At 35.7% G+C, this 461,373-nt stretch carries 448 protein-coding genes, 3 tRNA genes, 3 rRNA genes, 8 pseudogenes, 3 CRISPR repeat arrays, 1 riboswitch and 2 other annotated features (2 of these 468 only partly in view); of the genes and pseudogenes, 87 read left to right on the top strand and 375 right to left on the bottom strand.

The features are described from left to right. The 3 genes in view from atpA to atpF are tightly spaced (at most 28 nt apart) and all read right to left on the bottom strand, a layout consistent with a single transcriptional unit that may run on beyond the window. Positions 1–590, bottom strand: partial view of a F0F1 ATP synthase subunit alpha gene (gene atpA / locus IGJ34_RS05340; protein WP_111247974.1) — the beginning only. 967 nt of this gene lie to the left of the window's left edge; the window shows 590 of its 1,557 coding nt (coding positions 1–590); it begins with the start codon at positions 588–590; its stop codon lies off the left edge, out of view. Between the two features lie 28 nt (positions 591–618). Beyond that, on the bottom strand, positions 619–1,161 hold the full coding sequence (gene atpH, locus IGJ34_RS05335; RefSeq protein WP_430598299.1) for an ATP synthase F1 subunit delta: 543 nt from the start codon (positions 1,159–1,161) through the stop codon (positions 619–621). Beyond that, on the bottom strand, positions 1,148–1,675 hold the full coding sequence (gene atpF / locus IGJ34_RS05330) for a F0F1 ATP synthase subunit B (RefSeq protein ID WP_069654655.1): 528 nt from the start codon (positions 1,673–1,675) through the stop codon (positions 1,148–1,150). Before atpF ends, atpH begins: the two co-directional genes overlap by 14 nt. A 167-nt stretch (positions 1,676–1,842) precedes the next feature. On the opposite strand from atpF, the gene IGJ34_RS05325 reads away from it, so the two are divergent. Next, positions 1,843–2,034, top strand: a complete 192-nt coding sequence (locus IGJ34_RS05325) for a hypothetical protein (RefSeq protein ID WP_430598298.1) — start codon at positions 1,843–1,845, stop codon at positions 2,032–2,034. A gap of 5 nt (positions 2,035–2,039) precedes the next feature. On the opposite strand, the gene atpE is transcribed toward IGJ34_RS05325, so the two are convergent. The 13 genes from atpE to IGJ34_RS05260 form a co-directional block, all read right to left on the bottom strand. After that, entirely contained in the window at positions 2,040–2,261 is a 222-nt protein-coding gene (atpE, locus tag IGJ34_RS05320; protein ID WP_069654656.1) for a F0F1 ATP synthase subunit C, read from the bottom strand. Between the two features lie 43 nt (positions 2,262–2,304). Continuing rightward, on the bottom strand, positions 2,305–3,021 hold the full coding sequence (gene atpB, locus IGJ34_RS05315; protein WP_111247976.1) for a F0F1 ATP synthase subunit A: 717 nt from the start codon (positions 3,019–3,021) through the stop codon (positions 2,305–2,307). A gap of 338 nt (positions 3,022–3,359) precedes the next feature. Continuing rightward, entirely contained in the window at positions 3,360–3,824 is a 465-nt protein-coding gene (smpB, locus tag IGJ34_RS05310) for an SsrA-binding protein SmpB (RefSeq protein ID WP_010765521.1), read from the bottom strand. Positions 3,825–3,841: 17 nt separating this feature from the next. Next, positions 3,842–6,190, bottom strand: coding sequence for a ribonuclease R (rnr, locus tag IGJ34_RS05305; protein ID WP_069654658.1), 2,349 nt, complete (start codon positions 6,188–6,190; stop codon positions 3,842–3,844). Next, positions 6,187–6,954 (bottom strand): alpha/beta hydrolase, encoded by a 768-nt coding sequence (locus IGJ34_RS05300; protein ID WP_422851511.1) that lies wholly within the window; start codon positions 6,952–6,954, stop codon positions 6,187–6,189. The genes rnr and IGJ34_RS05300 overlap by 4 nt, the downstream gene beginning before the upstream one ends. 292 nt (positions 6,955–7,246) lie before the next feature. After that, a complete protein-coding gene (gene secG, locus IGJ34_RS05295; protein ID WP_010765524.1) occupies positions 7,247–7,483 on the bottom strand; it encodes a preprotein translocase subunit SecG in 237 nt (78 codons plus the stop codon). Between the two features lie 153 nt (positions 7,484–7,636). Then, positions 7,637–7,912, bottom strand: coding sequence for a GNAT family N-acetyltransferase (locus tag IGJ34_RS05290; RefSeq protein WP_111247979.1), 276 nt, complete (start codon positions 7,910–7,912; stop codon positions 7,637–7,639). 2 nt (positions 7,913–7,914) lie between these two features. After that, the gene (locus IGJ34_RS05285) at positions 7,915–8,187 is read right to left on the bottom strand and encodes a (4Fe-4S)-binding protein (protein WP_069654660.1); all 273 of its coding nucleotides are present in this window, start codon (positions 8,185–8,187) and stop codon (positions 7,915–7,917) included. Between the two features lie 58 nt (positions 8,188–8,245). Further along, positions 8,246–10,714: an HAD-IC family P-type ATPase gene (locus IGJ34_RS05280; RefSeq protein ID WP_430598297.1), complete on the bottom strand. Its 2,469-nt coding sequence runs from the start codon at positions 10,712–10,714 to the stop codon at positions 8,246–8,248. A gap of 227 nt (positions 10,715–10,941) precedes the next feature. Continuing rightward, positions 10,942–11,320: direct repeats of the CRISPR family, unit length 34 nt; unit sequence ATTTCAATCCACTCACTCCATATTAGAGTGAGAC. 196 nt (positions 11,321–11,516) lie between these two features. After that, on the bottom strand, positions 11,517–12,344 hold the full coding sequence (gene nadE, locus IGJ34_RS05275; RefSeq protein ID WP_430598296.1) for an ammonia-dependent NAD(+) synthetase: 828 nt from the start codon (positions 12,342–12,344) through the stop codon (positions 11,517–11,519). 138 nt (positions 12,345–12,482) lie between these two features. Beyond that, positions 12,483–13,955 carry a nicotinate phosphoribosyltransferase gene (locus IGJ34_RS05270; RefSeq protein ID WP_069654662.1) on the bottom strand — a complete coding sequence of 491 codons (1,473 nt, stop codon included), beginning with the start codon at positions 13,953–13,955 and terminating at the stop codon, positions 12,483–12,485. Between the two features lie 81 nt (positions 13,956–14,036). Continuing rightward, positions 14,037–14,447: a GtrA family protein gene (locus IGJ34_RS05265; RefSeq protein WP_430598295.1), complete on the bottom strand. Its 411-nt coding sequence runs from the start codon at positions 14,445–14,447 to the stop codon at positions 14,037–14,039. A 230-nt stretch (positions 14,448–14,677) separates the two neighbouring features. Next, the gene (locus IGJ34_RS05260) at positions 14,678–15,034 is read right to left on the bottom strand and encodes a DUF1827 family protein (protein ID WP_069654664.1); all 357 of its coding nucleotides are present in this window, start codon (positions 15,032–15,034) and stop codon (positions 14,678–14,680) included. A gap of 191 nt (positions 15,035–15,225) precedes the next feature. Between IGJ34_RS05260 and IGJ34_RS05255 the strand changes: the two are divergent. Continuing rightward, positions 15,226–15,984 (top strand): annotated as a pseudogene (locus IGJ34_RS05255) (MerR family transcriptional regulator). Between the two features lie 198 nt (positions 15,985–16,182). On the opposite strand, the gene IGJ34_RS05250 reads toward IGJ34_RS05255, so the two are convergent. The 5 genes from IGJ34_RS05250 to IGJ34_RS05230 all read right to left on the bottom strand — a co-directional run bounded on the left by IGJ34_RS05250 (position 16,183) and on the right by IGJ34_RS05230 (position 19,241). Further along, on the bottom strand, positions 16,183–16,818 hold the full coding sequence (locus tag IGJ34_RS05250) for a hypothetical protein (RefSeq protein ID WP_430598294.1): 636 nt from the start codon (positions 16,816–16,818) through the stop codon (positions 16,183–16,185). 141 nt (positions 16,819–16,959) lie between these two features. Beyond that, entirely contained in the window at positions 16,960–17,811 is an 852-nt protein-coding gene (locus tag IGJ34_RS05245) for an HAD family hydrolase (protein ID WP_111247983.1), read from the bottom strand. A gap of 250 nt (positions 17,812–18,061) precedes the next feature. After that, entirely contained in the window at positions 18,062–18,502 is a 441-nt protein-coding gene (locus IGJ34_RS05240; protein WP_430598293.1) for a hypothetical protein, read from the bottom strand. Between the two features lie 107 nt (positions 18,503–18,609). Further along, complete coding sequence (locus tag IGJ34_RS05235) at positions 18,610–18,798, bottom strand: hypothetical protein (RefSeq protein WP_430598292.1); 189 nt, start codon at positions 18,796–18,798, stop codon at positions 18,610–18,612. An 86-nt stretch (positions 18,799–18,884) separates the two neighbouring features. After that, positions 18,885–19,241 carry a hypothetical protein gene (locus IGJ34_RS05230; RefSeq protein ID WP_430598291.1) on the bottom strand — a complete coding sequence of 119 codons (357 nt, stop codon included), beginning with the start codon at positions 19,239–19,241 and terminating at the stop codon, positions 18,885–18,887. A 642-nt stretch (positions 19,242–19,883) separates the two neighbouring features. Here IGJ34_RS05230 and IGJ34_RS05225 point away from each other — a divergent pair. Further along, positions 19,884–20,627: a TraX family protein gene (locus IGJ34_RS05225; protein WP_069654669.1), complete on the top strand. Its 744-nt coding sequence runs from the start codon at positions 19,884–19,886 to the stop codon at positions 20,625–20,627. Between the two features lie 68 nt (positions 20,628–20,695). Here the strand turns inward: IGJ34_RS05225 and groL are convergent, their stop codons facing one another. Beyond that, on the bottom strand, positions 20,696–22,327 hold the full coding sequence (gene groL / locus IGJ34_RS05220; RefSeq protein WP_430598290.1) for a chaperonin GroEL: 1,632 nt from the start codon (positions 22,325–22,327) through the stop codon (positions 20,696–20,698). Positions 22,328–22,389: 62 nt separating this feature from the next. Beyond that, positions 22,390–22,674 (bottom strand): co-chaperone GroES, encoded by a 285-nt coding sequence (gene groES, locus IGJ34_RS05215; protein ID WP_069654671.1) that lies wholly within the window; start codon positions 22,672–22,674, stop codon positions 22,390–22,392. Positions 22,675–22,898: 224 nt separating this feature from the next. Between groES and IGJ34_RS05210 the strand changes: the two genes are divergently transcribed. Both IGJ34_RS05210 and IGJ34_RS05205 read left to right on the top strand, forming a co-directional pair. After that, complete coding sequence (locus IGJ34_RS05210; protein WP_069654672.1) at positions 22,899–23,081, top strand: hypothetical protein; 183 nt, start codon at positions 22,899–22,901, stop codon at positions 23,079–23,081. Between the two features lie 87 nt (positions 23,082–23,168). Then, positions 23,169–23,837: a CPBP family intramembrane glutamic endopeptidase gene (locus tag IGJ34_RS05205; RefSeq protein ID WP_069654701.1), complete on the top strand. Its 669-nt coding sequence runs from the start codon at positions 23,169–23,171 to the stop codon at positions 23,835–23,837. Between the two features lie 54 nt (positions 23,838–23,891). Here the strand turns inward: IGJ34_RS05205 and IGJ34_RS05200 are convergent, their stop codons facing one another. Then, complete coding sequence (locus tag IGJ34_RS05200; RefSeq protein ID WP_430598289.1) at positions 23,892–24,557, bottom strand: redox-sensing transcriptional repressor Rex; 666 nt, start codon at positions 24,555–24,557, stop codon at positions 23,892–23,894. A 216-nt stretch (positions 24,558–24,773) separates the two neighbouring features. On the opposite strand from IGJ34_RS05200, the gene IGJ34_RS05195 reads away from it, so the two are divergent. From IGJ34_RS05195 to IGJ34_RS05180, 4 genes are all read left to right on the top strand, one after another. After that, a complete protein-coding gene (locus tag IGJ34_RS05195; RefSeq protein WP_430598288.1) occupies positions 24,774–26,717 on the top strand; it encodes an ABC-F family ATP-binding cassette domain-containing protein in 1,944 nt (647 codons plus the stop codon). Positions 26,718–26,734: 17 nt separating this feature from the next. After that, positions 26,735–27,370, top strand: coding sequence for a TrkA C-terminal domain-containing protein (locus tag IGJ34_RS05190; RefSeq protein WP_111248015.1), 636 nt, complete (start codon positions 26,735–26,737; stop codon positions 27,368–27,370). A gap of 328 nt (positions 27,371–27,698) precedes the next feature. Next, positions 27,699–28,889 carry a quaternary amine ABC transporter ATP-binding protein gene (locus tag IGJ34_RS05185; protein WP_069654675.1) on the top strand — a complete coding sequence of 397 codons (1,191 nt, stop codon included), beginning with the start codon at positions 27,699–27,701 and terminating at the stop codon, positions 28,887–28,889. Next, positions 28,882–30,597, top strand: a complete 1,716-nt coding sequence (locus tag IGJ34_RS05180) for an ABC transporter permease/substrate binding protein (RefSeq protein WP_206838351.1) — start codon at positions 28,882–28,884, stop codon at positions 30,595–30,597. Before IGJ34_RS05185 ends, IGJ34_RS05180 begins: the two co-directional genes overlap by 8 nt. A 473-nt stretch (positions 30,598–31,070) precedes the next feature. On the opposite strand, the gene IGJ34_RS05175 is transcribed toward IGJ34_RS05180, so the two are convergent. The 11 genes from IGJ34_RS05175 to IGJ34_RS05125 form a co-directional block, all read right to left on the bottom strand. Further along, positions 31,071–31,190: a hypothetical protein gene (locus tag IGJ34_RS05175; RefSeq protein ID WP_430598287.1), complete on the bottom strand. Its 120-nt coding sequence runs from the start codon at positions 31,188–31,190 to the stop codon at positions 31,071–31,073. A 14-nt stretch (positions 31,191–31,204) separates the two neighbouring features. Beyond that, positions 31,205–31,429, bottom strand: a complete 225-nt coding sequence (locus IGJ34_RS05170; protein ID WP_430598286.1) for a hypothetical protein — start codon at positions 31,427–31,429, stop codon at positions 31,205–31,207. A gap of 421 nt (positions 31,430–31,850) precedes the next feature. After that, positions 31,851–31,967 (bottom strand): hypothetical protein, encoded by a 117-nt coding sequence (locus IGJ34_RS05165; protein WP_430598285.1) that lies wholly within the window; start codon positions 31,965–31,967, stop codon positions 31,851–31,853. A 35-nt stretch (positions 31,968–32,002) separates the two neighbouring features. Continuing rightward, complete coding sequence (locus IGJ34_RS05160) at positions 32,003–32,335, bottom strand: recombinase family protein (RefSeq protein ID WP_206838356.1); 333 nt, start codon at positions 32,333–32,335, stop codon at positions 32,003–32,005. Between the two features lie 913 nt (positions 32,336–33,248). Beyond that, a complete protein-coding gene (locus tag IGJ34_RS05155) occupies positions 33,249–33,593 on the bottom strand; it encodes a DUF3969 family protein (protein ID WP_111247996.1) in 345 nt (114 codons plus the stop codon). A gap of 11 nt (positions 33,594–33,604) precedes the next feature. Continuing rightward, positions 33,605–35,035, bottom strand: coding sequence for a T7SS effector LXG polymorphic toxin (locus IGJ34_RS05150; RefSeq protein ID WP_111247997.1), 1,431 nt, complete (start codon positions 35,033–35,035; stop codon positions 33,605–33,607). Beyond that, positions 35,035–35,382 (bottom strand): DUF3958 family protein, encoded by a 348-nt coding sequence (locus IGJ34_RS05145; RefSeq protein ID WP_430598284.1) that lies wholly within the window; start codon positions 35,380–35,382, stop codon positions 35,035–35,037. Before IGJ34_RS05145 ends, IGJ34_RS05150 begins: the two co-directional genes overlap by 1 nt. Next, a complete protein-coding gene (locus IGJ34_RS05140; RefSeq protein WP_430598283.1) occupies positions 35,379–35,669 on the bottom strand; it encodes a TIGR04197 family type VII secretion effector in 291 nt (96 codons plus the stop codon). The genes IGJ34_RS05145 and IGJ34_RS05140 overlap by 4 nt, the downstream gene beginning before the upstream one ends. 334 nt (positions 35,670–36,003) lie before the next feature. After that, entirely contained in the window at positions 36,004–36,738 is a 735-nt protein-coding gene (locus IGJ34_RS05135; protein WP_430598282.1) for a hypothetical protein, read from the bottom strand. Between the two features lie 325 nt (positions 36,739–37,063). Further along, positions 37,064–38,374 carry a glucosaminidase domain-containing protein gene (locus IGJ34_RS05130; protein WP_430598281.1) on the bottom strand — a complete coding sequence of 437 codons (1,311 nt, stop codon included), beginning with the start codon at positions 38,372–38,374 and terminating at the stop codon, positions 37,064–37,066. Positions 38,375–39,239: 865 nt separating this feature from the next. Then, on the bottom strand, positions 39,240–39,479 hold the full coding sequence (locus tag IGJ34_RS05125) for a hypothetical protein (protein ID WP_430598280.1): 240 nt from the start codon (positions 39,477–39,479) through the stop codon (positions 39,240–39,242). Positions 39,480–39,957: 478 nt separating this feature from the next. Between IGJ34_RS05125 and IGJ34_RS05120 the strand changes: the two are divergent. Continuing rightward, positions 39,958–40,449 (top strand): annotated as a pseudogene (locus IGJ34_RS05120) (IS110 family transposase); the annotation flags it as partial. Between the two features lie 78 nt (positions 40,450–40,527). Here the strand turns inward: IGJ34_RS05120 and IGJ34_RS05115 are convergent. The 9 genes and pseudogenes from IGJ34_RS05115 to IGJ34_RS05075 all read right to left on the bottom strand — a co-directional run bounded on the left by IGJ34_RS05115 (position 40,528) and on the right by IGJ34_RS05075 (position 49,897). After that, positions 40,528–41,712: pseudogene (locus tag IGJ34_RS05115) on the bottom strand (IS110 family transposase). 293 nt (positions 41,713–42,005) lie between these two features. Beyond that, positions 42,006–43,190 (bottom strand): helix-turn-helix domain-containing protein, encoded by a 1,185-nt coding sequence (locus IGJ34_RS05110; RefSeq protein ID WP_430598279.1) that lies wholly within the window; start codon positions 43,188–43,190, stop codon positions 42,006–42,008. A 32-nt stretch (positions 43,191–43,222) separates the two neighbouring features. Continuing rightward, a complete protein-coding gene (locus tag IGJ34_RS05105) occupies positions 43,223–43,987 on the bottom strand; it encodes a hypothetical protein (protein ID WP_430598278.1) in 765 nt (254 codons plus the stop codon). Between the two features lie 625 nt (positions 43,988–44,612). Then, a complete protein-coding gene (locus tag IGJ34_RS05100; protein WP_430598277.1) occupies positions 44,613–45,686 on the bottom strand; it encodes an ABC transporter substrate-binding protein in 1,074 nt (357 codons plus the stop codon). Continuing rightward, positions 45,683–46,519 (bottom strand): ABC transporter permease, encoded by an 837-nt coding sequence (locus IGJ34_RS05095; protein WP_206837013.1) that lies wholly within the window; start codon positions 46,517–46,519, stop codon positions 45,683–45,685. The genes IGJ34_RS05100 and IGJ34_RS05095 overlap by 4 nt, the downstream gene beginning before the upstream one ends. Further along, positions 46,516–47,325: an ABC transporter permease gene (locus IGJ34_RS05090; RefSeq protein WP_430598276.1), complete on the bottom strand. Its 810-nt coding sequence runs from the start codon at positions 47,323–47,325 to the stop codon at positions 46,516–46,518. The genes IGJ34_RS05095 and IGJ34_RS05090 overlap by 4 nt, the downstream gene beginning before the upstream one ends. A gap of 11 nt (positions 47,326–47,336) precedes the next feature. Beyond that, positions 47,337–48,422 (bottom strand): ABC transporter ATP-binding protein, encoded by a 1,086-nt coding sequence (locus IGJ34_RS05085; RefSeq protein WP_069654306.1) that lies wholly within the window; start codon positions 48,420–48,422, stop codon positions 47,337–47,339. Between the two features lie 116 nt (positions 48,423–48,538). Beyond that, the gene (locus tag IGJ34_RS05080) at positions 48,539–49,081 is read right to left on the bottom strand and encodes a helix-turn-helix domain-containing protein (RefSeq protein ID WP_069654305.1); all 543 of its coding nucleotides are present in this window, start codon (positions 49,079–49,081) and stop codon (positions 48,539–48,541) included. Positions 49,082–49,354: 273 nt separating this feature from the next. After that, entirely contained in the window at positions 49,355–49,897 is a 543-nt protein-coding gene (locus IGJ34_RS05075; protein ID WP_340689671.1) for an FUSC family protein, read from the bottom strand. A 243-nt stretch (positions 49,898–50,140) separates the two neighbouring features. Here IGJ34_RS05075 and IGJ34_RS05070 point away from each other — a divergent pair, with 243 nt between their 5' ends. Genes IGJ34_RS05070 through IGJ34_RS05055 form a run of 4 tightly spaced genes read left to right on the top strand, consistent with a single transcriptional unit; the run spans position 50,141 to position 53,122 of the window. Further along, entirely contained in the window at positions 50,141–51,133 is a 993-nt protein-coding gene (locus IGJ34_RS05070; protein ID WP_430598275.1) for an oxidoreductase, read from the top strand. A 15-nt stretch (positions 51,134–51,148) separates the two neighbouring features. Beyond that, positions 51,149–51,919, top strand: coding sequence for a phosphopantothenate--cysteine ligase (gene coaB / locus IGJ34_RS05065; protein WP_430598274.1), 771 nt, complete (start codon positions 51,149–51,151; stop codon positions 51,917–51,919). Further along, positions 51,919–52,461: a phosphopantothenoylcysteine decarboxylase gene (coaC, locus tag IGJ34_RS05060; RefSeq protein ID WP_430598520.1), complete on the top strand. Its 543-nt coding sequence runs from the start codon at positions 51,919–51,921 to the stop codon at positions 52,459–52,461. The genes coaB and coaC overlap by 1 nt, the downstream gene beginning before the upstream one ends. 16 nt (positions 52,462–52,477) lie before the next feature. Further along, a complete protein-coding gene (locus IGJ34_RS05055) occupies positions 52,478–53,122 on the top strand; it encodes an ECF transporter S component (protein ID WP_069654300.1) in 645 nt (214 codons plus the stop codon). A 36-nt stretch (positions 53,123–53,158) separates the two neighbouring features. Here the strand turns inward: IGJ34_RS05055 and IGJ34_RS05050 are convergent, their stop codons facing one another. From IGJ34_RS05050 to IGJ34_RS04770, 57 genes are all read right to left on the bottom strand, one after another. After that, the gene (locus IGJ34_RS05050; RefSeq protein WP_430598273.1) at positions 53,159–54,364 is read right to left on the bottom strand and encodes an aminoacyltransferase; all 1,206 of its coding nucleotides are present in this window, start codon (positions 54,362–54,364) and stop codon (positions 53,159–53,161) included. A 173-nt stretch (positions 54,365–54,537) separates the two neighbouring features. After that, a complete protein-coding gene (locus IGJ34_RS05045; RefSeq protein WP_430598272.1) occupies positions 54,538–55,044 on the bottom strand; it encodes a QueT transporter family protein in 507 nt (168 codons plus the stop codon). A gap of 344 nt (positions 55,045–55,388) precedes the next feature. Next, positions 55,389–56,252 carry a hypothetical protein gene (locus IGJ34_RS05040; RefSeq protein WP_111248009.1) on the bottom strand — a complete coding sequence of 288 codons (864 nt, stop codon included), beginning with the start codon at positions 56,250–56,252 and terminating at the stop codon, positions 55,389–55,391. Positions 56,253–56,268: 16 nt separating this feature from the next. After that, positions 56,269–57,147, bottom strand: coding sequence for a peptidoglycan amidohydrolase family protein (locus IGJ34_RS05035; RefSeq protein WP_430598271.1), 879 nt, complete (start codon positions 57,145–57,147; stop codon positions 56,269–56,271). After that, complete coding sequence (locus IGJ34_RS05030) at positions 57,131–57,334, bottom strand: hypothetical protein (RefSeq protein WP_430598270.1); 204 nt, start codon at positions 57,332–57,334, stop codon at positions 57,131–57,133. The genes IGJ34_RS05035 and IGJ34_RS05030 overlap by 17 nt, the downstream gene beginning before the upstream one ends. Then, positions 57,327–57,623, bottom strand: coding sequence for a phage holin family protein (locus IGJ34_RS05025; RefSeq protein WP_430598269.1), 297 nt, complete (start codon positions 57,621–57,623; stop codon positions 57,327–57,329). The genes IGJ34_RS05030 and IGJ34_RS05025 overlap by 8 nt, the downstream gene beginning before the upstream one ends. Before the next feature lies 1 nt (position 57,624). Next, a complete protein-coding gene (locus IGJ34_RS05020; protein ID WP_430598268.1) occupies positions 57,625–57,813 on the bottom strand; it encodes a hypothetical protein in 189 nt (62 codons plus the stop codon). Between the two features lie 5 nt (positions 57,814–57,818). Then, positions 57,819–58,307 carry a hypothetical protein gene (locus tag IGJ34_RS05015; protein WP_430598267.1) on the bottom strand — a complete coding sequence of 163 codons (489 nt, stop codon included), beginning with the start codon at positions 58,305–58,307 and terminating at the stop codon, positions 57,819–57,821. A gap of 48 nt (positions 58,308–58,355) precedes the next feature. Beyond that, complete coding sequence (locus tag IGJ34_RS05010) at positions 58,356–59,870, bottom strand: glycerophosphodiester phosphodiesterase family protein (RefSeq protein ID WP_430598266.1); 1,515 nt, start codon at positions 59,868–59,870, stop codon at positions 58,356–58,358. After that, on the bottom strand, positions 59,867–60,370 hold the full coding sequence (locus IGJ34_RS05005; RefSeq protein WP_430598265.1) for a hypothetical protein: 504 nt from the start codon (positions 60,368–60,370) through the stop codon (positions 59,867–59,869). The genes IGJ34_RS05010 and IGJ34_RS05005 overlap by 4 nt, the downstream gene beginning before the upstream one ends. Positions 60,371–60,431: 61 nt before the next feature. Continuing rightward, entirely contained in the window at positions 60,432–60,596 is a 165-nt protein-coding gene (locus IGJ34_RS05000; RefSeq protein WP_430598264.1) for a hypothetical protein, read from the bottom strand. Continuing rightward, positions 60,593–61,228: a hypothetical protein gene (locus IGJ34_RS04995; RefSeq protein WP_111248883.1), complete on the bottom strand. Its 636-nt coding sequence runs from the start codon at positions 61,226–61,228 to the stop codon at positions 60,593–60,595. Before IGJ34_RS04995 ends, IGJ34_RS05000 begins: the two co-directional genes overlap by 4 nt. Beyond that, on the bottom strand, positions 61,215–63,887 hold the full coding sequence (locus tag IGJ34_RS04990; RefSeq protein ID WP_430598263.1) for a phage tail tip lysozyme: 2,673 nt from the start codon (positions 63,885–63,887) through the stop codon (positions 61,215–61,217). The genes IGJ34_RS04995 and IGJ34_RS04990 overlap by 14 nt, the downstream gene beginning before the upstream one ends. Beyond that, positions 63,884–64,954 (bottom strand): hypothetical protein, encoded by a 1,071-nt coding sequence (locus IGJ34_RS04985; RefSeq protein WP_430598262.1) that lies wholly within the window; start codon positions 64,952–64,954, stop codon positions 63,884–63,886. The genes IGJ34_RS04990 and IGJ34_RS04985 overlap by 4 nt, the downstream gene beginning before the upstream one ends. After that, positions 64,954–70,080, bottom strand: a complete 5,127-nt coding sequence (locus IGJ34_RS04980; protein ID WP_430598261.1) for a tape measure protein — start codon at positions 70,078–70,080, stop codon at positions 64,954–64,956. Before IGJ34_RS04980 ends, IGJ34_RS04985 begins: the two co-directional genes overlap by 1 nt. Positions 70,081–70,115: 35 nt before the next feature. Next, complete coding sequence (locus IGJ34_RS04975; RefSeq protein ID WP_430598260.1) at positions 70,116–70,583, bottom strand: hypothetical protein; 468 nt, start codon at positions 70,581–70,583, stop codon at positions 70,116–70,118. 12 nt (positions 70,584–70,595) lie between these two features. Beyond that, on the bottom strand, positions 70,596–70,994 hold the full coding sequence (locus IGJ34_RS04970) for a hypothetical protein (RefSeq protein ID WP_430598259.1): 399 nt from the start codon (positions 70,992–70,994) through the stop codon (positions 70,596–70,598). Beyond that, positions 70,987–71,715, bottom strand: coding sequence for a hypothetical protein (locus IGJ34_RS04965; protein WP_430598258.1), 729 nt, complete (start codon positions 71,713–71,715; stop codon positions 70,987–70,989). Before IGJ34_RS04965 ends, IGJ34_RS04970 begins: the two co-directional genes overlap by 8 nt. Positions 71,716–71,761: 46 nt before the next feature. Beyond that, a complete protein-coding gene (locus IGJ34_RS04960; protein WP_430598257.1) occupies positions 71,762–73,066 on the bottom strand; it encodes a hypothetical protein in 1,305 nt (434 codons plus the stop codon). Further along, complete coding sequence (locus tag IGJ34_RS04955) at positions 73,063–73,239, bottom strand: hypothetical protein (RefSeq protein WP_181429572.1); 177 nt, start codon at positions 73,237–73,239, stop codon at positions 73,063–73,065. Before IGJ34_RS04955 ends, IGJ34_RS04960 begins: the two co-directional genes overlap by 4 nt. Positions 73,240–73,439: 200 nt before the next feature. Next, positions 73,440–74,090, bottom strand: a complete 651-nt coding sequence (locus IGJ34_RS04950; RefSeq protein ID WP_430598256.1) for a hypothetical protein — start codon at positions 74,088–74,090, stop codon at positions 73,440–73,442. Between the two features lie 8 nt (positions 74,091–74,098). Next, the gene (locus IGJ34_RS04945; protein ID WP_430598255.1) at positions 74,099–75,376 is read right to left on the bottom strand and encodes a hypothetical protein; all 1,278 of its coding nucleotides are present in this window, start codon (positions 75,374–75,376) and stop codon (positions 74,099–74,101) included. Positions 75,377–75,390: 14 nt separating this feature from the next. Continuing rightward, entirely contained in the window at positions 75,391–76,311 is a 921-nt protein-coding gene (locus IGJ34_RS04940; RefSeq protein WP_430598254.1) for a head maturation protease, ClpP-related, read from the bottom strand. Beyond that, positions 76,304–76,825 carry a hypothetical protein gene (locus IGJ34_RS04935; RefSeq protein ID WP_430598253.1) on the bottom strand — a complete coding sequence of 174 codons (522 nt, stop codon included), beginning with the start codon at positions 76,823–76,825 and terminating at the stop codon, positions 76,304–76,306. The genes IGJ34_RS04940 and IGJ34_RS04935 overlap by 8 nt, the downstream gene beginning before the upstream one ends. Before the next feature lie 2 nt (positions 76,826–76,827). After that, positions 76,828–77,118 (bottom strand): hypothetical protein, encoded by a 291-nt coding sequence (locus tag IGJ34_RS04930; RefSeq protein ID WP_430598252.1) that lies wholly within the window; start codon positions 77,116–77,118, stop codon positions 76,828–76,830. Continuing rightward, a complete protein-coding gene (locus IGJ34_RS04925) occupies positions 77,111–77,554 on the bottom strand; it encodes a hypothetical protein (protein ID WP_430598251.1) in 444 nt (147 codons plus the stop codon). The genes IGJ34_RS04930 and IGJ34_RS04925 overlap by 8 nt, the downstream gene beginning before the upstream one ends. After that, positions 77,554–77,817 carry a Gp49 family protein gene (locus IGJ34_RS04920; RefSeq protein WP_430598250.1) on the bottom strand — a complete coding sequence of 88 codons (264 nt, stop codon included), beginning with the start codon at positions 77,815–77,817 and terminating at the stop codon, positions 77,554–77,556. The genes IGJ34_RS04925 and IGJ34_RS04920 overlap by 1 nt, the downstream gene beginning before the upstream one ends. Before the next feature lie 22 nt (positions 77,818–77,839). Continuing rightward, positions 77,840–78,964, bottom strand: a complete 1,125-nt coding sequence (locus IGJ34_RS04915) for a hypothetical protein (RefSeq protein WP_430598249.1) — start codon at positions 78,962–78,964, stop codon at positions 77,840–77,842. Between the two features lie 120 nt (positions 78,965–79,084). Next, entirely contained in the window at positions 79,085–80,434 is a 1,350-nt protein-coding gene (locus tag IGJ34_RS04910) for a phage terminase large subunit (RefSeq protein ID WP_430598247.1), read from the bottom strand. Next, positions 80,431–80,970 (bottom strand): hypothetical protein, encoded by a 540-nt coding sequence (locus IGJ34_RS04905; protein ID WP_430598246.1) that lies wholly within the window; start codon positions 80,968–80,970, stop codon positions 80,431–80,433. The genes IGJ34_RS04910 and IGJ34_RS04905 overlap by 4 nt, the downstream gene beginning before the upstream one ends. Positions 80,971–80,994: 24 nt before the next feature. After that, positions 80,995–81,408: a hypothetical protein gene (locus IGJ34_RS04900; protein ID WP_430598245.1), complete on the bottom strand. Its 414-nt coding sequence runs from the start codon at positions 81,406–81,408 to the stop codon at positions 80,995–80,997. Positions 81,409–81,434: 26 nt separating this feature from the next. Further along, complete coding sequence (locus tag IGJ34_RS04895; protein ID WP_430598244.1) at positions 81,435–81,836, bottom strand: hypothetical protein; 402 nt, start codon at positions 81,834–81,836, stop codon at positions 81,435–81,437. Positions 81,837–81,854: 18 nt separating this feature from the next. Further along, positions 81,855–82,154, bottom strand: a complete 300-nt coding sequence (locus IGJ34_RS04890; protein ID WP_146237839.1) for a hypothetical protein — start codon at positions 82,152–82,154, stop codon at positions 81,855–81,857. A 176-nt stretch (positions 82,155–82,330) separates the two neighbouring features. Further along, entirely contained in the window at positions 82,331–82,546 is a 216-nt protein-coding gene (locus IGJ34_RS04885; protein ID WP_430598243.1) for a hypothetical protein, read from the bottom strand. Beyond that, positions 82,543–82,977: a class I SAM-dependent methyltransferase gene (locus IGJ34_RS04880; protein ID WP_430598519.1), complete on the bottom strand. Its 435-nt coding sequence runs from the start codon at positions 82,975–82,977 to the stop codon at positions 82,543–82,545. The genes IGJ34_RS04885 and IGJ34_RS04880 overlap by 4 nt, the downstream gene beginning before the upstream one ends. A 31-nt stretch (positions 82,978–83,008) precedes the next feature. Beyond that, positions 83,009–83,188 carry a hypothetical protein gene (locus IGJ34_RS04875; RefSeq protein ID WP_430597323.1) on the bottom strand — a complete coding sequence of 60 codons (180 nt, stop codon included), beginning with the start codon at positions 83,186–83,188 and terminating at the stop codon, positions 83,009–83,011. 65 nt (positions 83,189–83,253) lie between these two features. Then, positions 83,254–83,571 (bottom strand): DUF5406 family protein, encoded by a 318-nt coding sequence (locus IGJ34_RS04870; RefSeq protein ID WP_430597324.1) that lies wholly within the window; start codon positions 83,569–83,571, stop codon positions 83,254–83,256. A gap of 18 nt (positions 83,572–83,589) precedes the next feature. Continuing rightward, positions 83,590–83,826, bottom strand: a complete 237-nt coding sequence (locus tag IGJ34_RS04865) for a hypothetical protein (protein WP_430597325.1) — start codon at positions 83,824–83,826, stop codon at positions 83,590–83,592. Then, positions 83,819–84,406: a hypothetical protein gene (locus IGJ34_RS04860; protein WP_430597326.1), complete on the bottom strand. Its 588-nt coding sequence runs from the start codon at positions 84,404–84,406 to the stop codon at positions 83,819–83,821. The genes IGJ34_RS04865 and IGJ34_RS04860 overlap by 8 nt, the downstream gene beginning before the upstream one ends. A gap of 195 nt (positions 84,407–84,601) precedes the next feature. Continuing rightward, on the bottom strand, positions 84,602–84,847 hold the full coding sequence (locus IGJ34_RS04855) for a hypothetical protein (RefSeq protein ID WP_430597327.1): 246 nt from the start codon (positions 84,845–84,847) through the stop codon (positions 84,602–84,604). Further along, positions 84,844–85,371, bottom strand: a complete 528-nt coding sequence (locus IGJ34_RS04850) for a DUF1642 domain-containing protein (protein WP_430597328.1) — start codon at positions 85,369–85,371, stop codon at positions 84,844–84,846. Before IGJ34_RS04850 ends, IGJ34_RS04855 begins: the two co-directional genes overlap by 4 nt. Before the next feature lie 14 nt (positions 85,372–85,385). Then, the gene (locus tag IGJ34_RS04845) at positions 85,386–85,565 is read right to left on the bottom strand and encodes a hypothetical protein (protein ID WP_430597329.1); all 180 of its coding nucleotides are present in this window, start codon (positions 85,563–85,565) and stop codon (positions 85,386–85,388) included. Further along, entirely contained in the window at positions 85,566–85,961 is a 396-nt protein-coding gene (locus IGJ34_RS04840) for a YopX family protein (RefSeq protein ID WP_430597330.1), read from the bottom strand. Next, positions 85,954–86,115, bottom strand: coding sequence for a hypothetical protein (locus IGJ34_RS04835; RefSeq protein WP_430597331.1), 162 nt, complete (start codon positions 86,113–86,115; stop codon positions 85,954–85,956). The genes IGJ34_RS04840 and IGJ34_RS04835 overlap by 8 nt, the downstream gene beginning before the upstream one ends. A 12-nt stretch (positions 86,116–86,127) precedes the next feature. Further along, complete coding sequence (locus IGJ34_RS04830; protein ID WP_430597332.1) at positions 86,128–86,661, bottom strand: single-stranded DNA-binding protein; 534 nt, start codon at positions 86,659–86,661, stop codon at positions 86,128–86,130. Beyond that, a complete protein-coding gene (locus tag IGJ34_RS04825) occupies positions 86,661–87,164 on the bottom strand; it encodes an HNH endonuclease signature motif containing protein (protein ID WP_111248853.1) in 504 nt (167 codons plus the stop codon). Before IGJ34_RS04825 ends, IGJ34_RS04830 begins: the two co-directional genes overlap by 1 nt. Further along, positions 87,161–87,571 carry a RusA family crossover junction endodeoxyribonuclease gene (locus IGJ34_RS04820; RefSeq protein WP_430597333.1) on the bottom strand — a complete coding sequence of 137 codons (411 nt, stop codon included), beginning with the start codon at positions 87,569–87,571 and terminating at the stop codon, positions 87,161–87,163. Before IGJ34_RS04820 ends, IGJ34_RS04825 begins: the two co-directional genes overlap by 4 nt. Continuing rightward, positions 87,571–88,533, bottom strand: coding sequence for a Lin1244/Lin1753 domain-containing protein (locus tag IGJ34_RS04815; RefSeq protein WP_430597334.1), 963 nt, complete (start codon positions 88,531–88,533; stop codon positions 87,571–87,573). Before IGJ34_RS04815 ends, IGJ34_RS04820 begins: the two co-directional genes overlap by 1 nt. Before the next feature lie 4 nt (positions 88,534–88,537). Further along, entirely contained in the window at positions 88,538–89,248 is a 711-nt protein-coding gene (locus IGJ34_RS04810) for a putative HNHc nuclease (protein WP_430597335.1), read from the bottom strand. A 5-nt stretch (positions 89,249–89,253) separates the two neighbouring features. Then, entirely contained in the window at positions 89,254–89,877 is a 624-nt protein-coding gene (locus tag IGJ34_RS04805; RefSeq protein ID WP_430597336.1) for an ERF family protein, read from the bottom strand. Continuing rightward, positions 89,874–90,173: a hypothetical protein gene (locus IGJ34_RS04800; RefSeq protein WP_430597337.1), complete on the bottom strand. Its 300-nt coding sequence runs from the start codon at positions 90,171–90,173 to the stop codon at positions 89,874–89,876. The genes IGJ34_RS04805 and IGJ34_RS04800 overlap by 4 nt, the downstream gene beginning before the upstream one ends. A gap of 71 nt (positions 90,174–90,244) precedes the next feature. Beyond that, positions 90,245–90,568 carry a hypothetical protein gene (locus tag IGJ34_RS04795; protein ID WP_430597339.1) on the bottom strand — a complete coding sequence of 108 codons (324 nt, stop codon included), beginning with the start codon at positions 90,566–90,568 and terminating at the stop codon, positions 90,245–90,247. A 26-nt stretch (positions 90,569–90,594) separates the two neighbouring features. After that, positions 90,595–91,281: a Rha family transcriptional regulator gene (locus IGJ34_RS04790; RefSeq protein ID WP_430597340.1), complete on the bottom strand. Its 687-nt coding sequence runs from the start codon at positions 91,279–91,281 to the stop codon at positions 90,595–90,597. Continuing rightward, positions 91,282–91,530, bottom strand: a complete 249-nt coding sequence (locus IGJ34_RS04785; protein ID WP_430597341.1) for a hypothetical protein — start codon at positions 91,528–91,530, stop codon at positions 91,282–91,284. It abuts the gene before it with no gap. 1 nt (position 91,531) lies between these two features. Further along, the gene (locus tag IGJ34_RS04780; RefSeq protein WP_430597342.1) at positions 91,532–91,756 is read right to left on the bottom strand and encodes a helix-turn-helix transcriptional regulator; all 225 of its coding nucleotides are present in this window, start codon (positions 91,754–91,756) and stop codon (positions 91,532–91,534) included. A 12-nt stretch (positions 91,757–91,768) separates the two neighbouring features. Then, positions 91,769–91,972, bottom strand: a complete 204-nt coding sequence (locus tag IGJ34_RS04775; RefSeq protein ID WP_430597343.1) for a hypothetical protein — start codon at positions 91,970–91,972, stop codon at positions 91,769–91,771. Continuing rightward, on the bottom strand, positions 91,973–92,158 hold the full coding sequence (locus IGJ34_RS04770; RefSeq protein ID WP_430597344.1) for a hypothetical protein: 186 nt from the start codon (positions 92,156–92,158) through the stop codon (positions 91,973–91,975). A 74-nt stretch (positions 92,159–92,232) separates the two neighbouring features. Between IGJ34_RS04770 and IGJ34_RS04765 the strand changes: the two genes are divergently transcribed. Further along, complete coding sequence (locus tag IGJ34_RS04765) at positions 92,233–92,856, top strand: hypothetical protein (protein WP_430597345.1); 624 nt, start codon at positions 92,233–92,235, stop codon at positions 92,854–92,856. Between the two features lie 175 nt (positions 92,857–93,031). Here IGJ34_RS04765 and IGJ34_RS04760 read toward each other — a convergent pair whose 3' ends face one another. Genes IGJ34_RS04760 through IGJ34_RS04745 form a run of 4 tightly spaced genes read right to left on the bottom strand, consistent with a single transcriptional unit; the run spans position 93,032 to position 94,128 of the window. Next, positions 93,032–93,178, bottom strand: coding sequence for a hypothetical protein (locus IGJ34_RS04760; RefSeq protein WP_430598242.1), 147 nt, complete (start codon positions 93,176–93,178; stop codon positions 93,032–93,034). Then, positions 93,175–93,504, bottom strand: a complete 330-nt coding sequence (locus tag IGJ34_RS04755) for a DUF771 domain-containing protein (protein WP_430598241.1) — start codon at positions 93,502–93,504, stop codon at positions 93,175–93,177. Before IGJ34_RS04755 ends, IGJ34_RS04760 begins: the two co-directional genes overlap by 4 nt. Before the next feature lie 15 nt (positions 93,505–93,519). Further along, positions 93,520–93,864, bottom strand: coding sequence for a hypothetical protein (locus IGJ34_RS04750; RefSeq protein ID WP_430598240.1), 345 nt, complete (start codon positions 93,862–93,864; stop codon positions 93,520–93,522). A gap of 39 nt (positions 93,865–93,903) precedes the next feature. Then, positions 93,904–94,128, bottom strand: coding sequence for a DUF739 family protein (locus IGJ34_RS04745; RefSeq protein ID WP_430598239.1), 225 nt, complete (start codon positions 94,126–94,128; stop codon positions 93,904–93,906). A 159-nt stretch (positions 94,129–94,287) separates the two neighbouring features. Between IGJ34_RS04745 and IGJ34_RS04740 the strand changes: the two genes are divergently transcribed. The 4 genes from IGJ34_RS04740 to IGJ34_RS04725 all read left to right on the top strand — a co-directional run bounded on the left by IGJ34_RS04740 (position 94,288) and on the right by IGJ34_RS04725 (position 97,804). Continuing rightward, a complete protein-coding gene (locus IGJ34_RS04740) occupies positions 94,288–95,034 on the top strand; it encodes a S24 family peptidase (RefSeq protein ID WP_430598238.1) in 747 nt (248 codons plus the stop codon). Between the two features lie 16 nt (positions 95,035–95,050). After that, entirely contained in the window at positions 95,051–95,362 is a 312-nt protein-coding gene (locus IGJ34_RS04735) for a hypothetical protein (protein WP_430598237.1), read from the top strand. 60 nt (positions 95,363–95,422) lie between these two features. Further along, the gene (locus tag IGJ34_RS04730) at positions 95,423–96,550 is read left to right on the top strand and encodes a tyrosine-type recombinase/integrase (protein WP_430598236.1); all 1,128 of its coding nucleotides are present in this window, start codon (positions 95,423–95,425) and stop codon (positions 96,548–96,550) included. Between the two features lie 294 nt (positions 96,551–96,844). Beyond that, positions 96,845–97,804 (top strand): diacylglycerol/lipid kinase family protein, encoded by a 960-nt coding sequence (locus IGJ34_RS04725; RefSeq protein ID WP_430598235.1) that lies wholly within the window; start codon positions 96,845–96,847, stop codon positions 97,802–97,804. A 55-nt stretch (positions 97,805–97,859) separates the two neighbouring features. Here the strand turns inward: IGJ34_RS04725 and IGJ34_RS04720 are convergent, their stop codons facing one another. From IGJ34_RS04720 to IGJ34_RS04710, 3 genes are all read right to left on the bottom strand, one after another. Then, the gene (locus tag IGJ34_RS04720; protein WP_430598234.1) at positions 97,860–98,975 is read right to left on the bottom strand and encodes a PLP-dependent transferase; all 1,116 of its coding nucleotides are present in this window, start codon (positions 98,973–98,975) and stop codon (positions 97,860–97,862) included. Between the two features lie 146 nt (positions 98,976–99,121). Next, a complete protein-coding gene (gene recD2 / locus IGJ34_RS04715; RefSeq protein ID WP_430598233.1) occupies positions 99,122–101,701 on the bottom strand; it encodes an SF1B family DNA helicase RecD2 in 2,580 nt (859 codons plus the stop codon). Positions 101,702–101,733: 32 nt separating this feature from the next. Next, entirely contained in the window at positions 101,734–102,357 is a 624-nt protein-coding gene (locus tag IGJ34_RS04710; RefSeq protein WP_430598232.1) for a histidine phosphatase family protein, read from the bottom strand. Between the two features lie 207 nt (positions 102,358–102,564). Between IGJ34_RS04710 and gloA2 the strand changes: the two genes are divergently transcribed. Further along, a complete protein-coding gene (gene gloA2 / locus IGJ34_RS04705) occupies positions 102,565–102,945 on the top strand; it encodes an SMU1112c/YaeR family gloxylase I-like metalloprotein (RefSeq protein ID WP_111248753.1) in 381 nt (126 codons plus the stop codon). A 76-nt stretch (positions 102,946–103,021) separates the two neighbouring features. On the opposite strand, the gene trmL is transcribed toward gloA2, so the two are convergent. Together trmL and IGJ34_RS04695 are read right to left on the bottom strand one after the other, a co-directional pair. After that, a complete protein-coding gene (gene trmL, locus IGJ34_RS04700; protein ID WP_430598231.1) occupies positions 103,022–103,528 on the bottom strand; it encodes a tRNA (uridine(34)/cytosine(34)/5-carboxymethylaminomethyluridine(34)-2'-O)-methyltransferase TrmL in 507 nt (168 codons plus the stop codon). A 243-nt stretch (positions 103,529–103,771) separates the two neighbouring features. Beyond that, on the bottom strand, positions 103,772–104,617 hold the full coding sequence (locus IGJ34_RS04695; RefSeq protein WP_430598230.1) for a methyltransferase domain-containing protein: 846 nt from the start codon (positions 104,615–104,617) through the stop codon (positions 103,772–103,774). A gap of 138 nt (positions 104,618–104,755) precedes the next feature. Between IGJ34_RS04695 and IGJ34_RS04690 the strand changes: the two genes are divergently transcribed. Further along, on the top strand, positions 104,756–105,391 hold the full coding sequence (locus tag IGJ34_RS04690) for a copper homeostasis protein CutC (RefSeq protein ID WP_069654290.1): 636 nt from the start codon (positions 104,756–104,758) through the stop codon (positions 105,389–105,391). 65 nt (positions 105,392–105,456) lie between these two features. Here the strand turns inward: IGJ34_RS04690 and mgtE are convergent, their stop codons facing one another. Genes mgtE through IGJ34_RS04670 form a run of 4 tightly spaced genes read right to left on the bottom strand, consistent with a single transcriptional unit; the run spans position 105,457 to position 109,227 of the window. Further along, positions 105,457–106,818, bottom strand: a complete 1,362-nt coding sequence (gene mgtE / locus IGJ34_RS04685; protein ID WP_069654289.1) for a magnesium transporter — start codon at positions 106,816–106,818, stop codon at positions 105,457–105,459. Positions 106,819–106,837: 19 nt separating this feature from the next. Then, positions 106,838–107,731, bottom strand: coding sequence for an RluA family pseudouridine synthase (locus IGJ34_RS04680; protein ID WP_111248756.1), 894 nt, complete (start codon positions 107,729–107,731; stop codon positions 106,838–106,840). Positions 107,732–107,738: 7 nt separating this feature from the next. After that, a complete protein-coding gene (locus tag IGJ34_RS04675; RefSeq protein ID WP_069654287.1) occupies positions 107,739–108,536 on the bottom strand; it encodes an NAD kinase in 798 nt (265 codons plus the stop codon). A gap of 10 nt (positions 108,537–108,546) precedes the next feature. Continuing rightward, positions 108,547–109,227 (bottom strand): GTP pyrophosphokinase, encoded by a 681-nt coding sequence (locus tag IGJ34_RS04670; RefSeq protein ID WP_430598229.1) that lies wholly within the window; start codon positions 109,225–109,227, stop codon positions 108,547–108,549. Positions 109,228–109,422: 195 nt separating this feature from the next. Between IGJ34_RS04670 and IGJ34_RS04665 the strand changes: the two genes are divergently transcribed. Continuing rightward, positions 109,423–110,007, top strand: coding sequence for a CYTH domain-containing protein (locus tag IGJ34_RS04665; RefSeq protein WP_430598228.1), 585 nt, complete (start codon positions 109,423–109,425; stop codon positions 110,005–110,007). A 117-nt stretch (positions 110,008–110,124) separates the two neighbouring features. Continuing rightward, complete coding sequence (locus IGJ34_RS04660; protein WP_111248758.1) at positions 110,125–110,775, top strand: ClpXP adapter SpxH family protein; 651 nt, start codon at positions 110,125–110,127, stop codon at positions 110,773–110,775. Between the two features lie 44 nt (positions 110,776–110,819). Here the strand turns inward: IGJ34_RS04660 and pepF are convergent, their stop codons facing one another. The 4 genes from pepF to spxA all read right to left on the bottom strand — a co-directional run bounded on the left by pepF (position 110,820) and on the right by spxA (position 115,263). Then, positions 110,820–112,637 carry an oligoendopeptidase F gene (gene pepF / locus IGJ34_RS04655; RefSeq protein WP_430598227.1) on the bottom strand — a complete coding sequence of 606 codons (1,818 nt, stop codon included), beginning with the start codon at positions 112,635–112,637 and terminating at the stop codon, positions 110,820–110,822. Between the two features lie 36 nt (positions 112,638–112,673). Beyond that, the gene (locus IGJ34_RS04650) at positions 112,674–113,864 is read right to left on the bottom strand and encodes a competence protein CoiA (RefSeq protein WP_430598226.1); all 1,191 of its coding nucleotides are present in this window, start codon (positions 113,862–113,864) and stop codon (positions 112,674–112,676) included. 97 nt (positions 113,865–113,961) lie between these two features. Beyond that, on the bottom strand, positions 113,962–114,612 hold the full coding sequence (locus tag IGJ34_RS04645; RefSeq protein ID WP_430598225.1) for an adaptor protein MecA: 651 nt from the start codon (positions 114,610–114,612) through the stop codon (positions 113,962–113,964). A gap of 252 nt (positions 114,613–114,864) precedes the next feature. Further along, positions 114,865–115,263, bottom strand: a complete 399-nt coding sequence (gene spxA, locus IGJ34_RS04640; RefSeq protein WP_069654280.1) for a transcriptional regulator SpxA — start codon at positions 115,261–115,263, stop codon at positions 114,865–114,867. 365 nt (positions 115,264–115,628) lie between these two features. Between spxA and trpS the strand changes: the two genes are divergently transcribed. Then, positions 115,629–116,645, top strand: a complete 1,017-nt coding sequence (gene trpS / locus IGJ34_RS04635) for a tryptophan--tRNA ligase (RefSeq protein ID WP_069654279.1) — start codon at positions 115,629–115,631, stop codon at positions 116,643–116,645. A 121-nt stretch (positions 116,646–116,766) separates the two neighbouring features. On the opposite strand, the gene IGJ34_RS04630 is transcribed toward trpS, so the two are convergent. Next, positions 116,767–118,482, bottom strand: coding sequence for an ABC transporter ATP-binding protein (locus tag IGJ34_RS04630; protein ID WP_430598224.1), 1,716 nt, complete (start codon positions 118,480–118,482; stop codon positions 116,767–116,769). An 804-nt stretch (positions 118,483–119,286) separates the two neighbouring features. Between IGJ34_RS04630 and IGJ34_RS04625 the strand changes: the two genes are divergently transcribed. Further along, positions 119,287–119,997: an HAD family hydrolase gene (locus tag IGJ34_RS04625; protein WP_430598223.1), complete on the top strand. Its 711-nt coding sequence runs from the start codon at positions 119,287–119,289 to the stop codon at positions 119,995–119,997. Positions 119,998–120,047: 50 nt separating this feature from the next. On the opposite strand, the gene IGJ34_RS04620 is transcribed toward IGJ34_RS04625, so the two are convergent. From IGJ34_RS04620 to IGJ34_RS04605, 4 genes are all read right to left on the bottom strand, one after another. Then, positions 120,048–123,245 (bottom strand): DEAD/DEAH box helicase, encoded by a 3,198-nt coding sequence (locus tag IGJ34_RS04620; RefSeq protein WP_069654276.1) that lies wholly within the window; start codon positions 123,243–123,245, stop codon positions 120,048–120,050. A gap of 20 nt (positions 123,246–123,265) precedes the next feature. Continuing rightward, complete coding sequence (locus IGJ34_RS04615; RefSeq protein WP_206848354.1) at positions 123,266–126,409, bottom strand: AAA family ATPase; 3,144 nt, start codon at positions 126,407–126,409, stop codon at positions 123,266–123,268. A gap of 1 nt (position 126,410) precedes the next feature. After that, complete coding sequence (locus IGJ34_RS04610; protein WP_430598222.1) at positions 126,411–127,550, bottom strand: exonuclease SbcCD subunit D; 1,140 nt, start codon at positions 127,548–127,550, stop codon at positions 126,411–126,413. Between the two features lie 158 nt (positions 127,551–127,708). Next, positions 127,709–128,329, bottom strand: coding sequence for a lysophospholipid acyltransferase family protein (locus tag IGJ34_RS04605; protein ID WP_069654273.1), 621 nt, complete (start codon positions 128,327–128,329; stop codon positions 127,709–127,711). Between the two features lie 215 nt (positions 128,330–128,544). Between IGJ34_RS04605 and IGJ34_RS04600 the strand changes: the two genes are divergently transcribed. Further along, complete coding sequence (locus IGJ34_RS04600; protein ID WP_206837071.1) at positions 128,545–129,279, top strand: tRNA1(Val) (adenine(37)-N6)-methyltransferase; 735 nt, start codon at positions 128,545–128,547, stop codon at positions 129,277–129,279. Next, positions 129,269–129,565, top strand: a complete 297-nt coding sequence (locus tag IGJ34_RS04595) for a GIY-YIG nuclease family protein (RefSeq protein ID WP_069654271.1) — start codon at positions 129,269–129,271, stop codon at positions 129,563–129,565. Before IGJ34_RS04600 ends, IGJ34_RS04595 begins: the two co-directional genes overlap by 11 nt. Before the next feature lie 179 nt (positions 129,566–129,744). Here the strand turns inward: IGJ34_RS04595 and IGJ34_RS04590 are convergent, their stop codons facing one another. The 5 genes from IGJ34_RS04590 to IGJ34_RS04570 all read right to left on the bottom strand — a co-directional run bounded on the left by IGJ34_RS04590 (position 129,745) and on the right by IGJ34_RS04570 (position 132,901). Beyond that, positions 129,745–130,293, bottom strand: a complete 549-nt coding sequence (locus IGJ34_RS04590; protein ID WP_430598221.1) for a cysteine hydrolase family protein — start codon at positions 130,291–130,293, stop codon at positions 129,745–129,747. 30 nt (positions 130,294–130,323) lie between these two features. After that, on the bottom strand, positions 130,324–131,016 hold the full coding sequence (locus tag IGJ34_RS04585) for a 5'-methylthioadenosine/adenosylhomocysteine nucleosidase (protein WP_206837074.1): 693 nt from the start codon (positions 131,014–131,016) through the stop codon (positions 130,324–130,326). Positions 131,017–131,032: 16 nt separating this feature from the next. Beyond that, a complete protein-coding gene (gene macP / locus IGJ34_RS04580) occupies positions 131,033–131,329 on the bottom strand; it encodes a cell wall synthase accessory phosphoprotein MacP (protein WP_069654268.1) in 297 nt (98 codons plus the stop codon). Beyond that, complete coding sequence (locus tag IGJ34_RS04575) at positions 131,326–131,910, bottom strand: NUDIX domain-containing protein (RefSeq protein ID WP_430598219.1); 585 nt, start codon at positions 131,908–131,910, stop codon at positions 131,326–131,328. Before IGJ34_RS04575 ends, macP begins: the two co-directional genes overlap by 4 nt. A gap of 307 nt (positions 131,911–132,217) precedes the next feature. Further along, on the bottom strand, positions 132,218–132,901 hold the full coding sequence (locus IGJ34_RS04570; RefSeq protein WP_069654266.1) for a hypothetical protein: 684 nt from the start codon (positions 132,899–132,901) through the stop codon (positions 132,218–132,220). 275 nt (positions 132,902–133,176) lie between these two features. Between IGJ34_RS04570 and IGJ34_RS04565 the strand changes: the two genes are divergently transcribed. Next, positions 133,177–133,842 (top strand): 5-bromo-4-chloroindolyl phosphate hydrolysis family protein, encoded by a 666-nt coding sequence (locus IGJ34_RS04565; protein WP_206837079.1) that lies wholly within the window; start codon positions 133,177–133,179, stop codon positions 133,840–133,842. Between the two features lie 144 nt (positions 133,843–133,986). Beyond that, on the top strand, positions 133,987–135,177 hold the full coding sequence (locus tag IGJ34_RS04560) for a toxic anion resistance protein (RefSeq protein ID WP_181429559.1): 1,191 nt from the start codon (positions 133,987–133,989) through the stop codon (positions 135,175–135,177). Positions 135,178–135,302: 125 nt separating this feature from the next. On the opposite strand, the gene IGJ34_RS04555 is transcribed toward IGJ34_RS04560, so the two are convergent. The 6 genes from IGJ34_RS04555 to IGJ34_RS04530 form a co-directional block, all read right to left on the bottom strand. Beyond that, positions 135,303–136,454, bottom strand: coding sequence for a mannitol-1-phosphate 5-dehydrogenase (locus IGJ34_RS04555; RefSeq protein WP_430598218.1), 1,152 nt, complete (start codon positions 136,452–136,454; stop codon positions 135,303–135,305). Continuing rightward, entirely contained in the window at positions 136,451–136,885 is a 435-nt protein-coding gene (locus tag IGJ34_RS04550; protein WP_430598217.1) for a PTS sugar transporter subunit IIA, read from the bottom strand. The genes IGJ34_RS04555 and IGJ34_RS04550 overlap by 4 nt, the downstream gene beginning before the upstream one ends. 1 nt (position 136,886) lies before the next feature. After that, on the bottom strand, positions 136,887–138,968 hold the full coding sequence (locus IGJ34_RS04545) for a BglG family transcription antiterminator (protein ID WP_069655433.1): 2,082 nt from the start codon (positions 138,966–138,968) through the stop codon (positions 136,887–136,889). 27 nt (positions 138,969–138,995) lie between these two features. Further along, a complete protein-coding gene (locus IGJ34_RS04540) occupies positions 138,996–140,441 on the bottom strand; it encodes a PTS mannitol transporter subunit IICB (protein WP_206835267.1) in 1,446 nt (481 codons plus the stop codon). Positions 140,442–140,833: 392 nt separating this feature from the next. Then, positions 140,834–141,148 carry a CHY zinc finger protein gene (locus IGJ34_RS04535; protein WP_206848345.1) on the bottom strand — a complete coding sequence of 105 codons (315 nt, stop codon included), beginning with the start codon at positions 141,146–141,148 and terminating at the stop codon, positions 140,834–140,836. 1 nt (position 141,149) lies between these two features. Further along, complete coding sequence (locus tag IGJ34_RS04530) at positions 141,150–141,695, bottom strand: biotin transporter BioY (protein ID WP_206848344.1); 546 nt, start codon at positions 141,693–141,695, stop codon at positions 141,150–141,152. Between the two features lie 173 nt (positions 141,696–141,868). On the opposite strand from IGJ34_RS04530, the gene IGJ34_RS04525 reads away from it, so the two are divergent. Both IGJ34_RS04525 and IGJ34_RS04520 read left to right on the top strand, forming a co-directional pair. Beyond that, positions 141,869–142,687 (top strand): NUDIX domain-containing protein, encoded by an 819-nt coding sequence (locus tag IGJ34_RS04525; RefSeq protein ID WP_206835277.1) that lies wholly within the window; start codon positions 141,869–141,871, stop codon positions 142,685–142,687. A 17-nt stretch (positions 142,688–142,704) separates the two neighbouring features. Beyond that, complete coding sequence (locus tag IGJ34_RS04520; protein ID WP_430598216.1) at positions 142,705–143,163, top strand: GNAT family N-acetyltransferase; 459 nt, start codon at positions 142,705–142,707, stop codon at positions 143,161–143,163. 217 nt (positions 143,164–143,380) lie between these two features. On the opposite strand, the gene IGJ34_RS04515 is transcribed toward IGJ34_RS04520, so the two are convergent. The 7 genes from IGJ34_RS04515 to IGJ34_RS04485 all read right to left on the bottom strand — a co-directional run bounded on the left by IGJ34_RS04515 (position 143,381) and on the right by IGJ34_RS04485 (position 153,064). Next, a complete protein-coding gene (locus IGJ34_RS04515; protein WP_206848342.1) occupies positions 143,381–145,249 on the bottom strand; it encodes an acyltransferase family protein in 1,869 nt (622 codons plus the stop codon). Positions 145,250–145,719: 470 nt separating this feature from the next. Beyond that, a complete protein-coding gene (gene ilvA / locus IGJ34_RS04510) occupies positions 145,720–146,976 on the bottom strand; it encodes a threonine ammonia-lyase IlvA (protein ID WP_242596232.1) in 1,257 nt (418 codons plus the stop codon). A 66-nt stretch (positions 146,977–147,042) separates the two neighbouring features. After that, on the bottom strand, positions 147,043–148,038 hold the full coding sequence (gene ilvC, locus IGJ34_RS04505; protein WP_069655441.1) for a ketol-acid reductoisomerase: 996 nt from the start codon (positions 148,036–148,038) through the stop codon (positions 147,043–147,045). A 54-nt stretch (positions 148,039–148,092) separates the two neighbouring features. Next, positions 148,093–148,575 carry an acetolactate synthase small subunit gene (gene ilvN / locus IGJ34_RS04500; RefSeq protein WP_430598215.1) on the bottom strand — a complete coding sequence of 161 codons (483 nt, stop codon included), beginning with the start codon at positions 148,573–148,575 and terminating at the stop codon, positions 148,093–148,095. 1 nt (position 148,576) lies between these two features. Further along, positions 148,577–150,271 carry a biosynthetic-type acetolactate synthase large subunit gene (gene ilvB / locus IGJ34_RS04495; RefSeq protein ID WP_111248781.1) on the bottom strand — a complete coding sequence of 565 codons (1,695 nt, stop codon included), beginning with the start codon at positions 150,269–150,271 and terminating at the stop codon, positions 148,577–148,579. 13 nt (positions 150,272–150,284) lie between these two features. Continuing rightward, positions 150,285–151,976, bottom strand: a complete 1,692-nt coding sequence (gene ilvD, locus IGJ34_RS04490) for a dihydroxy-acid dehydratase (RefSeq protein ID WP_430598214.1) — start codon at positions 151,974–151,976, stop codon at positions 150,285–150,287. A gap of 572 nt (positions 151,977–152,548) precedes the next feature. Continuing rightward, positions 152,549–153,064, bottom strand: a complete 516-nt coding sequence (locus IGJ34_RS04485) for a hypothetical protein (protein WP_069655445.1) — start codon at positions 153,062–153,064, stop codon at positions 152,549–152,551. A gap of 234 nt (positions 153,065–153,298) precedes the next feature. Between IGJ34_RS04485 and IGJ34_RS04480 the strand changes: the two genes are divergently transcribed. The 3 genes from IGJ34_RS04480 to IGJ34_RS04470 all read left to right on the top strand — a co-directional run bounded on the left by IGJ34_RS04480 (position 153,299) and on the right by IGJ34_RS04470 (position 155,409). Further along, the gene (locus IGJ34_RS04480) at positions 153,299–153,766 is read left to right on the top strand and encodes a TM2 domain-containing protein (protein WP_206836849.1); all 468 of its coding nucleotides are present in this window, start codon (positions 153,299–153,301) and stop codon (positions 153,764–153,766) included. Positions 153,767–154,186: 420 nt separating this feature from the next. Continuing rightward, entirely contained in the window at positions 154,187–154,783 is a 597-nt protein-coding gene (clpP, locus tag IGJ34_RS04475; RefSeq protein WP_069655447.1) for an ATP-dependent Clp endopeptidase proteolytic subunit ClpP, read from the top strand. 104 nt (positions 154,784–154,887) lie between these two features. Then, positions 154,888–155,409 carry a DsbA family protein gene (locus IGJ34_RS04470; protein ID WP_069655448.1) on the top strand — a complete coding sequence of 174 codons (522 nt, stop codon included), beginning with the start codon at positions 154,888–154,890 and terminating at the stop codon, positions 155,407–155,409. Positions 155,410–155,424: 15 nt separating this feature from the next. Here IGJ34_RS04470 and IGJ34_RS04465 read toward each other — a convergent pair whose 3' ends face one another. From IGJ34_RS04465 to uvrB, 7 genes are all read right to left on the bottom strand, one after another. Continuing rightward, complete coding sequence (locus IGJ34_RS04465) at positions 155,425–155,625, bottom strand: hypothetical protein (protein WP_206835698.1); 201 nt, start codon at positions 155,623–155,625, stop codon at positions 155,425–155,427. Between the two features lie 48 nt (positions 155,626–155,673). Next, the gene (gene whiA / locus IGJ34_RS04460) at positions 155,674–156,609 is read right to left on the bottom strand and encodes a DNA-binding protein WhiA (protein ID WP_069655449.1); all 936 of its coding nucleotides are present in this window, start codon (positions 156,607–156,609) and stop codon (positions 155,674–155,676) included. Positions 156,610–156,639: 30 nt separating this feature from the next. Then, positions 156,640–157,638 (bottom strand): gluconeogenesis factor YvcK family protein, encoded by a 999-nt coding sequence (locus tag IGJ34_RS04455; protein ID WP_069655450.1) that lies wholly within the window; start codon positions 157,636–157,638, stop codon positions 156,640–156,642. Then, complete coding sequence (rapZ, locus tag IGJ34_RS04450; RefSeq protein WP_069655451.1) at positions 157,635–158,519, bottom strand: RNase adapter RapZ; 885 nt, start codon at positions 158,517–158,519, stop codon at positions 157,635–157,637. Before rapZ ends, IGJ34_RS04455 begins: the two co-directional genes overlap by 4 nt. A 391-nt stretch (positions 158,520–158,910) precedes the next feature. Then, positions 158,911–159,117: a hypothetical protein gene (locus IGJ34_RS04445; protein WP_430598213.1), complete on the bottom strand. Its 207-nt coding sequence runs from the start codon at positions 159,115–159,117 to the stop codon at positions 158,911–158,913. 445 nt (positions 159,118–159,562) lie between these two features. Continuing rightward, positions 159,563–162,379, bottom strand: a complete 2,817-nt coding sequence (uvrA, locus tag IGJ34_RS04440) for an excinuclease ABC subunit UvrA (RefSeq protein WP_430598212.1) — start codon at positions 162,377–162,379, stop codon at positions 159,563–159,565. A gap of 36 nt (positions 162,380–162,415) precedes the next feature. Beyond that, the gene (gene uvrB / locus IGJ34_RS04435) at positions 162,416–164,410 is read right to left on the bottom strand and encodes an excinuclease ABC subunit UvrB (protein ID WP_069655454.1); all 1,995 of its coding nucleotides are present in this window, start codon (positions 164,408–164,410) and stop codon (positions 162,416–162,418) included. 465 nt (positions 164,411–164,875) lie between these two features. Between uvrB and IGJ34_RS04430 the strand changes: the two genes are divergently transcribed. From IGJ34_RS04430 to IGJ34_RS04420, 3 genes are all read left to right on the top strand, one after another. Beyond that, a complete protein-coding gene (locus tag IGJ34_RS04430) occupies positions 164,876–167,032 on the top strand; it encodes an amino acid ABC transporter substrate-binding protein/permease (protein WP_206835473.1) in 2,157 nt (718 codons plus the stop codon). Between the two features lies 1 nt (position 167,033). After that, complete coding sequence (locus IGJ34_RS04425; protein WP_430598211.1) at positions 167,034–167,771, top strand: amino acid ABC transporter ATP-binding protein; 738 nt, start codon at positions 167,034–167,036, stop codon at positions 167,769–167,771. A gap of 124 nt (positions 167,772–167,895) precedes the next feature. Continuing rightward, positions 167,896–168,999, top strand: coding sequence for an SLC13 family permease (locus tag IGJ34_RS04420; RefSeq protein WP_430598210.1), 1,104 nt, complete (start codon positions 167,896–167,898; stop codon positions 168,997–168,999). A gap of 54 nt (positions 169,000–169,053) precedes the next feature. Here the strand turns inward: IGJ34_RS04420 and IGJ34_RS04415 are convergent, their stop codons facing one another. From IGJ34_RS04415 to IGJ34_RS04365, 11 genes are all read right to left on the bottom strand, one after another. Then, complete coding sequence (locus tag IGJ34_RS04415) at positions 169,054–169,995, bottom strand: rhodanese-related sulfurtransferase (RefSeq protein WP_430598209.1); 942 nt, start codon at positions 169,993–169,995, stop codon at positions 169,054–169,056. A 215-nt stretch (positions 169,996–170,210) separates the two neighbouring features. After that, positions 170,211–170,585, bottom strand: coding sequence for a VOC family protein (locus IGJ34_RS04410; RefSeq protein ID WP_069655459.1), 375 nt, complete (start codon positions 170,583–170,585; stop codon positions 170,211–170,213). 291 nt (positions 170,586–170,876) lie between these two features. Further along, on the bottom strand, positions 170,877–172,268 hold the full coding sequence (locus IGJ34_RS04405; RefSeq protein ID WP_069655460.1) for an L-cystine transporter: 1,392 nt from the start codon (positions 172,266–172,268) through the stop codon (positions 170,877–170,879). Positions 172,269–172,693: 425 nt separating this feature from the next. Beyond that, on the bottom strand, positions 172,694–173,083 hold the full coding sequence (locus tag IGJ34_RS04400) for a DUF1149 family protein (RefSeq protein ID WP_069655461.1): 390 nt from the start codon (positions 173,081–173,083) through the stop codon (positions 172,694–172,696). A gap of 133 nt (positions 173,084–173,216) precedes the next feature. Continuing rightward, a complete protein-coding gene (locus tag IGJ34_RS04395) occupies positions 173,217–174,560 on the bottom strand; it encodes a PFL family protein (protein WP_069655462.1) in 1,344 nt (447 codons plus the stop codon). A 142-nt stretch (positions 174,561–174,702) separates the two neighbouring features. After that, positions 174,703–174,972, bottom strand: a complete 270-nt coding sequence (locus IGJ34_RS04390; protein ID WP_069655463.1) for an ACT domain-containing protein — start codon at positions 174,970–174,972, stop codon at positions 174,703–174,705. Between the two features lie 266 nt (positions 174,973–175,238). Next, on the bottom strand, positions 175,239–175,670 hold the full coding sequence (locus IGJ34_RS04385; RefSeq protein WP_430598208.1) for a hypothetical protein: 432 nt from the start codon (positions 175,668–175,670) through the stop codon (positions 175,239–175,241). A 184-nt stretch (positions 175,671–175,854) separates the two neighbouring features. Continuing rightward, the gene (locus IGJ34_RS04380) at positions 175,855–176,256 is read right to left on the bottom strand and encodes a DUF3224 domain-containing protein (protein WP_430598207.1); all 402 of its coding nucleotides are present in this window, start codon (positions 176,254–176,256) and stop codon (positions 175,855–175,857) included. Between the two features lie 98 nt (positions 176,257–176,354). Continuing rightward, positions 176,355–176,885, bottom strand: coding sequence for a hypothetical protein (locus IGJ34_RS04375; RefSeq protein WP_430598206.1), 531 nt, complete (start codon positions 176,883–176,885; stop codon positions 176,355–176,357). Between the two features lie 60 nt (positions 176,886–176,945). After that, entirely contained in the window at positions 176,946–177,599 is a 654-nt protein-coding gene (locus IGJ34_RS04370; RefSeq protein ID WP_430598205.1) for a hypothetical protein, read from the bottom strand. Beyond that, on the bottom strand, positions 177,583–177,753 hold the full coding sequence (locus IGJ34_RS04365; protein ID WP_430598203.1) for a hypothetical protein: 171 nt from the start codon (positions 177,751–177,753) through the stop codon (positions 177,583–177,585). Before IGJ34_RS04365 ends, IGJ34_RS04370 begins: the two co-directional genes overlap by 17 nt. A gap of 350 nt (positions 177,754–178,103) precedes the next feature. Between IGJ34_RS04365 and IGJ34_RS04360 the strand changes: the two genes are divergently transcribed. Next, entirely contained in the window at positions 178,104–178,709 is a 606-nt protein-coding gene (locus IGJ34_RS04360) for a Crp/Fnr family transcriptional regulator (protein ID WP_205634374.1), read from the top strand. A gap of 43 nt (positions 178,710–178,752) precedes the next feature. Here the strand turns inward: IGJ34_RS04360 and IGJ34_RS04355 are convergent, their stop codons facing one another. The 3 genes and pseudogenes from IGJ34_RS04355 to IGJ34_RS04345 all read right to left on the bottom strand — a co-directional run. Continuing rightward, a complete protein-coding gene (locus IGJ34_RS04355) occupies positions 178,753–179,007 on the bottom strand; it encodes a metal-sensitive transcriptional regulator (RefSeq protein WP_069655470.1) in 255 nt (84 codons plus the stop codon). After that, positions 178,997–179,302 carry a rhodanese-like domain-containing protein gene (locus IGJ34_RS04350; protein WP_069655471.1) on the bottom strand — a complete coding sequence of 102 codons (306 nt, stop codon included), beginning with the start codon at positions 179,300–179,302 and terminating at the stop codon, positions 178,997–178,999. The genes IGJ34_RS04355 and IGJ34_RS04350 overlap by 11 nt, the downstream gene beginning before the upstream one ends. 105 nt (positions 179,303–179,407) lie before the next feature. Then, positions 179,408–179,617, bottom strand: a pseudogene (locus tag IGJ34_RS04345) (rhodanese-like domain-containing protein); the annotation flags it as partial. Between the two features lie 350 nt (positions 179,618–179,967). On the opposite strand from IGJ34_RS04345, the gene IGJ34_RS04340 reads away from it, so the two are divergent. From IGJ34_RS04340 to IGJ34_RS04325, 4 genes are all read left to right on the top strand, one after another. Then, positions 179,968–180,537, top strand: a complete 570-nt coding sequence (locus IGJ34_RS04340) for a glycoside hydrolase family 73 protein (protein WP_069655473.1) — start codon at positions 179,968–179,970, stop codon at positions 180,535–180,537. Between the two features lie 119 nt (positions 180,538–180,656). Further along, complete coding sequence (locus IGJ34_RS04335) at positions 180,657–181,301, top strand: response regulator transcription factor (RefSeq protein ID WP_430598202.1); 645 nt, start codon at positions 180,657–180,659, stop codon at positions 181,299–181,301. Beyond that, positions 181,285–182,691, top strand: coding sequence for a sensor histidine kinase (locus IGJ34_RS04330; RefSeq protein ID WP_206835495.1), 1,407 nt, complete (start codon positions 181,285–181,287; stop codon positions 182,689–182,691). The genes IGJ34_RS04335 and IGJ34_RS04330 overlap by 17 nt, the downstream gene beginning before the upstream one ends. 246 nt (positions 182,692–182,937) lie before the next feature. Further along, entirely contained in the window at positions 182,938–185,274 is a 2,337-nt protein-coding gene (locus IGJ34_RS04325; protein WP_430598201.1) for a glycoside hydrolase, read from the top strand. 903 nt (positions 185,275–186,177) lie between these two features. On the opposite strand, the gene IGJ34_RS04320 is transcribed toward IGJ34_RS04325, so the two are convergent. Next, positions 186,178–187,260, bottom strand: a complete 1,083-nt coding sequence (locus IGJ34_RS04320; protein WP_430598200.1) for an endonuclease/exonuclease/phosphatase family protein — start codon at positions 187,258–187,260, stop codon at positions 186,178–186,180. Positions 187,261–187,376: 116 nt separating this feature from the next. After that, positions 187,377–187,514 carry a DUF1697 domain-containing protein gene (locus tag IGJ34_RS04315; protein ID WP_430598199.1) on the bottom strand — a complete coding sequence of 46 codons (138 nt, stop codon included), beginning with the start codon at positions 187,512–187,514 and terminating at the stop codon, positions 187,377–187,379. 81 nt (positions 187,515–187,595) lie between these two features. Here IGJ34_RS04315 and IGJ34_RS04310 point away from each other — a divergent pair, with 81 nt between their 5' ends. Continuing rightward, positions 187,596–187,967, top strand: coding sequence for an iron chaperone (locus tag IGJ34_RS04310; protein ID WP_069655478.1), 372 nt, complete (start codon positions 187,596–187,598; stop codon positions 187,965–187,967). Positions 187,968–189,793: 1,826 nt separating this feature from the next. Here the strand turns inward: IGJ34_RS04310 and IGJ34_RS04305 are convergent. The 10 genes from IGJ34_RS04305 to pcrA form a co-directional block, all read right to left on the bottom strand. Continuing rightward, positions 189,794–189,922: a hypothetical protein gene (locus IGJ34_RS04305; protein ID WP_010765698.1), complete on the bottom strand. Its 129-nt coding sequence runs from the start codon at positions 189,920–189,922 to the stop codon at positions 189,794–189,796. Next, a complete protein-coding gene (rlmD, locus tag IGJ34_RS04300; protein ID WP_069655479.1) occupies positions 189,922–191,295 on the bottom strand; it encodes a 23S rRNA (uracil(1939)-C(5))-methyltransferase RlmD in 1,374 nt (457 codons plus the stop codon). Before rlmD (IGJ34_RS04300) ends, IGJ34_RS04305 begins: the two co-directional genes overlap by 1 nt. Positions 191,296–191,403: 108 nt before the next feature. Then, the gene (locus IGJ34_RS04295; protein ID WP_069655480.1) at positions 191,404–192,045 is read right to left on the bottom strand and encodes a deoxynucleoside kinase; all 642 of its coding nucleotides are present in this window, start codon (positions 192,043–192,045) and stop codon (positions 191,404–191,406) included. 12 nt (positions 192,046–192,057) lie between these two features. Beyond that, the gene (pnuC, locus tag IGJ34_RS04290) at positions 192,058–192,768 is read right to left on the bottom strand and encodes a nicotinamide riboside transporter PnuC (RefSeq protein WP_422851641.1); all 711 of its coding nucleotides are present in this window, start codon (positions 192,766–192,768) and stop codon (positions 192,058–192,060) included. A 302-nt stretch (positions 192,769–193,070) separates the two neighbouring features. Next, positions 193,071–194,117, bottom strand: a complete 1,047-nt coding sequence (locus IGJ34_RS04285) for a diacylglycerol kinase (protein WP_430598198.1) — start codon at positions 194,115–194,117, stop codon at positions 193,071–193,073. Positions 194,118–194,133: 16 nt separating this feature from the next. Then, positions 194,134–195,564, bottom strand: coding sequence for an Asp-tRNA(Asn)/Glu-tRNA(Gln) amidotransferase subunit GatB (gatB, locus tag IGJ34_RS04280; RefSeq protein WP_111248802.1), 1,431 nt, complete (start codon positions 195,562–195,564; stop codon positions 194,134–194,136). Then, positions 195,564–197,033 carry an Asp-tRNA(Asn)/Glu-tRNA(Gln) amidotransferase subunit GatA gene (gatA, locus tag IGJ34_RS04275; RefSeq protein WP_069655483.1) on the bottom strand — a complete coding sequence of 490 codons (1,470 nt, stop codon included), beginning with the start codon at positions 197,031–197,033 and terminating at the stop codon, positions 195,564–195,566. Before gatA ends, gatB begins: the two co-directional genes overlap by 1 nt. Continuing rightward, positions 197,033–197,338, bottom strand: coding sequence for an Asp-tRNA(Asn)/Glu-tRNA(Gln) amidotransferase subunit GatC (gene gatC, locus IGJ34_RS04270; protein WP_069655484.1), 306 nt, complete (start codon positions 197,336–197,338; stop codon positions 197,033–197,035). The genes gatA and gatC overlap by 1 nt, the downstream gene beginning before the upstream one ends. A gap of 199 nt (positions 197,339–197,537) precedes the next feature. Beyond that, positions 197,538–199,583: an NAD-dependent DNA ligase LigA gene (gene ligA / locus IGJ34_RS04265; RefSeq protein WP_430598197.1), complete on the bottom strand. Its 2,046-nt coding sequence runs from the start codon at positions 199,581–199,583 to the stop codon at positions 197,538–197,540. Positions 199,584–199,742: 159 nt separating this feature from the next. Continuing rightward, positions 199,743–201,983, bottom strand: a complete 2,241-nt coding sequence (gene pcrA, locus IGJ34_RS04260; RefSeq protein ID WP_430598518.1) for a DNA helicase PcrA — start codon at positions 201,981–201,983, stop codon at positions 199,743–199,745. A gap of 240 nt (positions 201,984–202,223) precedes the next feature. Further along, a CRISPR array of direct repeats spans positions 202,224–202,659; the repeat unit is 33 nt; unit sequence ATTTCAATCCACTCACTCAATAAAGAGTGAGAC. A 661-nt stretch (positions 202,660–203,320) separates the two neighbouring features. Here pcrA and IGJ34_RS04255 point away from each other — a divergent pair. The 4 genes from IGJ34_RS04255 to IGJ34_RS04240 all read left to right on the top strand — a co-directional run bounded on the left by IGJ34_RS04255 (position 203,321) and on the right by IGJ34_RS04240 (position 208,036). Further along, the gene (locus tag IGJ34_RS04255) at positions 203,321–204,073 is read left to right on the top strand and encodes a DeoR/GlpR family DNA-binding transcription regulator (RefSeq protein WP_242596185.1); all 753 of its coding nucleotides are present in this window, start codon (positions 203,321–203,323) and stop codon (positions 204,071–204,073) included. Continuing rightward, positions 204,070–204,984: a 1-phosphofructokinase gene (gene pfkB, locus IGJ34_RS04250; protein WP_206835513.1), complete on the top strand. Its 915-nt coding sequence runs from the start codon at positions 204,070–204,072 to the stop codon at positions 204,982–204,984. Before IGJ34_RS04255 ends, pfkB begins: the two co-directional genes overlap by 4 nt. 134 nt (positions 204,985–205,118) lie before the next feature. Further along, on the top strand, positions 205,119–207,041 hold the full coding sequence (locus IGJ34_RS04245) for a PTS fructose transporter subunit IIABC (RefSeq protein WP_069655488.1): 1,923 nt from the start codon (positions 205,119–205,121) through the stop codon (positions 207,039–207,041). A 248-nt stretch (positions 207,042–207,289) separates the two neighbouring features. Then, positions 207,290–208,036 carry an SDR family NAD(P)-dependent oxidoreductase gene (locus tag IGJ34_RS04240; protein WP_430598195.1) on the top strand — a complete coding sequence of 249 codons (747 nt, stop codon included), beginning with the start codon at positions 207,290–207,292 and terminating at the stop codon, positions 208,034–208,036. 130 nt (positions 208,037–208,166) lie between these two features. Here the strand turns inward: IGJ34_RS04240 and IGJ34_RS04235 are convergent, their stop codons facing one another. The 6 genes from IGJ34_RS04235 to IGJ34_RS04210 all read right to left on the bottom strand — a co-directional run bounded on the left by IGJ34_RS04235 (position 208,167) and on the right by IGJ34_RS04210 (position 216,881). Next, on the bottom strand, positions 208,167–209,498 hold the full coding sequence (locus tag IGJ34_RS04235; RefSeq protein WP_206835533.1) for a hypothetical protein: 1,332 nt from the start codon (positions 209,496–209,498) through the stop codon (positions 208,167–208,169). Positions 209,499–209,657: 159 nt separating this feature from the next. Next, on the bottom strand, positions 209,658–210,896 hold the full coding sequence (locus tag IGJ34_RS04230; protein WP_206835535.1) for an MFS transporter: 1,239 nt from the start codon (positions 210,894–210,896) through the stop codon (positions 209,658–209,660). 118 nt (positions 210,897–211,014) lie between these two features. After that, the gene (allB, locus tag IGJ34_RS04225) at positions 211,015–212,382 is read right to left on the bottom strand and encodes an allantoinase AllB (protein WP_206835537.1); all 1,368 of its coding nucleotides are present in this window, start codon (positions 212,380–212,382) and stop codon (positions 211,015–211,017) included. A gap of 174 nt (positions 212,383–212,556) precedes the next feature. Further along, a complete protein-coding gene (gene allW, locus IGJ34_RS04220; protein ID WP_069655493.1) occupies positions 212,557–214,017 on the bottom strand; it encodes an allantoin permease in 1,461 nt (486 codons plus the stop codon). Between the two features lie 160 nt (positions 214,018–214,177). Next, positions 214,178–215,461: an MFS transporter gene (locus IGJ34_RS04215; protein ID WP_069655494.1), complete on the bottom strand. Its 1,284-nt coding sequence runs from the start codon at positions 215,459–215,461 to the stop codon at positions 214,178–214,180. A gap of 211 nt (positions 215,462–215,672) precedes the next feature. Further along, entirely contained in the window at positions 215,673–216,881 is a 1,209-nt protein-coding gene (locus IGJ34_RS04210; protein WP_069655495.1) for a pyridoxal-phosphate-dependent aminotransferase family protein, read from the bottom strand. Between the two features lie 392 nt (positions 216,882–217,273). Here IGJ34_RS04210 and IGJ34_RS04205 point away from each other — a divergent pair, with 392 nt between their 5' ends. Then, positions 217,274–218,914 (top strand): PucR family transcriptional regulator, encoded by a 1,641-nt coding sequence (locus IGJ34_RS04205; RefSeq protein WP_111248814.1) that lies wholly within the window; start codon positions 217,274–217,276, stop codon positions 218,912–218,914. A 58-nt stretch (positions 218,915–218,972) separates the two neighbouring features. On the opposite strand, the gene arcC is transcribed toward IGJ34_RS04205, so the two are convergent. From arcC to allC, 8 genes are all read right to left on the bottom strand, one after another. Beyond that, positions 218,973–219,911: a carbamate kinase gene (gene arcC, locus IGJ34_RS04200; protein WP_069655497.1), complete on the bottom strand. Its 939-nt coding sequence runs from the start codon at positions 219,909–219,911 to the stop codon at positions 218,973–218,975. Positions 219,912–219,923: 12 nt separating this feature from the next. Then, positions 219,924–220,781: a DUF2877 domain-containing protein gene (locus tag IGJ34_RS04195; RefSeq protein WP_258379393.1), complete on the bottom strand. Its 858-nt coding sequence runs from the start codon at positions 220,779–220,781 to the stop codon at positions 219,924–219,926. A 3-nt stretch (positions 220,782–220,784) separates the two neighbouring features. Continuing rightward, complete coding sequence (locus IGJ34_RS04190) at positions 220,785–222,053, bottom strand: DUF1116 domain-containing protein (RefSeq protein WP_069655499.1); 1,269 nt, start codon at positions 222,051–222,053, stop codon at positions 220,785–220,787. Between the two features lie 136 nt (positions 222,054–222,189). Next, on the bottom strand, positions 222,190–223,947 hold the full coding sequence (gene fdrA / locus IGJ34_RS04185) for an acyl-CoA synthetase FdrA (protein WP_206835540.1): 1,758 nt from the start codon (positions 223,945–223,947) through the stop codon (positions 222,190–222,192). 192 nt (positions 223,948–224,139) lie between these two features. After that, complete coding sequence (gene allD, locus IGJ34_RS04180; protein WP_430598194.1) at positions 224,140–225,189, bottom strand: ureidoglycolate dehydrogenase; 1,050 nt, start codon at positions 225,187–225,189, stop codon at positions 224,140–224,142. 218 nt (positions 225,190–225,407) lie between these two features. Next, positions 225,408–226,475, bottom strand: coding sequence for an ureidoglycolate dehydrogenase (gene allD / locus IGJ34_RS04175; protein ID WP_430598193.1), 1,068 nt, complete (start codon positions 226,473–226,475; stop codon positions 225,408–225,410). A 20-nt stretch (positions 226,476–226,495) separates the two neighbouring features. Next, positions 226,496–227,281, bottom strand: coding sequence for a (S)-ureidoglycine aminohydrolase (gene allE, locus IGJ34_RS04170; protein WP_430598192.1), 786 nt, complete (start codon positions 227,279–227,281; stop codon positions 226,496–226,498). 21 nt (positions 227,282–227,302) lie between these two features. Continuing rightward, positions 227,303–228,529, bottom strand: coding sequence for an allantoate deiminase (allC, locus tag IGJ34_RS04165; protein ID WP_111248817.1), 1,227 nt, complete (start codon positions 228,527–228,529; stop codon positions 227,303–227,305). A gap of 393 nt (positions 228,530–228,922) precedes the next feature. Here allC and IGJ34_RS04160 point away from each other — a divergent pair, with 393 nt between their 5' ends. After that, positions 228,923–229,786, top strand: a complete 864-nt coding sequence (locus tag IGJ34_RS04160) for an alpha/beta hydrolase (RefSeq protein WP_206848303.1) — start codon at positions 228,923–228,925, stop codon at positions 229,784–229,786. A gap of 77 nt (positions 229,787–229,863) precedes the next feature. Here IGJ34_RS04160 and tig read toward each other — a convergent pair whose 3' ends face one another. The 12 genes from tig to IGJ34_RS04100 all read right to left on the bottom strand — a co-directional run bounded on the left by tig (position 229,864) and on the right by IGJ34_RS04100 (position 243,227). Then, a complete protein-coding gene (gene tig / locus IGJ34_RS04155; protein WP_111247036.1) occupies positions 229,864–231,147 on the bottom strand; it encodes a trigger factor in 1,284 nt (427 codons plus the stop codon). 170 nt (positions 231,148–231,317) lie between these two features. Continuing rightward, positions 231,318–232,538, bottom strand: coding sequence for a zinc ribbon domain-containing protein (locus IGJ34_RS04150; RefSeq protein ID WP_430598191.1), 1,221 nt, complete (start codon positions 232,536–232,538; stop codon positions 231,318–231,320). A gap of 132 nt (positions 232,539–232,670) precedes the next feature. Next, entirely contained in the window at positions 232,671–233,675 is a 1,005-nt protein-coding gene (locus IGJ34_RS04145; RefSeq protein ID WP_111247039.1) for an SIS domain-containing protein, read from the bottom strand. A gap of 12 nt (positions 233,676–233,687) precedes the next feature. Then, a complete protein-coding gene (locus tag IGJ34_RS04140; protein ID WP_430598190.1) occupies positions 233,688–234,737 on the bottom strand; it encodes an SIS domain-containing protein in 1,050 nt (349 codons plus the stop codon). Positions 234,738–234,763: 26 nt separating this feature from the next. After that, complete coding sequence (locus IGJ34_RS04135; RefSeq protein ID WP_430598189.1) at positions 234,764–235,594, bottom strand: PTS system mannose/fructose/sorbose family transporter subunit IID; 831 nt, start codon at positions 235,592–235,594, stop codon at positions 234,764–234,766. Then, a complete protein-coding gene (locus tag IGJ34_RS04130; protein WP_069655511.1) occupies positions 235,578–236,366 on the bottom strand; it encodes a PTS mannose/fructose/sorbose/N-acetylgalactosamine transporter subunit IIC in 789 nt (262 codons plus the stop codon). Before IGJ34_RS04130 ends, IGJ34_RS04135 begins: the two co-directional genes overlap by 17 nt. A 14-nt stretch (positions 236,367–236,380) precedes the next feature. Next, positions 236,381–236,851 (bottom strand): PTS sugar transporter subunit IIB, encoded by a 471-nt coding sequence (locus tag IGJ34_RS04125; protein WP_206835557.1) that lies wholly within the window; start codon positions 236,849–236,851, stop codon positions 236,381–236,383. 19 nt (positions 236,852–236,870) lie between these two features. Further along, positions 236,871–237,287, bottom strand: coding sequence for a PTS sugar transporter subunit IIA (locus IGJ34_RS04120; protein WP_206835560.1), 417 nt, complete (start codon positions 237,285–237,287; stop codon positions 236,871–236,873). A 72-nt stretch (positions 237,288–237,359) separates the two neighbouring features. Further along, positions 237,360–240,131, bottom strand: a complete 2,772-nt coding sequence (locus IGJ34_RS04115) for a sigma 54-interacting transcriptional regulator (RefSeq protein ID WP_430598188.1) — start codon at positions 240,129–240,131, stop codon at positions 237,360–237,362. Positions 240,132–240,468: 337 nt separating this feature from the next. Next, positions 240,469–241,173: a 5'-methylthioadenosine/S-adenosylhomocysteine nucleosidase gene (gene mtnN, locus IGJ34_RS04110; protein ID WP_430598187.1), complete on the bottom strand. Its 705-nt coding sequence runs from the start codon at positions 241,171–241,173 to the stop codon at positions 240,469–240,471. Continuing rightward, positions 241,170–242,036: a MetQ/NlpA family ABC transporter substrate-binding protein gene (locus IGJ34_RS04105; protein ID WP_430598186.1), complete on the bottom strand. Its 867-nt coding sequence runs from the start codon at positions 242,034–242,036 to the stop codon at positions 241,170–241,172. Before IGJ34_RS04105 ends, mtnN begins: the two co-directional genes overlap by 4 nt. A gap of 78 nt (positions 242,037–242,114) precedes the next feature. Further along, entirely contained in the window at positions 242,115–243,227 is a 1,113-nt protein-coding gene (locus IGJ34_RS04100; RefSeq protein WP_206835598.1) for a 5-methyltetrahydropteroyltriglutamate--homocysteine S-methyltransferase, read from the bottom strand. Positions 243,228–243,291: 64 nt separating this feature from the next. Then, positions 243,292–243,548 (bottom strand) — a binding site (T-box leader). 278 nt (positions 243,549–243,826) lie between these two features. Here IGJ34_RS04100 and IGJ34_RS04095 point away from each other — a divergent pair. Beyond that, the gene (locus IGJ34_RS04095) at positions 243,827–244,207 is read left to right on the top strand and encodes a hypothetical protein (protein ID WP_430598185.1); all 381 of its coding nucleotides are present in this window, start codon (positions 243,827–243,829) and stop codon (positions 244,205–244,207) included. Positions 244,208–245,154: 947 nt separating this feature from the next. Beyond that, positions 245,155–245,427: a hypothetical protein gene (locus IGJ34_RS04090; protein ID WP_206848298.1), complete on the top strand. Its 273-nt coding sequence runs from the start codon at positions 245,155–245,157 to the stop codon at positions 245,425–245,427. A gap of 35 nt (positions 245,428–245,462) precedes the next feature. Here the strand turns inward: IGJ34_RS04090 and IGJ34_RS04085 are convergent, their stop codons facing one another. The 5 genes from IGJ34_RS04085 to IGJ34_RS04065 form a co-directional block, all read right to left on the bottom strand. Beyond that, positions 245,463–248,324 (bottom strand): DEAD/DEAH box helicase family protein, encoded by a 2,862-nt coding sequence (locus IGJ34_RS04085; RefSeq protein ID WP_430598184.1) that lies wholly within the window; start codon positions 248,322–248,324, stop codon positions 245,463–245,465. A 9-nt stretch (positions 248,325–248,333) separates the two neighbouring features. Next, positions 248,334–250,208 carry a site-specific DNA-methyltransferase gene (locus IGJ34_RS04080; RefSeq protein WP_430598183.1) on the bottom strand — a complete coding sequence of 625 codons (1,875 nt, stop codon included), beginning with the start codon at positions 250,206–250,208 and terminating at the stop codon, positions 248,334–248,336. Between the two features lie 111 nt (positions 250,209–250,319). Next, positions 250,320–250,709 (bottom strand): type II toxin-antitoxin system death-on-curing family toxin, encoded by a 390-nt coding sequence (locus IGJ34_RS04075; protein WP_430598182.1) that lies wholly within the window; start codon positions 250,707–250,709, stop codon positions 250,320–250,322. Beyond that, positions 250,709–250,966 carry an AbrB/MazE/SpoVT family DNA-binding domain-containing protein gene (locus IGJ34_RS04070; protein ID WP_206835656.1) on the bottom strand — a complete coding sequence of 86 codons (258 nt, stop codon included), beginning with the start codon at positions 250,964–250,966 and terminating at the stop codon, positions 250,709–250,711. Before IGJ34_RS04070 ends, IGJ34_RS04075 begins: the two co-directional genes overlap by 1 nt. Positions 250,967–251,049: 83 nt before the next feature. Continuing rightward, positions 251,050–251,448, bottom strand: coding sequence for a hypothetical protein (locus tag IGJ34_RS04065; RefSeq protein WP_430598181.1), 399 nt, complete (start codon positions 251,446–251,448; stop codon positions 251,050–251,052). Positions 251,449–251,636: 188 nt separating this feature from the next. Here IGJ34_RS04065 and IGJ34_RS04060 point away from each other — a divergent pair, with 188 nt between their 5' ends. The 4 genes from IGJ34_RS04060 (at position 251,637) to IGJ34_RS04045 (ending at position 254,986) form a co-directional block, all read left to right on the top strand. Continuing rightward, entirely contained in the window at positions 251,637–252,032 is a 396-nt protein-coding gene (locus IGJ34_RS04060) for a hypothetical protein (protein ID WP_258379261.1), read from the top strand. Between the two features lie 85 nt (positions 252,033–252,117). Continuing rightward, positions 252,118–253,062, top strand: coding sequence for a hypothetical protein (locus IGJ34_RS04055; RefSeq protein ID WP_430598180.1), 945 nt, complete (start codon positions 252,118–252,120; stop codon positions 253,060–253,062). After that, entirely contained in the window at positions 253,046–254,323 is a 1,278-nt protein-coding gene (locus IGJ34_RS04050; RefSeq protein ID WP_430598179.1) for a hypothetical protein, read from the top strand. The genes IGJ34_RS04055 and IGJ34_RS04050 overlap by 17 nt, the downstream gene beginning before the upstream one ends. Before the next feature lie 15 nt (positions 254,324–254,338). After that, positions 254,339–254,986: an ABC transporter ATP-binding protein gene (locus IGJ34_RS04045; protein ID WP_069655523.1), complete on the top strand. Its 648-nt coding sequence runs from the start codon at positions 254,339–254,341 to the stop codon at positions 254,984–254,986. A gap of 330 nt (positions 254,987–255,316) precedes the next feature. On the opposite strand, the gene IGJ34_RS04040 is transcribed toward IGJ34_RS04045, so the two are convergent. The 7 genes from IGJ34_RS04040 to IGJ34_RS04010 form a co-directional block, all read right to left on the bottom strand. Beyond that, complete coding sequence (locus IGJ34_RS04040; protein WP_069655524.1) at positions 255,317–256,285, bottom strand: DUF1002 domain-containing protein; 969 nt, start codon at positions 256,283–256,285, stop codon at positions 255,317–255,319. A 241-nt stretch (positions 256,286–256,526) separates the two neighbouring features. Then, positions 256,527–257,765 (bottom strand): dicarboxylate/amino acid:cation symporter, encoded by a 1,239-nt coding sequence (locus IGJ34_RS04035; RefSeq protein WP_069655525.1) that lies wholly within the window; start codon positions 257,763–257,765, stop codon positions 256,527–256,529. 17 nt (positions 257,766–257,782) lie between these two features. Continuing rightward, positions 257,783–258,505: an aspartate/glutamate racemase family protein gene (locus tag IGJ34_RS04030; RefSeq protein WP_069655526.1), complete on the bottom strand. Its 723-nt coding sequence runs from the start codon at positions 258,503–258,505 to the stop codon at positions 257,783–257,785. 22 nt (positions 258,506–258,527) lie between these two features. Then, a complete protein-coding gene (locus IGJ34_RS04025; RefSeq protein ID WP_206835688.1) occupies positions 258,528–259,439 on the bottom strand; it encodes an ABC transporter substrate-binding protein in 912 nt (303 codons plus the stop codon). A gap of 574 nt (positions 259,440–260,013) precedes the next feature. Then, positions 260,014–261,741 (bottom strand): phosphoenolpyruvate--protein phosphotransferase, encoded by a 1,728-nt coding sequence (gene ptsP / locus IGJ34_RS04020; protein WP_206848293.1) that lies wholly within the window; start codon positions 261,739–261,741, stop codon positions 260,014–260,016. Beyond that, positions 261,741–262,007, bottom strand: a complete 267-nt coding sequence (locus tag IGJ34_RS04015) for a phosphocarrier protein HPr (protein ID WP_010760596.1) — start codon at positions 262,005–262,007, stop codon at positions 261,741–261,743. Before IGJ34_RS04015 ends, ptsP begins: the two co-directional genes overlap by 1 nt. Positions 262,008–262,180: 173 nt before the next feature. Then, positions 262,181–262,372: a hypothetical protein gene (locus IGJ34_RS04010; RefSeq protein WP_069655529.1), complete on the bottom strand. Its 192-nt coding sequence runs from the start codon at positions 262,370–262,372 to the stop codon at positions 262,181–262,183. Between the two features lie 330 nt (positions 262,373–262,702). On the opposite strand from IGJ34_RS04010, the gene IGJ34_RS04005 reads away from it, so the two are divergent. Together IGJ34_RS04005 and IGJ34_RS04000 are read left to right on the top strand one after the other, a co-directional pair. After that, positions 262,703–264,958 (top strand): AAA family ATPase, encoded by a 2,256-nt coding sequence (locus tag IGJ34_RS04005; protein WP_430598178.1) that lies wholly within the window; start codon positions 262,703–262,705, stop codon positions 264,956–264,958. A gap of 195 nt (positions 264,959–265,153) precedes the next feature. Further along, positions 265,154–265,468 carry a DUF1827 family protein gene (locus IGJ34_RS04000; protein WP_206835695.1) on the top strand — a complete coding sequence of 105 codons (315 nt, stop codon included), beginning with the start codon at positions 265,154–265,156 and terminating at the stop codon, positions 265,466–265,468. 264 nt (positions 265,469–265,732) lie between these two features. Here IGJ34_RS04000 and IGJ34_RS03995 read toward each other — a convergent pair whose 3' ends face one another. Next, a complete protein-coding gene (locus tag IGJ34_RS03995) occupies positions 265,733–266,056 on the bottom strand; it encodes a helix-turn-helix domain-containing protein (protein WP_111247002.1) in 324 nt (107 codons plus the stop codon). Between the two features lie 142 nt (positions 266,057–266,198). Between IGJ34_RS03995 and IGJ34_RS03990 the strand changes: the two genes are divergently transcribed. Next, entirely contained in the window at positions 266,199–267,368 is a 1,170-nt protein-coding gene (locus tag IGJ34_RS03990) for a SulP family inorganic anion transporter (RefSeq protein ID WP_430598177.1), read from the top strand. A gap of 133 nt (positions 267,369–267,501) precedes the next feature. Here the strand turns inward: IGJ34_RS03990 and IGJ34_RS03985 are convergent, their stop codons facing one another. From IGJ34_RS03985 to IGJ34_RS03975, 3 genes are all read right to left on the bottom strand, one after another. Further along, positions 267,502–269,079, bottom strand: a complete 1,578-nt coding sequence (locus IGJ34_RS03985) for a peptide chain release factor 3 (RefSeq protein ID WP_069654339.1) — start codon at positions 269,077–269,079, stop codon at positions 267,502–267,504. A 377-nt stretch (positions 269,080–269,456) separates the two neighbouring features. After that, positions 269,457–270,833, bottom strand: a complete 1,377-nt coding sequence (locus IGJ34_RS03980; RefSeq protein ID WP_069641009.1) for a hemolysin family protein — start codon at positions 270,831–270,833, stop codon at positions 269,457–269,459. 166 nt (positions 270,834–270,999) lie between these two features. After that, positions 271,000–272,136, bottom strand: coding sequence for an AI-2E family transporter (locus IGJ34_RS03975; protein WP_430598176.1), 1,137 nt, complete (start codon positions 272,134–272,136; stop codon positions 271,000–271,002). 395 nt (positions 272,137–272,531) lie between these two features. Here IGJ34_RS03975 and IGJ34_RS03970 point away from each other — a divergent pair, with 395 nt between their 5' ends. Next, complete coding sequence (locus tag IGJ34_RS03970; RefSeq protein ID WP_430598175.1) at positions 272,532–272,966, top strand: GNAT family N-acetyltransferase; 435 nt, start codon at positions 272,532–272,534, stop codon at positions 272,964–272,966. A 230-nt stretch (positions 272,967–273,196) separates the two neighbouring features. On the opposite strand, the gene IGJ34_RS03965 is transcribed toward IGJ34_RS03970, so the two are convergent. The 4 genes from IGJ34_RS03965 to recX all read right to left on the bottom strand — a co-directional run bounded on the left by IGJ34_RS03965 (position 273,197) and on the right by recX (position 281,687). Then, complete coding sequence (locus IGJ34_RS03965; RefSeq protein WP_430598174.1) at positions 273,197–276,808, bottom strand: Cna B-type domain-containing protein; 3,612 nt, start codon at positions 276,806–276,808, stop codon at positions 273,197–273,199. Positions 276,809–277,696: 888 nt separating this feature from the next. Continuing rightward, complete coding sequence (bph, locus tag IGJ34_RS03960) at positions 277,697–278,230, bottom strand: biofilm phosphatase Bph (RefSeq protein ID WP_069654335.1); 534 nt, start codon at positions 278,228–278,230, stop codon at positions 277,697–277,699. Positions 278,231–278,503: 273 nt separating this feature from the next. Then, positions 278,504–279,557: a CRISPR direct-repeat array (repeat unit 33 nt; unit sequence ATTTCAATCCACTAGCTCTAAACAGAGCTAGAC). A gap of 164 nt (positions 279,558–279,721) precedes the next feature. Next, positions 279,722–280,897 (bottom strand): A/G-specific adenine glycosylase, encoded by a 1,176-nt coding sequence (gene mutY, locus IGJ34_RS03955; protein WP_430598172.1) that lies wholly within the window; start codon positions 280,895–280,897, stop codon positions 279,722–279,724. Further along, positions 280,887–281,687, bottom strand: coding sequence for a recombination regulator RecX (gene recX / locus IGJ34_RS03950; RefSeq protein ID WP_430598171.1), 801 nt, complete (start codon positions 281,685–281,687; stop codon positions 280,887–280,889). Before recX ends, mutY begins: the two co-directional genes overlap by 11 nt. A gap of 137 nt (positions 281,688–281,824) precedes the next feature. Here recX and rlmD (IGJ34_RS03945) point away from each other — a divergent pair, with 137 nt between their 5' ends. Further along, positions 281,825–283,195, top strand: a complete 1,371-nt coding sequence (gene rlmD / locus IGJ34_RS03945; RefSeq protein ID WP_430598170.1) for a 23S rRNA (uracil(1939)-C(5))-methyltransferase RlmD — start codon at positions 281,825–281,827, stop codon at positions 283,193–283,195. A gap of 4 nt (positions 283,196–283,199) precedes the next feature. After that, positions 283,200–283,397, top strand: a pseudogene (locus tag IGJ34_RS03940) (hypothetical protein). Between the two features lie 764 nt (positions 283,398–284,161). On the opposite strand, the gene IGJ34_RS03935 reads toward IGJ34_RS03940, so the two are convergent. From IGJ34_RS03935 to rplK, 5 genes are all read right to left on the bottom strand, one after another. Next, positions 284,162–284,404 carry a GlsB/YeaQ/YmgE family stress response membrane protein gene (locus IGJ34_RS03935; protein WP_430598169.1) on the bottom strand — a complete coding sequence of 81 codons (243 nt, stop codon included), beginning with the start codon at positions 284,402–284,404 and terminating at the stop codon, positions 284,162–284,164. Between the two features lie 233 nt (positions 284,405–284,637). Further along, positions 284,638–285,003 carry a 50S ribosomal protein L7/L12 gene (gene rplL / locus IGJ34_RS03930; RefSeq protein WP_010760579.1) on the bottom strand — a complete coding sequence of 122 codons (366 nt, stop codon included), beginning with the start codon at positions 285,001–285,003 and terminating at the stop codon, positions 284,638–284,640. A 60-nt stretch (positions 285,004–285,063) separates the two neighbouring features. Beyond that, positions 285,064–285,564 carry a 50S ribosomal protein L10 gene (gene rplJ / locus IGJ34_RS03925; protein ID WP_069654331.1) on the bottom strand — a complete coding sequence of 167 codons (501 nt, stop codon included), beginning with the start codon at positions 285,562–285,564 and terminating at the stop codon, positions 285,064–285,066. 126 nt (positions 285,565–285,690) lie between these two features. Next, positions 285,691–285,818: a sequence feature (ribosomal protein L10 leader region), on the bottom strand. 89 nt (positions 285,819–285,907) lie between these two features. Continuing rightward, positions 285,908–286,597 (bottom strand): 50S ribosomal protein L1, encoded by a 690-nt coding sequence (gene rplA / locus IGJ34_RS03920; RefSeq protein ID WP_069654330.1) that lies wholly within the window; start codon positions 286,595–286,597, stop codon positions 285,908–285,910. Between the two features lie 111 nt (positions 286,598–286,708). Further along, positions 286,709–287,131, bottom strand: a complete 423-nt coding sequence (gene rplK, locus IGJ34_RS03915) for a 50S ribosomal protein L11 (RefSeq protein WP_010765779.1) — start codon at positions 287,129–287,131, stop codon at positions 286,709–286,711. A 307-nt stretch (positions 287,132–287,438) separates the two neighbouring features. Here rplK and sdaAB point away from each other — a divergent pair, with 307 nt between their 5' ends. Beyond that, on the top strand, positions 287,439–288,107 hold the full coding sequence (sdaAB, locus tag IGJ34_RS03910) for an L-serine ammonia-lyase, iron-sulfur-dependent subunit beta (RefSeq protein ID WP_069654329.1): 669 nt from the start codon (positions 287,439–287,441) through the stop codon (positions 288,105–288,107). 25 nt (positions 288,108–288,132) lie between these two features. Further along, the gene (gene sdaAA, locus IGJ34_RS03905) at positions 288,133–289,020 is read left to right on the top strand and encodes an L-serine ammonia-lyase, iron-sulfur-dependent, subunit alpha (RefSeq protein WP_069654328.1); all 888 of its coding nucleotides are present in this window, start codon (positions 288,133–288,135) and stop codon (positions 289,018–289,020) included. Positions 289,021–289,078: 58 nt separating this feature from the next. Here the strand turns inward: sdaAA and rbsK are convergent, their stop codons facing one another. From rbsK to rpmG (IGJ34_RS03860), 9 genes are all read right to left on the bottom strand, one after another. Continuing rightward, entirely contained in the window at positions 289,079–289,978 is a 900-nt protein-coding gene (gene rbsK, locus IGJ34_RS03900) for a ribokinase (protein ID WP_430598168.1), read from the bottom strand. Between the two features lie 16 nt (positions 289,979–289,994). Next, a complete protein-coding gene (locus IGJ34_RS03895; protein WP_069654327.1) occupies positions 289,995–290,462 on the bottom strand; it encodes a GNAT family N-acetyltransferase in 468 nt (155 codons plus the stop codon). Positions 290,463–290,497: 35 nt separating this feature from the next. Continuing rightward, the gene (gene dcuC, locus IGJ34_RS03890) at positions 290,498–291,871 is read right to left on the bottom strand and encodes a C4-dicarboxylate transporter DcuC (RefSeq protein ID WP_069654326.1); all 1,374 of its coding nucleotides are present in this window, start codon (positions 291,869–291,871) and stop codon (positions 290,498–290,500) included. Between the two features lie 15 nt (positions 291,872–291,886). Next, positions 291,887–292,807, bottom strand: coding sequence for a ribonucleoside hydrolase RihC (gene rihC, locus IGJ34_RS03885; protein ID WP_430598167.1), 921 nt, complete (start codon positions 292,805–292,807; stop codon positions 291,887–291,889). 142 nt (positions 292,808–292,949) lie between these two features. Continuing rightward, the gene (locus tag IGJ34_RS03880; RefSeq protein ID WP_430598166.1) at positions 292,950–293,966 is read right to left on the bottom strand and encodes a LacI family DNA-binding transcriptional regulator; all 1,017 of its coding nucleotides are present in this window, start codon (positions 293,964–293,966) and stop codon (positions 292,950–292,952) included. Between the two features lie 36 nt (positions 293,967–294,002). Next, positions 294,003–294,869 carry an alpha/beta fold hydrolase gene (locus IGJ34_RS03875; RefSeq protein ID WP_430598165.1) on the bottom strand — a complete coding sequence of 289 codons (867 nt, stop codon included), beginning with the start codon at positions 294,867–294,869 and terminating at the stop codon, positions 294,003–294,005. Between the two features lie 112 nt (positions 294,870–294,981). Then, complete coding sequence (nusG, locus tag IGJ34_RS03870; RefSeq protein ID WP_010773265.1) at positions 294,982–295,524, bottom strand: transcription termination/antitermination protein NusG; 543 nt, start codon at positions 295,522–295,524, stop codon at positions 294,982–294,984. Between the two features lie 174 nt (positions 295,525–295,698). Continuing rightward, positions 295,699–295,869: a preprotein translocase subunit SecE gene (secE, locus tag IGJ34_RS03865; RefSeq protein ID WP_025872850.1), complete on the bottom strand. Its 171-nt coding sequence runs from the start codon at positions 295,867–295,869 to the stop codon at positions 295,699–295,701. A gap of 17 nt (positions 295,870–295,886) precedes the next feature. Then, complete coding sequence (rpmG, locus tag IGJ34_RS03860; RefSeq protein ID WP_010760564.1) at positions 295,887–296,039, bottom strand: 50S ribosomal protein L33; 153 nt, start codon at positions 296,037–296,039, stop codon at positions 295,887–295,889. Between the two features lie 148 nt (positions 296,040–296,187). On the opposite strand from rpmG (IGJ34_RS03860), the gene cbpA reads away from it, so the two are divergent. Beyond that, the gene (gene cbpA / locus IGJ34_RS03855; RefSeq protein WP_069654322.1) at positions 296,188–296,832 is read left to right on the top strand and encodes a cyclic di-AMP binding protein CbpA; all 645 of its coding nucleotides are present in this window, start codon (positions 296,188–296,190) and stop codon (positions 296,830–296,832) included. Positions 296,833–297,104: 272 nt separating this feature from the next. Then, on the top strand, positions 297,105–297,962 hold the full coding sequence (locus tag IGJ34_RS03850; protein WP_430598164.1) for a PhzF family phenazine biosynthesis protein: 858 nt from the start codon (positions 297,105–297,107) through the stop codon (positions 297,960–297,962). Between the two features lie 101 nt (positions 297,963–298,063). Here the strand turns inward: IGJ34_RS03850 and murB are convergent, their stop codons facing one another. From murB to IGJ34_RS03810, 8 genes are all read right to left on the bottom strand, one after another. Beyond that, entirely contained in the window at positions 298,064–298,966 is a 903-nt protein-coding gene (gene murB, locus IGJ34_RS03845) for a UDP-N-acetylmuramate dehydrogenase (RefSeq protein WP_206850492.1), read from the bottom strand. A gap of 71 nt (positions 298,967–299,037) precedes the next feature. Further along, entirely contained in the window at positions 299,038–299,952 is a 915-nt protein-coding gene (locus IGJ34_RS03840; protein WP_430598163.1) for a Gfo/Idh/MocA family protein, read from the bottom strand. A gap of 314 nt (positions 299,953–300,266) precedes the next feature. After that, positions 300,267–300,743 (bottom strand): hypothetical protein, encoded by a 477-nt coding sequence (locus IGJ34_RS03835; protein ID WP_430598162.1) that lies wholly within the window; start codon positions 300,741–300,743, stop codon positions 300,267–300,269. Between the two features lie 302 nt (positions 300,744–301,045). Further along, a complete protein-coding gene (locus tag IGJ34_RS03830) occupies positions 301,046–301,381 on the bottom strand; it encodes a hypothetical protein (RefSeq protein ID WP_430598161.1) in 336 nt (111 codons plus the stop codon). Between the two features lie 348 nt (positions 301,382–301,729). Then, positions 301,730–302,158 carry a hypothetical protein gene (locus IGJ34_RS03825; RefSeq protein ID WP_111248281.1) on the bottom strand — a complete coding sequence of 143 codons (429 nt, stop codon included), beginning with the start codon at positions 302,156–302,158 and terminating at the stop codon, positions 301,730–301,732. Positions 302,159–302,172: 14 nt separating this feature from the next. Then, a complete protein-coding gene (locus IGJ34_RS03820) occupies positions 302,173–303,588 on the bottom strand; it encodes a T7SS effector LXG polymorphic toxin (protein WP_430598160.1) in 1,416 nt (471 codons plus the stop codon). Continuing rightward, positions 303,589–303,936 carry a hypothetical protein gene (locus tag IGJ34_RS03815; RefSeq protein ID WP_430598159.1) on the bottom strand — a complete coding sequence of 116 codons (348 nt, stop codon included), beginning with the start codon at positions 303,934–303,936 and terminating at the stop codon, positions 303,589–303,591. Continuing rightward, entirely contained in the window at positions 303,936–304,235 is a 300-nt protein-coding gene (locus IGJ34_RS03810) for a TIGR04197 family type VII secretion effector (protein WP_430598158.1), read from the bottom strand. Before IGJ34_RS03810 ends, IGJ34_RS03815 begins: the two co-directional genes overlap by 1 nt. Positions 304,236–305,526: 1,291 nt before the next feature. Here IGJ34_RS03810 and IGJ34_RS03805 point away from each other — a divergent pair. Continuing rightward, positions 305,527–305,820, top strand: a complete 294-nt coding sequence (locus tag IGJ34_RS03805; RefSeq protein ID WP_430598157.1) for a hypothetical protein — start codon at positions 305,527–305,529, stop codon at positions 305,818–305,820. Positions 305,821–305,990: 170 nt separating this feature from the next. Further along, positions 305,991–307,076 carry a hypothetical protein gene (locus tag IGJ34_RS03800; RefSeq protein ID WP_430598156.1) on the top strand — a complete coding sequence of 362 codons (1,086 nt, stop codon included), beginning with the start codon at positions 305,991–305,993 and terminating at the stop codon, positions 307,074–307,076. 220 nt (positions 307,077–307,296) lie between these two features. Here IGJ34_RS03800 and IGJ34_RS03795 read toward each other — a convergent pair whose 3' ends face one another. After that, positions 307,297–308,535: a chloride channel protein gene (locus IGJ34_RS03795; protein ID WP_430598155.1), complete on the bottom strand. Its 1,239-nt coding sequence runs from the start codon at positions 308,533–308,535 to the stop codon at positions 307,297–307,299. Between the two features lie 217 nt (positions 308,536–308,752). Here IGJ34_RS03795 and IGJ34_RS03790 point away from each other — a divergent pair, with 217 nt between their 5' ends. Next, a complete protein-coding gene (locus IGJ34_RS03790) occupies positions 308,753–309,511 on the top strand; it encodes an exodeoxyribonuclease III (RefSeq protein WP_430598154.1) in 759 nt (252 codons plus the stop codon). 48 nt (positions 309,512–309,559) lie between these two features. Here the strand turns inward: IGJ34_RS03790 and IGJ34_RS03785 are convergent. After that, positions 309,560–309,676: pseudogene (locus tag IGJ34_RS03785) on the bottom strand (DUF3788 family protein); the annotation flags it as partial. 110 nt (positions 309,677–309,786) lie between these two features. On the opposite strand from IGJ34_RS03785, the gene IGJ34_RS03780 reads away from it, so the two are divergent. Beyond that, positions 309,787–310,320, top strand: a complete 534-nt coding sequence (locus IGJ34_RS03780; protein ID WP_111248188.1) for a 3'-5' exonuclease — start codon at positions 309,787–309,789, stop codon at positions 310,318–310,320. 47 nt (positions 310,321–310,367) lie between these two features. On the opposite strand, the gene IGJ34_RS03775 is transcribed toward IGJ34_RS03780, so the two are convergent. From IGJ34_RS03775 to IGJ34_RS03690, 18 genes are all read right to left on the bottom strand, one after another. Next, positions 310,368–312,056: an FAD-dependent oxidoreductase gene (locus tag IGJ34_RS03775; RefSeq protein WP_430598153.1), complete on the bottom strand. Its 1,689-nt coding sequence runs from the start codon at positions 312,054–312,056 to the stop codon at positions 310,368–310,370. A gap of 95 nt (positions 312,057–312,151) precedes the next feature. Continuing rightward, on the bottom strand, positions 312,152–312,715 hold the full coding sequence (gene ahpC / locus IGJ34_RS03770; protein ID WP_111248190.1) for an alkyl hydroperoxide reductase subunit C: 564 nt from the start codon (positions 312,713–312,715) through the stop codon (positions 312,152–312,154). Between the two features lie 273 nt (positions 312,716–312,988). Next, positions 312,989–313,834, bottom strand: coding sequence for an alpha/beta hydrolase (locus IGJ34_RS03765; RefSeq protein ID WP_430598152.1), 846 nt, complete (start codon positions 313,832–313,834; stop codon positions 312,989–312,991). A gap of 83 nt (positions 313,835–313,917) precedes the next feature. Further along, on the bottom strand, positions 313,918–314,544 hold the full coding sequence (locus tag IGJ34_RS03760) for an endonuclease III domain-containing protein (protein ID WP_207120648.1): 627 nt from the start codon (positions 314,542–314,544) through the stop codon (positions 313,918–313,920). Positions 314,545–314,620: 76 nt separating this feature from the next. Continuing rightward, entirely contained in the window at positions 314,621–315,301 is a 681-nt protein-coding gene (locus IGJ34_RS03755; RefSeq protein ID WP_206838233.1) for an O-methyltransferase, read from the bottom strand. A gap of 210 nt (positions 315,302–315,511) precedes the next feature. Continuing rightward, positions 315,512–316,390, bottom strand: a complete 879-nt coding sequence (locus IGJ34_RS03750; RefSeq protein WP_206838230.1) for a phytoene/squalene synthase family protein — start codon at positions 316,388–316,390, stop codon at positions 315,512–315,514. Then, a complete protein-coding gene (locus IGJ34_RS03745) occupies positions 316,371–317,867 on the bottom strand; it encodes a phytoene desaturase family protein (protein WP_069653390.1) in 1,497 nt (498 codons plus the stop codon). Before IGJ34_RS03745 ends, IGJ34_RS03750 begins: the two co-directional genes overlap by 20 nt. Positions 317,868–318,082: 215 nt before the next feature. Further along, positions 318,083–319,087 (bottom strand): lipoate--protein ligase, encoded by a 1,005-nt coding sequence (locus tag IGJ34_RS03740; RefSeq protein WP_206838228.1) that lies wholly within the window; start codon positions 319,085–319,087, stop codon positions 318,083–318,085. A 13-nt stretch (positions 319,088–319,100) separates the two neighbouring features. Next, complete coding sequence (locus IGJ34_RS03735; RefSeq protein WP_430598151.1) at positions 319,101–319,841, bottom strand: MBL fold metallo-hydrolase; 741 nt, start codon at positions 319,839–319,841, stop codon at positions 319,101–319,103. Between the two features lie 271 nt (positions 319,842–320,112). After that, positions 320,113–320,910, bottom strand: a complete 798-nt coding sequence (locus IGJ34_RS03730) for a DUF975 family protein (protein ID WP_111248194.1) — start codon at positions 320,908–320,910, stop codon at positions 320,113–320,115. Between the two features lie 16 nt (positions 320,911–320,926). Continuing rightward, positions 320,927–322,009, bottom strand: coding sequence for a M42 family metallopeptidase (locus tag IGJ34_RS03725; protein ID WP_430598150.1), 1,083 nt, complete (start codon positions 322,007–322,009; stop codon positions 320,927–320,929). Between the two features lie 171 nt (positions 322,010–322,180). Next, positions 322,181–323,452, bottom strand: coding sequence for a D-alanyl-lipoteichoic acid biosynthesis protein DltD (dltD, locus tag IGJ34_RS03720; protein ID WP_430598149.1), 1,272 nt, complete (start codon positions 323,450–323,452; stop codon positions 322,181–322,183). Beyond that, entirely contained in the window at positions 323,452–323,688 is a 237-nt protein-coding gene (dltC, locus tag IGJ34_RS03715; RefSeq protein WP_069640965.1) for a D-alanine--poly(phosphoribitol) ligase subunit DltC, read from the bottom strand. Before dltC ends, dltD begins: the two co-directional genes overlap by 1 nt. 48 nt (positions 323,689–323,736) lie before the next feature. Then, positions 323,737–324,942 carry a D-alanyl-lipoteichoic acid biosynthesis protein DltB gene (gene dltB / locus IGJ34_RS03710; protein ID WP_069653386.1) on the bottom strand — a complete coding sequence of 402 codons (1,206 nt, stop codon included), beginning with the start codon at positions 324,940–324,942 and terminating at the stop codon, positions 323,737–323,739. Next, positions 324,939–326,456: a D-alanine--poly(phosphoribitol) ligase subunit DltA gene (gene dltA / locus IGJ34_RS03705; protein WP_430598148.1), complete on the bottom strand. Its 1,518-nt coding sequence runs from the start codon at positions 326,454–326,456 to the stop codon at positions 324,939–324,941. The genes dltB and dltA overlap by 4 nt, the downstream gene beginning before the upstream one ends. A 13-nt stretch (positions 326,457–326,469) precedes the next feature. Further along, on the bottom strand, positions 326,470–326,619 hold the full coding sequence (locus IGJ34_RS03700) for a teichoic acid D-Ala incorporation-associated protein DltX (protein WP_069645430.1): 150 nt from the start codon (positions 326,617–326,619) through the stop codon (positions 326,470–326,472). 248 nt (positions 326,620–326,867) lie between these two features. Further along, complete coding sequence (locus IGJ34_RS03695) at positions 326,868–328,952, bottom strand: FtsX-like permease family protein (RefSeq protein ID WP_430598147.1); 2,085 nt, start codon at positions 328,950–328,952, stop codon at positions 326,868–326,870. Continuing rightward, complete coding sequence (locus tag IGJ34_RS03690) at positions 328,942–329,709, bottom strand: ABC transporter ATP-binding protein (protein ID WP_111248196.1); 768 nt, start codon at positions 329,707–329,709, stop codon at positions 328,942–328,944. The genes IGJ34_RS03695 and IGJ34_RS03690 overlap by 11 nt, the downstream gene beginning before the upstream one ends. A gap of 306 nt (positions 329,710–330,015) precedes the next feature. Between IGJ34_RS03690 and nrdD the strand changes: the two genes are divergently transcribed. The 3 genes from nrdD to IGJ34_RS03675 all read left to right on the top strand — a co-directional run bounded on the left by nrdD (position 330,016) and on the right by IGJ34_RS03675 (position 334,036). Further along, entirely contained in the window at positions 330,016–332,208 is a 2,193-nt protein-coding gene (gene nrdD / locus IGJ34_RS03685; protein ID WP_206838208.1) for an anaerobic ribonucleoside-triphosphate reductase, read from the top strand. Between the two features lie 202 nt (positions 332,209–332,410). Continuing rightward, entirely contained in the window at positions 332,411–333,013 is a 603-nt protein-coding gene (gene nrdG, locus IGJ34_RS03680) for an anaerobic ribonucleoside-triphosphate reductase activating protein (RefSeq protein ID WP_430598146.1), read from the top strand. Between the two features lie 234 nt (positions 333,014–333,247). After that, entirely contained in the window at positions 333,248–334,036 is a 789-nt protein-coding gene (locus IGJ34_RS03675; protein ID WP_111247361.1) for an SDR family oxidoreductase, read from the top strand. A 125-nt stretch (positions 334,037–334,161) separates the two neighbouring features. Here the strand turns inward: IGJ34_RS03675 and IGJ34_RS03670 are convergent, their stop codons facing one another. The 11 genes from IGJ34_RS03670 to recR all read right to left on the bottom strand — a co-directional run bounded on the left by IGJ34_RS03670 (position 334,162) and on the right by recR (position 344,696). Then, on the bottom strand, positions 334,162–335,580 hold the full coding sequence (locus tag IGJ34_RS03670; RefSeq protein ID WP_430598145.1) for a cryptochrome/photolyase family protein: 1,419 nt from the start codon (positions 335,578–335,580) through the stop codon (positions 334,162–334,164). Positions 335,581–335,699: 119 nt separating this feature from the next. After that, positions 335,700–336,839: a DNA polymerase IV gene (dinB, locus tag IGJ34_RS03665; RefSeq protein WP_430598144.1), complete on the bottom strand. Its 1,140-nt coding sequence runs from the start codon at positions 336,837–336,839 to the stop codon at positions 335,700–335,702. Between the two features lie 854 nt (positions 336,840–337,693). Further along, positions 337,694–338,035 (bottom strand): P-II family nitrogen regulator, encoded by a 342-nt coding sequence (locus tag IGJ34_RS03660; RefSeq protein WP_069653377.1) that lies wholly within the window; start codon positions 338,033–338,035, stop codon positions 337,694–337,696. An 11-nt stretch (positions 338,036–338,046) separates the two neighbouring features. Further along, positions 338,047–339,264 (bottom strand): ammonium transporter, encoded by a 1,218-nt coding sequence (locus IGJ34_RS03655; RefSeq protein WP_430598143.1) that lies wholly within the window; start codon positions 339,262–339,264, stop codon positions 338,047–338,049. Between the two features lie 247 nt (positions 339,265–339,511). Continuing rightward, positions 339,512–340,378: a 16S rRNA (cytidine(1402)-2'-O)-methyltransferase gene (gene rsmI / locus IGJ34_RS03650; protein ID WP_206849344.1), complete on the bottom strand. Its 867-nt coding sequence runs from the start codon at positions 340,376–340,378 to the stop codon at positions 339,512–339,514. A 221-nt stretch (positions 340,379–340,599) separates the two neighbouring features. Further along, positions 340,600–340,947 carry a DNA replication initiation control protein YabA gene (locus tag IGJ34_RS03645; RefSeq protein ID WP_010773302.1) on the bottom strand — a complete coding sequence of 116 codons (348 nt, stop codon included), beginning with the start codon at positions 340,945–340,947 and terminating at the stop codon, positions 340,600–340,602. Further along, a complete protein-coding gene (locus tag IGJ34_RS03640; protein ID WP_206838194.1) occupies positions 340,940–341,779 on the bottom strand; it encodes a PSP1 domain-containing protein in 840 nt (279 codons plus the stop codon). Before IGJ34_RS03640 ends, IGJ34_RS03645 begins: the two co-directional genes overlap by 8 nt. Before the next feature lie 14 nt (positions 341,780–341,793). Next, entirely contained in the window at positions 341,794–342,744 is a 951-nt protein-coding gene (holB, locus tag IGJ34_RS03635; protein ID WP_430598142.1) for a DNA polymerase III subunit delta', read from the bottom strand. Position 342,745: 1 nt separating this feature from the next. Further along, complete coding sequence (locus IGJ34_RS03630) at positions 342,746–343,075, bottom strand: cyclic-di-AMP receptor (RefSeq protein WP_069653372.1); 330 nt, start codon at positions 343,073–343,075, stop codon at positions 342,746–342,748. Positions 343,076–343,089: 14 nt separating this feature from the next. Further along, positions 343,090–343,734 carry a dTMP kinase gene (tmk, locus tag IGJ34_RS03625; RefSeq protein ID WP_069653371.1) on the bottom strand — a complete coding sequence of 215 codons (645 nt, stop codon included), beginning with the start codon at positions 343,732–343,734 and terminating at the stop codon, positions 343,090–343,092. 365 nt (positions 343,735–344,099) lie between these two features. Next, entirely contained in the window at positions 344,100–344,696 is a 597-nt protein-coding gene (gene recR / locus IGJ34_RS03620) for a recombination mediator RecR (protein WP_069653370.1), read from the bottom strand. A gap of 351 nt (positions 344,697–345,047) precedes the next feature. Here recR and IGJ34_RS03615 point away from each other — a divergent pair, with 351 nt between their 5' ends. After that, positions 345,048–346,166, top strand: coding sequence for an LPXTG cell wall anchor domain-containing protein (locus IGJ34_RS03615; protein WP_430598141.1), 1,119 nt, complete (start codon positions 345,048–345,050; stop codon positions 346,164–346,166). Positions 346,167–346,375: 209 nt separating this feature from the next. Here the strand turns inward: IGJ34_RS03615 and IGJ34_RS03610 are convergent, their stop codons facing one another. The 4 genes from IGJ34_RS03610 to IGJ34_RS03595 all read right to left on the bottom strand — a co-directional run bounded on the left by IGJ34_RS03610 (position 346,376) and on the right by IGJ34_RS03595 (position 350,511). Beyond that, positions 346,376–346,690, bottom strand: a complete 315-nt coding sequence (locus tag IGJ34_RS03610) for a YbaB/EbfC family nucleoid-associated protein (protein ID WP_069653367.1) — start codon at positions 346,688–346,690, stop codon at positions 346,376–346,378. 15 nt (positions 346,691–346,705) lie between these two features. Continuing rightward, a complete protein-coding gene (dnaX, locus tag IGJ34_RS03605; RefSeq protein WP_430598140.1) occupies positions 346,706–348,466 on the bottom strand; it encodes a DNA polymerase III subunit gamma/tau in 1,761 nt (586 codons plus the stop codon). 151 nt (positions 348,467–348,617) lie between these two features. After that, on the bottom strand, positions 348,618–348,896 hold the full coding sequence (locus IGJ34_RS03600) for a YiaA/YiaB family inner membrane protein (RefSeq protein ID WP_069653365.1): 279 nt from the start codon (positions 348,894–348,896) through the stop codon (positions 348,618–348,620). Positions 348,897–349,017: 121 nt separating this feature from the next. Beyond that, on the bottom strand, positions 349,018–350,511 hold the full coding sequence (locus IGJ34_RS03595) for a helix-turn-helix domain-containing protein (RefSeq protein ID WP_430598139.1): 1,494 nt from the start codon (positions 350,509–350,511) through the stop codon (positions 349,018–349,020). A 241-nt stretch (positions 350,512–350,752) separates the two neighbouring features. On the opposite strand from IGJ34_RS03595, the gene IGJ34_RS03590 reads away from it, so the two are divergent. Then, positions 350,753–351,766, top strand: coding sequence for an immunoglobulin-like domain-containing protein (locus tag IGJ34_RS03590; RefSeq protein ID WP_430598138.1), 1,014 nt, complete (start codon positions 350,753–350,755; stop codon positions 351,764–351,766). 268 nt (positions 351,767–352,034) lie between these two features. On the opposite strand, the gene IGJ34_RS03585 is transcribed toward IGJ34_RS03590, so the two are convergent. Then, positions 352,035–353,504: a UDP-glucose--hexose-1-phosphate uridylyltransferase gene (locus IGJ34_RS03585; RefSeq protein ID WP_430598137.1), complete on the bottom strand. Its 1,470-nt coding sequence runs from the start codon at positions 353,502–353,504 to the stop codon at positions 352,035–352,037. A gap of 47 nt (positions 353,505–353,551) precedes the next feature. Beyond that, entirely contained in the window at positions 353,552–354,538 is a 987-nt protein-coding gene (gene galE, locus IGJ34_RS03580; protein WP_069653361.1) for a UDP-glucose 4-epimerase GalE, read from the bottom strand. 431 nt (positions 354,539–354,969) lie between these two features. Here galE and IGJ34_RS03575 point away from each other — a divergent pair, with 431 nt between their 5' ends. Further along, positions 354,970–355,137: a DUF3042 family protein gene (locus IGJ34_RS03575; RefSeq protein WP_010760505.1), complete on the top strand. Its 168-nt coding sequence runs from the start codon at positions 354,970–354,972 to the stop codon at positions 355,135–355,137. A gap of 177 nt (positions 355,138–355,314) precedes the next feature. Here IGJ34_RS03575 and IGJ34_RS03570 read toward each other — a convergent pair whose 3' ends face one another. The 15 genes from IGJ34_RS03570 to IGJ34_RS03500 all read right to left on the bottom strand — a co-directional run bounded on the left by IGJ34_RS03570 (position 355,315) and on the right by IGJ34_RS03500 (position 372,048). Then, positions 355,315–357,186: an FAD/NAD(P)-binding protein gene (locus IGJ34_RS03570; RefSeq protein ID WP_430598136.1), complete on the bottom strand. Its 1,872-nt coding sequence runs from the start codon at positions 357,184–357,186 to the stop codon at positions 355,315–355,317. A gap of 18 nt (positions 357,187–357,204) precedes the next feature. Beyond that, on the bottom strand, positions 357,205–357,579 hold the full coding sequence (locus tag IGJ34_RS03565) for a DUF488 domain-containing protein (protein WP_111247376.1): 375 nt from the start codon (positions 357,577–357,579) through the stop codon (positions 357,205–357,207). 133 nt (positions 357,580–357,712) lie between these two features. Further along, positions 357,713–358,111, bottom strand: a complete 399-nt coding sequence (locus tag IGJ34_RS03560) for a rhodanese-like domain-containing protein (RefSeq protein ID WP_111247377.1) — start codon at positions 358,109–358,111, stop codon at positions 357,713–357,715. A gap of 15 nt (positions 358,112–358,126) precedes the next feature. Further along, positions 358,127–359,098 carry an ROK family glucokinase gene (locus IGJ34_RS03555; protein WP_430598135.1) on the bottom strand — a complete coding sequence of 324 codons (972 nt, stop codon included), beginning with the start codon at positions 359,096–359,098 and terminating at the stop codon, positions 358,127–358,129. Beyond that, entirely contained in the window at positions 359,099–359,317 is a 219-nt protein-coding gene (locus IGJ34_RS03550; protein WP_010760500.1) for a YqgQ family protein, read from the bottom strand. It abuts the gene before it with no gap. A 16-nt stretch (positions 359,318–359,333) separates the two neighbouring features. After that, entirely contained in the window at positions 359,334–360,044 is a 711-nt protein-coding gene (locus tag IGJ34_RS03545) for a rhomboid family intramembrane serine protease (protein WP_069653356.1), read from the bottom strand. Positions 360,045–360,053: 9 nt separating this feature from the next. Next, positions 360,054–360,599 carry a 5-formyltetrahydrofolate cyclo-ligase gene (locus tag IGJ34_RS03540; RefSeq protein ID WP_430598134.1) on the bottom strand — a complete coding sequence of 182 codons (546 nt, stop codon included), beginning with the start codon at positions 360,597–360,599 and terminating at the stop codon, positions 360,054–360,056. A gap of 97 nt (positions 360,600–360,696) precedes the next feature. Beyond that, positions 360,697–361,629, bottom strand: coding sequence for an alpha/beta fold hydrolase (locus IGJ34_RS03535; protein ID WP_430598133.1), 933 nt, complete (start codon positions 361,627–361,629; stop codon positions 360,697–360,699). Positions 361,630–361,818: 189 nt separating this feature from the next. Then, positions 361,819–363,546, bottom strand: coding sequence for a Na/Pi cotransporter family protein (locus IGJ34_RS03530; protein ID WP_069653353.1), 1,728 nt, complete (start codon positions 363,544–363,546; stop codon positions 361,819–361,821). Positions 363,547–363,860: 314 nt separating this feature from the next. Continuing rightward, positions 363,861–364,580 carry an MIP/aquaporin family protein gene (locus IGJ34_RS03525; protein ID WP_069653352.1) on the bottom strand — a complete coding sequence of 240 codons (720 nt, stop codon included), beginning with the start codon at positions 364,578–364,580 and terminating at the stop codon, positions 363,861–363,863. Position 364,581: 1 nt separating this feature from the next. Beyond that, a complete protein-coding gene (glpO, locus tag IGJ34_RS03520) occupies positions 364,582–366,417 on the bottom strand; it encodes a type 1 glycerol-3-phosphate oxidase (RefSeq protein ID WP_430598132.1) in 1,836 nt (611 codons plus the stop codon). 17 nt (positions 366,418–366,434) lie between these two features. Next, positions 366,435–367,943, bottom strand: coding sequence for a glycerol kinase GlpK (gene glpK / locus IGJ34_RS03515; protein WP_111247384.1), 1,509 nt, complete (start codon positions 367,941–367,943; stop codon positions 366,435–366,437). Between the two features lie 242 nt (positions 367,944–368,185). After that, positions 368,186–369,658, bottom strand: a complete 1,473-nt coding sequence (locus tag IGJ34_RS03510) for a helix-turn-helix domain-containing protein (RefSeq protein WP_069653349.1) — start codon at positions 369,656–369,658, stop codon at positions 368,186–368,188. Next, entirely contained in the window at positions 369,648–370,982 is a 1,335-nt protein-coding gene (locus tag IGJ34_RS03505) for an FAD-dependent oxidoreductase (RefSeq protein ID WP_430598131.1), read from the bottom strand. The genes IGJ34_RS03510 and IGJ34_RS03505 overlap by 11 nt, the downstream gene beginning before the upstream one ends. Positions 370,983–371,130: 148 nt before the next feature. After that, complete coding sequence (locus IGJ34_RS03500; RefSeq protein ID WP_069653347.1) at positions 371,131–372,048, bottom strand: LCP family protein; 918 nt, start codon at positions 372,046–372,048, stop codon at positions 371,131–371,133. 131 nt (positions 372,049–372,179) lie between these two features. Beyond that, a riboswitch (M-box (ykoK) riboswitch) is annotated at positions 372,180–372,348 on the bottom strand. Positions 372,349–372,613: 265 nt separating this feature from the next. Here IGJ34_RS03500 and IGJ34_RS03495 point away from each other — a divergent pair. Both IGJ34_RS03495 and IGJ34_RS03490 read left to right on the top strand, forming a co-directional pair. Beyond that, positions 372,614–373,111, top strand: a complete 498-nt coding sequence (locus tag IGJ34_RS03495; protein ID WP_206838153.1) for a DUF4303 domain-containing protein — start codon at positions 372,614–372,616, stop codon at positions 373,109–373,111. Positions 373,112–373,342: 231 nt separating this feature from the next. After that, positions 373,343–374,830: a hypothetical protein gene (locus IGJ34_RS03490; RefSeq protein ID WP_430598130.1), complete on the top strand. Its 1,488-nt coding sequence runs from the start codon at positions 373,343–373,345 to the stop codon at positions 374,828–374,830. A gap of 127 nt (positions 374,831–374,957) precedes the next feature. On the opposite strand, the gene IGJ34_RS03485 is transcribed toward IGJ34_RS03490, so the two are convergent. The 13 genes and pseudogenes from IGJ34_RS03485 to IGJ34_RS03425 all read right to left on the bottom strand — a co-directional run bounded on the left by IGJ34_RS03485 (position 374,958) and on the right by IGJ34_RS03425 (position 390,842). Then, the gene (locus IGJ34_RS03485) at positions 374,958–375,359 is read right to left on the bottom strand and encodes a DUF4809 family protein (protein WP_430598129.1); all 402 of its coding nucleotides are present in this window, start codon (positions 375,357–375,359) and stop codon (positions 374,958–374,960) included. A gap of 195 nt (positions 375,360–375,554) precedes the next feature. Next, positions 375,555–376,595 (bottom strand): DUF916 and DUF3324 domain-containing protein, encoded by a 1,041-nt coding sequence (locus IGJ34_RS03480; protein ID WP_430598128.1) that lies wholly within the window; start codon positions 376,593–376,595, stop codon positions 375,555–375,557. A gap of 85 nt (positions 376,596–376,680) precedes the next feature. Continuing rightward, positions 376,681–377,262: a WxL domain-containing protein gene (locus tag IGJ34_RS03475; RefSeq protein ID WP_430598127.1), complete on the bottom strand. Its 582-nt coding sequence runs from the start codon at positions 377,260–377,262 to the stop codon at positions 376,681–376,683. Positions 377,263–377,296: 34 nt separating this feature from the next. Next, positions 377,297–379,495: an adhesive domain-containing protein gene (locus IGJ34_RS03470; protein ID WP_430598126.1), complete on the bottom strand. Its 2,199-nt coding sequence runs from the start codon at positions 379,493–379,495 to the stop codon at positions 377,297–377,299. Positions 379,496–380,332: 837 nt separating this feature from the next. Further along, positions 380,333–381,091 carry an alpha/beta fold hydrolase gene (locus IGJ34_RS03465; protein ID WP_069653341.1) on the bottom strand — a complete coding sequence of 253 codons (759 nt, stop codon included), beginning with the start codon at positions 381,089–381,091 and terminating at the stop codon, positions 380,333–380,335. 108 nt (positions 381,092–381,199) lie between these two features. Continuing rightward, positions 381,200–382,135, bottom strand: coding sequence for a hypothetical protein (locus IGJ34_RS03460; protein ID WP_069653340.1), 936 nt, complete (start codon positions 382,133–382,135; stop codon positions 381,200–381,202). A gap of 235 nt (positions 382,136–382,370) precedes the next feature. Next, complete coding sequence (rpmG, locus tag IGJ34_RS03455) at positions 382,371–382,520, bottom strand: 50S ribosomal protein L33 (RefSeq protein WP_002296119.1); 150 nt, start codon at positions 382,518–382,520, stop codon at positions 382,371–382,373. Positions 382,521–382,647: 127 nt separating this feature from the next. Continuing rightward, positions 382,648–384,765, bottom strand: a complete 2,118-nt coding sequence (locus tag IGJ34_RS03450) for a penicillin-binding transpeptidase domain-containing protein (protein WP_069653339.1) — start codon at positions 384,763–384,765, stop codon at positions 382,648–382,650. Between the two features lie 148 nt (positions 384,766–384,913). Next, positions 384,914–385,100 (bottom strand): annotated as a pseudogene (locus IGJ34_RS03445) (hypothetical protein). Between the two features lie 13 nt (positions 385,101–385,113). After that, positions 385,114–387,054, bottom strand: a complete 1,941-nt coding sequence (gene thrS / locus IGJ34_RS03440) for a threonine--tRNA ligase (RefSeq protein ID WP_069653338.1) — start codon at positions 387,052–387,054, stop codon at positions 385,114–385,116. Between the two features lie 373 nt (positions 387,055–387,427). Next, entirely contained in the window at positions 387,428–387,607 is a 180-nt protein-coding gene (locus tag IGJ34_RS03435; RefSeq protein ID WP_069653337.1) for a 2-hydroxymuconate tautomerase, read from the bottom strand. Between the two features lie 501 nt (positions 387,608–388,108). Further along, the gene (locus IGJ34_RS03430) at positions 388,109–389,581 is read right to left on the bottom strand and encodes a L,D-transpeptidase family protein (RefSeq protein WP_069653335.1); all 1,473 of its coding nucleotides are present in this window, start codon (positions 389,579–389,581) and stop codon (positions 388,109–388,111) included. Between the two features lie 409 nt (positions 389,582–389,990). Further along, positions 389,991–390,842 (bottom strand): aminoglycoside 6-adenylyltransferase, encoded by an 852-nt coding sequence (locus IGJ34_RS03425; protein ID WP_430598125.1) that lies wholly within the window; start codon positions 390,840–390,842, stop codon positions 389,991–389,993. Positions 390,843–390,999: 157 nt separating this feature from the next. Here IGJ34_RS03425 and IGJ34_RS03420 point away from each other — a divergent pair, with 157 nt between their 5' ends. Continuing rightward, positions 391,000–391,581, top strand: coding sequence for a YdcF family protein (locus tag IGJ34_RS03420; RefSeq protein WP_206838344.1), 582 nt, complete (start codon positions 391,000–391,002; stop codon positions 391,579–391,581). Positions 391,582–392,461: 880 nt separating this feature from the next. On the opposite strand, the gene IGJ34_RS03415 is transcribed toward IGJ34_RS03420, so the two are convergent. From IGJ34_RS03415 to IGJ34_RS03230, 38 genes are all read right to left on the bottom strand, one after another. After that, positions 392,462–393,937 (bottom strand): glycoside hydrolase family 32 protein, encoded by a 1,476-nt coding sequence (locus tag IGJ34_RS03415; protein WP_430598124.1) that lies wholly within the window; start codon positions 393,935–393,937, stop codon positions 392,462–392,464. A 10-nt stretch (positions 393,938–393,947) separates the two neighbouring features. After that, positions 393,948–394,796 carry a carbohydrate ABC transporter permease gene (locus IGJ34_RS03410; protein WP_206838339.1) on the bottom strand — a complete coding sequence of 283 codons (849 nt, stop codon included), beginning with the start codon at positions 394,794–394,796 and terminating at the stop codon, positions 393,948–393,950. Beyond that, positions 394,793–395,677, bottom strand: coding sequence for a carbohydrate ABC transporter permease (locus tag IGJ34_RS03405; RefSeq protein ID WP_069653330.1), 885 nt, complete (start codon positions 395,675–395,677; stop codon positions 394,793–394,795). The genes IGJ34_RS03410 and IGJ34_RS03405 overlap by 4 nt, the downstream gene beginning before the upstream one ends. A gap of 13 nt (positions 395,678–395,690) precedes the next feature. Continuing rightward, a complete protein-coding gene (locus tag IGJ34_RS03400; RefSeq protein ID WP_430598123.1) occupies positions 395,691–397,013 on the bottom strand; it encodes an ABC transporter substrate-binding protein in 1,323 nt (440 codons plus the stop codon). A 214-nt stretch (positions 397,014–397,227) separates the two neighbouring features. Beyond that, complete coding sequence (locus IGJ34_RS03395; RefSeq protein WP_430598122.1) at positions 397,228–398,205, bottom strand: LacI family DNA-binding transcriptional regulator; 978 nt, start codon at positions 398,203–398,205, stop codon at positions 397,228–397,230. A gap of 178 nt (positions 398,206–398,383) precedes the next feature. Then, positions 398,384–399,100, bottom strand: coding sequence for a YebC/PmpR family DNA-binding transcriptional regulator (locus IGJ34_RS03390; protein ID WP_069653327.1), 717 nt, complete (start codon positions 399,098–399,100; stop codon positions 398,384–398,386). Between the two features lie 95 nt (positions 399,101–399,195). After that, entirely contained in the window at positions 399,196–400,365 is a 1,170-nt protein-coding gene (locus IGJ34_RS03385; protein ID WP_111247659.1) for a nucleotidyltransferase, read from the bottom strand. 125 nt (positions 400,366–400,490) lie between these two features. Beyond that, positions 400,491–401,228, bottom strand: a complete 738-nt coding sequence (locus tag IGJ34_RS03380) for a class I SAM-dependent DNA methyltransferase (RefSeq protein ID WP_069653325.1) — start codon at positions 401,226–401,228, stop codon at positions 400,491–400,493. 1 nt (position 401,229) lies between these two features. Further along, positions 401,230–401,568: a ribosome silencing factor gene (gene rsfS / locus IGJ34_RS03375; RefSeq protein ID WP_034682970.1), complete on the bottom strand. Its 339-nt coding sequence runs from the start codon at positions 401,566–401,568 to the stop codon at positions 401,230–401,232. Positions 401,569–401,676: 108 nt separating this feature from the next. Next, positions 401,677–402,279 carry a bis(5'-nucleosyl)-tetraphosphatase (symmetrical) YqeK gene (yqeK, locus tag IGJ34_RS03370; RefSeq protein ID WP_430598121.1) on the bottom strand — a complete coding sequence of 201 codons (603 nt, stop codon included), beginning with the start codon at positions 402,277–402,279 and terminating at the stop codon, positions 401,677–401,679. Then, complete coding sequence (locus tag IGJ34_RS03365; protein WP_430598120.1) at positions 402,269–402,913, bottom strand: nicotinate-nucleotide adenylyltransferase; 645 nt, start codon at positions 402,911–402,913, stop codon at positions 402,269–402,271. Before IGJ34_RS03365 ends, yqeK begins: the two co-directional genes overlap by 11 nt. Positions 402,914–402,932: 19 nt before the next feature. Continuing rightward, positions 402,933–403,244, bottom strand: a complete 312-nt coding sequence (yhbY, locus tag IGJ34_RS03360; RefSeq protein ID WP_010773359.1) for a ribosome assembly RNA-binding protein YhbY — start codon at positions 403,242–403,244, stop codon at positions 402,933–402,935. 31 nt (positions 403,245–403,275) lie between these two features. Continuing rightward, a complete protein-coding gene (gene yqeH, locus IGJ34_RS03355; protein WP_111247656.1) occupies positions 403,276–404,391 on the bottom strand; it encodes a ribosome biogenesis GTPase YqeH in 1,116 nt (371 codons plus the stop codon). After that, complete coding sequence (locus tag IGJ34_RS03350; protein ID WP_069653321.1) at positions 404,388–404,915, bottom strand: YqeG family HAD IIIA-type phosphatase; 528 nt, start codon at positions 404,913–404,915, stop codon at positions 404,388–404,390. The genes yqeH and IGJ34_RS03350 overlap by 4 nt, the downstream gene beginning before the upstream one ends. Positions 404,916–405,663: 748 nt before the next feature. Further along, positions 405,664–406,449, bottom strand: a complete 786-nt coding sequence (locus tag IGJ34_RS03345) for an acetyl-CoA carboxylase carboxyl transferase subunit alpha (protein ID WP_069653320.1) — start codon at positions 406,447–406,449, stop codon at positions 405,664–405,666. Between the two features lie 2 nt (positions 406,450–406,451). Beyond that, positions 406,452–407,318 (bottom strand): acetyl-CoA carboxylase, carboxyltransferase subunit beta, encoded by an 867-nt coding sequence (accD, locus tag IGJ34_RS03340; RefSeq protein WP_430598119.1) that lies wholly within the window; start codon positions 407,316–407,318, stop codon positions 406,452–406,454. Between the two features lie 14 nt (positions 407,319–407,332). Further along, positions 407,333–408,703, bottom strand: coding sequence for an acetyl-CoA carboxylase biotin carboxylase subunit (locus IGJ34_RS03335; RefSeq protein ID WP_111247654.1), 1,371 nt, complete (start codon positions 408,701–408,703; stop codon positions 407,333–407,335). Between the two features lie 7 nt (positions 408,704–408,710). Then, the gene (fabZ, locus tag IGJ34_RS03330; RefSeq protein ID WP_069653317.1) at positions 408,711–409,130 is read right to left on the bottom strand and encodes a 3-hydroxyacyl-ACP dehydratase FabZ; all 420 of its coding nucleotides are present in this window, start codon (positions 409,128–409,130) and stop codon (positions 408,711–408,713) included. Positions 409,131–409,179: 49 nt separating this feature from the next. Continuing rightward, on the bottom strand, positions 409,180–409,674 hold the full coding sequence (accB, locus tag IGJ34_RS03325; protein ID WP_430598118.1) for an acetyl-CoA carboxylase biotin carboxyl carrier protein: 495 nt from the start codon (positions 409,672–409,674) through the stop codon (positions 409,180–409,182). Position 409,675: 1 nt separating this feature from the next. Continuing rightward, positions 409,676–410,911 (bottom strand): beta-ketoacyl-ACP synthase II, encoded by a 1,236-nt coding sequence (fabF, locus tag IGJ34_RS03320; RefSeq protein WP_069653315.1) that lies wholly within the window; start codon positions 410,909–410,911, stop codon positions 409,676–409,678. 26 nt (positions 410,912–410,937) lie between these two features. Beyond that, a complete protein-coding gene (gene fabG, locus IGJ34_RS03315) occupies positions 410,938–411,675 on the bottom strand; it encodes a 3-oxoacyl-[acyl-carrier-protein] reductase (RefSeq protein ID WP_111247651.1) in 738 nt (245 codons plus the stop codon). Between the two features lie 3 nt (positions 411,676–411,678). Beyond that, the gene (gene fabD, locus IGJ34_RS03310) at positions 411,679–412,608 is read right to left on the bottom strand and encodes an ACP S-malonyltransferase (RefSeq protein ID WP_206838320.1); all 930 of its coding nucleotides are present in this window, start codon (positions 412,606–412,608) and stop codon (positions 411,679–411,681) included. Between the two features lie 824 nt (positions 412,609–413,432). After that, the gene (gene fabK / locus IGJ34_RS03305) at positions 413,433–414,389 is read right to left on the bottom strand and encodes an enoyl-[acyl-carrier-protein] reductase FabK (RefSeq protein ID WP_069653312.1); all 957 of its coding nucleotides are present in this window, start codon (positions 414,387–414,389) and stop codon (positions 413,433–413,435) included. Between the two features lie 187 nt (positions 414,390–414,576). After that, positions 414,577–414,801, bottom strand: a complete 225-nt coding sequence (locus tag IGJ34_RS03300; RefSeq protein ID WP_010760445.1) for an acyl carrier protein — start codon at positions 414,799–414,801, stop codon at positions 414,577–414,579. A 49-nt stretch (positions 414,802–414,850) separates the two neighbouring features. After that, a complete protein-coding gene (locus tag IGJ34_RS03295) occupies positions 414,851–415,810 on the bottom strand; it encodes a beta-ketoacyl-ACP synthase III (RefSeq protein WP_069653311.1) in 960 nt (319 codons plus the stop codon). 14 nt (positions 415,811–415,824) lie between these two features. Beyond that, a complete protein-coding gene (gene fabT / locus IGJ34_RS03290) occupies positions 415,825–416,265 on the bottom strand; it encodes a fatty acid biosynthesis transcriptional regulator FabT (RefSeq protein WP_069653310.1) in 441 nt (146 codons plus the stop codon). A 385-nt stretch (positions 416,266–416,650) separates the two neighbouring features. Beyond that, positions 416,651–416,881 (bottom strand): YkuJ family protein, encoded by a 231-nt coding sequence (locus IGJ34_RS03285; protein ID WP_010760442.1) that lies wholly within the window; start codon positions 416,879–416,881, stop codon positions 416,651–416,653. 99 nt (positions 416,882–416,980) lie between these two features. After that, the gene (locus IGJ34_RS03280) at positions 416,981–417,871 is read right to left on the bottom strand and encodes an NAD(P)-dependent oxidoreductase (RefSeq protein WP_069653309.1); all 891 of its coding nucleotides are present in this window, start codon (positions 417,869–417,871) and stop codon (positions 416,981–416,983) included. Positions 417,872–417,989: 118 nt separating this feature from the next. Next, positions 417,990–419,213: a glycosyltransferase family 4 protein gene (locus IGJ34_RS03275; RefSeq protein ID WP_069653308.1), complete on the bottom strand. Its 1,224-nt coding sequence runs from the start codon at positions 419,211–419,213 to the stop codon at positions 417,990–417,992. A 14-nt stretch (positions 419,214–419,227) separates the two neighbouring features. After that, positions 419,228–420,280 carry a glycosyltransferase family 4 protein gene (locus tag IGJ34_RS03270; protein WP_430598117.1) on the bottom strand — a complete coding sequence of 351 codons (1,053 nt, stop codon included), beginning with the start codon at positions 420,278–420,280 and terminating at the stop codon, positions 419,228–419,230. A gap of 286 nt (positions 420,281–420,566) precedes the next feature. Beyond that, positions 420,567–420,640, bottom strand: a tRNA-Asn gene (locus IGJ34_RS03265). Positions 420,641–420,647: 7 nt separating this feature from the next. Continuing rightward, positions 420,648–420,763, bottom strand: a 5S ribosomal RNA gene (rrf, locus tag IGJ34_RS03260). A 95-nt stretch (positions 420,764–420,858) separates the two neighbouring features. Further along, positions 420,859–423,770: ribosomal RNA gene (locus IGJ34_RS03255) — 23S ribosomal RNA — on the bottom strand. Between the two features lie 185 nt (positions 423,771–423,955). Further along, positions 423,956–424,028: transfer RNA gene (locus tag IGJ34_RS03250), tRNA-Ala, on the bottom strand. Between the two features lie 82 nt (positions 424,029–424,110). After that, positions 424,111–425,671: ribosomal RNA gene (locus tag IGJ34_RS03245) — 16S ribosomal RNA — on the bottom strand. Together the 16S, 23S and 5S rRNA genes with 2 tRNA genes alongside form the textbook arrangement of a ribosomal RNA operon. A gap of 556 nt (positions 425,672–426,227) precedes the next feature. Further along, positions 426,228–426,734, bottom strand: a complete 507-nt coding sequence (locus IGJ34_RS03240) for a GNAT family N-acetyltransferase (RefSeq protein ID WP_430598116.1) — start codon at positions 426,732–426,734, stop codon at positions 426,228–426,230. A gap of 136 nt (positions 426,735–426,870) precedes the next feature. Further along, positions 426,871–427,242 carry a hypothetical protein gene (locus IGJ34_RS03235; protein ID WP_181429481.1) on the bottom strand — a complete coding sequence of 124 codons (372 nt, stop codon included), beginning with the start codon at positions 427,240–427,242 and terminating at the stop codon, positions 426,871–426,873. Positions 427,243–427,306: 64 nt separating this feature from the next. After that, the gene (locus IGJ34_RS03230) at positions 427,307–427,675 is read right to left on the bottom strand and encodes a CvfD/Ygs/GSP13 family RNA-binding post-transcriptional regulator (protein WP_069653724.1); all 369 of its coding nucleotides are present in this window, start codon (positions 427,673–427,675) and stop codon (positions 427,307–427,309) included. Positions 427,676–427,868: 193 nt separating this feature from the next. On the opposite strand from IGJ34_RS03230, the gene IGJ34_RS03225 reads away from it, so the two are divergent. Then, the gene (locus IGJ34_RS03225) at positions 427,869–429,035 is read left to right on the top strand and encodes a MalY/PatB family protein (protein WP_430598115.1); all 1,167 of its coding nucleotides are present in this window, start codon (positions 427,869–427,871) and stop codon (positions 429,033–429,035) included. A gap of 61 nt (positions 429,036–429,096) precedes the next feature. On the opposite strand, the gene IGJ34_RS03220 is transcribed toward IGJ34_RS03225, so the two are convergent. Next, the gene (locus tag IGJ34_RS03220; RefSeq protein WP_069653722.1) at positions 429,097–429,684 is read right to left on the bottom strand and encodes a peptidylprolyl isomerase; all 588 of its coding nucleotides are present in this window, start codon (positions 429,682–429,684) and stop codon (positions 429,097–429,099) included. A 224-nt stretch (positions 429,685–429,908) separates the two neighbouring features. Between IGJ34_RS03220 and IGJ34_RS03215 the strand changes: the two genes are divergently transcribed. Continuing rightward, on the top strand, positions 429,909–430,922 hold the full coding sequence (locus IGJ34_RS03215) for an NAD(P)/FAD-dependent oxidoreductase (RefSeq protein ID WP_430598114.1): 1,014 nt from the start codon (positions 429,909–429,911) through the stop codon (positions 430,920–430,922). Positions 430,923–430,962: 40 nt separating this feature from the next. Here IGJ34_RS03215 and IGJ34_RS03210 read toward each other — a convergent pair whose 3' ends face one another. Beyond that, positions 430,963–431,205, bottom strand: coding sequence for a DUF1450 domain-containing protein (locus IGJ34_RS03210; protein ID WP_430598113.1), 243 nt, complete (start codon positions 431,203–431,205; stop codon positions 430,963–430,965). Positions 431,206–431,290: 85 nt separating this feature from the next. Between IGJ34_RS03210 and IGJ34_RS03205 the strand changes: the two genes are divergently transcribed. Beyond that, on the top strand, positions 431,291–431,797 hold the full coding sequence (locus IGJ34_RS03205; RefSeq protein ID WP_430598112.1) for a phosphatidylglycerophosphatase A family protein: 507 nt from the start codon (positions 431,291–431,293) through the stop codon (positions 431,795–431,797). 812 nt (positions 431,798–432,609) lie between these two features. Here the strand turns inward: IGJ34_RS03205 and IGJ34_RS03200 are convergent. The 12 genes from IGJ34_RS03200 to IGJ34_RS03145 form a co-directional block, all read right to left on the bottom strand. After that, entirely contained in the window at positions 432,610–433,479 is an 870-nt protein-coding gene (locus IGJ34_RS03200) for a hypothetical protein (RefSeq protein WP_430598111.1), read from the bottom strand. Between the two features lie 282 nt (positions 433,480–433,761). Further along, a complete protein-coding gene (locus IGJ34_RS03195) occupies positions 433,762–434,394 on the bottom strand; it encodes a hypothetical protein (RefSeq protein WP_069653717.1) in 633 nt (210 codons plus the stop codon). After that, positions 434,391–435,017 (bottom strand): ABC transporter ATP-binding protein, encoded by a 627-nt coding sequence (locus IGJ34_RS03190; RefSeq protein WP_069653716.1) that lies wholly within the window; start codon positions 435,015–435,017, stop codon positions 434,391–434,393. The genes IGJ34_RS03195 and IGJ34_RS03190 overlap by 4 nt, the downstream gene beginning before the upstream one ends. Positions 435,018–435,026: 9 nt before the next feature. After that, positions 435,027–435,683, bottom strand: a complete 657-nt coding sequence (locus IGJ34_RS03185; RefSeq protein ID WP_206850736.1) for a hypothetical protein — start codon at positions 435,681–435,683, stop codon at positions 435,027–435,029. A gap of 648 nt (positions 435,684–436,331) precedes the next feature. Further along, complete coding sequence (locus IGJ34_RS03180; protein WP_430598110.1) at positions 436,332–437,108, bottom strand: hypothetical protein; 777 nt, start codon at positions 437,106–437,108, stop codon at positions 436,332–436,334. A gap of 64 nt (positions 437,109–437,172) precedes the next feature. Further along, positions 437,173–437,580: a DUF2712 domain-containing protein gene (locus IGJ34_RS03175; RefSeq protein WP_430598109.1), complete on the bottom strand. Its 408-nt coding sequence runs from the start codon at positions 437,578–437,580 to the stop codon at positions 437,173–437,175. 548 nt (positions 437,581–438,128) lie between these two features. Further along, complete coding sequence (locus tag IGJ34_RS03170; protein WP_258379399.1) at positions 438,129–438,311, bottom strand: hypothetical protein; 183 nt, start codon at positions 438,309–438,311, stop codon at positions 438,129–438,131. A 483-nt stretch (positions 438,312–438,794) separates the two neighbouring features. Next, entirely contained in the window at positions 438,795–439,226 is a 432-nt protein-coding gene (locus tag IGJ34_RS03165) for a pre-toxin TG domain-containing protein (protein ID WP_430598108.1), read from the bottom strand. A 422-nt stretch (positions 439,227–439,648) separates the two neighbouring features. Next, positions 439,649–439,960, bottom strand: coding sequence for a hypothetical protein (locus IGJ34_RS03160; protein WP_111247395.1), 312 nt, complete (start codon positions 439,958–439,960; stop codon positions 439,649–439,651). Between the two features lie 26 nt (positions 439,961–439,986). Continuing rightward, positions 439,987–441,525, bottom strand: coding sequence for an EndoU domain-containing protein (locus tag IGJ34_RS03155; RefSeq protein ID WP_430598107.1), 1,539 nt, complete (start codon positions 441,523–441,525; stop codon positions 439,987–439,989). Continuing rightward, the gene (locus IGJ34_RS03150) at positions 441,516–441,869 is read right to left on the bottom strand and encodes a hypothetical protein (protein ID WP_430598106.1); all 354 of its coding nucleotides are present in this window, start codon (positions 441,867–441,869) and stop codon (positions 441,516–441,518) included. Before IGJ34_RS03150 ends, IGJ34_RS03155 begins: the two co-directional genes overlap by 10 nt. Positions 441,870–441,880: 11 nt before the next feature. Next, on the bottom strand, positions 441,881–442,132 hold the full coding sequence (locus tag IGJ34_RS03145) for a hypothetical protein (RefSeq protein WP_111247007.1): 252 nt from the start codon (positions 442,130–442,132) through the stop codon (positions 441,881–441,883). 336 nt (positions 442,133–442,468) lie between these two features. Between IGJ34_RS03145 and IGJ34_RS03140 the strand changes: the two are divergent. Further along, positions 442,469–442,633: pseudogene (locus IGJ34_RS03140) on the top strand (tyrosine-type recombinase/integrase); the annotation flags it as partial. Positions 442,634–442,732: 99 nt separating this feature from the next. On the opposite strand, the gene IGJ34_RS03135 reads toward IGJ34_RS03140, so the two are convergent. The 4 genes from IGJ34_RS03135 to IGJ34_RS03120 form a co-directional block, all read right to left on the bottom strand. Further along, positions 442,733–442,805: transfer RNA gene (locus IGJ34_RS03135), tRNA-Lys, on the bottom strand. 110 nt (positions 442,806–442,915) lie between these two features. Beyond that, positions 442,916–443,047: a FeoB-associated Cys-rich membrane protein gene (locus IGJ34_RS03130; protein WP_083241740.1), complete on the bottom strand. Its 132-nt coding sequence runs from the start codon at positions 443,045–443,047 to the stop codon at positions 442,916–442,918. 4 nt (positions 443,048–443,051) lie between these two features. Further along, a complete protein-coding gene (feoB, locus tag IGJ34_RS03125; protein ID WP_430598105.1) occupies positions 443,052–445,205 on the bottom strand; it encodes a ferrous iron transport protein B in 2,154 nt (717 codons plus the stop codon). Between the two features lie 3 nt (positions 445,206–445,208). Next, the gene (locus IGJ34_RS03120; RefSeq protein WP_069653711.1) at positions 445,209–445,676 is read right to left on the bottom strand and encodes a FeoA family protein; all 468 of its coding nucleotides are present in this window, start codon (positions 445,674–445,676) and stop codon (positions 445,209–445,211) included. Positions 445,677–446,159: 483 nt separating this feature from the next. Between IGJ34_RS03120 and nrdH the strand changes: the two genes are divergently transcribed. The 5 genes from nrdH (at position 446,160) to IGJ34_RS03095 (ending at position 450,978) form a co-directional block, all read left to right on the top strand. Further along, the gene (nrdH, locus tag IGJ34_RS03115; protein WP_069653710.1) at positions 446,160–446,384 is read left to right on the top strand and encodes a glutaredoxin-like protein NrdH; all 225 of its coding nucleotides are present in this window, start codon (positions 446,160–446,162) and stop codon (positions 446,382–446,384) included. 1 nt (position 446,385) lies between these two features. Further along, positions 446,386–446,763 carry a class Ib ribonucleoside-diphosphate reductase assembly flavoprotein NrdI gene (nrdI, locus tag IGJ34_RS03110; protein WP_069653709.1) on the top strand — a complete coding sequence of 126 codons (378 nt, stop codon included), beginning with the start codon at positions 446,386–446,388 and terminating at the stop codon, positions 446,761–446,763. Next, positions 446,744–448,903: a class 1b ribonucleoside-diphosphate reductase subunit alpha gene (gene nrdE / locus IGJ34_RS03105; protein WP_069653729.1), complete on the top strand. Its 2,160-nt coding sequence runs from the start codon at positions 446,744–446,746 to the stop codon at positions 448,901–448,903. The genes nrdI and nrdE overlap by 20 nt, the downstream gene beginning before the upstream one ends. Before the next feature lie 102 nt (positions 448,904–449,005). Then, on the top strand, positions 449,006–449,968 hold the full coding sequence (nrdF, locus tag IGJ34_RS03100; RefSeq protein ID WP_069653708.1) for a class 1b ribonucleoside-diphosphate reductase subunit beta: 963 nt from the start codon (positions 449,006–449,008) through the stop codon (positions 449,966–449,968). A gap of 161 nt (positions 449,969–450,129) precedes the next feature. Next, positions 450,130–450,978, top strand: a complete 849-nt coding sequence (locus tag IGJ34_RS03095) for a DUF92 domain-containing protein (RefSeq protein WP_430598104.1) — start codon at positions 450,130–450,132, stop codon at positions 450,976–450,978. A 231-nt stretch (positions 450,979–451,209) separates the two neighbouring features. Here IGJ34_RS03095 and IGJ34_RS03090 read toward each other — a convergent pair whose 3' ends face one another. From IGJ34_RS03090 to IGJ34_RS03035, 12 genes are all read right to left on the bottom strand, one after another. After that, on the bottom strand, positions 451,210–451,920 hold the full coding sequence (locus IGJ34_RS03090) for an MgtC/SapB family protein (protein WP_069653707.1): 711 nt from the start codon (positions 451,918–451,920) through the stop codon (positions 451,210–451,212). 129 nt (positions 451,921–452,049) lie between these two features. After that, entirely contained in the window at positions 452,050–452,751 is a 702-nt protein-coding gene (gene nagB, locus IGJ34_RS03085) for a glucosamine-6-phosphate deaminase (RefSeq protein ID WP_010760417.1), read from the bottom strand. Positions 452,752–452,893: 142 nt separating this feature from the next. Next, positions 452,894–454,006 carry an LCP family protein gene (locus IGJ34_RS03080; protein WP_430598103.1) on the bottom strand — a complete coding sequence of 371 codons (1,113 nt, stop codon included), beginning with the start codon at positions 454,004–454,006 and terminating at the stop codon, positions 452,894–452,896. 179 nt (positions 454,007–454,185) lie between these two features. Then, the gene (locus IGJ34_RS03075) at positions 454,186–455,511 is read right to left on the bottom strand and encodes an O-antigen polymerase (RefSeq protein ID WP_069653705.1); all 1,326 of its coding nucleotides are present in this window, start codon (positions 455,509–455,511) and stop codon (positions 454,186–454,188) included. A 26-nt stretch (positions 455,512–455,537) separates the two neighbouring features. Then, a complete protein-coding gene (locus tag IGJ34_RS03070) occupies positions 455,538–456,578 on the bottom strand; it encodes a glycosyltransferase family 2 protein (protein WP_069653704.1) in 1,041 nt (346 codons plus the stop codon). Next, positions 456,572–457,006, bottom strand: coding sequence for an adenylyltransferase/cytidyltransferase family protein (locus tag IGJ34_RS03065; protein ID WP_069653703.1), 435 nt, complete (start codon positions 457,004–457,006; stop codon positions 456,572–456,574). The genes IGJ34_RS03070 and IGJ34_RS03065 overlap by 7 nt, the downstream gene beginning before the upstream one ends. 11 nt (positions 457,007–457,017) lie before the next feature. After that, complete coding sequence (locus IGJ34_RS03060; protein ID WP_430598102.1) at positions 457,018–457,836, bottom strand: LicD family protein; 819 nt, start codon at positions 457,834–457,836, stop codon at positions 457,018–457,020. Positions 457,837–457,852: 16 nt separating this feature from the next. Further along, complete coding sequence (gene cps2T / locus IGJ34_RS03055; protein ID WP_430598101.1) at positions 457,853–459,040, bottom strand: beta 1-4 rhamnosyltransferase Cps2T; 1,188 nt, start codon at positions 459,038–459,040, stop codon at positions 457,853–457,855. Further along, positions 459,040–459,696 carry a sugar transferase gene (locus IGJ34_RS03050; RefSeq protein ID WP_240485849.1) on the bottom strand — a complete coding sequence of 219 codons (657 nt, stop codon included), beginning with the start codon at positions 459,694–459,696 and terminating at the stop codon, positions 459,040–459,042. Before IGJ34_RS03050 ends, cps2T begins: the two co-directional genes overlap by 1 nt. Positions 459,697–459,813: 117 nt before the next feature. Next, complete coding sequence (locus tag IGJ34_RS03045) at positions 459,814–460,578, bottom strand: tyrosine-protein phosphatase (RefSeq protein ID WP_111246906.1); 765 nt, start codon at positions 460,576–460,578, stop codon at positions 459,814–459,816. A gap of 26 nt (positions 460,579–460,604) precedes the next feature. After that, positions 460,605–461,306, bottom strand: a complete 702-nt coding sequence (locus IGJ34_RS03040; RefSeq protein ID WP_069653698.1) for a CpsD/CapB family tyrosine-protein kinase — start codon at positions 461,304–461,306, stop codon at positions 460,605–460,607. An 11-nt stretch (positions 461,307–461,317) separates the two neighbouring features. Continuing rightward, positions 461,318–461,373 carry the final stretch of a YveK family protein gene (locus tag IGJ34_RS03035; RefSeq protein ID WP_111246904.1) on the bottom strand. The gene runs 766 nt beyond the window's last position, so only the last 56 of its 822 coding nucleotides appear in the window; the start codon falls outside the window, past its right edge — the gene reads right to left on this strand; the stop codon is at positions 461,318–461,320.

Raw genomic sequence — 461,373 nt, 5'->3', positions numbered from 1 at the left:
GCAACATAGATACAAATGACATCTTGCCCTTTTTGGTTGATGATTGTATCAATGGCAATAGATGTTTTACCTGTTTTACGGTCACCGATGACTAATTCACGTTGTCCACGGCCAATTGGTACTAATGCATCAATTGCTTTAAGACCTGTCTGCATTGGTTGATCGACCGATTTTCTTTGCATAACGCCTGGTGCTGCTGCTTCTACTGGACGAGTTTTCGTTGTCTTGATTTCGCCTAATCCATCGATTGGCTGACCTAACGGATTAACAACACGTCCAATCATTGCTTCACCAACTGGAACCTCCATGATTTTACCCGTACGTTTTACTTTATCGCCTTCTCGAATAGTCTCAAAATCACCTAAAATGATAATACCGACATCATTGGTTTCAAGATTTTGCGCCATTCCATATGAACCGTTAGAAAATTCAAGTAATTCTCCACTCATCGCATTTTCTAAGCCATGGGCACGAGCGATTCCATCCCCAACATATGTGACAGTCCCAATTTCTTCGACTGCTAATTCTTGTTGATAATTTTTGATTTGTTCCTTAATCAAGGCACTGATTTCTTCTGCTTTGATAGCCATTCAATTCACCTCTTTATTGTGCTGAACGTTATTTTAATAACAATTCTTGGATTCGTTGTAATTGTTTGTGGATACTACCGTCGATGACTTTATAATTGGCTTCTATGATGACTCCGCCAAGGATTTCAGGATCGATCAGATTGATTAAATTAGCTTGTTCGTACCCTAAAAGTTTTGCTGCTTCTTCTTCCATCAGTTGATGTTGTTCTTTGGTTAATGGAACTGCCGTCAAAGCTGTGCCTAAAAGCAAGCTCTTATGTTCATCATAACGTCTTTCATACTCATCGATCATCAATAATAAATCATTCATACGACTATAGTTATAAACAACGTATAAGAAGTTTTCTATTGTTCCTTCAAACCCGCTAACTAATTGTTTCATGATTTCATCTTTTTCGTATGGTTCAAGACGTACATCGCTTAAAATATCGCCTAATTCTGGAACTTCGTGAAAAATTTCTCTAAGTTTTAATAAGTCTTGATAAATGCTGTCGGCTTCTTGTTTTTCAATTGCCAATTCAAACAAAGCTTTACCGTAGCGTTTACCCACTGTGTACTTATCTAGCTTCATTTGACTTACCTAAACCTTCAATATAAGAATTGATCAATGAATCATGTGCATCTGGTGTCAATTCTTTGTTTAAAATTTTCTCTGCAATTTGTAGAGACAAACTCGCTACTTCATCTTTAACAGATGCCAATGCTTCTTCATGCTCTTGAGAAATGTCGAGACGCGCTTTTTCTCGTAAACGTGAAACTTCATCATTGGTTTCTGCTAAGATTTTTTGACGGTTTTGGTCTCCATTCTCTTTCGCATGTTTGATAATTTCTGCTGCTTCTGATTTAGAAGAAAGTAATTTTTGTTGACGTTCTTCTTGTAGTTTAGCAGCTGCGATTCGAGATTGTTCTGCAGAATCTAAATCGTTGGCAATTTTATCTTCACGTTTCTTTAACATATCAGTGATTGCTTCCCAAGCGAATTTCTTGATTAAAAGCATCAAAATTAGAAAAGCGCCACTTACGACAATCATTGTGCCAATTGTTGTACTTGGTCCTGCTTCACCGATTACTAAATGATCTAGCATGAAGTTTCAACTTCCTTTCTCTGCAATTCTCTGTGGTGGTTGGCTACTATTTTTTGTATAGCATAGTTTAGTCCACCTTATTTTTAGTGAAAATTGGTATTTCTTTTAAAATAGGTTACTGTTCATCATCAGCTCTGCCTTTTGGTTAGAACTTTGAAGTAAGCCTGATGTTTTTGGCAATCTTCTTTGTTTTTGGAAAAGCTTGGTGTTTCTTTTTTATAGGTTACTTCTCTCACTTCGTTCGCCAAGTACTGCTCATCATCAGCTCTGCCGAAGGCAGTCACAGTGATTCTCAACAATTCGCAGCAAAGAAAGCAGTAACGCGTGGCGTTTTAAAAACTCAGCGTCCTGCCTTCTAAAGGGATTATTTAAGCACTAATAGCAATGCAATAACTACACCTAGAATAGGAACCGCTTCGATTAGGGCTACCCCGATAAACATTGTTGTTCTAAGTTGTCCAGCCATTTCTGGTTGGCGTGTCATTGATTCGATTGTTTTTGAGATAACTTTTCCGTTACCATACGCTGCTCCGACTGCTGCTCCGAAAACTGCGATTGCTGCTGCAATATAATTTAATCCGTCCATTTTTGTTTTCCTCCTAAGAAATAGTTGTTTTTTTATTTAGTGTTTATTCTTCGACTTCAACTTTGTGAGCCATGTAAACCATCGATAGTGTTACGAATATAAATGCTTGAATCGCGCCGATAAAAAGTGAAAAGGCTAACCAGATCATTTCTAATGGTATTGCGAGCGGAATCGTCCAGAGTCCTACACTAGATACAAGTCCTGCAATCAATCCAAGTAATACTTCACCGGCAAAAATATTTCCGTATAAACGTAGCGCCAAAGTAAGCAAGTTCGTAAATTCTTCCATTAGCTTAATTGGCATTAGAAAAGATACTGGGCTTAAAAAGCTATTTCTGAAATATCCTTTTAGTCCAAAACGGCTAACACTGAAGAAATGTGTTAACGCAATCATGATCAATGCTAATGTCAACGTAACCATCGGATCGGCTGTTGGACTCTTCCAATACGTATAATCACCGATAGCGACTTTTGTCACTAAACCAATGATATTCGCAACCAAAACGAACATGAACATCGTGAATGCTAGTAGGTGAAAATTTGTTACTTCTTTACTTGGCATATTGTCGGTAATGATTCCTCGAACAAAATCAATAGCATACTCAATTACATTTTGTTTGCCTTTTGGTTTCATTTGAATATTCCTTGTGCAGAAATATACTATCCCAAAGACAATGACACATGTTAACAGAACCATTAAACAAATCGTTCCGTCAAACCAAATTGGCCCAATCTTGAAGAGTAGTGTCTTCTCTTCCAAATTATTTCACCTCTTTTCCAACAAACTTGCGAGAAGCTTACAAGGCTTCTATTTCTTAACCACACGTATCATACCACCAACGACGAATAATTTCAAAAAAATTTCATGAAAATTGGACACTTCTTTTAATATGACAAAATAGTAAAAGAATAAGGTCCAGTTAGTACTTGGCGGTACAATAGTCAGTTACTGAAAAAACGATGAAAACTCATCATTTCCATTACACTCTACCAAATTTTACACCTAAGATAAAGCAAAGAAAATAAATATGCGAAAAAGAATAAAATCAAGTTTAAAATGGTGTCATTTTATTCAAAAAATAAATCAATATGGATACATTAACGTAAATTATTTTTTAGTGTTCTGCTTATTTCACGATTGATTTCTTTTCGTTTCAAATCTTCTCGTTTATCGTATTGTTTTTTCCCTTTAGCTAGACCGATCAACACTTTAGCATACCCATTGCGGATATAAACTTTTAATGGAACGATTGTGATTCCGGTATTTTTTGTTTCAGCAATTAGTTTAGCTATTTGCTTTTTGTGCAGTAATAATTTTCTGGTCCGTAAAGGATCATGGTTGAAAATGTTTCCCTGCTCATAAGGACTGATGTGAACATTGAGCAGATATGCTTCGCCATTTCTAATTCTGGCAAAACCATCTTTTAAATTGATTCGCCCGTTTCGAATTGATTTTATTTCTGTTCCTTGTAGCACAATTCCAGCTTCCATTGTATCAACAACAGTATAGTCATGCCTTGCTTTACGATTTTGGGCAATCAGCTTGCCTTCCCCTTTTGGCATACCCATTCCTCCGTTTTCTATTTTTTCTTCTGTTTTTTCGTCTTTTTCTTTTTCGCTACTTCTTTATAAAATGGTTTTTTGCCTTTTTTCTTGTTTTTCTTTTGCGCAAAAGGTTTCTTATCTGTCTCTTTGCGATCAAACGTGCGTTTTCGGCGACCATCTTGGCGTTTCTTTTGTTTTGGTGCTTCAATTTTTTCGACTTCTTCGGCTTCTAAAAATTCAAAATCGATTTCTCTGGTTTCAGGATCGGCTTTGTCTACTTTGACTTTGACTTTTTGACCGATTTTTAAAGTCATTCCTGTTCGTTCCCCGACAAGAGCCATGTGGTTTTCAATAAAATGGAAATAGTCCTGCTTTAAATTATTGACGTGGATTAAGCCTTCGATTGTATTCGGTAATTCTACAAACAAACCAAAACGCGTCACTGAACTAATAATACCGTCATATTCTTCACCAATTTTATCAGCCATAAATTCAGCTTTTTTCATTGAGTCAACTTCACGTTCTGTTTCAACTGCTCGGCGTTCCATTCTTGAACTGTGGTCGGCAATATCTGGTAAGTCTTGCGCCCATTTTTCTTTTCGTTTTTCAGAGACTTTCCCCTCATAACTACGGATCAAGCGATGAACGATCAAATCCGGGTAACGACGGATTGGTGACGTAAAGTGCGTATAGTATTCTGCTGCTAAACCATAGTGACCATAGTTATCTTCTGAGTATCGTGCTTGTTGCATGCTCCGAAGTAACATTGTATTAATAACTGCTTCTTCTGGTTTGTCAGCGACTTGTTCTAAGACTCTTTGTAAGTCTTTTGGTGTAATATCCGTCTTGGTTCCTTTAACTAAAATACCTAATACCGCTGCAAAATCGAAGAATCGCTGCATTTTTTCTTCTTTTGGTTGTTCGTGGATCCGATAAATAAATGGTAATTTCAATTCATTGAAGTGCTTAGCAACTGTTTCATTCGCTGCTAACATAAAAGATTCAATCAAACGTTCTCCAACGCCACGTGTACGCAGTAAAATGTCATGGGGATGACCTTGTGGGTCCACTAAGACTTTAGCTTCACGATCCTCAAATGAAATTGCTCCACGTTTTTCTCGCATTTGCTCAAGAATTTGATGTAGTTCGCCCATTTCGTTAAACATCGTTACTAACTTTTTATAACGTTTCATTGTTTCTGGCTTTTGTTCTTCTAACATTTCATTGACAGCCGTATAGGTCATTCGTTCAGTCGTTTGGATCACACTTTGGAAGATATCATGATTGACAACATGTCCTTCAGGCGTTATCTCCATCTCACAGCTCATTGTAAGTCTTGGCACATTAGGATTCAGTGAGCAAATACCATTAGACAGACGTTGTGGAATCATCGGTACTACTCGATCAGTTAAATAAACACTCGTTCCTCGTTCATATGCTTCTTGATCCAATTCGCTGCCTTCAGTGACATAATAAGAAACATCTGCAATATGCACGCCTAAGAAATAATTGCCGTTGTCTAATTTACGGACTGTCACTGCATCATCTAAATCTTTAGCGTCTTCCCCATCAATCGTGACGATCATTTGATCACGTAAATCTCTGCGACCTTCCATATCCGCTTCTGAAATAGTGTCTGGTACTTGGTCTGCTTCAGCGATTACTTCATCAGGAAAACTTGTTGGAATACCATGAGCTACGACAATCGACAAAATATCCATGCCTGGATCATTTTTGTGACCGACTACTTTTTTAACGATCCCTTCTAAACTCTTCGGGTATTCTTTTTCAGGATAGTGGGTCACTTCTACAATCACGATACTACCATCAACAGGTTTGATTCCTTGTGCTGCAATATTAAACGTTAAACCTGTCATTTTTTTATCTTTGGGCACAGCATATCCATATAGATCTGATTCGCTTACTTCTTTTTCATCATAAGCGACAAATTCGCCAACGACTTGTGTGATTGCACGTGTTTTGATTTCTACTATTTTTCCTTCAGCCCCTCGATCTGAAAAAGCATCTGCTGGCTGGACGATGTCGATGACAACAATATCGCCATCCATTGCAAAGTTAACAGCTTCTTTTGGAATATAGACATCTGCTTCTTCAGGGTCGATGGTCACAAACCCAAACCCTCGTTCATTCGCACGAAACGTCCCTTCGATATCTCCATTTTTTTGCGGTAAACGAATTTTTCCTTTTTTATTGAATTCTACTAATTTTTCGCGTTCCATTGTTGCAACAGTTTGAACCAACAGCTTAAAATCTGAGCTCTTTTGCAGTTGCAAGCCTTCTGCAATTTCTTCCATGGAAAAGCTTTTTTTTGTATGGTTTTCCATAAAAGATAGGATTCTTTCCTTGATTGTTTGTTTTGTCATTCTTTCTCCTCATTCCAAGACAATGTATTTAAAAATGCCATCACGTCTTGTTCTAATTGTTTATGATCTGGTCCAATTGTCAGCACATGTCCGCTATTTGGATACCAGTTTAATGTAAATCGTGTTTGGGTCAACGCTTGAGCTGTCTGATAGACCCCATGTGGGTCAATCATTTCATCACTTCCAGCTTGGGCCATAAAAACAGGAACTTTAACTTGTCCCAGATTATTTGCTGTTCGTTCTGAAAAAGATTGAATGTCTTTTAATTGAGCGAATGATGCATCTTTGATTTTAACCATTCGCTCTGCTCGTTCTTCCGCTGAGACACCAGCTGTTTTTAGCACCTTATCAGCGTAAAGGACAAAATTTTCTGGCACCTTATTTTTGACTGGGAAAATGGGTGAGCAGAAAAAGCCTCCACCGATAATGCCTTCTACTTGGCTTGTCAATGCACTCATCGTAAAAATACCACCCATTGAAAGACCAAAGACAGCAATTTGCTGGTACCCTTTATCTTTTAAAAACTGCACGGCATCTCGTGTATCTTGCCACCAATCATTCGTATTTTTTTCCAAAATATCCTCTGGTGCCATGGTTGCGTGCCCAGAAAAATTAGGAGAATATACGGTATAATTTTCTTTCTCTAAAAAACGGCTCAACATCCGAACATCGTTACTACTTCCTGAATAAGCGTGCAACAGTAACACTGCACGGGAACCATTTTGCGTAAATAATGGTTTAGGTAGACTTATTGTTTTCACTATCTGATTCACCTCATTCTCATTTTAGCACATTATTCATTGAAAACCTTGTGAAAAGAAAGTTCTTGCAAGAACTTTTCAGAGCTCGCATCCATTTTTTTAATCAAAGAAAAAAGAGCCTAGGACATAACTAAAAAGGTTATGTTTCAGGCTCTTAGTAACCGAATAAACGGTGGGCGCAGAAGCAACTCCTTCGGAAATAAGCCGAAATTCACAAAAATTTGAAGAGCAATTTTCGTAAATTCCTTCTTATTTCTCGGAGTTAAATACTTCTGTCCCAACCTCTTCAAAGGTCTTACTTTGATGATAATAATACTAAAATAAATAATAGTAACATCCAAACAGCACCAATAATTGCTGTTGCGCGTTGCATAACAGCTTCAAATCCACGTGCTTTTTGTTTACCGAAAAGTTTATCTGCGCCACCTGTAAAAGCACTTGCTGCACTGTTTTGTTTACTTGGTTGCATCATAACGGCAATAACCATCACTACTGATAGAATGATTACAAGTGTTAAAATAAAATTATACATAGTTTAATTCTCCCTTATTCACAAAATACATCTACTATACTTTAGCATATTTTTAATTCAAATACCAGTTCAATTTGAATTCCTTTGATTTTTTTCATCTAAATTGTATGAAAAAACGATCTGTACTTCTTCTTTCAGTACAGATCACATTTTCTATGTTCTTAGAACATCATGGTACTCAGTTTTCTCATCAAACTCTTTTTTGGCAAATGGACATAGCGGAATGATTTTCTTTCCTTCACGACGCGCTTTCTCTACTCCGTTGAAGACTAACTTCTCGGCTAACTTTTGACCTCTATAAGCTGGGTCTACAAACGTGTGATCAATGATCATCATTTTATCTCCGGCATTTGACCATGTCATTTCACCGATTTCTTTGTTGTCGTCATTTAACAATACAAAACGATCTTGTTCTTCTCTGATTTCCATCTTTATTTTCCATCCTTTCGAATGTACTTTAAGGCGCCACTTGGACAGGTATTGATTACACGAATATTTTCTTCAATACCAGCATTGTCAGCAATGATCCACGGTCTGCGCCCTACTTCAAAAACATCTGGATTACCCAAAACACAGTTCCCAATATGAGCGCAAATATCTTTACTATAATAAATATCCAGCTCTTCTCCTAAATATTTACGATAGCCTTGGGCTAAAAGCATTTCTTCTGTTACTGGTTTATCCTTTATTTTGCTACCATCCATGATAGTTCCTCCTTTTTTTCTGAAAGAAACCAATTCGTTCTTTCGTAAAAATGTTGTCTTAAATGACCCTTTTTTTCTTCTTGATTCTTCTATTTTCTTTCCTTTTCTCAACTTCATATATCGCTCTTGTCATAAATAAGGAGATATAGTTAAAGATAGAACGGCTACCTAGAATCAGTGGTAGATAGAAAAGAACATTTCTTGTAAAGAGTGATGTCAACATAAAGAAATCACCAAAGAATAAGAAACACGCAAGAAATGCGACCAATAAAAGCCCAATCATGATTTGTTTTTTCAAATCCAATGGCCGAGCAGCTCTAAGTAACACTTGAAAACCGATACATCCTGTCAACAGCACACACATTGTAGATACATCTTGATGCGATAAATTAAACCACATTCCAGCAAGTTGCAATATTAAAATATTAAAAACTACTGTCAGTGCTCCTGGAACCGAAATTCGCAGTATATTGGTTAAAAAATGGCCTTTGATTCGCTGATAATTCGGCTCTAATGCTAAAATAAACGATGGAATTCCAACGGTTAAGGTGTTGATTGGTGTTAATTGTAACGGCGCAAATGGATATGGCAAGAATAAAAAGATAAATGTTACTGCAAGAATCGCAGAATAGATTGTTTTTACCATATACATTGAAGCAACTCGTTCAATGTTATTGATCACTCTACGACCTTCATTCAACACTTGAATCATTGAACTAAAATCAGAATTCAATAATACCACATCAGAAACTGCACGAGCAGCATCACTTCCACTAGCCATTGCTACACTGACATCTGCTTCTCTTAATGAAAGAATATCATTAACACCATCACCGGTCATACATGTTGTATGTCCATTTTGTTTCAAAGCTTGAATCAATTCTCTTTTTTGATAAGGTGTCACTCGCCCAAAAACGGTCGTATTTTCGACTAATTCATTAAAGTTTGCCGAATCAGGAATCGTGCTCATATCAACAAACTTTTCTGCTCCAGTGATTCCTGCTTGTTTCGCTATTTGTGATACAGTAACCGGATTATCACCTGAAATGACTTTTAGCGTTACATCTTGTTTTACAAAATAAGAGAATGTATCCACAGCATTTTCACGAATCGTATCCGCAATGATAAAAATGGCCACCGTCTCTTTTTCTTCCGGTAATGTTGGACTTGTGAGTTCTTCTGAAAAATGAACCAAAATTAGGACACGATCTCCTTGCTCATTATAGGGCGCTAGTTTTTCTCGTAACGCTTCAGGGACGTCCGAGTAAATAAATTCTGGTGCTCCCATAACAAATGATCCTTTTTCTTCAAATGTCACACCGCTCCATTTTCGATCTGAAGAAAATGGAATGACTTCTTTGACGTTCCACACAGATTTTCCAAGTGGAAACCTTGTTCTGAGTACTTTAGCTGTAGCATTTTGATCTGATAACCCTGCCATCATTTCGCTCATAGCACGCTCGATTTCACTTGCTGGAAATCCAGCTTGAGGAATCAGTTCTTTAAATGTTAAGGTGCCATCTGTAATAGTTCCTGTTTTATCCAAACAAATCGTGTCCACGCGCGCCAGTGTTTCAATACAAGACAAGCGTTGTATCAATGTTTGTTTTCTAGCTAAATTGGCTGCGCCGACAGCAAATGCCACACTTGTCAACAGCATCAACCCTTCTGGGATCATACTGATCAACGCCCCAGAAACACCTAAAACGGATTTTGGAAAAGATTGAGTGGATTGATATTGTGACCAGAATAATAGCAACCCAATCGGAATAATAGCAAAGGTTAATCCTTTGATCAAAAGATTGAGTGAATTCATCAATTCAGATGTCGAACGTTTCTCTGTTTTTGCTTCTTTGGATAACTTAGAAACAAAATTATCTTCGCCGACAGCGTTGATCTTTACAAAACCTAACCCTGAGGTAATAAAACTTCCACTCATGATTTTATCACCGTTTTGTTTCGTGATTTTATCTGATTCCCCAGTCAATAAAGATTCATCGACCTCCATACCATTTGCATGAAGTACGATACCGTCAGAAGGAACTTGATTTCCTAAAGTTAAGACTAGCACATCCCCCAAAACAATTTCGTCTTGAAAAATTTTAACCAGCTTGTTTTCTCTTAAAGCCATTACTTCCGTTTTATTTACGATAGACAATTTATCGATTGTTTTCTTTGCATGGATTTCTTGAATAACACCAATTGCTGTGTTGATAATAATGATCCAAAAAAATAGCGCATTTTTAGGATAACCTACTGCAAAAACTGCCACTGCTAAGAACAAGTTAATAAAATTGAATAATGTCAACGAGTTATCTAAAATAATTTGTTTTGTAGTTCTAGATAGATCTTCCACTTCTTTATTGGTCTTACCTTCAGTATAAAGTTGTTGTACTTCTTGATTGGACAGCCCTTTAATATCGGCTGGTATCCGAATATCACTATCATCGATTTTTGGTGCGTTTTCTTCAGACGAAGAAAACGCTACTTTATCTATCTCTCTTTTTTTCCTAAACAATTTTTTCATCTTTTCAATCACCTTCTTATTCCTTTAGTTAGTACAATTGTAGAATAGTTTATCCACTATTTCAGATAACTAGTTTAATTTTACACTTTTTTTAACCATTTGAACAAAATGAAGGCATGTTAATTTGATTTTAGATGTAAAAAAAGGAAAGACTCCATTTTAGTCTTTCCTTTCACTCCATATTAGAGTGAGACACATAAAACATGGTGAACAATTTATGTATCTTAATTTCAATCCACTCACTCCATATTAGAGTGAGACTCGACACCAAGTAATTGCTGATAGTCAGATATAAAGAAATTTCAATCCACTCACTCCATATTAGAGTGAGACAAAACAATATTGATGGTTTGTTTTATTGGATAAAATTTCAATCCACTCACTCCATATTAGAGTGAGACCGTTTTTTTGGTTTAACGTTTGCAGTTTGCGTTATTTCAATCCACTCACTCCATATTAGAGTGAGACCTAATATTACTTACGCTATCTAGTATTTTTTCTCCATTTCAATCCACTCACTCCATATTAGAGTGAGACGTTTTCGGCGTACGCAACCATTTGATCCAACGAGAATTTCAATCCACTCACTCCATATTAGAGTGAGACTGTGAAAAAATAGGATTATCTTCCATAATTTTTCCATATTCTTGATTTTCTCAAATAAATCTACATAACTATTAAAAAAAGATGAGAAAAATACAGAAATAGCCTTTTTCACCCATAAAGTTTGGTGCGGGTCCCTTAGTGATTTTATGTGCACTTGAGGTTCGCACCAAAATATTAGTCATTCTTTTCCTAATGTTTACTTCCAAAAATCGTCAAAAATTGAAATTGGCATATGACGTTTATGTTGTGTTTTTTTATACCAACTTTCAATCTTTTCTTTTGCTTTTTCTGATACTACTTTTCCTTCGAGGTAGTTGTCGATATCGTCATAAGTGACACCAAGCGCTACTTCATCAGCTACTAAAGGTTTATCATCTTCTAAATCAGCAGTTGGGATTTTCGTATAGAGTTCAGCTGGTGCGCTTAATTCTTTCAGCAATGCCTTGCCTTGACGTTTGTTCAAACGGAATAACGGTAAAATATCTGCTCCACCATCCCCATATTTAGTATAAAAACCAGTAACATTTTCTGCCGCGTGATCTGTTCCAATGACGGCACCTGCTTTTTCTCCTGCAATTGCATATTGAACGATCATTCGTTGACGTGCTTTCATATTTCCTTTATTAAAATCATTTATTGAAACTCCAGATTCTTTAAGGGAAAGCACACTTGCGTCGATTGCCGGTTTGATATTTACCCGAAACGACACATCCGGCTCAATAAAGTCTAATGCTTTTTTAGCATCCGCTTCATCAGCCTGCTCTCCATAAGGCAAACGAACAGCGATAAATTGATATGATTCATCCTTAGTTTCATTACGCATCTCTCTCATTGTTAACTGAGCAAGTCTGCCAGCTAGCGTAGAATCTTGACCACCGCTGATTCCTAAAACAAAGGTTTTTAAAAACGGATACTTATATAAATAACTTTTCATAAAATCAATACTTTTTCGGATTTCTTCTTGCGGATCTATTTGCGGCTTTACGCCTAATTCTTCAATAATTACATTCTGTAACGGCTCCATAGAAAATCCCTCCTAATTTAAACACGAAACAAACGAGTTAATCCTACAACAAAAACGGAAATTGCCACTAAAACGTTCTTTGATTCATTGCCAATTTCTCTAATATCATAAAAATTGAGTTGTATAGTTAAATACTGTTTATTTCCCTTCAGTCAATGCTTTTACATCCACACGAACTTTTTCAAGTAAACGCATTTTATGATTCCAACACTCTGTTGATAGATCTACTGGGTATTTTTGTGGGTTAAGATCACGCTTATACTCTTCCCAAAGTGAATCAAGATTTTCTTTCGCATACCGTTTGATTTCTTTTAAAGTTGGCATGTCATAGACACGTTTTCCTTCAACAAAAATATCTTGCAATACCGCTCTTGCTTCAAAATCTCTGACGGTTTTATTGATAAAAGTGTGTACTGGGTGGAACATGTAAATTTCCTCTTGCTCACGAGGATCTTCATCCCATAATGTCACATAATCACCTTCAGATTTCTTGTCTGATTTACGTGTAATGCGCCATACTTGTTTTTTCCCAGGTGTTGTAACTTTTTCAGCATTACTGGAAAGTTTGATGGTGTCTTTCATTTGACCATCTTTATCTTCGATTGACACTAATTTAAAGACAGCACCTAGGGCTGGTTGATCATACGCCGTGATCAATTTTGTCCCAACACCCCAAACGTCAATTTTTGCTTTTTGCATTTTTAAACTCAAAATCGTATTTTCGTCTAAGTCATTTGAAGCATAGATTTTAGCCTCTGTGTATCCCGCTTCATCTAATTGTTCACGCACTCGTTTTGAAATATACGCCATGTCCCCACTATCGAGACGGACACCTAGGAAATTGATTTTATCCCCCATCTCCCTCGCTACACGGATTGCACTTGGAACTCCTGATTTTAAAGTATCATAAGTATCGACTAAAAAGACACAATCTTGATGAGTTTGTGCATAAGCTTTAAATGCATCATAATCATTGCCATAAGATTGTACTAAGGAATGAGCATGCGTACCGCTAACTGGAATACCGAAAATTTTACCAGCGCGAACATTACTTGTCGCATCCGCTCCGCCAATGTATGCGGCACGAGTTCCCCAAACTGCCGCATCTAATTCTTGGGCGCGACGAGTCCCAAATTCCATCAAAGGATCATCACCGATCACAGATTTGATGCGTGCTGCTTTAGTAGCAATCAAGGTTTGGAAATTGACCATATTTAAAAGAGCTGTTTCAATCAATTGACATTGGGCTAATGGACCTTCTACTTGAATCAGTGGTTCATTATTAAAAACCAAATCACCTTCTAATGCAGAACGAACAGTACATTTAAATTCAAACTCTTTTAAGTATGTCAAAAAGTCCTCTGGATACTCTTCTACGTCTCTTAGATATGCGATATCTGTATCTGTAAAAGTTAAGTTTTCTAGATAATCCACCAAGCGTTCCAAGCCAGCGAAAATAGCATACCCATGATTAAAAGGCATCTCCCGAAAATAACATTCAAAAACTGAATGTAGATCTGCTCTGCCTAATTTCCAATACGTTTGCATCATGTTGATTTGATATAAATCTGTATGTAACGTTAAACTATCATCCTTATAAACTTTCTTCATCTCATTATGCCACCCTTTATTTTTTCTAAATTTTAATTCTTATTATATCAAAAAGCTACCTTTTTAACTAAAACCTGATTTTTAAGATAGTTTTTTCTTGAAGATAAAAAACTTACTGAAAAAGTAATTCAATACCACAACTACCACTTGTGTCACCATCTTTGCCCAAAAATCTGAAATATGCAGCCATTCGATCATTAAAACCATTAATGCCATGTCTACGACAAATGACAAAATACGATACCAATAAAACAATAGCATTTCTCGAATAAAAGAACCAATATCCTCATGATTACTCGCAAAAACAAAATATTTATTGGTGAAAAATGCGAACAACACAGATAAAAACCAGCCGATTGCATTGCTTATTTTATAGTCGATCCCTAAGATATCTTTACAGATGAAAAAAATCACTATATTCACTATCGTTGTTGCTACACCAAAAACCAAATATGATATTACTTCTTTATATTTATGAAATAATTCTTTCAACGTCCACGCTTCCTTTCGTTTTTCTCCTTATTTTATCAAAGATAAGATAGAAATCCTACTGATTTTCTAGTTTATCATCGTTCATTATTCAATCACTTTCACATAATCAGAGAAAAAAGTTCATTCACCAAACTGATTGACGCTATTCTTTCGTTCATTTAACACATTCTGACTAAACAAAAAACCTTGAAAAAGCCGTCGTCCAACTTTTAGCAAGGTCTCAAATTTTCTTATGACGGATCAACATTTTTTTGAATGACAATGATATCTTTTCTTGGTGCACTGAAAGAATATCCTTTTTGTTGCATGTCATTTTTAACGCCAATATGAACGGTTACTTCTTCTCTTGTTGTATTTAACAACTTTTTAATCACATAATCAATTTCTTTTTTGGTAATCTTCTTTTTAGTGTTAATCATGATGATGTCGATTTTATCAAAGGCATCAGCGTAGACAATTTGAGTCCGGTCTAATGCATATAATTTAAAAAATTTAATCGCTTTTGTACCAAAAACGAACTTAGTGATATTTGGATAAAAATACTCTAAGTCTAGATTTCTATTGATTGGTGTTTCAATTAATTTCATTTGCTCCGCTCCTTCCTAAGTTTAATAGTTTGTCTTGATAACTTTACATAAAAATTTTACTCTTTCCTTGACCCTTTGTAAATCAAAAAGTGAGTTTTCATAAAAAAATAAAAACTATGTTATGCTATAAAAAAGACTTGACCTTAACGTTAAGTAAAGGTTTATACTCATTTCAAACGGGAGTGAAACAGATGGACTATACGATCAAAAAAATTGCTGAACTATCCGGAATCAGTACCCGAACATTGCGTTATTATGACGAAATCGACCTGTTAAAACCTGCGTATCTCAATTCTTCTGGTTATCGTATTTACGGTACGAAATAAATCGACAAGCTGCAGCAAATCCTTTTTTATCGTTCATTAGATTTAAAACTAGAAGTAATCCAAAAACTACTGAACAATCCAAATTACGATCCCGAGCATGCACTACAGGAACATTATCACCAGTCATTGGAAAAGCGTCAACAGCTCGATTATCAGATTCTAACTGTAGAAAAAACAATCAGTTATAAAAAAGGAGAAACGACTATGACAGATAAAGAAAAATTTGTAGGATTCAAACAAGAAAAACGACTAGAAAATGAACAAAGATATGGCAAAGAAATACGTGAAAAATACAGCGAATATACTGTTGAAGCCTCTAATAAAAAATGGTTAAACTTAACAGAAGAAGATTTTGCAGGTATGAAACTTGCTGAGAAGGAGATGTTTGTAGCCTTGAAGATCGTGCTAGACACCAAAGACTATCGATCACAAGAAGCAGAAACAGCCTTCTTGAAACATAGAGAATGGCTTCAATATACTTCACCAGTTTATTCAATAGAAATGCATAGAGGCCTAGGAGAACTATACATTAGTGATGAACGTTTTGCTGCTTACTACGATGACCGAGCAGGAAATTCTACTGCTCAAACACTAAACCAACTAATTCAACATTTTACACAATAGAGAAATGACTAAACCTATGAATCGTTTTAAGGAGCCTGGGACATAACTAAAAACGTTATGTTTCAGGCTCTTAGTAATCGAATAAATGGTGGGTGCAGAAGCAACTCCTTCGGAAATAAACACTTCTGTTCCAACCTCCTTAAATCTAATGAACGTATTATAAAACATTAGTTTCTTTCTAGATCATTCCCACTAATCCTAAAACATTCCTACAAAAGCCAAACCGAATAAAATTAATAAAAAAATCGTGATTGCTGCCGATTTAAGTCTTCGCTTTCTCTGTTTAGCAATAAAATTAGCATTTTTTAAACGCGCTTGCTTATAACTGTCAGAGTGTTTGATTTGCGTAATATCATAATAGAAAAAATACAGTGGTTGTTCCAGAATATTTTCATCTAATTCATCGGTAAAACCAACTAACAACGTATACTGTCTGATTTTTGATGGGAAATTTCTGCTGTTCTTCTTTTTTAGCTTTACATATAATTCTTGATCGCCTAGAAAATAGTAAGATTGATCATCTTCTTGAATTTCGATCGACTCCATTTGTTTAAATTCTTCGGGTAATTGCTTTTCAATCCGTTGAAAATACGCATCAAACACTTCTGCACGTAAGTAACGAAGTAAATAGACGACTGCGCCTATCTCCAGCAAAAATAAAAATACTAAAAGCCATCTAATAAAAAATTCAGATGCCCCGATCCCAATAGCTGTTACCAACATAATGGCTAGTAAAAATAATAAATATTTTTGGTAATGCTTCATATACAACTGTCTGATTCCAGATTGATAATACTGTAAATCATGCGCCACATTCTCTTTTATTTCTTTCATTGTTACTCCCCCAAGTTTTAAATCGATTTCCTACCTAAAGCATCATACTATTTTATAAACCGTTCCTTGCTTTAAGATTCTCACAGAAAGTACTTCCTGACAATCTGCATTTTTATCTGTTGATGATCTCAACGAATCTTGCTACTTGATGATTTCTTCAAAAATGAATGTACCCACGCCACCCTCTAAACAATCACCGATGACCCGCTGACATTGCTCTTTGACAATTTCCTTCGCATTCCCAACTGCAACAGGAATATCGACAACAGCCAACATCGCTAAATCGTTTTCGCCATCACCAATACCATAGCTACGCGCATCTGGGAAATTCTTCATAAATTCTTTGATTGCATTTCCTTTGCTGCTCTTTGGATCGACGATTTCTAAGCATTGTGTAAAGGAAGAAAAAACTTCCGCTGACTCACTACTCAATACCTCACGTAGTCGTTCATGTTCCTCATCGCTTGCTTCCATCAATTCTATTTTCATCACTTTTAAGTCTGGATGTTCAGTCAAATAGGTAAAGGGATCTTCTACATGTTGACATTGTTCTTTGAAGAAGGCTTCTTTAAAATCCATGATTTGTTTGCCTGCTTCCCCCATCACTTCAAGTTTTTTCCTCAAGGCTAAAATATTCGCTTCATAATTTTCAACTGGTTTTAAAATGATTCCTTCATTTGTGTGAATATGATAAAAAATATTCCGTGCTTCTAAAATGGCGATGACTCTCTCGCATTCAGTCATGGATACACAATGATTATATTGAACGGGTTCACCAACTAATTTATGTCCCCCACCATTACTAAAAATAACATCGCACTCACTGTCTAATTCATCCATCAATTCTGTCAATTGTGCATAACCACGGCCACTGATAAACACAAAATGATCCCCTTGTTTTTGTAATGCGTAAATCGCATCATAATTGACTTTCGGCACTTCGCCAGCCAAATCCTGAAATGTTCCATCTATATCACAAAACACAATGTTCATTCATTAAGCTCCTTTTCTTTATTGGCTCATCACCCCTTTGGGAACAAGATAAAATAAGAGTAAGCCTTTTTATTTCAACTATCTGAGTATAGCATAATTTCTTTGAAAATTTTTAACTTTCTTCATTTTTACAGTTGTCCGTTTAAACGAAGAAAGTTAAAAAATCTGTATAAATAGCCGCTAACTACATCGGTTATTTATACAGATTCGCTTAATTGCTGTTTTGACTTTTTGTTCTATTCATACAAACTTAGTCCGTGTAATCAACGATCGTCGCATAAAGCTCTTTTAACTCCTGCTTACTGTCAACCCCTCCCAATAATGATTGTGACACCTTCTTTTTTTCTACAGCCTCTTTATCATTGCTGTATACTACAGCCTTTGCTGACGTCGGTCGTTTCGCGACTTCTTTGTAATCTTCTTTAAAATGTTGAATTGATCTATTGGACAATTCATTAGGCAAGTCAATGATTTCTGTACTTTTTGCTAATAATTCATCATAATTGTCTTTAGGATAGGCTATTTTCTCACCGTAAGTTGTCATTGAAAGACTTTGCGAAGTCAACCAGACTTCTTTTTTCTCTTTATTAAATGAATATTTTAAATCTACTAGCGCAAAAACGCTTAGCTCGTTTCCTTCATTCAAGGGATAATAGGCCCACACTTTTAGTTCGACACTTGAAGCGTACATTGTATATTCAGAAACTCCTGTTTACATGCCTTCAGTCATAACATCATTTTGCAGCATCCCTTTGACTTGTGAGATAAACTTTGGAATTTTTACTTTAAACTTGTTTTCTAATAAATCAAGGCTTCGTTTTCCTTAATTTTAGGATAATCAAACGTTCCAAATGGTTTATCTCGTTTTTCATGCCAGGTAAGCTGCTGATGTTCGACTGGGCCTGTCTGTTTTTTAGAAGAACAGCCACTAATCATTAGCGCACCTACGATTATCACCACACATAAAAGATAGGCGTTTCGTTTCATTATTTGTCCTCTACTTTCTCTGCTTCATTGAACACGACGATTGGAACAGCTTTTGCCTCTTTGAAGACATCCTTTGCTGGAATCAATTAAACATCACGATCATCTTTTAATTCATATAAACTAACACCTTCAAGTCCGTTTCCAACATAAATTTCTTTACTTTTTTGTTTGATTAATTTTGGAATATCCAAAATTGAATTGTTTTCCATACTTGCTTTGTTCATTGCGCTTTTTAAGACAGTCACAATCGAATGAATCGTTGCAGGGGATAAATTCAAACCTGTTAAATAGTTTACAAACTCTTCAACATCTCGACTTTTCACAAGAGTCAATTGCTTTTTCACTAGAAAAGGAATAATGTATTTATCCATCCGTAAACGGTAACTTGAATATGTTGATCGCTTGATTTTTTTTCGCATCAATACATTTATATATATTTTCACCTTTTCTGCTCAACTTATAACAGCCTTTCCGAAAAATTTTGATGGCTAAAAAATATAAATCTTTTTTCTAAATCTATATCGGTCAATAATTATTGGATAACATACAATCAAAATAGAAGAATTTATCGTTAGATCCAGCCAATTTTTATTTATTACTAAAAATAAACCTCCAGTATTCTCATTTTTTATCAAAATTATTAAAAACGTGATAAAAAACGAACTTGTTCTTTATAGACTGTGTTCTCATTTTGATATAGAATAAATTAGTAGTTCTAATTAGAAAGCGATTACATCTTTGTTAGATTCATTATTTTCTTATAACTGCTACATCCAAGAAAAAAATTTTTGATTTATAGTCAACATCATTATAACAATAAATATTTTATTTTACACTATTTTATATCAAAATCATATTTTTTATTAGATATATATTACTATTAATAACATATTCACTCTTTCCCTTCATGGATAAAGCCCATTCTTAAAGGATCACCCCCTTAAATGTAATATTCCCTTTCCTATTAATCTTTGAAAAAGAGATTTAATCAATTGCAACCATCTTTTAGTATTTTTCGAACCTGCAAGAAAAATTTTATGGTAAAATGATATATCTACATAACCTATTGATAAGGAGCACGATTATTGGAAACAAAACCCTTTTTCTCAGGTAGTCAATTAAAATGGATCGCTATCATTGCTATGTTGCTGGATCATACAGCAAAAATTATTTCTTTTCACCCTTTTTTTACACATTCTGTTCCTTATGGGAATGAAACGAGTTCTCTGATTCAACTAAGCCAAGAAATCTTTCCAATTTTTATTCTGATTGGAAGGCTTGCTTTTCCTTTATTCTGTTTTTTATTAGTAGAGGGATTTATCCATACTTCAAATACTAAAAAGTATCTGATCCGTTTGTGTCTATTTGCTTTAGTTTCTGAGATACCGTATGATTTGGCTTTTTCTCATCAAGTCATTGATCTAGAAAGTCAAAATGTCTTTTTCACATTGTTGATTGGTTTATTGGTAATCATTGGGTTGGAGAAATTACAAGATTACTCCATAAAAAATGTGCTATTCTCTATTGCTATTGTTGGGACTGGAATTTATTTAGCCGAATGGTTGCGAAGTGATTATGGTGGTTGGATTGGTATTTTGTTGATTGTCGTTTTATATCTATTAAGAGATTTTCTGCTATTAAAATGTCTTTTAGGGGCATTGGTCCTTTTACAAAATAGTTGGTTTGGGCTATTTGCCTTTATCCTGATTTATTTTTACAATGGACAACGCGGAAAACAGTGGAAATATTTTTTTTATTGGTTTTATCCAGTTCATTTGTTGGTATTAATAGGGATTCAACAGTTTTTGATTATTCCTCATTTCACCTAAGTATAAAATCAAAAAGCAGTTTAACATTGTTACATGTTAAACTGCTTTTTGATTTAGCTATTGCTTGATTACATCATACCGCCCATTCCCATAGAAGGGTCCATTGGTGGCATACCACTTGCTCCTGCCGGTTCTGGTTTATCTGCGACAACTGCTTCTGTTGTTAATAACAAGGCAGCTACTGATGCAGCGTTTTGTAATGCTGAACGCGTTACTTTCGTTGGATCAACGATTCCAGCTTCGACCATGTTTACCCATTCGCCATTAGCAGCATTAAACCCAGTACCTAACTCGATATTTTTTAATTTATCAACGATTACTGAGCCTTCATATCCAGCATTTTCAGCAATTTGACGGATTGGTTCTTCTAAAGCACGAACAACGATTTTCACACCAGTTGCTACATCGCCTTCTGCCTCTAAAGCAGCTACTTTTCCGATAACATTTACAAGCGCTGTACCACCACCAGAAACCATACCTTCTTCAACGGCAGCACGAGTAGCATTCAATGCATCTTCAATACGTAATTTTAATTCTTTTAATTCTGTTTCAGTTGCAGCACCAACTTTAACTACCGCAACACCACCAGCTAATTTAGCCAAGCGTTCTTGTAATTTTTCACGGTCAAAATCAGATGTTGTTTCTGCAATTTGATTTTTGATCAATTGAACTCGAGCATCGATACCAGCTTTTTCACCAGCGCCTTCAACAATCGTTGTATTGTCTTTGTCTACAACAACTTTGCTTGCATTTCCAAGGTTTTCGATTGTTGTATCTTTTAATTCAAGACCTAGATCGTCAGTGATTACTGTGGCTCCTGTTAACATAGCAATATCTTCAAGCATTGCTTTACGACGATCACCAAATCCTGGTGCTTTTACAGCAACAACATTGAATGTTCCACGAATTTTATTTAAAACAAGTGTTGGTAAAGCTTCTCCATCAACATCATCAGCAATAATTAATAATGGACGGCTTTGTTGTAAAATTTGTTCTAACAAAGGCAAGATATCTTGAATATTAGAGATTTTTTTATCTGTAATCAAGATATATGGATTTTCTAAGACAGCTTCCATTTTATCATTGTCTGTTACCATGTATTGAGATAAGTAACCACGGTCAAATTGCATTCCTTCAACTACGTCTAGTTCAGTTTCGATTCCTTTTGATTCTTCGATTGTGATGACACCATCGTTACCGACTTTTTCCATTGCATCCGCAATTAATTGTCCTACACCGTCAGAACCAGAAGAAACAGCAGCAACTTGTGCAATTGCTTCTTTTGAATCAACAACTGTTGAAATGTTGTGTAACTCTTCGACTGCCGTTTTTGTAGCCAATTCGATACCACGACGAATTCCTAGAGGATTCGCACCAGCAGTTACATTTTTCAATCCTTCACGAACGATAGCTTGGGTCAATACTGTTGCAGTAGTTGTTCCATCTCCAGCGATATCATTTGTTTTAGAAGCAACTTCAGAAACTAATTTCGCCCCCATATTTTCAAAATGATCTTCTAGTTCGATTTCTTTTGCAATCGTAACACCATCATTTGTAATAAGTGGTGATCCAAATGATTTTTCTAAAACAACGTTACGGCCTTTAGGACCTAATGTTACTTTTACTGTGTCTGCTAAAATATCTACTCCACGAAGCATTGCTGCACGTGCATCTTCTGCAAATTTGATTTCTTTTGCCATAATTCCTTCACCTCAAAAATTTTATTTTTTCTATTTAAAATGGTTTTTTTATTAAAAATGGATTACTCAACAATCGCAATGATGTCTTTACCAGAAACGATCAAATAATCATTTCCTTCATATTTAACTTCTGTTCCTGAATATTTTTCAAACATTACTGTGTCGCCTTCTTTAACATCGGCAGGAACTTTTGTACCGTTTTCTAATACACGGCCTTCACCTACTGCGATAACTTTTCCTGTCTGAGGCTTTTCTTTAGCAGCTGATGCTAAGACGATTCCCCCTACTGTTTTTTCTTCTTCTTTCGCGACTTCAATAACGACGCGATCGCTTAATGGTTTTAACACAATAAATCCCTCCATAAAAAAATATTTATCTTTTTAGCACTCTTAGTTATCGAGTGCTAACTCACACTATTTATAATACTCATTTCCTTTTCATTTTGCAAGTCTTTTGACTAATTTTATTCAATAATCGGTCAAAAAACGAAAGTTTCTGTTCTTAAATTGATATATTTCTTTTCTACCGTTCATTTCATGGTAAAATAAGAACAGAAAGAGAGGCGATTGAAATGAAACAAAGAATTACAGGAGCTTTAACAATAACAGCACTTTACCTCATCATTGCGAATGTTGGTAATTTCTTTTTTGGAGTAAGCAGGCGTTTCGACTGGACAACGACATTATGGGAAGCAGCCTTTTTCTTCGTATTTATCTTTCTGCTATTAGGCTATCGCAATAATCATAAAAAATAATAGTCATACGAAACAAATGTCAACTATGGTATACTTTTTACATTCTGCAATTAATGAAAGGAGTTTTCTGTTTATATGCCTAAAAATATGTCTATAAAAAAAGTAAGTTTATCCATGGTCCTTCTATACGGACTTGTATTTTTTTCTCCCTATATTTTTAGCCCTTTTTCATCTGATATCGTAATCAGTGGTACAACCTTCACTTATATCTTAGGTGCTGGCTTGATGATTTGGCTCTACATTATAAATAAAAATACTGCCGTTACAACAGTAGAAAAGGAAGCCAAATTGACTTCACCCGTTTTCATCTACTTACTAGGTGTCAGTGGTATTTTCTTAGCAATGATTATTCAAGCCGTCGTTTTTGGTATCGAAACAGCGATTACAGGTGCAGAACCTAGTTCACAAAATACACAAAATATTATTGCCGTTATTCTAGCGAATCCTTTGTTTATCCTAGCAACTACGATTGGTGGTCCTATCATGGAAGAATTTGTTTTTCGTCGTTCTTTGATTGGTTTGACTGAAACGTACACTGGTTTTTGGATTGCGGCAATCATTAGTTCTTCTTTATTCTCTGTTATTCATCAAGATGGTCATTTCTTTGTCTATTTTTTCATGGGCTTCTTCTTTGCTCTATTATATAAAATGACTGGGAAAATTTGGACCTCGATCATCGCTCATTGTGGCATGAATACGCTAGTTGTGATTGCTCAACTCGTTATGCATTACGCAAATATTGAATTACCTAAATAAAAAAATTCCCCTATGATTGCCTTTTTTAAAGAGTGCAACCATAGGGGTTTTATATTATTCTTTTTCGTCTTCGATTTCAGTACCAGCTAATTCATTATCATGATGCAAGAAGTAAATCAACGTTTGTAATTCGTTGGTCAAATCAACATTTTGAATCAACACATCTGTTGGTGCTACTAAACGAGCTGCTGTAAAGTTCAGAATCCCTTTAACCCCAGCATCTGCTAATTGACTAACCACTTCTTGTGCTTTTCTTGCTGGAAGGGTCAAAATTGCGACCTCAATTTGCTGTATGCGAATCTGTTCCATCATATCCGTCATTGGATAAACCGGAATACCATCTACGATTCTGCCAACGATGTCGTCGTTAACATCAAATGCGCAGCTGACACGAATACTGTTACTTTGATGAAATTTATACTTCAATAAGGCACTTCCTAAGTTACCTACACCAATCAAAGCTACATTGGTTAGCTCATCATCATTCAATGTTTTTGCAAAGAAATTCATCAAGTTTTCCACATCGTAACCATAACCACGCTTGCCTAATTCGCCAAAATAAGAAAAATCTCGTCGAATCGTTGCGCTGTCTACTTGTACTGCTTCACTTAGTTCAGTAGATGAAACTTTATTTTTGCCTGCATCATGCAGAATTCTCAAATAACGATAATATAGGGGAAGGCGTCTTGCCGTTGCTTTTGGAATAATTTGGTCTTTCACAATCGTACCTCCAATACTCTAAATATACACAAATATCCATCTCTCATAATAGCAGTTGTTCCAGATAAAAAGCAATCTTACAGCTCAAAAAAAGCAATATTTTTCAAACTTTCTTAAAATTGTTCTGATTATTTTTCTCTCTAGTCGTTGGATGGATGCTTTTTCCGGTCAATTTATGCTACACTTAAGGCATTGAAATAGAAATGAGGTTACCACATGATTTTACTCCAAGCAAATCAAATCGCCCGTTATTTCGGCGCAGACACTTTGTTTGATAACATACAAATGGAAATCAGTACAAATAGCCGAATAGCTTTAGTTGGCCGTAACGGTGCTGGTAAATCTACTCTGCTAAAAATAATCGCAGGAATCGACACACCCGATGCTGGTACGATTGCTAAAAATAAAACAGCCAGTCTGGGTTATTTAGCCCAAGATACTGGACTTGATTCAGATAAGACCGTTTGGGATGAAATGCTAGAAGCATTTGTAGAAGTCATCACAATGGAAAAACGAATGCGTGAACTTGAATTGATTATCAGTGAACTGCTGCCTGATGATTCAAAATATGAATCGATTATGAAAGAATATGATCGCTTGCAACATGACTTTTCAGAAAAAAATGGTTATGGCTATGAAAATGAGATTCGGTCAGTTTTGCATGGTTTTGGATTTAAAGAAGAATTTTATTCAAAAAATATCAGTACATTATCGGGGGGGCAAAAAACACGTTTAGCTTTAGCGCGGATGTTACTGCAAAAACCAGATATTCTGATTCTGGATGAACCGACTAACCACTTAGACATTGATACCCTTTCATGGTTAGAGAATTATTTGCCTAGCTACTCTGGAGCCCTCTTGATAGTTTCACATGACCGATATTTTCTAGATAAAGTAGTGTCTGAAGTTTATGAAATCAGTCGCCACAAAATGCGTTATTACAAAGGCAATTACTCAAAATATTTAGCATTAAAAGCAGAGCAACTGACTAGTGAATGGAAAGCCTACGAGAAACAACAAACCGAAATCAACAAATTGGAAGATTTCGTAGCCCGAAATTTAGTCAGAGCATCCACAACTAAAAGAGCACAAAGTCGTAGAAAAACCCTAGAGAAAATGGAGCGTTTAGACCGACCTCAAGGCGATGAAAAATCAGCTAATTTTCTTTTTGCCATCGAGAAAGTTTCTGGAAATGTTGTCCTCCAAGTAGAAGACGCTGCGATAGGTTATGACAGCCATATCCTATCAGAACCTGTTTCACTCGATATACGTCGTCAAGAAGCCATTGCTTTAGTTGGACCTAACGGAATCGGCAAATCGACTTTATTAAAATCGATCATTGGAACGATTCCTTTCATTAAGGGAAATGCAACATTAGGAACGAATGTTCAAATTGGTTATTATGACCAAGAGCAAGCGAACTTGCATGGGACAAAAACAGTTTTAGCTGAACTTTGGGATGAGCATCCTACTACACCCGAAAAAGATATTCGTAATATTCTAGGCAGTTTTTTATTCAGTGGAAATGATGTCGAAAAAACCATCCCTCTTCTAAGTGGTGGAGAAAAAGCGCGCGTTGCCCTAGCAAAATTATCAATGGATAAAGAAAACTTCTTGATTCTTGATGAACCGACAAACCATTTAGATATCGATAATAAAGAAGTTTTGGAAAATGCTTTGATTGATTACGAAGGAACCCTTCTTTTTGTTTCACATGACCGTTATTTCATAAATCGTATTGCAACGAAAGTCATTGAACTATCTGAGTCTGGTAGCAAACTTTATTTGGGCGATTATGATTACTATTTAGAGAAGAAAAAAGAAGAAGAAGAATTGGCTACACTATTAGCTGAGCAATCCTCTGTAAAACAAACTGAAATCGCAAAACCTAAAAATGATTTTTATCAAAATAAAGAACAACAAAAAATCTTGCGTCATTTAAATCGTAAAATAACAAAAATCGAAGAAAACTTAGCAGCATTGGACACAACGATAGCACAATTAGAACAATCGATGAGTGATCCCGCACTTGTGGATGATCATATGCAGCTAATGTCATTAAATGAAGAATTAGAATCACAACGGTCACAACAAGAACAATTGCTGACAGACTGGGAAAATCTTAGCTTAGAACTTGAAGAAGCAGAAGAAAATAATTGACGAAAGGCAGGTTTCATATGACTTTAAAACGTATGAATGTAACGAAACCTAAGTATCAGCAAATTGCTGTAGATGTCGCAGCTAAGATTGCTGATCAAACATTTACAGTTGGAGACAAAATTCATGCACGCTCTACTCTGGCAAATAAATACAGTGTTTCTCCTGAGACAGCCCGAAAGGCAATCAGTGTCTTAGTTGATTTGGAAATTGTCCAAGCGAAACACGGTAGTGGGTTTTATGTTCACTCAATGGAAAAAGCCAAGCTCTTCGTCGACCAATACCAAGATGTCCAATCGATTCATGATTTAAAAGATGATCTGATTGCGAGTGTCAAAAAACAAAAAGAAGAGTTAAGTCAATTCTCGGAAATACTGGATAAACTTGTTGACCAGACGAAGCGTTTTGATTCACTCAATCCATTAAATCCAGTAACATTTACACTGACCGACGAAGCATCTCATCTTGAAATGACAATCAGTGAATTAAACCTGTGGCAAAGTACTTCTGCTACTTTGATCGCAATCAAACATGGGGATGAATTACTTGTTTCTCCTGGTCCGTATGCAAAACTTACCTCTGGCGATACAATTTATTTCGTTGGTCATGAATCAACATTACAGCGTGTTCAGAATTTTTTCTATCCTAATTCATAATACAAAAAGAACAGTTGAACTCTTTAAAGTTTGACTGTTCTTTTTAGTTTCTCATCTAAATGCCCCTAATTTGACAAAGTGACTACACGATGTTAATCTAGAATGGTCACTTTTTTTACAGAAAAGAAAATGATTTTCTTTACATGTAAATAAAGTTTTAACGTTAGCTAGTTTCATCAGTTAGTCTTTCAGGATGGATAAAAAATGTCGAAATCTTTTTTCCAAATCTTCTTGAAGAGACTGAACGATATTACTACGCTTTTAGAGTTATCTAGCTTCGGAGCTGGACGAACCTACTCAGCTTTTAAAAATAAGGAGGAATTTTGTTTTGCCCAAAGTAAAAGTATCGCATTTAACAAAAATATTCGGTAAAAAATCAAAACAAGCACTGGAAATGATCAAAGAAAACAAAGATAAGACCGAAATCTTGAAAAAGACCGGTGCTACAGTCGGAGTTTACGATGTCAATTTTGAAGTAGAAGAAGGAGAGATTTTCGTTATCATGGGTCTTTCTGGTAGTGGTAAATCTACCTTGATCCGTTTATTGAATCGTTTGATCGAACCAACTTCAGGAGATATTTTTATCGATAACCAAGAAATTGCAAAATTGGATAAAGAAGGACTTAGAGAGGTTCGTCGAAATAAGATGAGCATGGTTTTCCAAAATTTTGGTCTCTTCCCTCACCGTACAATTTTGGAAAATACGGAATACGGTTTAGAAGTACGTGGCGTTCCAAAAGAAGAGCGAACGGCTAAAGCAGAAAAAGCGTTGGAAAATTCAAGTTTATTAGCTTTTAAAGACCAGTTTCCCAATCAATTATCTGGTGGGATGCAACAGCGTGTCGGATTAGCTAGAGCCTTAGCTAACGATCCAGAAATTTTGCTAATGGATGAAGCCTTTTCCGCTCTTGATCCATTGATTCGTCGAGAAATGCAAGATGAGTTAGTCGATTTACAGGACAACGTGAAAAAGACGATCATCTTTATCACACATGATTTGAATGAAGCGTTACGTATCGGTGACCGAATTGCTTTAATGAAAGATGGTCAAATCATGCAAATTGGTACTGGTGAAGAAATTTTAACAAATCCAGCTAATGACTATGTTCGTACGTTCGTCGAAGATGTAGACCGTTCGAAAGTTTTAACCGCTCAAAATATTATGGTGCCAGCATTAACAACAAATATTGAAATCGATGGTCCAACCGTTGCTTTGACTCGTATGCGTCAAGAAGAAGTCAGTATGCTTTTAGCCGTTGATAAAAAACGTCAATTAAAAGGTGTAGTTAGGGCTGAGCGTGCACTAGAAGCTCGTAAAGCAGGTAAACCTTTAACTGATTATGTGGATGCAGATATCACTACAATCGATAAAGATATGCTCGTGAATGATATCTTCCCAATCATCTATGATTCACCTACACCAGTTGCTGTAACGGACAACAATAAATTGCTTGGCGTCGTCATTCGAGGCAGTGTTCTTGAAGCATTAGCAGAAACAGAGGTGAATATCAATGAATAACTATCAATTACCAGTCGCAAATTGGGTCGAAACGATCACAGAATGGATGACAAATACTTTTTCTGGTGTGTTCAGTTTCTTCCAATCAACAGGTCAAAGTTTAATGGATGGCATTACATCACTACTCGTTATGATTCCACCATTACTATTTATTCTTATCATAACAGCAATTGCATACTTTATATCTAATAGAAAAATTGGGTTGAGTTTGTTTACATTAATTGGGTTACTTTTCATTTATAACCAAAATTTATGGACAGATTTGATGAGTACCGTAACGTTAGTTTTACTATCTAGTGTCGTTTCTATTGTAATCGGAGTGCCACTTGGTATTTTAATGGCAAAAAGCAATAAAGCACAAAGTATTATTACACCTATTTTAGATTTCATGCAAACAATGCCAGGATTTGTTTATTTAATTCCTGCAGTTGCATTTTTCGGAATCGGTATGGTACCTGGGGTGTTTGCCTCAGTAATCTTTGCTTTACCGCCTACCGTTCGTTTTACCAATCTTGGTATTCGCCAAGTACCGAAAGAATTAGTTGAAGCTTCTGATTCATTTGGTAGCACAGGATGGCAAAAACTATTCAAACTTGAATTACCATTGGCTAAAAGTACAATCATGGCTGGAGTCAACCAAACAACAATGTTGGCACTTTCAATGGTGGTTATCGCCTCAATGATCGGAGCTCCTGGTCTAGGTCGTGGTGTTCTATCTGCCCTACAACGTGCTCAAGTCGGAAATGGATTTGTTAACGGTGTTGCTTTAGTAATTCTAGCAATTATCATCGATCGCTTTACGCAAAATTTAAATAAGAAAAAATCAACGACAGTAAAATCAAAACTATCTAAAAATCAAAAAATTGGCGGAATCGTGATTGCGGTTGTTGCTATCATTGCTTTGATTGGTGGTTCAACTCTTTTCACATCTGCTAAAAACGATGAAAAAACTATTTCTCTTTCTTATGTAGAATGGGATACAGAAGTTGCCTCTACTCACGTTGTCGGTGAAGTCCTAAAAGATATCGGCTACAATGTGTCGTTAACACCTTTGGACAATGCTATTATGTGGGAATCAATCTCAAAAGGTGAAACAGATGCAATGGTTGCTGCATGGCTTCCTGGAACTCACGGAGAGCAATACAAACAATACAAAGACAAAGTAGAGGACTTAGGTGAAAACCTAAAAGGTGCTAAACTTGGTATCGTCGTTCCACAATACATGGATGTCGACTCGATCGAAGAGTTAAGCGATCAAGCTGGTAAAAAAATCACCGGTATCGAACCTGGTGCAGGTGTCGTTGCAGCCGCTGAAAAAACGCAAAAAGCGTATAACAACTTATCTGATTGGTCTGTTGAAACCTCTTCTTCTGGTGCAATGACCGTTGCGCTTGGACAAGCTATCAAAAATAAAGAAGATATTGTTATTACTGGTTGGTCTCCTCACTGGATGTTTGCTAAATACGATCTTAAATATTTAGAAGATCCAAAAGGAACCATGGGAACAGAAGAAGCAATCCATACAATGGCTAGAAAAGGGTTAGAAAAAGAAAATCCTGAAGCCTATAATGTATTGAAAAACTTCCATTGGACAAAAGAAGATATGGAATCAGTTATGTTAGAAATCAATAACGGAACTGATCCAACTCAAGCTGCTAGAAATTGGATCGACAGTCATTCAAAAGAAGTTGCTGAGTGGAAAAAATAAAAAAAGAACTGATCACAATAAAAGTGGTCAGTTCTTTTTTTATGTATAAGGTACGATTCGAAGATTTCCTTAAACTATTCTGCTACACAAATCTTAGAAATATCCGTATAGTTTGTTTCGCTAATTCATCTGTCAGCTACTCTCTATTTTTATTGATATCTTCCAATGCATCTTCTATCTCTAAGCCATCCGTAAATAATGAGGCACCTTTACGGACAATCGTCAAATCACCATTTTGCTCTACTTATACGCGTTTGACCTCTGCAATTGTGTTGATAGTATGTAATCTAGCATAGTGCCAAAATCGTATGCTGATAGGTTTGCCAGTTTAACATTTTCCGGAATCTTCTGCCATTTATCCATTAAAATAATCGGTTGTCCATCCACAATTTGTTTATTCTCAGGATTTCTTCATTTTGCGATCCTTAACACAGTGACCTATGTCCCTCAAAAAAAAGTAATACGATTAAAAATCACAAAACAATGATTTGACAATTATAGATAACTCCGACAATGATTCCCCCCAAGACATAGTTCTGAATTTGATCCGAAGCACTCTTCGGCGCTAGATTCCCCTTACTCGAAATATTCATTTGTATCTTCTGTATCAGCTCTTTAATAAAAACTTTAAAATAGATTTTTGGACAAAAAATAATTGAAAATATGTTTTTGCCTTACTAATTTTGACATTACTAATATTTTTTATTGGGATATTTTCCAAATCTTCGCCACTACTAAACAATCCTCCTTCGGGTATTTTTATTTTTACAAATTTTTCATTTACATCGACTTCTCCCATTTTTTTGGGAAATTGATTTACCCTAAATTCCATTTTTTACCCTCTAAAATAATTTTAATAACCTTATTTACCATCTAACTGTAAAAAATTAATGTGAAACATCCTTTAACTCTATATTTCAACTGTTTTGTGTAAGTACAAAAAATCGCAAAAAAAAGAATAAGTGAAAATTGGAAATCCAATGGCCACAGACTCTTTATGTTTTGTTATTATTTTTATATATTAGCTCTATTTAACAGTTGAAATATAGATGAGTGGTTCACATTTGTTACTTAACAATATTAATTTACCATGATATCAAATTTACTCAAGTCTTTTCTATCGTCTTCGTTGTATATTCGCTTTTTTTAGGTATTTATACGCTGTTGATGTTTTCATGTTACACATTTTTGCAATATCACGAACTGATAAATTATTTATTTGGTATAGTCTTATTAGTTTATTTTTTTGAGATTTAGTAATAAAAGGTCTTCCTAATATTTTCCCTTGCCTTATCTAAACCGATTTTTACCCTTTCTATTGTATTTGAAACTTCGTATTCATTAAAACTACTCAAAATTTGAAAAAACATTTCCCCCCCAATTGAACTTGTATCTATATGGTCGATTAAACTAATATAATTATTCCTAATTCCATTAAATCTTCAATAGTGTTTACTAAAGTCCTAAGTTTTCTTGATAACCTATCATTTTTAAAAACAATAAGGTAGACTATATTGTTTTCATCACCTGCTAATTCCTTTATGTGTTTTAACATTTTTTGAAATTCCACCCGTTTGTCATTTCTACCACTACCATGTTCAGAGTAGATGTGATTACATTTCTGTTGCCTCATCATTTCTATTTTATTTTCTAGTGACATTTCTTGTCTATCATCAGTACTAACCCTGCAATATCCTAGCCTAACTATTTTCTTTTCTGTATTCTTTTTCTTTATCATGTATTGAAACCTCCTAATGATTGATATACTTATTATTATCTGTTTCAACCATTAGTTAGTTTCAATAAAGCTTTATCATATATTATTTTTTATCAACTTTCCCTTTAAGAACATCAAAATGGTAAACAATATCTGAAAGATTATCAGCTCTATTTAAAATGCGGTATCTTCTTTTTACATAAGGTATTTCATCTATTCTCCATCGTGACTCATCATTGTATCGATTAGTATCCAATTCCTTTTTGGTTAACTTTGCATTTACTAATAAATATTCCTCTTTTTTTCCATATGTTTTTTTTTTAGGATAATCGTTTCAAACTTTTCTAAAGACCTATTATTCTCAAAAAAAGAATTAATAATTAAACCACCATTTATCTGAAAAGTATCTTCTGAAAAAACGTTTCTACAAAATTATTTTGATTAAGAAGTACATTTATTGTAAAGTAGTATACAAAAATTGGCAAAGCTAACGTAAATACTATTGATACTAATCTTCTTATAGCACTATATTGATTCCAACTAACCTCAGTATTATCCATATATTCAACTTCATCAGGAAGAAGTTTATCCAGAATTGATGTGTATTCAGATAATAACGTAATAACTACTACAGCTCCAAATAAAGCAATAAACACTAGAATAATATTTGAATAAAGTACATTAAAAAGTCCTAGGATAATCTCTCGAATATTATTAGGAATCCATCTAGAAACATTAACTAACGAGATATATTTAGGTTTCCATAACAAAAAACATGAACTCAAAAATATAAGATACGTTAAAGGAATATTTACGGTATCCTCAGTAAGTTTTTTTTACTTCTTTCACTTGCTCAACTACACTTTTAATCATTTACCCTTCTCTATTAGCTATTTTATTTTTGTAAAAAAATGGTTTTATATTATTAATTAGATTATCTATCTACCCATTTCTTTACTTCATATGGATTTTCAGAGGGATTAGTATTTTTCAGGTATTCTTTTGCTCGTTCTTTCAAATCCCTTATTTCTTCTTTTAATTTATCTGGTATTAATGATTGGACATCCTCTAATTCGCAACCTAGTTCTATAATTTCAATTATTTGTGGATTCATATTCTTTTCTTCTAAAATACTTACGGAATAAGGACTAAACAAGTAATTTTCGCAATCTTCAATTGTTAGCAAGTCATTCTCTAATGCTTCTAGTAGTCCAATTACACTTACCAATACTAATCTTTCAGCTTCATTATTTTTATCAACACTTAATCTTAATTCCATATCTATTCCTCCTAAGGATTACTCCATCCTGGTTTTACTTTCACATTAAATACTCTGCCAGACTTACTTTGAAAATAATGTATAGAGACTTTTTTCCCATTCTTATCAAAGCCATCTTTATAAACTTTTTTCCAATCCCCAGACTCAATTTTTCTTAAATCAGATAAAGTACCTTTATTTTTAATTTTGTTTGTTGTAGTTCCATTTTGCCTTGTTTCAAACCCTTCTGGATATTGAGGAGCATCTTTTATTCCATTATAAGTATTTTGAATTTCTGAGTTACTATAATTATCACCACTCATAATATTTTGTATACTCATACCACCTACAGCTGTTGCATGAGCCCAAATACCTAATGCTTCTGCTCCCACTACTGGAATAGCACTTAGACTAGCTCCACCTGTTGCAGGTGCAGTTACTAAACTTCCTCCTGTACCACCCAAAAACCATAAGGCACCCCCGATATATTCTGCTCCAGATTGAAACACACCTAATAAATTCCCTACAAATACACCTTCATTATATCCTTTGTGTTGTTGTAATGAGTCTTTTACATCTCTTTCTCCAAAAATAGCATCCATTAATGCTTTTACACCATTATTTTCTAATACTTGATAACCTGCTCCTGCAAGAAATGATTTTAATGATTTAATATCATCCTTAGCTATCTCAACTGCCAAATCACTAGTTGCATCCTTATCTAATTTACCATTTTTATACACTTCATAAAATATTTCTCCGTTTTGAAGAGTTACTTTTTTCACTTCTATATTGTCTGCATGTCTTGCTTCATAATCAGCCCATTTAGTAGAAATATTGTTCTTCCATGTCAAATCTTTTGGAATAGTAAATGTTCCTGTCGTAACATTCCACGCTGTTTTTGTTTGTGCTAGTCCTTGATTTACTGCATTCTGCAAACTGGAAATTTCAGAAAACAAATTTGGTGAACTTGCATTAAATGCTAATAATTTACGTAATTGCTCTTCCAACTTTTGTTTGGAGGCACTATACATCCCAATTAGCATTGAATTTGCCATTAACTGGAATGATTTTGTGATATCAGGGGTTTTTGATGAATTAATATCTTTACGGATATCTTCTGCTTGATTCAGCAATCTATCTGCTCTTCTAATCTTTTCTTCTAATTCGGATTGTTTTAAATCCCCACTATTTACTTGAGAAATATATTCTTCTGGTAATTTCTTAACTGCACTATCTACTGCTTCAGAAAGTAGAATTCCTCCTTGAGCTAAAGGATACAACACCGATTGAAAATAGGTTTTTGCTGAATCATAAGCTTTACCCGTTAAAAATGGACTTGCTACTACAAAATCTGTAATTGCTTTTTGTAATTCATTATATCCTTCCACTTGTGATTTACACATAGTGGATACACTTGATGCTTGACTTTGAGAAGTAGAAACATACATATCAACACTCATTATCTGTTATCCTCCTCTGCGAACGCTTTTCTTTTTTCATAACCGATATCATCTAATTGGTTTAATATTTTCTTTTTTTGTACACGAAGTTCTTCTTCATCATTTTCTAAATAATCCATTACTTGTCTTGATTTTTGTGAGAATTCATCAAATATTGATTTAAAAAAATTTCCTTGTTCATTTTTATCAAACTGATAACAGACATCATCAAAAAAATGCATTGCTTCGTAAAAATGTTGGTCATAGCTTTCTTTGACTCTCTTTACTTGATTTACTTCACTCGATAGTGTTTCTTCTTTTAAATATAATTGCTTTTCTTCTTTTTGAATCTCTTCTAATTTTCTCATTTTCCTAAACTACCTAAAGGTTTAAAAAGAGTGTTTCCAACAGTTTGGTCTAAAGCTTCAAAATCTTTAGCTACGCTTTGTAGATTATTAGATGCTGCAAATACTGCCTGTGCTACCTTAGTAGCTGTTTCTTGAGCTGTAGTAATGGCTTCTTGTGCATTATCGTTACCTACCACTGTTGTTTGAGTATCGTTATTTATGTTAGATTGCTGGATTAACCTATCAGTTGCACTTTTTAGCGCAGTAGCCTTTTGGCTTGCTCCAGCTAAATCACTTTTTATTGCCATCAGTTACTCCTCCTTAAAAAACTAATTGTAATAAAATCTTATCACATATATCATTTTTATAATAGTTAAAATTTACTTAATAGTAATTATTTGTTTCATAAAATACTATTTATAATTTTATAGACTTTATAATATTCTAATTTTTCTTACTTATAATGAATATTTCAGGAAAAAAAGTGGTTGCGAATGATCATTCGCAACCACTAACGTTTATCAAATTTAGGAAAATATCTATTTACAAATATATCCATTTTCTTTTTGATATTTTGTAGTCTTGTTTTACTTTGCTAAAATTCCCACCATACTCTGCAGAATTGATATATTTATAGGCTTTTTAATACTTATTCAATGGCTTATGTTTAAAGTACTCTTTCTTTAATTTAAAAAAATAAGTTTTAGTAATTTCTTCTTCAACCAAATAGTCTTTAATGCTATATTTCCTATTTTGCGCCAACCTATCGTAATACCTATCAATTAGATAAAATTCTTCCGAATAATCTTTTTTCCTACTAATTTTTCTTGTACTATAAAGCCTTCTTCTAGTTTTTTCACTGGTTGCTTTGCTCTGTTTGGGTAAAAATATTTTTAATTTACAAATTCCCGCATTATCCTTTGTTTCAATAGCATATATGTTCAACCTTTTTTCAATCGATTCGATATCTTGATATTTCTTAGTTGATTTTTTATTATTCGGAATTTCTTCCCACTTTGCATATTCTCGATAAGCATTCATAAATGCATAATACAATATTGTGCCCCAACCAACATTGGGATAATAATATGCTTCTTTCCCTTGTAATTCACTATCAAACTTTATTTCAGAGAGTTCCTTTATTGGTTCATTATCCTCATAAGCATCCTTAATATTATCAAAACTCTCATCTTTTAATAACTCTTCTATCGTTATTCTTGCTAACAAAAAATAATACAAAAGTAGATAATAATGTCTATCATAATAACTTTCGCAAAATTTTTTTGCTAAATCTATAGTCCCATTTTTTTCTACATAATTTTTAGTTAGATAGAATAAATCATGCAAATAGAAATGCAAATTTCGAACAAAATTCATACAAAAATTGCTTTAATAAAATAAGAATGCTATCATTATTAAATTTCAAAAAAGTTATATTATCAACAGTTTTTATAAAAATAACCACCGCTGGGTAGGCGGTGGCAAGGAGTTCTTTTTACTTGAGGAGTAAAAATGAAAAGTGTTTTGTTTGGGTTTGTTATTGGGTATGAGTTAATAATAACCGCAAGGTTTGAAGAAATTATGCCTAAAACATTTAGGTTTTATTTAGAATGCTTAAGAAATAGTAAATTAGTTCCTAATTAAAAAAGCCAATAATAGCATCAAACGATTTACATTCGATAGTATTATTGGCTTATCTTTTTTACTTAGGCGTTACGTAAGCTAACGTATTCGCTGTGTCTTTATCGATTACTCTAAATGAAACGATTCCTAAACCAGCGACATTCATTTCGGAGATTAAAATAGAACCATCTTCATAAACATGTTCGACAAATGCTACATGTCCATACGTTCCATCAGCACCCGCTACTGTCGGTTGGAAACTAACGGCTGTTCCTGCTTTAGGTTTACTAGAAACCTCATAGCCATTCGCTTTACCTGTTGTACCCCAGTCCATTCCGTTGCCCATCGTTGTTTCGACAGAACCATCTAATTGAACGATGCGATTGTAAACATATTGTGTACAGTTTCCTAGTGCATATGCTTCTGAACCAGAATACGTTTCACCAGCATAATCTTTGAAGTCACTATCTGGATGACTATCTGAGACAATGATGCCACTTGTTGATGTAGATGGCTTTTCTTTGTCATATTCAGTCAAGTCATATTCTTCAATAAACGCATTCAATTTTTGGTCATAACTTGTATCTGTTGCGTAAACACCTGTTAAAGATTTTGTTGCTTCGCGGTAGCTCACAGCATTTGACTTCCAAGTACCTGAATAAATTGTTTTATTTGATTCTATACCTTTTTTCATTAATTTAGCATAATCTTCAAATGATTCTTTGTATCCAGGATATTTTTTGAAGGCAGCCTCAATCGTATACCAATTGCCTGATCCATCATCTTCTTGTGTAGAGAAGACAACTTTTTCACCTTTGTATTCCCCTTTGATCCCAAACAGATTATGATATGGCTGTTGACTTAGATCACTATTGCCAGAACCAGTTTCTAAAATAGCTTGAGCAATCATCACTGAAGCATATAAATCATTTTTTTGACCTACAGCACGGGCTTTTTCACCGATCCGACGAATAAATGTTTCAGTCGGTTCATTTTTTACAACCTTGATATTTTCATCTAATTGGGCTTCCGTAGGTGCATGATCAACGATTTGCTGTACAGGTTGCTCTTCCGGTGCTGTTTCGACAGGTGCAGTTGGTTGCGGAGCTACAGGTACTTCCTCCTCACTGCTTGCAGGAGGCTGAGCTTCTTCTGAGGACTCTGTACTAGTAGTACTTGATTCAATTGTGCCAGTCTCTGTTTCAGAAGTAGATGATTCTGTCGTTGTTGTCTCTTCAGTTGAAGAACTACTTTCGGTCGTCTCCATTGTTCCTTCTTCGATGGTACTCGACTCTGACTGGGTTAATTCATCAGCATGACCGATCACTGGTATTAAATTAACACTGAGCAGTACACATACCATCTGTAGTGATAATAATTTTCTTTTCATTCAAATTAGTTCCTCTCACATGTATTAAAGATTCTTTTTTTGATTATTGGAATCTATCACTCATTTTTTTGGCTGATCCCTATTTTTGTTAGGTAGTTAGGTGACTCTGTGGTAATTCTTAAAGCGCTAATTATTGCTTTTAGCAATGTCAGTTTTAAAGCTTCATGTGTGAGAATAACTAGAATCCCTTACTGCTATTAGGGTTATTAGGATGTTCTTCCATCTCTCCACCTACCTTTGTAACGCTAAAAATCTAGATTAACCTTCTATAAGTTGACTTTATTTTACCATAAGTATGAGGGGAAATCTCCTACTTAACTCAAAAGATTAGAAAGTTTCGAAAAAAATTCATGATTCAAGTAAAGTAAGTTCAATATTCAGTAATTATTAATTTTTTTTATTTTCGGTACATATAAATCACCATATTCTGTTTTTTTAATCTTATTGCTACTTTCCTTTTTAAGATAGTTGCCCTCTATCCTTATTGATTTTTTTACTTTGATATTGCCAGTTATTTTCTCTTTGACATTCAGATTGAATTCACCCGCATTTGAAAGTTTAAAGCTAGCAAATTTCTGTTCATTGGGTTTAGCATAAACAAAGCTTTGCCTCGTTGAATTAGAATCAGAAATACTATATTTAATGGTCCCAGATTCCTTCGAATCTTTAGTAGCTGTCAATGTTAATTTATTGCCGTTTTTCTCAATTTTGAGGTTTGCGGAATTACTAAGCTGTGAACATACTTGGACAAGACATTGTTTTTGTCTTCTAGAATAATAGATTCGCAAACTTTTAGATTGATGGTTTGATTATTAAATGTTGGTTTAATATTATGATTTCTAACTTGATTTACTATCTTATTTCTTCAATTCACAAAATTCGGAATAGTTGTGGTTAATAATTCACCGCCAAATTCAAGCCAAATTAAGTTTTGAGTAATCCGATAATTATCAATAGTAGGGTTTATTTTGTAACCAAAGTATGAAATTAATGAAAGGCGTTCTTTTTCTGCGATAGTTGGTTCTGACGGGGTAAACCCAGAACTACCAGTAAGAAGTGTTCGATGTTCAATGTAAAATAGAGCTTGATTGCCCGCTTTAATCATATGGCTGCCTTCATCGGTCCAGTGCAAACAGCCTAACGATTTGACACTCCATGAGGAAATATAATTTGCAACTTTTTCATAATTTACTGTAACAGCGAATGAAGTAATTGGGGAAATTAAAAAAGCGATTAGGACTGTTAGTATACTAAACAGCGTAATCAGCTTATTGTTTTTCATATTCATTTACTTTGACGTTAACTTCTAATTTTAATCGAAATAAAAAACATACTAAGATTAGAGGGTAAACTTATCGACGGATGAGTTTACCCTCTATTTGCCTATTTTTAGGTTTATAGTAAGGAGTGAAAGGAAGATCGACCATAGTCTCTTGGACTTCGAGTCCCTACAAAAAAACGGTCTCCTTCACTGTCATTTTAAAATCTGGTTTAAGTATGTTGGGCTTCGAGCTCGTGTAAAGGAAATTAGGAACGAAATGAAACAGTGAAGAACCTTTCAAAAAAAGAAAGAAGATGAAAACATGGCTTATGTAATTGCATTGGATGTTTCTATGGGCAAAAGTTATAAAGTGCTTTATAAAGAGGAGCTTTGTCTCTCCCAAGGAGAGATTACTCATACCAGATCTGGTTTTGACTACTTGCTTCAAGAAATTCAACAGTTACCCGAAACACCCAGTATCGTCTTTGAATCAACAGGCGTTTACTCAAGAGTAATTGAAACTTTTTGTCAAAATAATCACTTACCCTATTGTCTATTGAATCCCTTAGAGGCAAAAAAACAGCTTGATAGTGGGTTGCGTGTTCTTAAAACAGATAAGCAAGACGCTCATCGTCTTGCACAAACTCACGGTCAATATGAACGGAAGATCAAACAACACCAACCTGTTATTTATGAAGAATCCCATGATTTAGCTCGCTTTTATCAAGAGGTAGAAACAGAAATCAAGAGACTAAGAATGTACTTACACACAGCTCTTGAACTTAGTTTTCCAGAACTAGAAATCCTTTATACGAAAACTAATACTGAAAAAAAACAAAAAAAAGCTACCTCCTACTGAAACCGTAGTTAGCTAAAATTGGTCTAGAACGATTCAACAGTTATTTGTTAGAGTGTTCTTTCTATTTTGTAAATAACTTCCTCCAAGTTCATTATAGCTGGACTGATCGGAAAACATCCGATAAATGATACGTATTAATAAATGAACGGTCGCAACAACCGATTTTTTGTGTCCAGCATTTCTTCTTACCCGAAAGAAAAATGCTTGGATTCGATTGGGTTTCCCTTGGGAAACCGCTAGTGCTCCTTGCGCTAAGACCTTCTTTAGATAAGAATTTCCTTTTCCTACCCGTTTACTTCGATTCTTTCCAGCACTTTGATTGTTTCCTGGACTCGCTCCTGCCCATGAAGCCAAATGTCCAGATGTCGGGAAAACAGACATATCTACCCCCACTTCTGCGAGTACAACTGCCGCTGTTCTTCGATTGATTCCTGGGATTTCCTCCAAACGTTCTACGTATTCTTCATAAGGAACGAGATAGTCGTTGATTGTTTCTTCGACTTCTACTAGTTGTTTTTCTAAGCACTCAATTTGAGTGAGATGAAGAGCTAACATTTTACGATAATGAGGTGTCATAAATCCTTCTAGGGATTCAAGCAATTGAGGCACTTTTCTGCGTAAGGTAGTGTACACACACTCGAGAATGAGTGACTCTGTGATTGGTTTATTTTCAATTAAGGCATAGAGTAAGGCTCTGCCAGATTTTCCGTAGATATCTTTAATCACTGAGGTTAATTTGATTCCAGCATTCTGCAGGACCATGTGCCCCCGATTTTTTTCTCAATTCAGATCTTCTACTAAGTGCTTGCGATAACGTGTTAAGTCTCTCAATTCCTGAATAGGTTCTGGTGGAACAAAACTTGTAGGAACGACTCCTAATCGAGTGAGACGAGCAATCCATTCCGCATCTTTCATATCCGTTTTTTTTCCTGGAATATTTTTGATGTGGCGAGGATTCGCCAACTGTAAATCAAAATGATTTTGTAAAATTCGCCAGACACATTTCCAATAAACACCCGTGCTTTCCATGCTTATGTGTGTGACTTCGTAAGAAGTCAACCAATCAGATAAGTCAAAAAGACCACGAGTTGTCGTATCAAAACTACCAAAGAATTTTTCTGGGCGTTTTTTTCCTTCAGCAGAACGAATAATACACGCAACAATTACTTTTTGATGGATGTCTAATCCAGCACAACAAGAACGAAGTACATCTTCCATTTTCAACATTCCTCCTTGAAAAAAAGTACAGAAGAGGCTATTCTACTTATAGAAACAATTTATTTTTATACGCAGGTTCTACGACCTAATGATTGGTGCAAATAAGTAGAATGATCTAGTTTGTCCCTCAAGGTTACTTGGAGAAGAACCTCAATAAGCGATCGACCTACAAGCCACTTCTGTCATCTCTAGTATGACAGGAAATAGCCTGTAGGTCGATCACTTTATTTTCATTCTGTTTGGTGAGGGCGGTAGCCCTCATGAGTGTTTGTCCCAGCCTCCTTCAATGTTAATTAGTTTTCCTTAGTGAACAAAGAAACAACATTTGGGTTATTAAAATATTCTCTATTAGACTCTTCAGAGTACTTGCTTAGAAATTTATTTTCAATCCCGAATAGAGATTCTAAAAATGAACGGTCAATATAATAGTCATTTAGAATATCATTTAATGAAAATAAGTGATTTTTAAAAATTAAGTCTAGCAAAGAACGAACTTTTCCGGGTCTAATAATCGCGATATCTTCATCCAAAGGTTCATTTTTTTTGTAGTCTTTTCGATTTAGAGTCGCGTAAAAGTAACGATTTTCTTCAAATGTTAGTAGTCCCATTTTATAAGCACGATACTCTAAAGCGCCAATTGAAACCATATATTTCATTTTCAAATCCAGATATGATTCTGGATTTGATTTCTTTGAAATAGTTGCAAAGTCCGTTAAAAATTGCTCTTTCGGAAGAAGGAAAAAAGAGGCAAAGTCATTGGCTTCTTTTTCAATTATTTTATGTTCATCTTTTGTTAAGCTATCCATATCAATCTTGTAATGCAACAACAAGTGCCCTAATTCATGGGCTAAATCAAAATTTCTTCGAACTGCTGATTTTTTTTTGTTACCAAGAATAATAAACGGTTTTTCTTGACTAGTCCAAGTACTATACGCATCAATACTTGTTCCCATATTTTTTTCTAAAATATATATTCCTGAAAGTTCAAGCTTGTAAAGAAGCTCTGAATTTGATTGTAAATCCAATTTTTTTCTAGCATTTTCAGCAATATTCTCTAGTTGTAAAAGCCTGTCATTTGTTTCCATTGACCTATTATAAAGTGGAATTGATTCGTCTCTTAATAGTGGAAGGGGACTAGTTGGCAAATTGAGTTTACTTTCAAACTTATCTAAAAAATAACTAGCAAAATCAATAAAAGTTGTTTCCATTTTTGTTTTTTTACGAGCCTCTCGATCCTCAGCACGGTAGGCAATACTTTCAACATTGGAAATATTAGTTACAAATGGTTCTGTATAGAAAAATTGAGCTTTTACATTAAAAACTTTTTTTAATTCATTAGCCACTTCAAATTTTGGTACAGTATATTGATTTTCATACTGCCAGATTGCTTGTTCACTTAAACTTAATTTGTCAGCAAGTTCCTTTCTGGAGAGACCATTTAATTCTCTGACACTTTGTAATTTCTCTCCGAAAAACATTGTAATCACATCCTTGCTTATTTGTTGGAAAATTAGTTTCCAGATGCTTCTTTTTCTTCTTCAGGGATGGAATAACCAAATGCGTTTGAATCACCTGAGAAAATAGTCTGATCAGACACTTTTTCATTCATAATTGGTTCTACATCTTCAGTAGTAATTTCATACTCACTATCTTGAATAAGATAACTTAAATCTTCAATTAGCTCTAAGTTCATCGTTTGACGATTAGGCATGGTTAATTGAATGGATTCAACGAATTTAGTTTCATCATCAATTTCGTAAGTCACAATATAAAAACGTGAGTATTTTTGAGTAACGTTCAGTTGCTTGCCTTCTATAACAGCCCTTACTTCTTCTGGGTCATTTAATTCAAGTTGAATTTGTTCTGGTTGAGCAACAAAGTTTTGGTCGCTATTTTTTAAAACATTTGTATTTATGTCAGCTAAATTTACCAAATAATTATCTTCATTGGCTTTCTTTTTTTGATCATTAAAAGATTTTTTCACTCGTCTAGCGTTTTTTACGATAACCATATAATTTTCAGCATTTTCGCTAATTGTAAACTGTAAATATTCCCAAGTATAGCCAGCTTTTTCAATTTTAAACTGTACATTGTGGTTTTGTCCAATTTTAGAAACTTGATCATCGATGTGATTTCCTTTTGTCCAAGCGTATGCACCACTAACACTCATTGACTCTTTTTTGCTTTTTCGTTCTTCAAGATACTGTAAGTACCCTTTCAAAGTACCATCAACTATTGCTTTACTAATTGTTTTATCTAATTTAAATTCATCCATACATAAACCTCCAATCTATTTGACTCTATTAGTATACAACATTTTTAAAGTAAAAACATTAATTTCCGTTTTTTTTTAAAGTAGAAATATTGGATTAAAAATTTGGATGAATAAAACGCTTATTTTCAAAGTGATGAAACAATGATACAGAGATAAAGTACAATTTTCTCTGTTCGCTATAAAAACTTACTACTCAACTAGTTACTCTACCTCATAACATTATCTCACTAATACACTTCTCAAAATATTCTTACTCCCTTAGTTAAAATAATATAAAGCGAAATCAAAACTACCTAATTTGATAGAATTCAGAGGATACAATATTATTAACTAGAAAAACTTAATTATTTATTTCTAACATTTTCTATTAATAGAATATGAACATTTTCAGCGTTTACAGTAGATGTTTTTAACCCCCTTTTTAAATGATGGTTTTTCTCTTAAAGAGTATCTACGTTTTACTCTACTTACATCAAGCTTTCTAGCTAAAAAATCTCTGATAGAAAACACCAAAAAAGCGACAATTTCGTCGCTTTTGGTAGAATTTTGGAAAACTGGCAGTAAAAACGGTAGCTTACTCTCCTAGATTTTTGTTGGTTTAACGCGTTTTTACTGAGTTATCCAATCATCGGCGGTACATCTTAAACTCAAGGAACAAGTCATTATAAATACCCAAATATTTCCCACCTAAGTCTTCATAAACTTCCAAATGCTTAATCACTTCATCACTGGGATAAAACTGTTCATCGCTTGAAATTTCTTTAGGTAACAACGTTTTCGCTGCTTTATTAGGTGTAGAATAACCAATATACTCTGCATTTTGAGCAGCATTCTCAGGTCGTAGCATAAAATTGATAAATTCGTAGGAGCCTTTAATATTTTTTGCTGTTTTAGGAATCACGATATTATCAAACCACAAGTTAGAGCCTTCTGATGGAATCACATAATGTAAATGTTCATTTCCATCAAGCATTTCAGCGGCTTCACCCGAAAAGGTTACAGCAGCTGCACTTTCCTCGTTGATCATATACATTTTGATTTCATCTGCAACAATTGCTTTCACATTCGTTGTTAGTTTGTTTAATTTATCCGTTGCTTTACGCAACTCTTGATTATTTTTGCTGTTCAAAGAATACCCTAAACTATTTAAGGATAATCCTAATACTTCACGAGCACCATCAATCAACATCACATTATCTTTCAATTCTGGTTTCCACAAGTCGTCCCAATGCTTAATTTGATCTTCACCGATAAATTTGTCATTGTAGATAATGCCTAATGTTCCCCAAAAATAAGGAATCGAGTATTTATTTTGTGGATCGAAATCTAAATTTAAAAAACGTTCATCAATATTTTCTAAGCCTTTCAGCTTCTTATGATCAATCGGTAATAGCATTTTTTCTTTCATCATTTTTTGAATCATATATTCAGAGGGAATCGTGATATCATAGGCCGTACCACCTTGCTGGATTTTCGTAAACATGGCTTCATTCGAGTCAAACGTTTCATAATTGACCTTATATCCTGATTCTTGTTCAAATTTACGTAATAAATCTGGATCGATATAATCGCCCCAATTATAAATCGTCAACGTATCAGCTCCAGCCATACCACTGGCCTTTTCTAATTGACGAACTCCAAAAAATAAAATCAGAATGATGGCTAAAATACCGATAAACAAAGATTGTAGTTTTCTCATTTAAGGTTCGCCACCTCACTTTGTTCTCGCCGTATTTTTTTGACACGTTTAGACGTATTATCTTGACTGATAAAATAATAACCAATCACTAAGATCATAGAGAAAATGAAAACTAGTGCACTTAAGGCATTTATTTCTAAACTGATCCCTTGTCTTGCTCTAGAGTAGATTTCAACGGACAGTGTTGAAAACCCGTTTCCTGTAACAAAAAAGGTCACGGCAAAATCATCTAGCGAGTAGGTAAATGCCATAAAATAACCAGCGATAATGCCTGGTGATAAAAACGGCAAAATAATATTTTTGATTACTTGTAGGTTATTGGCACCAAGATCACGAGCAGCATCTACCATCGAATCATTCATCTCTTGTAATTTCGGTAATACCATCAATACAACAATCGGAATACTAAATGCAATATGAGACAATAGCACACTTGTAAAGCCTAAACTAATAAATCCAACAGCTGTGAAAAAGATCAAGAAACTGGCACCAATAATAACATCTGGTGACACCAATAAAATATTATTGAAACTCATTAGTGTTGTTCTTGTTTTTCTTCGTCTTGTATAATAGATTCCCATCGCACCAAATGTTCCAATGATCGTTGCTAACAACGCAGATAAAAAGGCTAACAAGAACGTATTCAACACAATAATCAACAAACGAGTGTCTTCAAAGACCGCTGTATAATTTGCAAGTGTGAAACCTGTAAAGGTATTCATTGTGTCTGTATCATTAAATGAATAGAAAATCAGGTAGAAGATTGGCGCATACAGTAAAGCAAAAACGATGATCAAATACAAGTATGACCATTTAAATTTTTTCTTTGTCATTTCACCCGCCCCTTTTTCTTCTTCTCACCGGTCAGTAACATCACAATAAACATTGCCACGATCAAAATCACACCAATCGTTGAACCCATCCCCCAATTTTGTGTCACCATAAAATGCTCTTCTATGGCAGTTCCAAGTGTGATCACACGATTTCCACCAATCAAACGGGTCAACATGAATAAAGAAAGTGAGGGTATAAAAACCGCTTGAACCCCACTTTTCACTCCATTTAATGAAAGAGGAAAGATTACTCGTTGGAATGTCTCAATACTATTGGCACCCAGATCACGACTAGCACTGATCAACGAAGGATTTAACTCTTCTAACGCATTAAAAATCGGTAAAATCATAAATGGTATCTCAATATAGGTTGCAACAAATAGAAAACTAAAATCTGTAAATAAAATTTGGTGAGAACCGATACCAAGAAAACTTAAAAACTGATTCACATTACCGTGAATACTAAAAATTCCAATAAATGCGTAAGCTTTCAGTAAAAGATTGACCCACGTCGGTAAAATCACCAACATCAACCACAATTGTTTATGCTTTAATTTCGTCAAAAAGTACGCTGTTGGATAACTGATCAAAAATGTAAACAATGTTATCAAAAAGGCATACCAAACTGAATTAAGTGTCATAGTCAAATAAGTTCCTGAAGTAAAATACGTTTGATAATTTTCTAACGTAAACTGCCCATTCATATCAAAAAATGACTGATAAATAATCATCAAAACGGGCGCAATCACAAACAATAACAGCCACATCATATAAGGAATCGAATAAATCCGACGAATTGTTTTCATTATTATTCCTCCTATTCTTCGTAGCTTTCTAAACGAGCATCAAAATCTTCCTCCGACTCATTAAAGCGCATCACGTGAATGTCCTCTGGTTCAAAAAAGAGACCCACTTTCGCGCCTTCAGTGGCTTTTCTAGTTGAATGAACCATCCATTCATTATGGTCTTCATCGTAACAGATGATTTCATAGTGAACCCCACGGAACAATTGTGTATCCACAGTAACGACTAATTTCCCTTTATCTGCAGTGGTGATCGTTAAATCTTCTGGACGTAGCATTATTTCAACAGGCTCAGCTTGACGCATACCACCATCCACACATTCAAAACGTTTGCCGACAAACTCAACTAAATTATCTTCGATCATTGTACCGTTAACAATGTTACTTTCTCCTACAAAATCAGCCACAAAATGATTGATTGGTTCATCATAAATATCCACAGGGGTGCCACTTTGTACGATATGGCCTTTGTTCATAACAAAAATTTCATCACTCATTGCCAAGGCTTCTTCTTGATCATGCGTAACAAAAATGAAAGTAATCCCTAAACGTTGCTGTAGTTCACGCAATTCATATTGCATATCGGTCCGTAATTTTAAATCCAACGCAGAAAGTGGTTCGTCTAATAACAACACTTTTGGTTCATTGACGATTGCACGAGCAATTGCCACCCGCTGACGTTGACCACCAGACATTTCACTGATTTCACGTACTTCATAACCAGGCAATTGCACCATGCGTAGTGCATCTTTGACTTTCTTTTCAATTTCTTTTTTCGGTATTTTTTTGATTTTTAACCCGAACGCGACATTATCAAACACATTCATGTGAGGAAATAAGGCATAATCTTGAAATACGGTATTAACCTGACGTTTATTCGCTGGAATATCATTGATTCTTTGCCCATCAAAATAAATATCCCCTTCGGTGGCATCGGCAAAACCTGCTAAAATACGCAAAATCGTTGTTTTCCCACAGCCTGAAGGACCTAATAGCGTATAAAATTTCCCTTGTTCAATTTCAAAACTGACATTTTTTAACACTTTTTCATCATCATACTGTTTAACGACATTTTCAAATGTAATAATATTTTTTTTCACCCGCTGATGCCTCCTCTATTAAAATTGAACTATTTTTTTAACACAGTCACAACGTTCCGCTTCGCTATAACTTGTACTTTTTAACATCTGCTCATTTCACTTCGCCTTACCTATACTTATAAATAAGATTCTGTCGCTACAATCAATACTCGACTTTTTCCTTTTGAATGATTGATCAATTGATGAGGTTCTGCTGCTTGATAATACATTGCTTCCCCTTTTTTGGCTGAGTAGGTTGTTTCACCTAGTATCAATGATACAGAACCATCGATTACATAAATGAACGTTTCAGATAAAGAAGGCTCAAATGTTTTATACTGACCACCCTTGTCAAAAGTTAAAACAATGGGTTCCATTTCTTTTTCATTGGATTCAGGAATCAGCCATTTTAATTCATAACCATTTTCTTCATCATAGTAAAGCGTACTATCTTGATCTTTATAAACAATTTTCTGCTCTAAAGTTCGTTCACTAAAAAATTGTTCGGGGCTAATACCCAGAACTTCTAAAATATTAAAAAAAGTTTCCATGGATGGCGAGCTTAAATCACGCTCCAGTTGAGAAATATATCCTTTCGTCAGATCTGTTCGTTCGCCTAACTCTTCTTGCGTTAAATTTTTCTGTACACGTAAATTCCGCAACTTCTCACCAATTTCCATCAGACCACCTCATTTCTTTTAAAAAAAATTATAAAAGTTTGCTAATACTAAACTAGAAGTTTAATTTTACTTTTTCTAGTATACGAATTTTTCAAAAAATAGCAACAAATTTCTACAATAATTTTGTATTTTTTTAATTCAATCTCATACTAGTATACTAGCATCGATCGAGTTATTTTGACAAAATAAAAAAAGGGGTGGGACATGACTCTATTCGTCACACCCCAGCCCTAAGCAATCTGGATAAATGGAGGAAGCAGGAGCAACTTCCTCTTATTTCTCAGAGTTAACTACTTTTACCCCAACCTCTTCCTTGTCTTCTATCGTTTGGCTACCCCTTTTTCTATCAAGTTTTAACGGAATCAAGTAATTTACCAACAAGGCAATCCCCATTCCAATAAAACTATCTACTACTCTAGCAAATGCATAACCATAAGAGCGATCAGCAGGAATCATAAAAACGATCGTCAACAAAGTTGCACATGCCCCAACGGTTCCTTCTTGGTAACCTAAAGTAGCTAACAAAGCGATCATCAGAGTGATGATTACAGGAATAAAAATCAACTGCACAAGCTCTGTTCTACCTAACAAATTAAATACACCAATCACAACAACCGACATCAGTGCGCCCATTACATTGCCAATAATACGATGCTTACCATATTTCAGCGTATTCTCCATATCTTCTCTTAACGTAAAAACAGTGGTAATTGCCGCAACGACATATGTTTCTCGTTTTAACAAGATACTCACTAAAATACAAAAAAAGACACTCAACCCTGTTTTAAATGTTCGCATACCAATTTTTAATTTCACCAAACTATATTCCTTTCAAACGTTATAAAACTATACTATAAGATATTTTCAGCTTATGACAACTAAGCTTGACTCCTTTATTTTAACTTATTTTGCGGTTATTAAGAAGGGGTCTTCAAGAAGAATTTGCTAAAGATAAAAAGAGAATATGTTATGATAGTAACAATCATACTAAATTGTTTAAAAGACATGCTATCTCTAAACTAAAGTTAGCCTAATTTTTTAAATACAAGGAGGATATTTATGGACCAATTTTCTGGATTTCGTGTTAATGAAATAGATGGTCAAGTTACGACAACGATAGAAAAATTAGCACTCAATGACTTATCTAAAGGGGATGTGCTCATCAAAACAGCCTACTCCTCAGTCAACTATAAAGATTCATTAGCGATCAAAGAAAATGGCGGTGTTATTCGTGATTACCCGATGATTCCTGGAATCGATTTGAGCGGAACTGTTTTATCTTCCAAAGATGATTGCTTTGAAGCAGGTCAACCTGTTTTAGTCACTGGTTACGGTCTAGGTGTAACCCATACAGGAGGATTTGCCGAAGTCGCTCGTGTTCCCGGTGATTGGATTGTTCCTTTGCCTAATGAATTAAGCTTAAAAGAAGCTATGATTTTTGGTACGGCTGGCTTTACCGCTGCTTTGTCTGTACAAGCACTTGAAAATCATGGATTAGCGCAAAATAAAGAGGCAGAGATTTTAATTACAGGAGCCTCAGGTGGTGTAGCAAGTTTAGCAATCGCGATGCTAAAAAAAAGAGGCTATTACAATATCACTGCGTTAAGTCGGAAAAAATCAGCAATCGATACGTTAAAAAAAATCGGTGCAACTAGGGTGCTTTTAATGAATGAATTTATGCCTGACAAAATAAAACCGTTAGCAAAACAAACGATCGACTTTGCAATCGATACAGTTGGTGGTGAAATTTTGGCAGCAATATTACCTCAACTTCGATATGGTGGCTGCATCGCAATGTGCGGCAATGCAGCTGGGATCAAATTAACTACAACTGTTTTACCGTTTATCTTAAGAGGGGCGAATCTACTTGGAATTGATTCAGTTAATGTGCCCATGAAACAACGTCTAGCTATTTGGCAACGTTTAGCTACCGATTTAAATGTTTGTCATCATGAACTGGTCAATGAGATCGCTCTACAAGCCCTACCTCAAACCTTAGAACAATTACAAGCTGGCACTCACGTTGGCCGTACGATTGTTAAAATAAGCTAAAGGAGCAACCCATAAATGAATATTTTAATCACAGCAGGTGGAACTTCTGAAAAAATTGATACTGTCCGTTCCATCACGAATCACTCAACAGGACGTTTAGGAAAAGAAATCGGTGAACTGTTCTTAGCACAAGGTCATCGTGTTACTTACATTACTACACCTCAAGCTGTCCAACCTACGAAAGAATCAAACTTAACTATTATTGAAATCGACTCTACAAAAGAACTAGAAACGACTTTACTTGAACAGTTTGACCACCAGAAATTTGATGGGATCATTCACAGTATGGCGGTTAGTGACTTTACGACTGAAACAACCCTTTCGGAAGATCTTTTCATTGAAAAACTTGCAGCTAAATTAACGGCAGATGGGCACTTACCTGATGCAACAGATTTAAGAGAAACACTGTATCGCAGTTTAGATGAAATCGGTAAAACGATTCAACAAGAAAAAAAAATTCCTTCTGGAACTGATCGCCTCTTGCTTTTTTTGAAGAAAAACCCTAAAATAATTGCAATGCTGCGAAAGCAACAACCACAGGCGGTTCTTGTTGGTTTCAAATTATTAGTCGGTGTTTCTACCGAAGAATTGATTCGCGTGGGACAATCGATCTTAATTAAAAACAACTGCGATTTGGTTTTAGCCAATGACCTTGAAGAGATTCAGGGCAGCCAACATAAAGGAATTTTGATCGACGCCTTGGGGCAAACAGAAACTGCTCAGACAAAAAAAGAAATTGCCCAATTAATCGTGAAAAAGGTTGAAGAAAAATGGAGGAACCAATGATGAAAACAATCTTATTAGGTATTTCCGGTAGCATTTCTGCCTATAAAGCAGCTGACATCACTAGCCAATTAACTAAATTAGGTTACAATGTCGATGTAATCATGACCACCAATAGCACAAAATTTATCACGCCATTGACATTGCAGTCTTTGTCAAAAAATCCAGTTCATACAGACGTTATGGAAGAAATCGCACCTGAAAAAATCAATCATATCGAATTGGCAAAAAAAGCTGATCTTTTTTTAGTTGCTCCAGCGTCAGCTAATAGTTTAGCTAAACTAGCTAACGGTATTGCAGATGATATGCTTTCTACTGTCGCGTTAGCTTTAAAAGAGGACGTACCTAAATTTATTGCACCAGCAATGAATACTTATATGTATCAAAATCCGATCACACAGCGAAACATAGCAACTCTAAAAAAAGTTGGGTATCAGGAAATCAATCCCCGAGAAGCATTATTAGCTTGTGGTGATTTTGGTCGCGGCGCTCTTGCAACAGTTGAAGAGATCGTTGCTACAATCAATGACGTATTAACGAAATAATTTTGAGGAGTCATTTATGAAAAACACAAAAACATTCACATTAACCGCTATGTTTTTAGCGATCTTGATTTTATTGTCTGCGGTTCCTTTTTTAGGCTTTATTCCAATTGGACCGATCAATGCAACCACGATGCACATTCCAGTAATCATCGCTTCAATTGTTTTAGGCCCAAGAATCGGTGCTTTTTTAGGAGGCGTTTTTGGTATCATCAGTATGATCCGAAGTACCATCATTTTGTCGCCTCTGTCATTTGTTTTTTCACCGTTTATCCCTGTTATTGGAACGGACCAAGGTAGTTTTAAAGCGATCATCGTTGCCATGGTGCCAAGAATTTTGATTGGAATTGTTCCTTATTTTGTCTTTATGGGATTAAAGAAGCTCACGAAAAACAAACCAACTTCTCAAACGTTTAGTTTGTTTATAGCAGGTTTTCTAGGCTCCGCAACAAACACGATTCTCGTAATGAATTTGATTTATTTTCTCTTTAAAGATTCTTATGCACAAAGTATCGGTGCTAGCGGTACAGCAATTTATACAGCTATATTAACAGTTATTTTTACTAGCGGTGTTGTGGAAGCAATCGTTGCGGCTGTTGCAACAGTTGGAGTGACCTCTGTGTTATTACGATTAGTAAAAAATAATGCGACACAAAAATTATAAAAAAGATTGGAGCCGTTTTAACTGCTCCAATCTTTTTTATTTCTTCTGTTTTTTTAATTTATACGCATACTCACTTGCTTTGAACAGCAAGCCATTAACAGGTAAATCAAATTCGCCGATAAATTCATTGACTGTTGGATTGAAATTAGACTTAAATTTAATCAAACCATCACTCAAACTGCCTTCTAACCCACCCATATTACAAGATGTACAGCCTCTTTCAAAACATTCATTGATTGCATCAAACCAAGTAAGATATGCAGGCATATAGCGTTTATAACGATCGTCCATTCCAGCATAAAGAATTTCACTCGTTGAGCCAAACGTGATTGCTAACGCTCCAGCAACAATAGCTACATCACCTGAATGTGCGATATTTTCTTCGAGTTCAGTCATTTCACGTGTTAAAGAAAAATCAAGTTCTTCTAAGTTATGACGTTTTTTTACTTGATTTTCTTTCAAATTCGCCAGATCTTCTTTGTTTTTTTCAAAACGGATTTTGGTTTCTTCATAACGTTCTTTCAAGTTTACTTGCGCTAACATTATAAAAGAATTTTCAGGATAAATTTTCAATAGCTTTTTAAAATAATCACTATTTCTAAGCGAGATATTTTGACGCTCTGTCGTTAATTCAATAACTTTAGCAAAATCATCCACTAACTCAGTGTGCCCCATTTTAACAGTGACCCCTTTTTTCTGAGCTTGTTTCATCATTTTCTTTGTGCTTTTTGACAATTGTTCTTCACTGAAATCTTCTTTATAGATATTGGCTTGAAAACGTGGTTGGATCGTCGCATCCATTGCCATCGTCAATCCTTGATGTTTCGCACCACTTGCGATCATATTCTCGATGATCGATTGGGCCATTGGATCGATGGTTTGCTCTTCGCCTAAATGAAAATCTTTATAGTGAACAGTTGGGTCCATTTTTACAAACAAAGCACGTTTTTTCTTACCGAATTTCTTTAGTTCTTTAAAAAAGAATGCAACAAGTTCTGCATTTGTGTAATCCATGATTGGACCACGAGGTGTATAGAGCATTGAAAATTTCATTGGTAATGGTCGAATCAAAACCAAACTAGAGGCCACTAAAGTCCCATTTTCGTACACCCCAACGATTTCAGATCCCCAGTTATCTTTCACTTTAGCCCATGCAGACGATTGTAATAAATTGCATAAGGGATGATGTTCCACAAATTTATCGTGTTCTTTGGCATCAATGCCAATTTTAAATTCAAACATTATAGAAAACTCCTCTACATTTTTGCTTCTGTATTACCATATCATAATTTATTCTACAGGAACAGTAAAGTTTTTCATGAAATTGGTTAAAAAACTTTAAGAGACAGAATCAAAACGATAGTTGTCTTGAATCAGTCTCTTAAAAATAAATACTTATAACACTTCTTTATTGATTAAAGTCGTTTTTCAAAGTGAACGGATTTATTGATCCAGTACATAATCGGTGCAGCTACCGCCATAGTCGCAAATTCACTTAGTGCTAGTGTTGCGTAGTTCCCCCAAAAGGCTGCTCCGCCAGCTGGTGCCAGCATAAATGCAATAATGCACATGGTTGCAGTGAAAAACAAGGTATTCAGTGCTAAACGTGCGATAACATTAGGAACTCTTTTTTGTAATAAGGCAGTTAGCCCTAGCGAAATAAAGGATTGTAGGCCGCCATACAGGGCATCCATAGCACCAAAGCCAAAGAAAAAATTATAGACAACGACTCCACCTAAAACGCCCCACATCAATTTCCGATTGAAAACAACTAAGTGATTCAAACTTTCAGAAATTCTAAATTGGATTGGTCCTGACGAAACGGGTGCTACTAAAATCGTTAAGCCAAGATATAACGCCATTACAATACCATTCATGGTAATTGCTTTTACCTTACTGTTTGTTGAAACAGTATGTTGCATAGTCTCCCCTTCTTTCTCCGAGTTTTTTTACAAGGGATGGTTGATGAACCTTGAACCTCATTGTAGCATATGTTCCACGATTGACAAAGCCCTATATGTTAGAGTTTTTGTCTGTTCATAATATTTACGTTTAACTTTTTTTGTTGTTTATTTACTTTTTTTTGTGGCAAAATTGTGGCAAACTTATGAATCGCTTTTTTTATTTTTACAACTTTAATACAATAAACATACATTTTTAACAACCGCATATGTCGTTGCAACCAAGCACATACCATGTTAACAGTTTGCCTTTTTATTGAAAATATGTAAATAACAAAGCCTGCACTATTAAGCGCAGGCTCTTTTTATATTTTAGGTGGGCATAGATTAATTGTTTTATAACCCTTAATGCTAACTAATCTTGCTGTAGTTGGCTTACTTACTCTTGTACCATCAGATAACCAATATACAACTTTAATACTAGCTGCATATATTGTGTCTTTGGTTAGGGCTTGAGCTCCAACAAGTAAAAACTGCATTGATGGATCGTCTAGCTTATCACTTGCTGATTGTGTCTCGTTTGCTTCGATAAACCAACCAGTGTCTTGCGGGTTCGGGAAGTTATCTACTCTTCGTACTTCCGAACGCATATAATCTTCTCCAGCATCTGGTTTTTGCAAAACCCATTCTAATGCAACTGAATTATACTTTCCGATATCGATCCCAGAGAATGTATGCTTTGTTCCAGTTGAGAAAGTTTCCGATCCTGACCATAATGTTGTTTCAGTTTGAATACTTGCTTCGCAACCGCCAAAATTGTTAATCCAATCAATGATTTTGTGGATAGCATCCCAAAGTCCACAGATTGCGCAAACCAGCCCTTTGGTCATGTTCCATGAATTGCTTACTAATTCATACAGCCAACATCTTAGAGCATTGATATCGCAAAAATCTAAAGTTTTTAAACTATTCCATGAATTGCCGTGTAAATATGTGTTTAAAGCGTGTAAATCTTCGCAGTCGTTATGATTCTTACCTTTATATGGATGAATTCCTTTGTCTCCTTTTAGGTTGCTACAGATTTCATCTGTTACCTCGTTGAAGCAAAAATTTTCATCTCCATTTTTAATAGTATCTAATGCTGATTCTGTATCTATATCCGGAACCTTGCTACACGAATTGCAACTACCATTAAATCCTGATTTATTGCCACAGCTATTACAAGCCATATTTAATCATCCTTTCTTACGCATTCTTGGCAAATGTAGCATCTACCCAAACCTTAAATCCAGATACTAAAATAGCAATCCCATTGCTTTCTACATCATAATCAACAATGGCCATCACATCAGTAGCAAATTTAAAGCTATTACCGCTAATAGAATTATTGGATGTACCATCTGCCCAATTTATTCCAGCCATAGGAACACCATTGTTATGCCACTCAACATCAGATGTTGTAGGTGTCGGTGTAAGTCCACTAAGTCCATTGCTAATAACTTGCCATATACCAGCATAATTAGAACGGTCATCTACATTAATAACTATGCCATTCCATTGTACAAACCCATATTTTCGCATGTATTCCACATCATTTTGCGTTTCTGGTTGCGGTCTTGTAATAATAGGATTTTCGGTCTCTTCAACATTGCCATCACTTTCGATTCTCCAAACTTCAAAATAAGTCGGGATATTTCTGTTGAAATAATTATTGAAGTCATGGCGAGAAACTGCTGTACCAAATTGTCCGCCGGTCCAATAGTCAGTGCTAATAAAGTTATTTTCATCTTCCATCACGCCCACATGACCACCTGCTCCAGCAGAAGCACCCATGCCGTATTTAGGATCGCCCCAACTCATTAAAACAATGTCCCCCATTTTTGCATCCCATTCTCGATTTGCAGAAATACGTTTATAACCATTCTTAGCTAAGTACCCACTTAAAGTTACTGTACTATATAAGTATTCATAAGCTACTCCTCCTGCATCTTTTACAGCTTGTGTAATCGAACCAGAACAATCAGCAGTGCCATCTGTTCCATTTCTAGAGCCTGTCATTGAATACGTTAATTTTCCTTGTCTGTCATAAAACCATTTAACGACTTGTTTATTGCTTACGGTCATTTAGCACTTCCTCCTCTACTAATTTATCGATTTCAGTATCCGATAGATGGTATTCTGGATTTGCCACTATAAAAGCGTTAACCGCTGCAATAGCACTTCTTTTTTTTGTCTCATTGGGAACATCTTTCTCTTTTTCTAATTTAACAGCATCTTTTGCAATAGCTCGAATTTTGCTTATATTATCCACCGTTATTACCACCTTCTTCAGTGTTGCCTGTGATAACAGCGATAAATGCCTGATGCAAGCCGGTTGATGCTAAACCACTAATAGCACCATAAATTACATTGCTGGGTGTAATTTGCCAATTGTCTATCCAAAGAGACAAGAAAATACCCACTACCGCAAGAATTAGCGGGATATACTGATTATATTTATCTTTTAAAAAATTACTTTGCTTTAAAACAAAACCAACTGATAGACAACCTAACACCACTAAGGGTATTAGGTCGAACGTTGGTAAATTAAAACTCGTCATATTATTTACCTCCTCTGATAGATTGAATAACATTACGTTGAATATTTTCTTTTCTGATCTCATCAGTTACACTTTTGGCGATATCAGAAGCTAAACTGGTTGTCGTTTCGTCAATAGCTCTCTTTATAATTTCTTCTTGGCGAGCTTTTCCTCGGCACCAAGGATTCCACCATGGGCAAAATCTTAACATATTTCTCATTCCTCCTTACTATTTTTCTTTTTTGTCAAATACATAGTAGCTATACTTGTTAATAAAGAGCCCATAGCTACCTCAAGTCCATTTTTGTTCATAAATTCTGTTGCTTTTTCTCCGATAATAATACTGTAAGTGAACAATATAGTCAGAATTACTATAGTGATAATAAAAAATTTAAAGAAAGAAGGTATAGCATCCCATATTCGGCGGTATTGCTTTTTTTTAAGACTTTTTATTTCTTCGTCTAAGCCCTTCATTTCAGTTTTTTGAACTATCTGTAAATGTTTAGTTTCTTCAGATGATTCAGATATACCCATTAAAAGTTTGGTATTTTTAGCTAGTTCGATTTCCATAGCATTCATCTTTCCAAGGATAATGTTGCAATCTTCTTTCGTCATAAATTTATCATCTACTATATCTGTGACCTTTTTTTTCAAATCGTCTTTCTTTACATACCGTTCATCCAATTCTTGTAGTAAGTTTTCCACATATAAACACCACCTATCGACAAATACTGATAATCAGTAAATGACTATTTAAATTTTATAAGTTGCATCTCCAGCAGCCCAAGTTGTCTTTTTCGCCCAATTCAACCCGACTGCAATACTTCCAGCGGTTGCTGATCCTGGGACTAATCTACCGTTTACGTCAAAAGTCCCAATATCTGCCCCATCAGATGTCCGAACCGAACAAACGCTATATTGTCTATACATAGGTATGGCCCAGTCAGGCAATAATGCAATTGCTTTGTTTTGAGTAGTATCGCCACCACTTACATTAAATGATACGTGGACTAAACCACCATCTAGCTCTTCAACAAAAGATTCTTTAATTCTGCCGTTGTCATTGTTATTAGTAAAACCGTTTTGTAAATTCAGAGCTTGGTATTTTAAGTTCCCTGATAAACTGTTAGTCGTAATATAATCTACCGATCTATCGCTAACAGTGTCAAAAGCAATATCCGGCACAGTCCAAGTTCCGATTTTTATTCCACTTTTTCTAAATTCATCTATAACTTCTGATGTAAAGTTAATATCATTGTATTTAACGCTTGCAGCAACTAAGCTGTAATTCCATTTTTTCAAATCTTTACATTGTTGAATATATTTTTCATTTACAGAACTAGTAAAAAGGTGTAGTTCATTATTTGAATAAAATTCTCTAATTTTAGTCAATACGTCATAACTGAATGATGCAATTACAAAATCGCCTTCGTTATAACCAAATTGTCTAATAGTGTTGTACAATTTTGTATAATTTTCATTAGAGTAGTTCCCGCTTTTTATCTCGATTACTGGCACTTTAGATTGAGCTTTACATATTCTTAGGTATTCTTCGAATGTAGGAGGTATTTTTTCTGCATCAGTAAGGCTTCCAATATTAGCTCCAGTATCAATTCTTAGCGATCTGAATTGATCAAAAGTCATTGATTTAACAGCACCTGTTCCGTTTGTGGTTCTGTCGACAGTATCATCATGCATGATTACCCAATATCCATCAGATGTTACTTGTATATCTGTTTCAATTCCCCAATGCCTTTTACAGTGTTTAAAGGCTGGCAGTGAATTTTCCGGGTATTCTGTGTTGTTACCTCTGTGCGCAATCCACTGTTGCCCACCAGTTTGATATACTCCTTCTGATTCAACGCTAGATTCAGCCGAAATGACACCTTCGCTTGTAATTGTAATATTATCTCCAGCAGTTAATTTATCTTGCTTTTTATCTAAATCGTTTTTCAGATTATCTAATCCAATTTGTTTTTTTATGTTTTCGATATCAACATCGATGATTACTTCGAACGTCCCGTTATTTTCTATTGTTAAGTTACCATCGATATTTTTTATTTCAGTCGGTTTGTTTGGACCATTAGTTGATTCGTTTAACTGGATAAAGTTTTCTCCATTTGCCGATAATGTCCAAATAGTATCATCTGGTAAAATATAAGCATGATTATAATCTGGATATCCTATTTTATCCAAACTTGCTACTGGAATTAACCAATTACAGTTACATGTATCAAGATTACATTGTTTGGGTACTTTAAATTTCATTTTTCATTCACCTTTTCAATTTTATTTTTTTCGAATAAGCAAGCCATACAACTTTCCACTTCTAAACCGAGGAAGTTTGATATTGCAATCGATGCGTTGTTTACAGTTCTAGTATAGATGTTCTGTACATGTTCTCTTATACTATCGTCTGTGATTGCATCTTTTGCATCTCGCATCTCTGCCATGCTTAATAGTTGGTGCTTGAATAGACAAGAATATTTATCATTTTGCTTTTTTTTAGCTATTTTATTTGCGATCGATAAAGCAATATATGTTTTTTCGTATCTAACTGCTCTAATGCTCGTTTTGTATTCCAAAGATTCTTCAATTTCTGAATTTATCTCATCTGCTTCTTGTTCATCTTCCGTTTGTTTGATGTCTCTTTGTAACGATTCAATATAGCGATCCAAATGAGCTTCTGATTCTGCATCATTCATTATGGACCAAATTAAATCTTCTAAAGCTCCTGTTTGCGCCAGATAATTAATAGGTTTTTTCATTTTGTTCAATCCTTTCATAATCTCAATAATATTTTATCATGCAGACTACTGGCACATACGGTTACCTGTTACCAATCGAGTTCATCATTTCTCGCTTTTTTTTTGCTTCTAAATCAAAAGAATATTGGTAATTCGCACTCCTAATTTTCAATAATGAAATTATGCTTTGGGCATCTGTCGGATGTGATTTTAAATGTTTTTCTAATTTTGATGTGTTCTTAATCATGCTAACCCCCCTCTATCTATATGATTGAATTTCACATGGTAACTAATGTCGCACTCGCATAAAGATGCAGAATCTTGGGTTAGTTCAATTTCTTTTCTACCGTGTGACAGAATCGCTGATTGTTGCCACGTGGGAAAATACTCAATTATTCTTAGAATGTCATATACTTCTCCGTCTGCTTTTGGAAAATAGCCATAACCATCTATAAAACTTCCGTATTCTAAAATCAATGCATCTGTTATATCAATGCCGTTGATTTTAATTCGTATATTTTTTGTTTCGAATTCTTGCTCTGATACTTCTATTCCTATTTTGACTTCGTGATTATGAGGGTTGGGGTTTATAGTATTGTTTTTGATAGATAATGATTTAGGTTCTGTCAGTATAGTTTGAGCAAACGTTGTGACAAGTGGTCTAACATGTAAACTGAATGTGTATCTCATAATAAATTGCACATCACGAGAGATAGTAAATCCTGTGTACAATCTATTAATCCCACGTAACATACTTTGGAAATCGGCTTTCGAATCTGACACAGTATTTCTTCTTTGAAATTGCCTTTGCTTTTCTATTTGATTCTGGTTATCTTGCCTCTTTATAATCTTGGCGAAAGCTTCATCAATTTGTGTCATCTTTAAACAACTCCTTACAAATAGTTAGTACATTAGTTTCATTCATGTTAGTGTCAAAAGTAGTTTCTATTTTCGTAATATAAAAATCTGCTGATTGTTCGTATATTTTTTTGCAATATCTGCTACATCCATCAAACATCATTAATTCGTTAGAATAATCAAAATAAACTTTGTCTAATACATTTATATCTGATGGCAAATAGCCTACTTTTAGCGTTATGACTTCTCTACGTCTACCTTGATGCTTCAACAATTTAACCGCTGCATTATATGCGATTCTAGATTGTCTGGACCGTTCTTCATTACTTATTGCCTCGCCGTTTTGTTCAAATGGCGCAACATCATTAAAACTTTTTGTTTCCTCAATTATTTTTCCTTGCTCTAAGTTGATTGAAAATTCATCCAGAATTGAATATTCAAGAGAATTGTTAGATGCAATTCTAGTAATATTTGTATAATAATTTTTTTGTTCGTTGTTTACGGTAGGATTTAAAATAACAATTGGAAAACCTTTGATTGGCGCTTTTCCTGTTTGTTGTTGCTCAAGATAAACATCACGTAATGTTAAACTTGCCTGGGAACTGTCCGATTTTTCTCCGTAGACAGTAACGGAATTGAAGACATGATCAAACTGTTTTTCGATTGAAATATCACTCATTATTCTTATGTGTCTTTCCGTTTCACCACTCTCGGATAGTAAATAATCTTTTTTGTTTCCAAATGCGCCAATTTCTAAATATCGATTATATCTAAATCCGACTCGCCACCAAATATTATCGGTAAGCTCACACGCTTTTGTTAAGGCTTCTAGATGACCTTGACGACTGAATGCGTAATTGATATTAGCTTTCATCGCTGCTTCATCAGAATTTATATACCATTGTGTTGAATATAGGAATGGGGACTGACTAAAAACATCAGGTAAGTTTCTGTTTTTAACTGTGTAATTTTCTGGTATTTGCCTTTCGTCCCATTCCACAATTTTATGGTCCAATTGTATTTCAGCAGTTTCTGCATCTTTATCTAGCGTGATAGTTTTGACGAGTCCATCAAACATTTTATCAAAGACAATAATTTTAACATCGATGTTTCCATCAAATTTTTCCGCTTCATAGATTGGAAGTTTTATTGTACAACTAGGTATTTCCATAGGCTCATTTGACCAAGACATCCCTTCTATCATATCGTCTACATACTGCTCTTTGCCTTTTTTATCCGTGATAATTATTTTAAATACACATTCCTTACTATAGTCATGCCCGATATCTTTTCTTGATGCAGAATGTGGGAAAAATATCACTTGCAAGTCTAGTGTTTTTGTTGATCCATCAGAAAGCACCCTGATAAATTTAACGTAAAAAGGGTTTGTATTTTCGAATTTCATGCAAAAATCAATCCCGCTCCATTCAACATTCTCTACATCCGGATTGGCTTTCTTTATATCAGCTCTCTTCTTTATATCTAGCTGTACGGACGACAAAAATTTGTTGTTTGTTGCATCAAATATTTGCATCTTTTCTACTTGTCCCTGATTAACTGTAGATGCTCTACTAACATTCATCCTACTTTTACTGGTCGAAAAATCTAAGCCGCCCACATTGACTGATTGGATAAAAGCATCCCATCTATTACCTATAATTGCTGGTCTTTCCCAACTGGCAGCCCAAGAGTTTGTTAAATATTCTGGGGACTGCGATCCGTTCCAAAACTCTTCCCATGTTCCCCAACCAGCATTAATCCACTGTCCTTTAACTGACTTAGCAAAATTTATTTGGTATTTTGCATCTGCGTATGTTCTCTGCATATGATTTGGCACATCTCCCCAGTTAGAAGGGTAAGACCACTGAAAATAGCCATGTCCCTGTGATCCTGTTGAGGCATCGTATGTTTGTTTGGCCATCGGATCAAGAGTTGCCTCCGCATAGGCGTTGGCACATAATGCTAAAGCAGTGTTTTTAGCAATACCTAAATCTAAACAGACATAAATAAAAAATTGAGCCCTCGAATTTATATCGCCCCAATTAACTGGATATGTTTCCCCTTTGTTCCCTCCGCTGGTGCCACTACTAGTATTGTTCTGTTGTGGATTTGGTTTGTTACTTGCGAAGTGCCAACCCTTTATGCACAACTTATTGCCAATATAGCTATACTCTTCAATCTCTCCAGAATTATCCATATTTTCTGCAGTATTTTTTTTGGTTGTCGCATCTCCAGTCGCTTGCTGTTTATCCCCATTTGCATTGGGTGATCTGAAAACAGTATGCGGAGGATTCCCAGCAGTTGATAAAACTGAATTAAAGTTATCAATAGAAACTCCATTAGCTCCATAATTACAATGTATAATTGTATTAGCATCTAAAAATATCCCGGTATGTCCGGCTGCACCACTCGACTGACCTTGTATCCCAAAAATAAAAATATCACCATACGTATATGGTCCATTTATTTTGGAAAATCCGATGCTAGGTAAATCATTAAACATGCTATCCGTATTCCCAACATTCAAACTAGCACCTGATTTATTTAATGACGCGTATATAGCACCACTACAATCGGCTGTTCCGTCAGCTCCTGTTCTGCTACCGTTCATCGAGTACGTGGTCCCGTTATTTTTTAAAGCACGCATATTCGCTATTGCAGTATCCATATTAATACTCATAATGCGATCCCCCTCACGAATACTCTTATTTCTTGCGTTTCATTTTTATTGAAATTAAAAAATCTGATTACATTTTTACCTGGATTCACCTTCCAATGGACTATTCCATTACTTCCGTTATTCTTTTTCAAAGAAAATGGTTTAGTTCCGCATTCATCATTAGGAGTGCATTCATGGTTACAAACAGAATGAAATTTTGAAATTTCCAAATAATCACAGTTGTTTTTAACAACACCTTTTGAAATTGTTGTTTCACCACTGTATGATCCTTCTATAATAGATTTTTCACCATTGAATTCTATTGTTAAATTAGTAAAGCTTCCGCATATCTCAATAACCACATCATCCGTTTCATAAAATGTCATCGCTTGAAATTCTGCCAAGGCTGTCTTTGCTCCATATTCTGAATAAGTTAAAATGTTTGGCTCTTGACAATCACAGGAATAATTAATTTTTTTATTGTTGCCACAGTTTCCTATTTGGTTTACTAAATCGTTTCTCGGTATCTCACACAATCGTTCACCTGCACATTTGAAACACATTTTTATAGGGGCTAAAGCCACATTACACCAACAACATTCACATAATGGACGTTGGAGCACTTCAAAGCACTCCAAAACGTCACACTGGTGGTATTCTTCTAAATAAGTTGCTGTAGGGTCTGCAATATACCAAACACCTTGGGGCAAGTAAAATGTTACTGTATAACTTAAACGTCCTCTTTTCTCTTCTAAGCCTTCTGAAACTGATTCAGCTTTAGCGATAGCCCAAAGCAACGAATCGCCTTGTATCGCCCATAACCGACCAATTTTATACAAATTACTTTGCACGAATTGCTCAACTAGCTCTCTGTCTTCACAGTTAAATTTACTTTTATCAATTATGATGTTCATACTAAAAGTTTTTGAATTTATTTTACGCCCGCTCGTCCTTTCAGGACTATAGTCTCCATGATTGTTAATAAAAGAACTCTTAGAAATTCTAAAGTCAGTTACTATTTCAGGCTGCGTTTGAATATCAACTGTGTGATTGAATACTAATTCATTAAATTGTACAATTTTTTTCATTATCTTAGTCTCCTGTTGATGATTTTAATTGCATCTGGAGCTGCAGTTGTATACATATTCATTTGTTGATTTGTCGTTGTGTTGTTATAAATATTGTTGACAACGCTCGATGTTGTATTTGATATGCTTCTGCCTAGATTTGCAAAAGTAGGCGAAACTTGCCCTCTTCTTAATTGTTCGAAGAATGGCATACCTATCTTATCCATAATTTTCTTAGGTACAACACCTTCTCCGTTCTGCAAGATTGGTTGTTCTGGTGAATCTACAATCCTAGAATAACCAGAAGGGCTATATACTTTTCCACCGCTAGCTAAAACTACTGGTCGAGGTCGTGATGAATTTGTATTACTTGAATTATTTGTTGGTTGCGAACTGTTTGTTAATTGTGACAATTTTGACACTCTGCTACTAATTGAATTATCAAGAAGTATCAGCGCATTATTAAATCCATCATTCAAGTAACGACCATATTCATTACCTAGTCTTGAAAAAATCTCGGTCTTGCTCTGCAAAGAATTGATCTGGTTGTCAATTCCGTTTCCAATTCCTTGAACGGACGAATTAAAACTATTTTTTAAAGCATTTCCCCAACTAGTACCAATATTTTTAAATATATTTACTTTCTTATTTAATTTAGAAACTAAACTATCAACGATCGTTAAGATTTGCTTAGGTACATTAGATTCCTTGAAACCTTGCACAACCCTTTCGCCCCAGCTTTTACCAATCGGTTGGAAAGTAGTTGACGACATTTCTACCATCTTGTTGGCCATATCTATAAAAACTTGGATTAAACTAGCAGCATTTTGCATGCCATTTTCATAAGAAAATTCATTCATCGTATCAATTATTCGTTTCATAGATGATAATCTAGATATTACAGCACCTTCAGAAAATTCTATATTGCCTAATGTTGGTAACTTTGTTCCAAAAATTACTAATGAATCTATTGTAGATGTTGCTTTATCAAGTGTTTCACTGGATATTAAATTTTCTGTTTGGGGGAAATTATCAAGCGTAATTCTTCTCATTAGGCCCATAAAAGCAGTTATATTTTTTTGAATGCCAGCAATATTAATTTCATCATTTTTAATTTCAGCCATTTTACTTATTGCATTTTTTAACGGATCAATTAATTCGGCATATTTTTGCAAATCCTCTTTATTAACCATAGAATCAACGAATTCATCCCACTTTTCAGCTTTTAAAGAACGCAACAAGCCTTTAACTTTTGCTATATTATTGTTAACTTCATGTGCTTTTAGTGGTTGTAATTCAGAGAGTTTATCTGTAATTGTTTGTAACACCATTAAAGCTGCTAAAGCTTGTTCAAGTGTTTTAGTTTCAATGAATCCACTTTGAAAATCAATCCACGAATCAGCTCGCATCATTCTTAAACAACCTTTAATAGCAGCGATTTCATCATTAATTTTCTTTGAAATTCCTTCTATATTTAACGAACTGATAGCTTGTAGCTTCTCTCCTACTACTTTTAATACATCCAACGCTAAAGTGACAGGTTCAATTAAATTCTTATCAACAAAACCACTATCGTACTCAGTCCACTTCTCATTTACGAGCATTCTAAGAACTCCTCTTAAAGCTGCTAAAGTATCATTTGCTTTTCCTGGGTCAAGTTCCATTCCTGCTAAAACTTTAAGTTTTTGTCCTATTTCTTCTATTACATCCAACGATAGGGTTAACGGTTCTAAGAAATTACGATCAACAAAGCCACTTTGGTATTCAATCCAGCTTTCTGCTTTTAGCATCCTCATTGCGCCTTTTAGATTTACTATAACATTCTGCGCTTTACCTATTTCAAGTCCTATGTTAGATAAATCATAAAGCTTTTCAGATAAATCTAATATTACTTTTAATGATTCTATTGACGGCTCGATCAAATTCTTGTCTACAAATCCCTCTGAAAACTCACCCCAATTACTGAGTTTTAACATTCTAAGCGCACCTTTGATATTCACTATAATTTCTTGAATAACTCCAGTTTCAACGCTATTGTTTGATATATCGAATAGTGATTTATTAATTAACCCCAATGTTTTTAATGTTTCTACAACATCCATTAATAAGTTACTAGTTACATACCCATCTTTAAATTCATCCCATTTTTCTGATTTTAACATTCTCAATGAACCTCTTATGTTAATCAGCGCGTCTTGAGCCTTTCCGTTTTCGGGGATACTTTCTATAAATACATTCATTTGTTTATTTACATTTGAAAGCAAATATATTGCTTCTTCTAAGTTTTTCAATAGATTTTTATTTACTAATCCATCATTTAATTCTTCCCACTTATCAGCTTTGAGCATTCTAGCAAAGCCTTTTACATTTACTATATTATTTTGTGCTTTAGTTATATCGATCGACATGGTTTCAAGGTCTTTTATACGACCGAATAGCTTAATGATGTAGTAAATGGTTGTATCTATTGAATCAACGAACTTTGGTTTGACTGGATTAAATGTATTATCCGAAAAATTTTTAACATCTATCAATGGTAAAATTTTCTGAATCGCATTGATATTTTTTTGTACTTTTTCACTATTCAATAATATATCTTCTAGTGTTTTTACTCTTCCAGATAGAAGTATTATCTTGTCTAAAGAATCAATTGCATTATTATATACCGCTGAATCTGCCTTTCTTTTAAATGCTTGACCAACAGATGACCAAAATCCGCCTTCCAAACTTAAGTTGTCTAAAGTAGATTTTATGGAAGAGATAATTTTATTTGTCTTTTGACTATTTATCGCTGAACCTTCGGTGTTTAATTCTTTCAACTTATCAGAGATAACAATTATATTGTCTAGAGTTTTTATAATTGATCCTGTGGTAAAACCCGTCACAATAGAATCGAATAGTGTAGTCAATGATGACAATTGAGATTTTACTATCATTGATAGCGTAGAGATAACATTTGATATTTTCCTATCAACATTGCCAAAATCACTCGGAACTTTCTCATCTATTTGTTTCATTGTTTCGGCAAGTAACATTAATTCTCCTGCTAGTGCGACAACTGTTACTATACCTACGGTAATAGCCGCTGCTCCAATACCCGTACCCATAACAGCACCAATAACTCCGCTTAGGAGTGCCATTTCTCCAATCACTAGGGCTATCGTACCTATTTTCTTTTGGATATCAACAAACTCAATATCAACGTTTGATAGTTTTTCTAAAGATAAGGTCATTAGGTAAATTTCACCTGCGATAGCAGCTATAGCTAACAAACCAGTCAGCATGGATGTACCAGCTAACTTGCTTACTTTATCTACTGCAATTGTTATTAAACCCATCCCAGTAACTGCAACTGCAATTGATGCTAGTTTTCCGTAAATACCATCCATGTTTTCAATTTTAGTCACTTCTTGTATCGCTTTAGCCGCCAGATAAACATTTGCTGATAGTCCCGCTATAATACCAAGCTTTAAGCCTATTGATTTAAGTTGCTCAACACTAATATTCTGAAACGGTGTTGTAAACTTACCTTTCCCCTCGCCAAAATTAAAACTAGGTATTTTAAATCCTTTAAATTTACTTAGAATGCTAAAAACTCCACCTATACCTTTTGATCCGACTCCGAAAACTTTCAGCCCTAGACCAGCAACTTTAAGAGCGCCCCCGAACAAAAGCATTCTGGGAATTAGCTTACCAAGACCTTCTGCTACATCTCCGTTTCCTAATAAAGAGAACAGCGGTTTAGTGAAATTGAAAACACTTTTAGCAATATCACCCATTTCTTTCATTCCAGATACAAGACCCTTAAAAAAAGAATCATAATCAAAAGACGAAAGGAACTTCACTGTACTATCAATGAAACCAAAAATGGCATCTTGATTTTTAACAATTGTGTCAGCTATACTTCCTAACCCTTTTTCAAAGAAAGAGCCTATTTTACCTAACATATCTGAGATGCCGCCTAAACCTCTACTTTTGCCAATTTCATCTACTGTAGTGATAATCTTAGCAACGCCACGGGTAACGGCAGTATTCATACGAGATACCCCGGTTTGAACTCCGTCTACAGCATTCTTAGCTTGCTCTGTAAAACTCTTAAATCCATCAGCACCCGTTGTATTCATTTCTATGATACGTTGCATAAATTCATCCATTGATCTGTCGCCGTTTCGCAATGATTCGCCTAGTTCGTCAGAAGAAACACCAAATGATTGTGCAACTTGTGCAACTTGTGCAGGCATGGCAGTTAGCAACGATCGCCATTCAACCATATCAGGTTTTCCTTTAGAATAAGCTTGGGAAATTTGTTCTAAAGCACTTGCTTGAATATTTTGGTCAGCTCCCCCAGCCAATAAAGCATTATTTAAGGCTAGAAACATCTCTGTTGATTTTTGTATGTCGCTATTTCCAGAGGTAAAACGTTGAACTGCAGCTACACCTTTGTCTAATGTTGTTGGTAGCCCTTCTAAGCCACTAACAAGCCTTTGTCTTGATTTATCAGCTTCTTCTTGCGAGATGTTTAAGTTACTCATTACTTTTGTGTAGTTATTTAGTGTATCAACACGAGAAATAGCGCCATCGACAGAACTGCTAATCATGTTTAGCCCTTTTCCAACTAAATTATTAACTAATCCAAAGCCGAGCATTTGATTTAACTTAGATGTTAGTGGATTAAATGCTTTTAAAATTCCGTCACCCATTTTATTAACAGAATTTCCAACATTTTTTATAGATTCACTGACATCTATTTTGACTTTTTTCGCATTTATTCTATCGATTTCATTTTCTACTTTGTACAACTCTGCATTTGCAGTTCTTATTGGCTGTATATCTGCTTCTACAGCTAGTTTTTGCCTATTCAGACTTGCTAGTCGCTTATCCAAATTTTTAATTTCTGCATCAGCATTTTCTACTTCTTTGATCCCTAACTTTATCTCTGTTTTTTGCTGTCTCAGCTCACGCATTTCCCCTGCTATACGTTGGGCTTTGTCCCGCAATTCATTTAGTTGTTTGCTATCTATTTCCAGTTGATATTTTTTTGTCACTAACTGGTCCATTGTTTTTTTTGATCGTGATAGCTCGCCATAGAAGTCTTTAAGATTCGACTTGACATTGATAGAAAATTGTCCAACTCCGCTTGCTGCCATACAACTACCTCCTTTCTCTTTTTATTTTCGCTTTGTTAATCTTTTTCGTTGTATTTTTCTGCTAGTTTATCCATTTGCTCCGTTAGCGTTTTAGCTTGTACTTTAATAAAATCTTGGTTCTCATTTAAGAAAATTTCAAATAAGTCCAAATTAGGTAAGCTAGGTGTTTTATAATCTTTTAAATCATAAATCATTGTAAAGATTTCCTCGAAAACTAAATCCAATAACGTGATGATTTCAACCCATTCATAAACTTTTGCTTTTGTTCCTTTATTGATTATTTTCTTTATTTTTTTTGATGATTCTTCTATCATTGCAACTAATCCTGTAATTTTAGCTTTTTCTGCTAAATCGAAATCATAATTAGGAGTTACATCAATTTCAAACATTTCAAACTTATCATTGATTACAGTAAGTCTGTGTGTGTCATCAATGATATTTTTTTGTTCTTTTTCCTCTAATAAGCGTAATTCTCTCTGTAATTCTTCTTTAGTTTTTGTCATGATAATTCTCTCCTATCTCATTCTGTCTAATGTATCTTGTATAAAATTATGTGGTTTGTTGCCTGGATGCCTCACCAGTTTTGCGTAATAATCTTTACCATTGACTACCCAATGTAATGCCTTCCCATTTTTGGCTCGAATAATATGAGGCTTTGAACCATAGTAATAATAAGGTACATAATTAACTCCTCCAGCGTTTCTTGGATCTGACATTAACTTATTTTCATTAATGCCAACTAGGAAGCTTCCATCAGTTTTCTTATCCATTTCAACAGCATCGCTTAAAGCTCCTGTTTTCTTATTAATGACATCTTTCATTATTCGTTTGCAGTCTTTAGCACGTTCTTCGGTGTTTTTTTCTACTTCTTCCCACATTGCTCCGAAGACGTTACCCCCAAACGGATTACTCATCTTCATCACCTGCAATTTCTTTAAAATAAAATATTTGCTTCTTAGGTGCTCTTTGTTTAGGTGCTTTCGGCTGGCTATACTTGTAATTAATAAACGAACTTAGTGAATTATCGTTAGATATCTTCGCAAATGTGACGATCAACTCTGAAGTTGACCAATTAGAAATAATGTCATACGGTCTCATCTTGTAATTCTTTGCTATTTCGTGGGCAATATTGATATAAGGATCAATAAATTGGCTTCCTTCAAGTGAATCATCTATTTCTTGAGGAGAAATAACAATATTACTTTCTTTGTCATTAGTAACGTTGTACAGAGCTTCGTTGATAAGTTGCTTATTAGCCATTACGAATGCATATGCCAATTCATCTGAATAATCTAATTTAGTCTTATCTCTAAAAAAACAATTTAGAACATCAAGAATATTGCCTTCTAGAAAAGACATTATTTCTTCATCTTCAAAATCCATCATATCTTCGTCATATAACTTACCGATAATTTTAATTAAGACCATAGTTGCGCTCAATGTAATAGTATGATTAAGCGCTGTTAGCTTCCCTTGTCCAATTTCACCATATTCTTGCATTTCTCCTGTTGCCAAATCAGATTGACCTGTAAGGATGTATTGACCATCGGTATCAACTCTAATATACGGTGGTGCAAGGCTATAGTTGGTTGTAAATGCATTAACGACATCTTGCTTAGTAATATTTTTATCCATAGTCTTATCAAAAAAAGGAGTAAGATGTTCTTACTCCTTCCCTTTCTTACTTACTATTGTCAAGTTTAACCAACGTTCCGAATTTACCGTCATCATCTTTGACCATAGAATAAGGAATAGTGATTGTACCCGCTGCGTTGGTCCATGTTAATGGAAGTCCAGTGGCGAATACATTGTCAGCTTGCAATAAATACTCATCTTTACCGATAGGAGTTGTAATTTCCATGTAGTATCTAGCTTCGTTGAGTTCTTTTGTTGTAATCTCCCATGCTGTTCCATTTTCCATTTTAGGATAAGAAATAACAAATTCTTCATCAACATAAGTTGCTTTAACGTAAACAGTTTCCCCATCCAAAAAGTACATATCTTCCGGAATCGTTACTTTGCTAGCGGCTCCATCCACTTGCATATGTTGTAAAATCTCATATTCACAGTTTTGTGGTTGGACAACTAAATGAGGGCATTGAATTGCTGCTAAATCAGGAATCTCAATTGCTGCATAGGATACACCATTTAATGTTTTAGCAGCCGCTTTAAATTTACCATTACGTTTCACTGGAAATTGAGATTTGTCGATGCGTTTATACAGACCACCGAAGTCTCCTAGCTCTCCAATCATCTTGCTAGCTGTAATCGAACGTTCAATTGTTGTCGCTGTGTCATCATACGAAGGGATTGAACAAGTATCTTCCGTAATAGTTAAAGCAGGGTCCCCAGAGAAATCAGTAACACATGTAAACCCAACCGTTTGGTCTTTCACCATGTCATATGCATTTTCGAATAATTCCAAAGTCGAAAGCATAAATTTGGTATCTTGTTTAGGTTCTACGGTAACTAAAAATCCAACTGGTTCTCCAATCCAACCCGTACCAACTACTTCATCAGGATTAAATAATTCAAGAACAATAGCGTTCCAACCTTCATCGCTTAGAGTAACATTAAATTTATTACCATTTTCGTTGCCTTTATTTTTAACGGTGATATCATACTTTTCACCTTTTTTACCATTAACAAGTACACGTAAATATCCATATTGGAAAGGTTCACTGTTTTTATCTACTTCTGTAGTTAATAAGGTTGAAACTTCTTTTTCTTCTGCTGGAGTTTCAGGAGTTACAAAAAGCGTTCCTGTCATATCGCATTTTTGCAAACCACAAATTACTTCATCTGGTCGATCGCTGAACAACTTAGAAAATAGAATAGAACCATCAGTAACTTCTGAATTTCGGAATCCAAAAATATTACATTGTTTAGGATTACGCAATTTGGTAAACCAAGCAACAGAATCTGTCGATACTTTACCAAATGCACGAGATTTAAAGTTTGGACGACATTTATCTAAATAACTCATTGATTTGACCCCTCCTGTTTTTTAGTAGTGCGACTTTTCGGCTTATCATCTTGCTTATCTTGTTCTTCTTTTTGTTGGCGAACATTTAAAGCAAATTCTTTTTGATGTGTCATGTCGCCACGTTGCGCACGAGCTTCTAATCGGTCTTTATAGCTTTCTTTTTCTTTAGCCATGTGTTTTCTCCTTTACACTTTTTTAAACAGTCCAGTACGCATAAATTTGCTGAATTCAATTAGTGAAACCTCTTGAGGTTTTCCGACTCTCCAAGTTCTACCGTAAATTTTCTTTACTGTTATTGTTGGGATATTCCTGGAACCTCTACATGATCCGCAAACTGTACCGTCCTCTTTTTCTCCTAGATATTCAATTTGAATCATTTAACAACAGTCCAATCTTTTATTGATTTCAATTCACAGAGTGAATATTTTTCAATAACCTTACTAAAGTAACTAATTGCTATGCGTTTATATGTTGCCGACAAGTCTTTCGTACCGTCTACCTCAACGATAGCCACGTCATCCTGTGATCCGCAAGATGCACACTCTACGTCATTCAGTTGCATGTAAACTTTTGCAATAGAGCAGAACCATTTACACAATCCTGGAGGAATTTCATCTGTGCCTACTACGTACTCAAGTAATAATTCATACTTAGAGCAGTTGTTACAGCAATCTATTTGTTTAGTGAGGTCAATCAACAAATCATGCGTGAAGTCATCATATGTGAACTCTAGTTCTTTTGTTTCCTGTTTAATACCTGTCCACATACGAAGTTTCACTTTGATTGTTTCTGGTTGAACCCAAGTTTCTGTAAGGTTAACAATATATGTTCTTGGGCAACATCCGCCGCATTCTTTTGATAAAGGGATTCTAAGTTTTAACAAATGATCGTCAATCCAGTTACCGCATGTTGAGTCTCCCCAGGTCTCAAGTGCGGTTAAAACTGCATTTCGTTTTTGCTCTTCATCTCCGCATTCGAAACAAGAACAGCAATCGCTCACTTGTTGTAAATATACGTCGATCATAAACTTGCCTATTTAATAAAAGGAGCATAAGAGTTAACGTTGATTAGCCCTTCAATCCCTTTTAATACTTTAGGTGTATAGCTAGATTTAATATTTGTGATTGCCAACAGTAAGTTAGATTCTGTTGATACAACAGCACCCATATTAGTTAAGCTAGTACAAGCGCTCCAGCAATCTGGATAAGCAGTCTTCCCTTTTTCGAAATGAACAAAGGCTGAATCATTTTTTGAAAATTCGTTATAAATGAATCGAGCATTCACATCTAAAGGAACAGCAGAGAAAACACCAACAGTTTGCGGAACTAGTAAGATGTTACCTGTAAGTTCAGTCTCATCTACATAAACCAATCCACTTTCTACTACTCGAATGTTTTCGTAATAGTAAACATCATCTGTATATGTTGTTCCATCTTGGCTAGTTCGTTGTTCTGAACGCACTGACCATCCAGAAGGATAATTTCCATCAGCTTTCTTTTGAACCTCTGTAACAATTGCAGAATAAGCAATTTTATCTGCTAAAAAGAATGCATCGCGGAAGTAACGTTTACCAATTGCATGCATACGACTTGAAACTTCTTTAAATACTTCTAGAATACCGATAGAACCATCTACCGTGTAAACATCTGGATTTGTATATACTTGAGCCAATCCGCTGAAACGTCTTACAATGTGACCGTTTTGCTCTGTTGTAAGCAATCCGTTTAAGAATGTCAGCATATTTAATACTACAAACTGTGCAATTAAACCTAACTGCTCAAATGCTTCAATTGTTGGTAAAGCTTCTTTAGGAATTCCTGATCCTAGCGACATTTGTCTGTAAGCAGCATATACCGCACTATTAGGCCCCGCTACTCCAATTTGTTTAGCCATAATTGAAATGCCTTTATCGCATTTTTCTAAACATAATTCCTTCAGAATCGTTGCATCTTTACATACTTGTAAATCTCCTGCGATAACACAACAAGAATCTGCTTCAGCTGTCATCGGACTGAATGACATTCTTGGAATATTTTCTAATACTAAGTTTTGGTCTTTGTCATAACCGAAGATCGGAACATTATCACCAGCATTAGATGCATCTCGCATCGCTTTCAACTGACGTGACATTTGAGTATTTAATAAATAAGTGAATCCTTCATCATGCTCAATTAACGCTGTGAACATTGATTGCGCTAAGTTATTGCCTAGTAGTCCACCACCGATAAGACTATCGACAGCAAGAATTGGATTATCGGAACGTAATGTTGGCGTTCCTTCTTTGATTTCTACATCTTTTACTAATTTCAAGGTATTCACTCCTTCTAATATTTACTTGATGCTTGCATAAAAGCAGGCAATTCATTTTTCATAGTAGTTTCCGCTACTGTATTTTTTGTATCGATCACTTCAGGCTGTTTCGGTTCTTTAGGTTCTTCAACAACTGTATCCGCAGGTTTTGTAGATCCTTCTGCATTTTCAATTGTGTTAGGTTTTGTTGCTGCTTTAGGTTCTATAGTATCTTCACCTTTCGCAACAGTTTGCGGTTCCGTTGTTTGCATTGCAGCATTTGCCGCTTTTAATTCAGCAAGTTCAGCTTCCAATTTCGCTTCTTCTGCTTTTTCTTCTAATTCAGCATTGATTTTCTTTTGTTCTTCTAGTTCTGCTTTTAAATCATCAATACGAGCCATTTCTGTTTTTTCCTCCGTTTCTATATTTGCATTAAAAGTAGGGTCAATCTCTTCGTCTTCTGCAGAAATATTTAATATAATTTTACGTTCAGAATTAGTAATTCCTTTTTCTTTCATCTCTGATACTGTATACCAGTTAGTGTCATCAACAGCTTTAGTAATATTATTTATATTAGTTTTTTCGTGATAGATATTTTCAACGTTCTCCTGCAACTTATCAAGCATTTCGGCATCTTTTCTTAAAGCATGAGACTCACCATAAGAAAGGCCTTTTGGCTTATGAATCATATATGAAGTTCCTGCCATAGCTATTCTTTCATCGCCAGCCAAAAATATCACAGAAGCTGCACTAGCTGCCATACCAGAGATAACAGTTGTAACTTTCTTTCCACAAGCGCATAGCAAGTTATAAATTTCAATACCTTCAAACGCATCGCCACCGACAGAATTAATAACAACAGTGATATTTTCAGATTTTTCAGATGCAAGAAAATTTCTCACTTTTTTGGCTGTTATCTCATCGCCAACAACTCCGCTTAAAAATAAATCAGGCATCTACCTTTACCAATAACGGAACAGATTCATATTCAGCATTACCGCAACACTTGTCTTTGGTAGCTTCTGTTTTAACTCTTACCTGTGCATCTTTCAGAGAGTTATAATCTTTTTCAGATAATGAGTAGGTTTTATTTTTGAATAACGATACCCAGTTGTTATCAGCATCTTTCACTAATCTTTTTTCAGTAGCTAATCGACCATTCAACACAACGTCAATTCCGCCATCCACATTTGTATACTCAGGTGAGTTTTGTCTCAACAACTCTCTTTGACCTCTCGTAAGAGTTCCGTAGGGACGTGATTTCAATACTTCGATTGTATCGTCTTGTTGGGTTTCGTCTTTTTCTTCTTCTTTAACAACTGCTTTATTGACTACATCTAACAAGTTTGTCTGTGTTTCGTTTTTTGATTGTTGTTCGTCTAATAAAGCTTTTAAAACGTCCTTGGTAGAATTAGGGTCGTATTCGACTTCCAATTCATCTAATTTCGCTTTGATTTCATCTTTATTCAAAACTATACGCCTCCTGTTCCTGGGTTTTCTTGTTCAGGGGAGTTAGTCACACAATCATTGTAGTTATTACATTGTGGTTTCTCGCCTAATCCTTGTTTAGCAGGATCAATAGTCAATGTAGCAAAGGATCCGCCGTCCGGAGCAAATAAGTATTGTGTTTTGCCATCACCAGTCACCATTTCTCCAACATGCGGAAATGTCATATAAACACGTTCTGCATCTTCAGGAGTTGTAAGTTTGATGGTTTCACCATTCGAATGAACTTCTGCCGCAGTATAAATATATCTAGCCAAAATAATTCACCTTTCCTTTCTTTATACTTTCTACCAACACATTACTAACTTCTTCAACGGGTAAGGATTCTTTGAACTGTGAGATTATGTCTGCCGAAGAAACTGTAATAACATTAAAATCTGCATAGGCAGATGTTGATAGCGGGTTTAGTTTTTCTTTTCTCTTAAAGTGTAGTGCTTTGTAAGCTCTCTTAGGCAAGAAACCTGTCGGAATCTCATCTACCACTGATGCGCTAATAACAACGTCTACAGAGCCATCAGGATTCCTACGAGCAACATTTTTAAATCTGATATCCGGGTTAAATGAGGAAAGTTTGTTAAATTCAGTCATCCCCATCCCTTCGTATTTAATAGATTTCAAATTTTCTTGTTGTAATTTGTCATACTCTTGTATTGGCAATGCTATATTGCCGTTTTTATGTGTATAAGCTAGCATTATGCTTTCCCTCTCAATCTTGTTTGTAATAAATACCCCTCTAATTCCCACAAGCGTTTTTCTATTGATTTCACCGCTATGTCATAGGCTATTTTTTCATCGTAATTCGAAGAATCAACACAAGCCGATTCACCAACGACAGTAAATCCATTTTCAAGCTTGATAATTACGACACATTGTTTACCGAACACTCTATGAAAAACTTCTTTTTCGGATTTTTTTATTAAATTATCAATCTGTTCTTTAGTGACCGTTTTTAACATTTTGATTATCCCTCTTTTCTTTTTATACTTTTGTATCTTCAAAATCAGCAAATCTGATGTAGTAACCTTCTTCGTTAAAAAGCTTATCGCATAACATGCTTAAAACATTTGCTGTGTCGTTTTTAAGTGGATACAAGAAATTAGCTCTTGCATCTTTTATCAAAGCTTCTTTGCTAATATTTCCTGAAGCTTCACCAAGATTTAAAAGAATAGTTGGGAAATTGACAACAGATGAAATAATGTCATCTTGCTTTTTCCAATAAAACTCATAATCCTTAATTACCGTCAAAGGTTTTACTTGCTCAATTTTTTCATACTGTTCATCTAGCATGATTACATTTGAATCTTTGGTGTTGTTTTTCTTTATTAGACTAGCTACTTTGTTTCTCATCTTCTGGACAGCTTTGTTCACTTCGTCTTTTATTCGGTGTCCAGTGGCAGATAATGCACCTGAAATTTTACCTTTCGGAAATACAAAAACATTCCCGTAATCACGATAAGTTGTACTTTCATTCACTTTCCTGTTTATCTGTAGCAAGTTTTGCAATCGCATAAGATCAGAGTTTAAAACATAGGAATCACAATCAAATATAAGCATGTTTTCTTTGCTGATGATATATCCGTTATCATCTCTGATATAACCCTTTGGATGTTTAGACCAATCGATTTTATCCGGAACATCAGGCTCACCTACTGTGTAGTAACTAACTTCATTGATAATCGCATCTTGCTTAACCGGTCTAAAAACATTGACATCATCATATCCGAGATAATACAAACATGGTTTACTTCCCTCTTCCCCTGGATCAAAAAAAAGATATGCTTTGCCAAAAATCTCTTTTTCTCGTAACACTTTTTTTAATTCAGAGAAATTCGTTTTCCCATTTCCGTTTTTGCTAAAAAGAAATTGCTTAAATTTGAATGTGTGTTCTTCGCTTGTATTCGAATCTTTCGCTACCTCTATTTCAGTCCCAAAGATGGATGCAATTTTAGAATTTAAAACGTAATTAAACATGGGTATCTCTTTAAATATTTGTTCTAGCTTCTCCCTATCAATGCCACGTTTCATCATTTGAATTAAATAGTTTTCGCATTCCCCGTAGCAGCTGTTGCTTTCGCAATATGGGCATTGCCATGATTCACTCACAATAACACCTCGATTCCTTCATAAACATGCAATTTAGCACGTGTGTTCGCTTATTTTTTTATGGTATCACGGAATAAAAAATACGTCCCTTTACCTGTTACCAAGTAAGGAGGACGTATTTTATAGCATGAAATCATATATTGCTTGGATGCATAAAACGAAACTATCAGCATAGTCGGGTGACTTTCCGATTCGTGACTTGATGACATCTTTCGGTATTACCTTGATTTTCCTAGCATCAGTTATAAATTCAGTTGCATCTAGCTCCTTTGATAATTCATTTGATTCACAATAACTGACTACTTTTCTGTTCCTTAGTTGTTCGCTCGTGTTCAGATACATTTCAGCACGCTTATTTAATGCTAAAGCTGTTTTACCTTTCGCTTTATCCGATACACTGCTTCCAAAATCGATACTCCCCACCGTTATTCCATCACTATGAGTTGCTACATAATCGATAATGTGCTGTCCGTGTGCTGGATCAATATAGACGGAGTTGACATTAGCTTGCATCAGGACGGCTGTAACATCTGCCCCAACCTTGTAAGATGTATACCCATCTATCCATTCATCATCAAAAGTTTGGAATCCAATTAATTTAAATGTGTATGTCTCGGTGTTGTAGGCCATCAAGCACAGCATTGTACTATCTTTCCCTTTAGTTGCACTATCTATACCAGCGAATATATAGTCATGTTCAGTTAATTCTAATTTTTCTGTTGCGACTACGGGACTAGGGAAGTCTACTTCCGCATTTTCTGGCACGATCCCCAAATAATTCCAAACGTACCAAGCGTAATCGGTTATTTTCATTGATTCTATCTCTTGTAACTGCTGCTCATTAAGTATACCTAGTTTAGTATCATCATCTAAGTAAGTTGTATGGATTTTCAATGCTTTTTTATTTTTAACAAATTCGAATATCCAATGATGTTTATTCTTAGGCGGATTGTAACTAAGAGCTGTTTTAATCCTCTCACCCTTGATTCCGTTTCTAAGCAATGTATCATCAGTTGATTTTATCGTCTCTGGGCTGTCGAATTGGTCACACTCTTCATACCATTTCCAAATTAAGTTAGAAACCGCATTTCCTTTTTTCCCTTGTTGCATATTCAATCCATAAAATTTTATCTCAGCACCGTTTTTATATCTTACTAACATCGGCTTTTCCCTGGTAATAAAATCTTTTTCCATTCCAAGATTTCTTATAACATTTTTGAACAACTTAAATGCGCCATCTCTCAAATCCTCTTGCTTATTCATGAAAACTGCAGAATTTGTCACAATCCCTCTTGATGCATGTACAATTGTGTCGATTAGTATAGCTAGTGTAATATCATAAGATTTAAACGAAGAACGCCCACCAGATAAGATGAACGTGTCCTCGTCTATTTTTCCTGCTATCCGATCGAATAACGGTTTGTGCTTACTTATTACATCTTTGTTAGAATCAAATTGTACCAACGTCATAGATTTATCTCATAGATGGTCTTGTCATCTTCATCTCCGACTTTCTCTTTGAGAATACGATTTTTAATCTCTGCCGTTTCCGCATCTGCTTTAGCTTTCCGTAATGCTAATTCATTCTCATCGTCTTCAATACGTTTAGACATTGCATTAAGAGCATCTACCGCTCGAATGATAGCATCATTTGTAGCATGCTTTGCTGATTCTCCATTTTCTTCCGCACGAATCAGGTCTTGTTTATTCTTCTTTAAAACTGTTCTTAGTTCTGACTCCGCTTCTGAAATAGTCCATTTAAATTTTCTTCTCTCTTCTTTCAGCCTTTGTTCTCTAAAATAGTCAATCCTATTTGAAACCTTAGCAATCTTAGCCGTAGAGCTAGCGTTAGTCCAAATACTTTGCTCTTTCATCTTGTCGCTACTATATGCTTTTCTATATGCGCTACTGTAGGTATATTTTTCATAGCCTACTAAATAAGCAAAATTTTCTTGCCTTGGCGTTAGTCTATCAGCATTGATTTTCTTTTTTCGCTTATTTTTCATTATTTCTCCTCTTTTCCTTTACTTTTAAATTCTTCTATTAATTAAACGTTTTAAATGATTAGTTGGATCACATGTGCCGTATAGTATCGCTACGGCTATTTCTGCTGCCCTATCCGCATGATGAGTATCACGCCACTCTATAAAATTTTCGTTTAGAAACATCCATTCTCCATGACCTTCAACTTCGAATTTATTCTTTTGTGCTTGCTCATCGTAAGCTAAAACGAAGTTCAAACAATTATAAAAGTTTATTCCCTCTCTACTTATGGATATTCCGTTTTTAGTAAAGTACCTTATTCTTTTGACGACATAGTCTGGCATACTGGGTTCAGGAGGTTCGATTTTGCTATAACCATCAACATTAATAATTTTAAACCCGTGAACATTTTTAAAGCTAGCCAAAGCCGTTTCTTGAAAATCAGAGATATTGTTATCCATTCGTAATCCTCCTTGAAATATAAATTTTAATTTTTATCTCCCCGATTAATCTCTTTTGCTTCAGATAATTCAAAGTAAATGCCTCCATCTTCTAATGACTTAGGATAAAGCCCCATACTTTTTTTCTCCAAGTCCCATTTACCCATTTTCTCCAGTAAATTTATGAACCGCTTGTTTCCCCAAGATGCGTTTTTACATTTCTTGTTAGCTGGACGATAAAATTTCGTAGCACCAGCCGTTTGTTTCGTACAAGGTACTAAAGCAATCATACCATCTTTGTCATTAAGATATAATTTAACGTATTCCGCATAACCTAACATCTCGGAACATGGTTTATTAAATCTTATTGCGTGGCGAGAAACTAAAACTCTTGGCTCTCTTTCCACATTGTTTAATTCGATTAGTTTAAATTTTGATGTTAATTTCATTTTTGTTTTTCCCTCCACTTATCTAATTACGTAATCGTAGCATCTGCCCATTCGGTCAGGACTTCCAGTTTCTATGCAGTTTTGTAACGTCTTATGAGCAATCTTACACGCTTCTATTGTTTTAATTTTACTACGGTAAATTTCTGATTCTCCATCTGGATAAATAACAATAATTGGATCACATTTATCTAAAAAATCTGTAGTGCTGAATACTCCCCATATATCTGCTATTTTCGCCTTTGCTTCTTGATCACCCAAGTCAGCCAGAATAACATTCTTTTTTAATTCATCTGTTAGTTGTCTGTCTTTGTTTGTCACTACACACACCTCACTTTGTGACAGCTACTCAATTTGTTAAACCCCCTCTACTTTAACTACTTTCTGAACCGTTTTACACTCCATAGCCCACTTGATAGCCGCCTTTCTAGTTGGCTGTTCTAGTGTCAGTGTCCCAAAGTCACCCTTGTGTGATTTGCAAATTAGTTTGTAAGTTTTCATACCTCTACCACCTCCACCTCACTATGTCCACACAGCAAAGAGTCTTGTTTCCAAATCCCGCCGCCGTTTTCAATCTCCAATTGATGCCTGTCAGCTTTGGGGAAATACAGGATCACACAATTCTTACCGACAGACTTTACTTCTAGTAGTTGACCAGTATATTTACGTACCCCTGTTCCGATATATTTTACTTTTTCGCCTTTTTTAATCATTGGTTATCACCTGCTTTCATAAATACAATCCAATGAGTTTTCGCTCTTTTGTTGCCGTAAAGAGGTTCGTAATCAATCACCTTTAAAATCTCAGCTAGTTTTATCTGGTCCTCGTTCCACTTAAAAACAAGTGTACCGTTAGTCTTAAGTACTCTCATACACTCGTCAAAACCTTGTTTGATATCGCTTTTCCAATTCGATTCGTCAAGCTTTCCATATTTCTTGGCCAACCAACTATTTTCGCCCACCTTGATTAAATGCGGTGGATCAAATACCACATGATAAAAGCTATTATCATCAAACGGCATGAACCTAAAGTCTGCTACCACATCAGGCTCAACCTTTAATGACCGACCATCGCAGAGAGTATCATCTAGTTGTCGGTTATCCATGTACAGGACATCTTTATTTTGTTTGTCATACCAAAACATACGACTGCCACAACAGGCATCTAATATTTTTTTAGTCACAGCTATCACCATCCAATCTAACAGCAACCGTCCTCTTGCCTTTGTCACGCTTTACATTGCTAGGCGTTGCCCAAAACTCAATCGTTGATTGTTTAACGTTTAGTGCCTCAGCGCATTCTTGTTTTGTGCCTGTGGTGATTAAGTTATCACCTTTGTATATTGAGTAGTCCATCTTTAATCACAAAGGAGTAAAAAGCTTTTTAATGTCGGCCGACAAACCTCCACTCCTTTCTTGGGTTATTCTTCTACAAAATCAATTAATTCGATTCCAATTACATTTTCACCAATTGAGTCCCATTCATCCTCGATTAAACAGGTATCTCCGTCTTCATTGGTTAATTCCATTGAATACCAATCATCACCTAAGTCTTTTAGTTTAATTGGGTTCTCTTTGAATGTTTTATCATAAAAGTCGTCAGGATCAACTTGTAATAGTGCTACACCTTTACAATCACCTCCAACTTCATAGGTCACAAAACCTTTAAATTCAAATGACTGGAAATTCACTTTTATAGTGTGTACTCCACGGCTAATATTTTGATCATAGTTTTCCATCCCTATTCATTCCTTTCGTTAATACTTTTCTCGGCAAAGTTGCCTCATATTTTCACATTCTTTTTTAAACTCTTCGTCGTGATAAGTTATTTCAAAGTCTTCCTCAGCCTCTTCATAAAAGTCTCTGCATAATTCTTCTAGTTCAAAAAACTCTATATCGTAACTATCAAAATTAACTACATAAATATTTCCGTTTTTTTCTAAAATCTCCATATACTCACTATCCATGGTAAAACTTGCTAAGTGTTTAATCATTGTTCTCTACCTCCTGCAGTTCTTCGGCTGTTTGGATGAGTTCAAATTCATCGGCGTTCATATCCTCCCAGCCATAACCGTCAAATCCACTCACACTAATTAAGTTCGATTCGCTAGTTGTCTTTGCGAAAAATAGCTCTCCCTCATACTTCACTATGTCTCGATCACGAAACTCATCCAACTTACGCCCGTGTTTTGCAAACTGCTCGGCACGATGAAACGTTACTATCTGTTCTGCGGTGGCTGGTTTGTCTTCGCACGGAAAATCAATCTCGTAAGTGTCTTCATATAGATCACCGCTGTATAAAGCTAATACAGCCAACCCAACTTCTTTCGTATCAGGATATTCCTCTATTTCAAGAACTTTATAAATTACTTTTCCATCACTGTAATACTCCCCGACCGCAAAGGATGGGGTGCTTTTTTCTTTTTCCATTAATGTCAACATGTTATGGGTCATTCTCAGTAAGTCACCTTCCAAGCTATTCGGAAAATTGTATGATCCATCAAGTTGCATATAAAAATGTTGAAATCTATCTCCGAGTTCTTTTTGATACCATTCTATTGTTTTCTCTGTCATTGTGTTCCCTCCAATATATCTCCAAATTGATACCGCATCGCAAACTGTTGATCTTTGTACGCTTTAAGAGCTGACGTGTCTGTAGCTTTTGATTTTTCCATATTTTGGATAGTAGTTTATGTTGCCCAATAGGTTACTTTTATCTTTTCGACTAGTTCTTTGTATTTTTCTTCGTAATTCATTTTTTTACACTCCTCAAATCACATTTTGTAAATTAACTGATGTAACACTAAGGTCATGAACATCGACATGATACTTTTTACCAGTAGTAACTTGCCCGATCCTAGCTAGAGCCAAGTCAGTCTCTCTTGTGCCAAAAACAAAGCCGCCTTTTTCAAAGTTGTTTAGTAAATAAGAGCGTTCAAATTTATCAGTTTCTCCGTCAAATTCCGTAATCAATATGACGTTTCGAGCAGGAATATATTTTTTTCTTTTGCTCATTCTGCTTCCTCCTCTACTGGTACAGCAAACGCCCTATATTGTTCGCCAACCTTAGTGATTTCTTCATCAGTCAATTCAGCTCTGGCGCCGTCATTTTGCTTCAATAACCACCAGACTTTCCCTTCCGCTCTGTCATAACCTAAATATTGATCTGCGATCGGATCATAAATCCAATACAACTGCTCTTTTTCCACGGTGTAGCCGTCTAGCCATGCACGGGCGAATATCTCTACGTTGTTGTTCATCCAATTAAATAATTTAGGGGACTCCTTGGCATCGAACACATGCATAATAGCAACTCCTAAACCACCAATTTGAAATTGATCTTTTCTCATTTCCAAATATTCCGCCACAAACTCTGGCACCACAACCTTGTCTTGTTGGGTTGGTAGTGATGATTTGTACTCTTTGGCTAACTCTAAAGCATGCCTTATTCCTCCGTTATACCCATCCTCAAAATCCTTATTTATCGATTTACTGCTTACGTTTTCTAGTTCCTCTATCAATTCCTCAATCTTTCCCATGTGTTGTGTCCTCCTTATTCAAACCATTCTGAATGTTGTTCTTTACACCATTTCACGTAAGATTCGTTTTCTCTTTCTTGATGTTCATCAAGTTCTTTTTGCGTCCACTCTTTATCGCAATCCACGCAATAGTAAAGACGTTCTAATTCTTCATCGCAATTCGGGCATACTGGTATACAGCAATCTTCATGCATCTACTCCACCTCGTTTAGTAATTCTGGGTTGGCGTGGATTGATCCTAGAATATTTCTATTATCAACTTCAAACAAACAGATTGCATGAAAATCTCCTATCCTCTGGAGGCAATGACATCCATCTATGAATTGGATGACCCCTTTTACATAAGTTCCACCGTAAAAACCTTCTACAAAATCTTTACCAAATATCTCCACACCATTCTTATCTTTTAGTCCTGTGTATTGCATGAGGATGACGTTATCTAAGCTTTCCTCATCAATCCTAAAAGTATTTCCTCCAGGATTCGGATATTTGATTTTTATTTTATTGTTCAACCAATCAATTGCGACTACTTCGTCAAACATTTCTTGGATACGTATTTTCTTCCACGCTCTAAACTTCGGTTTATTCATTTGGTTCAGTCCTCCCTATTATCAACGCTTCTGGATAAATGCCAGTCTTATTTTTGTCGTAGCGGAAACTTTTATCTAAATTCCTCAACAAGTCACATTTTGTATCTGCGTATCCGTATACCGCCCCTGTATCTTTACCAATTGCTTTATACATGTCATCCACTCCTTAAAATGGTAAGCCGTCTGTATCGTCACTGACAATTCCCGAGCCACTAAATGGATTGTCTTGTATCGGCTTATTCGGATTGAAAAATTGGTCTTGTGATCCTTGGCTATTATCTTGCGATTTAAACGTGTTGCTTTGATTCGATGAAGAATTACCCTCGAACTGGTTTGAAACGTCTGTATTTTGATTCTGTGGCGAATTATCGCTACTTGAACGACTTTCTCTAAACCCGAACGTATCAACTACGATTTGTTTGTTGTAATGCTTAACGCCATCTTTCTCATAATTGTTATCTTGCAATTCACCTACAATGCCAATCATTGACCCTTTTATAAAATGATCCGCTATGATCTCAGCCGTTTTGAGGAATGCTATACAATTATGAAAGTCAGCTTTTCTGCTTCCGTCTTGCTCTTTCCGACTTCTACTCACTGCAACAGTAAACTTTGCTACAGCATTTCCATTTTGCGAATATCTTAGGTCTACTTCTTTTGTTAATCGACCATTTAAAACCACTAGGTTATCTGCGTTCATCAAACTACCTCTTTCCATGTCTTGAAATTCCAAATTTGTTTTATAGTATTTTCACTTACTTGATATATAAGAGCTACTTCTTTTCGCTTTTTATATCCTTTTAATGATCGGATGGTTTTAACAGCTTCTTTGTCTAATTTCGTTTTTAAAACACCGTTTTTCATAGCATCAGACATATTCTCTTTTTGTGTCCCTTGTTTTAAGTTGCATACTCGATTATCTGATTTAATATCATTCAAATGCCTTATAAATTTACCTTCCTCAATATCTCCAACAAACGTCTGGTATATAACCCGATGCACTAACTCTTTATCTTCTCTGCCGAACGAAACAACAAAGTGACCTGATTTACTTTTAGAAAAATTGAGCTTTCTGAATCTATTCCCCATTACCAAGCCATGTCGTCCTTTATTTATCCATAAAGAATAAATATTTCCATCTACGTCAGCGAAATAGCCTAATTTACCTTTAATCGGTTTAACTTCGACAACATTATTAATCATTTAATTCCCTCCACTTCAATTTCTGTCCTCGGGTTTAAGCTGTATAACTTTTGCGTAGTCACTGCAGCGATCTGCCCGTCATTCTTGTATAAGACACCTTCTAAGGCATCTGTCACCGCTTTAAAATAATTGTCGATATCAGGCTTCTTGTCCACGTACAGTGTTTCATTCGCCAGCTCTTGGTCCATTTTCTTTTTGGTTAACAAATACTTAGGCTGATAGACAAAAAACGTAATGGACACGCCAATCGGTCCTGTCTCAATTAATTTAGGCTTACTAGCCATCACATGGTATTTAACCGCTCGTTTGTATGCTGTCATAGCACTATCTTCGTATGCTCGTTTGTTAAAACTGTTAAATCTCGGTCTAGCTTGTGGCTTAGGTGCTACTGGTATTGTGATCAACATCAGTTACCGCCTCCGTTCAAGAACGCTTGTATTTCTGCATCCAACTTGGCTTGTTCCTCTGGTGATAACTTAGCTTCTGGTGTTGGATTGGTTACCGATTCTGGCATAGTCTCTTCTCTAATTGGTTGGCGGTAATAAGATTGTTTAGGCGATGCCTGTTTTTCTTCTTGCCATTTGCGTTCAGAATCGAGGTAATCATCATGAGTTTTTACCCCTGCCGCTCTCCATCGTTTGAGGATGCCAGAAAAATAGTTGTAGGTTCTCTTATTTTCCCTGGCACATATATTTACTGCATCTTTCATCAGTTCTAAGTCTCCATTAAAATCGTTTAAATCATATTCAAGGTCAGTAATATTGACTGGTGTTGCTGGACTAACATTTTTAGAGTAATAATCAATTAATTCTCCTAGCTTGTCGCTTCCAAAAGGTTGCTCGATAAACTGATAACTAGAGGACAACTCATCGACAAAATCTTTTTCTTGTTTTTTATTGTTTACTTTACTTTTATTTACTTTAGTTTCCTTTACTTTACTTTGTGCATTAATGTCTACATTAACTTCCTTTGGAATGTAATTATTGTTTTCACTAATTACGTACTTAGTAGGTTTTGGTGATTTTCTTCTTTTTGTTGCTTCAAAATAGATAGCTTGGATATTTTTGCTTGTCAGAACCTTAGCCGAGTTAAACAGGTCTTCATGAAAGAATTCCCATGTAACTAAGCGGATGACAATTTGATCTAATAATTCCTTACTCATTCCAGGAAGGCGTTTCAAAAGAGTTGCTTTGGTTAAATCATTCCACACAATGAAGTATCCTTTTTTGTATACCGCACATAGCAGCTTGACTACCGCAAGCTCTCCTTTGATGCCAAACTCTCCTGCAATAGCTTCTATTTTTTCGTCTTCAAACATATCTACATCAAAAGGAAAATAATCAAGACCATCTTTAGTGGGTCTTGCCACTTGATCACCCTCCTATCGCTTTCTTGTATAGTTCTTCATCTTTGTACTTTTCATCAAACTTCATAATCTGAGCATTTGAGGTTATACCAATTTTTATTAATGTTTCTTTATCCAGATAAACTGGTGTAACTTCATATCGTGCCAGAAATTCTTTTTCTCCTAGCGCATGTGCTATGTTATGATGCTCTAAGCAGACACAAGCGAATGGGAAAAGCCTGTGATCAACGTTCTTTCTCTTTCTGTTACCAACTGCAGTGACATGGTGTATTTGACCATTTTCTTTCGCACATACACAGCATTTCCTGTGCTTACAAGCGAAGTAAAAAAACTTGTCGTAGTCTAGTAAATAGGTATACCTTTTTGGCAAATCAACGCCGTTCATCAATATGAATTCAATTAAAAACTCAATCCATTTAGCTGCATCATCCATAGTTGCATCTGAATGAGAAAATCCATTGATTTCTCTATAGCTGTATTGATATTTCAGACTGATCTCCATCTCTTGAGCATCTACAAAATAATGATTCGCTATATCCCTAATCAATGTATGAGACACTGCATTTTGAGCAGAGGACATTTTTTCATTGTCTAGTAGTTTAGCTAGTACATAGTTTGATTTTCCTCTGCTCAAAAGTTTTAGGTACTCAGGATTGATATCTTCGTCAAACTCAATTGTCAGTTTGTTTTTGTCGTGAGATATGATTTTTCCAATCATTTAAATCACTTCTCTTTAGCTTCTTTTTTTAGATTTTTGCTAATTTGAATTAGGCAATTTGATATAATGCCGTATTCTTCATTTGTGAGTTGTTCAACACTTTTGTGGATATTCGTTTTTTTCTGTGCTGCTTTATAAGTCTTTTCCTCGCTAGTTTCGTGTTCTAAAGAGAATGTTTCGATTTGTTTGTTTAACTTTTGTATTTCTAAGTCTGATATCATCTTAGGCGCATTTTTAACTGCTTCATTTCCGTCATCATCCAGCTCACTAGTAACGCCGAATACTGCACCTAGTGTATATCTTCGTGCGTATGTTTCGGCAGACCCAAAAGCTTGGACATCAATTTTAGATGTATTAACAGTTAGTGGATCGTATAAAATATACTCTCCGCTTTCGTGAGTTACTAATGTGGCAACTGAAACTTGGTTGTTGGAAGCACTTGTTACTTCTTGTGTGTAACTCATTCCTGTACCTTCTATCGCTAAGTCAATAGCTTCTGTCACGTTCTCTAAAGGAACGTATTTACTTTTAAAGAAAGGATTGTCAGCATCTTTTTTTGGTTGTTTTAGGTTTTTTCTAAATAGAGCTAATGCTTTGAATATTTCTTGTCTCGTTTCACTAAATTTCATTGTTTGTTCAACCACTCTTTCCCACTGATAATTTCTAATTTTTCAGCAATTAGATTTGATGGATCATATTCGTCTAATGCGGTCATGAATCCTTCTTGGCTACCTACTAGTTTCTTTTCGATATCCATATGCTTAAAATACATAACGAATACCCAATCACTCTCGTATACGACATTTCCGAAATCATCTATGTTCCAATTCGCTGTATCATCTATTTCGTCTCCATACTCCTGGTAAAAATCTTCTGGCGGAGTAGTCAAGTAATGGTCCAATGCTTCTGCTTCTTTTGGTGTCATTGTCAAAATCCACCTTTCCGTGGTATAATTTTGTTAATATATTTTCGTTATCGACTGACAGGACTGCCATCCTATCGGTCTTTTTCAATTTCAATTGGAACCCAATTCATTTTTGCTAATTCGTGTTGCGCTACTACTAATGCCTCTCCGACCCAATCCGAATCAATCTTTATTGTTTTAATCGGTTTATAGCTACTTCCGACATTTACAAAAAGTCCTTTCCAAGCATCACGCTCAATGCACACTGCGTTATCTCTAAATCCTTCTCTAACAAATTCCAACTGTAAACTAAATGTGAGATAGATATAATTATTGAATTCAAAATTAACCACATAACTTTTGCTATTTTTAATGCTTGCTAAAAAATTAACTAGATATAACATCTCTTCATTCATTACCATTTGCTCCTATCGGTCTTTTTTTATTCAAATAATTCACGTTGTCTATTCGCTTCTTTGATCAACAAGCGTAAATCTGTATCTGGTAACCATTCGTCAATGTATGCTAAAGCATCATCAAACTTGATTCTTGGTAGTTCTCCATATCTTGGTAGGTGGAAATACTGTTTAAAATCTTTCCAGTAGTTTGAGAATACTTTTTTAGCATGTCGTTTATAAGCTGGACTATCTTTCCCACCAAGACACTCTACTACTTTCTTATTGGACTGCTGCTTAATTTCGAATTCTTGTTGCCCAGTGATCCGCATCGTGTCTTTTAAAACAGTTACGTCTTTCTTTACTTCTTTCATGTCTTCTAATTGATAAATCATCATATCTTCAATTGTTTGAGGAACTGTATTTTTTCTAATTGTGTCTTCCATATCGTTAAACGCTTGTATATATTTTTGCTTAAATCCAATTGCTTTTTTTCCAGTAAATCCCATCGCTAAAAGGAAGAAGCCATCACGACTGATAAAATAGATTCGTCTTGGTCTCCCATATAAATCAGGTTCAGTCCCTTCTATAAACATCTGTCCAAAATTGGACACATCTTCTTGCAATGTATCAATGTCTCTTAATACATGTTGATGTTTCTTGTTGAAGCTATCAGCTACTTGCAAACTAGTAGTTACAGCTTCTTTATTTTTCATTATTACTAGTTCTTGCATTTATATTTCCCCTTCCAATTTACTCAACCGATCAAAACTAATATTTGTACGGTTATGATATGCATCTTCCACTACCGCAGAGCAGTTACCCTTATTTACAATCCTTACGACTACATCGCAATCAATCAATGCTTGATCGCCTATTTCTAAATCTGTTGCAATTTTCTTTCTAGCCTTGTACATCTTGTGATTCTTAGGAAGTGTAATCACGTTTGCTGATGCTACTCTCAATCTCGCTGGCGCTGACATTCTATTTCCCTCCTACTCTCGGAAACACTTCTTCGACACGGCAATCCAAAGCGCCTGAAATCTCATAAGCTAATTCCAGTGATAATTTGTGTTTCCCTAACTCAATACTGTCAATTGTTTGTTTGGACACACCGACTTTTTCGGCTAATGTTTCAACTGACAATCCTTTAGCACGTCTGATCTCGTTAAGGTGACTTACATATACTGGTTCTTTCTTTTTAAACATGATCGGTTCCTCCTAGTCTTTTTTATATGTTCTAAGCGCATCCTCTGCAATCCAAACGTTAAATGATAAATACTCAGCTACTAAGCTATAGGTCATCAATAACAAAGAATAGCCTAGGCAAACTTTACTATTAACATCTAACGTTAAGAGTAGAATCATGCCGATTACATAAACAATATAGGTAATTTTGTTTAGATTTTTTGATATTAGTTTCATTTAGTTTCTACCTACCTTTCTATCAATTTGAAATTCTTCTATTGTCCAATTTGTAATTTCTTTGCCTACACTAATATCAAAAGCGATACGGTGTAATAATGTATCTTGAAACCCTAATTCATATAGAATTTTCAAAAATTTTTCTGTTTGCAATAACTCTTCATATCGTTCCTTGTCAATTTTCATTTCGGTTGCTCCTTTCTGTATTGTTAGAAATCATTCACCTTGGTATACTTTATATAGAAAGGTGGTGAAAATATATGTCCATAAATATGTCGCTAACACAATTCTTAACATTTTCTACTAAAGTCAGTACAAGTGCTAAAATAAATTACATCAAAGAAGTCAAAAACGATTCAGACTATCATCCTGCTAAAGATTACTGGAAACCGTTGCGAGACGAGATTAAACGTATCCACGAGAATGGATTACCCATCGAAACTTTAGACGATTTAATTGAACGAACTACTGACGAGAAAAAACTAAAGAATTATATCGCAGCTGTAAAAACTTACAAGCGATTTATCAATTCAAACGAAGTTGAATATTTCCAGACAGGTCAGTCATTTTGGAAACTTAGAGACGATCTATATGTTAATGCTTCCCCCGAATTTGGATTGTCCATTAACGGTGAACCAATGCTAGTAAAGAACAACTATAAGAAAAGATCTACATCGAACAAAATTGATAAACGAAATATCAACGCAACATTAACTTTGATGCAACTCGCCGAAAAAAATTTCTCTGTCCCTGATAATCAAAAATACTGTGTATTCAATTTTCAGAATGGAAAAGTAATTGAATCTAGTCCGTTACGATCAGAGAGTATTCTTGAATTAGAAATGGATGCAGAATTCATTTTGAACATATGGAATCAAGTCTAGGTATTACTTTTGCAACTTAGCTCACTCATAATCAGAGCGCAATTTTCACAAATATATTCTTTATCATTGATATTTAAAACGCCTATTCCTTCGCACTTGATACAAGGTGGGCGTTTTATTTTTTTAATGTACAAATCAATTACAAATACTGGTAAAATTTTATAGACAATCCTTTTCATTCTTCTCCTCCTGTTTTCTGTATTCTATCTACTACACAACATGTATACATCACCGCTAATAACGCATAGCCTTGCATAGTCTCGCCTGTGGCGAAACAGATGATCGATACTGTTAGTAAGATTAGGTTCGCTGTAACAATCATTCCAATACATCCTGGTAATCTGGTAAGTCATTGAACAGTTTTTCTAAAAATGGTCTTATTCCATCAGCATCAAATAGCCAGTTAGAGTTTTTGCTAGTACCATCTTTTTTTGCTAGTTTGTTCTTTTTTACGTATGGATCATCAACAATGTTTTCCATAATCCAATTACGTTGATGTCTTGTAATTTGAATCATGTCTTTCATAGTTAACCACTGTGGCTTTAGCAATCTAGTGTAAAGTTTTTCAATATATTCCCTTGCGTATTTCTCCATATATTGGTTGTCTACCTGTACATTTACCTGTACAGGTAGTTGTTGATTATTCATCTAAACACCCCTATCTTATTTTGATTCGCCGAACAAAGAAATATTAGGATTTCTAGGAACATGTTTTTTAACAGCTATTAAAGATTCTAAAAACCCTGATATTGCTTCGAGATTTTCTGATTCTCTTGATACTGTGTCGTAAATAATTAATTCTTCAGACATTTTCGAAACAATTTGACACCCCTTTTCGCAAACTTCGTAAATCATTTCTGAAATGTTTTTATGTGATGTTTCAGCCTTAAGACGTTCATTGTCTGCTAATAATTTATTTAATGTCTCAGCTTTTTCTATTACCTGTTCTAAACCTTCTGTGTTTACTTTGATACTTATATTACCTACATTTTGATTTTGTTGTTCCATTTACATTTCCTCCTATGCTGTTTAATTCGACTTGAAAGTTCACGCAACATGAACTTTTTCGCTAAAAAAATAAATGGGAATGTTTTTAGTACTAAGTCCTAGCAATTCACACGCTTTTGCAATGTCACGATCTTTCCACGAAACTTTACCGTTTAACTTTAGAGATAAAGTTCTTTCCGAAACTCCCATTGCGATTGAAAAATTATACTGAGTTCCAAATTTTTCAACAATTCTTCCTGACAATTTTGAATAATCATAGCTCATTATGATACACTCCTTTCTTTGTTCACGTTACATGAACTTTATATCTATAGTTTACCTTCACATTAAATCATTGTCAACACAAAAGTTCATGTATTATGAATTTTTTCGTTGAACTTATACCTAAGCTGTTATATACTGTTCTGTAAGGAGGTGATAGAAATGGAAAAAGTCTCCCCGGCAAATCGTTTACACCAAATAATGTCCAGTCGTAATTTAAGGCAAGTTGATATCTTAAAAATGTCAGAACCGTACCAAAAAGAATTAGGTGTAAAAATGGGGAAAAGCACTTTATCGCAATACGTAACAGGAAAACAAGCTCCAGATCAAGATAGAATATATCTTCTGTCAAAAACGTTAGATGTAAACGAGCCTTGGTTAATGGGATATAATGTTCCCATTGAAAGAATACCTGATTACAAAAGACAAGAAATGAACTATATCAACGCCTTAGAAGCAATTTACAATGAGTTAGAACCACAAAGGCAAACTAAAGTTTACAAATATGCCAAACAGCAACTTGACGAACAAGAATCATTGAATAGTAAAATAATTCCATTAGTGGGTAAAACTGCTGCGAACCCAACCGTTATAGAATATGGAGATGTAGATATAGAACAACATTCGTTCTCCCATGTACCTGAAGGAGCTGATTGTGCTATTTACATACAAGGGGATTCGATGGAACCATTAATAAAAGATGGTAGTATTGTTTTTTACAAAAGACAAGAAGATGTCGAAAGTGGTGAAATAGCTGTAGTTGAGATAAACGGTGACGGCGCTACTTGTAAAAGAGTAATTAAAGATTACGACAATAGACAGATTATATTGAGGTCAGTAAATGATCGATACGAGGACAGAATAATGCATGATGAAAAAGTTCGGATTATTGGTAAAGTCATTCTATAAAAAGTGAGGTAATAAAATGGGAAAAAGATATGTTGTTACGGAAGAATCTGGTTGCGGTTGCGGAACGTTATTTGTTGGAGCGCTATTAATTTCTTTATTTACTGCTGCTTTACCTTATCTAATTCCAGTCGTTATTATAGCAATCATTTGTTGGTTTGTATTTGGATATCCTAAAATGAAGGAGAACAAGAGAAAAGCAAAGGAAGAAGCTGAAATTTTAGAACTAGAAAGACTAAATGAGTTAGAACGAAGAAGAATTGAAGCTGAACGTGTTCAAGAAGAATTGAGATCAAAAAAGGAAAAGAAAAATGATTGGTCCGATTTTTAGAGCCTTCGGGCTTTTCTTTTTAACTAATTAAGAACATACATTCGGAAAGGAGCTGTTATCATGGCCAGTATCAAACAACAAGACAACGGGAAATGGCGATACAGAATTAGATACAAAGAGAATGGAAAATTTAGGGAAATATCAAAGAGTGGGTTCAGAACGAAAAGAGATGCTCAATCTGCTGCTAACGACATCGAAAGTAAAATGAATGCTGGAATTAGTGTTAAAAATGAAAATATGATTGTTAGTGAGTATCTGGAAATGTGGGTTGCATTAAAAGAAAAACATGTGAAAAAATCTACCTTAGCAAAAATAAAACGATCCATTACTCTTCATATATTGCCAAAGTTTTCCTATTATAGACTAAATGAAGTTAAACGAATGGACTGTATTGCATGGGTGAACGATATGTGTAGTCACTTAGCTGTAGATTCTGCTAAATCATATTGCGCAACGTTTACCAACGCTCTAGAGGATGCCGTGAATGACTACAAGCTAATAAGTGTTAATCCGATGAAAGGTATAAAATATCCTCGATCAGAAAAACGAAAAAATGACATACAGTTTTTTGAAAAAACTGACTTACAAAAGCTTATTGAAGTTTCAGAAAAATACACAGGCACAAAACCATTTGTTAACTATCAATATTACGTTTTGACAATGCTCTTGGCAAGAACAGGTTTGAGGCTTGGCGAAGCTTTATGTTTAAGATGGTCCGACTTAGACAATAATAAATTAACTATAGATAAAACCCTATATCGTGAAAATAACAAAGATTATATCACTGAACCTAAAACGCAGTCTAGTTATAGAAAAATTTTAATAGACAAAAAAACCTTTTCCTTATTAAAGTCTTTCAGGATAAAGAAAAATGAACATTCTTTGAAGTCTCAATCTTATGTTATTAACAAGGAGTTTATCTTCAATGATTTAAATGGTGATTTTTTAAAACAGTGCAACTATCGGACGTATTTCACTAAGATATGCAAAGTTGCTGAACTAAATCACTTATCCCCTCATGCCCTTAGACATTCACATGCGGTTCATTTATTAGAAAGTGGATCAAATATCAAGTTTGTTTCCGAACGTTTAGGTCATAGCACGATCAACATGACAGCCAACGTTTATCTTCATATCTCCCAAAAAATGGAAACCGATTCTATCGACAGATATGAGAACTTTTTATAATTTTGTGGCAAATTTGTGGCAAACACCTTCTTAAAACCCTTCACAATCCTTTTATAACAGCATTTCTTCTTAATGCCTGCGGTTCGGTTGATGAACCTTGTCGAGGAAGATTTTCCCTCAAAAAATGATACGTAGGCATTATATCTCATAATTGATCGTTTCACAATGATAAGTCCGCTTTTTTTTAATCTTTCAACAAGCTATTTCTTATTTTGATTTTGTTTTTTCAAGCATCCATCATTCTTAATTTTTCACATGTCTGTTATAATAAGACTTTGTACAAGGAGGAAAGAAATGAAGAAACATTATTATCTCGTCATCAATGAAAATGCTGGTGGCGGTACTGGAGGCAAAGTTGCCGAAAAGATTATCAAACAAATGCATACTGCCCACATTGAATATACAACTTTCTATACAGATCACGCTGGACACGAAAGAGAAATCGTTCAAACTTTAGCACAGAATACACTGATTCCTTGGAGCAATGATTTGGAAATTAGTACTTTTCCACTTCTAGTAGTTCTAGGTGGAGATGGTACTTTGCATAGCGTCACCAATGCTTTATTGTCCTTTGATTCCAAAATTCCTATCGGCTATATTCCATGTGGTTCAGGAAATGATTTTGCCCGTGGTGCGGGGATTGCTAAACAAGCTGAAAAAGCTTTTTTCCAATTACTAAAGGCTGAGACACCGCAAGAAATCCAAATTATTACCTATGCTGAATCGATACAAGATGAAGATGGACTTGCTGTTAATAATATCGGTATTGGCTTGGACGCAGCAATTGTCAATGCAGCCAATACATCTGCGTCAAAAAGTGCTTTAAACAAATTCAATATGGGGTCTTTATCTTATATTTTTTCTATTTTAAAGGTATTATTCACTCAAAAAGGCTTCCCGATTCTTGTTGAGGTCAACGGTAAAAATGTTGAATTTGATCGCGCTTTTCTATGTACAGTAACAAAACACCCTTATTTTGGCGGTGGCGTGCCAATTGCGCCAATGGCTGATCCACGCAAACCTGTTCTGGATTTTGTCTTGGTCGAACGTATCAACATGTTTAAAATTTTCTGGCTGATTTTATTATTACTTCGAAAAAAACAGATGCATTCAAAATACTTTCATCACTTTCAATCCAGCAAATTTCGAATCGTTTCAACGTTTCCTGAATATGTTCATGCCGATGGTGAAATTTTAGGGGAGAGAAGTACTGATATTTCTTTTGGAACTGAAACGAGATTATTTTGGTTCTAGGTACATTAAACTGAGGCTGGGACATCCCAGCCTCTATTACGTATTATTCTCATTTTTAATTTAACGATTCAAATGCTTGTTTCAAATCTTCAATCAAATCCTCACTGGCTTCAATTCCTGTCGAGATCCTCAATAAATCAGGTGTTAATCCGTATGACTCTCTTAGCTCTTTTGGAATATCAGCATGCGTTTGCGTTGTTGGATACGTAATTAAGCTTTCAACTCCACCCAAACTTTCTGCAAAAGTAAAAATCGACAAGTTTCGTAAAAAGTCTTTGATCTTTTCGTGATCCTTTAGTTTAAAACTCAGCATTCCACCACGACCTGGATACATCACTTCCTTGACATATGAGCTGGTTTTTAAATACGCCACCACAGACTGCGCATTTTTTTCATGTCTTTCCATCCGTAACGCTAGAGTTTTCATTCCTCTGATCAATAACCAACAATCAAATGGAGACAAAACTGCACCAGTAGTGTTTAGACTAAATGCCAATCGCTCTCCGACTTCTTGTGACCGAGCTATTACAGCACCTGCCAGTAAATCGTTATGACCACCTAAGTACTTTGTAGCACTATGCAAAACGATATCTGCACCTAAATCTAATGGGCGCTGGATCAATGGCGTATAAAATGTATTATCAACAATTAGTTGCGCTTGATGTCGCTTTGTGAAAACAGCCACTTCTTCAATAGACACTTCACTCATCAAAGGATTGGTCGGGGTTTCAATAAAAACTGCTGCCGTTTGGTCCGAAATTTCTCGTTCAAAACCAGCTTCGTCATCAACATAAATAAATTGATAGATTCCTTGCGTTTCTAACTCTTTAAAATAACGGTAACTACCGCCATATAAATCTCTAGATGCGATAATTTGACTCCCAACAGGAAATTGGCTAAGGACTAATTGGACGGCACTCATTCCTGAGCTAGTTGCTAAACCAATCGCACCATTTTCTAACACCGCCAATGCAGATTCTACAACTTCTCTTGTTGGATTTTTAGTTCTCGTGTAATCATAGCCCGTCGACTCACCTAGTGTCGGATGTTCATACGTTGTTGAAAAATAAATAGGCGTATTGATCGATCCGGTCACTGAGTTTTGATGATTCCCAATTTGTGCCAAAAATGTATCAGTTTGGACTTTTCCCGATTGTGATTCTTTTTCCATTAATTCCCCTCATTTCTACCAAAATAATCTACCTTCATTTCTAGTAAACCATGTTGCTGTGTTGTTTTTCATTATATACATCGTCATCCTCTTAAAGCAAGAAAAAACTGAGATAGCCGTTTTGGCTCATCCCAGTTTGTCCACTATCACATAAAATCATAGGGTGTAGTTTGATTCATTCCAATCATCGGATCGATCGTTTGAGCGCTGACTAAACTTGGTGTCAACAGTCTATCTAACTCTGCTTCAACTTGTTCCGCACTTTCTTCAACAGGTTCGCTAAACAACGAAATTTCTTCTGATTCGGGTTTCACTGAAATAGGCTCTGCTACTACTTCAGTCACAGCTATTTTATTTTCCTTCGCTGCTTCATACACAATGGGTTCTTTTTCTACAGTATCCGAGAAGGGAGCTTCTTTATTCAATCCTTCTTCATACTCTTCCAACTGCATCCTTGTCGTCAAAGACATCTCGTCCGCACTAGTGATTCGTTCTTTCAACATCGTTAAACGGCTAGCAGTTTCATGTGCAACGCACGTATTGAACGCTTGAACTTCGCCTAACAAAATCAAAATTTCTTTGCTTCTAGTGACAGCTGTGTAGAGTAAATTACGCTGCAGCATACGATGGTATTGATGAACCATAGGCAAAATGACCATCTTGAACTCGCTACCTTGCGCTTTATGGATCGAGCAACAATACGAAAGCGTAATTTTGTTCCATTCATTTCGTTTGTAACTCACTTCATTATTATCAAATTGGATCACTAATTCATCGACTTTGTCTTCTGAATCTTTAGCTAAAATAATACCCACGATTTCGCCCATGTCACCATTAAAAACATTCAGTTCTGGTGTATTGACTAAATGAAGCACTTTATCCCCAATACGATAGACTGATTCATTCCACTTCACTTCTTTTTTCGTTCCATCATTAGGATTGAAAATTTCTTGCATCATTCTATTCAATGCATCGATACCAGCTGCGCCTCGATACATGGGAGCTAGCAACTGGATGTCTTGTGGCGAGAACCCTTTTGCTTTGGCTTTAGTCACAATTTGACGGACATAAGACTCGATACGAGAAACATCACTAGGAAAAAATGAACGATCTTTTTGATTCACAGTAAAATCTTGCGGCAGTCTACCTTGTTTGATTTCATGTGCTAAAGGAATAATACTTGAGCCATCGCCTTGGCGGTATATTTCAGTTAATTCCATTTGTGGTATTTCATTGATTTGCAATAAATCATGCAATACTTGACCTGGTCCAACGGAAGGAAGTTGATCTTTATCTCCAACAAAAATAACTTGCATATTAGTTGGAATCGCCTTAAATAAGGTATTCGCCAACCATGTATCAACCATCGACATTTCATCAACGATCAATAAGCCACCTTCTAGTTCTTTTGCTGTCATACTAGGATTTTTTTCCCTACCAGTTAATCCTAATAAACGATGTATCGTACTTGCTGGGAGCCCAGTTGTCTCATTCATTCGTTTAGCTGCACGACCTGTTGGTGCTGCTAATAAGATTGGAAACATTTCCTGCGTGTAGTCCTTACTATCCAAAGAAAGTCCATTCAACTCTGCAAACAGCGAAACAATTCCATTGATAACGGTTGTTTTCCCTGTTCCTGGACCACCAGTCAAGATGAAAAGTGGGGCTTTGATTGCTTCCTCAATAGCCGCTTGTTGAGAGTCGCCATAAAGAATTCCTAATCGTTTTTCGATCCCACGAATATTTTTTTCAATCTCTTTCTTATCGTACTTGATTTCTTTTTTTCGTGAAAGTAGACGTTGAATCGATGTTCCGATTCCCCACTCAGAAAAATATAAACTATTTTCAAAAAGTTTAGTGCCTTCTTGCTGGATTTTTCCTTCTTCGACTAAATGAATAATTTGTTCCGCCACTTGATCAATGGAAATCTCAACTGGACGGCTTGCCTCCAAAGTATTGATCGTTTCTCTAAGCAGCATTTCTGCTTCTACGTACGTATTTCCGGAACGAACAGAATGTTGAAAAATTTCATGAGTGATTGCAGCTCGCACACGTTTATCTGAATCTGCTCCGATCCCTAATTGTTCCGCTATAGTATCTGCTCGCTTAAAGCCAATCCCTTCAATATCCTCTACTAACTGGTAAGGATTTTCATGAATAATATCCAAAGTCTCTTCTTTATAGGTTTGATAAATCGTAAATGAAAGCTGACTACCAAATCCATAACGATTTAAGCCCACAATTACTTGCTCCATACCATGATTTAAGCGAATGGTTTCAATGATTGTCTGGCATTTTTTTTCATTTAATTGAGGCACTTCTTCGAGAACATCTGGGGTTTCGATAATGCGATCAATAGCATCATCGCCTAAAATTTCGACGATTTTTTCAGCAGTTCGTTTTCCAATTCCAGGAAATTTTTCGCTTGATAGATAGTTTACAACACCACTAGCAGAAGTTGGTCGCTCTTGCTGATAACTATCGACTTGGAACTGCTTGCCATAACGAGGGTGATCAACAAAATGTCCAAAAAAGCGATAGATTTCTTCTTCCTGAATTTGGCCGAAACTACCTGTCGTAACGATTTCCTTTTCTAAATAGTCTGTATTTGTGTCAGTGATTTTCACTAATAAAACTTTATAAAAATTACTGGGATTTTGAAAAAAGATCGCTTGAACCTGCCCAACTACGTATTCTTTTTCCCCTTCTCCAAACAACGTATCCATGGATTTCACCTCGCTTTATCCCAAAAAATATATTACTGTAAAAAAGAATCATCATTCCATAATGTTAAAGTATATACTTCTTCATCTTCTGCTACTTCTAAGATTGATAAACTATTATTTTTAAGGCCGCCCATACTACGCAGTTCGCCTAACTCTTTCCCTGAAAGTGATTGGATTGCCGCAGTTAAAGAAGCACCATGGCCTACAAAAAGATACGGTCCATCCCCATTATCAACTGCTGCTTTTACAACAGAAGAAATGCGTGTTATTGCGTGTTCAATTGGCTCACCTTGAAATACTTCAGGATTATATCGGTCCAGCTGATAGCGCATATGATCTAGTTCTTGTCCATATGTTTTTCTCATTTCGTTGATAGACTGACCTTCTAACTTACCAAGGCCTAATTCTTTTAACTCATCTGTATAAATTATTTCTACTGGTCGCTCTAGCTCTTGATTGATCCCTTCCGCTGTTTTTCTTGCACGCGGTGAAGTACTTGAAAAGATTTTTTTAAAGGGCACTTCTTTAAGTGTTTGACCTAACCGTTTTATTTCCTCATAGCTCGTTGGAAGCAACGGTGAATCTCCCGTCATTCCTTGAAACCTAAGTTCCTGATTCCATTCCGTTTTTCCATGGCGAGTAAAATATAATTTCATGCGTCCGCTCCCTTGATTCGAATTTATTGATTTTTACTTTTTAATGTCCATTTATTTATCTTATCTAGTGTATCATTTTCACTGGCAAAATTCCATTTAACTACGAGGTTTATAAAAAACAGTTTCCTCCGTGTGTGTTTCTAAAAAAACTACGTTATAATAAAAGAGCTTCAAGCTTGTATCGTGATATTGAAGGAGGAAACTGATTTGTTTTTTGAGCACATTCATCATATTGCCATCAATTGTTCTAATTACCAAAAAACGAAAGAATTCTATGTAGAAAAAATAGGTTTTGAAATCATTAGGGAAAATCATCGAGAAGAGAAAAATGATGTTAAACTAGATTTAAAATTAGGAAATCATGAATTAGAAATTTTCATTTCACCTAATGCACCAAAAAGACCCTCTTATCCTGAAGCTTTGGGTTTACGCCATTTAGCGTTTAAAGTAGAAAATATAGAGGAAGTCATTGCCTTCTTGAACACTAAAGAAATTGAATGCGAACCAATTCGGACAGATACATTTACAGGAGAAAAAATGACCTTTTTCTTTGATCCAGACGGTTTACCTTTAGAGTTACATGAATAATGTACTGATTTCTCTTTATTGTTGAAAAAAAACTGTTCTCTTCAATCGTAAGGAGAACAGTTTTTTAGTATTATGTTTAATCTAATTTATCCTTTTCATAATGATGCTGTAATTCCAATGCTGGAAAATTTTGTTGACGCAACGCTTCATAAACCACTAATGCTACCGTATTTGACAAATTCAACGAACGAACATGTTCATCATTCATCGGAATTCGTAAACATTTTTCTTCATTTTCTCGCATAAACTCTTCTGGTAATCCAGTCGTTTCTTTCCCAAACATAAAATAATGATCTTTGCCATCAGCATAATCCATTTCACTATACGTTTGATTTGCAAATTTTGTGATTAAATGTAGCGGTTGCTCACCTAAATAGGTTAAAAATGCCGTCAAATCTGCATGATACATGATATTAACGTCATTCCAATAATCCAATCCTGCTCTTTTTAAGTGTTTATCATCGGTCGAGAAACCTAACGGCTCAATGAGATGTAAGGGTGAATTTGTTGCTGCACAAGTCCGGGCGATATTACCGGTATTTGCTGGGATTTGAGGTTCAAATAATACAATATGATTGGTCATGATTTCACTTTCCTTTCATTTGAATGATTCATCATTTATTTTTTTGTTCACAAAAATCGGCATAAAAAAAACGTATCGCCTCGGTGTCAATCACTGCGAGTCGCTACGTTAGTGAAGCTCTTTTCACTAACTTTTATCAGAACAGGAACCTGATAAAAACCAATGAAAAAACAACTTGTATGTAATATAACACCATTACCAGAGCTTTGCAATACCTTTTAGCAAATTTACCGATTGTAAGCGCTATTTCAATTTTCCTTTTAACATGCGAACGTCAATTGTGATGTCAGATAATGGATTTTTTTGAATCGCTTCTTTTACTTCTTCAGCTACGCCCCATTCCAGTGGAGACATCTCTAATAAATCTAGGCGATTTTCTTCCGGTATGGAGAAGCTATAGGTTACGCGTTCGTCGGACAAAATATCCATTTCCTTATAAAATTTTGCCAAAACTTTTTCATTGGAATAGGTTTGCTTCGTTTCATCACCTGGATAAAAGGCTGTCCTCAACTCTTTTAGATAATCTGTTTCAGGCACAACTTTGATAAGTGTTCCCTCTTGTTTTAAAACACGCTGAAATTCACTATAATGAGATGGCGAAAAAATATTTAAAACAGTATCCATCGATTGGTCTGCAAATGGCAAGTTTGTCAAATCAGCGACGCACCAAAAAGCTTCGATTGGTTGGTTGCTGGCTAAATAAATCCCATCCTTAGAAATATCAAACCCAAATTTTGGCCCCACTAAGCCTAAACTAGAAAGCTCAGACAAAAAGCTTCCCTCACCGCATCCAACATCTAACGTATTTCCAGTCAAATCCATATCACCAATAATTTTTTCCAATAAAGGCTGATACATACCACTTTGAATCATCTTGCTTCTATGGATCAACATTTTTTTATTGTAGTCTGTTTGAATACTATGAGAAAGAAAATAAATCGTTCCCTTTTTAGATAAATCAAATTGATGGTTTTCTGCACAAATCAAACTATATCCTTCTAGCTGAATTGACTTTTTACATACTGGGCAAAGAAATTGTTCTTGATGTGTTTCTAAAAAATTACGAGCAAAATCAATTTTTTTCAACATAAGGTTACTTCCTATTCACTATAAATTCTGACACTAATTGATTAATCGTCGCTATTTATCTTACAACGGGAAGAAGACTTTGGCAACCGCCATAATTGTGGTACAATGCCTGTGAAGAAAAAACAAGGAGTGAATCGAATGATCAAAGAATTTTGTGCTGAAAATTTCACAAATATCCCGACTGCCATCCGCAACGGGGCAGGACGAATCGAATTATGTGATAATCTAGCTGTAGGTGGTACAACACCTAGTACAGGTGTTATTGAAGAAGTTGTTGCTTATGCTGGAGAAAAATCGATTCCCGTTATGACAATCATCAGACCACGAGGTGGAGATTTTGTATACAATGATATTGAACTTAAAATTATGCATACTGATCTAATCGAAGCAAAAAAAATTGGAACTGATGGTGTCGTTATAGGTTGTTTAACAAATGACGGCTGGTTAGACGAAGAAGCATTAGAATTATTGATCGAAACTGCAGAAGGGCTGCAAATCACCTTCCACATGGCTTTTGATGTATTAAATAAAGAAAACCAACTTAAAGCAATCGATTGGTTAGCAGAACATGATGTACATCGTATTTTAACACATGGCGGGCCTTCTGGAACAGCAATCGAGGCTAATTTTGATCATCTAAAAGAACTGATCAACTATGCTAATGATCGAATTACTATATTACCTGGCGGTGGTATTACTGATAAAAATGTTAAATCTGTAGTAATGGCCTTGCAAGTTGATGAAGTCCACGGGACAAAAATCGTAGGAGAATAAAACGAATAAAGGAAAGCATTAAACTTCGTTACATAAAGTTTAATGCTTTCCTTATTATGATCATTTCAAATAAAATACTGCATAAAAAGACTGGCAATATTAAAATAAATCAAGACACTGGTCAAATCACTTAGTGTTGTAATAAAAGGTCCACTGGCAACGGCCGGATCAAATCCTAATTTGTCCATGAGCATCGGAATCAAACTACCAGCTAAATTTGCAACGGTAATAGCACATAACATCGCCATTCCGATTACAAACCCTAATGGAAAATTATGTTGCCAAATCCCAACAACGATAAAAATCGCCACACCCGTAACAGCCCCTGTTACTAAACCAGTCAACACTTCACTAACAATTAACCGGCCAAAATTATTATCTTTTTCGTCTGACACCGCTAATCTTCTGACTGCTACCGCTAATGATTGTGTCCCTGCGTTTCCAGCAGTTCCGGTAATCAATGAAATGAACACAGCTAAAATACTTGCTTCACTAACTAACTCTTCATAATGGCTGATTAAAGTAGCTGTAGACATTCCTAAAAATAATAATGTAATCAACCAAGGCAGCCGTTTTGATGCTGCTTTGATGGGATTTTCACTAACCTCTTCCACATTGACCCCAGCTAAACCAGAATAATCACTTGCCGCTTCATCATCAATAACGTCAATAATATCATCAACTGTTACGATCCCTAAAAGATGGTCCTCATAGTCTGTAACTGGCAACGCTAAGAAGTCATAATCTCGAATCGTTTGCGCAACATCCTCTTGATCATCTCCAACATGAACAGAAATTACCCGTTCACTTAACACGTCTGAAATCATTGTATCATCATCATTTACAATCAAATCACGCAAAGATATAACGCCGACTAAATGGTTTTCCTGATCTACCACATAGACATAATAAATCGTTTCTGCCATATCAGCTTGATTTTTCAACACATACATTGCAGAACGAACCGTTTGATTCGCAACAATAGAAACAAATTCTGTCGTCATGATCGATCCGGCTGTATCATCTTCATAATGAAGTAATTCTTTGATCTCACCAGCATCTTCGGTACTCATTAAACTTAGATATTTCGCCTTCTGGCTTTTCTCTAACATATTCAGTAAATCAACTGCGTTATCCGTATACATCTCTGATAACATTTCAGCCGCATAACTCGGACGCATTTCCGCCAGATAATCCTTCATGTTTTCGTTATCTTCTTCAATAACATCAAACATGTCAGCTAATTCTTTTGGTGACAAATAATTATACATTTGCTTTCTATCTGCTTCATCAATCGATTGGTAAAATTGTCCTTGTTCGTAAATATGGAGCGCCAAAAACAACTCACGAAACTCCGCCATCTGCTGGTCTTTTAATTTCTCTAACAGCAATGAAAAATGGTCTTCCATTTCTTGTCCTTCGTTCACCTAAACCGCTCCTTTCAATCTAAAGTTGATCTACAATTTTCTTCATATCTTCTTCTAGAGGAGAAGTTAATTCTAATCGTTGCTTTGTAAAGGGATGGATAAAACTCAACTGACAGCAGTGTAACGCCTGTCGCTCGATTCCGCTATCCATTTTACCTCCATACATCGAATCACCTAATAATGGACAACCAATAGCTTCAAAATGGACTCTGATTTGATGGGTTCTACCTGTATGAAGTTGAATATTTACTAATGCTTGATCCTTTTTACGTTTCATCAACCAATATTCAGTCTCAGCTTGTTGTCCCGTTTCAACAATAGTTCTTTTCAAAATAGAAGATAAATCACGGCCAATTGGTAACTTTATTGTTTCATGTTTCTTTAGTCGCGATACATCACCACTAACTAAGGCTTGATAAATCTTGATCACTTCTTTTTTTCGTAGCTCCTGATCTAACATCGCGTGAGCAAAACCGTGTTTAGCAAACAACATCAAGCCCGTAGTGTCTCTATCTAATCGAGTCACTACATGAATCACCTGATCTTGATACTTCTGTGCTTTAAAATAGGCCTTAACCCGATTCGCCATCGTACCATTAGGATGATATTGAGCAGGAATCGATGCAATCCCTGCTGGTTTATTGACCACTAAATAATGGGCATCTTCAAAAACAATATCGATCGGTACATCGTCAACCAGTAACGTCTCATGCTCTTTCTCGTCCGGGATCGTAATTTTCACCTGATCTCCCAAGGATAACTTAAATAATACATTTTCAACAGACTGATTGACTTCAATTTTTCCACCTTGAAACTTGATCTTGGCTAAAAGTCCTTTAGAAATTCCTTGCTCCTTTAAGAACATTTTTACTTGCTGCGGTTCTTTGTTTTCTACTGTCCAATTAAATTCCATTGATTTACTAATCCTCACTAATAAAGGCATCTTTAACACGATGCCAAAAATGCATATGTCGATACGATGCAAAATGAATACGCTCATCCGCAATACGATAGTAAATCGACTTGATATCATCTTGATAGATATCTAATTGATCAACTGTAATCAGATAATCATTACTTTCTTGCAACTTGATTTCTACCCATTCGGTGTGCGCAATCACGATTGGTGAACCCAATGTTCTAAAAACACGATTGTTTAATGATGCAATCTCTGCAAGTTGAAATGCATTGATACTCGGATGAAGTACTGCTCCCCCAATACTTTTATTGTAGGCAGTCGATCCTGTCGGAGTAGAGACGGATAAACCATCTCCACGGAAACGTTCAAATAATTCATCTTTGATGAAGACATCCGCAACCATAGTACGATTAGCACGTTTGATTGTTGATTCATTCAATGCTAGAAAATGTTTATCTGGTTTATTGCCATGAAAACTGATTTTCACATCCAACAAAGGATAACTGATGCTCTGTTCTTGATGAACCAATAGACTTTGAACTAATTCTTCCAGTTCATAATCCCGCCAATCCGTATAAAAACCAAGATGTCCTGTGTGGACACCTAAAAAGCTAACGTCATCCAGTCGATGGCTGAAACGGTGGAACGCTGATAACAATGTACCATCTCCACCTACAGAAATCACAAGATCTGGTTGATGGTCATCCATTTCGATTTTATTTTTTTTTAAAAGCAGGAGTAAACGGCGTGTAACTTCATTAGATTTGTGCTCATGGTTATGAACGATTGCAACTTTCATCCTACTCCTCCTAGTCTTTATCTTTCTTCTCATTATTATCATTAAATTTTTGATAATAATTATCTTTCGACTTGCCCCGTCCGTGTGAAAATAGATGTTGCGCTTCTTGAATTTCTTCACGAATTGTTGACATTTCTTCGTCTAATTGGTAAGCTGCTTCGGCTGCACGTTGCAACCGCTCTTTCATTTCTTCTGGAAAAGCGCCTTGATACTTATAATTCAATGAATGTTCTATCGTAGCCCAAAAATTCATGGCTAACGTACGAATTTGAATTTCAGCCAAAATCTTTTTTTCACCCGTTATCAATTGGACCGGATATTCAATTACTAAATGATACGAACGATAGCCGCTCTCTTTTTTATTTGTAATATAATCACGTTCTTGAATAATTTTCAAGTCCTTACGATTGCGAATGATATCCACTACTTGCCGAATATCCTCAACAAATTGGCACATAATCCTAAGTCCTGCAATATCTTGCATTTCTTCTTCTAGACGATTAGCAGCAATATTACGCAAGGCAGCCTTTGTTAAAATACTATCAACAGGTTTCACTCGACCTGTTACAAACTCAATAGGTGTATGTTTATTTTGTTCTCGAAACTGCTTACGAATACCGCGCAGCTTAACTTTCATTTCTCCAACAGCCTGTTCATACGGTGCCAGAAAAAGCTCCCACTCTTTCTCCATCCTAATCCCTCTATTTCTTTGAATTTGATTCACAGCTTATTTTACCATAGAGCTATCAAAAATAGGGTAATTTGAGAAATTGTCTATAATTTTTCGACAATAGCGAATTTTTTAACTTCTAGTTCACTTTTCTTGACGTAAATGGGTAAAGTATGCAAAAATTGAATTAAATTAAAGAAAGTGGGTCAAATAAACGTGAGTGAGAATTTAGAAATAGAATTTAAAACATTAGTATCTATCGATGATTTCCCGCGAGTAGTAGACTACTTTCAACTAAAAGAAGAGAATTTCTTTACACAAATCAATTATTATTTTGATTCAGCCGATTTTCAATTAAAAAAGAAACATATCGGTTTAAGAGTTCGTATACTATCCAATGATGCAGAAATTACTTTGAAAATACCTCAAAAAGTTGGCCTCCTCGAAATCAACGATACGCTTTCTCTTGAAGAAGCTCAGCAGATCGTTGAATCGGCCTTACTTCCAGATGATGGGTATGTCTACAACAAGTTGACTGCTTTAGGAATCGACAAAGATAATTTACGTTTAATCGGAAGCCTAACAACTAAACGAGCAGAAATAAAACTTCCCCAAGGTTTACTCGCGCTAGATGAAAGTTGGTACAATAAGCAACATGATTTTGAATTGGAGTTAGAAGTAGATGACGCTACTAACGGAAAGAAAGATTTTCTTACCCTATTGGATACTTTGAATATCAAAGAATCCCCATCACCAAACAAAATTCAGCGTATGATGCGAAGCTCAAAAGTAAAAGATTAAGAAGTTATTATAGCTAAAACAAATCATTTCATTTTTCCCATATTTTCTGATAAATTAGGGACACTTAGTTGAGAAATGATGTCTAGTCGCAAAAGAGTCAAATTGGAGGAATTATGAATGATTGAAATCTATCTGTTCGTTAATCCTTTGGGGGGCATTTGTCTCAACGTAGAAAAGGATATTTTAAAACTGGTTGAAACTGAAAATAAAAAAATCCAATTTCGTTTCATTCCACTCGTTAATATGAGAACCATTAACCATCTTATACAGTTGTTCGATATTCCAACACATGACATTGAACAACGTAATCAATTGTTTGAAGATATTTATTCAGCAGCATTGGATTATAAAGCAGCACAATTACAAGGAAAGAAAAAAGGACGTCATTTACTACTAGGCTTACAACAAGCCGTAGCAGTAGACAAGCTCCCCTACTCTACAGAGTTAGCTGAAAAACTATTAGTAGAGGCTGGTGGCGATCTGGATATGTTTAAAATGGATCGTCAATCTGATTTTGTAAAAGAATCTTTTCAAACAGATCAACAAATTGCTCGTGAAATGGGCATTACAAAACACCCTTCAGCAGTAGTTTACAATTATACTTGTGATCGGGACTTCGGTGTACTTGTAGAAGAGTGTGAGTCTATGGATGAAATTAAAAGACTTTGTGAAACATCTGAAGATAACTTACAGTATTTTCATGAAAAATTTGAATTAAATCATTACAATGAACCTCGAGTTCCACATGGACATTTACATTTGCTTTAATAAAATAAACTGCTCCCCTCAACATATGAGAGAAGCAGTTTATTTTATTTTTCTAAAGAAGCTACAAGTTCTTCTAGTTCACCTAATCTTGTTTCGAAAACATGCATAGCATCTTTAATGTATTGTGGTTTTGTCATATCTACGCCAGCTTTTTTCATCACTTCTATTGGATAATCACTGCTACCTGATTTCAAATAAGTCAAATAATTCTCTAATGCAAGCGGCTCTTTCTCCAAAATTTTATTTGCTAAAGCTGATGCAGCTGAAAATCCTGTCGCATACTGATAAACATAGTAGTTGTAATAGAAATGAGGAATACGAGACCACTCTAAAGCAATTTCAGGATCTGTCTTCACTTCCGGACCATAATATTTATGATTTAATTCTCCATAATACTCTCCCAAATACTCACTTGTTAATGGTATTCCTTTTGCATCCTCTGTATGAATAAAGTGTTCAAATTCAGCAAATTGAGTTTGACGGAAAATTGTTCCTTTAAAGCCATCCAAATAATGATTCAACACATAGGCACGAATTCGAGGATCTGTTTCCGTCTCCAATAAATACTCTGTTAGAAGATTTTCATTCGTTGTCGAAGCTATTTCCGCTAAGAAAATAGAATAGTCTCCATAAACATACGGCTGATTGTTACGCGTAAAATAACTATGGACACTGTGTCCCATTTCATGAACCAATGTGTACAATTGATCTAAACTATCATGCCAGTTCATCAAAATATATGGTGCTGTATCATAGGCGCCAGATGAATAAGCACCGCTACGTTTCCCTTGATTTTCGATAACATCGATCCAACGGTCACTAAATGCTGTTTTTACTACATTTAAATATTCTTCTCCCATCGGATTTAGAGCAGTGATTGCTTTTTCTTTTGCTTCTTCATAAGAATACTTGATTGATGCTTCACCTAATATAGGGGTATACATATCGTACATATGAAGTTCGTCTATGTTCAATAAACGTTTTCGTAAAGATACATAACGATGCAATAACGGTAGATTTTGATTGACTACATCTATCAATGTATCATAAACGCTTTCTGGGATATGATTGTTACTCAATGCAGCTTCTCTGGCAGAAGAAAAATTACGAACTTTCGCTTTATAATTATGCGCCTTAACATGTGAGCTTAATGTTTGAGCGAATGTATTTTTGAACTGATCATAAACGCTATAAAGTCCTTTAAATGCTTCTTCCCGAACACTTCTATGGACGTTTTCCATTAACTGACCATATACACCATGAGTCAATTGGATTTTTTCACCGTTTTCATTTTCGATTACTGGAAACTTTAAATCTGCATTATTCAAAATAGAGAACGTATTACTGGATGCTTCAAAAATTTCACCAGCACCCGCTAATAAAGCTTCTTGGTCAGCAGATAAAATATGTGGTCGATCACTCAAAATATTCTCAATAAAGTGACGATACATCTCTAATTTAGAATTTTCAGCAAAATATCCCCAAATCTTGTCATCACTCAACGATAACACTTCTGGTTCAAACCAGGCTACAGCTTCACTTGCTTGCGCTAATAAAGAACTTGCTCTAGCGTATAATGCTTGATAGGTTGTATTGGTAGTGTCTTGATCATTTTTTAAATGAGCATACACATAAATGACTTCGATTTTACGATAAATACTTAATAACATCTCAATACTGGCTAAAAATACCTCGCTACCATTCTCTAACGTTCCCTTAAATTGTTCAACTTCGTTTAATTCCTCTGACAACGCTTGAAAAGCTTCATCGAAAGCTTGATCATCCTTAAAAATCTTCGTCAAATCCCAAGTCTTTTCTATTGGTAAACTCTCACGTTCTGGTAACTGTTTTGCTTCACTCATTACATCGGCTCCTTTTCAAATTATTCCTACCTAGATTTATCTTATCACATTTTTTAAGGGAGTAGCAGTGATTAAACAGTTATTTTCAATTTTTTTTAGCCAGTCTCCCACATCAGATATCGTTTGATCTGACGACACTATCTGAACCTTCCAACCCTTTTCGACGTTGACTAAATGATTACAGGCAATTAAATAAGTCAGTATTTGATTTAAACAGTACGTTTGAACTGTCTTAAAAGAAATATTTGGCAACTCATAAAACAACTCAGCTGACTGCACCAACTCCACCTTTAATAAACAGATTAACGCTGAGTGATCAAAAACATTCTGATCAAAAAACTGTACGAAATTCCAGATTCGAACTTTCAATAACATATCTGAATCTCTACAACAGAAAATACGAAGACCTGGATAATAAAACCAATTTGGCAATTGAAGTAAATGAAGCCGATTGTTATATAATTCAGCTTGTAACATTCTTATCTTCTCATCTCTTGTATATAATTTTCTATTCAATTCAGAATAATACTCTGCTATCAGCGATCCAATTTTAAATTTTCGTTGAGTATAAATTTTTGATTTCTGAGGAAAATCCAAAATTTCTAGCAAAAAATCGCTATAAAAAGACCAGATTTTTTTTGAAGAATAAATCCTCTTTTTAAAATCTTCTTCAATATGAGAATGTATCGCCAATTCTTCTGTTTCCCAATCTGCTGTCCATAAATAAAATCCTAATCCCTCAGAATAATAACATAAGTTTTTAACTACTTCGTTTAATTTATAGCGGTTAGAAAATAACTTTTTACCGCATATCCAAATTGGAATATAGCCATGTTGCTGATAACTCTTGGTCCGTTCAACTAATCGTTGCGTACTTAATGGACTGCATTGAATCTCTAATGCAATATTTCCTATCAAAAGATCAGGCCGCTGATTCAGTGCTGGTAGATATTTTTCTAGTTCGTATCCAATTCTATTTTTCTCACACCACTTCACAAAGACTTCTTTTAATGCCAAATGTTCTCTTGTCTCACCTTCTGAATAAATACTACAACTACTCTGATTGTAATGAGAAAAGTGCGGTAACTTTACTTTCCCATTCTTGATTCGAACCGGCTGACAACAAACAGGACAAAAATACTTTCTACCTTTTAATTGCTCGATCTCCTCTCTTGATAAATTTAACAGTGTTACAACTTCTTTATTTTTTGAATATGCATTCAACATACCTCTCACCTCACAAGTAAGATACGCAGAAATTATGTTGATTCATTAAAAAAAAACTGAAACAAAGCATTATCACTTTGTCACAGTTTTTTACTGTTTATTCAAAATAGTATCTTGTTAATTCTAACGCATTGCGTTCCATAATACACGTTCCATATTCATTCAATGTCTCAGGTGTCACCACAGATAAATCAGCAAATTCTAGTAACTGAGCTAATTCATTTTCTACATCTGCTTTGCCTAATTCATCCAATAAGAAAATGACTTGGAGATAATATGTTCCTTTGAATGTATATAAATTCGCTATCACAGACTGTAAGAATACTTCATTTGCCAATTGAACCATTGTGTCAAAATCAGTCAACTCAAACACTAAATTTTTCACTGTATTATCAGCGAATTCTTGTGTCTCATCAGCAAAATCTTCTTCGATTTGTTTGCGAATTATATTACTAACTTCTTCTGAATTAAGATCATTGAATCCTTCAAAATTAGAAACTTCATCAATCGATGCATTCTTACTAATAAATAGTTCCAATCCATCACTTTTTGGCAGAACCTGAAAGGTAACAGCTTCGCTGCCCTGAAATTCATCTTCCACATCAACCTCTTCTAAAATACTGTAGAAAAAGTTTTCTACATCTTTGTGATTGCCGAGTAAATCTAAAAAGGTGATTCCTCTATCAGCTAAATCTTCATTACCGATCAACACACGTATGGTATTCTCATTGATATGTTCCATTTCCATGTCGCTACACCTCACTTTTGCTAATCAGGAAACTTATTCTTACGTACATTGTAGCGGAATCACGCCAAATGTAAAGGGAAAAGTAATAATATTTTTAAATAAACAACTGTCTTAGTATATTCCTAAAAATTTGATCTGAATGCTTATATACACATTTATATAATTTCAAAAAATTTAAATAAACCATTTTCTATGTAAAATCGAATAAAAAAGAAAACCCTTGTCACAAAGTCAAAGGTTTTCTTTTACATTTTATAAACCTGCCATCAATTGCGCTTGACGTAATTCCAACTGCCTTACTCCTCTTGGCAAGAAACGTCGAATTTCATCCTCATTAAAACCAACTTGTAATCTTTTTTCATCAATCATTATTGGTCGACGCAACAATCCAGGATTCTCTTTTACTAACTCTAGCAAGTCTTGCAACGGAAGTTCATCCAAATCCATATTAAGTTTTTGGAAAACCTTAGAACGAGTAGAGATAATCTCTTCAGTACCGTCTTCTGTCATTCGCAAAATTGCCTTCAATTCTGAAATATTCAATGGTTCTGAAAAAATATTTCTTTCTCTGAATGGAATCTCGTGTTCTTGCAACCATGCACGAGCCTTACGGCAAGACGTACAACTTGGGGAAGTATAAAGTGTCAACATGTGCATCACTCCTTTTTGTGATTTTTTATCACTTTTTTTGAAACAGGAAGCATAACTGTTTTCCTATTTAAATTAAGTATACCCAATTTCTAATAAAAATACTAGCTCTTTTTGCAAGAAAAAATATTTTTTTTCGTTATTTTACGTGTTTTTTTTAAATATTGAAATAAAATTCGTTTTTTTTCTATATAAGAATGGAACGTTTTCATATTCCATTAAACTAATACAGTTTTCTAAAACTGATACATCTGTGCTAGTTTAAAAATTCTGACATTTTATTTTTTTTCGGTAATCCTGTTTTTTTTTATTTTTAGCTGTATAATGATATCAATGACTTTTTATTAATAGATTAAGGTGGTAACTATATGGAAACAATTTTTTCGGGCATTCAGCCTAGCGGAATACCAACTATTGGAAATTATATTGGTGCAATGAAACAATTTATTGAATTACAAAATAGCTATAACTGTTATTTTTGTATCGTTGATGAACATGCCATCACTGTTCCTCAAGATCCATTGAAGCTTCGTCAACAGACACGTGGTTTAGCTGCGCTGTATTTAGCTGTAGGATTGGACCCAGAAAAAGCAACAATCTTCATTCAATCAGAAGTATCGGCTCATGCTGAAGCTGCATGGATCATTCAATGCAATACAACGATTGGCGAATTAGAGCGAATGACTCAATTTAAAGATAAATCACAAAAAAATGGTCGTACTGGAGTAAGTGCTGGTCTTTTAACTTATCCGCCTTTAATGGTAGGAGATATTGTTTTGTATAATGCAAACCTCGTTCCTGTCGGAGATGACCAAAAACAACATTTAGAATTGACACGAGACTTTGTTGAACGCTTCAACAAACGGTATGGACAAGCAAATCAAGAGATTTTAGTCCTCCCAGAAGTTAAAATCGCTGAACAAGGCGGACGTGTGATGAGTTTACAAAATCCAACAAGCAAAATGAGTAAATCAGATTCAAATGCGAAAGGCTTTATTTCAATGCTGGACGAACCCGCTGTCATTCGCAAGAAAATTAAGTCTGCCGTAACCGATTCAACTGGAGTTATTGAATACGATCCGGAAAACAAACCTGGTATTTCTAATTTACTAAATATTTTCTCTGCTTCAACTGGTCGTTCAGTTGAAGAATTAGCTGAAGCTTATTCAGGTAAAGGATACGGTGAATTTAAAGCCGACTTAGCTGAAGCTGTTGTTGACCTACTAAGTCCGATCCAAGAGCGTTACCATGCATTACTTGCTTCTGATGAATTAGATGACATCCTAGACAAAGGTGCTGAACAAGCTCGTCTAGTTGCTAATAAAACCTTACAGCGAATGAAAAATGCTATCGGTTTAGGAAGAAAACCTCGTAAACGAAAATAAAAAAAAGAGACTAAGACATAGCTCTACGAGTCATATCTCAGTCTCAAGTAATCCGACTAAATAGTTGGAGTAGAAGCGCCCCCTTCTTATTTCTCAGGGTTAACCTTCTGCCCCAACTTTTTTAATCCCTAAATTGTGCATCATGCAAGCGACGATAATGGCCACCTTTTACTAGTAATTCTTCATGTGTTCCTTCTTCTAAAATCCCTTTATCACTGACAACAATGATCCGTGTCGCGTGTTTGATCGTTGCTAAGCGATGAGCAATAATTAACGTCGTTCTACCTTCTGCTAAAGAATTCAATGATTCTTGAATGACTTGTTCTGTTTCCGTATCTAAAGCAGATGTTGCTTCATCAAGAATTAATATCGGCGGATTTTTAAGAAACATTCGAGCAATTGCCACTCGTTGTTTTTGCCCACCAGAAAGTTTAACCCCACGTTCACCGATCATCGTATCTAATCCTTCTGACATTTGATCCACAACTTTTCCCAAATGAGCTAATTGAACAGCCTTTTGGATTTCTTCTTCTGTTGCATCTAGCTTGCCATAAGCAATATTTTCACGAATCGTTCCAGGAAACAAGAAAACGTCTTGTTGGACAATACCTATTTGACTTCTCAATGAAGCGAGTGTCATGTCTTGAATATTGATTCCGTCAATGGTAATTTGCCCTTCTGTCACCTCATAAAAGCGCGGCAACAAGTTGCATAATGTTGTCTTTCCAGAACCGCTTTGACCCACAAAAGCGACAGTTTCACCAGGTACGATCCGCAAATTGATATGGTTCAACACTTTCGTAGAATCCGCATAAGAAAATGAAACATCTTCATAAATGATATCACCGTGCAACTGATTTACCTTGAGTGCATCCGGCTTATCTTGAATTGCAGGTTTTTTATCGATTTCTTCAGTAAAACGCCTAAATCCAGCGATTCCTTTTGGGTAACTTTCAATCATATTATTCACTTTTTCAATCGGACGAACAAAGACATTGGATAAAAGAATAAACCCAACAAACTGCCCATCGGTAATTTCGCCTTTAATCGTATAATACGCCCCAAAAATTAGTGTAAACAAGTTGATCAAACGGATCAAAAAGTAATTGTATGCTGAACTGATCCCCATTACTTTATAAAATGTAATTTTAGATTGGCGATACGCTTGATTCAATCCTTCAAAACGTTGACGTTCAAATGGTTCATTCGCAAAAGACTGTGTCACACGAATCCCACTAACCGAAGCTTCCACGCCAGCATTAAATTCTCCAAGATTATCGTAAATTTTTGTGTTGACCTTTGTCATTTTCTTATTAAAGAAAACCAAAGCGATGGTAATAAAAGGTAACACAATAAACGTTGCCAAAGCCAGCTGTACGTGGATACGAAGCATCAAGTAAAACGAACCAACTACGGTCATTACTGTAATAAATATATCTTCTGGTCCGTGATGAGCGACTTCTGAAATTTCAAATAAATCTGTTGTTAAACGACTCATCAACTTCCCTGTTTTTTGATTATCGTAATATTCAAACGGCTGCGTCTGCAAATGCCCATACAGCTCACGGCGCATATCTGTTTCAATATTTACCCCTAATTTGTGACCAAAAAATACCACGATATACTGTAGAAAAGTATTCAGTATATAAAATAAAAGCAAACCGATGCTAGCCAAGGCAATCAATCGGAAATTCCCCTTTGGCATAATTTTATCGATAACTTGATTCACCACAACTGGAAATGATAATTCCAATAACCCTGCAAAAACTGCACAACTAAAATCTAAAATGAATAAGTGCTTATACGGTCGATAATAACTAAAAAATCGTTTTAACATAAACGCCCCTTTCTCCTGACACCATAACTATTATACGCAAAGAAAGTAGTGGATGCAAAGTTTGAACATTCTTACTATTCAACAAAAAATCAATGAATTAGACGAAACTAATTACTGTATGAAAATTTCAATTTTGATTGGCGAAATCAGCAACCCTCCTAAATATTAGATGCAGAAGTTGTAAACCTACGATTATAGCGATTTATATAGCTAGTCTGTCTTTTCATAACTTTTTAGCGCAACTTTTGCTATTAAGGAAGCGAAAAAAGGGATACACAATCAAATTAAAAATTTGAAAAAGACATTCGATCTGGTTTTTTATACATTTTGAAACATTCAACATAGTGTTATGTCAATCACTTGAAAATATAAAAAGGATTTGTTAAATTATACGTATACATGTACATCACGATAAACACCGATGAGTTGCTTATGTCTTGGGGAAGATAGGCCTGATCGGTGTTTCTGTTTTTTATTATACTAAATGTATACATTTTTTTCCACTTCAAAATTCTACTAACAACATTACTTTTTTGAAGAACCGATTCTAAAGATATGTTTTTTTATTCATATTTCAATTAAGAAACATTTGTTTTTTTATGGTTATTTTTTACTCTGATTAATTTATAAAATCTTCATTGCTAGCCCCTTACTTTTTCCTCGCTATCCTTCTAACTGTTTATCCCTTTCTGCATTCTAATCTAAATTAAAAATTTCTTTCTGTTCTTTTGTATGGAAGTTCGCTACAATGGAAAAGGATTTTGAAAATCTTTCTGAAAATTATTAAGGGGTGCAATTTTTTTAATGAGAACAATTGTTTTTGATGTTGATGACACAATTTATGACCAGCAACAACCATTTAGAAACGCAATTAAATCGAGCTTTCCTTGCGTGAAAGAAGAAGACATGCATGAGCTATATATCCGCTTTCGTCTTCATAGCGATGAAACTTTTCCAAAGGTCATGGCAAATGAATGGACTCTGGAATATATGCGCTTTTTCCGTATTAATGAATCTTTAAAAGATCTAAAATATCAAGCTGTCTCACAAGAAGATGGTCTTACATTCCAAAAAACGTACGAAGAAGAACTGGATAACATCGTTATGCATCCAGAAGTAAAAAAAATTTTTGATTTTTTGAAAGAGAAAAATATTCCGATGGGAATCATAACGAATGGTCCAACAGATCATCAATTCAAAAAAGTAAAACAACTTCAATTAGAAAATTGGGTTCCAACTGACAACATTATCATTTCTCAAAGTACTGGCTTTCAAAAACCAGAAAGAGAAATTTTTGATCTTGCCGCAAAAGAATTTGGTATGGATTGCGAACGCACATTATATGTTGGAGATAGTTTTGAAAATGATATCTGTGGCGCTAAAAATGGCGGCTGGAAATCTTTATGGTTCAATCATCGTTTACGCGAAATGCCTGCTAATGAAGAAGCCTATCACGTTAAAGAAGTTACTTCATTTGACGATTTGTTTCCGACGATCCAATCTTTATTTTCATAAAAAAATACAGCGTAAGCTTAGATTTTTCTCTAAGCCTACGCTGTATTTTTCTATTCACCGATACTCAAGATCATCCGAATATCTTCTTCTGTCATCTTCGCTAATTGCTCTTCGTTTCCTTGGATCACTTTTTGGAATAACTCACGTTTTTCTTGTTGTAAAGAATTCATTTTTTCTTCAACGGTGCCTTCTGCTATCATTCGCCATACTTCAACAACATTTTTTTGGCCGATTCGATGCGCTCGTCCAGCTGCTTGTTCTTCCACTGCTGGATTCCACCATAAATCATAGAGAATCACAGTATCCGCTCCAGTTAGGTTTAATCCTGTTCCACCTGCTTTTAATGAAATTAAAAAGACATCTTTTTCTCCTGCATTAAATGCATCTGCCATCTCCATGCGTTCTTTAGGTTTCGTACTTCCTCTTAAATAGAAGGTTGATAAATCTAAGTCGTGCAATTCTTTTTCGATGATCGACAGCATACTTGTAAATTGAGAAAAAAGCAACACCCGTCGGTTATTTTCTTTCGCAGCGACTAACAGATCTTTAACTTGCTCTAATTTTCCAGAGCCGCCTGTATAATCATCTATGAATAAGCTAGGATCACAACAAATTTGGCGCAAACGAGTCAAACCAGCTAAAATACTCAAGCGATTCTTCTTAAAAGCATCTTGGTCCATCTGGCTAACATTTTCCTGCATTTGTTTTAAATATGCTAAATAGACAGTTTTTTGTTCTTCTGTAAGGACACTGTACAGATTACTTTCGATCTTATCTGGTAAGTCTGCTAATACCGTTTTCTTATCTCGTCTCAAAATAAACGGCTGGATTATTCTAGCAATTTCTTCTGGTTTCATCGATCTAAATAATGTTTTAGATGGGAACAATCCTGGTATGATCATTTGAAAAATTGACCACAGCTCATCTAAATTATTTTCAATCGGTGTCCCACTTAAAGCAAATCGTTGTGGGACCGTCAAACTTTTTAAAGCTTGAGCTGTTTTTGTACCACTATTTTTCACCATTTGGGCTTCATCTAAAATCAAATACCCTAAATTTAACCCTTGATACATGTCAATATCTTGTCTAAGACTAGCATACGAAGTAATTAAAACATCCAGATCAGCTTGATTAGCCAACCTTTCACGTTCAGATTTATTTCCAGCAACTACTTCTGCTTGTAAGTCTGGAGCAAATTTCTTTAGCTCAGCAGCCCAGTTATAAATCAAACTAGCCGGTGCCACGATCAAGGCAGCTCCTGTTTGTTTTTGTTCCTCTTTTTCTGATAATAAATATGTGATTGTTTGAAGTGTTTTTCCCAGTCCCATTTCATCCGCTAAAATTCCACCAAATTGATAATAGCTAAGCATTTTTAACCATTTATATCCGTCAATTTGATAACTTCTAAGCGTAGCATTGATTTTTTCAGGTAACACAGCATCAAATTTTTCTGGATGCGTTAAGTTTGATACCATTTCTTTAAAGGAATCTGAAAAATGTGCTTGCGTATTATTTTCAAGCATACTTTCGATCATTAAGCCTTGATTTCTCGGAACTTGTATTGTCCCTTGAACGTTTTTCATATTTTTCCGTAACAGGGTCAGAACTTCACTTGTCTGCTGAAATTCTTCCGAATCTAAGGATAGAACTTCTCCTGTTTCCAACGTATAAAAACGATCGTTTCGTAACAGACTCGCTAACACTTCGTCAATTTCTTGTTCGGCTATTCCGGTAATGTCAAAACGCACGTCTAACCAAGAATCTGAATCAGAAACTTCAATCAGTGGTTGATGATGGGCAGCATCTAAATAGAGTTCCCGCAACTTCTTGCCCATGCGAACTTCACCTAAATGACGGAAAGTTGGAACTTCTGCTTTAAAGAAATAGTACAAGCGTTCACCTGCTGGTAACGTTTTTTCATAACCATCCGTCGTTTTTTGATAACCAAAAGCGATTAACTGTTCTATAATTTCTTGTTCTTTTTTACCGTCACGAACAACTTCTTGATTTTCTCCTGAAGCAACTGAATACGCTTTTTCCGTTGAGAAAACAACCTTGCCATAAGTAAAATCGACTCTGACTTTGATCATTCCCTTGATTTTCCGAAAAATAAAGATTGGTTCTAACGGATGGTAGACAACTTCTTCTGTCACTTCTTCCGTGACATTGACTGTTCCTATTTTTTTCAGTAATGGGATCACCCCGCCGAATAAATCTGATAACTCAGGCTTTTCATAGATGATCTCAGGTTTTTCGACTCGTTTTAATAATTGTAATAACGTCGTATAGATTGCTTCTTGTTCTTGTGTAAAAATGTAGACTTGGTCTTTGCTGAACCCCCATTGATAATGAGATAAAAAGGTTGTGATTTGATCATCGATCAACAATTTATACTGATTATCTGGTTGCTTACTGATATCGAAAAAGATCGGTAGTGCTCCTTTTACGAATGAAAGATGCCGATATTTTTTTCCCTCATCATTTAATTGAAAGTGCGGGATCAGAGACATTTTTTCAAGTAGTTTTTGGCCTTGATCGATTGGTAGTACAAGGTATCGTTTATCGATTTTCCCTTTGACTTGGATTCCATTCGCGCCAAGTAATTGACTGGTTTGGTAAATTGCCGAAAGTTGCTGCAGTAGCTCTTGATTTTCAACAGAAAAGGCATCTTTCACTAAATCAAAACGATGCTGCTTATTGATTAAAAAGCTCCCTTCTTTTTGAAAGGTCTGGAAAAATTCTCCAATATTTTTGATAATATAAGTTTTAGGTTTGACTCCTTGATTGCCAAGGCGTAATGAAACACCTAAAACGGCTAATTCTGGATAATAACTGTTGGTTTCAATAACATCCACGATGTATTCAACTGTCAGTGGTGTAATCTTACTTTTTTCTTCCACTTGATTCAACTTAGCGAACCCTTTGGTAAACATCTCTGAAATAGACAAAGATCGTTTTTCAAAGGTAATAGGTTGATCTGCTTTGATGATTCGTGAAGTTCCTTTTTGGCGTAGATATAACTCTACTGCAACGGTGTGCTTGCAATAACCATGATCTTTCCAATAAGGACACTCACAAATATCATTTTCTTTAGCAGTTCCATCTAGTTGCACACGGTACAATTCATTACCTAGAACTTCTGCATGCCAGATTTTTTTCTCTGGATCTTGTATGACAGATAAGACTCTGCCTTCTTTCATATACTCTCTACCACGTTCAACGATTCGTTCTGGAATACTCCACTTCATACTTTCACCTCCTGGGCTGTTTAAGCCGTTTGATAGGTCACTTGACTTTGACCATTTCCGTTTGTTTTGATTTGTAATTGCTGTGGAATTCTTGCTTTTAGTTCACTTACATGGCTGATAATACCGATCATTCTTCCTTCATTTTCGATTGTTTCTAACGCCTCCATTGCCATTTCCAAGGATTCTTCATCTAAAGAGCCAAATCCTTCATCAATAAACAAAGCTTCTATTAAAACACCACCAGCCTGTTCTTGAATCACTTCCGCTAACGATAAAGCTAAGGCTAGTGCCGCAATAAAGCTTTCACCACCAGATAATGTATGTGCACTGCGGGTACTGCCGGCATTGTCATCATACACATTGATTTCAAGACCCGTTTGATTTTTATAACTCCCTGAATCTTGATTCAATTCAAATTGATAACGATTATTCGTCAATAAACCTAAACGTTGATTCGCTACTTTTAACACTTCTTCTAAATAGGTTTGCAGCACATATCTCTCCAAGCTGGTTTTTCTTGGGTTATCACCATTGACAGTCGTTGCCAACTGATGCAAGGCAGTTACCTCTTCCCACTGTTGTTCAACGGAAGAAATCAGCTCTTTGACTTGTTTTTGAACGGTTTCATTTGCTTGGATTTTTTCTTGCTGTTGATAATAGTTTGCTTCTTTCATTTGAAGGGAAGCTGTGACTGTTTCGATTTCCTCAAGTAAGCTCGTTATTTCTGGCTCTTCTTTATTTTCAAGCTTTTGTTCTAGTTCGGCTAATTGAAAAATTAATTGATCTTTTTTCTTATCAAAATCTGTCAATTCTTCTTTAATAGCTTCTAATTTCGGTACTTCTCTCAATAAAATACGAACTATATTTTCGTCTAGTTCAAAACTTGATTCTTTTAAGACCTCTAAAAATTGTTTTTCTAATGCTTGTTTCTCACTTAAATTTGCAGTCTGTTCTTTTGCTAGGTGCGTTTCACTATTTTTCAATAACAATAGATGTTCTTTGTGTTTCCTTAATTGTGTGTCGATTTCTTCTTTTTGAGTTTCCCATTGACTAATTTGTTGTTCCAATTGTTTTTGGTTATTCTTTATTTCTACTAACGTAAGTTCCTCATTAATCAATTGTTCTGTAATTGTTTTTAGTTTGGTCTGATTTGCGGCTTGTTCTTGCTGCTTTTCACTCACGATTATTTCTTGTTCAGACACTTTAGCTTGTTGCTCTTTGAGTATTTTTTCTAATTCAATGATTCTATTTTTTGCCGCTTCAATTCGTTCCAACTCATCTTCAAGTTTAACTGATAACGTTTGAAAATCACTTGTTGTTTGCTCTATCCCTTCGGCGGTCAATGGTTCTTTGAGAGCGATGATTTGTTTTGCTTGTAATTGTTCAAACAGTGAATGAATTTTTTTGTTTTGTCGTTCTAATTCTTTTTTCAACTCTTCTTCAGTATTCTTCGTTTGACTTACTTCGGCTTGTAATTTTGCAACTTTTGCCTCTTGTTTTTGAGCAATTTCCTCGATGTCATTCAGCTGATTTTCTATAGCCTGAATTTCCTCTAATGAAAATTCTTGATGTTCGTTTTGATTTGGATGCTCTACTGAACCGCAGACTGGACATGGTTCACCCTCTACTAGAAATAAACTTAAACGACTAATCTGCATTTTTGCCCATTCGCTTTTTTGTTTTGCGACATCCTGATAGATTTTCTCTTTCTCAATGATTGATATCTTGAGCTCTTCATTCTTAGTACTTAACTGTTCATTGATTGTGATTTCTTTGGCTTTAAGTTGCTGCTGTATATCAAAATTTTCTAAAAAAGTCTGCCATTGTTCTTGATGGCGCTCTAATTCTAGCTGTTCTTTTTCAATTTGATTCTGTCTTTCTATGACACTTCGCTCTAGTTGATACTCTTGTTCTGTTTTGAGTTGTGTTCCTCGTATTTCAGTGAGCTTTGACGTTACGACTTCTAATTCTAAAGAATCTTTTTTAAGTATACTTGATACTTTTTCCTGCTCTTCATATAAAGGAATTTGGAATTGTAATGTTGTGACTCTTTCTTTCGCCCTATTTATGTCCGCGATTTGATCTGAATTTTCCTGTTGCGCACTTTCCCATTCCTGGATTCGTTGTTGTTGCATTTCTTGATCTGTTCGATTTTCTTTCAGCTCTTTTTCGTAAGTTAAAATTAATTTGGTTTTTTCATCGATTTTCTCAATCAAGCCTTGATGATTTTTTACCCATTGAAGTTGCTGTTCTTCCGTTCTTAATTTTTCGATCATTTCAGTAGCTTGATCAAGTTCTTCTTTTTGTTTTTTTAGCTGGCTTTGTTTTGCAAACGTATTGGCAAGTTCCTCTAAAACGAATTTTTCTTGCTCTTTGCTTGATTTTTGTTTTTGTAGAATCGTTAACTCTGATTTTCCATTCTCTTGTTCTTTGATCATCATTTCTTGTTGTAGCTTCAACTCTGCTAATTGTTCTTCTACAGACAGGTCTTCTGGTAATGGTTCTTGCCAATAAAGTTGATCTAATTTTGCTTGAATCAGTTGTTGCGTCGCTTCAATTCCTTTATTGACAGCTTTCAGTTGTGTCTTTAACTGTTCATTTAAGTTCTGATACAATTGGGTACCAAATAAATTTCGTAACACTTTTTCCTTATCGTTACTATTTGCAATCAAAAATGTTCGAAATTCTCCCTGAGGTAAGAGAACGATTTGAGCAAATTGGGTTGCATCCAAATGCAACAATTCTTGAATAAAGCTATCAACTTCTCGGCGTTTCGTATATTCCCTTAGCTCTTTTCCAGAAGAATCTTTGACGATCAGGGATATCTTAGCACTTTGCGTTCGTGTTCCATCTCCACGTTTTTTATACAATTCTTGTTCGGGTTTTCTCGTGATCTCATATAAATGGTCCCCATGTGAAAAAGCCAAATGAACTTCTGTTGGTTCCGATGGATCAGCAAATGTTGACCGCATTTCTTTGCCTTGACGTAATTTCCCAGAACTTTCACCGAATAAAGCATAACTCATCCCATCAAAAATCGTCGTTTTTCCTGAGCCAGTCTTCCCACTAATTAAAAATAATGAAGAATCCTCAAATTTATTAAAATCAATCGTTTCAGCAATATAAGGTCCAAAGTTTTTTAAGGTTAGTGTTAATGGTTTCAACTTATTTCCCTCTTTCTGCTTGATGAAGCGCTTCTAAATTGTCTTTGATCCACATTTGTTGTTGTTGAGTCATTTCTTCTCCAGTTACTTCTGAAAAAAACTGATTCACTAATTCAGTAGGTGCTAATGTTTTGATTTCTTTTTTTGTTTCGTTCTTTTTCTGTCGTTCTTCTCTTCCAAATAACCGTTCGACACCGATGACTCTAGGATAGATTTGACGTAGTTGATTCATCATATTGGGAATGACAGCACGATCTGTCAATTGAATGTGTAAATAATTTTCGCGATCGATCGACTCATAAAAATCTTGTGCCATCAGCTCTTTAAAACTACCTTCGATTTGTAAAACATCTCTTAACGGTGTGATTTCTTTAAATTTAACTGTTGATTTATCCACCTCAGTATCTACGATCCAAACACCTTTCTTCTGATTCATTTCTGATAATGAAAATTTTAATGGTGACCCACTATAACGAGCATTTTCAGCTTGCAACGCATTTTTCCCATGTAGATGCCCTAACGCAACATAGTCGAAAGGCTCTAATAATGATAACGGTACTGTGTCCAAACCACCGACCATCAATTTTGTTTCTGAGTCAGATTTTTCGCTGCCTGCCACAAAAAAATGACTAACTAAAACATGTGCCCTATCTGGTTTAAATCGTTTTTCCATAGCGCTGATCACTTCTTTCATCGCCTGTTCGATCGTCCGAATTTCTTCATTATCAAAATACAATCGAGCTGAAATAGGTTCAAAATAAGGCAATAAGAAAAATTGAGTATTCCCCATCTCCACAGGCTCAAATGTCTGATCTAAACGAGTATTTAAATGGAAATCCGACTGAACAAACCATGGCCCTCCCGTTTCTAAACGAGTACTACTGTCATGATTTCCAGAGATTGCCAACACTGGGAATTTTTCTTGTAAATTCATTTCTACAATCATGCGATTGAAAACGTCAATTGCCTCAACAGATGGAACTGACCGGTCATATAAATCACCTGCAATGACAATTACCTCTACTTCTTCATTCTTTGCAATTGTCAGAATCTGTTGGAATGCATCTGCTTGCTCCTCTAATAAATCATAACCATGTAATTTTTTGCCAATATGCCAATCGGCTGTATGTAAAAAACGCATGTTTCCACCACCTAAAAAAGTCCTTCTTACTATTATACCAAATTTACGGAAAAATATATTGTTCAAACGTATAGAATTTATTGAAAGTGAAAAAAGCCTGAAATACAACTCTTAAAGTCATACTCAAGCTCAAAATTTTTAAAATGCAACACTATCTGCTATTTCTTCACTTCATAGTTAAAATTAGGGTCGATTTCTTGATCTAAACTGTCAAAACTTGTTTGTAATCTACGCTCAACCTCAGCAATTCCTTCTTTATCCATTTTTGCAATGTCACTAACATCGATTGGTTCTCCAAAGCGAACGGTCACTCGACGGCGTTTAAATAAGTCTTTCAACGATAACGGTCCTTGATAAACAGCTGGAACGATCTTCACTTTAGCCATTTTTGCAATCAGTGCTACGCCACCTTTTAACTCAGATGAATGACGTGTTCCACTAGGAAACATCACCAAGCTTAAATCTGTGCTTTTCAATGTTTTTACAGGTGTCTTGATAGCACTTGGTCCTGGTTTTTCTCGATCAACAGGAAAAGCATTGGCGTGTTTCAAAATGAAACGTAGGAAAGGATTTTTGAATAATTCTTTTTTCGCCATAAAACTAAACTTTTTGGGTGATCCCCCGACAGCTAAATATAAAGGCTCCCACCACGTTCTATGAGGGGCAACTAAAATATAATTTTCATTTTGAGGAATGCGGTCTTTCTTTTCATAGTGTGCATTGCCGTTTATAATGAATAAAACAACCCGAACAACGCCACGCATAAATGTAAAAAACATGTCTTTCTTCCTTTCTTTTCACTAGCTATAAGTATGCCGAAAACAAACGCATTTGACAAGTCTTTTTCACAGGTTTCTTCTCTCTCTTAATCGTAGTATAATATAAGGATACCTTACGTTCCATCAAAGAGCTTAGGAAGGCTGATTCCCGGGAGGAGAAACAATCCCTTCGGAAATAATGTTAAACTGAATAAAAATAAAGGAAGGGATTATATATGTTATTACCAGGAGAGAGAATCGATCAGTTATTTGCAGATGATATTCAAATCATTCAAAGTAAAGAAGTGTTTTCTTTTTCAATAGATGCTGTCTTACTAGCAAATTTTCCTTCTTTTCCAAAAAACGGTAAGATTGTTGACCTTTGTGCTGGAAATGGTGCTGTTGGTTTATTTGCCAGCCGTAAAACAAAAGCTCAAATCATACAAATCGAATTACAACACCGTTTAGCAGATATGGGAAAAAGAAGCATTCAACTAAATCAATTAGCAGAACAAATGACTATGTTCGAATTAGATTTAAAAAACGCGACATCTGTAGTTAAACCCGACTCAGTGGATTTGGTTTTATGTAATCCGCCCTATTTTAAAGAACTACCAACCAGTCAAAAAAATCCGAATCCTCACCTAGCAATTGCCCGCCATGAGATCCATACAACATTAACAGAAGTGATCGATGTATCGGCAAAGCTTTTAAAAACAACTGGACGTCTAGCAATGGTGCATCGCCCCGATCGTTTTTTAGATATATTACATGCCATGGAATCAGCAAATATTGCTCCTAAACGAGTTCGCTTTGTTTATCCCAAAGTTGGAAAAGAAGCAAACACATTATTGATTGAAGGCATCAAACAAGGGAAAAAAGATGGCTTTCGAGTTTTACCACCCTTATTCACGTATGACGAACAAAATAATTACCTACCAGAAATGAAGGCGATGTTGTATGGAGACTGATCACTATTTTTATGTACTTCACTGTAAAGATGATACTTTTTATGGTGGGTATACAACAGACCCTGCTCGACGTTTAAAAGAACATAATAGTGGAACTGGTGCAAAATACACCCGACTCCCTTCTAGATTACCTGCTAAAATGATTCATGTTGAAAAATTCAGTAGCCGTAGTGACGCTACAAAAGCAGAATATGCGTTTAAAAAACTGACAAGAAGACACAAAATTGCTTATTTAAAAGAGAAAGATGCCGCTGGATGTGATAAACGATCCGGTCCATTCTTTTAACTCATGCTACAAAAAATAACATACTTTTACTAATATAACTTGATTGTCTACTTAACACAAAAATAGTGACGCTTTTAAGCTATTTTATACAAAAAGGAGTGTGGTGGTGACTCTAATAGTCACACCACACTCCTAAGAAAGCCTGACAAACACTGGGAGCAATAGAAATTCCTTCACATTTATTCAATTATTTCTGCTCCTAGCGTTTGTTGGAAATGGTTCAATGCCCACTCATGTCCAACTGGATCAAAACTCGCAACCGCATGTTTCTGAATGACGATTTTATATCCTAAATTATAGGCATCCACAGCAGTATGCAACACGCAAATATCCGTACAAACTCCGATTAAATGAACCTCTGTAATGTTTCTTTCACGAAGACGAATATCTAAATCTGTCCCACTAAAAGCTGAATAATGGCGCTTATCGATCCAATAAACATTAGGTTGTTCACATGTCTTCTCATAAAGATCCGCAAGTTCTCCGTAAAGCTTTCGCCCAGTTGTACCAGCAATATTATGAGGTGGAAACAGTGTATTCTCCGGATGATATTGATCCTGTTGTTCATGGCGGTCAATTGCATAGACTACAAAGTCATTATTCTTCGTGAATATCTTCGTTACCTCAACTACAGCTTGCTCGATTGCTTGACCTGCACTCCCTGTAGTTAAAGCACCTTCTGTTGCAACAAAATCATTTGTATAATCAATCGAGATCAACGCTTTCATACTTGGTCCTCCACTTAAAAGCACCTTAAATTAAACAAGCTGCTCCACAAAATTAATTACCATTTGTGCCGATTTTTCTCCTGCTTCTTCGATAAACTCATCAAAGGTTTGAGATGCTTCATTATCAGCTGTATCACTAATTGCTCTGACAACTAGAAATGGAATATTGAATTGCGCTGCTGCTTGAGCAATTGCCGCACCTTCCATTTCACAAGCCAATGCTTCTGGAAATTCGGCAATGATTTCTTTCACTTTTTTCTGATCATTGACAAAAGAATCTCCTGTTACGATCAACCCATTATGAATAGACATACCCGTTTTCTCAGCAGCTTTTTTCATTTCGATTTTTAAATAGTCGCTTGATTCATAATACAACGGCATACCTGGTAATTGTCCAGGTTGATACCCAAATCCAGTAACGTCTACATCAAAATAAGCTAATTTATCAGCAATCACTAAGTCTCCTACTGATAAGCCTTGCCCAATCCCACCGGCTGATCCAGTGTTGATTACCATATTCACACCATATTGATGAATCAACAAAGCAGTTGTAACGGCAGACAAGACTTTACCAATTCCTGAACGGACCACAATCACTTCATGACGCCCTAAAGAACCTGAAACAAAAACTGCCCCAGCTCGTTCCCAAGATCGAGTATCAGACAAAGCTTCTTTTAATCTTTTTACTTCTTGATCCATTGCACCGATAATTCCAATTTTCATTGTGACTTCCTCTTTTCTATAAATTCAATACTATAAATATTACAATGGCCAACAAAATTGCTACAACAACAATCGCTTTCGTTAACGTATTGCTGCGTTCACGGATTTTTGTTTGCTCATTTGAACGTGATTTTGTAATTTCTTTTTGCTTCTTGTGTTCTTTTCGATAAAAACTAGAAATTTCTTTTTCTTTTTTACGGTACTCTTTATCAGCTTCTTTTTGTTCTTGCTCAAATAATTTTTGTGCTTCTTTGTCAGCTTCTTCTTTTCGTCTCCGTAATTCTGTCCGAGTGACCAGCGGACCTTTACTCATCGTTTATCCTCCTTAAGCAGCGTTTTTAATTGCTGCAGTTCCCAGTATTGCACGGCGAAAATCGTTTTTGCATCACAGATGAGTCCGCTAGCTATTTCTGCTTTTGCTTCTTCTAATGTTAATGTATATAATTCTAAAATTTCGTCATCATCTTGAGGACGAGGATTAGGAACTTTTTCTAAATCTTCGGCATAATAAATATGAAGGAGCTCGTTAGCGAATCCAGGAGAAACATACATAGACGTTACAAAAGTAAACATATTCGCTCGAAAGCCTGTTTCCTCTTCTAATTCTCGTTCAGCAGTCTCTTTTGGATGATCATGTTCACCAGGATCGATTTTCCCAGCTGGAATTTCTAAAAGAACTTTTTCCATTGGTTTTCTAAATTGCTTCACCATAATCATCTTATTGTCTGCTGTAATAGGAATGACTGCAACTGCTCCTGGATGAAAAACTAATTCACGTCTACTTGTCTCTCCATTTGGCAAGCTTACTTCATCCAAAACAACATCAATCATATGTCCCTTGAATATCTCTTTTCTTGAAATCGTCTTTTCTTCAAAGTCTTCAAAATTCATCATGCAAGTTCACCAATCTTTCTATGGATATAATACCTTAATTTTGAAATTTTATCACTTATCGTTCTTTTTGTGAATCCTTTCTTCGCTACAAACAGCTATTTTTACGATGTTGCCTGTATTTATTATCAATTAATTAAACATTTTAAGCCTCTTTTTGTCTCCTCTAATTATACCAGTAAATTACAATGGGTACAGTCTCATCCAATAATAACCTAAAAAAGGTGAAGCTAAACTAGATAACAACTAGTCCTACTTCACCTCTCATCATTTTGATCCCATTAATTAGTGTTGCTTTATTCAACTATTTTTATAATTCAGCTAGTGAGTTCATAATGTTGATCAAATCAGCTTTATTACTCTCTTTTTGATCTGCTAATGTCCAGCTGATGCATTGTAAAAAATGATCCTTACTTTCCATCAAATCATACGTATAATAAACGTCCACACCCTCTTTACTCGCAGTAAACGTCCGGCGCTCTCCTTTTAAACCATTGTACTTGATAGATTCTTTCTTTTCATCTGTTCTTTCCCCCAGGTCAGACAAATCAACAGAGCTCTTGAATGCATCAAAGCTTTCAAAGTCTTTTTTAGCTTCACTTAAAACCATATAATATTCTTCATTTGAGGCATTCTTTAAACTAACATCCGCATTGTCACTTAATTCTTTCGCTTCAACTGACTGCCAACCATCTGTAAGCTCTACTTTGAAATGCCCATTTTTTGTTTTAATTACTTCTACCTTACCCTTAGCTGGCTCTTTGGTTTCTTCGGTAGCTGCTTTATTTTCATCCATTGAATCATTTGTCGAAGAGGTATCTCTAGGTTCATAAAATACTTCATCATCTCCATATGAACTTGATTCTTCTACGCTAGAACTACTTTCCTCTATATAAACGTCATCATCGTCAAAATCTTCTACAACTTTACGCCCAGAACAACCTGAAATTATTAATCCAACTAACAATATGGTAATGATTTTATATTTTTTCACAAGATTTCTCCTTTTTCCTAATCATTATCTTCTATTATACCTCACGACACTCTATTTTTCTTGAAATTCTTTTTGACTTTTTTGTGAACTGATTTATTCAGCCTACATCTAAAGTAGGAAAAAAAGGGATTTTCCCTAGGTATTCATTACATTTTCTCTAAATAATTAAAATCAACCTTTGGACTGATATTCTTTCTGGTCTAGAATGTGCTAAAATAGCTTATATAGCGAAGGATAGTACCTTTCGAGGAAATAAATGATTGGAGGGAATTTAAATGAGAAAAGGAAAATTTATCCAAATAATTGCTTATTTGATTTTAGCAGGTTTCATTCTGCGTTTTATTACAGGTATTCACGTACCAGTGGTGGCGGTCGTTTTTTTACTTCTTATCGTCTTACTTTTTACTGGATCAAAGAAAAAGTCTGGAAAAAAAGAAGAACAATTGCCTACTCTTACCAAGTCTAAAGAAGAACATTATGAAACACTCGGCATGACGAACCAAGAAATCGTCTTCTTCCGAGATACAATGAACACTACGAAAAAACAAATCATTCAGTTGCAAGAAAATATGAATGCTTCTACTAAATTAAGAGCAATCGACTTACGTAACGATACCTTACGAGTATCAAAAGCCTTGTTTAAAGAATTAGTCAAAGATCCAAAGAAATTACACTTAGCGAATCACTTTCTTTATACGCACTTACCTAATTTAGTCGATTTAACTGGAAAGTATTTAGAAATTGATAATCATGAAATCAAAACGAAACAAACATACGAAAAATTGGAAGAAAGTGCCCAAATCATTGATCAAGTTTCAAAGCTGATTAAAAAAGATTATGAGCAATTTGTAGCAGAAGATTTAGAAGACTTAGATGTAGAGATTTCTCTTGCTAAAAACAGCTTAAACAGAGATAATGAACGTACTGATAATCAGAAATAGTTACCTTGAACCTAGTGAATAATAGGAACTTTAGTAAAAATAGAACAAACTAGAATGTTGTATCATTTTGCTCTTAATCCTAAATAGGTACGCTATACTTTTAATATTAGTTAATCCATTCATCTTTTAAATTTAGGAGGAATCATGATGGAAAATAACCCAAAAGACATCACACCAGTTAATGATACACTGGATGATCTATTAAATAACCCATTTTCAACACCTGTTGATTCGTTAACAACTACACAGCAAAGTGAAATTTCTGCTTTGAACGATCAACAAGTTGCCACTCGTTTAGTCGATAAATTGCCTGCAGACAGACAAGCACAAGCGAGAGAACTGGCTTCAAAAATAGATGTTCAAGACTCTCAAGCTGTCATCACTTACGGCTCTGCAGCACAAACCAAATTAAGTGAATTTTCGCAATCAATGTTAAATCATGTTCAAGCACAAGATATTGGTCCAGTCGGTGATTCTTTAACTGACTTGATGTTTCGTCTAAGTGAAGCCAATCCTGATCAGCTTAGAGCTGGTGAAGGGAATTTCTTTTCAAAAATGCTTGGTAAAGTAAAAAAATCCGTTTTTGAAATCACTGCGAAATACCAAAAAATCGGTGCTCAAATCGATAAAATTTCGATTAAATTAGAGCACGAAAAAAATGGTCTCTTGAAAGATAATTTAATGCTTGATCAATTGTACAATAAAAATAAAGATTATTTTGACGCATTGAACATTTACATCGCAGCTGGTGAGTTGAAGATGGAAGAGTTACAAACTACGATCATTCCGGAAGCGATGAAAAAAGCAGAAGAATCCGGTGATCAAATGGATGTTCAAATCGCTAACGATTATACACAATTTTTGGATCGTTTAGATAAGCGAACCCACGATTTACGTTTGGCTCGTCAAATCACGATTCAACAAGCACCTCAAATACGTTTGATTCAAAATACGAATCAGGCTTTAGCAGAAAAAATTCAAGCTTCTATCAACACTGCCATCCCGCTTTGGAAAAACCAAGTGGTGATCGCGTTGACACTTTTACGTCAAAAAGAAGCAGTCACAGCACAACGTCAAGTTTCTGAGACTACAAATGATCTCTTGAAGAAAAATTCTGAGATGCTTAAAATTTCTGCAATCGAGACAGCGAAAGAAAATGAACGCGGAATCGTTGATATCGATACATTACAAAAAACGCAAAATGATTTAGTTGAAACGATCCAAGAGACTTTACGGATTCAGCAAGAAGGAAAAGAAAAACGTCGTGCTGCTGAAATCGAGTTGGGGCATATGGAAGAAGATTTAAAGAGCAAGTTATTGGAATTAACACAATAACATCAAAAAGAGGGGTGTGGGACAAAAGTAAAAATCACTTTTGTATCACACCCTAAATGCGCATAAACGGTGGGAGCAGAAGCAATCCCTTCGGAAATAAACGCTTCTGTCCTAGCTTCCTCTTTTTACACTAATTCATGATAAGACGTTTTTATTTTCTCAAAGAGTTTTGTATAAGGTTTTAAGCCCGTATATTGTTCAATCGCTTGATCCAATCCTTGTTCTTTAATAGCTTCTTGTAGTGCACAAGCTTCTGCATCCGTCGGTTCCTCAAATTTCATTGCAGCCGCAATTGCAATTGCTAAGGCTTTTGGTGTTTCGTTAAACGCTTCAACAAATTGTCTAGCTGGCTGAATGAATCGATCATTCTTCCCTATTTTTCTAATTGGAGATCGACCGACACGCGTCACAAAATCAGAAACATATGGATTTTTAAAACGCTCAATAATTTTATCAATATAAGCTTGATGTTCTTGATGGGAAAAGTGAAATTTTTTTTCTAGTAAGGCACCTGTTTCTTCTAATGCACTACGGACAATAAAAAGAACCTTTTCGTTATGAATCGCATCTTCGATCGATTCTATATTTCTCATATGGCCAAAATAAGCAGTCACTGCATGTCCTGTATTCACTGTAAATAGCTTACGCTCAATATAAGGTGTTAAGTCTGGAACATAACGTAATCCAATGATTTTCGGTGCGTTTTTTTCGTCTAAGGGTTCCTCTACCACCCATTCATAAAACGGTTCTACTGTCACAGTCAGTGGATTATCATGATCCTGATTTGGCACGATACGATCAACGGCTGAATTAGGAAAGACAACAAACCCACTAACATAGCTCCTTGCAGCAGTGGATAACAAAGGAACAATCATCGATTTTAGCATTTCAGACCCGCCAATCATATTCTCACAAGCAATCACTGTTAAGTATCGATTAGAGGCAGCTCTTAATTCAATCCCTTTTGCAAGGACTTCTGCTAAATGTGGTAAAATGGTCGGACCTACTGCTGTTGTGACAATTTCAGCTTCGCTAATATAGGAAGCTAATTTTTCAGTTTCAGTAGCGCTATTGATAGCTTTGATCCCTTTAACTGTTGAGCGATCTTGTTCTGCATTTGCTAAAATCACTTCATAGTGACCTTGATCATTAATTTCAGCTACAATTTTTTCATTCACATCAGCAAAAATCACTTCATATCCCGCTTGGACCAATAACCAACCGATAAAGCCTCGACCTATATTCCCAGCACCAAAATGAACAGCTAATTTTGTCATACTGTCACCTCCTTTTTAAATAATTCAATGATTTTCGCTTCTGATTCTGCAACAATCAATTGTTGGACATTATCCGTTTCGGAACAAACTAAAGCAATTTGAGATAACAGTTCCAAATGTTCATCTCCAACACCTGCAATGCCAATAATCAATTTCACTTCATTGCCATCAAAATCTACACCTTCTGGCACTTGTAAGATAACAATTCCTGATTGATTGATTAGTTGTTTTGAGTCATCTGTTCCATGTGGAATTGCCACCATATTTCCAATGTACGTTGTGGTCAATTGGTCTCGTTCAATCATTTTCTCAATATAGTCCAGCTCAACATATCCTTGATCTACTAACTGTTTTCCTGCCGCTTCAATTGCTTTTTTTTTATCGGAAAAATGTTTCTTCAACACAATGTCTTCTTTTTTTAACGCAATCATATTATTTTCCCCTCGATTCTAAATATGTTAACAATTTTTGTGCAATATATGTGGTGACCTCTTCCTTTACTCCATCCTCCACCTGTTGGATCATATCTTGATCGTCGACAAAAAGTGTACTGATATAACTGATAACTTCTAACCCTTCTTGTGAAAATTTCTCTGGAACCACTAATAGAACAATTCGATCAATCGGCATTTTTGTGTGATTCATCGTTTCAATAGAAAGTGACTGTTCCAATGAAAATAGCTGAAAAACCGGTTCTTTGATCGACTCATTACGCGCATGAAACAACCCTATTTTTGTCCCTGGTAGACCGAAAGCTTTCCAATTGCCATCATATAAAAAAGTACTAACTAACGCTTCAACATCAATCTCTGGTGCTTTCTCTAAAAGTTGTGTACAAATGACCCGAACCGCATCTTCCATCGTCCCTAAGTTTTCATTCAATTTGGAGTAGTTGAAATTTTTTAATAGCGCTAGAACGATTGACGTGAAAATCTGTTGTTGTTCTAAAAAGTGAGTTGCTTCAAACAAAGTCAACTGTGCTTCTTGTTCTTCATGTGCCATTTTTTTATGATAGCCACTGTGTAAACTTTTCAAAAAAACACTGATCTGAGAAAGTTCTCTTTCTGTTAAAATAGGTGAAACTAAAAAATAATCAAAATCTACTTGACCTAAATCAATCGTTGAAATAATAATATTGTAATACCCCTCTGCTTTTTTTCTTCCTAATTCAAACAAAGAGACTGTTTCTAATTTCTTTAATTGCGGTATTCGTTGCCTCAATCGAGTTACCAACATTCTTGAGGTTCCGATGCCACTCGCACATACAACTAGTCCAGAAAAACGATTGGTACTTTCCACTTGCAATAGCACTGCGCCAAAGTGCAAAACTAAATAGCCAATTTCTTCATCTGGCGTTGGTTTTTCTTGATACACTTGATCAAATGCTCTTCTAACAACTTTGAACAGATCTTCATAATCTTGTTTGATCGAATGAATCAGCGGATTGTAAATTCTCATTCCTTGTTGTAAGCGTCTCAATGTCGGTCTTAAGTGCGCAATCAATCCCTTAGTCAAATGCTTTTTAGGTAGTTTTTGGCCTAACGCATATTCAACTTGTTCAATTAGTTTTTTTACTAAAATCATAACTTCTATTTCTTCATTTTCCATGAATCGAAATGTACTTTTGGCTGTTTTTACCCCTCTAAGATGTGTTGTTACATAACTTGCCTCACCATTAGGAACAACTTCTGGTTCCAGCTCTAAAATTTCAGCAAGCATTTGCTGCGCTGCAGTAAATTCTGGATAATGAATCAATTCGATGTTATTTTCATACGTTTGAATAAATTTTCCTGCAATCATTCGTTCTACTGAAATTGAAATATGCACAATCAAATTAGCATACGCTTCATCACTAATTGTCTCTGGATTAACACTGCGCCATCTCTTAACGCTTCGTTCTACTTTTTTTAATAATGATTCACTAACGAAATCTAACAAACGGTCTTCTACCCAATCGCTAGTGGCCAAATCCCTAGACGTTTCTTGAAAGAATTTTAGCAAACGGTAATCTGGAAACTGCTGGCCAAAGAGCTCACTCATCAATGCTCTTTTTTGTGCTTCGTCTGCTTGTAAAGAGACACCAAATCCTCTTCTTCTTTCGATTTTAACGGTTTTTGGTAGCCGCTCTTCAATTTTCGTTAAATCATTGCTGATTGTAGAAATCGTGACATTTAGATCATTCGCCAAACCAACTAGTTTTAGCCCTTCTTCTTTCAATAAGCTTTTGAGAATCTTTTGTTGACGCTCTTCTGGGCTGTACTCGTTATATGAAAGATCCATTAGTTGCCAACGAAACCGCTGTTTATCCGAATCATGTCCTTTTAAAGTCAAAATTCTATGTTCTTTCACCAAGCAAATCTGATAGGAAGATAATATCTCCTCAACTTCTTTTAAATCACGCCGAATAGTGCGAGCACTAACACTTAGATCTTCGGCTAATTCGTTGATATAAACTGGGCGGTTATTGTTTAGCAGCTGCTCTAAGATTAATCGAGCTCGTGCTGAAAGATACATAGAATTCTCCTCTCTAAAAATCATTAGTTACACAGGTATTTTCATTGCTAATAGTTTTTCAACTAATTCATCGTACTTCTCACTACTCAAAAAATTATCGACCGATACATGATAAGCTTTAGGCAATTTTTCTTTTGCTCGATTGGTTAAATCCTTATGCGTCACAACAATATCAGCATCATCCGGAAGCTGTGCTATCGCCGAATTCGCGACTTCTATCGGTAAACCAGCTTTTTTAACTTTGTTTCGTAAAACCGAGGCCCCCATCGCACTCGATCCCATTCCGGCATCACAAGCAAAAATAATTTTTTTAGTATTCGCTAACGTTTCCACCGGATTACTCCATTTTTCAGTTGCCAAAATACCTGTTCCTACTTCTGGCGTCATTGCTTTGCGTCCTTTTAGTGCGCTAGCTTGCTCTGAAGCCGATTCAATCGTTGTATTCGTTTCTTTTGACGTTTTTAAAACAACAGCAGAAATGACAAAGGAAACGGCCGTTGCTACAATAATTCCAGCAAATACGCCCACATACCCATCACGAGGTGTCATTGCTAAAATAGCAAAAATACTCCCTGGTGAAGCAGGTGCCACTAATCCAGCATTAAACAAAGAAAATGTCATTACTCCAGCCATTCCTCCACCAATCGCGGAAAGAATCAGTACAGGTTTCATTAAAATATATGGAAAATAAATTTCGTGAATACCACCTAAAAAATGGATAATAATCGCACCTGGAGCGGTCTGTTTAGCACTGCCACGACCAAAAATAGTATATGCTAATAAAATCCCCAATCCTGGTCCAGGATTGGATTCTAATAAGAATAAAACAGAACGGCCTGTCTCCGCAGCCTGCTCAATCGCAATCGGACTTATTACACCATGATTGATAGCATTATTTAGGAACAATACTTTAGCAGGCTCAACAAAGATACTTGCTAAAGGAAGCAAGCCATTTTCAACTAGGAAACCAACCCCAGTCGCCAACACATTATTCAATGTTTCAACAGCTGGTCCTACAATTAAAAAAGCAATAATTGCTAAAATCGAAGCAAAGATTCCAGATGAAAAATTGTTGACCAACATTTCAAAACCCGGTTTGATTTTGCCATCAACTAGCGCATCGAATTTTTTTATGCCATAAGCTCCAGCAGGTCCTACGATCATTGCGCCAAGAAACATAGGGATCTCAGCACCAGTGATCACCCCCATCGTAACCATTGCACCGACTACTCCACCACGAATATCATAAACTAATCGACCACCAGTAAACCCAATCAATATTGGCAATAAATACGTAATTGTCGGTCCCGTTATTTCATTTAATTGTTGATTTGGAAACCAGCCGGTTGGAATAAATAAAGCCGTCAAGATTCCCCATGCGATAAATGCCCCGATATTCGGCATGATCATTCCACTTAGAAAACTTCCAAATTGCTGAACTTTCACTTTTAAATTTCCTTGTGTTTGTTCCATTGTTTTCCTCCTTCTTCTAAACAAGAAAAATATTGAAAAGTTGATCTGCGCAGATCACTTTCAGACAAACCTTGCTTGTCTTCTACATTGTAAACGCTCGCTTAAAAGGATACAAGAAGATGAAAAATCAGTTTTGTCCAAATCCTTTGGACAAAAAATGAAGAAGAAATTACCTTATTCACTCTACTAAGAGTAAACTATCTTTTTTAGAAAAAAACAGAGGTGGGACATGACTCTACGAGTCACGCCCCACCCCTATGGAATCCGGCTAAACGTTGGGAGTAGAAGCAACTACTTTCCTTTGCTTCGGTTACATCAAGTCCTAAGTGCTAAAGCACTAAAAGTTGAAGGCTTCGTATATAAACACTTCTGTCCCAACCTTGTCTACCTATTTAATTAAAATATATCTGACGATGGTCTAAGCAATTTCTGTTAAACAAATGACCGCATTGAAAACATTCCGTTTGTTTTTTATATTCACTTGCTGTCATTTCAGTTTGACATACCCCGCAAACAACAACTTTTTCATTTGGTTGTTTTGAAATCGGCCAAGCTAAAAAAAGATGATCCTCTTGTTCATCATGACAATGAAAACAAGCATAATACTTTTTACAAAAATAGCATTTATTCCCCACTATATCGACTGGTGAGTGATAGTGAAGACATCGTCCTTCGTTATCGATCGTTGCACCAAATATTTTGATCATGCTAATCCTTCCTTTGTCCGAGAGAGTTTGAAATTCTTTTTGCGATAATTGCCGCTAAAAATGCTTTTATTACATCTCCTGGAATAAAAGCAAGACTTGCTATCAAACTTTTTGACAACGTCACGTCAGACAAAATACTTACGCCGACAGCTCCACAAAAATCAATAAATAATGCCCCAAAAAGAAGAGTAATAGCAAAAGCATACCAACTATTTTGATTATTCGAATTAAATTTTTCGCTCATCCAACCAATGAAATAAGTAGCAAATGGATAGGCAAAGAGATAACCTGCTGTCACTCCAAAAAAGACCATCATTCCCCCGCGTCCTCCCGCTAAAACAGGAAAACCAATAGCCACAAGTAATAGGAAAAGGACAGTCGCGATCGTGCCATTTTTTTTCCCAAGAAGTAAACCACTCAGCATAAAACCAGCATTTTGAATAACAATTGGTACTGGTAAAAGACTAATCGGAATCGGTGGGAAAAAGCCTAAAACGATAATAATACTGATCATAATAGCGATTTTAGTGATATCTTTTGTTTTCATTCAATTTCTCCAATCTATAATCTATATTAAAAATACACGTTCGATTTTCTTTTGTCAACCTGTAAAAAAAATAAGTTAACTAAAAAAACACTAAGTCTTTAGTTGTTTTTCCTGTTGATAATGATACAATAAAGTAAAAAGTACTTTTATCTGATATAGGGAGGATGAACAATTTGGCAGACTTTAGTTCAAAGGAAGCAGAAAAACAATATTACGAACAAGAAGCAAGCGAAACTGACTTTTTAAACTGGTATCATCAACAAGAACTTCCTGAGTATGAAAAACCTTCTCTAACTGTAGATATTGTTTTAATGTGCTATAACAAAGAAGAAGATCAATTAAAAATTTTGCTGATCAAAAGAAAAGGACATCCTTACCGAAATTCTTGGGCTCTACCTGGCGGTTTTGTTAATAGAAATGAATCAACAGGTGAAAGTGTCTTGCGAGAAACTAAGGAAGAAACAGGTGTAGTCATTTCTAAAGAGAATATTGAACAGTTGCATAGTTTCAGCAGACCAGATCGTGATCCTAGAGGTTGGGTCGTAACGATTAGTTACTTAGCTTTTATTGGGGAAGAACCCTTGATAGCTGGCGATGATGCAAAAGAAGTTCGGTGGTTTACGATGGAACGCAAAGACAGCATCCTTTCTCTTACAAACGGGGATGTCGAAATTGTGTTAGATGTAAATACAGGTGCCTCCACTGGTAAAGATACATTAGCTTTTGACCATAGTGAAATCATTTTGAAAGCTTTCAATCGAGTAGCAAATAAAATGGAGCATGACCCTCAAGTACTTCAAGTATTGGGAAAGGATTTTACAATCACAGAAGCACGCAAAGTATTTGCTAAGTTCTCCGGAATTGATTATAAATCGATTGACCATTCAAATTTTAAGAAAGCTATGCTCCATCATTTTGAAGAAATTGGAGAACGTCCCGTTGGTATTGGCCGTCCTTCAAAAATTTATCAACTAAAAGCTGACAATGCCTAAAGAGAAAGGGTGATCCTATGGTTGTTTATTTTCGAAAAGCAATCCCTGATGACTTAAACAACATTATGAAAATCATTCAAAGTGCTCGTCGCCTTCTGCGTGAAAAGAATATCCCCCAGTGGCAAAATGGTGAAGGACCTAACGAAAAGCTATTAAAGCATGATATTACTTTACAACGATGTTATGTATTGATTGTTGACGATGATATTGCTGGTTTAGGAATCATTTCAACAGAAATTGAACCACCCTATAACCATATAATGAACGGCCAATGGAACAATACACATGAAAAATACGGGACAATCCACCGAGTCGCTCTTTCCCCACTTTATCAGGGGAAAGGTCTCGCCCTACTGTTAATGAACTATCTGATCACTACTGCTAGACTTAATACTATTCTGGATATTCGTATTGATACGCATCCAAAAAATAAAGCGATGCAACAGCTGATCAGAAAAGCTGGTTTTACCTACTAAGGGGATATTCTTTTGCCTGTTGTTGATGGTGAGCGATTTGCTTATCAATTGGTATTGTCTTAATAAACGCCTAAATGCTGACAATCATATCGTTTTGTTTTTTGGTTTTTATTTATTGCTTACGTTTCTAACCTTTAAACGGTAAATTATACTGTTAGATCACTATAAAAGAGGCAGAGATATAACTCATAGAGTTATATCTCTGCCTCTTTAAAAACTATTTTACAATTTGTTTTGCAATAAAACTTGAATACTTCACTTGACCGTCCACATTCGGATGAACACGATCCTCATAAAACCATTCCTCATGATCATTACTATAGCCATACCAGTCGATCACAACTAAATTTTTGTATTTCTTTTTCATTGTTTCAAGCATCGTATTGACGTCATTTTGCCATCTCCTTGTCGGAACGCGGACATTGATCCAATAAACTTTACGTTTAGAACCAATTGCTGTCATAAATTCGTCAAACTGCGCTTCAGTAAAGGAACCGTTCGTTCCAAGACCAACTAGCACATTATTTTTCAATAATTTTTCATCATCTAATTTTTCAATGACTGGCGCACTAGTATACAATTGTCTGCCAACTTCGCCATCAACAATCATCTTAGGAAAAATTTCTTGAAGACCTGAAGCAGCATCTAAAATAACTGAATCGCCAAATGCCGTGATTTCCATCCCTTTCGCCTTCTTCATCTCTTCGGCCGTTAAATCAAAGTTCGTTTCTATTGGGGAAGTTGATTGTTCAGTCGAGTCTTTAGTTTCCCCATCGTTTTTGGCTTTCTCCTCTGCTTTTCGTTGCTCTGCTTTCTTTTTATTTGCTTCAATATTTTTTTGTAACTGTTGTTGTTCAGCGGTTACTTCATTTGAAGGTGCAATAGCCAACGCGAAAAGAGCAAAACAGGATATAACAACACTGGTCAAGGCAGTGAATTTAGGAATTGTGGCCCATGGCTTGCGGAAAAAATCTTTAATAGCAAACCAAGTATATTTATAATAAAATTTACCTAAAGGCTTTTCAATAAAACGATAAGAAAGCTCACTGATCCCTAAAATTAATGCTATTTCAATGAGGGAGTGTAGAAATACATGATCGCTTAGATTTTGAATTTTTGCTTCATAAAAAATCATAACTGGGAATTGATACAAATAAATACCATAACTTCTTTTTCCAAACCAAGTAAATACTGGGTTCGTCAGCCAACGATTGAGGTCTGCACCTGGATGGGCCGTAACAGCAACCAGAAGTGTTGCAAAAATGCTGACAATAAACATACCGCCATAATACACAAAAGCAAAATGGTCTGCTAAGAATAAAAATGCGAGCAATAAAGCAACCAATGACGCAATACCAACACCGTTTAGTAAAGTCTTAGCTTTTATCGGAATTTCTTCTTTCAAACGGAAACTTGGCCAAACAAAAGCCAAAGCACTTCCCATCAAAATCGAAAATAGTCGTGTATCCGTCCCATAATATACTCTCGTAGGATCTGCCCCTGGAGTATAGAGAATAGCCATCAAAATACCAGAACCGACAGCCAGCCCCATGATCAATCCAAAAATTTTACCGCTGTGTTTAACATACCTTTTAAGGACAATAAATAACAATGGCCAAATCAAATAATTTTGTGCTTCAACGGCAAGAGACCATATATGTGTAAAAGGCGACTGCGTTGTAAATCGATCAAAATAAGAAAATCCTCTAAAAATCTGCCACCAATTATTATAATAAAGCACACTGCTGGCGACCACGCTGCGTAAGTTGTTTAACAAGTCTCTTTGAAAGAGAACGATATAGGCTGATGCTCCAATCAGCATAGTAATCAGGCCGGGGTATAGCCGTTTCATACGGCGTATATAGAAACCTTTCACATCGATTGTTTCGGTTTGAAGCCACTCTTGCCTTAGTAAATCAGTAATTAAATATCCAGAAACTGCAAAAAAAATAGGGACGCCTAAATAGCCCCCATGCATTATATTGGGGAACAAGTGATACAGAATCACACCGACGACCGCGATTGTTCGAATCCCATCGAACCCAGTAATATAACGGCGGTTTTCTAACCTTTTATTATTATTCATTTATATTTTCCAACTTTACTAATATTCTTTTTTATAATTCGAGTAATTTTTTAACAAAGGAAACATGATTTTAAAAATGACAGATGATAGAAAAAATAAGTCGTGTTTGACCAAAAAAGGTAGTCTGTTGAAGTGTAAAAAAATTTCTATCTGGCTCATGCTCTTTGACGGTCGTAGTTTTTCTAACCGATTTAATGTAGTAAGTTAAATATACGTTCTTTCCTGACAAATGGCAAGAGCTCTTACTCCATTTTTTGACTTTTTAAGCAAATTTTAGAAATTTTTTTTCAAAAAAAAGAGTGGACAATATGAAAGAATTTAATCTTACATACTATCCAATCTCATTGAACATAATTACTTGTTATTTATCGTGTATTTTTCATTGCCTCGGCACTCTTTTACGTCAATATATTGTTGTTTAAATTATTGTTGAATGCGATAAAAAATGGATCCTTTCGTTTGTGTCATTATTATACAAGTAGAGCATATAATGATGGATTATCACTAAGATCGATATACTTCGGATCGAACTCTGCCATTTTTGCTAATAAGTTTGGCAATTCTTCTTTATCTTTCAGCAAAATCCCCAAAACAACTGGTCCTGTTCCACGATTGACTTTTTTCGTGTATTCGAAACGAGTGATATCATCATTTGGACCTAATATATCTGTTACAAATTCTCTTAATGCACCCGGTCGCTGCGGAAAATTGATGACAAAATAATGTTTCAATCCTTCAAAAATCAATGAACGTTCTTCAATTTCTTCCATACGGTTAATATCATTGTTACCACCACTAATAATACAAACTACATTTTTCCCTTTTATATCATCCTTAACGAGTTCTAAAGCTGAAACACTTAATGCGCCAGCTGGCTCTACAACGATTGCTTGTTTTGTATACAACTCTAAAATCGTTGAGCACACTTGTCCTTCATCGACAGCCAACAGCTCATCTACATATTCAAGTGCATGTTCATATGTTAAATTACCAACTTGTTTGACCGCAGCACCATCCACAAATTTTTCGACACTATCCAGCATTACCGGCTTTCCTTCATTAAAAGCAGCCCGCATCGATTGAGCGCCAAGTGGCTCTACTCCTACAACTACTGTAGTCGGGCTCACACTTTTAGTATAGGTTGAAATACCGCTAACTAAGCCTCCTCCACCTATTGCTGCTAACAAGTAGTCCACTTGAAATTCAGATTCTTTTGCTTCTTGAAAGACTTCAACCGCTACCGTTCCTTGACCAGCCATAATATTTAAATCATTAAAAGGATCAATAAATGCTTGATTATTAGCCTGGGCATATTCTTTAGCGGCTTTAGCAGAGGCATCAAAGGTATCACCGATTAATTTGACGGTTACTTCCTCTCCACCGAAAAATTTTACTTGAGAGATTTTTTGTTGTGGTGTAGTTGTCGGCATAAAAATTATTGCTGAAACCTTCATTTCATGGCAAGTAAACGCTACTCCTTGCGCGTGATTTCCAGCGCTAGCACACACAACGCCATTTTTTAGCATGTCATGAGGCGTTTGTTTGATTGCATAATAGGCTCCTCTTAATTTAAACGAACGTACTTTTTGTAAATCTTCTCTTTTTAAGTAAACATTACATTGATACTTTTGTGATAGGTACATATCGTACTGTAATGGGGTTTTCGTTACGACCTCTTTTAACGTATCATAGGCTTCTTCGATATTTTCTTTAGTTAATTTCACCAATTTTTCCTCACCCTTTATTATGTAAAAGGTTGAGAAAATTATTTTTCTCAACCTCTATTTACTATTTTAGTCTTCTTTTGAGACAAATGGCATCATTTTACGTAGTTCTGCTCCAACTTTTTCAATCGGGTGTCCAGCGTTATCTTTACGCATTTGATTGAACTCTTTAAAGCCATTTTTATTATCATCAATGAACCCTTTAGCAAATTTGCCATTTTGGATATCTGTAAGGACTTCTTTCATATTGGCTTTTGCTTCAGCAGTCACAACACGAGGCCCTGAAACATAATCACCATATTCAGCAGTATTTGAGATTGAATTACGCATTTTCTCAAATCCTCCCTCATAAATAAGGTCAACAATCAATTTCAATTCATGGCATACTTCAAAGTACGCTAATTCTGGCTGGTAGCCCGCTTCTGTTAATGTTTCAAAACCTGCTTCAATCAAACTTGTTAAACCACCGCACAATACTGCTTGTTCACCAAATAAATCCGTTTCAGTTTCTTCTTTAAAGGTTGTTTCTAATACTCCCACACGAGTGGCACCGATTCCTTTTGCATAAGATAAAGCCACGTCACTTGCTTTGCCTGTTGCATCTTGATAAACCGCAAATAATGCTGGAACAGCAAAGCCTTCTGTAAAAGTACGACGAACAAGATGTCCTGGTCCTTTTGGAGCAACTAAGAAAACATCCACATCTTTTGGTGGGTTGATTACATCAAAATGAATATTGAAACCATGACCGAATGCTAAAGCATTACCAGCTTCTAAGTTTGGTGCAATTTCATTGTCATAAAGATCTCCTTGGATTTCATCTGGAGCTAAAATCATGACTACATCTGCTTTTTTAGATGCTTCTTCAACTGTTAACACATCAAATCCATCATTACGAGCAGCTTCCGCTGATTTTCCTTCACGGATTCCGATGATGACTTGATTCCCATTGTCTCTTAAGTTTTGCGCATGGGCGTGACCTTGTGAACCGTAGCCAATGATGGCGATCGTTTTCCCTTCTAATTGATTGTTTTCTACTGAGTTATCATAATATACTTTTGCCATTGTTGAACCCTCCAAATTTTTTATGCTTATAAGCGTATGCTTTAAGACCTTTTTTTAGTTGTTGCCTCGAGTAAATCCTGTAACACCTGTTCGTGCAAGTTGTTTGATTCCATAAGGTGTAACTACATCAACGAATGCACTGATTTTTTCGCTCGTTCCTGTGACTTGAATCACCACTGAGCGAGTACCTACATCAATCACGTTTGCTCTAAATGGATCGATCACAGAGAATAATTCAGCTCGAACAGCAGCTGGTGCATTAAGTTTTACCAACGCTAATTCTCTTTCTAAATGTGGTTCATCTGTTATATCAGAAACCTTGATCACATCGATTTGTTTGTTCAATTGTTTAGTGACCTGTTCACTTTCATTTAAGTCGGTTACTTGAATCACAATCGTAATTCGTGAAACATTGTCTAATTCTGTCGGTCCAACTGAAATACTATCGATATTAACTTGCCTACGCGTCAGTACACCACTAAAACGATTTAAGACACCTGAATTATTATTGACTGTCGCTGTAATGATTCGTCTCATTTCAGTCCACCCCCAGCATTTGATAGTTTGCTTTACCCGCTGGAACCATTGGTAATACATGTTCCGTTGGTGACACCATGACTTCAATCAACAAAGGACCTGTTTCTTTAAAGGCTTCTGTTAATTCAGCTTCTAGAGTTTCGGGATCCTCTATTCGGAGTCCTTTGATATGATAGGCTTCTGCCATCTTCACAAAATCCGGTTGAGAGGTGAAAACTGATTCTGAACGACGTTCGTTGAAGAAACTTTCCTGCCATTGACGCACCATTCCTAATGATTGATTATTCAAAATCACAATTTTGATTGGAATATTGTATATAGTTAAAATTGCTAATTCTTGATTCGTCATTTGGAACCCACCATCACCAACAAAAAGTACAACTTCTTTGTCTGGACAACCTAATTTTGCGCCAATTGCAGCTGGCACACCGTACCCCATCGTTCCTAGACCACCACTTGTTATAAGCTGTTTCTCATTTTTGAATGGATAAAACTGAGCTGCCCACATTTGGTGCTGACCTACATCGGTTGCCACAATCGCTTCACCATTTGTCAGTTCCCCAATAAATTCAATGACTTTTTGAGGTTTGATTTCTGCCTTTTGTTCTCTATCGTATTTAAAGGGATGCAATTTTTTTCTTGAAAGATTTAGTTTTCTCCATTCCGTACAATCGGCACTTTCAACTTCAATCTTTAACATCTCTTTTAATGTTTCTTTGGCATCTGCTACAATCGGTATTTGCGTTTCAATAATTTTGCCAATTTCTGCTGGATCAATATCAACATGTGCAATTACTGCATTCGAAGCAAATTCTTTTGGCGCACTAGCCAAACGATCGTCAAAACGGGAACCTAGATTGATCAACAGATCGCAGTCGGTCAAAGCCATATTAGCCGCAAAAGACCCATGCATGCCACCCATCCCTAAAAATAATTCATTTTCTGTCGGGACTGCCCCTAAACCTAAAAGGGTACATAGCGCTGGAACTTGGTATTTATTGATAAATTCTACTAATTCTTTCCCAGCATCAGCATGTAAAACGCCTGCACCAACCAATATTAAGGGTTTTTTAGCAACTGCTAAAGCTTCCATCAGTTTTTTTACTTGAAGTTTATTTGGTTTTACTGTCGGCTGATAGCTAGGTAAATTTAAATTGACCTCAATCTCAGCATCAGCTTCCATGATTGTCATATCTTTAGGCAAATCGATTACAACTGGTCCTTTTCTACCTGTTGTCGCAATGTGAAAAGCTTCTTCGATGATTCTCGGTAATTCTTTGGTCTCACGAACTTGGTAATTATTTTTTGTAATAGGCATTGTCAGTCCGATGACATCAGCTTCTTGAAAGGCATCTTTGCCAATGCCATCTGTAACTACCTGACCTGTGAAAACAACCATCGGAATCGAATCACTCATCGCATCCGCAATACCGGTAATTGCATTTGTTGCACCAGGACCACTAGTTACGATTACGACCCCAGGTTTTCCAGTAGCTTTAGCATATCCTTCTGCAGCATGGACCGCTCCTTGTTCATGTCTTGTCAAAATATGAGGAATATCTCTGTCATATAATGCATCATATAGAGGGAGGACCGCCCCACCAGGATATCCAAATATCATTTCTACTTCTTGTTTTTGCAATGCATCAATTAAGATTCTTGAACCATTTTTCATTTTTCTTTGTTCTTCCGCCATGAGCTTCCCTCCTCTAGTCTAGCAAATCTTCTGGAATCTGCATGATTCCTCCTGTATGCGCTGATGTTACCAACGCCGTGTAACGAGCTAAGTATCCTGTTTTTACTTTCGCTTTAAATTTCGGCAATTGGTCATTTCTTTTCGCCAATTCTTCATCAGAAACATGTAATTCTAGTGTTCGATTAATCAAATCAATTTCAATTTCATCGCCATCTTTGACTAACGCAATGGGACCGCCTGCTGCCGCTTCTGGAGAAATATGTCCTACTGCTATTCCGCGAGTTGCCCCTGAAAAACGACCATCCGTAATCAAAGCCACATCTTTCCCTAACCCTCGTCCAACGATACTTGATGTTGGAGCCAACATTTCTGGCATACCAGGGCCGCCTTTTGGTCCTTCATAACGAATAACCACCACATGTCCTTTTTTCACTGTATGATCATCGATTGCTGCAACAGCTTCATCATGAGAACTAAAGCAAATAGCTTTTCCTACGAATTTTTTGATTGAAGGATCTACTCCACCAACCTTGATTACACTTCCTTTGGGTGCGATATTTCCATACAAAATTGACAAACCTCCAACTGGGCTATATGGATTTTCTTTTGGATGGATAACTTCTTCATTTTTGATTACAGCATCCTGAACGTTTTCACGAATTGTTTTTCCTGTAACGGTGATACGATCTGGATGGATAGCGTTTCCTAAGTCTACTAACTCTTTCATGATTGCCGGAACACCTCCAGCTTCATGAACGTCATGCATTGAATACGCTGACGATGGTGCAATTTTAGACAAGTAAGGCACACGTTCAGCAATCGCATTGACTTCTTCTAAGTTGTAGTCGATTTCTGCTTCATTCGCAATCGCCAAGGTATGCAACACAGTGTTTGTTGAGCCACCCATCGCCATATCCAATGCAAAAGCATCATCAATGGCTTCTTTTGTAATGATATCTCTTGGCTTCACCTGATTTTTGACTAAATCCATCAAATGAAATGCTGATTGCCTAACAAGCTCTCTTCGTTCGTCTGAAACGGCTAAAATAGTTCCGTTACCAGGTAATGCCATTCCTAAAACTTCCATCAAGCAATTCATAGAATTCGCTGTAAACATTCCTGCACATGAACCACAAGTTGGACAGGCATTTTGTTCCATAAAATTAAATTCTTCTTCCGTCATTTTCCCTTCTTTAAATGTTCCTACCGCTTCAAACATATTAGAAAGAGTAGTCGTGTGACCTCTTGGATCGATACCTGCTTTCATTGGGCCACCAGAACAGAAAATTGCTGGAACGTTTGTTCTAACACTAGCCATCAGCATACCAGGAGTAATTTTGTCGCAGTTTGGAATATAGAAGACACCATCAAACCAGTGAGCGTTGATTACGGTCTCAGCAGCATCAGCAATAATCTCTCTACTTGGTAATGAGTAACGCATACCGATATGTCCCATAGCAATACCATCATCAACACCGATCGTATTAAACTCAAAAGGAATTCCTCCAGCTTCCCGGATTGCTTCTTTGGCAACATCCGCCAATTCTCTTAAATGCACATGCCCAGGCACAATATCAATATATGAGTTACAAATTGCGATAAACGGCTTGTCTATATCTTTGGCATTTTTTACTTGTCCAGTTGCATAAAGTAAGCTTCTGGCAGGTGCTGCTTCAATTCCTTTTTTGATTTGATCACTACGCATTTTCATCCACTCCAATTCAGTTATCTCCAGAAGAGTTCAATTATGATTCTTCGGATTCGTTTTTTATTTTTCCTCATGCCTCTTTATATAACTTTCTACAAAAAAAGCATCCCATCAATTGAATGGGATGCTTTAGTAAGACCCCCATTTACCAAAGACAAACAGGACTCTAACATCTGCGAAATTTCTCAGTGTTCTAAGTCCTACACGATAAAATAATGACTAATACGTGGCTGTTGTTTGTCTTTTTCATGATAATGGTCTCCTCTTTTAAAAAATCTACAAAGATTAAAATAGCATGTGATAAATAAAAGCTTTTGTTAACTATAAACCTAATAAATGAGAATGTCAATAAAATTTGATAAAAAGATTCAGAAAATTCCAACAATGTCGGTACTGACTTTCTTACTTATTGTCGCAAATCGCTGTAAAACCTCTTTTTTTGGACGTAATAAGTGACATGAATACTCTTTTTTTTCTTTCAAAACACTCATTACTGCGCACCTATTTTTAATCTTCAAAACAAAAAAGCCGATACCCGATTCATTTGGGTATCAGCTACTTATGTAATCTTATCCTCTTTGGAAATAATACAATGGTTTGTGTGTCAAACGTTTCATTTGTCTTTTTTTATCTTCAATAATTGAAAGTAATTCTTCTGAAAAATTTTCTATTATCACACGGCCACCTTTATATGTACTGCCGCCCATTGAAATCACTTCATCCGGTGTTAAGATTACTTTTCTATGGGAAATTTTTTTGAAAAATTCTTCAATCAAATATGTAGGCAAATAGAAATTGTTTTGTGCCGAAAATGATTCTAAATAGATAAAATCATCGATACTGATATAACAATCATCCATTGACATGAAATTCACAGACTTGTCTACATAAATATCTCTTTTTTGTAAAATCTCATTGATTTTCTTGTTCAAAAGATTCAGGGTTTCTATTTCTTTGACAAAATTTTCTAATTCACGATAACGTACCGCTTTGCGTTCTTCATAGGTTACACGTAGCGCAACACCAATCGATACGATAACTGCACCAATCAAGACACCCGTTATACCTGCAATAAAAACAACCATTTGGATTCCCTCACTCTTCTAATTCTTACTTTTTTAGTATAACATACTCTTCCACAAGCGCAAAAAAATATGTTAAAAGACTATGTCTCTTTTTCAATTCCTAAAACAAATCTGTCCTTACTATATTATTATTTTTCCAAAAGACTAGAATATGCTTTATTAGTCTAGATAACTCATTCTTTTGATGCTATAATATAACAGTAATAATATTATGATAAAAGTGGGGAAGTCGTTATGGGGAAGAAAGTTATTAAATTAGATTTTGAAGATGTTGTTATTGCTAATGAAGATGGGAGCACAACCAGAGCATTATACGAATGGTTTAATTTCAAGCCAGAAATTGGTGATCTCGTAGATGTGTTTCCAGATGGAGACGAATTGATCATCCACAAAGCTGTACCAGCAACAGATAATCTACAAGATAAAATCAATATCAATATCGTTAATGAAAATAACAATACACAGTCAGTGGGTGGCTATGTACAATATGGTAAAGTTGTTAACAAATGGGTTTATTTCTTATTAGCCTTTTTATTGGGAGGAATAGGTGCTCATAAGTTCTATTCTGGTTTTTCTGGAAAAGGAATTATGTATTTATTATTCTCTTGGACAATGATTCCTGGAATTATTGCATTTTTCACTTCAATCGCGACATTACTTAAAACTGCAGACCAAAATGGAAATATTGTAGTAACTTCTTAATAGATATGTAAGCTCCATCAATCTCATATGAAAATGTAAGACTCTTTGAGATTATTTAAGGAGGTTGGGACAGAAGTGTTTTACTCCGAGAAATAAGATGGAATTTACGAAAATTGCTCTTCAAATTTTTGTGAATTTCGGCTTATTTCCGAAGGAGTTGCTTCTGCGCCCACCGTTTATTCGGTTACTAAGAGCCTGAAACATAACCTTTTTAGTTATGTACCAGGCTCTTTTATTCTAATCTACTCGATAAAAGTAATTTTTCACACTATTTTTGAAATAAGTCAAAGCTTCTTCTTTCTTAAAATTCAAAGCGTTAAAGTTGACCTTTATTGACCAATAAAGTATACTTTTTTTAAGCATTACGATAAGCTTTGTGATAAAATGGTTTGAAGAGTTTTTATATAGGAGGAATATACTATGAATTTAATACCAACAGTCATTGAACAATCATCTCGTGGAGAAAGAGCATATGATATTTATTCACGATTATTAAAAGATAGAATCATCATGTTAAGTGGTCCAATCGATGATAATGTAGCAAACTCAGTTATTGCTCAATTACTATTTTTAGACGCACAAGACTCCGAAAAAGACATCTATATTTATATCAACTCACCTGGAGGAAGTGTTTCTGCTGGATTAGCAATCTTCGATACGATGAATTTTGTTAAAGCTGATGTACAAACAATTGTTCTTGGTATGGCAGCTTCTATGGGAAGTTTCTTATTAACTGCTGGTACAAAAGGCAAACGTTTTGCATTGCCAAATGCTGAAATCATGATTCATCAACCATTAGGTGGTGCACAAGGTCAAGCAACTGAAATCGAAATTGCTGCTAAACATATTCTTGACACGCGTGATCGTTTGAATAAAATCTTAGCAGAACGTACAGGTCAACCACTTGAAGTCATTGAACGCGATACAGATCGTGATAATTTTATGACTGCGCAACAAGCAAAAGAATATGGTTTGATTGATGAAGTAATGGAAAATAGCAGTTCTTTAGGCAAATAATAAAAATGCCCAAAATTTCTTTTGAAAATTTTGGGCATTTTTATTTAAACTAATTGCAAAAAGCGCTACACTAAAGATAGCAGAAATGAAAGGATGTTACTAAAATGGATATTTCAATTATCGATGCAACAAAAGTTACAACAAAAAATGGTTTGGCAGTTGGAAAAGACTCGGCTCCAGTAAAGATGGTCGAATTTATGAATGTTCGCTGCCCGTATTGTAAAAAATGGTTTGAGGAATCTTTTGATTTATTGAATGAATATGTTAAAGAAGGCAAAGTTCAACGAATCATCAAACTATTAGATAAAGAAAAAGAAAGTCTGCAACGTGGTAACGTAATGCATCACCATATTAATTATGATTTGCCTGAAAAAGCTTTGACTGATTTGAAACAAATGTATGATACACAAGATACATGGGGAAACCTTTCTTTAGAAGATGTGGCTATTTTTGCTGAAGATAATTTACAATTACCTAAAAAAGAAGAGACTTCAATCGTCCAAGCTGTGATTGAAGAAGCGGCAGCTGCAACTATCAAATTTGTGCCAACAATAGTTATTGGTGAACATATTTTTGATGAATCAATTACGAAAGAAGAATTGATACGTTATATAGAAGGCAAATAAAAAAAAGAGACCAAGTTAGCTAGGCTTGGTCTCTTTTTTTTTAGAACTACTATCAATACCCGCTTTTTTTTCCATTGCAGAGTCTTTAATTTCTTTTTCAGCCTCTTCGCCAAAACTTAAAATCTTGTCAATATCTTCTTTTCCGAGAAAATTCCCTAGACCTTCTCCGAGTTGTTTGATTTGCCTCATGATAAAATCTTTATCTTCTACGCCCATCATTATCACCCAGCTTTCTGCTATTGTCTTATAGCAATCCATAAGAAGTTACGCACTTTTTTCTCTTAGTTTGTCTGCAAATTCATTGATTTTACGAATTCTATGATTGATTCCTGATTTTGAAATCGCACCTGATGGGATCATCTCACCTAATTCTTTTAAACTCACTTCTGGATACTCCAAACGTAATTCAGCAATTTCTTGTAATTTTCCTGGTAAGGCAGTTAATCCAACTACACTTTCGATATACTGAATATTTTCGATTTGCTTTGATGCTGCATCGATTGTTTTATTGAGATTCGCCGTTTCACAGTTGACCAATCGATTCACCGAATTACGCATGTCACGAACGATCCGGACATCTTCAAATTTCAGCATAGAATTTGTCGCACCGATCAGTGTCAGAAAATCAGCGATTTGTTCAGCTCCTTTTAGATAGGAAATATATCCATTTCGACGTTCCAATGTCCGTGCATTTAAATCATAATAATTTAACATTTTGCAAATATCATCATTGTGTTCCTCGTAAATCGAGAATATTTCCAAATGATAACGGCTTGTCTCGGGATTATTGACTGAGCCTGAAGCCATAAATGCACCTCTTAAATAGGATTTCATTTTTTGTGAGTTCCCCATAATATCTTCTGATACATGAGTATTGAACATCATTCCATCTAAAATATCTAAATCAGCAAGCACACTTTTCGTATCTTGTTTTAGTCTTACGATGTACACATTATTCTTTTTTAATTTCATTTTTTTCCGAACTAACAATTCTGAACGAACATCATAATGATCTTTTAAAAGAGAATAGATTCGTCTGGCGATTGCTGCATTTTCAGTTTGAACATTCAATACAAATTGCTGATTCACAATGCTTAATGAACCGTTCATCCGGATCAATGCTGCTAATTCTGCTCGCGCATGTTCACGATGTACCTCTAAAGTTGTTAGCTCTTTTTTAACATCTGCTGCAAAAGACAATCTCCACTCCTCCTCTCTTGTTCTTACTTTTTAATATCTTGCGCCGAATACAATACGAAATAGTTCATCCACTACTTTGTCTCCATCATGAAAAACACCACCGTCACGCAATTTTAAAAAGTCCGTAGAAATCACACGACACCCTTCATCTCTCAATTTTTTGAAATCATGTTCCACTTGAACTAAATATTCATCATAAACCTCTGGATCCATATATCCATCAGGTACATTTTCAGTATTAACTAAAACAGTATCCACAAATTTACTTTTAAGATGTTCATGCAATACACAAACATGATCAGCATCAGTAAAATGTTCCGTTTCACCTTTTTGAGTCATGATATTACAAATATAAACCACTTCAGCCTCCGCATTGATGATTGCTTCCCCAATCTCTTTGATTACTAAATTCGGTAGGATACTGGTAAACATACTTCCTGGTCCTAAAACAATCATATCCGCCTCTTCAATTGCTTTGACTACTTTTCTCGCAGCTTTTGGCTGTTCATCATCATGTGTATTTGTGACAAAAACATGGTCGATTGTTTTTCGGTCAACTGCAATATTGGATTCACCGACTGCAATAGAACCATCTTTAAAAACAGCATGTAACGTCAGCGGTCTTTCTGATGAAGGATAAATATGTCCATCCACATGCATCATTTTTGAAAGCAGCTGAATTGCTTCATATGTACTGCCGCGCATCTCTGAAACAGCCGCAATAATCAAATTTCCAATTGCGTGGTTGGCAAAATATTTATCCGATTTATTAAAACGATACTGAAAAATATCTTCATATAATTGAGGCATGTCGGATAAAGCTACTAGTACATTACGTAAATCCCCAGGCGGTGTCATATTCATTGACTCCCGAATTTCACCGCTACTGCCTCCGTCATCGGCAACGGTCACAACAGCTGTAATATCCGCACTTTGATTCCGTAAACTTTTTAGGATAACTGGTAACCCAGTTCCTCCCCCAACCACAACGATTTTAGGTTTTCTAATCCGGTACGTTTTCATTTTCATGAGCGATTCACCGTCTCTTTACGCTTTCCTTTATCACGATGGGTAATGTTAACATGATAGTCCTTTTCAAGTTCTTTGCCAACACGTTCTGTTAATGCCACCGAACGATGCTGTCCGCCTGTACAACCAATCGCAATTGTAACGCTTGATTTCCCCTCTTTTTCATACCCTGGCATTACATTTTTCAACAAATCAATAAATCGAGTATAGAAACTCTCAGTCTCTGGAAAACTCATAACATACTCATATACAGATGAATCTTGACCTGTCAAGGGTCTTAATTCTGGTATATAGTGTGGATTTGGTAAAAAACGAACATCCATCACAATATCCGCATCAATAGGCAAGCCATATTTAAACCCAAATGAAACAAGTTCTACGCGAAACTCATGTGTATCTCTAGATTTAAACTCCTCATTGATTCTTTCTCGTAATTGTCTTGGAGATAATTCAGTTGTATCGATCACAACTTGGGCATCTCCTCTAATTTCTTCAAGGATCGCTCGTTCTTTTCTAATTCCTTCTGTAATCAGACCATCCATCGCTAGTGGATGCGCACGACGAGTTTCTTTATATCGAGAAACAAGTTCTTCATCTGTTGCATCTAAGAACATGATTGTTGTATCAATCAGATTCGTATTTTCAAGTTCAACTAACATATCTTGAATTTCTCTAAAAAAATTACGAGAACGTAAATCGATCACTAATGCGATTTTTGTTACTTTTCCAGATTCTTTGATTAATTCCCAAAACTTAGGAATCAAGCTTGGCGGCATATTATCAATACAAAAATACCCCATATCTTCAAAGCTTTGAATGGCTACAGTCTTTCCAGCTCCGCTCATTCCAGTGATTATAACTAATTGTAAATTATCAACCATTTCTTAGCGCCCCTTTTGAAACATTTTATTAATTATAGCATCCCGGGCGTATCAAAGAAAGCTTTTCAACCAATTTTCATACCTATTCAACTCTTCTTATCAATTTAGAATTGTGAATAAGAATATTTTTTTACTCTCAAATTTTCTCTATCCTAGCTAAATGTTTTCTTTCTTTACATCGAATCAATTGAAATACAAACTATTTTTCAAATATATTTTATTACTATCTTTAAAATAGTTCTTCAAAAAAAAAAAAAAAAAGCAGAATAAACTTTTATCGTTCATTCTAGCTTCTTGTTATTGTCTACCATTTTTATTCATTATGTATATCTTTATCTGGACAGGACTGATCAACTTCCGTTTACTATCCCAAATTTATGCCTTAGTAAAATTAAGCATCTTCAATCACATTAAAATAATCTAAATTCAAAATAGGATCATCACAATTGATGACGGGACGATCTGTAGGATGGCACTTAACAACTCTGACCTGCACATCTTCTTCTTTTTTAGAAATAGCTTCTCCTACAAAAAACCAAGAAAAATTCGATCCATGACAAACATAATGAGCGCCGATTCTTATTTCTTTCTTTTCCAAGAAAAAATCATCCTTTCATACTCTTTTGATAAATATAGAATATCATGTTTTCAAAAAAAATATCATTCAACTTACGTAAAGATACTTTCTTTTTTTGACTATTTTTAAATTTAAGTGATTAAAAAACACCAATTTTCATTTTATTTATTATTTTCCTCTAATTATAATTTATTAAATAGTTCACTTTTATTTTTTCAAATGAAACTATAGAGTCTTAAAGCAAAAAAAGTACAGCCTTTCAACAACGAAGGCTGTACTTTTCTTTTTTGAACGGATTATTTATAGAAGGACAGATATATACCAATTAGGTTGAACAATATACCTATCTAAGTGCGATTTTACTTTAAAAATCTATAGAAATCAATAGCAATAGGTATTTTTTATTCAACTTTCATGTTTTCTTTAAAAATATTAATACTATTTCCAAATAATGGAGTATACCAATTTATAAAACTCGCTTTAAATACTTACCTGTATAGCTTGCTTTGACTTTAGCAATATCTTCAGGTGTTCCTGTTGCAACAATTGTTCCGCCACCGTCTCCACCTTCTGGCCCCAAGTCAATAACATGATCTGCTGACTTGATTACATCTAAATTATGTTCAATAACAAGCACAGTATTACCGGATTCAACAAGTCTTTCTAGCACGACAAGTAAACGAGCAATATCGTCCGTATGCAACCCAGTTGTAGGCTCATCTAGAATATAGAAATTTTTACCATTCGAATTTTTATGCAGTTCACTCGCTAATTTCATGCGCTGTGCTTCCCCACCAGATAATGTAGTAGCAGGCTGTCCTAAAGTGACATAGCCTAATCCCACATCAACAATGGTTTTTAATTTACGATGAATTTTAGGAATGTGTTTAAAGAACTCCACTGCATCTTCTACAGTTAAATCTAAAATATCAGAAATATTCTTTCCTTTATAGTGAACTTCCAGTGTTTCAGAATTGTAGCGTTTGCCATGACAAACTTCACAAGGAACATAGACATCTGGTAAAAAATGCATCTCGATCTTAATGATCCCATCCCCACGACACGCTTCACAGCGGCCACCTTTAACATTGAAGCTGAAGCGTCCTTTTTTGTAGCCACGGACTTTTGCTTCATTGGTTTTCGCAAACAGATCACGAATATCATCAAAAACACTTGTGTAAGTTGCAGGATTACTTCTCGGTGTGCGGCCAATCGGACTTTGATCAATATCAATAATTTTTTCTATATTTTTATAACCAGTAATATTTTTGTGTTTACCTGGTTTATTTGAATTTCGATTAAGCTTTTGTGCTAAAGCCTTTTTCAATATTTGATTTACTAATGTACTTTTTCCTGATCCAGAAACTCCAGTTACTGCAACAAACTCTCCTAATGGAAATTCAACAGTAACATTTTTCAGATTGTTCTCTGCCGCACCTGTTACTTTGATTTTCTTACCATTGCCTTTACGACGCTCTTTAGGGACTGGGATCACTTTTTTGCCTGATAGGTATTGTCCGGTTAAAGAATTAGGATTTTTAGCTACTTCATCAGGTGTTCCTGAAGCAACGATTTCCCCACCTAAATGTCCAGCGCCTGGCCCCACATCGATCAAATAGTCAGATGCTCGCATCGTATCCTCATCGTGCTCAACAACGATCAATGTATTGCCTAAATCACGCATTTTCTTGAGTGATTCGATCAAACGGTCATTGTCTCGTTGATGCAGTCCAATAGACGGTTCATCTAAAATGTACAATACACCAGATAAGTTTGAACCAATCTGTGTCGCTAAGCGAATACGTTGTGCTTCTCCACCTGACAGCGTTCCAGCTGCTCTGCTAAGAGTTAAATAATCCAAACCAACATTTTTTAAAAAGTTCAAACGATCTTCCACTTCTTTTAAGATGGGTTTCGCAATCATTTGTTCTTGCTCAGATAACGTCACTGTTTCGAAAAATTCAACTGCATTTTTAATCGCTAATTCGGTAACTTGACCGATATTTGTATTATCGATTTTGACTGATAAAGCTTGAGGATTCAAACGATATCCTTTACACGTTTGACAAGTTAATTCGGTCATGTATAAACGCATTTGATCACGGGTAAAATCGCTATTAGTTTCATGATAACGACGTTTGATATTAGTTAAAACACCTTCAAAAGGAACTTCTACATCACGAACTCCGCCAAAATCATTTTCATAATGGAAATGGAAGACTTCCCCATTGGATCCGTTTAAAATAATATCTTGATGTTCTTCTGGTAGTTCTTCAAATGGTGTATCCATGTCAATATTGAAACTGTCAGCTGCTTGCTCCAACATTTGCGGATAATATTGTGAGCTTATTGGATTCCAAGGTGCGATTGCGCCCTCACGCAGTGTCTTTGTTGAGTCCGGAATAACAAGATCACGATCGACTTCTAATTTTATTCCTAATCCATCACAATCAGGACACGCTCCAAAAGGTGCATTGAAAGAGAATAATCTTGGTTCTAATTCCCCCACTGTAAAGCCGCAATATGGACAAGCGTAATGTTCACTAAAAAGCATTTCTTCCCCATCGATCACATCAACTAATGCATAGCCATCCGCTAAACGTAAGGCCGCTTCAAATGAATCAAACAAACGAGAACGGATCCCCTCTTTTACCACGATTCGGTCAATAACAATCGCAATATCATGTTTTTTATTTTTTTCAAGTTCAGGCGCTTCCGTTACATCATAGGTTTCTCCATCAACACGCATTCGAACATATCCTTCGCGTTGAATCATTTCAAAGACTTTTTTATGCTGACCTTTTTTCTTAACAATGACAGGCGCTAAGACCTGAAGTTTAGTCTTTTCTGGTAATTCCAACACTTTATCTACCATTTGTTCAACAGATTGACTCGTGATTTCAGTACCATCATTAGGACAAATCGGATGCCCAACACGAGCAAATAACAGTCTCAAATAGTCATTAATTTCTGTAACTGTCCCTACTGTTGAACGTGGATTTTTACTCGTTGTTTTTTGGTCGATAGAAATCGCTGGACTCAATCCATCGATACTATCAACATCTGGTTTATCCATTTGACCTAAAAATTGTCTAGCATAAGCTGAAAGACTTTCAACATAACGGCGCTGGCCTTCAGCATATAGTGTATCAAAGGCGAGTGAACTTTTCCCAGAACCAGATAATCCAGTAACGACAACCATCTTGTCACGAGGAATCGTAACATCTATATCTTTTAAATTATGTGCACGCGCGCCATGAATAACGATTTTATCATTTGCCATTATTTATCTCCTTTGCTGTGAAACACAGCCACTTTTTTATTCTGCTGCTTTCAACTCCAAAATCGTATCTCTTAAAGTCGCTGCTGTTTCAAAGTCTAATGCTTTCGCTGCATCCCGCATTTCTTTTTCTAATTTCATCAATAAATCTGCTTTTTCTTGGCGACTTAGTTCATGGTAAGATTTATCGATTTTTATTGTTTCACCTTTTTCATTGGTTTTAGAAATTGAAATCAACTCACGAATTTCTTTAATGATGGTTTTTGGTGTAATGCCATGTTCTTCATTGTATTTTTCTTGGATTGAACGACGTCGAGCCGTTTCGTCCATAGCTTTTTGCATGGAATCAGTGATTTTATCTGCGTACATGATCACTCGTCCGTCCGAATTCCGAGCCGCACGTCCGATGGTTTGGATCAATGAACGTTCACTTCTCAAGAATCCTTCTTTATCTGCGTCTAAAATTGCAATCAAGGATACTTCTGGAACATCCAATCCTTCACGAAGCAAGTTGATCCCAATCAACACATCAAATTCACCTAAACGTAGATCTCGAATGATTTCCGTTCGTTCTAATGTTTTGATATCACTATGAAGATATTTCACTTTGATTCCTAGTTCTTTAAGGTAATCCGTTAAATCTTCAGACATTTTCTTCGTTAACGTGGTGATAAATACACGTTGATCCTTCTCTACACGATCATGGATCTCACCCACTAAATCATCAATTTGTCCCATAATTGGACGAACTTCAATCAATGGATCTAGCAATCCTGTTGGCCGAATAATCTGTGGAATCACAGTATCTGTTTGCTCATGCTCGTAAGGTCCGGGTGTTGCAGAAACATAGACGACTTGATGCACATGTTCTTCAAATTCTTCAAGGCGTAAGGGGCGATTATCTAAAGCACTTGGCAATCGGAAACCATAATCTACCAGCATTTGTTTTCTAGCACGGTCGCCATTATACATACCACGAATTTGTGGCATCGAGACATGAGACTCGTCGATCACAAGTAAAAAATCATCTGGGAAGAAATCAATCAGCGTATAAGGCGGTTCCCCTTCTGAACGACCATCCATATGGCGTGAATAATTTTCAATACCAGATGTATAGCCCATTTCTCTCATCATTTCGATATCATAATTCGTTCTTTGTTCCAGTCTTTGCGCTTCTAATAATTTGTTTTCATTACGCAAAACCGTTAATCGTGCTTCTAATTCTTCTTGTATTTGTGAAATTGCATGTTCCATATGATCTTCATTGGTCACAAAGTGAGTTGCTGGGAAAATTGCGACATGTTCTGTCTCACCTATCACTTCGCCGGTTAACGCATCAACTTCTCTGATGCGCTCAATTTCATCGCCAAAAAACTCGACTCTTAGTGCATGATCGTCTCGGGATGCTGGAAAAATCTCTACTACATCTCCTCGTACACGAAAACGTCCACGCTGAAAATCAATGTCGTTTCGTTCGAATTGAATGTTGACCAAATCAGTCAATAACTTACTACGCTCCATCTCCATGCCTACGCGAATAGAAACGACTTGTTCACTGTACTCCTTAGGATCTCCCAACCCAAAAATACAAGAAACCGAGGCGATTACAATAACATCGTTCCTTTCTAATAAAGAACTAGTTGCTGAATGTCGTAATTTATCGATCTCGTCATTGATACTCGCATCTTTTTCTATATATGTATCGCTAGAAGGAACATAAGCCTCTGGTTGATAATAATCATAATAACTAACAAAATACTCGACTGCGTTATTAGGGAAGAATTCTTTAAATTCTCCATAAAGCTGTCCAGCTAATGTTTTATTATGGGCAATAACTAACGTTGGCTTATTTACTTCTTTTATTACGTTTGAAATCGTGAAGGTCTTCCCAGTTCCAGTAGCACCCAACAATATTTGTGCTTTTTCTCCACCTTCGATTCCTTCAACTAATCGTTTGATTGCTTCTGGTTGATCCCCATCCGGCTTATATTTTGATACTAAGTCAAATGTATTGGAGGTCTCTCTTTCTATCATCCAACATCCTCCTCTTACTTTATTTAATTGTTGCGTCACTTTGATTAAAAATACACAGCGCTATCTACCAAGTACTCTCAGGCATACAGCAATATAACTCTACAGTCATTCTGTTTTCAACTTGTAGATCTATTCTTCATATAGGAATTTTCAGCGTTAAATTTAAATAGAAACTCCTGTCATTATTTTAACATACCGAACATATTTTCGCTAGTTTTAGAACAGGTTGCGTATACGTAATTTTTGATAATTTACATTTTATTTAATTTTTTGTTTGTATTTATAAATTTAACGGAATACTGTTTGAGCTAATCTTATTTTGTATTTTTCTACCCCTATATGTAACATCTTATTACATAGAATGTTAGAAAATGAGTTTTTTTTGATTTTCTCATTGTGAATGACTTGTGCTTTTGCCTTTTCTTACTATATAATTATCCAATATGCAAATATAGGAGGTATTTTATGAAAAGGAAACACTTTTTACTGTCATTTATTGTAATGATGGCAAGTCTACTAACATTTACTCTTGGACAGAATGCTCAAGCTGAGGAAAAAACATATAATATAGGAACAGATTTAACGTTTGCTCCATTTGAATTCCAAGATTCAAATGGTGAGTATGTTGGAATCGATGTTGATTTGCTTCACGCAATCGCTGATGATCAAGATTTCAAAGTAAACTTAAAGCCACTTGGGTTTGACAGTGCTATTCAAGCAGTTCAATCAAAACAAGTAGACGGTATGATCGCCGGAATGGGCATTACGGATGAGCGAAAAAAATCTTTTGACTTTTCAGATCCTTATTTCGATAGTGGCTTACAAATGGCGGTCAAAAAAGGCAATGATAAAATCAAAGGTTACGAAGATTTAAAAGGCAAAACTGTCGCAGCGAAAGTTGGAACTGAAAGTGCTACTTTCTTAGAGAAAAATCAAGAAAAATATGGCTATACCATCAAAAACTTTGATGATGCAACAGGTCTTTATCAAGCACTAGAAAATGGCGAAGCTGATGCAATCTTCGATGATTATCCTGTATTGGGCTATGCCATAACAAATGGACAAAAACTTCAATTAGTTGGTAAAAAAGAAACGGGTAGTTCTTATGGGTTTGCTGTGAAAAAAGGGCAAAACAAAGAATTGATCGAAAAATTCAATGCTGGATTGAAAGAATTAAAAAGTTCAGGTAAATATGATGAGATTGTCGGTAAGTATATTTCCACTGGAACTGAAACAACTGATACTGATTCTAAAATGAAAAAGATTCAACCTAAAAAAGATTCCTATGTAATTGCTAGTGATTCTACGTTTGCCCCATTTGAATTTCAAAACTCAGATGGTAAATATGAAGGAATCGATGTTGATCTCGTTCAACGTATTGCTGAACTTCAAGATTTTGATATTGAATTTAAATTCATCGGATTTAGTTCTGCCGTTCAAGCAGTTGAGTCTGGTCAAGCTGATGCAATGATCGCAGGAATGACGATTACAGATGAGCGTGAAAAATCTTTTGACTTCTCTACACCTTACTTTAACAGCGGGATTCAAATTGCGGTCAAAAAGGGCAATGACAAGATTCACTCTTACGAAGATTTAAAAGGAGAAAAAGTTGGTGCTAAAATCGGAACTGAAAGTGCTGATTTTCTAGAAGCCAACAAAGATAAATACGGCTATACAGTCAAATACTTAGATACAACTGATGCTTTATATAGCGCTCTTGAAATCGGCGAAATCGATGCAATGATGGATGATTACCCCGTTATCGGGTATGGCGTTGCACAAAAACAACCGTTAGCAACACCTATTCCTCGTGAAGAAGGAGGAAAATATGGTTTTGCAGTTAAGAAAGGAAAAAATCCAGAGTTGATCCAAATGTTCAATGAAGGATTAGCTGAATTAAAACGAACTGGCGAATATGATGAGATTATCGGAAAATATGTAAAAGATGGCTCTACTGAAAACAAAGTAGATGAATCAACATTTGTTGGTATGATCCAAAATAACTGGAAACGTCTTTTAAGTGGTTTATGGATGACTATTCAATTAACTCTGATTTCATTTATTTTAGCGTTGATTGTCGGCGTTCTATTCGGATTATTTAGTGCTTCTCCGTCTAAAACGTTACGTGTTATTTCTACTATTTATGTTGATATCATCCGAGGTATTCCGTTAATGGTACTGGCTTTCTTTATCTATTTTGGTTTACCTGGAATTTTAGGCTTTAATATTCCCGTTTTCCTTGCTGGAATCATTACTTTAACCCTAAATGCAAGTGCTTATATTTCTGAAATCGTACGTGGCGGTATTAATGCTGTACCCGTCGGCCAAATGGAAGCTTCTCGTAGTTTAGGTCTTTCATACAACCGAACGATGCAAAAAATCATTTTGCCACAAGCAATCAAAATCATGATCCCCTCTTTCGTCAATCAGTTTGTTATTTCTTTAAAAGATACAACTATTCTATCTGCAATCGGCTTGATTGAATTATTGCAAACTGGTAAAATCATTGTTGCTCGAAACTTACAAAGTACGATGGTTTACTTCGTAATTGCAATGATGTATTTAATCTTGATCACAGCCTTGACGAAATTGGCTAAAGTTTGGGAAAAGAAGGTGAAATAATATGGCAGAAAAAATTTTAGTAGAACACTTAGTAAAAAAATATGGCGATAATACTGTTCTTAATGATATCAATGTATCGATCCAAGAAGGTGATGTTGTATGTGTTATTGGTCCTTCTGGTTCTGGTAAAAGTACGTTCCTTCGTTGTTTAAATCAGCTTGAAGAAGCGACTAGCGGCGATATTATTATCGATGGTGCTAATTTAACCGATAAGAATACCAATATCAACAAAGTGCGCCAGCATATTGGAATGGTTTTCCAACATTTTAATTTGTTCCCTCACTTGTCGATCCTGGAAAATATTACTTTAGCCCCAACTGATTTAGGTCTTCTTTCTAAGAAAGAAGCTGAAGAAAAAGCAATTAAGCTTTTAGACACAGTCGGTTTAGCTGATAAAAAAGACAGCTACCCAGAATCTTTATCTGGTGGACAAAAACAACGTGTGGCAATCGCTCGCGCCTTAGCAATGAATCCAGACATCATGCTGTTCGACGAACCAACTTCTGCACTCGATCCTGAGATGGTTGGTGATGTATTGAATGTTATGAAAAAATTAGCAAAACAAGGGATGACGATGGTTATCGTTACACATGAAATGGGCTTTGCGAAAGAAGTAGCAAATCGTGTAATGTTTATCGATGGTGGTAATTTCTTAGAAGATGGTTCACCACAACAAATCTTTGAAAATCCACAAAATGAACGAACAAAAGATTTCTTGGATAAAGTACTTAATATTTGATCCAAAAAGGGATAGATTGCTTCTATTGCAGAGCAATCTATCTTTTTTATTTATTTAGCATTACACTTGATAATTTCGTTTTTTTAAAGTAAATTTGAACAGACTATATAAGGAGTGTTGTTAAATGAAGAGACTTTATACATTTTTTACTGAAGATTTATTATTTTCACTTTCTTTTCTAATTGCTATTATCAGCTGTGCATTCGGCAAATTTTCCTTCAACTCAATTGATTTTAAAGTCATTTTTTGTTTGTTGGGTTTGATGCTTTTTGTGAAGAACCTTGAGAAATTAGGTATCCTAACCTATTTTGCTGAGAAAATGATCGATTTTTCTTCCACCACTCGTAGTCTTATTCGAAATATTGTCATCTTGTCATTCCTTAGTTCTATGGTTTTGACCAATGATGTTGCGATCCTTACGTTGATGCCGATTTACTTAACGATCATCAAGAAATTCCCCAAAATGGAGAATAAGATTTTAGGAGCTGTCTTACTGATTGTTGCTGCAAATTTAGGCAGTAGTTTTTTCCCTTTTGGTAATCCACAAAATCTGTTTTTATTTTCTTATTATTCTCTTTCCACCTTATCTTTTTTCAAATGGTCTATTGTATTACTCTTTTCTTCAGTACTATTTTTACTAATTTCCTTTTTATTCATAAAAAAGAGTCCGATTCCCACACAGCATAATTTAGTTCCAAGGATCAACAGGCCTAAAGCACTATTCTTAAGTATGATTGGGGGGGTCATTCTTTTAGGTGTCTTTGCTATTTTCCCTTATTATTTCGTCATTCCGATTGCCATCATTCTTCTCACTATTTATGATAGAAAAACGGTTTCAGAAATTGATTATAAATTATTGTGGACATTTATTTTTTTCTTTATTGCTGTTAGCAATTTTGCTCAAGTCGAGGTACTTTCCTCTTTCATAAAGGATCAATTTACGACAAGTTCACGGTCTTTTTTCAGCAGTATTCTTGTCAGCCAAGTTATCAGTAATGTTCCTGCCGCTATTTTAATTGCTCCTTTTACAGAGCAATCTCAGGCACTTTTTTGGGGTGTCAATGTCGGAGGCTTGGGAACTATTATTGCTTCTTTAGCTAATTTGATTGGATTTAAATTATATAAAGAATATTATCCGGATCAATCAACATCATTTCTTTTGCAATTCACTGCTGTAAACGTTGTGTTTTTACTTGGTTTTATCCTATTTTTTGCCTTTATACTATAAAAAACACGAGACAAAACGATAAATCGCGTTGTTTCGTGTTTTTGTTTGCATTCATTAATTTGCAATGGCTTCAAGTCTAGCTTTCACATCTTGTTCTGAAAGTTCATTTCTTAGCACATAACGATTCGCTGGGTGATGACGACATTCATCTGAACAGCTGCCAAGGTACTTCGCTTCGTTTTCTTCCGATGCCAAAATTTGTTTATTACAGAAAGGATTTGCACAATTGATGTAACGTTCGCAAGGTGTTCCATCAAACCAATCTTTCCCAATAATTTTTTTATCAACATGATTGATTTCAACACTGATTCGTTCATCAAAGACATACATTTTCCCGTCCCATAGCTCGCCTCGTGTCTCTGGATCTTTTCCGTAAACCGCGATACCACCATGAAGTTGGGCTACATCTTGAAATCCTTCCTTGATCAACCAGCCAGAAAATTTCTCACAACGGATACCACCAGTACAGTAAGTAACCACTTTTTTATCCATAAATTGTTCTTTATTGTCTCTAATCCATTGTGGTAATTCCCTAAAGTTACGAATATCAGGACGAACAGCGCCTCTAAAGTGCCCTAAGTCATATTCATAATCATTTCTAGCATCAATTACAACTGTATCTTCATCAAGCAATGCTTCTTTAAATTCAGCTGGTTCTAAATATTTCCCAGTTAGCTCTAACGGATTCACATCCTCTTCCAAGCTCAAAGAAACCAGTTCTTTTCTAGGACGGACAAACATTTTATGAAAGGCGTTTTCTGGTACTTCATCAATTTTAAAGTAAGTATCTTTAAAACGTTCATCTGCTAACATCGCTTCCATATAAGCATCTGTATCAGAAATCGTACCTGAAAGTGTACCGTTGATTCCTTCTGTTGCGACTAAAATTCTACCTTTTAAGTCTAAAGACTTACAAAAAGCAAGGTGCTCCTTTGCAAATTCTTCTGGGTTTTCAATCGTCGTATATTTATAATAAAGTAATACGCGGTAATCCATTTTATCTTGCTCCTTTTTCCTCGAAACTGCCTAGCTATCTCCAAAATAACAGTACAGTTCTTATTTTCTAATCATACGTATTCAGTATATAAAAAAAGAATCAGTAAAAGCGAACTATTTGCTTGTGTAGAAATGCACAGGTGGTGCTGCAAAAAATACATAAAAAAAGCCTACGTTTTTCTTTTGAAAAGCGTAAGCTTTCGGTCTAAATTGACTTATTCTTGTCCAGACACTGCAAAATAATTCTCATCATTATCCGCAAAATTAAAGACTAGTCCAGTTGGCAGCTGAACTAATTCACCAACACGCACACCAGCATCTTTCATTTTTTTATATAAATTGATGACATCATCAGCAAAAAACATCAATGATGGCGTATTTCCAGCAACTTCTGGTGAATGTTGTTGAATAAATGCTAAGTCATATAAAACAATCATTGTTTCTGCCGTTTCGCTTGGGGCAATCTCAACGACAAGAGTGCCGTCAACAGCCTCTCTTTCCTTTTCCACAAAGCCGATTTTTTGCCAAAATTGACTTGATTCCTCTACATTTGTTACATATAACATTATTTTTATTTGGTTCGTAAACATGTCTTTAACTCCTTATCTTTTTTATATTAACACAATCGCCTTATCATTATATACTTTTTATCATAGCTTATGGTAGGGATTTATGAAAATAAATGCGCTTGAATAAAACCATATTAAGAAAGAAAGTAAGGGTGTGACACAAAAGTAAACATCACTTTTGTATCACACCCTAAATGCGAATAAACGATGGCAATAGAAGCAAGCCCTTCTTATTTCTCGGGAATAAACGTTTCTGTCTCAGCCTCTTACTTTTATTCATTAATTTTCTTGGGGAAGAGAAGAGATCCTATTTTATGCATTTTCTTCAATAACTAATTTACTATCGTTTAACACATCACGATCTAACTCGTTGATTCGTGAACTAGTTACGACACCAGCCACCATACTATCACTTACATTAATGGCTGTTCTAGCCATATCGATCAATGGTTCCACAGAAATTACTAAGCCCACGATTGCAACTGGTAAGTTCATTGAACCTAAAACAATCAATGAAGCAAACGTTGCACCACCACCGACACCAGCAACACCAAATGAGCTGATTGTGACGATCGCAACTAACATTAAAATAAATTCTAAACTGAAGACATCGATGCCCACAGTCGGTGCAACGATTGTCGCCAACATTGCAGGATAAACCCCAGCACAGCCATTTTGACCGATTGATAAGCCAAAGCTTGCTGCGAAGTTTGCTGTTGCATCATCAACACCTAATGCTTTTGTTTGTGTTTCAATATTTAAAGGCAATGCGCCAGCACTTGATCTTGACGTAAAAGCAAAACTCAATACAGGAAAAGATTTTTTCAAATATGTCACTGGGTTTACTTTAACAGAAACTAAGATCAATAAGTGGACGAGCATCACAAAAATCAACGCAGTATATGACGCTAAAACAAATTTACCTAAGTTAAGGATCGCATCAAAATCACTTGTCGCAACAACGTTGGTCATCAATGCTAAAACTCCATAAGGTGTCAAACGTAAAACCAATGTCACGATGCGCATTGTGATTTTATATAGGCTATCGATCAAATTAGCGAAAAATTCTGCTTCTTTCGGTGCTTTTCTTTTAATACCTAAGTATGCAATGCCGACAAATGCTGCAAAGATTACTACACCAATCGTACTTGTTGCACGAGTTCCTGCAAAGTCTGCAAAAACATTTCTAGGAATAAAGGATAAAATTTGTTGGGGAATCGATAGGTTTTCAACGGTTTCCTGTCTCGTTGCAAGTTCTGCAATTCGTGCCGTTTCTGCCGTTCCTTGCGTAAATTTTGCACCTTGTAGCCCAAATAATAATGTTGTACCAATTCCTATCAAGGCAGCAACAGCTGTTGTGCCTAGCAATGTAGCTAGTACATTGAAACTGATTTTACCTAGTTGTTTGGATTCTTTCATCTTAGTAAATGCTCCGACAATAGAAACAAATACCAAGGGGATTACGAGCATTTGTAAAAATGCTACATATCCATTACCTACAATACCGATCCATTCCATTGCTTGCGTTGTGACTTTGTCTTGAGTACCGAATGCGAATTGAATAATTGCACCTAATACAATACCAACACCTAATGCGGCAAAAACACGAGTAGAAAATTTATAGTGTTTAGTTTGCATACGATAAAAGACGTATAACACAGCAAGAAATGCAAGGACCACTAAAACAGTGATGAGTGTTGTCATTTTTTTCCCTCCTAAATTTGATAGCCGAAAGAGCTCGTCAAGCCTTGACAAGAAAATCAAAAAACACATGAGACATTCTTTCTCTCGCTTGTTTTTATCTTTTCCCCGAAACCTTCTTTCTTAGAGCTTGTGCGCTTAGAACTTGATACGATCGAAGCAAGGAGTAGTGCTAACTCTTGAAGCTAAATATTACAAATGACAAGTACATCAAAGGAAGTAAAGGTTCCCGGGGATCATTCTTCAACAATCCGCCCTGAAAATAAATACCTTCATTTTCAGTGATAAACCTATTGTAACTGATTTAAAAAGGGAATGGATACTATTTTGTTTCTATAATGATAGAAAAAAGAGTTTGTGATAGTCAAAAACTATCGCAAACTCTTAAATGTATAATTTAATTATTTAAATGGATCATCTTATCCTGATTATTCTTCAACCGCAGACTGGAAGTTTAATTGGATACCTGGTTTGTCTAAGGCGATTTCAGTAATTTCATACGCCATACGCTGTACGATACTGAATAGCGGACTAACTAACTCATCCACTTCTTCTTGGGAAATATCCTCTTGGCTTTTGATTTTATGATTGATGATATGATTGATTTGGCTAACTGAACCTGACAAAACATACTCTTCAAATACTAGACGAAATTCTAAACGAGCGGCGATGATTGAATTTTCCTTTGGGTAGTTTTCATCTGTTGATTCGATTGGCGAGAACCCAACTCTAAGATCGGTCTCTACTTCTCCCATATCTTCAGTACGCATATCGTAATGAAAAGCCTCTACGACTTCTTGTTGACGTTTTATTTCCATGAATTAAAATCTCCTTTTTTTAGCTCAATAACTATTTTCTCTATCCAATTACAATAGAATAAAGCATAGTCTATCTATATTTTTATTATACCACACATCTTTTTGTCACAAATGCTCGGATACTTTTTTTAATCTAATTTTTAAATGAATGGATCGGTGCAGGAATTCGACCACCGCGTAGGATAAAGTCGGTTGAGGCATAATCATTAACTTTCATGACTGGCGCTCTGCCTAATAATCCGCCGAATTCAACCATATCACCTACTTTTGTTCCTTCAGCCGGTATAAGTCTAACAGCTGTTGTTTTGTGATTAATGACACCGATTGCCGCTTCATCTGCGATCATTGCAGCTATTGTTTCAGCTGATGTTTCACCAGGTATCGCAACCATATCTAAACCAACGGAGCAGATGGCTGTCATCGCTTCTAATTTTTCCAGATTTAGTGCACCATTATTGACCGCATCGATCATTCCAGCATCTTCTGAAACTGGGATAAAGGCGCCAGATAATCCACCAACGTGGTTACAAGCCATTACGCCGCCTTTTTTCACTGCATCATTCAACAAAGCCAAAGCTGCTGTTGTCCCATGAGTCCCAACGCTTTCCAAGCCCATTTCCTCTAAAATATAGGCTACACTATCACCGACAGCAGGAGTTGGAGCTAACGATAAATCGACGATACCAAACGGAACATTTAACCGATCTGACGCTATTTTCCCAACCAATTGTCCCATTCTCGTAATTTTAAATGCTGTTTGTTTTACGACTTCTGCCACAATATCAAAGGGTTCTCCTTTGACTTTTTCAAGTGCTCGCTTGACCACACCAGGTCCGCTGACACCTACATTGATCACACAATCTGCTTCTCCGACTCCATGAAAAGCACCTGCCATAAATGGATTATCTTCCACCGCATTAGCAAATACGACCAATTTAGCACAACCCATATCAGATTTTGCTGCTGTTTCTTTGATTATATAGCCCATATGGCGAACTGCATCCATATTAATTCCAGCTTTAGTTGATCCAATATTTACTGAAGAACAAACAAATTGTGTTTCTGCTAACGCTTGAGGAATCGAATTAATCAAAATCTCATCACCATGTTGGTAGCCTTTTTCGACTAGTGCACTGAAGCCACCGATAAAATTGACTCCAACTGCTTGAGCTGCTTTATCCAAAGCTTTCGCATATTTTACATAGTTCTTGTCTGAACTTGCGGCTGCAATGATTCCAATTGGTGTGACAGAAATCCGCTTATTGATAATCGGAATACCATACTCCGATTCGATCTCTTCTCCAACTTTAACTAAATTTTTAGCCAACCGAGTGATTTTATCGTAGATTTTTTGACAAGCTTTATCACTGTCACTATCAATGCAATCTAACAACGAAATCCCCATTGTGATGGTTCGAATATCTAAATTTTCTTCTTCGATCATGCGAATTGTTTCTAGAATCTGATTGGTTTCCAAAAAATTTCCTCCTAAATTTAAAAGCTGAAAGAGCTAAACTTCTCTGAACGAAAAATTTAGCCTTTACGTTTTTTTGCCATAAGCCTATTTTATATCTTTATAAGGTACTAAGTATTTATAACAAATAATACAGCTTTTATCCTTATAGTTTATGCATCACATTGAATATTTCTTCGTTTTGAATGCTGATTGTCACACCTAGTTTTTCACCTAAAGTATTCAGTTCAGACCGAATCGCTTCGAAATCATTCTTTTCTTTCGAAATCTCCAATACCATCATCATTGTAAAATAACTATCCATGATGGTTTGTGAAACGTCAATAATATTCATATTCAGCTCTGCTAACGTTTGACTGACCCCTGCGATGATTCCTACTTTGTCTTTCCCAATTACAGTTAATACTGCGCGCATATCGTTTCCTCCTAAATTTAAAAGCTGAAAGAGTTCTAATAGACTTGACAAGAAAATAAAAAAAAAGTAAATCTGTTCAGTGTCTCATTTTTTCTTTTTCCTGAGAAGTTCACCCAGCCACATAAGTTTTTCCTATTATATCATAATTTGTTCAGTTATTAATAAAAAATCAGAACAAAAAACATAGGAAATTTAGTGATTGTTCGGTAATTATTGGTACAAAAAACCTTCTGAGATCGTACTTGATCATCTCAGAAGATTTGCAGTTAAACTATTTTGTTGAATTGTTCTTTGCAGGTCGAACAAGTGACTTTGATCTTCCCTTTCCCTTTCGGTGCTCGCAATTGTTGTTTACATGTTGGACACTTAAAATAAGTATAAATCTTACGTTCTTTGAGCTTAATTTTTATTGTCTCGAATTTCTTTTTTAATTGCTGTATTCTTAAAACGTAGCGCGTATTTTCATTTGAGCGTGGATATATTCTTTTAGAGAAAAACCGGTAGTTATTCCATAGTAAAAGAGCCACTGCTATCCAAAACGCAATTGAGGTCGGTAAAAATAGATTAAGCAATAATAGGAACAAACTCGCCTTCATTAAAGTGTTGTTTAATTCATCCATTCGAGCATATCTTCCTACTAATAGTTTTTGAATCTTTGCATTCCAACGAAGTAATCGTTCTAGCCAAATTTGTCCCATATGATCCCTCTTTTCTTTCCTATTATCTCAATCAATAGTGACTGTTTCAAGAGGTATCCTGAAAAAAATCGGTCCATTATTCGACTTCTTTTTTTGAATAAGTGAGATAGCTTACTGACTATAGGAAAAGCAATTTAAACGTATTTTCCGCAAAATTGTGCAAGATAAGCACAATCTGAATAAATTATTCATCGTCTTTAAAATTCAAAATCAGCTTGTTCGTTTCACCAATAAAATCATATTGATAAGAACCAGTCAAAGCTTGTAATCCTCCAGTACTTTTAATGATCATTCCAGGAGAGTCGAGTGATCCTTTGTCAAAAATTCCTTTTTCAGCCGCTGTAAAGGTTCCTGTTTTTCCTTTATATTGGCCTTCGAAATGGAGGAATCCTGTGATCCTAGCGGTTGCAAGATGTTCATCTTCTTTATTGCTTTCTAAATAGTAAAGTAAATATTCCACCCATGCTTTGCCGAGTAAATCACCTTCAATCTCGTATTCCGCACGAACACGATTTATTGGAAAGGCTGTTTTTTGTTCGTCTATTGGTTCTTCGTTCCACTTTGTTACGCTGAATAGCACACTCATACTTCTCCCTCCTTATAAATTACAGGATAGCAAACATACGTTCTTTTTACAAGCGAACAGCGCAATAAAATTTAGCTTTAATCAACTGACTTGATTTCTTAATTCAATAAAAATTTTTTGATTTTTTTACTAAATACTTTGACATTTTCTGATTTAGATGCTGCCGTTGTAACCTCTAGATTACCAGTTTTTTTTGACCAGGTACCTGAATCTGCAGTTAGATAAATACTTACTTTCTCCTCTTCTTTATGGTTGTTTATATACTCTAAAACAGCTTTCGGAGGATCACTCGATTGAACTGTCGATAAAACAACCACTTTGTCCCAGTCTTCAATCTTATTTTCAGCTATTTCCTCAATTGGTTCTACTTGTATATAAATGTTTTCATCTACTAGATTATTTTTAAGTTCATTGATCACTTCATTTTTAAAAGCACGGTTTTGCGTGTAAATAACCGCTTTATAGGAATTAGATTTTTCCTTTAGCTCTTCATTGATTTCATAACTTGAAATAACACCTTGAATTCTAGCTAATCGATAATAACCTAAAAAGCCAGCTGCTCCTAAAGCGATCAATAAAATTCCTAGTAATCCATATTTCAATAGTTTGTTTTTCCATATTTTTTTCATTTCTCTTTCCTACTTTCATTATTTTTAGGGTAAGATGGTTTCTTTTTTATTTTTCTCAATCTAACTCTTATTCTTAGATTGATTTTTTTCTAGCCACAGATATACCACTATAATGACTATTGACAGTACAGCATTTAAAATAAAGGTACTTGGATAAATAGTTCCAATGTTACTATTTACACGTTGCGGAAAGCAGTAACGTGCTATGTCATTTAATACGACGATCATGATCCATCCAATTGCAACGACAACTGTTTTTGAAACATTCGGCAACCATAATTTAGCAATTACCCCTCGAAACAAAATCAGGTAACTAATCATCCCAACCAGATAAATAGCTAACTCGAGCGATAGTAAAAAGATTTCTTTTAAACTGATAGAAATCATTGTAAAGTTAAACACTAAATTGATTGCACCAATCACGATAACTTGCATATACGAAAGCAAATATTTTGCGACGATTTGCTCAAAGGTCGATTGATTGGCTGTACTTGCTAGCGTTCTGTGACTGGATTGAATGTTTAGTTGATTGATTCGCCAAGTCAAAATAACTGCTATCAACACAGATAGTAGAATCGGCAATCGTTCCCAGCGAAATTCGGGTATCGTTAATTGAAATACATATTTAGCCAAATAACTGATTAAAATCAATGTTAAACTATTCAAAAAGAACTTCTTGTTTTTTTCATGATAAAAATTAACTAAACGTATCATTGGCTTCCTCCTCATATATTTCTTTCAGAGACAACTGTTTTTTCTCCCGTAACTCTTCTGAATTGATCACTTCACAGTATCTATTTGGATTCATAAATAGCACATCTTTAAATAACGTATCCATGTTTTCAATAAAATTAGTCGAAACTACCATTAATATGTTTTCACCACTGGTTTTCCGTATCATTTTTTTGACTTGTATACGAGAGGAATAATTTAAATAGGCAAAAGGTTCATCTGTTTAGCATATTCACACGCAACCTTGACTTTTACTCGGTTGCATACTGTACTATTCCAGTCACACACTTGGCTGATAAATCTTATTTTAAAGGAAACAAAAAAAACAATTTATATCACTGATATAAATCGCCTACTCTTGATTATTCTAGATTTGAGCTCAAAAACTCTACCTGGCTATGCTATACTTTTTATACTTGGAATTTTTAACCCCATTTTATCTGAAAGGAGGACGGAACAATCGAATTATATAAAAATAATTTAGCTTTGATTGCTTATTTAAAAACAACGTCTCATAATATCTGGACTGAGAAAACATATGAAAAAGATAGCCTAGTCATTGACGAATATGAAAAAACTGAAACGATCTATTATGTTCTAGATGGCGTTCTCAGTGTCGAAATTCTTAACGATGGTAAATGCTACATTTCTTCGTTTGTTTTTCAAAATGATTTTTTTGGCTTAGATAGCTTTTCTACCTTTAAACAAAAGGACCATAGTATTCGTGTTATGAGTGAGCAAGCTACGATTTTCTGTTTATCTAAAGAAAAGCTTTTAAATGTATTAAATGAACAACCAGAGTATTATGCGTTACTTTTAACTAACTTTGCTGATATTTTTCAACGCCATTACGGCTACTTTCATTTTCTCTATTTGCCAACTACAGAGCGAATAAAAAACGCGTTGAGGTATTTAAGTGACCACATTGGTCTTATCACTGAAGCTGAACATTTAGAATTACCAAAATTTATCACGCAAGAAGTATTATCAAAGTTCTGTCGTACATCGCAATCCAGAGTTTCTGTTTCTTTAAGTGAGCTGGAAAAAACGGGTTGGCTATTAAAAAAGAAAGTGCCTATCACTCTAAACTAAAAAAGGCGAAAATCAGTGTGATTCTGATTTCCGGCTTTTTCTTTCATCTTGTTTTGACGATCATTTCCAATGCTTTTGCCATATCTTCACTAGTTAGATCGATACGTTCATCTTCCAAACAGTGTTTGAGATTTTCAGTTACAACCAAGCCAATCACTTTATCAATACTGGAGCGAACAGCCATCAGCTGTGTTACAACTTCTCGGCAGTCTTTTCCTTCATCCATCATTTTTAAAATTCCACGAATTTGCCCTTCCGAACGTTTTAAGCGATTCGCTAGTTTAGGGTCACAAGCCATCAACAATTTCTCCTCTCCATACAGACATACCACCCATCACATTCGTAACATCATATCCTAATGAAGCGAAATATTCACTCGCCATTTGTGAACGACCTCCTGCATGACAGATAATATAATATGATTGATTTTTATCCAGTGATTCGGCTGTTTCCTGTAGCCTACTTAAAGGCAGACTTTTTGCTCCTTTGATATGTCCAGAAACATATTCATCGTCTTCACGTACATCTATGATTGCTAATTCATTTCTTTTTTCTAGTTGTTCAAATTCATCGATCATCATTGTTTTATACATTATTGAATAACCTCCTGAGGGTAAATTATACTATGATTTCATACGCTTCAGACACTCTTCTTAATCGTGTTGCAGCATACATTCCAACAACAATTACGATCCTTATTATAATTTCCCTCCTCGAGTTTCTCCACGCCAAGAATTCATTCCGCCTCTAACATTGAGTGCACCGATTCCGTTATTTTTTAATCGCTTTACTGCTTGCCGACTTCTCATACCCGACTGGCAAATCACATGGACTGGGCCATGAGCTCTTTTTGTATAAGAGCTCAGTTTACTTAGGGGTATATTTTTTGCGCCAGGTATATGTCCTAATGTAAATTCTGCCTTTTATCGGACATCAATCAATTCAGTTCCTTTTGTTAATTTTTGTTGAAATTCTCTTGTGTTAATTGAATTCTTATTAAAAAATGAAACATACGCTCCCCCTTAAATACCCATAAGGGTATATTTAATGATTATTATAAATGAATCTTTGAGAGTTGTAAAGACCTTTTTTTATTATTTTTTATAATTAAAGAACGATTCTATGCCTTATTTCTTAATCAATATGAATTATTTCTTAAGAAAGCCAAACAAATATTAACTTATTTGGCATATTTTTGTAACATTGAACCTCTATACTGTATACAGTTACTTAAAGAAACAAGAAAAGAGGTTATTACATGAATCAAGGAATTCGAAAAAAACAAACTATTTTACCCTTAACATTGATTCTACTTCTTTCATTTGCTAGTCTTTTCCTTATTTTTAATAAAGAAGAACAACCAATACAAGATGAAGCGACTGCTTATCAGCAGATTTTTATTGATGAAATAGCATCTGAAGCGAAAATTTTACAAAAGAAAACACATTTATTTGCCAGTATCACTATCGCCCAAGCAATTTTAGAATCTGATTGGGGCCGCAGTGCATTAGCAGTTGAAGCCAATAATCTGTTTGGAATCAAAGGCTCTTTTAACGATCAATCTAGTATTATGCCTACAGATGAGTTTATTGATGGAGAAAGAATCACAATCGATGATTCCTTTAAAAAATATACAACAGTCCAAGAATCCATGGTCGATCATATGGAATTTTTAAAAGGTGGTACCTATGACGGTATTAAAACAAGCAACAATTATCGAGAAGCAGCCGTTGCTTTGCAAAATGGTGGATACGCAACCGACCCAGATTATGCTGAAAAATTGATTCAATTAATCGATGAATTTAAACTCTATAAATATGATAAGTAAGCAATACAGGTTAAAAGCGATTTTATTTAAACCTGGATATGTTTTACATTGGTCAGCTGTTCCACTTGTACTTATCGTCCTAAATCAAACGAATAGATTGTTAAAAGGAGTCTTTATGTATGCAAATTTTAGTTGCGGATGATAGTCCGGAAATGGTACAAATCGTCAGTGCCTATTTAAAAAAAGACGGATTCACAGTTCATACGGCATTGGATGGTGAAGCCGCTTTAAAGATTTTTTATCAAGAAAAATTAGATTTGGCTATTATTGATTGGATGATGCCTAAACTTGACGGACTCGAGGTCATTAAAACCATCAAAACAGAAAGTACACTAAAAGTTTTGATGCTAACCGCTAAATCAACTGGCGAAGATGAATTTCTTTCATTATCCAATGGCGCCGATGACTACATCACTAAACCGTTTCATCCTAAAGTCCTATTATTACGCGTAAAAAAATTGCTTGGTCTGACACATTCTTTTTATATAAAAGAGTTACTGATCAATCCAGCTAATTTAACCGTCTGGAAAAATGAGCACATATTAGATTTAACCAAAAAAGAGTTTGATTTGTTAATGATGCTCGCTAAAAATCGTGGACGTATTTTGACAAGGGAACAACTTCTAGTTGGTGTTTGGGGAATGGATTACGATGGCGTCGCTCGTACCGTTGATACTCATATTAGAAGACTACGAGAAAAAATCGGCGATGAGATCATCACCACTAAAAGAGGAGTGGGCTATCTCATTGAAAAAGAAAACTAGAAAAATCAGTACCACACTTACTCTGACATTTTCATTGATCATCATTGGTAGTTTTATTGTGATGTTTGTTTTAAATAGTTTGATCGTTCCTCATTACTATTTTTCAAAAATGGAACATAAAATTGCTTCTGTTATGACTGATATCCAGCAAAACGTTAAATCAGAACAACAACTAGCTGAATTAGAAGAAAATAATCAAGTCACGATCATCACACAGCCCTTAGAAGGTACGTCCCTTGATGACTTTAATGAAGCCTTGAATTTGGCGTTAAATCGAAAGAAAGTCGCATTAAACCGTTTTTGGATCACACAAGAAACGTTAGACCAATTGCAAAAAACGTCTCATTCTGTGCAGCGAAATTTTGACCAAGGCAAACAAAAATCTAGTTTCTTAGTTGAAATTCGAGTGATTAACGATACTTTTTACTTGGTTGGTGTCTCTACAGTAAATTTTTCTGAAACAGCCAGCTTGATTAATTCGTTTAATTTTGTTTCTTTGAGCATCACATTGTTGTTGATCATTGTATTGATTTACCTCTCTATTCGAAAGATAACTGATCCTTTGGTAAATTTAAAAAAAGTAGCAGAAGAAATCACGACTCTGACATTTGTGACGACCGATGATATTCCCGCAAATGAGATTGGCGAGCTTGCCCTTAGTATCAATAAAATGAGCTATGCTTTGGCAACGTATCAAAAGAACTTACTGGCTAAAAATGAGCAGTTAAAACAATTTACAGCAGATTTGACCCACGAATTAAAAACACCGATTGCCCTGATCAAAGCTTATGGTTCAGGCATTGAAGATGATTTAGATGACGGAACTTACTTAACTGTTATTTTACAGCAAACGCAACGATTGAATGATATCGTAGATCAGATGTTAGACTATGCAAAGTTAGAACAACAACAGCCTATCCATAAGGTGCCGCTACAATTATCAGACACTTGGCACCAAACTGTAACCGAGCTTCGACCGACAATGGAAAATGAAGATCTGTTGTTACTGGAAGCAGACACAGACCTTCCACTTTCTTTGATTGACGCAGACCCCATTTTGCTCAAAAGAGTTTTTGATAATGTATTGACCAACAGTATTAAGTACACCACCGACAAAGAAATTCAAGTCAGTTGGCGCGAAACAGAAGACTCTATCGAATTTACAATCAGTAATCAAACCTCCTTACCTTCTGATTTCGATGTATCTAAGCTATGGGAAGCTTTTTATGTCCATGAAAAATCACGAAATAAAAACCTTTCTGGAACAGGACTTGGTTTGTCGATTGTTCAGTCAATCATGAATGAGCATGGCTTTACAGTCGAAGCAAGATTGGTTCATAAGACACTGATCTTTGTTTTACATTTTTATAAAGTTGGAGAACAGGCGTAACATTTTGCGCTTGTTTTTTTATGTTTGAAATTGGCATTTTTCTGTAACATTGCGTTGTTAAACTTACTGTATGTTATTACGTTTCGTAAGGGTATTTCTTTAAAAAATTTGGAATAAAAATTATTTTTCTTCTTTTTTTTGAGACTATTTGAACCACTTTCAAAACACAGCAAATAACTAAAAATGATATCAAAAAGTACCAAATGCAGTGAAGCAAACCATTTTACTCTATTGGAGGAGGAAACTATGAAAAAAATTACTATCTATCTAAGCCTAGCGGCAATCACTCTATCTCTATCAGCTTGTCATTTTAACAAGACTAATGCGACTAGCAAATCAGAGGAATTGTTCACCAACGCAGAAATCGAACAAAACAAAACCTATGCCAAAACTGATTTCTCTTTTGAGGTCGATCCAAAAACATTTACTGTCTCAATTACCGAGAACGGTGAAAAAGCAGAAGTCTCCAAACCCCAAAAAGCAAAAAAAGTCATGGATTTAAAAAAGAGCAAAGAAGAAATCAGCTGGACATATCCGAATGAACAAATAAAGGTCAAAATAAAAAAAGAGAAAAACCATCTTGCTGTTGCTCTTACTAGCTTGTCTGATGAAGATATCTCTTTTACATGGCCTAAACTAGATGCAAAAAATTATGTATTGCCAATTGCTGAAGGAAAAACGATTCCTAACAATCAAAACGAGTGGCTTGCTTACTTTAAACAAAATGAAGAATTATCGATGAGTGAAGCTTTTTCAATGAGTTTTTTCACAACCAACCAAGAAACATTCGCTACAACATTTGTCATGGACAATACTTTTAATAGTGATCTTTTAACGAAAACCGAGCCTCATCTTACGTTGGAAGCCAGTCATAATTTTATTGGCTTCGACAAAAATAAAACTATGAATTACCGACTTTATGTTACCGATAACGATCCTGTCGCTATCGCCAAAACCTACCAAATGGATAGAATTGATTTAGGTGAATTTAGAACCTTAGATGAAAAAGAAAAAGATATTCCTGAAATAAAAAAAATGCGTGGTGCTATCCAAGTTTATTACTGGAACAGTCGGATTTTAAACACAGAAGATATTACCTGGAGCAAATTACCTCAAGTAGTTGATGAACCTATTTTCCAATGGATCGGTGAATTATTAGCCCAATATGGCGAAGATGGTTCTGAGGAGTATCTAAAAGCACTAGCGGCATTTAAAAATGATGAAGGCTATAAATATGAAAAAAACACCTTCTTAACATCGATCAATTATGTCCTACTTTATCCACAATTTTACAATAAAGACATTTTCAAAAACCCCGATGCACAAGCGCAAAAACTACTTAACAAAGGGATTGATAAACTAAGCGAACAAGAACGTTACGACTTAAATAAACATCTATTAGCTGGTGTACTTGATAATGTAACTCCACCACTTGAACACTGGGGACAAGCAACGTCATCTGATGTGTTTAAAGAAATGAAAGCATCTGGCATCGAAAATGCTTGGGTTGGTCTGCCAAATTGGGCAAACGGCTTAATGAATCCTGAGATGGTCAAAACAGCTGTTAAACAAGACTACCTGATTGGGCCTTATGATTCTTATCAATCGATTCAAGAGAATGCTAGCATCGATTGGAACACGGCTTCTTTCCCTAACAACACACTATATGAAAACGCAACAGTTACGAAGAAAAATGGTGAAAAAGTTGCTGGTTTCTTAGGCAAAGGCCGTAAATTAAATCCAACGCTGATTTTACCTGATGTTGAAGAACGATTTACTGGCATTATGAAAGAGAACATTCCATTTAATTCTTGGTTTTTAGATACGGATGCCGCTGGAGAAATTTATAACGACTATACCCCTGATCACTTAACAACACAAAGTGAAGATGTCGCTGGACGTTTGAAACGACTGAATTACTTTAATCAAAAGGGTCTTGTTGTCGGTTCTGAGGGTGGAAATGACTTTGCTTCAAAAGATATGGTTTTCGCTCACGGAATCGAAACACCTGTCATTATGTGGTCTGATCCTGATATGCGTGAAAACAAAGAAAGTGAATACTACGTAGGAAGCTATGCTTCATTAGATGGCGGTATTCCAACAAAATACAAAAAAGTTGTCCCCATCAAAGAAGAATACAAAGCAATCTATACAGATCCAGCTTTCTCTCTGCCACTTTATAAGCTTGTTTACAACCGTTCTGTAATCACTTCTCATCAATGGGAATGGGACAGCTATAAAATCAAAGATCAAGTTGGCGAGCGTCGTATGAAAGAATATCTATATAATACACCACCAATGATGCATATCGATAAAGCTACTTGGGATGAACAGAAACAAGATATTTCAGAAAACGCTAAAATTTGGAGTCCTTTCCAAAAAGCTGCTCTACAACACGAAATGACTGATTTCAAGGTACTGACAGAGGATCGCTTGATTCAAAAAACGGAGTTTGGCGAAAACTTGTCTGTCATTGCTAATTTCTCAGATCAAGATTATGAAGCGGATGGGCTAAAAATTGCCCGACAGACTGCTTTGATCATGAATGATGGGAAAGAAACCGTTATAAAAACGGAAGGATAATAAATTAAGCAAGAGCTTATAACGTAAGTTTGAATCTATAAAAAGCAGAAGTCTGGGACAGAAGCGTTTAATCGCATCTAGGGTGTGAAACAGAAGTGATTTTTACGTTTGTCCCACAGCCCTGCTTCTTTATATTTTGAAAGTCCACAGTTCATTTCCTTATAGTGTTTTTGAAAATGAGGTATAACTCAGGAATCCAGTTTATAGAGAATGCTTTGATGAATGCAATAAATACTTTCATTGCTAGTGCTATTTGAGAAGCTGTCCCTCTGGCTATACTAGAGCTCTATCTACAGCATCGAATACAATATTAGCTCATTTTAATAAAGGATTTAGACTTGCACATATCTTTGCATAATTTTTTGAAAAAATTGATGGCACTTGATCTCACTACATTCGTTGCTAAATTCTGAATCTTAACAATACTATTATTGTCCCAGTAACAATTTTTGTTGCAATATTATGACTTTGAGGTTTTCAAAAGTAATCGGATTCTTGAGTAGCAGGTAATAACTCAATGAGAGCATCTATCACAATAATTGAATCAGCCAAAGCTAAACTTGGAACAAAAAAGAACTAAGTAAATGACGACTGACAAACTAATTAACATTTTTTTAGTTTCAGGATTATATACCAACTTTTAGTTTATTTTCTCATTACGAATTAGACGACTTTACAATACTAAATATTCCTTTTAATGCAAAGCTTTTTCTGGCAATAAACTATAATAGGTAACCATTTATTGTAATCAATACTACTTTTAAACACATAATTTCATCCTCTTTCTATTTTATCTAGTCTTTTTACTCTAATAAATATATCCTAGTTCTACAAAAAAGATTCAGATACCAATCATTTTCGATTGCGACCTGAATCTTTTTTATTATTCCTTCTCATCCACTTCTATGGTTTCAGCTTAAACGTCATTTCAACTGGATTATGATCTGAATTGTTAAACTCAGCATCAATCACTGTTCCACTAGCATTCTCAACATTATCTGAAACGATGAATCCATCGATTAACGCTACAAATGACTCGCCTTTCTTATAAGGTTTATCTAAATTGCGGACTGAAGGTATTGGAATTTTCATTTCACTCAACGTTGCAACTTGTAAATCTTTCGGTAGCTCTTGCTTTGGAAAAGGTTGTAACCATGTGTATTCTTCTGTTGTGTCATTTTTAAATGTTTCAGTTGAAGAATCGAGTAGATCATGATTAAAGTCTCCACCACCAACAACGTAATTCCCTTTTTTGTATTCATTTTCCATATGATCGAATAATTTATGCACTTGTTCTTTTTGGATTTTTTGGTCTTTGATATACGCTGATAAATGAACATTATACAGCATTAGATATTTGCCGTTCTTTGCTGGGATTTTTGATACGGTGAAGGCTCGATCTAAATCAAAAAATTTATTGAGATTCGTTTCGATCGGTAAACTATAGCGGGTGCTTGTTTCAATATCATTATTACTCAAGGTTAGGATACCAGATGTCGATTTTCCAATTGGATCTAGAATCGGGTACATTAAAAATGCTGAATCATAATTCGTGGCAAATACACTAGAATAATCGTTAAATTGCTGCTTGATTTGCGCTACTTCATCCACACCACGACTACGAGTAGCGTTTTTATCAACTTCTTGGAACAAAGCAAAATCTGGCTGTCTCTTTTTGGTCGTGTCAATCACGCCCGAGATATTTTCAATAACACTCTCTTTACTCACTGCTTTTGATTGTTTGCCACCATCCATAAAAAACGTGTAATCAGGCGTATAAGATCCATAGCCAATATTAAAGGTTGTGATTTTATATTCTTTATCAATTGCTACTTTTTTTCCTTTTGTCCTTTGATTAATTTCGACAGGTACATCATCAGCGATTCTAGAATAACTGAAATAAACATAGCCAATATAAGCTAAAATGATTGCGATAATTATGCCTAAAATGCCTAAAAAGATTTTAATACTTTTTTTTAACTTCATTATTTTCTCAACTTTCTATTGTGTACTTTCTTCCATCTACAAATAGTACTCTAGGTTTTTTACTCTACAACGAACGAGCTATTTTTTACTTTAGTTTAACCATAATTGCTCTAACACTATACATGTAACCGTTCATTCTTTAAATCCATGATCTCAAAGTGTTCTGTCAAGGTTGCCATGACTACTCGCTTTTTCCCGCCGAGATTGACTCCTGGTAATAAAGCAATGTACCTTACCTTTATAAAAGCTTCCAATCTAATAAATCATTTTCTTCAACGGCATACCTATATTATAATAAAGAAAAGAATAACTAAAAAGAAAAGAGGGAAATAAAAATGAAAGATATAAATGAATTTTTATCAAACATTAGTGAACCAGCACATCGTGATCGAGTAAAAGAGTTATTTGGCTGGACGGAAAAAACATTTCCGCAACTTAAAGTCGTAATAAAGTGGAACCAACCTATGTTTACCGACCACGATACTTTTATTATTTCCTATAGCGCTTCTAAAAAGCACCTTTCAATTGCACCTGAAACAGCTACTATTACAGCATTCAAAGAGGACATTGCAAATTCTGGCTATCAACACACGGACAATATTATCAAAATCACTTGGGATCAAACGATCGACTATGCATTATTACAAAAGTTAATCGATTTCAATGTGCAAGAAAAACTACATTATACCAAATTTTGGAGAGAATAATTTTTAATTAATGGAACCTTATTCAAAAAAGTTTCATCGATAAGAAATTATTGAAGTAGTAAAATAAGGTAAAATCTATTATGATTTAGACATAGAGAGTTACTTAATTATCTTCCCCAAAGATAAAATAAGAATTGATCCCACCTCAATAGAGATGGGATTTTTTTAACCGAACAAAAGATTAAGAATTTCTTTAGTAACAAAATACTCATTCTTATGATTCAAGGCTTTTTTTTACTCTCTCAATTTATTTTTTACTATTTCTAAAAATCCCATTGACTAAACTCCTACCTTTAAGTTAAGATAATATTACAAAATTAAATAAAAAAAGGCGCTCTGCAGGAGGACAGCAAATCATCCCGCAGAGCCCTGTATTATCAGCCAGAACTAATAATACAAGTTGCCTCCGTCAATAGTTTATTGACTATTATCATTGTACTAAAAGTAAGAAAAGATTACCAGTCTTTTTTACACATTCAATGTATTTAGTCGATGGTTATTTAGCGAACGCTTCATGGTATTGGTTCCTGACTAATACCATTTTTTTGTTTTGTATTTTTTGAGTAGATAATTAGAGCGAAAAACAAAATAAACAGGCACTCTAGTAAGAAGACAGCAATCCTCTTACAAGAGCCCTGTATCGTCAGCCAGAACTGACAATACAAGTTGCCTGAGTCAATGCGCATTGACTTATTCATTTTACCTAACTTTTGTAAGAAATACTAGTGTTTTTTTACAAAAATTTAGTAATTTGAATAGTTGATGGTTATTCATTGCACTCTTGCGCGGTATTGGTTGGTGGCCAATACCGTTTTTTTCGCTCTTTTTATAAATTGTAAACACTAAGTTCTCCTTTTTTCTTAACTCTTTCCAAAGAACTACCTTAGTGTTTACAAATTCGTGTTACTAGAATCAATCGTTCACCATGCTTTTCTATTCACTCTAAAGGTTGCCGTATAAATGTGTATAAAATAATTAAAAATAAACATGCAAACAAATAATTTCCTAGATCTACAAGATTGAATAATGAAAAGCAACGAATGATTTCTAGTGCACTAGTACTTATTAGAATCTATCTGGCGGAAGATACATTCTAATTCTCTAAAAAATAGCAGGTTTGCAGAGTCTGCTATTTCAAATAACTGTTTATCCAAAATGCTATTCCTTTTCTGTAGATTACCATCCCAACCATTTTATCAACAATAGGATAAGCAGTTGTTTGTTTTTTATACGATTTATTTATATCACTTCTTCTATAGTAATTTCAGAGTATTTATTTCAATATTCTCTATAAATTTTATCTTTATTCTCCTCAATATTTAGTTGCTACATTTTAAAGGTTACGTTAACCTCTTTGGGCTACCAATGTTCTTTGTAAGAATATTGATAGTCCATTTAATTTTTTACATAACTTTTCCACCACTACTATTGTACATATCATGTGTCGCTGTATATGTATCCATCCTTGCGCACTAAAAATGAATCACTGCTAGACTCGCTTCTGAAGCAAACTCTTCTCCCGAATACTCTTTCTTTAGTCCAAACCAAATTAAGGCGTTCACTAAAACAGATTAGAAAATAATAGCGACCCGTTTTCTGATAGGTAGATATAATTGAGCTTTTGTAGAATTTCTTAGTGTCCTCTATGTCGTTCGTTGGATAGTATAAAACAATTGAGAAAATTGCACTAGCAAAAAAGACCATAGCCAAACGAAATAATCTGAAGTAAGCCCCAATAGTTAGATCAGAAACTCTAACTTAGGGGGGCTCACTTCAATCCGTTCGACTATGCTCTTTAACCTAAATTTAAAGCAATGGGGTGTTGTTTATTTATTATAAATCTTCGGACCTTTACGCATGTTTTTACGATCATTTTTAGGCGTCTCCATTTGTTTCGAGCGACCGCCACTTTGTTTCTTCTTAATCAATTCTAGCATTTTTTTCTTTGTATCCATTATTGCACCGCCCTTGTCAAGAGAGTAACAGACTCGATATGAGTCGTTTGCGGGAAGTTATCCACTGGTTGCACTTCTTTGACTTCAAAGCCGCCTTCAACAAGTAGGGCAAGATCACGTGCTAATGTTGCAGGATTACAGCTTACATACACGATACGTTTAGGTTTTGTTTCGATCAAGGTTTCTACCAAACTTGCTTCTAAGCCTTTACGTGGTGGATCAACGATGACAACATCTGGTTTGATATCATTTTCGATCATTCGCGGTAAAGCTTCTTCAGCTAATCCTGCTGTAAATGTTGCATTTGTGATGTTGTTTAGTTTTGCATTACTTTCAGCATTTTTAGCCGCTTCTTCGATTACTTCCACACCATAAACGTGTTTTGCATCTTTTGCTAATGTTAAACCGATTGTACCGATCCCACAATATGCATCTACAACAATTTCTTCACCTGTCAACGCCGCGTATTCTTTAACTTTGTTATACATTACTTCTGTTTGTTGTGGATTTACTTGATAGAATGAACGAGAAGAAATTTCAAATTTCAAATCAAAAATCGTATCGATCATTTTATCTTCACCGTGTAATAGAATCGTCTCATCCCCAAAAATCACGTTTGTCTTTTTAGCATTGACATTTTGCACAATGCTAACAACTTCAGGCAACGCTTCTAGAATATCCGGAATAATTTTACTAGTTGGGAATAATTTTGGTGTTCTAGTAATTAAAACAATCATCATTTCCCCAGTGTGATAGCCACGACGAACAACGATATGGCGTAAGTTACCCGTATTATCTGATTCGTTGTAAGGTTTGATGCTGTAACGTCTCATGATATCACGGATTTTAATGACAGCTTCGTCAATTTTAGGATCTTGAATATAGAAATGTTCTAAGGGAATAAGATCATGGCTATTTTTTCTGAAAAATCCTGTTTGCAGTTTACCCTCGATTTTTCTCACTGGAATTTGAGCTTTATTGCGATATCCCCAAGGATTGTTCATGCCTAAAGCGTCTAAAACTGGAACGTCTGGTAATTTTGCTACACGTTGCATCACGTTTTTCACTTGGTCTGTTTTGAATGTCAACTGTGCACCATACGCTAAATGTTGTAATGGGCTGATACCGACTTTGGTAAAGTTAGCATCTTTGACTGGTACACGGTCTTCGCTTGATTTTAAGATAGTCAAGACTTTACCGTAACCAAAACTTTTACCGACTTTCAAGACTTTGATTTCGATTTTTTCACCTGGTAAGGCATTTTCTATAAAAAGTGGGTAGCCATCAACTTTAGCAACACCCATTCCTTCATGTGTCAGATCAATAATATCAACTTCGATTGTTTCATTTTTGTTCACTGGAAAATTATTCATAAGTCGCTCCTTCTTTTATGCGCTTCACTCATTCTAATGAAAAAATGCTAGAAAAGCAATAGAGAGTTTGTTTCGACAGCTAAAAGTAGCAAAATTTAATCTTAGAATCTAATCGATTTCAGCTAGTTTATTCTCAATAAGCTGAATCACTTGTTTTTTTGCTTCTTCACTTTCGATAAAATCATACTTATCTCCATCAATTTGGATTTTAGGGCTCTCGTTGTATTCTTCAAACCATTTTTCGTAACGACTATTCAATTCTTTGTAATAGTCATATAATGAAGGATCTTGTTCTACTTGCTCATAAGCACGTCCTCGGCGTTGAATGCGTTCCAACATTTTCGGAAAAGATATTTTAATATGAACCAATAAATCTGGACGTTTTTTATGAGCCGCATAAGGTAATTCTTGCAGCATATTTTCTAATAAAGAATCATACACTTTTACTTCAGTCTCATTCGCTCTTCCTAAGTCAGCGTTTAAATGAAATAATAAAGAATCTTCATATATCGAACGATCCAATACATTATTTTCATGAGAGAGCGCTTGTTTAATACTATCAAACCGCTTATTTAGGAAATAAATTTGTAATAAAAATGCATATTTTTTAGGATCAGCATAAAATAACGGTAAGACTTCGTTATCGTCAACGGATTCATAAAAAGCTTCTGATCCTAAATGTTCTGAAATAATTTCTGTTAAACTTGATTTCCCTGCACCAATTGTACCTGCTAAAACGATCACTGCCATCGAACTCCCTACCTAATTAATTATTGTTTTTTTGATTTTCAACCAATGAACCATGCCAAAAATAGAATTGACAGTATACATGCAGTACATGACAAATAAGGCATAATCTCCCCCTGCATGGGTTCCTGCTCTAAACCATAATACTATGGAAAAAAGATTACCTAACAACCAAAAAATAAATTGTGACTGGTACCTTTTGATCATCAATAACATCGCTGTGGCGGAAACGCTGAAAGTGATAGCATCAAGCATTTGTTGTGCATCATTGACAAACCCTAAAACTGAATAAGCAACCATTCCAATTCCTAACCACACGACACACGCATATAACCATTGAATTCCTTTCAACGTTTTTACCTCTGTGACATTACCTGACCCATCTTCGCTGACTTTTAACCATGTATACAAGCCTGCAATATCCATAATTACATAAAAGCTTTGAAGTAAAACCTCAGCATAGACTCGTGTTTTAAACCCAAAATAACCTATGATCAATGCACTTATAAACCCAAATAGGTAATTGCTAGCCTTGCCTTGAGCAATTAAATTGACGCAAACAATACCTGATATCCCAGCTACTAATGTAATCCAACTAGAAGGATTGAAAATGAACGCTACTAATTGTACAACAATCATCGCGAACAAAAAAAGATAGTTTTTTCTTTGCCAGCCTTTAAAATCATTTATAATAACATTTAAACCCAAATCAAACAAACCTTTCATTTGCCAGTATTTATCATTTTCTAATGAGATGACGACTTATTAAATTTACCTCTGTTTCAAGATCAAGTCAATCTGAATTCTATCCAATTATTGATTATGAGACATTTTTATACAATATATTGTGTTTCCTAATAGTTTACATCTATATATAGTATAAAGAAATTGCAATGATGCTTTCAATTTTTGTATTTTAAGTCTACTCAGCCAAAGCTGATTTTTATACTGTTATTCTATCTAGCTGCTGCACCAAAAAAGCATCCGAGACAATCTTGTCTTAGATACTTTTTTGGTGCTTTTAATGATCAGCCAATTTTTCCATTATGATCGATATCTTCATCGGTCAAACGCTCGACTTCTTTAACGAACTCTTTACTCGTTTCTAGATACTCATCTTCTTCATCATAATCATCCAAGATGGAGCCCATGATTGCATTCGATGGAATCGCATCTGCATTCGCAAACATTTCAATGTGCTGATGTAAATTTGTGAATTCCATTGGTGCATCACCACCATATTCGCCATCTAAGTTGATCATCATTCTACTGTTCTGTTCAAGCGTCTCTGCGCATAAATGACTCGTTTTCGTGTATATCAGTCGGTTATCTTCGATATGTTTACCACCGTTTAACATTAGTGCAGCTAAATGCAAAATCTCAAAAACATTGGCTGTTTTCACTATAATCAATGAAAATTTTCCATCATCAAGTTTTGCGTCTGGTGCAATCTTTTCAAAGCCACCAACAGAGTTAGTCAAGCCCAAGAAAAACATAGAAGCATTTCCTTCATAAACACCTTCGTCATACTCCATTCGCATTTTAACTGGTTTCACTCGAGGTAGCATTTCTGCACCTTTCGCTAAATAAGCAAGATAACCAAAAATACTTTTAAGTTCTGACGGGACTTCATAAGTCAATTCAGTTAAATGACCACCAGCCGCTATGTTGATGAAATAACTGTCTTTTGCTTTGCCGATATCCATTTTGACCGTTTGATTTTTTTTGATAACTTCTGCTGCTTTGACAATATTATCTCTTGGAATTTTTAAAGCTCTTGCATAATCATTGGTTGTTCCAGCAGGAATGATTGCCATAGACGGCCGTTTTTCTAAAGGAGCAATACCATTAACGACTTCATTGATCGTTCCGTCACCGCCAGCCGCAACAATTAGGTCGAAACCTAATTCTGCAACTCGGCGAGCTTCGTTCTTAGCGGAATTTTCTTCTGGAGTTGTGGCAAAAGCACTTGCTTCATATCCGCATTCTTCCACAATAGAAAGAATATCAGCTAGATTTTTTTTGACTAGCTCTTTACCTGAAGTGGGATTATAAATGACTCTTGCTTTTTTCATAATCATCTGCTGCTTTCTAGCGTTTTGCCAATTCTTCTTGTAACAATTTGTTCACAACACCTGGATTAGCTTGGCCTTTCGTTGCTTTCATGATTTGACCGACTAAAAAGCCCACTGCACGATCTTTTCCGTTTTTGAAATCATCGACAGATTGTTGGTTATTATCTAAAACCTCATTGATGATTGGTAACAATTGTGATGGATCAGATAATTGAACTAAGCCTTTTGCTTCGACAACCTCTTTCGCATCGCCACCATTTTCAATCAATTCTTTGAACACTTTTTTAGCGATTTTAGAGCTAATCGTACCATCTTCGATCAACGTAATCATGCCTGCTAAGTTTGCAGGTGTTAATTTTGTATCCGGTAATTCGATTTTTTCACTGTTCAAATAAGCTGAAACTTCACCCATCAACCAGTTAGACACTTGTTTTGCATCTGCACCTTCAGTTAATGCTGCTTCAAAGAAATCTGACATTTCTTTTGTTAACGTTAGAACCATTGCATCGTATTCCGGCAATCCTAATTCTTTGATATAGCGGGCACGACGTGAAGCTGGCATTTCTGGTAGGCTGTGGCGAACACGCTCAATCCACTCATCATCGATTGCAAAACGTGGAACATCTGGCTCTGGGAAGTAACGGTAGTCACTTGATCCTTCTTTAACACGCATCAATAATGTTTTATTCGTTGTTTCATCGAAACGGCGTGTTTCTTGTTGGATTTCGCCACCAGATAATAACACTTTCGCTTGACGTTTTTCTTCAAAGGCAAGACCTTTTTTAACAAAACTCATTGAGTTCAAATTTTTAAGTTCTGCCTTTGTTCCAAATTCTTCTTGACCATACGGACGTAAAGAAATGTTGGCATCACAACGCATCGAACCTTCTTCCATTTTTACATCTGAAACGCCAGTAAATAGGATGATTGAACGAATGGCCTCTAGATAAGCATAGGCTTCTTCTGGTGAACGCATATCCGCTTCTGAAACGATTTCGATCAGAGGTGTTCCTTGACGGTTTAAATCAACGTATGAGTAACCTCCATCACCGTGAATATTTTTCCCAGCATCTTCTTCTAAATGCACACGTTCGATACGAATGCGTTTTGTTTTGCCTTCCACTTCAATATCGATCCAGCCATCATGACCAATTGGTTGATCGAATTGAGAAATTTGGTACGCTTTCGGATTATCTGGGTAAAAATAGTTTTTACGGTCAAAATGTGTATCTTTAGAGATTTCACAATTTAAGGCAAGTGCTGCTTTCATCCCAAATTCAAGCGCTTGTTTATTCATAACTGGTAATACGCCTGGGTAACCCCAGTCGATCACGTTTGTATTGCTGTTTGGTTCTGCTCCAAAGTGTGCTGGTGCAGGCGAAAAGATTTTAGAGTTTGTTTTTAATTCTACATGGACCTCAAGTCCGATGACAGTTTCAAAGTTCATTAGTCATTCCCCCCTAAGATCACAGGTTTTTTCGTATGGAAATCAGTTGCTTGTTCAAACGCATACGCTGCTTTATACATCGTGCTTTCATCAAATGCTTTCCCAATGATTTGTAAACCAACTGGTAAGCCTTCTGAAAATCCTGCTGGTATTGACATACCAGGTAATCCAGCTAAGTTAACTGGAATCGTTAGTAAATCATTCATATACATTGTGATTGGATCATTGATATTTTCACCTAATCCAAAGGCTACTGTCGGTGAAGCTGGGCCAATGATGATATCATATTTTTCAAAGACATTGTCAAAGTCTTGTTTGATCAATGTTCGAACTTGTCCAGCTTTTTTAAAGTGTGCATCATAATGTCCAGCACTTAATGAGAATGTCCCAAGCATGATACGGCGTTTTACTTCTATACCAAACCCTTCAGAACGTGAATTTACATAAACATCTTCAAGATTTTTTACGTTTTCAGAACGATAGCCATAACGAATCCCATCAAAACGTTGTAAGTTGGAGCTTGCTTCTGATGAAGCGATGATATAATACACAGCTACCCCATATTTAGAATGTGGTAAGCTCACTTCTTCTACAGTTGCACCAAGAGCTTTAAATGTTTCTGCTGCTTTAAGAACTGCTTCACGAACGCCAGCATCGACACCCTCACCAAGATATTCTTTTGGCAAAGCAACTTTCATCCCTTTGATATCTCCTGTTAATTCAGCAGTGAAATCAGGAACTGAAACGCCAGCAGAAGTCCCATCTTTTTCATCATAGCCGCTGATTGCGCTTAAGGCTAATGCATTATCTTTAACATTTCTTGTCAAAGGACCAATTTGATCCAAACTAGATGAAAATGCGATCAACCCAAAACGAGACACACGTCCATAGGTTGGCTTCATTCCAACGATTCCGTTAAATGATGCAGGTTGGCGAATACTACCACCTGTATCTGTTCCTAAAGAAACGGGAACTTGACCAGCAGCAACCGCCGCAGCTGATCCACCAGATGATCCGCCAGGAACTTTCGTATGATCCCACGCATTTTTTGTTTTCTTAAAGTAGGATGTTTCAGTACTTCCACCCATCGCGAATTCATCCATATTCAATTTTCCTACTGGAATCATATCTGCTTGATAAACTTTATCCATAGCAGTTGCATCGTAAATTGGCTTAAAGTTGTGAAGCATTTTTGATGCTGCAGTTGTTAAAATGTCTTTCGTTACAATATTGTCTTTGATCCCGATTGGAATACCTGCTAAAGGATTTGATTCAGTAATCCCTTTAAGATCGATTGCTTTTGCTAATTCAAGTGCTTTTTCATCATTGATTGTAATAAATGAATCCACATCTTTTTCCGTTTCGTTGATACGGCTCAATGTCGCTTGAGTCAAATCAGTTGCAGTGATTTCTTTTGAAACAAGTAAATCATGCAGTTCTGTTAGTGACTTATCATATAATTTTTCCATTATGCACCAGCCTCCCCGTTGTCGATAATCGCTGGCACTTTGATATAGCCATTTTCTGATTCTGGTACGTTTTTCATCAATTCACTGCGATCCATACCTGGTGTTGCTACATCTTCTCTCATTACATTGATTGATTGTGCCACATTAGAGGTAAATGGAACCCCCTCTGTATCTACTTCTTCTAATAATTCCACCATATCGATGATTTTGCCTAATTGATCAGTAAAGTCTTTTAACTCCTCATTTGAAAAAGACAGTTTAGACAATTTGGCTACATGTTTTGCTTTTTCTTCACTGATTGCCATGGATACCCTTCTTTCCTTTAGAAAAACTCAATCAAGAGTTCACTAGTTCATTTTTTATGACTGTTACACGATAGTTCACGTTAAAAACAGCTTTTTTCTTATTCTATCATAAATTTCTAAGAATTTTTGAAAGAGATTGAAGAAAATAGGCTGAAAATGTAAAAATAGCGCTGAAACCCATTTTATTATGCTTTTTAGGCTATTCGTTTGTTTCTTTTGTATAACTATTATCCAATGCAGTCACCATTTGTTGTTCGTCCCATACCTCGATACCAAGGTCATGTGCTTTAGTCAATTTGCTACCCGCATCTTCACCTGCAACAACAATGTCCGTTTTCTTCGAAACACTGCCCGTCACTTTTCCACCTAGATTTTCGATTTTCTCTTTTGCTTCTTCTCTATTATAATGGGTAAGTTTTCCTGTTAAAACGACTGTTTTATCTTTGAATGGTGATTCTACAGCGTCTAACTGAGAGGTGCGAATCCCTTTATAATCAAAATTCACGCCAGCTTTTGTCAGTTCATCCATTAATTCATGGACTTCTTCATTTTCAAAGTACGTGACTAAACTATCCGCAATCGTCTCACCCATCGAATCTAGTGCTACGACTTCATCTTTAGTTGCTTTACTGATCGACCGTAGATCTCCAAAATGTTCGGCTAAAACCTTTGCAGCTTTAGAACCAACATGGCGAATACCTAATCCAAAAATCAACCGTTCAACAGAGTTATCCCGGCTTGCATCAATTGCTTTGTAAATATTATTCGCAGATTTTTCTTTGATTTTTTCCAATGTCATCAATTGCTCTTGTGTTAAAAAGTAAAGGTCAGCTACATCAGCGACTAACTCTTTATCATACATTTGTTCCAGTACACGAGGGCCTAAACCATCGATATTCATCGCATTTCTAGATACAAAATGATTAAGTCCTTCTTTGATTTGAGCTGGGCATTTTGGATTGATACAACGCAAAGCAACTTCCTCATCCAGATGCACTAATTCACTATTACAGACTGGGCAATGGGTTGGAATCAAATACGGCTGGCTGTTTTCATCCCGCTTTTCGGTCAAGACATGTGCGACTTCTGGAATAATATCGCCAGCTTTATAAATAATTACTGAATCATTCAACCGAATATCTTTCATTGCAATGAAATCAGCATTATGCAAACTTGCTCGACTAACTGTTGTACCTGCTACACGAACTGGCTGCATCACAGCAGTTGGCGTTACAACGCCTGTACGTCCAATCGTCCATTCGATTTCTTCCACGATTGTTTGAGCTTCTTCAGGTGGAAATTTATACGCAATGGCCCACCGCGGAGCCTTAACAGTAAAGCCTAATTCATCTTGAATCGTGAATTCATTTGTCTTGATTACAATCCCATCAATTTCGTATGGTAATTCTGATCGTTTTTCATGATATTCTTCTATATACGCCCAAACTTCATCAATCGTTTGGCATAGTTTCTTTTCAGGATTGGTTCTAAAACCAATTTCCGATAATTCATTTAACGCATCAAACTGAGTTTGTGCCGTCATTGGTCCAAAATCTGCCACTGTATATAAGAATGTGCTTAGATTTCTTTTCGCAACCATACTTGTATCTAGTTGGCGCAAACTACCTGCTGCAGCATTTCTTGGATTTGCAAAGACATCTTGTCCAGCTTCTTCGCGCTCTTTATTCAAATTGACGAATGATTGTTTTGGCATGTAACATTCACCGCGAACTTCAACTGATATTGGTTTTTTTAACTCTAAAGGAATCGACTTCACTGTTTTTAGATTTTCAGTGATATTTTCACCAACTGTTCCATCACCTCGGGTTGCCCCTTGAACGAATCTGCCATTCTCATATTTTAATGAAATAGCTAGTCCATCAATTTTCAACTCACAACAATAACTGACAGGCTTTCCAGCTAATTTTTGGACACGTTCATCGAAATCGTAAATATCTTCTTTACTAAAACCGTCATTCAAGCTATACATCTGCACTTCATGTGTCACTTTTTCAAATCCTTGTAAAATCTTCCCGCCAACACGTTGCGTTGGTGAATCAGAAGTGATTAAATCTGGATATTCGGTTTCTATGTCTGATAATTCTTTATAAAGCCGGTCATAAACATAATCTTCTACGGTCGGTTTATCTGCTACATAATACTCATGAGCGTATTGATTTAACTGTGTCCGTAGTTCTTTTGCTTTCTCTGTCGCTTCGGCTAATGTTAACGGTATTTCTGCCATAATAACTCCTCCTAATTTAAAAGCATAACAGGCTCATATAGCCTTTTTTCCGAACGGCTAGCCTGTGAAGCAAGATAACATTAAAAGCGTAGTGGGCTTATTCAGTCTCGTTTAAAAAGAAGAAAATAAGACTGAGTTTCTTTTTGCCTCTTTCACATTTTATATTTTTTCAATCGGAGCAAATGCTGCTAATAAGCGCTTAATACCTTTTTCTGGAAAAGCGACGTCTAGTTCTAAGTCTTTCGCGCTACCGCCAACTCGAACAACTGTGCCTGTTCCCCACGCTTTATGTCTGACTTTATCCCCTGCCTGCCACGCCATTGATTCTCCACCACTGGCAACTTTATCTGTTACAGGTTGTTTCGTAGGCTGGGCATAGGCCGGTTTAAATACTTTGGGTTCAAACGTTCTTGATGGTGTTTTTGGTGCTGCAATCGATCCTTGTAAATCTAATAGTTCTTCATCGATTTCATCTAAGAAACGACTTGGACGATTATATTGTGTTTTTCCATATAAGGTTCTTGAAAACGCATTGGTGATAAACAATGTTTCTTCTGCTCGAGTAATACCCACATATGCAAGTCGGCGTTCTTCTTCTAATTCGCTTTCTTCTAACATCGCACGTGATAATGGGAAGACACCTTCTTCTAGTCCAATCAAGAAAACAACTGGAAACTCGAGTCCTTTTGCTGCATGCAATGTCATTAAGGTCACTTGAGACGTACTCTCTTCTAAATTATCTAAATCAGACACTAACGCCAAATCGTTTAAAAATACTGCTAGTTTTTCTTCTGGAGCATCTGCTTCTTCTTCACCTTGACGTTCATATCGTTTATCAAATTCTTGGGTAACCGTTAAAAATTCATCCAAGTTTTCTAAACGTGCTTGAGATTCTAAATTATTTTGTCTCACTAATTCTTCACGATACCCACTACGATCGAGCACTTCTTTCACTAGTTCAGTGATAGTTAAATACGGAATCATTTGTGTCAAATCTTGAATCATCATGCCAAAGCTGCCTAACTCTTTTCCTGCTTTTCCTGAAATATTTGCTAAATCCACATTTTGAGAAGCTTCGAGTAACGACCAGCCGTGCATCTGAGAAAAGCTTCTTAATTTTTCAACAGAGCTTTTGCCAATACCACGTTTTGGTTCATTCACTACACGCTCAAAACTAAGTGAATCCATAGGGTTAGAAATAATATTTAAGTAGCCTAAAATGTCTTTGATTTCTTTGCGATCGTAGAATTTATGCCCGCCGACCATCGTATATGGAATATTTGATTTTAGTAACATTTCTTCCATTACCCGTGATTGGGCATTCGTACGATATAAAACAGCAAAATCTCCATAAATGCGTTCGTTTTTACGCATTTCTTTTTGGATTTGGCCTACGATAAATTGTGTTTCATCTCGTTCATTGTCGCCTCGATAATAAACAATCTTTTCGCCGTCATTATTTTCTGTCCATAATTGTTTATCACGACGATTACGGTTGTTTTTGATCACATTATTCGCTGCATCTAAAATTTTCTTAGTTGAGCGATAATTTTGTTCCAACAGGATGACAGACGCATTTGGATAATCTTTTTCAAAATCCAAAATATTCTGCATATCTGCTCCACGCCAGCCATAAATACTTTGATCGGCATCTCCCACAACACATAGATTTTTAAAGCGCTCCGCTAGCATATTGACTAAGGTGTATTGAGCATGATTGGTATCTTGATACTCATCTACATGGATATAATGAAACTTATTTTGATAATAATTCAATGAATCTGGATGTTCGTTAAACAAACGTATTGTATTCATAATCAAATCATCAAAGTCCATACACTGATTGTTTCTTAATTCTTTTTGATACATTTTATAGCATTTTGCAACAACTTCTTCATACGGTGTGCCTTGCAATTCTTCAACCTTTTCAGGTGTCTGCAACTCATTTTTAGCATTACTGATCGTGCCCAGAATGGAGCGAGGATCGTATTTCTTTATGTCGATATTTAGTTCGTTTAAAATACGTTTCATCAACGTTCTTTGTTCAGACGTATCGATGATCGTAAAATTACGATTATAACCTATATGGTCAACATCGCGACGTAAAATTCGTACACACATTGAGTGAAACGTCGAAACCCAAACATCGTTTCCACCGACTTCTAATAATTTCCCAACCCGTTCTCTCATTTCTTTTGCGGCTTTATTAGTAAATGTGATTGCTAAAATATTCCATGGATTCACATCTTTTTCTTCAATTAAATAGGCAATACGGTGTGTTAGAACTCTCGTCTTTCCGCTGCCTGCTCCCGCCATAACCAATAAAGGCCCTTCTGTATGTAGAACGGCTTCTTTTTGTCTCGGGTTCATACCTTGGATCAAGGCGTTTTCTTGTGCCATCATCAACGTCCTCTCTCTTTTTTCAATCTTATACATTATACCAAAAATAGGAAGAAAATTCTTTAATAATGATGGAATTTTGTAGAACAATATTTCTTTTTGATTTGACGAGTATCTTTTGATAAACGGGAAAGATAAATCGTTCTGTTTTAACGATTGGTAAATAGATGATTGAAGAAAAAATCTCACTCGATAAAGAGTGAGACTCAAAAAAGCGAAGTTTTGTTGTTGCCAATTGTTATTTCAATCCACTCACTCAATAAAGAGTGAGACTAAGTTAAAAAACCCTCGTACGAACACTGAATTATTTCAATCCACTCACTCAATAAAGAGTGAGACTTAGCGGTTCTAAGTAGTTCCTTATCCGATAAGCTAATTTCAATCCACTCACTCAATAAAGAGTGAGACGTAAGTCTTCATCATCAAAATTATACGTATAAAGTATTTCAATCCACTCACTCAATAAAGAGTGAGACGGCTTTAAGATAGTTATACATTTCTACACCTTGATTTCAATCCACTCACTCAATAAAGAGTGAGACTCAACCACATATAGTCCTTCATAATTATTTTGTAATTTCAATCCACTCACTCAATAAAGAGTGAGACCACGGAAAGGTGGATTTTGACAATGACACCAAAAATTTCAATCCACTCACTCAATAAAGAGTGAGACCGTGAAAAGGGACGAAATATATACATATCTGTCACTTTCCAACCATAATCATAGTAAAAAATGTGAATTCAATGAGAAATAATCGCTTTTCCATTCCATTATTACCAAGAAATTGGTGCGGATCCCCTAGCGATTTCATGTGCACTTATTATTCGCACTTGAACTATATATAAACTCTCTCTCTAATTATAAGTATTCTAGTAACAGAAGTCACGGTTAATTTCAAAAAATTATCTTCTTTTCTCTATAATTGTCTATTCAAAGAATCATAAAATAATGAAATCAATGTCCCCAAGCTATCGATGTAATGCATCCATTTTCCAAGCTCACCATTCCAATAGTCACCGACCATCAATAAATCCGTTTCTTTCCTTTTATTTTATGCAATTTTTTACTATTCCAGTCAAATATTACCAATGCTTGCCATCAGTTGGAAAATACCATTCAAATTCTTGCACTATTCTGCAAATATTCATACTTATCTCTATAATCTTACCTCCACTCGTTAGGCAAAAGAATAATCATCTTAGTCAAATGATAGAACTCTAAGTTTGAAACACCTAGATTGATTGTTTTTATTTGAAAATGAATGTTTTTGACCGTTTTAGATTGCATCTACAAATTAAGTGTGCTATTATAATCAATGAAAAGAGGTGTGAAAATGCTTACAGAGGAAAGACATCAAGCCATTTTACGTTTATTAGATCAACAATATGTCGTCAAATCTCAAGAATTATCTACTATATTAAATGCCTCTGAATCGACTATACGTCGTGATTTACAGGAATTAGAAAATGCAGAATTATTAGAACGCGTTCATGGTGGCGCAAAACGAATTTTAAATTTAGGCTTTGAACAAGATATGACTGAAAAAACAGTCAAAAACACGCAAGAAAAACAGATTATTGCTTCATTAGCCGCTCAATTTGTTCATGATGGTGACGTTATTTATCTGGATGCAGGATCGACCACTTTGGAGATGTTGCCATTTTTATCGGGCAAAACAATCACAGTTGTTACAAATTCAGTCCATCATGCTGCAAAACTTGGTGATTTAAATATCAATACCGTTATTCTTGGTGGATCGCTAAAACTTTCAACAAAAGCAATCACAGGCGCAACTGGCATGGAGCAGCTTAGTCATTTCCGTTTCAACAAAGTTTTCATGGGCATGAATGGTGCTCATCTTGAATTTGGTTTAACAACACCAGATCCTGAAGAAGCCGCTCTAAAACGTTTGGCTATTGCTCAAGCTGAAGAAGCATATGTCCTGATCGATCAAACAAAATTAAATAAAGTAACATTCACAAAAGTAACCGAACTTGAGGATGTAATCATTCTCACGAATCATTGTTCACCAGAATTATTTGAACAATTCCAGAAAAAAACAACGATCAAGGAGGCAATACAATGATTTACACAGTAACTTTAAATCCTTCCATCGACTATATCGTTCATGTGAACGGACTTAAACTAGGTGACCTAAACCGTATGAACAATGATTTTAAACTACCTGGCGGCAAAGGCATCAACGTATCCAGAATCTTAAAAAGAATTCAAGCTGAATCAACGGCACTCGGATTCTTAGGTGGCTTTACAGGTAATTTCATTTCCGACTGGCTGAAAAAAGAAAAAATCCAGACAAAATTTACCACAGTTCAAGAAGACACTCGAATCAATATCAAATTAAAATCAGAATCCGAAACTGAAATCAACGGCTTGGGGCCAGCTATCAGCAACGAAGAAATGCAAGACTTAAAACAAACTTTAAGTATGATTTCAGCTGGAGACATTGTCGTTTTATCAGGAAGTACACCGGCTACACTTCGAGAAGGTTTTTACGAAGAGCTAATTCAAATTATCAAAGACAAAGGGGCTGATTTTGTCATTGATACCACTGGTAAAGACTTATTAAATGCTCTACCGCAAAATCCTTTGCTGATCAAGCCAAATAACCACGAATTAGCTGAACTGTTTGATGTAAAATTTAAAACTATGGAAGATATCTTACCCTTTGGTGAACGTTTATTAGAAGACGGGGCACAGCATGCGATCATTTCAATGGCTGGTGATGGTGCTTTGTTATTCACTAAAAACGGTATCTATCGTTCAAACGTGCTAAAACGTCCCTTAAAAAACTCTGTTGGTGCAGGAGATTCAATGATTGCTGGTTTTGTAGGAACATTTGCTAAAAAAGAAGATCCGATTGAGGCATTTAAATGGGGGGTTGCCTGCGGAAGTGCTACTGCTTTTTCAGATGACTTAGCATCTATCGATTTAATCAATGAATTAATCTCAGAAGTAGAAATAGAAAAAATCAAATAGGATTACTCTTATTTCGCTACATTGGCTACACTATAGAAATAGCTCATTCAGCTTTTGCTTTGAAACATGATAGTGAAAAGTACAAGCTGAAGTGAAACGGAACACTGTTACTTATATATTTAGGAGGAAAAACAATGAACATCAAAGACTTACTAGTCAAAGACGTTATGATCATGGATCTGCAAGCTACTGATAAAAAAGCAGCCATTGATGAAATGGTTCAAAAAATGTATGATGGCGGTAGAATTTCTGATATTGACATCTATAAAGAAGGAATTCTAGCTCGCGAAGCACAAACATCAACTGGTCTTGGAGACGGTATCGCGATGCCCCATGCCAAAAATAGTGCTGTCAAAGAAGCTACTGTTTTATTTGCCAAAAGTAACAAAGGCGTTGATTACGAGGCATTAGATGGACAGCCAACCTATTTATTCTTTATGATTGCGGCTCCAGAAGGCGCAAATGATACTCATTTGCAAGCTTTAGCTGCCCTATCTCGCCTATTGATTGATCCTGATTTTGTTGCGAAACTAAAAGAAACAAAAACGCCAGAAGATGTTCAAAACTTATTTCAATCCGCTGAAGAAGCAAAAGAAGCTGAAGAAAAACAAGAACAATTAGAAGAAGCTTCCAATACTAATCACAATACAGATCGTAAATTCGTTGTGGCTGTTACTGCTTGTCCAACTGGAATCGCTCATACTTATATGGCAGAAGATGCGCTAAAGAAAAAAGCGAAAGAAATGGGCGTTGACATCAAAGTTGAAACGAACGGATCTGAAGGGATCAAAAATCGACTAACCGCTGAAGATATTGCTCGTGCTGATGGTGTTATCGTTGCAGCCGATAAAAAAGTTGAAATGAATCGTTTTGATGGTAAAGAATTAGTCAATCGTCCCGTTAGTGATGGGATTCGTAAAACAGAAGAATTAATTACGTTAGCAACTAGTGGGACAGCACCGACTTTCCATAGTTCTGAATCAGATACAAGTGAAGAGGATGGATCAGCTGACGGTTCAGTAGGTTCAAGAATTTACAAAGATTTAATGAATGGTGTTTCACATATGCTGCCATTCGTTATCGGTGGTGGAATTGCCATTGCCCTTTCATTCATGATCGACCAATTTATTGGTGTTCCACAAGACCAATTAAGTATGCTTGGTAATTATAATCAAGCAGCCTCTTGGTTCAATCAAATCGGTGCCGCTGCATTTGGTTTCATGTTGCCCGTTTTAGCAGGATTCATCGCTTCAAGTATTGCTGATCGTCCAGGATTGATCGTCGGTTTTGCTGCTGGTGCGTTAGCGAATACAGGTGGTGCTGGTTTCTTAGGTGCTTTGGTTGGTGGTTTCTTAGCCGGTTATGTCATTATTTTCTTGAAAAAACTGTTCAAAGGATTGCCTAAATCTCTTGATGGAATCAAAACCATTTTATTTTATCCGGTATTTGGTTTACTGATTACTGGTGGATTAATGCTTTTAGTCAATGTTCCAATGAAAGTTATCAATGATGGATTAAATAATTTCTTATTAAGTTTAGATGGAACTAATGCTGCACTTTTAGGAGCCTTACTTGGTGGTATGATGGCCATTGACCTTGGTGGTCCGATCAATAAAGCAGCTTATGTATTTGGTACAGCATCGATTGCTGCCACAGTTACTGAAGGTGGAAGTATTATCATGGCATCCGTTATGGCCGGTGGTATGGTTCCTCCATTAGCTATTTTTATTTCAACCTTGATCTTTAAAAATAAATTTACACAAGACCAAAAAGACGCTGGTTTGACCAACTTAGTGATGGGCTTATCTTTTGTAACTGAAGGTGCGATTCCTTTTGCTGCAGCTGATCCATTACGTGTTATTCCAAGTTTCGTCGTGGGATCTGCATTAGCTGGTGGGTTAGTTGGTGGGTTTGGTATTCGCTTGTTGGCTCCTCATGGCGGTATCTTCGTAGCCCTATTGTTAAGTCACCCACTCTTATATCTATTGTTTATTGCCATTGGAGCAGTCGTTTCTGCAGTGATTTTAGGTATTGTAAAAAAACCAGTCGCTCAATAAATTTCTTATAACTACTCAAGCCTCAAATAATGTAGATTTCGGTCGCATTCATTTGAGGCTTTTTCTTGATGAAAAACTTATCATTTTTGGTCTATATCATTAGCTTTAAAAAAAATTCTATATTAAACTTATAAATAAGAAGTGCACATTCTTTACAAGTTAACCAGTTCATTTTTAACAAGGACACTATTTTTAAAATAATCAAGAGAGGATAACTATGATGATTTTACATTATAGCGGTTTTTATTATGAATAGATTATTAGGTAAAGTAATGTTGCTTACAGACGCCCAAAGTAGTATTGGTATTGCAACTGCTAAATCCGCTGCAAAAGAAGGAGCAATTGTAGTTTGTACAGCTAGACGTTTAGACAAGATCTCAACCGTCATTTCAGAAATAACGCAATTGGGTGGCATCGCAACTGCTTTCAAACACGATGTTAGCTCTAGTGGCAGCTGGCAAAAAGTCATTTCTAATACAATAAACAACTACGGAAAAATCGATATTTTAGTCAACAACGCTGGGGTTTCCTCCCCGAAAATGTTGTTAGATTTAACGAAGGAAGACTGGGAAAAAATTCAGGCTGTTGATATAAATAGTCTTGTTTTTGGTTTACAAGAAGTAATTCCACCAATGATAAAAAATGGTGGTGGCTCGATCATCACGATTTCTTCTCTGGAAGGATTAGTTAATTTATCGGATAACAATCCTTACGCAGCAGCCAAAGATGTTATTCGCTCACTTTCACTTGATGCAGCATTTGCATATGCTAAAGATAAGATTCGGGTAAATTCAATTTGTCCTGGAGTTATTTATACGCCTATGATTGAAACTACTTTTCCAGCCATCAGTCCAAATTATAAAAAGTCCGTTCCATTTCCTTATATAGGAAAACCTGAAGATTTCGCAAATGGTGTTATTTACTTAGCCTGTGATGAAGCTAGTTTTGTAACTGGTGCTGAATTGGTGATAGACGGAGACCGTATTACAATGTAAATCACACCTCTATTTTGTAAATTAACAAAACTGAACCAATACGTCTTTAGACTTTTCACATTATTTATTCAAATTTTAAGGGGCTGTCATATAACTTTTTTTCGTTATATGACAGCCCCTATTAAAAAAACTACTCACTGATATCAATTGTCTGATTAAGTGTTTCTAAATAACTCGAATCCAAAAATACAACACGCAAATGGTTCTTAGCCTTTTGCAAATCAAAACGTGTCGATGCTTCTTTTTTCTTTAAATTACTTATATTCACATCACATAATTTCTCCCACAGCTCTTCGAGTGGAACTTGCTGAATCGCTTCTTTTGGCAGATAAAAACGCAAGACCGAAACAAACTCATCATATTTTTTATCCAAAACATCGATTTCTAAAAATTGTCGTATATAAAATTCATACGCGGAAAGTCCATCATCAATTGCCATTTCAGGATTCAACACACGATAATTCATCATCTTGCGACTTTTCTCGTCGATCCAAGGGAAATAGGCTTGCGCATTTAATATCCCTTTTGTACGGTTTACTCTATATTTTTGATGAAGCAGATCGTAACTTCTCGTTACAAAATACGTTGCATTTTTCTTTTCAACTGGTTGATAGTAATTATTTTGGTATTGAACCGTCTGTGTAACCTCTTTAACAAAAGCATATTCAATGTATGGAGCACGTAAAACACCCGTTCCATTATTCCAAGCCAATTGGTCATACCCTAGCTGATCTCTGAATAAACGTTGATACTTTAAATTAACGGGCATATTCCAGTTAAATGGATTTTTGAATAAAGTAACTTTGATGACTTGATTCGCTATTTCCTCAACGGAATGAACTTGTTGCACTTCCAAAAAAATCGGTTTAGGAATAATTTGATAGTACAAACTTGAATAATACATTTTCCAACATGAAGTTAAACACAAACCTTTGAAATAAATATCATAACCAGCAAGTTGATTACAATCAACAATGATAGATTTTTTACTATCGTATCGTTTCGGTAGTTTAGCAATTTCACTATCTGTTTCGAATGTCCTTTTTTCGATATTTTCAACATTATTATATAAATAGTCATCCAATGACCTAATATACCCATAGAGGCCATTTTTAACCATACGAGTTTCACAATAATCTTCAATCATTTTTTGATTCTCGATAAAAATTGTGCCATCTAAAATCGTCCGTTCATGAAGCGCCAACTTAGAAATATGGAGTTGGAATTCTCCCCCTCGGCTGTTCACTTTGAGCCATAAATTTTCTTCTTCTGTAAGTTGCTGAATTTGATAAATCAAGGCTTGTAGATCAAATTTTTGCGATTCTTCCTCACCAAAGCGATAACTTTCAGGATTTGTCACGATACGCAAAAAACTTAACCAATCAAAAATATCTTGTTTCAATTCTTCTAAAGAAAAATCAGCCCGAGCGAATACCATATATATTTTCTCTGTTTTCTCCATTTGCTCCACCTCATTCCTTTCATTAAGTATAACGAAAATAAAGTCAGACTTCATCTAATATACTTGAAGAATCGAAAAGTTGCCTCTAAATAGCAAAAAAACATCTTTTTCTTTCGTCTGGGGAAACGATAGAAAGAAGATGTCTTTTTTTATGTGTGATCAATCGAGGATTTTTTTCTTCTCTCCCATAAAACGATTAATCAAATAAAATAAACTAGTGCCAATTCCTATAATGAGAATCGCTAAGTAAAATGCATAAATCTTTGATCCAGTGAGATCAGAAATTTTTCCTGTTAAAGATGGAACAATGACTGAAGCTGACATACCAAAAAAATTAAACACGCCGTACATTGTTGCAATGCTCCCTTTTGGTGCTGATTCTCCTAACCAAGAAATAATGATTGGCTCAACTGCTAACTTTCCAAAAAATCCGTATGCCATAATACCAACTACTAAAATCGTTTGATTTGTTGTCGTCACAGTGATCAACAGCACACTAGCCGCTACTATCTCAAGCAAGATAATCAATTGGACTTTCTTTTTAGGTATACCATCTGCGATCCGGCTAAAAATAAGCGCACCAGGGATTGCTGTAAAAAATACTAATGAAGAAGCTAGACCGACAGAAGTACCAGAAAACCCTTTTTCCGTTTCTAAAAAGTTGGGTAGCCACGTATCAATCAAATAGTAAGTATACAACGTTGAAAAATACAATATATACGCTGAAATCATACGCGGTTTAAAAAGCTCTTTGAGTGATGTTTGTTTTTTCACGTCTGCTTTTGTATTGTTTATAGTTTTTGGTTTTTCTATTCGAATAAAATAGAAAAACATAACCGTAGCTAACAGAATCAACATAACGGTTACAAAAATCAACGCTTGCCAAGGCAAGACACCCGTTCCAACTAGATAACTAGATGAAACCAGACCTAGACCGCTCCCTATCGCTGTTCCACTATTGACGATTGCTGTCGATAAGCTTCTTTTCGATACCGGTACATATTCAGAAGTTAATGAATACGCTACACCATAATAGGTACCACAACCTAATCCAGCAAAAACACTTCCAATAAAGACCAGACCAATATTTTGTGCTACCCCAACAACCAATGCACCTAGACCAAATAATAAAAAACCAGGAATCAGAATTTGTTTTTTTCCTACTCTATCTACTAATATTCCTGAAGGTATTTGCATACAAACATAGCCTAAAAAATAGAAACTTGAAATATGACCAAGCTGAGCATCCGTCGCACCACCAAAATATTCACTAATAATCGGATAAATAGGCGTCAAAACTGTTCGATAAATCCAAATAACGATCCAACCAATCGTTAATATATAAATAATCTGTTTCCAATATGGCATTTGTCTGTTCAGTTTTTTTTGTCCCTCCATAGTTCACTCTCCTTGATTAAACTAAGCCACTATACGAGTCCTCATCACAAATAAGAAAGATCAGACATTAAAAACAACTATTTTCATGTCTGATCTCACTTTCATTCTATTCACTTGTTTATTTCTTGATAAAGTCCCCAACAAACTCATTCGAAACGCCAGTATCTTTCGAATAGATAACATGACCTCTTAAAACCGTTTGTACAACTTGCGCTCCAATTTCACGCCCGATATAAGGACTGATTTTATTGCGGTACTCCAAATCTTCTGCTTTTAATGTATAAGGAGCTTTTGGTTTGATCAAGACAAAGTCAGCATCTTTGCCAATACTGATTCGTCCTTTTTGATCCAAATTATAACGATCAGCAGGATTTGTAGCAATAATATCTGCAAATTGTGTTAACGACATACCTCTTTTTTGAACCCCTTCATCAAAAAGAACATCAACATTATTTTGAACTCCAGAGATTCCACCCCATGCTTCAAAAGCATTTTCTTTGTCTTTTAAATCAGGTGTACATGGAGAATGGTCAGAAGTCACAAAATCGATTTCCCCTGATAGTACTTTTTTCCACATGCCATTTTGATTTTCCTTATCACGAATTGGCGGTGAACATTTTACCACAGGGCCAATTGCATCTAATTCATCTGTATCAAAGTAAAGATAATGAGTACACGTTTCACACGTCACATCAACACCAGCTGCTCTTGCCTTCGTTACTTCTTCCACACCTTCCGGACAAGCAATATGGCAAATATGGATGCGACAGCCAGTCTCTTTAGCTAATACTATTGCTCTGCGAATAGGTTCCACTTCAGTGAAAACTGGACGACTTGCAACATAAGCTTTTAAAGTTGTTTCTCCATTTTTATAAGCAAGTTCACCTAATTTATCTGTAATTGCAGCATTTTCCGCATGAATTGCTAGAACCTTACCTGTTTTAGCAACTTGTTTCATCCCCTCATATAGAGAATAGTCATCGACATTCATGAAATCACCATCAATGCTACGATCTCCACAAGTCGCCATAAAACATTTATACGCCGCAACTCCGCCATCATTTAATTCTTGAATACCACCTTTAAGATTAAATGGTACTAGACCACCAAATGAGCCCACGTCTGATTTCAATTTGCCTTTTCCAGCAGTATATTTTATTTCTAATGATTCACCATCCACTGTTGCTGGAACTTGGTTCAAAGGCATCTCCATAAATGATGTCACTCCGCCTTTAGCACATGAGGCTGTTCCCGTGATATACCCTTCCCATTGATCGCGATAACCACCGCCAGGATCTGTAATATGCACATGCGCATCCACCATACCTGGACTAACAACTAGACCTGTTGCATCAATGACTTTATCCGCCTCACCAAGATCATTCCCGATAGCTGCAATCAATCCATCTTTTACGGCAACATCTGTCTTAACTTCTCCCGACTCCAGAATAACTAAACCATTTTTGATCAATAAATCATATCCCATTTGCTTTCCTCCTAAATTTTAAAGCCAAAAGAACCTAACTATCCTTTACAAGAAAACAGAAAAATATCTAAGGAGTTGCTTTTCTCATTTTATTTTTCGCTTTCCCAAAGGCAAGCTCTTTAAGCTACGTAATATAAAGTAACGACCTTCTATTTTACAAAAACTTGTTCTACTTTAGTTTTTATCAAATACTTTTCTTAATCCTAAATATAAACCAAAAGCAGATACAAAACCAGAAATCCACGAAATATCAGAAATCACTTTTAGAGCAGGAATAAAATTACCACTTAAACAAATAACTAGTGCCACAATCGTAGCAATATAAGCTGGCTTATTCAGACCTTTGTAAATATTATGACTATTATCAGCTTTTGGATCCATATACAATTGATTCAAGTCAATTTTTTGTTTCTGAACAAAATAGTAATTAGCAATCATCGTTCCAGCTACTGGACCTAATACGGCACCAATCGTATTCAAGAAAATAAAAATACTATCTGCATTTTCCATTAGTTTCCAAGGCATGATCAGAAAACTTATTACACTGGCAATTAAGACACCTTTTTTATAATCGATTTTCTTAGGAAATAATGCACATAACTGATAAGCAGCAGGAATGATATTCCCTGTTGCATTAGTAGAAACCGTTGTTAATAAGAAGACAAGCATTGCAACAATAATTGCAAATGAATTATCCCATCGATCAACGATATTCAAAATATTCCATTCTTGAATTCCATAACGAATAGAACCCCCAATCAAAATCACAACACTTGAAAAAGCAAATATGCCATAACCGACTAGGAAACTAGCTGTTTGGCCAATCGTTTGATCTTTGGTAGATTTTGCATTTTGGGTAAAATCTGACACACTCGCACCAGGCGCTGCCCAGACTGCTAAAACTGAATTTATAATCATAAAATAAACAAAAACAGGCGAAATACTATGTGATGCTCCCGCAACATCATAAGATAAAATCGGTCCCAAACCACCTGCTGCTCCAATTGCCCAAATTGCCATACCACCGAACACAATATAAATTAGAGGACTTAAAATTGCTGTAAACTTATTCAGAATCTTTCCTCCACCGAAACCAATCAACATATTCACTGCCCAAAAGATCGTGAAAGAAATTAACCCTGGAATAGAAATTCCCAAGATCATCGTATTTCCGCCAAGCGTTAAAAATCCTGGCCAAACCTTACCAATCAAAATCAGCAACGCTAACGAACCCGTATAATTCTGTAACCCAAACCAAGCGATCGCAGCTACGCACCCTCTAAGAAATCCTGGTAACTTTGCTCCAATATCTCCGTAAGTTGAGCGTAAATGAATGGCAAAAGGAATGCCATATTTTGATCCAGCACGACCGTTAAAGGTCATAAAAAAAGCAACAGCCAAAGCACTTATCACCAAAGCCAACATAATATTGATTGGTGAAAGTCCTAGAAATAAAAATCCTCCGACCGCTGTGTAGTTGGGGATATTATGAACTGAACCCATCCATAGCGTGAAATAGTTCAACTTTCCCATCATTCTTTTTGATAACGGTTTTGGAAGCAGATCTTCATTATAGCCCCGTTCTTGAAAACGTTGAAGTTCTTCTTCGGTAATTTGATAATCCTGGTTTTCCATCGTTTCGCCTCCTTCTAAGCGCTTCCATACACTATAGTTAAAACAGCACACTCTTTACCAATATCCCTTTAAAAAAATAAGATGCGCTTAGTTTCTATCCACTATATTTAGTTTCAGAAGCTAAACACATCCATTATTTATTTCTTAAGATTAAAAATGCTTACTCAGCAGTTGCTTTCTTTTTGTTCAAGTTTGCTAATAAGAATAATGCCGTTCCAACTACTAATAAAATAACTGAAATGTAAAAGCCCATCTCTTTCGAACCAGTCGCATCAGATATAGAACCAGTCAATGTTGGTGCAATAACTGAAGACATCATTCCGAAAAAGTTAAATACACCAAGGGTTGTACCAATACCAACTTTAGGTGCATTTTCCCCAAGCCATGAAATAATGATTGGTTCTACAGCAAGTTTCCCTAGGAATCCGTATAAAATCAAACCAATTAATAACAGCGTTGAGCTTGTTGCTTGTACAGTTAATAATAACATAGCTGCTGCTAAAAATTCTAGTATAACAATAAATTGTACTTTTTTGTGCATAAATTTATCTGCTAAACGACTAAAGAAAAGCGCACCTGGAATTGATGCGAAGGCTACAAGAGAAGCAGAAAATCCAATTGCTGCTCCTTCAAACCCACGTTCTGTTCCTAAGAAGTTTGGTAACCAAGTAACCGTCATATAATACGCATAACAAGTAGCAAAGTATAAAATGTAGGCAAATAGCATTTTTGGTGAAAATAATTTTTTGATTGAAACATGTTCTTTTTCAACAACAGGAGCTTCTGGTGCAGCAGCCGCTGCTTCAGCTGCCTCTGCCGCTTCAGATTGTGCTAAAAATTCAGCATCTTCTTTATTATTACGAATAATTGCAACAAATGCCACTAACATCACAGCAATCAATGCTACAGAAATATACATCATTGTTTGCCATGGGAATTTTAATTGAACAACTAAAAAACTAGATAAAATCAAACCTAAACCAGAACCAACAGCTGATCCGCTGTTTACAATTGCAGTAGAAAAACTTCTTTTTTCACGTGGAATATTTTGAGAAGTTAATGAATAAGCTGATCCATAGAAAGAGCCACACCCTAAACCTGCAAAAACACTACCAACGTATATCATTTGAATATTCGTTGCTTGAGAAATCAATAGAGCTGCTAATCCAAAAACAATAAAGCCTGGAATCAGTACTTTTTTCTTCCCAATTTTATCTACTAAGAAACCTGCTGGGATTTGCATTGCTACATATCCAAAAAAGTAACATGTAGAAATAAAACCTAATGCTGTATCCGTAATATTGCCGCCAAGTGATTCATTAATCTGTGGATACGCCGGTGATAAAGCTGAACGATATACCCAGATTGTTACCCAGCCAGCACATAACAAAATAACGATTTTTTTCCAATAATCCATTCCTGAACCCTTACTTTTTACATCCATGTCATTTCCTCCATATGTTATTTTTTTGTATGCTTGACGCCAAAAAAGTTTGTGCAATTTCGGAATTAAACATCAAAAAAATAACTTCTTATTCGTTTTAATTGTAAGCGGTAGCAAACTTTCACGCATCATTATTTTTCACAAACTTGTTAAAAAGTTTGTGCAAAACGAACAATCACTTGTTCTTTCACACAAACAATTTTAATTTTTTTTATTTTTTATAAATCGCTAATGCTGCTTTTACAGCCTCGCCTTTATTGATATCTGCACCATAATAATTAAGGGCGCCTTCTAAGGCAGATAATACATGGAGAACATTAGATTTTCTACTGCTGTAGCCCATATTCCCGATACGCCACACTTTCCCTTGAAGTGCACCAAATGATGACGCAATTTCCACACCAAACTCGTCTAACATAAGAGCACGAACTTCTTCACCATCAATTCCTTTAGGAATCATGATTGGTGTAACAGTTGGCATCTTAGTCGTCAAATCACCGTAAAACTCTAAGCCCATCGCTTTTATCCCCGCAACAATTGCTTGATCATTTTGAGCATGTCGTGCATAAACATTATCCATTCCTTCTTTGATCATCATTCTAAGGCCTTCATGAAGTCCATAGACCATGCTTGTCGCTTCTGTGTGATGGTTGATTCGCTCTTCACTCCAATAACGCTGCAACTGGCTTAAATCAAGATAATTGCTACTGATATGGTTTTCATTACGAACATCCTTACTTAACCCTAATTCTTTTTGATAACGACTAGTAAGTACTTTTTCTACTCGATCATTGTAAGTAATCAAAGATAAACCTGAAGGGACACTCACACATTTTTGTGTTCCTGCAATTGCAATATCGACTCCCCACGCATCTACTTCTATAGGAACCCCACCGTATGTTGCAACCATATCTACAACAAAGAAAATATCATTTGTTTGGCAGTGTTGTCCGATTTTTTCCATTGACTGCATTTGTCCGTTAGCTGTTTCACCATGAACCATAGCCACTATTTTTGGTTGAACCTTTTTGATTTCTTCAATTATTGTTTCTTGCTCAAATGGTGCATCCCATTCTTTTTCAAGGTAATGAATCTCTGCTTTCGCACGTTCACAGATTTCTCCTAAAAGATAAGCAAACCGACCGTATACTGGAATCAAAACTTTGTCTCCTGGTTCGATCAATCCAATCAATGCCGCTTCGAGGCCAGAACGAGATGTTCCATCTACCGCAAATGCTTGCTCATTTTTTGTACCGAAAGGAATTTTGATCATTTCTTTGACTTCGTTCATAATTTGTAAGAAAGCTGGATCAAATTGACCCAAAATAGAAGCAGACATTGCTCTCAAAGCCACTGGATGTGCCTCAACTGGCCCTGGCGTCATGATTGTTCTGCTTGGCACTGATATTTCTGAAAACATAATTATTTCCTCTTTTCCGTTTTAATTTTATCCTACCCTTATATTCGAAAAAGTCATTGTCACTTTTGAATAAAAAAATAGAATTTCCAGTCATTATGTACAAACCTTTCTTGAATGTAAATACACTATCATTTAGAATAGAGATACGTAAATAAATACAACATCATTAAAGATTTATCATAAAAAACTATTTTACCTTACACTACCTAGCTTAACAGAAAAAATTAAAATTTGCTTGTAGCCAAAAGTAGCATACTGTTAGTTTTTAATTTCTCTGTTCAGACTGAACAAGCCTGTTTGACTTTTAACTTTAACTAGTTGCACAAATCATTCCTTGGGAGAGCTAGGAAATTAATCGATTTGTTCCACTTTTACTATTAGGAGGGAATCCAATGACAACTTTAGAAGATTTATTAAAAATACCAAGATTTTCTGATCTAAAATTATTAACAAATCCTACAAAAGCGAATACTATTGTTGAGAGTATCGAAATTTCTGAAACACCTGACGTAGCAAATTTTATTCCAAAAAAGATCTTCCTTTTGACAACTGCAATGGTTTATAAAGATAATCAACAAGAATTGATTACTTTAATTGATTCGTTAAAAGAACAAGAAGCTGCTGGAATCGGTATTAAAGTTGGCCGATTTATTGAAACCATTGATCCTGAGGTCGTGGCTTATGCAAATAAAATCAACTTTCCTGTTGTTCAAGTGTCTAGTACTCAACCTTTAGGTGCTGTCTTGCATCAATTATTAAATTATTTATGGGATACTAAAACAGAGCAATTAAGCTACGCTTTAGACATTCAAAAACGATTTTCTAATTTGTTGATTCATGATGTGAGCATTGCACGCTTTGTCGCTGATTTCGGTAAAATGATCAATACTCCAGTGATTTTATTAAGCCCTTATCGTAAGGTCATTGCCCACTCTAAACACTTTACTCAGACGTCAAAACCAGCTGAATATTATGTTGAGCAACTTATTACTAAATATGCTAATTGGAATGAAGATAGCAACACTTCATTTATGATCGATGATTTAAATCGAGAGCCGATGCAGATTGCTGGTTTCCCTGTGACTGTGAATAGTTATTTCCCACACTACTTATTGATTTTAAATCCGCAACAAGTTCCATATCCAATGTCAGAATTCGCAGTAGAACAAGCTTGTTTGGTCTTGTCATTTATGTTGTATAAAAATCAAAAAGTGCAAGAATCGCTTGATTTTCTTAAAAGTGATTTTCTAGGTCAACTAGTAGAATACCAACAAGCGCCTCACCAGTCAAAACGAGATTGGCTTGATCTAGGTACAAATTATGGGTTAAAGAAAAGTACTCAATATCAAGTCGTCTACGCCGTTTGTAGTCAAACAAAAACCACTGCAACAAAGATCAAGTATCAACAAGAAGAAAGTGATATTGCTTTTCAATGGCTATCTGAAGCACTACCTCCTAGAATCAAAAATATTAGTATTTTTAAAGTGAAGAACACGAACCACTTAGCCATTTTGATTCAAAGTAAAGTGGATGATTTAGAAAAAATTTTAACTGAGTTGTCATTAGAATTAACTGAAAAGCTGCCGATCACTTTGACTTTTGCGTTGGGAAATTCATATGAAACGGTTGAACAAATCGCAAGTTCTTTCATCGAAGCCAAAACTGCTTATGAAGAGATGCTAACAATGACTGACGTTGTGCTTACCCATGGCTATCATCCTAAAGGAATGAAAAGTTTATTTGAAAAAATGAGCCTTGAAGATATTCATTACTTCTGCGAAACGACGCTTAAAGAACTTGCCTATCCTGTTGAAGATTCATTTATCGAGCTTCGCAAAACACTTCAATGTTATTTAAGTTTTCAATGCGAAATCTCAAAAACAGCCAAAGAAATGTATCTACATCGTAATACGATCAAATATAGAATTGATCATTGTGCGAAGATACTTGGGAAAAGCATTCAAGATCCGACAAATAGTTTAAATCTGCGTTTAGCATTAGAGTTATCAGAACGATCGAATCAACATCAATAAATAAAAAGAGAAGTTGGAAGAAACAGGTAGCGTTTCTTTCAACTTCTCTTTTAGTGATTTAACCTACGATTCTTGTTCCTGCTCTTCCTAATAAAGCCTGGTCAGCATCTTCTAAAGAACAAATGATTGCTGTTTTTCCTTGTGATGCAAATCCGATAGCAGCTTCCATTTTTGGTCCCATACTACCGTCAGCAAAATGACCCTCGTCCATGTATTGTTGTGCTTGTTTTACAGAAATAGTTTCTAATTTTTCTTGATTTTCTTTTCCGTAGTTAATGTACACATTGCTGACATCCGTCAACATCATGAAGACATTTGCATCGATTTGCTCCGCTAATTTTTTACCGGTGCGGTCTTTATCAATAACAGCTTCGATTCCTTTTAATAATCCATTTTGATCACGAACGACTGGAATTCCACCACCGCCACCAGCAATAACGATTGTATTCCGATTTAATAAATTAACAATTGCATCTACACCATGGATCGCTTTTGGTTGTGGAGAAGGTACAACACGACGGTAACCACGACCAGCATCTTCCATCATTACCCAATTTTTCTCTTGTTCCATTTGTTTCGCTTCTTCTTCTGTATAAAAAATCCCGATTGGTTTGTTTGGATTATTAAACGCTTCGTCTTCAGCTGAAACTTCCGTTTGCGTTAATAGTGTAATAACATTACTCGTTAACCCTTTCGTTTCTAACGAATTTTTTAAGCTTTGCTCTAACATATATCCAATAAAACCTTGTGATTCAGCATTACATACATCCAAAGGAAATGGTGGAACTACATCTTTTGCTTCTTCATTTTGTCTTAGAATATTCCCAACTTGCGGACCATTCCCGTGAGTTAAAACGATTTCATAATCAATTTCTTCTATCTTTGCAACCAACTCTGCACTTAGTTTGACATTGTCTAGCTGTACCTCAAGTGTAGCTTCCTGGTTTGGTTTTAAAATTGCATTGCCTCCCAATGCGATTACGACACGATTTGCCATAAAAATCCTCCTTCATTTACTGCTTAGTATTTTAGTGGTCGTTATGAAGCCTGCCAATAAATCAACACCTGATGTGTGCCCTACCGAGATGACTTCTTTAACTATTTGTTCAATTTTTTCTTCACTGCTAGTTGTTGATAATCCTTCAATTAATTTAAGAACAGGTTCACTAAATCGCCCTGATAGTGCGCATAACAAATAATGCTTACTGATATCTGTTGTCACAGACTGTTCTGCTAACAGATTAGTAAGTAGTAAATTCATTAATAGAGAACTCTTTTCATTCAATAAAAACCTTGCAGCAAGGTGTCCAACGATCATGTCATCTCCAGACGGGGTTAAACCCATCCCTCTACCCATCAGAAAATCCAGCCCTGATTTTTGTTGTGACTGATTTTCAGAACACAGCGCAACAATTGATTCTTTAAATGGATTTGCATCTTCTAAAAACTGAGCGATTGATTGCTGACTCCCAGTTTCTTTTACGAGTGAGTCTGAATAGGATAACAAGTTTTCTTTACTAGTTTCTATCAGGCTACTCGGTCCTGTATCTACTAAAGATGAATATGTTTTTGCGTGTATCAGTAATAAATGGTTTTTAGAAAAATGCACGCAGTTATGGTTCCATGTAATTTGTTCTCCAATTTCAATTGTGGATAACATTTGTGAAAAAGAATCGGCTTGTAAGTAAATACCGTTTGGCATAAAAGGATAGTTAGTGGTCGTGATAACCACTAACTGTTGTTTCCTCTCATCTTGAATATTGAAACTATTCTTATACTTACTGTGAACATGCCATTTTTTTTCTTCAAAGTTATCGGTTAAAAGAAACTGATCAATAAAACAAGCATTAACGAACAATATCTTCACCTTTTATTCTGTAAAACCTAATTTTTTCGCATAAGCTAAGACTGCTTTTTCAAAACAGTCGATCGGTGGCGTTACTGTACCTGCTCCGATTTGGCCTAAACCTGCTTTTTTATTTGCAATCCCTGTATTGATTACGGGAAGAATTCCTGTTTCTACCACTTTTCTCGCATCGATTCCTAAACAAATTCCTTTGAAGTCCCAAGTTGGAACTGGGAAATTAGGGTTAGTATCAATACAGATTTCAGTCATTTCATTACTTGTATTCAACGCATCATAAAAGCCGCCTGAACCAACAAAACGAGTAACAGCTGGGGCTGCGATCATCGCCATACCACCGACACCAAACGTTTCAGTGATCGCACTATCCCCCATATCAGGTGCAGCATCAGCTTCGCTAAACCCTGAGAAGTATAAGCCTTGAGGCGTGTTAACTGGTCCAGTAAACCATTCATCCCCCATACCAGCAATACGAATACCAAATTCATGGCCATTTCTACACATTGCCGTTACAATTGTTCCTTCTTGAATTTGTCTTGCGCCATCCATGACAGCTTTCGCTGATGCCATCATGATGTTTAAGAAAAATTGATCGGTATCTGCTAAGAACTGAACAACTTCTTCACGCTTCGTTTGGTCGATTTCTGTCAACCCAACAATGATTGGTGCCATTTCTTTCAAGAAAGCGAGAGATGCAGCAATGTTACGTTGGTGGAATTCATCCCCCATTGCAATTGCTTTTGCAACTAATACATTGATGTTTAAGCCATCTTCTTTTGTTTTCAATGCCGCACTTAAAACAGGAGCTAAAGTATCTCTCATCCATCTTAAACGAGTAATTACTTCATCAGAATAGGCACCAAATCGTAATACTGCGCCAATCCCTTCGTTCATTGTGCAGAACGCACGATTCCCGTCTGTTTTGTTTTCAACAACTAAAACTGCCATATTCGCTGATGTGATCCCACCCATTGGTCCAACCGCATTTACATGATGACATGGAATTAATTTAACTTCACCAGATTCCAGCATTTTTCTGGCTTCTTCTTCGGTTTCACACCATTCTTCAAATAATGCTGCTCCAACACAAGCGCCTTGAATCGGGTCAACCATTTTATCATAAGTGATTGGAGGTCCTGCATGAAGTAATACTTTTCCTTCGTTTAATTCTGGAATTACTGATTTTGCTGGTACTACATCTAATAAGAAAGGAGAACCAGCAACGATTTTTGCTGCTACCGCTTGGTTTGCTTCATCGATTGTTTTATATGCCATTTTGATTTTCCTCCGTTAAAAGCTGAATGAGCTTGATCAGCTCCGACTGAAAAATAGGAAAAATAGAAGGTGGTGCTTTTTACCACAATCTATTTTTATCTTTTTTCTGAGGAACTAGCTCAGTAAGCTGGATAATTTATTTAGCTAATGCTACTTTATTTAAGAACTGTAATGCTTTTTGCAGTGTAATGTTTCCTCCAGCAACTGGCTGCCAGTCGTATTGAACAACCTTACCACCATGATTGATGATTGCTTCAGAGAAACTACGTAAACCAACATTAATAAATCCTTGATTCGTCAATAATGCTAACATCGCTTCTGTTGGTTCAATCGCGATCGGATTCACTGCTGGTGCTGCTTCGATTGCTTTATCTGTTTGAGTCAATGGATGATCTAAAATAGCTAATGCTAAACGTACTGCTTGCGCGTTACTATCGCAAAGGATCACACCAGCCTCTTTCATAATTGTTTCTTGTTCATGAATATTCTGAGGATCTTCATCCGTTCCAACAATCGTACCGATCACAAATAATTCTCTGCCATCAGAAGCCGCTTTAGCTTTGATCTCTTTGATGGTTGGTGCTAGTTCTTGCGCCATGTTAGCATGAGAACCGTAGCCTAATACAACATCTAGAAGAATGATTGCTGTTTCAGGATCTTTTCCAGCTTCTTCTAACATTTCTTTGCGTTTTGTTGGATCGATCATTGGGTGAGGTTTTCCTTGAGTATAAACATCGTCCCCTAAGTCAATGATTTCATGACCTTGATTTTGTAAGATAAAACCTTCAGGCGCATGTTCGTCACCTGTTAATGCTAAACCTTCTTTGATCAACATTGCCGCTTCATAAGCAAGCGTTCCACCAGAGTATAAACCTTTAACATATTTTTGTTCTGGTTTGAAAGAATGTGTTGGTACAGATAGTGTTTCTTTCACTGCTGTAACAGCTTCTTTATTCAATAATTGAACTGCTGTTTGAGCCGCTTCTTCTAATGTATAAGCACGATAAAGGTTTTCTTCGTGAGACGTTGGTTTTTCGCCTAGGAAAATCGTTACAGCAGGTTTCGAGATACTTCTTAAAAGATTTAAAACTTCATCACGAACTTCTGGTGCAGGTGGTTTAGAAATCACCACAACCACTTCAGTATTAGGGTCTTTCTCTAATGTCATAATGCTGTCTTTTAAAGTGATTCCGCCAATTTCAGCTTTTAAGTCACGTCCGCCAGTACCGATTGCATTCGTTACTCCGCCCCCTAATTTGTGGATAATTGTCGTTACTTCTTGAATACCAGTTCCAGAAGCACCTACAACACCAATTTTCCCTTTACGAACAGCATTTGTAAAGGCCACAGGAATACCATTGATGATACCAGTACCACAGTCAGGGCCCATCAATAATAGACCTGCATCATGTGCTTTTTCTTTGAGGCGTTTTTCATCTTCTATCGCAACATTGTCGCTGAAACAAAAAACATGTTTGCCTTCATCTAACGCTTTCTCAATTTCAAGTGCTGCATGCGTACCAGGAATCGAGAAGACAACTACACCAGCATCTTTACCAAGCTCAAATGCTTTATCCCAAGTTTTTACGACTTCTTCGCCTGAAGCGTCGCCGCCACCTTTTGTTTGTTCTTCTAAAAATACATCGATTTCTGTTAAGACTTGTTCGATCAGCGAATCATCTTCAATGTCTAATACGATTACCATATCATTTGATGAAGCTTTTTCTAACTCGTCTGTGTATAAACCACCCGTTTTAAAGATATCTTTATTTGCAGGTGTCCCCATCATAACGGAAACATTATGAACGCCATCGATTGTATTTAATTTGTTCGTCAATAGCATCAATACGATTGAATCTTGATAGCTATTTGCTTTTATAATTGTGTGCAGCATTGAAATTCCTCCTTAAATTATATGAAACAATGTTCCGCTTTGTACTTTTCACCATTCGTTCATTTCATTCATTATGGTTCAAAGTAAACGTGTAGTGAGCTCGCCATGTCTCAACTAAAAATAGGAATTGACGAGACTGAAGCGGAGCGTAGTGACTCGAGTGTGAAGCTAGATAATTTTTTTAGCAAAATATCATTCCGCAAATTTATTTTTGTGATCATAACGATCATAATGAATAGCATCACTGATCAAATATTCGTAGATATCATCTACGATTTCAATGCCATTTTCTTCATAATTTTTTTCTCGTGCGCGTCCGCGTTCTCCAGGATAATTGACTTCTGTAAAACCAGGACTTGGGCTAATTTCTTTTAATTCGTCTAACATTGTCGAAATATTCTTTTTGAAAACATCTATTCCAATAAAGAAATCTGGGTTGATTACAATATGGAGCTGACCTAATTCACGCCCTTTTGATAGGTCATGATACATAGACGAAACATGTTTACCAAATGGCACTCCTAGTAAAATCCCAGATAGAATATCTACCATCATCATCAACCCATAGCCTTTTGGTCCAGCGATTGGAAGTAATGCATTGACTGCTGTTGAATCAGTTGTCGGATTTCCTTTGGCGTCAACTGCCCATGTATCTGGGATTGCTTCTTTTTTTGAACGAGCGTGAAGGATTTTTCCCCAAGCCTGAACAGTTGTCGCCATATCAAACGTAATTACACGGTCATCATTACTTGGGGCAGCAAAAGCAATTGGATTGGTTCCAAAATAAGGTTCACTTCCTCCAAATGGTACAACCATTGGATCAGATTGACAAACAGAAAGAGCTACCATGTTTTGTTTTGCTGCTCGTTCAACATAATAGGCAAGCGCTCCACTATGAGAGATATTACGGATTCCAACAACAGCTACCCCATTTTTCTTTGCCATTTCGATTGCTAGATCCATTGCTTTTTCTGCTGCAACAAACCCAGAACCATTGTCACCTTCAAACATACCACAACTAGGAGCTGTTTGGTTAAACGAAAAAGTAGGATCGTTGGTGATACCGCCTTTTGCAATTCTTTCCGAATAATATTCCACGCGCATCGCACCGTGAGAATGAATTCCTCTTGCATCTGCAAAGGTTAAAACACCACTTACGATTCTTGCATGTTCTTCTGACAAACCAGCTTTTTGTATTTTCTCTTTGATTAGTTGATGTAAATCCGCTTTTTTTACTCTCATTTTAAAACGCCTCCTTATTTTAAAGCGAAGCGGGCTCGTTCAGCTTCGACAGAAAAATAGGAAAAATTGACTGAGGTGCTTTTCGCCTCATTCAATTTTTATCTTTTTTCCGAGAAGCTAGCCCGCGTAGCTAGATACCATACGACAACAATTCTCCGCTCCGCTAATACTTATAAAACCAAACAACACTTTTGTGAAGCATCATAGTTCAAAAAATTTTATTTTTTCTCACCAAAAGCATTCGTATTTTCATATCGATCAAAATGAAGTGTCTCACTCTTTAAGTAGTCATAGATATTCTTAACGATTTCGATACCCTCTGACATTGATTTTTCATAATTGATTTGATTGATCTCACCTGGATAATACACTTGCTTAAATCCATCAGCTGCTGGAATTTCATGTAACTCTTCTACCATACCGTCCACTGATTCTTTAAACATCTCTAAATCAGTGAAGCGTTTTGGATCAATCAAAATATACATTTGGCCAACATTACGTCCTTTACTAATATCGTCATACATTGAAGAAACGTGTTTTCCAAATGGTAAGCCTAAAAGCATACCTGATAAAATATCTACCATCATCATCAAGCCATAGCCTTTTGGTCCTGCAATCGGTAATAATCCATTGACTTTGTGAGGATCAGTTGTTGGTTTCCCTTCTTTATCAACTGCCCATGTATCGGGTATATCTTTATTTTTAGAACGAGCATCTAAAACTTTACCCCATGCTTGGACCGTTGTTGCCATATCAAAAACCACTGGCTCATGACCTTTTCTAGGTGCTGCAAAAGCAATTGGATTGGTTCCAAAATAATTTTCTTTGCCACCAAATGGTACAACCATCGGATCGGATTGACACATTGCTATGGCAATCAAATCTTGTTGCGCTGCTTTTTTCACGTAATAAGATAACGCGCCACTGTGGCTGATTTTAGAAATCCCGACTGCTGCAACTCCTGATTTTTTTGCCATGTCAATAGCATAACCCAATCCGACATCCGCAACGAATTGTCCAGCTCCATTTTTACCGTGGACGATTCCTGAACTTGGTCCAGTTTCTTCGAATTCTATTTCTGGTTCAAGCGTTACGCCGCCTTTATCGATTTGTTCTGCATAATATTCTACTCTAACAGCTCCATGTGAGTGGATGCCGCATGCATCTGCAAATACTAAATGTCTTGCCACTTCGTCTGCATGTTCTTGTTTTAAACCAGCTGTTGTCAATTTTTTTTCAATTAAATCATGCAATTCTTCTGGTTTCACTAAAACAGTTTCATTCATTCTTAAACTTCCTCTTCAAATTAAATTTCTGGATCACGATTGCAATCTTTTGAATAAACGTACATTAAAGGCTCGTCACGACCTACAGCATACGCTGCTTGTTGAACATATGAACTCATGAAAATGTAGTCCCCTTTTTCGACTAGCATCCATTCATTGTCTAAGTTGTACATTCCTTGTCCAGAAAGTAAATACGCACCATGTTCTTGATAATGTGTTTCAATATAACCATGACTTGCTCCTGGTTCAAATGAAAGAATGTGGAAGTTCATATCAAAGCCTAAATCTTTAGGTAAGAAGTCCCATAAAAGTACGTCTTTCATGCCTTCGTACTCGATTGGTTCCATATCATTCACATTACCGACTACTTTATGCGCTTCGTAGCCTTCCAATGGTTGATAACGTTTTTTGTATAAGAAAATTTCAGTATCTGCATCTTGCCCATTTTCTAGGTACATCAACGTACTTGCAGGAAGATATGCATAACCACCTTTTGTTAGTTCATGTGTCTCAGAACCATCATTGACTTTTAAAATACCATCGATTACATAGACGATTGTTTCAACACCTTCTCCGCCGAAACCACGTTGGTTTTTTCCATCTTTATGCATTGTAATGATATAATCAACAAAGTTTGCTCCTAATTGTTTAGAACCTAAAATCGAGCAGTCACAATTTTCAAATCCAGGAATCACGTTATTTACTAAACCATCATGAGGAATCAATGCATAATTATTTTTTTTGATAACAGCTCTAGAGGATAATAAACCATCTAAATAACCTGTTTGATTATTTTTATAACCCATTTTTATTTCTCCTACTTTCTTTTATTTATAAGCTAATTCATATAATGTGCTCGCCAAAACTTTAACACCGTTCACTAAATCATCAATATCTGTCGCTTCTGCAGGATTATGACTGATCCCATTGATACTTGGTACAAAAATCATTGCTGTTGGGAAATTTGGCGCAATAATTTGAGAATCATGTCCAGCTCCGCTATGCATTACTTTGTATTTCATATTTTCAGCAATAGCTGCCGTCTCGATTGCTGTTACAATTTCTTCGTTCATTGGAACTGGTGCTTCGTCCATCCATAGGTCGATATCGATTTCTAAGCCATGTTTCGCCGCAATATCTTTCATTAGTTGTTCAATTTCTGCCGTAAATGAATGAAGTTCTCCACTGTCTGTATGACGACAATCCATTGTAAACAGAACTTCACCTGGTACTACATTAACTGTATTCGGTTTCGGTTCAACTTTACCGAATGTCAATACAAGAGGATCGCCAACTTCTAATGCACGATCGATCGCTTGTGAACAAATCTTAGAGAAAGCGTAAACAGCATCTTTACGGTATCCCATTGGTGTTGTTCCAGCATGATTGGCTTCACCTTTCAAGACAATCGTATAACGTCTTTGACCTGCAATATTATTCACGACACCAATTTGCAATTGTTCTTTTTCAAGAACCGTTCCTTGCTCAATATGAATTTCTACGAATGCTTTGATATCCTCTCTAGATGCTTTAGTCTCATCTCTAAAATCAAAACCATGACGTCTCATTTCTTCAACAAACTTCAATCCTTCAAAGTCAGCGATATCAATGACATCTTCTTTTTTCGCTTCGCCAACGAAATTTTTACTTCCCCAGAATACTGTTGGGAAACGGCTCCCTTCTTCTTCCGCCATTGAAATAACTTCTAATGAACGTTTTGGTTTACCGTGAGTTTCTAATAAATATTGGATTGCAACATACGCTGCGATTACACCAAATTGACCATCTAAATTCCCACCATTCACAACGGTATCGATATGCGAACCAGATAAAATCGTTTCTTCCGGATGTTCTGTACCTTCTACTCTACCAAAGAGGTTGCCGATCTCATCAAATGAAGCTGTCATACCGATAGCTTCTAATTTTTCTTTTACAGATTTTTGCGCTTCCAACCAAGAATCTGAATACAATAATCGTGTCATTCCACCCGTTGGATCGTTGCCAATACTTGATAAGTGATCAATATTTTCTTGTAAAACGTTTTTTAAATCCATTTGATACATCTCCCTCTTTTATTATCCTATTCATTGTAAGCGGTTGCCCGTTTTCATACACTATCCATATTTCACAAATTAACCGCCATCTTTGTGCGCATTAAACATAAAGACTGGGGCTATTTGGGTTAAAATAGAAATAAGTTAGTGAAATTTATTTAGATTTGTAAACTAATTCTTCAAAAAATGGTAGAATGCAGATAAGTCAAAAAGCTTCTCAGTCATTTTTGAGAAAATGTTACCATGCTACTCATTTGCTTTGCAACGTGTAAAAAACACAATGTAATTAGAAATTGCTATTGATTGCGCCTGAGATTGTTCTTGCACCAAAGGACTTGGTACACGGTCTAGTAGAGCGGTGCGTTGTTACATAAAATTCAAGGAGGACTTTTAATGATAAAACAAACATTTCTTTACAGTAAACTAGATGAGTTAGATTTATCCATGACTTTTTACTCAAATCCAAACGGGTCTTCTGCAAAAGCGACTCTTCTCTACTTCCATGGTGGTGGACTTCTTTACGGAACCAAGGATGATTTGCCAGAAATTTATTGTAAACTTTTGGTAGAAAATGGTTATAACTTATTGGCTGTCGATTATCCATTAGCTCCTGAAGTAAAACTGCCAACTATTATTACTTGCATAAAAGAAGCAATTAATTGGTTCTTGGAACATTATCAAACAGCATTAGGTCTAGAAAATTCTGATTATTTCTTATTTGGACGTTCCGCGGGTGGTTTTCTTTCTTATTTACTATCTGCTCGCTATCCTTGTCCAGAACAAAAAGGCTTAATTAGTTTTTACGGCTATTATGATTTAACAAATTCGGCATTTAATCAGCCTAGCAGCTATTATAATCAATTTCCAAAAATAGCCCCTCTGACGGCCCAAGAGTTGATTTATCCTAACCCCATTACAGAAGTTTCTATTAATGAACGGTTCTCACTTTATTTATCTGGTCGACAGTTTGGCAATTGGTTAAGTTATCTTGTCAAAACTCCTAGTGAAAAAGAAACCTTTAGTCTAACGGACGTGGAACTTGCTAAACTTCCTCCTGCATTTTTAGCCCATAGTGCAGCCGATCAAGATGTGCCCGTTGAAGTTTCTCGTATTGCCAGTGAAAAACTTTCCAATGTAACGTACGAAGAAGTTGAGCATCTCCCCCATGATTTCGATGGTGACATTACTAAAAATGAAGGACTTCAAACTTATAATGCTCTAATTAAATGGTTAGATAGCCTAGTATCTACTGCTTGATTTTAACATAATTATTTCCTTCTATTAATCTAGAAAAAGACATTCCCGATTATTCAGGAATGTCTTTTGTAGTATCTTTATTTTTCAGTTGCAGTTTCAGTAATAACTTCTACTGCACGTTTCATGCGGATATCATGTTTCAACATATCTTCAGTTAAAACTTTTTTCACTTGATCGATTGGCATATTGTATTGTTCAGATAATTCTTTGATTTCATTGTCAATATCTTCTTGAGATACTTCAATATCTTCAGCTTTAGCAATTGCTTCGATCACAAGGTTTGTTTTCGTACGAACTTCTGCTTCTGCTTCAAATTGTTTGTGCAAGTCAGCTTCAGTTGTTCCAGTTAATTGATAATACATATCTGGAGCGATTCCTTGACGTTGCATGTTGTTTAAGAATTCATCCATTGAACGGTGAACTTCGTCATGTACCATTACATGTGGAAGGTCAACGATTTCAGCATTATCAACAGCTTGACGGATAGCTGCTTCGTCTTTTGCTTCTATTGCAGCAGCTTCTTTAGATTCTGTTAATTCTTTACGGTATTTTTCTTTTAATTCGTCTAATGATTCAACTGAATCGTCAACGTCTTTTGCAAATTCATCATCTAATGTTGGTAATTCTAATGCCTTCACTTCGTGAACTTTCACTTGGAAAACAGCTTCTTTACCTGCTAAATCTTCAGCTTGGTAATCTTCTGGGAATGTTACTTTTACTTCAACTTCTTCGCCTGCTTTTTTACCAACTAATTGTTCTTCAAAGCCTGGGATGAAAGAGTTAGAACCTAATTCAAGAGAATAGTTTTCGCCTTTTCCACCTTCAAAAGCTTCGCCATCTTTAAATCCTTCAAAATCGATTACGACAGTGTCGCCTTCAACAGCTGCTTCATCTTCTTTGATTACTAATTCAGCTTGTGCATCTAATTCACGTTGGATGCGTGCATCTAAGTCTTCGTCTGTTACTTCACGGTCTTGTTTTTCAACTGTTAAGTTTTTGTATTCGCCTAATTTAACTTCAGGTTTTACAGTCACTTCAGCAGTTACAACCCAATCTTCCCCTTTATTCATGCTTTCAACATCAATTTTTGGTTGAGAGACAGGATCGATTCCAGCTTCTTTCACAGCTGCTTCATATACTTCTGGTAATACTGCGTTCAAAGCATCTTCATACAATGCTTCTTCGCCATACATACGGTTGAATACTTGACGTGACACTTTTCCTTTACGGAATCCTGGGACGTTAAGATTTTTTTTGACTTTATCGAATGCTTGTTTCAAGCCTTTTTCAATTAGAGTTTGATCAACTGAAAAAGTTAACACACCATCATTGGTGCCTTTTTTTTCAAATTTCGCAGACATTTGTTTCCCTCCGAATAACTTAATTTTATACATGAATTTATGCTATGCATACCTTTAAATAGTACACTATCACTGGTTAAATGTAAACATTTTAGGTGAGAAGAAGGGAAATAAACTGATTTTTTGAATTGTAAAATGAATTACTTCATAAACGAACTAGACTAACTTGCCTATTTTTTATATTTTTCGGCTAATTTTAAATACTCATTATGGATCTCTAAATTATTTGAACTTTTCTTTTTTAACTTAAGATAGCCTCTTTTGACAAGTTTGCTTTTTACACCAAAGTATAGCCAAGAAGCTACTCCACCGATCAATAGTGACAGCGTAATAATTGAAACAAAAAAAACAGGTTCATCATTTTGATCAGACATCATCAATAGAATCAGTGACATTAAAAAAGCTACTATACCTGAACGGTATTTTTTCTTGTAGTGCCTGTTTATTTTAGAAAATTCGTCATCTGGAAAATTATGTATAGACGGTTTATCGCCAACAACTTTTACATTTTCTTTATCTGTAGCAGTAATTAAAACTTCGTGCATAACCTCATTTGATTGGTACTCAAGATTCCAAATAGGAACGTAAACAAATTCCGAAAAAACTTCATATTTTAGATTTGTTACCGTTGCATTTCTGTTCCTATCCCCAGGTAATACTTTCTGCATCTCACTTTCAGCTGCATATTGAACGACACTGTGAAACAAGCTTTGCGTTTTCATTACTTCATTAGTGGAAATTTTAAATTGGTTTGTCCCACTTAAATAATGGTCATCATACGGAACCATTTTTGAAATCAAAGGTTTGAACGATGAAATTGAAAACAGTTTATCTGCTTGTGCATTCATTTCTTCTGAGACAGAAAAAAACGAAAAACATTCTCCTGTTATACTTCCATCACTGTATGACCAGTTTTCCATAGTATTGTCTTGATTGTTACTATAACAGATTTCAGCTCCCCAATTACATTCATAGCTTATTGTAACAACTGAAAATGGCATATAAATTTGTTTTAACGTGATATTCGTTATATCTATTGGACTCTCCTGGTCAGTGCCAATCCACTCATAAAAATGCATCTTTGCCCGCTCTTTTTCCACTTGAAAAGGGATAACTTTATCTGCTTGATAAAACCGAGAACTAGCATCCAACTCTTTCTTCGTTGAAAAAGTCGACTTACAATGGTTACACTCAAATTGCTGCTTTTCAATATTAAACACAATCGAAGATCCACAGTTTAGACAAGTTTCACCAGATTTATTTTTTCTATTCATTGCTTCTTGGATCTCATCTAATAATCTCCCACAATGCGGACAATATTTGGCATCTAAATCGTTCAATTGACCACCACATGCCTTGCATTTATTCGGGACTAGTAAACCATCAGCCACCACTTTACCTCCTAAAAATCTTTCAGATATTGTCTCATAGATTTTTTTAATAGTAAACAAAAGTAAGAGCTTTTTATAATCCAAAATACACTAAAACCTGCAACTTTCTAGCTGCAGGTCGTTTCCTTCATTTTAATAATCAAACTGACGATAATAACGTCTAATATCTAACGGATGGCAATTCAATTGTTCAACATGAGCATCAATACGTTGTGTTACACAATGCATCAACAAGAATGACAAAACTCGTCCACGATATTTTTCACTGATCCCCGCAACTGGATAATCCTTTGAATCAATAATCGTATAATTAGCGCAAATACGCGGTAACAAATTCGCTACTCTTTCAGACAAAGGACGTTGTTCATCCTCACCAATAAATAAAGTGACTGCCGTTGTTTCCTCCACAATTTCTAACGTTCCGTGTAAAAACTCAGCAGCATGGATCGATTTTGAACGGAGCCAACTTTGTTCTTCCCAGTAACACATTGCATAAGAATAAACTGCGCCCCATTGATTACCAGCTCCGATAAAATAATGCATATCATCGTGACGATGAGCTTGGGCAAATTTTAACCCAAAGTCATCCGCTTTTTTCTCAGCTTCAACTAAACCAACTGGAAGATGTTCTTCTAGTTCTTGATAATATTCTTCATACTCATCAAATTCGCCATTATTTTTCATCAATCGATCTGCTAGCATAAAGAACTTGATTTGTTCCGTTCCTGGTGCTGGATACGTCACAACATAATCACATTTTTCTGCTAGAATACTTCCTTTTGCATCAATAAAACCGATCAATGTTGCGCCAACTGTTTTAATTTCTTCCACCGCTTTGACAACTTCTTGAGTTGTGCCGGTTACAGAAGACAAAATAACGATCGAGTCTTTGGTTAAGCGGCGATTACCAGTTGTATAGTATTCAGCAGCATGTTGTACATAAACAGGTAGATTACTTTTTCCATTAATGTACGTCACTACTTGCATCGCTGAGGCATAGGTTCCGCCAATGCCGAGATAATAAATAGAATCAAACCCTTTTTCCCAAACTTCATCCACCATTTTTTCAACTTGTGGACGTAGTGCTAAAGCCCCTTTGATATCTTCTATTTGCTTTGTTTCGTTAAATTTTAACATGGTTTACGCTCCTTAAATTTTACTTTTTAATACTTGGTCAAAATCATCAAAAATTCGTTTATTTAAATCGATTCCTTTACCTGTAGCAATTTGATATGCGAGGTATTGGAAGGGAATCACTAATAAAAGTGGACTGATTTTTTCAGGTGTTTCAATAGATAGACTTAGTGTTTTAGGCTCTGATGTTGCACTCGTTGTAATCGTGTAACAGACAGCAACATATTCACTTAAATAAGTCTTTAATGCGTGGCTTCTTTCATGCAGTCCATTGTCATTTTCAATAAAAAATAGCGAATGGTTACCGTTTGCTTCTAGATAGGGGCCATGCATATACGCTTCCAGTTCAAACCCTTGAGAGGGTAAACGAACCGTTTCCGTAAATTTGGTTTCAAATTCTTTAGCCGTCCCTAAATTTGGTCCATAGCCAATCGTAATAAAACGTGAGCCAGCAAGTAAATCTGCTTGATTCTTTAACCAAAATTCGGTCGTTTTTTCAATAACTAGATTGATTTGACAAATAGCGTTCTTTAATTCTGATAATTCACTTTTTAATTTCACTTGATCAACTGATTCATTTTGATACGCTATACGTAACCCTAACAACATTAAATTCAACACAGTTGCTAGATATCCTTTTGTGACAAATCCGACCGTCTCAATGCCCATATTTAACTCTACTACTTCATCCACCACTTCCGTGATTGGACTTGTCGCGTCACTGGTTAATGCAATTGTTTTGATTGATCTCGTCTGTGTTAGTTTTTCTACTGCTTGAATGGTAGACGTACTTTTACCGCTTTGTGAAACCGCAATGATCAAATCAATGTTCGGATCGATTTTTCCATAATGTAGAAAATTAAACGGTTCTTCTATTTGAATGTAGACTGGCGCCGTCTCTTCTATATAGTTTTTTGCAGATAAGCAGGCATTATAAGAAGACCCCGTCGCTAAAATCAAGCAGTGTTTAACATGCTTCACATCGGTTTGCGCAACATCAAATGATTCAATAATGTTTTCCAATGTTTCTTGTTCTTGATTAATATAATCCAACATTGTTTCCACTGAATCTCACCTCACTATGGATTTGCTTAAAAAATCCCCACTAAAGAACCCAAAATCCCAACAACAGCCATTCCTCCAAGAATTGCTAAAGGTTTGACTTCTTTTTTCAAAAGATAGAAAACTGCTCCAAAAGTTACTAATGGCAACAATTTAGGCATAACATCATCAAAAATACTTTGCACGGTCACAGCCGTTTCACCACTACCACTGATTGTAACTGGAATCGAAATATCAATCATTGAGGCCGTCATTGCCCCAACCACCATTAATCCAATAATCGAAGCGCCTAAAGTCAAACTCTCCATCATCCCGTTTGCTTGAATCTTTTTCAGAAATCCAGTTCCCAATTTATAGCCCCAACCAGTAAAGAGATAACGTAAAATAATATGTGGCACGTTAAAGATTAGTAAGAATAAAATCGGACCTAAAGCATTCCCTTGCAGAGCCAGTGAGGTGCCAACTCCAGTTGCGATCAACCGTAATGTTCCCCAGAAAAATGAATCTCCTAATCCTGCTAAAGGTCCCATCAATGATGTTTTGATACTATCGATCGTACTCACATCAAATTGTTCATCTAGTACATTTTCTTCTTCCATCGCCGTATTGATCCCTAATATCAAGGTCACAATATGAGGAGTTGTATTGAAAAAAGCCAAATGACGTTTCAACGCATGCGCCATATCCGTTTTTTTAGGATACAATTTCTTCAAAATCGGAATCATCGCAAATACATACGCCATATTCATCTGACGCTCATAGTTCCAAGAAAATTCCATTTGGAAAGACCGCCAGAAAACACTATTCAATTCTTTTTTGGTAATCAACTTTTCAGGTTGTTCTTTAGAAGTCTTCGTCATCGTCAATAACCTCCCCATTTGATGTTTGGATCATTTCTTTGCCTTTATTGTGATTCATGATATTGACCACGATTACAGCTGTGATCGCCCCTAAAATTGCAATTCCTGTAACTGGAATTTCTAAATAAGCCATTAAAGCAAAACCTAAAAAGAAGTATGGTGCTACTTGTTTATTGATCAATAAACGCGCCAACATTGCAAAACCAAGAGCTGGAATAATACCCGTTGCAACGGATAAACCGTGTTGAACAAACTCAGGAATCATATCTAATAATCCCTTGATCGTGTTACTCCCTACAGCAAATGAAATCGAAACTATGAGTGCTAACATCAGAGACAACCCAAAACCTGCCGCCAAATGCATTCGTTCTACCCCTTTATAATTCCCATCATCTGCATAATTATCTGCTTTTTGGCTCATTGTTGGAATCACCAAGCCTAGATAGACATTCTTCAAAATCAGCGTTAAGGTTGCAATCGGCAATCCCAAAACTAGTGCCGTTTCCGTTCCAGCACCCGCAGTAATTGCAAAAGCCGTTCCTAAAATCCCACCTGTTACTACGTCTGGCGGAATCGATGCTCCTACTGAAAAAGAACCAATAAATGCTAATTCCAATGTTGCCCCCATAATAATACCCGTTTTAATATCTCCTAAAACAATCCCTGTAAACAATCCTGTCACAATCGGTCGGGATAAAAGTGACGTACCTAAGGCATACTCAGACTGAGCAATAAATGCGATAACACCTAACAAAATTGCTTGTACAATCATTTCGATCTTCCTTTCTAAAATGCATCTAAAGCAGCAACTTTTTTATCATTGGGTACTTGTTTGATTTCTACATTGACTCCTTCATTTACTAATTCCTTGACCAACTGTTCTTCATCAGGTGTAATATTTATCGCCTTAGAGATATTTCTAGTTCCTTCTCTCACTTTCATTCCACCAAGATTGATATGTTTGATTTCTGGACATACTTTCGCTAATTTATACGCATCCGCTACACTTTCAACGACGATAAACAACTTATATTTATCCGTTACGCCACTTTGTAAAGCACTGATTGACTCTTCAATAGTTTTAATCACCAGCTTAACTCCTGCCGGTTTGGCTAACTTGATTGTCGTTTTGCGGATATCATTTTGCGGCACATCATCATTCGCAATCAAAATACAATCTACCCCTAAACTTTGGGTCCATGAAAATGCAACTTGTCCGTGTAATAAACGATGATCTACTCTTACTAATTTAATCATGATTGATTTCCTTTCTCTTTTAAAATTCTTCTTCTTCGTCTTTTGCTTTCAACACGTTACAATACTGAATCGTTTCTTGAGACGTTTTTATTGCTTGTATAATCAACTTCTCCAAGGAGTCTGTGATTTCCAATTGGGTATAAAGCTCAATCAATAAAGACAAATTTAATCCCGAAACTACATGTACATTCGGTCGTTCAACATACTTAAAAAATTCATTATTCACGCTACCACCAAAAATATCTGTGATAACCAGTAATTCATTTTTTTGATTTTCAAAAATAGTCGTTTCAACTGTTTCACCTAAATCAAACTCTTCTTCTATATAGGCACAAATAACTTCTACATTTGTTGATTTCCCACAAATCAGTTCTAAAGATGTTCTAATTCCTTGCGCAAAATTTCCATGTGTCGCTAAAATAATTTTTCTTGCCATCCTGTTCACCTCACTTACACTTTATTAATAGCAAAAAGGATGCCAACTTTATTGGCACCCTTCATTTGCTTATTAAAAATCACTTTCATCACTGATATACTCGGTGTTTTCAACTAACACATCATAAACATAAGAAAGTTCTGAATCTGGGATATTGACACTATAGACTTTCTCTATGACAATAAATGCTTCTTTGATATCCCGTAGCTCTTTTTCATGACACTCCTGCAACCTGTCAAAACCACTATAGACTTCGATTGGCACATTTCGGATCAATCGTTCTACCAAACAGCTAACATGAACATACAAAGCTAACTTTCGATCATTGCTAATCCGCTGACCTAGTCGTTCTTCTAACTGTTTCATAAAGCCTTCGATTTGTTCAATGATTTTTTCTGTATCTAAAATCGTTACAGATTGAATTACACGATCCAATGAAAAATTACGAATCAATTGATTACTAAATTCTTCCTTCGAATCCAATATTAACTCTTTTTTCAACCACTCTAGCAACTCTTCGATCCCAATTCCTGCAATTAAGTCCTCTAATGAAATAAAAGGAACATTCTCTACGACTGGATTGGCTGTACCAACAATACCAAGCACATCATAAAACGAAAAAGCTTTTTCAAATTCCACAGGATCACGTAACTGACGGAATTCACATGGGATAAGTTTGACAGAAGTCGTACTTGGTAAACTCTTTTCAAGTAGATTACTAATTTGTACAGCCGTTCCAATACCCGTGGCACAGGTCGTGAGGATGATTTTTTCTTTTGTTGTTTCTGGCTTAATCATCTCCCATTGAAACGGATGGCTGCATATCGCATTAGCTGGAATTTCACCAAGTTGTTGTTTCTTTTGAATTGCTTCACCCACCGCAATCGCTAAACTAGTTGTTACATTGTTCATCAATAAGATAGGTGCCGCGCTTTCTTTTGAAAAATAACGATGGATTTCTTTTAAAGAGCCCATATCAAATAAAATAACCAACCCATTTGACGTATCATTCCGCTCGATGTATTGTATCAGTTTCTCAGCAATCTTCTTCGGCGTAACATCTAGTGGCATATCAAAAGACTGAAATAACAATTCATTCAACATCCGATTAGCCACATTAGCAATACTGCTAGCAGTGGCGTAACCATGTGCCACAATCACCGCTTTAGGATAAGACGTTTCTTTGGTATAACCTAGATTATCAATATAAACAGATAGAATAATCCGATCCATACTAGAAACTTCAATGTCCAATGACATCTTAACTAAGTTTAAAATCTGTTCTGCATATCGATAACTATTTGGTAACTTGGCTTTGATATCCATTAAAAAGGTCTCAATCAACTGAATCATCTCGCTTTCTGGTAGCCATTCCACGTAACGTCGTTGAAACAGATAATGACTGATTGCATAAACCAAACTACCATTAAAACTAATTTGATAAGCAGATTCAATTTTTTCTAGCATCTGTCGGACGTGCTGTGTAATAAATAGCAACATTTCATGCTGTTGGTCTCTTTTTGTTTCAAATAATAAATAATCAAAGAGATAATCGATTTCCTTTGAAATCAAGCCCACTGAGGTGTTGATATCTGATTGATTATTTAGATAGGTTAGCAAGATTTTTTCATAACTTTGAATAATTCTTTTTTGTTCTGGTTCACTTTCTTCAAGTAAATACTCCAAACTACTTTGACCATCGATTCTCAAAAGTGATTCGGCTTCTGAAAAAGTGGATTCATAATTTTCTGTTAGTAAATAAGTAGGCAATGAATGTAAGGTAATCGGAATTTGCTCTTTTTCGTGATTTACAGTAAAACTTTTAGCTGTAATAATCTTGATCAGGTTTTTCAATTCGCCTACATTTCCTTTGTATGAACGATTTTCTAACATTTTAATGACTTGTGGTGAGACGAGTAGCGGTTTTAAAATGGTTTGCTGTTCTTCAAAGAAAGATTGAATAATCAACTGCTTTCGTTCTGCCTGAGTCCGTTCATTAAGCGCTGGAATTTTGATTTGTACTGGAATTCGTCTTAAAAAAGTCGTTAAAAAGGTGCTATTCACCTCTTCCGTTGTGGCAAACGCTAAACGACAGTTAACAGCAATTGGATGATTGCTTTCACCCATTTTATAAATAACTCCTTGATCCAAAAATGTGAATAATTTTTCTTGTCCTTCAGCGCTTAAACGATGAACTTCATCCAAAAATAAAAAACCATCTGCGGCTGCTTCAAAAGCACCCATTTTCTCAGTATCTGCACCAGTAAATGCTCCTTTTACATGACCAAATAAATAGCTGGTCAATAATTCAGGATTATCTGCATATTGCGCACAATTTACTGTGATAAAAGGTGCATCATTCGCTAATAGGTCATTCGCTAAACAAAATTGATAGAGTAATTGAACGAGATAACTTTTACCCGTACCACTTTCTCCTGTTAACAATAGCGGCAACCCGCCATTAGGATAAAATGCCGCCATTTTCAATTGTTGAATCGTTTGTGCTAAACTACCACGATTACCGATTACATTCTGGAAAAAATCAATCTTTTTATCAAAAATCGGTTTCTCTTTTTCAATCTCTGATACGTTTGGATAAAACGAATTTGTTAATGGATAGTTTTGCAATTCAAATGTTTTTTTATGAAAAAAGTAGACAGGGCGTGTATTGACCTTGACTAAGATCCCTTCGTCTACAAGCTGATTCAAATAATGGCTCGCAGTATTTCGCTTGATTGAAAATTTTTCAGCAATATCAGATGCCGAAAAAATATCGCTTACATTTTCAGGATTGAAAAAAGATGTTTGGTTTTTTAGATAGTTTAATAGTTTTTCTTTTAACATATGATCCCTCCTGTCTTTATCATAGCGAAAGTTTTTGTAAAAATATATCTCTTTTTCCATTAAAAATAAAACTTATTTTCTTATTCTGACGATACGTTGTCTATATTGACAAAAAGTGAATTATTTGTTTTTATCGAGAGCACTAGTATGGTTGCATCAAAAAACAACACAATTGCACTACAAATGACTTTAGCGTACGATATACACCAAACATCTGAAGAGTGCGGATTCTTTAGGGGACTTTTTTTGACTGATACAAATCATTACGACAATTTCTTTAACGCAGCAACAAAAAAAGATGTTCAGCTATTTGAAGCTCAAACATCTTTAGAATCAACTACTTATCTTCTACCAATACACGAATTAAGCGCTTCGTTTCTTGAAATGCATGTAGCGCAGCTTTCCTTAAATGTATCTCAAAAGACTCAGCTGCTTCACTCCCTACAATGTCGGAAATGCCACGAATATTTAGGACAGGAATATCATAGAAACTCGCAACTTGTGCGATTGCCGTACTTTCCATATCAGAGGCTTTCACTTCTGGAAAATGTTCTTTTACCTTTGTCACGAATGCCGACTCACTCATAAAAGAATCAGACGTTACGATCAATCCATTATACAAATCATAATTGCTTGGCTTCTCCAAAGAGTTAAAAATTTCCAACCATCTTTGACTTAAACGGTAGTCTCTTGGCATTTGAGGTACTTGTCCAAACGTATAGTCAAACCCAGTTGCATCCACATCACTATAAGCGAGCTTTGTTCCATATACAACATCACCAATTTCAACCTCACCCAAAAAACCGCCCGCCGAGCCAGTATTAATAATCACATCAGGTTGAATCATCTCGCAAAGCAGACTTGCCGAAGCTGCTGCGTTGGCTTTTCCAATCCCTGTTTCCGCCAAAAATAAAGAATAGTCAGGCTGATCTAAAACTTCCTCAATCACAGTTTTACCCCGCTTCAAAATGGATTGTATTCGATAAGTATCACGAAACGGCACTAATTCTTCTTGCATTGCTGCTGCTATGACAATAATCATTTATCTGCCTCCCACAGCTTCCCAATCTCTTCTTGGACATCGACTTTTGTCCCACCAAACTGTTCTTGGATGTAGTCTTTGACTGCTTGACTATGATAGAGCTCTGCTAATTTTTTTAACGCTTGATCCTGTTGGCGATTTTCTGTTGTGACTAAAACATTGATACTTTGCTGCGTATTTTTATCAATTTCTTCTTTAAACAAAGCATCTTTCAAAACATTTAAACCACCTTCAAACGCAATTGTATTACTAATCAAAGCTAAATCAACATCTTGTAACACTCTCGGTCCAGTCGTATCATCGATCATTTTAAACTCTAAATTTTGGGGATTTTCGATGATATCAGATGGCGTTCCTGTTCCGTTGTCAAAATCCTTGGCTAGTTTGATCAAACCAGCTGTTTCCAACAATCTTAATCCACGTGCAGTATTTGCCGGATTATTAGCGATTGCAACTAATGCGCCATCTTTGATGTCCCCAACAGATTGATATCTATCCGAATAGATACCCATCGGTTCCATATAGGTTGTCGCAATCGGTACTAATTTTTGGTCGCTGTCTTGATTAAAACTGCTTAAATACCCCAACGATTGAAAAGCATTCACATCAACTTGTTCTTCAACCGTCGCATTATTTAACTGAGGTCCACCACTGATCTCTTTGACTTCTATTCTTAAACCTGCCTTTTTCGCTAAGTCTGATTTTGCAATAAATCGCCAAATATCCGCATCACTGTCGACTGAGCCTAAAACAACTTTAGTGGTCTTATTCTTTTTCTCATCTGCATCATTTTTATTCTGATTGCTACAACCCGTTACTAAAAATAATGCCAAAATAATACCAAAACCAATCCACTTTTTCATACTAGCCTCCTATGCTTTCATCTAGACTATTCTTCGTTGACATCCAAAGAGACTGATTGCTTCCAAGAAATCATTTCATCAACCCCAAACTTCATCAGCCACATCAATTACTAATTTCAGTTTCTTCCACTGATCCTCCTCCGTTAAAATATTTCCCTCTTCTGTTGAAGCGAATCCGCATTGTGGACTTAAACTCAAGCGTTCCAAAGGCACATATTTACTTGCTTCTTTGATTCTTTTTACTACTGTTTCTTTCTCTTCTAATTGCCCATCTTTACTTGTTACTAATCCAAGGACCACATGTTTTTCTTCTGGTACAAAACGTAACGGCTCAAAATCTCCAGAACGTTCATCGTCAAATTCTAAGAAAAATGCTTCAACATTTTGATTCCCTAATAATGTGTCTGCAACAGGTTCATATCCACCAGAAGTGGCCCAAGTTGAATGGTAATTTCCACGACATACATGAGTTGTTACATGTAAATCTTCCGGTAAATCAACAATAGCATCGTTATTCAAACGCAAATATAACTCTTGTAATGCTTGCGTATCATATTCGCCATTGGTCATCGTTGTCCAAAAATTTTTATCTACTAACATGCCCCAAGTACAATCATCCAATTTTACATCTCGGCACCCTAAATCATACAAAGCCAAAATCGTTTCGCGATATGCTTTTGCAATATCTTGATAAAACGCTTCTCGGTCTGGATAAAATTCATCGACTTTCTCTTCGTTAGAACCACGAACTAATTCCGCTACTAACTGGGCAGGTGCTGGAATACTCTGGCGAATTGGTGTCCCATCAGCAATTTCTGTTAAAAATTTATATTCTTCTAAAACTGGATGATCTGGATTAAACTCGATTTTTCCTGTTAGGCGAGCTGAATCTGCGCGTGTCTCTTCTCCATGAAATAAATAGCCTTGATCCATCACATTATGTTCGACACCTTTAAAGCCCCAAAAAAAATCAAGATGCCAATAACTACGACGGAACTCACCATCACTGATCACTTTTAATCCAATTTCTTTTTGCTTTGCAACTAGCTCACGAATCGCTTGATCCTCGATTGTTTTTAATTCATCTCCTGAAATCACACCAGAAGCAACATCTTCCCTTGCCTTTTTCAACGATTCCGGACGTAAAAAACTTCCTACGATTTCATAATGATGTACTGAATTTTTACACATAACTAAATTCCCCCTCTTTATTTAAATAGAAAACAAAAAAATCCCTAGAACAGTCAAAGACTCTTCTAAGGATGTATTAAACATACATGGTACCACCTTAATTCACAAAAATCCTACGATTTTTGCCTCTACTCTAATACGCCGCAAACGCTTTATATTAGGATTCTTGCTAACGGGAATAACCGTGCATCTCTAAATTAATATCTCGAAATGCCCACTCAAAAGCCATTTTCAAATTCGTTTTCTTTCACCTCTTTTCAGCTACCAAGGCTCTCTTTTAGAAATTCCACAGAATTTTACTTTCTTTTTCTACGTGTTTTTTTATTTATTTTTAATTATAATAGCAGATGAAGTGGTGGGTGTCAAATGGATCATTAAAAAAATAAAGCACATAGCATAGTAATCATTTATACTTTGTATCAGGAGGATGAAAATGAACGATAAACTAAAAAGGAAAAAGGTTTCCATCATTATTGGTTTGCTTGTAATAATAGCCACTAGCCTTTTTACACATTATTACAGTACTTATCACTCTGTCGAGGATCTATTTCTAAAAAATCGATCTTGCTGATAACAATAGTAATAAGAACATCCAGGCATTGCAACGGTTTGGCGAAAAAAATAATTATTCCAGTATTATCCCAAATAAGCAAGAAGGAACGATTACATTGACTAATTTGGAAAAAGAAAATGATCTTTCAACATTTACTCAATTAAATTTTGATAGTTCAGAAGAAGATTGGGAAATCCTGACTTTTTCTATTACTGATCCAGAACATCTTTCGACTGTGAATGATGAAACAATTTGGAAAATTAAAGAAGGGGATTCCTTAAAAAAGGCAATCAATATCTTTGGTATTCCAAATAACATGAGAAAAAATAAAGAAGGCATCATTAAAGCTACTTGGTTATGGGAAACTCAACTTTTTGGTGTCGAGTTGACGCTTGAAAATAATCGAATCACTAACATCATGATTTAATGGAAAAGTCCTCAATATGGGGGCTTTCTTTTTGTATATAAAATAGCTTTTGTTTAGTTTTTAACTCCCTTTCGTTAGATTGAAAATAGAGCATAGAAAAAATTTTTTTGTTATTTTTTCTTATATATAAGGGAGAGGGTTTTAGGTGTTATTTAATTGAGGAATGTAAGATTTTTTATTGCGAACAGCTGTTTTTTTCGGTATACTAATAGCCATAGGATAGAAATAATTAACAGTGAGAACAGCGATTATATACTTAGCCAGAAATAAGTGTACAGTAAGGCTGTTGCTCCTAACGATAAAACTAAATAATTGGCACTTCCTGATCTGGCTACCAACCAAACTAGAGAAGTTTTGATTGAACAGTACGACCTGCTTAAGCAAATCGCCAATAGTGTACGTCAAATCCTTATTTTTACATACTTTTGTCTACCAGAAGACCTCAAATCTTCTCCTTCCAAGTACAAACGTGTAAAAATAACCGTTATTTGAAGTGCCTATTGTCAACGATTGCAGGTGTAACTGTAGTCGTTTTTTTGTTGCTATCCTATAGACTTTGAGAAAAAGAATTGACAATATGGTGACAACGTTCATTTTATTCACCTTGTACTTTTTATCATCTGCTCTGTCTTATTGCCAATCGCAGTGATTCAAAGCAAAATAGGCACTTCATTTACTGGTACCACCCTGTAAATGAAGCCCTAAATAGACATTACGACCTGTCTATCCAAGTTGCCTGATTACTAGTACCGTAGCACTAGCTTCTTTATTGTACCTAATTTTTGTAAGAATTTCTAGACAGTTTTTGAAATTTCTTCAAATTGGGCTAAGAAACGCGCTATAGTTTGTTAGTCATCCCAACGATAGAGGCAGCAATCTCTATCGATTTTTTCTTTTTCTCATCTACTGATTGATGCTTAAATAAACTCTAAAAGGAGAATTTACTTATGAAAAATTCCGCACGTTGTATTAAAGCTGTTCCTTATCAGGAAATTATTGACCTTAGAGATACAGTTGAACGATTACAATCATGGCAAGAACCGTTGGCGGTTTTGGAGAAATATTTTACGAATCCAAATACGCCGATTAATAAGAAACAGGTTGTGAAAGATTATTATGCATGTTCAAAACTATTTCAAACATTTAACGCAGAATTTGAAAAGCTCAATTTGACTGCCGAAAAACAATTATCGAAAATTCAAGAAATTGGTACACTATAATCACTTATACCTTAGTCATGTTGCTATATCAATGCCTATTTGTATTTATTCTCTGATAGGTAATTATCATACTCTTCCGCAACAATTGAAAATTTCTCGAATTCATATGGTAAGACAGTTTTTGCATCCTCATATTTCATATTTGCTTTAATCATCGGATATAAACGTTGACTTAAAAATAGTTCTTTTTCCTTATTTTTAATAGGATGACCTATTTTTTCAAAAGGAAACACGCCATTTTTTATATCTGATGCGTTCTCAATAACTTGAAAATCAACGTCGATACTATCAAAAGCTTTTTTTCCATACTCTATTTTTTGAACTTCATTTAGACGCAGATGATCTACAGAAAAATAGTTTGCATTTGTTTGCTTCGATTCACGAACCAGATACAACTTATCTCCTTCAGCTTCTTCATACACAATAGCCCAGTCTGGGTTATAGTTTCCAGCGGGTGTCGGTACTTTAAACCACGAAGGCAGTTTGACAAAAAATTTAAAATTTTTTTCATTTGATGAAAATTCATCAATTAATTTTAACTCTGTATTAGAATCTAATTGGACATATTCATATAGTGTATGATCGTTAAGCTTTGATGAAAGATATTTGTTATTTTTATAAACCTCTATTTTATCTTTAAACAAGGAAAGCTGATATTCTTCTCCAGTTGCTTCGTATTGAATGCCATCTTTTAAAAGTTTAGGTAATTCCTCTATAATTATTTGAGATAGCTTTTCAACAAATGAATCTGGCTGTTGAAAAATTTGATCTATGATATTTGCTTCTTTGATTATATCTACAATATTTCTTTTTGTTGCTCCAGTATTATCCGCAATACGTTTAATAATATTAGGAATTCTTTGAACTTTAATTTCTTCACCAATTTGACTATCTATGACTTTTCGGTTTCTATCTGCATCCTCATAGCTAGTCATCATTGTACGTCTAATGACATATTCCAGCGGGTTAATCTTAAATCCATCTTGATTAATCCTTGATACAACACATTGAACAATTTGTTTATCTTCGATTTCAATAGAATATTTTGTTTTTTTATTAATTTTTCCCCACAATTTTTTAAACTCTGGATGCTCCAACGCTTCTTTTCGAAGATTAACGATTTTTTTGTCCCGTGCATTTCCAATAGGGACAGAGGTTGTTTTCAAACCAGTATCATCTAGTATTTCTTCTTGCAATTCTTTGGCAAAAAGTTCATAGGATGTATTTGCCGCTATAGTAAGAACGTTGATGTCCTCTTGTTGAATCCGTTCTCCTTGTTGATTAACAGGTAATCGTAGTCCGCGACCAATTTCTTGTCTTTTTCTTGTTTCACTTATAGTCTCATTTAAAGTACAAATTTGAAAAATGTTAGGGTTATCCCAACCTTCTCTTAATGCTGAATGAGAAAAAATAAAACGAACTGGATTATCAAAAGATAGTAATTTTTCTTTATTTTTCATGATCAAATCATATGTTTCTTCATCTACTTTTGTTGTTCCTTTAGTATCTTTAAATCCTTTTTTATCTTGGGAGAAGTAGGCACTTAATATATCTGAAACATCAGTTGTATTGTCTAGATAATCAATTGAAAATTCTTTATAGCCTTGTTTTGAAGTAAGCTCTGTATATGCTTCTTCAAACCACTTTCTAATTTTCCCTTTGCCATCATTATCTTCTGGATTCCTGAAATTAACTACTTTATCAATAAAGAACAACGAGAGTACTTTAATACCTTCTTGATTCAAAGCTTTTTCTTTTATTAAATGTGTTTTAATAGTCTCGTATATTTGAATTTTCATTATATCGTCTTTATTTTGAGTTACAGCATGCTCTTCTACAACTATATCATTATCAAAAGTTACTGTTCGTTCATTCAAATGAATAGCTTTTACTTTGTATCCTTGATATTCCGGCATTTCGTTGCTTTGTTCAAATAAATCAAAATTATTTTTAACTTTTTTCGTAACAAGTTTCGTTCCTTTTTTATTGTTCTGATAAAATTTTAATTTGGCAAAAATATCACCACGATTGTCATTCCCAATCTCCATTACTTCGACATAAGATTGAATATCTTTGATATCATTTCCATATACAGAAAGAACTTCAATTTTTTTTACATACTTATCTCTATAAGCATCTATTGGTGTGTATCGATAAATTGGATGAACTAGCTCTTTATGAGTTGCCGAATATCTCAACGTAAATAATGGATGAAACTCCTTTAATTTTGCTTGCGTTGCTTCTCCACCCATTTTCTGTGGTTCATCTAAAATAACAATTGGGTTTAATTCTTGAATCAAGTGAATTGGTTTTTCAACTTCCAGATCGTAATTCACTTTATTTAAAACATTATTATCACTATTAAAACTCTGCATTGTCATCAGAAGAATCTCGATCATATTAGAACGGTAATATGTCTCCAAATTATTAATATTCTTACTATCGTAATTAGACATGATGACAGTTTGCTTACACTCATCCTCAAGAGTTTGCTGTAATCGATCGAACTCGCTTTTAACACCTTCTTTGATTGCAACTGAAGGAACAACGATAATGTATTTTTTCCAGCCATATATTTTGGCTAATTCCACAATTGTTTTCAAGTAAACAAATGTTTTACCAGTTCCTGTCTCCATTTCAATTGAATAATCTAATTCTTTAAGTTCCTCTGATACTTTGATAGGTGCATCGCTTCTATCATTCCACTTTTGGACGTCATTCAAATTTTTTAATAGTTGATTATCATCAACAAACAATTGATTTCCATAGTTATTTATTGCCGTACTATAGTATGAAATATCTAACTTTTGATTATTTGTGGGCTGTCCTTCAAAAAGTTTAACAGCACTTTGAATGGCTCTTTCTTGGTAACTTCTTGTTGTATACTTAAATTCCATCTCTCCCACCTACACTGTTTCCATTTTTTCTTTTAACGTACCTTGCAAATTAATCTTTTGACTTTGATCTAGTGCATTGTCGTATATAATAACTTTTGAATACTCTTGATAATTCTTTATTAACCATTGATATGTTTCATCAGACAACTGATCATGTAGATAAACAAGTGTCTTTTTGTTATTCCCTATCACATAAACATGAGGAATGACCATTTTAACCGATTCATCTAATAAATATTCTTTTAGTAGCAACAATACTTCGTACACAGCCGATTCTTCATCACGAATTGAAGAAGCAAGTAATTCCATCTGAGAGGAGATACTTTCTTCATCTACCTCCTCATTCCATTGAGGAAAATTTGTATCTGTTAGTTCGAAGACTTTAAAACCAACATCTAGTTCATTAGTTAGCAATGGATTTTCAGAAATAATTTTCTCCCCAGCTCGACGAATTCGTTCTTGACCTATTTCAGTAATCGTTCTATAACCTCCTTTATATGCTTCTTGTTTCTCATTAATTTGTTCTGGCAACTGAACCATGATAAACTTTCTATTACCACCATCTTCAAAATTTTGTTGTAGCACTGCATGAGCAGTAGTAGCAGAACCAGAGAAGAAATCCATAATTATAGAATCTTTTCTTCCCCCCATATTCAATAGAAGCTTTATTAATTCTAAAGCTTTTGGAGATTGAAAGAATTTTTCTTTAGTTTTAAATAACTCATTAAATACTAACTGCCCTTTTTCTGTAAAAAATTTTTTCTCTGTCAGAAGAGATTTGACTTGCTTTTTCGTTCTATCTCCTTCAACATCAGAGTATGACTTTCTATATATTTTCCAGTTATTACTAACCTTCTTAGCAACAACTAACTCTTGCTCTTTTTTAAATTTATCTTTTCCCCATGTCCAACAACCCTCGAACCCATCGTTCCAAATAGGATATATTTCTTGCCAGTCTTCTTGCTTATCCAAGGAAACTTCGCCTTCATCACTGACAAAAATTGGATAAAATAAATTTGGTCGGTTGAATTTGCCGAATTCTCGATGTGTATTCCTAAGTTCTAATGTTCTGAAGAAACCTTTTTGATCTTTTTCTGTATAATCTTTTTTAACTTCCTCATCTGTTTTATAGACCGATATCTCACCGCTAGGTAGTTCATTTTTCGTATATATTAGTATATACTCACTAGATGTTGCTAAGTATTTATCTTGTGATCTACCTTTTGGATTATTCATAAATGTTATTTGACCAATGAAATTTCCGAATATTTCATCACATATTTTCTTCAAATTCGCTTGTTCATTATCGTCAATACTAATAAAAATCACACCATCATCAGTTAAAAAATCTCTAGCCAGAAGCAATCTAGAATACATCATATTTAACCAATTAGTGTGTTTTCTTCCAAAGGTTTCTGATTCAGTAGAAATTCTATTTCCTTCATCATCAATCAAACCAATCATTCTTTTATATTCTTCAAATGGTTGTTCGAAATTATCTGGATAAATAAAATCATTTCCAGTATTATACGGAGGATCAATATAAATCATCTTAACCTTATTAGCATACGTATCCCGTAATACTTTTAAAACATTCAAATTATCTCCTTCGATATAAATATTTTTAGTTTCATCAAATTGTTTACTTTTTTCTTTATTCGGCTTCAATGTTAATGTAGTCGGCAGGTAAGCCCCGCGTTTAGCTTGTTGTTTCCCATGCCAAGTGAATGAATAATTAAAATCATCCTCTGCAATATAACCTGAAAGTAAAGATTCTAATTCTTTGACATTCAGTTTTCCATCTTGGAAAGCCTCTGGAATAATATTTTTCAAGTTATTTATTTTTTCATCATAAAGTTTATTCTTTTGATTCGCTCTATTCATTATTCTCCTACTTTCTAAAATTCTCTTCGTTTACAGTATAGCAAAAGTTAAAAATCCATGCATGATGCTAACTGTATGAATCAGCTTTATTTGTCTATCTTAATACTAAACTTAAACTCCACAACAATTTTTTTCTAGCCATGAAACTACTTCTTCTTGCGAAAATTCATTTATAGCGATCCCCACACTCATATCTTCTAACTCACTATCCTTAACCTCTAAAATCAATCCATTTCGCTTCAAAAAAACCAATAAGGCTAAAACTGCCGTTCTCTTATTCCCATTATGAAAACAATGTTTCTTTATTAACTTTTCATATAAAATATAGGCTTTATCAAAAACAGTTGGATACAATTCTTTCCCAAATACTCCCTGTTTTGGTTGAGCAATAACCATTTCTAAAGCTCCCATTTCCTTAACCCCGATAACTTCACGTGGACTGTAACACTTAATCAACGCATAATTCATTGCAATAACTTCTTCTATCGTCAAGTACCTCATTATTTCTCAACCAAATTTTTAAACGCTTGATCGTGTTTATTCATAAAAAAATCGATATCATCATAAAATTCATTGGGAACATTATCTGATTTGATTGCCAAAGGTTTTTCAAGCGAGACTTGTCCATCACGAATAATAAAATCTAGTGTATCACCTTCATTTAGAGATAATGCTTGAATGACCTCTTTTGGTAACGATGCAATATATGAACTCCCTTGTTTTCTTGTTTTTCTTGATTTTTTTATTGTTTTAGTCATTTTTAGCCCCTCCTTGATTTTATTCATTATAACACAAAAAGAGTGTTTTTTTTTAAAACACTCTTTTTAAAAATAAATACATTTTATTGAATAACCATTTCTTTTTTTATGAACCTCATTTTTAAAACCTTATCCATCTTATAAATTACTTGATTATTCGTAAAATGAAACTTCCCCAACGTTGTATAAATAATTAACTTTGTACTAGTTGACCATCCACCGTATCGTGTTCTATACAAGCTAACCTGTGCTTTTATATCGGTAATTTGTCCTTTTTTAATGATTATTTCCTCTTTATTTATCCAAAGCTTTGTGAAACCTTGACCAGAAAAAATTCTAGCTTTCTTAAAAAAAATTTTTTTATACAGCGTTTCAAACAAAGAACTAACGACGAAAAGAACAAAAACCGTTCTTTTCACAGCACTGTACTTAATACAATTAAAAATCAGAGCTTCTAACAGGAGTCTTTTTCGTTTGCCCATTTAAAATTCTCCTCCTTCTTACATAGTATAAAAAAATTTGTCTGAAATCTAGCTAAAATCAATCTTGGCATAACAGATTGGTTCATTCCCTATTTGAGGTAAAAAGGCAGAATATCTAAAAATCGATTGACATTAAAATTCTTTTTGTGATATTATTCTTACATTAAACAGAAAAGGATGTTTTACTCGTGAAAAAATTTAGTTTGTCGTTCGTTGTTGTTGCGACTATTGTCCTGACGTTTATACCTACATTAGCGAATGCTGAAGAAGTTGGTGGTTGGTCAGAGGAAGACGGTAATTACTTAAATCCCAATGTACTCTTACCTCGTGCGGCGGTTAATCATAGAGGTAAAAGAGAATCTAAAGTTATCTCAAAAAATACTGCGTACAGAGCTCATGGTTGGACAACTTGGAAAGGCGTTTATCACTATACTACTGCTCGAATGGAAAAACACCGTGGTGGGATTGTTTTAACCACTTCAAATCGAAAATACGGTTGGAATGGAACGGAAGCTGTTTCACCTTGGTACAGAATGTCACACGGTGAAGATACAGCTGCTGCAAGAACTTACTATGGAAGATAAGCTTCTCCTCACAACAATTTAACGATTCTCAAAAGAGCTATTGCTGTTAGGATAGTTATTTCCATTAGCACAAGTGAGGTGGCAAATGAAAAAGAAAAGATTCTTCGTCTCAACTATATTGATTCTCTGCACTTATTTATTGCTCATATTTGTTAGCGAATATCAGAGACAACAGGATACATTATTTTTTGAAAGCAATGATTTATATTCAACAGGTCATCTATTCGTAAAAGAGACGTTCCAAACCTTAATTAAAGAGACATTTAAAACCTCATCTGATCTTAGCGTATTTATTTCTTTAGAAAGTAAAAACAGCGACAACGTACGAGGATACTTTTCAAAGGATTATTCTGATACCCATTTTCCACTTAGCAATGGCTCTTTTTTTTCAACATCCAATACTAAAGAAGCTTTGGTTGGAAAAGAGGTTGCTACGGTTTCAGAAAATGACTGCACTTATTATGAGTACAACAACAAAAAATATAAAGTTATCGGTTATTTAGGAATTACGAAGCCCAGTTTTTTAGATGAATCTGTGCTGATTAACGATTCCTCTCTTTTCAACATGCCAACAACGTACTTAACGATTGATGGAAAAAAAATCAATACTATTTATTATGATCGATTCGGTAAAAACAATTCCTATCAAAAGAATATGGGATTAGATAGAAAAGTAAATAGTGATTATTTTTCTCCTCTTATTTATTCACTGACATTATTTATAGCAATTGTCTGTACCGTTTTGATCGCGTATCTTATTTTTACGGATTTAAAAAAGGAAAATTTCATCAAGTATATACTAGGTACATCTACATTAAAAAAATATAAATCGAGTCTATTTTATTTACTCTCTACTTGCATCATCCCTATGTTTTTTTGTTTATTGATTTTACCTTTGTTTCAACTCATTTCCATTCATTACTTCTTTATGTACAAACTTTTTTTGACGCAACTTTTATTAATGTGTTTTAGCTTCACATGCTTCTTTATTAAAGAAGAAAGGAGCAATTTACATGGAGTTAATTTATAATCTTAAAAAAAATGGTTTACTTATTTTATTAAAAACCACTATTCTTGCTGTCTTTTTCTTTCTCCTCTATCTATTTTTATTGTTTGCTGTAAACATCAATGTAGAGCTAACCAGCAACCTTGAGGAATCGTCCAATAAAAAATTATTTACATTAACCGACACACTGACGGAACCTGATGCTTTTTATCACTTCAGACAATCAAAAACATTGTTAACTACTGTGAAATCATTCTATGAACAGTTAAATACAAAGGAGAATCTACATTTTATCTCCTCCTTTGATCAACCTCTACAAATAGAAGATTTTAAAGGAGACATAGAATTCAATGAAGCATATGGTACAGATATGGAGATTATTGGCAATTATATTGACCCAATGAACAAAAAAGAGGTTTTTGACGCCAAATGCTTTCAAGTTAACAAAAATTTCTTTGATTACTATAAACTTGAAACAGAAAATAAAGCTTTATTCCATTGGGATGACCTAGATATAGAGAATCATACATTACCGATATTATTAGGTTCAAATTATAAAAAGAGTTATAGTGTAGGCGAAACGATGAAAGGAAGTTTGTATTTAAAGCCATTCGATTTTAAAATAATTGGTTTTTTAAAAGAAAATACCTCTGTGTTTTACAAAAATGACCTAAACAAATACTTGGACGACTATATTATTCTTCCGTATCCTGAAAAATTAAGTACTGTATCCAAGGAGAATAAGGAATTTGTTGGTATGCTCTATTTTGCCATGTTAAATGGAGATATTAGTATAGATCAAAACAAAGGCCTAGACTACTTAACAAAACAGCTCTCAACCATAGCAAACGAAACTGGATTTTATGACTACACTTTACTCGGAGTCCCAACCTTCACTTTGCAATACAATAGAATGTATGAGCTGATCCATTATAATAGAACATTATTGATCTCACTGTTATTGTGTATCACGATTTGTCTTTTAGCAATCGTTCATTTTCTAACGTGTAGGATGTATGTGCACAGACGAACCAGATATTACTTATCCTTTGCTAACGGTGATTCGTTGAAGCACTTAACTACTTTACTTGTTTTAGATGTAACTGTTGGAAATGTTCTATTATTAGTAGTCTTCATTATCACTTATTTCCTGTCTCCCATTCAAGTTAGCACATTTTTCCTTATTGTAGTTCTAGGTATGGCTCTGTTTTCAATAATGGATATAGGGTTAATGAAACAGTTTCTAAATAAAGATATACGTTCTAGTTTTAATGATTTCTATTGATAGGAGTTGATTTACTTGATTCATTTACACGATATCCAAAAGAAACTACCGCAAACAGATACATTGCTTTTCGACAATTTGAACTTTGCCTTGAATGGTCATCAGTCTGTGGCCATTCAAGGACGAAGTGGTTCTGGGAAAACAACCTTATTAAAAATAGTAGCTGGCTTTGACACCCGATACAATGGTCTTTACGAATTCAAAGGTGTAACAATCAGTAAAAATCCCAAAAAAAATATAAAATTTAGAAAAGATACTATTGGCATTATCACACAAAATTACAATTTATTAGGTGACAGAAATGTTCAAGCTAATATTCAGCTTGGGCTAAATGAACAGTCCAAGAATCAAAATAAAGATATTGAAAAGATGCTAAGTCTCGTAGGACTACCAGGATACAGCACTAAAAAGATATCAGAAATTTCCGGTGGAGAAGCACAAAGGGTCGCTATAGCTAGAGCCCTCATCAAAAAACCGGCTATTTTGTTAGCGGACGAACCTACTGGGGCTTTAGATGAAAAAACTGAACTTGAAATCTTAGAATTATTTAAAAATATCCAGAACTTGGGAACTAAACTGATTATGGTTACGCATAGTAATGCTGTAGCCGAAGTTTGCGATGGAAAATATGTATTAGAAAATAAAAGATTAATTTCAAACTAATAGTAGATACATACTTTTAAATCACCGTTGTGAAACAGCATCGTTACACCCGAACAACCAATCAGAATCATTGTACTATGCAATACATCATCTTGATGGCCGCATTTTGATTTTTGATCTACTTCTTATCTTCTCTTTATTGACTTTATCCTTTTTCCAAACATTCAAAAGTGTCGTTTATTTCTTCACTTATTCACATTAAAAAAATAGGTGTGGGCCATGACTCTACAAGTCACATCCCGCACCCTTAAAAAATCTGGATCGGTGGATCAGAAGCAATGCCTATGAAAATAAAAACTTCTGTGCCAATCTCATCCAACTTCATTTCTTTTATTTCCCAGTAACCGAATCCCAAAGGCCACTGAAAAATCCTTTAATATTTTCCCAAAGTCCTTTAGATTTTTCTTGAATCTGCTCTTTCGTTTTGGACAAATCTAGTTGATTTACAAAATCTTCAAAAATATTTTTATCTTTCATATCACTCATCAGAGTCGTTAATTCTTTGACCTGATCTGATGACATGACATCTTTGATTCCTTGACTTTGCAACGCACTTTCAACGGTTTTTTGAATGTCTGCTTGGGTCAATGTTTTGCCATCTGCAGTTTTTGTAGCTAGTTCTTTTTTCGCTTGTTCTTGCGCTGCATTTAAAGCTTCATCGGAATAACCAGCTTTGTCTTTATTTTCTTCTGTGATCTTAGATAATACATCCATTTCATCTTGTGCTACGCCAACACGATCTCTATTGATAATGCCACCAGATTCTTCGACAATTTTGTAGACTCCAGCTAACGCACCAGATCCATCGATTGGTACCGCTGAAGCAACGGTTAGCTTAGCATCTGTTATACCAGCTGTCAGGGCTGCGTTTTGATATTGAGCTTCAGTAATTTTCGTGATATTTTTGGGTGTTGCAATATCAACCGAAATTCCTGATCCTTTCTTCTGTGTCTCCATGCGAACAGAGCTATAGACCGCCCATTCTGGCGTAAAGCCGCCATCAGGGATAAAACTCATCAAATCTTGTCCTGTCGTTGTATATTGTGGTGTCTCACCTTTGATACCTAGTTCTTTCAACGTATACTCTTTTTGCTCTTGCGTCAGTGCATTTCCTAAAGCAACTGCATTAATCTGCAGTACTTGCTCGGAGCTTTGAGTGGTTTCTGTATTACTAGCACTTACTGAAGTACTTTCAACCGTGCTACTTTGTGTAGCAAATGCTGTTTTTCCATTTGATAAACCTGTAGAAACCAAAAGAACTGTCATTGCTACAGCGAGTGTTGTTTTTGTCTGTTTCATAGTAACCTCCTAAAGATTTACTTGTTCATTACTATACAACAATACTTTTAGTTAGTCCCTAAGTATGCTCCGTTTTAAGAAAATTTTAGTATCTTGACCTTTTAAAGAATACGTTTCCTTTCCTAAGCGAATCAACTCTATACTCAGTTTTTCCAATAAAAAAGAACAAAAGCAACCACTTTTCGCGGTTGAATGCTTTTGTCCTAATTTTCTACAAACTATATACTCGTAATGACTCATTTTAGTTAGTACTGGATTCGAATACGTTTCTATCAAATTCACCTGTTTTAATTCCAACAATAATTGATGAGTAAACATTCCCCATTACGTTCAATGGTGCTCGTGTTAAAGAATAAAAATAATCCAAACCTGCAAAAATAGCTACTCCTTCAACTGGAATACCAATCATTTGAAAAACAATTGCCATAGATACAATTCCGCCACCTGGAACACCTGGATTCCCAAAAGATGCAACAACTGAGAATACGCCTAATAAAATAAGATTTTGTAATGTAAATTGGATGTCAAATACAGATGCACAAGCCACAGCCGAAACAATATTTGAAATTGGCGAGCCATTTGTATTTAATGCATTTCCTAAAGGTAAAACAAAATCAGATATTCGTTCTTTAACGCCCATCTTTTTAGGCACATCCTCTAAAGATACTGGTAAAGTTATCGCTGAGGAAGTAGTTGTTACAGCTATAACCATAATATTTAGACTATTTTTAAGAAGCGTAACAATGTTTAATCGATATCTGATAGCTACATAAAGTGTATAGAGCGTAAAGAAAATAATATCAAGTATACTTACGATTACAATGACCTGAACAAGTGATTTCAACGCATCTACTCCACTTGTGCCAATAACACCAGCAAGCATCGCTGAAATCCCAATTGGTGCATAGACCATCACAATAGAGACGATTTTCATTATTACTTTTCTTAAACCTAATATTAACTCATAGAGTGCGTTTACACTTTCAAAACTATCCTTCATAATATTTACAGAAATACCAAACAATGCTGCAAAAACAATGATTTGGACAATAACACCTTCTGCAAGTGCCCCAACTGCGTTATCTGGAATAAAATTTACAATAGTTTCTTGAATATTACCACCTGCAACCGTTCCTTTATATGCATCTGAACCAGGAGCAGTCAACGTTAAATTGATTGGGATGATTTTTACTGCAATAATTGACAAAACTGCCGCCAAAGACGTACTAACAAAAAATACCCCCAATGTTTTCAGTCCAACAGTTTTTAATTCTTTTAACGGTAAAGAGGCCGTTGCTTCAACAATAGAACAAAAAATTAATAAGGGAACACACATCTTTACTGATCTTAAAAAGATATCACCTAAAAACTTTAAACTTTCAGCATTTTCTCCTAGCACAAAACCTATGATCAACCCTATAATAGATCCTACGACAATCCTCATAGATAAACTAGAGTTCTTCACTTTATTTAAAATCATTCTGCTCGTACTCCTTTTCAGTCAACAAAATAGTCGCTTATTTTTTGTGGTGGATAATTAAATTTCCCAATCTTACTCTGTGATAGATGACACTCTACAAATAATTTAGCTAATTTTACGGATACTGAAACAGGGTCTATAACTGGAACACCTATTTCTTCGCTTAATGAATCCGCATACATCGCAAATCTAGCACCACCTAATACAATTGCCTCAGCACCGTCTTCTTCAATCATCTTGATGATTGTGTTTTTTAGCGATTCTTTTACGGAACTGTTTTGGCTCACATTCTCCGTATCCATTTCAATCCCTCGTACTGAGGCAAGTTTTCCTTCTAAACGTAGTAAATGTGTAAGATCTTCTTGATAAGGTATATTTTGTTTGAAAACAGTTAGAATTGAATACTTATGTCCTAACATGGTCGCAATAACTTGAGATCCTTCTGCTATTGATATGACTGGAATATCTAATGCTTCTTTTAAAGCAAAAAAACCAAAATTCCCGAATCCAGCTAATACAATTGCATCTGGTTTCACTTCTTCTGTAAAATCAAGTAACCCTCGCACAAACGACCAAACAGATTGATAATCGCCAAAAGTACAATCTATATGTTTAGAGCCTTTAGGATTGGTATATGGGATCAATTCTGTAGATGAATCATTAAACCCTTTTTCTGCTGATTTCATTAAAACTTTTGTTAATTCTGTATTACTATTTGGATTAGCAACAATAATTTTCATTTGAATCTCCTTTTTCATAAATTTATTTATTTTTAGAATATAGATATGGCCGATTATCGACTAATTTGTCGTACGCTATTTTTCTGTCTAATACATCTCCTAGTATTAAATAATCTTGCCAACGATCAACCTCTTGGGACTCAATATTTATAGTCGGAGTCCACATTCCCTCTTTTATAAACAGATCAATTGTCTTAATACCGTCTTCTACGGAAATTGTAGGCCAATTATTTTTAATAATCGTGCTGCAGGCTTTTCCTCCATGTTCTAATAAATATGACGTCCCTTTTTGAAGACCTACAGCGAATTTTTCAAATTCAACTAATTTATCTTCTATTATTTCAGGCAAACTATAGTAAACACTCCAAGGTATATTGCTGCCCTTTCTGGTTAAATCACAGAAGTTAAAACCTACTTGTCGATCAATCATGGAATGAGCTGTATCTGGTTGGACTACTATAAAGTCACCAAACCCTTTTTCAAATAGATCGCAAATCATAGCTGTTGAAAAATCATGGATAAACCGAATTTTATTTGGATCAGCACCACCTTCTCGCGCGCTGCCAACCGTCATTAAATAATGACCTGCCCCATCGCCTCCTGATACAAGTACTCTTTTTCCTTCTAACTTTTTCCAATCAAATGATCCTGATATTTTTTCTCTTGAAAGAATAACTAATGGGCATTTAGACGCTATTTTTGCAACTGACGTGTATTTTTGAATATTCTGACAATAAATCATAGGCAACCACATTCCACCTAACACAACATCTGCTTGACCATTTTCTAAATCATCAAGTCCTTTTGTCCAAGGATCAGGTAAATACGAACATAATTTTAGCTTTTGTTCATCAAAAAAACCTTGTTCTTCTGCGATGTATTGTGGCATGTAGTTCATTGATAATCCTGTTGCAGCAATTGTAAATGTAGTCAATTTAGAAAATCTCCTTTTTGATTATATTTAGGTTTTGATAACAATATATGCTATATGGTCTCCTATGACCTTTTATCACGAGAATGTTCTACTTGATTCGTGTGATTATTGTTTGTAGACTCAGAATCAATGATTGCAAATCTTGCTTGCATGTAATCAACGTAGTTTCTTGAGTTTCACTACTTTTTAATCTTTTTGAACTATCACAAATCATATTGTAAGCGGTATCCATGTCCTTTTCATTGAACTTTTTAACATTTTATTTATATTTTTTGTTTAAAATAACTATTTATTACAAACTTTATATGAAAAACGACATAATAAACGAATAAAAATAAAGGAGTAGCAAAATATACTTGAACCATTTTATTGTAAAGGCCACCATAATTAACCAACGATTATCACGATAGTTTAAGAAGGAAATCCGACATAAGAAGTTTAAAAAAGTGTGAAAATAGTTGATTCTATTTCGAAATTAGTATTCATTCTAGACTTAATTACCAAACATTCACTAATAAAAAAAAGCCTTCACCATTCAGAACAGACTCTGAATGGTGAAGACTTTAGTACTTATTTATTTCGTATAATCCTTAACTAAGTCAATAACTTCTTCCATTGTATCGCAGTCATTCAACGCACGATCTGCAAGTTCAGCCATTTTCTTAGTATCTAGACGTTTCATTAAGCTACGAGTTTGAAGAATAGATGTCGCACTCATTGAGAACTCATCTAAGCCCATTCCTACTAATAACGGTACAGCCATTTGATCGCCGCCCATTTCTCCACACATACCAGTCCATTTACCTTCAGCATGAGATGCGTCAATCACGTTTTTAATCAAACGTAGGATTGATGGGTTATACGGTTGGTATAAGTAAGAAACACGTTCGTTCATACGGTCTGCTGCCATTGTGTATTGAATCAAATCATTTGTTCCAATACTGAAGAAATCAACTTCTTTGGCGAATTTGTCCGCAATTACAGCTGCTGCAGGAATTTCGATCATGATACCAACTTGAATCGTATCAGAAACTTTTGTTCCTTCAGAAACTAATTTTGCTTTTTCTTCTTCAAAGATTTTCTTCGCTGCTCTGAATTCTTTTAACGTTGCAACCATTGGGAACATGATACGTAAGTTACCATGAACAGAAGCACGAAGTAACGCACGCATTTGTGTACGGAACATTTCGTCGCCACGTTCGGATAAACTGATACGTAATGCACGGTAGCCTAAGAATGGGTTCATTTCGTGCGGTAATTGAAGATAAGGTAATTCTTTATCTCCACCGATATCCATTGTACGAACCACGACAGGTTTACCGTTCATGCCTTCAAGTACTGCAGTGTAAGCTGTATATTGTTCATCTTCTGTTGGGAAATCGGGAGAATCCATGTAAAGGAATTCTGTACGATATAAACCAACAGCTTCAGCACCATTGTTGTGTACGCCTTCTAAATCTTTAGGAGTACCAATGTTTGCAGCTAACTCGATATGTTTACCATCAGCAGTGACTGTTTCAGCATGTTTTAATTTTTCCCATTCAACTTTAAGGTCAGCATATTCTTTGCCTTTCGCTTCAAAATCAGATTTTTCAGCGTCAGTTGGGTGGATGATGACATCGCCATCAATTCCGTTAACAGCTAAAATGTCGCCTTCTTTCACTTTAGCAGTGATTTCTTTTGTCCCTACAATCGCAGGAATTTCAAGAGAGCGAGCCATAATTGCTGAATGTGATGTACGTCCGCCAATATCCGTTACGAATGCTTTTACATACGTACGATCTAATTGAGCAGTATCACTTGGTGTTAAGTCATGGGCAACCACAACAACCTCTTCGTTGATCATTGAAGGGTTAGGAAGAGTAACACCTAATAAATGAGCTAAAATACGTTTCGCAACGTCACGAATATCAGCAGCACGTTCTTGCATGTAGGCATTATCATCCATCGCTTCGAACATACCGATATACATATCTGTTACTTCTTTTAATGCAGCTTCAGCATTTACTTTATTATCTTGAATATTTTGTTTGATTTGACCAATCATTTCAGGGTCAGATAAAACCATTAAATGAGCATCAAATACTTGCGCTTCTTCTTCACCAAGGCTTTGCGCTGCTTTTTCTCTGATTGCTTGCAACTCAGTCGTAGATTTTGCTAAAGCGCCATCTAAACGGCTTTCTTCAGCAGATGTATCTTCTACAGATTTTTTGTCGAAAGATAAATCAGGTTGAACTAACAGGTAAGCTTTAGCGATAGCAACTCCATCACTTGCGGCAATTCCCTTTAGCATTTCAGACATTATTCTGACAATCCTTCTTTTTGCATTGTGTCTACGATTGCTGCTAATGCATCAGCTTCGTCAACACCGTCAACTGAGATAGTCACGTCTGAACCTTGACCAACGCCTAGAGACATAACGCCCATGATTGATTTAAGGTTAACAGATTTACCTTTGTATTCTAAGTTGATATCTGAGTTAAATTTACTTGCAGTTTGTACTAATAATGTAGCTGGACGAGCGTGAATCCCTGTTTCTGCTACGATGTGAAATTCTTTCTTTTCCATATGAATCGGTCTCCTTCGTAAATAAATTAATTTTTTATGTTAGGGTTTTCCTTTCTTGGTACGTTTCAATTGAAACTTGAATCTGGATAATACCCTTTCAATTTTTAAGATTACCATTTTTTGTGAGTAGTTACAACACTTTTAACCTATTTTTTATCAAATGAAAGGATCGATTAATCTTCTTCTTTCATATAATGATATATAATTCGTCCATTTAATCCGGCTTCTCCAACAATTGACATTCGATCCGGCAAATTTTTCCAAACTTCCCTAAAGGTTGTAAAGTCTTTTGGTTCTATAACCAGTTCAGAAATAGTTCCTTCCTTTAATGCGTTGATTTGTTCTTCAAATGGATTTTCATACATGGATTGATCACAGCTTTCACTTTTATTTTTCGACTGAAGTTATTGTATGATAAAAATAGATAATTGTCTAAATTATTCTCATTTTCTGTATAAATAAACGTATATAGTTTTACTAAGACTTAATAATTTACAATGTAGGTAATGAACATTCAAAGTAATATGAGTTTTTCTCTCTATTTATTGGCTTAAACCAGAGTTCAATTGCTTGATTCCTGCCAAAAAGATGCTATAATAATCTCAAAGGTCAAAAATGGTCAACTGTTTTTTGACCTTACTTATAAGGACTTTGAATTAAAATTAGTCTTATCTTGAAAGGACGTGTTTTATCCTATGATTTGTCAAAATTGTCAACAAAATCCAGCAACGATCCACTTATATGCAAATGTTAATGGTCAAAGAAAACAATTAGACTACTGCCAAAGTTGCTATCAAAAATTAAAAACAAAAGCAAACGATAATCAACCAACAATGTCTCAACAAGATCCATTTGGTTTTGGAAGTTTAGATGATTTATACCGCTCACTCTCTCGTCAAATGCAAGAACAACAAGGGAATCCTAATGGGCAAACTCCCCCAACTCAGTTTGGTGATGGGAATGGTTTTAACGGCGGTCAGCCACCTCGTGGAGGTGTTGGACAGTCCGATGGTTTATTAGGTGAATATGGTATCAACATCACGCAAGCTGCTAGAAACGGAGACGTTGATCCTGTTGTCGGACGTGATGAAGAAATCAAACGTGTGATTGAAATCTTAAATCGTCGAACAAAAAATAATCCTGTTCTGATTGGAGAACCTGGTGTTGGTAAAACAGCCGTTGTTGAAGGTTTGGCACAAAAAATCGTCGATGGCGATGTGCCACAAAAATTATTGGACAAAGAAGTTATCCGTTTAGATGTCGTTTCTTTAGTCCAAGGTACAGGGATTCGAGGTCAATTTGAAGAACGCATGCAAAAGTTGATCGATGAAATCAAACAAGCTGAAAATGTCATCTTATTTATAGATGAAGTTCATGAAATCGTTGGCGCAGGTGCTGCTGGTGATGGCAACATGGACGCCGGCAATATTCTAAAACCAGCGCTCGCTCGTGGTGAATTACAAATGGTTGGTGCAACTACTTTGAATGAGTACCGCATTATTGAAAAAGATGCTGCGTTAGAACGCCGAATGCAACCTGTCCGTGTCGATGAACCAACGGTAGACGAGACGATTGCTATTTTGCAAGGATTACAAAAACGTTATGAAGATTATCACCATGTGAAATACACGGATGAAGCCATTAAAGCTGCTGCAACTTTATCAAATCGTTACATTCAAGACCGTTTCCTACCTGATAAAGCCATTGATTTATTAGATGAATCTGGTTCTAAAATGAACTTAACGATCCAAATCGTCGATCCTAAAACGATTGAGAAGAAACTCGCAGATGCAGAACAACAAAAACAACAAGCCTCTGCTGAAGAAGATTTTGAGAAAGCTGCGTACTATCGCGATCAAATCAATAAATTACAGACAATGAAAGAAAAGCAAATCAGTGATGAAGAAACACCTGTGATCGATGAAAAAAATATTGAAGCGATCGTAGAACAAAAAACAGGTATTCCTGTCGGTGATTTAAAAGAAAAAGAACAAACACAATTGAAAAACTTGGCGGTCGATTTAAAAGCTAGCGTTGTTGGTCAAGATGATGCAGTCTATAAAGTTTCTAAAGCTATTCGCCGTAATCGTGTTGGTCTAGGCAAGCAAAATCGCCCTATCGGTTCTTTCTTATTCGTTGGACCAACTGGTGTCGGTAAAACAGAATTGGCGAAACAATTAGCTTACGAATTATTTGGTTCAGAAGATTCAATGATTCGTTTTGATATGAGTGAATACATGGAAAAACATAGTGTCTCTAAATTGATCGGTTCACCTCCTGGTTATGTCGGTTACGATGAAGCGGGGCAATTAACTGAAAAAGTTCGTCGTAATCCATACAGCTTGATTTTATTAGATGAAATCGAAAAAGCACATCCAGATGTATTGCATATGTTCTTACAAATCCTTGATGATGGCCGTTTAACCGATGCACAAGGCAGAACAGTCAGCTTCAAAGATACGATCATTATCATGACAAGTAATGCAGGAACTGGTAATGTAGAAGCTAATGTCGGTTTTGGTGCTGCACGTGCGGGACTTACAAAATCTGTTTTAGGACAATTAAACAATTTCTTTACACCTGAATTTTTAAACCGTTTTGATGGCATCATTGAATTCAAAGCGTTGAGTAAAGAAAACTTAATGAACATCGTTAGCTTAATGTTAGATGATGTCAATAGTTTACTCGCTCATCAAAAAATTCATATTGATGTAACAACAGACGTTAAAGAAAAATTAGTCGATTTAGGTTACGATCCAGCTATGGGTGCTCGTCCATTACGTCGGACGGTTCAAGAACAAATCGAAGACGGCATCGCTGAATACTTCCTAGATCATCCAGAGGAACATCAATTAATTGCTGAACTAGACGATGACGGAAAAATTATTGTAACTGGAAAAACCACAATAGATTCTAGTGACACCAGCGAAACCAATATAGAAGAAGAATAGAAAGTGAAGTCAATCAGGCAAACTGATTGACTTTTCTGTGTTTTTTAAGACAAATTTCTTTTTATTTACGCTAAAAAAATTTATAATTAAGATGCATAGAACGTATAGCAACGACTATTCCAGCTTTTTGAATCTGTGAATACTCTGTTTCTTATTAGTAACGGACAACTAAAGAATTATATTGAGGTGAAAAAAATGAAATTAGTCAATGTAACCAACAGCTACAAACAGTTAGTCAATAAACAACTAGAAAATACCGATGCATACTTTGTCAAAGTTTATTCAGCGGGCAATACGACCGTCGTTTATACAGAAGCTGCTCAACATGCTGAAATCTTGGTTGTAAATAAAAAACGAGCTGTTCGTAAAACAGAAATCAATGAAATTCTTACTTATTTCTTGAAACGTATTCCAAAAGAAAACTATGACCGTAATCAAATTTCAATCATTGAATTGAAAGATGTTATAGAAATTTCGATTCCGATGATATCTAATTTATCTGTCCGCTAAAAATAGGCTGGGACAGAAGCGTTTAATCCCGAGAAATAAGAAGGAATTCACGAAAATTGTTTTTCAAATTTTTGTGACCAAGTAGGTACTGTGCGACATCATCTCGTTCCTTGTTGTGTTTTACAGCAATTTCAGCTTATTTCCGAAGTGATTGCTTCTGCTCCCACCGTTTATTCGCATTTAGGGTGTGAGACAAAAGTGATTTTTACTTTTTTCCCACACCTTTTTTTGAATTGGACTTTTCTTTAATTCTAACCTTAGATGCTATTTTTCAGATGCGTCACTCATTTTTTGTGTGAAAGATAATCCTGTTAAAAAATCTAAAAGTTCATATTTTTTATTCTCCGGTAACTTCATAATAACAGATAATAACTTTTGGTCTATTGAAGATAAATTATTGTTAAAAAATTCGGATAAACTCACGCCCAATGCTTCACAAATATGAGTCAACGTTAGTAAAGATAGTTTTGACGTATTATTTTCAATTGCAGAAATAAAGGAGGGCGAAATGTCGATTATTTCGGCTAATTGTTTTGCAGTCATATTATTTACTTTTCTCAACTCTTGAATTCTTTTTCCTATATCCAATTTATTCCCCCCTATCAAATTAAGTTATAGATAACTTTTTTTCAAAAAAAATACACTTATAGATTCATTTCCTCATTTAACTATGATACTATTATATAGTTAGTTATTCAAAAAAATAAAAAAAAAGGAGTGTCTATAACACGTGTTATTTAGTTTTCATAAAAATGAATGGTTAGGTAATGAAAAAAATGATTTGTTTGCGGGACTTGTATCCTCAATCGCTATTCTTCCTGAAGTTATTGGATTTGCTATTATTGCCGGTGTTAATCCTATCTCTGCACTTTTTGCTTCTGCTATAACGCTATTGGTCATAACATTTACAGGTGGTCGTCCTGCGATGGTATCAGCAGCTGCGGGCTCAATGGCGCTTGTCATTGCTTCTCTTATAGAATCACATGGACTACATTACATGATCGCCGCGACTATTTTAACAGGTTTTATTCAATTATTTCTTGGGTATATGGGGATTCATAAATTGATGAGGTTTATTCCTCAAACAGTTATGTTTGGTTTTGTAAATGCTTTAGCGATTTTAATTTTCTTAGCCCAAATCCAACAACTTCCTAATCAATCAATTTGGTCTTACATTATGATCGTTACAACAATTATTCTTATGTACATTATTCCTAAAATAACGAAAGTCGTTCCACCTGCTCTACTCATTATTTTATTTATGACGATTATTTCCTTTATATCTAAAGACAACTTGCAGACTGTGGGCAATCTAGGGGATATGAGTGCTATTTCTCCAACTATTTCTTTACCTGCAGTTCCCTTAACACTTCAAACTCTTTTAATCATCTTACCTACATCCCTTGCTTTAGCAATGATTGGATTAATTGAATCGTTATTGACTGTTCCTATTATTGATAAAATGACAGATAGTCAAAGTGATAGTCAGCGAGAAGTTAAAGCACAAGGACTAGGAAATATTATTACAGGTTTTTTTGGTGGACAAGCAGGCTGTGCAATGATTGGACAAGCTGTAATTAATGTAAAATCTGGTGGAAGAAAAAAACTTTCTACACTTATTGCTTCTATATCGTTATTACTATTTATTTTTGTCTTTAAAGATATTATGATCCAAATTCCCACAGCAGCTTTGATTGGAATTATGATAACCGTTGCTCTGGATACATTTGAATGGGAAAGTCTCCAGTTAATACGGACCTTTGAAATCACTGAAAGTTTTATTATGATTGTAACGATTTCAGTTATTGTGTATACACATAATCTAGCAATTGGAATAATACTAGGTGTTTTGTTAAGTGGGATAGTTTATTCCTTCTCAAAAAAAAAGCATAGTATCTAGTATCAAAGAGATCGAAATATTGTCTGTTTCGACTCAACATATGCTCTATTTTAGGTTTTGAGAGATATAACAACTAAAGTTATATCTCTCAGAACCTTTTATTTAGTTGTTGATTCAACTATCAGTTAATATCTTACATCAAACTCTTTAATTCAACATCCGGGTATTTATCTGCAAACCAACGCATCGCAAATTGATTTTCAAATAAGAATAATGGCTGATCAAAGCGATCTCTTGCCAAAATATTACGACTTGAACTCATACGTTCATCCAAATCAGCTGGATCGATCCAACGTGCGATTTTTGAACCCATTGGTGTCATAATAACTTCTGCATTGTATTCATTCAGCATACGGTGTTGGAATACTTCAAATTGCAATTGCCCAACGGCCCCAATGATATACTCTTCCGTTAAATACGTTTTATATAACTGGATCGCACCTTCTTGAACCAACTGATAAATGCCTTTATGGAATGATTTTTGTTTCATCACATTTTTGGCACTGACTTTCATAAACAACTCTGGTGTAAATGAGGGTAATTCTTCGTACTGAACTTTTAATTTCCCTTCAAATAACGTGTCTCCGATTTGATAATTCCCTGTATCATAGATCCCAATAATATCCCCAGCTACGGCTTCTTCGACATTTTCTCTAGCATCAGCCATAAATTGTGTCACATTACTTAACTTGATTTTTTTACCGGTTCTACCAAGTGTAACGTCCATTCCACGTTCAAAGGTTCCTGAACAGATACGAACAAAAGCAATACGATCTCGATGAGCTGGATTCATATTTGCTTGGATTTTAAACACAAAGCCTGAAAATTCTTCTTCATAAGGGCTGACTTCTTGTCCGTCTTCTGTCTTATGTCCATATGGTGATGGTGCAAATTGCAAGAAAGTTTCCAACATTGTTTGGACCCCAAAGTTGGTTAACGCTGAACCAAAGAAGACTGGTGTTTGGTCACCGCGAGCAATTTTCTCCGTATCAAACTCGTCACCTGCTTCAACTAACAATTCAACTTCTTCTAATACTTGTTGGTAAACACTATCCTTATGCAAAGGCAAATCACTTGGAATGTCACCATCCACTAATGGAATGAAACGTTCGCCATTATTGGTTTCGGGACGGTAAACTTCTACACGCTTATTGTAGATGTCATATAATCCTTCCAACCCTTTTCCCATACCAATCGGCCAATTCATTGGATATGATTCAATATCTAGCAACTCTTCTAATTCTTCAAGTAACTCTAACGGTTCTCGACCATCTCTATCTAATTTATTGATAAACGTAAAAATTGGAATCCCACGTTTTTTTACAACTTGAAATAATTTCTTGGTTTGGGCTTCGATCCCTTTGGCACTATCGATTACCATAACAGCGCTATCCACAGCCATCAAAGTACGGTACGTGTCTTCTGAAAAATCCTCGTGTCCAGGTGTGTCCAAGATATTTACGCGTTTCCCATCATAGTCAAATTGCATCACTGAACTGGTTACAGAAATTCCTCTTTGTTTTTCGATTTCCATCCAGTCAGATTTTGCAAAATTTCCTGTTTTCTTTCCTTTTACAGTTCCAGCTTGGCGGATTGCGCCTCCAAATAGTAAAAGCTGTTCTGTAATCGTTGTTTTACCAGCATCCGGATGGGAAATAATGGCAAACGTGCGGCGGCTATCTACTTGTTCTTTTAAATGCGGATTATTCATTCGTTGCTCCAATCTATCATTTTTTCTTGAAAAGACTTCATTTATTTATCTTGGTTTATTTAAAGGCTATTTACATTGGAAAATTCTCCCTGCTCTTTATTCTTCAACTAATGTAGTATATCATGGAATTACCCTAGTTTTCAAAGTCTTTAACTAAGTTTCTAAAAAATCTTAGAGACTAAATAAACACGCAACGAATTTAAGTCTCACTCCTAACTAGATGTAATAAAGCCTTAATATTCGCTTTTGATTATTTATCCGTTCATAAAATCATTGAAACGTTCTCTTACGTTGATTTTTCCTATATAACAGTTTACAGTAGTTAAATAAAAGAAGGAACATGAGCAGCTTTCACTACTTCTGTTCCTTCTTTTGGTTTATCTCCTTGGCTCGTCATCTTCCATTTCTTTACGGAAAAAACGACGGTATTCTTCAGGTTCTTCATCAACGATTTCTTCGTCATGGAAAACAACTTTTAATGCTAAAACTCTCGTTCCTTCCATTTCTTCAGAAGTCAGTGTAATGTTGCCAACATCAAATGACAATTTTTCCCCTTCATCAGGAATCGTACCTAAAGCGGTTATCAGATAACCTGCCATTGTATCGACATCACTCATATGCAAATCTGTGCCAAATGCTTCGTTGAATTCATCAATCAGCATTCTACCTTGAACTAAATACTCATGCTCACTGAGCTTATCATACAAGTTCTCTACTTCATCCGTCTCATCATCGATTTCTCCAACAATTTCTTCTAATAAATCTTCTAATGTAGCCAAACCAACGACACCACCATATTCATCCAATAGGATCGCCATCTGATTTTGAGTTCGTTTTAGTTCATATAATAAATCATCAATAAAAATCGTTTCTGGGACAAATAATGGTTCTTGGATAATATTTTTTAATTCAATTTTGTCAAAGCCTAATTTATGGGCTGCTTTTAATAAGTTTTTAGTATGAAGAACACCGATAATTTTATCTTTGTCTTCGTTATAAACTGGGATTCTTGAATAGTTTTCGGATAAAATAGCATTAATATTCTCTTGAATATCGTCTTCAATATTGATCATAAAAGCATCGGTTCGTGGAACCATAACTTCACGAGCAACTTTCGTATCTAAAGAAAAGACACCTTGAAGCATTTCTAATTCATCATTATCTAAAACACCTTCTGATTCCAACATATAACGCATTTCGTCACGTGTCATTTTTGAATCAGCATCATCAAATGTCATTGGTGTAATTTTTGAAAGTAAGTCTGTTGAAGCAGATAACAACCACACAAATGGTCGAGCAATTACGCCTAATACTCGCACGAATCCAGAAGTTGCTTGCGCTACTTCTTCTGACTTGTTCATGGCGATTCGTTTTGGATATAATTCACCAAAAACAATGGAAACATAGGTCAACATAGCTAAAATAATAATATTTGCTATACTTTTTGCAGCAGCTCCGCCACCAAGAACAGGTGCCAATCTTGCTGATAAAGTATCCGCTAAGGATGCTCCAGACAAGATATTAACTAACGTGATACCGACTTGAATCGTTGATAAAAAGCTCGTAGGATCTTGTAGAATCTTTAATAACTTCTTCGCTTTCGCGTCTCCTTCTTCTGCTTTTTGTTCGATACGATTCTTGTTGACTGAAACTACTGCTATCTCCGCTGCAGCAAGAAACGCATTGATCAATGTTAAAACGATCAATAATAAAATTTGCGCGATAAGCGACTGACTCTCGGGGTCAGCATTCATAATGTGCACTCTCTCCTCTTAAAATTATTCGAAAAACGTTGTATTTCGTTTTCCAATTTCATTTAGTAATAAACTGTTTACTAATCTATTTGATAAAAAACGTGACCACTATAAGTAGTCACGCTAAAATCGTATCACAAACACCGATTAATTTCAATAATCGATGTCATTTTTCTTTCATTGTTATCTCATTTCCTTCACCAGACAATACAATTTTTTCACTTTTGCTTTCTCGAATCATTCCCATTACATGAATCACTACGGTTTTTACAATCGCATAAAATGGAACGCCTAAGAAAATGCCCAATAGTCCCGCGATGTTTCCGGCAACTAGTAAAACAATGATGATCGTTAATGGATGGATTTGTAAAGATTTTCCAATTACATTCGGATAAATGATATTGCCATCGATTTGTTGGACAATTAAAACAACAACACAACAAAATACGGCTTTGATTGGTTCATCAAAAACAGTTACAAAAACAGCTGGTGCCAGTCCTAGATAAGGACCAAGATACGGGATCAGATTGGTGAACCCTGCAATTACACCGAATAAAAAGGCATAACGAACGCCAATCAAAGAATAACCAATTGCAGTAAAAGTACCGACGAATAAACATTCAATCGCTTGCCCGCTAATATAATTTGCCAATGTTTTGTTGATTTTGTTTAACAAATCAGCGATGCTTTCTTGGCGTTTTTCAGGTAAAAAACGCTCGATCGATGGTACTAATCGGTCCCCATCTTTTAACATATAAAATAAAATAAACGGTGCTGTGAAAATAACGATCGTCGTCGAAGCCACTGTGGACACAACTGAACCTAAGCTATTTGATAAGCCACTTAAAAACTGTTGAATAATCGTTCCATATGATATATCCAATTTCTCTATATAACTTGTTAAATCAACCTCTTTAAATAATGGTAGCTCAGCCATTCGGTAGACCCAAGCTTCTACATTACTGAAAACAGTCGGCATACTTGAAGCTAAACTAGCAAGCTGAGATGCTAACTTAGGAATCACACTGACTAGTATCAACACAATAGCTACTACTAATATCAATAAAACAAGAAGAACTGCAAAAATTCTTTTCATTTTCGTTTTCATTAGTAAATTGACAATTGGATTTAAGATATAATACAAAAATCCTGCTACTAATACTGGTGCAAATAAGGTTGAGAAAAATGTTCCGATTGGTGCAAATACAAAATTGATTTTACTTGAGACAAAAATCAACGTTGCAATTACTAGTAATTCTGCTGACCAAAAAAATAATTTTGACTGTCTTAATTTTTCAAACAAAGAAGATCCTCCCTTAACATTAAAAATTGTGCCATTTTATTTTATTCATGAAATAATAATTGCTCCTTAATAGATTTTAGCATAACCTCTCCTAAATAACATAGCAATACTTCTTTGTATCTATTTTTATTTAAAGTATTGAATCAAATTTACAGAAGATTATTTTTATGCTCTTCAAAATAATATTTGCCTTTTTCTAAGTTCCCTTTACCGATTACGTCTTTGATTTTTTATACGATTTCATCTGTAATCCTTGTAAACATGACCTTTCAAATTTTTTATTTATACTGCAAACTGCTTACGCCATTAAAAAAATAACCTTTCATTTTTAGTAATGTTCTACTGTCTGCTTATTTGATGTATAATAAATAAAATAATTATAATTGAGGTGCTATATGAAAATCGTCCACACTAGAGATACTATGAGTACTATCTATTTAGATGCGGTGAAAATTCGCCGTCACGTTTTTATGTTGGAGCAAGGCGTTCCTGGTGAGATTGAACTCGATAAATATGAAGCAGCTTGTATTCATTTTGTTTTATATGATGATGATAATGAAGCAATTGCAACTTGCCGTTTATTACCCCTTGAACAGAATCTTATAAAATTACAACGAATGGCTGTCAAAAAAGGCTACAGAGGAAAAGATTACGGGCGGTTGATCGTAAAAAATGCTGAGCAGTTCTCTAAAGAACAAGGATATAATACTATGACTTTAGGCGCTCAAATAACTGCGCTTGGTTTTTACGAACGTATGGGTTATATCAAAGAAGGGGACATGTTCCTAGATGCGAATATCGAGCATTATCAAATGACTAAATCTTTGTAATTATGAAAAATCTTGGGATTGATACATCCTTCAGGTATATTTTCAATTCATCGATAAAGGGTAAACTCAATATTTTTCTAACTGAAATTAATACCTATATAGGAAATAACTTAGATTTTTGTATACCTTTTAAATATAAGAAAATCCAGATGCCAATCAAATTGACTGGTATCTGGATTTTCTTTTAGAACGTATACCCCACGTCAATTGAGTAACTAGACTATCTCATTTTAGCGGCGTTTGTTCCGTAAATATAACCCACTAGCCAACATCAGCACTACAATTCCAAAAAGTATTGACCCTATCGTCGTGACTTCTCCTAATGAAGGTATTATTGTGCCAATCTTCTTCGTCGGTTTAGTTGGTATTTCTTTCTCTGGCGAATCTGGGGTAGGAGGATCTGATTGATACGTATTAGTCAAAAGGATTCCATGCTTGGTCGCATCATTCATTGTCGCAGTATACCCTTCAGGAATATCCACTTCTTTGATTGTGTAGTCAATTTCTTTTCCTGCTACTTTTTCATCTAATTCCGTCCAAGAATACTGCCAGTTATTTGCGGAAGAAAGTGTTACAATTTCTCCGTGTTTTTCTCCATTCGCATATAGCTGAACGCTAATTTTTTCTGGTCTTTTTTTCGCTTGATCATCAGCATCGTCCCAAGCTTTATTTACTGTTACACTTGTTTTCCCAGGAGTATAACGGTTTATTAAATCGATGCCGACAATTTCAGTTGAATACTCAGGCACTTGATTTTCCATTACCGTATAAATAATTTCTTTTCCATTATTATACTTAGGTAAGTTCGTAAACGTGTATTGCCAATTGTTTGCCGCGGTTACGTCTTGCTCATTTACTGGCACCCCATTTGCCAATAAGAGAACTGTAATGGACTCTGGACGTTTACCGTCTTGGTTGTCCTTATCTTCCCATGTTTTTGTACCTGTCAGCTCAATTGTTTCGGGTACGTGAGAGTTTGTAATGATGACATTGCCAAGATCTTCACTGTTGATTGTTATTCCATATTCTTCATCTATTGAAGTTTCTTTTACAGAATAAATAATATCTTGTCCATTGGCTTTTTCATCTAATTCTGTCCATGTGTGATGCCATAAATTTTTGTCGCTCAAGCTAACAGGCTCTCCCTGTTTCTTCTCATTGGCATACAATTGAACCATAATATTTTCTGGTCGTTTGCCATCTTGATTGTCAGCATCATTCCACGCTTTCGTCACAGTTACACTAGTTTGGCCCGGTGTATAATGATTGATCAAATTGGTTCCGTCGATTTCTACAGAATATTCTGGTACATGATTCTCTGTCACAGTATACTGTATTTCTTTCCCCTCTTTATATTTAGGGAGGTCTGAAAAAGCATATTCCCAATTGTCCGCTTCTGTCACCACTTTTTCGGCTACCTTTTCTCCATCAGCCAGTAAATTTACCGTTACTTCCTTAGGACGAATGCCATCTTGATTATTTTTATCCTCCCAGGTCTTTGTTCCGGTGATCACTATTTTTTCTGGTACGTGCGTATTTTTTATGATGATATTTCCTATGTCGCTTGTATCCACCGCCATATCATAGCCATCAATCACATCTAATTCTTTCACAGAATAAATGATTTCTTTTCCATTTGCTTTTTCATCTAGCTCTGCCCAAGTATGTTGCCATTGATTTGCAGTATTCAATTGAACAGGAGCTCCGAGTGCTTTTCCATCAGCATAAAGTTGAACCATGATACCATTCGGCCGTTTGCCATCTTGGTTATTTGCATCATCCCATGCTTTTGTTACTGTTACACTAGTTTGTCCTGGAGTATAACTATTTTTTATCGAAGTCCCATTGATCTCTGTAGAATAATCTGGCACATGATCTTCTGTCACCGTATAGTGAATCAATTGTCCCTCTTTATATTTTGGTAAGTTTGTAAATTCATAGTTCCATTTATTATCTGCAGTTACTGTTTTTTGATCAATTTCTATGCCATCCGCTAATAGATTTACGATTATTTTTTCCGGTCGTTTGCCATCTTGATTATTTTTGTCATCCCACGTTTTTGTGCCTGAAACCTTTGTCGTCTCAGGTGTATGTGTATTCGTTATAACGATTGTACCCTCTTTATCTACCTTTGTAGTTGTTTGGTATCCTGAAACATTAGATATTTCTTTAACCGTATAAGAAACTAATTGTCCATTAGCTTTTTCATCCAAGTCAACCCATTCATACTTCCACTGATTAGAGTCATTTAATATAACAGGATCACCAACAGCTATATTATTACCATACAATTGAACAGTGATACTTTGTGGTCTTTTACCATCCTGATTATTTTGGTCGTCCCAGACTTTGTTTACCGAAATAGCTGTTTTTGTCATTTCTGGTTCGTTTTTAAATGTTCCAACATTTTTGTAAGTAATGGATTGGTTTGGTTCCATTAAATCCTTTGATTCAATGGTAAAATATAAGTTATCTTTTGATTGTTCATATCCTGATGGAGCCTGTATTTCACTAAAATAATAATCACCAGTTGTTAAATTGTCTACTTTGACTTTACCATCTGTACCAGAAGTAATGTTACTTTTTACCTTAGTATAATTCCCAGTGATATTTTTTTTATACAAATCAAAAACTGCTGAGCCTAATCCCTGATTAGTGGTCCCATCGACTTTTTGAAATTCAACTCCTGCTGTTTTCCCGGTAATGGTCCCCTCAGCCACGTTGTACATTTGAGACTCAGATAATTTCCAAACTTTTTCAGAATTATCATTATATACAATGGTAATAGTCGCATCATTTGTAAATTCTGTGTCTTCCAATACTTCATTCAATGGTGTCGTATAATATTCTAATTTATATTGTTTAAATTCAGAATTGTTGTCTTGTGCAAGTTTTTCATATTTTTGAACAGTTGGTAAAATATCTGTTTTAAATCCAGAATAATATGTATTCAGTGGATCACGCATCAATCCCATTTTTTCTTGACTTACACCACCATATTCCCACGGTAGTGAGGTGAAAAATCCTCCTTCAAAAGCATACGAACCAGCCCACCCTGGTGAAATGTCTCCGAAAGAAACCATTTTTTGATCGTAGGGTGTATCTTCAATATAAATATGTTTAATTTCATCAAAAGAGCTTGCTTTGCCTAATAGCGTATTTCTCCCCAAACCAATATTCCAATTGAACACTGTACTTGTCTCATTCGGACTTTCTGGCAAATTCGCTAAAATAGCATCCCCTTCTTTTTTATTCCAGTTTGTATCTCCCGCTCCTACACCAGAGCCCCCACCAGGAGTTCCTTCATCAGGTTTAGGTACATGGACCACTATTTCTTTATCCGGTAAAACAATTGTATTATCTCCATCTGTTTGGATGTATTTCTCATTTAATACATAACTCAAATTAAATGTTCCAGAAACTTCTGAATGCGTTTCAACATAATTCGTAGTAAACTGCATCTTGATATAATATCCAGCATCTTCGTTCCCTAAAATAGTGACGCGAGCCACTTCATTTCCATCCTTATACAAATTAAATTTAAAATTTTGTACAATTTTAAATTCTTTTGGAATAGAAAATTCTAAAATATCTCCATTTTTATACGTATTATCCGGAATACGCCACTCATAATCTAAGTTATAAATTTCATTTATTTCCATAGTACCATTGTTTCCGATAATGGTACTTGAACTATCGGTGATTTGCGTATTTATCACATACTTGTCTCCATTGTATTCACTCTTAGCAAAAATTGCTGATGTATTAAAGAAATAACACGTAACGGATAATAAGATTGATAGTAAGCTTATTGTAGAAAGTACATATTTTTTTTTACTCATTTTGTGAATCCTCCTCTTTCCTACTAAAGTTTTTCGCTAGAATAATTGTAGAAAAAGTTAATTTACTCATTTAATTTTTTATAACAACAGTCTAAAATGATACTTGACAACAATTGTTATTAAAATTCTCAACACTTTATACCAACCAAACTTAATGTTTTTTTAAATTAACTAAATATATTTATAATATTAATATGATATATTCCTTTAATTTTTTTCATTCCAAAGATTACAAAATGGAACCGTATTTTATAAAAGATTTGTCTGTTAGGTTAAGAAGAAATTATAAGACTTATTTAATTGAAAATAGATATTTTGCGAACAAATTAAGAAAACGACTGAGAATGACCTTATAACATATCTCTTCAAGTTGATTTTTCAGAACTAAGTATCCTTTTTAAAACAGTTTATCAAATGATCACTACAGCTTATTAAACTGATTTCCCATCCTGAATTTTTAATTGATTTCAAAAAAAAACCTGCTAAATTCATTTTTACTTGAATTTACCAAGAAGTGCTCTTTAATTGAAACATTAGGTTGCATATACACAGATAAAATCGTCTTTATTATCATTTTTTTGAAAAAAAGGATATCTTGATAGTGAAAAGTAAAAGAACACTATTCTGGAAAAATCTGAATAAGCTCATTTAGAACGATCGCACAACTTTTTTCGAACTGATAGCTAACGTTTTAAAGAAAAAAAACGTGGTTCATCATATAATTTTAACTAAAAAAACATGCTTGTTTATTTTTGTAATTCCTTTTATTTTAACTAGGGATTCTATTTATGTACAAGAAAAAACCAGATGATAATCAATTTGACTAACATCTGGTTTTATTTAGGACTTACGTCCCAAGCTCTTTTTTGACTTCACATCTTACAATGGCTATTTTTTTGTTAACTCTTGGTAACGTTGATACCAGATATCTACATAAGCTTCAGAGAATGGACCTTTTCCATTATTAATCCAATCGACTAACGTCTTAACATTTTCTTTTAGAATAAAATCGATATCTTCTGGATAATCCATAATTTTACTGTGAAATTCGTATTCGTCCACATCCAATAACCGTTTTTCACCATCAGGAAAAACTTTGATATCCAGATCATAATCAATGTACTTCAATGCTTCATCATCTAAAAGATACGGTGACGCCAGATTGCAGTAATAAGAAACCCCCTTTTCTCTAATCATCGCTATTATGTTGAACCAGTATTTTTTATGGAAATAAACTATAGCTGGTTCACGAGTAACCCAACGACGCCCGTCAGACTCTGTTACCAATGTATGATCGTTGACACCGATTAAAGAATACTCGCTCGTTTTTAATACCATAGTATCTCGCCATGTTCGATGCAAATGCCCATCGTGTTTGTAACTTTGGATCGTTACAAATTCACCTTCTTTTGGAATTGCCATAGTCCCCCAACTTTCCCTAGTACGAAAAATCGCTTCTAAAAGCTACTAATTTCTCGTTTGGGTGTTCATTACACCGATATCAACATAATTATATCATAATTTTCAACTTTGCATACTAAGTAGTTTGGTTTCTTACAGTAATGAGAAATATCTTTTAAAATAAACCCTTCGATTTTAGTTTTTGGAGGCTGACATTGGAATAGATTTTAAGAAGGTCTAGCTCTAAACAGAGCTAGACCTTTACCATGTTTAGCTACTATGCGGGCTACTCTTATTTCAATCCACTAGCTCTAAACAGAGCTAGACTGGACCAAGACTAAGATTTATATGGTCGGCGACGAGATTTCAATCCACTAGCTCTAAAAAGAGCTAGACGTATCTATGATGTCATTACCTTCATTTGAACAAATCATTTCAATCCACTAGCTCTAAACAGAGCTAGACCGAACCTATGAACTTCATAAATAGGCACCGTAAAAATTTCAATCCACTAGCTCTAAACAGAGCTAGACAACTTTAAGTAATTGTAAATTTTTTTCTCTTTCAATTTCAATCCACTAGCTCTAAACAGAGCTAGACATCATCAACACCTACGACTTCGTAGGTAATTAAAATTTCAATCCACTAGCTCTAAAAAGAGCTAGACTTTACCTAGAAATGATAGTATAGCCTACCATATTAATTTCAATCCACTAGCTCTAAACAGAGCTAGACTTTGACGAATTAGCAAGCAGAGTAACTGCCCTGATTTCAATCCACTAGCTCTAAACAGAGCTAGACTGATTCATAATCCGACGCTCGGGGAAGTAAGCGGAATTTCAATCCACTAGCTCTAAACAGAGCTAGACATGAAGAACGTAAAAATGGTATTGTCCGTTTTGATATTTCAATCCACTAGCTCTAAACAGAGCTAGACCCGACATCAGTACCCCAACGCTTAACTCTTTCACTTATTTCAATCCACTAGCTCTAAACAGAGCTAGACCTGGGGGCGCTGGACATTCCAACGAGGCTATGACCCATTTCAATCCACTAGCTCTAAACAGAGCTAGACATCACCAGATTTAACTTTTGTGTCAAATGGTTGTGCATTTCAATCCACTAGCTCTAAACAGAGCTAGACTTTATGTTTTCGATATCAACATCGATGATTACTTCATTTCAATCCACTAGCTCTAAACAGAGCTAGACCTATATATTCGCTGGTATAGATAGTGCAACTAAAGGATTTCAATCCACTAGCTCTAAACAGAGCTAGACTCGAGTACGTCCTCTTTTCGTATTCAGTATAACAATTTCAATCCACTAGCTCTAAACAGAGCTAGACCGTGAAAATAGTTGAAATACATGACATATTTCCACTATTCCATCACTAAACACAGTATAACATTAAATTAAAATGAGAAAAAGTCTATTTCCTAGCTAAAACCAGTAAAATTTTGGTGAGGATCCCCTAGAGATTTTATGTCCACTTGGGGTTCGCACCAAAAATTATTCTGTAGTTCCAAATTCTTCTTTATATAGTTCTACCATTTTTTGTTGTGGTTTTGGAAAAACATAATTAGAAAATTCGTCTTTTGTTGCCCAAGCTTGATTTTCATCAGTAATAGTTTCTCCTATTTTTCGTCCATAGAAAACTAAAATATGCCATTTTAAATGGCTGAAAATATGTGTTACTTCTCCTAATATTCGTTTTTGCCAAACTACATGAGTGTATTGGTCAAAAATTTCTGGATTTTCTTCCGCAACTAACAGTGATTCCTCAAAATCAAGTGATAATTGCTTTTCTTCTTTCACACCAGTTTTTTTCAGAAATTCAAAACGTTCTTTGCTGACTTCTTCTATCGGAAATAGCCACATATTTGCTAACAGCCCTTTGGTATTACGTTGCTGTAATAAAAATTCCTGCTGTTTATTTTCAATGATGCCACCGATATAGTAAATATCTTTAGGTTTTAACTTTTTAGTTTTGACTGGATAATTCGTCATTGTATTGTTCTTATAACTTAAACAATATGATTGAATCGGACACTCTTCACATTTTGGAGATGTTGGTGTACAAATCGAAGAACCAAGATCCATCATCGCTTGATTAAAGTCTCCAGGACGATGTTGATCGATGATTTTGTACATTGCTGCTTCAAAAACCTTACGACTACTAGGCTTGGCAATGTCATCACTGATTTCAAACAAACGACTGACCACTCGCATTACATTACCGTCGATTGCAGGTTCTGGGATTTGAAAGGCAATACTGCCAATTGCACCTGCAGTGTATGGCCCTATTCCTTTTAGCTGACGGATTTCATCAATCGTCTCGGGCATCTGACCGTCAAAGTCTGTCATGATCTGCTGAGCGGCTACTTTTAGGTTTCTGGCTCTGGAATAATACCCTAACCCTTCCCATGCTTTCAATAAACGATCATCTGGTGCTTCGGCTAAATCTTTGATTGTGGGAAACCACTCCATAAAACGATAATAATACTCGATCACTGTATCCACACGAGTTTGTTGCAGCATAATTTCGGAAATCCAAATACGATATGGATCTAAATTGACTCGCCAAGGTAAATTTCGTTTTTCTTTTTCATACCAAGCAATAAATTCCTCCTGGAATGAATAAAGTTCTTCATCACTCCATGTTTCCCAATTTTTTTCATTCTTCATTCTCTAATTCCTTTTCATCAAAATATTGCTGAATTAAATCTGAGTCAAAACGTTTTTGGAAAAGCCCTTGTTTGACTTTCATTAGGCGTTTATAGGAATCTAATTTACGGTGTTTCTCCCATAATTTATCGCCTTCTTTTCTGATTACATCTAATTCTTGATCTTCATCCTTTTCGAATGAGAGTTCTTCCAAAGCCAAATCGATCACTTCTCGATTAAATCCCTTCTGCATCAAATGCATTTGAACTTTTTGCAAGGCATCTTTGAAACTCTTTGTCCGATAACGTCTCATTGCCTTTTCAGCTGTTGCTTTTGCTACTTCTACTTGTTCATCCATAGTATAAAAAGTTAACCCATGTTGAATGTCTTCGTCATTCAAGCCTTTTCTTTTTAGTTGTTGTTCAATCATTTTGGGTCCTTTATCACTCGTGCGCATCAGCGTACGGACGTAACTTTCACTAAATATTTTATCATCTAGAAGGTTCATTTCTTCTAATCGAATGACGATTTTTTTTCGATCTTCTGGCAAAATTTCTTTGTCTTTCAAATAATCTAAAATTTCTTTTTTTGAGCGCAACTGATAACTTAAATAATTTAAGGACAGTTGTAAGCCTACATCATAAGATCCTGCTTTTTTTATTTTCTCGAGCATTTCTTCAGACAATTCTTGTCCTTTTAACAACCGTTGTCGGACTAACGTATCCTCAGATACACGTAATTTTTCTCCTGAAGATAGCCAGATAAGATAAAATTGACCTTTGTCTTTTGTAATTTTTGTGATTGTTTCCATCTTTCTCCGCCTTTCTAGTGAGAACATATATTCTACTATAACATATATTTGACAGAAGCTAAACTAGGTAAAATGTGCTAAAATAATAATTATCGCTATATTTGATTAAGAGATCTACGGATCAAAAGGATGGAACTATGACCACACAACTATTAAAAGAAGGACAAACGATTCCTTTAAAAATAAAACGTTTAGGTATCAACGGTGAAGGCATTGGCTACTACAAAAAAACAATTGTTTTCGTTCCAGGTGCATTACCGAAAGAAGATGTTTCTGTCGAAGTTACAAAAATAGCTCCTCGTTTTGTTGAAGGACAATTAAAAAAAATCGTAAAACCAGCACCTGAACGTGTCGTACCGCCTTGTCCTGTTTATGAAGCCTGCGGTGGCTGCCAATTGCAACATTTAGCTTATCCAGCACAATTACTTTTTAAAAAAGATTTATTAAAACAGTCCCTAAATAAGTTTAGACCCAGAAACTATGAGAATTATCAGCTATCCAAAACAATCGGTATGAAAAATCCTTGGAATTATCGTAATAAAGCGCAATTTCAATTAAGGAAAATCGATGGAGAAATTGAAGCTGGCCTTTATCAAGCGGATTCTCATCGCTTAGTTCCTATCACCGATTGTCTCGTTCAACAACCAGCCACAACGAAGGTAATGAATGCTTTAGTAGAGTTACTGAACAAATATCAATTACCAATCTACAACGAACGTAAAAATAGTGGTATCTTCCGAACTTTAATGGTTCGTGTCGGGGTCAAAACAAATGAAGTCCAAGTTGTTTTTATTACGCAATCCGTAAAATTTCCACAGAAAAAAGCCTTGATTGAAGAAATCACGCAACATCTTCCAGAGGTTGTTTCCATTATGCAAAATGTGCAAAATAAACGGACTTCGATTGTTATGGGTGATGAAACGATCCATGTCTGGGGGAAAGAAAGTATTGAGGAACAAATCAATGAAGTAACATTTGATCTATCACCTCGAGCTTTCTTTCAACTAAATCCGGAACAAACGGAAGTTTTATATAGTGAAGCCTTGAAAGCACTCGACTTACAGGCGAATGAAACCGTTGTGGATGCTTATTGCGGTGTCGGAACTATTGGTTTAAGTATTGCTAAACAAGCGAAAGAAGTTCGAGGAATGGATATTATTCCTGCCGCGATCGAAGATGCTAAAATGAATGCTAAACGTCTAGGGGTTACAAATACCCATTACGAAGTAGGTACTGCTGAAGAATTACTTCCCAAATGGCTTCAGAGTGGTTTTAAACCCGATGCAATCATCGTTGACCCACCTAGAACCGGTTTGGATCAAAAACTGCTGAGAGCCATTTTAAAGCAACCTCCTAAAAAGATGGTCTATATTTCTTGTAATGTGTCAACGCTCGCAAAAGATTTAGTTGATCTGGCTAAAGTCTTTGATGTGAAGTATCTACAATCTGTAGATATGTTTCCACAAACGGCGCGATGTGAAGTTGTCGTGAAATTGACTAAAAGATAGGCAAATAGAGAAGAGGTTGGGGCAGAAGTGTTTAACTCCGAGAAATAAGAAGGAATTTACGAAAATTGTTCTTCAAATTTTTGTGACCAAGTAGGTACTGTGCAACATCAACTTGTTCCTTGTTGTGTTTTACAGCAATTTCGGCTTATTTCCGAAGGAGTTGCTTCTGCGCCCACCGTTTATTCGGTTACTAAGAGCCTGAAACATAACCTTTTTAGTTATGTACCAGGCTCTTCTTTCATTTAAATGGATAAAATACTGATAAAAATAGTGATTATTTATCCTTTTCCTTCAAGGCTTCCACCTTTACTCTTTGCATAAAATCATCTACCACTTGCTGATTCTTTTTAGTGCTATTAAATTTCATAAACAATTTCCCTAAAAATTAATCCCTTTATTTTGTCCACTATAAATCAACTTCGTTTCATTCTCTGAAATCTTGATCAACGTAATTGCCGATTCTACTGCAATCATTTTTACTAAAGTAAAACCAGTTTTATTGTGCTTTTTAGATGGCGTGTCTTCATGTTCTAAGTCCGTTACGATATACGTTTCGGTACGTTTGCCTTCACGTTACACTTGTCGATAGGTGCTTCCAATAATTTCTTCCTTTTTTTCTAAAATCGTTGTTTCTACTATTGTGGCATAATCAAATGCATCTGATCTAAATCAAATAAATGCCAAATTTTTTCAATATTAGAAGGAATAAGTAACTCCTCATACCATGTAATCATTCTTTCATTCTATACTTTTCGATTGCTGATGAACTTTCTAATCTTAGCAAAAAATACATGCTGATACAATTAGATAAGGAAAAATACTTATTTTATGTCAGAAATATTGGATTGGCCATATCATTTTTTGATTTAATTCTTTTACATAAAATAGTATGTGAAGTCAAAAATTTTAGACCATAAGAAAAACCACTATAAATTTCTCTATAGTAGTTTTTCTTATGGTCTACATTTAATTTTTACCTACAAAGAACGATACAACTGCAACTAAAATCACAGCACCAATAACTGAAGGAAATAGTGCCATACCGGCAACTTGAGGTCCCCAACTTCCTAGAAGTGATTGACCGATCGATGAGCCTACAAGACCTGCAATAATATTAAAGATCCAGCCCATTGATTTTCCTTTGCTAGTGATTGCTCCAGCAATTGCTCCGATAACGCCACCTACGATTAAAACCCATAACCAATGCATAATATGACCTCCTTAAAATAAATAGAATAAATGTAATAATTATTACTTAATAATGCTAACAGATTATTTAATTTCATGCGAAAGAAATGCATTTTAAATTGGGTTTATATCATCTTTTTATCACTTTCATCTCATATCATTCGTTATTTGAATCGTATCAAAAAATTCAATTTGGGTAAACAAAAAAGCTAAAATCCAAATGGATTCTAGCTTGAAATCTAATCTTGAAAAGATTATTTTACTGTGATTGAAGCGCCAACTTCTTCTAAAGCAGCTTTTAAAGCTTCTGCTTCATCTTTAGAAACGCCTTCTTTGATTGGTGCAGGAGCGCCATCAACTACTGCTTTAGCTTCTTTCAAGCCAAGACCAGTTGCTTCACGAACTGCTTTGATAACTTTAACTTTTTGATCGCCTGCAGAAGTTAATTCTACAGTGAATTCAGTTTGTTCTTCGCCAGCTGCTGCTGGTCCTGCTGCTGCTGCTACAGGAGCTGCTGCAGATACGTCAAATTTTTCTTCAATAGCTTTTACTAAGTCGTTTAATTCTAAAATAGTTGCGCCTTCTAATTCTGCAACAATGTTTTCAATGTTCAATGCCATTATGGTTTCCTCCGTTTTAATAATTCATTATTTTTTATTTAGTGTGTCACTAGGCTGCAATTATGCAACTTCTTCTTCTTTTTCTGCCACTGCTTTGACAGCGTAAGCCACTTGTCTGACTGGCGCTTGTAATACAGATAATAGCATAGAAAGTAGTCCATCGCGACTTGGAAGTTTTGCTAAAGATGTCATTTCTTCTACTGAAGATACTTTACCTTCAATAACGCCACCTTTGATTTCCAATGCTTTGGCAGTACTTGCAAATTCGTCGATGATTTTAGCAGGTGCTACTACATCGTCGTTACTGAAAGCGACTGCTGTAGGTCCTGTAAATACTTCGTCCAAACCTTCTAGTCCAGCTTTTTTAGCTGCACGTGAAAGGATAGAATTTTTGATAACTTTCATTTCGACATTTGCATCACGCAATTGTTTACGTAAGTTCGTCACTTCTTCTACAGTCAAACCACGGTAATCAACGATGACTACAGAAGCTGCTTCTTGAAACTTAGCTGTTGCTTCTTCGACTAGGGTTTCTTTTTTAGCGATTGCTGCTTCACTCATTTATTTTCACCTCCTGATAATTGATGGTGGAGTTTGGTTTACCATATGTTAGTTAAAAGCTTCTAAAGAAACTTCGCTCACTTTGTTCGCCAAGTATTGTTTTACATCGTCTTTTTTTCAAAAGTCGTGTAAAACAACAAAACTCCATGCCACCGTTGACATAGAGGGACGTAATTGTATGTATCAACAATTGTCCTCGGTAGGAAATTAAGACTTGCGTCACCTACTGTCTTCGGTACAGTTAATTATTAACCTCAACTACCTTACCATGGGAAAGGTAGTTGAGTCAATAATTTTTTTACTTATTTTCTATTAGTATGAGCAATTTGAGCTACTTTTCTAATTAAAATGAAGCTTGGTCAACATGGATTCCAGGTCCAAATGTAGTTGTTACTGAAATGTTTTTGATATATTGACCTTTTGCAGCTGATGGTTTAGCTTTCAACAATACATCGTTGATTGTATTGAAGTTTTCTAATAATTTTTCATTATCAAATGAAACTTTACCAATTGGTACATGGATGTTTCCAGCTTTATCAACACGGTATGTTACTTTACCAGCTTTTACTTCGTTAACAGCTTTTGTTACGTCCATTGTTACAGTACCAGTTTTAGGGTTAGGCATAAGGCCTTTAGGACCTAAGACACGACCTAATTTACCAACTTCAGCCATCATGTCTGGAGTTGCTACAACTACGTCAAATCCAAACCATCCACCTTGGATTTTTTGAACCATATCAGCGTCACCTACGTAATCAGCACCAGCTGCTTCAGCTTCTTTGGCTTTATCGCCTTTAGCGAAAACTAAAACGCTTTGTGTTTTACCAGTTCCGTTTGGTAGTACTACTGCACCACGGATTTGTTGGTCTGCTTTTTTAGGATCTACATTTAAACGATAAGCAACTTCAACAGTTGCGTCGAATTTTGCAATATTTGTTTCTTTAGCCAAAGCGATTGCTTCTGCTACTGGGTAAACTTTTGTTGCTTCAACTTTTTTTAATGCATCTTGCATTTTTTTGCTTTTTTTAGCCATTTTGTTTCCTCCTTGATTGTGGTTATAACGGTCGAACCTCCCACGTAATTCATATCTTTGAATATGAAATAAACTGAGAAGCTACTTCTTTGGGTTCTATTAGAATAAAAATTATCCTACAGTGATTCCCATGCTTCTTGCAGTTCCTTCAACCATGCGCATAGCCGCTTCAACGTCTGCTGCGTTTAGGTCTGCCATTTTAAGTTCAGCGATTTCTTTCACTTGATCTTTCGTAACATTCGCTACTTTAGTTTTGTTTGGCTCACCAGAACCTTTTTCGATTTTTGCAGCTTTTTTCAATAATACTGCAGCTGGTGGTGTTTTTGTAATAAATGTAAATGAACGATCTTCATATACAGAGATTACAACTGGAATGATCAAACCAGCTTGATCAGCTGTACGAGCGTTGAATTCTTTAGTGAATCCCATAATGTTGATACCCGCTTGACCTAATGCTGGACCTACTGGTGGAGCTGGTGTTGCTTTACCTGCAGGAATTTGCAATTTAACTAATTTTTCTACTTTTTTTGCCACGAGACATACCTCCTTGGGTCCGTGATGTGGTTAATTGGAGATGAAGATTTCTCCTCCCACGTCATTCTTTGACAAATCAAAGAAATTCTGCATGCAAAAAATGCACACTTAAATAGTATACTCTGCTTCTTATTAAATTTCAATACCTTTTCATTCTTTTTCCTCATAGATTTTCGTTTAGAAATGAGAGAAAGATAAATTTTTCTCGCATTTTTATTGCTGTTCTAGTTTATTCTTTGTAATTATGATAGACTTTCGTTAGAAAAATCCTGATTCACATTTAAATTAAAGGATAGGTGAACAGACAATGGAAAATCTACGTTATAAAAGTGTTTTTGATATCATCGGCCCCGTTATGATTGGTCCAAGTAGTTCTCATACTGCTGGTGCTGCCCGTATCGGTAAAATCGTCCGAAGTATTTTCGGTGAACAGCCAGATACTGTTGATATATATTTATATGAGTCTTTTGCGAAAACGTATCGCGGGCATGGGACTGATATTGCTTTAGTTGGTGGCTTATTGGATATGGAACCAGATGATGAACGTCTTGCTGATTCTTTAAAAATTGCGCATGAACAAGATATGGAAGTTTTATTTGTCCCACTAAAAGAAAAAGCTGAGCACCCAAATCTAGTTAAATTACTTGTTTCTAAAGGTGATCGAAAGCTTTCTGTTACTGGAATCTCAATAGGTGGAGGTAACATTCAAATCTCTGAATTGAATGGGTTCAAAATTTCTTTAACAATGGGGACTCCTACATTTATTATTGTCCATCAAGATGTGCCGGGAATGATTGCTAAAGTTACCAATCTACTCTCTGATACAGATATCAATATTGGCACGATGACTGTAACACGAGAATCCAAAGGTGAAAAAGCCATTATGATCATTGAAATCGACCATGCTGATATTGGTGATATTACAATGAAATTAGTTCAAATCCCTCACATTTACAGTGTAAATTATTTTGATTAACTTAAATTAAAGGAGCAAACTCGTTATGTTTCTATCTATAGAAGAATTAGTACAACAAGCAACAGATTTTCCATCCGTTGCTGAATTGATGATTGCAACAGAGATTGAAAATCACGGACATAGCCGCGAACGAATCATTGAAACGATGGAGCGTAATCTTGCTGTCATGAAGCAATCGATCCAAGAAGGTGTCGACGGTGTGACTTCGGTAACAGGCCTTACTGGTGGTGATGCAACTCGACTTGATGATTATATTCAAACAGGAAACTTTTTAAGCGGAGAAACAATTTTAACAGCGGTTCGAAATGCCGTTGCAGTCAATGAAGTCAATGCAAATATGGGGTTGATCTGTGCAACACCGACTGCTGGAAGCGCCGGTGTCGTCCCGGGTGTTTTGATGGCGGCAATAGAAAAATTACACCTTACACATGAACAACAATTAGACTTTCTTTTTACTGCCGGAGCTTTTGGACTCGTGATCGCAAATAATTCATCGATCAGCGGTGCCGAAGGCGGTTGTCAGGCGGAGGTTGGTTCTGCTAGTGCTATGGCAAGTGCCGCTTTAGTGTGTGCCGCTGGCGGTTCAGCTGATCAAGCCGCACAAGCAATTGCAATTACTTTAAAAAATATGATGGGCTTGATTTGTGATCCTGTGGCCGGTTTGGTCGAGGTCCCTTGCGTAAAACGGAATGCTTTAGGCTCTTCACAAGCCTTTATTTCAGCTGATATGGCTTTAGCAGGCATCCGTAGTGTGATACCACCAGATGAAGTCGTAGCTGCGATGTACCAGGTTGGTCGTCAAATGCCCCAAATTTTTAAAGAAACAGCAGAAGGTGGCTTAGCTGTGACTCCCACTGCGCAACGATTAACAAAAGAACTATTCGACAATCAATCGGCAGCACCCACTAAATAATCAAAAAAAGTTTGTAGCAATGATCAAAAGAAATGATGGTTGCTACAAACTTTTTTATTTAAAATAGATCAATATCCTCCAAGGTCGGCATCCCTGTTTGCGCCCCTAGTTTAGTCACAGAAAGTGTAGCACCTTTTCCAGCAAGCTGAATGGCCTCTGAAACCGTCATTTCTTTTGCTAAGCATGCTGCTAAAATCCCATTAAATGTATCTCCGGCACCTGTCGTATCAACAACTGTTACTTCTTTAGCTGGAATCGTAATAACTTCATTCTCCGTTGTGTAAGAGATCCCATCTCTCCCACGAGTTACAATCAGTTGCGTCTTATGGGTTCTTGACCAGTTCAACATTTCCTTTTCAAATTGTCCCTCATCCGTAATTGAGTACCCTAGTAAGCCTTCAAATTCTGTTTCATTTGGTGTGATGATATCTACAACTGGTAGCATATCGATAACTTTTTCATCATAAGGAGCGGGGTTTAAAATCGTTACTGCCCCCTTCGCTTTCGCTAAGGACAACCCTTTTTGTACTGTTTCGATTGGAATTTCCAATTGTGTCAATAGTATATCATCAGACTTAACGTTTTCAGTCAAGTTCGTCTCAATATCTTGCAACAACATATTTGCCCCTGGCAATACAACAATCGCATTGTCTTCCTTTAGTTTAAAAATCGAGGCAACTCCTGTAAAAATATTTTTTTCGGATGTCACTCCACTGACATCAATTTTTTCTTGTTCCAAATGTTTATAAACCTTGGAACCAAATGTATCATCACCGATTTTCCCAATCAATGACACCTTTGCTCCTACACGAGCAGCTGCAACTGCTTGATTCGCTCCTTTTCCGCCGACATAATAGTCGATGCTTTGCCCCAAAAGAGTTTCTCCTACTTTGGGTAGTCGGTCTGTTTCCATAACCATATCCATATTGATACTTCCTAAAACTATTACTTTGTTCATCGCGGACTCTCCTTACTTATATTTTCTTCAAATACTCATAGAAAGAACCCAGATACTCTCTTTCAGCTTCAGTATACTCTGAAATTTTTTCAAAACCATGCTTCTTAAAAAAATAATGCATGTTACGATTAGAATGATTTGTACTTGAATAAATATGCTTTCCATTTTTTTCTTTTATTCTATTTATTATATCATTTAGTAAACTTGATGCATAACCTTTAGATAAATCATTTGGATTTGTTGCAATCCGTCTTAAACGATAAGCTTTTTGATCCAACTTATCTAAAGTAGCTACAGCAGTCAGCTTATGCCCCTCAACTAACTTATATAACGATCCATTATAAATATCCTGCTGAACGATGTCTTCATTAGGATAAAGCTTTGTCCATTGATGCACATCCATTTGTTTCATATATTTTTTTGCACATTCAAACAACTCATTGATTTCTCTACTATCTTTTATTTCGGCTAACATTATTTTCATTTCTGTTCATCTCCGAGAGGGTTCAGTTCACCAACTTAATAAGGAAGTAACAGAATCGATAATACAACAACACAAATAATTCCTATGATTGTCGGAACACTTGTCCGTTTCAAAATACGAACGGGGCTGACATCCACAGTCGATGCAACAATCATCACAACTGCCGCTACTGGAGAAATCGTTCTTGCTAAGTTTGCGATCATTTGCATTGGTAATGAAATTAAAATCCCATCAATTCCAGCCTTAGATGCTATATCTGGAATCAACTCGATCACAGCATAAAACATAGCCAATCCGCCACCACTTAAAATACCAAATAAAGTAGTTGCACCGCTAAAAATCAATGTGGTGACTAATCCAGCTGATGCAGATGATTCAACAGAGGCCATCAAACTATCAATAATCCCTAAAGACTGAACTGCTGTTGTGAATAAAGAACCACCGACAACGAGCATCACAACTTGACTAAAACCTTGTCCCATCCCTTTAAACATCTCAGCAGCAGAGTCTTGAATTTTTTTATACGATCTATGCCTAATTGTTTCAAATGCTACAGCAATGAAAAACGAAATGAATGTCAAAACAAAAATATCCATTTGAATCCCTTTCACAAACATGCTTGTAATCCCGACGACCAAAATTAAAATCAACGGTAACAAAGGTAAAAGAGCATAAATTTTCGGTGTATCTACTTCTTCTTTTTGAGCTAGTTCATCATTTTTGATTGCAATAAAAGCAGACTCACCTTCTTTTTTATCACAGTATTTTTGCCAGAAATAATGAGCTACAGCCATGATCAATAGAGTAGGTATCGAAATTTTAGCGTTCCATGCAACATAGGTCAATAAATCATAATCTAACGTTTGAGCTGCAATAACATTGTCTGCTCCAAGAGGTGTAGGCATGATTGTTGCTGTCATGGCAATTACACCCGCCGCAGTTAAAGAAGAAATTCCCATACTTGCTAACATTGGGTATAAAATCGCCATCAAAATAATCGCTAAGCTAGAAGCACTTGGTACAACTAAAGACATTAAGTTACCGACTAAGAAAACAAGTGGTACAAATAATGCTTTTGATTTTATTTTTTGTAACGGTTTAACCAAACTATTTACAGCAACTTGATTTGCGCCAATAACATTCATATAGCCAGAGTAACCAAACAAAATCATGATCACAATTCCTGCCGAACTAACTTGGGCAATGATCGTATCTTTAAATTTCAAGAAAATATCAAAAAATGCTAAGCCAGTTCCTTCACCTGCTGGGTATAATGGGTGCCCTAATAACACCGCAAACAGTAACAAAATCAATGCACCGCTGATCAAACTTAAGGCCGGATGATAATTTTTAATAATCAAATAAGCAACAAGAGCTAAAACAATTAATACTAATAATGACTCGATCATAGTATGACCCCTTTTTTAATTTATTTTTTCTAAATTCGTTACGACCCAATTCTGAAAAGCGGGGATATCGATAGCTAAACACGCTGTTGCATTTGTTGTATCATGGTATTTCATTTTCAAATCTGCTACGGTGGTACCTGCTGCTGGACCTTCTAAAGCGATTTCAATAAATGTTTCTTGAACTGTAAATAAATCTGGATCTGTTAAATAAGCAATAGCGCAAACATCGTGCATTTTCAACCCAGTCTGCAAACTACCACCGCGATAATGCTGGAATAATGAGTAGAACATGTTGCCAACTTTTCCAAATTCTTTGATTTTTTCTGTTTCATTTCTTGTCAGTACTGCAGTACTGGTTACGTCTAAGCCAACCATTACGATCGGAACGCCTGCTTGGAAAACAATTTGAGCTGCGTGTGGATCAACATACGTATTAAATTCTGCGCTTGTATTCGTGTTTCCTCTTGATAATGAACCGCCCATCATAACGATTTCTCTAATATTCTGCTTTACTTCTGGATACATATTAAAAAGTAAGGCAATATTCGTTAATGCAGCGATTGGAACTAGAGTAATGGGCTCCTTACTTCCAAGGATACACTCTTTCATTGCTTCAACAGCATGTACAGCAAGAGCTTTTGTTGTAGCTTGCGGGAAATCGTATCCGTCCATCCCACTTTCTCCATGAATTTCTGCTGAATCTTCAAGTTGGATCAATAAAGGTTTGTCACAGCCTTTTGCAACAGGTACTTGTTTATCAAAAAAGGACACTAGCTTCAAGGTATTCTCTGTCGTTTTGTTTGCGTTTACATTTCCTGCAACAGTTGTTAGCAACTTAACGTCTAATTCTGAATGATTAAGGGCAATCGATAAAGCTACTGCGTCGTCAATTCCTGGGTCTGTGTCGATGATGATCGGTCTTTTTTCTCTTATCATAAATCCTTCCTCCTTCTTAGGTTAAGCGCATTACCTAATTAGTATAAAAAAATACTTTTTCAGAAATAAAAAAGTATTTTTAGATTAACCGCTTAATCTATCTGTTCATTATGATAGCGCTTTATTTAAATTTCGTCAATACTTATTTTAAATTTTTGACACTTTCCCCTTTAAATAACGTTGGTTTCAAAATGATTGTTTCTGTTTTTACTTTTCGACTAGTTAGTATATTCTTCAGTAATCCAACAGCTTGTTCTGTTAATGCCAAACTATTTTGCTCTACTGTGGCTAATGAAATTCCAAGAATATCTGCTAACTCCAAACGGTCATACCCAATGATTGAAAGATCATCTGGGATCGTTTTCCCGTTGCTCAATGCCTGTTTCAATACACCAAAAGCAACCATATCATTGGAGGTGAGAACAGCTGTTACATCCGTTAACGCAAAAAGTTCCTTTGCTTTTTCCATACCGCAATTAAAACGATACCCCGTTTCAATGATGTATTCTTCTTTTACTTTTACACCATAACTTTCCAATGCTTGTTTATAGCCATTAAGTCGATCCAGTGTACTCGGGACTTTAAAATCTCCCGTCATGAAGGCAATATTCCGATGACCATTTTTTAGAAGATATTCTGCAGAAAGTTTTCCACCAGCTTCGCTATCAAAATAGACTTGATTGACCCCAGTGAATGAAACGTGCCTATCAACTAAAACAAACGGTGCATCGATTTCTTTTAAAAACTGTTCTTGTTCTGCTTTAAATGAAAAAGACGCATTCGACAAAGCAATGATCAAGCCATCAACACCACGATTCAACAGCATTTGAATCAGATTTTTTTCAACAGTAAAATCATCATTAGAATTGACGATAATGGTTAAATAGCCCAATGTTCTAAACCCTTCTTCTAATTGTTTGCAAAGCTTCGAAAAAAAAGGATTCTCAATATCTGGAATAACAACACCAATGGTCTGTGACGCTTTTTTGGCAAGGCTTTGAGCTGCGATATTCGGAACGTAATTCAATTCTTTAGCAATTGCTTTAATTTCTTGTTTCTTTTTTTCAGAGATTCTAGAAGGTTTGTCATTTAAAACTAAAGAAACCGCAGCTTCCGATACGTTGGCCATTTTTGCAATGTCTTTCATTCTAATTTTCATGACTTTCTCCTTTACCAGTAAGCTTGTTTTCGTGGTTTATTTCCATAAAAAATCTATAATACATTTATCGACTTCTGTATTTTCGTGCAGTTGGCTATGTTGCGCTGATTTTCCATAAAAAATTTTTTCTTGTACGTCATTTCCGTGTGCTTTAAGTAATGAAACCACACTTAATGCATCTGCTACAGGAACAGTTCCATCGCTTAGGCTGCCGTCTTCGATATCCCCTGCAATAATCATGACTTTCATATCTTTCGATACTTTCTTGATTCCGCTTAGATAGTCAGTATAGCGTTCACTCTGAACTTTAGGACCATTATTAAGAACATCTTCGATCGACTCTCCTTTAGATAAGTCTACAAAGTTATTAAATGGTGCTGCGATACCGACAAATTTATTGATTTTTGGAAGACTTGCATCATCACCATATTTCGTTAGATAACGCAAAGAGCTTGCTCCACCCATTGAATGTCCAACCAAATTAACATCTGTTATGCCATACTTATCGTGGATATACGCCAAACAATTTTTGATCCACTCTGCTTGATTCCACTCATTGTTTTTATTATCTTCAAACAAAATTTGGACACTAGGATTATTTTCTGTGCCAGTCAAGTTCCCTTGCGCCTGGACCTTACCAGTAGGACTAACAATCAAGACTAGCTCTTTTTTTGTAAGAGCATGCCTATCCATCCTTTTAATCATGCGACCAAAAGAATTTTCACCACCACTGTATCCGTGAATAAATAGTGTAGGGATAGCTGTCTTTTTCATTGTTTCACTTGTCGTTGAATTCTTTACAGCTTGTTGGTTTCCATTTTCGGAGACTTTTTTATTCGTACATCCAGCAAAAAATAAGAAGAAAAAGAGTATTGTTAATAAGTAATAGTTCGTTTTTTTCATTTTATCACCTTTTCAATCGTCACTATAGTAAGAAGAGAGTAGGGCAAAACAATCGTTCGTTTTGCTCCACTCTCTTAATGCCAAAGCAGGTCTGCTTCAGCTTTTTATTTTTTTAGATTGAGTCTACTTGTTCAAAGTCTAACTCTGTACTTGTTTCACGACCAAACATATCGATGTTCACTTTTAATTTTTGACGTTCTTCATCAACTTCTGTTACTTCACCTTCAAGACCAGAAAACGCCCCTTCAATAATACGGACTGTGTCACCTAAAGCAACATCCAAATCAGATTGACGTGTGCTCATGCCGATTGATCGCAAGATGTGATTGATTTCTTCTTGCAATAACGGCGCTGGCTTACTTCCGGCACCATGTGAGCCGACAAACCCAGTAACACCTGGTGTATTACGTACTACATACCAAGAATCATCTGTCATCGTCATTTCCACTAGTACATAACCAGGGAACGTTTTATGAACGATCTCCTTAGACTTGCCATTTTTTACTTCTGTTTCTGTTTCTTCTGGAACGACTACACGAAAAATGAAATCTCCCATGCCCATGCTTTGTGCACGTGATTCAATATTCGCTTTTACTTTGTTTTCGTAACCTGAGTATGTATGTAATACATACCAATTTTTTTCAAATGATTCCATTTCTGATTCGGCTCCTTTAGGGTTTATTGGTTGATGGAACAATACATTAAGAATCACAAGTACTGCCTTGCACTCATTTTCTTTTTCTCATGTGAAAATAAAAAAACCTCAGTCCCCCGAAGTTTTTTCTCATGTGCTATTATAGCACTGTTTGCAATGAAATACTAGTTTGAATTACTTAAGAATCCAACCAAAAGCTGTTTGGATCACTGTATCCATTACGAAGAATAATGCCGCAAAAATAATGGATGTTTCGATAACAACCAATGTGTCTTTGCGTAATTGTTTTTTAGATGGCCAAGAAACTTGTTTCATCTCATCTTTAACACTACGTAAAAATTTCATTTAAGCTCCTCCAATATCTATTTCGTCTCTTTATGTAACGTGTATTTTTGACAGTATTTACAGAATTTTTTGATTTCTAACCGTTCTCCACGTTTTCCTTCACTGACGGCTTTAGAATAGTTTCTGGAGCCACAATCTGAACAAGCAAGTGCTGATTTTTTTGTTGCCATTGTTCAACCTCCTCTATTCACAAATTTACTCAATAACATTATCATTCTTTCACCAGAATGTCAATGGATACTCAATAAACTATTGTTTTCTTTCAAATTATGTTATCATTACGTTGTCAGACGAATTTAACCTACGGGGGGTCAAAATATGTTATTAAAATCCGTTGTTATCAAAAAGAAAAATCTTACAACTGTCAATGAATCCTGCACTTTGGAAGAAGCGTTGACGATCCTTGAAGACTCAGGGTATCGTTGTGTTCCGATTTTAGATGAATCGGAAAAGATTTTTAGAGGAAATATCTATAAAATGCACATCTACCGCCATAAAGCAAACGGTGGAGACATGAGTTTGCCAGTAACTTATTTATTAAAAAACGCGACTAAATTTATTTTTGTAAACACATCATTCTTTAAAGTCTTTTTTACGATCAAAGAATTACCATATATTGCTGTACTGGATGAGAATAATTATTTTTATGGGATTTTAACCCATAGCACGTTATTGAATATCTTGGCTCAATCCTGGAATATTCAGCGTGGTAGTTATGTATTGACAATTGCGACAACAGGTAAGCAAGGCGATTTGGCTGCGATGACGAAAATCATTGCGAAACACAGCAGTATTGCCAGCTGTATTACGCTTGATATCGGTGAAGATGAATTTATCCGTCGTACCTTGATTACATTGCCAGCAGAAACAACTGAAGAGACTTGTGCCGTGATTGTTGAGAATTTAGAGCGTAAGAATCTTAAAGTCGTTGAAATTGAAGATTTACAAGCAAATGCTGAATAAAATAGTAAAAAAAAGGAGAGCCTGGGACATAACTAAAAAGGTTATGTTTCAGGCTCTTAATAACCGATTAAACGGTGGGCGCAGAAGCAACTCCTTCGGAAATAAGCCGAAATTCACAAAAATTTGAAGAGCAATTTTCGTAAATTCCTTCTTATTTCTCGGAGTTAAACACTTCTGACCCAACCTCTTTTTTTATCTTCACTGTCGAAAGTTCATTTATACATAATACTTTCTATAATACAATTTACTATCGTGAGAAAGGTTGGTACCGTATGAAACAAACTGTATATGTTGCAAGTGCATTTAGTAAAGATCATAAAGGCGGTAATACAGCCGGAGTCGTATTTATAGAGTATCCATTGACTATTGCTCAAAAAATGGCAATAGCTAAACAACTTGGCTATGCGGAAACTGCATTTATCTCAGAATCTAACATTGCTGATTATAAACTTGAATATTTTACACCAAAAGAAGCGGTCGATTTATGTGGTCATGCTACAATTGCCTCCTTTACGATACTGATGCACTTAAATAAACTCTTCAGAAATCGTTATACGATTGAAACGAATAGCGGTGTTCTTACGATTACCATAAAAGATGACACTGTATTCATGGAGCAAAACAAACCTAGATTCTATGATGTTCTATCCCCAACAGCGTTCATCAATTGTTTTGACATTAAAGATATTGACACCAACTATCCAATTCAAATTGTCTCAACAGGCCTAAAAGATATTTTAATTCCTATAAAAACTGAAACACAATTACATGCTCTGAAACCTAATTTTGATAAAATTAAAGAAATCAGCAAGCATTATAAGGTTGTTGGAATGCATCTATATACGGTTAATGATGATCGAATAATCTGTAGAAATTTTGCTCCACTATATGACATTAATGAAGAAGCAGCCACTGGAACTTCAAACGGTGCGTTAGCTTGCTACCTTTATGAACAGCACTCACTGCAAAAAGATGTCTATGTATTTGAGCAAGGTTACTCTCTAGACTCGTCTTCTGAAATATTAGTTAAATTATCCACCAATAGCGAGAAGGATATAGAAAAAGTGTTTGTTGGTGGCAAAGGGTATTATTGTGAAACAAAGTGTTTAACTGTAGAAGATCATGAGTAAAAGTAGACTATAAAAAAAGGGGGGGGATATGACTCCGCGAGTCACACTCCCTCCCTAAGACATCTAGATAATCGGTGAGAACAGAAGCGAATGTTTCTTTCTTAACGCTCTTCACCAATAATACGTACTTCTGTCTCCAATACAACATCAAATTTTTCTTTGATCACTTGTTGAATATGCGCAATCAATTCAACATAATCAGTAGCCGTAGCATGATCGATATTCACAATAAACCCTGCATGCTTTTCTGAGATTTGAGCGCCGCCCCATTGTAATCCTTGTAAGCCAGCATCTTGAATCAATTTCCCAGTAAAATGTCCTTCTGGTCGTTTAAAGACACTCCCGCAAGATGGGTACTCCAATGGTTGCTTCGATTCTCTTAATGCAGTCAACTCAACCATCTGATCTTTGATTACGCTATTTTCCCCTTCGCTTAACGAAAAAGTCGCCTCTAATACAATACAGTGCATATCTTGAATCGCACTATGACGATAAGAAAATGCCATCTCTTCATTTGTAAAGGTTTGGATCGTCCCGTCTTCCAACAGCACATCAACACTTGTGAAAACGTCTTTAATCTCTCCACCGTAAGCTCCTGCATTCATATAGACAGCGCCACCGATACTTCCAGGAATCCCACAAGCAAATTCGAAACCAGTCAAATCATGCTCCAAAGCAACATAGGTTGTATCGATCAATTTTGCTCCTGCTTCTACAATGATCTGGTTTTTAGAAACAGAGATTTTTTTCATGTTTTCCAACATAATTACCATTCCGCGAATACCGCCATCTCGGACAATCAAGTTGCTGGCATTTCCTAGGACAAGCCAAGGGATTTCATGACTTTTGCAGTATTCGACTAATGTCGCCACTTCCGCTTTTGATTTTGGAAAAGCTAGAACATCCACAGGTCCACCTGTTTTAGTAAACGTAAAATTCATCAAAGGTTCATCAAATAGTAAGGTTATATCTGTTAATTCATTCATCATTTCAATTTTATTCATCGAAAGTCGTTCCTTTCTTTCAAACATCCTTTTTATTCTAGCATGTCAAAGAGAAACTTTCTAGTCTGACTCTATAAAATATGTTCTTGATGCTTACGCAACATTTGCGCACATAGTTCATGACTTGTAAAGACTTTTTCTTGTTTTAAATACGTGTCATCATTTGTTTGAACTGCTTTGATAAATTCCTCCACCATTTGTTGAAAGCCACGTTTTTCTACTGTTGTTGTCCAATCACCAAATTTTTTTTGTTGTGTCACTAACGGGTTTTGGCTAGTTAAATCTGTTAGATTTTCCAATACTAACGTTCCTTCTGGACTTGTTACTTGGTAAGTTTCTGTATTTGCTCCTGCGTAGAGATTCATTGAAGCAATGGCTGTCGTAGTTTCTGTTTCTACGTGAAGAATCGCTCTTTTTAGTAAGCCATCTTCCTCAATGATTTTTGTTTGAACCTGGCGAATATCATCATCAAGTAAATAGACAAGTGTATCAGCTACATGTAAGAATAAATCGTAGATTACAAAATTAGCTGTAGATTCCGATGCTATTCGATTTTTTTGGATCAGCAACATATTTTTATTGTCAACTGCTTTTAATTCGTCTACAAACGGTGCAAAACGGCGATTGAAGCCTACCATCAAAATCAGCTTTTTTTCTGCTGCTAGAGCTTGGATTTCTTTGACTTCTGCTAGGTTTTCACTTAACGGTTTATCGACGAAAACATGGAGGCCCGCTTCTAGTAGTTGTTTTACTAGTTGACCGTGCACTTTGGTTGCCGCATGAACAAAACAAGCTGCTATTCCAGTCTGAATCAATTCTTCTGTTGAAGCAACCATTTCGTTGAAGCCGTATTTTTCACTGATTTCTTTTCGGGTTTGTTCATTTCGGGTGGATAATATAAACGTTGCTTGGTCTCTTAGTTGAGAGTACACAGGTAGATATGCTTTTTGCGCGATATTTCCTAAGCCGATGATTCCGATTTTCATATGAATTCCTCACGATCAATAGTTGATATATCCATCATACTATATTTTTTTAGGAATGGTTTAAAATTAGAGCTTTGCAACACAACTAAATCAAGATAGTCATCAGTTTCTATACTGTCTTAGTTTCATTCCGTTTTCATAGTCGACAACTTAACTAATTTCTACATCAAAAAAAGTCAAAAAGATTAAAAAAGTCCTTTGAATTTTTGTACAATAAATACAGCTAGCTGTTGGCAACTTTAGTAGTGAGTTATGGCTTACTAGTCAAGGCTTTATCATTTGATTACCAGTCTTGTGATAAAGTGCCTTTTTATTTAATTTGAATTATATTCTTCTAAATCTTTAGATACAGAAGAATATTCTTTTATAAATTCATTAATAATAGTTAGATCCTTTGACTTAACTAATAAAACTGTACCATCCCATGAAATAAATTCTGTATCTCCTAAAGGATGAATTATTTCTATTTTTGACTTCCACAAAGTTTCATTTCCATCTGCTATTGGTAGTGGAACCTGTAAAACATCATTTAGTTCAGTATTACTTGGAAAACTTGTAAATACTCCCCAAATAAACATTATTTCTTCTTTATTAAAAAGCTCTTTTAGTTCAGTTCCCTTTCTCCAAACATAGTCTTTGTTTATTGGTATCTGTTCAAATGGATAAATATTACATTCGTAGTTACTAATAAGCCACATTTTTTCTAATTCTTTTTGCGGAAGTACATTAAATATTTCTGCCATATTTGCTACATAACCTGTTTTTAATTCACTAATTATTAATCCTTTCACAAACAATCTCCTATCCATTATTTTGATGGTTTTGGTTTTTTGGAATCTGACCAATCCCAAATATGTTCATGTGGAACTTTGGGATGCATTTTAGAATTGCCATGATCAGTATGATGAATATCTTTAATTACTCGTCCTTTATCATCAAAAATTCTTTCACTAATTAAATTACCATTTTTATCGACTCGTTTTATCACAGTATTTGGCTTGTGTATTGTAGGTATTTTACTATTCGTAGTTGTCTCTACTGTCAGTTTAGACCTACTAGGTTTCTTATACCCGGTTTTCCCTTTATTCTTCCCTCAATCCAGTGTATAATTCTTACCGCCTTTATTTCCCTTTAAAGTAGGCGTTTTGGGTGCGTTTGCCCCTTTACCAGCAAACCCTTTTCCTCCATAATAAGCACCAATTGATAAGGCTGCGATCGCACTTGCGATGGTCGACCATCGTTGCGCTTTTTCTAAATCCGTTAATGGCTTCCCTGTTTTTTGGTTGATCCCTGTTTTCAATTCTTCTGTAATTGTTTGAAAATACTCGTCAACCAAACCCTTTTCTGGCTTCGTCAAAATATCTAGGTATTCTTTATATTTTTCATTGAATTGAACGTCTGCTTGTGTGACTTTACTTGGATCAGTCACCCACATCCATTGAAGTTGGAAAATAGAGAGAAGAATGACTCTTATAATCTGTAAAACCCAATAAATAAAGCCAATAGACCGCCAGGCTCTACTAACGTTGCTATCGACTTTATTTATTTGGTTTTTCTTTTTGTTAGTACCCGAGGAACTTACGAAATTGCTAGCACCTTGACTTGTCCCTCGAGCCTTTTCAACATAACATACTCACCGTTTGCTTTAGCATTTAAATTTGTTTTTCACCCCTTTTCTACTCCACTCTCAGAATCCAGCAAAATAGTGGGTAAAACCCTTATTCTCTAGTCGTAAACTAGTTAATGTTTGACTACAATGCGCACTTCTATCACTTTACTATGAAATTTCAGCTTTTATAGCTATCAGTTCATCACCCTTCGCATAAAAAGAAAGATTTTTAGATTTAATTTTTTTATCATACATTTCCAATTCTGAAAGATACAAAATAAAATATTCTTTGTTTTTAAAAACTTTTACTATTGGTACTTCTATAGGTCTTTCTATATCTATCAAAGGAAAACCATCTTTAGTCTCAGAATTTTTACTCTCTACCAAAGAAATTTTTTCATCTATTTGCATTGGAAAGATACACTCTATTTCACCAATAATACCTTTTTCGTTCAACCACATCATTACATTTTGCTCAATACGATATGGAATGAAGTCATCATTCATTTTCTCAGTTAAAATATCAAAATTTTCAACGGACTCCTCATAAATGTTATCACTAGCTAAAACTTCACATAATTCATTCTTTATTTTCAACAATATACCCTCCTCTATTTCTTAAAGCTTGCTGGCCAAATACCAACTATTTCTTTTGTCGTTGGATTAACAAAAATTGAAGTATTCGTTTTTGGATTAATATACTCAACGCTTCCTGGTTTAGCTAGGATTGGCTTACTATTTAAAGCATCAATAATATCATCAATCATAATATCTTTTCTACCAGATTTGAAAAGAGAATTATACGCATGTTGATTTAGTTTTGTTCCATCAGGAAATCCATTTTTTAATGCTTCATCGAATTGAGGTCTTCGTAATACTCTTAAATCTGGATTTCCATTGGCATTATATACCTTTTCAGACCCACTAGGTTTCTTATACCCAGTTTTCCCTTTATTCTTCCCTCGATCCAGTGTATAGTTCTTACCGCCTTTATTTCCCTTTAAAGTAGGCGTTTTGGGTGCGTTTGTCCCTTTGCCAGTAAACCCTTTTCCTCCATAATAAGCACCAATTGCTACGGCTGCGATCGCACTTGCGATGGTCGACCATCGTTGCGCTTTTTCTAAATCCGTTAATGGTTTCCCAGTTTTTTGATTGATCCCTGTTTTCAATTCTTCTGTAATTGTTTGAAAATACTCGTCAACCAAACCCTTTTCTGGCTTCGTCAAAATATCTAGGTATTCTTTATATTTTTCATTGAATTGAACGTCTGCTTGTGTGACTTTACTTGGATCAGTCACCCACATCCATACGTAAGCGCCTGTGGCAAGTTGGACACGACAATGGTAACGACCTTTCATCCCTTCCGCAAATTCTTTTGCTCGTTTGTTTTCGATTGCTTCAGCGCGATTTTTCCACCGTTCATTGATCGAAGTGGCCCAGGTCATATCTAATTTCCCAAGGTCAAATGTCCCCGAAGCCCCATTCCAAGCTTTACATCCACTGACTTGTGCTATGCCTCGAGACAGCTCTTGTTGGCAAGCTTCGTATTCTGAAAAGAAACTGGCCGAGCGGGCGTTAAAAGCATGAAACTGCTCTAATTGTTCTCTTTTTTTAGCAATACTCTCACAAGCGTTGATATAGCGACGTTCTAAACTTGGCTGGACCTCTTTTGACACGATCATCTGATGCTCTAACTGTTGTTTCAACTGTTCGAATCGGTTGATTTGACTCATGATTTGGTCTTCGTCTGTATCGATACTTGAAACAGAACTTTGATACTCGTTGATCAGTCGTTTGTGGGCACTTGCCATTGCTTCTCCTGTCATAGTAACAGAACGACAGATTGGTGTATAGACCACATTGAAATAACGCTTCGCCGAGTCATAGGCTTTTCCTGATAACGGTGCGAATAAAAATTGCGCGATACTTTTTTGAAGCGAAGCGATCGCTTGATTTGCTTCTTGGTTCATTCGTGAAGCGTCACTTGCTTGCGCCTGCATTTCACCAACATAAAATTTCAACCCCATTTACTGCTTCTCCATTTCTTCCTCCAATAGCGCATTCCGTTGTTTCCGATAGGTTTCTTCTTCCGCTTCCAACAACTGCTTTTTCGTTTTGTTTAATTCTCTTTCTTTATCTGCTAGACGCTGTTGCGCTTTAGTTGATTGATCTCGACTATCCAGACCTCTATCTTGAAAATAGTGTCGTTCTTCCGGCGAAGAAGTTGCGACCACTTCAGAATATAAGCGCTGTTCTTCTTGGTGGATAGAGTGAAGGTCCTCCAGTTGTTTACCTATTGTCCGGAGTTCTCTTGTGACTAACTCTTGTTCTGCTTGAATCGTTTTAAGTGTTGCTTGGTCACTCATCTCTGTCATTAGAACCACCTACTCATTGGCGATGTGTTCGCTTGAAATTGATGTGATGCTTTTAGATCTATTTCTGAAAAGTCTTTTGCAACAGAGTGTATATTTTTCCCAGTAGCTACAATACTAGCTGAGAGTTTTTTGATATCGTTTCCAAAAATTGTCGCTGTTTCTTTCGCCTTCGCATTGCCCATCACGTTCGTTCTCGTCGCGATATTGGTTGGTCCTTTTATGTTGTTTAAGGTATTGGCTGATTGGCTAAAAGAAGCGGATACATTTCCTGCTATAGATAGACTGCTTTTTATCCCCATATTTTCACTCCCTGTTAAATTTATACAAGATAAGTATAACAAACCAAACACATAGACACAATTGTATTTTTAGATACTTTCTACATGAATTTCACGATAAAACGTAACTATATAAACTGATAGCTTACCATTCTCTAGCACTTACATAATAAAAATATTTTTTTGTTATTTATCTTATATATAAGGGAATGATTTTTCGTGTTATTTAATGGCGTTTAAGAGGAAAATTAGGTTGCGTGTTCGCCTTCTTTTCGTATATACTTAGGAGGTAGAATAGAACAAAGAAAACAGCCCATTTGTAAACGAGCTGTTCAAATAAGACTATAAAATAAATTGGCACTTCAATATTTGGCGACAACCAAATAATCGAAGCCTTGTAACGACAGCGAACACTGCCCAAACAAGTTGCCAATAGTGCTAGCAACATGTACTAGCTTCTTTCTTGTACCTAAAGTTTACCTATTTTGCCATAGGTTTGTTAACTTTTGGGCTATTTTAGAAGAAGTGGTAGATGATTTTTAGAGACTATTGTTGACGATATTGGGAAATTTCCTGATATCGTTTTTTCTATTCTACAAATTCAAGTAAAGGAGGTTCACTTCAAATTAAAACAAATGATCAATTATAGATATAAGACAAGGAGACAACGTTCACTTCGTTCACCTTGTACTTTGCATCATCCACTCTGCCCTTTGGTCAGTCGTAGTCCTTCAATTCTTAGAGCTTTAGTTCTTAGAAATTGATGAGATCGAAGTGGAACGTAGTGGTGCAAAGCAAAAAGGCACTTCATCACTTGGCGACAACCAACTGATGAAGCCTTGCATAGACAGCGAACACTATCTATACAAGTTGCCAATTGCTAGCACAAAGTCCTAGCATTCTTTATTGTACCTAATTTTACTGGAATTTTCTAGTCTGTCTGGAAACTTTTTGTTAAAATCATGTACTTAATAAAGTCTGCATACTTTTTCTAGATAATTGATGGCGGTATTGGTAGTTTTAAGATGATAAAAAGTCATTAAGTTTTGAACAACTGGACTAAAAAGGAATCCATGCACTTTTCGGATTGAGGTATTTTTAGAACGTTGTTGAAAAAATAGCTTTTTCTCACTGACTGCTCCAATAGCGTTTTTTGTTTTATCCCAAAAAAGGCGATAGAAATTCTACCAGACTGACAATGATCATCCACAAGTCATTTCTACCGCTAATTTAATAAGTTGCCTAAGTCAATGCGTACATTAAGAAGCGCTGAAGTACGAAATTCAGTGCTTCAAAAAAGGAGAGAACCATTATGAAAAACGAGCTACATATCCTAAAAGCAATCCCCTATCAAGATATTACTGATTTACAAGATTTACTAGATCATTTTGACTCATGGCAAGAACCTCTTGCCGTATTGGATCATTTCTTCCAATTCCGAACGGGTCCAATCAACAAGAAAAAAGTTATCAAAGAATATTATGCTTGTGGTCATTTGTTCCACGCTTTTTTCACAGAATTTATCCGTTTGGTGGAAGCTGAACAAATCAAAATTAAGAAGTTAGATCGTGAAAGAAAAGTAACTACTCATTTTGTTAAGAAGTAAAAATGAGGAGGTGTCCTTTTAGTGGCATCTCCCTTTTCGCCTAATGCTATAAATAACTTTCACTATAATTAAAATGACCTTATTATCAAAAAGTAACTTATTTCTTCTTATATAGTTTAATGATATAATTGTTAGTGGAGGTGTTTATTATTCCCAGAAAAGAAAAAAGATTGAAAACTACTCAAAAACAAAGGAAAGGCCGAATTATGCTATTTATATCTATTATTCCGGCTATCCTTTCTATAATTACCATCACAGAAAAAGTAATTATTCCATTTCTAGGTACTATAGAAGTCACTCAGAATAAGACTGAACCAGTCTATAATCCTGAATCGTTAAATAACTCATATGTCATAGCAAAACCAACAGATATTCAAGAATCAAATGATTCTTATTTCTTTCTTACGAATGTATCTACTCTACAAAATAATACATCAAAAAATTTAATAGTTTCTGATGCAACTATTGAAATAGACGACATTCAGCCGATAAAAGAAGCTGACTTAGAAATTAGTTATGGTTTAGAGGACAATCAGTTAATAATTTTTATTATCAATAATGGTTTAGGCAATTCGAAAGATTCAGAGTTCAAGTTGTCAGTTATATTAGAAGATATTGACCAAGTGGAAAATAAATTATCATCTAAAGATGTCGAAAACTTATTCTTGACTAAAACAAAAAGAAAGGATTCACTATATTCTGGTGATATTTTAAAATCTTTTGAGTTGAACCTTTCAGATGAACTACATAGATTATTTGAAAAGAACGAAAAATATCGTGCTATTAAATTTGAATTAACTGAATTAGCATCTAATAAAAAATTTAAAATACATTCTATCTACTATGATCGAACAAATAAAAGTTTTACATTTAGCGGTATGGGTGCAGGCGGTCGAGATAAAACTGCTGTCCTTTTACTAGATGTCAGCAATACTTCTAATAAATATTCCGTACCTGTAAATAAAAAAATTGCTGCTAATTCTACTGAACAGATTAATTTATTTATAGTGCCAAATCAAAGCAGTAAAATTATTTATTCTGTTAAATACTCTACTAGTAATTCAAAATATACAAAAGCAACTAAAAAGATTGAGTCAACAATAACAGTGCCATTATACAACACAAGTTATTCACCAAATGGTCCTTTTTTCAAATCATTAATTAAAAATCAAATAACACGATATCAACACAATACTAATTCTAATCTACAAAAAGAAATAGGTTATGACTACAAAAAAGTTTTAGAAAGCCATTAATGATACACCTTAGGTTGAACTAAGATAGAGTAACATAATCAGTAGCTTATTTTCAGATGGGCGTTAAGAAAGTGAACTGTATTTTTTGGTTCATTATGAATAGAAAGTATGAAGGATGCTTTGGTCGCTTAGTATCAAGTAAAAATACTTTTTTACTCGATACTTCTAAGACAACAACGCCTATTTACATAATAATATTCTTAGTACGATACATGATATTTTATTCTATTTTTTGATTCACTGTTTTCTTTTGGATGAATCGATTTGACCCTTTTTTGACGAAAAATAAAATAGTTGCTACCGCTAAAATGATTGGGCTTAGATTTAGTGGGAAAAACAGCATCATAAACACACCTACTGGAAACGGCGAATTTATGATTGCAATTGCAATACTGGTACTCACGATTGCAACAATCAACAAACGATCTGTTTGGGTAAATAACTGTGATACAGCAAATCCTTGAATGATTGCCGCAAATACGATAGGAAAAATATCGCCACCAATCCAACCTGTATTAAGGCATAGTTGCAAGAACAGTAATTTGATTAATGCAATCATCGTTAACACTAAAAATGAAGCTTGACTTCCAACAAATGGTGCCAGTGAAAGCGATAGTTGCCCTGAAAAAAGTAAATTAGGTAGAAAAACACCTATTAGAAAAATTGCGATAGATCCAATCAATGCTTTGCGAATCGGAAACTCTTGCCAAAAATCTAACCGTTTCTTTAAAAAGGTTTTAAACAAAAGATAACATTTTCCAACTATTACCCCAAAAAGCATCAACGGCAAGCATATCCACAGCTCTTTCCCTATCCAATTTGATTCGCCCATTTTAGAAACAAAAGAAGGTTGTCCTGTCAGTTTCATTAAAAGGAAAAAAGTGATCAAGCCATTAATAATAAATAGTAGATAAAAAAACTTTTTCTTCCACTTCTGGCCTGCATCAGCAGCTCTTTTTTCATCATACGTCAACAAATAGTTTTTAGGATGAAACAGACGTGCAATCTGCTCTTTTAGAGACAACTCTTCCAATTCGTTAAAGTGAAAGTAATAATAGCGCAGTTTATCCGCCTGCCATACAGATAAATAAATAACCGCACTTAGTAACCCCGCTTCTGGTCCTACGCCTGCACCAAAAATCAATACGACAAGAGCTATCAACAAACTACGGAAAACACTACTATGATCGAGTGTTTTTGTTTGTTTTAATTCTGTTACAGAATCATGAACTGTATGAGGCAAATTCCCCCATCTTGCTCGTAAAAACCCTAGTAAAACGCCACCTGTTAACGTAAGCCCTAAAATATAGAACACACGTAAAGGAGTATCCGGCGAAACTAAATTCCAAAGCAGTTCAGAACCTATTCCTTCCACTCTTAAAAAAATAAACGATATAACCCCAATCATACTGCTTAGTACCACGCCATAAACCAATAACCCAATTTCTTTTGTATTCAATTTGACAGTTCCTTTCAGTTCAAAATATTTATAGTTTCCATGACTTCCCTCTCACTTTATCATAAATCTAAATACCTGAATACAAAAATGATACTTATTGATTTCAATCAGAAAGTCGACACAGAATACCAAAATCTGGATTATGTATGTTAAACTAATCTAAAGTCTTACTTACAAAAATCAATAAATCACGTCAATTTTGAAGGAGGTCCTCAAGATGAAATGTATTTCGTGGAATGTTAACGGCTTACGTGCTGTTGTTAAAAAGAACTTTATGGAAGTTTTCAACGAATTAGATGCAGATTTTTTCTGTCTGCAAGAAACTAAATTACAAGAAGGTCAAATTGACTTAGAGTTGCCAGGTTACCATCAATACTGGAATTATGCTGAGAAAAAAGGGTATTCAGGGACTGCCATTTTTGCCAAAGAAGAAGCACTCAGCGTACGATACGGCATGGGAATTGAAGAACATGATCAAGAAGGTCGTTTGATCACATTGGAATATCCAAACTTCTTTATGATTACTTGTTATACACCTAATTCGCAAAATGAGCTGAAACGATTAGATTATCGTATGACATGGGAAGATGCTTTTCGTGCTTATTTAAATGAATTAAGCAAAGAAAAACCAGTGATTTTATGTGGTGATTTGAATGTTGCTCATCAAAATATCGATTTGAAAAATTGGAAAACCAATCAAAAAAATGCTGGCTTTACACCGGAAGAACGTGGAAAATTTACAGAATTATTGGATAGTGGCTTTATTGATACTTATCGCTATTTCTATCCTGACCAAGAAGGCGTTTATTCTTGGTGGAGTTATCGTTTTAATGCACGGAAAAATAATGCTGGGTGGAGAATCGATTACTTTGTTGTTTCTGATGGATTGAAAGAGGCTTTAACAAGTGCGAAAATTCATACGGAAATTGCTGGTAGTGATCATTGTCCAGTAGAGGTTGATTTAACGATTGCTTAGTGAGTGGGACATAACTCTTCGAGTCATATCCCGCTCACGTGGAATCCAGATAAACGGTGGGAGCAGAAGCAACCCCTTCGGAAATAAGCTGAAATTCACAAAAATTTGAAGAACAATTTTCGTGAATTTCAGCTTATTTCTCGGGGTTTAACACTTCTGTCCCATCCTCTTTTTATTTAATTTCTGTTAATATTACTAAATTGGACTTACCATGTATCTATTATTTTGTTATACTGCATGTATGAATTAATTTTGAACCGAAAGGGATAATGACTATGAATTTTTATTCCATAGACTTTGAAACAGCCAGTTACGCTAAACATAGCGCTTGTTCTGTTGCTTTAGTAAAAGTAGAGAATAGCCGCATCGTTGATGAATATTACTCACTAATTAAACCAGAAACCGACTTTTTCTGGAAAAATATCCAAATTCATGGAATCAAACCAGAAGATGTGGCGGATGCCCCTAAATTTCCTGATGTTTGGAAGCAGATCCAAGCCTGTTTTAAACCCAATAGTTTAGTGGTTGCTCATAATGCCCCTTTTGACTGTGGTGTTTTAGCTGGGTCCTTGGATTATTATGGGATCGAACAACCGAATTATCTTTCATTGTGTACAGTTAAAACGAGTCGCAAGTTATTTCCAGAGTTGCCGAATCATAAATTAAACACGATTTGTGATAATCTAGATATCCAGTTGAACAATCATCATGATGCACTAGAAGACAGCCGCGCTTGCGCTGAAATTTTACTGTATCAGGAAAAACATTTTGGTGTTGAACCGTTGAAAAAACTTGTTACAATCAAATAAAAAAAGCCGAATCAAGAACAGTTCGTTCTTTTGATTCGGCTTTTTCTTTATTTTTCTAAAATCTCAATGATCTCATCCATATTTTTAGAACCAAAAACAATGTCTTTATCATCAATGATCATCGCAGGAACACTCATGATTTTCTTCTCTGTTTTCAATTCTGGGAAAACACCAATATCGATCATTTCTGCTTCAACATTATGATTAATAGAAGCAATTCGTTGACACGCTGCCACGACATCTGGACAGTAATGACAGGTTAATGAAACGAAAATCTGAACTTTCTTTTTCGGTAATTCTTTTATTTTATTCACTACTGGCTCTTCAATTGGCTGTCCAGCACTTCCTACATTATATACAGCTAAAACGATTGAATTGACTTCATGCCCACTTGGAATACCGCTAAATTTGATTCCTGTGTACTCGCCTTGATCATTTAAGACAACAACACTTGGTAATTTATCAATGCCATATTTCGCTTCTACATCAGAGTCCGCACCTTTTTGAACAGTTTCCAACAAAATTTTATCACTTAATGAGGCAAATTCCGTTAGGAAAGAATTCAATTCAAGGGATTTCTCTTCGCTGCTATCCATCACTTGTAATAAGGTTACATTTTTCGTTAATTTACCAAAAATACCACCCAATTGTTCTCTCATTGCATCTGGGAACCATGTGTTATTTCCGCTAGTTGCTTTAGCAGGTTTCTTTTCTGCTTTTGGTTGTGTTTCTTTATTGTCAGCATGTTGCTTCGCTAAACGTTTTTCCATCCGTTCATTGACGATTGATAGGCCTGCTTTTGTTTTTTCTTCGGTGATGTATTTTTGTGCATTAGTTGCAGCGATCGCACCATCTGCAACTGCTGTAACGATTTGACGTAATTCTTTGATACGTAGGTCTCCGGCAGCATAAACACCAGGAACATTGGTTTCCATGTTTTCATTGGTTGGGACATAGCCACGATCTAATTCGACTTTTCCTTCAAAAATTTCTGTGCTTGGTTTATTTCCAGCAAACACAAACATCCCAAATGTGCTGTCAGTTGGTGCTTCGTAAGTCGTTTCTTCGCCTGTTTCATTATTGACAAAGACCGCTTTACGAACAAAATCATCACCTGTAATTTCTTTGACTTCTGTATTGTAGACGATCTTGATATCTGGATGTTGTTTGGCTGCTTCTGCTGTTAGTTTGGCACAAGTAAAATCTGGTTCACGAATGATCATTGTGACTGATTTACCGTAACGAGTTAAATAAACCGCTTCTTCTGCCGCCGCATAGCCACCACCAAGTACAAAAATATCTAAGCCTTGGAAGAATTCACCGTCACAAGTTGAACAGTATGCAATGCCACGTCCTATAAATTCAACTTCCCCTGGAAAGCCGATTTTACGTGCTGATGCACCTGTTGCGATGATCACCGCATACGCTTGATAGGTTTTAGTCGCGGATTTGACTGTTTTGACCGTTTGGCTTAAATCGACATCAATGATTTCATCAGTTGTAAATTCAACCCCAAAATCTAGCGCTTGTAAACGCATATCTTCCATTAATTCAGGACCGGTAGTTGCTCGAATCGCTGGGTAATTCACGATTTCAGAAGTTGTGGTTACTTGTCCGCCAATCTTATCTTTTTCGATGATCAATGTATCTAACATCGCACGACCTGCATAAATTCCTGCTGATAATGCCGCTGATCCGCCACCAATTACGATCAAATCATATATTTCTTGGCTCATGTATGTTCTCCTTTTTGTCTATCTCATTATTTTGCTCTGTAAATTTTAAGAAAGACTTCCCATAAAGGAAGTCTCAAGGTTGTCTATTCAAACGTTTAGATTTTACCAACTAAGTCTAAACTTGGTGCAATTGTTTCTTCGCCTGGTTTCCAGTTTGCTGGACAAACTTTATCGCCATGTTTTGCTACGAATTGAGATGCTTCTAATTTACGAACTAGCTCATCTGCATTACGGCCGATTCCCATATCATTGATTTCGTATGATTTGATTTCGCCTTCTGGGCTAACGATAAATGTTCCACGGTATGCTTGACCTAATTCTTCATTTAAAACGCCGAAGAAACGAGCAATTTTTCCATTTGGATCAGCTAACATTGGGTATTTGATTTTACCGATTGTATCTGTCGCATCTGCCCAAGCTTTATGAACAAAATGGCTATCTTCTGATACTGAGTATACTTCACAGTTCAACTCTTTTAGGTGATCATAATGATCTTGCATGTCGCCAAGTTCTGTTGGACAAACAAATGAAAAGTCAGCTGGATAGAAGAAGAAAATACTCCATTTACCTAATACATCTGCTGTTGATACTTTGATAAAATCTCCATCTTGATAGGCGTCACATTCGAAATCTAATAGTTTTGTGTTAATTAAGTTCATCTACATATTCCTCCTAATTTTTAAAAGCTAGCCTGTGTAGCTAGACATTTTTCTACACTCTTAGCGTATCAATTTAAAATTATTATGTCAATAGAATTATTATAGTTTAGTTATTTTATTTTTGCTATTTTCGGCTTTTCTTTGAGAAAATAGCTCTTTCATTCTCATTAAGCAAAAAAACAATCGTTTTTTACTTGTCTGATTATACTTACATCATAAAATGAAAACAGAACAAAGACAAGAGTCTTTATCCTATTTCATTTTCATTCTATTCTACCAAAAAAAATCTTTCAATAATTGAACGACTTTCTGATTTTCAACTAACTCGCTGTGACTTGTATTTTCTCCTTCGATCAACACTTCCTGATACTCCGCTACTTGATCCTGATAAATGTACCTTCCAGAAAAGACGCTTTGCACAGGAACGGTATTATCAGATGCCGTATCATCAACCTCTCCAGCAATATTCAACATCTCAATTGTATCAGGGATATTTTCTAGATTCGTTAAATAGCCTTTAAGCAGGTCGCTAGTTTCTTTTAGTTGGGTAAATGAAGTCACCGCTTCATTATATTTTTTTGACGTATCATTATAAGGCGTTCCTAGTGTGATTAGTTTGGCTAATTCAGGGTCACCAGTTTGTTGAAATTCTTCCAGATAAGAGGTAATGACTAATCCGCCATTGGAGTGCCCTAAGTAATTGTATGTTTCAAATGAGTATTTTTCTTGGATATAATGTAATGCTAATTGATACCATTTTCCTTGAACGGGTAGTGTCTCATCACTACTGTCTTCAAACGCAATCACGATGATAGGATGTTCTGCGGTACTTGGTAATTTTCCTTTAGAGGAAACCGTTCCGTCTGTTGCTACGGTCACTTTTAACACGTCAGCTTTTGAATCTAAGGCTTTGATCAAGCCATTGAATCGATTCACTGTCCCATTTGTGCCTGGTACAAAAATCGTCGGCGTTTGAATTGCCACGGGGTCACTTGTTGATGTAAATTTTTCGGCGAATGCCGTTAGGCTTTTTTGAAATAAAAGAAAGAGCATTAGAATAACACCTACAATCAAAAGTATTTTAGGAATCTTTCTTTTTATGTTTTTAGTAGTATTCATGACGTTTCCCTCCTCTCATAGAGAAAGTGTACGCCTTGAAACTTAAACGAACATTAAACACAATCGAAAGAAGGAAACTAAGCTTAGGAGATTAAAAATGATTCATCCATATTCTTGTCTTTGCCAAAATGCTTACCATGAACATCAATTGCTGCATGCCATTCTTTACATAAATCATGAGGAATTCCATCCGTCAAATGATTGAAGTCTTTCCGCATTTCTTCGTACGTCTTATAGGGACCAAAACCCAAACGATTAAACAAACGAATGGCATATTGATCCGCGATAAAAACATTTCGTTCAAAAATATAAAGGAGCATCGCATCTGCTGTTTCTGATCCAACACCTTTGATCGTTAACAGCTCTTTTCTTAACGCTTCAGTAGAGTAAGCACGAAATTTATCAAAATCTCTATCATGGGAAATAAACCAACTGATCAATGCTTTGATATAGTTACTTTTTTGAGTGAAAAATCCTGCTGGACGGATCAGTTCTTGAAGTGTTTCTAATTCCATTTCATGAAGACTTTCTACTGTTAGATAAGGTTCCAAATTAGCCAATGCTTTATGCGCATTTTTTTCAGTCGTCTGCTGGATCAAGATCATCGAAACCCAATCAGAAATCCGATTTTCATCTTCCCACCAATATTGAAAACCGTAATGTGCGACCAAATTATTTAACACTTGAAGCTTTTCTTTATCTGATTTCAACTTTATCTACTCCTTTATCGTCACATAAAAAAACTCAGATCAAAATAATTAAATCCTGACCCAAGTTGTCTATTCGTTATTCAGTTAGTTCTCTTTCTTTTGTGATCATGATCACGCCATCACCTAACGGCAATAATGTTGAGGTCAAATCTGGATGGGTCATAACTGTCTCTAAAAATTGATTCAATTTTCTATGAATCGTTCTTTGGCTACGTGGAATTTCTTCGATTGGGTCTAAAATCGTGCCTGCTTGGAAAACATCATCCACCATCAACACACCGCCAACGCGTAATAAGCGTAAGCATTCTGGTAAAAATTCGATATATTTAGATTTTGCACTGTCCATAAAAATAAAGTCATAAGGACCACTTAGTGTCGGCAAAATTTCCGCCGCTTGTCCTTCTAATAAAGTTACTTTGTCCGTTAGACCTAAACGTTCATAGGTTACTTTCGCTTTTCTGATCATTACATCAAATCGATCGATCGTCGTAACATGTCCGTCTTCCCCGACACATTGCGCCATAAGGCTAGAAGAAAAGCCGATTGCTGTCCCTATTTCTAAAATGTTCTTGGGTTTGATTTGATCTAAGAAAAATTGTAAGAACACTACTGTTTCATGGGGAATGATTGGTACTCCCGCTTCGTGTGCTTCTTCTTCTATTACACCAAGTTCACCTTGGATTTTTTTTTGTTTATTTCGCATAAATTCAACAAGTTCTGGTTTCACAACTGGTCGATGCATCATTTCGTTGCGCACGTTATTCATCCTTCCAAAAGTCAATCATTTCTAGTTTTCACTACTAGTAATATAGCAGAAATCATTTTCGGTTAATAGCCTTTTTTAGCTGTTTTGAGAAAATAGTTTCGTTCATGTCTTTTAACAACGATGCATTCTTTTTAATCTACTACGATTTTACTAGACTTAAACTAAAAACAATCATGAAACATTTAAAGGGTATCCATTATCCTATAATGTTTTCAAATAGTTTTTTGCTTTTTGGTACAATTCAAGTTGCTGACTTTTCTTCACGAAGTTTCTCTTATTAAAACATTGATAGTTGCTTTGCCTAACTGAATTTAAAATACCTTTGTAAAAATAGATAGATAGTAACAGTGCTTCTTGACAATCTTTGTGGATAGAAGCTAGCATTGTTTGGGCTTTTGAGTATAGTTGCTCAGCTCTTGTTGCCTCGTATTCCCATAATTCTATAAAAGAATCATTGATGATGCCTTTTTCCAACGAATCAAGTGAAACATCAAATCTTTCCATGATTTCCTTTGGAAGATAGATTCGCTGATTATTGTAGTCTTCTCCGATATCTCTTAAAATATTCGTGATTTGCATGGCTTCACCTAATTGGATTGCTTGGCTTCTTATTTCATCAGGACGATCAGAAAGAATTGGCAACAACATCAATCCGACTGATCCTGCAACATAGTAAGAATATTCTTCTAATTCAGTCTGTGTTTCAGGTTGTTGAAACGTCCAATCCATCTCTTGCCCCAATAACATATCATAAAAAGACTGTTGATTCATTTCATAGGTTTCGAATACTGGCACTAAGGCTCTCCAAAAATAACGATCTGGAATTTTCCCTGCTAAAAAGTCATCTAATTCACGTTTTAATTTGTTTAAACGATCCACATCACGGTATACATCAATGCTATCATCTGCTTCACGACAAAAAGAATAAATAGCAAAAATACTTAGTGCTTTTTGCTTTGGAAGTTTAGAAAAGGCTTTATAAAAACTTTTTGAATGATTGCGAATCGTTTCCTCACACAAAGCGAAATCTGATTCATACATTGAAAATAGTTTTGTTACGTCATCTTTTCTTTTTATCATCTTTCAACAACTCCTCCGCAGCTAACTTAGCGCTTGTTAAAACAATCGGAACTCCCGCCCCTGGATGTGTACTACTACCGCAAAAATAAAGGTTATCTGCATAATCGAATTTATTATGAGGACGATAATAGTTACTTTGTTTTAAGGTCGGTTTCAGTCCGAATGTTGCACCATTATAAGCATTAAAATTTTGCTTGAACTCTTTAGGTGTATAGAGAGATTCATAAACGATATGTTCTTCTATATCAGAGAAAATAGTTTCTTTTTTGACTAAATCGAGAACGTTTTGTCGAAATGCCTGCGTTGTTGATTCGTTCCAATCCACTCCTTGTGAGAGTTCAGGAACAGGCACCAAAATATAAACTCCTTCATGCCCTTCTGGCGCTAAACTTTCATCGATTGAAGACGGAACATAAATATAAAATGAAGGGTCATCTGGTAATTTTCCATCTTCAAAAATATCATTAATATTTTTTTCAAAATCTTCAGCAAATCGAATCGTATGAAGTGAATCCACTGGATATTTTTTATCCAGACCAAGATAAAGAATGAAACATGAACAGGAATAATCCAACTTATCAATTTTTTTATCGGTATATTTTCCTCTAGTCTTTTCATCTGGTAACAATGACTTCATTGCATAAGGAAAATCAGCATTACACACGACGTAATCACTCGGGATAATGCCCTCTTCTGTCCTGATTCCTGTTGCTTGTTTATTTTCTATGATGATTTCTTTCACAGGTGTATTAAGGTGAATCGTACCACCAAGCTCTTCAAAAGCTTTGGCCATTCCTGTAGCCAAGGTATACATCCCACCTTCAATAAACCAGATGCCATAAATTAGTTCAATCATAGGAATAATTGTATAAAGAGAAGGACCATTATAAGGAGAAACCCCTATGTAAAGAGTTTGGAAGGCTAATGCTTTCCGTAATCTTTCGTCTTTTACAAATTTTGAAATAGAACTATAGGCATCATTAAATGTGTGTAATCTAAACCCATCAATCAATGATCTCGGATTATAAAAATCCCAAAAAGAACGAAATGATTTCATAATGAAAGCCTTTTTCGCTATTTGATACCGTTTATAAATACTTGCTAAATATTCTAGATATCCTTGCATATCCTCTTCTGAAATACCTTCTAAAAGTGACGTTAAAGACACTAGATCGGAAGACATGTTCAACGTTTCTTCATTTGGAAAGTTCAAGGATAACATGGGATCAACTTTTTTCATCGGTATATATTGATCTGGGTCTTTCCCACATTGTTCAAAAACTTCACGATAAATTTCAGGCATCATTACGATGGTCGGACCTACGTCAAAGGTAAATCCTTGTTCTTTTATTTGGTACATTTTACCACCGACTTGTTCATTTTTCTCGTACAAATGAACATTATACCCTTCGTGTTGCAGACGAATAGCTGCTGCTAATCCTGCAGCTCCTGCACCAATTACTATAACTTTTTTCACTATTATACACCACCAACTCGTTTTTTTAAGTATATCCTTATCAATTGATAATGTAAATTATTTAGATTTTTTAGGAAAAAATAGAAATAAACAAAATAAAACAAAACGTCTTCTCCTAGCTACTTAAAATCCGAGTAAATGAGATAAAAACAAAAGTGTACATTACTTGTTTTTATCTAAAAACAAGCAACACACACTTTTCATTATTCTTTCGTTTAATACAATAAACCGACTAAATCTTCTTTTTCAATGTTCCCAAAATAGTTTTTGATATCAATCTGATCAACTGCTGCTTCGATTGCTGATTTTTCATATTTTGTACCAGTTAAAATATCTTCTACATCTTTGATTTCACCGAGTCCAAAGAAATCGCCAAAGATTTTGATTTCTTTGATTTCTCCCTCTTCTACGTTCATTTGTGCATCAATAGAACCAATTGGAAAACGCTGATGACGCTCTAGATTGAAGGCTGGTGATTTGCCATAATTCCAATCCCAATTCCGATAATACTCGTCTGAAATTTTGTTGATTTTTTCCCAGTCTTCATCCGTTAATTCATACGTTTTTACTTGATCAACAGAGTCAACTCCGAAAATTTTCAATAAAATATCTTCACGAAATTGTTCTGTCGTCATATCTTGTTTGTCTGCTGGTAAGAATGGCTTGATATTAGTTACTCGTGAACGAACGGATTTAATGCCTTTTGACTCGATTTTATCTTTGCGAACTTTTAATGTATTCACAACTTCATCAATATTGCTGTCAAACATCAATGTCCCATGAGCAAACATTCTTCCTGCTGTAGCGTACATCGCATTTCCGGAAAACTTCATACCATCAATAACTAAATCATTCCGGCCTTTTAATTCTGCACCAGAAACCCCTAATTCATGTAAAGCTTGAATGATTGGTTGTGTTACTTTAGCAAAATCACGGAAAGAGTTCCCATCATCTGGCATGATAAAACTAAAATTCAAATTTCCATGATCATGATACACTGCACCACCGCCACTTAGACGACGAACGACATGAATTCCATGTTCATCTACATATTCTTTATTGATTTCTTCGATCGTATTTTGGTTACGTCCAATAATAATTGATGGATCATTGATATAAAATAATAGAATCGGTTCATCTAAAGGTTTTTCTTTTAATAAATAGGTCTCAATCGCTAAGTTGACTCTTGGATCGTTATTTTCGTTTGGTACAAAAATCACAGTTCACCACTCCTTAAATTTTGATAACTAAATTTTTTTCTGCTAAACGAACAGTTACTTGACTGCCCGCAGCTTTTTCAGCTTGCTGTCTTAGCTCTTCTAGCGAGCCATGTTGCGGTAAATGGGTCAAAATCAGCTGTTTAACCTGAGCTGCTTTTGCGATTTCACCTGATTCTTTAGAAGTAAAATGAGCATGATGATGTTCGTTGCCTTCAAATAGATACGTATCTGCTAAAAAAACATCTGCATCTTTCGCAAAATCCACAAAACTTTCCAAGTAACCCGAATCACCAGTGAAAACAAACACTTTGCCTGTTTTTTCTTCGACAAAACGCATCGCGTAACAAGGGACAGGGTGGATTGTTTTCATAAATGTCACAAGAAATGGGCCTACTTTTAATTCTTCTGCTTCAAAATATGGGACCGCTTTTGATACACCTGACATATTTAACGCGTCAAAGTGAACAGGATCATCTGTATGTCCATAAATCGGCAAAACAGGTGTCGGCTCCATCACTGGGTACAATTGGCGATAATACTGCAACACACCAAGATCAGCAATATGATCATAATGATAATGTGATAATATGACTGCATCTAACATTAATGGATCAAGATGTTCTTCTAAATTGACTAAAGTGGTGCTACCAGCATCTAGCAATAGCTTAAACCCATCTGATTCTAACAAATAGGAACTGGTCCCCTCTCCTTTGTAAGGATAAGCGCCTAAACAGCCTAATACGGTTATTTTCAACTTCATCGACCTCCTTGATTCGTCTTCACTCAATCGTAACATAAAAAAGGAAAATGAAGACAATTATTTATACTTGAATACCCACTTTTGCTACTTTTTCTCTAAAGTTCCCCTAATAAATCATTCAATGTTTTACAAAAAAACGGGTGTGGGACAAAAGTAAAATCACTTTTGTTTCACACCCCAGATGCGAATAAACGATGGGAGCAGAAGCAATCCCTTCTTATTTCTCAGGATTAAACGCTTCTGTTCCAGCCTCGCTTTGTTTCAGTTATTCGACTATTGCTGGCGCACCTTTTTCTTCACGAGCTGTGTCATAGAAACTTGCAATTGCAACATCGTGATACGGAATCACCCATAATAAACCGATTACGAAGACTAACGCTCCGATGATAAACCAACCAATAAAAGATAATTGTAGAAGTAAATATTGTCCAAAGCGGCCTTGCATCAAGAACAATGCATATTTAAGGGCATCTACTACTGATAATTCTGGATCATCAAGTTTTACCCAAACAGCAAATTGAAAGACGCCACTGACAAAAACACCGACTAAAATCATTAAAAATCCAAAAATAAGTAATAATAAAACAAAAAAGAGATCGCCACTCATTTCAGATTGAAGTCGTTCAACTGAAATACTATTGAACATCAATCCAAAGTACATGGTTACGCCAGAAGACAAGAGAACTGGCAGCAACACAATTAGATTCAATACTAATTCAATGAGGTACTGGATAAAATTGATCAACAACATAGGAAAATAAAACTTACCTTGAAAAATTGTCGTTAGCATTCCTGATTCAACTCTTTTACCACGTAATACCCGCAAAGCGCAATAATACGTACCATAAGAAATAGCAAAAAAGAGAAAGTTATTCAGTAAAAATGAGATAAAATTACTTCCTGCACTATCTTCTGGTAAATTAGCAATACCGCCTATTACCGAGCCTATAATAAGACGAATAAATCCAGCTAGAAACGTGATCCAAGCCATCGTTCCCCAATGGTCTTTTAATGCTGTTCGAGCTTGTTCTCGGTGCATGCCATTTGTTATTTGATTTTTCATTTAAAGTATCTCCTTTTTAATAACTACGAAGTTTAGCGACTGTTTCTTTGTCTAAACGCTTCACTACTTCTGTAACCAGCTTCACAGTATTTAAATAATCATCTTCATGGATCATAGAGGTATGCGAATGTAAATAACGAACTGGAACTGTGATTGCCAGTGACGGCACTCCGTTTCGAGTTAAATGCATTCTACCTGCATCAGTCCCTCCACCCGTGATCACTGTATACTGAAAAGGAATATTATTTTCCTCTGCAACTTGAATCACAAAATCACGTAATTTTTTATGTGGAATCATTGACGCATCGAAAATTAAGATTTGCGGGCCTTTTCCTAGTTCAGAATCTGCTTCTTTTGGTGTCATACCAGGAGTATCTCCTGCTGTTCCCGTATCCAGAGCAAAAGCAATATCTGGATCAACTAGATGGGTACTGGTTTGAGCACCACGCAAGCCAACTTCTTCTTGTACATCGCTACCAGCAAATAGAATATTAGGATGTCCCTCTGTCGCTAAGTTTTCTAACACTTTTAAAGACACCGCTGTGCCAATGCGATTATCCCAAGCTTTTGCTAACATAAACTTAGTATCGTTCATTCGGCGATATTCAATGTACGGTGTGATCATATCACCTGGTTTAATCCCCCACTCCGCTACTTGTTTATCACTCGAAGCACCAATATCAATAAACATATCTGCAACGTCATATGGTTGTTTTCTCGCCTCAACAGTTAATACATGAGGTGGTTTCGAACCAATTACACCATGAAACAACTCACCTTTACCTGTTTTGATCTGCACTTGTTGAGCTAACATGACTTGTCCCCACCAGCCACCAAGTGTTTGGAATTTGATAAACCCTTTTTCAGTAATTTGTGTCACCATGAAACCAACTTCGTCTAAATGTCCTGAGAAGAAAATTTTTGGTCCTTCTTTATCACCGACACGTTTAGCAATAATACTCCCTAAACCATCATACATGATTTTATCCGCAAAAGGTTCTGCGTATTTTTTGAATAAGTCTCTAACTTCCCCTTCATTGCCGGGTACTCCTTTGGCACTTGTTAACGCTATTAACATTTTTTCTTCTTTGTGATCCACATTAAAAACTCCCTTCTAGTCATAAAAATTTCTATTTTATTATACCATTCATCTGTCATTAACATATAAAAGTTATCTAAATAAGATTCAGAAAATAAAATAGAGCTGGTCAAATAATCAAAAAAGCAAGAAGGGAACACTCGTATGTCCATTCTTGCCAAAACTAACTAACTAATTTTTTATATCATCTGGTTCTTTTTGCTGCCATTCTTTTGAGTAAAAAGTCTCATCAAGTCTATAGTTCGGCGTATTTGGTGATTTCTTTTCAAGAAATGGTTGAATGCGTTGATCCGCATCCAACCAACCTCGCCACCCTAAGTGAATCGTGTCGGCCATAAAATATTGCGTGTTACACTCTTTCGTCAAGTCCGCAATATTTGTAAATCCTTGTGAGGTTAATTGATACTTAACCTTTTTTGCAAATTCTTGCAACATATCTTGAGAAAGTCCTGTAAAGTCCGACCAATGCTTATTCACTGGCGGGATAATGAATAATACTTCAGCATTATCCTGTGCTAATTGACTTAACACTAGTTGCAAATCGGAAAATTCTGGTGAAAAACGATAATCCAAATCTGTTTGCGAATTTTCTAAATGGTTCAAATTCTTTTTTAAGCGTTTTGTATAAAAAGAATTTGAGATTTCAAACGAATTATTGCTAGTTGCCTTCTGACCTATTTCAGCAGCTAGTTGATCTAACTCATTCGCATTATACGTTTCTGGCAAAGCTTTTTCAGCTTTTTTGATTTCTTTATTTTTGCTTATCATACCAATTTTGCCAAATAATTCATCCTCACGAGAAAACAGATTGATCATTAACTCGATGTACTGCTTGTCAGATGAATTGGGTAATTTTCCAGAAATAATAGCGTTCAAAGCACTAGCTAAGCGTTTGTCTTCTTTTACTTTCGGAAAATCCATTAGGCGCTTTGCTAGATACACATCATCCGGTGTAACTTTTTTTAAATCACTGACCCATTGATACGTTTGTAACTCAGAATAATAAGCATTAAAATAATCATTGCTTACCCCATTTTTCACAAACCACTGTGGTGAAATAATGAAAACAACCTTTTTATGAGAAAGATCTTCCCCCATCGATTGCATCATCAATGCTTGTGTTAAAGATTGTGTTCCCGGTGCACCTAATAAAAACGGACGATAACTTCGATTATATTTATCCGCCAAAACAGAAGGGTGAAATGCGCTAATTCGACTCAGTTCTGAAGAGCCAAAAAATGGAACATATTCTTTTGAACCAATTGCTTTATTTTTAATTGCATTTCCTCTAAGCACATTTGTCGCCATAGAAGTGGAGGCATCTGCAAGAACATGTTTGCTCTCCAAATCTATTTTGAAAGGTGCAAAGAAGAAGACAACTAATAGTACCGCAGAAATCAGGATTGGCCCAAAGATTCCAAAGAGTTTTTTCTTCATGCTCATTATTGTAATGCTTTCACTTGTTCGATAACTTTATTTGGTGTGTTCCATAAATCGCGGTCAAATTCTGAAACTGGTACTTGTACACCTAATTGTCCATCGATTTCAACTAATAGCTGAACCGTTGCAAGTGAATCCATCAAGCCTTCTTCAAATAAATCAACTTCTCTATTTTCTTTCACTTCGTCTGTTCCGGCAATTTCTTCTAAAATATCTAAGACTGTTTCTTCTATGTTCATGTGTATTTCTCCTCTGTCGTACAGTTTTTAGCTGTATGTTATTTGTTTTTATTTAAAGAATAATGTATCTAAAAATCCTGAGAAAATCAAGAAACTGAAGCATACTGCATTAAAAGTTAAGAAAATCGCAAATACATGGGTGAATTTATTCGATGGAATATGTTCTTTGTGTTTTTTCTTAAAACGTAGCCAAGCATCCGTCAAACAAATCAACGCAGCGTGATAAAGACCATAGGCTAGATAATACCAGGTTAGTCCATGCCAAACACCCATCAATAAGAATAAAGCAAAGTACCCTACATTTGAAGCGACGATTCTACTTTTAAAGACTTTTTTCTTGATCAACGTAAACATCAAACGCATATAAACGTAATCGCGGAACCAAAATGATAACGTCATATGCCAACGATTCCAAAATTCTTTGATATTCCAACTCAAGAACGGCTTATTGAAGTTAATCGGCGTATCATAGCCCATCAAGTAGCTCGTTCCAACGGCAAACAAACTGTAACCGGCAAAATCAAAGAATAAGTACATACTATAAATATACATATACGCAACTAATTCCCAAGAAAAACCACCCGTTTTTAAGGCTATTTTCGCCACAACGGGCATCAACACTTGACCAAAATAATACCCAATAATAAATTTATACAAGAATCCTAAGAAAAAATTATGAATTCCTTTGCCTAAAAAGTCGACATATTTTTCAGGTGTTGGTGGATTTTCAACATCTTTTTCAAAACGACGATAACGGTCGATCGGTCCAGATGAAATCGTTGGAAAGAATAACAGAAATTCAATGTAGCGGAAGATGTTGTATTCTTTGATCGAACCATCACGCATTTCCATAATGATCTGAACAGACTTAAAGGTTAAATAGGAAATCCCTAGAAATCCTACCAATGATGCATGTCCAGAAACAAAAGGCATTACCTTTACTAATACCAATGGCAAAATCGCTAAAAATACAGCTAAGTAAAAAATCTTACTTGCATTTTTCTTTTGGCGATAATGAAAATAAAACCAGACCAAGATCGTCTGCCAAATGACATAACCGATCAACGCAACACCTTGTTTCCAATCTTCACCGCCAAAACTCATATACAAGAATAATAACGTTACTAAAACCTGATACCATGCCCACCGTTTGCCTTTGATCAATAATGTCAGAATCATCGGTAATAGTGCAATCAGTAAGTAAATAAAATAAATCGGATTCGCATAAGGAATCATGTGAGGAAAGTCGATCATGTTGCATTCACCTCTTTCATCAGCCCTTTGCGGTCGATCTTTCCATTGGCTGTCAGTGGTAGTTGCTCCACATAGATAAATTTCTGTGGAATCATATACTCCATTACTGACAAGCCTAATTCTGCTTTGATAGCTTTTGATAATTTAAATTCTTTTTCAAACGAATGAGGATTAGCGACGACAAAAGCGACGAGCTGTTGAACCTTATGATTTTGGTATTTAGGTACAACGGCTGCTTGTTTCACATAGGAAACTTCCGCCAGATGGTGATCAATATCTTCAAGCTCAATTCGATAACCATGAAGTTTTACCTGAAAATCGATACGTCCATCATAAATCAACATACCCTCTTTTAATTTTCCAGCATCGCCTGTGCGATATGCTGGTTGACCTTTGTATTCAAAGAAAGCAGCATCTGTTTTTTCTTGATTGTTTAGATAGCCTTTCGAAACGCTTGGTCCTGCAATCACGATTTCGCCTACTTCTTCAGCTGAAACCTCAGACTCATCATTCATGATGTAAACATTTGTATCATTTTTTACATAGCCGATCGGTACACGACTGTATTCCTCTAGAAGTTCATGTGTGATTTCTACACCAGAAATAGCAACTGTTGCTTCTGTTGGTCCATACGTATTAAAGATATGTGCTTTCGGAAAACGTTCCAATAACTTTTGTGCTGTGGCTTTAGGCAACTCTTCTCCACAAAAAAGAAATACTTTTAAACGATCCACATGCTCTCCATCAAACGTTGGTTCCATTAAACAGATATCCATAAATGAAGGAGTTGAAACCCAAACTTCAATTTCTAACGTTGGCAACACTGTAAATAATTGCTTGAAGTCATTGATAATTTCTTTTCGCATTGGCGTTAAGGAACCACCAGAAGTTAGTGCAGGATACAAATCCATCACGGATAAATCAAATGAATAAGGTGCTTGTGCCAAAAAACGCATCCCTTCAGTAATACCAAAATCCGAAAGTTCCCAATTAACAAAACTTAAAAGATTGGCATGACTGATTTGAACTCCTTTCGGAACACCTGTCGTTCCAGAGGTAAAAATAATATAGTAGGTTTCTGAATCAACAACTGGTTCAAACGGAACGTTTAAAGTCCACGATTGAGTACAAATCTCCTGAATTTTTTCAAGTGGAACAATTTCAGCCGCAGTTTCTAGATCTGGCCATTCCTTGACAGAAAAAATCACAGCTGGATCGGCTACTTCTAAAATCATTTCAACTCTGTCTTTTGGTGTATGTGCTTCGATTGGTATATACGCATGCCCAGCTTTTGAGGCGCCTAAAAAACACGCCAACATTTCAAATTCTAATTCACCATACACTACTACTGGACGACTATGTCCTATGTTTTTCTGCAAATATGCAGCCACTGCATCAGAGTCTCTTTTCAACTCTCCATAAGTATACGTTCGATTGGTTTCAATATAAACGGGGCGGTTTGGCTCCTTCATCCCCCAACGATCGATTGCGTCAATAATATTTAAAATCGTCATGAAGTCTTCCTCCCTAAAACTCATTATAAATAAATGAGCCACCATCAATATTTTTGTAATGATATAAATAAATCAACATTAGCAGTATGCCAAAATAAAAAAGGGTTTTTCCAATGAATTTACCCCAATATTGAACATTGGGTTTATCAAAAAATTGTTTCATTTTATGCCTCCAAAATTACACATATTCACGTTTTGTACTGCTATTGTAATCAAAACAATCAAGAAAAGAAACTTAATTCGCAGATGAACGTTTTTTTTACACTAACAGTTTTGTCACTTCTGCATAAAAAGAAGGCGGGACAAAAATAAAACGTATTGTTCCACCCTCTTATAATAAGGAAAATACAAGAAAATTCTTTTTTTTATATGAATTTCCAGATATAAAATACTTAAAAAAAATTTAAATTATTATCGATCTTTCCCATGAATAATTCTTGAATAGATTGCTGATGTTAAGAAATAATAGGCTAAATAAATCAAAATCAACATCCCGCAAGAAAGATAGGCCAACCAATAACCAGAACTTGTGATATAGCGACTAAACACATAAATCGCAAAAGTTGCATGCAAGACACCAATGATCATTGGTGGAAAGAAAATAATACTATTTTGCTGGTAGACTAGCTTAGTAATTTCTTTTTGGGGAATCCCCATTTTTTTTAACAAAATATAGCTTTCTTTTTCTCGCTCCGCCTCAGAAAATTGCTGCAACATCAAAATACTACCCGTAATGATAAAGGCCAAGACACCTAAAAACATTGCCACATAAATAAACAATCCCATTACTCTTCTCTCATACCTTAATTCTGTAAAACGATTCGTATAATTTAGTTGAGAGTATTCCTGCTCATTTTCTTCTGAAAAATTTTGTTGACTCTTATTTTTAGGTTCTAAACTGGTTTTTGATGTATAACCTTCCAACTGACCATCTACCAAATCATACTTATAATAAACAGGTGATACCCAATTGGGTCTAACAACCTCTGACAACTTATTGGCTAAAGCTTCTTCATCTTTTGCTTGGACATTAAACGCTCTGAGCGCATAGGTAATACCAGAGTTTATCTCCTTAAACTGTTCATCTGATACTACAATGGTAGGAAGCGTGTACCTTAATAGATACTGCCCTAAGTAATCAGGACGAACGTCCGAAACATGAAGTTCTATTCCTTCAGATAAATGAATAGTCGAATCATAACGAATATACCCACTTAGAATATTTTGTAAACTATCTAAAATAACAATATCGTCTTTGTTTTTTAAATGAATATTCTTTAAATAAGGATTTATTTTTTGAAATTCACGATAATTTGAAAGTGCTAATAGGTTCATCGGACTAATTCTATTTTCTTTCTCATCCTGTCCAATTTTAAGATGAAATTGGCTACCCGTCAACTTATAATTCAATTTTACTAATGTATCAATGGTTGTATCCGGTTCCTTTTCAATTGTTTGCTCGATTTTTTTAAAACTATCCTCTGCAACAATAAAATCAGTAGGTGCTGTTATATTGACCGAATTCATACCAATAGTATAAATAGAGGCCGCACCGCCGATCATTCCTAATGCTATTGCAATAAAAATAGTCACTATAGATAAGGTGTTTCCACTTCTTTTAATATGAAGTTTTGAATTTCCCAAAGCAAGCATATTCAAATTTCGATAATAATTGACTTTATTCTTTCCAAACAAAAATGCTATCAAATACATCGTATATTTAAAAAATAGATACGTTCCCACCATGCAGATAATCATAATGAGTAAAGGTGCAATGAAAAAACCAGCAAAGCCGAGAGATGTATGCGTTAAAACTGTACCAAACCGAATCACATTATACGAAAAAAAATACCCTGTAATAATAAGGACTAGCCCAAGAATCCCTAAACATCCTTTTAGCAAGGACAGCTTATTTGGATTCGTTGTATTTTTTTCAATTGGCTTAAGTAAATTTGTAACTTGATAACGATAAATCAGCCACGTACTTCGAAGTGAGACAGCCAACAACATAAAACCAAATACGATACTCGTTTGAATCATCGAAGGAATTGACACGAAAAACAGACTTTCTACTTGTAAAAACATAGCCTTTGCCAAAATCATGGAAAATAGCTTAGACAAGACAATACCTAATAGAATCCCCGTAACTAAAGAAATGGCTCCTAAAATCAAAGTCTCTACAAAAAACAAATATGAGATCCGTCCTTTTCGCATCCCGATCAAATGATACAAGCCGATTTCTTTTCCTCTTTTCAATAAAAAGAAGTGGTTCGCTGCAAACATAAACCCTAAAATCATGATCACAACGAGAACACCACCAAGATTCATCGCCCCACTGATATGAACCTCTTGTCCAACTCTATTTGCCAACGTTCTATTATAAGTGATTGCACTAAAACAATAGTAAACAACTACTGCAAATGTCATGCTGACAAAGTAAACTAAATAATTGAGAAATTGGCCTTTAAAATTTTTCCAAGACAAATTAAAAATCATTCGCTCGACCACCTCCGCCAATCGTTGCTTGCATGTCGATCACCCGATTAAAAAATTCTTTTCTAGAGCCTTGCCGAACAACTTCTGAAAAAATCACACCATCTTTGATGAACAAAATGCGATTACAGTAACTTGCAGTATAAGGATCATGTGTGACCATCATAATCGTTGTATCATCTTGTATGTTCATATTTGTCATGTATTGTAGCAATTCAGCTGCTGATTTAGAGTCTAAAGATCCTGTTGGTTCATCAGCAAAAATTATTTTAGGTTTGGTAATCAACGCACGTGCTGCAGCTACTCGTTGTTTTTGTCCGATCGAAATAGCATTTGGATAGGCGTTCATCAATTGTTCAATCCCCAAAACACTCGCAACATGTGCTAAGCGTTTTTCCATTTCAACCAAGGACATTCGATCAACAGTCAAAGGGAGCAAAATATTATCTTTTACAGTCAAGGTATCCATTAAATTAAAATTTTGAAAGATAAAGCCTAGTTTTTTGCGGCGAAAATCACTGATTTGATTGTCTCTCATTTTTAAAATATCTTGACCATCGATTTGAACTGTTCCAATTGTCGGTAACGCAATTGTTGAGATCGTGCTCAATAAAGTGGATTTTCCTGCACCACTTGGCCCCATGATTCCGACAAATTCACCTTGATCAACAGAAAATGAAATATTATTCAATACCTGTACTTTATTATTTCGATAGCCGTATGATTTACTTAAATGATTCACTTCTAAAATTTTTTTCATGTTTTTCGCTCCAGTTTTATTCATTGTCCTTATAATATCAATATTTCGTGTTGATGAACATCGTTTCCTCTTACAATTCAGTAATAATAAATTTTTTTAACAATTATTTATTTTTCAGGTAAAATGTTGTGACGATTTCCACAAACCTTTTAGGCAGTCGTTTTCACTATTTTTTCATTTCTTATAAACACTACATGTAGTTGTAAATGTAGGTTTAATTTTGAATTCAACACTATATATAGTTGAAAGTTTTATTGAATTGTTTTATGATAGGTAGGAATAAAACTATGAGGAGATGGGTAGTACATGATGGAGATTAAACAAGCTAATAATGAAGTGAGTTCAACTGATTCAGCCCTACACACGATAAAAATCGTTAAAAGAGATGGACGATTGGTTGATTTTGATGATCAAAAAATTTACGACGCCTTGATCAAAGCTGAACAAAAAATTCGAGGTTCTTTAGACCCGCTTGCCCATGAACGAATTCAAGAAATTGTTGAACGAATCGATCAGGAAATTTCAGCACGTTTCTCTGAAGATGTAAAAATATATGAAATCCAAAATATTGTCGAACATATTTTACTAGCAAGAAATGAATATGAACTAGCAGAAGAATATATCAATTACCGTACTCGTCGTGATTTTGAGCGTAGTAAAGCAACAGATATCAACTTTACAATCAGCAAATTGATCAACAAGGATCAATCTGTGGTGAATGAAAACGCCAATAAAGATAGTGATGTCTTCAACACACAACGAGATTTAACTGCGGGAATCGTCGGTAAATCGATTGGCCTGAAGCTCCTACCTCCTCATGTTGCAAATGCGCATCAAAAAGGAGATATACATTACCATGACTTAGATTATCATCCATATACCCCAATGACAAACTGCTGCTTGATTGATTTTAAAGGCATGCTAAATAATGGATTTAAGATCGGTAATGCCGAAGTCGAAGCACCAAAATCGATCCAAACAGCTACTGCCCAAATTTCACAAATCATCGCAAATGTGGCATCTAGCCAATATGGTGGTTGCTCGGCAGACCGTGTGGATGAATTGCTAGCACCTTTTGCTGAATTAAATTATCAAAAACATTTAGTTGACGCAAAAGAATGGATCGAAGGAACTGACCGACAAGAAGCCTATGCTAAAAGTAAAACAAAAAAAGATATTTATGATGCCATGCAAAGTTTAGAATATGAAATCAATACATTATTCACTTCCAATGGTCAAACGCCTTTTACTTCTTTAGGATTTGGTCTAGGACTAAGTTGGTTTGAACGTGAAATCCAACGAGCAATTTTACAAATTCGGATCAACGGTCTAGGTAGTGAACACAGAACTGCAATTTTCCCTAAATTAATTTTCACACTAAAACGTGGTGTAAATTTAAATGAAACAGATCCAAACTATGATGTAAAACAATTGGCGTTAGAATGTGCCACAAAGCGTATGTATCCTGATATCCTAAGTTATGACAAGTTAGTTGAGTTAACTGGTAGTTTTAAAGTACCGATGGGATGTCGCTCATTCTTACAAGGTTGGAAAGACGAACATGGAGAAGAGATAAATGTGGGCCGTATGAATTTAGGTGTTGTGACCCTGAACCTTCCTAGAATCGCAATGGAAGCTCATGGTGATAAGGATAAGTTCTGGACCCTTTTAGATGAGCGCCTTGAAACAATGAAAGATGCTTTAGTCTACCGTGTTGAACGTTGTAAAGAAGCGACACCTGCAAATGCTCCAATTCTTTATATGTATGGTGCCTTCGGAAAACGTTTATCACGAAAAGAATCTGTGAATGAATTATTCAAAGATAAACGTGCTACGGTTTCGTTAGGTTATATTGGTTTGTACGAAGTTGCATCATCATTCTATGGTGGCAACTGGGAATCCAATCCTGAAGCGAAAGACTTTACCCTTGATATTTTAAAGGATCTAAAAGCTCATGCTGATGAATGGGGTAATGACTATGGCTATCACTTTAGTGTCTATTCAACGCCTAGTGAAAGCTTGACCGACCGCTTCTGTCGTTTGGATACTGAAAAATTTGGTGTGGTAGAAAATATCACAGATAAAGAATATTACACAAATAGTTTCCACTTTGATGTTCGTAAAAATCCAACACCTTTTGAAAAGTTGGACTTCGAAAAAGATTATCCACACTATTGCTCTGGTGGTTTTATTCATTATTGTGAATATCCTGTATTACAGCAAAACCCTAAAGCTTTAGAATCTGTTTGGGATTATGCATACGACCGCGTTGGCTACCTAGGAACAAATACACCAATCGATCACTGTTACGAATGCGATTTTGAAGGTGATTTCACCCCAACGGAACGCGGCTTTGAATGTCCGCAATGTGGCAACCACGATCCAAAATCTTGCGATGTAGTAAAACGAACTTGCGGCTATTTAGGTAACCCACAAGCTAGACCAATGGTTCATGGAAGACATAAAGAAATCTCATCACGAGTAAAACATATGAAATAAAAAGCAAAACAAGTCCACTTAGATCTCGAACAAATTAGGAAAAGGATGAAAAGATGGTCTTTATCTTTACAGCATTTTATCTATTTGTTGAGAGATCTGGCTTGTATCGCTAGATTCAATAAAAAGCAAAACAATCGTAAAAAAGACGATGTTTCTTGCAGTGTTTTGCATACATCGTTTTTATTTGAAAGGAGGACTAAACATGAGAAATCCTAAACCACAAGAATGGCTAGCAGAAGAGCATAGTCAAAACTATATTGCTGATTATAAAGCATTTAACTTTGTAGATGGTGAAGGTGTGCGAAATAGCCTATATTTCAGTGGTTGTCTATTTGCTTGTGAGGGTTGCTTCAATCAAGCAGTCCAGAATTTCCGCTATGGTAAACCATTTACCAAAGAATTAGAAGATAAGATCATTGAGGATTTATCCCATGATTATGTGCAGGGACTAACTTTACTAGGTGGAGAACCCTTTCTAAATACAGAGGTTTGTTTGACCGTTGTAGATCGTGTTCATCAAGAATTTGACCTAAAAAAAGATATTTGGTCATGGTCTGGTTATACCTTTGAGGAACTGTTATTAGAGTCTGACGATAAACTAGAATTATTAGGTAAAATAAATATTTTAGTGGACGGACGTTTTGAGCTATCGAAACGAAATTTGAATTTACAATTCAGAGGCAGTAGCAATCAACGAATCATCGATGTTAAAAAATCGTTAGATAGTGGACGAGCTGTCATTTGGGACAAATGTCATGATGCCGAACAAGCTTATGAACAAATTAAAAAAGGGAAATTGATTTAAAATGCTTGTCTCATAGAGCAACGTACTATTATTTGATACGATCGAAGCAAAGCGTAGTCGTTACCGTTTATCTGAATTTCTTAAGGATGGGGAGTGACTTTTTGTCCCGTGTCCCACCCATCGTTTTTTGTATTTCAGTCTAATCAACCTATCGACTTATTGGCTCATATTTTATAAGTATATTACAATAAAAATGAACTAATTCATTATCAAAAAATAGGAGGATTAAACATTATGACAACAACTCAACTTTCGTCTACTAAAAAAGCGATCATCACCGGAGCTGCTTCAGGAATTGGCTATGCTACAGCACAACTATTTATTGAACAAGGATTTGCAGTTGGTTTGATCGATGCGGATCAATCTCGTTTAGAAACAATTTCTAAAGATTTCAAACGCGATGGTCATGACTGCTATTATCGAAGCGTGGATGTGTCGGATGAAACTAGTTTAAAAAAAGCGATTGACGCATTAGCCGATAGTCTAGAAGGGCTAGATATCCTTTTCAGTAATGCAGGCATCAATGGAACTTGGGCTCCCATTGAAACATTGACAATCGACGAATGGGACCGTACGTTAAACACGAATCTACGGAGTACGTTTTTATGTACAAAATTTGCAATTCCCCATATGAAAGAAAAAGGTGGCTCGATTATTATAACAAGTTCCATTAATGGTACTAGAATTTTCAACAATTTTGGTGCCTCTGCTTATAGCGCATCAAAAGCTGGCCAAGTTGCATTTACAAAGATGGCTGCATTAGAACTTGCTCGTTACAACATTCGTGTAAATGCAATCTGTCCTGGGGCTATCGATACGGCAATCAATGAAAAGACAACTTACTCTGATGAATTAAAAGAAGTTGAAATCAAAGTAGAATTTCCAGAGGGAGATCGACCTTTAAAAAATGAAACGGGGACAAGTGAGCAAGTCGCTCAATCTGTTTTATTTTTAGCAACGGATGCCTCCGCAAATATCTCTGGAACAGAACTTTATGTAGACGGGGCAGAATCTTTACTTTAACATTTAAGTAAATTAGAAAAAAAATGATTTAGACTTACGTAATAAAACTAATCCCCACCTAATGCAACAGACGCATTAGGTGGGGATTAAAAAAACGCTAAAACCAAAAACTCTTATACTAAATTCTAAGAAGATGATTCTTTAAAAAATGTCAAAATCTCAGCACGTATTTTACTATGATCAACAATTTGAGTGGGGTATTCTTTCCCAATCGAAACATCAATGGATTGTTGAATATCTGCTGGCATTTTGCTAGGTTCATGGATATATTTATTTGGGACATCTTTCAATTCTGGAACAAACTGACGAATAAACTCCCCTTGCGGATCAAACTTTTCACCTTGTGTCGTGGGATTGAATATTCGAAAATAAGGAACCGCATCTGTTCCCGTAGACGCTGCCCATTGCCAGCCACCAATATTGCTTGCAGCATCATAATCAATCAGTTTTTCTTGAAAATATCTTTCCCCCATCTGCCAATCGATCATCAAATCTTTCGTCAAAAATGACGCTACAATCATTCGTAATCGGTTATGCATCCAACCCGTCTGGTTCAGCTGTCTCATCCCAGCATCTACGATCGGAAACCCCGTCTGACCATTCTTCCATCGCTCAAAAAACTCTTGATTATAGCTCCAGCTTAGTTGTCTATATTGCTCTTTGATTTCTTGTGTCTTCTGTTTTGGATTCTCATAATAAATCATATTATAAAAATCTCGCCAACATAGTTCCGAAATAAATGTTTGACGACCATCAGAATCTGGCTCAGCATTCAGAGCATGCCAAACTTTTCGAATCGACAATTCACCTGTCCTTAAAAATTTTGAAAGCTTACTTGTTTGATCTGAGGAAGGAAAATCTCGCATTTTTTGATACTCATGTAAATGATTTTTTATGAATTCTTTTAAACATTCCTCCGCTGCCGCCTCGCCACTTTCATAATCAAAAGGTAGTTTTATATTTTCTATTATCTGCCTGAACTGTTTTTCTCCTTCTTTAAACAAGGGGTGTGTAAGTTTGGCAAAAGAGCGATTCTTATTCTTTGTTCTTTCATAAGGTCGCTTAGGCATTGTCAGCCACTTTCTAAAATAAGGGGTAAATACTTTATAACTTTCACCATTTTGTTTTTTTATTTCCTGTACGCCATGTAAATGACTATCTTGAAACGAATGAACTTGAATTTGATGATTCTCAAAAAACGTAATCATTTTTTGATCACGTTCTCGCCCGAATCCACGCTCATCTTTATTAAAATATATCTTATTCCAATCTGGATAAGTCTTTTTTAATGCTGTAAAATTTTCTTCTACATCTCCATACACAAAATGAAGCCCTATATTATTTGTTTTAGCATGTTCATAAAAAGTACCTAAACTTTGAAAAAAAGCATCGTGATTGTAACTGTTCTCTATAAATTGGAGTGGATTTAGTTGAAAAAGACAGATAAGTTCGTCTGTCGCTTCACTGTCCTCTATCATTTTACTAAGTGCTGTATTATCATCTAAACGAAGGTCTTTGCGGAACCACATAATTGTTTTGCTCATCGACTCTTTCCTTTCGTATTTATGAATAGTAAGTTGATAGTACCATAGATTGTCATTTATCTCTAAAATTTTACCACTTCTGCTTGATTCAATTGAAAACCAATTGCTTAAATGATCGTTTACTCTTCGTTTCTTTCTGCTTTTTTCTTTTCCCATAAGGGTAAAACCATGTTCTCATAAGACATAGGATCAAGATTCGTCAGCGTTATTCCTAATAATCGAATCCCTTGCTCCAAGCCAAGAATCTCTTCCCAAATTAAATTTGCTTGATAATACAATTCTTCTTTTTTAGAAATATATTCTGGAAGTGTCTGACGTTTCGTCACTGTTGTATAGTCTGAATAACGCACTTTTAAAACAACGGTTTTCCCATGCTTTTGGACACGTTTCGATGATTCTTCTACTCGTTCAGCTAACTGTCGTAACTGAGCCGTCACCTGCGCTTCAGTTGTAAGTGGTGTCCCATATGTATGTTCTTTACCCACTGATTTACGATCTCTTGTTATATTAACTGGAGAATCATGGATTCCGCGAACCTTACGGTAAAGAGAATAACCCATTTTACCAAAATTACGAATCAGCTCCATCTCATCTTGCTTGTATAAATCCTCTCCTGTAAATATGCCTAAATCATGCATTTTAGGAACTGTTTTTTTTCCAACTCCATGAAACGCTTCAATCGGTAACGCCTTCAGAAATGTTTCAGCTTCATCAGGCATTACAACGGTCAAGCCTTTGGGTTTTTGAAAATCAGAAGCTAATTTTGCTAAAAATTTATTATAACTAACACCTGCTGAACAAGTTAAATGTAGTTCGTTCCATATATCATACTGAATCAATTTTGCAATCTTGATCGCTGACGTACTATTTATTTTATTCGTCGTCACATCTAAATATGCTTCGTCTATTGAAACAGGCTCTATAATATCTGTATAGCGGTGAAAAATTTCTCGAATTTGCTTAGAAATGTCAGAATATTTTTCATAATTACCTGGTTTAAAAATTGCATCCGGACATAATTCATAGGCTTTTTGAGCGCTCATTGCAGAATGGATACCAAATTTACGTGCTTCGTAATTTGCTGTGGTCACAACACCTTTCCCACCTGTATCACTAGGATGACGTGCAATTACTAACGGATGTCCGATTAGTTCTGGATGATCTCGCTCTTCTACGGAGGCAAAAAAGGCATCCATATCGATATGAATAATCTTGCGAGAAGTATCTTTTTTTAGGGGAAAACGCAGTTCATTGATCATAGTCGCTCTTCTCCTTTCAATCAGGTCCAGTCTGCCTGTATTCTTTCATCAAGTTTCATAAAAGTGCCTTTTTCACTATCTGCCAGTACTATTTCAATCCGTATTTGAGCCATTTTTGAGACAGTTTAGACAGAAATAATTTCATTAGCTACTCTTACCAAAGGGGCAATGAACCTTGTGTTCTTTTTTTATGGCTATCATAACTATCCTTGTCGGAACAACTACTATATTTCTATGGGTGGTTTAGTTTAGCTAACAATTGTATGATATCAGTTGGGCCGGTCGATTTCAGCTTCTTGAGAAATACTGAATCTGTCATCGTCAAATTGCTCAAAGTAATGTCTTACTTTTCCAGTCTTAGCTGGATAGCCTTTGATATCCATTCATCGCTACAACTATTTTGAGGATCATAAAAAAAGTCAATCACAACATAGTAATGGCGCTTCTCACTCCAAAAATCTCCATTGTTCATCATCTCATAAAATCTATTGGTACTCAGTTCCACACCGCTTTAATGCAGCTGGAATAGACTAATGTTCAAGTAATTGTACTTTGATTTACTCATGGTAATTACCTGATTGATTAGCTAAAGTCAAAAGAAAATGCAGTATGTGACACATCATGTAGCAAACCTGCAATTTGTTCTTCTATAGTTCCGCCAAGTCTTTTGATCAATAACATCACACCGATTCATACGAACCACCTAGAAGATCCTCAACAATCATTTTTTCTCCCTTCAAAAACAACTATATATTATACACATTATATACGAACGTTTGTTCATTTACAACTTATTTTGTCTGAATAAAAAAGGAATAGTGCTCTTTCAGCTCTACTCCTTAATTAAAAATAATTTATATCGCTTGCGGGCCACTTTCACCCGTTCTAATCCGAATCGCCTCTTCTACATTGTAAACGAAGATCTTACCGTCTCCTACTTCTCCTGTCTGACAAATAGCCAAAATCAAAGAAATAATCTCTTCTACTTCCTCGTCTAAAACGACAAAACTGACTTTCACTTTAGGCAACAGTGTTGTGATAATTTCTTGACCACGGACATATTCTTTTAACCCTTTCTGGTTCCCAAATCCTAATACTTGGCTTACGGTCATTCCTAACGCTTCAAAACTATCAGCCATTTTGACTTTTAGCTCTTCTAGTTTTTCCTGCTGGATGATTGCTTCTACTTTTTTCATCTGTTTTCCCCCTAAGAATCTAGTCCCATAAATGTCGGATAAGCTGTCTCATCGTGTTCGATTCGATCTAGTCCTAACGCTTCTTCTTTCGCTGAAACTCGGATCGGCATAACTAACTGAATCCCTTTAATAATGAGAAAACTTGCAACTCCAGCAAATATGATCGTAAAAGCTATACTAGTGATTTGGGCTACAAACAGATCCGTTCCACCATAGATTAATCCTGTTTTTCCTCCTATAGTAGGATCTGCAAATATTCCTGTCATGATTCCACCAAAAATCCCACCAACGCCATGACAACCGAACGCATCTAGTGCATCATCGTACCCAAATTTATGTTTAACAAATGAAATAAAATAATAACAAAACGGACTTACTAAGGCTCCTAAGACAAATGAACTCCAAAGAGAAACAAAACCAGCACCTGGCGTAATGGCAACTAAGCCCACAACAGCACCTGTACAAGCTCCGACAACTGTAGGTTTTCCGATTGCTAATTTTTCAATCAGCATCCACGACAGCATCCCACTCGCTGCAGCCGTATTCGTTGTCAACATCGCGTGGATCGCCACCCCGTCAGCAGCTAATGCAGAGCCAGCATTAAAGCCAAACCAACCAAACCAAAGTAGTCCCGCCCCTAAAACGACGAATGGAATATTATGTGGACGATATTCTGTTTGTCGATATTCTCGACGTTGTCCTAAAACCATTGCCAATACAAGCCCTGAAATCCCTGAGCTAATATGAACAACATTTCCACCTGCAAAATCAATCGATCCGATCTCTTCTAAAAAACCACCGCCCCAAACCATATGCACCATCGGATAATACACGATGATCGACCAAATCCCAATAAATAAAAAGATTGCAGAAAATCGCATTCGCCCAACGACAGCACCTGTAATAATTGCTGTCGTAATCAAAGCAAACATCATTTGAAAGCTCGCGAACAATCCTTCTGGAATTGTCTCTCCTTTTGTCATTGAAACATGATTAAAAAACATCTTGTCAACATTTCCAACGAATGATCCTTCTCCACTAAAAGACATTGAATACCCTAAAATAATCCATAAAACTGAAGCTAATCCCATCACACAAATCACCATCATCATTGTGTTAAGAATATTTTTTCTTCGTTCCAGTCCGCCGTAAAAAAATGCTAAGGCAGGTGTCATTAAAAAAACCATCGCAGAACAAATCATAATAAATGCAATATTCCCTGTTTCCATAAAAAACTCCTCCAATTCAAAAAAATAAGCCAACCTTCATTTTAGCTTTGTCGGTTATTTTAGCATCGTTTTTTGAATTATCCTAGCAAAACTCTCTTAAACAAGGAAAATAATTTCATTTTTCTGACAATTCACGTGATAAAAAATAACATCTATACCAATAGAACGGTTTTATTTTTATGATATGTTCAGCTAGGTATACCAATTAAAAAAGAAACTGATTTCTTAAATCAGCCTCTTTCATTCTTTAATCTACATGGAACGCTTTATAAGCCTCTTGTTTTTTTAATCCGCGAAGCTTTGCAACCTCTTTGATTGCTTCTTTAGACGAACTACCCTTTGTTATAAATACCTCGATATGTTCTTTGATTGAAAGCTCTAGATCTGGATTTTCTACTACTTCTGGCCCATCTGCCCCTTCAACTAAAAGACAACATTCACCTTTTAACGTATTTTCAGCTAAATAATCTCTTAATTCAGCTAAAGTCCCACGAAGATATTCTTCATGAAGTTTCGTCAATTCACGACAAATCACAGCGTTGCGCTCTTCTCCAAATACTTCTGAAAAATGTTTGATCGTTGTGGCGATTCGATGGGGTGATTCGTAAAAAATTTGCGTTGGTAATGCTGTTTTCAATTGCTCTAAAATTTCTTTTTGTTCTTTTTTCTTCCTAGGTAAAAAGCCATAAAATGTAAATGGCTGAGGCGGTAATCCTGAAGCGATCAAAGCTGTGATTCCAGCTGTCGGACCAGGTAAAGCGATAACATTGATTCCCTTTTTTATACACGCTTCAACTAATTCATGACCTGGATCACTAATGGAAGGCATTCCAGCATCACTAACTTGAGCAATCCGTTCCCCAGCCTCTAAACGTTCGATAAATTGTGGAATCCGTTCTTTATAATTATGCTCATGGAAACTGATTTGCGATGTTGTTATCTCAAAATGATTCAATAATTTTTGCGTATTTCTAGTATCTTCACTAGCTATGATCGTTGCTTCTTTTAAGATATTGATACAGCGAAAGCTCATGTCTTCTAAGTTTCCGATTGGTGTCGGCACCAAATATAACTGCCCAATACTAGATGAATCGAAACTTTTTTGTTTTTGCATCGTTTCTCCTTTTCAACAGATAAGTTAATGTAAAAAGGGTGTGGGACAAAAGTAAAAATCACTTTTGTTTCACACCCTAAATGCGAATAAACGGTAAAAGCAGAAGCAATCACTGCGCTTCGCTTCGATCACATCAAATTCTAAGTGCTAAAGCACTAAGATTTGAAGGCTGCGGAAATGAGCTTCTGTCTCAGCCTCTCTAAATTTGAATTGATTACTATTTATTTGTATCTTTCACCATAAATGACATCCAAACAAAACGCACATTCTTCATCATTTTCACGACGTGAGCCATATAAAATATTACAAACATGAAAGCCTTCTTCATAAAGCTTTTCCAAATTCATACGAGATTTAGATAGCTCTTGTTTTGCTGGATCATTCGGATCACTGGCTAGTTTTGTCAGCTCCTGCAAATGTTCACGTAAGCGTTGATTTTCGATTTCAAGTGTTGTATTTTTTTCAACTAACTCGTGAAGTGCTTCTTTAATCTCTGATAATTGACCCAAAGTTCCTTGTAGATCCGTCTCTAAAGAACTTAGACCATCATATAAAGAACGTTTATCCATTGTGATCACCTTTTTCGGCTTGAGCTTTTTGCGTTGCTTCTTTGATTTCTTCGTAATCATATTCTACAGCTGTTTCACGTCCAACTAAACGGACTTTGATGATGCGGCTTAATAAATTCAAACCGACTACTCGGCCCTTTCCGTCTGGCGTGATCACATCTTTACCATAATCAGGTAATTCTTTTTTTGCTGCTTCGTATTCATCATTTTCATATTTTAAACAGCACATTAAGCGCCCACACAAACCAGAAATTTTCACTGGATTTAACGATAAGCCTTGGTCTTTTGCCATTTTGATCGACACTGGCATAAAGTCACCTAAAAAAGTCGAACAGCATAGTTGTCTACCGCATGGCCCGATCCCACCTAAAATTTTTGCTTCGTCTCTGACACCGATTTGGCGTAATTCGATTCTCGTACGGAAAATCGCTGCTAAATCTTTGACTAGTTCACGAAAATCGATTCGACCATCTGCTGTAAAATAAAAAACCATCTTGCTGCGGTCAAATGTATATTCAACACGAATCAATTTCATTTCTAATTCATGTGCTCGAATTTTCTCTTTGGCCACACTTAATGCAGCTTTTGCATCATCTACGTTCTTTTGTTCTTTCTCTAAATCGGTTTCTGATGCTCTATTTAAAATGGGTTTTAAATCCTCAGGTAAATCTTCCGGATCAATAGTTTTTTTCGGTATCGCAACTGTGGCTAGCTGTTTAGATTGCTGTGATTCCACAAGCACTTTATCATTATAAAAATACTCTGATTTTCCAGGAGCAAAATAATAGATATGACCAGCTTCACGGAAGCGAACTCCTACTACTTCTACCATTTTCATCCTCCTATTTATGTTTTAGGGTGGATCATTCGTACCACTAATTGTTCACAAACACTTTGGAAACTAACATTGGCTTCCCACTTTTGGCGAGCCTTCAAAATCAGTTCAACTCGTTGTGCCTGTTGTTCGATCACACGTTTAAGCTGTTCTTTGGCCACACTGTCAGTGAGCTGTTTGCGATAATAAGCAAGTAATAAATCAAAACTCAACGCTTGTTGGTCTTTTTCTTTAAAGACTTTGATCATCTTTTTTTGAACATAGACAAACGCTTGTAAATCATCTTTTATCAAGTAATCAAACCATTGTTGAGTAATTTCCCTAGCTTCATTAAACCATTCATCTTGAGAGATTTCAACTGCTTTGTCGAAACTATTTGTCAGTTCAGCCAAAAGACTTGCTGTATTTTTATTGATTCCAGATGCTGCCAAAGCATGAACTAGTTTTTCCTTGACTAAAGGTTGAAAATGAAGAACCTGGCACCTTGATTGAATCGTCGGTAAGATTTTTGCTAAAGACATTGTTTCTAATATAGCTAAAACTTTTCCTTCTGGCTCTTCTAAAAATTTTAATAAACTGTTTGCTGCACCAATACTCATCTTATCAGCTTGCTCAATCAAGAAGACTTTTTGAGCAGTCTCTACCCCGCTTTTGCTAAATTCTGCTTTCAATGCTCTAATTTGATCAACTTTGATTGTTTGACCATCTGGTGCGATCTGCAAAACATCTGGGTGTTTATTTTCATTGATTCGCAGACAATTATTGCACTGATTGCAAGGGTTATTCTCAGTCAGATTTGTACAGAAAATATGTTTTGCCATCCATAAGCCAAATTCTTTTTTACCAGTTCCTGTATCGCCTTCAAAAAGATAAGCATGGGCAAGACGACCATGCTCAAAACTTTTTTGAAGTTGCTGGTAAAGCAACGGTTGTTGCTCCTTTAATACTTGTGCTTCTTTCATCTTAATATTGATGGAATCCTTCTACTGGAAGAACAAAGACAGTTGCGCCTCCCACCTCAACCTCAACGGGATAAGGAACTTGTCCATCCATCGTAATATCTAGTGTTACAGGAGTTGACACATATTGTTTACGAGATTGACATGTTTTTTTGATCAATTCCAATGCTTCTTCTACGCGGTCATCATCGATTCCGACGATAAACGTACTGTTTCCAGCCTTTAAAAAGCCGCCTGTTGATGAAAGTTTTGTCGCACGAATATTGGCATCAATAAGTTCATTGGCTAAACGGTTACTATCTTTATCTTGGACAATTGCTAAAATAATTTTCATATTCGGTCACCTTCCTAGTTTCTAAAATATTCTGGATAACGGTTCACAATCGCTTGAAAGGTTGCTTCCACAACATCTTCCAAACTCATTCTGGCATCAATTTTCGTGATTCTTTCTGGATTTTCCTCCACTAATTTTAAATATTCGTGACGAACTCGTTGATGAAATTCAAGACCTTCTGAATCCAATCGATCGATTTGTTGTTGACGATGATGTTTGATACGGTTAAGCCCAGTATCTGAATCTACGTCTAAATAAATTGTAAAGTCAGGTATCGTCCCTTCAATTGCAAATTCATTGATTGCAGCTATAGCTTCCACACCAATACGTCGACCTGCTCCTTGATAAGCTAATGAACTGTCTACGAAACGATCACATAAAACGATTTTGCCTTCTTCTAATGCAGGTAAAACTTTTTCCATCAAGTGCTGACGTCTGGCCGCTGCATAAAGCAACGCTTCGGTCCGCTCATCCATCTCCTGATTTTTTGGATCTAAGATGATTTGACGAATTTTCTCAGCAATGGGAATACCGCCAGGTTCTCTTGTCTTAATAATACTTCTTTCCGCCGCCAGATCTAGCCTTGGATATAACTCATTCAATACACTTGTCTTTCCTGCGCCATCTGGTCCTTCGATCGTTATAAAAATACCTTGCACTTTACTAATCCCCTTACTTACTTTGATTCCTTTTACCCATTATACTTTATCTGCTACAATCAGTCTAATTGAATTCCTTATTATTAAAATTTTCTTGATGAATAAATAAAACTGGGATGAAAAGCCTAACAGACTTTGCCCCAGTTTCACTGTTTTAATTCTCTAAAATGACTGAACCTTTTTTACTTCTACTAAAAATACTTAGTATTTTCTCAATTTTTGGATAACATTTTATCTTTAAGTTGCTTTGAGTTATTCTTCTACTCGGCTTTTTACTGCTACTCTCTTTAGATCATACGCTATTTATTTAAACATAATAGAAACAAACCAGCTGCCATTCAAACTGACTACTGATTTTTTATATTTTAAAGTTCCCTCCGACCCTCTACAGCCTTTAACAAAGTCACTTCATCTGCATATTCAATATCGCTACCAACAGATAAGCCATGGGCTAATCTCGTCACTGAGATTCCCGCCGGTTTGATCAAACGAGAAAGATACATTGCTGTTGCTTCACCTTCTGTTGTAGCATTCGTGGCAATAATAACCTCTTTGACCTCATCATCATGAAGGCGTTGAATCAATGAAGCAATATTGATATCTTCTGGACCTGTTCCTTCCATTGGAGATAACACGCCATGCAACACATGATACATCCCATGGTATTCACGCATCTTCTCCATAGCCATCACATCTTTTGGTTCCTCTACAACTAAAATGATACTGCGGTCTCTCGTCGTATCCTGACAAATTTCGCAAGGATCTTCTTCGGTAATATTGCCGCAAATACTACAAAAATGCAGATCACGTTTCACACTGATCAATGCTTTGGCAAACGCATTAACATCTTCTTCTTTCATATCTAGTGTATGAAAAGCGAGACGAACAGCGGTTTTTTGACCGATACCAGGTAATTTCATATAGCTTTCAACTAATTTAGCGATTGGTTCTGGGTAATGCATTTCAACAAATCCTTTCAAACACAAACGATGGACGATTGGTTGTAAATTATGTATTCATTGTAGAGCTAACATATATTATACCATTTTTTATACATGTTTTTACAGAATAAAAGCTTTACGTCGATTCTTCTTTCCCTTTGTTATATTAAAAATTAGAAAAAATGCTTCAATTGATGAATAAAAAGATACGTATTTTGTCAAAAACGTCTAATTCAAAAGGGTTATTGAATCTATAATTTACTCTAACATTTTATTTTTTTTACTAAATAAATCTTGACATTTATTACAAGTGTTATATATTAAATAACGGGTGAGAAAATAAAAAGATGGAAATACAAAAGGGGAGTTTTTATGAAAAAGGGTTTAAAAATATTAACAGTATCATTACTGTTCAGTTCTGCTATCTTTTCAACACCAGCAGTCAATGCTGTTGTTCATGCTGAAGAAATAGGGGAAACAACAGTTGATGAAAGAGTAGATAATGATGAAATTCGTGGACGATTATTGACTTTAATAGCTGAAGCAAAATCAGTCATTTCATCTGAATCCTACACTGAAGCTTCTTTAGAAAGTGTAAAAGCTTTATTACCTAGTGCAGAAAAGGCTTTGGAAGATTTGGAGAATAACTTAGCAGGAAACTATGAAGAAATCGTTTTAAGTCTAAAAAATGCCTTAGATAATTTAATAGAGATTACTGAATCTAGTTCTTCTGAACCAGAGCCTAGCACGACTGATTCTAGTTCTACTATGCCTGAATCTACTGATTCTAGTTCCACAATACCTAGCTCGACCGATTCTAGTTCTACGGCACCTAGTTCAACGGATTCTAGTTCTACTATACCGAGCTCGACTGACTCTAGTTCGACCATTCCTAGTTCAACTGATTCTGATGCTACTGTGCCAACCTCTACTGACCTTAGTTCTACTGCACCTAGTTCAACGGATGAAGCTAAACCAACGATTGAAATTACCGACCAAACAATGTACGTAGGTCAAACATTAACAGAAGAAATGATTTTAAGTTGGGCAACGTTTCACAATGCAGATGGCTATGAAGTAGGGTTTGAAATCCTTGAATCGCCTATTAAAGTTACAGCTATCGGCAACACGCTACTTGAAGTTGGAACATACAAAATTAGATATTATATCAGTCAATTAACACGTATGGCTACAAATGTTGTTGCTGAAAAAACAATTACTTTAACGATTCTTTCAGAAAGTGAAAACCCATTAAATCAGGTTACACCAATTGAAAAAGACAAAAATCCTAAAGCACCAGCTAACAATATTTTTTCACCAGTAGCGAATCCTGTATCTACTAAAAATCAAAAATCGATTACCTCAGCTCAAACAAAAGCAAAACAATTACCTGTAACAGGTGAAGTAAACAATGGTATGACGATTGTTTCAGCTGGCGTAATCTTGATTGCAGGAGCTTACATCTTTAGAAAAAAACAATTAGATAAATAACCAGCTAACTTTTTTTGATTTATTTGCCTGATAACTGTGTTGATATTCCATTAACTCTTGCCCTATCGCATAATTGTCACTGGTAAATAAATCATTCAGCAAACAGAGAATTTCCCTCTGTTTGCTGAATATAGAACGAAGAAAAGAGCCAAAGAATAAATGTTTATTCATTTAATCCTTTGGCTCTTTTTCTTTAAGGTTGCTCTTGATTAAAATCCAGGCATTCCTTTGGCATATTTGCCCATAGTTGCTTCTGTTTCTTTTTCCACTTTAGTTAAGGCATCATTGACCGCCATAATCACCAAGTCTTGAAGCATTTCTACATCATCTGGATCCACAACATCTTCTTTGATTGAAATATCTTTCATTTTACGATCACCAGTAAATGTAGCTGTAACCAGATCATTGCTTGAAGCACCTACAAACTCTCTTAAGTTTAATTCTGCTTGTGCTTTTTCCATGTCTTTTTGCATTTTTTGGACTTGTTTCATCATCCCTTGCATATTTCCCATGCCTCGCATCATAACTATCGTCTCCTCTTAATCGTTTATTACTTCAACTAGCGACTCGCCAAACATAGCAATCGCTTCGTCTACTACTTGATTGTTCACTTCTTTTACAGGTTCTTCCTCTGTTAATAAATGATTTTCTTCATTGTTAACAGATCGATCTTCATTTGTTGGATCTCCCGTACCTGATGTTTCTTTATTTTGGCTGATAAATGACTGACGTAGCTTTGGCCAGCTTTCTTTGGTGATACACACCATATCAGGAGCATAATTATTGACCAAACGGCTCAAGTTATTATGAACCGCTAACTGCATTTCCTCATCTTCCATAGCTCGACCGCATACAATTTCATACTCAAATGCAATCACTAAACCATTGGGACTAGCTGCAACTGGCTCGCTGGCTTTAAGCATCGCTCTTTGTGTCACAGACATCATCTGTAATAAATCATCCCAGACATTTTTGACGTTCAATAAATGATCTTTAGTTGCTTGATTCAACACTTTATACACTAGTTCTGTTGGGATCCGTAGCGTATTTTTGCTGCTTGTCGCTCGTGTTACTTTAACAGGTTCAGCTTCTTTAGCTGTCACACCATTTTTCTTCAACTCAGTTAATTCTTTTCGTAGATGTTCGATTTGTTGCTGCAGCGTTGCAATCTCTTCTGGTGGAGTCGATTGGGTTTCATTCGAAACTTCTACTGGTTTTTTAACAGATTTTGCTAATTTAACGGTCGCTACTTCAAGATAAATATTAGCATTATTGGTGAAACGAATGTCATTTTGAGTATCGCTTAGAATTTGAATCATTTGATAAATCTTTTCAGCAGCAGTATGTTTTGCTAACTCTTTGAAATTTTCTGTTAGATTTCCGACTTTTTCAGCTAACAAATTAGGCGCTTGCTGGAACATAAGTACGTCTCGACAATATAATAACAAATCTTCTAAAAATCTTCTTGCTTCTTTTCCAGAACTGAGAATACTTTCCAACACTTCTAATGCTTGTTCAACATCACCTGACACACAGTTGGAAATATATTGGTCCATCATTTCATAAGTCAAGCTACCCGTAACCTGCATCGCATCAGTCAGTGTGACTTTTTCATCACTAAATGAAATCGTTTGATCCAAAATACTCAAAGCATCCCGCATGCCACCTTCTGCTGCTCGACCAATAACATACAATGCTTGTTCGTCAAACTCGACATTGATTTGCTTTAAAATATAGCCTAAATGATCTACGATGTCTTGCGTACTGATTCTTTTAAAATCAAAACGTTGTGTTCTTGAAATAATCGTTAACGGAATCTTATGAGGTTCGGTTGTCGCTAAAATAAAAATGACATTTTGCGGTGGTTCTTCTAACGTTTTTAGTAAGGCATTAAACGCACCTGTAGACAACATATGCACTTCATCGATGATGTATACTTTATAATCTGCTTGTGTTGGGGCATATTTTGCTTTATCTCGGATATCACGAATCTCTTCTACCCCATTATTACTAGCCGCATCGATCTCTATGACATCATTCAAACGCCCTTCTGTGATCGCAACACAAGTTTCACATTCGTTACACGGTTCTCCGTCTATGCTATGTTTACAGTTGATTGCTTTAGCAAAAATTTTCGCCGCACTTGTCTTCCCTGTTCCTCTAGGGCCGGTAAACAAATAGGCATGCGAGGTTTTCTTTTGTATGATCGCATTTTTTAAGGTCTGCGTAATTGCTTTTTGACCAACAACATCATCAAAACGCTGCGAACGCCAGACACGATACAAAGCTTGATAAGCCATAATTTACCCCTCCCTCGGAATTTCACTATGTTCTATTATACGTGATTTTTATGGATAAGGCATTAAAAAAAGCGAACACATTAAAAATTTTTTCAAAAAAAGAAGCTGTAACATCACTCTATGAGTCACATCCCAGCCTTATTATTCTTTATTAAATGTGTGTATCTGTTTCTTCTTTTTTCGCTAATACGTCATTTGCTCGGAACATTTGATTATAACGTTCTTCATCTTCTTGATTGTCTCTGATCACTTTTGAAAGTGTAAATGAGGAAGAAATCAATCCTACTGATCCCATCAAATAGTATCCTTTAACCATTAATGGTTCTTTTAGTGTGTACAAACCAATCAACATCAGTGCCACAAAAAAGGCAAATGATCCCCAACTTAGAAAGACAAATGCAGGTGTGTTTCTGTAAGCTTTCTTTTTCATAATTCTCTCCTTTAATAAATAATAGTACTCTTTCAGTATATCATTATTATTTATTAAAGAACACTTAAATTTTTAATTTTCTAACCATTTATTGACCTTACCGATCATTTAATATAACTATCTAGGCATTTAAATACGCAATATCCTTCGGTAACACTAAGCGTCTTCTATCAATGTATTTTCGTAAATCAGTGAGATTTTTAAATGATGGAATATCTTCTACGATCATGTTGATTTCCTCATCTACCGTTTCAACAGCATAGTTTGAAACGTATAAATCGTAATTTCGATCAGAGCTACTTATTGTTTGGTCATAATAATGACTTTCTTGAACAAAGAGATCGACTTTGTTTCGGAAATTTTCTTTTAATACAGAACGAAGTAGTTGTGCATGTTCCTTGCCTAAATCACTCAAAACTAAAACAGATAGCTGATGCCTCATTTCGTCGGTAAGTGTGCTTAGATTTTCCCAACGAATCGCCATTTCATGAAGGATCTCATCTAAATACATTGTTTTCCACGGAAACTTCATTTTCGCTTCCAACACACTCAACGCTTTATTAACAACCGCTGTAAACACTATGAAATTTTGTTTGATGGCTAGGCTAGAATACAAGTAACGATCATAGACCATAAATTTCTTATAAGGAAACATTTTGTGCTTCGCATATATATATTCAATCAGGCGAATAATGCTTGCCTTACTCTGTTCTGAAATAGAAATAGAAAGGGCATTTTTGATCGTATTGACTAAATTTTCCGCCTGATTGATAACATTCACTTTTTCTTGTTCGTTGTCCCAACCAAAATCCCACCAAAAGATGGAATAACAAAAATCCTCATACCAATTATCAGGAAGAATAACATTTAAGGGTTCCGCAATCTCCTCCACATCGGATTGATATTTTCTAATGTCGATTGTAGTTTTGACAAAACAATTGATTGGATCTTTTCGGTTATGAATCAAAAAACCTTGTCGTTCTCTAATAATAGTTACCGCGATTGAATAGGCTAAATGAACGATTTGGCTATCATTCAATTCCAAATTAAATTTCTTATTGATCTTATTTGACAAGCGAAAAATCTTTTCTCGGTCTAAATGAAACGGCCATGCTCGAATCCCATAGACTTCCATAAAGTAGCAAATAAAAAAATAGCGAACTTGTCGTTCATCTTTTCCATGCACAAAATATGGCGAACGACTCATTTGAATATTTCGATCTTTTAATGCCGAACTGATCAAATTAGACAACCGGTATAAACTAGAGTTACTTAAAAATAATTTTTTCTCCCAAAAAACTGCTGGTTGCATCGGTTCAAAGAAAATCGATTCTAATAAAGAAAAGGCATTTGATTCTTGAATGATCTCATTATAAATATCGTGGATCGATCGGTGTGGGGAGGCAATCAGCCGAATCCCATTTTTTCTGGATGTCTCTATCGTCAGATAGTCTGACCAGCGATCTTCTATGTACTGACAATCCAACATAATTGTTTTCTTTGAACACTCAATACTCTCAGCGAGATACTCAGAGGTGACCCAGCTATTTGGCCCATTTAATAAGTTCAACAACAACACTCTTCGATGCATAGATGGCGATAATAATCTCTCCATTTTCTCTCCTCATTTCACCTTTAATAAATTTTTCTTCAAAATTTTCCAATAGTTGAGTTTTTTTTGAAGAAATCCCTATTTAACAATAATTATAGCATCTTCTACCCCTTTTTTGAATTAATCTAAAGCGCAACTCAATTGGTTTATTTAAAAACAGGTACTATTATGAAAATATAAAAACGCGGATTTAAAATTTATCGATAAATGGAAAATCTCACCACATTTTTTGGAGGGATTCTACATGAAAAAAAACACAATTAAACACACTATCATCGTTGGTTTCATCAGTATTTTGGGTATTTTCCTAATTATTGGCGGGTATATTTTTAGCGATACTGCTAGTAGAGCAAATAGTTTGGCTAGTGAACCCAAAAAAGCAAAGTCAACCTTAATAAAAAATGTTCCAACAGGCAATGAGCTGGCTAAAATGGCGACAGCGCCTATGAAAAAACAGAGCAAAGAAAAAATGATCACCTTAAATACGACCAAAGATACTACAGCTCCAACAATCAATGCACCCGAAGAAACAATTGAACAAAATACTCAAATCAATATTTATGATGGAGTCAATGCATCTGATAATAAAGACGGAGATGTTTCGGCAAGTGTAACAACTGATTCAACACTTGACACATCAGTTGTTGGCACACAAATTATTCATTTTACTGTAACAGATACGAACGGAAATACTGGCACTTCCGATAGAATTTTCCATATTGTTCCAAAAAGCGAACCAGTAATAACGCCTCCTACGGAAACATCTGCCGTAGAACAGGTATCTACTGAACCTGCTTTAGCTCCACCTGCCAGTGCACCAGAAGCACAAGCTGAGTCTTTATCTAGCGCAATGACGATCACCATGAATGGACAATCGATTCCTTATCAAAATGGCGGACAAGGTAGTGGCCAAAGTATTATCGATTCAAACCCTGGCGGTGTTGCTTCTACTTGGGGAGGAGCTGCAGTTCAATCAGGTGATGACGGCCAAAACACTCATTTTATTGGGCATAACCCTGGCGTATTCTCTGCTGTATTCTCTTTAGGGTCAGGTAGTCAAATCGTTGTAACAGATGGAAATGGCACCCCTACTACTTATACAGTTCGTACAATCCTTCAATTGGATGACTATGGAACAGAAGTTGGTACAGGAACTGATTATTGGGATCTTACCATTGGTGCAGGTGGCGGAGAACGCATTACTCTACAAAGTTGTATTAATGATGATATCAATTTATTTGCCATTGCATATAAATAGTGAAAAGGCTAAGACAGAAGCGTTCAATTCCGCAGCCTTCAAATCTTAGTTCTTTAGCACTTAGAATTTGATGTGATCGAAGCGAAGCGTAGTGATTGCTTCTGCTCCCACCGTTTATTCCCATTTAGGGTGTGAAACAAAAGTAATTTTTACTTTTGTCTCACACCCTTTTTATGGCTTTCGCTGCGATTATCATTTTCCTCATTACAAGTACTGAATTCTAAGTATTTGTAATTGCTCATTTTGTAATTGTTTGGCTGCGCCAATTTTACAAACTATCAATAAATCGTTTAAAGGCCGCTTGCCCTTCTGGTGTTCGCTTATAAACACTGGCATCAGTTAAAGCATGTACTACGTTTTCTCCAACTGCTTTTTGGATTATTTTTTTAATATTTTTTTCATCAAAAGAATACATTTCTTTCAACTGATCTGCCCATGACTTATGACAATCTGTCATTTGGTTTTCTTGTTCTAAGACATATTTTTCCACTTCTTGTAGCTCATCATTTAAATATGAGGGTAATGAAACTAAGCCCATCACTTCTGCTAAACTTAGATTTTGTTGAATTTCTTTGTATAGAGGGAAAATGCCCTCTTGATAGTCGTCAGAAACTTTGTTATCACGTAAAACTAAATCCAATTCAAATAACTGCCCTTTACGACGAGCAATCGCCGCGATGCTATGCTGAGACGCTTCCTCTTTTGAAAAAGCCTGAATCGAACCCGTCTTATCAAAATAATTACGCCATTTTTCAAAAATCAATGTAGCCGCCTCAACTAAATCTTCTGAATTTGGACTTTTCAATCGAATCACAGACATTGGCCATTTAACGGTGCCGGCATTCATTAGAGGAAAATCACTTAACTCAAAATATTGTTCTATCTCAGCTTTCTCCAATGGGAACGCATGCCGTCCAGCTTGATAATGATCATGAGTTAAGGTAGTCTCCCCGACAATTGGTACATCCTCATTAAATCCAACAAAATAATGTGGCAATACTTCAACAATCTTCATCAACCGACGAAAAGTCTCTTTAGAAATAACCATCGGGCGATGCTCCTCAGAGAAAATAATCGACTGTTCATTATAATCAGGATGGGAGGAATACTGAAATCCCCAGCTTTCTCCATTTAAGTTCATTCGAATAATACGATGATTGGTTTTAGCAGGATAATTCGTTCGACCTTTGTAGCCTTCATTCTCCATACAAAAAACACATTTAGGATAACCTACATGGGAATCTTGATCAGCAGAAGCAAGTTGGTGGGGAGATTTATCGGATCTTGATAAATTGATCGTAATCTCAAGCTGCCCGTATTCCGTTTCTACTGGGAAAACACTTTTTTTTGCACTAGTTCTTGTTTTAATCGAATCATTCTCTTGAGTCAATTTATGGAAATAATCCGTCGCATCCGCTGGGTCTTTCTCATAATGTTGCGCAAAAAGAGCATTCACAACTGAAGGCGGTGGCGTCAGAAAATCCATTATTTGCGCCTTGAAAATGGCTAACTCTTCTGGTTCTGCTTTGACTTTACCATTTTTTATCGCTTGAACCACTAATTCATCTAACAATTCCAAGGATGTTTTTGTCACTATAGTTGGAGAAATAGATTCTAACGATTCTTCACCAATCATTGCAAGTACACGATTTTGCAAGTAGAGACGATCCAGCTCCATCCAACCACCTGCTTGAATCGCTACTGTTACAAAGTCAGTAATAGTTTGACTAATTGACACAATGTTTCCCCCTAAATTTAAAAAGCTAACTGCACTGTTCTATAGAATTATTTGTACCCTTTCGGATGGCTGACATGCCAATCCCACGCTGTTTTGATGATCTGCTTGATATCTGTAACTTGAGGTTGCCAGTCCAAAATCATTTTTGCTTTTTCGCTTGAGGCAACCAGTTTGCTTGGATCACCTAAACGGCGTGGCAATACTTTAGCCGGAATTTCTTTACCAGTTACTTGTCGAGCTGCTTCTACCATTTCTTTGACTGAATAACCAGTATTACTACCTAAATTAAAAACGGTACTCTCATTCCCTTTTTGTAAATAGTCCAACGCTGCAATATGAGCTGCAATCAAGTCTTCAATATAAACATAATCACGGATACAAGTACCATCTGGTGTATCATAGTCATCTCCATAAATTCCTAGATAGTCTCGTTGCCCTAAAGCGGTTTGCAAGATGATTGGAATCAAATGCGTTTCTGGATCATGGTCTTCCCCGATGGACGCATCTGCTTTTGCTCCAGCAACATTAAAATACCGCAGTGCAACATAACGTAGGTCATAAGCGTTGTCGCACCATTTCATCATTTTTTCCATCATCAGTTTACTTTCACCGTAAGGATTTTCTGGATTAGTCGGCGTAGTTTCTACAATCGGCATCTCCTTAGGCTCTCCGTATGTAGCTGCTGTAGAAGAAAATACGATTTGTTTAACCCCAAATTCCTCCATTACTTCCAAAACGATTTGTGTCCCATGAACATTATTATTAAAGTAAACTAATGGCTTTTCAACGGATTCACCGACTAATGAACTTGCAGCAAAATGAATCACACCATCAATCGTTTCTTGTTTGAAGACATTTTGCATAAAGCCTTTATCTCTAATATCTCCTTGATAAAATACGGCATTTTTATGAATCGACTGTTTATGTCCCGTTTGAAGGTTATCAACTACTACGACTTCATACCCTTTATCAATCAGTTGATCAACCGCATGGGAACCGATGTAGCCTGCCCCTCCTAAAACTAAAATTGACATGTAACTGCCTCCTTATTTGAATAAAACATTTATTAATATCATGATATATATTCTTTATTCTACAGCTTTCTTACTCTATCATCAACATTTGCACTAGATAAATCTGCTAGGTATTGATTTTTCGTCTATTTGCTTGATTGAATAATCTAGTTTAGCTTCTTGTCTCACTAAGATTATGTATAAAATAGGTGATTTGATCAGTAGCAGATTTTTTTGCATAGTGTGTTTTACTCACTTAATCATTATTCCTATAATCCTAACCTATTTATTAAATTGTGCAACACATTTTTGAAACAAATTCATATTGCGATTACATCCTTTTTAAACAATAAGAATTAGATAACTATATAAGCATTTGTTACACTCTATTGGATTTTTTTCTTATTTTGGTTCATAATAGAAATGTATAAACAATTGAGAGGAGAATGTATATGAAAAAATTTATTTCAGGAATGCTTGTCGGAACAGCTGTAACTTGTGCTGCTGTTGTCGGTTTTGCGGCGACCATCAAAAAAACAGTTCTTGATCCAATCGAAGAAAAAGAAGATATGATTGAGGAAAACCGTAAAAAAGCAATGCGTAAACGTATTTCTAGATAATACAAATAGCGGTATTATACCGTTTGACTTTAGCAGTAAATAGAAAATCCTGTTTGTGATGCTTTTTATCATAAACAGGATTTTTTTGAATAACAAAGGAGACTAAAAGATTGGAGCAAAAGCCCAACACAAAGAGAACCAAGTTGATGTTACATACTACCTACTTGGTTCTTGAGGTTAAACACTTCTGTTCCATCCTCCTTTCATATTTTGTTTTCCTTCAAAGATCGTTCCAGCTATCAAATCTGCTTCCCTAAGATTCCATGGATCTGTTCCAGGTCTGGCTGTTGCAGCTGTCAACCAATGAATTCCTTCTGTTGGAATCCCGTAACAAAACAACCCACTCAGCACTTTTCCTGATTTCGACCGTATTTGATTGGTTTCTCGCTCTACTAAAAGTGCACCTGTTTGATAAACTTCTCCTGATGCTAATTCCAATTGATGTAAGTCTGCCATTTCATCTCTTAAAAGCTGTTGTACCAACGGGTTTAAACTAATCTGATTCGCTGTTTTGGACAATCTCGCTTCAATTAAAAAGTGGCTTTTATATTTTTGATTCGAGTCTTTTTTAGAAGAGCCAATAAACCAACCTGCCTCTGTCGCTATCTCCATTTCTGGACTCAGAAGTGTTACGATTTCTGCTTTCATCAACGCGTTTAGTTCAGCAATTCTTTCTAAAGGGGGACCGATTGATAAAAAGGAATTCAACGGAGTAAACCAATCCCACAACCATTTTTTGTAGTCATCATTTGTAAATAATTCATGATCAAGCATAAAACGAACTTCATCCCGCAAATCTTTCAAACTATCTAATGCTGCTGCAAAAGGCCCTGAAATCGTCCCTTTTCTTGCCTGCTTGAGATCCCAATGTAAATATGTCTTAGCAAATTCTTGAAAAGAATCGGCTGGTCCTACCACTTGGTCTGGATGTTCAATAGCTGACCAATCCCAACGATCTTTTTGATGGATGCCATATTTTTCCAAAATCGAGTCAGCACCCTTTGTACGGATAAACTCTTCATTAAATCGGTTCTGATTTATTTGAGGATAATTTGTCTTCACCAACGCCGAATAATAGACAAATTCTACTTCTTTTTTTAACAGCTCAAAAAATTGTTCCGCAGAAAATTTGCCCTTTCTTTTAAACTTATTTAGACTCTTTTCTTTTAAAAAGCGTGGTTGATACTCTTCACCATAGCCTTTTTGATTAGCCCCTCTGGCATGATACGGAATCCCTCGACCAGAGCCTGCAATAATCTTAGGTTCTTTTCCAGAAGGAAGGTAAACGAGTTCTTCATTTTGCTGTTTAAATACTCCGCCTCGCTCGCTTGTCAGTAACGTAAGATAATCGAAAAAAACCAACCCAAGTCCTCTGATCAAAACTGGCGTGTTTTCTGTGATTGCTTCAAGATAAGCATCTGCAGCATTTTTTGGTGAGGAATAAAATAAACGATGTTCGCTCGCATATTCAGCTAACGCTTTTTCGTTTCCAACAAGTTCATTTTCTTGATGTCCTAAGGCCAAAATAACTGTATCCACTGTTGTCTCAACTGCTTTAGTATAGACTAAAAACGTATCATCTTGGGTTTTGACAGCCCTAACCGTATCTTTAAAGAATTTTACTGAAGTCTGTTCTGTCATTCGTGTTTGGACATATTCATAAAACCATCTTTGATATAATCCATAGAAAACACGTGAACAGTGATCATTTGGGCCTAAATTTTGACACTCTGCCAGTAATACCGTTCGATTTTCAACATTGTTTTTCTTGATAAATTCAGCAGCTTCTCCTTGCGCCCACTCATATAGGTTTGGACCTTTCGCAACAGGTCCTTTAGTACTTAATGTTTCGTCAGTAAATAACGTCACGTGGGAGGCAACTGAATTCATCAGCAAAGACAATGACTGATTTTCTCGCCAGACTTTGCCTCCTGGTCCATAAGGATCGAACATTGTAATTTGAATCACCTGTTCATCTCTTGACCACTCAACAATTCTCTCTAAAACAGAAAGCCCGCGAGGACCACCTCCAACAATCGCGATTTTCATGAAATTCCCCTTTTCAACTTATTTTCTACGATTTATTTGACTCATTTTTTCTACCATTTCTTTTAGTACTGCAGCATTATTATACACTTCATCCTTTGCACCATAAATCAGCGTGATAGCAGGATACTCTTTTGTAATGTCTAAAAGTTTTTGACAAGCAATGTGTGCTTCACCTGATTGTAATTCAATTAAGTATTTTTCTTTGAAAAGAGGAAATTTATCTGGTTCATGATTAAACCATTTTCGAAGGTCATTTGAAGGAGCAATTTCTTTCAACCACAAATCTAACTGCTCTTTTTCCTTTGACATCCCTCTAGGCCATAGGCGATCGACTAATATTCGATAACCATCATCAGGTCTTGCTTTTTCGTAAGCTCTTTTGATTTGAATCATTTTAGTCACCTCTTCTTTATTTTAGCCTAATTAAGAAAAAAAGAAACGATTTATCATTTGAATCATAAGAAAAAGCACAGAGAAGTAAACGTTGTCCAGATTCGAACCGTCGTTTCTCTCTGTGCTTAATTAGTTAAGCATTTTTCTTTTTCGTTTTACCAGTCCAGCCTTCATAGCCGCCTTTTAAAATATAAAGATCTTTGTAACCATTTTTACGTAATTGATTTGCTGTACGAATACTTAATGATTTTTTTTGATCATAAATATAGACAGGTTGATCTTTACGAATGGAATTCAACGTTGTTTTGATCGTTGTATACGGCATACTGCGCGCACCAAGTATATGGCCTGCATCGAATGAGTCTTTTTCACGAACATCAATGATTTGCGCTTTTCTCATCCCTTCTTTAAATTCTTCTTCTGTGATTGTTTTGGCAGAGCGTTTTGCCATAATTCTAAGGTATAACTCATTGATCCCCATTGCTAATAAAATTGTTACTAAAATTCCATTGATAATCCATAAAACGTTCATTCTAAAATCCCTTTCTTACTCTTTCTCCGAGAATTGTAATGCAAGTGAGGCAGCACCGATAACCCCGGCTTCATTGCCTAACTCAGCAAGTTTGACTTGCGTGCTAGTTCGAACTTCTGGGAAAGTAAATTCTTCAAAATAAGTTTGAACACGGCTGCGTAAAAATTCACCCGCTGCAGAAACGCCACCGCCAATTACGACACTAGACGGATTTAAGGTATTTCCTACGTTTCCGATGGCAAGACCTAAGAAATAACATACTCGATCCACTACCATCAACGCAAACGGATCATCTGCTAGGGCATAATCAAATACATCTTTACTTGACACATCTTGCCCATCATCGATTGCTTGTTTCAACTGAGAATCACCTGCATATTCTTCTGACATATGACGAGCAACTCGAACAACGCCCGTTGCACTAGAAACAGTTTCTAAACAACCACGTTTGCCACATGTACATTCAAAACCACCAGGGTCAACCGTTACATGCCCAATTTCGCCAGCACAGCCGTTTACACCATGCAGTAAGTTACCTTCTGCAATAATCCCGCCGCCAACGCCCGTTCCAAGTGTAATGAAAACAACATCAGGATTGTTCTCCCCAGCACCTTTCCAGCGTTCACCTAAAGCCGCCACATTGGCATCATTATCTAAAACAAAAGGAATACCCGTTGCTTCTTCAATTTGTGCTTTTACATTTTGTTTTTTTGTCCAATTAAGATTGTATGCTCCGATTACTGTTCCTTTTTTTATGTCTACACTACCTGGAGTGCCCATGCCGATTCCGATAAAATCTTTCTGTTTCATTTCATAAAGAGAGATTCGGTGATTGATTGATTCGATGATATCCGGCACGATATGACGTCCTTCATCCAGAATATTGGTTTCAATACTCCACTTTTGCTGAACATCTCCATCCGTTGTTAAAATCGCAAACTTAATCGTTGTTCCGCCTAAATCAATCCCAATCAATTTCTTGTCCATTTACTCGGTTCCTTTCTCAGTTGCTCTGCTTTCTTCAATTCGATGTTCTCGTTGCAAAACACTCCTCGCATGAAGATACGTGTCTCTATCAATTAAGTGACCTTCGTAAATATTTTTCAATTCAATCATCATCAACTCAATATCATAAATTCTTGCACCTACATAAATGTAAATACCGAATTGTTTAAATAATTGCTGTACATCATATAGCGTTTCCATTAAATGCACTTCCTTATTATACAAGTAAACCGAATTTTTTAAAACCCAAGACTAGACAAACGCCCAACAAAAATACAAAAATGATGCCAGATATGATCCGTTCATGAATATTGAACTCTTCTGAACGATCGGGTACCGCTAAAGCAGATGCTACCAAAAGCCCACCGATCAAGCCACCGATATGACCCATGATATCAACCGAACTGCTAAATAAGTTAAAAACCAAGTTGATTCCAATAAATGTTGCATAACGTTGAACCATAAATGAGACTGCTGGATTATTTTTAAAATGACGTCCTAAGATAACAAACGCTCCAAATAGTCCAAACAAAGCAGTACTAGCGCCTGCTGATATACTGTTTGGCGAACCAAACGTAAAACTAATAATATTTCCAGACACACCACTTAATAGATAAATGAGCAGATAACGCCAGTGACCGTAAATACTCTCAACTTGTGAACCTACATAATAGAGTGTCACCATATTTACCACAAAATGCAACCAACCGATATGCAAAAACATCGGTGTGAATAAACGCCAATATTGATCTAAATAAAGAATCTCTACCCTAGACATCGCACCCCAACGAATCAGAACCTGACTGTTCTCTGAGCCACCTGACAGTTCCATTCCTAAAAATACGATTGTAGTGATGCCAAGTAACAGATACGTCACGAGTGGTTGTTTTAATAGTCTTTTTAATTTCATTTGTGTTTGATAATCCATGAGTTCCTCCTAGCTGATAAATAATCGTTTTACAGGTAAATCAAACGTTTCTACCTGCCAATGTTCTTGCATCTGCTCACTAAATACCAAACTACATGATTCCCCTTTATACTGTTGCAGGAAACGATCGTAAAACCCACCGCCAAAACCAATTCGAAACCCCTCATGTGTAAATACAATTCCAGGTACAACGACTAAATCGATTTTTTCAGCAGATACAACAGGTGCCGAAATAGGTTCAGCCACACCAAATGCTGACTTTTTGAATTTCGTATCAGTCGTTACAGAATGAAACGTCAACTGTCGCTTACTACCAGCAATCGGCATTAACATATTTTTCCCTTCCAACCAGCCTTTTTCAAGTAAAAGATGTGTATTAAATTCAAAGTCTAGTGGTTTAGTAATCGCGATGGTTTCTGCACTCTGCCAATAAGGATCATTGAATAATGCTTGGCTGATCTCTTGTTCTTTTTGCTCTTTTAGTATTGGGTGCTCGTGAAGCCATTTTAAGTTTGCTAAACCTAGTTTCCTCAATCGTTCTTTTTCCACGTTCATCCCTCCACACAGTAAATCGCTTTGATTTATAACGCCTATATCTTTTTAACCTTCCCTTGTAGTTTATAGAAAAACCCACTAAATAGCAAACAGATTTCTAGTCTTTTATATCTGCATCAAGTCTTTTTTGCAGCCAAGCGCCGATTGCTTTATAGACCTCAGTTTTTTCATTTTCTAGTAAAATTTCATGACGCAATTCTGCAAATAACACGAGCGAAACATCTTTGATTCCTGCTTCGTCTAATTCTTTTGCCACTTTTCTAGCTCCTTTGCCAAAATCTCCTACTGGATCTTGCTCACCACTAATCACTAAAATGGGTAAATCCTGATCGATATTCTGTGCCCAACCTTCACGATTCGCTCCATCAACTAAACGGAATAAGGTATAAAAACCATTATTTGTGAACGTAAAACCAGTTAATGGATCATTTTCATATTCTTTTACATTTTCTTGATTTCGGCTTAACCAATTGAAACGACTCTCTTCTGGAAATTGCTTACTAAAAGAACCAAAAGCCATATGATCCAGCCATTTATTTTGTTTTTCTGGCGCCGTTAGATTTAACCCTTTTGTTAAAGACAAAGCTAAAGACAACATGGCAGCATTTTTACCTGTTCCCATAAAAATAGCTCCGCTGATTTCAGATCTATACAATTGTAAATAATTACGTAACGCAAATGAACCCATACTGTGGCCTAGCATAAAATGTGGTAAATTCGGAAAGTTTTCTCCAATCCATTCTTCGACCTGATGAATATCATCTAAAACAAACGTTACAGGCTCTCCTTTTCCGAAGTAGCCATGTTTTGGCTGATCATGTAGAACAGACTCCCCGTGACCTAAATGATCATGACCGACTACAACAAAACCCACATCATTTAAATACTTCGCAAAATCATGATAACGTTCGATATATTCTGCCATTCCATGAATGATTTGTACAGTTCCGATTGCCTCGCATGTAGGCTCCCAACAGATAAAATGACTCATTGTTTTTTGATCGGATGACAAAAAAGTGTTGTGTTTCATACTCTTACCTCTTCTCAATTGATACTATTTATTATAAAGTATTCTGATTAAATGAAGTAGTCAAATGTGCATTTTCTTTTTTTATTATGTTATAGATGTTGAAAGGTGCAACTGATGAACATTCAATCGATTAAAACTGAAAAAAACCTTTACGATCATCAAAATAGGATCATAAAGGCTTTTTTATTCTTATGTTTGAAGTGTAATCACTGGATTAATCGACTGATCGACAACAATTTCCTCTGTTCCATACCGTTCGCCTAAAACATATTTAGCCATATGAATCGTTCGATCGCTCATTCTCTCTAGATTAGATGCAATATCAATAAACAAAACACCATCAGCCGCACGACCTTTTCCACTATTCATAATAGAAATATATTTTTTGCGCAGCATTTTGACCATCTGATCAATTTGTTTTTCTCGACTTAACATGTGAGCTGCCATTTCTTTATCATCGTTTTCAAAGACGATTAAAGAATCTCGAATATTTTTAAGAACTTTTTCAAATAAATCTACCACATCTTCATCATATAAAATCAGTGTCTCACGCTCGGAAACTTTACCTGCTTTTTTCTCTTTGGCTTTTTGCCTCTTTTCAAGATGAATCGCTTCATTGAGATTTTGAATAATATTACGACAATGATCGCCAATTCGTTCTAAATCCTTTGTTAACTCTAACATCATTGTTTGTTCATGACTCTCAGAAATCGTTAGCTCCGTTGCCGACAGTTGCACCAAGTATTCTGTTAAGCGATTGTCCGTATCATTGATCGCAGTCTCATACTGGCTCGCATTTTCCTTATCGATACTGTCTTGTTTTGCATAATAAGATTTTGTTGCTTCAAAGGCCCCTAAAACATACTCGCCCATTTGAAGTAGTTCGATTTTCGCTTGATTCAATGCTAATGTAGCTGAATTTTGAATAATCGATTCATTCAGATTAGATGGTTTAAAATCAATACTTTTATCCTTGCCAGGAATCATTTTCCGCACAAGCCACTCGATTTTATCAATAAACCAAAATTGGATCAATAAATTAGAAATATTAAATAACCCGTGGGCAAAAGCAATTTGCATTGCAGGTTTTAACTCGAGCCAACTGGATAGACGCACAACCACCGCTGTAAATGGTGTCAGCAATGTTGTAAAAATAACGGCACCCACTAAATTAAATATCACATGTGATGCTGCTGTACGCTTAGCAGCAAGACTGACACCTAATGCTGCAATGACGGCAGTGATAGTTGTACCGATATTATCTCCAAACAAAATTGGTAAAACTGCTTCAATTGCTAGACTCCCTTGACTGTATAATTGTTGTAAAATTCCGATCGTTGCACTTGAACTTTGCAAAACCATCGTAAGTATAGTTCCGATCCCTACGCCTAAAATAGGATGATGTGAAACATCCACCATTAAATCCGCAAACTGAGGTAACGTACTCAATGGCGCCATTCCTTCACCCATTAGCTTTAGTCCATAAAATAGACAACCAAAACCAAACAAAATTTGCCCCACATTATTGATTCGTTCTCTTTTTGAGAAGAACAGTAAAATAGAACCTACACCAATGATCGGCAACGAATACGAACTCAAATTGAACCCAATGATAAAAGCCGTCACTGTCGTTCCCACATTTGCTCCCATGATCACCCCGATAGCTTGGCGCAACGACATGAACCCTACACTGACCAATCCCACTGTTAAAACTGTAGTCCCCGAACTACTTTGAATAATTGCTGTAACAATCATGCCTGCCAATACAGACCTGAGCGGTGTCGATGTAAAAGTGTTCAAAATTTCCCGTAACGAATCACCTGCAGACTTCTGCAGACCATCCCCCATATACTTCATACCAAATAGAAAAATCCCTAATCCTCCGAGAAAAGGAAATAACATTTCTTGATAGGACACACCTGTTCCTCCTTTATTTTAGAAGCTGATTACGCTCGTTCAATCTTGACTAAAAAATAGAAAAATCGATTGTAATACTCTTTGTCACCTCAATCCTATTTAAGGGTACAAAAAAACAGCCCTCTTGTAAATAAAATATTTGTTTTTTCACACTAAAATTAATGTTGTCCTAATCAACCCAACAAAAAAAGAGGGTAGGAGATACCTCTACAAGCCATCTTCCCCCTCAAGGAATTTGAATAAACGGTGGGAGCAGAAGCAATCTCTTCGGAAATAAGCTTCTGTCCCAACCTCTCGTAAACTTACAATAAAAATCAAACCATCAACATATAAACACCAGAAGCCACTACCGCACCGACTAAAGGTCCAAGGATTGGAACCCATGAATAACGCCAATCCGATTCTCCTTTAGTTGAAATCGGCAAAATTTGATGTGCCAAACGAGGACCAAAATCACGCGCAGGATTGATCGCATATCCTGTAGGTCCACCTAGAGATAAACCAATCGACAAAATCAACGCTCCTACAACTAATGGATTTAACCCGTCTGTAAAATTGTGTTGTGAAAATGACAGTAAACCTAACACTAAAACAAATGTTCCAATCACTTCCGTTACCATATTCGCTGGATAATTACGAATCGCAGGACTTGTAGCGAACGTCCCTAAAATCGCTCCTTGATCTTTTGTTACTTGCCAGTGTGGTAAGTAGGCTAACCAAACTAAAACAGCTCCTAGAACTGCTCCTAGTACTTGCGCTAAAATAAACGGTACAACTAAGCTCCATTCAAAACTTCCCGCCATTGCCATCGCAACCGTCACTGCTGGATTCAAGTGAGCAGGTCCCATATAGCCTGCAACGTATACTGCAATTGTTACTGCCATTGCCCAACCAAACGCAATCACGATCCATCCAGATCCTGCGGCTTTACTTTTCTTTAAATTAACTCCGGCACAAACACCGTCTCCTAAAAGAATCAATATCATCGTCCCTAAAAACTCACTGAAAATCTGTGTCATATTTGAAGTATCCATTTTACTTCTTCCCTTCTTTCAATGCACTCAAATCAGATTCGGCAATCAATTGATTTAATTCAGTTGTGTAGTCTTCTAGTTGTTTTTCGGTCCAATTATAATAATGACTCATTTCAGAAATAACCCCTCGTTTGACTTCATCCAGTGTATCTCTCATGAATAATAAGTGGTTCGTTCTACGGACAAGATAATCTGCTGGTGTCAGTATCATCTCATTATCCAACGCATAATGGAGCGCCAATGTTTCAGCTAAACTTAACCCTGTTACTGGTTCAGTCGTAGCAATTTTTTCAAATAGTTCGGTTACATTTGAACCGTATAAGTGAGCTAGATACTCAGATTCTTCTTGATCCAACCCTTTTTCTACACCGATTTTCGCAAGATTAGTTAGTTCTTCTTCAACATTTGCCACATTAAGATTTCCGCCAGAAACAGGGTATGTTTTAGAATCAATCAACTGAACGTCACGATTAAATTCTTCTTTCAAAATTCGTTGAATCTCTTTCAATGCCCCTTCCGCCATTTTACGATAATCTGTGATTTTCCCTCCTGATAATGTCAGTAAACCATCCTCTGAGCGTTCCAATAAACTGCCACGAGAAACTGCTGAAGGGTTTTCTTTGCTTTCAGCTAGTGATTCTTCTAAGTGATTCAATACATTTTCAACATCAAAACGCGTTGCTTGTTGATGTTTATACTTATCAACAATCTCGATTACTTGATCGAAGCTTTCATCAGAAACTTTGCCATTATTGCCACCGTTGTAATCTGATCCACCATTTTCTGAAATCAGTGGTCTAAGGCCTGCCCAGCTTGCTTCAATATCGTCTATGGTCACATTGGCTTTAGGATAATGGCTATTGACGATTTCCAACAAGTAATCGACATCTTCTTGTGTAACAGTAGGATGTTCATAATCCCCAGTATAATCTGTATCCGTCGTGCCAAAATACGTTTTCTTTTCTCTAGGAACAACGAAGACCATCCGACCATCATGTTTACCTGTATCAAAATAAGTTGGTTGTGGTACGTGTAATTTGCTATTGTCTACAACAAGATGGACCCCTTTTGTCGGACGCATTTGCGGCACTACATTTTCTTTTGTATCTAAACCTCGCACTTTATCAGACCAAGGCCCCGTCGTATTGATAACAATTTTTGCTTTGATGTCAAACTGTTCACCCGTCAGCAAGTCTTCTGCTTTTACGCCAACGATTTTACCATGCTCATTTTGAATAAAGCCTACCGCTTTGACTTTGCTGACCATCAAACCATCATCAGAAGCCGCCCGTTTGATATTTTCGATAACAAGACGAGCATCGTTATTTCTAAAATCGAGGTAAACACCGCCACCTTGTAGCCCCTCACTTTTTAATTGCGGTTCCCGTTTTAACACTTCCTCTTTTGTTAACGTATAATTTTCATATTTTGTACCGATCACATTCGCCAAGCGGTCATATAAATCCATTGCAACTTTGACAGAAAACATATTAAACGTTGCTTTGGGCTCATCATAAATCGGTAAAAGCATTGGGTCTGGCTTTGGAATGTGAGGCGCTATCGCTTGAACGACAGCACGTTCTTGTACCGTGTCCGCCACAACTTCTACATCAAAATTTTTCAAATAACGAATCCCGCCATGGACTAATTTCGTTGAGCGAGAAGACGTTCCTTCGGCAAAATCTTGCATTTCGATCAACCCTGTTTTCATACCAGAAGCGCTTGCTTGTAGGGCGACGCCCGCACCTGTAATACCACCGCCAATGATCAATAAATCTAATTCTTCAGACTTCATCTTTTCAATAGATGTTTGTCTTGTTTTGATTGAAAATGACATACCACTCACTTCTTCCCTTATTTTGATTTATGTTTAAACATTTGTGTAGCAGCGACAGCTTGTTGCCAGCCTTCGTATAAATCATCCCGTTCTTCATCGGACATTTTCGCTTCAAACACTTGTCCATCTTCATAAAATTCTTTTAATTCATCTAAATCTTTCCAAAAGCCAACCGCTAAACCAGCTAAAAACGCAGCACCTAAAGCAGTTGTTTCTAAATTTTGTGCTTTTTGAACAGAAGTGTTTAAGATATCTGCTTGAAATTGCATCAATAAATCATTATTCGCGGCTCCTCCATCTACTTTTAAGATTGGAATCGCAATACCAGTATCTTTTTGCATGGTATCGATGATATCTCTCACTTGATAAGCCACCGATTGCAATGTAGCTTTTACAAAATCCTCTCTTGTTGTGCCTCTTGTCAACCCAAATACAGCGCCTCTTGCATCCGAGTCCCAATACGGTGCTCCTAGACCTGTAAAAGCAGGAACAACGTAAACTTCATTTTTATTATGAGATTCATTTGCTACAGCTTCTGACTCAGCAGCTGTTTGAATCATCTTCAAACCATCACGCAACCATTGAACGGCTGAACCTGCTACGAAAATACTTCCTTCTAAGGCATAATAGACTTTGCCATTGATCCCATAACCAATCGTTGTTAATAGATTATTATCAGAAAGCTGTGGCTTTTCACCTGTGTTCATGACAATAAATGAACCTGTACCATACGTATTTTTTACCATTCCCGGTTCAAAAGCCATTTGTCCAAACAACGCAGCTTGTTGGTCACCTGCCATACCTGAGATCGGAATTTCACTACCGTAGAAATGATAGTTTTTCGTCAACCCATATACTTCAGAATTCGATGTAGCTTTCGGTAACATCACACGTGGAATGTTTAAAATATCTAAAATATCTTGATCCCAATCTAAATCATGAATATTGAATAACATGGTACGACTTGCGTTGGAATAATCCGTTACATGCGTTTCCCCACCTGTCAATTTCCAAACGAGCCATGAATCAATCGTTCCAAACAACAGATTTCCTTTTTCAGCTCGTTCTTGAGCTCCTTCAACATGATCTAAAATCCAACGAATTTTCGTTGCGGAAAAATAAGCATCTACGATCAATCCAGTTTTTTCATGAATTAACTCACCATGACCCTCTTCTTTTAACTGATTGGCGATAGATGAAGATTGACGAGATTGCCACACGATTGCATTATAGATTGGTAATCCTGTTTGTTTATCCCAAACGACCGTTGTTTCCCGCTGATTGGTAATACCGATGCCTGCGATATCAGAAGGCTTAACTCCTGATTCAATCAAGGCACCTGCAATGACTGATTGAACCGAGTTCCAAATTTCATTAGCATTGTGTTCGACCCATCCTGCTTTAGGAAAAATTTGAGTAAATTCCTTTTGAGAACTCCCGATATTGTTGCCTTTTTTATCAAAAATAATCGCTCTTGAACTAGTCGTCCCTTGGTCGATTGCCATGATATACTTTTGCTCTGTCATAATGATTTCCTCCCTATTTTAAAAGCGTAGTGGGCTTGTTTAGCTTCGGCTGATAAATAAACCCCGTAATGAAAACGCTCTATTTTATATATTAATAATAATCGCAAATCGTTTCCTAAAAATGTCATATTTTTTTTTATTTCAAAAATAATTGAAGGTTTTTGCTTCTTTCTTTGTCCTATCGACGAAAAGCCCAAACCAAAACAACGCACTCTTTTGGTTTTTGGGCTTTTTCACTCAATTCATCTTTTATTGTGTAATGCTCTGATTTTCTTCCTAATTTGATTGATATCGTAAGTTGAGCCTAACTCGGATAACACGTATACTTCCTTTACTGAACGATATACATTCGGCTTCATAACATTTGTGATCATCAAATCATAGCTTTTTTGGGCATTGTAAGTTTCAATCGTTAAGCCATTTAAATTCTTCAAACTCAAAACCAATACTTGCGTCATAACTTCTTTATATAAGTGGTCCATCTTTAAATCGATTCCAATTCGAGTTTCACCAACAATGTCAAAATCAATAATTGCCAGCACACTAAGATATTTCACTAACGACCATTCATGTAAGCTATTGCCTTTTTCATAATGACGATCAAAACATTCCAAACTTTTATCTAAAAGCACACGGGAGAAGTCCGCCAACTGATGACTGGAAAGACTTTGTTCTTTCTGCCAAATATTCTCGCGATCAAATAACTCCAACTCTCCTTTAAAAAAATAGAGCCGACTATGAATTTGAGAAAAATAATAGAAGATTTTTTTCTCCAGATCCGGGAAAAATTTTTTTGGCCGATAATATAAAATCACATGCTCCAACACGAATGTATCCGCTAATGAAGTCGGTGTACGTCTACCTCGAATCAAACTATACTCAGCGAAATCCGATTCAGCCAAAACGGACATACTCATTAAAAAAATATAATGCAATAGGCTTTCTTCTTCATCGATTTCAAGTGGATAGCGGCTAAAGAAACGCAAAACAAAAGAGCGCAATGTTTTAAAAAAAGGATCCTGTTCGTATCCCTGACTCTTACTAGATAATCCTTTGTACTCTTTCGGCTGTACCGCAATTCTTTTTTTACTGATCGTCAGCCACAAACTAATCTTCAATTTGCCTTGTTCTTCAAAAGAAAGCGATAAAGCTTTTTCGAGTGCTTCAATGATTCTTGCATTTTGAATGGTCAATGTTTTTTCTTGATGTACATCATAAGGCGTCAAAAACCAATAAATTTGAAAATAAAAATAGCGGATTTGCAACTCTTCCCCTTTTAGCTGACCATTACGAATTTTAAGATCAAATTCTTTTACTATTAAATTTAACTCTTTGATCTTTCGAAATAACGAAGATTCACTGATCATAAATTTTGTAGTGAGCTGAACGATCGTAAATTCTCGATAATGAAATAAATAATCGATCAATTGAAATTTGACTGATGCGCGGACATAATCATCCAAAACCTTACTAACTGAAAAATGATCAGACAAGTGAATAGCCACCCATTGTCCATCATAAAAAAGGGAACAGTCCTTTTCGTAAGGTTTCAAGTAATAACTTAATTCCTTCAAATCACTTTCTAAAGAAGCCTTTGAAACCCCTAAATAATCTAGCAACTCATGATCTGCAATTCGACCGCCAGCCAAAATTACTTTCTTTAAAATCCCGATTTCTCTTGCTTCTTTCTTATCTAATAATTCTTCAATTTTCATCCGTATCACTCCACAATCCTTCAAATCCTAACTGATTCGTGATGTCAATCACGTTGGAATAATATGGATGATACAAGAAATCTTTTTGATAAAGCGCTTCAAGTTTTTGACCCATTTGAATACCAAGTGCTAGTGTGTTGATTTTCTCTAAAATATTTGCTTTGGAAATTAATTGTGCTCCCAAAATTTTGTGGCTCTCTTTTTCAAAAATAATTTTTCCACAAATTTTTTCACATCCTGAAAATTGAGCACTTTTTTGCTGAACATGGGCAACAGCAATTGACTGCCCGTGAAAGAGCCCCTCTGCTTCCGTCAACCCAGTACTTGCGATATAATAATCAACAAGTTTTGTTCCAATCGTTCGAAGCGAGCCGACAAATGGTGTTGTTGGTTCAACAAGATTTTGAGCTACAACTAAGCCAGCTCTAACCGCATTATTCACTAAAGGAATGTAAAAAGAGTCCTTTGACACGCCATACTGGACCTGAATACAGTCACCGATTGCAAAAATATCTGTTTGAGAGGTTTGCAAGTACTCATTTACAAAAACAGTCTGATCTGTATGCGTTTGAATAGATTCATCCAAATAGCCTAGATCCGGACGGACATTCATCGCAAAAATCGCACTATCACATAACAGTTTAGATTTCTTTGTTTCAATCAGTAGACCTTCATCTGTGTCGATCGCTTTTTCAACCATTTCATCAAAATGAAATACAACACCTCGAGACTCCATTTCGGCTTGTACTGGTCGTATCATCTCCTCATCGAAATACTTGAATAATAAATAATCCATCCGCTCAAAAAGATGCACTTCTTTTCCTTTTTTCAACAGCATATCTGCTGCTTCCCCACCGATTTGTCCACCACCGATCAAGGCTACTTTATCACTCCTTTCCAATCGTTCAATAGCTTGTAAAACGCCAGGTAAAAATTTATATTTTAATACCTTTTCTGAATCACTACCCAGAATTTTCTGCGACCATTGACTAGAACCTGTCGCTAAAATCAATTTATCGAAAGACATAAAAAACGTTGCTGCTTGTTTTTCATACTTAACGATATACTGTTTCGAATCCATACTGACCACTTTGGCATTTAACAACAAAGAAATACCCTTTTCTATTAATTGTTGTTCTGAAATAAACTCTGCAGTTTGAATAGATTCGCTTGTTTTATTAAAATACCGGTTGATTCCTCCCGGCAAATAACCAATCGTTTCCTGTTTCTCGATTAAATGAATTTCTGCAACGGGGTGTTTTTTTCTAATAGCCAAAGCAGCCGACACGCCAGCAAAAGATGCACCAATGATCACAACTTTCATAGTAAACCCTTCCTTCTAAATAAAAAAAACGCTTTCTTAAAGAATAGCATACGCTTGGTCTAATCGCATAGAATTAAACTGATTTACTTTCCGTTTTTATAAAAAAATCCGTTTACCCACATCAAGGAGAGCAAACGGATCCATTATGTTATTCTTTGTCTTTCATAAAATTCTGAATCGCTTCAGCATTCGTTTGTTCATCTAATTCAATCACGCTTCCAGATTCAGTATAATCATTGAAGTTCCATGACCCTTCTACGGGAACAGATAGTGATTTTAATGGTTTCACTTTTCCAGTTAGAAAATCTTTTGCTAAATCGATTAGAAGACTTGTGGGTACATTTGTATCGATTTTTCCGACCATTTTCCCTGCTACTTGTGGTAATTCCCAAATTGGAATCAAATCTTTAGATTGCTCTACTAAAGCATCCATCACCTGTTGTTGACGTCTGATCCGACCGAAATCGCCTTCTTCATCCATTCTAAAACGAGCATACTGCAGTAAACTATTACCATGTAATGTTTGTTTCCCTTTAAAGATATCCACACCGTCTAAATTAATATCTTTTTCAGCGTCAATCGTTACCCCTTTTGGATAAAGCTCGTCAATAATATCACTAAATTCTTTAAAATCCATGACTACATAATAATTGATTGGTAAATCAAAATTCGTTTTCAGCACGTCTTTTGTCATTTGTGCACCACCATATGCATATGCGGCGTTTATTTTATCTTGTCCGCCATCTGGAAAAGTTACATAGCTGTCTCTCATAATCGAAATCAATTTAGGCTGCTTCGTTTTCCCATCATAGTGCGCTACCATAAGCGTATCTGAACGCCCTTGGTCTTCATCGTCATCTCTTGAATCATTTCCGACGATCATCACAGTCAACTCTTTATCACTTGCTTGTTCATCACCAGTGAAATTCTGGTTCTTATTGGACAATGTTGATTCACTTTCTTCCTTGGCTGTTTGGAATGAAATGGCTGCATAACATCCTACACTGACAACGACAAGAAGAATAGATAATACCGTGATAATCACTATTTTTACAGATTTCTTCATTGGTTATTCCTTTCTATAGCTCCGCTAATTCATTGGATAAAAACAAAAAACTTCACCAAGAGCACTCAGCGAAGGGATTAGACTATAGGCGTTTAAATTGATGACATTTGCCATTTATTTAGAACGTACCTTACTCTTCTCTTCGTTGAGTTTTAGCACTATATAACGTAAAAAGCATTGCTTTTAGCTACTTTGAAAAACGCCTTAATTCGACGAATTTTGTCCTACCCATACCTGTCTTTCGACATTACTGAGCAGTAGCCTGTGTTTATATAGGAGCCTCACCTAACAAGTATTTAATTCATTTTAAACTATAATCGTATCGAATCACAAAGTCAAATTAAATTTGATAGACGTTATCCAACTTGTGTAGTTATGTTCCTAAACTAAACCGACTCTGTGCTTGTTCCCACGGTAAAATCCACGCTGGCTAATAAATCGTTTCACTAAAAAATCTTTATATTTTCTTAAAAAATGACTATCCAACTAAAAAAAAAACTTTAGATAGACATTCTTTCTTTTATCTGTTTCAATGTTTAAAAGACCCAACTTTTGGAGGCTATAAATGGACCATTTTTTAGAAAAACAGCAAGAGTATTTTTTTAACTTTTTAACAGACAGCATTGACAATTTTTTACTAGATCATTCCGATGAACGATTTTATGCATTTGCTTTGGACTGCAATATTTATGAGGAAGGTGAAATCAACTTATGCTTTAATACAGTAGACCTTTGGCGAGAAACAACCAGTTATTACGCAACTAAAGGCTACACTAAAACACAATTGGAAGAAATGAAGTACAATTCCGGTGATTGGGATGAAAATCAGCGATTTGCCTCTCTTCATTTATTTGATGATTGGGTAGAAGATGAACAAGATATTGAGGTAGTTCTTGAATGGCTTTGCCAGCAACTCATTCTTTTGACCGATAACGAAACATTTAAACGAATCCCAAAAACAGAAGACTTCAAACTGCTCGTTTATGATCATGATGAAACGCCAGCCGACTCACAAGAACGATTTGAAAAAATAGGCATGTCAGATTTTTTTCAAATAGAATAGCGAAAAAGGAATCAGTAAAACAGAAATCTGTTTGCTCTGATTCCTTTTCCTTTTTCTTAGCTACTAAAATTATGTTCTATATTATTGGCTATAACTAATCAAGTGGGATTTAAACAGGATCAAGACAGTGAATTGAAAGGTTTGGGAGACGTTAACATTATATACTACAAATAGGAATTCCACTATAACAGACGTGTTATAAACTTAAAAAAAAAGAGAGAAGGAATAAAAATGGGTATCACACAAGCACAAGGTGTACAATGGGCAAAAAATTCAATTGGGAAAGCATATGACTATGATAAAGCTGCTGGGGTTCAATGTTTTGATTTAATCAATCAATATGGGCACGATTTATTTGGCGTTTCTTTTTCTGGAGCATATGCAAAAGATTTGATGCGAACAGGTAATGTTGGAGGCTTTCGAGTCATTCCAAATACGGCAGGATTTTTGCCATTACCAGGAGATATTTTTGTTTATAATAATGGTTTTGCAGGTCATACTGGAATTGTTGTAGGATCAGTAACAAGTAATGGATTTATAGGCGTAGATCAAAATGGCCGAGGAAATAACGATCCCTGCACGCAACGTACATTTAATTACAATAGCTTTGCAGGGGTCGTACGTCCGCCTTTTACAGTTACACCACCATTTCCAAGTAGAGCCTGTAAGGTTAAAGTTGGAAATATTGTTCGACTATTAGGTAGCGCAACAAATGCATCACCATGGTCATCGAATGAAAAAATTCCAGCTAACGTAGTTAATCAATACTATAAAGTAGAACAGATACACAAACTTAACACAAAAGTGGGCAACTCAGAATATCAAGTACTGATTAACTCCAATGCAAGTACTTACCGAAAATGGATCTATGAACATGATCTATCCCTTGCTCCAGCACCTAAATTCAAAATTGGAATGAAAGCTCGTTTAAGTACAGGAGCAACAAATGCAAGTCGCTACTGGAGTAGACGTATTTTGGAAAAAAAATACCTTGGGCAAGAATATGTAATTCGTGACGTAAATGCAACAGCTGAATCACACAGCCCCTATCAATATTTAATTAACAATAAGTCTCTAGGTAACTTATGGGTCTTAGAACAAGACTTAGCAGATCGGACCATTCGCTATATTACAAAGGAACCTTTTATGGATCAAACACGTAACCAAAATGCCGAAATGAAAAATGGCTCATTTTATAAAATCATTATCAATAATATTGGACTTGAATCCAGAGCCAAAAAAATGGCTGAATTTACGAGACTAAAAACTTGGCCTATGTTGACAAATGGGAATGTCTTTTTAATTGAATACCCAACACACTTGATGGTCAAAGTTGTAGGTGTTAAACCAGAGTGGACTAATACCTTTAAATCGGAATGTTTAAGACTAACTAAAGGGCAAATATCTAACTACAATGGAAGAGATATGCAAGTTGTTTTACAGACAGATAAAAAATACAACTGGATTGAAATTGATAATTTACCCAAAAATTGGGAAGCAATCAGCAATCGTTTAAGAAGAAATTTACGTGAAAGATTCTGTCAGTCTTTTCTTTCTACACGGATTTCTTACGTAAAACAAGGGGATGGAAACTTCTATCTCCAGATTATAAATATCGAAAATCATGCACGAGCAACTGAAATTGCAACTAATTTGAAAAAATGGTTTCCAGGAGATACCAATGAATATACGAATGCTCAGATATTTTTACAAAAATAAGCTCTTTGATTACAATCATTAAATAGCATAAGAAACAGAGTCTTGATGTACTACCTTCAAAAGCTAAACTTTTAGGGCATCACATCTGGACTCTGTTTTTTTATTTAACCTAAATCCCAGTTGCTTCTCAAATCTTTTTAAAACAAAATTCTAATTCTTCTACTTTAAAAATGGTTCCTAAAATATCATTCACTTTCTTCACTAATTTTGTTTCAACGATGATTTGATCTTTTGTTTCAATTTTTACAGAATCAGTTGAATACGTCAAAAAATCATATTCTTCTTTAAGCGTAACTTGATACTCTTCTTTTTTATATAACGTATAATCATCGATTACATCCATCTGATATTCCCGTTTGAATCCATTTTTTAGTGCAATCGCTGATACTAAATAATTGACCGTCAATGCTTCTAAAGAAATTGCTTGATCGTCTATCGTCAGAGTATATATTTCATCTTCAATAATTCCGCAGGCATTACAACCTCCATCTAATAAATTCACGGTTTTACTAATTATCGCTTTTTTCATTTTTTATAGATCCTTTCTTGCACCTCTATCTTTTTTACTTATTATAGCAAAAACAAAGGAACAATAAAGTAACTAATTGATTTTAAGCGTTATAGTAACTCATTCTATCGAGGATAGATGGAAATCAATATAGAAGTTCAAATAAAAATCCTTACTCATTATCCTTGCAGAAAATAGGGATTCTATCTAGTTCACTCATTTTTTCCTTCGCCACAAACTATACGTCTGAATCACTACCAATAAAACCAACAGAATAATCACTAAAATCAACCAAATCGGAATCTTGCTCACAATTTTCGTTTCTTCATTTTCTTCTTTGATTCTCTTCGCTTGTCCTCTTGTAATCTGAAATTCATTCTCAAATGCCCATTTTTTCCCATCTTGATTGATTTGTGTTTGACTGATATATGTCCCAGGCCGCAACTGTCTTTTGATAGGTACTGGAAAATCCATCATGGAATTCGGCGCCATTTCTAGCGCCTCTTTTTCATACTTGATTAGCGCTGTCTCATCCCCTTTTTTTCGAATAATAAATTTTAGAGCCATTTTCTTTGAAATCGCTGCATTTACATTACGAATCGAATGGATCACGGCTATTTTCTTCCCTTGTTTGGATTTGGCAACTTCTACTGTATCTATTTCAAAATCAGGTAAAACCGAAGTATCTGTCTCTTTTAAGACAACACCTAATACATAATGGAATCGCTGTTGAACTGCCACCTCTTTACTTTTAGTTTCACTTTCAACTGAATTTTTGGTAAAACGCAGTCCTCCTGCAATCACACCATCATATCTTTCTTTTGGCATCTTCAAATGAAAATGAGCAATCTTTGTTTCATAAGGTTGTAAGGACATCGTCGTTTCTAAAACCTTGATCAGAGATTCAAAAGGATATGCCAATGTTTCATCCTGGATCCCTTTTACTGTATAATCGATCATTCCTTCTTCCGTTGTCGTTGCATTTATGGCATTGATAGAAATAGAAATAGGTGAATCTTCTGGATTCACTAATTTAACGTGTAATTCTTGCTCTTCTTCCGGAAGCATTTTCAAATCAAAATAAGATTTATTGATATCGACTTGATTTTGCGGAATGACCGCTTGCACATAAAAGCTATTTGTCTCTCTGCTATCAGTTTGTGCTAAAACTGTTTTTACATTCAAAACACTAAATAAAAAAATAAATCCAATAGAAAATAAGATAGTACTCCCTTTCGCCCCAGAAAAATCACACATTTAAGCCACTCCTTCCATGTTCATCAGAAAAAAAGAGTGGAATAAACGGATGCTCATCCCACTCTCTCAAAATCATCCTTTGATTCTATGGCGCATCGGCCAATGTCCAATCGATCGTAGATGTATGTTTCCCAAGCGTTGCCATTGCGGCAGGCACATCAAGTGTCACACCTTTACTTTCAGCATCTGGCCATGTAAAGGTCCAAGTTCCAGCACCTGCTCCTGTTGCGGCTGTTGCGAATGGTGTTGCCGTAGTAGCTCCACTCGCTAACTTGACTGTATTAACAGGTGTTGGTGCGTCCGCCTCACTATTGGTTCCTACTTGTGTATTTTTAAAATTCAAACTGGCATTCGGTAAAGAAGCTGCAGCGGAGCTGTCTTTAAATCCATTTAATTTCCCGCTTAGTTTCCATCCGGCATTTGTTCCTCTAGCATCTGAAACAACAACAGTGATTGCTTCAGGATTTGTGGGAATATATGAAGCATCATCGACTGAAATCGTTTGTGACGCATAGCTGATTGTAGAAACAGCCTCCAATGTTAAAGCGCCTGGTGTGAACGTAACATCCACATCAGTAGCCTTATTAATATCAGCAGCTGAAGCAGATTGACCTAAAAATAATGTACCAAAAACGACTGATGACAATAAAACGGTTGAACTCTTCATTTTGTACACCCTCTCTTTATTAGTAAACTTATAGTTATTTGGCACCGACAGAAACAATGATTCTACCACTTGATGCTGTCTCAGTCCCAAGTGTTGCTACCGTGCTAAAGGTGATTGCTGTACCGACTGTTAACTGGCGACCAGAAATATCTAGTGAAAATAGACCGTCAGCATTAACTGGTACTTCTTCATAACTATTTCCTGGGAACCTCACTCTAACTCTAAATTGAGTTCCTTCAGGAGGATTCATGATCTTAACGCTTCCTTTGATTATTGCATCACCAACGAAAATAGGCGCTACAACTGGTGTCGGAACAACATAACCTTCTAAAGATGGACTCTTCCCTACTGCAAAAACAATGCTGTCACTTTCTTTCCCTTTTAACGATTGAGCATGTTCTGCAATGGTTACTACTCTTATCGGATCGCCTTCTTTCAGTTTTTTATCAGCTACTGGGATTGAAAAAGTTCCATCATTTTCAAGAGCTACCCTTTTTATAGAACCATCAGCGAATTGAGCTTGCATAAATAGTTCAGTCCCAATTGGAACATTCGTTAATGTGACAGAACCTTTAAGCTCCTTACTTCCTTCATTTACACTTTTGACCTGTGGTTTTGGAACTTGATAGTTCTTCAAAGGATCAATGATTACTTGTAGGATTTCTGGTTCACTAACATTTATGCGTTTCCCATCACTCATTTCAACCACTACGTTCAGTAGATCATTCCCTTGAGCCTGATACTTGTCAAACGGGATTGTAAAGTTCCCCTCCTCATTGATTGAACTACTCACGGTAGTCCCATCAGGTAATGTCACTCTAGCTTTAAAAGTCACCCCATTTGGTACAGGTGAAGCCAGATCGACCCTACCACTAAGGCTAGTTACACCTTCTAGCACATCATCAAGTACTGGTTTTGGAACTACATAATGTATAAACGAATCTTCTATCACTTGTTTGATCTCTTGTTCACTGACTTTGGTCTGTTTTTCATTACTTGCTTCAATCACCACTTTTATTTGATCATTACGTTGTGGTTGATAGGAGCCAAATGGAATCGTGAAAGTACCTTTTTCATCAATAGGACCCATCAACCTTGAGCCATTGGGCAATTCAACGTTTACCTTAAATGTCACACCCTCCGGTACAGGTTGCGCTATTGCTACGCTTCCTTTAAGACTGTCTACACCTTCTAAAATATCCTCGACATTAGGTTTTGCAACGGAATAATTTGTTAAAGAATCTTCCTCTACTTTATCGAAATATAAATTGATCTCATCTCCATTTGCATGGATCGTATTCAATAACGCTACATCAATCACTGGTTTATTAACTGCCATAGCAGTCACCTTTGCTTTTTCAGCAACTACATCAGAAACTTTCGTAGAAAAATTAAACGTAACATCACCAAGTACATTAGCCTGCAATGCTTGAGTCAACACATCCGATGTTCCATTAGCAATTTGCCCTACAAGATCAAGCAAACCATTAACGGCAGGTTTTAGTAACTCCAGAACTGGATTCAATATAGCCAAAAGACCAGTAAATTTTAATCCAGCAACTGCTTCTTTCAGCGGCTCAAATAACTTTGCATACGTTGTACGAACATATTGGCCTAATCCATCAGTGAAATCGACCATCACATAGTTACCATCTGGTGACAATTTCCCTTCAATTGTCGCTTCGTAGCTACCCAAATCTTGAAGAGAGTTAAGCCCTTCAAACGCCTTTTCTAATGAATCAAGTTGTAAGCCTAAAGGTTTCGCCAACCCAAGCAGTCTCGTTACAAGTCCACCTACTTTTAAAACTAAATCTTTGACTACTGGAACATCTCCAGGCACGATTGGAAGCAACTTGGCATTAGTATTAATCAAAATCGGTCCATCCATTTTCCCATGTAACTCCTCTGGAATCGCAAAAACAATAACCTTCGGTGATACTAAACCGACATCCGCAATTGCGGTTCCTTGAAACGAAAGATCTAAGTCATATGTAGAATCTGCATTTTTCTCCAACTTAACACCATTATTGATAACGGTTCCATTATTGGAAGATAATCGTGTTCCTTTTAAGATACTGACATCCACTAAATCTGTCGCATTTACTGACTCAGTAGCTTTCACTTCATACTGACCATTATCCCCAAAAGTTGCCAGTGAACTTGGGATAACTGCAGCTAAAAATAAAACTGTAGTACCCACTAACGTAATAACAAAACTATAACGCTTTTTCATAATTGCCTCCTTTTTCTAGATTAACTCTTATGGACAAATAAGTAATACATGATTAAATTGAATAATACTATCTATATAATAATATTTCAACTATTTTAATTTATTTTTTGTCTAAAAATATATTTAAATCGTTAAAATTACACAACGTTATTATTTTCTTGAAATATCGTGTAAAGTGCTTGTTTTTTATTAGGAAGAATCAAAAACTATTCAGCTGATTTCCTTTGAATATCCTCGATTTTTTTAAATAGATAAACCAGAAGCATCAAATACAGCCTTATTTATAGACTACAAACTGATTTTTTAAGTAAATAAAATAACATTCATTTTCCTGGGAAATTTCTTTCATTATTTTAAATTTCTCACAAAAAGCACCGTCTTGTTAGCTTATTTTTTCTATATTAAAATTGAATTAAGATACCTTACTACATTGTGGAGTATGAGAAAATACTTACATTCTGAGTTAAGGAATGTAAACCTAAATATTGTGGTTCGTTTTGAACGTTATCCTCATCGTACAAAGATTCTAGGTAAACAATCGACAACTGTGCTTTTTTTAAAGATCAAGGACCTTCATTTTAAGAACAGCTCTGACTCTTCAATTATTCACAAAATAGTAAATAAACGGTTGGAATAGGAGCCATTCCTATCTCAACCGTTCTCTTTTAATATAGTTTAGTAAAAATTAGTTTATTGAAATTTATTTGAATCAGCTCCATAAAAAATTAGAAATTATTTTATGGAGCTGATTCAGCAACCTATTAACCATGCCTAAATGAAACAATCATCATTCCTAAACACAAGCGATTGACTTGCTGCTAAGGTCTATACCTTTCATCAAGTTAGTTCCTTTTCGAAAAAATCAGCAACAACATCCATCATCTCACCTTTGACTAAATGTCCCTCACCTTCACCTGTCATAAACTTGCTCTCTTTAGCATAAGGTTTATCTTCAATCATTTGATAAAAATCAGCCACGTCTTCATATGGGATTTTAGGATCTTTCGTGCCATGCCAAAATAAAACTGGACGCTCTGCCAATGTTTCAGGAGCCATTGAAAGATCATAATTTGCTACCCAACTAAGTAACAAAGGCAAATCTTTAGGAACGAAAAATTCCATTTCAGACGCTCGTTCCATTACACGTTCAATATACTTTTGTGGGGCTGGCGTCCCCATCATGCAAGCTGCTGTTTTAATTTCTGGATGCTGGGTCAATAAAGCACATGTCGTTATACCGCCCATTGAAACACCACCAACACCAATCTTTCCATCTTCAATCAACTCTTGTTTCTCAAAATGACGTACCAATTGCGCAAACTCAATGACATTGTATTGAATACTTGACCAAAAAGTCACTGAGGGAATCGGTGATATCGGTCCCGTTTTTCGTTCACCGTGGTTCATCGCATCAGGCAAAATCACACGAATCCCTTTTTTCGCTAATTTCCTAGCCTGAGTCAATGATAGCTCTTTAGCTGACTGCCAACCATGATAATAAATAACTAACGGTAACATACTATTTTTGTTTTCTTCTGAAACAACTTCCAAGACTGGAATTTTTTTGATATACCGATGTCTAATAATGATCTTCATCTTATTCTCTCCTTAAAAAAGGTTATTCTTTTTTAAGTATACACCTTAAACTAAAATCCACTACAATTTTAGTCTTACTGATAGCAATGTTCACTGCCATACTGTTGATTACTCTCTATTTTTTCTCAACCGTCTTCTTCTCTTTCGTCTCTTTCTCCTCTTTAAAAGAACCCTTAAACGCAGTAATGTAAGGAGGACAATGATAGCACTTAACACTCGAGCCAAAATCCTAGCAACTAAATCTAGAAGAGTGTTTTTATTTTTGATTACCTTATAACTGTCTTCAATTGTCTTCAACTCATTTGGTTGAACATGATAACGTGAACTTCCTTCTTTTAGAATATCACTTGCATCCGCATAATTCCCTAATCCATCACTCGCTCTAAGGTACATTTCACCTTCGATACCTTCTCGATTTAAATCAATACTAAATTGGCCTTTTTTATCCACCGAAGTTTCTTGATAATGGTACTCATTATTATCTGTGTAAAACAGTTCGATTTGATACGTATTTTTAGAAGCTGGCATCTTAAGTTCACCAGAAATCTTTTTATTTTCTTTATCGAAATTAATCTCCGAAAAAAAGGCTGTCGGCTTATCACTACTCACTAAATAGGGCACATTTTTGTAATGATAAATAACACCTTCTTCAGAAGTAAAACACAAATCCGTTGAATACATACCGATTTTATCTGTTTTAACTGGATCATTTTCATAATACATATCTCTGATCTTGATCTTGTCACGATAAAAAATTGTTTCAATAAACCCAGCATATCCATTCGTTGGACCATATAAGACAAACTCTGAAAAGCTTACATATGGACTATTTTTAAAAGGAAACTCCAAATAAATCTCTTCTTTTTTCTTTTTAATCTTTGTTGTTTTGCCATTTAACGTTTGCTTACGAGCATATTGATGCGACAATTCGTGTGAAGCATCAAAACTTGACTCATTCGTAGAAGATTCCCCAGTATCTTCTCCGTAACAAATAGAAGGTAAACATATCAACAATAAACCAACTATCACCATCATTTTTTTCATGAAAAAACTCCTTTAACAACCAAGTAATACATTAGTGTTGTAAATGACATTAAACCAATATTGTTTAGATTTTTTTGACCAGCTATTAAATAACTAAAATCATCTTTTCTAAAGTATAATGAAAGTTTACTCGAAAGGAAAGATTAATTTCTTCCTTTATGTCATTTTTATTATAAAAGTAACAAAAAACTCCAAATCCATGTACGACAAGGACTCAGAGTTTCGAGTTATAACCTTATTTTGTTTCACGGTGTAAAGTAACTTTTCTTTCACGTGGGCAATATTTTTGTTTTTCCAAACGATCAGGATTGTTACGTTTATTTTTGCTTGTTAGGTAGTTACGTTCTTTACAAGAAGTACATTCTAAAGTAATATTTACGCGCATGTGTTTTCCCTCCTATATCTAATGTCATATTTCTAAGATATTTCTTAGCCTAAAATATCATATCATGTTTGTTCAAGAATTTCTACCCTTTTAGTGAAATTTGTAAAGGAAAACTACTTTACAAATCTTATTGTGCTTTGTATTCAGCATAGGCATTAACAATCGCCGTAACCATTGATTGATTAGGTCTTGTACTTTCACTGGTTAAGTGTGGTAAAACAACACTAATCGCGATTTCTGGGTCATCATAGGGTGCATAAGCTACTACGTTACTATTCACGGTAATGTGTTCTCCAACATTTGTTTCGGCTGTACCTGTTTTAGCCGCAATATCAAGTGCTGCTCCTTGCATATACTTCCCAGTGGTGAATACACCATTCCCGTGCACAACATCATAAAAACCATTTTGAATGAGTTGCATTTGTTCAGAACTGATGTCGACTTTATTTAATTCTTTTGGTTTTGTTTGCTCTTTCAATTCACCTAGAGAGCCATCAGACTTGTTATCATAAATTCCTTCAACTACATGTGGCGCATAACGAGTACCACCATTTGCTACTGTTGAGGCATATTGTGCTAATTGCATTGCTGTGTACGTGTCATACTGACCGAAAGATAAATCGAGTAAATGCCCTGGCATTGGCGCTGCATCAGAATCAAAATCCTTATTTGATATCCCTGTTGATTCTCCTGGTAAATCGATTCCTGTCGAAACACCCATACCATATTCACCAAATGTTTTACGTAAAACATTAAATAAAGTCGGATCTCCCGTTTGATAAGGTAGCTTCATATTGTATTGATAATCTGTATTCATCATTTTTAATACTAGCTTCATCATGTAAGCATTCGATGAGTACTCTAACGCTTGTTCTGCGGTGAGCGGAATTTGATTTCCTGGAACTTTATTAAAGACAGACGATTTTTGCTCGCTTCCATAAATTTGTAAAGGCTCATCAATCAACACATCATTACCAGTGATCACGCCTTGTTCATAACCTGCTGATATCGTGGCTCCTTTTACTACTGAACCAGGTTCAAATGCTTTATTGATTGTAGCTAATGGATTAGAGGTCAATTCATTTGTTGCTGGATCACGATCCAGTGCAACCATCGCCATCACAGCCCCCGTCTTAGGATTCATCACAACGACATAGGCACCATCTGAATAGGCCGCATTTCCAGTGGCTAATAATTGTTGATATTGTTCTCTTACAACTTGCTCAACTTTCGCTTGAAAAGCCGTATCAATCGTTAGTTTTAAATTTTCACCTTTTTTACCTTCTGACACAGGTTTTTGTGTCACGATCTTGCCGTTGCTGTCTAACGTTACTTCTGAAATTGCTTTTTGACCTTGAAGAATATCTTCATATTGTTTTTCTAAATAGCTAGTACCTACTCGGTCATTTAATTCATACCCTTTTGCGATATACTCATCTGCTTCTTCAGCAGGTAATCCAGCCTTTTGTGACGATACTTTTCCTAAAAGACTTCTAAGATCTGTATCACTTGGATAATCTCTATCCCAATCCATTCCGGTTGAAACGCCAGCGATTTCTGAAGTATGTTCACCAATTATTGCAATCTCGTCTTGCGTAACTCCTTCATTTTTAATAAAGGCCGTATTCAACTCACCTACAGAATTCATTCGTTTAAAAATGGTGGCAGCCTGTAATGTATGCTCATCAAAGTTGATTTCTTCTGGCGTTACTTTTTCCACCGTTTTAACATATAATGTTCCTTCGTCAGTGATTTTATTGCCTTTTTCATCTACTTTGTCAGCATCAGTCAAGCGTTTTTGTGCGGCTTTTAGATTTTCAGGATTTGCCAACCAAAAATCTTTTTTGTCTCGTTCTGTCAATTCATCTGCTGGTACATTAATCAAATCATTGACTTTGTTTGCAATTGGTACTAGGTCTTTTGTCTGAACCTTTTTACCACGCGTATACGTAATAGCCAAATTAGCCTTATTCCCAGCTAATAAATTGCCTTTTGCATCATAAATCTGTCCTCTTGGCGCATTGCTTTTGATTTTTAAAGTCGAATTTTCTTCAGCTTTTTGTGCATACTCCTGCCCTTCTGCAATCTGCAGGTATCCCAAGCGAACAATCAATGCAACAAACAAACCGAAAATCACGAAAAATAGTAAGTTCAATCGGAACGGAATATGTGATTTTTTACTTTTTTGTGTCATAGGTTCTTCATTTTCTTTTTTTAATTTATCTAAAAAGCTCATTTTTTTCATTTATCCTTAATCCTCCATATGAGAAAAGTCTCGCTTCTCTATTGTAACGAAAAAACGTGAAAAAAAATAGAGGGAATCCTCTTACTAAGAAAATATTTAACTTTTACTGAATAAAAAGAGCCTGGTACATAACTAAAAAGGTTATGTTTCAGGCTCTTAGTAACCGAATAAACGGTGGGCGCAGAAGCAACTCCTTCGGAAATAAGCCGAAATTGCTGTAAAAACACAACAAGGAACAAGTTGATGTTGCACAGTACCTACTTGGTCACAAAAATTTGAAGAGCAATTTTCGTAAATTCCTTCTTATTTCTCGGAGTTAAACACTTCTGCCCCAACCTCTTTTTCTAATTATTTTCTACTATAATTCGCTACATCAGCGACCATACTATCTACAAAGATATTTAAATCGATAACTTCTGTTTCTTTACTGCCGTAACGGCGGATATTAACTGTTGCATCATCCATTTCTTTATCGCCAACAACGATTTGATATGGAATTTTTTGTGTTTGAGATGCTCGAATCTTATAACCCATTTTTTCATTACGGTCATCTACTTCGATACGTAATCCTTGTTCTTGTAAACGTTTTTTCACTTCATACGCATAATCAGAATGTGCTTCAACAGATACTGGAATAATAGTTGCTTGAATCGGTGCTAACCAAGTTGGGAAAGCGCCTTTGTATACTTCAGTTAGGTATGCTACGAAACGTTCCATCGTCGAAACAATCCCTCTGTGGATAACTAACGGACGATGTGTATTTTCGCCATCTTCTCCTACATAAGTCAAATCAAAACGTTCTGGTAATAATGCATCGATTTGAATTGTAGACAGTGTTTCTTCCATCCCTAAAGCCGTTTTTACTTGAACATCCAGTTTAGGACCGTAAAAGGCTGCTTCGCCTTCTGCTTCAAAATAATCGATCCCCGCTTCATCTGCCGCTTCTTTGATCATTGTTTGAGATCTTTCCCACATTGCATCATCATCAAAGTATTTTTCTTTGTTATTCGGGTCTCTTAAACTTAAACGGAAACGATAATCTGTCACATCAAAGTCAGCGTAAACTTCTACCATTAACTTCAAAGTGCGTAAGAACTCTTCTTTGATCTGATCTGGACGAACAAATGTATGCCCATCATTCAACGTCATTTCACGTACACGTTGTAACCCAGATAACGCCCCAGATTTTTCATAACGGTGCATCATACCAAGTTCTGCAATTCTAATCGGCAGTTCACGGTAGCTGTGGATATCATTTTTATAAACCATCATGTGATGTGGACAGTTCATTGGACGAAGAACTAACATTTCGCCATCTCCCATATCCATCGGTGGAAACATATCTTCATGATAGTGATCCCAGTGACCAGATCGCTTATAAAACTCAACATTCGCCATGATAGGTGTATACACATGTTGATAACCTAAGCTAATTTCTTTATCTGTAATATAACGTTCAATAGTGCGGCGGATGGTTGCGCCTTTTGGCAACCAGAATGGCAAACCCGAACCAACATCTGGATTAAGCATGAATAAATCAAGCTCTTTTCCTAATTTACGATGATCACGTTCTTTGGCTTCTTCACGCATCTTGATAAATTCTTTTAAATCTTTTTTATCGAAGAAGGCTGTTCCGTAAATACGTTGCATCATTTGGTTATTGGAATTTCCTCTCCAATACGCACCAGCAACTGATAATAATTGGAATACTTGAATACGTCCAGTTGAAGGCACATGGACACCACGACATAAATCAACAAAGTCGCCTTGATCATAAACAGTGATGACTTCCTCTTCTGGAAGCTCTGAAATCAATTCAACTTTATATGGATCATCCGCAAACAATTCTAACGCTTCGCTTTTAGAAACAACTTTGCGGACAATTGGATTATTCTCTTTGACGATTTTCATCATTTCAGCTTCAATTGCTGGCAAATCTTCTGCTGTAATAGGATTTTCACCATTATCTGTATCATAATAGAAACCAGAATCAATCGCTGGACCGACACCAAATTTGATTTTCGGGAATAAACGACGTAGTGCATTGGCCATTAAGTGGGCTGAAGAATGACGTAAAATTCCAAGGGCATCCTCGTGATCTGGCGTTACAATTTCGATTGACCCGTCTTCTTCAATCGGGCGAACTAAATCTATTAATGTACCATTGAATTTACCTGCTAATGCTTTTTTAGCTAAACTGTTACTGATGCTTTTAGCAATGTCCAATGTTGATGAACCAGTCTCAAATTCTTTGACTGCGCCATCTGGAAAAGTAATGTTGATTGACATTTTTGTTTCCTCCAATTTTTTTATCATTGATTATGAGAACCTTAGACTTTCCAACAATATCAATTCACTTGAGCAAAAAAATAAGTCCTAGTAGCTGATAAAATTATCAGCTACTAGGACGAAAAATTCGTGGTTCCACCTATTTTTAAACACAGCAAACAGCCATGTTCCTCAAGCGTGTTAACGGTACGACCGCCTTTGTTTCGACAAAGGTTGGAAAAAGTGGTCATTCCTTGTGCGGGTCTGGAAAATTTTCAGCCGAGATTTTCCTCTCTAAAAGACTGCTTGCAAGTTCAGTTGTCTTTCTCATCAATCATTTATGTGTTAATTTAACCACTTCTTTAACTAAAAAGCAAGCATTTATTAAAAATGATTACTTTTTCCATTTTCCGCCTTGTGCGTAGCGATCTTTTTTCATCTCATTGACAATAACATGGATATTCTCTTGAGGAGCACCTGTATTTTTTGATACAACTTCTGTGATTTCTTTGACCATGTTTGTCAGTTGTTCTTCACTGCGACCTTCAACCAGTTCGACATGAATAAATGGCATAACGTTTCCTCCGTTCAGTTTTTCTAGATACTACAATAATAACATGTTCTACTATAAATTTATGATTATTTTTCAGCATTCAAACAAAACCTCGAGGCAGATTGTTTCATAACAGTTCTCAACATGATAAAGCATCCCTCTAGAAACTAACGTAAAACTTATCTCTTCCAGCTGTTCTTTTAACACAGTTTGTGAAAATCTGTTATGGACTTTCTCATGACTAATTTTTTCATTTTTATCAAAATCACTAATCGAAAAGTGTCCTTTTGGTGGATAAACAAATATGTTCTTTTTAATCTATCTGCGATTTCTAAACCAATTAATCCACTACAACAACCATAATTTAGTACGATTTTATCTGTGGTCGCTCCTGATGCTACTTTGACTTCTCTTGTGATAATCTTGGCTAGCTCTAATTGTTTCAGTGAATCATACGCCCGTTCTCTTTTCTTTTTTTTTGCTAGTAAAAAGAAGCCCAAATTGGACTTCTTTTAATAGTTCTTAAACGGGTTCACCATAATCGACTGGTTTATCAAATTCACCTGGTGCATCGTCATATATATGTCCATAAACGATTACCGGCATTCCAGCATACGCACCGTTGAAGATTTGCGCCACTGCGTCTCCAGGTGTATTGATACAACCATTACTCCCGAAGTTTGTTTTGTAGGCTTCTTTGTTTCCGAAATATTCTGCTTTGTAATCTGCATCATGAATTCCGATTTGAGTCACCACACCACCGAAACTCTTCAATGGCATCCAATATTTTACTGGTACACTGTATTTTGATCCATCCAGCATTTCGCCTTCTAATTTTGTATCCGTATCTTTGTATAAAATCGTGTGGAATCCAGGAACAGTCGCAGTTCCTTTATTATAACGACCAGTGATTACGTCTGTTTCGACAACTTTTACGCCGCCTTTGAAGAAATACATTTTTTGATCATTTAAATCAATCTCAACATAATCTTTATCAACTGTTGACGACTGATTGACATCGCCATCAATTGGTACAGTGATTGTCTCAGTATCTTTGTCACTATTGATTGCTTGCACAATCAAATCTCTTGTTTGCGGCATATTGATATCCCAGCCGTAACTGCCATTGTTTTTATATTTGGTGGTAACACCATGAACATTTTTAAAAATAATTGGTTGGAAAATCGAGCCATATTTTTGGTTTGTTTGCTCTACCCAAGCATAAACCTTATTTTGATCAACCTCACCTTTTGTATCCATAAATGACTGTAACTCTTCTTTTGTGAGAGCCAACTTTTCGCCATTAATATCAAGCGTGATCGCTTTGTTTTCTTTTTTCGACAATACAGCTAATCTCTCCTGTAGACCTTTGTCCTCTTTTGTCAATGTTGGTTTTTGATAAAACTCTTTCACATCATAAACGTAACTACCCTTGTTCGCATCAACATCTGTTAACACTTGGTTCATCAATGCTTCTTTATCCACAACCGTTCCAACTTGTTCTGGTATGATTTGATAGTTACCATCCACTTTTTCGATCCGAGCATCTTGACTTGGAGTTCCTTCTTCGAAGGTAAGTTCGTTTAATTTATTTTTTAGTTCTGATTTGTAATTTTCATTGATTGGTAATTTAATTGAACGATCCCCAATATTTTGTTTTAAATACTCTTCTGTAATTTCATATTTTTCAGGTAGTGTAATTTTTTCTTCTTTATCATTTACTTTGATGACAACAGATTCAGCTTTATTCAGTTCTTCAAGCTTCTTTTTCGCATCTTTTGTGTTTAGCAAACTGATATCAACACCATTTGCCTTCGCACTGATAAAGAAATGTGATTGAAAGTAGACTAACCCGCCAGTAAATATCAATGCCAAAAAAATCAGCAAACCGACTACTGGGACTAACCATTTCTTCGTTTTATTATGTGAGTGATTATTGTTTTGAGGTGCCCTTGTATTTTTTTCTGAGCGGCTAACTGTTTCTTCGTTTTCCATTGAGCTATCTTCCTTTTTTATGATTTATATGCTTCCTTTGATTTTATGCTTTTCCCTGTTTTTGAAATAAAATAAAAGGAAGTAACTCTTCCTTAAATTGTCTAAAATTTTTATTAGTGCTTTTATTTTAAAGCTAGTTTAGTTAAATTCCTCTCATTCTTCAATTAATTTGCTTACATATGAGAAAAAATTCATATTTTTATGTATAAACGTTTAAATTTCAACTATTTCTACTAAACAGGAAACCACAACCATCAAAGTTCGATACAGTGCACTTATCATTCTACCACACATTAGGTAGAGGAAAAAAGACTATTTGGCATTATCTTTAGGGAAATTCTAATTTAATTACAATAAACTTTAAAAACGAACTCAAACCTTGTCTATTTTGTCGAAAAATCCCTTTAATTTAAGAACTTACATTAAAATTTGCTGTATACTCCAAGACTTTCTCTGCTGTTCTTTGATCATATTCCAAGCCATATTTTTGTGAAAATAGCTGGGCGTTATAATCAAATTGTTTTTGTAATGAGACCAAAGCGGACCAAGCCGCATGAATACTAGAAACATCCATTGTTTTTAGAACAGCATCGTATTGTTCCTCCGTCAAATAATCAGGCAAATATTTATCATTTTTCCCAACACTAAACTGATACCCTTTTTCTGCCCCAACTTGCCAAGAAAGCAACCGTAAAAGTTCTTTTCGACAGTTTTCATTTAAATGGTCCGCCGCATAAAACAATTCATTCCGACACAACCCTTTGACCACATAAGTACTGACCCACCAGAACTCATTACAACAATCAAAAAATTCTGCCTGACTTGGAGGTTTGACCCAGTACTCTTGATCCGTCGCTTCTGATAAATTTGGCAACAATTGATGTTTATCCAACAAAATTTCAGCTAAACAATCTCCTTCGTTCCAAGTTTCTGCTTGCTCTTTTGGACACAAAGTAAGGTCGATTCGATTCCCATCTTCAAATAGCATCAAATAAGTATATCTTCCATTTTTAGTTGGCGAAAACAACACCATATCTTCTGGTGTCTGCATAATTAAACGTGTACCAAATCGATTGATCCACGACTGGTCTTTAAGAAAGCTATCCACTGATTCTACAATATAAACAATATCATAATCTTGAAATAGATCTTTTGGCACATTTTTGTTGGTTCGAGAACCGTTCATTCCAACAGCTAGCACTCTAGAATCATCTTTTGCAGTATCTAAAATCAAGGTAAACATTTCTTCTTCAGTTCGCATAGTTGCCTCCATTATTATGGTTTACAAAGAGTATAAGCTATTTTTACTCACTCTGTTATACTTTCTCTTGAAATCGTTAAAAAAACTTTAAATCAATGTTCGAATTCACTATTTTCACTGATTATCTAATACACTGGACAAGAAAGGGTGTGGTGTTATGAAATGGGTGAAACGAATGATGTTGATTATTATAGGCTTAGGAATTACATATACTGCTCTTGTTCTTTTCCTTATTTTGAGTGGAACAAAAGAGCAACCAACAGCAACGCCAGATACTGTGCTTATTTTAGGTGCACAAGTAAGAGGTACATCAAAAGATCATGCTTATCCAAGTACGGTTTTAAAAGAACGATTAGACGCAGCAATCCCTTATTTAAAAGAGCATCCAGCGGCAACTGCTATTGTTTGCGGAGGTAAGGGATCTGACGAGCCTGACAGCGAGGCCAACGTAATGGCGGAATATTTAAGAGCGAACGGAATTTCACAAAAACAAATTTTAACTGAAGATACCTCTACACGTACTAAAGAAAACATCCAAAATGCTCAAAAGAAACAAGCGCTAGGGAATACCGTTATTGTTACAAGCGACTTTCATATGTATCGCTCAAAACTATTAGCAAAGCGTTTGGGTATTTCTGAAATCAGCGGACTACCAGCAGTTTCTAAATCTTCTGCTCGATTTAAAACATATGTTAGAGAAATCGTTGCTTTAGGATATGGTTTACTTTTTGATCATTAAGTTTCAAGACATTTTTTTGCTCTCGTTGTCTTTTTGTACCCGTCATATATTTAAAAAAATTCAAATTGTTCTCTTCTTCTGAGATGGCTGAAAAAATTTGACTTATAAGTTCCTAGATCAATCTTCATCATTCTGGTTGATTTAGGAGTTTTTTCATTCCTCTGATTTCCCCTGTCCGTACTTCATTTTTTGATTAAAATAATAAATAATCCCTGAGATTATTGCTAGAATTATTACTCTAATTACAACAATGAATCTCCATAAAAATTGATTTTTAGGATCATTATCTAAATTGATGGCAGTCGCATTGTATTTTTTTTGCTTCTTTTTCCTTTATTTCAAATTTTTTTCCTAAATCCAATTTTTATATCCGTTTTTCGTTGCACAGTGACAACTCTTTCTAACTAGTGACTATTTAGTCGTTTCAAAAATAATTATATGAGAATATACTAGTTTAAAAATAATATAAGATAAAACCAGTAATCACTTGAACACTTTTTTTACCTAAAATATATTATTCATAACAATATTCTCAATTTTTTATGTATAATTCGAAATATTTGAGAATTTAAAACAAAAATGGTATTATCCATTTGTTCTTAGTTTTTTCATATTGTGTTTCCCTTCATATAGTGTGTGTATGAAGGGTTTATTTTTAGTTTAACTGAACGCGTATATTATACATTCATAGGTTCAAACAACTCGTTAAATATTGTTGGTTTGAACCTAAGTTCTATTCATAAAACCATCAAAGCAACCTGATCTTTTCATTATACTTCTTTGACGCTTGCTAAAAGAGTGCAAGAAGTACGAAGTAGCTGTAAAAAGAAGCCCTTATCGATGTTTTCTTCGCTCAACAACGGTAAGGGCTTCTTTTACATTATATTTTGATTGTTCCATAATTTAGTCTCAATTGTTCAACTTTCCCCATCACTGATACTATCGGAGGTTCACTTTGTTCTGTTTCATAAAAGTTCATAGACATTACGGCTATTTCATTTGCAAATACTTCTATTGAAGATGTATCTCTAAATATTTCTAACACAAGTCTATCATTTAGTAAAGGAACACTTGCCGTACGCTTTGTTAATTGCTCTGTTTCATTTCCTGTGATTGTTAAACCAAAGCTATCACGACTAATAGATAAATAGTCAGTATTAGGATCGTAAATCAGTTCAACAGAAGACTCCTTCGTTCTAAGAACCTTTATTGTTAATGTTTTAGTTTGTCTCAAAATCCCACTAAACTCAATATAGAATTGCTTCGCGTCATTATCATCTAGTTCAACGGATGAATCCTCTAGTTTTTCTTTTATAATAGTTTTTTTATCCATAATCAATTCATATATTGTATTAATTGGTTGTTGAATCAATTTTTTATTGACCACATGAAGTTCACGTGGCAACGTCATAGCCCCTGCCCAGAAATGTCCTAAATCATTTGTCGGCATGTTACGTCCCCACATCTGCATCCAAGCAATCATGATCCGCCGGCCTTGGTCATCTACACAAGTTTGAGGGGCGTAAAAATCTAGGCCAAAATCAATCTCATGGTGATTTTCTACAATAAAACGGCCCGTTAACCAATCTACTTCACCTATAAAAGCTACTGTCGAGTTGATATTTTCATATAAATTATCTTTTTTCTTCATTTCAATCGGAGAAATCAACAAGACATCTTTTCCATCCAAATGAAATAAGTCTGGACATTCCCACATGATCCCTTGATCTCGTTTTCCTATTAGCAATACAGAAGTAAATTTCCAAAGGAATAGATCTTCCGATTGAAATAATAAAATTTGTCCTCGTTGATCCGTTGTTTTTGAAGCAATGACACTGTAATAGATTCCATTGCGTTTCTCTATTTTAGGATCACGAAAATCTTCAATTGGCGCGATCCCCTTAATATGTTGATCCGAAATCACAGGATTTCCAGAAAATTTTTCAAAATGGATACCGTCATCTGATACTGCAATACACTGAACTTCTCGTTTGATTCCTTCACGTTCGTAATGACCAGTGTACATTAAAAAGAGTTTTCCATCTTTTTCAATGGCACTTCCTGAAAAACACCCATCTAAATCATATTCTTCACTAGGCGCTAGTGCTACGGGTAGCTCTTGCCAATGTATCAAGTCTTTTGATTTAGCATGTCCCCAGTGCATTGGCCCCCAAACACTATCGTATGGATAATATTGATAAAACAAATGATACTCACCTTTGTAATAGACAAATCCATTTGGATCATTCATCCAACCGACTGGGGCCATCAAATGATAGCATTGGCGATAAATATCATTGATTGTCCCTTTATTTTCTTCAATAAATTGATTTGCTTGTTCGAGTTTTTCTTTCATTCTATCTCTCCTATTTAATTCCTGTACCAGAACCGCCCAACCCTTGTAGGATATATTTTTGGGCGACAACATAGATGATGATTAGAGGAATCGTCGAAATTGTTAAAACTGCCATAACTTGATTAATATACACAGGTTGTGTCGTGTTAATCGTCGTAATAGCCACTTGCATAGAAAATTTACTCTTATCTGTTAATACCATTAATGGCCAAATATAGTCATTCCAACTTCCAATAAAGGATAAAACCCCAACGGTAGCTACCGCTGGTTTTGACATTGGCAACATAATTGAGAAAAAGATTTTAACGATACTTGCACCATCGATTTTAGCAGATTCAATGATTTCTTCCGGTATTGCAATAAAGAAATTTCTAAATAAATAGATATTAAATGCACTAGCCATAGCTGGTAAAATCACCGCAATACGACTATTAACTAACCCTAATGTATTTACAATTGTAAACTGAGGAATCAGTACTGTTTCCATTGGGATAATTAAAAGTGCTAACAAGAATCCGAAAATCACTTTTTTTCCTGTAAAATTGATTTTTGCAAAAGCAAAACCTGCTAATGAATTGACAATAATCGATCCTCCAGCAAAAGTGATGCCATAAAAAATACTATTTAGTAAGTATGTCCAAATGCTGAATCGTTCAATAACTTCTTGATAGGTTTTAAACCAGTTTGCAGGATTTAGACTAGGTAAAAAAGCTTTAAAAGAAGAAAGGTTTGTGTAGACTTCTGCATTTGATTTCATAGCAGAAACAATCATCCAAAGCATTGGAAAAATAAAAAGTGCCGCTAAAATAAACAATAAAATATATTCAAAAATCATCAGTGGCCCAACCTTTTTTTTCATTCGTCTTTGTCCTCCTTAATTAATTTTCTTTGACCGATCGTAATCAAACCAATCATGGTTGTAAAAATCAACGCTATTGAACTAGAGTAACCTACCATTCGATCGGTGAAGCCTGTCTGGTAAATATAATAAACCATGGTCATTGTAGAATTCATTGGTCCACCTTGGGTCATAACCATTGGCTGAACAATCAACTTAAACGCTGAGATAAGCGTTGTTAATAAGACAAAGATGGCTGTTGGCTTTAATAAAGGCAGTGTTATATAACGAAATTGTTGAAATTTTGTGAAACCATCCATTTCAGCGGCTTCATAGACATCTTGCGGGATATTCTGCATACCGCCTAAAAACAGAAGCATTTGATAACCTGCCCCTTGCCAAGCAGAAACAAAAACAATCGTGTACATTGCCTGTTTAGGACTCGTTAAAAATGGTTGAGCTGAAATACCTACTTTCATTAATAATGAATTGATAAGCCCTTCATTTGGATTTAATAAATACAGCCACAAAATAGAAATAACAACCAAAGACATAACTACTGGCGCGAAAAATGCTACTTTAAATAATAAATTTCCTTTTCTTTTTTTGTTGATAATCAGAGCCATCCCTAATGCTGCTCCCAATTGAACTGGGATGATCCAAATAACAAACTTAGCTGTATTAACCATACTCTTGATAAAAATTGGATCGTTAAATAATTGTTTAAAGTTGTCTAACCCAATGAATTGACGATTGCCTGGTGTCAACAGATAATAGTCTGTAAAAGCGTAGTAGGCAACCATTCCCACTGGAATCAAAAGAAAAATCGTCAATAAAATAAGTGCTGGTGCTAAAAAACTATATCCTACTAAATTTTCCTTGAGTGTCGGTTTACGATTCATTCCGTTTCCTCCTTTATCGCTTCAACATTCTATCAATAACTTGCTGCATTTCTTCTGCGTGAACATCCACTATTTTTTGCACATCTGGATTTTCTTTATAATAACTAGCATCTTGAATTGATTGCTGAAATGCACGGGAAACTTGTGGATACGCTACTACAACAGGACGCGCATGACCTGATTTTTGGTTTTGTTCCATTAGAAAGCGCATTTCCTTGGACACATCATTTTTGATCAATTCGATTGTTGATTTTCTAATAGGTAAAACACTATTCCCCAAACTCATGATTTTACTTGATTCTGTATTGGTGACATACTTTATAAATGTAGCCGATGCTTCTTTTTCTTCTGTTTTAGAAGACATTGCTACTTGCCAACTACCTGTTGGAGAAACTAATTTTTTCGTTTTATCAGATACAGGATACGGTAAAATACCATATTCAAGGCCTTTGTAATTTTCATTTAAATCAGCTATCGTCCATGATCCACTTAGAAGCATTGGATATTTTCCAGTTTCAAACCCCTTTTCAATTGGGGTATTGGTTGTATATCCTTTTTTCACTAAATCCTGAATAAATTGAATTGCCTCTGCACTTTTGGGATCATTAAAATACCCTAATGCTTCCGTACCCGCTTGATTTACAACTTCTCCTCCGTTTGACCAAATAAATGGCGTGTATGCATAGGTAAGCATTTCATCTTTGGATGCTAATTGAATATTTATTGCTGGTGACTCATATTTATTCACTAATTTTTGGCAAACCTCCTGAAATTCATTCCAAGTCCAAGGTTTATCTAAAGTTGGGAGGGACTCCTCTTTGATGCCAGCCTTTCTAAATAATTGCTTGTTGTAATAAATACCAACACTAGACTCAGAAAAACCAAATGCATAAAATTTCTTATTATAAGTTCCTTGTTGAATGATACTATCAAGTACATCATCCATATTTGCATCATCTAGATAATCATCTAAAGGTTCAATTACACCAGCGTTAGCATATGCTGCCGTATTTGGGCCATCCAGAGTGAGGACATCTGGCAAACTACTCGTTGTGATTGCAGCATTCACCTTGTCTTCATAGCCACCACCACTACCGCTTCTTGGAATATATTCAGTAATGGCATTATATTTACCCTGGTATTCTTGATTAAAATTATCCACAATTTTCTGCCAAGCTTTCCCTTCAGGCGTTTCATCCGAAAACTGAACCCAAATTTTTATGTCCCCTTCATTTTTCATTTGATTCTCAGATTCTTTTGAAACGTTTCCACATCCAGAAAAAATAAATAAAACGGCAACGACTACTGCTATGAGCTGGTAAAAATACTTTTTCATTTATCGAATCCCCCAAATCTGAAACGTTTCCATTTTATCCTAAAATCAACAATGGAAACGTTTCATTAATTGATAAAAAAAGGATACCATTGAAAACGTTTTCTGTCAACTGCATTTTAACTAGTATCCACTTCTAAATTTCAGATAAAAACAATAGTGTCTAGAATGAAGTAAGAAGTACCATCCTAAACACAAAAAACTGATTATCGCTACTCTATTCCTTTTGAATCGTTGTACCATTCGAAACAAACGTCACAGGCAAAATAATTCTCTTAGGAACTTCTACTCCTTTTATTTTATTCAAGATAGCATCAACTGCTGTAGTTGCCATCAATGGAACAGATTGAGCAATTGTTGACAGTGTATATTTTCTTTCTTGAGCCATTCTTACACCATCAAATCCTATTAACTGAAAATCCTTAGGTGCTGTTTTAGCAATTGTTTCTAATGTTTCCAAAACGGTTAATCCCATGAAATCATTGACTGTAAAAATACCGTCAATCGTATCGTTTTCCTTGATAAATCGTAAAATTTGGTCTCGTAAATCTGTGATTGGTTCTGGCATATCCAGTATTTTGAACGGTATCTTTTTGTCTCTACAATATGCTAAGAACCCTTCTCGCCGATTCACCGTTTCATTTGGAAATGGTGAGAAACCGCCTATGTATGCTACGCTTTTACATCCTCGCATGACTAATTCTTTAGCAGCTAACATGCCCCCAGCAAAATTGTCTGAGGTCACATACGTCACGTCTTCTGAAAAATGTCGATCTATACTAACAAACGGTAAATTAGACGATACATATTTATCTACATCAGAATAAGTAATCCCGATGATTCCATCAACTTTATTTTGCTTGACCATTTGAATATATTCATACTCTTTTTCTGGATCACCATCAGCATTGCACAAATAAAGCTTATAGCCTTTTTTACTTAATTCTTCTTCAATGTAATAGGCAAGTTCTGAGAAAAAAGGATGCCAGATTGTTGGAAGAATTAATGCTAACGTATTACTTCGATTTGTTTTTAAAGCTCGAGCATATTCATCAGGTTCGTAAGATAATTCATTGATAGCAGCTTCAACTTTTTTTCTAGTAATTTCTTTTACTTTTACACCATTAATGACTCTAGAAACAGTTCCAACTCCCACTCCAGCTAATGCGGCAACATCTTTCATCGTTGCTTTCATCCTATCCCTGCTTTCTTAATACTGATTAAAATTGTAACATATTATGTCAAAAATAGGGAAACGATTCCAAAAAATAGAAGCAAAAATCCTATAATTATTTTCTTATGCAAAATAAGCTATAACTTTGTAGTAATCTCAAAATTAGATTTCTACAAAGTTATAACTCAAGATTCTAGAACTAATCTAGATCAACGTTATGATACACTTTTTGAACATCATCTAGCTCTTCTAAAACATCGATCATTCGTTCAAATTGCTCTAAATCTTCTCCCGTTAATTCCACGTCATTTTGTGCAATCATCTCTAATTCTGCTACGGAGAATTCTTCGATCCCTTTTTCTTTTAGCACTTCTTGCACTGCATGTAAATCTTCCGGCTCTGTATAAACGATGATCTGACCTTCTTCTTCGGTTACATCACGAACATCGATCTCTTTTTCCATCAAATATTCAAGGATTTCATCTGCATCATCGCCTGCAAATCCAATCACACCTGTATGATCGAACATATAGGCTACAGCACCGCTGACACCCATATTACCGCCGTTTTTACCAAATGCAGCACGGACATCTGAAGCAGTACGATTTACATTATTTGTCAAAGCATCTACGATGACCATTGAACCGTTTGGCCCAAATCCTTCATAACGCAACTCAGAATATTGCTCATCACCAGAACCTTTGGCTTTTTCGATTGCTCGATCAATGATATGTTTTGGAACATTATATGTTTTTGCGCGCTCGATAACAAACCGTAATTTCTGATTTGCTTGAGGGTCAGGATCACCCGATTTCGCTGCTACGTAAATTTCAATACCGAATTTTGCATAAACTCGACTGTTATTTGCGTCTTTGGCAGCTTTTTTCTCTTTAATATTTGCCCACTTACGACCCATATTCTCACTTCGCTTTCATTCATTAGTATTTTTTTGATTGTATTGCCTTTCTTATTATACTTGGCAAACGAACTTTTGTTAAGTGTTTTTTGCTTTTAAGAGATACGAATTGGAAAACGACCAAAACTTTGTTCTAAAATGCGATGATCGCCTAACTGATAAACCTGGTTGCTGCGAATATCTACCGCTAATTCAGAATTTAAATTCTTGGACACTTTTGTAATTAGTGGTAAAGCAAGATCCTTCTTTTTTTCTCGCAAATAACGCTGACCTTTTTCAGTGAAACCAAGGACTTGTATAAAACTATGGTTCCAAGAATTTTCTATTTCCTGCTGTGTTACATTATTTAAACTGTACGTCGCTAATCGTTGTAATCGTGTCCAAGTATAGCGCTTTGTTTTTGCTTTTTCCATAAAAGCTTGAAAAGAATCAGAAGTTTTAGCAGCTTCTTGTAGCCGATACTCGATGCCCTCTTTCATTTGATAAATCGCTTTTAATTCTATAATCGAACTACTAATCAACTTGTATTTTAATAGCGGCCAATACGTTTCCCAAGAGACAGTCGCTGAATTCACTAAATCTATTGCCACTTGTGTTGGTAGCACTTGCCGGATTTGATCTAATTCATCAGAGAAAACCGCCTTTCGGATTGCAGTAGCGCTAGCAAAATTCTGATATATAGTAGTATCATGATATCCTGCTTGTTCTCTTTTTAACGGATACAACATCATCGGCTTTTCATACGTTGCATTTTCTTTGGCATAACTTAAGCCTAAAATGTGATTAGGAGAAGAAAAATCTAACCCATTTTTTGGATACAGCTTACGAAAAACTTCTGTCATTTGTTGTGGATAACTCAATCCATTGTTTTTAATTTGTTGATAAGCTTCGTCGATTTTTGTCTGATTCTTGTTCACAAACTCCCCAAACAACTTATAATCCATCTCTGCGTGGTTGTCTGTACCAAAACATAGTGCATCACACTGTAAAGCTTGAAGTAGCTTGACTCCGCCTGCAGCAAAATAATCTGCTGATTGTACAGCATATGCAAAGGGCAATTCAATAACTAAATCAACACCATGATTTAATGCTTCTTCGGCCCGTGTCCATTTGTCAATAATAGCAGGTTCACCTCGTTGTAAAAAGTTCCCACTCATCACAGCAATCACTACCTCTGCTCCACTCATTTCTCGCGCCATTTTCGCATGGTAGTGATGTCCGTTATGAAAAGGATTGTATTCCACAATAATACCGCAACTTTTCATTTTGATTCTCCTTCATTCAGATCATTTCTATTAGAACTCCATCATACCATGTTTAATTTATTACTGAAACCAAAGAAAAATAAGCAAGCAACACTTTTAAAAGTTCTGCTTACTTATCTTTTAACCTATTTTTTACAAACGAAAAACCAACGCTTACTTTCTTCTGTAGGTGCAGTGTCTGCGAAATCAGCGTAGACTTCAACATTCATGAACCCTGCACTCTCTAGCATCATTAAATAGTTTTCCATTGTATATGTCCGTTCTTGATGTAGTTCATCTTGACGGATAAATACTTCATCATTTTCTTGTTCTTTTACAAAGAACGTTAGAAAATGTTCAATACTATGTTCTTTCTCACCAGGATAACTATCCCATAAAAAGGCAAATTCTTCTGTTTGGTAATGATAACTGTATTCTGGAAATACTTTGTCTACTTGGTAAACCGAATGGACATCAAAAATAAAGACCCCATCTTCTTCTAGCGCTTGATAGACATCGTCAAATACTTGTTGAACTTCTTGACGGTTTGACATGTAGCATAGCGAATCTGAAAAACAAGTAATCGCATGATATTGACCCATTTCTGATAAATCCATCATGTTACCTTGAACAAACTGAACATAAACTTCCTCTTCAGCAGCTCGTTTGCTGGCCATCATCAACATTTCTTCAGATAAATCCAATGCGGTTACGGTAAACCCTGCTTTGGCGAAATTCACAGCTAACGCACCAGTCCCACAAGCCATTTCTAAAACATCCATTTTTCCTTCTGGCAAATGACGTTTTGAAAATGCTAGCCATTGATCATAGAGACTATCATCCATTACTTCGTCGTAAACAAAAGCAAATGTTTCATATGTCATATTACTCGACCCAAGCGTGTAGATCGACCATTGGAGCATCTGACCAAAGTTTTTCTAAATTGTAAAATCCACGTTCCGCTGATTGGAAGACATGAACAATGATATCACCTAAGTCGATCAATACCCACTTACCGCCATCTTTTCCTTCAATTCGTTTTACTTCTACATCTGCTTCTTCTTCTTTTTCAATAATTTCTTCCACGATGGCATTGATTTGACGTTCACTTGTTGCTTGGCAAATCATAAAGTAATCTGCTAAAAGTGATATTTCATGCACATCTAAAGCCACAATTTCCTCTGCTCGTTTTGAATCAGCTGCTTTTACAGCGATTTCTAAAATCTGTTGACTATCTATGATGGTTTCCTCCTATTATTAAATTTAATTTTTGTTTTTGATGCTGAAAGAGTTCTAACAGTGATGAACGAGCTCAATCAGCTTTTCTTTGAGCTAGTTTCTCAAAGTAGCTTTTCTAGCTACCCAGTAATTATATGTCTCAATTGTTTTGGGATAAATTTTTTGTTCTTTTTCAATAAGATGTAACAATGTATGTTTTGTTTCATATGCAACGGTTTCATCTAAATCGACTAAAGCCAATTCACGTGCTTCATTTACACCAGGAAAATTACGACCTGGTTCGATGTAATCTGCAACATAAATGATTTTATCCAGCAAGCTCATTTTAGCTGCACCTGTCGTATGCAGACGAATCGCTTCTAAAATCTCTTCGTCCTCTATGCCTAGTTCTCGTTGAACCATGCTTGCACCAACAAGTCCGTGCCAAATTGCATTCCCATAATTCAGTAAATCCTGATTATAGCCATCACGTAGGATAATCATTTCAAACTCTTCATCCGGACGTTCTTTCGCATAATCGTGAGTCAATGCCGCAATACTAGCCTTCTCCTCAGACGCACCGTATTTAGCTGCCAGAGCAATGGCCGTTTCTTCTACGCCTAAAACATGTTGAAACCGGCGCTCACTCATATGCATCTGAACTTCTTGCATCAATTCTTCGCGTTTAAACGATGTATACTTTCCGCTAAAATCCATCTACATACAGCTCCTTCTCTTCTATATAGTGTATCACACTATCAGGCAATAGGTAGCGCGTAGAACAACCATTTTTAATTTTTTCCCGAATCACTGTTGAGCTGATATCCATTTGGGGAACGTCTACCCAAATAATTGGATAAGGTGTGCCCGTTCCATAATGAGGACGCCGAATCCCCACAAAATTAGTTAACGTCATCAATTCATCGATTTTATACCACTTTGGTAAATATTCTACCATGTCTCCGCCAATGATAAAATAGTAATCCGTATCTGGATTGTTTTGTGTTAAAGCTTTCATCGTATCATAGGTATAGCTTTTCCCCTTGCGAAACAACTCGATGGGCTCAATCGCTAAGTTATGATTATCAGAAATGGCTAATTCCAACATTGCTAATCGATGTTTGCTATCGATCGTCTTTTTTTCATCTATATGAGGCGGTAAATAAGTAGGCATCAAATAGACTTTGTCCAACCCAAGTTGCTGTTGCACTTGGTCGGCCATTACTAAATGAGCCACATGAACTGGATTAAAATTTCCACCTAATATTCCTACCTGTTTACGCTTTTGAAAAAGCTCTGCTTCTTCCACAATTACTTCTGCTTTTAATGCTGCATTCGTATTTGTCCCCATTTTTCTTACCTCCAAGTTTTTAAATTGCTTTAACTTCTTTAGAGATCTTTTGGTATTTTTCGTTAGATGATGGTTTAAATAACACTAATACGCGGCCGATAATTTGAACGATATCGCAATGAATATCTGCTTTTAATGCTTCTGCTACATCTTCAGCTATCTCGTCGGTATTTTGTAATAATGTTACTTTGATCAATTCGCGTTTTTCCAATGCTTCATTGATTTGTACCACCATCGCAGAATTTAAGCCGCCTTTACCAATTTGAAAAATTGGTTGTAAATGGTGCGCTTGACTGCGTAAAAAACGCTTTTGTTTTCCTCTTAAATCCACTAATTTTCCTTCTCTCTGTTCTCACTTATGGTTAAATCAACGCTTTTCTTCTTAAAACATCTACGCCTTTTGGTGCCCAGCCAGCAACGACACCGGGTTCGGTTACCGTGATCCAGCCCAGTCCCGCGAATACGATATCTGTTTTTTCTTTGATCGAAAATTCAAAACGGACTAACTCTGGAAATTCTGCTACTTCATCTGGACGCGGCGGTTGTAATAACCCACCAACATGTTTCTCATAGAAGTCGTCTGCTGTAACCAATTTCGTACGGTGGATCGATAAGTCATTTGACACATAGGCAATAAACGAACTACGTTCCCCTTGAATAAAGTCAAATCGAGCTAAACCACCTAAAAATAGTGTTTGCTCTGGATTCAGCTGATACACTTTTGGTTTGATCTCTTTTTGTGGTGCAATGATTTTTAAATCCTTTTTCCCAAGATAATGTGCCATTTGATGACGATGAATGATTCCTGGTGTGTCAATCAAGAAATGTCCGTCCTCTAAAGGAATTTCGATTTTATCCAATGTTGTACCTGGAAATTGTGATGTTGTGATAACATCTTGAACACCAGCTGTTTGTTTAATGATTTGATTGATTAATGTTGATTTACCAACATTTGTTACACCGACCACATAAACATCTTTACCATCACGATATTTTTCAATCGTTTCAAGTAAATTTTCCATTTCTTGTGGTTTCTTGGCACTAGTTAACAAAACATCGACTGGACGTAACCCTTCTTCATGAGCACGCTCTCTCATCCATTGGACCATTTTTGGTTTCTTCAATGATTTTGGTAGAATATCAACTTTGTTTCCCACCATCAATACTGGATTATCTCCGATAAAACGATGTAAACCAGGAATCAATGAACCGTTAAAATCAAAAATATCAACCACATTTACGATCAGGGCATCTTCTTTGCCCAATTCATTTAACAGACGTAAAAAATCATCATCTGTCAATTGAACATCTTGAATGTCATTATAGTGTCTTAAACGAAAACAGCGTTGGCAATACACTTCCCCTGTCTCCATCCCTTTTTCAAAAGCAGCCTTTGGCGTGTAGCCTAGTTCATCGGGCTGATCTGTTTGAATGATTGCACCGCAACCGATACAATGAATTGCTTCTTGCTCACTCATTCTAGTCCGCCTTTCCATACCATATCTGGATGTTTCTTCGCTAAATGCTTCATGATTTTTCGCTCAAAGAATCGATTGATTCTTGTATTCCAACCATCCGTATCAACAATTGGACGCACTAAAATATTTCTGATTCCTGCAGCATTTGCCCCCCGAATATCCGTCATGATCTGATCACCGACCATTACTAATTCTTCTGGCTTCATATTCAGTTTTTTTTCAGCTTCTCTAAATCCTCTTGTCGAAGGTTTCAACGCTCTAGAAACATACTCAAGATCAAATTTCTCTACTGCACGTTTTATGCGGCTAGATTTATTATTTGAAACGACCACAACAGGAATCCCGGCATTTTTCATTTCCAGAATCCATGTCAGCAATTCTTCGGTTCCATCTGGGTTATCCCACGCAATCAATGTATTGTCCAAATCGGTCAATACAGCTTTGATCCCTAATTTTTTTAATTGGTTTGGCGTGATTTTATAAATCGCATCAACCATCCAAGTTGGTTTAAATTTTGAAAACATAGTAACTCCTCTCATCTCCACGATGAACTTTTTCATAGTGAAAGGAGTACTAAGCTAGCACTCCTCCAATTTGTATTATACTGCATTTCCTTAAAAATTTCTATAAATGCTTATCATAAGTTTTCATAAGACTCAATAATGATTAAATAATCGAGATTACATGGTTTTGTCTTTCCACTGTTTTTCATGGTAAACTTTTCCATACAAATAAAAGAGAAAATTGAATGCCTGTCAAAATAGAACAATCATTCGTCAATCTTTTTGTTCTCGAAAAAAAACAACGATACCGCTTTATAAAAAATCTTTGATACAACGTGAATAAAATTAACACACACAGACCAAATAAAAATCCGCATGTTTTAGTATTTGAAAAGGTCTATTTGCATTAACCTATGAAAAAACCTGAAAATGGTGGAAAATCACCTTTAATTTAGGGGTGACATCATAGTATATAAAGTTTATTCACAATAAAAAAGATAGGAACATAGCTCTTAGAGTCATGTCCCTATCTTATATAAAGTGAAAAGAGAAGCGACAGCTTTGTTACACTTCGATCACATCGCATTCTAAGTACTAAAAATTTGATGGCTTCAAAAACAAACTGAAATTGACTGGAATCCCTCAAAAGCAAAGAAACAATCCCACCATTTTCCTGAATTCCCTCTTATTACATTAGAAGTCCACGGGGTACGAGTTGTTATTATACAGTACCTACCGTACTTCATTCCACTCTCTTTTTTATCCTTGATTAATATTTACGGAAACGTTGGTAACGATTTTCTAACAGCACATTTGTTTCTAATTTAGATAGCTCAGAGAACTTACTAATAAGTGCTTTTTGGATCATCCGATTGATTTTCGATTGTTCTAAGACTTCGCCATTCATTTCTTCTGGAATCACTCGATCAATAATCGTTAATTCTTTTAATTCTGTCGCTGTAATTTTCATTAGTTCTGCTGCTTCTTTAGCGCGACTGCCGTCTTTCCATAAAATCGATGCAAATCCTTCAGGAGAAAGGACAGCATAAATCGTGTGCTCTAGCATCCAAACTTCGTCACCTACTGCAAGTGCTAATGCACCGCCGCTTCCGCCTTCACCAATAATAATTGCAATAATTGGAACGCTCAAATCAGACATCTCGATTAAATTTCTTGCAATTGCCTCACCTTCACCACGTTCTTCTGCCTCAATACCGCAATACGCTCCTGCTGTATTGATAAATGTTACCACTGGACGTCCAAATTTTTCTGCTTGTTTCATTAACCTTAAAGCTTTACGATACCCTTCTGGATGAGGAGCACCAAAATTTCGTTCGATATTCTCTGGTAAATTACGCCCTTTTTGAATGCCTACAACCGTTACTGGTTTTTCTTCCAATGTTGCAATGCCACCAACAATTGCCAGGTCATCACCAAAGTATCGATCACCATGAAATTCCATAAAATCATCAAAAATTGCTGCAATATATTCTAAAGTAGTATACCGATCCTGTGCTCGAGCTAAGGTGACAATATCATTGGCTGTTTTTTCCATCGCTATTTCCACCCTTTCATCGTGTGAATCTTTATTAATTTACTAAGCGCTTCTTGCAACTGATTTCTAGGAACAATTTTATCAACAAAACCATGATCTAATAAGAACTCTGCTTTTTGAAAATCGTCTGGCAGCTCTTGACGGATCGTTTGCTCGATCACGCGACGCCCAGCAAAACCAATCAAACTTTGCGGTTCGGCTATTATAACATCGCCATCCATAGCGAAACTAGCAGTAACACCACCTGTTGTTGGATCAGTCAACACAGTAACATAAAGTAATCCAGCGTTGCTGTGACGTTTCAACGCACCAGAAATTTTCGCCATTTGCATTAAAGAAAAAATACCTTCTTGCATTCTAGCTCCACCTGAGGCGGTAAAAATAATCACTGGTAACTGTTGTTCTGTTGCTCGTTCAAACAATCGAGTAATTTTTTCACCTACAACAGTGCCCATACTACCCATAATAAAATTAGCATCCATTACACCAATACCAATTTCTTGCCCGTCGATTTTGGCTTTTCCAGTTAAAACAGCTTCATGTAATTCTGTTTTTTCCTGCATCTTAGTAATTTTATCTAAATAATCAGGAAAGTCTAATGGATCTTTCGTAATCAAATCTGTATCCCATTCTTCAAAACTTTTCTCATCTACCGTCAATGCTAGACGCTCCCAAGCACCAATTCTAAAGCTATAACCGCAATAAGGACAGACTTTTTCTGCCCCCATGTCTTTTGTATATAAGGTGCGTTTACAACAAGGACACTTCGCCCACATATTATCTGGAACTGCAGGTTTTTTTACAGAAGGTTGGTCGCCCGCGCGATTCGGATTGATTCGAATGTAGTTTTTCTTTTTAAATAAAGCCATACACCTGCTCCTTTTTAATTATCGCTTTCTGGTTCCCAATTTGGTAAAAACGTTTCTTGTAAAAAGCTCGTATCATAATCGCCAGCCAATACACTTTTATGTGTAATTAAATCTAGTTGAAATTCCGAATTTGTGATGATACCATCCGTTACGATTTCATTAAGCGCCCGCTGCATTTTCATCAACGCATCCATTCGATCATTTCCATGAACGATTACTTTAGCGATCATCGAATCATAAAAGGGTGGAATCGTATAACCAGAATACATAGCACTATCCACTCTTAATCCCATTCCGCCGCTTGGAAGCAACAAATTGTTGATTTTTCCAGGAGAAGGAGCAAAATTAAACGCAGGATTTTCAGCATTGATTCGACATTCAATTGCATGCCCTGTGATTTTAATATCTTCTTGTGTATAAGGTAATTCTTCACCAGATGCAACTTTTAACTGTGCTTTAACAAGATCAATCCCCGTAACCATTTCTGTAACAGGATGTTCCACCTGAATTCGAGTATTCATTTCCATAAAGTAAAATTCACCCGATTGATCCATTAAAAATTCAATGGTTCCTGCGTTCTCATAGTGGACTGCTTTCGCTGCACGTACTGCTGTTTCACCAAGTAACTGACGTTTTTCAGGTGAGATTGCAATCGAAGGTGATTCCTCTAAAACTTTTTGATTATTCCGTTGTAACGAACAATCACGTTCTCCTAAATGAATCACATGACCATATTGGTCACCTAAAATTTGCACTTCGATATGACGTGCTGGATAGATAATCTTTTCTAAATACATATCATCATTACCAAATGCCGCTTTTGCTTCTTGCTGTGCTGAAGTGAAATGTTGAGGTAATTCTTCTTTACTCATCACTTTGCGAATTCCTTTACCACCGCCACCAGCAGCAGCCTTTAACATAACTGGATATCCAATATTATCAGCAATCGTCAACGCTTCTTCAACAGAACTAATCACACCAGTACTTCCAGGGATAACCGGAACATTCGCTTCTTGCATCAATTCACGTGCGTTGATTTTATTCCCCATTGCATCAATTGTTGCTGCCTTTGGACCAATAAAAGTAATATTACACTCTTCACACATTGCTGCAAACTGGCTATTTTCTGATAAGAAACCAAAACCGGGATGGATTGCTTCAGCATTAGTAACGATTGCTGCACTTAGCACACTCTGTACATTTAAATATGAATCAGCCGCTTTCGCTGGTCCGATACAAATCGCTTCATCTGCAAGCTGTGTGTGTAACGCTTCTTTATCTGCTTCTGAGTATACCGCAACAGTTTGTACCCCTAATTCACGACATGCTCGAATGATTCGAACTGCTATTTCTCCTCTATTTGCAATTAAAACTTTTGAAAACATAGCTCACCTATCCAATCATAAAGGTCAATTCTGCTTCCGCTACTTTTTTCCCATTCACAGTCGCAGTTCCTTTGCCGATGCCGGCTATTGATTTTACTTTCATAATTTCTACTTCTAACAGCAACGTATCACCTGGAACAACTTTTTGTCTAAACTTGGCTTTATCGATCCCACCAAAATAGGCTGTCTTGCCTTTAAAATCAGGCATAGACAATAACGCCACAGCGCCCGCTTGCGCCAATGCTTCAAGAATCAGAACACCTGGCATAACAGGCTCACCTGGAAAATGTCCTTGAAAAAATGGTTCATTGATCGTAACATTTTTCTTTGCAATAACTTTTTCCCCAACTACGATTTCTTCCACAGTATCCAATAATAAGAAAGGATAACGATGAGGAATAATGGCTTTGATCTCTTCAATATTCATAGCGACACTCCTTATTTGTTTTGGTTGTCTTTCTACATCAAATTTGAATTTAAGAAATAGCGACACGGAATAATGGTTGATTAAATTCCACAACATCTTCATTTTTTATCAAAACTTCCGTGATGACACCGTCTACCGTTGCAGTGATTTCATTCATCAGTTTCATCGCTTCTACAATACAAACGACGTCCCCTTTTTTCACAGAATCACCAACTTGTTTGAAGTTTTCTTTATCCGGAGCTGGTTTTAAATACACAACGCCCACGATTGGAGATATGATTTCTTCTGAATTTTCTGGTTTTACTTCTGCCATTACTGTTTCATTAACCGTTTCTTTTACTTCAATTGTTTGGCTCGCAACTTCTGTTGTCTCTTGATTCGTTGCATTATTGTTAGTTGCTTGTTTTGTTTCATCAGAAGATGATTTTTGCGTCACTTTATTTTTATTCATATAAAGACCAAAGGAACCTTCTTTAAGATCAAATTCCGTTAGTGTTGATTGGTCAAACTGCGTTAATAATTCTTTCACTTCATTGATATTCATTTTAATCCTCCCAACGTTTTAAACAAAGTACTGCATTGTGACCACCAAAGCCGAAAGAATTTGTTAAAGCATAATCAAATTCATGTTTTTGACTTTCATTTGTAACAATATTTATTTCAATTGCTTCATCAAGTTGATCAACATTGATTGTTGGTGGAATAAATTGATGTTGTAATGCATTTAATGTTGCAATTGCTTCAATACCCCCAGTCGCGCCCAAAGCGTGCCCCGTCATACTCTTTGTACTACTGACACGGACCTTTTGAGCAGTTTCGCCTAGAGCAGTTTGAATGGCTTTCGTTTCTGCAACATCATTGGATGGTGTACTTGTGCCATGGGCATTAATATAACCAATTTTATCAGTGTCAATAGCGGCTTCTTCAATCGCTAATTTCATCGCTTTAGCAGCGCCACTCCCATCAGGTCTTGGTGACGTCATATGATAAGCGTCACAGTTCGAACCATATCCAACGATTTCTCCTAAAATTTTAGCCCCTCTTTTTTGAGCGTGTTCTAAAGATTCCAGCACTAAAATTCCAGCACCTTCCCCCATCACAAAACCACTACGGTCTTTGTCAAAAGGAATCGATCCTCTCTTCGGGTCTTCCTCAGAAGTAACTGCTGTTAATGAAGCAAAACCTGCAATCCCGATTTCAGTGATAGAAGCTTCGGTTCCACCTGCTAATAGTACATCTGAATAACCATGTTTAATATTTCTAAACGCTTCACCGATCGAATTATTCGCCGTAGCACAAGCTGTTACCGTTGCCGTACAGGTACCTCTTGCTCCCACACGTAGAGCGATATTACCAGCCGCCATATTTCCAATTGCCATCGGGATAAATAAAGGCGCTACTCGCTTAGGTCCTTTTTCACGCATTCGAGTTACTTGATCTTGAATCGTTTGAAGTCCACCAATACCTGAACCTACCATGACACCAAAACGGTCTACATCAATTTGATCCGTATCTAATTTACTCATTTCCATCGCTTCTAATGCTGCATAAATACCAAATAGAGAAAACATGTCCATTCGTTTAGCATCTTTTTTTGCAAAATACTTATCAAAAGGAAAATCTTTTACCTCTGCCGCTAATGTAATGCCTGTTTCACCCGCATCAAATTTAGTAATCGGACCAATTCCGTTTTTTCCTACTTGTAAACTTTCTAAAAAGGTTTCTGCGTCATTCCCTATTGGGGATGCTACACCATAACCTGTAATCACTACGCGATTCATTCAACCGCTCCTTTCAAGATTATTCATTAGCCATTCATGACTAAACCACCATCTACATTTAAAACCTGCCCTGTAATATATGGACTTCTTGCTAAAAAGATAGCCGTTTTAGCCACATCCTCCACTTGACCAAACGATTGAAGTGGAATTTGCTGGCTCATTTGTTCTTTTACTTTATCAGATAAAATTTCTGTCATTTCAGTTTCAATAAAACCAGGTGCAATCGCATTACATGTAATTCCTCGTGCAGCAACTTCTCTCGCTACAGATTTTGTTAATCCGATGACTCCAGCTTTACTTGCCGCATAATTCGCTTGACCAATATTTCCCATCAAACCAACAACACTAGACATATTAATGATACTGCCACTACGTTGTTTCATCATTTTTTTAATTGCATGTTGTGTCATGTTGAATGTTCCAGTTAAATTGATTTGGATACAACGTGTAAAATCTTCTTCTGACATTCTCAACAATAATTTATCGTTCGTAATCCCGGCATTATTAACTAAAATATCGATTGAACCTAAGCCTTCGATTGTATCTTGGATCATTTTACCCGCAGATTCGAAACTTGCGATATCTCCAGAAATACCGATACATTTAACACCAAACGATTCTATTTCAGTAATTAGTTCAGCGCTGATTTCTCCACGCCCATTCAGTACAATATTGGCCCCTTCTTTAGCAAATGCTAAAGCTACAGCTTTCCCTATTCCTCGAGTACTTCCTGTAACAAACACATTTTTTCCTTTGAGTTCCATTCGCTACCTCCCATTTAAAAGAGCTTCAGTTTCAGATAATGTTTTTTCATCTTCGACACGAGCCGTTTTTATTTCTTTGTCAATCTTCTTAATAAAACCAGTCAGTGTTTTACCTGGTCCAACTTCTATAATTGCATCAACATTCATTTTTTTTATCGTTTCGATACTATCAGCAAAACGAACAGCAGACATTACTTGCTTTTCTAATAATACTTTTATTTCTGCTTGCGCCATTACTTGTGCTGTAGTGTTGCTAATCACAGGAATCGTCATTTCTGCAAAATTTATATTTTCTAGTTCAATCGCTAATTTTTCAGCTGCCGGCTTTAAGAGGGCTGTATGAAAAGGACCACTAACTTTTAGCGGAATCATCCGTTTAACACCAGCTTCTGTTAACAAGTCTATCGCCTTATCAACTGCAGGTGTCTCACCCCCAATTACAATTTGTTGAGGTGTATTATAATTTGCGGGCGAAACGATTCCAAGGTCACTTGCCTTTTGACAACACGCTTCGATTAAGGATCGTTCAGCGTTCATCACCGCAACCATTTTCCCAGTACCAGAAGGGGCAGCCTCCGTCATAAGCTTTCCTCTTTTTTCAACAAGTTGAACAGCTTCTTTAAAGGTAATCGCTCCACTTGCAACTAGCGCACTGTATTCACCTAAGCTAAGACCTGCCACAACATCAGGCTGATACCCTTTAGCTTGCAACAAACGATAAAAGGCAATACTAACTGTTAAAATCGCTGGTTGTGTGTACATCGTCTCGTTTAATCGATCATTTTCAGTAAAGCAAAGCTCTGCCATATCGTAACCTAGAGCATCACTAGCTTCTTGAAATGTTTCTTGAATAATATTTTCTTGATCAAATAATTCTTTGCCCATCCCAATATACTGAGCGCCTTGTCCACTAAATACAAAAGCTGTTTTCATTACGTTACTCCCTTACTTTAAAAGCTGAACGAGCCGTTTAGTTCTGACTGGAAAATAGGATAAATTGACTGTGATGTTCTTTATCACATTCGATTTTTATCATTTTTCCGAAGAGCTAGCTCGTGAAGCTAGATAGATTAAAAGCTGAACGAGCTCATTTAGTTCTGACTGGAAAATAGGAAAAATTGACTGTGATGTTCTTTATCACATTCGATTTTTATCTTTTTCCCTAAGAACTAGCTCGTGAAGCTAGATAGATTAAAAGCTGAACGAGCTCATTTAGTTCTGACTGGAAAATAGGAAAAATTGACTGTGATGTTCTTTATCACATTCGATTTTTATCTTTTTCCCGAAGAGCTAGCTCGTGAAGCTAGATAGATTAAAAGCTGAACGAGCCGTTTAGTCTCGACTGAAAAATAGGGAAATGTGTTTGTGACGTTCTTTGTCACATGCATATTTCATCTTTTTTCCGAGAGACTGGCTCATAAAGCTAGATGAATTAAAAGCTGAGTGAGCCGTTCAATCTCGACTGAAAAATAGGGAAATATGTTTGTGACGTTTTTTGTCACATGCATATTTCATCTTTTTTCCGAGAGACTGGCTCATAAAACTAGATAAATTAAAAGCTGAGTGGGTTCACTTAGCATCAATGAAAAATAGGAAAACTTAAATGTGATGCACTTTATCACACTTAAGTTTTGTCTTTTTCTGAAAGATCTTCAATTCTTAAAGCTTTAGCTCTTAGTAATTGATAAGATCGATGTAGAAACGTTGTGTTCCACAAACTTAGATATATTTATCGTTTATTGACAAAAGATTCTGTGTTACAACCATCGACTACATTCAGCAGCCATGACTTCTTTTGTCTCACTAATATAAGATTCAATAATTTCTTTTGCTGTTTCTTCTTTTGTTACAAGACCTGCGATTTGTCCTGCCATGATCGAGCCATGATCTACATCGCCCTCTACAACTGCTTTTCGCAAAGCCCCTTGCCCTAATTCATCAAATTGCACAAGATCTGGATTAGCCTTTTTTAATTCGATTTTCTCTAATCGATCATATTCATTGGTCAACTTATTTTTGATTGCCCTTACTGGATGTCCAAAATGTTGACAAGTAACTGTCGTATCAATGTCTCTCGCTTTAATAATTCTGGCTTTATAATTTTCATGTACAGTACATTCTTTTGCAACTAAAAATCGTGTGCCAACTTGGACCGCATCTGCTCCTAACATCAATACAGCTGCCATACCACGACCATCACCGATGCCACCCGCAGCAATCACAGGAATTGTTAATGCATCTACAACTTGCGGTACAATACTCATTGTTGTCAATTTACCGATATGTCCTCCAGCTTCCATGCCTTCAACAATGACCGCATCTGCTCCTATTTTTTCCATTCTAGCACCTAGTGCAACAGAAGGAACCACTGGAATTACTTTAATGTTATGTTCTTTAAAACGAGCCATATATTTGCTAGGATTTCCCGCTCCTGTCGTCACGACCGGAACATTCTCTTCACAAACTAAATCTACGATATCCTGTGCAAATGGTGAAAGCAGCATAATGTTGACACCAAAAGGTTTATCTGTGATTTCTTTGATTTTTTTGATTTCAGTTTGAACGACTTCTTTAGGTGCATTACCACCTGCGATAATCCCCAGTCCACCAGCTTCAGAAACTGCTCCAGCTAATGAAGCATCTGCAATCCAAGCCATGCCACCTTGAAAAATGGGGTATTCAATTCCGATCAGTTCACCTATCTTTGATTGCATATATTACATCCTTCAAACTATAGAATAATTAGTCAAAAAAGGACTGGAACAAAACTCTGTAAGTTTAGTACCAGCCTTTCTAATTCCAACGAGCGGCATGAAAAAAACCAGGCTCTTCAGCAATTGTTGAGAATCGCACAGAGCCAGGCTCTTCCAACTTTTTTATTTTACCTAATCGCTTTGATTATTATGCTTTTTGTTTTTCTACATAAGTTACTAAATCTTGAACAGTCGTGATGCCGTCTTCAGATTCGATTTTTATGTCGAAAGCATCTTCGATTTCATTGATGATTTGGAATAAATCTAAGCTATCCGCATCTAATTCTTCTTGAATGTTAGTTGTTAATTTTACTTCCTCAGGCTCTTTACCTAATTCTTCTACAATAATTGCTTGAATTTTTTCGAATACCATGTGTATATTCCTCCAATAATTTTCTTTTTTAGTTTATATAGTTACAGTTTTACAGCGTTAAGAGAATCGATCCCCACGTTAAACCGCCGCCGTAGCCTGTTAACACAATTTTTTGATTGGAGCCTAATTCAAGTACTCCTTTTTCTACTGATTCATCCAATAATAGCGGAATGCTCGCAGCAGAGGTGTTACCATTATGTTCCATATTTGTGAGAAATTTATCTCTTGGTACTTTAAGTTTTTTTGATATCTTTTCGATGATTCGTTTGTTTGCTTGGTGTAGCAACAAATAATCTACATCTTCAGCTACGATTTCCCGAATATTGTTTGTCACATCATTCAATGAAAAATCATAAATATCTCTTCCAGTCATTTGTAGATAACTAGAGCTTTCAGATGTGCCCGAATAAAACGGACTCTTGTTTTCCATATAGCCAGAAGTCAATGACGTTGCTCTTTGTCCATCAGCTTGGAGTTTTTCATTTAAAAAATGTTCTTCATCACTTGCTTCCAATAGTACGCCAGCTGCTCCATCACCAAACAATACAGCCGTACTTCGGTCATCCCAATCTAGAACCTTAGATAATGTTTCCCCACCGATGACCATACCAAGTTTTTTTCCAGTACGAATCAATTTTTCACCCATGCTCAAAGCATAGACAAAACCACTACAAGCAGCGCTGATATCAAAAGCAAAAGCTTGATTAGCTGAAATACTTCCTTGAACTAGACAAGCAACTGAAGGTGTACCATAATCTGGTGTCATCGTTGCCACAAGGATAAAATCCAACTCTTCAGCATTCTTTCCAGATTTTGTTAATAACTTTTCAGCTACTTTGATACATAAGTCCGAAGTATTTTCATTCGTAACAATGTTTCTTGAACGTATGCCTGTTCGACTGGAAATCCAATCGTCTGAAGTATCCATCATTGTAGCAAGGCGATCGTTGGATACTGCATTTTCAGGAACATAACGGCTCGTACAAGTTATTTTTGCATGTTGATTCATCTTGGTCCTCACTTTTATTTATATTCCTTTAAGAAATCATGAAGATTCTTCAACGCTTTTAATAAAGCTTGTTCTTCGGCTTTACCCATTCCGTTTAGAATTCTCTTGACCATTTCTCTATGGAAGTGCTGATGAACACGGAAAAGTAGTTTTCCTTTTTTTGTCAAACCTAACTTTACTACTCGACGATCATCTTCACTTCGTATGCGTTCAACATATCCTTTTTTTACAAGATTATTGATTGCTACGGTCAACGTCCCAACGGTAATCGACAATTCTTTAGCAACTTCCGAAGAAGTTTTTTTTCTATACATTCCAATTGCTTCAATTGTGTGCATTTCAGTAATGGATAAATCATTGAATTGTGATTTTTTTAATTCAGATTCTTCAATCGTCAAAATATCGTTAAAGACACTGACAAGATAATCATTGACTGTTTCTAAATTAGGTTCCATGTGTGCGCACCATCCATATACTTTGATTATCAAATCATTTGATGTTCAAACTATATCGCAAAAGAAAAAAGATTGCAAGTAAAAAAATCAATATTTTATTTTTCTTAATCAAGAAAGGAACAAAATACGCTATTTTACCTTGATAAATAAGGAGAATTCGAATTATTATTTTTTTTAGTTAAAAAAATTGGGTTGTTGATCCTTATCGTATACTCATCAAATTAGTTGGATTATCAAATTTTTTCTATTTTAATAGTAGTACAAACAAATGATTAACGAAAAATTTTACAATTATAAAAAAATCCTGTGGCGTACACTATATGTACGCCACAGGATTTTTGATAATTGTTATTAATTTTGTTGAATACTTACTGAAATTCACTAATTATTGAATTAAATCATAAATTTCCATCGCAACAATATCAATATTATCAAATTGATAGCTTTGTTGAGAATCAGTTTCTGTTAATTCAAATGTTTCAGTTGATTTATCGTAAGTTACGATGCATTTTTCTGCACCTTCGCGTTCAAAACGGCGAACTTGAATTTCGTTGTCTGTTGCTTCAGTCATCGCTTCAAGTCGCTTGATAATCGCCACAAGTTGTGAATGTTTCATAATGGGCCTCCCTTTAAAAACTAGTTCTGTACCATTGTATCAAAACATTGTCTTTCTTGCATGATTTTTCGTCATTTTTTTTAATTTTTTTGCTGTTCTTTAATCTTTAGTCATCGGTTGCTTTCCATCTGTCCACCATAACTTGATAAGTGCTTGTGTTCCATCGTTTTCAAATCCTTTATTAGCAAGCTTTTCGTACAAATCTGTAGCTAATTTAGTTGCTGGTAAGTCAAGATTCATTTTCTCAGCTTCATCTAAGGCAATCTTTAAATCTTTTATAAAATGTTTGACAAAAAATCCTGGAGAATAGTTCTCTTTTAATATTCTCGGACTATAGTTACTTAATGACCAATTTGCCGCACTTCCACCAGATAGGGTCTCAATGACCTTATCCAAGTCTAATCCTGCTTTATTTGCATAAACCATCATTTCAGTCATCCCAGTCATTGTTCCAGCAATCATGATTTGGTTTGCCATTTTAGTATGTTGACCTTTTCCTGACTCACCTTGTAATGTAAAAGTTTTCCCGAAGGTTTTAAAAATCGGTAACACTTTCTCATATGCGGCCTGATCCCCACCTACCATGATTGTCAGTGTCCCATTTTTAGCTCCTAAATCGCCCCCAGATACAGGAGCATCTAATGCTATTCCGCCTAATTCATTTGCCTTTACCGCTATCTTTTCAGCCAATGTCGGTGTACTTGTAGTTAAATCAACAATTATCTTATCTGTAATATCTTTTGAAAAAATACCATTTTCATTAAAATAGATTGTCTCGACGTCTTTTGGAAATCCGACCATAGTGAATATAATATCACTAGCCTCTGTAATAGCGGCAGGCGTTTCCTGCCAAACAGCACCTTCTTTTATTAATTCATCTGTTTTACTTTTGGTCCGATTATAGACATTTACATTCAATCCTTGTTTTATCATGTTTCTAACGATCGAAGCTCCCATAACCCCTGTTCCAATGAATCCAATTTGTGACATAGTCTTAATCCCCCTAATAATTTTAATAAAAAAACAGGTGTAAGACAAAAGTAAAAATTACTTTTGTTTCACACCCGAGATGCGAATAAACGCTTCAGTTCCAGCCTCTTTTTAACATTTATTTTCTCAAAGATGTAAACTTGACTTTGATTCGTTCAATAGAAGCTGCAGCTTCTTTTTCTATAGTAAGTTGATCATAGTATTTAATCATATCTTCATAAAATTCAAGCATTACATTTCCAAATCGAGTTGCTGATATTTCATAAAGTTTTTCCTTTAAAATAGCTTTATCTGGTGTAATACCTGATTCTACATATTCAATAAATGTCGGGGCAAAATCGACATCAGCTTTAAACGTCCGTCCCAGAGATTCATGATCAAATAAATTATTCAAATAAGCATTGCCCTCAACCACACAAGGAACTCCAGAAGCCATCGCTTCAGTGTATGTCAGCCCTTGTGTTTCTGAAGTTGAAGCACTGACAAAATAATCAGCAGCTTTATAGTAAATAGCTACCTGATCATTCGGCACTTCTCCGACGAATTGGATTTTATCACTTATTCCTAATTCTTCCCCCAAACAACGTAACTTATCAACGTAAGGGCCATCTCCCACAATAACGAAACGAGCACTTGGGAAATGTTCAAAAACAGTTGGTAAACCATTAACGATTGCTTGAATATTTTTTTCATAGGAAATACGACTCAAAGAGAGTAACATGATATTGTCATCATTTAATCCTAATTCATCTCGAAGAGCTTTTTGCATTTCAAGGGTAATATCAGGTCTTTCAAATTTTTGAATGTCGATTCCTGTTGGAATGATTCTCATTGGTGATGTTACGCCATATTCTTTTAATTTGTCAATGACTCTCTCACTTGGACACACTACACCTGTTGTGTGATTCGCAAAGAAACGAGAAAAATATTTCACATGTGTTGGACGTACAACTTTTCCTTTGGCAATATAATGCAAATAATCCTCATACATAGTATGATACGTGTGAATAACAGGAACTTTAAGTTTTTTGCCCACCATTTTACCTAATAATCCCGCACCGAATTCTGTATGCGTGTGAATCAAATCTAAATCTAACTCTTTTGCAATTAGATAAGCATACCACATACCGCGTACTACAATTCTGCGATCCTTGAATGAGACAAAAGGCACACTTGGCATCCGAATAACATCTTCTTCAAATTCTTTTGCATTCGGGTCAGTAGTTGTAAAAATATAAACTTGATGTCCTTTTTGTTCCAATTCATCTTTAAGCGTCTTAATAGATGTTGCAACCCCACTAACTTGGGGGAAATATGTGTCTGTAAAGAAACCAAATTTCACTTTGTTCCCCTCCATTAATTTTGATTTTCATGCTGTACACATTCTTTATTTTTTACCGGATCATTGCTTATCACTTTTTCATAAACTTTTTTTAGCTCATATCCGATTCGTTCAATACTTTTCTCCTTAGCAACTTCAAAACCTGCTTGACATGTATTTTGTATCTTATCTGTAATAAGTCCGTCGATTAAATAAGTGAAGTCTTCGTTGCTCTTTCCCATGTAACAATTCACTTCATTCTCAAGCCAACCTTTATAGACAGGAATATCTCTTACCAAAACTTGTTGTTTGCTGGCTAAAGCCTCTAATATGACAATTCCCTCTGTTTCTTCATAAGAAGGGAAGAAAAAAAGATCAGCAGCTGAATATGCCCCTTCGATTATATCCCCTTTTATATAACCTGGAAACTCCACATTTGCCGGATGGTCTTCTTTTACAATTGTTCTAATTGCTCTAGGAATTGAATACATAGGTGTATGACCAAACCAGATAAAACGATATTCTGGAAATTTTCTAGCCAGTTCAACAAAGTCAGTAATTCCTTTTCTTTCAAAATACAATCCTACGCAAATAATCACTTTTTGATTTTCGTTGATTTTAAAATACTCTTTAAATTTTTCTTCTTTTTCTTTAGAACGTTCAAATCTATTTAAATCAATTCCATTTGAAATGGAAGATATTGGAACTGTTATACCATAACCTTCTAATAAAGCCTTAGAATAAGGCGTCGGTGTAATTAAATAATCAGCTTTAGAGTATAAGCTAACTAAGTATTTTTTAACTAGAGGTGAAATTTGATTAGATCCAATAAATGAATTTCTAAAATCTTCCTGTGTTGAGTGTGCATGGTAGATAACTTTTTTTCCCATCTTTTTTGCTTTATTTACCATACTATGGCTATTGATTCCATACGTATTAATGTGTAAGATGTCATAATCTGTGCAATTAGCATCTAATGTATATTCAATCCCAACTTCAGAGAGCGCTCGCTTCTGATGGTCTAACGCTCGTCCAATTCCAGACTTCGCTAATATTTTTTCACCTTCAAAATATAATAAAACCTTCACGTTGCCCCTCCTAGCTTCTTTAAAGCATTATAACATAGGTTAAAAAATCCTCACTCAACCTAAAGTCCTAGTTTCATTATCTTACAAATATTATATCAAAAAATAGCATAAGAAAGCCATTTTTCCGCTAAATAGATCCTTTACATGACAAAATTGTTAGATAGTGATAATCAATTTTACCCGTTTCTATCATTATTTCACCTTTTGTTTATTCTATCAAATAATAAAATTTATTTTACTATAAACTAAAAAAAGAACGAAAACTTATTAAGTCTTCGTTCTTTAACTCCGGCAGTAGGACTCGAACCTACGACATCATGATTAACAGTCATGCGCTACTACCAACTGAGCTATGCCGGAATAATTAGCGTGGCGACGTCCTACTCTCACAAAGGGAAACCCTTCACTACAATCGGCGCTAAGAAGCTTAACTTCTGTGTTCGGCATGGGAACAGGTGTATCCTTCTCGCTATCGCCACCACACTGGGTGTTGTTGCTATTTAGTTGAGTGATTATTCACTCAAAACTGGATTGAAGTAGTAATCAAACATTCCGAAACTCTTTTTTATTTCGTTTCTTTGGTTAAGTCCTCGACCGATTAGTATTGGTCCGCTCCGTACATCACTGCACTTCCACTTCCAACCTATCTACCTGATCATCTCTCAGGGGTCTTACTTTCTTAAAGAAATGGGAAATCTCATCTTGAGGTGGGCTTCACACTTAGATGCTTTCAGCGTTTATCCCTTCCCTACATAGCTACCCAGCAATGCCCTTGGCAGAACAACTGGTACACCAGCGGTAAGTCCATCCCGGTCCTCTCGTACTAAGGACAGCTCCTCTCAAATTTCCAACGCCCGCGACGGATAGGGACCGAACTGTCTCACGACGTTCTGAACCCAGCTCGCGTGCCGCTTTAATGGGCGAACAGCCCAACCCTTGGGACCGACTACAGCCCCAGGATGCGACGAGCCGACATCGAGGTGCCAAACCTCCCCGTCGATGTGGACTCTTGGGGGAGATAAGCCTGTTATCCCCAGGGTAGCTTTTATCCGTTGAGCGATGGCCCTTCCATGCGGAACCACCGGATCACTAAGCCCGACTTTCGTCCCTGCTCGACTTGTAAGTCTCGCAGTCAAGCTCCCTTCTGCCTTTACACTCTGCGAATGATTTCCAACCATTCTGAGGGAACCTTTGGGCGCCTCCGTTACTCTTTAGGAGGCGACCGCCCCAGTCAAACTGCCCACCTGACACTGTCTCCCACCACGATAAGTGGTGCGGGTTAGAGGGTTCATAACACAAGGGTAGTATCCCACCAGCGCCTCCACCGAAACTAGCGTTCCGGGTTCATCGGCTCCTACCTATCCTGTACATGTGGTACAAACACTCAATATCAAGCTACAGTAAAGCTCCATGGGGTCTTTCCGTCCTGTCGCGGGTAACCTGCATCTTCACAGGTACTAAAATTTCACCGAGTCTCTCGTTGAGACAGTGCCCAAATCGTTACGCCTTTCGTGCGGGTCGGAACTTACCCGACAAGGAATTTCGCTACCTTAGGACCGTTATAGTTACGGCCGCCGTTTACTGGGGCTTCAATTCTGAGCTTCGCCGAAGCTAACCCATCCTCTTAACCTTCCAGCACCGGGCAGGCGTCAGCCCCTATACTTCATCTTTCGATTTTGCAGAGACCTGTGTTTTTGATAAACAGTCGCTTGGGCCTATTCACTGCGGCTGACCGAAGTCAGCACCCCTTCTCCCGAAGTTACGGGGTCATTTTGCCGAGTTCCTTAACGAGAGTTCGCTCGCTCACCTTAGGATACTCTCCTCGACTACCTGTGTCGGTTTACGGTACGGGCAGTTGTTTTCTCACTAGAAGCTTTTCTTGACAGTGTGACATCAGGAACTTCGGTACTATTATTTCCCTCCCCATCACAGCTTGTCCGTATAGAGTAAAGCATTTGACTCTACTCAAGACTTACTGCTTGGACATGCACTTCCAGTCGCATGCATTCCTTAGCCTCCTGCGTCCCTCCATTGCTCAAACAAAAACAACTGGTACAGGAATATCAACCTGTTGTCCATCGCCTACGCCTATCGGCCTCGGCTTAGGTCCCGACTAACCCTGGGCGGACGAGCCTTCCCCAGGAAACCTTAGTCATACGGTGGACGGGATTCTCACCCGTCTTTCGCTACTCATACCGGCATTCTCACTTCTAAGCGCTCCAGCCGTCCTCACGATCGACCTTCAACGCCCTTAGAACGCTCTCCTACCATTACACCAGAGGTGTAATCCACAGCTTCGGTAATATGTTTAGCCCCGGTACATTTTCGGCGCAGGGTCACTCGACTAGTGAGCTATTACGCACTCTTTAAATGGTGGCTGCTTCTGAGCCAACATCCTAGTTGTCTGTGCAACCCCACATCCTTTTCCACTTAACATATATTTTGGGACCTTAGCTGGTGGTCTGGGCTGTTTCCCTTTCGACTACGGATCTTATCACTCGCAGTCTGACTCCCGGATATAAATGAATGGCATTCGGAGTTTATCTGAATTCGGTAACCCGAGATGGGCCCCTAGTCCAAACAGTGCTCTACCTCCATCATTCTTAATTCCGAGGCTAGCCCTAAAGCTATTTCGGAGAGAACCAGCTATCTCCAAGTTCGTTTGGAATTTCTCCGCTACCCACAGCTCATCCCCGCACTTTTCAACGTACGTGGGTTCGGTCCTCCAGTGCGTTTTACCACACCTTCAACCTGGCCATGGGTAGATCACATGGTTTCGGGTCTACGACTACATACTCATTCGCCCTATTCAGACTCGCTTTCGCTGCGGCTCCGGTTCTTCACCTTAACCTCGCATGCAATCGTAACTCGCCGGTTCATTCTACAAAAGGCACGCCATCACCCATTAACGGGCTTTGACTTGTTGTAGGCACACGGTTTCAGGATCTATTTCACTCCCCTTCCGGGGTGCTTTTCACCTTTCCCTCACGGTACTGGTTCACTATCGGTCATTAGGGAGTATTTAGCCTTGCGGGATGGTCCCCGCGGATTCCGACGGAATTTCTCGTGTTCCGCCGTACTCAGGATACTCCTAGGTGTTGCCAACATTTCGTCTACGGGGCTATTACCCACTTTGGCGAACCTTTCCAGGTTCTTCGACTATCTTGACAGACTACCATATCGGAGTCCTACAACCCCAACAAGCAAGCTTGTTGGTTTGGGCTCTTCCCGTTTCGCTCGCCGCTACTCAGGGAATCGAATTTTCTTTCTCTTCCTGCAGGTACTTAGATGTTTCAGTTCTCTGCGTCTACCTCTAACCAGCTATGTATTCACTGGAAAGTAACATCCTATAAAAGATGCTGGGTTTCCCCATTCGGAAATCTCTGGATCATAGCTCACTTACAGCTCCCCAAAGCATATCGGTGTTAGTCCCGTCCTTCATCGGCTCCTAATGCCAAGGCATCCACCGTGCGCCCTTATTCACTTAACCTGATGACCTTTCGGTCAATTGTTTGGTTCGTTTCTCTAGCGATAGAGGCGTCACCAATAAAATAAGCTTCGAACTATTTTACTTAAAAAACTCATTCAACGCGGTGTTCTCGGTTTGTTTTGATTACTTTTTTACTTCAATATCCAGTTTTCAATGAACAATATTAGTAACCTAGTGGTTACTAATGGAGCCTAGCGGGATCGAACCGCTGACCTCCTGCGTGCAAAGCAGGCGCTCTCCCATCTGAGCTAAGGCCCCATGGCGCTATTAACTTGAGAGTAAACCTCTCAAAACTGAACAAAGTATCGACGAATGTGTAAGTTTCCGTAATATTCCTTAGAAAGGAGGTGATCCAGCCGCACCTTCCGATACGGCTACCTTGTTACGACTTCACCCCAATCATCTATCCCACCTTAGGCGGCTGGCTCCACAAGGGTTACCTCACCGACTTCGGGTGTTACAAACTTTCGTGGTGTGACGGGCGGTGTGTACAAGGCCCGGGAACGTATTCACCGCGGCGTGCTGATCCGCGATTACTAGCGATTCCGGCTTCATGTAGGCGAGTTGCAGCCTACAATCCGAACTGAGAGAAGCTTTAAGAGATTTGCATGACCTCGCGGCCTAGCGACTCGTTGTACTTCCCATTGTAGCACGTGTGTAGCCCAGGTCATAAGGGGCATGATGATTTGACGTCATCCCCACCTTCCTCCGGTTTGTCACCGGCAGTCTCGCTAGAGTGCCCAACTGAATGATGGCAACTAACAATAAGGGTTGCGCTCGTTGCGGGACTTAACCCAACATCTCACGACACGAGCTGACGACAACCATGCACCACCTGTCACTTTGTCCCCGAAGGGAAAGCTCTATCTCTAGAGTGGTCAAAGGATGTCAAGACCTGGTAAGGTTCTTCGCGTTGCTTCGAATTAAACCACATGCTCCACCGCTTGTGCGGGCCCCCGTCAATTCCTTTGAGTTTCAACCTTGCGGTCGTACTCCCCAGGCGGAGTGCTTAATGCGTTAGCTGCAGCACTGAAGGGCGGAAACCCTCCAACACTTAGCACTCATCGTTTACGGCGTGGACTACCAGGGTATCTAATCCTGTTTGCTCCCCACGCTTTCGAGCCTCAGCGTCAGTTACAGACCAGAGAGTCGCCTTCGCCACTGGTGTTCCTCCATATATCTACGCATTTCACCGCTACACATGGAATTCCACTCTCCTCTTCTGCACTCAAGTCTCCCAGTTTCCAATGACCCTCCCCGGTTGAGCCGGGGGCTTTCACATCAGACTTAAGAAACCGCCTGCGCTCGCTTTACGCCCAATAAATCCGGACAACGCTTGCCACCTACGTATTACCGCGGCTGCTGGCACGTAGTTAGCCGTGGCTTTCTGGTTAGATACCGTCAAGGTAAGAGCAGTTACTCTCCTACTTGTTCTTCTCTAACAACAGAGTTTTACGATCCGAAAACCTTCTTCACTCACGCGGCGTTGCTCGGTCAGACTTTCGTCCATTGCCGAAGATTCCCTACTGCTGCCTCCCGTAGGAGTCTGGGCCGTGTCTCAGTCCCAGTGTGGCCGATCACCCTCTCAGGTCGGCTATGCATCATGGCCTTGGTGAGCCGTTACCTCACCAACTAGCTAATGCACCGCGGGTCCATCCATCAGTGACACCCGAAAGCGTCTTTCAAATCAACACCATGCGGTGTCGATTATTATGCGGTATTAGCACCTGTTTCCAAGTGTTATCCCCCTCTGATGGGTAGGTTACCCACGTGTTACTCACCCGTCCGCCACTCCTCTTTTCAAATGAGTGCAAGCACTCGGTAGAAAAGAAGCGTTCGACTTGCATGTATTAGGCACGCCGCCAGCGTTCGTCCTGAGCCAGGATCAAACTCTCATAATAAAAGTTGAACACAATCCGAAGATTGTTAAGCTCATTTGTTTGCTAGCATATTGCTTCGCTTTGTTAAAATTGTTGTTTGCTTTTACCGTTGTAAAAACAACCTACACATTTGGTTCGTCTTACTTTGTTCAGTTTTCAAAGGTCTACTGTGTTACCTCGCAGCAACTTTTATATCATACCAAATCTTCGATTCGATGTCAACACTTTTTTTAAAAAAGTTTCAAAGTTTTTTCTGCTTGATGTTATCGGATGTTTCGTGACAACTTCATTAGTTTACCAGGTTGTTTGTTATTTGTCAACAACTTTCTTCCTGATTTTTCAAGTTTTTTTAAAACTTGAAATGTTATTCTATTATTGCCGTTCAGCATAATTCGTCAGTGCCTTGCGACAAGATATAATATAACAAGTTTTTCTTTATTGGTCAACCATTTTTTGAAAAAATTTTAAAAGTTTTTTATCTTAACTTCTCACCATCTCTTGTATTTTCGCTTTTCTGACTCAAAATAGTTTCAATATTAGTTTTTTTAAAAAAATAGCAACGAATCCCGATCGTTCTTTATAATTTATATGAAAATAGTTCGAATTCATTTTCATTAGAATCTTTTGAGCTACCAATGTTAACAAATCCGTTTTCTTGATAGAACTGAATTAACTTCTGATTGCTACCTAAACAATCTAAACGTAACTCAGATACTTCATCAAGAAACTTTCGTTTTAAAGCACTTAACAATTCTTCTCCATATGCTTTTCCTCTGTATGTAGGACGAATGATGACGCGATGTATGTAGCATGCGGATTGGTGAAAGCCGAAATCTTTCCAAAGTAATTTATCCCATTCAGTCGGAGTTTTCCATGCAGCTGCCATTCCTATTAGTTGATTCTTACTATTATAGAAGAAATAAACTTCACCTTTAGTAACAGCTTCTTCTAATCCGTGTTTATCTTCGCCTTGTAAAACCTCTGACCATTGATTACTCCCTTGTTCTTTCAACCATTCGGCACTCTCTTTTAATACAGACATAGCAATTTGCGTTTCTCCTATTGTTACTTGTTTTAATTTCATGGCGATTTCCTCCGAAAAAAAATGTATTAAAAGAAAACGGAACAAAACTAGATTATAGCTTTGTCCCGTCTTATGTTTCTGTGATAAGAGTTGTACAGTAGTATCCTTCTCTTATTCTTTATGTACCTATTTAGTTTTAAAACATCGGGACTCCTTCAATTTCATAAGAAGCTAATAAAGTTTTTAATTTAGATGGTTTTTCCCATGCATATCTATTATCAATAGTTGGGACTACATGATCTTCATTCATTTCAAATACAAACAAAGGCATATTTTCAGCATCTGTATGAGCATTTGTTAACTCGACTAAATTAATTGAAGTAACATCTAGTTGAATTTCTTCCTTGAAAACTTGTAACATACTCGCTAAACCCGTCATATCCTCAGAAACTTTTGTTGTAACAAACGCCATTGACTCACCCACTGGATGAACAAGAAATTTTTTCGAACCATCATTTAGATTCAGCATAATAGTACCAGCGACTTTTTTGTTAGACAAAACATCCACCTCAATTAATTTTTGTTTTCAGAAACTAGGAAAATTGTACCATATTTTCTGAAAAAAAACAGATTTATTTCTCAAGTAGTGCATTCATCGCCTCGTTCCTCCAGATAGGAAGCTCATGTTCTAAGGTTTCAAAGCCGATTTTCTTATTTTTATTCGTGAAATATTTTTTACGTCGATGATTTGGTTGCTGTATTTGAGTCTCTAACGTTCTTAAAGATAAGCTGATTTTTTTTGAGTATTCGTCTATATCAATCACTTGAACTTTGACCTTTTGTCCGACAGTCAATAAACTATGAATATTTTTGGTAAAACCTGCCTGCACTTCTGATACATGTATCAACCCTTGGACCGTATCATTTAATGAAACAAACGCACCATATGGTTGTAGACCGGTTATTGTCCCGTCAAGAATCATTCCTATTTTGTATTCCATATTATTATCCTCATTTCGTTATTGCCACAAAAATAATTTTCTCATTTCAAATGATATCATGTTCCATTAAATAGTGCATGGATTTATTTCTACCATTATTAATTCTTTTTGTTCATATTTCGTTGAAACTCCATTATACTATAGTTAAGTCTCGTTTAACGAAAAATATTTTGATCTAGAAAGGAAGAATTGAATGGTAGAATTTGATACAGTCTATGAACGCCGTAACACAAATTGTTCTAAGTGGGATTCCATTAAAGATACTTATGGAGAAGATGGCTTGTTACCATTATGGATAGCTGATATGGATTTCAAAGCCAATCAGCCTGTTCTAGACGCTATAAATCGAACAGCAGAACAAGGAATTTTGGGCTACTCTCTAGCTCCTGATTCATTGTACGAAGCAATTCAACGTTGGCAGAAGCGACATCACAATTATTCCGTTAGCAAAGAAGCGATCCTATTTAACAGCGGTGTCGTGCCAAGTCTCTCTTTGGCTATTCAAGCTTACACTGAACCTGGCGATGCTATTATGATTCACGATCCAGTTTATCCTCCGTTTGCCAAAGTTGTTGAACAAAATGATCGAAAGCTAGTCCGTAGTCAATTATCAATAGATCAAGAACACTTTATTATGGATCTAGAAGAGATGGAAAAATACTTCGTTGCTGAAAACGTTCGACTATTCATCCTCTGCAACCCTCACAATCCAGGCGGACGTGTTTGGACAAAAGGTGAGCTTGAAGCTTTTGGTAAATTATGCGCAAAATATGATGTGCTCGTTGTTAGCGATGAGATTCATCAAGATTTGATTTTTGCTCCGCATGTATTTACAACATTCACAAATGTTCACTCGACATTCAAAGATTTTTCGATTACTTTGACTGCAGCAACAAAAACCTTCAACTTAGCTGGTATTAAAAACTCCATGATCTTCATCGAAAATCCTGATTTGCGAAAACAATTCGTTGAAGCACAGGAACGTAATTTTCAGAACGAAATCAACATTTTCGGTTACGTAGGAACAGAGGCTGCTTATGAACACGGTGATGATTGGTTAGATGAATTACTTGGTTATCTAAAAGAAAACATTGATATGGTTACCAATTTCTTAAAAGCTGAACTTCCTAGCGTCAAAATGATGCATCCAGAAGGTACTTACTTGATTTGGTTAGATTTTTCCGCTTTGGGTTTGACCGATGCACAACTGCAAAATCAACTCGTCCATAAAGGAAAAGTTGTTTTGAATCCTGGAATTACCTTTGGTCCTAAAGGGACGCAACACATGCGCTTAAATGTGGCCTGTCCAAAAGAAACACTGTCAGAAGGCTTACGGAGAATCAAACACTCTTTTGAATAATAAAAAAGTGAAACCAGAACCTTAATGGGTTCTAGTTTCACTTTTTTTACTTCGTTGCTGTTTATTCACTAATTTCTACTTTATCGATGACTACATCAAATGTTGGACGATCTTGAGAGTCCCTTTGTACTCCGCCGATTTCATCGACTACATCCATACCTTCTACAACATGACCAAAGACTGTGTGACGGAAATCTAACCATGGTGTTCCACCTTTTTTGTAGGCTTCAATTACTTCTGTTGGGAATCCGGCACCTTCTAGTTGCCCCATCATATTTGCTGGAACATTTTGATTGTTTACGATAAAAAATTGGCTACCGTTAGTATTTGGACCAGCATTTGCCATTGATAGTGCACCACGTAAATTGAACACATCTTTAGAAAATTCATCTTCGAATTTTTCGCCATAAATACTTTCGCCGCCCATACCTGTTCCGGTAGGATCGCCACCTTGGATCATGAAATCAGGAATAACACGGTGAAAAATCACCCCATCATAATAGCCCTTTTTCGCTAGTTGAACAAAGTTTTCAACTGTTTTTGGTGCTTGTTCTGGGAAAAGCTGAACAGTAATGTCTCCGCGGTTGGTTTTTATCACGGCTTTAGGGCCTTTTGCATTTGCTAAATCTAATTGTGGAAATTCTGACATCGTTATTTCCTCCTCGTTATTTTTTACTTACTTATAATATCATAAACAACTTCACTTGAAAATTCCATTATCTTTGCTATTCTTTTAAGAGAAGCTTTTTTTCACAAACTCTTACTTGCTTTTTTCTGTTACAAGTGATATTTTGTGAAAAACGATATACTACATTGTTGCTTTCATTTATATAGATGAAAACTTTTTTATTATAGAAACTGGAGGAAATTTTGATGTCTGATTCAAAAAATATATATGATCTAACGATTGTTGGCGCTGGTCCTGTCGGTCTTTTTGCCGCTTTTTATGCTGGTATCCGCAAAGCAAAAACTAAAATAATTGATAGTTTGCCTCAACTTGGTGGACAACTTTCTACGCTTTACCCCGAAAAATATATTTATGATGTTCCCGGTTTTCCCGCAATCAAAGCCAGCGAACTGATTGGAAATTTAGAAAAACAAATCGCTCCATTTGCCCATGAGACTTGTTTGGAAGAAGAAGTGCGAAATTTGGTTCAAGAAGATGGCTACTTACGCATTGAAACAACAAAAGGCGTTCACTATTCTAAAGCTGTTATTTTCGCTATCGGAAATGGGTCCTTCCAACCTCGACGTCTCATGATCGATGGTGCAGCAGAACTTGAAGGAAATCATGTTCATTATTATGTGACAGATATGAATAAATTCTCTGGTAAAAAAGTTGCTATAGCTGGTGGTGGTGATTCTGCTATTGATTGGGCTTTGATGTTAGAGCCGGTTGCAAAAGAAGTATCGATCATCCATCGTCGTCCTGAATTTCGTGGTCATGAACACAGTGTAGAGAATTTGAAAAATTCTAAAGTATCTATTTATACGCCTTATGTTATTGATCAACTTTTAGTAGAGAATAACGCATTCAAAGGTATTCAATTGAAAGAAACAAAAGCAGATAATTTTGAAAAGCTAGACTTAGATTCTTTGATCATCAACTACGGTTTTACGTCATCATTGGGGCATTTAAAAGACTGGGGTTTAGATGTTAGCCGAAACGCTATTGAAGTCAACTCAGATATGTCGACAAATATTCCTGGTGTTTACGCTGTTGGTGATATTTGTAACTATGATGGCAAAGTAAAACTGATAGCAACAGGTTTCGGTGAAGCTCCCACTGCTGTCAATAATGCATTGCACTTTATTAAACCCAACACAAGAACTCAGCCAATGCATAGTACTAGTTTATTTGAAGGAAAAGAAGCAAAAATGCTTTAATAAAAAATAAAACGCTCCTTTAAAAGGCGCGTTTTATTTTTTATCCCATTTCTTCTTGCCATTGCACAATCGCTTTTTTTATATTTTCAACCAGTTCTTCTGGTGTTGCACCCGTAATTCGTTCTCCTTCAAATAAAACAAAGAATGTTTGAGCACAAAGAACACATTCATTCATGCAAGAATAAGAAATTACATCACCATTTTCTTCAATAAATAGATCATTCATTAACAGCTCTGCACCTTTAGCTAAATTTTGTTCACAACATTCTATTAGAGGGTTCATTGATTTTCTCCTTGCAATTTTCTCTGTAGATAGTATACCATTGATGTATTATAAGTTTAAAAATGATGCATCGGAGGTTTTTATTTTGGTCATAAAAGGTGAAACATTAGAACAAAAGGCGCGTCAATTATTGAAAGAACGCGGTGTCGAGATGGAAGATTTGGCGGAATTGGTTTTATTTTTACAAAAACCTTATATAGAAGATCTTGATGTAGCAACTTGTATTGAACATATTGATAGTGTGTTATCAAAACGCGAAGTGCACAACACGATCATCACTGGTATTCAATTAGATATTTTAGCTGAAGAAAAGAAATTACTTCATCCTTTACAAGAAATTTTAGAAGAAGATGAAGGTTTATACGGTATTGATGAAATTTTAGCACTTTCAATCGTTAATGTTTATGGTTCGATCGGTTTTACAAATTATGGCTATATCGACAAAGTAAAGCCTGGTATTTTAGCTAAGTTAAATTCTCATGAAGGACCGCAAGTCAATACTTTTTTAGATGATATTGTTGGCGCAATTGCGGCAGCCGCAGCTAGTCGATTAGCTCACTCTCAGCCAGATAAAAGTAGAATCACACAATAATCATTCGTAAATAGAGTAAGGGTAGAAAATTATTGATATCTAAGTTTTAGGTACATAAATAAAATTTTCTGCTCTTTTTTATATTTTTTACAGCTTTTCAATTGCTTCGTTAGTAAGATGTCCATTATAATAAGTTTAAAGTATGCAACATATTATATACTTATGTTTAAAGATACCACTATAGGCTAAAAGAGTTTCTTCTGATTTTAAATGAGCACATTTTTTCAGTCGTTGATTTTCTTCCCCAATAGATAAATCAAAAGCCTATAGTGGTAAACTTTATTCAACATCCCCTAGAGTTTAAATCGTACTTATTTAAATTATAGTTGTACGATCAACAAGGATATTAAAAACAATAGATAGAAGTAAAAAAATAAAAAAACGGTATCAGAATTCCTTCCAATACCGTTGTATCGTTCAATAAGTAAACGCTGGCATGTTCATCATCTCGTGTATTTTTAGGGGTAGATATTTTCCTAAAAATTGAGTACAATGAATCATGTCAGTGCTTTTGCATTGACGAGGGCAACTTGATCGGTCAGTGTCTGCTGACTTTTCAGGGCTTCGTAGTTTGGCGGCCACCAAACTGTGAAGTGCCTTTTTTATTTTATTATTTCACTTCTATCATGTACTCATTGTACAAGATGAGTGAATGTTTCGTCAATGATGATTCTGCTTATTTTTCCCTTGAAAAACAATCGTTCTTAAAAAAATAATAGGGCCAAGGCTTTCCTCATTATTTTTTGATTAGTAGAAATTCTTATTAACCGATTAATACTTCACTTATATTCATTTGAACTTAGTTATCCTAATTATTGATTTGTCGATACAGCCATTTTTAGTGCTTGCACAGCATCAAAGTGTTGGATCGTATAGACGATTGTCCCTTTTTGCCAAACAACTGAATTGTTCTGATAGCTATCGCTAACGCTAGCTGTTAAAGAAATCTGTCCAACATTTCGAGGTGCTGGAAGCATCGCTGTTTCTAAATATGCAACGGCTTCTTTCGCTAAAGGTTCACCAACTTCTCCTCCAATATTGGAAGCTCTGACAACCATACTCCAATTGCCTTCTTGCCACGATAGAAAAGTAGAGCCTGCCGCACCTTGTTGATAGCCTTTGATTCCATAACCAAGATCAATTGGATTTCCCCCATTATCAATAATTTGATTAACAGCGGCGGCGGCTTCTGCATCTGATCCATAAGATTTTTTCTCGAATGATGCAATTGGTTGCAACTCATTGACCGCGAGATCATTCACTGCAATTGCATTAGCTTCAGCATAATACAATACTCTAAAGTTTCCTTGATCAGCGGTACTTGTCGTTGCGGCAGTTAAATACTCTGCTGTTTGACTTGTTAATATAGCTTGCGGCAATGAATTGTTTGGAAACTCTTGATTAAGTTGCCCTAAAACCGCCTCTGCTTGTTTTTCCGGTGTGTTATTTTCTGATTTTGCAGGCGCTTTACTTTCTTTCGCTTCAGAAGTTTTCGCAGAAGAAGATGACTTTTGGGTTGTACTAGATTTTTCGGTGTTTTTACTCGTCGCTGTAGTTGTTTGACTTGTTTTTTCAGTACTTTTAGCTGTCGTTGAACGTTCGGTTGTTTGCCCTTTTCCTCCACAAGCAGCTAGAGATACACCTGCTAGTAATATAAATGAATAGATGAATTTCTTTCTCATTTTTTTCCCCTCCTAAATGTTCCTTTTCTTTAGTTTATCATTAAATAGTAGAATACTCACTTCATAAAGATTATTATGAGTAAGATGGATATTCGGACGATACAATAGCAAAAAAAAGAATGCATATTCCATCTTCTAAACGCCCGAAGCCGCTGAAGGAATACCATTCTCGTGGGATTTGAACCTATAACCTACTAATTTTAAACTATATGCACAATAGTTTAAAACGAGTTTTATCCTCTTTAATAAAATCAGTCTAAAATGTATAGCCAATTATATCTATTAAGTTATTGGACTAATCGCTATAACTACATCCTCTTTACCTGATTTTTTAAAGAATGAGATGATTGTGTCTGCTTCCAACGTCTTTACAACGTCCGTTGCATCATCAAATACAAAACCATCTAAAACGTTATTAATAAATCCTGTTGTTTCATTAATATCCTGTATTTGACAAAAAACTTTACCTTCTCCTACAATTTCCAATTTGTATTCGCCATTTATTGAATCTGGAATAAAAAAATGACCATAAGTATTTTTTAGACGAATACTTCTATCTTCTTCTATAGGTAAATATTTTTCTTTTGAAGGCGTTAAATGAACTGAACTGTTTTTGGGTGTTTGAACTTTGTTCGTATTATAGAATGCTTGATTATTTATAACATCCTTTCGATTTAAATGTTCATTCCCTAAAAAGAACTCTTTGCTGCTAATCTCAGATACATCATAAAATCCTGAAGATAACTTCTCAGAATCCGACAAAACTGTATACGTTCTATTCCTCTGTAGAACCACTCTTTTTGCTGGATTTTTTTCATATGTGAAAATATCGGATGAACTGTTATTATTGTATAGTCTTCTCCCAACCAAAATAATCAAACATGCACATACAATAAATAAAAACATTTTTCTCATGAAACAATACTCCCATCTTTAATCACAACAATAGTATCGCATAATTCTTCTATATCTTTTTTATTATGACTCGCGATAACAATGATTCTGCCACTCGTTTTCAGTTCGTCTATAAGTTGATAAAATTTGTCAATTGCGTCATCATCCAGACCATTCGTTGGTTCATCTAACAATAATACTTTTGGGTTTTCAAATATAGCCTGAGCAATGATCAATTTTTGTCTCATACCTAATGAATATTTTTTTACAGGTCTTCGATCATTGGGATCCAGTCCCACCTTAGTTAAAGCCAGATCTATATCTTTTTTATTGGCAATTTTGTTAATTTCGGAAAGAAGTTTTAAATTATTGACTCCACTGATAGATGGTTCCAGACCTTCATGTTCAATAATCAAACCTAAGCTTGGCAAAAAATCGAAATCTTTCCCTAAGATCTGATCATTATAAGTAATCGTGCCTTCTTGAACGCGAATCAATCCTGAAATTGCACGTAATAACATTGTTTTTCCAGAACCATTTTGTCCAATCAAACCGTAAACATGGCCTTCCTCGAAAGTAAGACTTACGTTTTTTAATACAGAATACTTCTTTATTTTTTTTGAAATACGATCCACAACTAACATTTCTATTCCTCACAAATAATTTATTTTTTTTGCTGCGACATAATGAGCTACTATGAATATACTTATTAATAAAATAGCCCAATAAAAAAAGGAAAAGCTTTCTCTCCCAACTCTAGTTAGGTAAAAAGGAAATTTTAGTACCCCTCCCACTATAGGTATAGTTGAAAATACGTTGGAAAAAACGACTGCTCCCAGAATGTATGCATTCACTAGTAATAAGGTAAAGTAAAGATTTCTACTAACAAAAAGAATCAATGTAGAAAATAACCCTATCGTAACTATTACTATGAATTGACTTAAATATTCGCCTGTAATGATCAAATTGGGCGTTACTGTTTTTCTAATAGCAATAACCAGAACTATAGTACTTATATTAAGAATTAAATGAATAAAAACTCTTTGTAAATAATCGTTCATCACTTGTTTACGATGCTTATATCTAACTAAAGAATAGCTAGTAAACGTTTGATTTATTATACGAAAACACGAAAGTATCAACCCTGTATACATATAACTATAGAGCAAAAACCATGACAAAAGTTCTTTTAATGAATAGTTCTCAGACAAACCAACAATTAATGAAAAATCATTTGCTTTCTGATAATTAAAATCGCCATCAAAAAAAAGAAATAATAGCAATAAAACAATTCTTTCAACATACTTCATAAAAAATCCTTTCTGGTAAATAGCTCATAATTCAGAATACATTGAGCTAATGGAATGGTTATTAATATCGGCAGATATATAACACTATTGGTCTCAACATTTAATACATAATAAATATAACTCAAATTAAAGAATGAAAAGTAATCTTTAAAAAGAAAATAGCTGCCCATTATTAAAGATACTGATAAAAAGCTATTCATGAACTTCCTGTTGCTTCCGTTTATGAGTTCAATCAACATATAAAATTGAACCGAAATAATAGACATAAGAAAAAAAATCAGCGTTTGCTTTGTATATTCAGATAACACAATTCGGTCAGGAAATATAAAAAATACTGGTAGACCTATTAAAAAATAGACTATTAAGAATTTGCTGATTTCAAGAAGTATTCTAAGGCACTTACAGAAATATAGACGCTTTTTTGTCATCCTTACATCTTTATAAACAATATTATCTGGTACAAAAACAGCCAAAGAAAAAAGCAACAACGGTATCAAAAAAAGAATGAAAAGTGAGAGATCGTAATAAGAAAAGTAGTTTGTCATCTGTTCCAAAACATTATTTTTATCACTTATTTTGGTCAAAAATTGAGTACTGTACAACATAAGTAGAATAATAACTTGAATCCCCGTTCCCGTTAAACTTTTTTTATACAAAATCATATTGTAACCACCATTTTTTTTGAATAACCAGGCAGACCGTCAGTAATAATACACTTGAGATAAAGTACAACATTTTTGATGCAATAGAATATTCTGTAAATGGTTGAAAAAGAATCATGATAGACGGGGTAATACTAATTAGCAGATACCAAAGACTAATAACAATAAAAACTGTATAGTAAAACGACTTAGTAAAAATATTAATTGTGGCAATCATGACACTCATACATCCAGCCGTCAAAGCAACCATAGTTATATGTAGAATGTTCGACAGTTCTGGGTGGCTAAGCTCCCAAAGAATGGAATCATAAAAAAATCGTTGAAAGTCCACTAGCTTTACGGATTGTTCAATCATAAAAGGAACGGTTGTTTCTTTTCTAAAAATGATTGTTACAAATACGTAATTAAGTACCATTGGTATAAATATCAAACTAAATCCATAAAGAAAATTGACTTGATTATATACTTTCCAATAATATTTACGATTAGTTCTTCCTATTACAGATAATACATTTCCAGAATTAACATCCGCAAGCACCCAAGCACTGGTACCGAATATTAGGTATATAGGCAATAACCACAATACTAACATTTGAGCATAGTGACCTTCCGAATTCCCAGCCAAAAACGTGGAGTAATTCGGGTCATATCCACCAAATGATTGATACAATAAAAATGGATCGAGTAACACTAACGAAAAAAAAAATAGGAAGATAAAGCAACTTCGTTTATCGCTAAGTAGACGTTTATAAAAATAACTCATTTTTTAGCTCCTTTACAAAAATATAGTAGAGCTTATGCTCTACTATAGAATAATCTTAACTATTTTATGGACGATGTAATAGTTGTCTGCCAGAGATAATATAAGCAGTCTCTTCATCCCATTTACCGTAACAAGGGTAACTTGCATTGTTGTAATTATTATTTTCTGCTGTTAACCTTACTCTCTGTTTACTCGCTGATGAATAAGCCGAATTGAAAGATTTAGCCCCTCCAGCTTGCACATTGTATGCCTTAGAGACATTTTCACCATTTGATTTCTCCAACCAAAAACGGGTATAAGTCATCCATCCCTCACCAGAAGAAGTTAATTGAGTAAACCAAGCTCTATCCCGATCAGTCGTTTGTCGATAACGTGTTTCTGTGTATGAATTTTTTTGCTTTGGTTTAATTGTAAAAGAAAAATCAATATAGTTTGTCTGGTAAGCAGCATAAGCTTTTGCTGTAAATCCCATTGAAATTATCACTAACAGACAAGACATTAACCCTAGTACCTTTTTTTCATTTTTCATCCCACTAAAATTATTGAATTCCAATAAAATCCAAAGAATTATCATAACATCAAATATAAAAATAGTCAACTTAGTCATTCATTTTGTTTTAAAGGTTGGTTTATTGAAAATACAAACCCTCCATAAAGTAACTATTTTAAAAACTCTTAAATATTTGCCAACTCCATCAGAACATTTTTTATATTATTCTTTGTAAAAACTACTTTATTTTTTAATGGAAAGATTAACTCTTAAGCATGCATAAACCAAATGGTGACACTTCCAACTTATTCATACTATTCATCCTTGTAATGCTCGATTCTAATTTAGAGAGTGCAGTGTCTTTTTATTTAGTTTTATTCAGCTTATTTTCAAAAAATTTTCTAACATTTTTTTACTGGGGAACTAGCACTTTCTAGTAGGTTTTGTGCTTTCATTTTTAAGATATCATTTGAACTTATTAGGCTCTTATATTCTTCTGAATCAAATGACCTCAGTGAATCTAGTGAATACTAAATGACAGCATCACTATCATTCCTTAAACTTAAAAGGAATATAAAACCATTCATTCCTGCATCTTCATCAATACAGTAAGCTACTCGTATTTTCCATAAGTCACTATTAGCATCAATATTTTTATACATTTCCTCCCAATCACTTTGAGTAAAATTATTCAATAATTCTTGTGCTTGCATAAAAGCATAGTCATATCAAAAGTCTTCTGATGAATCTTCGTTAATAAAATCTAGCAAATAGCTATCCAATTTTTCAAACATCATTTGCACTATCCTTTCTAAATCTATTTTATCGGGTCAAATCGTGGAGTGGGTTTTCCCCCAACAGGATAGTCAGAAATTATTTCGTTCCCTTTATTCATTACATCAATTTCTACTCCGTTAATTTTCCCTCTGTGAAGTATTAATCCATCGCTGCTCCGTTATCCAATAGCATTGGAATTACTAACTTCATGAATAGAGTAAATAATATTTTTATCTGACTAGCCATTAGGAAACATTGTGCTTGTTTTTATTTTTGAAATATTTCCATCTGGAAATTGCTTCGTATATTTTATAACTTTAGTTCCATCTGGATTTACTTTTATAGTTTCCGTGGCAAAATTTGGATTAGCATCATTGTTATTTGGTGAGTGTCCTCCGTTAATTCGATTTGAAGTTCCTTTACGTTGTCCCTCTAACTATCTCATGTGTTAAGGTTGCTTTAGCCCTACTGGCTTTCTTACCAACAACAGCCCCTTTCGTTCCTTTAAATACTTGAACCCCTTTGTACGTGCCATACGCTGCTAATGCTACATCCACAATTCCTGATAATCCTCGTGAAATATGCTCTCTCGTAGATAACTCTTCACCTGTGAGCAGATCTTTCCCTCGCACAGCGTCACTGATATCTTTTCCGCCTGAAGCCAGTCCCCAAGCAACAACCATGATCGGCCATGGCAACATCACTCCTACTGCTATCTTTGCGCCATTTACCACTATCAGCATTGCCAAGCCTTCTACTTGTTCATTTCTGGAGTAGTAGTCAAACGACGTGTCCAAAAAAGCCATATTCTTGTACTCTTCAAAGCTGACCTCGCCAATTTGTGGCTTCATCTGGTTATATTCTACATGAAGATAGTCCGTTAAGGTGAATTATTGCCTAAAAGATCTTCTAACGTGACTTTCATTTTTGTCGCTTCTACGCCTGCACTATTTACTCCGTTAGAAAATTAATAACATGTTCAACGTTTACTTTAGCATTCAATTCTTTTTTTATAAAATCTTCTTTCTTCACTCCTTATTTTTGATACACGAAAAAACGTTATTAGTGTTTTTCGCTCACTAATAACGTTTTAATAACTGAACTTACTATACTTCAAATAAACATTCAAAAAGACTAGAAAAGTCCTTTAAATTTTTGTACAATAAATACAGCTAGCTTTTGTTAGACGTTGGCAACTTGATTAGTGAGTTACAGCTTACTAGCCAAGGCTTTACTATTCGACACCAATCGGATAGTAAAGTGCCTTTTTCATTTAATTTTCAATGTAACTTTCAGCATCATCAATAAAAAATGTTAATTTCAAATCAGGATACTTTTTATCAAGTTCTCTTAAACAAGAAATAAATTTCCTGCTTTGTAATTTTTCGGAAACATCATCAAAAACCGAACTAATTAATAACACATCTTCTTTAGAACAGTTTTTCAAATAATTGATAGTTTCACCTTCACTTATGGATAAAATATTGGTCAAGTTTGCCCAACTTTTTTCAAGTCCAAAATCATCTTCTTCATTTATACTTCTTCGTTTCTCTAAATTTTCTTTAATTTGATTAGATATATTCATAATTTTTCTCCCAATTAAATAATTATTTATGGTTGTTTTGTACCATCTGGAAAAATAGTTCCAATTTTTCCATCAGTTTTTATTACACCAACTCGTACACCATTATAATCTCCAAAAATAACTTCACCATTTTTAGCACTTGCAAAGTTTGGTTGGCTAGCAATCTGTTGTCCTGCAGTCTCTATATCTTTACTTGTCCAATTTTCTGGAAACCATGATTGTCCTGTTCCAGTACGTTTAGATGGTGTTTTATGGTGTGGTACATTTCCAGTTCTAACACCATTAGGATAAGTTTTTTCAATATTTACTTCAAAACCATTTTCTTTTAGGAAATCAATGTTAGATTGACCATGTCCGCCACCTTTCATTTTAGACACTTTTCCTGTAGAAGGATTGACAGTAAAATCTCCGACATCGGCATGTTTCAAACTTTGTTCTGGAATTTCAACTTTAGGAACTTTAGCTCCACTGGCTTTCTTATTAGTATTTCTAAGTTTAACATTTTGCGTTTTTCCTACATTAATTACGCCTTTGGCCATCACACCGATTGTAATCATGCTATTCGCTAACAAGGAAGCTTTTCCAAGCATTTCCGCTTGAGTTAGTTTCTTCCCTGTCACACTATCAATCCCCGTAGCTAATTCTTTTATCAGGGTCGCATTTTGCTCATAGAATAATTCATCCACACCTTTTTGGCGATTGCCTTGAATGAAACTTAAGCCATATTTATCAATCATTCGGCTAAGCCATTTATTATAGGCAAGAGTTACATCAATATCTGCGGCAGTGGCGGACGTCTTTCCTTTTTTCACCCACATCCACATTTTACCATACCCTAAATCAATTAATCTGTATTCTCGATCACCTACATCTGGTTGTCTATCCTCATTGAGATCCTTTTCTTTCAGTTGATTAAACCAACTCTTATCTGTTCCTTTTGGCAGTTGATATGTCCCGTCACGATTAACAACTGTATTATTCAGTATCATGACACCTTGCATGGCAATCTTCATATCGTTTAAGCTAGTGGCAAAAAGACTATTCGTTTGTGAAGAAAACTGATGCAGCTTTTCTACCTTCTTTTGTAATTCTCGGATATCCTCTTCAAACGTATTCGATATACGATTCAGCTTGTTTTGAACATCCAACAAGGCATCTAAGACTTTCGCAACAGGATTATTTCTCGACAACGCTCTAGCAACTGCTGCAGAAGCGTCAACGGACGCTTTCATTGCTTTTTTTGTCGCAATTTGTTGATTCAGCTTATCTTCATCTAGCGTTCCTTCACTTGATATGTTCTGATCAGCGTTAGTATATGTTTGTAGCTCTTGCTCAATACGATCCATCGCTGATGTTACTTTACTAATAGTCGGTAAAACTAAGTCACTAAAGAGACCTTTTCCTGCGGTATAAGCAGCACCAGAGAGCGTTTTGCCATCTACTGCAGCAATCACTTTTTGACTACCTGCTTTTAGTTGTTGAGAAGCCTCTTTCCCACTTTGGAGATTCTTTTTTAATGCACTGATTAATTGTGCTGAGTCCGAGCTAGAATAAATTAATCCCAAGGAATTTCACCTCTTTTTCTATAGAGCTCTTCGGTTTCATCATCGAGAACTTTTCTTTGTTTCGTATAACTTTCAGAGAGTTCTTCCACAGCTTCGCTTAATTGACGTTTAAAAAAGTGTTCTTGTTCTTCGGTTTTTCTTTGTAATCGAAGGTTTTCTGGGTTTTCACGAAACTCTTCATCATTTAGCATGCTAAGTGTGCGATACCCTCTCTGTAAATCATCTTGCAACTGTTGCAAACTATCTTCTATTTTTCGTTGGTCATTTTTTAAGTTATCAACGCTGTTTTCCTTCTCGATGATTAAACGATTATATGTTGCTCGTTCTTGTTCATTCTTATCCATGCTACAACCCCTTAAAACTTGATCTTACTATCTTCAATTGCCATGATTTCAGCTATCTTTGGAAATTTCTGACTCTGTTCTTTCACACAATCAACTAGTTGCGATAAATCCGATAGTAATTGATTCGTCACTTCTGTTCCTTTTTTCATACTACTGATGTTGCTTTTACCCAGAGAAACGTGAGTTCCTTTATTTACAGATACAGCGTTAATTCCTGTGGTTGCTCTAGTAGCAGCTCCAACATCTGAAGCAATATTCACCATTCGTTCCCTCCTTAATCTTGAGCGTAGTTCAAATTAATTTTACCATATAATCAAGATATCTGACATTCGTTAGAAAATTTTTTTTACTTATTTCATTCATTTTTCTTAAGATAGTTGATAATTTTACTCTGTTTGTAGATTATATTAGAATTATCAGTTTAATTGTTTATACTACAGTTTTTTATTAATCTCCTAAACTCACATTTGCTTGTATTAAATAGCTTCTAAATTCATTTTGATTGCTTTATATTAATCAACGCATTAATTTGTTGTGATACCAAAAATAAAACACCTAAAAGATATCCTTTAATAGGAACATCCTTTAGGTGTTCTTTTACTCATTGTAGCTTACTTTTTGAAGCAGGTGCCTCTATTCCAGAGGTAAAAGAACGTTTGGGACACAGCGATATAAAAACAACGATAAATACTTACACCCATGTAACTAAGAAGACTAAAGATGAGACTGCACAAAAGTTTGCAAACTATATGAGTGTTATCTAATTGTATTCAAAACCGTATTCAAATAAAAAAACGGAAGGCATAAACGTCTTCGAAATGCTTTCGCACCGACGTTTATCCTTCCAAGGGTTTGGCACCCAATGGGTCGTAAGGGGCTCGAACCCATGACCCGCTGATTAAGAGTCAGCTGCTCTACCAACTGAGCTAACGACCCAAATAATTAGTACTTAAATAGTGTAGCACTTGAAAGTTGTTTATTCAAGAAAAAACGTCAGATACAACGAAATAAGTTACGACTGGTTTATCTCATTATACCTAACTTTTTTACTCTCCTTGTTCTTTTTTTACAGGACATGTGGTGTGACAATCATCACAGCTCTCTCCTTTTTTGATTCGAGAATAGATAACATATCCAGCTGCGCCAAAAATCATTACTGCTAAAATAAACGTGGCCATGTTTTTACCCTCTTTCTAACGTTGCCATTGTAATAACTGGTTCTTCTTTTATCTTTGGTTTTCTCACTAAATAATACCCCATGATAATCAATAGTAGTGTTGCAATCAGTATCCCCACTCCAATATGACCATTCTCAAAGATCACATGCCCAAATTGATAAATAATAAAACTAACCACATACGCTAAACCACATTGATATCCAATCGCTCCCCAAGTCCATTTCAAATTGCCCATCTCTCTTCTGATTGCACCAATTGCTGCAAAACACGGGGCACACAATAGATTAAAGACTAAAAATGAATAGGCCGCAACTGGAGTGAAGGCTCCTTGTAACGCAGACCAAACTTCCACGCCATCCTCCGAGACTTCCCCTACATGTCCGAATAAAATACCAAATGTACCGATCACGTTTTCTTTTGCAACTAAACCTGTTATCGTAGCAACTGCACCCTGCCAAGTGCCCCAGCCAAGTGGTGCGAATATTGGTGCAATGACTTTCCCTAAATTGGCTAAGATACTTTGATCCGCTTCTGCTTCTTGCAAAGTAAACGTATAGGTAGACGTAAACCAAATAATGATACTCATCACGAAAATAATTGTTCCTGCTTTCTTCACAAATGATTTACTGCGATCGTATGCGTGACGAAGAACACCACGTAATTGCGGCATATGATACGCTGGTAATTCCATGATAAATGGAGCTGGATCACCTGAAAACGAATGTGTTTTCTTCAATGCAATCCCCGATAATACGATTGCTGTGATCCCAATAAAATAAGCGGATGGAGAAACCCAACTACTTTTTGGAAAAAAGGCACCTGCAATCAAGGCAATGATTGGTAGTTTTGCTGAACAGGGCATAAACGTAGTAACCATGATCGTCATCTTACGGTCTTTTTCATTTTCGATCGTACGACTAGCCATGACACCTGGTACGCCACAACCTGTTGCAATCAGCATCGGGATAAACGATTTTCCTGATAACCCAAATTTTCTAAATAAGCGATCCATCACAAAGGCAATTCTTGACATATAGCCACAATCTTCTAAGAAGCCTAAACATAGAAACAGCACTGCTAACTGTGGTAAAAATCCCAGTACAGCACCCACCCCAGCTATGATTCCATCTAAAATCAAACGTTGCATCCAAGGTGCTACTTGCCAATTAGCTAATAAACCTTCAACGGTATTGGGAACAAGATTTCCAAACAATTCATCATTGATCCAGTCAGTCCCCATCGTGCCTACAGTTTGAATTGCTAAATAATAAACAAACCACATAATCACAGCGAAAATGGGTAAAGCCAACCAACGATTTGTCACGATTCGATCGATTTTATCACTAGTATTGAATGTGATTTCATTTCTCTCGATAGAACACAGAGCCGTTAAGCGAGTAATGAATTCGTAACGTTCATTAATGACAATCGATTCACTATCATCCCCGAAAACTTGTTCTGTGATTTTAATAATTTCTTCTATTTCATCTTGCTGCGCTGAACTCAATACTAGCTCTTTTATGACTCTAGTATCTCTTTCAAACAATTTGATACTGTACCACCGAGCTTGTCTTTCCAGTACACGGTTCCCTAAAACAGCTATAATTTCATTTAGGGCTGCTTCTAAACGATTATCATAAGTTGGATAGTTAAATTCTTTTGGGAAGGTTTCTGTTTCTTTTACTGCTTTTGTTATCAACGCCTCCAGTCCTCGATTTTTTAGGGCGCTAACTCCTAGTACATCCACACCTAAACCATAAGCGAGTTTTTCACTATTGATTTTTTTCCCAGATTTATCTAAAATATCCATCATATTTAACCCAACAACAACGGGAATCCCAGTTTCCATCAATTGAGTTGTCAGATACAAGTTTCGTTCTAAATTTGTAGCATCAACGATATTAATAATCACGTCAGGGTCACCACTTAGTAAATAGTCTCTGGCAACCACCTCTTCTGGTGTGTAAGGAGATAGAGAATAAATACCTGGTAGATCCTGAATCGTTATCTGTTTATTTTTTTTAAGCTTTCCTTCTTTTCGTTCAACAGTAACACCCGGCCAATTTCCTACATATTGATTTGCGCCTGTTAACGCATTGAATGTCGTTGTTTTCCCACTATTGGGATTTCCTGTCAACGCAATATGCCGTTCTTCCATTCCTTATCCTTCTTTCTGCACCAAGACTAGTTCTGCTTCATTTTTTCTTAACGTTAATTCGTATCCACGAAGATTGATTTCAATCGGGTCCCCTAAAGGCGCCATTTTTCTGACTAGTAAATCCACCCCTTTTGTTAGTCCCATATCCATTAATCGTCTTTTAACAGCACCTTGTCCATGAATCCCAATGACGCGAGCTTTCTCCCCCACTGTTAATTGATCGAGCGATAGCCAATTTTCCTCATTGATACTTTTTTCTACTATTGTAATCTGCTGCAATACAGATACATTAATCGCAATTCGACTATTATGTAGCAAAACGATCCCATTCTCCCTAGAATAATTCACCAATACCACTTTTCCTCCTGAGACAAAACCAAGGTTATTTAGATGTTTCTTGGCAAAACCTTCCGCTTGAATTCCTTCAATTGTATAAACCTTATTCAACTTTGCTTGTGCCAATGTCAACATTTAGTGATCCTCCTATTTTAAAAGCCAGTATCTTGTAACATAATTCATCCCAATCTTTTCCCTGTTTAAAGCGAACTATTGTGAAAAAGTTTCAATCATTCTCCCATTGATACTGATAATCGTTCTCATCAAGTATACCTTTTTGTGAGACTTAAATCAATGTTCTTTCTACCTATAGTAAGAAAATACTCTCCACGCTGATTTGCCTCAATTTTTGTAGTGTGTCTTACTTTCATTCACCACTATATCTTGTGCTTTAGCTCCCATATTTTCTAATTCAAAATTTAATAAATTTCTTTTTTTAGCACAAAAACAGCTTGAAAAGTCGCCTAAATCTAGAGATTACGAGCTTTCATATTTCTTTCAAAAACACAAAACATGGTATTCAGACAAAAAACAACCACAATATGTAGTGCCTAACTGTTGACTTTTTTCGTGAGAGATTTATACTAGTGAAGTAAACTAATTGAGGGGGAATTAAAAATGAACGTAAAAATCTTTTCTAAAAATAATTGTATCCAATGTAAAATGGCAAAACGCTTTTTGAGCGAGAATAATATAGCATTTGAAGAAGTAAATATCGATATCCAACCAGACGCGATCGAATGGTTAAAAGAACAAGGATTTCAAAGTGTTCCGGTTATCACTTCTGACGCTACAACAGTTGTAGGATTTCGTCCTGATCAATTAAAACAATTGGCTAGCTAAAATGAAAATTGTTTATTTTTCAGTCACTGGACAAACCAGACGCTTCATTAAAAAATTGGATTTAGCAGCTTACGAAATTGAGCCTGCGAATCCTTTTTTTGAGATAAATGAGCCTTTTGTTCTAGTCGTTCCTACTTATGACCAAGAGATCACTGAAGTAGTGAACGATTTTCTTGATTACAAAAGTAATCGAGAAAACTTACAAGGCGTTGCAGGAGGCGGCAACCTTAATTTCGCAGAATTATTTGTATATACAGCCAAAGACATAGCACGTGATTACAACGTTCCGATGCTTTTTGCATTTGAATTTAGCGGTACGAACGAAGACGTGGAATCCTTTAAGAAAGTAGTGAATGAACTTGAGTCTAAAAGAAATTAAAGATGTTAGCTATTTTAAGCTGAATAACGAGATCAACCGTCCCGTTGATGGACAAATTCCTTTACATAAGGATAAAGAAGCTTTGGAAGCTTTCTTCAAAGAAAATGTTCTTCCTAACACAAGAACCTTCAATACTATAGAAGAAAAAATCAATTACTTGATCGACAATGATTATTTAGAAACCGCCTTTATCGAAAAATATTCTATGGCTTTTATTGAACAATTATACACATTTCTTGATGAACAGCAGTTTGAATTCAAATCATTCATGGCCGCTTACAAGTTTTATTCACAATATGCGCTTAAAAACAACGAAGGAACTGAATACTTAGAAAGTTATGAAGATCGTGTCGCTTTTAATGCATTATATTTCGCTGATGGCAATGAAGAATTAGCTTTAATTTTAGCTGATGAAATGATTCATCAACGTTACCAACCTGCAACGCCTTCTTTCTTGAATGCTGGGCGTAAACGTCGCGGTGAGCTTGTTTCTTGTTTCTTGATCCAAGTAACAGATGACATGAACAGTATCGGCCGTTCAATCAACTCCGCTTTACAATTATCACGTATTGGTGGCGGTGTGGGTATCACATTAGCAAACTTACGTGAAGCAGGTGCTCCGATCAAAGGATACGAAGGAGCTGCCAGCGGCGTGGTTCCTGTTATGAAATTGTTCGAAGATAGTTTTAGCTATTCTAATCAATTAGGTCAACGTCAAGGTGCTGGAGTTGTGTATCTAAACGTTTTTCATCCAGATATCGAAATGTTTCTATCTACAAAAAAAGAAAATGCGGATGAAAAAGTTCGTGTGAAGACATTATCTTTAGGTGTTGTGGTTCCTGATAAATTTTATGAATTAGCTCGCAATAATGAAGATATGTATTTATTCAGCCCATATAGTGTAGAACGTGAATATGGCGTACCGTTCTCTTATGTTGATATTACAAAAGAATATGACAACCTAGTTGCCAATCCAAAAATTCGTAAACGTAAAATCAAAGCACGTGACTTAGAAAATGAAATTTCTAAATTACAACAAGAATCTGGCTACCCATATATCATCAATATTGATACAGCCAATAGAAGCAATCCAGCTTATGGCAAAATCATCATGAGTAACTTATGTTCAGAAATTTTACAAGTTCAAACACCATCTGTTTTGAATGGCAAACAAGAGTATGAAACACTTGGGACAGATATCAGCTGTAACCTAGGTTCAACGAACATCGTCAACTTAATGGATAGTCCTGACTTTGGTAAATCAGTTCGTGCTATGACACGTGCCTTAACATTTGTTACAGATGCTTCAGATATCGATGTAGTTCCTTCTATTCAAAACGGAAATAGATTAAGCCATACAATTGGACTTGGTGCGATGGGTCTCCATACATTCTTTGCTAAAAACCATATGGAATATGGTTCAAAAGACTCATTAGATTTCACCAATGTTTACTTTACTTTATTAAATTATTGGACTCTAGTAGAAAGCAATAACATTGCTAAACAATACAACGAAACATTCCATAACTTTGAAAAATCTGATTATGCTAATGGTTCTTATTTCGATAAATATATTGAAGGAGATTTCACTCCTCAATCGGATAAAGTCAAAGAAATTTTCAAAGATATTTTTGTTCCAACATCTGAAGACTGGGCAAAATTACGTGATGCAGTGAAGCAAGATGGTTTATACCACCAAAATCGTTTAGCTGTAGCACCTAATGGTTCTATCTCCTATATCAATGATACAAGTGCTAGTATCCATCCTATCACTCGTATGATCGAAGAGCGCCAAGAAAAGAAAATCGGTAAAATTTATTACCCTGCTCCTTATCTAGCAAATGATACAATTCCTTATTACACGTCTGCATATGACATGGATATGCGTAAAGTGATCGATGTTTATGCAACAGCACAACAACACGTAGATCAAGGAATGAGTTTAACCTTGTTTATGCGTTCTGAGATTCCAGAAGGTTTATATGAGTGGAAAGATTCACCGAAACAAACCACTCGTGATTTGAATATTTTACGTCACTATGCTTTCCATAAAGGGGTTAAATCAATTTATTACGTAAGAACATTTACAGATGATGCGGAAGAAATCGGCAGTAACCAATGTGAAAGTTGTGTCATTTAGAAAAGCAAAAAGAGCTCGTAAAAATACAAACAAGGCGCCCTCTGGTCGCCTTGTTCCATGATATGATGTATTTTATTGTAAGGGTAATAAGGAGGAAAAGACATGGCAACCTATTATGAAGCAATTAACTGGAACGCTATCGAAGATGTGATCGACAAGTCTACTTGGGAAAAACTAACGGAGCAATTTTGGTTAGATACTCGTATTCCTTTGTCTAACGACCTCGATGACTGGAGAACTCTTTCAGATCTCGAAAAAACGACTGTAGGATATGTTTTTGGCGGTTTGACATTATTAGATACTGTTCAGTCTGAAAGTGGGATGGAACAGCTAAGAAATGATGTTCGCACACCACATGAAGAGGCTGTTTTAAATAATATCCAATTTATGGAATCAGTTCATGCTAAAAGTTATTCATCTATCTTCAGTACATTAAATACTAAAAAAGAAATCGATGATATCTTCGAATGGACAAATACAAATGTTTATCTACAAAAAAAAGCAGAAAAAATCAATGAAATTTACAAAACTGGTACACCATTAGAAAAGAAAGTTGCTAGCGTATTTTTAGAAACATTCCTATTCTACTCTGGTTTTTATACGCCTCTTTACTATTTAGGCAATAATAAACTAGCAAACGTTGCGGAAATCATCAAATTGATTATTCGTGATGAATCTGTTCATGGAACTTATATTGGCTACAAATTCCAATTAGGATTCAATGAGTTGTCTGAAGCAGAACAAACTGAAATGAAAGATTGGATGTACAATCTTCTTTATGAATTATACGAAAATGAAGAACGATATACTGAAGAATTATATGATGGATTAGGCTGGACTGAGGAGGTAAAAACCTTCCTACGTTACAATGCTAACAAAGCGTTGATGAACCTTGGAATGGATCCATTGTTTGCCGATACAGCCAATGATGTTAATCCAATCGTTATGAACGGTATATCTACCGGTACAAGCAATCACGATTTCTTCTCTCAAGTTGGGAATGGTTACTTATTAGGAACTGTTGAAGCAATGAAAGATGACGATTATTTGATTGGTATGGAATAATTCTTCCTAAAAAAGGTCTAGGATAAAACGACTTAAGTTGTTATCCTAGCCTTTTTTATTGATCTATTAGAAGCTCTCTCTCTAATATTCACCCCCTTTCCGTGATATACTTGTCCTATTAAAAAACTTTTGCTAAACGAATTATTTTTAAGAGGTGTATCATGAATATTTTAGTATATAAATTCCTGCTCGGTTTCATCACAGGAAATATAATTGGTCTGTTCTCTTATATTACCCATTTGCTTACAAAGTCTGGAGTATTGGCTGTAATTCTTATGGCTACCGTTGTTTGCGGCTTTGGCTCATGGCCAACTTGGGGCTTACTTATTTTATTTTTTGCAAGTTCTGGATGTATTTATTTTCTAAAAAAAAGAATGAATGCCACTAAAGCGACATCAATTGTTGAAAAAGGGCACACAAGAGATGGCTGGCAAGTACTTGCTAATAGTCTTCCAGCCATCAGTTCTTTAGTGCTTTTCTATTATACAGAAAACCAATTATTCTTATTTGGCTATGTTAGCGGGATCGCTGGTGCTACTGCGGATACATGGGGGTCTGAAATCGGGATTTTAAGTAAACGTCATCCTCTCTCAATTATCTCCTTTAAACAGATTGAAACAGGACTATCTGGTGGTATTTCTATGCTTGGAAGTTTGGCTTCTTTTTTTGGCAGTCTATTGATTTCATTTACTACCTGGTTGTGTTATCGCTGGCTTCCTGTTTCCGAGCATCTAACTACGCTATTCTTTATCGTTCCACTTCTTTGTGGTATTTTCGGATCGCTTGTGGATAGTTTGTTAGGGGCAACATTGCAAGCAAAATATCGCTGTACTATTTGTGGACAACTTACAGAACAAAAGCAACATCATCAACAAGAAACAAACCAAATAAACGGACTATCCTGGATGACAAATGATTGGGTTAATTTTTTTAGCGGCTGTTTGACCGTCCTATTAAGTTGGCTTCTTATTTTCCTCTTGACTAATCGTAGGAAAGAGCCTGGGACATAACTAAAAAGGTTATGTTTCAGGCTATTAGTAACCGAATAAACGGTGGGCGCAGAAGCAACTCCTTCGGAAATAAGCCGAAATTGCTGTAAAACACAACAAGGAACAAGTTGATGTTGCACAGTACCTACTTGGTCACAAAATTTGAAGAGCAATTTTCTTAAATTCCTTCTTATTTCTCGGAGTTAAACAATTCTGTCCCAACCTCATACTTATTGTGGTAATGAAAATAGATTAAATACTCACTAACCGTAGTTTTGTTATATTTTTATAAATCGATAAATCTTCTATTACTTCAGCATACGTCATTCCTTTTGGCAAATCAATTGTATAGATATTCGTGTAAATCTGCGTGTCTTCTATCAATACTACATTGAAGTTTACATCTTCGATTTCGATTTTATGATCTTCAAAATACTGATTGATAAACTCTTTTGTTTCCTGCTTGTGTATATAACGAATCTCTAATTTTTTTGTCGTTGGTACGTGGATTACTTTTTTCACTAATGTTAATGCTATAAATACGCCAATAAAACTAGTGATGGCAATTGCATAGTAACCCATACCAATCGCAATTCCTAAGCCAGCGATAGCCCATAATGAAGCAGCCGTGGTCAATCCTGTTACTGATTGTTTCGTTACAATGATCGTTCCTGCACCTAAAAAACCAATCCCACTAACTACTTGAGCAATCAAACGAGCCTGATCTGAACGAATGACTCCTGATAATTCTGGATGATTTATCGCATCTTTCAATGCGTTTTCTGCAATTTCAACTTGAATGAGTGCAATAATCGTCGCCCCCATACAAACCAAAATATGCGTCCGCATGCCAGCTGGTCGATTTTTATATTGCCGCTCAAATCCAATGACGCCACCAATTAGCATTGCCAAGCATAATCGTATTATAATTTCTGGAACTGTTAAAATCATATTATTCGTCATACTCATCCCTCCTAGTCCTCTTCTATTTCATTATAGCACTAATTTGGATTAAGAAAACGGCGTTCGTTTATGAACAAAAAAAGTGTTTGTACTATACCGTAAAAGTCATAGTACAAACACAACTACTTTTTATAGCTTACTTGCTGCAGCTTCATCAATGATAACAACAACATCTGAATGATTTTGTAAAGCACTTGCAGGTAAATCAACAGAAACAGGTCCATCGATCATTCCTTTGATCGCATCGGCTTTCGCTTCACCATAAGCCATTAAAATCATTTTTTTACCTTTCATGATTGAACCGATTCCCATTGAAACAGCTCTTGTTGGTACATCTTCTACTTTTTCAAAATTACGTTTATTCGCATTGATTGTAGATTCTGTCAATTCAACGACATGCGTTAAACTATCTAACGGAGTTCCTGGTTCATTAAAACCAATATGTCCATTTTGACCAATACCTAGGATTTGAATATCGATTGGGTTACTGTCGATAATGCTCTCATAATGTTTGCATTCAGTCGCTAAATCGTCCGCTTTTCCGTTTGGTACGTATGTGTTTTTAAATGGTTTTTTATTGAATAATTGATCATTCATGAAATAACGATAACTTTGATCATCGTCTCCACCTAAGCCAACATATTCATCTAAATTTACAGAAGTCATGTCTGTAAAATCTAAATCACTTGCAGTCATTTCTTTATACAATGTTTCAGGTGTACTTCCTGTCGCAAGCCCCAAAACTTTTGCACCCTTATCCATACCTTCTTTGATTAGTTCAAATGCTTTTTTTCCGCCTTCTTCTGCGTTTGCTACTTTGATAATTTTCATCGAAAATTGCTCCCTTATATCCATATTTGGTATAGTCCAATTATAACACCCTATAAAACAGATTTCTAGTCTAAAGTAGAGATAAAATAAAAAAAACTTCAATCCTCTTTCGAGAATTGAAGTTTATCAATTAATATCCATCCTAATATTGGCCTTCATCCACTACATTTTGATCTGTATAGGAATTGGGATCAACATTCGTACCATCTTGACTATAATCATAATTAGTAGCTGCATCAGACGCTCCATCATAAGAAGCCGTCTCATTCCCACTAATCTGATTACTGTAATTACTGCTATCTTTTGCCTGCATGTCTTTATTTTCTGGTAACCCTAATTGAGACCGTAATTTTGTTTGCACTTCGTAGAGTTTAGTTGGATCTAAGATTTGGTAATAGATACCACCAATCATTGTACCTTCACCCTCTAGCTGTAGAGAGTCAATATTTTTAAAGGCTGGCATATACTTCTTCTGAATATCTACCATATTATCCCAAGTTAAATCCGTTCTTACATTATCTTTTACTGCGTCCAAAATTTTTCTGTATTTTGAAATACCATCTAAACTGATGATCTTATTCACAATTTTTTCGACAACTTCTCGCTGTCTTCTTTGACGTCCTATATCGCCTTCTGGATCTTCTTCACGCATCCTTGCATATGCCAATCCAGTCTCACTATCAAGCTTGATATGACCCTTTGGAACTGTAATACCATCTAGTGTAAATTCAAAAGGATTATCAACTTCAATGCCGCCTACAGCGTCAATTAAATCTTTTAAACCTTTCATATTAATCGATACATAGTTATCGATTGGAATATCCAATAAATTCTCTACTGTATCAATCGCCATCTTAGCTCCACCTTTAGCTCCACCAAAAGCATAAGCATGATTCAATTTATCTTCTGTACCATATCCAACAATCTCAGTTAGGATATCTCTATCTAAACTAATCATTGTAGATTTTTTTTCTTTAGGATTAATTGTAACTACCATTGTTGTATCAGAACGACCTTGCTCTGTCCGTCCCAAGTCACCAGTATCAATTCCCATCAGTAAAACTGAAAAAGGTTCTTGCGCATCAATATTTACAGCCGTATCTCTTCTTTTAGAAGTCCGGTCGATCGATTCATACACACCTTTTACTGTACCAGTTGCATCTGAATACATTTTAATTCCATATGCGCAGAAACCTGCAACTGAAACAAGAACTAATCCCAAAGCAGTTAATATTACTTTTTTCCATAGGTTCATAAGACACTTCCTCATTTTTGCAAAAATAATTCATGAAATCTATTTTCTCACAATTTGAACGCTGTCGCAACTTTTTTAAGAAATTGGCATGATATCTTAATGTAAATGTAAAATAATAATAGATTAATGCTTCCTTGATGTCGAAATCTTTCAACAATACTTATCAACTTTAAGATTAACTACTTTTCTAATTTCAGTCTTGTCAGAAATGCACTTGCTAAATAAATAAATAGTACCATTTTGAGGCTATTTACTGAAAAAAAGATTGAGAATAACCGTTCACTTATTGACATTAAAAACACTCCTGATACCATATACCCATATATAATAAGTGGTACATCAACTTTCTGTGAAGAGGGTCTCAATTTTACAAAACTATAGAATACAGAATAAAACCAAGAAGTCAAAACCGAAAATAAAATCAAACCAGACATACCAAAATCATAAATATATGACCTAAATGCAGTATATACATTTCCTAAACTATATCCGGTTTGGGCATATCTAAACTCTTTATGAGATATATATACTAATTCCGGAATATGAAACGTCCCGCCTATAAATCTATTAATCCTAAAAAATAATTCTTTCCCAAATACATCAGATGTTGGTGGGGGGGCTTTCAAAAAAGCGTCCAATAAAGGGATCGGTCCTCCTGCATATACAGTAAAATAGTAAAGTGGATCATTTGCAGATTTTTCACTCAATCCTCTACCAATAACACTTCTTAACGAAACAAAGCAAACAAATATTGCTATTAAAAAGAAAGCAATCTTCATTAATTGTTTCATATTAATCATATTTCTGCCATATTTTTTATAGGTCAAAACAAAATAATATACAATAGCAGCCATCGCAAAGTATAGTACTTGTATTCTGGCAGCCGACATAAACGTAGTAAGGCAACAAATGATCACTGGAATAAATAGCGTTTTTTTCACCTTAATTCCTTCTATTAAAATATTATTAACTATAATGAATAGGTAAACATAGGACAACGCTACCGTAAAATCATATAGGTGACCGGCTATTCCAGACATCCCTTCTCCATCACCTAAAACTCCATAAGAAGTTGCTTGACGATAATAGTACATGATTGAAGACCAATCTTTACCACCACCTACGCTCCTTGAAATTCTAAGTACTTCTTTTACATAATAAAGACCACTGACTAACGAAAAAAGAATTGAGAGTATCTGCTGTAACTTGGGAACCTTTATTACTTGTTTGATTTCACTCCTTGAGTAATCCCATTGAAATAATTGTAAATTCGAAGTGGTTACATAAGCAGTAACAATAAAAATCACTATACCAAAAACAATCACTAAGTATGTTTCCCATCCAAGTTCAATCTTCCATAAATTCAAGTTATACAAAGCACATAAGATACTAAAGAGAAAAACTTCAGAAATTATCATTCCTGGATGAATAATGTCTCCTTTAAATAAAAATATGGAGATAAAAAAGATAAATAATATAGTGATAAAAAGTAGTATTAATGTCATAGTTCACCTCACTTCTTCCAAATTACTCAATTCCATTTCTCTCCACTAAAAATTTTATATATATAATACATATAAAATATCGTATTGATCTTCTCATGTAATACTAAGAATTCAAACAACGAATTCAAAGTAAACTTTTTTGCAAATGATTTTTCTTTAATTTTTAATGATTCATCCTTGATAACTTCCCTTATTACCTGTTTTTTTTCTTTATTAGTTAAATCACAATCATTATGTAGCAGTTGACTTGAAATAATAATTTTTATATATTGAATTTTATACTCTTTAATATATCGATGCTCGTTCTGATTACTAATACATTCCCAAATTTTTGATTCAGTCAATGCAGTTTTAAGTATGGAGTCTATTTTATTTTTGCTATACTTTCTAGATGTAGAAGATAAATCCCTTCTGTAATGAATATAATACGATTTAGGGTTAATAATTATACTCTTACAAGCATGAAAAAAGTCATAAGAAAATTTAGCATCCTCACTTCCAAACTTCATTGATTCATCAAAAGACAAATTATTTTCAACTATTATTTCCCTTCTATATAACCCATTCCATACATTCAAAAGAAGATTATTCTTTTTAAAATAATGATAGTAATCATACTTACTCTTTGCTGTAAAAACTTTTACTTCCTTATTAAAAAAAAACGATTCAGACGTCCTTAATATATCACCCTCTTTGTTTACATCTATTAGAACTCTGCCAAACCTTACTGCGTCAGCTGTTTCATCGATTAATAATCTTATGTTATCATTCAAAAAATTTCTATCTAACTCATCATCATTATCTAAAAATGTAATATATTTTCCTGTTGAAACATCAATTCCTTTGTTTCGAGTAGCACAAATCCCAATGTTGTAATCATTCTGAAAAAATTTGATTCTAGAGTCTTTTTTTGCAAATTTTCTAGCAATACTTGGTGAAAAATCAGCGGAACCATCATCTATCAATAGTAGCTCAAAATTCTCATAGGTTTGATTCAGAACAGATTCTATGGCTGTTTCTAAATAAAGCTCCGAATTATAAATTGGCATCACTATACTAATTAACATATATGTTCGTCCTTATTATTGTTAGATATCTTTTCGACTAGCTCACTTGAAGAAATTCCCTTAGTATAGGGTAAAAAACATACATCAACTCCATGTTTTTTCAACTGGATTTCAGTCTCAGTCCATCGACTAGTTCCTTTCCAATCATCTCCAATAAAAACACAATCAAATTTGAAACGTCGCCAAGCATCAACTTTGTCTAAATTTTCCATTAATTCAACTTGATCAACAACTTCAAGAGCATCGACAACTTTCATTCTGTCATGAACATCAATTATAGGAAGTTTGCTTTTATATAATGTCACTAGTTCATCACTATTCACCCCTACTATCAAGTAGTCACATTTTGCCTTAGCTGCATTGAGTAAATTTAAATGCCCCACATGAAACATATCAAATGTTCCAGCAGTAAATCCAACCTTGTACATAAATAAAACTCCTACTCTTTAATAATTTCCGTATTATGTTTATTTCTCATATGCTCAGGTGGTAATTGCATATAATCTCCATATATTTGTTTCAAATAATCATCATAATTCTTAGGAGCATTAAAATAATTCCCTTCAAATTCAAGAATTATTCCCTCTGCATAGATATTTTTTTTATTAAATATACTATTAAACCTATACGCACCATGAAAATTGAAATACACTTCAGAAGATTCGTCTGAATATTTTCTCAATGCATCCTCAAGAATATCGTATTGGTGATTTAAATTTAAATATTTTCCAATAGAAAAAATGCTATTAACCTTTAATAACATTTTTTCATGTAATGGCCTATCTTTTTTGTTATCTTGTACATTTTCATAGTTAGCAAAACCAACCATAACTTTTAAAAACAACAATTTCATTTTATGAAAATTTGCTTTGACTGAAGACTTTGGTAAACCATCTAACGGAAATATATCAATCCAAACTGGTTCTTGCCTAGGAACTTTCCAACTATTGTTTACTATTTTAACTGAAAGATCGACTAATCTAGAATTTGGTCGTTTAGATTCCGAAATACTACTATAATGCCAAAATTGCTTACTCCCTATAAACTCTTTTGAGGCTATTTCGACAAATTTGTCATAATCCGTTCTTGGCATAGCAACATCTATATCGTCATCCCATGGAATAAACCCTTTATGTCTAATGGCTCCCAAATAAGTTCCACCACTAATGTAATAAGTTAATTGATTTTTATCACATATATCTCTAAATAAAATCAATAACTCTAATTCTTTTTGTTGTAAATCTTTAAGTTCCAACATGTATTCTCCTCTTTTATCAGTTACGCTCCCAAAGACTTTCGTATGAATCCGCAATAGTATTCCATGAGTAATCTTGTTCTAAAAAGTCATTAGTTTCTATATTAGAGTGACAAGCTTTCAAAAAAGTACTATCGTCTAATTGACTTATCAGTTGACTTAAGCGAGTGTCTTTCTTCCAATATAAAGCACTATTCCTACCAACTTCCCTATTAAAACAGACATCCAACAGAAGATTTAATTTCGTTGAAGCTAATGCTTCTAAGAGTGAGGGATTTGTGCCTCCAACTTCATGACCATGAAGATAGGCAAAAGCATTCTCTCTAATATATTTTAGAAGTTCTTGATTATAAACAGTTCCAACAAACTTAATTCTCTCATCATTTTGAAAATCAGTCTCTTTGTTCAATTTTTTATAAAAATCGTTATCCTCTATATTAGTAATCAACACAAAGTTTTTTTTCGTAGAGGACTTCATAAATTCCCGAATCATAATTTCATAATTATTTTCTGGAACAAACCTACCAACTACCAGATAATAATTATTTTCTAGTACCCTTTTTTCCGAAAACCATTCACGCACAATCACATCATCAGAAGTTAAAGATGATTTTTTTAAGTCTGTCCCGTACGCAATGTAAGTCGTTTTCGGTTGATATTTATGATAGTCATTTTTTATATATTTTTCTATATTCAAACTATCGCATATTAATAAGTCTGAATATTTGACCATCAGCCTTTCAGAAAACTTCCAATATTTCCGAACAGGATAAGGCCATTTAGCTCTAAGCCATTCATGGCCATCTGGATTAACGTATAGTTTTCCGCCTATTTTTTGAATTTTTTTCTTATAATAGTTTATAACTGGACCGATCCGACAAGCTAAGATATAAAAAATAGGCGCAACATTATTGTCCTTTTCCGCTAATTTAATAGCGTAATCTAATGCTTTCATATCATAATAAATTGCTTTGGCCGGACCGATATTGGGAACGGTAATATTAAAACAATCCGCTTGGTTATAATTAAAATGCTTTTGCCCGTTACCATATAAATTATCCCCATTGTTCATACACGCAACATGGTATTGAATGTCGTCACTTTTTTTATACTGGGTTAATTTTTCAACAAATGTTTCAAATCCACCATATTTGGCTGGAATTCCTTTAGAACCGATAATATAAATATGTTGCTTAGAATTACTCATCAATAGGCTCCTCTAGATAAAAACATTACTTTAAACGTTAGTAAAATAATTTTAAAATCATTATAAATCGATTGTTGTTCAATGTACTCTAAATCGAAGTCAACCATATCATCAAAATGAACATCATTCCTACCTCTAATTTGCCATAATCCTGTACAACCAGGTTTGACACTCAAGCGTTGCATATCTCGTTGACTATATTCATCAACTTCTCTTTGCAATGGTGGTCTGGGCCCAACTAAAGACATTTCGCCTTTTAAAACATTCAAAAGTTGAGGTAGTTCATCAATGCTTGTCTTGCGAATTTTTTTTCCTATTTTGGTCACTCTGGGATCTTCTTTTATTTTGAACATTGCGCCTTCGATTTCATTTAATTCAATTAAATCATGCAACTGTTCTTCTGCATCAACACACATAGAACGAAATTTGTACATGGTGAATAAACGCCCCTGTTTGCCGACTCTTTTTTGTGAAAAGACAACTGGACCGCTTGGATCTTCTAGTCTTATTAGAAACGCTACAACTAGAAACACTGGGCTTAATAAAATTAAGCCACACGCGCTACCTAAAATATCCACGATTCTTTTAAACAGTCTGAAAAATAAAGATTGATGTTTAAAATCATTTTTTTTCTGTACACGTCTACCAACATCCACAAACTTTCCCTCCAAATTGACCACTCCTTTTAACGCAAATACTACCTACCAATAACTTTTTCATGTTGTAGAACTATTATGTAATCCTATGTACCAACAATTGTTTACTTACCTTACCTAAAATAACCCAAACCTTTTAGAGTTGATTTCCCTAAATTCTGGTCTTTGCACACTATCCCCATTCAAGATATCTCTAGCCATTTGCTGCATTGCTGCCACATGTTCGACCCCCATGTCCTTAGCGATTGCCTCATACGCTTTTTGCATAAAAAAGCCACGTTTTTTAATATTATGTGCATCAGAGGCCATCATATAGACTAGGTTATGTGCAACCATTTGTTTCGCCGTTCGTTCGATTTTTTTTCCAAAAACACCAACATAACTTGGTGCCGTCAGTTGGGTCAATACGCCCATCTCCAAAAACGGCAACAGTCTGTTGGGATCTTGAATAAATTTACTGTTTCTTTCTGGGTGAACGATGACCGGTGTATGACCAGCTTTTAACAATTCAAAAAATAAATGTTCCGCATAGGCTGGAATATCATTAGTAGGAAATTCAATCAAAATATAACGATTAGCAAGGTCTGTAAACAAGATTTCGTTAGCCTTAATTTGATCTAACAAGTCCCCGCCAATCCTCACTTCTTGACCTTCAAATAAGGTGAGCGGGATATCTCTAAGATCTAATTCTCTTTGCAAATTAGCCACATGAGTAATGACCTGAGCGGCAGGATTATCATATTTCCCATTGTTATGATGAGGCGTACAAAGTATATGGGTAATGCCTTGCTTAACAGCCATTCTAGCCATATCCATTGCATCTTCAGTCGTTTTCGCCCCATCATCGATCCCTGGCAATATGTGACAATGTAAATCAATCATCGGTTTATGTCCTTCCTGCTTACTATTTACGAACCATAATAATATCCTTGATCTGCTACGTTCTTAGATCCGTTGTACACAACTCCCAGAATATTTGCGTCTACCATCTCTAATAAACTTTTAGCCTTTAATAAAGAATCTCTTTTTGAGACATTCTCACGGACAACTAAAATGGTGCCGTCTGATTTTGACGCTACAATTTGGGCATCGGTCACAGCCACGACTGGTGGCATATCAAAGATTACTAAATCGTATTGTTGTTTTAGTTCCATCATCAATTCTTTCATTCGTCTAGAATCCAACAATTCTGAAGGATTCGGCGGTTTAGGTCCACTTGTCATCAAAAATAAATTATCTACACCTGAAGATTGAACAACCTGATGTAATACGGTCTCACGACTTCCCAACAACGTACTCAATCCGCGGATATTATCTAATGAAAAAGTTTTCGCAACTGTAGGCTTACGCATATCAGCATCCACTAACAATACGCGCTTGCCTGAATTGGCAAATACGATAGCTAAATTTGCTGAAGTAGTTGATTTCCCTTCGCTTGGTCCTGATGAAGTAATCACTAATGTTTTTAGATCTCTATCTACCATAGCGTATTGAATATTCGTCCGAACCGTTCGATATTGCTCTGAAATCGGTGAGGATTTATCGGCTAAAGTAATCAAACTTACTGCTTTGGTTTTCTGTTTTTTTTGAGGTCTTATTTTATTTGTCATTCTATACTCCTTTAAACTCGCGGACGACTTCTGCGTGCTTGGGCAGAAGTATCTGGTTTAGCGTTCT

The sequence above is a fragment of the Enterococcus sp. AZ177 genome (assembly GCF_050544585.1).
Taxonomy (GTDB): domain Bacteria; phylum Bacillota; class Bacilli; order Lactobacillales; family Enterococcaceae; genus Enterococcus_L; species Enterococcus_L plantarum.
This window is presented reverse-complemented; position numbering and strand designations above follow the sequence as displayed.

What these genes read in the sequence shown, in the direction of transcription:
- atpH (WP_430598299.1), bottom strand. Translation starts at nt 1,161, where the DNA reads ATGAAGCTAGATAAGTACACAGTGGGTAAACGCTACGGTAAAGCTTTG.
- atpF (WP_069654655.1), bottom strand. Translation starts at nt 1,675, where the DNA reads ATGCTAGATCATTTAGTAATCGGTGAAGCAGGACCAAGTACAACAATT.
- IGJ34_RS05325 (WP_430598298.1), top strand. Translation starts at nt 1,843, where the DNA reads ATGTTTTTGGCAATCTTCTTTGTTTTTGGAAAAGCTTGGTGTTTCTTT.
- atpE (WP_069654656.1), bottom strand. Translation starts at nt 2,261, where the DNA reads ATGGACGGATTAAATTATATTGCAGCAGCAATCGCAGTTTTCGGAGCA.
- smpB (WP_010765521.1), bottom strand. Translation starts at nt 3,824, where the DNA reads ATGCCAAAAGGGGAAGGCAAGCTGATTGCCCAAAATCGTAAAGCAAGG.
- rnr (WP_069654658.1), bottom strand. Translation starts at nt 6,190, where the DNA reads ATGACAAAACAAACAATCAAGGAAAGAATCCTATCTTTTATGGAAAAC.
- secG (WP_010765524.1), bottom strand. Translation starts at nt 7,483, where the DNA reads ATGTATAATTTTATTTTAACACTTGTAATCATTCTATCAGTAGTGATG.
- IGJ34_RS05290 (WP_111247979.1), bottom strand. Translation starts at nt 7,912, where the DNA reads ATGGAAATCAGAGAAGAACAAGATCGTTTTGTATTGTTAAATGACGAC.
- IGJ34_RS05285 (WP_069654660.1), bottom strand. Translation starts at nt 8,187, where the DNA reads ATGGATGGTAGCAAAATAAAGGATAAACCAGTAACAGAAGAAATGCTT.
- IGJ34_RS05280 (WP_430598297.1), bottom strand. Translation starts at nt 10,714, where the DNA reads ATGAAAAAATTGTTTAGGAAAAAAAGAGAGATAGATAAAGTAGCGTTT.
- nadE (WP_430598296.1), bottom strand. Translation starts at nt 12,344, where the DNA reads ATGGAGCCGTTACAGAATGTAATTATTGAAGAATTAGGCGTAAAGCCG.
- IGJ34_RS05270 (WP_069654662.1), bottom strand. Translation starts at nt 13,955, where the DNA reads ATGAAGAAAGTTTATAAGGATGATAGTTTAACGTTACATACAGATTTA.
- IGJ34_RS05260 (WP_069654664.1), bottom strand. Translation starts at nt 15,034, where the DNA reads ATGAAATTAATTGAAACACCAATCAATAGAAATCTAGACTTAGAGTAT.
- IGJ34_RS05250 (WP_430598294.1), bottom strand. Translation starts at nt 16,818, where the DNA reads ATGAAAGAAATAAAAGAGAATGTGGCGCATGATTTACAGTATTATCAA.
- IGJ34_RS05245 (WP_111247983.1), bottom strand. Translation starts at nt 17,811, where the DNA reads ATGAACATTGTGTTTTGTGATATAGATGGAACATTTCAGGATTTGGCT.
- IGJ34_RS05240 (WP_430598293.1), bottom strand. Translation starts at nt 18,502, where the DNA reads ATGTACGCTTCAAGTGTCGAACTAAAAGTGTGGGCCTATTATCCCTTG.
- IGJ34_RS05235 (WP_430598292.1), bottom strand. Translation starts at nt 18,798, where the DNA reads ATGAAACGAAACGCCTATCTTTTATGTGTGGTGATAATCGTAGGTGCG.
- groL (WP_430598290.1), bottom strand. Translation starts at nt 22,327, where the DNA reads ATGGCAAAAGAAATCAAATTTGCAGAAGATGCACGTGCAGCAATGCTT.
- IGJ34_RS05210 (WP_069654672.1), top strand. Translation starts at nt 22,899, where the DNA reads ATGAAACAAAGAATTACAGGAGCTTTAACAATAACAGCACTTTACCTC.
- IGJ34_RS05205 (WP_069654701.1), top strand. Translation starts at nt 23,169, where the DNA reads ATGTCTATAAAAAAAGTAAGTTTATCCATGGTCCTTCTATACGGACTT.
- IGJ34_RS05195 (WP_430598288.1), top strand. Translation starts at nt 24,774, where the DNA reads ATGATTTTACTCCAAGCAAATCAAATCGCCCGTTATTTCGGCGCAGAC.
- IGJ34_RS05190 (WP_111248015.1), top strand. Translation starts at nt 26,735, where the DNA reads ATGACTTTAAAACGTATGAATGTAACGAAACCTAAGTATCAGCAAATT.
- IGJ34_RS05180 (WP_206838351.1), top strand. Translation starts at nt 28,882, where the DNA reads ATGAATAACTATCAATTACCAGTCGCAAATTGGGTCGAAACGATCACA.
- IGJ34_RS05175 (WP_430598287.1), bottom strand. Translation starts at nt 31,190, where the DNA reads ATGAATATTTCGAGTAAGGGGAATCTAGCGCCGAAGAGTGCTTCGGAT.
- IGJ34_RS05170 (WP_430598286.1), bottom strand. Translation starts at nt 31,429, where the DNA reads ATGGAATTTAGGGTAAATCAATTTCCCAAAAAAATGGGAGAAGTCGAT.
- IGJ34_RS05165 (WP_430598285.1), bottom strand. Translation starts at nt 31,967, where the DNA reads ATGTTTTTTCAAATTTTGAGTAGTTTTAATGAATACGAAGTTTCAAAT.
- IGJ34_RS05160 (WP_206838356.1), bottom strand. Translation starts at nt 32,335, where the DNA reads ATGATAAAGAAAAAGAATACAGAAAAGAAAATAGTTAGGCTAGGATAT.
- IGJ34_RS05155 (WP_111247996.1), bottom strand. Translation starts at nt 33,593, where the DNA reads ATGGAATTAAGATTAAGTGTTGATAAAAATAATGAAGCTGAAAGATTA.
- IGJ34_RS05150 (WP_111247997.1), bottom strand. Translation starts at nt 35,035, where the DNA reads ATGAGTGTTGATATGTATGTTTCTACTTCTCAAAGTCAAGCATCAAGT.
- IGJ34_RS05145 (WP_430598284.1), bottom strand. Translation starts at nt 35,382, where the DNA reads ATGAGAAAATTAGAAGAGATTCAAAAAGAAGAAAAGCAATTATATTTA.
- IGJ34_RS05140 (WP_430598283.1), bottom strand. Translation starts at nt 35,669, where the DNA reads ATGGCAATAAAAAGTGATTTAGCTGGAGCAAGCCAAAAGGCTACTGCG.
- IGJ34_RS05135 (WP_430598282.1), bottom strand. Translation starts at nt 36,738, where the DNA reads ATGAATTTTGTTCGAAATTTGCATTTCTATTTGCATGATTTATTCTAT.
- IGJ34_RS05130 (WP_430598281.1), bottom strand. Translation starts at nt 38,374, where the DNA reads ATGAAAAGAAAATTATTATCACTACAGATGGTATGTGTACTGCTCAGT.
- IGJ34_RS05125 (WP_430598280.1), bottom strand. Translation starts at nt 39,479, where the DNA reads ATGATTAAAGCGGGCAATCAAGCTCTATTTTACATTGAACATCGAACA.
- IGJ34_RS05110 (WP_430598279.1), bottom strand. Translation starts at nt 43,190, where the DNA reads ATGTTTTTCGGAGAGAAATTACAAAGTGTCAGAGAATTAAATGGTCTC.
- IGJ34_RS05105 (WP_430598278.1), bottom strand. Translation starts at nt 43,987, where the DNA reads ATGGATGAATTTAAATTAGATAAAACAATTAGTAAAGCAATAGTTGAT.
- IGJ34_RS05100 (WP_430598277.1), bottom strand. Translation starts at nt 45,686, where the DNA reads ATGAGAAAACTACAATCTTTGTTTATCGGTATTTTAGCCATCATTCTG.
- IGJ34_RS05095 (WP_206837013.1), bottom strand. Translation starts at nt 46,519, where the DNA reads ATGACAAAGAAAAAATTTAAATGGTCATACTTGTATTTGATCATCGTT.
- IGJ34_RS05090 (WP_430598276.1), bottom strand. Translation starts at nt 47,325, where the DNA reads ATGAAAACAATTCGTCGGATTTATTCGATTCCTTATATGATGTGGCTG.
- IGJ34_RS05080 (WP_069654305.1), bottom strand. Translation starts at nt 49,081, where the DNA reads ATGGAAATTGGTGAGAAGTTGCGGAATTTACGTGTACAGAAAAATTTA.
- IGJ34_RS05070 (WP_430598275.1), top strand. Translation starts at nt 50,141, where the DNA reads ATGGACCAATTTTCTGGATTTCGTGTTAATGAAATAGATGGTCAAGTT.
- coaB (WP_430598274.1), top strand. Translation starts at nt 51,149, where the DNA reads ATGAATATTTTAATCACAGCAGGTGGAACTTCTGAAAAAATTGATACT.
- coaC (WP_430598520.1), top strand. Translation starts at nt 51,919, where the DNA reads ATGAAAACAATCTTATTAGGTATTTCCGGTAGCATTTCTGCCTATAAA.
- IGJ34_RS05055 (WP_069654300.1), top strand. Translation starts at nt 52,478, where the DNA reads ATGAAAAACACAAAAACATTCACATTAACCGCTATGTTTTTAGCGATC.
- IGJ34_RS05050 (WP_430598273.1), bottom strand. Translation starts at nt 54,364, where the DNA reads ATGTTTGAATTTAAAATTGGCATTGATGCCAAAGAACACGATAAATTT.
- IGJ34_RS05045 (WP_430598272.1), bottom strand. Translation starts at nt 55,044, where the DNA reads ATGCAACATACTGTTTCAACAAACAGTAAGGTAAAAGCAATTACCATG.
- IGJ34_RS05040 (WP_111248009.1), bottom strand. Translation starts at nt 56,252, where the DNA reads ATGGCTTGTAATAGCTGTGGCAATAAATCAGGATTTAATGGTAGTTGC.
- IGJ34_RS05035 (WP_430598271.1), bottom strand. Translation starts at nt 57,147, where the DNA reads ATGACCGTAAGCAATAAACAAGTCGTTAAATGGTTTTATGACAGACAA.
- IGJ34_RS05025 (WP_430598269.1), bottom strand. Translation starts at nt 57,623, where the DNA reads ATGACGAGTTTTAATTTACCAACGTTCGACCTAATACCCTTAGTGGTG.
- IGJ34_RS05020 (WP_430598268.1), bottom strand. Translation starts at nt 57,813, where the DNA reads ATGTTAAGATTTTGCCCATGGTGGAATCCTTGGTGCCGAGGAAAAGCT.
- IGJ34_RS05010 (WP_430598266.1), bottom strand. Translation starts at nt 59,870, where the DNA reads ATGAAATTTAAAGTACCCAAACAATGTAATCTTGATACATGTAACTGT.
- IGJ34_RS05005 (WP_430598265.1), bottom strand. Translation starts at nt 60,370, where the DNA reads ATGAAAAAACCTATTAATTATCTGGCGCAAACAGGAGCTTTAGAAGAT.
- IGJ34_RS05000 (WP_430598264.1), bottom strand. Translation starts at nt 60,596, where the DNA reads ATGATTAAGAACACATCAAAATTAGAAAAACATTTAAAATCACATCCG.
- IGJ34_RS04995 (WP_111248883.1), bottom strand. Translation starts at nt 61,228, where the DNA reads ATGACACAAATTGATGAAGCTTTCGCCAAGATTATAAAGAGGCAAGAT.
- IGJ34_RS04990 (WP_430598263.1), bottom strand. Translation starts at nt 63,887, where the DNA reads ATGAGTATTAATATGGATACTGCAATAGCGAATATGCGTGCTTTAAAA.
- IGJ34_RS04985 (WP_430598262.1), bottom strand. Translation starts at nt 64,954, where the DNA reads ATGAAAAAAATTGTACAATTTAATGAATTAGTATTCAATCACACAGTT.
- IGJ34_RS04980 (WP_430598261.1), bottom strand. Translation starts at nt 70,080, where the DNA reads ATGGCAGCAAGCGGAGTTGGACAATTTTCTATCAATGTCAAGTCGAAT.
- IGJ34_RS04975 (WP_430598260.1), bottom strand. Translation starts at nt 70,583, where the DNA reads ATGACAAAAACTAAAGAAGAATTACAGAGAGAATTACGCTTATTAGAG.
- IGJ34_RS04970 (WP_430598259.1), bottom strand. Translation starts at nt 70,994, where the DNA reads ATGAGTAATCCGTTTGGGGGTAACGTCTTCGGAGCAATGTGGGAAGAA.
- IGJ34_RS04965 (WP_430598258.1), bottom strand. Translation starts at nt 71,715, where the DNA reads ATGGATAAAAATATTACTAAGCAAGATGTCGTTAATGCATTTACAACC.
- IGJ34_RS04960 (WP_430598257.1), bottom strand. Translation starts at nt 73,066, where the DNA reads ATGAGTTATTTAGATAAATGTCGTCCAAACTTTAAATCTCGTGCATTT.
- IGJ34_RS04955 (WP_181429572.1), bottom strand. Translation starts at nt 73,239, where the DNA reads ATGGCTAAAGAAAAAGAAAGCTATAAAGACCGATTAGAAGCTCGTGCG.
- IGJ34_RS04950 (WP_430598256.1), bottom strand. Translation starts at nt 74,090, where the DNA reads ATGATCGACGTATATTTACAACAAGTGAGCGATTGCTGTTCTTGTTTC.
- IGJ34_RS04940 (WP_430598254.1), bottom strand. Translation starts at nt 76,311, where the DNA reads ATGCCTGATTTATTTTTAAGCGGAGTTGTTGGCGATGAGATAACAGCC.
- IGJ34_RS04925 (WP_430598251.1), bottom strand. Translation starts at nt 77,554, where the DNA reads ATGCTAGCTTATACACATAAAAACGGCAATATAGCATTGCCAATACAA.
- IGJ34_RS04920 (WP_430598250.1), bottom strand. Translation starts at nt 77,817, where the DNA reads ATGTTAAAAACGGTCACTAAAGAACAGATTGATAATTTAATAAAAAAA.
- IGJ34_RS04910 (WP_430598247.1), bottom strand. Translation starts at nt 80,434, where the DNA reads ATGACGTTGGTACAATTTGATTCTAACAAAGATGTAATAAGTAAGCAC.
- IGJ34_RS04905 (WP_430598246.1), bottom strand. Translation starts at nt 80,970, where the DNA reads ATGAAAAATAAGCGAAAAAAGAAAATCAATGCTGATAGACTAACGCCA.
- IGJ34_RS04900 (WP_430598245.1), bottom strand. Translation starts at nt 81,408, where the DNA reads ATGGATAACAATATCTCTGATTTTCAAGAAACGGCTTTGGCTAGCTTT.
- IGJ34_RS04895 (WP_430598244.1), bottom strand. Translation starts at nt 81,836, where the DNA reads ATGAAATTAACATCAAAATTTAAACTAATCGAATTAAACAATGTGGAA.
- IGJ34_RS04885 (WP_430598243.1), bottom strand. Translation starts at nt 82,546, where the DNA reads ATGATTAAAAAAGGCGAAAAAGTAAAATATATCGGAACAGGGGTACGT.
- IGJ34_RS04880 (WP_430598519.1), bottom strand. Translation starts at nt 82,977, where the DNA reads ATGTTTTGGTATGACAAACAAAATAAAGATGTCCTGTACATGGATAAC.
- IGJ34_RS04875 (WP_430597323.1), bottom strand. Translation starts at nt 83,188, where the DNA reads ATGGACTACTCAATATACAAAGGTGATAACTTAATCACCACAGGCACA.
- IGJ34_RS04870 (WP_430597324.1), bottom strand. Translation starts at nt 83,571, where the DNA reads ATGGAAAACTATGATCAAAATATTAGCCGTGGAGTACACACTATAAAA.
- IGJ34_RS04865 (WP_430597325.1), bottom strand. Translation starts at nt 83,826, where the DNA reads ATGATTAAACACTTAGCAAGTTTTACCATGGATAGTGAGTATATGGAG.
- IGJ34_RS04860 (WP_430597326.1), bottom strand. Translation starts at nt 84,406, where the DNA reads ATGACAGAGAAAACAATAGAATGGTATCAAAAAGAACTCGGAGATAGA.
- IGJ34_RS04855 (WP_430597327.1), bottom strand. Translation starts at nt 84,847, where the DNA reads ATGAGCAAAAGAAAAAAATATATTCCTGCTCGAAACGTCATATTGATT.
- IGJ34_RS04850 (WP_430597328.1), bottom strand. Translation starts at nt 85,371, where the DNA reads ATGGGAAAGATTGAGGAATTGATAGAGGAACTAGAAAACGTAAGCAGT.
- IGJ34_RS04845 (WP_430597329.1), bottom strand. Translation starts at nt 85,565, where the DNA reads ATGCATGAAGATTGCTGTATACCAGTATGCCCGAATTGCGATGAAGAA.
- IGJ34_RS04840 (WP_430597330.1), bottom strand. Translation starts at nt 85,961, where the DNA reads ATGAATAAACCGAAGTTTAGAGCGTGGAAGAAAATACGTATCCAAGAA.
- IGJ34_RS04835 (WP_430597331.1), bottom strand. Translation starts at nt 86,115, where the DNA reads ATGTATAAAGCAATTGGTAAAGATACAGGGGCGGTATACGGATACGCA.
- IGJ34_RS04830 (WP_430597332.1), bottom strand. Translation starts at nt 86,661, where the DNA reads ATGAACGCAGATAACCTAGTGGTTTTAAATGGTCGATTAACAAAAGAA.
- IGJ34_RS04825 (WP_111248853.1), bottom strand. Translation starts at nt 87,164, where the DNA reads ATGATTAATAATGTTGTCGAAGTTAAACCGATTAAAGGTAAATTAGGC.
- IGJ34_RS04820 (WP_430597333.1), bottom strand. Translation starts at nt 87,571, where the DNA reads ATGTTGATCACAATACCAGTAGCACCTAAGCCACAAGCTAGACCGAGA.
- IGJ34_RS04810 (WP_430597335.1), bottom strand. Translation starts at nt 89,248, where the DNA reads ATGATTGGAAAAATCATATCTCACGACAAAAACAAACTGACAATTGAG.
- IGJ34_RS04805 (WP_430597336.1), bottom strand. Translation starts at nt 89,877, where the DNA reads ATGAAATTTAGTGAAACGAGACAAGAAATATTCAAAGCATTAGCTCTA.
- IGJ34_RS04800 (WP_430597337.1), bottom strand. Translation starts at nt 90,173, where the DNA reads ATGACACCAAAAGAAGCAGAAGCATTGGACCATTACTTGACTACTCCG.
- IGJ34_RS04795 (WP_430597339.1), bottom strand. Translation starts at nt 90,568, where the DNA reads ATGAATGAAGAGATGTTATATCTAGTTAATTTTTTAGCAAGCATTAAA.
- IGJ34_RS04790 (WP_430597340.1), bottom strand. Translation starts at nt 91,281, where the DNA reads ATGCAAGAACTAGTAATAATGAAAAATAAAGAAGCTGTAACTACTAGT.
- IGJ34_RS04785 (WP_430597341.1), bottom strand. Translation starts at nt 91,530, where the DNA reads ATGTCAGCGCCAGCGAGATTGAGAGTAGCATCAGCAAACGTGATTACA.
- IGJ34_RS04780 (WP_430597342.1), bottom strand. Translation starts at nt 91,756, where the DNA reads ATGTTTAAAAAGAAAGAACCAGTATATGTAAGTCACCTTAACGAGATC.
- IGJ34_RS04775 (WP_430597343.1), bottom strand. Translation starts at nt 91,972, where the DNA reads ATGAAACTAATATCAAAAAATCTAAACAAAATTACCTATATTGTTTAT.
- IGJ34_RS04770 (WP_430597344.1), bottom strand. Translation starts at nt 92,158, where the DNA reads ATGAAAATTGACAAGGAACGATATGAAGAGTTATTGCAAACAGAAAAA.
- IGJ34_RS04765 (WP_430597345.1), top strand. Translation starts at nt 92,233, where the DNA reads ATGTCCATAAATATGTCGCTAACACAATTCTTAACATTTTCTACTAAA.
- IGJ34_RS04760 (WP_430598242.1), bottom strand. Translation starts at nt 93,178, where the DNA reads ATGATTGTTACAGCGAACCTAATCTTACTAACAGTATCGATCATCTGT.
- IGJ34_RS04755 (WP_430598241.1), bottom strand. Translation starts at nt 93,504, where the DNA reads ATGAATAATCAACAACTACCTGTACAGGTAAATGTACAGGTAGACAAC.
- IGJ34_RS04750 (WP_430598240.1), bottom strand. Translation starts at nt 93,864, where the DNA reads ATGGAACAACAAAATCAAAATGTAGGTAATATAAGTATCAAAGTAAAC.
- IGJ34_RS04745 (WP_430598239.1), bottom strand. Translation starts at nt 94,128, where the DNA reads ATGAGCTATGATTATTCAAAATTGTCAGGAAGAATTGTTGAAAAATTT.
- IGJ34_RS04740 (WP_430598238.1), top strand. Translation starts at nt 94,288, where the DNA reads ATGGAAAAAGTCTCCCCGGCAAATCGTTTACACCAAATAATGTCCAGT.
- IGJ34_RS04735 (WP_430598237.1), top strand. Translation starts at nt 95,051, where the DNA reads ATGGGAAAAAGATATGTTGTTACGGAAGAATCTGGTTGCGGTTGCGGA.
- IGJ34_RS04730 (WP_430598236.1), top strand. Translation starts at nt 95,423, where the DNA reads ATGGCCAGTATCAAACAACAAGACAACGGGAAATGGCGATACAGAATT.
- IGJ34_RS04725 (WP_430598235.1), top strand. Translation starts at nt 96,845, where the DNA reads ATGAAGAAACATTATTATCTCGTCATCAATGAAAATGCTGGTGGCGGT.
- IGJ34_RS04720 (WP_430598234.1), bottom strand. Translation starts at nt 98,975, where the DNA reads ATGGAAAAAGAATCACAATCGGGAAAAGTCCAAACTGATACATTTTTG.
- recD2 (WP_430598233.1), bottom strand. Translation starts at nt 101,701, where the DNA reads ATGGATACGTTGTTTGGAGAAGGGGAAAAAGAATACGTAGTTGGGCAG.
- IGJ34_RS04710 (WP_430598232.1), bottom strand. Translation starts at nt 102,357, where the DNA reads ATGAAATTATATTTTACTCGCCATGGAAAAACGGAATGGAATCAGGAA.
- trmL (WP_430598231.1), bottom strand. Translation starts at nt 103,528, where the DNA reads ATGACCAATCATATTGTATTATTTGAACCTCAAATCCCAGCAAATACC.
- IGJ34_RS04695 (WP_430598230.1), bottom strand. Translation starts at nt 104,617, where the DNA reads ATGTTGAAAAAAATTGATTTTGCTCGTAATTTTTTAGAAACACATCAA.
- IGJ34_RS04690 (WP_069654290.1), top strand. Translation starts at nt 104,756, where the DNA reads ATGATCAAAGAATTTTGTGCTGAAAATTTCACAAATATCCCGACTGCC.
- IGJ34_RS04680 (WP_111248756.1), bottom strand. Translation starts at nt 107,731, where the DNA reads ATGGAATTTAATTGGACAGTAGAAAACAAAGAACCGCAGCAAGTAAAA.
- IGJ34_RS04675 (WP_069654287.1), bottom strand. Translation starts at nt 108,536, where the DNA reads ATGAAAGTTGCAATCGTTCATAACCATGAGCACAAATCTAATGAAGTT.
- IGJ34_RS04670 (WP_430598229.1), bottom strand. Translation starts at nt 109,227, where the DNA reads ATGGAGAAAGAGTGGGAGCTTTTTCTGGCACCGTATGAACAGGCTGTT.
- IGJ34_RS04660 (WP_111248758.1), top strand. Translation starts at nt 110,125, where the DNA reads ATGATTGAAATCTATCTGTTCGTTAATCCTTTGGGGGGCATTTGTCTC.
- pepF (WP_430598227.1), bottom strand. Translation starts at nt 112,637, where the DNA reads ATGAGTGAAGCAAAACAGTTACCAGAACGTGAGAGTTTACCAATAGAA.
- IGJ34_RS04650 (WP_430598226.1), bottom strand. Translation starts at nt 113,864, where the DNA reads ATGTTGAATGCATATTCAAAAAATAAAGAAGTTGTAACACTGTTAAAT.
- IGJ34_RS04645 (WP_430598225.1), bottom strand. Translation starts at nt 114,612, where the DNA reads ATGGAAATGGAACATATCAATGAGAATACCATACGTGTGTTGATCGGT.
- spxA (WP_069654280.1), bottom strand. Translation starts at nt 115,263, where the DNA reads ATGTTGACACTTTATACTTCCCCAAGTTGTACGTCTTGCCGTAAGGCT.
- trpS (WP_069654279.1), top strand. Translation starts at nt 115,629, where the DNA reads ATGGAAACAATTTTTTCGGGCATTCAGCCTAGCGGAATACCAACTATT.
- IGJ34_RS04630 (WP_430598224.1), bottom strand. Translation starts at nt 118,482, where the DNA reads ATGTTAAAACGATTTTTTAGTTATTATCGACCGTATAAGCACTTATTC.
- IGJ34_RS04625 (WP_430598223.1), top strand. Translation starts at nt 119,287, where the DNA reads ATGAGAACAATTGTTTTTGATGTTGATGACACAATTTATGACCAGCAA.
- IGJ34_RS04620 (WP_069654276.1), bottom strand. Translation starts at nt 123,245, where the DNA reads ATGAAGTGGAGTATTCCAGAACGAATCGTTGAACGTGGTAGAGAGTAT.
- IGJ34_RS04610 (WP_430598222.1), bottom strand. Translation starts at nt 127,550, where the DNA reads ATGCGTTTTTTACATACAGCCGATTGGCATATTGGCAAAAAATTACAT.
- IGJ34_RS04605 (WP_069654273.1), bottom strand. Translation starts at nt 128,329, where the DNA reads ATGTTTTTTACATTTATGCGTGGCGTTGTTCGGGTTGTTTTATTCATT.
- IGJ34_RS04600 (WP_206837071.1), top strand. Translation starts at nt 128,545, where the DNA reads ATGTTATTACCAGGAGAGAGAATCGATCAGTTATTTGCAGATGATATT.
- IGJ34_RS04595 (WP_069654271.1), top strand. Translation starts at nt 129,269, where the DNA reads ATGGAGACTGATCACTATTTTTATGTACTTCACTGTAAAGATGATACT.
- IGJ34_RS04590 (WP_430598221.1), bottom strand. Translation starts at nt 130,293, where the DNA reads ATGAAAGCGTTGATCTCGATTGATTATACAAATGATTTTGTTGCAACA.
- IGJ34_RS04585 (WP_206837074.1), bottom strand. Translation starts at nt 131,016, where the DNA reads ATGAAAATTGGAATTATCGGTGCAATGGATCAAGAAGTAAAAAGATTA.
- macP (WP_069654268.1), bottom strand. Translation starts at nt 131,329, where the DNA reads ATGAGTAAAGGTCCGCTGGTCACTCGGACAGAATTACGGAGACGAAAA.
- IGJ34_RS04575 (WP_430598219.1), bottom strand. Translation starts at nt 131,910, where the DNA reads ATGATGAATTTTGAAGACTTTGAAGAAAAGACGATTTCAAGAAAAGAG.
- IGJ34_RS04565 (WP_206837079.1), top strand. Translation starts at nt 133,177, where the DNA reads ATGAGAAAAGGAAAATTTATCCAAATAATTGCTTATTTGATTTTAGCA.
- IGJ34_RS04560 (WP_181429559.1), top strand. Translation starts at nt 133,987, where the DNA reads ATGATGGAAAATAACCCAAAAGACATCACACCAGTTAATGATACACTG.
- IGJ34_RS04555 (WP_430598218.1), bottom strand. Translation starts at nt 136,454, where the DNA reads ATGACAAAATTAGCTGTTCATTTTGGTGCTGGGAATATAGGTCGAGGC.
- IGJ34_RS04550 (WP_430598217.1), bottom strand. Translation starts at nt 136,885, where the DNA reads ATGATTGCGTTAAAAAAAGAAGACATTGTGTTGAAGAAACATTTTTCC.
- IGJ34_RS04545 (WP_069655433.1), bottom strand. Translation starts at nt 138,968, where the DNA reads ATGTATCTTTCAGCACGAGCTCGATTAATCTTAGAGCAGCTGCTAAAC.
- IGJ34_RS04540 (WP_206835267.1), bottom strand. Translation starts at nt 140,441, where the DNA reads ATGGAACAAACACAAGGAAATTTAAAAGTGAAAGTTCAGCAATTTGGA.
- IGJ34_RS04535 (WP_206848345.1), bottom strand. Translation starts at nt 141,148, where the DNA reads ATGATCAAAATATTTGGTGCAACGATCGATAACGAAGGACGATGTCTT.
- IGJ34_RS04530 (WP_206848344.1), bottom strand. Translation starts at nt 141,695, where the DNA reads ATGAAAACAAAAGATATCACTAAAATCGCTATTATGATCAGTATTATT.
- IGJ34_RS04520 (WP_430598216.1), top strand. Translation starts at nt 142,705, where the DNA reads ATGGTTGTTTATTTTCGAAAAGCAATCCCTGATGACTTAAACAACATT.
- IGJ34_RS04515 (WP_206848342.1), bottom strand. Translation starts at nt 145,249, where the DNA reads ATGAATAATAATAAAAGGTTAGAAAACCGCCGTTATATTACTGGGTTC.
- ilvC (WP_069655441.1), bottom strand. Translation starts at nt 148,038, where the DNA reads ATGGCAAAAGTATATTATGATAACTCAGTAGAAAACAATCAATTAGAA.
- ilvN (WP_430598215.1), bottom strand. Translation starts at nt 148,575, where the DNA reads ATGAGACGAATCATTACAGCGACAGTCAATAATAATTCAGGTGTCTTA.
- ilvB (WP_111248781.1), bottom strand. Translation starts at nt 150,271, where the DNA reads ATGGCGGAAGAACAAAGAAAAATGAAAAATGGTTCAAGAATCTTAATT.
- ilvD (WP_430598214.1), bottom strand. Translation starts at nt 151,976, where the DNA reads ATGCGTAGTGATCAAATCAAAAAAGGAATTGAAGCAGCACCTGCCAGA.
- IGJ34_RS04485 (WP_069655445.1), bottom strand. Translation starts at nt 153,064, where the DNA reads ATGGTTGTTTTTATTGCAGGTATAACGGGTGTCTTGATTGGTGCAGTT.
- IGJ34_RS04480 (WP_206836849.1), top strand. Translation starts at nt 153,299, where the DNA reads ATGGGGAAGAAAGTTATTAAATTAGATTTTGAAGATGTTGTTATTGCT.
- clpP (WP_069655447.1), top strand. Translation starts at nt 154,187, where the DNA reads ATGAATTTAATACCAACAGTCATTGAACAATCATCTCGTGGAGAAAGA.
- IGJ34_RS04470 (WP_069655448.1), top strand. Translation starts at nt 154,888, where the DNA reads ATGGATATTTCAATTATCGATGCAACAAAAGTTACAACAAAAAATGGT.
- IGJ34_RS04465 (WP_206835698.1), bottom strand. Translation starts at nt 155,625, where the DNA reads ATGGGCGTAGAAGATAAAGATTTTATCATGAGGCAAATCAAACAACTC.
- IGJ34_RS04455 (WP_069655450.1), bottom strand. Translation starts at nt 157,638, where the DNA reads ATGAAAATGAAAACGTACCGGATTAGAAAACCTAAAATCGTTGTGGTT.
- rapZ (WP_069655451.1), bottom strand. Translation starts at nt 158,519, where the DNA reads ATGGTTGATAATTTACAATTAGTTATAATCACTGGAATGAGCGGAGCT.
- uvrA (WP_430598212.1), bottom strand. Translation starts at nt 162,379, where the DNA reads ATGGCAAATGATAAAATCGTTATTCATGGCGCGCGTGCACATAATTTA.
- uvrB (WP_069655454.1), bottom strand. Translation starts at nt 164,410, where the DNA reads ATGATAGAAAGAGAGACCTCCAATACATTTGACTTAGTATCAAAATAT.
- IGJ34_RS04430 (WP_206835473.1), top strand. Translation starts at nt 164,876, where the DNA reads ATGAAAAGGAAACACTTTTTACTGTCATTTATTGTAATGATGGCAAGT.
- IGJ34_RS04425 (WP_430598211.1), top strand. Translation starts at nt 167,034, where the DNA reads ATGGCAGAAAAAATTTTAGTAGAACACTTAGTAAAAAAATATGGCGAT.
- IGJ34_RS04420 (WP_430598210.1), top strand. Translation starts at nt 167,896, where the DNA reads ATGAAGAGACTTTATACATTTTTTACTGAAGATTTATTATTTTCACTT.
- IGJ34_RS04415 (WP_430598209.1), bottom strand. Translation starts at nt 169,995, where the DNA reads ATGGATTACCGCGTATTACTTTATTATAAATATACGACGATTGAAAAC.
- IGJ34_RS04410 (WP_069655459.1), bottom strand. Translation starts at nt 170,585, where the DNA reads ATGTTTACGAACCAAATAAAAATAATGTTATATGTAACAAATGTAGAG.
- IGJ34_RS04405 (WP_069655460.1), bottom strand. Translation starts at nt 172,268, where the DNA reads ATGACAACACTCATCACTGTTTTAGTGGTCCTTGCATTTCTTGCTGTG.
- IGJ34_RS04400 (WP_069655461.1), bottom strand. Translation starts at nt 173,083, where the DNA reads ATGGAAATAAAACGTCAACAAGAAGTCGTAGAGGCTTTTCATTACGAT.
- IGJ34_RS04390 (WP_069655463.1), bottom strand. Translation starts at nt 174,972, where the DNA reads ATGCGCGCAGTATTAACTGTAATTGGGAAAGACAAAGTAGGAATCATC.
- IGJ34_RS04385 (WP_430598208.1), bottom strand. Translation starts at nt 175,670, where the DNA reads ATGGGACAAATTTGGCTAGAACGATTACTTCGTTGGAATGCAAAGATT.
- IGJ34_RS04380 (WP_430598207.1), bottom strand. Translation starts at nt 176,256, where the DNA reads ATGAGTGTGCTATTCAGCGTAACAAAGTGGAACGAAGAACCAATAGAC.
- IGJ34_RS04375 (WP_430598206.1), bottom strand. Translation starts at nt 176,885, where the DNA reads ATGAAAAAAATATGGAAAAACAAACTATTGAAATATGGATTACTAGGA.
- IGJ34_RS04370 (WP_430598205.1), bottom strand. Translation starts at nt 177,599, where the DNA reads ATGATACGTTTAGTTAATTTTTATCATGAAAAAAACAAGAAGTTCTTT.
- IGJ34_RS04365 (WP_430598203.1), bottom strand. Translation starts at nt 177,753, where the DNA reads ATGGTAGTTTCGACTAATTTTATTGAAAACATGGATACGTTATTTAAA.
- IGJ34_RS04355 (WP_069655470.1), bottom strand. Translation starts at nt 179,007, where the DNA reads ATGGCTTGTGACCCTAAACTAGCGAATCGCTTAAAACGTTCGGAAGGG.
- IGJ34_RS04350 (WP_069655471.1), bottom strand. Translation starts at nt 179,302, where the DNA reads ATGTATAAAACAATGATGATCGATGAATTTGAACAACTAGAAAAAAGA.
- IGJ34_RS04340 (WP_069655473.1), top strand. Translation starts at nt 179,968, where the DNA reads ATGAATCAAGGAATTCGAAAAAAACAAACTATTTTACCCTTAACATTG.
- IGJ34_RS04335 (WP_430598202.1), top strand. Translation starts at nt 180,657, where the DNA reads ATGCAAATTTTAGTTGCGGATGATAGTCCGGAAATGGTACAAATCGTC.
- IGJ34_RS04325 (WP_430598201.1), top strand. Translation starts at nt 182,938, where the DNA reads ATGAAAAAAATTACTATCTATCTAAGCCTAGCGGCAATCACTCTATCT.
- IGJ34_RS04320 (WP_430598200.1), bottom strand. Translation starts at nt 187,260, where the DNA reads ATGAAGTTAAAAAAAAGTATTAAAATCTTTTTAGGCATTTTAGGCATA.
- IGJ34_RS04310 (WP_069655478.1), top strand. Translation starts at nt 187,596, where the DNA reads ATGAAAGATATAAATGAATTTTTATCAAACATTAGTGAACCAGCACAT.
- IGJ34_RS04305 (WP_010765698.1), bottom strand. Translation starts at nt 189,922, where the DNA reads ATGGATACAAAGAAAAAAATGCTAGAATTGATTAAGAAGAAACAAAGT.
- rlmD (WP_069655479.1), bottom strand. Translation starts at nt 191,295, where the DNA reads ATGAATAATTTTCCAGTGAACAAAAATGAAACAATCGAAGTTGATATT.
- IGJ34_RS04295 (WP_069655480.1), bottom strand. Translation starts at nt 192,045, where the DNA reads ATGGCAGTGATCGTTTTAGCAGGTACAATTGGTGCAGGGAAATCAAGT.
- pnuC (WP_422851641.1), bottom strand. Translation starts at nt 192,768, where the DNA reads ATGAAAGGTTTGTTTGATTTGGGTTTAAATGTTATTATAAATGATTTT.
- IGJ34_RS04285 (WP_430598198.1), bottom strand. Translation starts at nt 194,117, where the DNA reads ATGAAAAAAGCAAGAGTCATTTATAATCCCACTTCAGGTAAAGAGCTA.
- gatB (WP_111248802.1), bottom strand. Translation starts at nt 195,564, where the DNA reads ATGAACTTTGAAACTGTCATCGGACTTGAGGTCCATGTAGAATTAAAA.
- gatA (WP_069655483.1), bottom strand. Translation starts at nt 197,033, where the DNA reads ATGGAAAAATTATATGATAAGTCACTAACAGAACTGCATGATTTACTT.
- gatC (WP_069655484.1), bottom strand. Translation starts at nt 197,338, where the DNA reads ATGGCAATCAGTGAAGAAAAAGCAAAACATGTAGCCAAATTGTCTAAA.
- ligA (WP_430598197.1), bottom strand. Translation starts at nt 199,583, where the DNA reads ATGGCAGAAATACCGTTAACATTAGCCGAAGCGACAGAGAAAGCAAAA.
- pcrA (WP_430598518.1), bottom strand. Translation starts at nt 201,983, where the DNA reads ATGGCACAAGAAAACGCCTTGATCCAAGGTATGAACCCGAGACAAAAA.
- IGJ34_RS04255 (WP_242596185.1), top strand. Translation starts at nt 203,321, where the DNA reads ATGCTTACAGAGGAAAGACATCAAGCCATTTTACGTTTATTAGATCAA.
- pfkB (WP_206835513.1), top strand. Translation starts at nt 204,070, where the DNA reads ATGATTTACACAGTAACTTTAAATCCTTCCATCGACTATATCGTTCAT.
- IGJ34_RS04245 (WP_069655488.1), top strand. Translation starts at nt 205,119, where the DNA reads ATGAACATCAAAGACTTACTAGTCAAAGACGTTATGATCATGGATCTG.
- IGJ34_RS04240 (WP_430598195.1), top strand. Translation starts at nt 207,290, where the DNA reads ATGAATAGATTATTAGGTAAAGTAATGTTGCTTACAGACGCCCAAAGT.
- IGJ34_RS04235 (WP_206835533.1), bottom strand. Translation starts at nt 209,498, where the DNA reads ATGGAGAAAACAGAGAAAATATATATGGTATTCGCTCGGGCTGATTTT.
- IGJ34_RS04230 (WP_206835535.1), bottom strand. Translation starts at nt 210,896, where the DNA reads ATGGAGGGACAAAAAAAACTGAACAGACAAATGCCATATTGGAAACAG.
- allB (WP_206835537.1), bottom strand. Translation starts at nt 212,382, where the DNA reads ATGGGATATGATTTATTGATCAAAAATGGTTTAGTTATTCTGGAGTCG.
- allW (WP_069655493.1), bottom strand. Translation starts at nt 214,017, where the DNA reads ATGGAAAACCAGGATTATCAAATTACCGAAGAAGAACTTCAACGTTTT.
- IGJ34_RS04215 (WP_069655494.1), bottom strand. Translation starts at nt 215,461, where the DNA reads ATGGATGTAAAAAGTAAGGGTTCAGGAATGGATTATTGGAAAAAAATC.
- IGJ34_RS04210 (WP_069655495.1), bottom strand. Translation starts at nt 216,881, where the DNA reads ATGTTTTCAGAAATATCAGTGCCAAGCAGAACAATCATGACGCCAGGG.
- IGJ34_RS04205 (WP_111248814.1), top strand. Translation starts at nt 217,274, where the DNA reads ATGACAACTTTAGAAGATTTATTAAAAATACCAAGATTTTCTGATCTA.
- arcC (WP_069655497.1), bottom strand. Translation starts at nt 219,911, where the DNA reads ATGGCAAATCGTGTCGTAATCGCATTGGGAGGCAATGCAATTTTAAAA.
- IGJ34_RS04190 (WP_069655499.1), bottom strand. Translation starts at nt 222,053, where the DNA reads ATGGCATATAAAACAATCGATGAAGCAAACCAAGCGGTAGCAGCAAAA.
- fdrA (WP_206835540.1), bottom strand. Translation starts at nt 223,947, where the DNA reads ATGCTGCACACAATTATAAAAGCAAATAGCTATCAAGATTCAATCGTA.
- allD (WP_430598194.1), bottom strand. Translation starts at nt 225,189, where the DNA reads ATGAGAGTAAAAAAAGCGGATTTACATCAACTAATCAAAGAGAAAATA.
- allD (WP_430598193.1), bottom strand. Translation starts at nt 226,475, where the DNA reads ATGAATGAAACTGTTTTAGTGAAACCAGAAGAATTGCATGATTTAATT.
- allE (WP_430598192.1), bottom strand. Translation starts at nt 227,281, where the DNA reads ATGGGTTATAAAAATAATCAAACAGGTTATTTAGATGGTTTATTATCC.
- allC (WP_111248817.1), bottom strand. Translation starts at nt 228,529, where the DNA reads ATGGATTTAAAAAACGTTTTACAAGAAAATATTGATCACTTATCAAGT.
- IGJ34_RS04160 (WP_206848303.1), top strand. Translation starts at nt 228,923, where the DNA reads ATGATAAAACAAACATTTCTTTACAGTAAACTAGATGAGTTAGATTTA.
- tig (WP_111247036.1), bottom strand. Translation starts at nt 231,147, where the DNA reads ATGTCTGCGAAATTTGAAAAAAAAGGCACCAATGATGGTGTGTTAACT.
- IGJ34_RS04145 (WP_111247039.1), bottom strand. Translation starts at nt 233,675, where the DNA reads ATGTTAAAATTTAACGAAACAAAGCAAATAGAAGATATCAAAGGGGCT.
- IGJ34_RS04135 (WP_430598189.1), bottom strand. Translation starts at nt 235,594, where the DNA reads ATGACGAAGACTTCTAAAGAACAACCTGAAAAGTTGATTACCAAAAAA.
- IGJ34_RS04130 (WP_069655511.1), bottom strand. Translation starts at nt 236,366, where the DNA reads ATGATTGTACAAGCAATTTTGTTAGGTGTTATCGCATTTATTGCTCAG.
- IGJ34_RS04125 (WP_206835557.1), bottom strand. Translation starts at nt 236,851, where the DNA reads ATGATTAAATTAGTAAGAGTAGATCATCGTTTATTACACGGACAAGTT.
- IGJ34_RS04120 (WP_206835560.1), bottom strand. Translation starts at nt 237,287, where the DNA reads ATGGCAAGAAAAATTATTTTAGCGACACATGGAAATTTTGCGCAAGGA.
- IGJ34_RS04115 (WP_430598188.1), bottom strand. Translation starts at nt 240,131, where the DNA reads ATGTTAAAAGAAAAACTATTAAACTATCTAAAAAACCAAACATCTTTT.
- mtnN (WP_430598187.1), bottom strand. Translation starts at nt 241,173, where the DNA reads ATGATTATTGTCATAGCAGCAGCAATGCAAGAAGAATTAGTGCCGTTT.
- IGJ34_RS04105 (WP_430598186.1), bottom strand. Translation starts at nt 242,036, where the DNA reads ATGAAAAAGTGGATTGGTTTTGGTATTATTTTGGCATTATTTTTAGTA.
- IGJ34_RS04100 (WP_206835598.1), bottom strand. Translation starts at nt 243,227, where the DNA reads ATGTGTAAAAATTCAGTACATCATTATGAAATCGTAGGAAGTTTTTTA.
- IGJ34_RS04090 (WP_206848298.1), top strand. Translation starts at nt 245,155, where the DNA reads ATGAAAAATTCCGCACGTTGTATTAAAGCTGTTCCTTATCAGGAAATT.
- IGJ34_RS04085 (WP_430598184.1), bottom strand. Translation starts at nt 248,324, where the DNA reads ATGGAATTTAAGTATACAACAAGAAGTTACCAAGAAAGAGCCATTCAA.
- IGJ34_RS04080 (WP_430598183.1), bottom strand. Translation starts at nt 250,208, where the DNA reads ATGAATAGAGCGAATCAAAAGAATAAACTTTATGATGAAAAAATAAAT.
- IGJ34_RS04075 (WP_430598182.1), bottom strand. Translation starts at nt 250,709, where the DNA reads ATGAGGTACTTGACGATAGAAGAAGTTATTGCAATGAATTATGCGTTG.
- IGJ34_RS04070 (WP_206835656.1), bottom strand. Translation starts at nt 250,966, where the DNA reads ATGACTAAAACAATAAAAAAATCAAGAAAAACAAGAAAACAAGGGAGT.
- IGJ34_RS04065 (WP_430598181.1), bottom strand. Translation starts at nt 251,448, where the DNA reads ATGGGCAAACGAAAAAGACTCCTGTTAGAAGCTCTGATTTTTAATTGT.
- IGJ34_RS04055 (WP_430598180.1), top strand. Translation starts at nt 252,118, where the DNA reads ATGAAAAAGAAAAGATTCTTCGTCTCAACTATATTGATTCTCTGCACT.
- IGJ34_RS04050 (WP_430598179.1), top strand. Translation starts at nt 253,046, where the DNA reads ATGGAGTTAATTTATAATCTTAAAAAAAATGGTTTACTTATTTTATTA.
- IGJ34_RS04040 (WP_069655524.1), bottom strand. Translation starts at nt 256,285, where the DNA reads ATGAAACAGACAAAAACAACACTCGCTGTAGCAATGACAGTTCTTTTG.
- IGJ34_RS04035 (WP_069655525.1), bottom strand. Translation starts at nt 257,765, where the DNA reads ATGATTTTAAATAAAGTGAAGAACTCTAGTTTATCTATGAGGATTGTC.
- IGJ34_RS04030 (WP_069655526.1), bottom strand. Translation starts at nt 258,505, where the DNA reads ATGAAAATTATTGTTGCTAATCCAAATAGTAATACAGAATTAACAAAA.
- ptsP (WP_206848293.1), bottom strand. Translation starts at nt 261,741, where the DNA reads ATGTCTGAAATGCTAAAGGGAATTGCCGCAAGTGATGGAGTTGCTATC.
- IGJ34_RS04015 (WP_010760596.1), bottom strand. Translation starts at nt 262,007, where the DNA reads ATGGAAAAGAAAGAATTTCACATCGTAGCAGAAACAGGGATTCACGCT.
- IGJ34_RS04010 (WP_069655529.1), bottom strand. Translation starts at nt 262,372, where the DNA reads ATGTATGAAAATCCATTTGAAGAACAAATCAACGCATTAAAGGAAGGA.
- IGJ34_RS04005 (WP_430598178.1), top strand. Translation starts at nt 262,703, where the DNA reads ATGATTTGTCAAAATTGTCAACAAAATCCAGCAACGATCCACTTATAT.
- IGJ34_RS04000 (WP_206835695.1), top strand. Translation starts at nt 265,154, where the DNA reads ATGAAATTAGTCAATGTAACCAACAGCTACAAACAGTTAGTCAATAAA.
- IGJ34_RS03985 (WP_069654339.1), bottom strand. Translation starts at nt 269,079, where the DNA reads ATGAATAATCCGCATTTAAAAGAACAAGTAGATAGCCGCCGCACGTTT.
- IGJ34_RS03980 (WP_069641009.1), bottom strand. Translation starts at nt 270,833, where the DNA reads ATGAATGCTGACCCCGAGAGTCAGTCGCTTATCGCGCAAATTTTATTA.
- IGJ34_RS03970 (WP_430598175.1), top strand. Translation starts at nt 272,532, where the DNA reads ATGAAAATCGTCCACACTAGAGATACTATGAGTACTATCTATTTAGAT.
- IGJ34_RS03965 (WP_430598174.1), bottom strand. Translation starts at nt 276,808, where the DNA reads ATGAGTAAAAAAAAATATGTACTTTCTACAATAAGCTTACTATCAATC.
- bph (WP_069654335.1), bottom strand. Translation starts at nt 278,230, where the DNA reads ATGGCAATTCCAAAAGAAGGTGAATTTGTAACGATCCAAAGTTACAAA.
- mutY (WP_430598172.1), bottom strand. Translation starts at nt 280,897, where the DNA reads ATGAAGAATGAAAAAAATTGGGAAACATGGAGTGATGAAGAACTTTAT.
- recX (WP_430598171.1), bottom strand. Translation starts at nt 281,687, where the DNA reads ATGGAAACAATCACAAAAATTACAAAAGACAAAGGTCAATTTTATCTT.
- rlmD (WP_430598170.1), top strand. Translation starts at nt 281,825, where the DNA reads ATGACCACACAACTATTAAAAGAAGGACAAACGATTCCTTTAAAAATA.
- IGJ34_RS03935 (WP_430598169.1), bottom strand. Translation starts at nt 284,404, where the DNA reads ATGCATTGGTTATGGGTTTTAATCGTAGGTGGCGTTATCGGAGCAATT.
- rplL (WP_010760579.1), bottom strand. Translation starts at nt 285,003, where the DNA reads ATGGCATTGAACATTGAAAACATTGTTGCAGAATTAGAAGGCGCAACT.
- rplJ (WP_069654331.1), bottom strand. Translation starts at nt 285,564, where the DNA reads ATGAGTGAAGCAGCAATCGCTAAAAAAGAAACCCTAGTCGAAGAAGCA.
- rplA (WP_069654330.1), bottom strand. Translation starts at nt 286,597, where the DNA reads ATGGCTAAAAAAAGCAAAAAAATGCAAGATGCATTAAAAAAAGTTGAA.
- sdaAB (WP_069654329.1), top strand. Translation starts at nt 287,439, where the DNA reads ATGGAAAATCTACGTTATAAAAGTGTTTTTGATATCATCGGCCCCGTT.
- sdaAA (WP_069654328.1), top strand. Translation starts at nt 288,133, where the DNA reads ATGTTTCTATCTATAGAAGAATTAGTACAACAAGCAACAGATTTTCCA.
- rbsK (WP_430598168.1), bottom strand. Translation starts at nt 289,978, where the DNA reads ATGAACAAAGTAATAGTTTTAGGAAGTATCAATATGGATATGGTTATG.
- IGJ34_RS03895 (WP_069654327.1), bottom strand. Translation starts at nt 290,462, where the DNA reads ATGAAAATAATGTTAGCCGAAATAAAAGATAGTAGAGAAATCAATGAG.
- dcuC (WP_069654326.1), bottom strand. Translation starts at nt 291,871, where the DNA reads ATGATCGAGTCATTATTAGTATTAATTGTTTTAGCTCTTGTTGCTTAT.
- rihC (WP_430598167.1), bottom strand. Translation starts at nt 292,807, where the DNA reads ATGATAAGAGAAAAAAGACCGATCATCATCGACACAGACCCAGGAATT.
- IGJ34_RS03880 (WP_430598166.1), bottom strand. Translation starts at nt 293,966, where the DNA reads ATGAAAATTAGAATGAAAGACATTGCAAAAATGGCCAACGTATCGGAA.
- IGJ34_RS03875 (WP_430598165.1), bottom strand. Translation starts at nt 294,869, where the DNA reads ATGAAAAAAACGAACTATTACTTATTAACAATACTCTTTTTCTTCTTA.
- nusG (WP_010773265.1), bottom strand. Translation starts at nt 295,524, where the DNA reads ATGGAATCATTTGAAAAAAATTGGTATGTATTACATACATACTCAGGT.
- secE (WP_025872850.1), bottom strand. Translation starts at nt 295,869, where the DNA reads ATGAAATTTTTACGTAGTGTTAAAGATGAGATGAAACAAGTTTCTTGG.
- rpmG (WP_010760564.1), bottom strand. Translation starts at nt 296,039, where the DNA reads ATGGCAACAAAAAAATCAGCACTTGCTTGTTCAGATTGTGGCTCCAGA.
- cbpA (WP_069654322.1), top strand. Translation starts at nt 296,188, where the DNA reads ATGTTATTAAAATCCGTTGTTATCAAAAAGAAAAATCTTACAACTGTC.
- IGJ34_RS03850 (WP_430598164.1), top strand. Translation starts at nt 297,105, where the DNA reads ATGAAACAAACTGTATATGTTGCAAGTGCATTTAGTAAAGATCATAAA.
- murB (WP_206850492.1), bottom strand. Translation starts at nt 298,966, where the DNA reads ATGAATAAAATTGAAATGATGAATGAATTAACAGATATAACCTTACTA.
- IGJ34_RS03840 (WP_430598163.1), bottom strand. Translation starts at nt 299,952, where the DNA reads ATGAAAATCGGAATCATCGGCTTAGGAAATATCGCGCAAAAAGCATAT.
- IGJ34_RS03820 (WP_430598160.1), bottom strand. Translation starts at nt 303,588, where the DNA reads ATGGGGTTGAAATTTTATGTTGGTGAAATGCAGGCGCAAGCAAGTGAC.
- IGJ34_RS03815 (WP_430598159.1), bottom strand. Translation starts at nt 303,936, where the DNA reads ATGACAGAGATGAGTGACCAAGCAACACTTAAAACGATTCAAGCAGAA.
- IGJ34_RS03810 (WP_430598158.1), bottom strand. Translation starts at nt 304,235, where the DNA reads ATGGGGATAAAAAGCAGTCTATCTATAGCAGGAAATGTATCCGCTTCT.
- IGJ34_RS03805 (WP_430598157.1), top strand. Translation starts at nt 305,527, where the DNA reads ATGAAAAACGAGCTACATATCCTAAAAGCAATCCCCTATCAAGATATT.
- IGJ34_RS03790 (WP_430598154.1), top strand. Translation starts at nt 308,753, where the DNA reads ATGAAATGTATTTCGTGGAATGTTAACGGCTTACGTGCTGTTGTTAAA.
- IGJ34_RS03780 (WP_111248188.1), top strand. Translation starts at nt 309,787, where the DNA reads ATGAATTTTTATTCCATAGACTTTGAAACAGCCAGTTACGCTAAACAT.
- IGJ34_RS03775 (WP_430598153.1), bottom strand. Translation starts at nt 312,056, where the DNA reads ATGAGCCAAGAAATATATGATTTGATCGTAATTGGTGGCGGATCAGCG.
- ahpC (WP_111248190.1), bottom strand. Translation starts at nt 312,715, where the DNA reads ATGAACTTAATTAACACAAAACTATTAGATTTCGAATGTGACGCCTAT.
- IGJ34_RS03765 (WP_430598152.1), bottom strand. Translation starts at nt 313,834, where the DNA reads ATGAATACTACTAAAAACATAAAAAGAAAGATTCCTAAAATACTTTTG.
- IGJ34_RS03750 (WP_206838230.1), bottom strand. Translation starts at nt 316,390, where the DNA reads ATGATAAAAAGAAAAGATGACGTAACAAAACTATTTTCAATGTATGAA.
- IGJ34_RS03730 (WP_111248194.1), bottom strand. Translation starts at nt 320,910, where the DNA reads ATGAAAAATCAAATAACAAATGGCATGCACCGAGAACAAGCTCGAACA.
- dltD (WP_430598149.1), bottom strand. Translation starts at nt 323,452, where the DNA reads ATGAGCATGAAGAAAAAACTCTTTGGAATCTTTGGGCCAATCCTGATT.
- dltC (WP_069640965.1), bottom strand. Translation starts at nt 323,688, where the DNA reads ATGAACATAGAAGAAACAGTCTTAGATATTTTAGAAGAAATTGCCGGA.
- dltB (WP_069653386.1), bottom strand. Translation starts at nt 324,942, where the DNA reads ATGATCGACTTTCCTCACATGATTCCTTATGCGAATCCGATTTATTTT.
- dltA (WP_430598148.1), bottom strand. Translation starts at nt 326,456, where the DNA reads ATGACGATTTTAAATATTATTGACGCAATCGATCGTTGGGGGATGAAG.
- IGJ34_RS03700 (WP_069645430.1), bottom strand. Translation starts at nt 326,619, where the DNA reads ATGAAACAATTTTTTGATAAACCCAATGTTCAATATTGGGGTAAATTC.
- IGJ34_RS03695 (WP_430598147.1), bottom strand. Translation starts at nt 328,952, where the DNA reads ATGATTTTTAATTTGTCTTGGAAAAATTTTAAAGGCCAATTTCTCAAT.
- IGJ34_RS03690 (WP_111248196.1), bottom strand. Translation starts at nt 329,709, where the DNA reads ATGAAAAAAATTTTAGAAGTGAATCATTTAAGTAAATCATACGGCTAT.
- nrdD (WP_206838208.1), top strand. Translation starts at nt 330,016, where the DNA reads ATGATGGAGATTAAACAAGCTAATAATGAAGTGAGTTCAACTGATTCA.
- nrdG (WP_430598146.1), top strand. Translation starts at nt 332,411, where the DNA reads ATGAGAAATCCTAAACCACAAGAATGGCTAGCAGAAGAGCATAGTCAA.
- IGJ34_RS03675 (WP_111247361.1), top strand. Translation starts at nt 333,248, where the DNA reads ATGACAACAACTCAACTTTCGTCTACTAAAAAAGCGATCATCACCGGA.
- IGJ34_RS03670 (WP_430598145.1), bottom strand. Translation starts at nt 335,580, where the DNA reads ATGAGCAAAACAATTATGTGGTTCCGCAAAGACCTTCGTTTAGATGAT.
- dinB (WP_430598144.1), bottom strand. Translation starts at nt 336,839, where the DNA reads ATGATCAATGAACTGCGTTTTCCCCTAAAAAAAGATACTTCTCGCAAG.
- IGJ34_RS03660 (WP_069653377.1), bottom strand. Translation starts at nt 338,035, where the DNA reads ATGAAAAAAGTAGAAGCAATCATCCAGCAGGAAAAACTAGAAGAGCTA.
- IGJ34_RS03655 (WP_430598143.1), bottom strand. Translation starts at nt 339,264, where the DNA reads ATGGAAACAGGGAATATTGCATTTATTATGATTTGTTCTGCGATGGTT.
- rsmI (WP_206849344.1), bottom strand. Translation starts at nt 340,378, where the DNA reads ATGCAAAAACAAAAAAGTTTCGATTCATCTAGTATTGGGCAGTTATAT.
- IGJ34_RS03645 (WP_010773302.1), bottom strand. Translation starts at nt 340,947, where the DNA reads ATGGATAAACGTTCTTTATATGATGGTCTAAGTTCTTTAGAGACGGAT.
- IGJ34_RS03640 (WP_206838194.1), bottom strand. Translation starts at nt 341,779, where the DNA reads ATGGTAGAAGTAGTAGGAGTTCGCTTCCGTGAAGCTGGTCATATCTAT.
- holB (WP_430598142.1), bottom strand. Translation starts at nt 342,744, where the DNA reads ATGAAAGAAGCACAAGTATTAAAGGAGCAACAACCGTTGCTTTACCAG.
- IGJ34_RS03630 (WP_069653372.1), bottom strand. Translation starts at nt 343,075, where the DNA reads ATGAAAATTATTTTAGCAATTGTCCAAGATAAAGATAGTAACCGTTTA.
- recR (WP_069653370.1), bottom strand. Translation starts at nt 344,696, where the DNA reads ATGCATTACCCAGAACCAATCGCTAAATTAGTTGAAAGCTATATGAAA.
- IGJ34_RS03615 (WP_430598141.1), top strand. Translation starts at nt 345,048, where the DNA reads ATGAAAAAGGGTTTAAAAATATTAACAGTATCATTACTGTTCAGTTCT.
- IGJ34_RS03610 (WP_069653367.1), bottom strand. Translation starts at nt 346,690, where the DNA reads ATGATGCGAGGCATGGGAAATATGCAAGGGATGATGAAACAAGTCCAA.
- dnaX (WP_430598140.1), bottom strand. Translation starts at nt 348,466, where the DNA reads ATGGCTTATCAAGCTTTGTATCGTGTCTGGCGTTCGCAGCGTTTTGAT.
- IGJ34_RS03600 (WP_069653365.1), bottom strand. Translation starts at nt 348,896, where the DNA reads ATGAAAAAGAAAGCTTACAGAAACACACCTGCATTTGTCTTTCTAAGT.
- IGJ34_RS03595 (WP_430598139.1), bottom strand. Translation starts at nt 350,511, where the DNA reads ATGGAGAGATTATTATCGCCATCTATGCATCGAAGAGTGTTGTTGTTG.
- IGJ34_RS03590 (WP_430598138.1), top strand. Translation starts at nt 350,753, where the DNA reads ATGAAAAAAAACACAATTAAACACACTATCATCGTTGGTTTCATCAGT.
- galE (WP_069653361.1), bottom strand. Translation starts at nt 354,538, where the DNA reads ATGTCAATTTTAGTTTTAGGAGGGGCAGGCTACATCGGTTCCCATGCG.
- IGJ34_RS03575 (WP_010760505.1), top strand. Translation starts at nt 354,970, where the DNA reads ATGAAAAAATTTATTTCAGGAATGCTTGTCGGAACAGCTGTAACTTGT.
- IGJ34_RS03570 (WP_430598136.1), bottom strand. Translation starts at nt 357,186, where the DNA reads ATGAAAATCGCGATTGTTGGAGGTGGTCCTCGCGGGCTTTCTGTTTTA.
- IGJ34_RS03565 (WP_111247376.1), bottom strand. Translation starts at nt 357,579, where the DNA reads ATGATTCAAATCAAAAGAGCTTACGAAAAAGCAAGACCTGATGATGGT.
- IGJ34_RS03560 (WP_111247377.1), bottom strand. Translation starts at nt 358,111, where the DNA reads ATGAACGTTTTATGGATTATCAATGGAATTTTAGTAACAATTTTATTA.
- IGJ34_RS03555 (WP_430598135.1), bottom strand. Translation starts at nt 359,098, where the DNA reads ATGGACAAGAAATTGATTGGGATTGATTTAGGCGGAACAACGATTAAG.
- IGJ34_RS03550 (WP_010760500.1), bottom strand. Translation starts at nt 359,317, where the DNA reads ATGGAAACGCTATATGATGTACAGCAATTATTTAAACAATTCGGTATT.
- IGJ34_RS03545 (WP_069653356.1), bottom strand. Translation starts at nt 360,044, where the DNA reads ATGGATTATCAAACACAAATGAAATTAAAAAGACTATTAAAACAACCA.
- IGJ34_RS03540 (WP_430598134.1), bottom strand. Translation starts at nt 360,599, where the DNA reads ATGAACGTGGAAAAAGAACGATTGAGGAAACTAGGTTTAGCAAACTTA.
- IGJ34_RS03535 (WP_430598133.1), bottom strand. Translation starts at nt 361,629, where the DNA reads ATGAAACACAACACTTTTTTGTCATCCGATCAAAAAACAATGAGTCAT.
- IGJ34_RS03525 (WP_069653352.1), bottom strand. Translation starts at nt 364,580, where the DNA reads ATGGATACTTCAAATATGACACAGATTTTCAGTGAGTTTTTAGGGACG.
- glpO (WP_430598132.1), bottom strand. Translation starts at nt 366,417, where the DNA reads ATGTCATTTTCAATCAAAACAAGACAAACATCTATTGAAAAGATGAAG.
- glpK (WP_111247384.1), bottom strand. Translation starts at nt 367,943, where the DNA reads ATGACAGAGCAAAAGTATATCATGGCAATCGACCAAGGGACGACTAGT.
- IGJ34_RS03510 (WP_069653349.1), bottom strand. Translation starts at nt 369,658, where the DNA reads ATGAAAATTGAAGAATTATTAGATAAGAAAGAAGCAAGAGAAATCGGG.
- IGJ34_RS03505 (WP_430598131.1), bottom strand. Translation starts at nt 370,982, where the DNA reads ATGAAAGTTGTGATCATTGGTGCATCTTTTGCTGGCGTGTCGGCTGCT.
- IGJ34_RS03500 (WP_069653347.1), bottom strand. Translation starts at nt 372,048, where the DNA reads ATGAAGAAATCTGTAAAAATAGTGATTATCACGGTATTATCTATTCTT.
- IGJ34_RS03495 (WP_206838153.1), top strand. Translation starts at nt 372,614, where the DNA reads ATGGACCATTTTTTAGAAAAACAGCAAGAGTATTTTTTTAACTTTTTA.
- IGJ34_RS03490 (WP_430598130.1), top strand. Translation starts at nt 373,343, where the DNA reads ATGGGTATCACACAAGCACAAGGTGTACAATGGGCAAAAAATTCAATT.
- IGJ34_RS03485 (WP_430598129.1), bottom strand. Translation starts at nt 375,359, where the DNA reads ATGAAAAAAGCGATAATTAGTAAAACCGTGAATTTATTAGATGGAGGT.
- IGJ34_RS03480 (WP_430598128.1), bottom strand. Translation starts at nt 376,595, where the DNA reads ATGTGTGATTTTTCTGGGGCGAAAGGGAGTACTATCTTATTTTCTATT.
- IGJ34_RS03475 (WP_430598127.1), bottom strand. Translation starts at nt 377,262, where the DNA reads ATGAAGAGTTCAACCGTTTTATTGTCATCAGTCGTTTTTGGTACATTA.
- IGJ34_RS03470 (WP_430598126.1), bottom strand. Translation starts at nt 379,495, where the DNA reads ATGAAAAAGCGTTATAGTTTTGTTATTACGTTAGTGGGTACTACAGTT.
- IGJ34_RS03465 (WP_069653341.1), bottom strand. Translation starts at nt 381,091, where the DNA reads ATGAAGATCATTATTAGACATCGGTATATCAAAAAAATTCCAGTCTTG.
- IGJ34_RS03460 (WP_069653340.1), bottom strand. Translation starts at nt 382,135, where the DNA reads ATGAAAAAAATGATGGTGATAGTTGGTTTATTGTTGATATGTTTACCT.
- rpmG (WP_002296119.1), bottom strand. Translation starts at nt 382,520, where the DNA reads ATGCGCGTAAATATTACTTTAGAATGTACTTCTTGTAAAGAACGTAAC.
- IGJ34_RS03450 (WP_069653339.1), bottom strand. Translation starts at nt 384,765, where the DNA reads ATGAAAAAAATGAGCTTTTTAGATAAATTAAAAAAAGAAAATGAAGAA.
- thrS (WP_069653338.1), bottom strand. Translation starts at nt 387,054, where the DNA reads ATGTCAATCAACATTACTTTTCCAGATGGCGCAGTCAAAGAATTTGAG.
- IGJ34_RS03435 (WP_069653337.1), bottom strand. Translation starts at nt 387,607, where the DNA reads ATGCCATTTATTCATGTCGAACTGGTTGAAGGTCGCAGTGAAGAACAA.
- IGJ34_RS03430 (WP_069653335.1), bottom strand. Translation starts at nt 389,581, where the DNA reads ATGGAAAACGAAGAAACAGTTAGCCGCTCAGAAAAAAATACAAGGGCA.
- IGJ34_RS03425 (WP_430598125.1), bottom strand. Translation starts at nt 390,842, where the DNA reads ATGCGAACTGAAGAAGAAATGTTTACCTTGATTTTAGATACTGCAAAA.
- IGJ34_RS03420 (WP_206838344.1), top strand. Translation starts at nt 391,000, where the DNA reads ATGAAATGGGTGAAACGAATGATGTTGATTATTATAGGCTTAGGAATT.
- IGJ34_RS03415 (WP_430598124.1), bottom strand. Translation starts at nt 393,937, where the DNA reads ATGAAAGAAAAACTCGAACAAGCAAATCAATTTATTGAAGAAAATAAA.
- IGJ34_RS03410 (WP_206838339.1), bottom strand. Translation starts at nt 394,796, where the DNA reads ATGAAAAAAAAGGTTGGGCCACTGATGATTTTTGAATATATTTTATTG.
- IGJ34_RS03405 (WP_069653330.1), bottom strand. Translation starts at nt 395,677, where the DNA reads ATGAATCGTAAACCGACACTCAAGGAAAATTTAGTAGGATATAGTTTT.
- IGJ34_RS03400 (WP_430598123.1), bottom strand. Translation starts at nt 397,013, where the DNA reads ATGAAAAAGTATTTTTACCAGCTCATAGCAGTAGTCGTTGCCGTTTTA.
- IGJ34_RS03395 (WP_430598122.1), bottom strand. Translation starts at nt 398,205, where the DNA reads ATGAAAGCAACGATGAAAGATGTTGCCGCATTAGCTGGAGTGGGAGTT.
- IGJ34_RS03390 (WP_069653327.1), bottom strand. Translation starts at nt 399,100, where the DNA reads ATGGGTCGTAAGTGGGCAAATATTAAAGAGAAAAAAGCTGCCAAAGAC.
- IGJ34_RS03385 (WP_111247659.1), bottom strand. Translation starts at nt 400,365, where the DNA reads ATGAAAAGTTGCGGTATTATTGTGGAATACAATCCTTTTCATAACGGA.
- IGJ34_RS03380 (WP_069653325.1), bottom strand. Translation starts at nt 401,228, where the DNA reads ATGACATATGAAACATTTGCTTTTGTTTACGACGAAGTAATGGATGAT.
- yqeK (WP_430598121.1), bottom strand. Translation starts at nt 402,279, where the DNA reads ATGGATTTTAGCGGAAAGTATACATCGTTTAAACGCGAAGAATTGATG.
- IGJ34_RS03365 (WP_430598120.1), bottom strand. Translation starts at nt 402,913, where the DNA reads ATGGGGACAAATACGAATGCAGCATTAAAAGCAGAAGTAATTGTGGAA.
- yqeH (WP_111247656.1), bottom strand. Translation starts at nt 404,391, where the DNA reads ATGAGTGAGCAAGAAGCAATTCATTGTATCGGTTGCGGTGCAATCATT.
- IGJ34_RS03350 (WP_069653321.1), bottom strand. Translation starts at nt 404,915, where the DNA reads ATGTTTTCAAAATTTAAACCAACTTGGATGGTTGATGCGATTTATAAA.
- IGJ34_RS03345 (WP_069653320.1), bottom strand. Translation starts at nt 406,449, where the DNA reads ATGGAAAAAACAGCCAATGATATTGTCACCTTAGCTCGAGCACAGGAT.
- accD (WP_430598119.1), bottom strand. Translation starts at nt 407,318, where the DNA reads ATGGCTTTATTTAAAAAGAAAAACTACATTCGAATCAATCCGAATCGC.
- IGJ34_RS03335 (WP_111247654.1), bottom strand. Translation starts at nt 408,703, where the DNA reads ATGTTTTCAAAAGTTTTAATTGCAAATAGAGGAGAAATAGCAGTTCGA.
- fabZ (WP_069653317.1), bottom strand. Translation starts at nt 409,130, where the DNA reads ATGAATATTGAAGAGATCAAAGCCATTATTCCTCATCGTTATCCTTTC.
- accB (WP_430598118.1), bottom strand. Translation starts at nt 409,674, where the DNA reads ATGAATATCAATGAAGTGAAAGAATTATTAACGCAGTTTGACCAATCA.
- fabF (WP_069653315.1), bottom strand. Translation starts at nt 410,911, where the DNA reads ATGAATCGCGTAGTGATTACAGGTTATGGTGTAGCATCCCCAATAGGG.
- fabG (WP_111247651.1), bottom strand. Translation starts at nt 411,675, where the DNA reads ATGGAACTCAAAGGAAAAAATGTGTTTGTTACAGGAAGTACTCGAGGA.
- fabD (WP_206838320.1), bottom strand. Translation starts at nt 412,608, where the DNA reads ATGAAAACAGCTTTTGTATTTAGTGGACAAGGCGCTCAGTATATTGGG.
- fabK (WP_069653312.1), bottom strand. Translation starts at nt 414,389, where the DNA reads ATGCAATCAAAGATAGGTGAACTGATCGGAATTGAATACCCCATTTTT.
- IGJ34_RS03300 (WP_010760445.1), bottom strand. Translation starts at nt 414,801, where the DNA reads ATGGTATTCGAAAAAATTCAAGCAATTATTGTAGAAGAATTAGGTAAA.
- IGJ34_RS03295 (WP_069653311.1), bottom strand. Translation starts at nt 415,810, where the DNA reads ATGAATCAACATGCAAAAATAACTTGTACGAGCCGTTATGTTCCTGAA.
- fabT (WP_069653310.1), bottom strand. Translation starts at nt 416,265, where the DNA reads ATGGAACCTAATTTAGAAACAGTCAATGATTATCTTGTCAGTGTCTTT.
- IGJ34_RS03285 (WP_010760442.1), bottom strand. Translation starts at nt 416,881, where the DNA reads ATGAAACATTCACAACTTGTGGCGATTATCAAGCGACTTGAAGCGATG.
- IGJ34_RS03280 (WP_069653309.1), bottom strand. Translation starts at nt 417,871, where the DNA reads ATGTCACAAATTGGATTCATTGGAACAGGGGTTATGGGAGCTTCGATC.
- IGJ34_RS03240 (WP_430598116.1), bottom strand. Translation starts at nt 426,734, where the DNA reads ATGAAATTAAAACAAGTAACAATAGGAGAAACGCAAATTGCTATGTCT.
- IGJ34_RS03230 (WP_069653724.1), bottom strand. Translation starts at nt 427,675, where the DNA reads ATGGAATACAAAATAGGAATGATTCTTGACGGGACAATAACCGGTCTA.
- IGJ34_RS03225 (WP_430598115.1), top strand. Translation starts at nt 427,869, where the DNA reads ATGGTAGAATTTGATACAGTCTATGAACGCCGTAACACAAATTGTTCT.
- IGJ34_RS03220 (WP_069653722.1), bottom strand. Translation starts at nt 429,684, where the DNA reads ATGTCAGAATTTCCACAATTAGATTTAGCAAATGCAAAAGGCCCTAAA.
- IGJ34_RS03215 (WP_430598114.1), top strand. Translation starts at nt 429,909, where the DNA reads ATGTCTGATTCAAAAAATATATATGATCTAACGATTGTTGGCGCTGGT.
- IGJ34_RS03210 (WP_430598113.1), bottom strand. Translation starts at nt 431,205, where the DNA reads ATGAACCCTCTAATAGAATGTTGTGAACAAAATTTAGCTAAAGGTGCA.
- IGJ34_RS03200 (WP_430598111.1), bottom strand. Translation starts at nt 433,479, where the DNA reads ATGAGAAAGAAATTCATCTATTCATTTATATTACTAGCAGGTGTATCT.
- IGJ34_RS03195 (WP_069653717.1), bottom strand. Translation starts at nt 434,394, where the DNA reads ATGAGAAAAATGTTTTTATTTATTGTATGTGCATGTTTGATTATTTTG.
- IGJ34_RS03190 (WP_069653716.1), bottom strand. Translation starts at nt 435,017, where the DNA reads ATGTTAGTTGTGGATCGTATTTCAAAAAAAATAAAGAAGTATTCTGTA.
- IGJ34_RS03185 (WP_206850736.1), bottom strand. Translation starts at nt 435,683, where the DNA reads ATGAAGTATGTTGAAAGAATTGTTTTATTGCTATTATTTCTTTTTTTT.
- IGJ34_RS03180 (WP_430598110.1), bottom strand. Translation starts at nt 437,108, where the DNA reads ATGAGTTATTTTTATAAACGTCTACTTAGCGATAAACGAAGTTGCTTT.
- IGJ34_RS03175 (WP_430598109.1), bottom strand. Translation starts at nt 437,580, where the DNA reads ATGGGATTTACAGCAAAAGCTTATGCTGCTTACCAGACAAACTATATT.
- IGJ34_RS03170 (WP_258379399.1), bottom strand. Translation starts at nt 438,311, where the DNA reads ATGCAAGCACAAGAATTATTGAATAATTTTACTCAAAGTGATTGGGAG.
- IGJ34_RS03165 (WP_430598108.1), bottom strand. Translation starts at nt 439,226, where the DNA reads ATGAAGCCACAAATTGGCGAGGTCAGCTTTGAAGAGTACAAGAATATG.
- IGJ34_RS03160 (WP_111247395.1), bottom strand. Translation starts at nt 439,960, where the DNA reads ATGAATATATCTAATCAAATTAAAGAAAATTTAGAGAAACGAAGAAGT.
- IGJ34_RS03150 (WP_430598106.1), bottom strand. Translation starts at nt 441,869, where the DNA reads ATGGATAAGAATGAACAAGAACGAGCAACATATAATCGTTTAATCATC.
- IGJ34_RS03145 (WP_111247007.1), bottom strand. Translation starts at nt 442,132, where the DNA reads ATGGTGAATATTGCTTCAGATGTTGGAGCTGCTACTAGAGCAACCACA.
- IGJ34_RS03130 (WP_083241740.1), bottom strand. Translation starts at nt 443,047, where the DNA reads ATGGCCACGTTTATTTTAGCAGTAATGATTTTTGGCGCAGCTGGATAT.
- feoB (WP_430598105.1), bottom strand. Translation starts at nt 445,205, where the DNA reads ATGGAAGAACGGCATATTGCGTTGACAGGAAATCCCAATAGTGGGAAA.
- IGJ34_RS03120 (WP_069653711.1), bottom strand. Translation starts at nt 445,676, where the DNA reads ATGTTGACATTGGCACAAGCAAAGTTGAATAAGGTTTATACAATTGAA.
- nrdH (WP_069653710.1), top strand. Translation starts at nt 446,160, where the DNA reads ATGAACGTAAAAATCTTTTCTAAAAATAATTGTATCCAATGTAAAATG.
- nrdI (WP_069653709.1), top strand. Translation starts at nt 446,386, where the DNA reads ATGAAAATTGTTTATTTTTCAGTCACTGGACAAACCAGACGCTTCATT.
- nrdF (WP_069653708.1), top strand. Translation starts at nt 449,006, where the DNA reads ATGGCAACCTATTATGAAGCAATTAACTGGAACGCTATCGAAGATGTG.
- IGJ34_RS03095 (WP_430598104.1), top strand. Translation starts at nt 450,130, where the DNA reads ATGAATATTTTAGTATATAAATTCCTGCTCGGTTTCATCACAGGAAAT.
- IGJ34_RS03090 (WP_069653707.1), bottom strand. Translation starts at nt 451,920, where the DNA reads ATGACGAATAATATGATTTTAACAGTTCCAGAAATTATAATACGATTA.
- nagB (WP_010760417.1), bottom strand. Translation starts at nt 452,751, where the DNA reads ATGAAAATTATCAAAGTAGCAAACGCAGAAGAAGGCGGAAAAAAAGCA.
- IGJ34_RS03080 (WP_430598103.1), bottom strand. Translation starts at nt 454,006, where the DNA reads ATGAACCTATGGAAAAAAGTAATATTAACTGCTTTGGGATTAGTTCTT.
- IGJ34_RS03075 (WP_069653705.1), bottom strand. Translation starts at nt 455,511, where the DNA reads ATGACATTAATACTACTTTTTATCACTATATTATTTATCTTTTTTATC.
- IGJ34_RS03070 (WP_069653704.1), bottom strand. Translation starts at nt 456,578, where the DNA reads ATGTTAATTAGTATAGTGATGCCAATTTATAATTCGGAGCTTTATTTA.
- IGJ34_RS03065 (WP_069653703.1), bottom strand. Translation starts at nt 457,006, where the DNA reads ATGTACAAGGTTGGATTTACTGCTGGAACATTTGATATGTTTCATGTG.
- IGJ34_RS03060 (WP_430598102.1), bottom strand. Translation starts at nt 457,836, where the DNA reads ATGTTGGAACTTAAAGATTTACAACAAAAAGAATTAGAGTTATTGATT.
- cps2T (WP_430598101.1), bottom strand. Translation starts at nt 459,040, where the DNA reads ATGAGTAATTCTAAGCAACATATTTATATTATCGGTTCTAAAGGAATT.
- IGJ34_RS03045 (WP_111246906.1), bottom strand. Translation starts at nt 460,578, where the DNA reads ATGATTGATTTACATTGTCACATATTGCCAGGGATCGATGATGGGGCG.
- IGJ34_RS03040 (WP_069653698.1), bottom strand. Translation starts at nt 461,306, where the DNA reads ATGACAAATAAAATAAGACCTCAAAAAAAACAGAAAACCAAAGCAGTA.